Below are 456,918 nucleotides of genomic sequence, written 5' to 3' on the forward strand. Positions count from 1 at the left end.
GAAGTGCTGATTGACGATCACCCGCTAAAATTTGGTGACTACTCTTTCCGCAGCCAGCGCATCCGCATGATCTTTCAGGATCCGTCTACTTCCCTCAATCCGCGCCAGCGAATTTCGCAGATCCTGGATTTCCCGCTGCGGTTGAATACCGACCTGGAGCCTGAAGCCCGACGTAAACGCATCGTCGAGACGCTGCGTTTAGTCGGACTGCTTCCCGATCATGTGAGCTACTACCCGCACATGCTTGCACCGGGTCAGAAACAACGTCTGGGGCTGGCACGCGCGTTGATTCTGCGTCCTAAGGTGATTATTGCCGATGAAGCCCTTGCCTCGCTGGATATGTCGATGCGTTCGCAGTTAATTAACCTGATGCTGGAATTACAGGAAAAACAGGGTATCTCTTATATCTACGTGACCCAGCATCTTGGCATGATGAAACACATCAGCGACCAGGTCATGGTGATGCACCAGGGTGAAGTTGTCGAACGAGGAAGTACGGCTGATGTGCTGGCCTCCCCGCTGCACGATTTGACGAAACGGCTCATCGCCGGGCATTTCGGTGAAGCATTGACCGCCGATGCGTGGAGAAAAGATCGATAAGCACGGGTCAACTGAGTGGTCGGATTAACTAAGCACGCGACACGTGATATTATCGCCGCGTTTTAACGACGATTGCCCCGCTAAGATGGCGATCGCCACAACAATGAATATAAGGATTAAAGCTATGGGTTTTCTTTCCGGTAAGCGCATTCTGGTGACTGGCGTTGCCAGCAAACTGTCCATCGCATACGGCATCGCACAGGCAATGCATCGCGAAGGCGCTGAGCTGGCGTTCACCTACCAGAACGACAAGCTGAAAGGCCGTGTTGAAGAGTTTGCCGCGCAGCTGGGTTCCAGCATTGTTCTGGAATGTGACGTTGCACAAGACGAAAGCATCGATGGCATGTTTGCTGAACTGGCTAAAACGTGGGAGAAATTCGACGGTTTCGTTCACTCCATCGGCTTCGCGCCTGGCGATCAGCTGGACGGCGACTACGTGAACGCGGTTACCCGTGATGGCTTCAAAATCGCTCACGACATCAGCTCCTACAGCTTCGTTGCGATGGCAAAATCCTGCCGCGCGATGTTGAACCCGGGCGCAGCCCTGCTGACCCTGTCCTACCTGGGCGCAGAGCGTGCTATCCCTAACTACAACGTGATGGGTCTGGCTAAAGCCTCTCTGGAAGCCAACGTTCGCTACATGGCGAATGCAATGGGTCCTGAAGGCGTGCGCGTTAACGCCATCTCTGCAGGTCCTATCCGCACCCTGGCCGCTTCCGGTATTAAAGATTTCCGTAAAATGCTGGCACACTGCGAAGCGGTTACCCCAATTCGTCGTACTGTGACCATTGAAGATGTGGGTAACTCTGCAGCTTTCCTGTGCTCTGACCTTTCTGCGGGTATCTCCGGCGAAGTGGTTCACGTTGACGGCGGTTTCAACATCGCTGCCATGAACGAGCTGGAAATCAAATAAGCGCGTGACTCTCTTCCCGTCCGGGAAGAGAGTTTCTCTCCCCCTGCAGCGCTCTTCGTTATTCCCTTCTGTTATTTGTTATCACCTAACAATATTTTTCCCCTCATCCGCCTTACGCCAGGATATTGATCGCCATTTTGAGATCAAGGAACGCCCATGGAACAACGCCGCTTTTCCGGCAAAGGCCACTGGTATCATGAAACCCAGTCCAACCACTCGCAAACGGATGTCCTGCCTTTGGTGCCCGAAGCCGCTAACGTCGACGATCGTTTTTTGCTCGATTTAGAACTCCCTGAAAAGATTGTCACCGCCTGCCATGGCTGGCTCGCTCCCGCCAGGGCCTTGTGCCACCTTCTGTTCCCGCTCAATATTGAGGTTAACCGACTGCACACGCTTAGTGCGTACGACAGACTCAGCACGGCGTTGACGGTCGCTCAGGCGTGTGGTGTTCAGCGACTTTGTAACCACTACGCTGCCCTGCTCGCCCCCCTCCCTGGTCCTGACTCCTCACGCGAAAGCAATCGCCGCCTGGCACAAATCACGCAATATGCCCGCCAACTTGCCAGCTCACCAGACGTCATTGACCACAAAGCGCAGCTACAGCTCGATGAAGTGGGCCTGACAACCTATGACATTGTGCTGATCAACCAGATTATCGGCTTTATTGGCTTTCAGGCGCGTGTTGTGGCGGTGTTTCAGGCGTTTCTGGGGCATCCTGTACGCTGGTTGCCCGGACACCATATTCCGCCGCATTCCTTACCGGTGACTATTCGTGTCTGGACCCCTGTACTGCCCGTCGTCGAACTGCGCTACGCGACCCCATTCCAGCTTGAGTCGCTTTCACGCTGGCAAGCAGAGCCGGAACTTCAGGCGCTCACGCCGGTGCTGAGCCACGAGCCTGCGCTACTCAACCTGACGGGCGAGATTCTGATCAATCACCGTCAAAGCGAGCCACAAACGCACGGGGCGCTTACGGCGGCAGTAGAGCTACTGACCCGTTCACCGGATCGTTTTAGCGCGGCACAATTCACGCCGCTGATTGATGCTGGGATCCCTGATATCCGCGCCATCAATCTGCTTACTCAAAGTGCATTTACTGGCTGGCTCGACCGCCTGCGAGTGGCGCTTGGCAAAGCGGAATAACCATACTTTTTACCCAAAGAGCGCTTGCTGAAGCAGTAAGATTCGCGTAAAACTGTCAGCCGCTCAATGGCTACGAAAATAGAACATTATGTTTCAGGACAACCCGCTGCTAGCGCAGCTTAAACAGCAACTGCATTCCCAGACGCCGCGTGCAGAAGGGGTCGTAAAAGCCACGGAAAAGGGCTTTGGCTTCCTTGAAGTTGACGGGCAAAAGAGCTATTTCATCCCGCCTCCGCAGATGAAAAAAGTGATGCACGGCGATCGCGTCACAGCGGTTATTCATACGGAAAAGGAACGCGAGTCCGCCGAGCCAGAAGAACTGATTGAACCTTTCCTGACTCGCTTCGTGGGCAAGGTACACAGAAAAGATGACCGTCTTTCCATCGTGCCGGACCATCCCCTGCTGAAAGATGCTATTCAGTGCCGTGCTGCGCGTGGCGTTGAGCATGATTTTAAAGAGGGTGACTGGGCCGTTGCTGAAATGCGCCGCCACCCTCTCAAAGGCGACCGTGGTTTCTATGCTGAGCTGACGCAATTTATCACCTTCGGCGACGACCACTTCGTCCCGTGGTGGGTAACGCTGGCGCGTCATAATCTTGAAAAAGAGGCACCAGACGGCGTCGCGACAGAAATGCAGGACGAAGGTCTGTCACGCCGTGACCTGACCGGTCTGGACTTTGTCACCATCGACAGTGCCAGCACCGAAGACATGGACGATGCGCTGTTTGCAGAAGAGACGGCGGATGGCAAAGTGCATCTGACCGTCGCGATTGCCGATCCTACCGCCTGGATTGTCGAAGGCAGCAAACTGGACGATATGGCAAAAGTGCGTTCGTTCACCAACTACCTGCCGGGCTTCAATATCCCGATGCTGCCGCGTGAACTCTCTGACGATCTCTGCTCGCTGCGCCCGAATGAAGTGCGCCCGGTACTCGCCTGCCGCATGACTATCGCCGCCGACGGCACGATTGAAGACGATATCGAATTCTTTGCTGCGACCATCGAGTCCAAAGCCAAGCTGGCCTATGACGACGTGTCCGACTGGCTGGAAAACACGGGCACCTGGCAACCTGAAAACGACGCCATTGCCGCGCAAATTCGACTGTTGCATCGCGTGTGTCTGAACCGCAGTGAATGGCGTAAAACCCATGCGCTGGTCTTTAAGGATCGTCCGGACTACCGTTTCGTGTTGGGTGAAAAAGGCGAAGTGCTGGATATCGTTGCTGAACCACGCCGCATCGCTAACCGTATTGTTGAAGAAGCCATGATTTCGGCCAACATTTGTGCCGCCCGCGTATTGCGCGACAAGTTAGGCTTCGGCATCTATAACGTGCATACCGGATTCGATCCGGCTAACACCGAGGCGCTGGCTGCCCTGCTGAAAACGCATGACGTGCATGTCGATCCTGAAGAAGTGCTGACGCTGCAAGGCTTCTGCAAACTTCGTCGCGAACTCGATGCGCAACCATCCGGTTTCCTCGACAGCCGTATTCGCCGCTTCCAGTCCTTTGCCGAAATCAGCATCGAACCGGGCCCGCATTTCGGTCTGGGGCTTGAAGCCTATGCCACCTGGACCTCTCCGATTCGTAAGTACGGCGACATGGTAAACCATCGCCTGCTGAAAGCGATTATCAAAGGGGAATCGGTCGCGCGTCCTCAGGATGATTCCACCGTGCAAATGGCCGAGCGCCGCCGCCTGAACCGTATGGCTGAACGCGATGTCGGTGACTGGCTGTACGCGCGCTTCCTGAATGATAAAGCTGGAACGGATGCCCGCTTCCCGGCGGAAATCATTGATATCAGCCGCGGCGGTATGCGCGTACGTCTGGTGGACAACGGTGCCGTTGCTTTCATTCCTGCGCCATTCCTGCATGCTGTACGCGACGAACTGGTGTGTAGCCAGGAAAACGGAACCGTGCAAATCAAAGGCGAAACGGTTTACAAAGTCACTGACGTGATTGATGTCAATATCGCTGAAGTTCGCATGGAAACGCGCAGCATTATTGCGCGCCCGGTCGCCTGATAAGCTGTTAAATTGTCGACCCTTTCCTTCATGGATGGGTCGACAAACTCTTCTCTCATCACAAACCACAAAATCACTGACTATTTTCAGTCTCCTCCCGCCCAAAATCGCCATAATTATCTACATTAAAAGAATCCCTTCATATTCGATTACGTGAATTTTTATACGCTGAGTATCCTTTTTTGCCTGACTCGTTTTATTATTAGAAATCAGGGAAAAAACAATAAGTTCACTTCGGTTTTGCCGCTGGATCACAACGGAAAGTCGACAACAAATGAATGATTTGTGCGCTAATGAGCAGCTGCGGGAGAAAACAGAATGGACGATTTGGAGCAGAATTTGCTGTTTCGTTACATGGGAACCCACAGCCCCTGGTGGCGACTGACCGCTGACAGCAATGCTCTGCATCTCTCCACCAGTGAAAATGCCGATGTGACGCAAGTGATCGCGCTGAATGATGAACAGGCCGCGCTCATCCGCCAGTTAACCGTCATCACCTCCAGTATCTCGATGACCCTCTCTTTGTACGGTGAAGATGTTCCTGTCCATCTGGTCGGGCGCAAAATTACCCGAAACGAGTGGGCCGGTACAGCCTCTGCCTGGCACGATACCCCTTCCGTTGCGCGCGATCTGGCGCAGGGTCTCTCTTTTGCCGAACAGGTTGTCTCAGAAGCCAATTCAGTTATCGTTATCCTGGACCAGAACGGGAATATCCAGCGCTTTAACCGCCTGAGTGAAGAGTACACCGGGCTGAAAGAACACGAGGTGATCGGGCAAAACGTCTTCAAACTGTTTATGACCCGCAGCGAAGCCGCTGCCTCAAGACGTAATATTGCCGGTTTTTTTCGTAACGGCAGTTCCTATGAAGTTGAACGCTGGGTCAAGACCCGCAAAGGGCAGCGATTGTTTCTGTTCAGAAACAAATTTGTTCACAGCGGCAGCGGTAAAAATGAAATTTATCTTATCTGTTCCGGTACCGATATCACGGAGGAGCGGCGTGCTCAGGAACGCCTGCGCGTGCTGGCCAATACGGATACCATCACCGGACTGCCAAACCGAAACGCGATCCACGAGCTGATTTCCGATGCCATCGCCACCCGGGGAGACACTCAGGTCGGCGTGGTCTATCTCGACCTGGATAATTTTAAAAAGGTTAACGATGCCTATGGGCACATGTTTGGCGACCAGTTATTGCAGGCCGTCGCCCTTGCCATTCTGAGTTGTCTGGATGAAGGTCAGGTGCTGGCGAGACTCGGCGGTGATGAGTTTATTGTGATGGCAACCGATACCTCGCAAGGCTCACTGGAAGCCATGGCATCGCGTATTTTGAGCCGGTTACGGCAACCCTTCCGCATCGGCTTAATTGAAATTTACACCGGCTGCTCTCTGGGCATCGCCCTTGCCCCGCAGCATGGCAACGACCGCGAGAGCGTCATTCGCAACGCGGATACCGCGATGTATACCGCGAAAGAGAACGGGCGAGGCAAGTTCTGCGTGTTCTCTCCAGAGATGAACCAGCGCGTGTTCGAATATCTTTGGCTGGATACCAACCTGCGCAAAGCGCTGGATAACGACCAGCTCTTGATCCACTATCAGCCGAAAATGACCTGGCGCGGTGAAGTCAGAAGCCTGGAAGCGCTGGTGCGCTGGCAATCGCCAGAGCGCGGACTTATTCCTCCGCTGGAATTTATCTCTTACGCTGAGGAGTCCGGCTTGATTGTGCCGCTCGGTCGCTGGGTTATGCTGGACGTGGTGCGTCAGGTGGCTAAATGGCGCGATAAAGGCATTAACCTGCGGGTGGCGGTCAACGTATCAGCGCGTCAACTGGCAGACCAGACCATATTCAGTGACCTGAAACAGGCGCTGAAGGATCTGAATTTTGAATATTGCCCTATCGATGTTGAACTGACCGAGAGCTGTCTTATCGAAAACGAAGAGCTGGCCCTTTCGGTCATCCAGCAGTTCAGCCAGCTTGGAGCGCAAATTCATCTGGACGATTTCGGTACAGGCTATTCATCCCTGTCACAGCTGGCGCGTTTTCCTATCGATGCCATCAAGCTCGATCAGTCGTTTGTGCGGGATATCCATAAACAATCCATTTCGCAGTCTTTGGTCCGTGCGATTGTGGCCGTTGCTCAGGCACTGAATCTGCAGGTCATTGCGGAAGGCGTGGAGAGTGCAAAAGAAGACGCCTTTCTGACTAAGAACGGCGTCAACGAACGGCAAGGTTTTCTGTTTGCTAAGCCGATGCCCGCTGCCGTTTTCGAGCGATGGCTAAAGCGCTATCAGTCACGAAAGATGCGTTAACTGGCCTGGCGTAACCCCGCCGCCTGATGGCGGTTTTGCAGCATAACCAGACGTTCCATATAAGCGATATCTTTCGGTTCAAGGCAAAACGCGGCATCGACCCAGTCTTCTGTAATATCCATCAGTTCACTGCGTGGCAGCTGCAAAACGCGGGTGCGGGCGCGCAGCATTGCCCTTACGCCGTTCAGTTTCGGCTGCAGCGTGTCGATAAATGTTCGGACGGTGACATAGCTTTGTCCCGGTTCAAACAGCACATCCACCAATCCGTGCTGTTCGTACCACTCAGCCGTATGGGATTCCCCTTTGTAAATGAGCTCCTCTGCCAGCTTCATGCCTGAACGGCGTGCAACGAGCGAATAGCCCCCCATCCCGGGGAAAAGATTAAAGGCGATCTCCGGGAACCCTAACCGGGCATCGCGCTGAGCCAGGAGAAAATGGTGCGCCAGCGCAGCCTCGAAGCCGCCTCCTAAGGCGCTCCCTTCGACCATCGCCAGCGTAATTGCCCCGGTATCAAAACCCCGTGATGCGGCGTGTACGCAATCAACACAGGCACGCGCATATGCACGTAATGCTTCCCGGCGCCCGTTTTGAATACAGTCTACGAAGAACTGCAAGTCCCCACCGGCGTTATACATATCGGCTACCAGCGATCCGGTAACCCAAAAATCGACCGTAAAACCGGACTGGCGAACCAGCCAGGAAAGATTCATGATCTCCTCTATTAATACGTGGTTGAAGCAAGGGCGCGGTTGCGACCGCAACATCATCCAGACAGTGCGACGCTCCGCCTCATAATAGCCCGCCAGCTGAGTGAAACGTTCAGTATCGGTAAACAGTGTGCAGGTTGCTTGATTGATAACGGTCATAGTCTAATTCCTCTTAAAAAAAAGCGCCTTGCGCGCAGTTTTAGACTAATCCACCCATTAACCCCGCTGCATGAGAGGGAATAAAATTATCACTTTCATTTATGTACTTTAGTTATTGCATTTTTTCCCTTCTCTTTTGTTCCCATTTTCTGCATCATTGAAAATATTAACTTTTCGCTCCTGGGGTGAGATTATGTCTGACATTGATGCACTGGCTGTGGCACGACGTATTGATACGGTGCTGGATATCTTGGTAGCGGGTGATTATCACTCTGCGATCCGTAATCTTGAGATCCTGAAATCAGAGTTACTGGCTCACAAAGATTCCGATTCCGCGCCAGAAAGCGCCCAGCCAAAAGCCCCGTGGGAAGTTTGACTCCACCGTTTCCGACCTCGTTTTGCTTTATAAATGGATGCTATGAATTCCCGACAACAAATCATTTTGCAGATGGTCATCGATCAGGGGCGCGTAAGCGTGGTCGATCTCGCTAAAACGACCGGCGTTTCTGAAGTCACAATCCGTCAGGATCTTAACCTTCTGGAAAAACAGAGCTACCTGCGTCGTGCGCATGGTTATGCCGTCCCACTAGACAGTGAAGACGTTGAAACCCGCATGATGAACAATTACGCCCTCAAACGAGAACTGGCAGAATTTGCTGCGTCCTTAGTGAACAATGGTGAAACGGTCTTTATTGAGAATGGCAGCAGTAATGCCCTACTGGCACGCACCCTGGCCGATCAAAAAGACGTAACCATTATTACCGTCAGCAGCTATATTGCGCATCTGCTGAAAGAGACGCGCTGTGAGGTCATTCTGCTGGGCGGTATTTACCAGAAGAAAAGTGAAAGCATGGTGGGTCCACTCACTCGCCAGTATGTCCAGCAGGTTCACTTCAGCAAAGCGTTCATTGGTATTGATGGCTGGCAACCTGACACCGGGTTCACCGGCCGGGATATGATGCGTTCTGACGTGGTTAATGCCGTGCTGGAAAAAGAGTGTGAAGCAATTGTCCTTACCGACAGTTCTAAATTCGGTTCCGTACATCCCTATACGATGGGTCCGGTAAATCGATTTAGCCGCGTGATCACCGATGAACGACTGAGTGATGAACATCGCCAGCAGCTTGAGCATGACGGTCTGACCGTCGATATTGTGAGAAAATCTGTCTGACTCTCCTCTGCGCCTGAATAACGGGCGCAAATCTCTCCCTCTCTCTGAGATGATTCCGAAGCCTGCTTTAAGAGTTTTTACCTGTTTAACCTGGGCTAAAGGGGTAAAATTATTATTAGCGATATAACAGGAAGTGACTATCACTTGCGTGATTACGTAACACCTGCGCGACTAGCTTTCACGGAAAACAGAATTTAAGTATGACTATTGTCTATACTTAAAGCGCACTTCTTTCCGTGAATCGATAATTCAGGAGAAAGTATTATGACCTTTACCAGCAAAAAAATCGCTGCCGCTGTTCTGGCAATTACAGTAGCTATGTCCCTGAGCGCCTGCTCTAACTGGTCTAAACGTGACCGTAACACCGCGATTGGTGCGGGTGCCGGTGCTCTTGGTGGTGCGGTATTAACGGATGGTAGTACGCTGGGTACATTAGGTGGTGCTGCTGTCGGCGGTATTATCGGTCACCAGGTGGGCAAATAATCACCATAACGGCTCTCACCGGTCTAATAATATATTCAGTATTTTTCAGGTCTGACTTACACACGTATAAAGAGCCACGGTTAACGCCGTGGCTCTTTTAATTTAGCCGCCCGCCAGTTTAACTTTCATTCCTTTGGCTTCGAGCAGCGTTTTAATTAAATCGCGTTTGTCGCCCTGAATTTCGATCACGCCCTCTTTCACGGCACCGCCGCAGCCGCATTTCTTTTTTAATTCTGCGGCCAGTTTAGCCAGCTCCGCATCATCCAGATCGATCCCGGTAATCAGGCACACCCCCTTACCCTTGCGACCACTGGTCTGACGCTGGATGCGCACGATGCCATCACCTTTAGGACGTTCAGCTTTCTCTTTTGGCTCATCAATACGCCCCGTGCCGGTGGAGTAGACCAGGCGGCTGTTGGAATCGCTCATCAGGCACCCTTTTTCAATGACGCGTTGATCGCTTTTAGCGTCTGCGCCGGATCCGCAGATTGCGTAACGGGACGGCCAATCACCATATAATCCACACCTGCAGCCAACGCTTGCTCTGGCGTCATAATACGGCGCTGATCGCCAACCTCACTGCCCGCGGGACGAATACCCGGCGTGATAAGCTTAAATTGTTGGCCCAGTTCGGATTTGAAGCGCACCGCCTCCTGGGCTGAACAGACTACCCCATCGAGACCGCAGTTTTGCGTCAGACGAGCCAGACGTTCAGCTTGCTCAGCAGGTGACAACGTCACGCCAAGATCGCGCAGGTCAGATTCATCCATGCTGGTCAGCACGGTGACCGCAATCAGGAGCGGTGCATCTTTGCCGAAGGGCACCAGCGCCTCGCGCGCGGCGGTCATCATACGCGCCCCACCCGATGCATGGACGTTGACCATCCACACACCAAGCTCGGCTGCAGCAGCGACGGCATGCGCAGTAGTGTTGGGAATATCATGGAATTTCAGGTCCAGGAAAACGTCAAACCCACGCTGCTGAAGATCGCGGACAATTTGCGGACCAAACAGCGTAAACATCTCTTTGCCAACTTTCAGACGGCAATCTCGGGGATCGATACCATCAACAAAGGCCAGCGCGGTGTCGCGGTTATTATAATCAAGCGCAACAACAACAGGAGAATCAGTAATTACGCGGGAAGCGGAGGAAGTAACAGACGTCATGACCAGCCCTTTTCGTCTATGGGCGCGCAGCGGCGCGGGACAGATAAACGGCCTGCATTCTACCTGCCAGCGGTGGAAATTGACAGAATCGATTTCCTTTCCTGCCTGACCGAAAAATTGCACGGTGCTGACTCAGTGACAAAAACCCAACAGTATGTTGTAACTAAAATGGGGCGTTTTAAAAAATTACTGCCCGTCAAGACCACGAATCGGCTTGATGGTTGACCAGGCACGGCACGAAGGACAGTGCCAGTACAGCGTATAGGCAGTAAAACCGCACTTCTGGCAGCGGTAGCGCGGCTTACTGCGTACCTGCTCGCCGACCATATCGCGCAGCACCATCAGGCTCTCTTTGGCACGCCCTTCTTCTGCGTCGTTCAGGTGGTAATCCATCAGCTTATGGAACACCCGCATGGTCGGATGGCGCTGCAGCTGACGCGTAATATAAACCTGCGCGGTGTCGCTTCCCTCATACTGCTCAACAACGTCTGAGAGCATCAGTTCAGCGGTGGCGCCAGTATTTTCTTCCACGCAACGACGCAGGAATGCTACCCACTCATCCTGCTTGTCGAGCTGTTGATAGCAGGTTTGCAGCATTTCCAGCGTTTCACTGACCAACTCTTTATCCTGGTCGATAACCCGCAACAGGCTTTCAACGGCTTTGGCGTAGTCGCCATTCGCCATAAAGACGCGCCCCATCATGATGGAGATTCGTGCGCTGTTGCGATCCGCAGCGGCGCCTTTCTTCAGCAGTGCCATGGCTTTATCCATGTCGTCGTTGCCCATCTGCTGAAGCGCCAGTTCGCAATAGAAGTGAGCAATTTCTACGCGTTGCTTATCTTTGCCAAGCTTCACCAGACGTTCGGCTGTATCTATGGCTTTTTGCCATTCGCTGGTCGCCTGGTAAATCTGCAGTAACTGCTGGAGCGCACTGATACGGAAGTCGGTCTCATCAACCAGTTGGGTGAACATATCTTCGGCACGATCGTACAGCCCCGCCGCCATGTAATCACGTCCCAGCTGTTGAACGGCCAGCAAACGTTGATCGTAGGTTAACGACGCGCTTTCCATCAGCGTCTGGTGAATACGAATAGCGCGATCAACCTCACCGCGCGAGCGGAACAGGTTGCCCAGGGTGAGATGCGCTTCTACGGTGCCCGTATCCTCTTTCAACATATCAAGGAACAGATCAACCGCTTTATCCTGTTGATTGCTCAGGAGGAAGTTCACCCCCGCAACATAGTCGCGGGAGAGTCGGTTGGCCTCATCCTGTTTTGTTTGTTGCGCACTTCTGCGGCCCATATACCAGCCATAGGCTGCGGCTACAGGCAAAAGCAGAAACAACAACTCCAGCATATTCGATTATTCCTTGGCTACCGGCACACCAGAACTCTCCGGAATGTCAGTCGCGGGCGCAATTTGATGTTCAAGGCGTTTGATTTTACGTTCAGCGCGCACAAGCGAAACACGAACCTTAAGCCAGAAGAGACCACACACCAGCCAGCCGATGATAAAACCGGCGGCGAAAAGGACCGCGAGCAGGCTCGATACCCGGTACTCGCCCTGTGCAAGCAGATAGTTAAAGGTCACCTGCTGATCGTTTTGCGCACCTAAGGTGACGGAAATAACAAAAATCGCCAACACCAGTAAGAAAATGAGTAAATATTTCACATGACTTCCCGTTATGTGGTTCAAGCGAATAAAGTCTGTTCAACTCACCGCAATCAGCCTTATAAACTATCATTTTAGTGACGGGGGCGAAACGGAAAAAGTTGCGCGCCCGTCATGGATTTATGGGCAAAATACGGAAAATCAACCTTCAGACACCGCTTTGCTCACGCTCGGCGATTTCTTCCTTCTCTTCCGGTGGCGGCGTCAGCGGCCCACAGAATCGTTCGGCAAGCCAGGTGGCTAACGTTACCAGCAGCCAGGAAATCAGCGTCGCCACGACTAAATCACGCGGCCAGTGCATCCCCAGCAGTAACCGGCTCCCCATCACGCCGGTTGCCCAGACTAACAGAATCGCAATAGTGACCGTCCGGCGCCGCGGCCACAATAACCCGACGCCGAGTAACGCCCAGCTTGCGGCAAACATCGTGTGCCCGGAAGGAAATGCGAAACCGGTCTCTTTTTGCCAGTGTTTACGCAAAAATGCCGGAATATCCTCTTGTTCTGCAAGCTGCTCTTTTACCAGCGCACCGCGATCTTTACGTTTTAAAGTGTAGAACTCATCTACCGGCACATGGTGCGTTTTTTCCATCCAGATGACGAAAGGACGCGGCTCCTGTACACGATCCTTAACCCAGGATTTTACGCCCTGCCCCACCAGAATGGCCCCGCCGAGGATAGCAAATAACACCAGCGCGGCGCGCAGACGAAAACGCAGGCACCACAGGAACCAGGCGCAGAGAAGAACATGCGTGATGATCCCCCACGGCTGCGTCACCGTTTCCGTTATCCAGTATAACGTTTTCAGCCACATGGCGTTTTGGCCCGGCTGCCACATCCAGCCGGAGCACCATACAACCAAAGGCATCACAAGTAGTACGGCCGCACCCGCTGCCGTTCGTCTGGCGATAGAAAGCATGTCTTCTCCTTTTATGCTAAGCACCACAATCATAACTGAAATTCATCCATGTGGTGGATATGTCGGATCGTGCGTTTAACGCGCGTATAGCATGGTGGTGATTAGGCGAACTTGAGGAGCTTGTGGCAAAATGAACAGATAGAGAAAGCCAAACAGGCAGACGGCACGAAACGTGTCAGCCGATTCTGGAGAATCACATGCAGCTTAAACGTGTGGCAGAAGCCAAACTGCCAACCCCATGGGGCGATTTCCTGATGGTGGGTTTTGAAGAACTGGCAACCGGGCAGGATCACGTCGCGCTGGTCTATGGCGACATTTCAGGGCAGACGCCGGTGCTTTCCCGCGTACATTCAGAGTGTTTGACCGGCGATGCGCTGTTCAGCTTGCGCTGTGACTGCGGTTTCCAGCTCGAAGCCGCCCTCTCGCACATTGCGGAAGAAGGCCGTGGCGTGCTGCTGTATCACCGTCAGGAGGGGCGTAATATTGGTCTGCTGAATAAAATCCGCGCTTATGCGCTACAGGACCAGGGTTACGACACGGTAGAAGCCAACCACCAGTTGGGCTTTGCCGCTGACGAACGCGATTTCACCCTGTGTGCAGATATGTTCAAGCTGCTGGGCGTGGACGAAGTGCGTCTGTTAACCAATAATCCTAAAAAGGTCGAAATCCTGACCGAGGCGGGGATCAACATCGTCGAACGCGTGCCGCTGATTGTGGGACGTAACCCGAAAAACGCGCACTACCTCGACACCAAAGCCGCGAAGATGGGCCATCTGCTCAGCGAGTAATCCAGAAAGCCCGGCCGTAAAGCCGGGCGTTTTCCATCAATCCAGCATCTTACGAATCACATAGTGCAAAATGCCATCGTTCTGGTAATAGGTCAGCTCTGTTGCCGTATCGATGCGGCAACGGCATTCCAGCACCTCAATCTTCCCATCTGCCCGCGTTAACTTCACCGGAACCGTTTTACCCGGCTGCAGGTTTTGCAGACCGCTAATGTCAATCTGCTCCTCCCCGGTCAGGCCCAGCGTTTTACGGGTGACGCCCTGTGGAAATTCGAGAGGCAGGATCCCCATCCCGATCAGATTCGAGCGGTGAATACGTTCGAACGATTCGGCGATGACCACCCGAACCCCGAGCAGGCGCGGCCCTTTTGCTGCCCAGTCGCGGCTTGAGCCAGAGCCGTACTCCTTCCCGGCAATGACCGCCAGCGGCGTGCCTTCCTGTTGATATTTGACGGCCGCATCATAAATGGAAACGACCTCCGTTCCCGGCAGATGACGCGTCATGCCGCCTTCCACACCCGGCACCATTTCATTACGGATACGAATGTTGGCAAACGTCCCGCGCATCATCACTTCATGGTTGCCCCGGCGAGAACCATAGGAGTTAAAATCACGGCGTTCTACACCCCGGCTTTGCAGATAGCGTCCAGCCGGGCTGTCGGCTTTGATGCTTCCCGCCGGTGAGATATGGTCCGTGGTGACAGAATCCCCCAGCATCGCGAGAATGCGCGCGCCGTGGATATCCTGAAGCGGCGCAGGCTCTGCCAGCATTTCATCGAAGAATGGCGACAGGCGGATATAGGTTGAATCATCCTGCCAGTCATAGGTATCCGAGCCGACGATGTTGATGGCTTTCCATTCCGGCGTGCCTTCAAACACCTCCGCATACTCTTTGCGGAACATTTCGGTCGACACTTTTTCTACCGCACGGGCAATTTCTCGCGACGACGGCCAGATATCTTTCAGATAGACCGGCTCGTTTCTGCGATCGTGACCAATCGGATCGGTAACCAGGTTGATGTTCATATTCCCGGCCAGCGCGTAAGCCACGACCAGCGGCGGTGATGCCAGCCAGTTGGTTTTGACCAGCGGATGAATACGACCTTCAAAGTTTCGGTTGCCCGAAAGCACTGCGCCAACGGTCAAATCGCCCTGCTTGATCGCCACTTCAATCGGTTCCGGTAGCGGACCGGAGTTACCGATACAGGTGGTACAGCCATAGCCAACCAGGTTAAAACCCAGTTCATCCAGATACGGGGTCAACCTGGCCTGCGCAAGATAATCGGAAACCACTTTGGAGCCCGGCGCGAGAGAGGCTTTCACCCATGGCTGAGGCTTGAGGCCCAGCTCCACCGCTTTTTTCGCCAGCAGCCCGGCGGCCATCAGTACGCTTGGGTTGGAGGTATTGGTGCAGGATGTAATTGCGGCGATGACCACAGCACCATCAGGGAGCTGATACTGATGCCCGTTCATGACATAGTCGACCGGACGGTGATCCTTTTGTGCCGTATTCACTTCCAGCTCATTGCTGGCCGCAAACGCCTTTGGCACATCGTTCAGGGCAACGCGATCCTGAGGCCGTTTTGGCCCCGCCAGACTCGCTTCAACCGCGCCCATATCCAGCGCCAGCGTGCTGGTAAAGACCGGTTCATCCCCGGGATTGCGCCACATGCCCTGCGCTTTGGTGTAGGCCTCGACCAACGCCACCTGTTCTTCGCTGCGACCACTCAGACGCATATATTCCAGCGTGACATTATCGATTGGGAAAAAGCCGCAGGTTGCGCCATATTCCGGCGCCATATTGGCGATAGTGGCGCGATCCGCCAGCGGCAGTGAATCAAGTCCGTCGCCGTAGAATTCAACAAACTTGCCAACCACGCCATGCTTACGCAGCATCTGGGTAACCGTCAGCACCAGGTCCGTGGCGGTAATCCCTTCTGAGAGCTTACCTGTTAGTTTGAAACCGACGACATCAGGAATGAGCATGGAGACAGGTTGCCCAAGCATCGCCGCTTCCGCTTCGATGCCGCCGACACCCCAGCCCAAAACGCCCAGGCCGTTGATCATGGTGGTATGGGAATCCGTACCAACCAGCGTATCCGGGTAAGCGACCCATTCCTTATCCTGTAATTCGCTCCAGACGGCTTTGCCAAGATATTCGAGGTTCACCTGGTGACAGATGCCGGTGCCCGGTGGAACAACGCTGAAGCGGCTGAAAGCCTGCTGTCCCCACTTCAGGAAAACATAGCGTTCATGATTACGCTCCATCTCCAGACGCACGTTCTCACCAAACGCATCATCATCGCCAAAATGGTCAACGGTCACCGAGTGGTCAATAACCAGATCGACGGGGGAAAGTGGATTCACTTTTGCCGTATCGCCACCCAGACGTTTTACCGCTTCACGCATGGCGGCTAAATCAACGACGGCAGGTACGCCGGTGAAATCCTGCATCAGGACCCTTGCCGGGCGATAGGCTATTTCTCTGTCAGCATGGGCATCCTTGAGCCATCCTGCCAGAGCGTGAATGTCCTCGGCGGTGACAGACTCTTCATCCTGCCAGCGCAGGAGGTTTTCCAGTAAAACTTTCAACGACTTGGGTAACCGCGAAATGTCTCCAAGCGTGTTGGCTGCCAGCGGCAAGCTATAGTAATGCCAGGTTTTATTTTCTGCCTGCAACGTATCCTTACTGGCTTCGCGTAGGGTTAACGACATAAGCTCCTCCTTAATCACAGGGAAACCCTGACAATCATCAGGGCCGTAATTAAAGATAACACAAAGATGTCGTAACGTTTTGATAACAACCCAAATTGATAAATCCAGGAAGGTTCTGGTGAAGCATAAAAACAAAAAACCCCGCCGCAGCGAGGTTTTAGCATTTAGTGGATAGCCAGCCAGATAAGCTGACACCAGAAGAGAATCGACACGGAAAAAACGCCGATCCATGACCAGTATTTGAGAGTTGTCATGTTATTCATCATAGGGACACCAGGCTTTAATTATTAAAGATTCCGAGGTCAGCCCTCAGGTCTATATTGCTGATGTGTATTTATTAAAGAGTACAAAAGCACAGAGTCTTTATTCAGACTATTTGCATCATTACGCAAAAAAACTAAATTATTGTTTTTTGGGTTCGTCTTCCGCGAACACATCAATAAATGCTTGCTGCTGTGCTGTCAGTTTCCAGGACGCTGGTACTGTAGTCGCAGGTGCTTTGCGAGCTTTGTGCCCGTTGTCACGGTGTTGACACACTGGTTTTAGCGTTTCTGAACGTACCGTCACTGCCATATTCAACCCCAATATTTCCAGGCCAGGAGAGCAACCACCACCCAAAACAGGGTAGAGACGAGAAAGACCGCCAGCCAGGCTTTACGCTTGAGCGCAGGATCCCTTTGCGGTTCTTCACTTCCTGAAGGCATTGCTAACCTCATACAATCGACATCGCTTATCATTTTAGGACCAAACAATTGGTACAATTAATCATCTGATGAGATAAATCCTAAAGAAACTTTAGCCGAAAAGCCAGTGAATTTACGTATCTCTTCCCGCGAATATTCAATCTTTTGACCAGAAATAAATAATTGAAAAGAAATATTTGCGTAGGCGTAAAATACTTTCTACTTTTGTCGCCAATTCGCGACATTAAAACCACACAGTCTTAATGGATACTGACATTATATGGCACTAAAGTGCAGATGATGATAATTCTGATTTAGGTTTGAGAGGTTATTTCGGTATCTCTCCGCAGGGGAAAGATACCGGGAGTGATTATTTGGCAGGAAGTTTGATGTCTTTAAACATCTCTTCGATATCTTCGTTTGAGCGCAATGCAACGGCGGTATCAACCACGTCGCGTGTTAAATGCGGGGCGAAGCGTTGAATAAAATCATACATGTAGCTGCGCAGGAAAGTACTGCGGCGGAAGCCAATCTTGGTCGTGCTGTGGCTGAAAACATCATGCGCATCAAGGCGTACCAGATCCGGGTCGGAAACCGGGTCAACCGCCATACTGGCAATCACCCCTACCCCCAGTCCCAGACGTACATAGGTTTTAATCACATCGGCGTCGGTTGCGGTAAAGACGATACGCGGCGTTAAGCCCGCGCGGTTGAATGCCGTATCAAGCTCAGAACGCCCGGTAAAGCCGAACGTGTATGTCACGAGCGGATATTGCGCCAGCTCTTCAATCGTCACAGAACCTTTACCCGCCAGCGGGTGGTCTGGCGTCACGACAATGGAGCGGTTCCAGTGGTAGCACGGCAACATCACCAGATCGTCATAAAGATGAAGAGCTTCCGTCGCGATGGCAAAGTCCGCATTGCCCTTGGAGACCGCTTCAGCAATTTGCGTCGGAGAGCCCTGGTGCATATGCAAAGAGACGCGGGGATAACGCTCGATAAAGCCTTTAATGACGCCTGGCAGCGCATAACGCGCCTGCGTGTGGGTGGTTGCGATGTAGAGCGAGCCTTTGTCTGGCCAGGTATGCTCCCCCGCCACAGATTTAATCGCATCGACTTTGGAAAGCACTTCCCGCGCAATCCGAATAATTTCCTGCCCGGCTGGCGTCACCTGTGTGAGGTGCTTACCGCTACGGGCGAAAATCTGGATGCCTAACTCATCCTCCAGCATGCGAACCTGTTTGCTGATGCCTGGCTGCGAGGTATAAAGCCCCTCAGCGGTAGAAGAGACATTAAGGTTGTGATTCACCACCTCAACAATATAACGAAGCTGCTGTAATTTCATGCCAGACCATCCGATTTAGCGCACGCGGGTCAATCGCTTAAGACGATTTGATAATAAGAAAAGGGTTAACTATAACCACTATATCATTTATAGCCTGACTGTATAGTACGTAACAAAAAATAATAACAACGTAATAAAAAAGGGCCGGAAGTCCGGCCCTTTAACAGGTAAGTTACGGTAAGTGAAGATTATTTCTTACCTTCAACCCACTTGCCGTCAACAAAGAACGCCGACCAGCCGGTCGCTTTACCCTCTTTCTCCGCAGCCACATACTGCTGCTTCGTTTTACGGCTAAAACGCACAACGGTCTTGTTGCCTTCTGGATCCTGCTGTGGCGCGTCGGCCAGATAGCGCAGTTTTTCCGGCAGGCGATCGCGGAAGCGATACAGCTCTTCCACCAGCGGCGCACGCGTTTCACGTGATTTCGGGAAGGTGTTGGCCGCCAGGAACACACCAGCAGCACCGTCACGCAGCACAAAGTAAGCATCTGACTTCTCACACGGCAGCTCCGGTAGCGGAACCGGATCTTCCTTCGGAGGAGCCACTTCACCGTTACGCAGAATTTTACGCGTGTTTTTACAGTCGTCGTTGGTGCACGCCATGTACTTACCGAAGCGCCCCATTTTCAGGTGCATTTCAGAACCGCACTTCTCGCACTCAACGATCGGGCCGTCATAGCCCTTAATGCGGAACTCACCTTCTTCGATCTCATATCCGTCGCAGGTCGGGTTATTACCGCAGACGTGCAGTTTACGTTTAGGATCGATCAGGTAGCTGTCCATCGCCGTGCCGCATTTCTGACAGCGACGCTTGGCGCGCAGGGCGTTGGTTTCTGCATCGTCACCTTCCAGCACGTTGAGCACTTCGTTCTCAGGTACCAGGTTGATAGTGGTTTTGCAGCGCTCTTTCGGTGATAGCGCGTAACCGGAGCAGCCCAGGAACACGCCCGTGGTTGCGGTACGGATACCCATCTTGCGGCCACAGGTTGGACAGTCAATGCTGGTCAGGACCATCTGGTTAGGCAGCATGCCGCCCTCTTCAGGGTCTTTCTCGGCTTTCTCAAGCTGGTCGGTAAAGTCGCTGAAGAAGCTGTCGAGAACCTTCTTCCACTCCGCCTTGTGGCTGGCAACCTCATCGAGGCTGTCTTCCATCTGCGCGGTGAAGTCGTAGTTCATCAACTCGCGGAAGTTGGCTTCCAGACGGTCGGTGACAATCTCACCCATTTTTTCAGCGTAGAAGCGACGGTTTTCAACGCGGACGTAGCCACGATCCTGAATGGTCGAAATGATCGACGCATAGGTCGACGGACGACCGATCCCGCGTTTTTCCAGTTCTTTAACCAGCGAGGCCTCACTGAAACGTGCAGGCGGCTTGGTGAAGTGCTGTGCCGGAACCAGATCGACAAGCGACAACTCGTCACCTTTATTAACCGCAGGCAGCGTTCTGTCTTCATCGCCTTTACGCAGCGCAGGCATCACTTTGGTCCAGCCATCGAAGCGCAGAATACGACCGCGCGCCTTCAGGCGGAAATCACCCGCGCCGACGGTCAGCGTTGTGGAGTCGTATTTCGCAGGCGTCATCTGACAGGCGACAAACTGGCGCCAGATCAGCTGATACAGCTTCTGCGCATCCGCTTCCATATCTTTTAACGATTCCGCAAGGACGGAGACGTCAGAAGGACGAATTGCTTCGTGCGCTTCCTGGGAATTCTCTTTGCTGGCGTACTGATTCGCACTTTCCGGCAGGTATTTTTTGCCGAAATTGTCGCTGATATAGCCGCGAACCATATTAACAGCGTCCTGGCTCAGGTTGGTGGAGTCAGTACGCATGTAAGTGATGTAACCCGCTTCATACAAGCGCTGCGCCATCATCATGGTTTTCTTCACGCCGTAACCCAGACGCGTGCTCGCCGCCTGCTGCAGCGTTGAGGTGATAAACGGCGCACCAGGCTTGCTGCTGGTCGGTTTATCTTCGCGATCCAGCACCTGATAACGTGCTTTTTCCAGCAGCGCCACCGCAGCCATAGTCTGGTCACGGTTTTCAGGACGGAAAGGTTTGTCGTTGTGATGACTGACCTGCAGCGGCAGAGCGTCACCGCCCGGCGTGGTCACATTGGCGTCAACTTCCCAGAACTCTTCCGGCACGAAGGCTTTAATTTCGCGTTCGCGCTCGACGACAAGACGTACGGCTACGGACTGCACACGACCGGCGGACAGACCACGCGCAACTTTTTTCCACAGCAGTGGCGAAACCATGTAGCCCACGACACGGTCCATAAAGCGACGTGCCTGCTGCGCGTTTACACGGTCAATGTTCAGTTCGCCCGGCTTCTCAAACGCCTGACGAATCGCATTCTTAGTAATTTCGTTAAACACTACACGGCTGTAGCGTTTGTCGTCACCCCCGATCACTTCCCGCAGGTGCCAGGCAATGGCTTCCCCTTCGCGGTCAAGGTCGGTTGCGAGATAGATGTGGTCTGCTTTTTCAGCAAGCTGCTTCAGCTCGTTAACGACTTTTTCTTTACCTGGCAGCACTTCATATTGTGCATCCCAGTTATGCCATGGGTTAACACCCATGCGGTTGACAAGCGCGCTACGTTCATCCTTTTTAGGCTTTTTAGCCCCTTTGGTGGAGGTAGAGTCTGCGCTCTTTTTGCTGGCTGAGCCACTGGTCGGCAAATCGCGGATATGACCGACGCTGGACTTAACCACGTAGTCATTACCCAGATACTTATTGATCGTTTTGGCTTTTGCCGGGGACTCAACGATGACGAGAGCTTTACCCATATTCACCTTTACCTAATTTAATTCTTCCAGGAATACGCCGCACGTTGATTTCCCTTCCGCTGACGACGAGCCATTGATATTGCGACTGCGCCAGGGGATATCAACCCCTTTGTCTTACCGGACGTCAGAAAGATAACATCCAGGTCATTGACTTATCGGGTATTTTTCTCGCACTCAATATAATTCGTGACGAATTCCCGGTCGAATGTCAAGCAATTCTGTTGCCAGAATGACGAAAGCGCACACTGTACCTGATAAAATTCGTTACGCAACTTTATTAGCATGCAAAAGCAAATCATGCCAGCCAGACCCCTTCGCCTTACCCTCTCAGATTACAGGGAAAATTTGCCCCCAGCGCGCCCCGGGCGTAAACTACTGTCATTGTTTAAGGAGTGGATTATGCACAGTACGACCCAACCTATTGACCGAGCGTCTCTGCTTATTGAAGCAAATAAACTCATTCGCGATCATGAAGACACCCTGGCGGGCATTGAGGCCACTGGCGTGGAACAGCGTAACGGCGTGCTTGTTTTCAGCGGTGAATATTTCCTTGATGAACAGGGTTTACCCACCCCGAAAAGCACCGCGGTATTCAACATGTTTAAATACCTGGCGCATACGCTCTCAGAGAAATATCACCTGATCGATTAATGCAAAACGCGAGGCAACTGCCTCGCGTTTTTGTTTACAGCAGCGGTTTTTGACCGCGCTGTAGCCAGCGTAGCAGCAAGCGATCTGCACTTTCTGCGGCACTATTGGTAAAGCGGTCCAGCAGACGCTTACGCTGGGTGAAGCGCACGCCAACCAGTTCGCGCCCTTCCATCAGGTTCAGGAGCAGATCGTCACTGGTCCCCACCTCGTCCACCAGCCCTTTCTCCTGGGCCTGCGTGCCGTACCAGTGTTCACCGGTTGCGACCTGCTCAATATCAAGCGAGGGGCGCATACGGTGCACAAAATCTTTAAACAAGTGGTGGGTTTCGTTCAGGTCTTCGCGGAATTTTTGACGCCCTTCTTCCGTGTTCTCTCCCAGCAGCGTCAGGGTGCGTTTATACTGCCCCGCGGTGTGAAGTTCGATATCAATCTCTTTATTTTTCAGGAATCGGTTAAAGTTCGGGATCTGTGCGACCACGCCAATTGAGCCAATGATAGAGAACGGCGCCGCGACAATTTTGTCCGCCACGCAGGCCATCATATATCCCCCGCTTGCGGCCACTTTGTCCACGGCTACGGTCAGCGGGACCTGTTTTTCACGCAGGCGCTGCAGCTGCGAAGCCGCCAGTCCGTAACCGTGGACCACCCCGCCAGGACTCTCAAGACGGACCACCACCTGATCCTGAGGTTTCGCTACCGCTAATACCGCCGTCACTTCTTCCCGCAGGGAGGAGACTTCATGCGCATCCATGCTGCCTTTAAAATCGAGCACATAGACGCGAGGTTTTGCCTCATCCTGCGGCGCGGCAAGCTTCGCTTTTGCCTTAGCCGCTTTGGCTTCCTGTTTATGCTTTTTCTTCTGCGCTTTAAGCCAGAGTTTCTGTTGATGGCTATCAAGCAGCGCCAGAGACATCTCTTCCTGCATTTCTTTATACTGCTCGCTCAGGCGGGTGATGCGTAACTCCCCACGCTGACGCTTGCGCTGCGTCAGGTTGACGATCAGAACGGCAACCACCGCAATGGCAATCACCACCGTCGCGATTTTGGCCAAAAACAACCCATATTGAGAAAGTAATTCCACGCGTTCCACCTTGATTTAACCACGAATCTTTCACGGCAGTGTACAACAGCCCTGCCCATGCGTCTCGCTCGTGACATTACCTCTGCGAGCCGCCTTCAGGAATCCCCGGTCTGGAGTTTAAATATTTGCAAATTGTTAATTTTACAGTAATGCGTCCTGTAGACTGATTGAATTATTAGGCTAATTCGGGCATAAAGCCGAAAAGTCATAAAAGTAGGCGCCATCAAGCTCCAGTGCGCCAGAGGAGTCACCGTGCATTATCAACCGCAAAAAAATCTGCTCCAGAACCGGATCATACTTGTCACAGGTGCCAGCGACGGCATTGGTCGTGAAGCCGCCCTGACGTACGCTGAATATGGTGCCAGCGTCATCCTGACGGGTCGTAATGAAGAAAAACTCAGGAGAGTCGCTCAGGAGATTGAATCTGCTGGCGGCATCGCTGCTTCCTGGTACACCCTCGATTTACTTACCTGCACGCCCGCTAGCTGTCAGGAACTTGCCCAGCGTATCAGCACTCATTATCCCCGTCTGGACGGCGTGTTGCACAACGCAGGCTTATTGGGCGAAGTACGCCCGATGGATGAACAAGATCCTGAGATTTGGCAGCAGGTAATGCAGGTAAACATTAATGGAACCTTTTTCCTCACCCAGGCGTTGCTTCCTTTATTGCTCAATTCTGAGTCTGGTTCGTTGGTCTTCACCTCTTCCAGCGTAGGCCGTGAGGGACGCGCCAACTGGGGGGCTTATGCCGTCTCGAAATTTGCGACCGAAGGCATGATGCAGGTGCTGGCGGAGGAGTATCAAAACCGTCATCTGCGCGTAAACTGCATTAACCCTGGCGGAACGCGGACAAAAATGCGCGCCAGCGCTTTCCCGACGGAAGATCCGCAAAAGCTGAAAACGCCGGCAGACATTATGCCGCTCTATCTCTGGCTGATGGGTGATGACAGTCGCCGTAAAACCGGGATGACTTTTGATGCCCAACCCAACCGCAAACCGGGGATTTCGCAATGAGTGATGAACGCCATCAGCAGCGCCAGCAGCGTCTGAAAGAACAGGTTGATGCACGCGTTGCCGCAGCCCAGGACGAGCGTGGGATCCTCATCGTATTTACCGGCAACGGTAAAGGGAAAACCACCGCCGCGTTTGGCACGGCGACGCGCGCCGTCGGACACGGGCAGAAAGTGGGCGTGATCCAGTTTATCAAAGGCGAATGGCCCAATGGCGAGCGCAATTTACTTGAGACTCACGGCGTTGAATTTCAGGTGATGGCCACCGGATTTACCTGGGACACGCAGAACCGGGAAACCGATACAGCCGCATGCCTCGCCGTCTGGGAGCATGCAACGCGAATGCTGGCCGATCCCTCGCTGAATATGGTTCTGCTGGATGAGATAACCTACATGGTCGCCTACGACTATCTGCCGCTGAACGCCCTGCTGGATGCACTGAAGAACCGCCCTGCGCACCAGACGGTTATTATCACGGGACGCGGGTGTCATCGGGATATTATTGAGCTGGCAGATACCGTCAGCGAGCTGCGTCCGGTCAAGCATGCGTTTGATGCAGGTATCAAAGCGCAAATTGGGATTGATTACTAAAGAAAAAAGCCCGGTGCGTTCACCGGGCTTTTAGATTAACCGTTGTTATTACGGCTGCCAGAGCGGCGGTTGCTGCTCACCTGGCTGTGACGCTTCACCGCGCGACGGATCTGATTCGCCTTCATGCGACGACGATCTTTTTCAACCGCCACTTTAGAGGTGGTTTCCGGGGTCAGGCCGACCAGCTCGCGCAGGTAGTTGGTTTGAGTCAGATCGAGTTCGGTATAACCACCGCGTGGCAGTCCTTTAGGCAGCAGAATGTCACCGTAACGGACACGGATCAGACGGCTCACCTGGACGCCTACCGCTTCCCAGAGACGACGCACCTCGCGGTTACGGCCTTCGGTCAGGGTCACGTTGTACCACTGGTTAATGCCTTCCCCACCGGTAAATTTGATGGTTTTGAACGCCGCGGGGCCGTCTTCCAGTTGAACGCCACGCGACAGGTCGCGCAGTTTATTTTCGTCAACCTGGCCGAAGACGCGCACCGCGTATTCACGTTCCACTTCGCGGCTTGGGTGCATCAGACGGTTTGCCAGTTCACCATCGGTGGTAAACAGCAGCAGGCCGCAGGTGTTCACGTCCAGACGGCCTACGGCGATCCAGCGAGCGCCACGCAGCTTAGGCAGACGGTCGAACACCGTCGGGCGACCTTCCGGGTCGTTGCGGGTACACAGCTCGCCTTCCGGCTTGTAGTAAGCCAGCACGCGGCAGATCTGTTCGGCGGACTCTTTCACGGAGATAAGATGACCGTCGATGCGGATCTTCAGCCCCGGGACGATTTCTACGCGGTCACCCAGCGTGGCGATTTTACCGTCCACACTCACGCGACCCGCTTCAATAATGGCTTCGATTTCACGGCGCGAACCGTGGCCAGCACGCGCCAGCACTTTCTGTAACTTCTCGCTCATTGAGCTTCCTCAGGTGTCGCCTTCACAGGCGTCTGGTGTACTTTCAAAAACAACGAGTTAGCGTAAAAACAACTTAACTCACTGATATATCACCATTTCATGGTGCACAGCATGGCAAACAATATGCCATACAGAATGATTCGTGGGCGCACATACTACACTAACTTTAGACTAAAAGATTCAACAAGTTTTATGCGTCTGAGTCCCGGCATTGATAGCTAAAACACGCTAACCCGTCGAAACCACGTCGTGCTGAAACAAACCAGTCTTTTTCGCCAGATGTAAATGGAATTCTCCGCGAGGCAATCACAAATGAAACGCGTGCTTATAATGATGCTGGCACACTCCTGCCAGCATAAAAAGCACTATTTAATGCATAACAATTCAATGTTAGCATAGGTGTTAAATGTAGAGTTTTCGGAGATGACTATGCTGGACATAACAAACTTTGGGCTTTTTGCCCTGTCTGTTTTTCTTCTTTCCATCACCCCAGGGCCTGACATGGCCTACGTGATAGGTCAAAGTGTGGCTAACGGAAGACGAGCGGGGATCATCTCTGCTGCAGGCGTGGCTTTAGGTAGCTGTACCCATGCTGTTGCAAGCGCAGTGGGATTAACTGCATTGATTACAGCTTCTCCACTGATGTTCACCTTCATTAAGTATCTTGGTGCGGCTTATCTGATATATCTCGGCAGTAAAATGGTTTTGGGAACATTTGCAAAACAAACCGTCAATCACCATGAAGCTGAACCCGTGAAGACAAAATCTACTCTTACGAATCTGCTTTCTAAAGGCTTTATTACAACCTTGACCAATCCGAAGGTGCTCTTATTCTTCATCTCCTTCTTCCCCCAGTTTGTTTCACCAGGGGGTGAACATCACACCACTTCTTTCCTGGTTCTGGGTATGGTCTACGCGCTGATAGCATTTTTGACAGATATGGGTTTTGCTGTTCTTGCAGGTAGCGCCGCCGGTGCAGTATCTCAGAATAGAAGATTGCAGAAAATGCTGGATCGCATTGTTGGCGTAACATTTATAGGGTTAGGTCTACGCCTGGCATTGACTCGCCGTTGAGAATAAGGGGGCGTTGTGCCCCCTTATTCCTTGGGTTTACAAGAAAGGCTTAACATCACCCACGCCTTCACGAATCACTTCCGGCGCATCTTCGGTTAAGTCGACCACGGTGGTCGGCTGCTGGCCAAGATAGCCACCGTGAATAATCAGCTCAACCACCTTCTCCAGACGATCTTTGATCTCTTCCGGGTCGGACTCGGTAAACTCACTTCCCGGCAGCATCAGCGAGGTGGAGAGCATCGGTTCGCCGAGGGTTTCCAGCAGCGCCTGCGCAATCGGATTCGATGGCACGCGCATGCCGATGGTTTTGCGTTTTTCCTGCAGCAGACGACGCGGTACTTCCTTCGTGCCCTTCAGAATGAAGGTATAGTTACCCGGCGTGTTGTTCTTAATCAGGCGAAATGCCACGTTATCAACATACGCGTAGGTCGACAGCTCAGAGAGATCGCGGCACATGAGGGTAAAATTATGACCGTCCGGCAACTGGCGAATACGACAAATACGCTCCATCGCCCCTTTATCTTCAATTTTGCAGCCCAGCGCGTAGCCCGAATCGGTCGGGTAGACAATGACGCCGCCTTTGCGGACGATCTCCACGGCCTGGTTAATCAGACGTGGCTGCGGATTATCAGGATGGATATAGAAAAACTGACTCATACTTCCCTCTCTTCAATTTGCTGCGGCTGTTCCCAGAGCTGCCAGACCGGATCAACGCCAGCAGGCAACCAGAGCTTGCGCCCCAGCTCGATCCACGCGCAGGGCTGATGGAAATCAGAACCCTGTGACCCAAGCAGGCTGAACTGACGAGCATAGGTGGCAAGCTGTGCACGCTCATTGGGTGCCTGCTGACACTGGGCAACTTCCATTGCCTCGCCACCGCATTCGGCAAAGTGTGCCAGCAGTCTTTTCAGCCATTTAGCGGAAAGATTATACCGTCCCGGATGGGCCAGCACGGCCTTACCGCCAGAATGATGAATCACATCAATAGCTTGTTTTATTGTACACCACTGTGGCGGAACGTATCCGGTTTTCCCGCGCGCCAGATACCGTTTAAAGACGTCCGCCATGGTCGTTGCTTTACCTGCCTCAACCAGAAAACGGGCGAAATGACCGCGCGTCACGGCCCCGCCGTTCGCCAGCTTTTGCGCCCCTTCCAGCGCGCCCGGAATATGCGCCTTTTCCAGACGCTCACCGATCATCTCTGCACGCTGGTTGCGGCGTGTTTTTTGTTCTTGCAAAAACGCACACATTGCCGGATGGTCTATATCGATGTTGAGGCCAACAATATGAATTTCATGGTTTTCCCAGACGGTCGAGATCTCAACGCCGGCGATCAGGTTCAGCGCCAGCCCGCTGCGGGCGATCTCAGCGCGCGCCGCCGGAATGGCATCTGTCGTATCGTGATCGGTTATCGCCAGCGTACCGACGCGCATTTCAACGGCGCGATGGACCAGATCTTCGGGTGTCAGCAGGCCGTCAGAGGCCTGAGTATGGCTATGTAAATCATAAATAATGGCGTAGGTGGTATCGCTCAAAGCACTTCCCATAACAGGTTGGAGACATCCGAAAACACCATGATACCGACTTAACGCGAAATTCTGAAATCAAGGGTTGACAACCAGCCATCGAACTAGTTAACTAGTACGCAAGTTCACACGAGAAAGGTATCTGAAAATGACAGCACATTTCACTCTGCACGGTTGGTGGCGCACTTCCTGATCTTCGGGCAGTGTCACACGTCTGCGAAATGCAAACAGATACCCAGCCCGCTACCCAGCGGGCTTTTTTTTGAACAGAAAATGAGAACAAAATAATGCAAACAGCCAAACCACACCTCGAACTGCTGACCTGCGAGGCGGCCTATCGTCACAACCCCACCGCACTGTTTCATCAGGTTTGCGGAGCGCGTCCGGCTACCCTACTGCTGGAATCTGCGGATATCGACAGTAAAGACGATCTCAAGAGCCTGCTGCTGGTCGACAGCGCGCTGCGCATTACCGCTTTAGGTGACACTGTCACTATCAAGGCGTTATCAGAGAATGGTGCATCGCTGCTGCCACTGCTGGACGCCGCACTGCCTTCTGGCATAGAAAACGAGCGCCACCCGGAAATGCGCATTCTGCATTTCCCGGCGGTCAGCCAGCTGCTGGACGAAGACGCGCGGCTCTGCTCTCTTTCCGTTTTCGATGCCTTCCGCCTGCTGCAGAATCTTGTCACCGTGCCGGCAGAGGAACGCGAAGCGATGTTCTTTGGCGGGCTGTTTGCTTACGACCTGGTTGCCGGTTTCGAAGATTTGCCGGAAACGGAACAGGGTAACCGCTGCCCGGATTACTGCTTCTATCTGGCTGAAACCCTGCTGGTGATCGACCATCAGAAAAAGTACACCCGCGTTCAGGCCAGCCTGTTCACGCCATCCAGCGCGGAGAAAGAACGTCTCGAACACCGTATCGCACAACTGGAACAGCAGATGCGCGAAGCTCCACCTGCGCTGCCGGTGCAGCGGGTGGAGAAAATGACGTGCGACGTTAACCAGACCGACGATCAGTACGGCGCCGTGGTTCGCCAGATGCAAAAAGCGATTCGCGCCGGGGAAATTTTCCAGGTGGTGCCTTCACGCCGCTTCTCACTGCCCTGCCCGTCGCCGCTCGCAGCCTACGACGTGCTGAAAAAGAGCAATCCAAGCCCGTACATGTTCTTCATGCAGGACAATGATTTCACGCTGTTCGGCGCATCCCCGGAAAGCTCGCTGAAGTACGACGCCACCAGCCGTCAGATTGAGATCTACCCGATTGCCGGTACTCGTCCACGTGGACGCCGCGCCGACGGCTCGCTGGATCGCGATTTGGACAGCCGTATCGAACTCGAAATGCGGACTGACCATAAAGAGTTGTCAGAGCACCTAATGCTGGTTGACCTTGCGCGTAACGATCTGGCTCGCATTTGTACCCCTGGCAGCCGCTACGTGGCGGATCTGACCAAAGTTGACCGCTATTCGTTCGTGATGCACCTGGTCTCCCGCGTGGTGGGTGAGTTGCGCCACGACCTTGACGTTCTGCACGCCTACCGCGCCTGCATGAACATGGGCACCCTGAGCGGTGCGCCAAAAGTGCGCGCCATGCAGCTGATTGCCGCCGCCGAAGGACGCCGTCGCGGCAGCTACGGCGGCGCGGTGGGCTACTTCACGGCTCACGGTGACCTCGACACCTGCATTGTTATCCGCTCCGCTTATGTTGAAGACGGTATTGCTACCGTCCAGGCGGGTGCCGGGATTGTTCTTGATTCTGTTCCGCAGTCTGAAGCTGACGAAACGCGCAGTAAAGCGCGTGCGGTCCTTCGCGCCATTGCGACTGCACACCACGCACAGGAGATTTTCTGATGGCTGACATTCTGCTGCTCGATAATATCGACTCTTTTACCTATAACCTGGCAGATCAGCTGCGTGCGAATGGTCACAACGTCGTTATCTACCGCAACCACGTACCGGCGCAGACCCTGATTGACCGTCTGGCAACCATGCAAAACCCGGTGCTGATGCTCTCCCCGGGGCCAGGCGCACCGAGCGAAGCGGGCTGTATGCCGGAGCTGCTGACCCGTATGCGCGGCAAGCTGCCGATCGTCGGCATCTGTCTGGGACATCAGGCGATTGTTGAAGCCTACGGCGGCTACGTTGGCCAGGCGGGTGAGATCCTGCACGGCAAAGCCTCCAGTATTGAACATGACGGCCAGGCAATGTTTGCCGGGCTGCCGAATCCGCTCCCGGTTGCGCGCTACCACTCGCTGGTGGGCAGCAATATTCCTGCGGGGCTGACCATTAATGCCTCGTTTGAAGGCATGGTGATGGCGGTACGTCATGATGCGGATCGCGTCTGCGGTATGCAGTTCCACCCGGAATCGATCCTGACCTCCAACGGCGCGCGCCTGCTGGAGCAGACCCTCGACTGGGCATTACAGAAACTGGAGCAGACCAACACCCTGCAGCCGATTCTGGAAAAACTGTATCAGGCGCAGACCCTGAGCCAGCAGGAGAGCCACCAGCTCTTCTCCGCCGTGGTTCGCGGCGAGCTGAAGCCTGAACAACTGGCGGCTGCGCTGGTGAGCATGAAAGTGCGCGGCGAAAGCCCGCAGGAGATCGCCGGTGCCGCCACGGCCCTGCTGGAAAATGCCGCCCCGTTCCCGCGCCCGGACTATCAGTTTGCCGATATCGTTGGGACCGGCGGTGACGGCAGCAACAGCATCAACATCTCTACAGCCAGCGCCTTTGTCGCCGCAGCGTGTGGGCTGAAAGTGGCGAAGCACGGTAATCGCAGCGTCTCCAGCCGGTCAGGCTCTTCCGACCTGCTCGCCGCGTTTGGCATTAACCTGGATATGAAAGCAGAGCGTTCCCGTGAAGCGCTGGATGACCTGGGCGTCTGCTTCCTGTTTGCGCCGAAGTATCACACCGGTTTCCGCCACGCGATGCCAGTGCGACAGCAGCTTAAAACTCGCACGCTGTTTAACGTGCTCGGCCCGCTGATCAACCCGGCCCATCCACCGCTGGCGCTGATTGGCGTTTATAGCCCGGAACTGGTTCTGCCGATTGCTGAGACACTGCGCGTGCTGGGCTACAAACGTGCCGCCGTGGTACACAGCGGCGGTATGGATGAAGTATCGCTGCATGCACCGACGCTGGTTGCCGAACTGAACAACGGTGAAATTATGAGTTACCAGCTTGAGGCTGCTGACTTCGGCTTAGCGCCGTATCGCCAGGAAGCGCTGGCAGGCGGTACGCCGGAAGAAAACCGTGACATTCTCACGCGCTTATTACAAGGTAAAGGAGAGGTTGCCCACGAGGCCGCCGTGGCTGCCAACGTCGCTATGCTGATGCGTTTGCACGGTGAGGAAGACCTGAAGGCCAACGTTCAAAAAGTTCTGGACGTACTGCGCTCCGGTGCAGCTTACGATCGCGTTACCGCACTTGCGGCAAGAGGGTAAAGAATGCAGACCGTTTTAGCGAAAATCGTTGCCGATAAGGCCATCTGGGTAGAAGCCCGCAAGCAACAGCAGCCGCTTGCCAGCTTCCAGAATGACGTCATACCAAGCCAACGACGTTTCTATGATGCCCTGCAGGGTGCGCGCACCGCGTTTATTCTAGAGTGCAAAAAAGCGTCCCCGTCGAAAGGCGTTATTCGTGACGATTTTGACCCGGCGCGTATTGCCGGTATTTATAAGCATCATGCGTCCGCCATCTCCGTGCTGACGGATGAAAAATATTTCCAGGGCAGCTTCGATTTTCTGCCGATCGTCAGCGGCATCGCGCCGCAGCCGATCCTGTGCAAAGACTTTATTATCGATCCGTATCAGATCTGGCTGGCGCGTTTCTACCAGGCCGATGCCTGCCTGCTGATGCTCTCGGTGCTTGACGACGAGCAGTATCGCCAGCTCTCCGCCGTCGCGCACAGCCTGAACATGGGCGTGCTGACCGAAGTGAGCAACGAAGAAGAGCTTGAGCGCGCGATTGCGCTGGAAGCCAAAGTGGTCGGCATTAACAACCGCGATCTGCGCGACCTGTCCATTGACCTGAACCGCACGCGTGAGCTGGCACCGCGTCTCGGGTCTGGCGTCACGGTCATCAGCGAATCCGGCATTAACAGCTACGCCCAGGTGCGCGAGTTGAGCCACTTCGCCAACGGTTTCCTGATTGGCTCCGCCATGATGGAGCATGACGATCTCAACGCGGCTGTGCGTCGCGTGCTGCTGGGTGAAAACAAAGTCTGCGGCTTAACCCGCGAACAGGATGCCCAGGCCGCGTACGAAGCCGGGGCGATTTATGGCGGGCTGATCTTTGTCGATTCGTCCCCTCGCGCGGTCAACGAAGAGCAGGCGCGCAAGGTCATCTCAGCGGCTCCGCTCAGTTACGTGGGCGTTTTCCGCAATGCAGATAGTGAAGACGTTGCGGCAAAAGCCGAGGCGTTATCCCTGAGCGCGGTGCAGCTTCACGGCAGCGAAGATCAGGCGTATATCGATGCCCTGCGCGCCGCGCTGGCGCCTCAGGTTCAGATTTGGAAAGCGCAAAGCGTCGGCGAGACCCTGCCCGCACGTAACCTGAACCATGTGAATAAATACGTGCTCGATAACGGCCAGGGCGGCACCGGCCAGCGTTTTGACTGGTCACTGCTGAGTGGCGAAAAGCTGGACAACGTCCTGCTGGCGGGCGGATTAAGCCCGGATAACTGCGTAGAAGCCGCCAAAACCGGCTGCGCAGGCCTCGATTTCAATTCAGGCGTAGAGTCCCAACCGGGTATTAAAGATGCCAACAAATTGGCCTCGGTTTTTAAAACTCTGCGTGCATATTAAGGAAGAGAAGATGACGACATTACTAAACCCGTATTTTGGTGAGTTCGGCGGGATGTACGTCCCGCAAATCCTGATGCCCGCGCTGCGCCAGCTGGAAGAAGCCTTTGTCAGCGCGCAGAAAGATCCGGCGTTTCAGGCGGAATTTACCGACCTGCTGAAGAATTACGCCGGTCGTCCGACCGCGCTGACCAAATGCCGCAACCTGACGGAAGGCACCAAAACCACGCTTTATCTGAAGCGTGAAGATCTGCTGCACGGCGGTGCGCATAAAACTAACCAGGTGCTGGGCCAGGCGCTGCTCGCGAAGCGTATGGGCAAAACCGAAATCATCGCTGAAACCGGCGCAGGTCAGCACGGCGTGGCCTCTGCGCTTGCCAGCGCCCTGCTCGGCCTGAAATGCCGAATCTATATGGGGGCGAAAGATGTTGAGCGTCAGTCTCCGAACGTCTTCCGTATGCGCCTGATGGGGGCAGAAGTGATCCCGGTACACAGCGGTTCCGCCACGCTGAAAGATGCCTGTAACGAAGCGCTGCGCGACTGGTCTGGCAGCTACGACACCGCGCACTACATGCTCGGCACAGCCGCCGGTCCGCACCCGTTCCCGACTATCGTACGCGAATTCCAGCGTATGATCGGTGAAGAGACCAAAGCGCAGATCCTTGAGAAAGAGGGTCGCCTGCCGGATGCGGTGATCGCCTGCGTTGGCGGCGGGTCTAACGCCATCGGCATGTTTGCTGATTTCATTGACGACACCAGCGTCGGTCTGATTGGCGTCGAGCCTGCTGGTCACGGGATTGAATCCGGTGAGCACGGCGCGCCGCTGAAGCATGGTCGCGTAGGGATCTACTTCGGGATGAAATCCCCGATGATGCAAACCGATGAGGGCCAGATTGAAGAGTCTTATTCTATCTCTGCGGGCCTCGACTTCCCGTCCGTTGGCCCACAGCATGCGTATCTGAACAGCACAGGCCGCGCGGACTATGTCTCCATTACCGATGACGAAGCGCTGGAAGCCTTTAAAACATTGTGCCGGAGCGAAGGGATCATCCCGGCGCTGGAGTCTTCACATGCCCTGGCGCATGCGCTGAAAATGATTAAAGAGAACCCGGAAAAAGAACAGCTGCTGGTGGTGAATCTTTCCGGTCGCGGTGACAAAGACATCTTCACCGTTCACGATATTCTGAAAGCACGAGGGGAAATCTGATGGAACGCTACGATAACGTATTTGCAGAGCTGAAGTCCCGCCAGGAAGGCGCGTTCGTTCCCTTCGTCACCCTGGGCGACCCTGGTCCTGAGCAGTCGCTGAAGATTATCGATACCCTGATTGAAGCCGGTGCCGACGCGCTGGAGCTGGGTATTCCATTCTCTGACCCGCTGGCGGATGGCCCGACCATCCAGAATGCGACGCTGCGCGCATTTGCCTCCGGCGTGACGCCAACCCAGTGTTTCGAGATGCTGGCGGCGATCCGTCAGAAGCACCCGACCATTCCGATCGGCCTGCTGATGTACGCCAACCTGGTCTTTAACCGCGGTATTGATGAGTTCTATGCCGAGTGCGCGCGCGTGGGCGTCGACTCCGTGCTGGTAGCAGACGTGCCGGTTGAGGAGTCTGCCCCATTCCGCCAGGCGGCAATGCGCCATAACGTTGCGCCGATTTTCATCTGCCCGCCGAACGCAGACGACGAACTGCTGCGCCAGATTGCTTCTTACGGACGCGGGTATACCTACCTGCTCTCCCGCGCGGGCGTCACCGGTGCCGAGAATAAAGCGGCGTTGCCTCTGCATCATCTGGTGGAGAAGCTTGCTGAATACCATGCCGCGCCTCCGTTGCAGGGCTTTGGTATTTCATCCCCGGATCAGGTTGCTGCCGCAATCGATGCGAAGGCCGCCGGGGCGATTTCCGGTTCCGCCATCGTAAAAATTATCGAGAAAAACGTTGATAAGCCAGAGCAGATGCTGGCCGAGCTCAAAACCTTCGTGACCGAGATGAAAGCGGCAACGCGTAAAGCATGATGCACTCCCCGTCTGGCGCGACTGCCAGACGGTTCCCCTTTTACCCCTGTCGAGTTACGTCAAAATTGATCGCGTCGATATTCTCGGTGCGAATGACTTTTCAAACCCTGCCGTAAGCGTATGATTCGGTTTCTTTCTGTTTATACCTTCTGAGTTCAGAGGCTTACACATGTCATGGCAACATTTCAAACAGGCTTACCTGGTTAAGTTCTGGTCACCTGTACCGACCGTTATCGCGGCAGGTATTCTCTCTACTTATTATTTTGGCATTACCGGCACCTTCTGGGCCGTTACCGGGGAATTTACTCGCTGGGGCGGACAGCTGCTGCAACTGGCTGGCATCCACGCTGAAGAGTGGGGCTACTTTAAGCTCATTCACCTGGACGGTACCCCGCTCACCCGCATTGACGGGATGATGATTATCGGGATGTTCGGCGGCTGCTTCGCGGCGGCGTTGTGGGCTAACAACGTGAAGCTGCGCATGCCAAAAAGCCGTATCCGCATCCTGCAGGCGGTAGCCGGTGGGATTATCGCAGGGTTTGGCGCGCGTCTGGCGATGGGCTGTAATCTGGCGGCGTTCTTCACCGGGATCCCACAGTTTTCGCTGCACGCCTGGTTTTTTGCCGTGGCAACCGCAATTGGCTCTTACTTTGGCGCAAAATTCACGCTTCTGCCGTTTTTCCGCATTCCGGTAAAAATGACCAAAGTTAGCGCCGCATCGCCATTAACGCAAAAACCCACTCAGGCCCGCCGCCGTTTTCGTCTGGGTATGCTGGTCTTTTTCGCCATGGTCGCCTGGGCGCTGTGTACTGCGCTGAATCAGCCAAAACTGGGGCTGGCTATGCTGTTCGGCGTTGGCTTTGGTTTGCTGATTGAGCGCGCGCAAATCTGCTTTACCTCGGCGTTTCGCGACATGTGGATCACCGGACGCACCATGATGGCCAAAGCCATTATTGCCGGGATGGCCGTGAGCGCGATCGGCATCTTCAGCTATGTTCAGCTTGGCGTCGAGCCGAAAATCATGTGGGCTGGCCCTAACGCGGTCATCGGCGGGCTGCTGTTTGGCTTTGGCATTGTGCTGGCGGGCGGCTGTGAGACCGGCTGGATGTATCGCGCCGTCGAAGGTCAGGTGCATTACTGGTGGGTGGGACTCGGGAATGTGATTGGCTCCACCCTCCTGGCCTACTACTGGGATGACGTGTCACCCGTACTGGCGACGAACTGGGACAAGGTTAATCTGCTGAACACCTTTGGCCCACTCGGTGGGCTCATGGTGACCTATGCCCTGCTGCTGCTCGCCTTTTTACTGGTTATTGCACAGGAGAAACGCTTCTTCCGTCGTGCCACCGTCAAAACTGCAGCGCAGGAGAATGCCGCATGAAAGAGATCGTGCCTGACTATCGCCTCGATATGGTGGGTGAACCTTGTCCTTACCCGGCTGTCGCCACGCTTGAGGCACTGCCTCAACTTAAGAAAGGTGAAATTCTGGAAGTGGTGAGCGATTGCCCGCAGTCGATCAATAACATTCCGCTGGATGCCAAAAACCACGGCTATACCGTGCTGGATATTCAGCAGGATGGCCCAACGATTCGTTATTTGATTCAGAAGTAGTAAATGATATGCGCCCCGGACGGGGCGCATTGAACAGCAGGAATTAGAAACGATAACCCGCAGAGAACATAAATACCCACGGATCGAGGCGAGTGCTGATGCTTTGCTGCTGACCGCCCGCTTTGAAGCGCACATCGGTATCGATATCCATATACCAGACGGAGGCGTTGATTAACCAGTCGCGGTTAATCAGATAATCCAGACCTACCTGCCCTGCCATCCCCCACGAGTCTTTCAGGCTAAGGTCAGTCAGACCAGCTTCTTTTCCGGTATCGTTAAATTTCTCATCAAAGAAGGTGGTGTAGTTCACACCCGCACCAATGTACGGGCGCACCTTGCTGCTGGCATCACCAAAGTACCACTGCGCCATCAACGTCGGCGGCAGATGGTGCACCGTGGCGATATCGCCGGTCGGCCCAAGGCCAACGCGGTGACGGAACGGCGTTGCAGCCAAAAGCTCAACGCCGATGTTTTCTGTCGCCATATAGGTAAAGGTCAAACCTAACTGGGTATTATTGCTGACGTTAAAGCCGCCCATTCCCAGTACGCTATCGGAACCTTCAGTTGGGCGTACCGTTGCCGAACCGGCTCGAATAAAAAATTCGCCTGCTTCATGCGCATACGCGCCACCAGAGAGACTGCTTAAGATAAGGGCTGCCACCGCTAATTTTTTCATATCCGCTCCATCGTTGTGGTTTTAAGTGCGGATGAGAATATACTCACAAAAGAGTATTAAGTGATCTATCACAGATCACATTAAAACCAGTAAGTTAACATTCATTGATCTGGGTTAATTTTTGATAATCAAACTTAACCCGCCAGGTGGGTTCTACATCAAATTTTAGTGATGAGCGAAAAATTACTGCCGCTTTACAAAGATATGCTTTTCCATACAAGCCTTGATGCTGCCACGGCACTCTTATCCGGTGTACAATTGCCGGCTAATTAACACCTGCAATACTCAAGGAGAGTGCATGTCTATCACGGCGAAGTCCGTCTACCGTGACACGGGAAATTTTTTCCGCAATCAGTTCATTACCTTTTTACTGATCGCGTTGCTATGCGCCTTTATCACGGTGGTGCTTGGTCATGCGTTCTCACCGAGTGAAGAACAGATTGCCAGCCTGAGCCAGGGCGACCATCTTGCCGATAGCGTGGGGTTATTTGAACTGGTTCAAAACATGACGCCGGAGCAACAGCAAATCCTGCTGCGGGCGTCCGCGGCATCAACATTTTCAGGTTTGATCGGCAATGCTGTTCTGGCGGGCGGCGTGCTGCTGATGATTCAGCTCGTTTCGGCGGGTCATCGCGTCAGTGCCCTACGCGCCATTGGTGCCAGCGCGCCAGTGCTCCCTAAGCTGTTCATCGTCATCTTTTTAACCACGCTGCTGGTACAAATGGGGATTATGCTGGTCGTGGTGCCGGGTGTATTACTGGCTATCGTACTCTCTTTCGCGCCGGTAATGATTGTGCAGGATAAGATGGGTATCTTTACTGCGATGCGCAGCAGCATCAGACTGGCGTGGGCGAACATGCGTCTGGTGGCACCGGCAGTGATCGGCTGGCTCCTTGCCAAAACGCTACTGTTATTATTTGCACCGAATTTTGCCGTGTTAACGCCGAACGTTGGTGCGGTCGTTGCTAATACGCTGAGCAACCTGATATCAGCAGTTCTGCTGGTCTACTTGTTCCGCCTGTATATGTTAATTCGTCAGTAATTGGGATCGTAGAATGAAGCAGTTTCTTGATTTTTTACCGCTGGTCGTCTTTTTTGCGTTTTACAAGCTGTACGACATTTATGCCGGAACGACGGCGCTGATTATTGCTACCGCTATCGTGCTGATATACAGCTGGGTGCGTTACCGCAAAGTTGAAAAAATGGCGCTGATCACCTTCATTATGGTGGCTGTATTTGGTGGCCTGACGTTGTTCTTCCACAATGATGAATTCATCAAATGGAAGGTCACGGTGATTTACGCGCTGTTTGCAGGTGCGTTGCTGATCAGCCAGTGGGTAATGAAAAAGCCGTTGATCCAGCGCATGCTGGGCAAAGAGCTTACGCTGCCGCAAGAGGTGTGGTCCCGTCTGAATGTCGCCTGGGCGGTGTTCTTTATTCTCTGCGGCCTCGCCAATATCTACATTGCTTTCTGGCTACCGCAGAACATCTGGGTCAACTTTAAGGTCTTTGGGCTGACCGCGTTGACGCTTATCTTCACGCTGTTGAGCGGTGTCTATATCTATCGACACATGCCTCAGGACGACAAGCACTGATCCTCACGCCCGGAACATGCGCGTTCCGGGCTATTTTCTCCCGTTAAAAATCATAGTAGCATCCCGCCTGAAGTCTTCAGTTACGAGTTTAAAACAATGACAACAAATGACGCCCCTCAGGGCGAACTGGTTTTACGCACACTGGCAATGCCCGCGGACACGAATGCCAATGGCGATATTTTCGGCGGCTGGCTAATGTCGCAGATGGATATGGGTGGGGCAATTTTAGCAAAAGAGATTGCGCACGGGCGGGTGGTGACTGTCCGGGTGGACGGCATGACCTTCCTGCGCCCGGTCGCGGTGGGGGATGTGGTGTGCTGTTACGCGCGCTGCGTGAAACGCGGCAACACGTCAATTTCCATCAACATTGAAGTATGGGTGAAAAAGGTCTCGTCCGAACCGATTGGACAGCGTTACAAAGCCACGGAAGCGCTGTTTATTTATGTGGCGGTCGATAACGCGGGTAAACCGCGTCAGCTCCCTCAAACCTGATTGTCAGACAAAAAAGCCTCCTTGCGGAGGCTTTTTTCATTCCATCTGCGCCCCGCCGTTCAGGCGGAAAACAATATTCACTATCAATCCACTGCCCGGCTTACCGGCTTCATAGCGCCATTTACGCATCGCTGCCTTTACATCACGCTCAAACATATTTGAGGGCTGCGCAGAGAGGATTTGCACATTATCAACGCGGCCATCTGAGGTCACGTCAAACTTCACCCGCACGCGCCCTTCAATACGGAGCGCCTGAGCACGCGCCGGATAGGTAGGCTGGTTGCGGCTGAGCGCCCTTGGCCCCGCAGGCGCTGTAACGGTCGGCTTCGTGGTCGTTGCAGTGTTGTTCATCACCGGACGCGAAGGCGCAGTATTCTCTACCGGCGGCGCTGGACGCGTCTCGACCGGGCGTACTTCGCGTTTCGGACGCTCTTCGACTTTCTTCACCGGTTTTGGCTTCGGCTTAGGTTTCGGCTTAGGCTCCGGTTTGTGGATCACCACCGGCGCTTCCTTCGGAGGTTCCGGGACAGGCTCGGGTTCAGGTTCAGGTTCCACAACCGGCTGTGGCGGCGGAGGCGCAACCTGCGGCGGCTCAAGATCCGCTGGCGAAACCATGGTCACGGAAATTGGCTGCGCGGGCGCTGGCATTTCAATAACCTGATGAACCGAGGTATAGAGTAAACCCGCCACAACGGCACCGTGAATCACGACAGAAAGCAGCGTCGGCCAGGGAAAGCGGCGAGGTAAATCAAGGGTCATCGAAGTCATAATCATCAACGTTAAAAAACCGAACCCTGATTTTAAATGCAAATAGCAATCATATTCAATAAGACACTTTGTCTAAGCGCAATTAAAGCGCCAGAGCGGCGAAAAAAGGGGCATTTAGATCAGGGTTTTAACATTGTTTTTATCTTTACATTGCAGTCATTTGCCCTTTCACATAACGTAACTGGCACTTTTAATGGTTAAGGAGCTTCGCCGTGCTTTATGTGATTTACTCTGAAGATGTCGCTGAATCCCTGGAAAAACGCCAGTCTGTTCGTCCTGCCCACCTGGCACGCCTACAGCTGCTGCAGGATGAAGGCCGCTTATTGACCGCGGGGCCTATGCCTGCGGTAGACAGCAACGATCCTGGCGCCGCGGGTTTTTCTGGCTCGACGGTCATTGCCGAGTTTGAATCTCTGGAAGCGGCAACCGCCTGGGCTGACGCCGATCCGTATGTGGCTGCCGGTGTGTACGAAAAAGTCACGGTGCGCCCGTACAAAAAAGTCTTTTGATGCCTCAAGGCTCCGCAAGGAGCCTTTTTTATCGCGCCGTTAAACCTGTTTGGACCGGGTGAACTGCTGTTCAATGATACGACTGCCCCACTGATCGCCCTCCCACTCTTTCGCTAGCGTAAAGCCAAAGGATTCGTACAGGCGTCGGGCAGCGGTCAATTTATTGAACGTCCAGAGATGCACGGCGGAAAAGCCCTCTCTGTCGCAAAACGTCATGGCCTCGCTCAACAGTTTTTTGCCAACCCCATGACCCCGGCAGCCATCGTCCAGAATAAACCAGCGCAGATGCGCCTCACCCAGCTCTAAATCTTCGCCGTCAATGGCGACAGATCCTACAATTCTGCCGTTCATCACAGCCAGCCAAACCTGGTTGCACGGCTTCTCGAGGCGTCCGCTAAATTCAGCAAGCCCCGCAGCAACTTTGGCTTCGAAGAAGCTGCCAAAGTTATGTTCGCGTGCGTAATAGCTGCCGTGCATTTCCGCGATGCGGCCAATCATGCCGGGACGGTAGCCTGCGACAATCACCGGTGCCGTAGGCTGTTGCTCAGCGCCGCTCTCCCGGCAGGCCAGCAGCGCGTTGGCGTAGAGCGACAGTCCCTGAGAGATGGTTTCCTGCTGTATGGGATCCAGTGATTGTATCGCTGAAATGACCCGTTCATTCCCGTAGGCATTAATCTGCTCAACGGTCTTGCGCCCCTTTGCAGTCAGCCGGAGACTTTTGGCCCTGGCATCTTGCGCAGAAACACCCTCCTCCAGTTCGCCTGCAGAAATAAGGCGCGACAGCATCCGGCTGACGCTGGATTTTTCCAGACCCAACAACTGCACCAGTTGACCTGCGGTCATCTCCTTATGCAGCTCAATTTCCACGAGGGTGTGAACGGCCGAGGGCGAGTAATGCGTAGAGGCCAGCGTGGAGGCCATAAAGCCCAGCTCTCTGACCATCAGACGTGATGCAACGCGAATGTCGCTAACTACAGGGGGTTCGTTGTGCATGTGTGCTCTCCGTTATTTGGTTGTACTATACAACTAAATGACGGAGCATTGTCAACGATATTAAAAAGGATCCCTCAGGAGCTTTTATAACCACATCAACACACTGAAAAAAGGATTTATTTCAGTTCATGTCCACATATTGACCACATCATCACTAAAGCCCCATACTCTGGGGCTTTAGTTTATTGTACTTTTAAAGGGCTGGAGAGCTTTAAGCAACGGCCAACGCCGGTTTACACTTTGGTAAATTGTTTGAACATTGTGTCAGTTCTGCTTTGTTCCTTAACCCATCGCGATGAAGTCAAACCAATAAGCGATCTGCACTCAAATCTCTGTCTTTCATCTACAGCTAAAATCGGTAGATACTCGCAGCCAAACTCTGACAGAAATCATGCACAATCCCAAAAGAAGCGGTACGATGTACCAAACGGATAACCCCTATTGGCTGGCCACATTGGTACAGCTCACCTCCTCTTACAGTGTTACGGAGTAATTAAATGGACGTGTTAGGTAAAGCAATAGAACTTTGTAAAAGTATTGAAACACTGCTGATAAAGGCACAATCCCGAAATCCATCATTAGATGCATCTAGCACCTACGATACCTTGGCACCTAAATGCATCAATAATGAGAATATGCAGGAGTATTTCAGAGCATTAAAGTTTGCATTGTCCAAAAAAGAAGTTAGAAATATTGCCATCACGGGTAACTATGGCGCAGGAAAAAGTACGGTTGTATCCTCATTTATGAAATATCACTGCAGTGAAAAGTACATGAATGTATCTTTGGCAGGGTTCGATATGATGGAAAATGACATAAACACTTCCCTTACTAATCAGGAAGTCGAACTCAGTATCTTGCAGCAAATTCTATATAAAGAAAATAGAGATAAACTCCCAGACTCAAAGATAGATAGAATATTAAATAGGAGTTTATTTCATACCCTGAAAACATATTTTTCATTGATAAAAATTGCTATACCCACAACCGTTTTTCTGGGAATTCTATTTTTTTAGAGGGTTTCAGAATGGTTTAAACTCCCTCAGGAATGGACAAATATATTGCATGAAAATGCAATCGCAAGAGTTCTAGCGTTGACTATACTCGCATTCATTTCACTTTTTTTCCTCACACAAACTGCATCACGAGTTGGTATATTTGATAAGAAAATCAAACTACGTAAAATTGCCTTTCTTAGCGGAGGTATGGAATTTAACGATAAAGAGCCTTCATCTTTGTTAAACAACTGCCTAGATGAAATTGTTTATTTTTTTTCACGCCGCCCATATAAAATCGTTGTATTTGAAGATCTTGACCGACTTGGAACACCAGAGATCTTCGTTAAACTCCGTGAAATAAATAAGATTATCAACAATAATCTTTCAAATAAAAAACCAGTTAGGTTCATCTATGCTGTTAGAGACGATATGTTCATGAATGCCGATGGTAGAACAAAATTCTTTGATTTTATCCTACCTATCGTACCATTTATGGATAGCAGAAATGCTTTTACGCTACTCAAAAACAAAACCCCGTCTCTTGATAAATCAAGCGATAAGCATCTAAAAAGCATTGCTCCCTACATCAACGATATGCGAAGCTTACTTAATATAATAAATGAATTCAACACATTCAGTAAAATAGTTGACAACTCTAAAAACACCATAAAACTTTTTGCACTTGTCTTTTATAAAAACATTTACACTTTAGATTATTACCTTGCTGATAAAAAAACCGGATTGCTTTATCTGTTCATCCATAATTATCGCACTCAAAGGCTGCACGCTGAATATTTTGAATCACTTGATGAGAGACTTGAAGAACTTTTTGAAATATCCATGAAGCTTGAAGAGGATATTGCCAATACGCCTTATGATATTCGAAAAGATATTCTTATAAAATTTATCCCAGAATTACTCTGGGGAAAAGTTTTCATTGCATATAAAAACAACAATAATCGATTTACGCTTTGCGAAAGTGCTGAACTGGTTAAAAATGAAGAATACTTCCTAGAAACATTCTCTGGAAAGAAAACACTTTATGTTGGATATACAAATCAATATGGTAATGATCAGTTTTCCTCTCTGACAGCAGAGGCCACGAACATTCTTTTATCGAGTTACTATGATAGGGTCAAATTAGTTGGTCAAGATAAAACAAAAACATTCCAGCTTGTAAATCGCGAAATACGTGATTTAGAAAACACAATAAGATCCAGAAATGCCATACCTCTTGATGAATTAATTAAGTCCAGTGGTCGTGAAAAATTTGAAGTTACTGCAAAGCAATATCTTGATGAGATGGAAATGCATGATTATGTGTCAAAGCAGCAACTTCATATATTGCGGACTGATATGCAATATGGTGGATTAGATGCCTTGTATGTTCTGCTCTCTGGTGGATTATTAATGCAAGATTTTATGTCATATCGTTCTATTTTTCATGAAGGATCAATGACGGTGAACGACAATGACTTCATCAAAGCCATAGGTCAGGGTTTAGAATTTGAAAAATCCAATCAAGATTTTTACATAGATGATGCTGAAAAGGTTATTTTAGAACTGGCAGAACAAAAAAGAATTTACTCCGATGGCGCACTGCACTACCAATTATTAACCCACATCATTGATATAAACAGCAGATATCTTACGGGAATGGTAGCATCGCTTTTTAGAAAATCAGATCAGTACATTTACAATGCTTTTGAAATACTTAGCATTAAGTTTGTTACCTACTCAACTTTCGAAGCTTTTGTTATCAGAGCATTAAAGATCAGTGGTTATCTGGAACGTATGCTAATAGCATTAAAAACGAATAGAGAATCACCTTATAATACTAACATATCAATCACCGTGCTTTCCTGCACGTCACCAGAGAAATATGAAGAAAAAGAAGAATTCAGAAACTATCTTCATTTCATAGGTAGTAAAATCATTCACCACATCAAAGATGATAATTTACCTGCGTTTCTTACCAACATCCTAAAAGTTAACGTATGTTACAATGAATTATTCACTCCAAAAACACCTAATGAATTTTCAGCTATAAGTTTCATTGCTGAAAATAATCTCTATCAAATAACTAAAGAAAACGTAGGTGTAGTTCTATACTCTTATGTACATTCTGACGAAACCATTAATCCTGAATACGCTCAGAAAAGACCATGGAGTATTATAACCCAGCATAAATTAAGCGCCCCATTTAAATATTATACAGCTAATATCAATACTTTTGTCCAAAATGTATTCATCTATGCCGATGAACCCAGTCATTTCATTAAAGAAATGCTCGCGAAAAATGAATTAAGTGATGAATCAAAAGAGAAAATTGTTAAAATCATGGATTTCACTCTTTCCGAACTCACTGGACTGACATCCGAATCAACATTTAATGATGGTAATGAGTTACTTTCTTTTGAGGACCTTTTCTATCAGTATGACCGCGTCATTCCAAGCTGGTCATCACTATTGGATTACATATCTATGGACTGTAACGCGGCTATTTTGCATGATTGGTTGACAAATCATGCTTTGGATTTAGCAAAACTTAGCAAACCATCAATTGATGTCGAAGACTATGTTCCATTATATAAAAAAATCATCTGCAATGATTTATTCGATGATAATACTTATGAAACTCTCCTAGCCTCCATTGAAATCAATATTGAACAGATAGACGATCAACTGAGTGTTCGTAACTTCAGTAGGCTTGTTAAACTTGGCAAGATTTTACTTTCTAATGAATCATATCGAATTATAGAGTCAATATACATCGAGCCTGACGAAAAACTGACTGAGTATTTAGTCCTATTGTTCAGCCAACATAAAGATATTTTTCTATCCAATAGTGATTTTTACCTAGGGAAAAACAAACCCTCCTTCGATAAAACCCTTGATTCTTTAATGCTTAGTGACTTATTTAATGATGATATTAAGGCGCAGTTAGTCCTTCAATATTCTGAATATTACCTTGACTTGGATATTTCTAAAATTAACTTACCTAATTCTGTATCATTACTGTCAATCAAATTAAGTAATAATTTAAATCTTAATGCAATACTTCTCGCCAGAATGATTTCCCGCGGCTACCGTAATAAACCTAGCATTGCCGATATATGCCATAAGATTAATGAGACTGATTTATCTAATGTGTTCATCAAACGTACTCAAGCAACTATCACAGCCAATAATGACGATCTCGTATATCTCATCCTTGAATATTCCCGTGATGCAGGCATCATTAAGGACTTTGAGAAACGTGATGACAGTAAAATCACTGTTACAATTACACGAGAAAAAGATGATATTAGCTAATCAAATATACAAGCAGACCTCTAATATCTGTCTGTATGCAATCTATGTATTTGATAGTTCAAAAATTCATTAGAGCCAAGCGTATTAGACTACAATAGTATTAAATAATAGAGAGCCCCGCATTTGCGGAGCCCTCTAGTTGATCACATCCATTGGATCTGATGTTGACCTGACGTGGTAGGATGCGGCGGCGCTGGCAAAACTTCACCTGGTGAACCGATAAAACGCGAAAGGGTTTCGGTAATCACAAAGGTGCAACTGCAGTTGATGTTCTGGCACTGGCGATAACGCTCTTTTGTTGTATCGGAAAAATAGCGACTTGTGCGAGCGTGGGCGGCTAAATGGCATTTAGGACAGTGAAACATGGCGAGCACCTCAGAGCGTTATTGATGTATCAATTTCAACCATTAAAACCTTATATATTAAAAACATAATCAACTTTTAATGTGTTATCTCTTCGCTTTCATACTCCACATCCGAAACCTTAACCTCAAGCTCTAAGCGCGTCGTGTAGCCGTTCCCGTTGAGGTAATGCACCACCCGGCTGATTATCCACGCCTATTCGCCTATAACGCGCTTAGAGCCGTTGACCGCTACACACCGGAAATGAAAACCGCATTGGTGCTTAAAGCGAAAGACACCATTCGCCTCGGGTAACGGGGCGCTTTTACTGCAGGCGCATTAGGAGCCGAAGCCGCGCTGGCGCTGGCGCTGGCTGGCAAACATTGGAATGCAAAACGGATGCAAACTCATGCATCTGATGCATGCAGAGCTTAAAAAGAGAATTTCGCGAGTAAATGGCATAAAAAGACCGGCACTCTGAGTGCCGGTCTTATGGCTTGATGCAAGCATCAGTTTTGCCATGAAATGATGTCGTCGAGACCAGAGAGCAGGTCGGGGAAGTAACTTTCATCAATATCGAAGGAATCATTAAGGGTAATACTGTCAGCATGGTTTTCAGGCTTAAGTACCATACTAACGCCAATAGCCCCGGCAAAATGTGCCTGATGAAGCTTAAGCATAACCTGCTCGAAGGCCGAGGTTAAATTAATATCCTTAAATTTCGTCCCTGTCTTTAAGGCCTGATGGAAACCATGTGCATCATTCCTGAACTGCTCCAACTGACCGACAAAAAACTCTGAAGCAAACTCTGTTTTTAAGGCAGGGAGTGAGAATTCGACCCAAACCATAATACGGCTATAGGCAGGCTCTTCGGGCTCAGTCAGCCTTTCATAAGGCGTTAATTTAAGGTGTCTGTCACCGCTTGTGATATCTATCATGATCCCCCCCTTATGGCATGTACTGAAAATGCATGATAGTCCAGTCAGCTTCCCTGACCAAAACCTCAAGACGGTAAGACTTATAAATATAAGTGCCTTTATTTTGCCTGTCTTCCACAAGCTTATACATACGAGCCTCGTAACGGAAAAGCCCTGGCTTTTTGAGAGGATCCGGCGTTCTTATGCCATAACGAATGGCCTTTTCCTGAATCTGTAAAGGCACATAACGACCTGGGGTCAGCATGTGTTTTGCCGATGACTCACTCATCCTGAGCGCGCGAGCTGATAAGCCCATTTTAAGGCGGCCACGCAAGAGACTGATGGTAGCCTCACTGAGTCTCACAGTTACGGCGGCTTTGACACCACTTTCCAGTAACGCCTTACCTGCCCGTAAGAGACGAAATGCACCAAAGGCAATTAAAGCGAGGTCTGTTGGGTCAATCAGAGGGGCTTCTAATGGAGCTTCTTCCAGCCTGACAAACATGCCGTCTGCATCATAAATCTGCCATAAACCGGGAGCCTGAGCGACGGAATAACCAATACACATCCCGCTTTCGTCATCAACGATGGGTTTTGAGTTCAGTGGAGGATTGCGCGGGCGAAATTCGAAATATTCACCGGCTGGCAATGTAGACTGGAAGGTGTAGAAACGTCCTGGCTCGTCTGTAATTAATCCAACGCTCACTGTCATGATTTCCTTTTGAGCTAACCTTTGAGTCATCATAAAGGACGTTTTTACTTCAATCTACTTTTCCTGACTCTGATTTTATCGACTCAGAAGCTAATGCCTTGCAGGGCTCGTTGTTCAACACCACCTACACTGAAAGCGAGTTTCAGCACCTGCGGCGTTTGCTATCATCGACGTGGCGGCGGAATTGTCGGCCCTTTCACTGGGGTGAACACTTCAATTTTCGTATCACTGATATCGCTATATTTGCGGTGATTTTCTCTTACGTTAATTAGCGATGTGAACTAAATAATCTTTCACAAAGACCACTCCATTTGAGTTGAATTTCCAGGCCACTCACCAGCGACCGGATATTTGAATTTTGTATCGACATAAATCACCGCTTCCCCACGCTCTAGCGCGTCGAGCTCCCACCGTTCGGGGTAGGGGCGACCCTGACGGCCTGAACATCACGCGGAATGTTGACCTCACCCTGCGCGATGATGTACACCCTCATCTGGTCTGGCGCGGCTTTCCAGCTACGCCAGACATTAAAAAGGCTCCCTCAGGAGCCTTTCTTCTGTCAATGTAGCGACGCTAATCTCGCCGCAAAGCCGACAAATAATAGTCCTATCAGCCCATTCCCCAGCTTCGCCAGTTTCTTTTTGGTTTTCAGGTAGCGGGTGACAAACGCGCCAGAGAAGATCAGGAAGCTCATGTACATAAAGCTAATCAACTCAAGCGTGGTGGCGAGGATCAGGAAAGAGGTTCCTGTGTTTTGCGCATTCACGTCAATAAACTGTACGAAGAATGACACGTAAAACAGAATCGCTTTAGGATTCGTCAGGCTCAATACCAGGGAGCGTTTCATGATCGCGCTGGCAAGCTCGGTTCCACCTTCGTGGGCGTTATTCTGGCGAGTCATAACCGACCACAGCATTTTGCCGCCGAGCCACAGCAGATAAAACGCCCCCAGATAGCGGACAATATTGAACAGCACCGGCGTGGTCTGGATTAAGGCCGCGACCCCTGCCCATGCCAGAAACATCAAAACCGCATCGCCGATAAACACACCGGTCGCGGCGAGATAGCCTTTTTTGACGCCGTGACCAATACCCGTTTTCAATACAAACAGCGTATTCGGACCGGGTACCAGCACAATGAAAAATGCGCCGACCACGTACGTCCAGAAATTCAGTACACCAAACTCCGCAAACACCTCTCCCTCCTTTTGCTGAAAAACAACGGGAATATCGCTGCAAAAACGATATTCCCGAAAACTGTCGCGTTATTGTACGCCGTTATAGCCGTCAAGATAAGTCGTTGCCAGTTCGTTGCCGTATAAAATGGCATCCTTCGGCTCCATTTCCGAGGTCCATTTGCTATCACTATTCCCCGTGAAGGCGTGCTCCGTTTTGGCCTCTTCCTTCAACCGATCGCGAATAGCCTGTGCATACTGCTGAGCGTAAGACGGCGGTTGACCCGCGGCGCGGTCATCTTTCCCCTGCTTATACAGCTCACGAAACTGCGGCACATTGAGACGGTAATTTTGCGAAATACTGGAGGTATAATTCCCGCCCGTAAAATTGGATTGATGCGAGACGAAATAATAGGCATGTCTTTCAGGTGAGGGTTTGTTACTGTTGCAAGCGCTGAGTACAGCGATCCCCATAAGTACCGCGACCACTTTTCCATTCATCCTTTGTTCCTTTTAAATTCATGAGGTTAGGCAAGAGGAGTATATCGCGAAATGAGGTCGGGAAGAGACTGCGAAAAATGATAGTCTTATAAAATCAGCGGGCACCTTGACGGTGCCCTCATGGTTCTCAGATATCCTGGACGGCGAACAGCAACGCGTTGCGGTGTCTGTTTAGTCCACATTTTCTGATGGCGTGGATACGCATATTGCGGCGGGATTGTGCTTCCAGCCAACGAGCCTTACGACGACTCACCTGTCGCAACATACGCCAGCGCCCTACTTCTGTTCTACTGCGCTTCATATCGACAACTCTTTCACTCACAGAGTCGTCATTATAAGCTCAACCCCGTCGCAAACCAGCGCTTTTATCTGCCGTTTTTATTTGCCAGATGAATCCTGATGCGTACACTCATAACAATACGCTTTCAAAAGGATTTTTTACTTATGACAACCTTCTACACCGTGGTGAGTTGGCTGGTCATTCTGGGATACTGGCTGTTAATCGCGGGGGTGACGTTACGCATCCTGATGAAGCGCAGAGCCGTACCTTCTGCCATGGCCTGGCTTCTGATTATTTACATTCTGCCTCTGGTGGGCATTATCGCGTATCTCTCTTTCGGTGAGCTCCATCTGGGTAAACGACGCGCCGAGCGCGCCCGCGCGATGTGGCCCTCGACGGCGAAATGGCTCAGCGATCTTAAAGCCTGCAAACATATCTTTGCCGAAGAGAACAGCAGCGTCGCCTCTTCATTATTCAAGCTGTGCGAACGCCGCCAGGGCATCGCGGGCGTTAAGGGGAATCAGCTGCAATTAATGACTTCGTCCGACGACGTGATGCAGGCACTGATCCGCGATATTCAGCTGGCGCGTCATAACATCGAGATGGTTTTTTATATCTGGCAGCCGGGGGGCATGGCGGATCAGGTTGCTGAATCACTGATGGCCGCCGCTCGTCGCGGTATTCACTGCCGCCTGATGCTGGATTCCGCTGGCAGCGTCGCGTTTTTCCGCAGCCCATGGGCGGGAATGATGCGCAATGCCGGTATAGAAGTTGTTGAGGCGCTGAAGGTTAATCTGCTGCGTGTTTTCCTGCGGCGCATGGATCTTCGCCAGCACCGCAAAATGATTCTGATTGATAACTATATTGCCTACACCGGCAGTATGAACCTGGTCGACCCGCGCTTCTTCAAGCAGGATTCCGGTGTCGGTCAATGGATCGATCTGATGGCGCGAATGGAAGGCCCGGTCGCCACCTCAATGGGGATCGTCTACTCGTGCGACTGGGAAATAGAAACCGGTAAGCGTATTTTACCGCCGCCCCCGGACGGCAATATTATGCCGTTTGAAGAGGCCAGCGGACATACCATTCATACCATTGCCTCCGGGCCGGGTTTCCCGGAAGACCTCATCCACCAGGCATTACTCACGGCGACCTATTCTGCGCGTGAGTATCTGATTATGACAACGCCTTACTTCGTCCCCAGCGACGATCTGCTGCACGCTATTTGTACAGCCGCGCAGCGTGGTGTAGACGTCAGTATTATTATGCCGCGCAAAAACGATTCTCTGCTGGTCGGTTGGGCAAGCCGCGCATTCTTTAGCGAACTCCTTGCCGCAGGGGTGAAAATTTATCAGTTTGAAGGCGGACTGTTGCATACCAAGAGCGTGCTGGTGGACGGTGAGCTGAGCCTCGTGGGCACAGTTAACCTTGATATGCGCAGCCTGTGGCTTAACTTTGAAATCACCCTCGTGATTGACGATGCCGGATTTGGTGGCGATCTGGCGGCGGTCCAGGATGATTATATCTCCCGCTCGCGCCTGCTGGATGCCAGGCTGTGGGTGAAACGCCCTCTCTGGCAGAGAATTGCTGAACGACTGTTTTACTTCTTTAGTCCGTTGCTGTAAAACGTGCCCAACGATGTTTAACAGGTAGTCATCATGGAAATGGATCTGAACAATCGCCTGACCGAAGACGAAACGCTCGAGCAGGCCTATGACATTTTTCTCGAACTGGCGGTTGATAACCTCGATCCCGCAGATGTGATCCTCTTTAATCTGCAGTTTGAAGAACGCGGCGGTGCTGAGCTGTTCGACCCTTCAGAAGACTGGGCTGAGCATGTTGATTTTGATCTCAATCCGGACTTCTTTGCTGAAGTGGTGATTGGGCTGGCCGATGAAGATGGCGGTGAAATTAACGACATTTTCGCCCGCGTTCTGCTGTGTCGCGAGAAAGACCACAAGCTGTGCCATATTCTCTGGCGCGAATAATAAAAAAGGCTGCGATGGCAGCCTTTTTTATTTAATCCGGTAATTCACTACCACAGCGGTTACAGAATCGCGCGCTGTGTTCATGCTCACCCTGATGGCAGTTCGAACATTTACGCTGCTGCTTGCGGTTCTGAAATGCACTGCTCATGTGGGTGGTAATCAGTCCCGTCGGGATCGCGATCACCGAATAGCCAATCAAAATCAGGACCGATGCCACAATACGCCCAAGCGGCGTATGCGGTGTGATATCGCCGTAGCCGACGGTTGTAACGGTTACAATGGCCCAGTAGACGGACGCGTTGAGCGTCGTAAAGCCATATTTGGGCCCTTCTATTAAATACATCAGCGCGCCAAATACAATCATGACGATGGCAATAAACGAGTAGAACAAAATAAGCTGATGCCGCGCACTGACGATCGCACTCCAGAACACGCGTAATGACGGCATAAAACGCAGTAATTTCAGAATACGTAATACCCGAATCACGCGCATCGCTCGCCAGGCGAAGACATAGCTCAGGCTGATCTCCGGCCAAAGCCACATAACATAGAGCGGCAGGATGGTGGCTAAATCGATAAATCCCCAGAAGCTGAAAACATATCTGGCCGGGTTGGGCCAGGCTATCACTCTGAGGAGATATTCGGCGGTAAAGACCAGGGTAATCGCCAGCTCAAGCCAGACAAAGATATGCCATTCGTCAAACGTCAGGTGGTATTGCGTCCCCGCACCCGATTCAATAAAGATGACAACCACGCTGAGCAGCGCAAATAAACCGCAAAGACCTTCGAAGCGTCGCCCGGATACCGTTTCAGGATCGAATAAAAAATGATAAAGCCGCCGACGGGCTGACGTGAATAAACGCGACACAGTAACCTCGCAAAAAAATAAGGGCTGACGTCATGTCAGCCCTTGCGATTATAACGGGTCTACTTTAAGGCAGGAAACCGCATGTCGGAAACTGCCCTCCAGCACCGGTCGTGTTTTTGCACATTCCGGGCCGGCCATTGGACAGCGCGTGCGGAATACGCAGCCGGACGGCGGATTAATCGGCGAAGGCAATTCCCCTTCCAGCAGCTGAATAGTTTTATTTTTTTCCAGATCCGGGTCGGGGATCGGCACTGCCGACATCAGCGCTTTGGTATAAGGATGCAGCGGGTTGTGGTACACCTCGTCATAGGTGCCCAGTTCCACCGCGTGCCCCAGATACATCACCAGAACACGGTCTGAAATGTGCTTCACCACGGCCAGATCGTGAGCGATGAAGATCAGCGAGAGCCCCATCTCACGCTGCAGCTTCTGCAGCAGGTTAACCACCTGTGCCTGAATGGACACGTCCAGCGCGGAGACCGGCTCATCACAGATGATCAGCTTCGGTTCCAGGATGAGCGCACGCGCAATGCCAATACGCTGACACTGGCCGCCGGAGAATTCGTGCGGATAGCGGTTGATGAGGTTTGGCAGCAGGCCTACTTTCATCATCATCGCTTTCACACGATCGCGCACTTCCTGACGCGACATCTTCGGATGATAGGTGCGCAGCGGCTCGGCAATAATTTCGCCGATGGTCATACGCGGGTTCAGTGACGCCAGCGGATCCTGGAAAATCATCTGGATATCGCTACGCACGTCGCGCCACTCGTCCGGTTTCATCCCCAGCAGGTCTTTGCCCAGCCAGGCCACTTTGCCGTCGGTGGCTTTCACCAGACCGATAATGGCACGGGCAAAAGTGGACTTCCCGCAGCCAGACTCACCCACCACGCCCAGCGTTTCGCCCTCGTACAGGCGAAGCGTTACGCCATCAACGGCTTTGAGGGTTTTAGGCGGCTGCCAGAACCACTGTTTGCCGTCTTTGATATCGAAATGGACTTTAAGATCGGCAATTTCGAGCAGCACATTTCTTTTTTCATCTAATGCGTTCATACCAGCTCCTCATGCGACTTAAAGCAGGCGCGCAGGCGGCCTGGTGCAAACTCTTCCAGCGGCGGAGCGCTATTACAAATCTCCATCGCATGCGGACAACGTGGCTGGAATGGACAACCTTTTGGCAAACGCAGCAGGTTTGGCGGGTTACCCGGGATCGTCAGCAGGGATTCACCTTCCGCATCCAGACGCGGTACCGCATTCAGCAGGCCGATAGAATACGGATGTGCAGGCTGATAGAAGACATCACGCGCCTGACCGTACTCCATGGTACGACCGGCATACATCACCAGCACTTTGTCGCAGATACCTGCAACCACGCCCAGGTCATGGGTGATCATGATAATTGCCGTGTTGAATTCCCGCTTAAGCTCGTTCAACAGGGTCATGATCTGTGCCTGAACGGTCACATCCAGCGCAGTGGTCGGCTCATCAGCAATCAGCAGTTTTGGCCGGCAAAGCAGCGCCATCGCAATCATCACGCGCTGACGCATACCGCCAGAGAATTCGTGCGGGAACATGCGCATGCGCTTGCGCGCTTCCGGCATTTTTACCGCATCCAGCATTTTTACCGACTCTTCAAAGGCTTCCGCTTTACCCATACCTTTGTGCAGCATCAGCACTTCCATCAGCTGTTCGCCGACGCGCATATACGGGTTTAAAGAGGTCATTGGGTCCTGGAAAATCATCGAAATCTGCTCGGCGCGAAGCTTATTCAGCTCGTGTTCCGGCAGGTTGAGGATTTCACGACCGTTGAATTTCGCAGAACCACCTATCACGCCGTTAGACGCCAGCAGCCCCATCAGCGCAAATGCGGTTTGAGATTTACCGGAGCCAGACTCCCCCACGATCCCCAGCGTTTCACCGGCGCGCAGGTTAAAATTAAGGTCGTTGACGGCGGTGACATCACCATCCGGCGTTTTAAAGGTGACACGGAGATCGTTTACATCCAGCAGCATATTGCTCTGCTGTTGCGCCATTGGGGCAGTGGCCGTTTCAATAATCGTCATGACGGCGCTCCTTAACGGTCTTTCGGGTCGAGGGCATCACGCAGGCCATCGCCGATAAAGTTGAAACAAAACAGGGTGACAACCAGGAAGCCCGCCGGATACAGCAGCAACCACGGTGAAACTTCCATCGAGTTTGCACCGTCACTCAGCAACGCGCCCCAGCTGCTTAACGGCTCTTGCGTGCCCAGCCCCAGGAAGCTCAGGAAGGATTCAAAGAGGATCATGCTCGGCACCAGCAGTGAGGCATACACCACCACCACGCCAAGAACGTTCGGCACAATGTGGCGAACCACGATATTTCTGGTCGATACCCCACCCACCTGTGCCGCTTCGATAAACTCTTTGCGCTTAAGGCTCAGCGTTTGACCACGCACGATACGCGCCATATCGAGCCAGGACACCATCCCGATGGCCACGAAAATCAACAGGATGTTCTGACCAAAGAAAGTCACCAACAGGATCACGAAGAACATGAACGGGAAGGAGTTGAGGATTTCCAGCAGACGCATCATAACGGAGTCCACTTTCCCGCCGAGATAACCGGAAAGCGATCCGTAGAGCGTGCCGAGGATCACCGCCACCAGCGCGGCAGCAATACCGACCATCAACGAAATGCGGCCACCGATGGCCACGCGCACCAGCAGGTCACGACCGGATGAATCGGTACCGAAATAGTGCCCGGACTCCATATCTGGCGCGCTGGACATCATGCCCCAGTCCGTATCGAAATAGGTGAATTGCGACAGCATCGGTGCCAGCGTCACAAACAGGGCAATGATCACCAGTACGACCAGACTCGCGACGGCAGCACGGTTGTGCATAAAGCGACGACGCGCATCCTGCCAGAGGCTACGACCTTCGACTTCCAGTTTTTCACTGAAGTTTTCCAGCGCCTCGCTGTTTTTCTTACTCAACATCATGGCGTGCTCCAGTTAGTAACGGATTTTAGGGTCGATAACGGCATACAGCACATCGACAATGGCGTTAAACAGAATGGTCAGCGCACCAACCAAAATCGTCAGGCTCAGCACCAGCGAGTAGTCACGGTTAAGCGCACCGTTAACAAACAGCTGACCAATGCCCGGCAGTCCGTAAATGGTTTCGATAACCATTGACCCCGTAATGATGCCGACAAAAGCTGGCCCCAGGTAAGACAGGACGGGTAACAGCGCAGGCTTCAGCGCATGCCGTAAGATAATCCGGCGCATCGGTAAGCCTTTCGCGCGCGCGGTACGGATAAAGTTGGAGTGCAGAACCTCAATCATCGACCCGCGCGTGATACGCGCGATACTGGCGATGTATGCCAACGATAACGCCACCATTGGCAGTATCATGAACTGCAGCGCCCCACCGTTCCACCCGCCGCCCGGCAGCCATTTCAGCGTGATGGCAAATATCATGACCAGCAACGGTGCGACAACGAAGCTTGGGATAACCACCCCGGTCATTGCGACCCCCATGACGGCATAATCCCATTTGGTATTTTGTTTTAAGGCGGCGATAACGCCCGCAGCAACCCCGAGAACGACGGCGAGCAGGAATGCTGCAGCACCCAATTTAGCCGATACAGGGAAGCTTGACGCCACCAGGTCGTTAACGGAGTAGTCTTTATATTTGAATGACGGCCCAAAATCCCCGTGTGCCAGTTGCTTCAGATAGTTGAAGTACTGGGTAGAGATAGGATCGTTCAGATGGTATTTCGCTTCAATGTTGGCCATGACTTCTGGCGGCAGCGTACGTTCACCGGTAAAAGGGCTTCCCGGTGCAAGACGCATCATGAAGAAGGAAATCGTGATGAGAATAAATAGCGTTGGAATCGCTTCAAGACAGCGACGTAGGATAAATTTCAACATTGCCCGTACCTTCTGGCGTGTGCCTATATTATGTGACGTTGGTTAGACACCGTGGGGCGAGTACCCTCGCCCCACTCATTGCCATTAATGCTTGATAATATAAAGATTCTTAACGGAGATATTATCCAACGGGTCTTTACCGGTATAACCCCCTACCCACGGTTTCACCAGACGGGCGTTCACGTAGTAGTAAACCGGTACAATTGCAGAGTCTTTATCGAGTTGTTCTTCTGATTTCGCGTACAGCTCTGCGCGTTGCGCATCGTCAGTCACTTTCAGCGTATCACCGATAATCTTATCGAAAGCCGGGCTCTTATAGTGTGCAGTGTTATTCGAACTGTCACTGAGCATCGTGTTCAGGAAGGATGTCGGTTCGTTGTAGTCCGCACACCAGCCAGCACGTGCCACGTCGAACGTCCCCTGATGACGGGTATCGAGGAAGGTTTTCCACTCCTGGTTTTCCAGTTTGACGTTCGCACCCAGGTTTTTCTTCCAGATAGACGCGACGGCAATAGCCAGTTTTTTATGCAGATCTGACGTGTTGTACAGCAGGTTAAACGTCAGAGGCTTATCAGCGGTATACCCTGCTTCAGCCAACAGTTTTTTGGCTTCTTCGTTACGTTTTTCCTGGGACCATTTGAACCACTCAGGTTCAACCAGTTTCATACCGTCGGTGTAAGGCGGGGTGTAGCTGTAAGCGGGCAGATCGCCCTGGTTTTTCACCTTGTTAACAATGATATCGCGATCCAGCGCCAGCTTCAGCGCGGTACGAACGCGCACGTCTGTGAACGGTGCTTTCTGGTTGTTAATTTCGTAGTAGTACGTGCACAGGTACGGATCGACGTGAACTTCTTTCGGGATCTCTTTTTTCAGTTTCTGGAACAGTTCAATCGGCATGTTGTTATAGGTCATGTCGATCTCGCCGCTGCGGTAGCGGTTAACGTCTGTTACTTCAGAAGAAATTGGCAGGTAAGTCACCTGATTGATCACGGTTTTCGCATTGTCCCAATACTGCGGGTTACGCTCCAGAACCATACGTTCGTTGACCACCCAGTCTTTCAGCTTATAAGCACCGTTGGTCACGATATTGGCTGGCTGCGTCCATTTTTCACCAAATTTCTCCACGGCGGATTTTGGTACCGGGGAGACGGACGGGTGAACAAGCAGCTTATAGAAGTACGGAACAGGTTCGCTCAACGTCACTTCAAAGGTATTCGCATCAATGGCTTTTACGCCCAGATCGGTAACAGGTTTTTTGCCTGCGATAATGTCATCAATATTGGCGATGTGACCATACTGCAGATAGCTCGCATACGGAGAGGCGGTATTTGGATTCGCCAGGCGCTGCCAGCTATACACGAAATCTTCGGCGGTGACCGGAGTGCCGTCGGACCACTTAGCATCTTTACGCAGATGGAAGGTCCAGACTTTGAAATCTTTGTTTTCCCATTTCTCTGCCACACCCGGAGCCGGGTGGCCGTCTACGTCAGTGACCAGCAGACCTTCGAACAGATCGCGGTTAACGTTCGACTCAGGAACCCCTTCAATTTTGTGCGGGTCCAGAGACTGAACTTCCGCACCGTTGTTACGCACCAGCGTCTGTTTTTCCGCCAGTTGTACCCCAGCAGGCACATCCGCAGCCATTGCGTTGCCCGCGATTAGCGCAGTTAAAATCCCCGCCGCTACCAGATTTTTTTTTGTGATGATGGTCATTGTGTTGGTACTCCACTCATTATAATTACTGGCCTTCGCCAGCTGTGTAATCCCCTGTTGGGGCCTGTACAGCGCAGGAGTTTTTTTATGCTGCTGCCAGGTTCTTTTTTCTACTTCTGCTATCACCGACTTTTTTATTACTGACCGCTCGTATGGCCGTCTTGCGTCGATTCTCAACACGCCGCCCCGTCTGCGACGTGTTATGGATTTCTGAGACGAAAACTATATGAAAATAATTCTCATCTACTTGTTTAATTCTGCAAAATATAAGGCCGGAAAGTATCAAATGGCGCAAACGCCCGCCAATACATTTTGCAAATTTGTTAAGCAATTCTCTTTTACGAAGGATGCCGTTTCTCTGACAATCGTCTCACCGGACAGCATTTATCAAAAAATCGGTGGATATTCAATAAGATGTAAAAAACCTTTTCTGCGCGCACTTCAATGCGTCGCCCCAGGCAGATTTTGCACAAAAATTTAACAACTGGTTATTATTTAGCACATTCCTCTAGGGGAACATTGAAATTACTAATATCATTTCGGATATCACTCAGCAAGCCCCAGACTATCATGTGAGTAAAATAACAGAGCATTCGAAGGATTTATGTGCAGGCGGGTGGGCAGGAAAGAATTAACTTGTTGAAATACAAGAAAAGAGGATTATTAGTAGAATTTATTATGTCATGTTCACATTTCAACTTTATTTATATGATTTGCTGATAATGACGTAAAAAAAACGGAGCCCCTGGCTCCGTCCTTTCATATGAAGTTTTAATGCAATAACCCAGGGAAAATGCTTTTAATGCCGGTAACGATAAACTCAATACCCAGCGCCATCAGCAGCAGACCCATGATACGGGTAATAACGTTGATGCCTGTTTGCCCTAACAGCCGCACCAGCCAGGGGGCCATGCGGAATACGCCCCAACAGCAGAGCGCGAAAAGCGCAATCGCCACGGAAAAACCGATCAGGTGCATCAGACTGTGATAGCGCGTCCCCCACACTATCGTCGAGCTAATGGCCCCCGGACCCGCCATCAGCGGCAAGGCCAACGGAACGACACCGATACTTTCACGAACCGCTGTTTCTGATTTCTCCTGTTTGTTCTGTTTATCCTCACCCAGCTTACCGCTGATCATCGACATGGCGATGGTGACAACCAGAATCCCGCCCGCAATACGGAAGGAATCAATAGAGATACCGAACAACTGTAGAATGGCATCGCCCAGGTAAAGCGACGTCAGCAGAATAATGGCTACCGATAAGTTTGCCGTCAGGTTGGTTTTGTTTCTGGCAACGGCTGTCTGGTAGCTGGTCATACTGATGAAGACAGGGATAATCCCCACTGGGTTCACCAGTGCAAACAAACCAATAAAAAACTTAAAATATGTAGGAAAATCAAAGAGCGTTTGAATCACATTTAGCTCCGCTAATGAGCATGTTCAGGGACAGAAAATATGTCATGATAAAACCGCGCTGAAGATACGCTTTTTTGCAGCATTCTTCACCAGAAATCTGTGCCAAAACGTTATCATTTCATGATGTTAAACATTTGTAGAATCAATGATAGCGTCACTTCTAATAGTTACGTAATTATTTAACAGTGGAAAATTCTTGCCGAAATAGGCTGCTGAAAGGTATCAGCTTGGGGAAAAATTGATGCAGATCATGATTTCCGTACTCAGAAGTGAGTAATCTGATTACGCCGCCAGGGAGATCACCTATCAAAAAGGTATGATGCTAAGGTAAGGCTCTTTTAGTAAATTAGTGAGCTGGAACGAGAAGTAAGCCCTTGTTTTACTGTGTGTTACGCAAGTGGTATCGGCTCTGTCTATACTGTGTGACGTATCGAGCGCTGGTTTACTAAAAGAGTTTAAACATTATCAGGAGAGCATTATGGCTGTTACTAATATCGCTGAACTGAACGCACTCGTCGAGCGCGTTAAAAAAGCCCAGCGTGAATATGCCAATTTCACCCAAGAACAGGTTGATAAAATCTTCCGCGCGGCCGCACTGGCTGCTGCAGATGCTCGAATCCCTCTCGCTAAAATGGCCGTTGCCGAATCCGGTATGGGTATCGTTGAAGATAAAGTGATCAAAAACCACTTTGCTTCAGAGTATATCTACAACGCCTATAAAGATGAGAAAACCTGTGGCGTGCTGTCTGAAGACGACACCTTCGGTACCATCACTATTGCAGAACCTATCGGCATCATTTGCGGTATCGTTCCAACCACTAACCCAACGTCTACTGCTATCTTCAAATCACTGATCAGTCTGAAGACCCGTAACGCAATCATCTTCTCCCCGCACCCACGTGCAAAAGACGCGACCAACAAAGCAGCAGATATCGTTCTGCAGGCTGCAATTGCCGCTGGCGCACCAAAAGATTTGATTGGCTGGATTGATCAGCCGTCTGTTGAACTGTCCAATGCACTGATGCATCACCCGGACATTAACCTGATTCTGGCGACCGGTGGTCCTGGTATGGTTAAAGCTGCATACAGCTCCGGTAAACCAGCCATCGGCGTAGGCGCAGGTAACACCCCTGTTGTTATCGACGAAACGGCGGATATCAAACGTGCCGTTGCGTCTGTACTGATGTCAAAAACCTTCGACAACGGCGTTATTTGTGCGTCCGAGCAGTCTGTTGTGGTTGTTGATTCCGTGTACGATGCCGTTCGTGAACGTTTCGCAAGCCACGGCGGCTACCTGCTGCAGGGTAAAGAGCTGAAAGCCGTTCAGGACATCATCCTGAAAAATGGCGCACTGAACGCTGCTATCGTAGGTCAACCCGCATATAAAATTGCTGAGCTGGCAGGCTTCACCGTTCCGGCAACAACCAAGATCCTGATTGGTGAAGTAAAAGTTGTCGATGAAAGCGAACCGTTCGCTCATGAAAAACTGTCCCCTACTCTGGCAATGTACCGTGCGAAAGATTTCGATGACGCGGTAGAGAAAGCAGAGAAACTGGTTGCCATGGGCGGTATCGGTCACACCTCTTGCCTGTACACCGACCAGGATAACCAGCCAGAACGTGTTGCTCACTTCGGTCAGAAGATGAAAACTGCACGTATCCTGATCAACACCCCTGCTTCTCAGGGTGGTATCGGTGACCTGTATAACTTTAAACTCGCACCTTCCCTGACTCTGGGTTGTGGTTCCTGGGGTGGTAACTCCATCTCTGAAAACGTTGGTCCAAAACACCTGATCAACAAGAAAACCGTTGCTAAGCGAGCTGAAAACATGTTGTGGCACAAACTTCCGAAATCTATCTACTTCCGCCGTGGCTCTCTGCCAATCGCGCTGGATGAAGTGATTACTGATGGCCACAAACGTGCGCTCATCGTGACTGACCGTTTCCTGTTCAACAACGGCTACGCAGATCAGATCACCTCAGTACTGAAAGCCTCTGGCGTTGAAACTGAAGTCTTCTTTGAAGTTGAAGCTGACCCAACCCTGAGCGTTGTTCGTAAAGGTGCTGAACTGGCAAACTCCTTCAAACCAGATGTGATTATCGCACTGGGTGGCGGTTCCCCAATGGACGCCGCGAAAATCATGTGGGTCATGTACGAGCATCCGGAAACCCACTTCGAAGAGCTGGCGCTGCGCTTTATGGATATCCGTAAACGTATCTACAAGTTCCCGAAAATGGGTGTGAAAGCGAAAATGATCGCTGTCACCACCACTTCCGGTACCGGTTCAGAAGTGACGCCGTTTGCGGTTGTAACTGATGATGCAACAGGTCAGAAATACCCACTGGCTGACTACGCGCTGACCCCAGATATGGCTATCGTTGATGCCAACCTGGTGATGGATATGCCGAAATCACTGTGTGCCTTCGGTGGTCTGGATGCCGTGACTCACGCCCTGGAAGCCTATGTGTCTGTACTGGCGTCTGAATTCTCTGACGGTCAGGCTCTGCAAGCGCTGAAACTGCTGAAAGAGAACCTGCCAGCGTCTTACAACGAAGGGTCTAAAAACCCGGTAGCGCGTGAGCGTGTACACAGTGCTGCAACCATCGCTGGTATCGCGTTTGCGAACGCCTTCCTGGGTGTTTGTCACTCAATGGCACACAAACTGGGTTCTCAGTTCCACATTCCACACGGTCTGGCGAACGCTCTGTTGATCAGCAACGTTATCCGTTATAACGCGAACGACAACCCAACCAAGCAGACTGCATTCAGCCAGTACGACCGTCCACAAGCACGTCGTCGTTACGCTGAAATCGCTGACCACCTGGGTCTGAGCGCACCGGGCGACCGCACTGCTGCTAAGATTGAGAAACTGCTGGCATGGCTGGACAGCATCAAAGCTGAGCTGGGTATTCCTAAATCTATCCGTGAAGCAGGCGTTCAGGAAGCTGACTTCCTCGCTCACGTAGATAAACTGTCTGAAGACGCATTTGATGACCAGTGTACTGGTGCTAACCCGCGCTACCCACTGATCTCCGAGCTGAAACAGATTCTGCTTGATACCTACTACGGTCGCGAGTTCAAAGAAAATGACACTGTCGCGGTGAAAGTTGAAGCGCCTGTTGTTAAAGCTGACAAAAAAGCGAAGAAAAGCGCTTAATTGACAGCCTAATAAAAAACCCGCCAATGGCGGGTTTTTTTATGCCTGCTGATCGGCAAAGAAATCTGCACTGCCCTATTTCCGGTTATCGCTCTGGATAGCCGTCAGTGAACCTACAACAAGTGCTTCTTTATAGTGCTTGCGACAGACCGATACATAGCGCTCGTTGCCTCCTATAACGACCTGCTCGCCATCCGCGTAGGGTTTACCCGATTGATCGAGACGAAGCACCATACTGGCTTTACGGCCGCAGAAACAGATAGTCTTCAGCTCAACGAGCTTATCCGACCATGCGAGCAAATACTGGCTGCCAGCAAATAACTCGCCGCGAAAATCGGTGCGTAGACCATAACAGAGTACGGGAATATCCAGTTCGTCAACGACTTCAGAAAGCGCATGAACCTGTTCACGCGTCAGGAACTGGCTTTCATCTACCAGAACACAATGGATGGGCTTAGCGGCGTGTTCAGTGCGGATATCATCCAGTAAATCCGTTTGCGGGTTATAGAGCCTTGCTGGCGACGAAAGTCCTATTCTTGAACTTACCTTCCCTGCACCAAAGCGATCGTCGATTTCAGCGGTGTATACAACAGTGCGCATCCCCCGCTCCTGATAATTGTATGAGGATTGCAGTAACGCCGTCGATTTCCCTGCATTCATTGCCGAATAGTAGAAATAAAGTTGTGCCATTGGCTGAAGAACCCTAATCAATGTGTAATATTCCCGATGAATCATTGTACCATATTTTGTCCCGTCATCAGCGATACACCGCACAGACTATGCCGCTGAACCCGTGATTAACCCTCGGTACTTTTAGAAAATAATGCGTTAAAACATACATTAAACGCTTATCGGGCTGCCAATAAGCCACATATGCAGCCAAACATAACACTTCTTTTTATACTGGAATTTACGCTCATTAAAATTCACTATTTATTAACTATTTTTGTCTTACCCGCGCGTCCCTGAAGTAATACAAAAGGCTGATATTTATCCGCCGCAACTATAATTCCTGAGGGAAATGTCACAAAACCAAACATGCATACCGCTGGTTTTTGCCGTTTGACGTGAAATCATCAGACCAGACAAACGGTGAAATTTAAGTTAGCGTAATTAATAATAGCGCCGACGATTTCGTATTTTTTGAATTCCTTACATTCCCACCTATTGCACAACTCAATTTATCGCTCTATTATTAGGACAACAAACCACCCCCCATTATAAGTTTGAGATTACTACAATGAGCGAAGCACTTAAAATTCTGAACAACATCCGTACTCTTCGTGCGCAGGCAAGAGAATGTACCCTTGAAACGCTTGAAGAAATGCTGGAAAAATTAGAAGTTGTAGTTAATGAGCGTCGTGAAGAAGAAAGCGCAGCTGCTGCTGAAATCGAAGAACGCACTCGTAAACTGCAGCAATATCGCGAAATGCTGATTGCAGATGGTATCGATCCAAACGAATTGCTGAACAGCATGGCTGCAGCGAAAACCGGTACCAAAGCAAAACGCGCTGCTCGTCCGGCTAAATATAGCTACATTGATGAGAACGGCGAAGAGAAAACCTGGACCGGCCAGGGACGTACTCCAGCTGTTATCAAGAAAGCAATGGATGAGCAGGGTAAACAACTGGATGACTTCCTGATCAAGGATTAATCCGAATCTATTTACAAAAATCCCGCTTAATGCGGGATTTTTTTTATGCGAAATTCAGCTGAGCAACCCTTTACACTCTGTCATATGTCGCCACAGACTATTTAATGTCTTTTACAATCCTTCTCAAGCGGCCACTGAGCCTCGTTATGGGCATAAAAAAACCGGTGGGCATCGCCTCACCGGTCTTGTTCAACTGAGTATCAGACTATTTCTTAATACCCACGTTTTCTTTGAGCCAGGCTTTAAATTCTTCGCCCAGGGTATTGTGGCGAATACCATATTCAACGAATGCCTGCATATAACCGAGTTTATTACCGCAATCATGGCTCTTACCTTTCATATGGTAAGCTTCTACGGTTTCTTTTTCGATCAGCATGTCGATGCCATCGGTCAGCTGGATTTCATCACCCGCTCCCGGAGGCGTTTTCGCCAGCAGTGGCCAAATCTCAGCACTCAGCACGTAACGACCCACAACCGCCAGATTAGATGGCGCGACATCCGCTTTCGGTTTCTCAACGACACCAACCATAGGAACGCTTTCACCAGGCTCCAGATTAACGCCCTTGCAGTCCACAACACCATAGGCGGTAACGTCTTCTACAGGCTCAACCATGATCTGGCTGCTGCCTGTTTCGTCGAAGCGCTTGATCATCTCAGCCAGGTTATCCTGAGACAGATCTGATTCAAATTCGTCCAGAATAACGTCCGGCAGAATAACAGCAACCGGCTCATCACCCACAACCGGGTGTGCACACAGCACAGCATGACCCAGACCTTTCGCCAGCCCCTGACGAACCTGCATAATGGTGACGTGTGGAGGACAAATAGACTGAACTTCCGCTAACAGCTGGCGCTTAACGCGTTTTTCCAGCATCGCTTCAAGTTCAAAACTTGTATCAAAATGGTTTTCGATAGAGTTTTTAGATGAATGCGTAACCAGCACAATCTCAGTAATCCCTGCCGCGATACATTCATTTACGACGTACTGGATTAATGGCTTATCAACTAAAGGCAGCATCTCTTTAGGGATTGCCTTCGTTGCTGGTAACATCCTGGTCCCCAATCCCGCTACCGGGATGACGGCCTTTCTGACTTTCGAATTTAGGGCAGCCATTCAAATTCTCCTGAGCTGTTCAAGTTTTGAACTTTTATGCATTAAATAACGCGTTGAGTATATCAGCCTCAGCCTTTAGTACGGGTCTGAAAAGAACGCGTTGCCGATCAATTAGGATAAATACGCATGAATCTGGCAGCGATAGTAGCACCGCCAACTAAACACTGGAAAAGCAATCTCAAGAATAAAACTCAACTGCTTATTCCGTGGACAACATTAAGCGCAACCGCCCGCCAGCACCCCAAATTTGGCACTGCCAGGAGGAACAGCGATGGCTAATTTGATTGAGGTAAGCCGTCCCCAGTGTTCCCAGCGGTACGCCGTTACTCACCTGAATATGATGCTCCCCAGTATTCAGAGAAGCGTTTAAACCCGCAGAAACAAGAATCAGATTTTTCAGTCCGCTGTGATAATAACCGACGAGAAGAGGAAACTGCCCAGGCAAATTAGCCTGGCGGAAAAGCTGATTTACTTGTTTAAGCAAACTGCCTAACTCAGGAAGCCGCTGTCCCTGATGGGATAACTGCTCCTGCAATAATCCATTAAATAGCGCACGAAGTAACAATGCGGCTAAAACACCATTGTCTCCTGCCCGGGTCACGTCCAGACAATAAAAGGCAAGATCGGAATCGGATAACGGCGCAATATCGAGCACCAGACCATGCTGGTCCGCCGCCACAAGTTGTCGATAATTTATCCGGCAATGGGAAAGCGTTTGTTGTACCGGCGGCTGAAGCTCTTGTAACAATTTGGCTGCGGCAAGCGGATTACTGACCAGCGCATCCCAGTCCTGAAACAGGCGTTCTTCTTCTTCAACGCGGGAATTGAACATATTGGGATAAAGGCAAGCGAGCACCGTCTCACGCAGACGGTTCAAATCCTTGACGGGCTTGAGCAGAATATCCTGTACTCCCAGACGTAGTGCTTTCGCGATATCCGCCATATTCTCCGTCGCAGAGATCACCAGCACCGGCATTAGGTTTCCTTCGTTGCGAAGATGCTCAACCAGTTTCAGGCCATTCATTCGCGGCATCGCGATGTCGCAGATCATCAAGTCCGGGGCAATAGACGTCATTTTCTCCAGCGCGTCGATGCCGTCCTCGGCAAGAGAAGTATCCGCACCCAGTGAGGATAACCACGAATCCAGCAAAGAGCGGAAAACGGGCTCGTCTTCAACGATTAAAATGTGTTTTCCGACCAATGGCTGCGTCATGGTTCCTCCCCTGGCTGACAGTTACTCAATAGTGGCATGCTATTGGGACTATCGCCTGTCAGATTTTGCTGAAGTAATCAAATAAAAGATGCTTAAAGTGCTGTTCGCACAAATGGCAACAATTCATCTATTTTCTTTTCGACGGCTAAGGCACCCGCTGAAATCGCGGCCTCAGCTCTATGGAAATCAAGGGTAGAGATTTGAGGACAATAAGGTTGAATCAGAATATCGGGAGGATCGCCAGCCATACGGTTTCGCTTCAGGCGATTCTCAAGTACCTGAATTGAGGTGGTCATGATTTCCAGGGCGGTGGGTGCCGTTACTGCTCGGCGAGCTGCCAGGCGTCCAATTCTTCCGCGCAAACGCGCATGCCAGGCGAGCTTCTCACCTTCGGTATCATCACTTTGCAGATTAACGGGCATGAGGTCTTGCTGCATCAGGTGGGCATCATGTTGCAGGTCCACGGCAATCACAATATCCGCACCCATGGCACGCGTCAGGGAAACAGGGACCGGGTTTACTACCCCGCCATCGACCAGCCAGTAGCCGTTATGTGGCACAGGGGCCATTAATCCCGGCATGCTGCAGGACGCACGGACAGCAAGATGAAGATCGCCTTCGGTGAGCCACAGCTCACGTCCTGTACTGAGGTTCGTGGCCACCGCGCCAAACGGCAACTGACAGTGGGTAAAGTCATCAAGGGGCATAATCTGACGGAACTGATTAAACACGCGCTCGCCGCGCAGCAGGCCGCCACGCTGCCAGGAGAGATCCATCAGGCGCAGCACATCCCAGTAGCTGAAGGAACGTACCCATCTCTCAAGCTCCGGTAGTTTACCGCAGGCATATGCTGACCCGACCAGCGAACCAATCGAACAGCCTGCAACGATATCAACGTCAATACCCATCTGTTTCAAGGCGTTGATAACGCCAATATGCGACCAGCCTCGGGCTGCACCTGAGCCTAACGCCAGTCCAATTTTTACTTTTCTCATTAGCCCTGTTTTACTTCCCCTGGATCCCCAACATAGCGTCAACGCAACAGCTCAGTTAACATAGTGCTACCTAAGCGTTAAACGCCCTTATTTTTTGTTCCAGGAAGAGAATCGTGTCTCAACTCTGCCCCTGTGGTAGCGCTCTGGAGTATAGCCTATGTTGCCAGCGATATCTTACTGGCGAGCAGGTTGCTCCAGACCCGTCACATCTGATGCGTTCGCGGTATACTGCTTTTGTGATCAAAGACGCAGATTATTTAGTCAAGACCTGGCACCCCACTTGCCATGCAGCTGATTTTCAGCAAGACATTGAAGCGGGCTTCGCCAATACCCACTGGCTCGGTCTCACGGTCTTTGATGCAGCCCCCGGTCGTGATGAAAACGAGGGTTTCGTGAGTTTTGTTGCCCGTTTTACCGAACAGCACAAACCCGGCGCCATTATTGAACGTTCCCGTTTCTTAAAGGAAAGCGGGCAATGGTATTATATTGACGGAACGCGTCCTCAATTCGGTCGTAACGATCCCTGCCCTTGCGGTTCAGGTAAAAAATTTAAAAAGTGTTGCGGGCAGTAATGCCTGACAACCCAGACTTCGCAAATACATAAACAGGATTTCCCGGCGATGCAATCACTACAACGTAAAGTTCTGCGCACCATCTGTCCCGATCAAAAAGGACTGATCGCACGAATTACCAACATTTGTTACAAACATGAACTGAATATCGTGCAGAACAACGAGTTCGTTGACCACCGTACCGGTCGCTTCTTTATGCGCACCGAGCTCGAAGGTATTTTCAACGACACCACCCTGCTTGCCGATCTGGATAGCGCCCTGCCGGAAGGTTCCGTGCGTGAACTGACGCCTGCTGGCCGTCGTCGCATTGTGATCCTGGTGACCAAAGAGGCACACTGCCTGGGCGACCTGCTGATGAAAGCCAACTACGGCGGACTTGATGTCGAAATTGCCGCTGTTATCGGCAACCACGAGACGCTGCGTACGCTGGTCGAGCGTTTTGATATTCCATTCGAACTGGTCAGCCACGAAGGACATACCCGTGAAGAGCACGACGATCTGATGGCGCAGGCGATTGAAGCGCATAATCCCGATTACGTGGTGCTGGCGAAATACATGCGCGTATTAACGCCCTCCTTCGTATCGCGTTTCCCGAATAAGATCATCAACATTCACCACTCGTTCCTTCCCGCCTTTATCGGCGCGCGCCCGTACCACCAGGCGTACGAGCGCGGCGTGAAGATCATCGGTGCGACGGCCCACTATGTGAATGACAACCTGGATGAAGGTCCCATCATCATGCAGGACGTGATTCATGTGGATCACACCTATACCGCAGAAGACATGATGCGCGCTGGGCGCGACGTTGAGAAAAACGTCTTAAGCCGTGCGTTGTATCAGGTGCTTGCCCAACGCGTCTTCGTTTACGGCAACAGAACCATCATTCTTTAATCTTTCGGAAAATGAATTGATTAGCTTTGCACCTTTGCGGATAAAAAGCAGGCAAACAGCGTCATTTCCCTAAAGGAATGCTTTACAGGGGCGTCTCATTTGATATGATGCGCCCCGCTTCCAACAGGAAGCAGGCCTGTAAAAAGCATTACCCCGTGGTGGGGTTCCCGAGCGGCCAAAGGGAGCAGACTGTAAATCTGCCGTCATCGACTTCGAAGGTTCGAATCCTTCCCCCACCACCATATCTCAGCATTACCTCAAAATTTGAATTACCCCTGGTGGGGTTCCCGAGCGGCCAAAGGGAGCAGACTGTAAATCTGCCGTCATCGACTTCGAAGGTTCGAATCCTTCCCCCACCACCATCACTTTCAAATGACTCCAAATCTTCTGTTCGCACCAGGCATCATGCATTTCCTAGACGGGGAAGGATGAGAAGCTTCGACTAAGGTTCGATTCGAGCGTAGCGAGAAAGCGTTGCCGCAGGCAACGACCCGAAGGGCGAGGCGCAACGCGCCGAGTAATCCTTCCCCCACCACCATCACTTCCAAAAATCATAACAAAATCGAACCGAGTCAACCTTCGTAGGCCGGGTAAGGCGCAGCCGCCACCCGGCAACAGACAGCTACATCGGCGGCAACCGTCGCTTCACCGGCGAGCTCTTCACAATCGACGTATTACACTGGGCATGCTCTGCCAGGCCGTCCAGCAATACATCCAGCTGTTCTATCGACCGTACCACCAGCCTGATCACAAAACAGTCCTCACCCGTGACTTTGTCACTCTCAATGCACTCCGGCATGGCCTGAATGTATTTATCCACCTTATGCAATAACCCCGGCAATGGGCGCACGCGCACCAGCGCCTGCAAGGTGTATCCCAGCGCCGCCAGGTTCACCCGCGCACCATAACCCTGAATCACACCGCGCTCTTCCAGCCTCTTCAGACGTTCTGCCGTGCTGGGTGACGTCAATCCCACACGACCACTCAGCACCTTCAGCGACGCGCGCGCGTCCTCTACCAGACAAGCCAATATTTGCCGATCGATATCATCAAGCAGGCATTCCATCGTTTTCACCTAATTTTAAAAAGTCATTAACCTGTTTCACCTTATATCAGCCCTGTAAAACCCGACAGTGATTTTCGACAATAGGGTCATTAATCAGGAGGTGGATGATGCGTGATTTACAAAAAGGCGTCGGGCAGCTGAGCCTGGCGATGTTAATTTCCGGCTCTATCGGCGCGTTTGTTTTACTCTCCGGTCTGCCGGTAACGGAAGTGGTATTCTGGCGCTGCGTCATCGGCGCGGTTACGCTTTATATATTCGTCCGGTTAAGTCGAAAGCCCTTCAGTCCCCTCACCCGCACCACGCTGCTGCTGGCCATTTTTGGCGGCGTAGCGCTCGTGGTGAACTGGCTGCTGCTGTTTGCAGCCTATGAGCGGATCTCGATTGGCCTGTCTACCGTGGTCTATAACACCCAGCCGTTTATGCTGGTGATGATGGGGATGCTTTTAGGCGAACGCGTCAGTCTGGTGAAGTGGGGTTGGTTGATCCTCGCCTTCGGCGGCGTGGTGATATTGCTTTCCAGCGAGCTCAGCGGCACGCATGGCAGTGAATGGCTCACAGGTATCGGGCTGGCGCTGGGTGCAGCATTCTTTTACGCGCTGACTGCCATTATCGCCCGCAAAATGAAATCCATCGCACCGCAGCATATCGCCTTTATTCAGGTCCTGACAGGGGTGGTGATGCTTCTTCCGCTGGCGCATATGCCTTCCCTTTCGGGCGATTTCCCCTGGACGATACTGCTGACGCTGGGCATTGTCCACACCGGCATCATGTACCAGTTGCTGTATAGCGCCATTCAGAAACTCCCCACTCCAGTGACCGGCTCGCTGTCGTTTATCTATCCGGTGGTCGCCATTGTTGTTGATAACCTGGTGTTCGGACACTCGCTGAACCTCACGCAGCTTGCGGGCGGCGCGCTGATTTTGTTTGCCGCTGCGGGCAACAACCTGGGCTGGGGCGAAAAAAAACCCCGCGAATGCGGGGTGGGTATCAAAACGGCAAATTAGCGACGGGCGCGCACAATCTGATATTTGCGCGTCAGGTACTCAACCGGCGCGCTCCAGATGTGCACCAGGCGAGAGAACGGGAACAGCACAAACAGCGTCATCCCCAGCACCAGGTGCACGCGGAAGATAAAGGCCACGCCGTCCAGATGCTCAGATGCGCCGCCATGGAAGGTCACCACGGACTGCGCCCAGCCGACCAGCTTCATCATTTCGCTACCGTCCATATGCTGCGCTGAGAACGGAATCGTCAGCAGACCCAGCGCACACTGCACCATCAACAGGGAGAGGATCAGGATGTCCGCAGCGGTCGTGGTGGCACGCACGCGCGGGCTGAACAGACGACGTTTCAGCAGCAGCAGACCGCCGACCAGACACATCACGCCGCTGGCACCGCCCGCAAACATCGCCATTTTCTGCTTCACTTCAATCGGCAGCCAGGCTTCGTACATCCAGTGCGGTGTCAGCATGCCCAGGAAGTGACCGGCAAAAATCCCCAGGATCCCGATATGGAATAGGTTAGAGGCGAGGTTCATCCCCTTGCGGTCCAGCATCTGGCTGGAGGCCGCCCGCCAGGTATACTGGCCATAGTCATAACGCAGCCAGCTTCCCACCAGGAATACGGTGCCCGCGATGTACGGGTAAATGTCAAAGAAGAACATATTCAGGAAGTGCATTATTGCCGTCCTCCGTTAGAGATATTCAAATATTGCGGAGCAACAGCCCCGGCAAAACGACGCTGGTGAGCGGAGATTTCAGACTCGCCGCAGTTCTGGTCAGCAAAGAACGTCACCTGCTCTTCTTCCCAGACCGCATCAAGCGCCTGCGGAGTGTCGTCGCGCGCTTCGTCCGCGATTTTTTCCGCTACTTTTTCGCTATCAACGGCGGCATTTGCCAGCTTCACCAGCAGGTCAAAGAGCACCGCATAAGCACTTTCGCGCTGCTGAAGACGCGCGCCAAGCAGCGCCAGGATCGGTGCGATGTCCTGTAAACCGCCCAGCGCCTCTTCTTTTGGCAGCTGCGCCAGATATTCCAGGTACAGCGGGAGGTGGTCTGGCAGTTCGCGGCTGTCGAGCTGCAGGCCGTGCTGCTCGTACTGGGACATCAGGTCGACCATCGCCTGACCACGATCGCGGGATTCACCGTGGACGTGTTCAAACAGCAGCAGAGACGTCGCGCGCCCGCGGTCAAACAGCTGGCTGTAGTCCGCCTGCGCGTCCAGGAGATCGCGCGCTAACAGATCGCGGAGGAAAACGCCCAGCTTCTGGGCATCCGCTTTATCCAGGTTTTCAGATGACGCGAGTGCATCAAAGAGTTCCTGCTGATGCTGCGCAAGCGCAGCATCCGGGTACTCGAGCAGACGCGAAACAATGACGAGTTCAATCATTGGTGCGGCTCCGTTTTGCTGGTCACATCCATGGCGTCGATGCGGCGGCTGTTGAACAGGTTGAATTTGGTGTCTGAGCCGTGGCAACCGTCACCGAAGCTAAAGCCACATCCGTTTTTCTCCGGGAAGGCGTCGCGCGCCTGCTCGCGGTGGCTGCTCGGTACGACGAAACGGTCTTCGTAGTTCGCAATAGCCAGATAGCGGTACATCTCCTGAGCCTGTGCTTCGGTCAGACCCACCTCTTCCAGCGCACGGGTATCGGTAACGCCGTCAACGGTCTCAGCACGCTTGAAGTGACGCATCGCCAGCATACGCTTCAGCGCCAGCAGGACCGGCTGGGTATCCCCTGCGGTCAGCAGGTTCGCCAGGTACTGCACCGGAATGCGCAGGCTTTCCACGTCCGGCAGAATGCCGTTGCCGCCCAGTTCACCCGCGTCAGCGGCTGACTGAATAGGCGACAGCGGCGGCACGTACCAGACCATCGGCAGCGTGCGGTATTCCGGATGCAGCGGCAGCGCCAGCTTCCAGTCCATCGCCATTTTGTACACCGGGGACTGCTGCGCCGCGTCGATCACGCTCTGCGGCACGCCGTCCTTCAGCGCCTGCTCGATCACCTTCGGATCGTTCGGATCGAGGAACACGTCCAGCTGACGCTGGTACAGATCTTTCTCGTTCTCGGTGCTTGCTGCCGTTTCAATCGCGTCCGCGTCATACAGCAGCACGCCGAGGTAACGAATACGGCCTACGCAGCTTTCTGAACAGACGGTCGGCATACCGGCTTCAATGCGCGGATAGCAGAAGATGCACTTCTCTGACTTGCCGCTCTTCCAGTTGAAGTAGATTTTTTTATACGGACAGCCGGTGATGCACATGCGCCAGCCGCGGCACTTGTCCTGGTCGATGAGCACGATGCCGTCTTCTTCACGCTTGTAGATGGCGCCGCTCGGGCAGGTCGCCACGCACGCCGGGTTAAGGCAGTGCTCACACAGGCGCGGCAGGTACATCATGAAGGTGTTTTCGAACTGGCCGTACATCGCCTTCTGCATGTTCTCGAAGTTTTTGTCTTTCGACAGCTTCTCGAACTCACCGCCCAGATCGTCTTCCCAGTTCGGGCCTTTCTCGATCTTGTTCATACGCTGACCGGTGATCAGCGAGCGAGGACGAGCAATCGGCTGATGTTTACCTTCCGCGGCGTTATGCAGGTTCTGGTAGTCGAAATCGAACGGCTCGTAGTAATCGTCGATGCCCGGCAGATGCGGGTTAGCGAAGATTTTTCCCAGCAGCATCGCGCGGTTGCCCATGCGCGGCTGGATTTTGCCGTTGATTTTGCGGATCCAGCCGCCCTTGTATTTTTCCTGATCTTCCCAGTTGGTCGGGAAGCCGGTGCCCGGCTTGGTTTCCACGTTGTTGAACCAGGCGTACTCGGTGCCTTCGCGGCTGGTCCAGACGTTTTTACAGGTGACTGAACAGGTATGACAGCCGATGCATTTATCCAGATTCAGCACCATGCCGACTTGTGAACGAATTTTCATTTTACGCTCTCCTGTACCTGGTCATTACCTTCGCCGTCTAACCAGTTAATATTCTTCATCTTACGTACCACCACGAACTCATCGCGGTTAGATCCTACGGTGCCGTAGTAGTTAAAGCCGTAGGCCAGCTGCGCATAGCCACCAATCATATGGGTCGGCTTCGGCGTAATACGGGTGACCGAGTTATGAATACCGCCGCGCTGCTCGGTGATTTCTGAGCCAGGAATGTTCACGATACGTTCCTGCGCGTGGTACATCATGGTCATCCCTGCTGGAACACGCTGGCTAACCACTGCACGAGCGGTCAATGAACCGTTGCTGTTGAAGACTTCGATCCAGTCGTTATCCACAATCCCCAGATCTTTGGCATCCGCTTCGCTCATCCAGACAATCGGACCGCCGCGTCCCAGCGTCAGCATCAGCAGGTTGTCGCTGTAGGTGGAGTGGATCCCCCACTTCTGGTGTGGCGTCAGAAAGTTCAGCGCTTTCTCCGGATTACCGTTGGACTTCTCGCCCATTACCGCTTTCACCGAACGGGTGTCGATTGGCGGACGGTAAACCAGCAGGCTTTCGCCGAAGTCACGCATCCACTGGTGATCCTGATACAGAGACTGACGACCGGTCAGGGTACGCCATGGGATCAGCTCGTGAACGTTGGTGTAACCCGCGTTATAAGAGACGTGTTCATCTTCCAGACCAGACCAGGTCGGGCTGGAGATAATTTTGCGCGGCTGGGCCTGAATATCGCGGAAGCGGATTTTCTCGTCTTCTTTGTTCAGGGCCAGATGCTTGTGGTCGCGACCGGTGATTTCACTCAGCGCTTCCCAGGCTTTTACTGCGACCTGGCCGTTGGTTTCCGGTGCCAGGGTCAGGATCATCTCTGCGGCATCAATCGCCGTGTTAAGCCAAGGCTGGCCTTTGGCCGGACCGTCTGATTTGGTGTAATTGAGCTTACGCAGCAGGTCCATTTCGCTCTGGGTGTTCCAGGCGATCCCTTTCCCGCCGTTGCCGATTTTCTCCATCAGCGGGCCGATAGAGGTAAAGCGTTCGTAGGTCGCCGGGTAGTCACGTTCAACCGGAATGATGTGCGGCGCCGTCACGCCAGGGATCAGATCGCACTCGCCTTTTTTCCAGTCCTTCACGTCCAGCGGCTGCGCCAGTTCGGCAGCGGAGTCGTGCTGAATGGGCAGCGTCACCACGTCGGTTTCTTTGCCCAGGTGCCCCACGCAGACTTCAGAGAATTTCTCGGCGATGCCTTTGTAGATTTCCCAGTCGCTTTTGGATTCCCACGCCGGGTCAACGGCAGCAGACAGCGGATGAATAAACGGATGCATATCCGAGGTATTCATGTCGTCTTTTTCATACCAGGTTGCAGTAGGTAGAACGATATCGGAGTACAGACAGGTGCTCGACAGACGGAAATCCAGCGTCACGACCAGATCCAGCTTGCCGTCCAGGCCGTTGTCTTTCCATTCCACTTCTTCAGGCTTCACGCCGCCCTGCTTGCCGAGATCTTTGCCCTGAATACCGTGTTCCGTACCAAGCAGATACTTCAGCATGAACTCGTGACCTTTACCGGAAGAACCCAGCAGGTTTGAGCGCCAGATGAACAGGTTGCGCGGATGGTTTTTACCGTTTTCCGGCTGTTCCGCCGCAAAGCGAATCGAACCTTCCTTCAGCGACTTAACGGTGTAGTCCACCGGTGTCATGCCCGCTTTCTTCGCCGCTTCCGCGATGCGCAGCGGGTTGGTGCCAAGCTGAGGAGCCGACGGCAGCCAGCCCATACGTTCCGCACGCACGTTGAAGTCAATCAGGTGGCCGCTGTAGCGGGATTTATCCGCCATTGGCGACAGCAGTTCCTCTGCGGTAACCGTCTCGTAGCGCCACTGGCTGGAGTGGTTATAGAAGTAGGAAGTGCTGTTCATGTGGCGAGCCGGACGCTGCCAGTCGAGGGCAAACGCCAGCGGCTGCCAGCCGGTCTGCGGACGCAGTTTTTCCTGGCCGACGTAGTGCGCCCAGCCGCCGCCGCTCTGACCGACGCAGCCGCAGAAGATCAGCATGTTAATCAGGCCGCGATAGTTCATATCGAGGTGATACCAGTGGTTCAGACCGGCACCGACGATGATCATGGAGCGACCGTGGGTCTTGTCGGCGTTTTCCGCGAACTCACGCGCGATACGGGTGATCTGCGCGCGCGGCACGCCGGTGATCTGCTCCGCCCATGCCGGAGTGTACGCTTTCACGTCATCGTAGCTGCTTGCACAGTTTTCGTCGTTCAGACCGCGCTCCAGGCCGTAGTTCGCCATAGTGAGATCGTAAACGGTGGTGACCAGCGCCGTTGAACCATCGGCGAGCTGAAGACGCTTCACCGGCAGTTTGTGCATCAGAACGTTATTCAGTTCAACCTGGTTGAAATGCTCGGTGCCGTCGCCGCCGAAGTACGGGAAGCCGACGTCAGCGATCTCATCCTGGCTGCCCAGCATGCTCAGGCGTAGTTCGGTCTCTTCGCCTGTGGTGCCGTTACGCTGCTCCAGGTTCCATTTGCCCTTTTCGCCCCAGCGGAAACCGATAGAGCCGTTTGGCGCAATCAGTTCGCCATTGCTATTACAGGCAACGGTTTTCCACTGCGGGTTATTTTCCTGACCAAGTGAATCCACCAGGTCAGCGGCGCGCAGCATACGACCGGCAGCGTAGTAGCCGTCGCGCTCTTCCAGCATCACCAGCATCGGCATGTCGGTGTAGCGACGCACGTAGTCGGTGAAGTACTGGCTAGGCTTGTCCAGGTGGAACTCGCGCAGCATGACGTGGCCCATCGCCAGCGCCATCGCCGCATCGGTGCCCTGCTTAGGTGCCAGCCACAGGTCGCACAGCTTGGCGATTTCCGCATAGTCAGGGGTAATCGCAACGGTTTTGGTGCCTTTGTAACGCACTTCGGTAAAGAAGTGGGCATCCGGGGTACGGGTCTGAGGAACGTTAGAGCCCCAGGCCAGAATGTAGCTGGAGTTATACCAGTCGGCAGATTCCGGCACGTCGGTCTGCTCGCCCCAGGTCTGTGGGGACGCAGGCGGCAGGTCGCAGTACCAGTCATAGAAGCTCAGACAAGTCCCGCCAATCAGGGAGAGATAGCGCGCGCCAGACGCGTAAGAGACCATCGACATCGCCGGGATTGGCGAGAAGCCCGCCACGCGGTCCGGGCCGTAGGTTTTGACGGTGTAGACGTTAGACGCCGCAATCAGTTCGTTCACTTCTTTCCAGGAGGAACGGACAAAGCCACCGCGACCACGAGCCTGCTTGAAGCTCTTCGCTTTGTCGGAGTCTTCAATGATGGATGCCCATGCATCAACCGGATCGCTGTGCTGGACTTTCGCTTCACGCCACATTTTCATCAGGCGCTTACGCATCAGAGGGTATTTCAGGCGGTTAGCGCTGTAGAGATACCAGGAGTAGCTTGCGCCACGCGGACAGCCGCGCGGTTCATGATTCGGCAGATCGGGACGGGTACGCGGGTAGTCGGTTTGCTGGACTTCCCAGGTCACCAGACCATTCTTGACGAAAATCTTCCAGCTGCACGAACCCGTGCAGTTGACGCCGTGGGTTGAACGGACCACTTTGTCATGCTGCCAGCGCTGGCGATAGCCGTCTTCCCAGTCGCGGTTGGTCTCCAGAAGCTGACCGTGCCCATCGGCAAACGTCTCGCCCTTCTGCTTGAAGTAGCGAAACCGGTCTAAAAATTTGCTCATCGGGTATCTCCTGTGTGGAGCCTGTGGCTCTCTAAATCGACATTGCTGATTTGCTGCGAAGGTAACGCTCTGAAAGCGGGGGAGAATTGATAACGATCAAGGCGGGCGGGGTCTCTGAAGGTGGGTATTACATCAAATACCACCAAAGCGGTATAAATACAAATCTCGCATAACCATGATTAATATAGATATTTTATATTCATCGTACAAAAAGCAGGGCTAAATTTAACATCTCAGGTATTAAGGAGTAGACCCCACTGGAAAGCGATGGCGATCACAGTGTTACCCGCAGGCTGCCGGTCTAAAGGCCATCAGTATGTTGTAACTATTTTCAACACAAAAAAAACGCGGCCCGAAGGCCGCGCAAACGGATAATCACACTTACTTATTTTTCTTGGTATTACGGCCATATACCAGCCACGTAATCACAACGCAGGCGATATAGAAGACGAGGAATACTTTCATGGCCCCTGCCGGGGAGCCGGTCAGGTCCAGTGAGATACCGAACGCTTTCGGGATGAAGAAGCCACCGATTGCGCCAATCGCAGAGATAAAGCCCAGCGCCGCAGCGGTGTCGGTCGCCGCTTCACGCATGGCCTGCTCTTCGGTGCCGCCCTGCGCTTTAACGCGATCCATGGTCAGCTTACGGAAGATGACGGAGATCATCTGGAACGTGGATGCACTTCCCAGCCCGGCCGTCAGGAACAGCACCATAAACACGCCGAAGAAGGCAATAAAGTTGCCGCCCTGCCCGTTGGCTGGCAGCGTCAGGAACAGCAGCGCGCAGAAAATTGCCATCACCATGAAGTTCACCAGCGTCACCCGCGTCCCACCCAGACGGTCGGAGATCATCCCGCCAAGAGAACGTGCCAGCGCGCCGACAAATGGACCAAAGAAGGCAAATTGCAGGATCTGCACGTCCGGGAACTGGGTTTTCGACAGCATGGCGAAGCCCGCAGAGAACCCGATAAACGAGCCGAACGTTGCCAGATACAACAGCGCCATGACCCAAAGGTGACCGCGTTTCAGGACCGGTAACTGTTCGCTCAGGGACGCCTTCGACGCGGACAAATCGTTCATAAAGAACCAGGCCGCCAGCGTGAAGACCACCAGGAACGGTACCCAAATCCAGGCCGCGTTCTGCAGGAACAGAGAAGAACCATCCGGCTGGGTCACACCGCCGCCGCCAAAGGCCGCAAAGATGGAAACCGAAATCGCCAGCGGGGCAATCAGCTGCATCACGCTCACGCCCATGTTCCCCAGACCGCCGTTAATGCCCAGCGCACCACCCTGCTTCGCTTTCGGGAAGAAGAAGCTGATGTTCGCCATGCTGGAGGCAAAGTTCGCGCCCGCAAAACCGCACAACAGAGAGATGATCACAAACACGCTAAACGGCGTGGAGGTATCCTGCACCGCAAAACCGAGCCACACGCACGGCACGATCATGATGCCGGTACTGAAAGCCGTCCAGCGGCGTCCGCCAAACACCGGCACCATAAACGCGTAAGGCACACGCAGCAACGCACCGGACAGGGACGGCAGCGCGGTCAACATAAACAGCTGATCGGTCGTGAACGTAAAGCCGACTTTTGGCAGGTTTACCGCCACCGCACTAAACAACATCCATACGCAAAACGCTAACAGCAGGCACGGAACGGAAATCCACAGATTACGACTTGCTACACGATGGCCGCGCTGTTGCCAGAACGCCGGATCCTCTGGTCGCCATTCTGTAATAACGGCACCATTTTCCCTGTCGGGAGCGGATGAGTGACTCATAGACACCTCTGATTCTCGAATGATGCTGCAAACATTAGGGTTTTAGGGCGGCGGTAAGTTGATATAAATCAAAGGAAAAGTGCGGGGTTTTGTGGCGAAAAAAAAGTCATTACTCTTAGTGAGTAGGAGTAAGGGGTAAAAAAGATGTGGTTTTTCACGGTGCTGAGCCATCCTGGCTACTCCCTCCCCCTAACCGTTACTCCTCTGGCAATTTAGAGGTAATCCTTTATTGGTATGGGTATACTCCAGGGTATGCACCAGAATAGCGCCATTCCTGCAGTCAGGTCACGTCAGGAGCCCGGCAACACCATGTTAAAAAGATGTCTATCCCCGCTGACGCTGGTTAACCAACTGGCGCTTATTGTCATGCTGTCCACCGCGATCGGTGTAACCGGCATGGCGATTTCCGGCTGGCTGGTCCAGGGCGTACAGGGTAATGCGCATGCCATTAACGAGGCAGGCTCGCTACGCATGCAGAGTTATCGTCTGCTGGCCTCGGTGCCCTTAACGCAGGAGGAACAGAAGCTGATCGACGATATGGAGCATACGGCTTTCAGCCCCGAGCTGGAAAGTGCCGCCATTCGCGCTGGTCAGAAATCCCAGCTCAAGGCCCTTCAGGACTACTGGCACACGCAGCTGGAGCCCGGCTTAAAGCAGGCGAACAGCCCCGATGCCGTCGCGCGCGACGTTGCCGGTTTCGTCTCACGCATTGATACGCTGGTCTCTTCTTTCGATCAAACCACCGAATTACGCATTGATCGGGTGGTTATGATCCACCGGGTGATGGCGCTGTTTATGGGCCTGCTGCTGATTTTCACCATCGTCTGGCTGCGTGCAAGGCTGCTAAATCCCTGGAAACAGCTGCTGGCAATGGCACGCGCCGTAACGAACAGAGATTTTACCCAGCGCACGCATATTAGCGGGCGTAACGAGATGGCGATGCTCGGCCAGGCGCTCAACACCATGTCGGAAGAGCTGTCTGAAAGCTACGCGGTACTGGAACAGCGGGTTCAGGAAAAAACCGCCGGACTCGAACAGAAAAACGAAATTCTCTCTTTCCTGTGGCAGGCCAACCGCCGTTTGCACATGCAGGTACCGCTGTGCGAGCGCCTCTCGCCGGTGCTGAACGGCCTGCAAAACCTGACGCTGCTGCACGATCTGGAGCTGCGGGTCTACGACGTTGAAGACGAAGAAAATCATCAGGAATTTACCTGTCAGTCTGACATGTCCTGTGATGATAAAGGTTGTCACCTTTGCCCGCGGGGTTTACCACCGCTAACGACGACGGGCACCACGCTGAAGTGGCGTCTGACGGACAGCCACACCCAGTACGGCATTCTGCTGGCTACCCTGCCCGCCGGAAGGCATTTGAGCCACGACCAGCAGCAGCTGGTGGATACCCTGGTGGAACAGCTCACGGCCACGCTGGCGCTGGACAGGCATCAGGAAAAACAGCAGCAGCTGATTGTCATGGAAGAGCGCGCCACCATTGCGCGGGAGCTGCATGACTCCATCGCCCAATCGCTCTCCTGCATGAAGATGCAGGTCAGCTGCCTGCAGATGCAGGACGCGGAGATGCCGGAAAGCAATAAACAGCTCCTGAGCCAGATCCGCAACGAGCTGAACACTTCATGGGTTCAGCTTCGTGAGCTGTTAACCACTTTCCGACTGCAGCTGACGGAGCCGGGCCTTCGCCCCGCGCTGGAGTCCAGCTGTCACGAATTTAGCGCCCGGCTGGGGTTCCCGGTGAAGCTCGACTACCAGCTTCCGCCGCGTTTTGTCCCCTCCCATCAGGCGATTCATTTGCTGCAGATCGCTCGCGAAGCCCTGAGCAACGTGCTCAAACACGCCAGCGCGACGGCGGTAACGGTAACCGTCAGCCAGCACAATAATCAGGTGAAGCTGACGATTCAGGACGACGGCTGCGGCGTGCCGGAAAATGCCGAGAGAACCAACCACTATGGTTTAATTATCATGCGAGACCGCGCGCAAAGCCTGCGCGGTGATTGCCAGGTTCGCCGGAGAGACACGGGTGGCACGGAAGTGGTCGTCACCTTTATTCCCGAAAAACCGCTTACAACTGTCCAAGGAGAACACCATGACTAATCAGGAACCGGCATCCATCCTGTTGATCGACGACCATCCCATGCTGCGCACCGGGGTGAAACAGCTGGTCAGCATGGCGCCCGATATTACCGTCGTTGGCGAAGCCAGCAACGGCGAACAGGGTATTGAGCTTGCCGAAGCGCTCGATCCTGATTTGATCCTGCTCGATCTCAACATGCCGGGCATGAACGGCCTGGAGACGCTGGACAAACTGCGCGAAAAATCCCTGTCTGGCCGCGTGGTGGTGTTTAGCGTGTCAAATCATGAAGAAGACGTGGTGACGGCGCTGAAGCGCGGCGCGGACGGCTACCTGCTGAAAGATATGGAGCCGGAAGATCTGCTCAAGGCGCTGCAGCAGGCCGCTGCCGGAGAGATGGTGCTGAGCGAAGCCTTAACGCCGGTACTGGCCGCCAGCCTGCGGGCCAACCGCGCAACCTCAGACCGTGACGTGAGCCAGCTTACCCCGCGCGAACGCGATATTCTGAAGCTGATTGCCCAGGGCCTGCCGAACAAAATGATCGCCCGCCGTCTGGACATCACCGAAAGCACGGTAAAAGTGCACGTGAAGCACATGCTGAAGAAGATGAAGTTAAAGTCCCGCGTCGAAGCCGCCGTGTGGGTCCATCAGGAACGGATTTTTTAACTTATTCATCCGGCAGCAGCTTCCACCGTGGATCGTCGTTGGGCAATGCGACCAGCGGTTGAACCACCGTTAGCGCGATCTCATTGGAAGAGACGCGCTGCCCGTCTTTATCTTCCGCGATCACCGACAACCGCCACTGGTTAGTTGCACCCTCAGCGTTATCCCATGCGGGCATAATGACGCTCCAGCCGTCGCTGCTGGTACTGTCAGCCGGTGCGGTCAGGCTCAGCGCCTGCGTATCCCCCTGCCAGTGCAGCTGGCGAATACCATGCTTGCTGCGTATTTGCAGCTTCAGCATGACGGTTTCGCCCCCTTTCAGATCCCACGGCGGCGTTGCCAGATAGACCGACAGCGTTTTGCGCTGGCGGAACTCCATGACCGGCAGGTTCTCCCGCTCTGGCGAATCGTAGCGACTGCCGCGCAGCGAACGCGTCACAGCCACTTCGCTGGCGGACAGCTGTTTGACCAGGGGCACGCCAAACCGATAGTTGAGCTTAAGCCCGAGGTTATTCTGGCTGACGCCGCTCTCTCCCTGCTTATGGGCAGCCGTCAGGGTCACCAGCGGAACGGGGGTATAGTTGAGTCCCAGATTGACCGCCATCGGGTTGTGGTAGCCGGTTCCACTGCTAAACAGATCGACGTTATCGCCAAAATACTGTTCAAAACTGACGCTGGTATTCAGATGATGGAACCACGGCAGCCAGGCTTTAGCAGTGATGTCATACCCGCGCGCCATGCGCTGCTCCTGCAGATCCGCGCTGTCGCGCCAGCTGGCGAACGGCTGATAGTAGTTCGCCGACAGGCGTAGATTCCGCCCCCACGCTTCTGCCCCCAGCCCGGCGCGCTGCAGGTTTTCCTCAAGCAGGTTATCGTAAAAGGTGTTATAGCCCAGCAGCCAGTCTCCGGCGACCCATCGCTGGCCAATCCCGGCATTGCTCACCAGACCGTCCGTCTGTTGCGTCAGGCCCAGCTGGCTCCAGCTCAGGTAACGATTGTTATCGTTCCAGGGAATAAACCAGCTTCCGCTGCTGCCATTGAAATTGCCCTCATCATCCACCAGCAGATTTACGCTGGCGTTACCCCAGGGGGAAAGCCAGGATTCAATCTGCTCGTTCACTTCCCCGCTCACGACATCCCGTACCTGACCCAGAGCAAACTGCTTCGCCTGCTCGCCTGTCGTCAGGCCGTTGTCGGTCATACTGGCTTCGCCAAAGGCCTTGGCCATTTCGGCCAGGTGCTTCTCCCCTTCACCCGTTGGCGCCGCCATGCCGAGGTCGGGCAAACTATCCCCGTTATTATCAAAGGGGTTCTGTGCCTGATGCATAAAGGAATTCGGCGCACCGTGAACGGCTCCGGCCGTAAGAAGGGAGAGTAAAAACAGCAAATGAATGCGGGACGATACGGCCATCAACGTCGTAAATAAGGACCTGTGTTTATAAGGCAATTCTTTCTATGTTAACGCGATAAGCAGTGAAATGCAGGCTTAACGGAAATTCCAGGATTATCCTGAACATTATTGTCGCCCTTACACCGCTATCCAAACAGCGCTTTCAGCTCGGGCACGCACGAACCGCAGTTCGTTCCGCAGCGCAAACGTGCCCCCAGCGCCGAAATGGAATCACACCCTCCGGCAATCGCCTCGCGTATCGCGTTTTCCCCGACGCTGAAACAACTACAGATAATGCGCCCCGGATCCACCACCTCCCCCACGCCCTGCCCGTTGAGGAGCGCATGACGTGCAGCAGGCGTTAAGGGGGGAGACTGAAAAGCCGCTTCAATAACCGGGTGCGCCAGCTCCGGTCGCGCAGTTCCTTCCCAGAAGGCGAGCATCAGCTCGCCGTTATGCCAGGCGAGCACGCTGCTACGCTCGCCGGTCTGCGCAACCTGCAGCTGCCAGCCCCTGCCGCTGGCGTAATCCATGACCCATGGCAGGAACGGTTTATCACCCGCCAGCGTCAGACGAGTCGCTTTGCGCCACCAGTACACGAAGGACGGCAGTTCCGGTAAGTCACGCGCGTAAAGTTCCCCCTGCCAGCCCGGCTGCCAGGGTAGGATCCTGACCGCGGTTTGTTTACTCTCTGGCTGGCCTGAAACCAGGTCAACGCGGCCTTCCACCAGGGCATTGACCTTCCCCTGACGGGAAAATTGCGCATTCCAGTGCATCGGGATAAACAGCTCTCCCGCCTTCTGAGCATCGTTAATATGGATCCGGGCAACCATCACCCCGCACGGGGAAGCGATTCGCGCCAGCTGCCCCTCGCACACGCCATATCGCGCGGCGTCTGAACGGCAGATGTCAACCAACGGCTCGGCGATATGCTGCATTAATCGTGCGACATATCCCGTGCGGGTCATGGTATGCCACTGGTCGCGAATACGGCCGGTGTTGAGCATCAGGGGGTACAGGTTATTGATCCCCGCGGCGGGCAACGATGGGATAACCGGGACAATCCGTCTGTGGGGAAAATGACCGGCGCACCATTGATAAGGCTCCAGCGCATCCCATTCCTCGCGGCTTAACGTCGCCAGTTCATCCAGATTGAGCGCGCGCTCGCCGTTATTTTCAAACGCCGTTAGCGCCGCATGTTCACAAAAAATATCCCGCGGATGTTCCCAGTCAAAGGCTTCGCCATAGCCCAGCCTTTTAGCGACCTGGGCAATAATCCACCAGTCCGGCTTTGCCTCGCCCGGCGCGGGCAGAAACGCGCGCTGGCGCGAAATGCGCCGCTCTGAGTTGGTTACCGTACCGTTTTTCTCGCCCCAGCCCTGCGCCGGAAGACGAATATGGGCAAACCGGCTGGTGTCCGTCTCCTGCATCACTTCAGAAACGATCACCAGCGGACAGGCCGCCAGCGCCTGGCACACCGCGTGGCTGTCCGGCAGCGATACGGCGGGGTTGGTCCCCATAATCCACACCGCCTTCACCTCGCCGCGGGCGATAGCGTCAAACAGCTCCACCGCCATCAGGCCTGGCGTCTGCGCCAGCCGCTCGGTTCCCCAGAAACGCGCCACCCGCGAGAGATCGTCCGGCTCGAAGCTCATGTGCGCCGCCAACTGGTTCGCCAGCCCGCCCACTTCCCGCCCGCCCATTGCGTTAGGCTGTCCGGTCAGCGAAAACGGGCCGCAGCCCTGACGATTGAATTTGCCGCTGGCAAGATGGACGTTGATGATAGCGTTGCAGTTGTCGCTGCCGCGGGTGGACTGGTTGATCCCCATGGTGTAGAGCGTGATAGCGCGAGGTGCCGTCATAAACCAGTCGTAAAAGGTGCTAATATCCTGCGGCGAAAGACCGCAAAATGCCGCCACGCGCTCAACGGGCCACTCATCCGCTCCCTGAATCAGGTTCAGCAGGCCGACAAATAATCCGGCATCGCTCCCCGGCGCAAGCGCCAGATGCAGATCGGCGATATCGCAGGTGGCGGTGCTGCGCGGGTCAATCACCACCACCTTCATTTGCGGATTGCTGTGCTTTGCCTGCACCAGCCGCTGATACAGCACCGGATGGGTCCATGCAGCGTTGGATCCCACCAGCATGACCAGATCGCTGTTTTCCACATCCTCATAGCTGCACGGCACCACGTCTTCGCCGAAGGCGCGCTTGTAGCCGACCACCGCCGAAGACATGCAGAGCCGGGAGTTGGTATCAATGTTTGCCGCGCCGATAAATCCTTTCATCAGCTTGTTGGCAACATAATAGTCCTCGGTTAATAGCTGGCCGGAGGCGTAAAACGCCACGGCCTGCGGCCCCCATTTGTCGATGATCTCCTGGAGTCGCTCGCCTGCCGCCCCCAGCGCCTGCGGCCAGCCCACCTCATCACCGTCAACAACGGGGCGCAGCAATCGCCCCTGTAACCCCGTGGTCTCCCCCAGGGCCGATCCCTTCACGCACAGGCGGCCAAAGTTTGCAGGATGGGTTTCGTCCCCCCGAACGCTTACCGCTCCGCTTTCCACGCTGGCGACCACGCCGCAGCCCACCCCGCAGTAGGGGCACGTTGTCCGGGTTTCCGTCATGAGGCCTCCGCACGCATCACTATCGCGTCGTTCCCGACCCACACCTTGCCGTTTTCAATCTTCACCGGCCAGGCGCGTACCGCAGGTTCACCGTTATCCACCTGGCAGCCATCGCGCAGGCGAATACGCTGCTTGTAGAGCGGTGAAATCACCACCGGCTCGCCCGCCGCATCGCCGAGGATGCCGCGTGAAAGCACGTTCGCGCTGCTGCCCGGCTCCATATCGTCGAGGGCGTAGACTCGCTGTCCGAAACGGAACAGCGCGATCGGTTTGCGACCAAGACGCGCGCCAATGCCCGCCTGCTCGGGAATATCGTCGATGCCGCAGATTTCCTGCCAGCGCTTGCTTTCATCCGACGGCGCGGCGTTCACCGCGGTGCGGAACAGCGCCAGACGATTGGGATCGCTGAGCGTGGTTTGCCATTCGCACTGATACGTCTCTACCACTCGCGCCATCTCCTGCTCCAGCTCGTGGGCGATACCCAGGCTGTCGTTGACGATCACCTCGCGCAGATAGTCGAGGCCGCCTTCCAGGTTGTCCATCCAGGTACTGGTGCGCTGCAGGCGATCCGCCGTGCGAATGTAGAACATCAGGAAACGGTCAACGGTGCGGATCAGCGTTTCATCGTCCAGATCGCTGGCAAAAAGGTCCGCATGGCGCGGCTTCATCCCGCCGTTGCCGCACAGATAGAGGTTCCAGCCCTTGTCGGTGGCAATCACCCCCACGTCTTTGCTCTGCGCCTCCGCGCACTCGCGGGTGCAGCCGGAGACCGCCATTTTGATCTTGTGCGGGGCGCGCAGCCCCTTGTACCGGTGTTCCAGTCTGACCGCGAGACGGGTGGAGTCCTGCACGCCGTAGCGGCACCAGGTCGAGCCGACGCAGGATTTCACCGTGCGCAGGGATTTGCCATAGGCGTGTCCGGTTTCAAACCCAGCTTCCACCAGCGCCTGCCAGATCTCCGGCAGCTGTTCCAGGGTGGCGCCAAACAGGTCGATACGCTGCCCGCCGGTAATTTTACTGTAAAGGTCATAGCGTTTCGCAATCTGGCCGATGGCGATCAGCCCGTCTGCCGTCACTTCCCCGGCGGGCATGCGCGGCACGATGGAATAAGTCCCGTCCTTCTGGATATTGGCGAAGTAGCGGTCGTTGGTATCCTGCAGCGGCAGATGTGCCGGTTTCAGCAGATACTCGTTCCAGCAGGAGGCAAGCACCGACCCCACCAGCGGCTTGCAGATCTCACATCCGTGCCCCTGCCCGTAGCGGCTAATCAGCTGGTCAAAGGTGCGAATATGGTTAACGCGCACCAGGTGGTAAATCTCCTGGCGCGAGTAGGGGAAGTGTTCGCAGATATCCTTTTTCACCTCCACGCCCTGCTCCGCCAACTGGAACTCCATCACCTGCTTCACCAGCGCGCTGCAGCCCCCGCAGCCGGTCGCCGCTTTGGTGCACTGCTTGATGGCGCCGATATCCGTTGCCCCCGCGCTCACCGCCTGGCAGATATCGCCTTTGCTGACGTTATGGCACGAACAGATTTGCGCGCTTTCCGGCAGCGCCGCCACGCCGAGGGCTTTTGGCGTGCTGCCCGTCGACGCGGGTAATATCAGCGTTTCCGGCTCTTTTGGCAGGGCTATCCCGTTGAGCATCATCTGCACCAGCGTGGCGTATTCGCTGGCGTCACCCACCAGCACGCCGCCGAGCAGCGTTTTGCCGTCGTGGCTGACCACGATTTTCTTGTAGATTTGCTGCGGACCGTGCGTCCACTGGTAGCTCAGCGCCCCCGGCGTGCGCCCGTGAGCGTCGCCGAACGAGGCCACGTCCACGCCGAGCAGCTTGAGTTTGGTGCTCATATCCGCCCCGGTGAAGGTTTTATCCTCACCCGCCAGCGCGGCGGCGGCCACCCGCGCCATCTGATAACCGGGCGCGACCAGACCGAAGATTTTCCCCTCCCACAGGGCGCATTCGCCGATGGCCAGCACGTCCGGATCGGAGGTCCGGCAGCCGTCGTCAATGCAGATCCCGCCGCGTTCGCCGATAGCCAGCCCGCTACTGCGCGCCAGCGCGTCCTGCGGACGAATACCTGCAGAAAAGACCACCATGTCCGTTTCCAGCTGTTCGCCATCGGCAAAGCGCAGCACCAGTCCGCCGTCCGCGGTGGCGATCTCCGTCGTCGCTCTACTGGTGTGAACGCCAACGCCCAGCGCCTCGATTTTCCTGCGCAGCATCGCCGCGCCGTCGTTGTCGAGCTGCACCGCCATCAGATTGGGTGCAAACTCAACCACGTGGGTTTCCAGCCCGAGCTGCTTCAGGGCGTTCGCCGCCTCCAGCCCCAGCAGGCCGCCGCCAATCACCACGCCGCGACGCGAGCCCTTTGCATGTGCGGCAATATTATCGAGATCGTCGAGGGTGCGATAAACAAAGCAGCCCGGCAAATCGTTGCCCGGAACCGGTGGGACGAACGGATAAGAGCCTGTCGCCAGCACCAGCTTGTCCCAGTGGGTTTCATGCCCGCTGGCGGTACGCACCACGCGCGCGTCGCGGTCGATGGCGACAATCTGCTGCGACAGGCGCAGCTCAATGCCGCTGTCGGCAAAGAAATCCCCTTCCACCAGTGAGAGCGATTCTGCGCTGCGCCCGCCAAAATATTCCGACAGATGCACGCGGTCGTAGGCGGCATAGCGCTCCTCGCCAAAGACAACGATCTGATACTGCTGATGCAGATTGCGTTTAACGCAGTCTTCGAGGAAATGATGGCCGACCATACCGTGCCCAACCACCACCAGAGTAGGTTTTGTCATAGCGTTCTGTCCTGCAACCTGCGGTTGCGTAGTGAAACGATCGAACAGCCAGTCCGCGTGTGCGGGCGCAGCCGTTGCCAGTAAATCGGTAAATGTTGCCGCACTGCGGCAGTCGCCCATCAGCAGCACGCCTGCCAGCGCCCCCTGATGGATCAGTAAACGACGATAGTGACGGGTCAGCGGATCCCATGCGCTCCAGACCACATCGCCCTCCTGCTCTGCCGCGCGACCGAGGCTGAACAACTCCACGCCGGTCACCTTGAGACGCACGCCGTTGTCGGTGAGGGTAAACGGCACAGTAACGTCCCCGGCCAGCCGCGCGGCGAGGATATCCGCCTGCACCATGCAGGGGGCGACCAGGCCAAACGTCAGGCCGTCAATTTCGCAGCACTCGCCAATGGCGTAGACGTTCGGTGCGGAGGTCTGCATCTGGTGATCCACCACGATGCCGCGCGCACAGCGAATGCCGCTGGCGTGCGCCAGCGCAACGTTCGGCTGCACGCCGGTCGCCAGCACCACGCGCGCGGCGGCGATGCTGTGCCCATTGAGAAGCGACACGCTATTGCCGTTAATTGCCGCGATGCCTGAGGAAAGCTCGCAGCGCACGCCCCGCGCCGCCAGCGCCTCTTCCAGCAACATGCCCGCCTGCTGGTCCAGCTGTTGCTCCATTAGCCACGGACCACGATGAACAACAGTGACGTCGTCACCAGAACGCGCTAACGCTGCCGCCGTCTCAACCCCGAGCACGCCGCCCCCCAGCACCACCGCCGGACCGGCGATGGCCTGAATGGCCCGGGTATCCTCCAGAGTACGGAACGTGAATACGTGTGGCGCATCGTCGCCGGGGATGGGCGGAATAAAGGGCGTTGACCCGGTGGCGAACACCAGCGCATCCCAGTCCAGCGTGCGGGCGGTGGTTTGCACTTCCCGCGTATCCACGTTCACGGCAATCGCCTTTTCGCCCCGCAGCACCGTCACGCCGCGCGCCTGGTACCACTCATCATCCTGAAGGCAGATGCCCGCCGCCGCTTTTTCACCGCCCAGCACCAGCGAAAGCTGGATGCGGTTATAGGCATGCTCCGGCTCGTCACCGATGACGGTGATAGCGAAATGACCAGCAGCACGCCCGGTGAGCGAGGCAATCAGCCGCGTGGCCGCCATGCCATTACCGATAATGACCAGTCGCATCAAGGCCCCCTCACTACGCCGCTTTCGGCTGCTTTTCATAGAGGAAATGCAGGATCTGCTGGCGCATGTGGTGATAGCGACTGTCGTCCGCCAGCTGCACCCGGTTGCGCGGGCGCGGCAGGTCAACGCGCAGGATTTCGCCCACGGTGGCCGCCGGGCCGTTGGTCATCATCAGCACGCGATCGGAGAGCAGCACCGCCTCGTCCACGTCGTGGGTAATGAGCACGATGGTGGTGTTGAGTGCCTGCTGGATCTGCATCACCGAGTCCTGCAGGTGGGCGCGCGTCAGCGCATCGAGCGCCCCGAAGGGTTCATCCATCAGCAGCACTTTCGGCTTCATCGCCAGCGCGCGGGCAATGCCGACGCGCTGCTTCATGCCGCCTGAGATCTCCCCCGGGCGCTTGTGCAGCGCGTGCCCCATCTGCACGCGGTCCAGGTTGTGCTCAATCCACTCTTTGCGCTCGGCCTTGCTCATGGTGCGACGGAAGACCTGATCCACCGCCAGCGCCACGTTGTCGAAGCAGGTCAGCCACGGCAGCAGGGAGTGGTTCTGAAACACTACCGCGCGCTCGGGCCCCGGCCCGGCGATTTCACGGTTGTCACAAATCAGCCCCCCTTCCGTTGGCAGCGAAATCCCGGCGATGAGGTTCAGCAGCGTCGATTTGCCGCAGCCGGAGTGACCGATCAGACTGACGGTTTCGCCCTCGTGGATATCAAAAGAGACGTTTTGCAGTGCCAGAAACTCGCCGCTGGCGGTTGAAAAACGCTGGCTCACGGCCTGGACCTGAATTAATGGTTTCATGTTCGCTCCTTATTTTTCCTGCCAGCTAAAGCGACGGGCGATCAGCATCAGCCCCTGCTCCAGCAGCAGCCCGACCACGCCAATGATGACGATGGCGATGAGAATGTTTTCGACGTTGAGGTTGTTCCACTCGTTCCAGATCCAGAAGCCAATGCCCAGCCCGCCGGTCAGCATCTCGGCGGCGACGATCACCAGCCAGGCGATGCCGATGGAGAGACGCACCCCGGTCAGTACCGCAGGCAGCACGGCCGGGAAGAGGATGCGGCGCATGATCGTCCACTCGGAGAGCTGCAGCACGCGGGCCACGTTGAGGTAATCCTGCGGAATGCGGCGCACGCCCTCGGCGGTGTTGATCACCATCGGCCAGATGGAGCAGATAAAAATGGTCCAGCTCGACGCGGGCTCTGCTTTCTGGAACAGCAATAAACCAATAGGCAACCAGGCCAGCGGGCTAACCGGACGCAGAAGCGCAATCAGCGGGTTGAACATGCGCGAGAAAAAGGTGAAACGGCCAATGAGAAAGCCGAGCGGAATACCGGCTAACGCCGCGAGACCAAACCCCACCGCCACGCGCTGTAAAGAGGCCAGCACGTTCCAGCCGATGCCCATATCGTTTGGCCCGTCGCGGTAGAACGGGTCGGCAAACAGGGTGATGGCCGAATCCAGAGTGCTCAGCGGTGTCGGGAAGCCTTTGCTGTTGATGGCCGCCAGCTGCCACAGCAGCACCAGCAATCCCAGGCCCAGCAACGCCGGAATGATGTGCTGGAGAAGGTCGTTAATCCGACGCGCAAATGCCGGGGTGCGACGGCGAACCTGCACGGGTGGCAGGGGGATGACTTCCCCACTCACGTGTGTCTCTTGTGATGTCGTCTTTTGCAGATGCTGCATAATCAGGCCCCTTTACGATGAATGGCGAAGCGGTTGGCGTATCCTTCCGGGTCGGTACCGTTCCAGACGGTGCCGTCCATCAATGTGCTGTTGCGTAGTGGTGATGCCGGTGCGGTAATGCCCCCCACCGCGGTGGCAGCATCCTGCCAGGTTGCGGTCTGGTTGATCCGTTGCGCAATGCCCGCGTAGTCCGGCGCGGCTTTGAGCAAGCCCCAGCGGCGGAACTGGGTCAGGAACCACATGCCGTCAGAGAGATACGGGTAGCTGACGGCTCCCTCGTTGAAGAAGCGGATCGGGTGCGCGTCCTGCCAGCGCTGGCCCAGGCCGTTGTCGTACTCGCCCAGCATCCGTCCGGTGAGGTACTGCTCTTTGCAGTTGAGCCAGGCGCGGCGGGAGAGGATCCGCGCGGTCTCGCGTTTGTTTTCCGGGGAGGCGTCGATCCAGCGCGCGGCCTCCATCACGGCGCTCACCAGCGCCCGGGCGGTATGCGGATTCCTCTCCACCCAGTCGCGGCGAGTGCCGAGGATTTTTTCAGGATGGTCGGCCCAGATGGACTGCGACGTGGCGGCGGTAAAGCCGATGCGGTCGTTAATCGCCCGCGCGTTCCACGGCTCGCCGACGCAAAAGCCCACCATGTTGCCAATGCGCATGTTCATCACCATCTGCGGCGGCGGCACCACCACGGTCCGGATATCGTCGAAGGGGTTAATGCCCGCACTGGCCAGCCAGTAGTAGAGCCACATGGCGTGCGTCCCGGTCGGGAAGGTGTGCGCGAAGGTGTAGGTACCAGGCGCCTGCTGCCCAATCAGCTTTTTCAGCCCGTCGAGATCGTGAACGCCCTTCTCCGCCAGATCGCTGGAGAGCGTGATGGCCTGGCCGTTCTGGTTAAGGGTCATCAGGTTCGCCATCTGCTGTGGCTTGCCGGCGATGCCCAGTTCCAGCCCATACAGCAGGCCGTAGAGAATGTGCGCGGCATCCAGCTCGCCCGCCACCAGCTTGTCGCGCACCGCTGCCCAACTCGCCTCTTTGGTGGGCACGATGGTAATGCCGTATTTTTTATCAAACCCTTTCAGCGCCGCGATAACCACCGGGGCACAGTCGGTCAGCGGGATAAACCCGATGCGCACCGTTTCCTGCTCCGGTTTATCCGAGCCTGCCGCCCACGCGGCCTGCATGACACCCGGTAACAGCATTGCGCCACTCGCCAGCATGCTGGCCTGCAAAAACCGCCGTCTCGACAAATCCGCCATGACCACTCCTGAAAAAAAGCCAAAAAAAAGCGCCCGCCGTGCCGGAGCACCGCTGGACGCCTTTATCCCGAAGACGCATGCACCGCCGTTGGCGCATCGTCGAAAATGGTTAAACAGATAATGCAAAGGTAATGCCAGGTTTTAAGGCCCTGCTTTCGGGGGCGTTAACCTGATAGCTGTCGCGTTAGCGCACCTCAATCAGGCATTAAATGCCCACTGATTGTGCAACTACTCCTTTGGTGTTAGCTGCCACAGATTCTTCACTGTGAGCAGTGCGCGCGCGATATCGACCATGCGCTGGTTCTTGTCCATCGCCATTTTGCGCAGTGCCGTCCACGCCTGTTCCTCACTCATGCTTTGATGCGTCATCAGCACGCTTTTGGCTTTATCAATGGTCTTACGCTCCTCCAGCGTATCGCGGAGTGATGCCAGTTGGCGGGAGAGCTGGTCTATCTCTCGCGCCTGCTGGCGAACCAGCAGCAGCAAGGGTTTATCCGGGTAAAGCGCAAGAGGATCGTCATGCTCTTCGCCACTCATCGTGGCTTCACCGGACGCATGAATCGCGTCATCCACCGCCACCATCAGATCGGCAATCACCATTTCTTCAAGCGTGCGCAGATGTTCAAGACGCGAGGTTTGCAGGGCAAACCAGTTCAGCGCGGTATTGCCATTGTCAGCGGCGGGCTGACGGGTGCAGGCGACGCGCCGGAGTTGCTCTGTTTCTCGATCGGGCTGGCAGTTGTGGGCAAAGGTGTTTTGCACCTCAGCGTGGCTGTGGGATAAAAAGATCTCAAAACAGGCCTGCTGCCCGTCAATCCTGTCTACCAGTCGCTGGCGGGTTTCATCAGTGAAAAAGCCCTGCGTGAAGCCTATCGCCCCGAGTGCCCGCTCTTGCCCCACCAGCTCTTTGCCCTGCATCAGGCTATAAAGGGCGACAAAACGGCCCGCGATTTGCGGATCGTCAATGCTGTCATTGAGTTGCGGTACGATACTGAGCAGATGGCGAAGCATCCGGCAGTAATGATCCATTGCCTGAGGTGCCGTTATGCTTTGGCTGTCTATCCCGTCACGCAGCAAAGGCAGTGTTTCCAGGCTGAGTAACGCACAGGCGATGCGCTCACAAACGCCGCTCCCCGTGACCGGGAATTGTGCTTTCAGCATGGCCTGCAGCGCAGTAAGGTTTTCATCCACCAGCCCGCGACTGGCTTTGCATTCGGGGGCATACAGCTTACCCTGAGAGCAGAGCCAGACGTTGGATGCCCCGCGCTCGCACTGGAGCATATGCACAAGGCAGCTGATGCCGTTGACCAGCACGCCCAACGCAGCCAGCCTGCCGAGCTGCTCCCGGCGAAGTAATGTCGCGCGCTGGAACCACTCGGTTGCCGCGGGTGAACTGCCCGCCATTAATGTCATGCTTACTCTCCCGGGTAGCGAATCTCCCGGAGAGTTAAGCAATATTCGTGCCTTTCAAACAACAGGAGTCAACATGCAGAAGATTGTGATCGTCGCCAACGGTGCGGCCTACGGTAGCGAATCCCTTTTCAACAGCCTGCGACTGGCGATAGCGCTGCGCGAGAAAGAGAGCGCACTTGAGCTGCGCCTTTTTTTGATGTCGGACGCCGTCACCGCAGGACTGAAGGGACAAAAACCCGCCGAAGGCTACAACATCCAGCAGATGCTGGAGATCCTGACCGCGCAAAATGTGCCGGTCAAACTCTGTAAGACCTGCACCGACGGGCGCGGTATCACCGGACTGCCGCTGATTGATGGCGTCGAGATTGGGACGCTGGTTGAGCTGGCCGACTGGACCCTGACCGCTGATAAAGTATTAACTTTTTAATAATAAACCCGTAAAAATATTATTTTCTTATGGACGCGGTTTCAGCATCAAGTTTACCTGCGCGGCTGCCGATAGGCATGGAAACAACACAGCAGGTATTTCACTTATGTTCAGATCCATTCGTGCCCGTATTATTGCCGCGACGACAGGTTGCCTGATCGTCGCCCTTCTTCTCAATACCGTCATTAATTTCCAGGTTACGCGCCAGGATAACCTGCAGTCGCAGCGCGATATTCTGACCAGCACCAGCGCCAGCCATAACATGGCGATTGCAGACTGGGTTAAAAGCAAAATGACGGTGATAGCCTCCGCACAGACCGTTGCGCTGAATGACGATCCGGTTCCGGTATTCAAACAGCTTGCGCAGGCGGGTGGCTTCACCAACGTCTATGTCGGCTACGCCAGCAAAACGGCGAAGTTCTCCGACCCGGCGGGCGTCCCGGCAGATTATGACCCCACGATCCGTCCCTGGTATCAGCAGGTGGTGAGTACTGACGGCCCGGTCGTGACCGCCCCGTACGTGGACGCGGGCACCGGGAAACTGGTGGTGACCTTTGCGGTGCCGGTGAAGGAGAACGGTGCGCTGAAGGCGGTTGTGGCAGGCGACGTGGCGATGGACAGCGTGGTGGCTAACGTACGCGGTATTCACCCGACGCCTGCCAGCAGCGGGTTACTCCTTGATAGCGATGGCACGGTGATTGCCGCCAGCGATCCGGCGCTCACGCTCAAGCCATTCACTGAAACCATCAAAGGGACCGATTTTGCGGCACTGAAAAGCGGTAGCCTGGTTGAGGGGATGTTCAACGGCAGCGAAAAAACCTTCGTGGCAACCGCCGTGCCGGGCACGCACTGGATGCTGGCCGTGGCGCTCGATAACAACGATGCTACCTCCGGCATGCGCTCGCTGCTGAAAGCCTCTGCGCTGTCGCTGGTGATCCTCGCCTTGCTGAGCGGCGCGATTGTTCATTTCCTGATAGCCCGCCTGTTGAAGCGTTTGTCCGATATTCGCGACGCCATGCATAACATCGCTAACGGCACCAATGACCTGTCGCAGCGCCTGCCGGACAGCGGTGATGACGAAGTGGCGCAAATTGCCCAGGCGTTCAACGCGTTTAGCGATAAGCTCTCGGTCGTGATGGTCCAGTTGCGCGACGCCAGCGCCTCGGTGAAAAATGCGGCGCAGGAAATCGCAGCCGGTAACCAGGATCTCTCCGGGCGCACTGAGCAAGCGGCATCAAGCCTTCGCGAAACCGCCAGCGCCGTCGAAGAGATCACCGCCTCCGTCACCCAGTCAAATGAATCTGCGGCAGAAGCGAACGAGCAGGCAAGCAAAGCCTCTGCTGCAGCGTCGCGCGGGGGTGAAGTGGTTTCTCAGGCTATCACTACCATGCAGTCGATTGAGGTGGCCTCGGCGAAGATTGGCGATATCACCAGCGTCATCGACGGCATTGCCTTCCAGACCAACATTCTGGCGCTGAACGCCTCGGTCGAAGCGGCGCGCGCGGGCGAACAAGGCCGCGGCTTCGCGGTGGTGGCTGGAGAAGTGCGAAACCTCGCCAGCCGCAGCGCTCAGGCGGCGAAAGAGATCAAATCCCTTATCGATTCTACAACCGACAGCGTGGCAACGGGTTCGCGCTACGTGCATCTGGCCGGAGAAAGTATGGATGAGATCCGCTCCAGCATCGGTAGCGTCTCGGGGATTATGCGTGAAATCTCGATTGCCACCAGCGAGCAGATGAAAGGCATTCACGAGATCAACCACGCGGTAACGCATCTGGACAGAATGGTGCAGCAGAACGCCGAACTGGTGGTGCAGTCTGCCGCAGCGGCCAGCGCGCTGCAGAGTCAGGCGGGCGACCTTGCTGAAACCGCCGGCCATTTCCGCATTTAATTTTCTTCTGGCGCGGGTTAACCGGGTAAAACACGCGCCAGCTGAATGCTTTCAGGCATTTTGTCATTTTTGTTTAAACGTTATGCCATTTTTTGATCAAAATCATCATCCCTCCCCCTCCCCTTTGGTGTTATGCAATGAGTAAATTGTGAACAATATCACGCTCGGGATGGGCAAAATCGACGGGGTAAAAAATGGCACTGGTGAAGACAAGTTTGAAACTGTTTGGCGGGGATACGGTCGTGGTACGTTGCTCAGAACGCTGCCGCATTCATCTCATGAGTTCAAAAGCGCAGAAGCAATCGCAGGCGGATATTCTGACGGTGCAGGATGACAAGGCGTGGCTGACCGTGCCTTATACCGGCACCTGGGATGTCCTGATTGACAGCCACAGTCAGTCACTGGAGCATTCGGTCAGCTACGTTGCCGCATAAAACGAACGCCCGGTTTAGCCGGGCGTTTTTTCAGGCAAAACCCGGACGTAGCGGGTTATTAAGCAGGTTCCCTTCCAGCAGCGCTTTCACCTTCATGACCAGCTCATTCAAACATTCGTCCTGCATGCCCAGACGCGTCAGTTCCTGATCGAGTGAAAACAGATATTGCGCGTTGGTCCCCAGCGGCCCGCTGGCCGCGGCAATCAAGGGCGCGATCACCTGCGTACGGGTATCCGCTTCATATAGCGGGTGGCGCGGATCCATAATAAATACCAGCGCATTGACGGTGCGTCCGTCATCCAGTTCCAGCTTGCACCAGCTCGGCATATAGCAGCCAGTGATCATCTCGCGCTTCCAGAGCAGCGTCAGCTCCTCCTCCAGCGTGGCATCCGGCAGGCGGTAAGCGACACCCGTGGTGCGCCCGCCCTCTTTCAGTGCAAGCATGCGCCCCGGCTGGCACGCGCTGCCGCGTCCGGCCGTCAGGCGCAGACAAAACGCGCGGTGCCAGCCAGGCAAGGTTCCCGTTGCCGATTCGACAAATTCGAGAGCTGGGTTCCACATCAGGGAACCGTAGCCAAAAATCCATACCGGGCCATCATCCGGGCGGCAGGCAAGCGTGGCAGCAAGTGACGCCGCCCGTTGTTCAGCTGACCAGAGAAGCGATTCCTCAATAGCACCAAATGCCGTCTTACAATCTGCCTTCATTAAGAAATCACGCGTTAACACATTACACCTCCGCCACTGCATGCTTCCTTGCGACATCTGTAATTCGCCTTCCCGGCATTCTATGCTGGTCATTTTGCCAGCAGTGAAATAACGATAAGCAATTAGCGGACCAGTTGCAATACAACGGAAGTTGAACCGCCTGAAAAGTCAAAATGCAGGCAGCTTATTATTTTGCGGCTATTTCTTTTTGTGCCATTTATCATCGTCGCCTTTCTCGTATTCATGTTTTACGGCGGCCCAGGCGACCTTGTGCGCCGTCTCTTCACGGCTGGCATCATCCCGGCGATCGTCCTTATCTTTGTATTGATCCCAGGCGCTGTTAAAGGCTTCTTTGTAGATATCCTGCGCGTGGGCAGGGAGGACGTGCTGCACGCTATCGGGTAACTCGCGTTTCGTTTTATATGGCATCGAAAACCTCTCTTTTTGCTAAAGAGATAAGTGTGGTTGAGGATGCCTGCGCCTGCCAGGTTGATTTCATTTATGCTTAATCAATTAATCTAATTTACTGTAATACAGTACTATTTTATTGATAACTGCGATTTATGGCAGTAATAATAAATATTAACCTCAAACCGTAAAATTAAGTAAAAATTCAACGGTATTTATCAGATATCTGTTAGTTTAATGCCCTCAAAAATCTATCTATAATTACAAGCACCTGCATTGATGGAGAAGCACATGACAACAACACACGAGGCGGTTAAGACCCGCCACAAGGAGACGTCGCTCATTTTCCCGGTTCTGGCACTGGCTGTGCTACTCTTCTGGGGAAGCAGTCAGTCACTGCCAGTGGTGGTTGGTATCAATATTCTTGCGCTGGTCGGCATCTTAACCAGCGCCTTTAGCGTAGTTCGTCACGCGGACGTATTAGCCCACCGTCTGGGTGAGCCGTACGGCTCGTTAATTCTCAGCCTTTCCGTTGTTATTCTCGAAGTCAGCCTGATTTCCGCGCTCATGGCCACCGGCGATGCCGCGCCGACGCTGATGCGCGACACGCTCTACTCGATCATTATGATTGTGACGGGCGGCCTGGTGGGCTTCTCTCTGCTGCTGGGCGGCCGTAAGTTCGCGACCCAGTATATGAACCTGTTCGGCATTAAACAGTATCTGATTGCCCTCTTCCCGCTGGCTATTATCGTGCTGGTGTTCCCGATGGCGCTTCCGGGTGCAAATTTCTCTACCGGTCAGGCGCTGCTGGTCGCACTCATTTCCGCCGCCATGTACGGCGTGTTCCTGTTGATTCAGACCAAAACGCACCAGAGCCTGTTTGTGTACGAGCATGAAGATGACGGTGACGATGATGACCCGCACCACGGCAAGCCGTCGGCCCACAGCAGCGCGTGGCATACGGTTTGGCTGATCGTGCATCTGATTGCGGTGATTGCCGTCACCAAGATGAACGCCAACCCGCTGGAAACTCTGTTAACCGAGCTGAACGCGCCGGTGGCGTTTACGGGCTTCCTGGTGGCGCTGCTAATTCTGTCCCCTGAAGGGCTGGGCGCGCTGAAAGCGGTGTTGAATAACCAGGTGCAGCGCGCAATGAACCTGTTCTTCGGCTCCGTACTGGCGACGATTTCACTTACCGTTCCGGTGGTGACGCTGATTGCCTTTATGACGGGCAACGAGCTGCAGTTTGCGCTGGGTGCGCCAGAGATGATTGTGATGGTGGCCTCGTTGCTGCTGTGCCAGATTTCGTTCTCCACCGGACGAACCAACGTGCTGAACGGCGCGGCGCATATGGCGTTGTTTATTGCGTATTTGATGACGATTTTTGCGTGAGATTGATCCGGTGCGGCCTGATGCCCTCACCCCAACCCTCTCCCACAGGGAGAGGGTGTAAATATAAAAAAACCCGCCGAAGCGGGTTTTTTTATTAGTTGCTGGTATCCAGCTCGTCGAAGCTCTTCACCAGATCGTCAATCGCTTTAATCTGTTTCAGGAACGGCTCCAGCTTATCCAGCGGCAGTGCGGAAGGACCATCGCATTTCGCGTTAGCCGGATCCGGGTGCGCTTCAATGAACAGGCCTGCCAGTCCGGTCGCCATACCGGCACGCGCCAGCTCGGTAACCTGGGCACGACGACCACCAGAGGCTGCGCCAAACGGGTCGCGGCACTGCAGAGCGTGCGTCACGTCGAAAATCACCGGAGACTGGCCGGAGACGTTCTTCATCACGCTAAAGCCCAGCATATCCACTACCAGGTTGTCGTAACCGAAGTTTGCGCCACGGTCACACAGGATCACCTTGTCGTTGCCACCTTCAATGAACTTATCGACGATGTTACCCATCTGCCCAGGGCTCACGAACTGCGGTTTCTTCACGTTGATAACAGCACCGGTTTTCGCCATCGCCGCAACCAGGTCGGTCTGACGCGCCAGAAATGCCGGAAGCTGAATCACGTCTACCACGTCAGCCACAGGCTGCGCCTGAGAGGCTTCATGCACGTCGGTGATCACTTTCACGCCAAAGGTCTGCTTCAGCTCCTGGAAAATCTTCATCCCTTCTTCCAGGCCCGGGCCACGGTAAGAGTTGATGGAGGAGCGGTTGGCTTTATCAAAAGAGGCCTTAAACACGTACGGGATGCCCAGCTTCTGGGTCACGGTCACGTAGTGCTCGCAGATACGCATGGCGAGATCGCGGGATTCCAGCACGTTCATGCCGCCAAACAGCACGAACGGCAGGTCGTTTGCTACCTTGATATCACCAATGCTAACCACTTTTTGTTTCATAGGATCGCCTTATTCAGGTGTGAATCGGAATTAAGATTAATGCAGTGTAATTTGTTTGTGCGAGATCGCGTTGATCTGCGCACGAATCATTTCGCTAATCGGGTCTTCCGGACATTGCTCGACGAAATAATTCAAATCACTTAGCGCCACATGCTCGCAATCGAGCTGCGCATAAATCAGGCCGCGGTCGCGAATTTCGTACGGATCTTCCGGGTTGAACTGCAGCAGCACTTCGCTGGCACGCAGCGCAAGCTCCATTTGACGCTCTTCCATCAGCGCAGACTTCAGCGTGTCCAGCAGCTTACGGATCACTTCGGCGTTATCCGCCTCGTCGAGATCTTCGTTGAAGAGCTCGGCCACCGGGCTGATATTGCCTTTCAGCCACACATCCAGCGTGTGCTCATCCAGCGTGTCACCGTTGAAGGGATTAATGAGCCACATCTCGCCGTCCAGCCACTCCGCACGCAGTATCATCTGCGTCGGGAAAATGACCGGCACCAGCGGAATATCCAGACGATGGGCGACCCACAGCAAAATGGATCCCAGCGCGACGGCGCTGCCCTGACGATTCTTCAAGACCTGGTCCAGCCATAATGCGTCTGACAGGCGATAAACGCCACGCGTGTCGCAGAAACCCCATTCGCCGTAGAAAAGCTCTAGCAGCTTCTCTAATTGCCAGTCCTGCGGACGCGCCTGACTGATCTCCTCCCGTGCCAGGCTGACCAGATTCTCCAGCTCCGCGTGGACGTACTGCGACGTAAAATCATCGCGAATCATTTCAGAAATCAGGATCATGCCTTCACACAGCGGCACTTTGTTAAATTCGAAATCGGCTAAGGACCTCATGACTTACCCCAGTAACGACTGCGCGTACAATGACGTCCAGACGCGATAAAACTCAAAACGATGTAGATGATAACGCCAAACCACTTTTCAGTCAGCCATGCGCCTTTATCAGTTAATGGCAGAAAGCGGTGATTCATACCCACTGTCCCAGCGTCAGACGTTCATTGCCGCCGTAATCGCGGCAGGTTGCCACTGCGCGATAACCCGCATTTGTGAACAGCGCGCGCACCGCGTTCCCTTGCGTCCAGCCATGTTCCACCAGCAGCCAGCCACCGGGAAGCAAATGTTGTCGTGACGTTGTCACAATGTGATCAAGATCGGCTAAGCCTTCATTGGCCGCGACCAGCGCAGTCAGTGGTTCGAAACGAACATCGCCCTGCGCAAGGTGCGGGTCATGTTCGTCGATGTAAGGCGGGTTGCTGACAATCAGCGCAAATAAGCGATTCTCCAGCGCGGTAAACCAGCTACTTTGCAGTACCGTCACGTTGCCGAGCCCAAGACGTTCCACGTTACGCTGCGCCAGCGTCACCGCGTCTGGCATCACATCCACCGCCGTTACTGTGCAATCGGGCCGCTCAGTGGCGAGCGCGAGCGCAATAGCGCCTGTGCCAGTACCGAGATCGAGAATGCTACAGGCCGCTGTGGGTAAACGCGCCAGCGCTTGCTCCACCAGACACTCGGTGTCTGGACGTGGGATCAGCGTTGCCGCCGAGACGTACAGCGGTAACGACCAGAACTCACGTTCGCCGACAAGGTGCGCCACCGGCTCGCCCGTCTTACGGCGGGCAAGCAGCGCGGCGAGCTGCGCTTCCTGCTCGGCGGTCAGCAGCGTCTCACCAAAAGCCAGCAGGTACGTGCGGGATTTACCCGTCACATGCTCAAGCAATATTTCGGCGTCGCGTTTCGGGCTTTCGCTTTCTGAAAGCTCACTGACCGCCTCACGTAACCAGCGCTGAAAATCCATTATTCCTGCTCGGACAGTGCCGCCAGCTGGTCGGCCTGGTATTCCTGCACGATAGGCTCAATCAGCATATCGAGCTTACCTTCCATTGTTTCATCCAGACGGTACAGCGTCAGGTTGATGCGGTGGTCGGTCACGCGGCCCTGCGGGAAGTTATAGGTGCGGTTACGATCGCTGCGATCGCCGCTGCCCAGCAGGTTACGACGCGTAGAGGCTTCCGCCTGCTGACGTTTCGCCACTTCGGCGGCGCGGATACGTGCACCCAGTACAGACAACGCTTTAGCTTTGTTTTTGTGCTGGGAACGTTCGTCCTGACACTCCACCACAATACCGGTTGGCAGGTGGGTAATACGGATCGCGGAGTCGGTGGTGTTAACGTGCTGACCGCCCGCCCCGGAGGAGCGGAACGTATCAATTCGCAGATCCGCCGGATTGATGTCCGGCAGTTCGGCTTCCGGCAGTTCCGGCATCACCGCAACCGTACAGGCTGAGGTGTGAATACGTCCCTGAGATTCTGTCGCAGGCACGCGCTGCACGCGGTGACCGCCGGATTCAAACTTAAGACGACCGTACACGCCGTCGCCGCTGATCTTGGCGATAACTTCTTTAAAGCCACCATGTTCGCCTTCGTTGGCACTCATGATCTCTACGCGCCAGCGACGCGCTTCGGCGTAACGGCTGTACATACGGAACAAGTCACCAGCAAATAGCGCGGCTTCGTCACCGCCGGTACCGGCGCGCACTTCCACAAACGCGTTACGCTCATCGTCCGGATCTTTCGGCAGCAGAAGCACCTGGAGCTGTTGTTCCATCTCTTCAGAACGCGCTTTTGCGTCCTGCAGCTCTTCCTGCGCCATCTCGCGCATTTCAGGATCGTCGAGCATCATCTGCGCGGTTTCAATATCTTCCTGAACCTGTCGCCAGTCGGTAAAGCATTTAGACACATCACTCAACTGCGCATATTCACGCGACAGTGCGCGAAAACGTTCCTGGTCTGCGATGGTCCCGGCATCACCGAGCAGCGCCTGTACTTCCTCATGGCGCTCATGCAGAGCTTCCAGTTTAGCGACGATAGAAGGCTTCATAGGCGTAAGTGCACCTTGTAATAGAAAATGGGTGTAGGGCGCTATTCCAGCCCGAGGCTGTTGCGCAGAATAGTCAGGCGTTCATCATCCCCGTCACGGGCAGCCTGCTGAAGAGATTTGGTTGGTGCATGGATCAGGCGGTTGGTCAGTTTCCACGCCAGATCCTGCATGATTGCATTTGCGTCACCGCCCTGTTCCAGGGCCGCTAACGCTTTGGCTGTCAGGTCATCACGCACCTGTTCAGCCTGCCCGCGGTACTCGCGGATGGTCTCGCTGACGCTTTGCGCGCGCAGCCAGGCCATAAACTCGCTGGTTTCCTGCTCAACAATGGTTTCCGCCTGCACCGCTGCCGCTTTACGCTGGGCAAGGTTGTGCGAAATGATGCTTTGCAGGTCATCCACGCTGTAGAGATAGGCGTTCGCCAGTTTGCCCACTTCGGGTTCAACATCACGCGGGACGGCAATATCTACCAGCAGCATCGGCTGATTACGGCGGGATTTCAGCGCACGCTCCACCATCCCTTTACCGATAATCGGCAGCGGGCTGGCGGTAGAACTGATAATAATATCTGCCTCTTTCAGGCGTTCATCGATGTCGCTCAGCGCAACGACCTCTGCGCCCACTTCGTCCGCGAGCACCTGCGCACGCTCGCGGGTGCGGTTGGCGATAATCATCTTTTTCACTTTATGCTCGCGCAGATGGCGCGCCACAAGTTCGATGGTTTCGCCCGCGCCCACCAGCAGCACGGTGACGGTCGACAGGGATTCAAAGATTTGACGAGCGAGGGTACAGGCCGCGAAAGCAACAGAAACCGCACTGGCACCAATGTCGGTTTCGGTTCGCACACGCTTCGCCACGGAGAAAGACTTCTGGAACATACGCTCCAGCTCGCTGGCCTTCAGATGCCCTTTTTGCGAATCTGCAAACGCCTTTTTCACCTGCCCAAGAATTTGCGGCTCGCCCAGTACCAGCGAATCCAGCCCGCTGGCCACGCGCATGAGATGGCTGACCGCATCGTTGTCCTGATGCCAGTACAGGCTATTACGCAGTTCTTCTTCGTTGAGGTTGTGGTAGTCGCATAACCAGCGGATCAGCGCCTCGTGCAGGTTATCCTGCTCTTCCACGCTGAGATACAGCTCGGTACGGTTGCACGTCGAGAGCACCACGCCACCCTGCACCATCGGTTGTGCAAGCAGGCTATCCAGCGCCAGGTCGAGCGTATCCGGCGAAAACGTCACGCGTTCTCGCAGTGAAACCGGGGCTGTTTTGTGGTTGATGCCGAGTGCTAATAGGGTCATGTTGAGCGGGAGTAGTACCAGCGTTAATAAGGTTAGCAGAACGCATCATACAGGATGCGCGAGATCAATAAAAGGGACTGCCCCCTTTCGGAGTAATAGCTTATACCCGTCATACTTCAAGCTGCATGCGCGTTGGCTGCGCTCGTTCACCCCAATCGCATAGTTATCTATGCTCCTGGGGATTCACTCTCTTGCCGCCTTCATGCAGCTTGAATTATTTAGGGTAGATACAACGCTTTGAGATAATTTGAACGTAGACGGTAGCACTGTGGGACGCTAGCATTAACAGTTATAACTGCAACGTATCTCAAGGATTTGTCCTCATTATGACCCGACTGATTCGCCTGCTGCCGCTGGCGGCACTGGTTCTGACCGCATGTACCGTCACCCAACCAAAAGGCCCGGGCAAAAGCCCTGATTCACCGCAGTGGCGTCAGCACCAGCAGGACGTCCGTAATTTGAGCCAGTACCAGACCCGCGGCGCTTTCGCTTATCTCTCTGACGAGCAAAAGGTTTATGCACGATTCTTCTGGCAACAAACGGGTCAGGACAACTATCGCCTGCTGCTGTTAAATCCGCTGGGCAGCACCGAACTGGAGCTTATCGCCAAACCGGGCCAAGCGCAGATCACCGATAACAAAGGCCAGCACTACACCGCGACAGACGCCGAAGAGATGATTGGCAAACTGACGGGGATGCCTATCCCGCTCAACAGCCTGCGCCAGTGGATCCTCGGTCTGCCGGGTGAGGCAACCGACTACCAGCTTGACGATCAATACCGTCTCAGCCAGGTGAACTACACTCAGAATGGCAAGACGTGGAAAGTGGTGTACAGCGCTTATGACAGCAAGAGTAAACCGTCGTTGCCGTCGAATATGGAGCTGACGCAAGGCAGCCAGCGCATTAAGCTGAAAATGGACAACTGGATCGTTAAATGATGACCCACTGGCCCTCTCCGGCAAAACTGAACCTGTTTTTATACATCACCGGCCAGCGTGCTGACGGTTATCACACCCTGCAGACGCTGTTTCAGTTTATTGATTATGGCGACACGATCGCCATTGAGCTGCGCCAGGATGGACAGATATGTCTGCTGACGCCCGTTGAAGGCGTGGCGCACGAGGACAACCTGATCGTGCGCGCCGCGCGCCTTCTGATGAAAGCCGCAGCGGAATCAGGTCGTCTGCCCTCAGGAAGCGGTGCGGATATCCGTATCGAGAAGCGTCTGCCGATGGGCGGCGGGTTGGGCGGTGGCTCATCTAACGCCGCGACCGTACTGGTTGCGCTGAATCATCTCTGGGGCTGCGGGCTGTCAAAGGACGAACTGGCAGCCTTAGGCTTGACGCTGGGGGCTGATGTCCCGGTGTTTGTTCGCGGTCATGCGGCTTTTGCCGAGGGCGTCGGCGAGATCCTCACGCCAGTCGACCCGCCGGAAAAATGGTATCTGGTTGCCCTCCCTGGCGTGAGCATACCAACGCCGGTCATCTTTAAAGATCCTGACCTGAAAAGAAATACCCCGGAACGGTCAATAGAAACGTTATTAAATTGTGAATTCAGCAACGATTGCGAGGATATCGCAAGAAAACGTTTTCGCGAGGTTGATGCGGTGCTTTCCTGGCTGTTAGAATACGCGCCGTCGCGCCTTACGGGTACAGGGGCCTGTGTCTTTGCTGAATTTGACACCGAATCCGCCGCTCGTCAGGTGCTTGAGCAAGCGCCGGTTTGGCTGCATGGTTTTGTAGCACGCGGGATGAACACCTCCCCCCTACAGCAGACCTTACTGGCGCAGACTGAGTTTCGGTGACAACGTCACCCTGTTCCAGACGTTGCATCGCGCTCTTTAATACACCGCCTGGATAGCATTTGCCTGGCCCGCACAGTTTGCGGCGAACGCTATCCACCACTGGACGCATGCCTGAGGTTCTTCTCGTGCCTGATATGAAGCTTTTTGCTGGTAACGCCACCCCGGAACTAGCACAACGTATTGCCAACCGCCTGTACACTTCCCTCGGCGACGCCGCCGTAGGTCGCTTTAGCGACGGCGAAGTCAGCGTACAAATTAACGAAAATGTACGCGGTGGTGATATTTTCATCATCCAGTCCACCTGTGCTCCAACAAACGACAACCTGATGGAATTGGTTGTTATGGTCGACGCCCTGCGTCGCGCTTCAGCAGGCCGTATCACTGCTGTAATCCCTTACTTCGGCTATGCCCGTCAGGACCGTCGCGTCCGTTCTGCACGTGTGCCAATCACCGCTAAAGTTGTCGCTGACTTCCTGTCCAGCGTCGGCGTTGACCGCGTACTGACCGTTGACCTGCACGCAGAGCAGATCCAGGGCTTCTTCGACGTCCCGGTTGATAACGTATTCGGCAGCCCAATCCTGCTGGAAGACATGCTGCAGCTGAACCTGGACAACCCAATCGTGGTTTCTCCGGACATCGGCGGCGTGGTACGTGCCCGTGCTATCGCTAAGCTGCTGAACGATACCGACATGGCAATCATCGACAAACGCCGTCCGCGCGCTAACGTTTCTCAGGTGATGCACATCATCGGTGACGTTGCTGGCCGCGACTGCGTGCTGGTTGACGACATGATCGATACCGGCGGTACGCTGTGTAAAGCAGCTGAAGCGCTGAAAGAGCGTGGTGCCAAGCGCGTGTTCGCTTACGCGACCCACCCGATCTTCTCCGGTAACGCGGTAAACAACCTGCGCAACTCCGTCATTGACGAAGTGGTGGTATGCGATACCATCCCTCTGAGCGACGAGATCAAGGCACTGCCAAACGTGCGTACCCTGACCCTGTCCGGGATGCTGGCCGAAGCGATTCGTCGTATCAGCAACGAAGAATCCATCTCAGCAATGTTCGAACACTAATCGAACACGGCCGATAAACCCGCTGCGGCGGGTTTTTTTGTCTCTGGGTTTTATTTGTATGATTAATGCCTCCTTCACCTGCCATTGATATGACAGATGATGCGCATACGGATGATAGATAATTGTGAAAAACGTAACCTCCTCACATGTTCTGCCCTTTCGCGCCCTCATCGACGCCTGCTGGAAAGAGAAATACACCTCATCACGCTTTGTACGTGACCTGATTGCCGGGATCACCGTCGGCATTATCGCCATCCCGCTGGCGATGGCGCTGGCGATTGGCAGCGGCGTTGCGCCGCAGTACGGTCTGTACACCTCGGCCGTTGCCGGGATCGTCATCGCCCTTACGGGCGGCTCGCGCTTCAGCGTCTCCGGCCCGACCGCCGCCTTTGTGGTGATCCTCTACCCGGTTTCGCAGCAGTTTGGTTTGGCAGGACTGCTGGTCGCCACCCTGATGTCCGGCGTCTTTTTGATTCTGTTTGGCCTGGCCCGCTTTGGTCGGCTGATCGAGTACATCCCCCTTTCCGTGACGCTGGGATTCACCTCGGGGATTGGTATCACCATCGGAACCATGCAGATCAAGGATTTCCTCGGCCTGCAGATGACTCATGTTCCTGAGCACTATTTACAGAAAGTGGGGGCGCTGTTTATGGCGCTGCCGACCGCCAACCTGGGCGACGCCGCCATTGGGATTGTGACGCTGGGTACGCTGATCGTCTGGCCTCGTCTGGGGATCCGTCTCCCGGGCCATCTGCCCGCCCTGCTGCTGGGCTGCGCGGTGATGGCTATCGTCAATATGTTCGGTGGTCATGTCGCGACCATCGGCTCGCAGTTCCACTATGTTCTGGCGGACGGTTCACAGGGTAGCGGCATTCCGCAGCTGTTGCCGCAGCTGGTGCTGCCGTGGGACATGCCCGGCTCCAGCTTTACCCTAAGCTGGGATTCGCTGCGAGCTTTGCTTCCCGCCGCATTTTCTATGGCGATGCTGGGGGCGATTGAGTCCCTGCTCTGCGCCGTCGTACTGGACGGTATGACCGGCACCAAACACAAAGCCAACAGCGAGCTGGTCGGTCAGGGATTAGGGAATATCATCGCGCCGTTCTTCGGCGGTATTACCGCAACGGCAGCCATCGCCCGTTCCGCTGCAAACGTGCGCGCGGGAGCAACGTCACCCGTTTCGGCGGTTATCCACTCCGTGCTGGTGATCCTCGCCCTGCTCATTCTTGCTCCGTGGCTCTCCTGGCTCCCGCTCTCTGCAATGGCGGCGCTGCTGCTGATGGTGGCGTGGAACATGAGTGAGGCGCATAAGGTGGTGAACCTGCTGCGTCGCGCGCCGAAGGACGACATCATCGTGATGCTAATCTGCATGTCGCTGACCGTGCTGTTCGATATGGTTATCGCCATCAGCGTCGGGATCGTGCTGGCTTCCCTGCTGTTTATGCGCCGCATCGCGCAGATGACGCGCCTTTCCCCGGTTAACGTGGAGGTGCCTGACGATGTGCTGGTGCTGCGCGTGATTGGCCCGCTGTTCTTCGCTGCGGCGGAAGGCCTGTTCAGCGATCTGGAGTCCCGCATCGTGGGCAAACGGGTTGTCGTGCTGAAGTGGGATGCCGTACCGGTACTGGATGCAGGCGGGCTGGATGCCTTCCAGCGCTTCGTGAAACGTCTGCCGGACGGCTGTGAGCTGCGGGTGAGTAACCTGGAGTTCCAGCCCCTGCGCACCATGGCGCGCGCGGGCGTGCAGCCCATCCCTGGCCGACTCTCCTTCTACCCTAACCGGGATGCCGCGCTAGCGGACCTGTGAGCCACCTGATGCAGAGAAACGTCTCTGCATCATCACCCCGATAGCCTGCTGGAGCCACCCAAGTACGGCAGGCGTCATCCATGTTCCCTTCATCAGATGCGGCTCCTGCTGCATGGCCACACGAAACTTTTGCTGGGTCTCCGGGTTCGTACCCGCGTACGACTGGAACAACGCCAGCCAGTTTTCGGCAAGCTTTTGCGCCTCTTCAGAGGTGGGGTCGAGATTTTCCCGCTGCGCCTGGTGCACTTTTGCCACCAGCGGCGGCCACTCCATCATGCGGTCAAAGTAGTGTTTCCGGGTAAAAGCCATCTCTTCGGCAGAGAGATATTTCTCCCAGATAATAAGTTTCGATTCGGCAAACGCCCGCGTAATGTAATCGGTCATCTCCGGCGTAATGCCGGTCTGTGCCTGCATCTGTGGCTCAACGCTGTGCATTTCGTTCAGCCGGGTGAGAAACTCCGGCTTACCCGCTGTGTCCAGTTCCAGGCGTTCCATCCAGCGCGTCGCCAGGTCCATCGCCCGGGCGTCCGTCACGGGTATGTGTTGTTCCAGCAGCATGCTGGCCTCTGCAACCAGCCCTGACCAGATAGCCGCCAGCGCATCCTTCTGCACCGCAAACGGCAGCTGCTGTAACTCTTCTTTGCTAAACCAGCGATCGTACATATTCATTAACTCCAGAGTCTGTAGCCAGGATTCCAGATCGGGAGTCTCATCGGCGGCAAGCCCGGTGCGTAAGTCCATCAGCCTGTCGCGCAGCGTGTTTATGCTGCGCAGCTGTTTATCCAGCAGGCTGATTTGCGCATCGAGGAGTTCCGTTAACGACAGCGACTCCTGTTCCAGAAAATCCCTGATTTCAGCAAGTTCCAGCCCCGCTTTTGCCAGCGCCTGGATCATGTGCAGACGCTGAACATCCGCCAGGTTGTAAAGCCGGTAACCTGCCGCGCTTCTGGCAGAAGGCAGCAACAGCCCTGTTTGCTCATAGTGATGCAATGTTCGTACGGTGATCCCGGCACGTTTCGCCAGTTCACCCACCTGAATCAACATAACTGCTCCTTTTCTTTGCCAGTGGCACCACTCTGGAGCCTTACGTTACGTGAGGGTCAACCCTTGATGCAAAAAAAACGGCTCCCCAGGGAACCGTTTCGGTGTTCTTCATCGTAGCACTAGCTGTGCTTATGCTGGTCGCGACGACAGCGTTTGTCGTAGTGGCGCACCCACCAGTACTTGTCACACACTTCCTCATGGCCGCTCACGCGAGCCCCCGCCAGCCATAATACCGCACCAATGAAGATGCTCAATATCGCGCCATGCGCGAAGTATTGCGGGAGATCAAACTGTGGTAACTGGTTTAAAATTGAATAACCCACCCCGGCTACCATCACGAACAGCCCCAACCCCATTAGCACGTTACCGAGTATCGAAGCGTTTTTGCGTTTCATGTGTCACCTCCGGAACTTTGGGTTGTCAGGGGAAAAGCCCCTAATCCTTGTGTGTAAAGTATAGACAACGCCCCTTTTATGAGTTGCGTGAATGATCACAATTACAGATAACGCCCAAACAAAAGTTTACAAATAAGGCTTTGAACAGCTTGAAATTCTAATTGTTCAAACCGGAAATTATTCGCATTTCGTTATGATGGTCGCAGAATTTTGTCAAGCGGCGCGCCAGACAGTAAACTACGCGCCAGATCTGGAACCCATTAGGAATTGAATCGTGACGATTAAACTGATTGTCGGCCTCGCCAACCCGGGCGCAGAATATGCGGCCACTCGCCACAACGCCGGGGCATGGTACGTCGATCTGCTGGCCGAGCGGTTACGTGTCCCCCTGCGTGAAGAACCTAAATTCTTTGGCTATACCTCACGTATCAACCTTGCTGGCGCGGATGTTCGCTTACTGGTGCCCACCACCTTTATGAACCTGAGCGGTAAAGCCGTGGCGGCAATGGCAACCTTTTATCGCATTAATCCGGATGAAATTCTGGTGGCTCACGATGAGCTGGATCTCCCGCCTGGCATAGCAAAATTCAAACTGGGCGGCGGGCACGGCGGCCACAACGGTCTTAAAGACATCATCAGCAAGCTGGGAAATAACCCGAATTTCCACCGTTTGCGCGTCGGAATCGGTCATCCGGGCGATAAAAACAAAGTTGTCGGTTTCGTACTCGGTAAGCCCCCGGTTTCTGAGCAGAAACTGATTGACGAAGCGGTAGACGAAGCGGCGCGCTGCACCGAAATCTGGCTGAAAGACGGGCTAACCAAAGCGACAAACCGCTTGCACGCTTTCAAAGCGCAATAATCCACCAGGTAAGGCATTTTTACCGCGCGTCATGCGGGTTACGTGTATAATAGGCGTAGTTATTTACTTTTCATCAGTCGGTTATCGTTAACGGATTGATTATCAAGATATTAAGGTGATTTAGAAATGGGATTCAAATGCGGTATCGTCGGTCTGCCAAACGTGGGCAAATCCACCCTGTTTAACGCGCTTACCAAAGCGGGTATCGAAGCGGCGAACTTCCCGTTCTGTACCATCGAACCTAACACTGGCGTTGTGCCAATGCCGGATCCGCGTCTGGACCAGCTCGCGGAAATCGTGAAGCCGCAGCGCATTCTGCCGACCACCATGGAGTTCGTGGACATCGCGGGCCTGGTAAAAGGCGCATCTAAAGGTGAAGGTCTGGGCAACCAGTTCCTGACCAACATCCGTGAAACCGAAGCGATCGGTCACGTTGTGCGCTGCTTCGAGAACGACAACATTATCCACGTCAACAACAAAGTGGATCCGGCTGACGACATCGACGTCATTAACACCGAGCTGGCGCTTTCTGACCTCGACACCTGCGAACGCGCTATTCACCGCGTGCAGAAGAAAGCCAAAGGCGGCGACAAGGACGCGAAAGCGGAACTGGCTGCGCTGGAAAAATGTCTGCCACAGCTGGAAAACGCCGGCATGCTGCGCGCGCTGAAAAACCTGACTGAAGAAGACAAAGCGGCAATCAAATACCTGAGCTTCCTGACCCTGAAGCCAACCATGTACATCGCCAACGTCAATGAAGACGGTTTCGAGAACAACCCGTACCTCGACAAAGTACGTGAAATCGCAGCGGCTGAAGGTTCTGTGGTTGTTGCCGTGTGCGCTGCCGTTGAATCCGATATCGCCGAGCTGGACGATGCCGACCGTGAAGAGTTCATGGCCGAGCTGGGTCTGGAAGAGCCGGGCCTGAACCGCGTGATCCGCGCAGGCTATGAGCTGCTGAACCTGCAGACCTACTTCACCGCTGGCGTGAAGGAAGTGCGTGCGTGGACCATCCCTGTGGGTGCAACTGCGCCTCAGGCGGCTGGTAAAATCCATACCGACTTCGAGAAAGGCTTTATTCGTGCGCAGACCATCGCGTTTGAAGACTTCATCACCTATAAGGGTGAGCAAGGCGCGAAAGAAGCAGGCAAGATGCGTGCGGAAGGGAAAGATTATATCGTTAAAGATGGCGACGTAATGAACTTCCTGTTTAACGTCTGATTTGTTTTGAATGAAAAAAATCCACGCCAAGGCGTGGATTTTTTTCATAAATTACCGATTTTACGCCCTCTTGCGCAGATAGAACTCAAGGTATTTTTTAGGTCTATCCTGAAACGCACGCTCTTTGCCGTAGTTATAAGCATCGTTGAAATATTTATACGCTTCATCGAATTGATTCAACTCGTAACAGACCATGCCGAGGTCGATTGATGGTGCAGTGTCTATATCCGATCCACGTGTGCGCAACGTCGTCTCTCCCCATTTCTTCGCCTCATCGTAATCGGCGAGATCAAAATATGCGCTGTACATGCACGCAGAGATCCAGTTGGCAAGTTCCCATTCAAGCTTTGGTTCAGGGAGAGCTTGCCATGCTTTTTGGTATTGCTCTAAAGCCTCGGCGTATTTTTTGTCATCGTGAAACTCGTTTCCTTTTTCAACAAAGGAGTTAATTTCGGATTCAATTTTTGGGTCTTCAAGATCTTTCATGGAACAATGCTCCTTCATTGGAAATATTGGGATTTTTCCTGTGGGCCAATAAAATCAGCGGAATCTTTATATCTATCAGGTAGCAGCGCTCCCTGAGACCGATTGTGACCATAATATTCAAGCTCATAATTTCTGGAATCTCTCATAAAGGCTCTGACCTCACGAGATTTAGGACCATAGTAGCCACCCTTCTGATTCCAGTATTTAACTGCATCTGTTAAATGAGCCATGTCCGCATCCTGAATACGGTACCATTTACCATCAGTTGAGCTTTTAAATTGCATCCTATCGCCCGTACCACGAATACGTCCTTCTCCTCGCATTCGTGCGATTACTTCACGTCCAGTTTTACTATTTTTTCCCGGGGTTCTTCCCATAAATTTTTTACGGCAACTCAACCCCCACGGATCCACCCACCCCAGCGCATTCGGCGCATATTGGTAAAGGTTTATCCCCCCCGCCAGCCCTATCGGGTCCTGCTGCGTAAACCGTCCGCAGTCCGGGTCGTAATACCGGAACAGATTGTAGTGCAGCCCTGTCTCACGGTCCAGGTATTGCCCCTGCATGCGCAGGTTCTGGGAATATCCTGATGCCCGCGTCTCGCTTTCCCGCAGCAGCTTGCCCCAGGCGCTGTTGACCCCTTCCCAGCGCACCTGCCCTTCGATATCCGTCATCCGCTCCGGCGTTCCGTTCGGCTGACAGTGGAACCAGAAGATCTCCGGGGCATCAACGCCATCGATACGGGCCAGCGGGTCGTAGCTGTCCTGATCGCTGTAGACGTAGGTCAGAGGCACATCCCCGTGCATTTCCTGCAGCAGGCGGAACCCTTCCCAGACAAACCGGGTAGTGACCGGCTTGCCGACTGGCTGACCGCCCAGCATCTGCTGGCGCGTTTTGCTGATGCGTCGCCCGAGCGGATCGTAGCGGAAGCTGACCTGCGTCTGCGGCCTGTTGCGGTCCCGCGGCTGGCTGATAACCTCCGTCAGGCGATGTTCGCCGTCGTACCGGTAGTGCCAGCGCGTCTGGCCATTATTTTTCTCCACGGTGCGGCCGTGGATGTCATAACGCCAGCAAATGCCGTTCAGCTGCGTCAGGCGGTTGTGCGCGATCTTCTCAGCAGAGCCTTCGAGCGGGTTACCGGCAGCATCCCAGCGCCACTGCTCCTGGCCGGGCAGCGTACCGTCCTGAACGAGCAGACGCCCGGCGCTGTCGTACTGCCAGCGGTACCAGCTGAACGGGTTATCGTCCCGCTCTTCCCGCACCAGGTTATTGCGGTAATCGTAATCCCAGCGGCGGGACCACCGGCGCGGCGACGGGCGCTGGGCATTGCCGGTAAAGACGTCCCGGCGATGCAGTCGCCCAAGACGATCGTATTCGCTGCGGGTGGTCAGCAGCCCCTGCGTGCGGCTGGTCTCCCGGTGGAGTTCGTCACGGGTAAAGTCGGATACCGACAGCTTATCGAGAGCAATGCTGAGCAGATGCCCGCTGCCGTAGTAGAACTGTTTTAACTCGCGGCCATCCGGAAGCGTAACGGAGGTGCGATTGCCTAGGGCGTCGTACTCCCACGCCAGCTCACCGTGTTCGCCCGCTTCGCGCGTGACGCGACCGAGCGCATCATATTCAAAGGCAAGCTCCTGCTCTGCCTCGGTGCTCCAGGCGTCTGCTGAAAGCGCAGGATGCAGCCCAATCCGGCTCAGCAGCCCTGACGAGGTGTAGTGGTAGCGGGTCTGGCCTTCCGGCGTGGTGCGGGCGACCAACTGGCCGCTCGCGCTCCAGGCAAAGGCGTGGGTAATGGCTTCTGGATGACCGGCGGCAAAGGTACGCGCTATCGTGCGCCCGCAGGCGTCGTAGCGATACTGTGAGGCCACGCCATCGAGCCCTACCTCTTCCAGCAGCAGCGAGTCTGCACCCCAGCGGAACTGATACGCTTCACCGTTTTCGTTTTCAAGGGCAATCAGACGCCCCCGGCTGTCCCAGCGGCGACGGACCTCTTCACCCTGAGAATTTCGCGTGGCGGTTAAGCGCCCGGCCTCATCGTATCTAAACTCACTTTCTTTACCATCAGCGCCAGCATGCTTCACCGGCAGGCCGCATTCGTTCCATTTGAGCGACTCCGTCCAGCCTTCCGGGCGATCGAGCTGTACCGGGCGCCCTGCAGCGTCGTAGCGGTAGCTCGTCTCTTCACCGTCAGCCCCAGTCTCGGTCACCAGCCAGCCCAGCGGATGATAGTGATACCGGGTCGTGCGGCCAGAGCAGTCCGTCGCGCGTACCAGCTGTCCCGCCTCGTTGTACTCCTGGTAGCGGCTGTTGCCGGCGGCATCGACCTCCTCAACGACCTGACCAAACTCGTCCCGGCGCAGCAGCGTCGTCTGCCCCATCGGGTCCACCACGCGCTTCAGGCCGTGATGTTCGTCGTACCAGAAACGGGTAGCGCTGCCGTCGGCTTCAACGATGGCTGACGGCAGCGCGCGGTGCTCAAGCCAGGCGGTAGTGCGGGCATTGCCGTCGGCATCGATCTCCTCCACCCGGTTGCCCATCTCGTCGTAAACGAAGGTAACGGCGTTCCCGAGCGGATCGATGCGGCGAGTCAGAAGCTCGTTGTCATCCCACTCGTAACGCCAGTTTTCACCGCGCTCGTCTACAAAGCGGACGATCAGGCTCTGCGCATTCCAGTAGTGCTGACGCGTCTGACCATCATAGTGCTCGACGGTCGTTAGCCCGGCGGCTAAATCATAGGTAAAGCGGCAGCCGTGGCCGGTGCTGGTGCGGTTTTCCACCACGCGCCAGTGATCAAATTTTTTCCAGCGGTATTCGCTCTCCAGACCGCCCGGCATCCGGTGCCAGACCATCAGGCCGTGGTCGTTATAGCGGTATTCGCGGGTGACGACGCCAGAGGCATCCGTCGCGCTTGTCAGCTGTCCGCGCGCATCGTAGCCCCACTGCATCAGCGGCCAGGTACGGTTGCCGTCGAAATGGCTGGCAGCGGTCACGCGCTGCGGGAATCTTTCGTCCTCATAGCGCAGGGTGACGTCTATCGCCCGCGGCTCATCGTGAAGACCAACCAGCCTGCCGTGCTCGTCCCACTCCGTCAGCAGCGCGTTGCCGTATTCATCACTCAGGGAGGCCAGACGCAGGATTAAGGGGTTCGCCCGGGTCGGTTTGTACAGACGCCACACCGCGCCGTCATCGTCAGCAATCGCCACGTCGCCGCTCTCATTGCGGCGGATAATAATGCCTTCGCTGATGCTGTAAAACGCCCGGTCAACAGGGGGCAGTTCAAAGCTCAGCTCGCGTCCGGTTTCGTCGAACCAGGTGGCGTTGTTTTCTTCCAGCGTCAGATAGCTGTCAAAGGCGGTAGCCCAGCCCAGGCCAAACAGCCCTTCGCGGGTGGTCAGGCTGTTGTAGCTGCGCTGCCAGCGAAGCGGGAAGCGCCCCGGCAGCGAGAAATCAAGCTCGTCATCGTCATTCAGCACCTTCACGCCGGTGGCGGCGTGAACCGGGTGCGAGGAGCCAAACACGGCATTGACGGCCATATCGGCCAGCATCCCGCCGCCCGCCGCCGCCAGTGCGCAGGGCATGTTTTTCAAAATCTTGCCCGGACGGCCGCGGAGCAGGGAGAGCGCAATCATCCCCAGCGCCAGACCCGGCGTTTTGCCGCTTTTGATATCGCGAACCGTGAGCGTGTCGCCGCCGATAATCACGTTCGGGGAGACGTCATCGGAAACGGTCCCTTCGCAGGTGGTGCGATCTTTCGCACGCACCGCAGGCTGGCCGTTGATGAAGACGCTTTTCGAGCCTTCCGCCAGATACTGCGGTCCGGAGTGCTTTTCACACGCCACCTTGTCTTCTTCCAGCGGTGAGGTGCCCGCGGCGGCAGACGCCACGCTCGGCTGCCACATTTCGCTACCAAACTGTCCGGCAGCGGAAAGCAGCATGCCCGCGTAATCGGCAAAGCTGCCCGGAGACTGCGGCTCAGGTGAAGGGGTATCTGCTGGCGTCAGCGTTCCGGCCGCGCGTGCGGCGGGGATCGCATTCGTCAGAACGTTATTCGAACCCGTTGTGATTTTCCCCGCAGGCGACGGCGGGAAAAGCGCGTTGCCTAACCCTTCGGCGGCGTTGCTGATATCGTCTGTGATCCCCGCCACGTTTGCCAGCACGCCGCCAATGATGCCACTTAACAGACAACTGGAGCCAATCGCCGCCACGCCTGCGGCTGCCGCCCCTGCCCCCAGCAATGGCGCTGCCACGGTAGCTGCGGCACCCACCGCCGCACCGATCACCGCATAAGCGGCACCTTCCGCCACAATGCTGGTGATGTCAGCAAAAATGCTGGAGTGAATAATCTCGTCGCCCTTACGGGCCGCGTTGTTGTCGCTCATGCCTTACACATTCCGGTTGTCGTTTAGCGTCAGGCTCTGCTTAAGCGCGCTCCAGCGCACCTCGTCCTCTTCAGTAAATGCTCTGAGCGCTGAGAGGGTAAAAATCATCAACACCGGTTTGCCCGGCGTCTGCACGGCCAGCTGTTTTTGCCACAGGCGCTGGCCGTTATGGTCAAAGTTGGTTTCAACTTCCAGACCGCTGATGTTGCCGTTAGGCCCGGCTTTCACACCCTGGAACTCGCTCTGAACGACCTCGCCCATCTGAGGGCGCATCACGTCCCACTGGCGGTGGAACTCTTTCTCATAATCGCTGCCATCCGGGATAACGCCGCGGCTGACCACGACGGACAGCCCGCTTTCGTCATCGCGAATAATATTCATGCTGTTATCCTGCCAGGCCGCAGGGAAAAGGGAAAACGAACCTTCCTGGAGGGTATATTTCATTGGTGAATCCGCGTCTAAGAATGCTGAAGAATTTTAAGGACCGTTATGGACAACGTGGTGGCAGACAGAAAGCGGTTATTCTTTCGGCGGCGTGAATTTCGCCTGCACCGCCGCATCAATATCCCCTTTATGCCCCGCGCCCGGCGCCGTGGTGCCCGGTTTTGTGCCTGAGGTATTCAGGTGCAGCTTTCCGCCCGTCGTGATATGACCATCCCCTTCAACAAAGAAGTTAAACTCTTTGCCGATCAGGCTAATTTTGCCGTTCGCGTTAAGCTCAATGGCGCTCTCGCCGGAGACAAGTCTCAGCTTTGTTCCGGAAGCGATAACGTACTGCTCCACCGCCGCATCCAGCTTGCCTTTCCCCGTCAGGATCTCGGTTCCACCTTTCACCGCCTGGATCTGATTAGCCTCCACGCGATGCAGCTCGTTTTTCTTAACGTAATGGCTGCGCTCGCCACCGACGCTGTGCGTTTCATCATTCTTAACGCTGGTGTCCATGTTGCGCTCGGCCTGGATCCACACCTGCTCTGCACCTGCCTTGTCCTCAAAGCGCAGCGCGTTGGCGTTGTCGACCGAGCCGTCTTTCGTGCGGCTCATAAAGCCCATCTGCGTCGCCGCTGCCGGCAGCGCCCACGGCGGCATGCTGGCTTCGTTATACACGCGCCCGGTGATAATCGGCCTGTCAGGATCGCCGTTGATAAAGTCCACCACCACCTCATCGCCCACGCGCGGAATTTGCACCCCGCCGTAGCCCTGGCCGGCCCACGCGCTCGACACGCGCACCCAGCAGGAGCTGGTGTCATCGCCCTTCGCCAGACGGTCCCAGTGGAACTTCACCTTCACGCGACCGTATTTGTCCGTCCAGATGCTCTCCCCCTGCGGCCCCACGACCTTCGCCGTCTGCGGGCCGTAGGTGCGCGGCCACGCCGTGCTCTGCGCCGGGCGGTACGACACCGACGCCGGGATGACCGTGAAATCGGTGCGGTGAATGGTTTCACCCTCGCCGCTGGCGTAGCGGTTCTCCTCGAAGTGGTATCCGGCCGCCGTCACCAGATACTCGCCGTTATCGCTGAAGAACGGCGCGTTAGTCAGGGTGAAGATGTGGCCCGGCGCAATGCCCGCCGCCGTGGCCGTGGCCTGAATCTGCTGATGCTCCACCTGCCAGCGCTCCTGGCGAATGCGAGCGTAGAACTCCGCATGCCCGGTCTCGACAAAGCGGCCCGGCCAGTCGTAGACGTCAATGCTGCCCGGCTTCGGCGACGCCGGGTTCTGCTGAGCCTGGAACAACCACGCGTTCGGCTTGCGGAAATCATAGTCGTCGAGGCTGTAAATACCCGGCGTCACGCTGTCCTCCAGCGCCCACTGGCCGATGCCCTCTTCGTCGGTACTGCCGCCGGACGGCGTCTGGTGGTACGGAATCACCTCATAGCCGCTGAACGGCTGATGCTGCGTGGCGGCATCAGTCAGCACCAGGGTGTGTTTATCAGCCTCGTGGCTGAAGTGATAGGCAATCCCCTCCAGCTCCATCAGACGGCTGATGAAGTCAAGGCTCGACTCCTGATACTGCACGCAGTAGTCCCATACGCGGTAGCTGCCGGTGAGCTTGTCCTCCACGTTGACCTGATGCTCGCCCAGCAGGGTTTTCACAATCTGCGGCACCGTCTGCCCCTGGAAGATACGCAGGTTGCGGTCGCGCTTCATCGGCCACAGGTCCGGCTCCACCGTCAGCTGGTACACCGCGTAGCGGGTGCCCGTCAGCTCAACGGCGCTCACCGCCACGCGCGTGACTTTGCCGTTAATATAGCGGGAGGTGAGCAGGTTCTGCGTCGGGATGGTCACCGTGACCGGCTGACCGAGCAATTTGCTGCGGTCGATGCGCGCATCCGTGCCGAGCAGGGTCAGCGTCAGGGCGAACGACTCGGACATCGCCTCGCGGCCAGAGAGTTTCCAGAAGAGCAGCCCCTCGACCGGGAGCTGAACGGTAATTCGGTTGAGCATAATCGTTATTCCACTATGGGCTAATCTCAGTGCCAAAAGTTAACTCATCGTCAATACGCAATGCGGAAACGCTGTTGATGTGATAATGAGTAGCTGTAAGATTGACTTCCCTTGCCACAAAAATAAAACCACCTTCCCAGTGGCTTTATTTGAGTGGTCTTACATGAATACCGTGAGGTCACTCTTTTCCAAAATGAAAAGGAGAAATGTTGATGCACATTATACAATCTCAATCATTGTGCTTACTTAAGCCATAAACCTGAAAACATAAGGACACCTCCCAGAGAAATTAAGCTTTTAGCAACAATAAGTAAGCCAGGAGAGACAACACGTGACACAGATGATATTTTTTCATAATTCTCCGCGCCATACCTTTTGTGCCCCTTCATAATCCCGGAAAAAATCGTGCATAGCAGCACGACAGTGAACTTTAATCCCCATACGCACAGAAAAGACATAGAAAGCATAATCGAATATTGTTTGGCCGTTGCAAGTGAAAATAATAACATTGACTGAGCAAGCCACTTCAACAAAAATCCAATAACCACAGTCGACAGCAACAACAGAACGAACATCCCCCCTGTCAGGATCCACTGTTTTTTATTAAACAAATCCTTTCCATTCCAGACAAGTGCTAGCGTCCAAACCATAAAAAGAATAAAGAAAAACCAGCGCACCATAACATTCCTTATTTATTTTAGTTTTCCTATCCCCTTCTCTTTCGAAGAGGAGGTTACGTTAGCTACGCCATATATCCATATAAGCAGACAAAAATCAGAAGGGGCAATAAAAATAAGAATGAGTGAAGAAACAATATGTTATTGTATGAAAGTACCCTCAGGAGCCCTGTCAAATAATTCACCTGCAATTTTGGTGATACGCTCGTGTTGTACAAGTTTGTTTCTCCACTCCAGCGGAATACCGGAATAACCATACAACGCGCCTGCTATTTGTCCCGCCGTCGCCGCGACGCTATCCGCATCATCGGCAAGATTGGCTGCCAGTAGAATGGCATCACGGAAATTATTAGTATTCCATACGGACCACATTGCAGCCTCAAGTGTGTCGATAACATAACCACTTGAACGTATCTGGTCGCGTGTTTTTTGCTTATACTCACCGGCGTTGACGATCATGACACGCGGCTGCAGCGGCATGATGTGTGGTGCAAAAGTAAACTCTTTATTGTGACCGTTAATCATAAGCACAAGTAGATAACTTAAATACTGTGCGCTATTTATTGCTTCAGCGGCACCATGTGTTGCAATACTCTGTTTTTTAGCTTCGTAGAATGCTTTTTTCATTGAATTTCTAAAAAAAATAGAAACCGGTGCCTGTCTAATAATAGAAGCATTGCCTGCGGATTCGGGGGCAGTATCAGCGTTCCAGCCAGCCCCAAACTTGGTATATTGCTCCAAAGCATAACGTGTCACATTGCCTATATCAAAGCAGACACCATTAGAACTATTATAACCATGCTGATACCAATCCAGAAGTTTACTCCGGAAGCAGGTTGTATCAGCATCACCTTTTTCAAGAAGCGTTTCAGCGAGACATAATGCCATGGATGTATCATCCGTCCATTCACCTGCGTGAAGTCGAAATGGCCCACCACCTTCCATATCATTCACATGGGCAACGTCGCGAGGTAAAAACTCGAGCGTAGTACCAACAGCATCTCCTACTGCAAGGCCAATAAGCGCACCTATTGCACGATCCCGTGAATGTTCAGATGGAATATGACAAGACGGTGTTGAATCCCACGTTTTTTCTGTATAACTCTTCAGGAATGAATCTAATGATTTATTATCATAATTATATTGCATCCTCTGCTGGGTAGAGGGATCGCTAGCGGGTAAGTAATTACGATATTTATCGACATATTTCAATATCGTATTGAAATCAGAATGTAGATCGATCATGATAATTCCTTTCGCGCTAGCTAAAAATATTAATCATTCTAATTCAGTTTACTTATTGGCATTGAAAACGAAAAAGCCATCCACTTCCTGCTGGATTGCCGTCTGGTGGGATGCCCCAGGAGGATTGATAGCATTGCTTCCACCAGCAGGATTCAAATGCAGTTCACCGCCAAGCGTGTTTATTTGCGCATTCTGCTTAGCAGTAAAGTTGAAGTTATTGCCAATGATATTAACGCTTCCATCTTTCGATAATTCAATGGCGCTTTCACCGCACTCCAGCCTCAGCGTATTACCCGCCGAAAGTATATAATCGTTAACCACTTTGTCACTGCGACTGTTACCCGTCAGGCAAACGACGTCCCCTTTAACGCCCGCTTTCTGATTTTTTACAACCCGTAAGGTTTCATCTTCTCCCACATATTGGGTTCGATTCTTTTCAGTCGAATGGGATTCATCATTTTTGACGTTGATATCCAGATTGCGTTCGGCCTGGAGCCACACCTGCTCGCCTCCCGCCTTATCCTCAAAGCGCAGGGCGTTCGCATTGTCGACGGAACCGTCTTTAGTGCGGCTCATAAAGCCCATCTGCGTCGCTGCCGCTGGCAGCGCCCACGGCGGCATGCTGGCTTCGTTATACACGCGCCCGGTGATAATCGGCCTGTCAGGATCGCCGTTGATAAAGTCCACCACCACCTCATCGCCCACGCGCGGGATCTGCACCCCGCCGTAGCCCTGGCCGGCCCACGCGCTCGACACGCGCACCCAGCAGGAGCTGGTGTCATCGCCCTTCGCCAGACGGTCCCAGTGGAACTTCACCTTCACGCGACCGTATTTGTCCGTCCAGATGCTCTCCCCCTGCGGCCCCACGACCTTCGCCGTCTGCGGGCCGTAGGTGCGCGGCCACGCCGTGCTCTGCGCCGGGCGATAAGAGACCGACGCCGGGATGACTGTGAAATCAGTCCGGTGAATGGTTTCACCCTCGCCGCTGGCGTAGCGGTTCTCCTCGAAGTGGTATCCGGCCGCCGTCACCAGATACTGGCCGTTATCGCTGAAGAACGGCGCGTTAGTCAGCGTGAAGATGTGGCCCGGCGCAATGCCCGCCGCCGTGGCGGTGGCCTGAATCTGCTGGTGCTCCACCTGCCAGCGCTCCTGGCGAATGCGGGCGTAGAACTCCGCATGCCCGGTCTCGACAAAGCGGCCCGGCCAGTCGTACACGTCAATGCTGCCCGGTTTCGGCGATGCCGGGTTCTGTTGGGCCTGGAACAGCCACGCGTTCGGCTTGCGGAAGTCGTAGTCGTCGAGGCTGTAAATGCCCGGCGTCACGCTGTCCTCGAGCGCCCACTGGCCGATGCCCTCTTCGTCGGTACTGCCGCCGGACGGTGTCTGGTGATACGGAATCACCTCGTAGCCGCTGAACGGCTGGTGCTGGGTGGCGGCGTCGGTGAGCACCAGGATGTGCTTGTCGGCCTCGTGGCTGAAGTGATAGGCAATCCCCTCCAGCTCCATCAGACGGCTGATGAAGTCCAGGCTCGACTCCTGATACTGCACGCAGTAGTCCCATACGCGGTAGCTGCCGGTGAGCTTGTCCTCCACGTTGACCTGATGCTCACTCAGCAGGGTTTTCACTATCTGCGGCACCGTCTGCCCCTGGAAGATACGCAGGTTGCGGTCGCGCTTCATCGGCCACAGGTCCGGCTCCACCGTCAGCTGGTACACCGCGTAGCGGGTGCCCGTCAGCTCAACGGCGCTCACCGCCACGCGCGTGACTTTGCCGTTAATATAGCGGGAGGTAAGCAGGTTCTGCGTCGGGATGGTCACTGTGACCGGCTGACCGAGCAATTTGCTGCGGTCGATGCGCGCATCCGTGCCGAGCAGGGTCAGCGTCAGGGCGAACGACTCGGACATCGCCTCGCGGCCGGAGAGTTTCCAGAAGAGCAGCCCCTCGACCGGGAGCTGAACGGTAATTCGGTTAAGCATAATCTGTATTCCGTAATGGTTTATGCTGAAAACGTGTTTGAACGTAAAGCTAATTTTGACAAAGTGGTTTTGGATATGCGCCGGTGCTCTTATGCGTCAGAAACGTTAAAGAAAGTTATCCTCAGGTGCACTGTGAAATAGCTCCCCTGCCATGCTGACGAGACGTTCGTGTTGGACCAGTTTATCTTTCCACTTCTGCGGAATACCTGAATAGCCATATAACGCACCGGCCAGTTGACCTGCCGTTGCCGCAACGCTGTCGGCATCATCCGCCAGATTGGCGGCAAGAAGGATCGCATCACATCAATATGCCTTTAAACCTCAACAAGAGAATCCCTTAATTAATTATTCGGGAGAGGCCACCTTTTCGTATTTATAAACCCACAGCGAGTAAATTTTGAGACACTCCGACACACCAAACAAAACACTGCTCAACCAGACGCTCGCTTCACCCGCGACAGCCAAAAACAGGGGGAAAAGTGCAACAGAGCACCGGAAGGAGACTAGGCGCAAAACTTCCTGACAAAGCGCCAGTTTGCTTGCGAAGGGCCTCCTGGTAATAAAGCACCATGCAGAGGCAAAAAATGACAGTAACAATACGAAATCGAGACAAAAGAATAAGATAAGTAGAGCGCTATATCCGCCAGCAGAAAGCGTGTTCACTGCTGTACTAAAGGAGAGCATATCGGCAATAAAGGGGATCCTGTCATGGCGCGCGGATTGAGCACAGTAAAGCACGACAGCCAGCGCATCCATGCATCCCCAGAAAATGAAAACCTTATCTCTGGCTTTCATGGATGCTAATAATTACCTAACAGGCTCAGGTGGCCATTTACCACCTTTCTGGATGAGCTTCTCTTTAATTTCGTTTAATTTCTCGTAGTGCTCGCTGCCTTTTTCAAGCCCACTCAGTGCATCCGCAAGCGCGTTGCTCATTGACCAGCCATTTTTTGCCTTAATTGACGGATCCGCTCCACGATCGAGCAACAATAAAACATGATCGTATGACTGATTATCCAGCGCGTCGAATACCAGCGTTTTGCCTAATGAATTGGTTGCATTGACGTCAGCACCGCGATCGAGCATCGCTTCCAGCGTCTGTGTATTTTTCGCTTTAATCGACTGGAAGATTATCGGCTCGTGGAAAACCTTATCTTTCACATCGGGTGACAGGCCACCGTCCAGCATCGCGTTAATCCAGTCTGCACTGTCCCCTTTCAGAGCGAATTCTGCTGGGCTGCTTTTCCCTTGTGGGCGAGGCTGTAGCGGATCCGCACCGGCCTCAACAAGCAAAGTGATGACCTTCAAATGGGGAGATGTTTTTTTATCATTAATTGCGTTGCCAAGCGCCCAGAAAAGGAGCGTCATATCCTCCTTTCCGGGCTGGTTAAGGTTGCTATCGGGTGCAAGCGTCTTCACCACGTCGACATTGCCTTCTTCAATCGCTCTCGCCAGTTCAAGCTGCTGACCGTTGAAGTAATCCTGTGGATTGAGTTCCATATCCTGCTTACACCCCTGAATCATGATTAAAAAACATAACGCTACAAAAGCCATCAACCGTTTTTTCACAACCGACTCCCGATTATCGAAATATCTTCATCCTTTTGCTGCTCAATGCAATTTATCGCCTGATCAATACCATGCCGGTCGAGCGCACTTCCGGTCCCACCGGGAAGATCGTGGGCGATACCCGCAGCATTCGGGCTCAGCGCAGAAATTTCCTCTTTGAGAATTAAAGACGGGACATGCCCCTTCACCGTTTTCAGATCCTCCCAAAGATTAACTTCCTGAATCTTCGTCAGAAGTTCTCCGTTAACCCGATACGCCTGAATATTCTCCGTGCTGCCCAGGATTTTACCGCCATATTTTTCTACCGTTCCGGCGTTAAGCCCTGCGGCATTAAATGTCCATCCCGCTTTACCACTTCCCATTGAGGCTGCAGACGCGAGCCCGCCTCCCAGCGAGTGTCCGGCAATATCAATATTCTGGCCTGACCTTGCCAGTTCCTTACTAATACTCACGGCTTTTTTATAATAATCAGATGCCATTCCCATGCCCTGGGAGAAGTTATTAGACCAGTCTGCACCGTTTTTAACGGGTGCCAGCTCCCCTTTAGTGAGCAACGAGGTAACATTATCAGACAGCGACGCAAAACCCGGCTCCCTCGATCCCCGGAATACCACCGTGGGATTCATATCACTCCCAAACACATCCGGTTTAGGCTGATAGACGCGAGCAAGAAAATTGGGAGAGGTGTCATCATCGAAGAGCATCGATTTATTCAGGCCAAACTTGCCCAGAAGCGCATCATCATTACTAATATCCGTCCACCCCTCCGGCACGCCCGGCGTTGTTTCCAGCGGGTTTACGGTCTTATAAACATTTTCCGCAAGCTTCGCTTTCTCCACGGCAATGTTATTCGCCGCTAGCCGTTTAGCCGCGATCTGCGCATCCGGGTAGAGACTGTTGCTGCCCTTCGCAATCAGGTCCTTACGGGCCTGCCAGCGTTCGGCTTTGGTCATATTCTGCAGCTGCGCCGCGTAGGTTTTACCGTCTTTGCCCGGCGTCGGCTGGTCAGGCACCTGCGCCGCTTTGGATTTCACCACCTGCGTTGGCAGCTCCGTTGGCGCAGGGCGGGAACCATAGGTGCGCACCATCGTTTCGTAACGATCGACGATAGTGCTTACCGGGTACCAGCTCAGCCCGGTAAGCGAGGCGGCCTGCAGCCGCCCCTGTGCATTGATGTAAAAGATTTCCGTTACCGATGACCAGCTGCGAAAACTTTCGTCAATCGCAACGATTCTGCCCATATCAAGATCCTGCGCAATCAGCTTGCGCGTATCGCGACCGGACTGATAGGGATTCGCACCGGTGATGGTTCGCAGCAAATCGTAGCGCGTGAACAGCGAGCGCAGCGAATTGTCGGGAACCGACATAATCCACTGCCCGGCGACGGACGGGCGGATAATTTTCGCAAAAAGCGCTGGCGAGACGTTCTCGCTGAAAAGATAGACAAACTTAATGTTATACATTCGTTCCGTCCTGTTCCCTGTCCCCGCCTGACTTACGGATTCACCAGCCAGGTACCCGGCTTGGCAATATCCAGCGTCTGGGTACGCGTTCTCCCGTTGCCCTGCAGTTCAATCTTCGCCTCACCGGCTGGCAGCTTGAGCGATGCATAACCGTTCGTTGCCGGACGCAGCGCTTTTGGCTCGCCGTTCACTTTCAGCGTTTCGCCGTCCTGGATACGGATATAGACCAGCGCAACAGGGCTCGCGGCAGGTGGTGGAGCCTGTTCCGCTGCCTGCTCGCTAACCTTCTCCGTTTCCGGCTTCACGTCTGGCGTGTTCGCGGCGGTTTCAGCCGGACGCGTCTCTGCCGGTGCCTGTGCAGCCTGCTCGGGCGCATCCTGACCGCCGCCGCTAAACAGCATGGCTCCGGCTACAATGCCCACCAGCACGCCAGCGGCAACCATGCCCGGGATCTTGTAGCGGCGCCAGTCAAGCGCCGAAGCCGGTTTCTCTTCCTCTACCGGAACCAGCATGGTGCCGGTTTTTTTGGCGGTCAGCACATCGTTGATACCGGCGACCGGCATCTCAATCAGCGCAGCGAACTCGTCGATAGACTGCGGACGGTCCTCCATGTGCAGCGCCAGCGCGCGGTCAATGGCCTGCAGCAGCGGGATGGAATAACCCTGCGGCATGATTTCCACCAGCGGTTTGCAGGTATCCTGGATAGAGCGCACCACGCTGACCGGCGGCGGCGATCCAACGATCAGAGTCCGCAGCACGGCACCAAGGGCGTAGATATCCGTCCACGGACCCTGCTCGCTTTCGTTGTCGTCGGTGTACTGCTCAATCGGCGCAAAGCCCGGGCGCAGCATGGTTTCCGTTTCGTCGGAAAGGTTACCGATGGTGCGGCGCGCGGAGCCGAAATCGAGCAGCACCGGCAGGCCGTTATCCTGGATCTGAATATTATCCAGAGAGATATCGCGGTGCAGATAGCCTTCGTCGTGAATGGTTTTGATCGCACCGAACAGCATTGGCAGCGTGCGGCGGATCCACGCCTCGTTGATCAGCTCCGGCTTTTGTTCGCGCAGGCGTGAAAGCGTGGTGCCGCTGTAAAACAGCGTCCCCATGTAGGCCGTGTCGTTTTGCACCCAGAAGCGCAGGACGTGCAGCAGGTTCGGGTGGTTAAAGCGCGCCAGCAGACGGGCTTCCTGAATAAAGCTGTTCAGGCCGGCGGAAAATGCTTTGCCAAAGCGCTCGCTGCGCAGCACGAGGGTCATGTCATCACCGCGCACGGCGAGCGAGGAAGGCATAAATTCTTTGATAGCGATAGTGCGTTCGAGCTGGTGATCCCACGCGCGATAGACAATGCCAAAACCGCCGCCGCCGATCACCTCTTTGATTTCAAACTCGTTGAAGCGGTACCCGACCGGGAGCGCGTTTGGGACAGTCCGATTGTTATCATTATCCGTCATCTTTTACAGTTCTCTTGATGATTATTACGCGGCAAACTGACAGTGAAACTCGCCCTGCTCGCAGGTGACGTGCAGACGTCGGTACTGCTCGTCGCTACGGCTGGCGGTAAGTAAGATCTGGCTCATCTGAGGCAGTAAGGTGTTGGTCAGAATAGCATCCACCATGCGGCCACCGGACTCCACCTCGGTACAGCGCTGAACAATCTGTTCCACCACGCTGTCGTCAAACTCAGAAATAATGCTGTGATTCTCTTCCAGACGGCGCTGAATGCGCTTGAGCTGCAGACGAACAATCAGCCCCAGCATCTCGTCGCTGAGCGGATAGTACGGCACCACCAGCAGACGGCCCAGCAGCGCCGGCGGGAACACCTCCAGCAGCGGCTGGCGCAGCGCGCCGCTTAACGCGTCAGGCTCCGGCATCAGCTCCGGATCGGCGCACATCGCGCTAATCAGGTCGGTACCGACATTAGACGTCAGAATAATGATGGTGTTACGGAAATCAATATGGCGCCCCTCGCCGTCTTCCATCCAGCCTTTATCAAAGACCTGGAAGAAGATCTCGTGGACGTCCGGGTGTGCTTTTTCAATTTCGTCCAGCAGCACCACGCTGTACGGGCGACGGCGCACGGCCTCGGTCAACACCCCGCCTTCACCATACCCTACGTACCCCGGAGGCGCACCTTTTAAGGTGGAAACGGTGTGCGCTTCCTGGAACTCACTCATGTTGATGGTGATAACGTTCTGCTCGCCGCCGTAGAGGGATTCCGCAAGCGCCAGCGCGGTTTCGGTTTTACCGACGCCGGACGGGCCGCACAGCATAAAGACGCCCACCGGTTTGTTGGGATCGTCGAGCTTCGCCCGCGAGGTTTTCACGCGGCGGGCAATGAGATCCAGACCGTGACGCTGGCCAATAACGCGCTGGTTCAGCGTGTCGGCAAGGTTCAGCACCGCGTCGATCTCGTTTTTCACCATCCGGCCCAGCGGGATCCCGGTCCAGTCAGAGACCACCGCGGCCACCACATTTTCATCCACAGCCGCAAACAGCAGCGGCTCATCGCCCTGTAAGGCGTTGAGCGCCTGCTGCTGTTCCGCCAGCTGGCTGCGCAGCTCGGCGCTTTCTTCATCGCCCGCCGCGAACAGCGCCGCGCGCAGGCGAATAATCTCCTGCACCAGGCTGCGCTCTTCTTCCCAGCGTTGGGCCAGGGCTTCGCGTTTTGTTTCGTACGCGTCGCGTTCGGCGCGTAACGCCGTTACGCGCTCAGCGTCACCGGCACCGACGCGCGCTTCGCGCTCAGCGATCTCAATTTCCACGTCCAGCGCGGCAAGGTGGCGCAGGCAGTCTTCCAGCTGCGCGGGCGGCGCGCTCTGGCTGACCGCGACGCGGGCGCAGGCGGTGTCGAGCAGCGCAACGGCTTTGTCCGGCAGCTGACGCGCCGGGATGTAGCGATGCGACAGCTTTACCGCCGCGCTGACCGCTTCGTCGAGCAGCAGCACCTGGTGGTGCGTCTCCAGCGGCGACACGGTGCTGCGCAGCATCAGAATGGCTTTCGCTTCGTCCGGTTCATGCACCTGCACCGTCTGGAAACGACGGGTCAGCGCCGGGTCTTTCTCAATGTACTTTTTGTATTCCGCCCAGGTGGTGGCCCCGATGGTGCGCAGCTGACCGCGCGCCAGCGCTGGCTTCAGCAGGTTCGCCGCATCGCCGGTCCCCTGCTGGCCGCCTGCGCCAATCAGGGTGTGGATCTCATCGATGAACAGAATAATCGGCGTGGCGCTGGACTGGACTTCATTAATGAGCGCCTGCAGACGGGCTTCAAACTCGCCTTTCATGCCTGCGCCTGCCTGCAGCATGCCGATATCCAGCAGCCACAGCTGGATATTTTGCAGCGGCTCCGGGACGTCGCCGTCGGCAATACGCAGCGCCAGCCCTTCCACCACCGCCGTTTTGCCGACCCCGGCTTCCCCGGTCAGCAGCGGGTTGTTCTGGCGGCGACGCATCAGGATATCCACCATCTGGCGGATCTCCTCGTCGCGCCCGACAACCGGGTCAATCTTCCCTTCGCGAGCGCGGGCGGTCAGGTCCTGGCCGTACTGGGCCAGCGTCCCCTGCGCAGCCGGTACCGCACCCGCCGGTGCATCGGCGGCGGCGGCGGCCTGCTGCGTCTCTTTGCTGTTGGCGCAGATAGCGTCGAACTGCTCAATCAGCACCTCAACGTTCAGGCGGGTGAACTGTGACGAGATGCTTTTCAGCACGTTAGCCAGATTCCAGGTTTTAAGCATGCCGATCAGCAAATGGCCGCCGCGAATACGGCTAACGCCAAACTTCAGCGAGCCGAAAACCCAGGCGCGCTCCACGGCGCTGTCGATGTGTTCGGAGAGATCGGAAACGGAACTCGCCCCGCGCGGAAGGACATCCAGCGCTGCAACGATATCGCGCGTCAGCTGCTGTTCATCAAGGGCAAAGTGGCGGATGACCTGCTGCAGATCGCCATCCTGCTGCTGCATCAGCTGATGCAGCCAGTGCACCAGCTCAACATAGGGGTTGCCGCGCAGCTTGCAGAACGCAGTGGCGCTTTCCAGAGAGGTAAATAACAGCGTATCCAGTTTGCCGAAAAGCACGGCACGGCTAATTTCTGACATGTTAGTTTCCATTAACAATAATTCGGTATACGGAAGGATTACCGCTCTGCGCGATACACCAGATCGCCACGCGGGACAGGCTGCGGCTGACGGCCCAGCCAGGTGTTGTAGCCTAATCGCCCATTGCTGCCGAGCGTGGTGCCCTGCACCGCGTCTTCACGCAGGATCACCCGTGTTTCCCATTCAAACTCCACCCCGGCGTACTGACGCACCCAGTCGCGCAGCTCGGTGACCCACGCTTCGCCCGGCAGAAAGCGGTTGTACTCCTCCGCGCTCAGCGGGCCAATGTCGATGCGAAACTTATGCTGCACGTCGCGCACCGCAACGCCGAGAAAGGCGGACTCACCCATGCGCGGCATGCGGCGTCCTGCTCCCAGCTGCGCCTGCTCGCGCGTGGAAAGCGGCATCCACTGCGGCACGTTGCTGACCAGCTTGACCGGCGCTTTAAAATAGTTGCGCAGGATCTTCTCCAGCCCCTCCGGATCCCGCCCGTGACGGGTCAGGTGTCCGGCGTGGGTAAAGCGTGCATGCGAGCTCAGGCTGCCTTTGTTCATCTGCCCCGGCTGCCCCATGCCAATCAGCGACGCCAGGTAGCCCTCAAAGCGCTTGTTATCGGTGCGATCCAGAGAGACCGCCGGTTGCGCATCCGCCCAGGCGCGGTAAAACAGCAGCGCAAGGCGGTGGTGGAACAGATCGGCAAACGCGCTGAGGCTGGTGTCCTGATGATGATAAATACGCTCGCGGGCATATTCGGTCATGTGGACCGGCAGCGGGCCGTTCGGGCCAAACAGGCCGAAGCTGAGGATAGAGACCTCATGCAGCCCGCTTTCCTCCCGCTGACGTACCTGGGCCACAGTCGACGGCGCAAAACTCATCGACGGCTGCTGGCCGATGCGCAGCGGCTCAAATTTCGGCAGCGGCGCGCGTCCCAGCGGGTAGCGCTCGCCGCCCTGGGCATCAATGCGCCTTAGCAGCTGAAACAGATCGTAGCGCCAGGGCGTCTCGCGGACCCCGCTCCAGAACGTATCCGGCAGCCGGGTCAGGCGATGCACGCGCAGCGGTGCAGTGGCAGCGTCACTCATATCAGCGCCCTTTTACCCATGCGCGGTGCCCAGTAGCCAATCTCGCCGCGCTGCTGACTCTTCAGGGTGAACTCCGTAAAGCTGTTGATGGACACCAGACGGGCAAAGAGACGCTCCATTACGCTGCCGAAAAGCCACGGGCTGGCGCCGGAAAAGGCGCGCTCATCGACAGTCAGGGTAATGCCGATCCCGCGGGCGAAAACGACCGGACCGGGTTCAGGCACGCGGCGGTGAACCGGCTCCAGCACGCAGTGGCGAACGCCTTCCACCTGACGCGCAACGGGCGTTTCTGCCAGGTTGGCGTACAGCCCTAACAGCTGTCGCAGCGCGGCCGCGCCGTCTTCATTTTCGCTGTCCATCAGGCTGAGGTAGTTCATCTGCAGCTGGCTGATGAGCCGCCAGGTGCTGAACCCTTCGGCCAGCGCGGGGCGCGGCGGCGTCGGGCCTTTACGCAGGGTGAGGGATTTCACCGGCATGGAGTCGGCCATAATGAACTGCCCGAGCTCCTGCTGCAGCATCAGCGGCAGGTCGCGGCTGGTGCAGAGCACCTCAGCAGAGATGTAGCGCAGGTTTTCCTGCCACGGCGCGTGCTGTTCATCCACCAGCGAGATAAACACCTCCGAGCCAATATAGCCGGTACGGGTGCCGTAGCGCAGAGCGTGCTCGGACAGTACGCGCTGTTCGCGGCGCAGGGAAAAATAGGCCCCGTAGTTACCCGCATCGCCGCTCCAGGTGCTCCAGAATGGACGAAACGTCTGGTCATCACGCTGGCCGTCGGCGCTGCCATAGATTTTTTTGACCGCGTAAATTTCATAATCCAGCGGACGGATGTTATCCACCACCAGATGGTATTCATGCTGGCCTTCGTTCAGCTTCTGACGCGCCGCGACCTTAGGGAACAGGTTGATGACAGGCGTACAGTGCAGTGCCAGATGGCTGGCATCGACCACGCGCTCCAGCTGTTCATCCGACTTATCCAGCAGAATGAAGATGTCGAAGGCTTTTTCGCCTTCACAACGTTCGATAAGCTTACTCAGACCGCTGAGGCTGATGAAGCGGAAGCGGGCCGGAAACGCGAAATACTCCTGCAGCAGGCGGTAGCCGTCAAAGTTACGCAGATCGTCCGGAAGCAGCGCCTGGTCAGGCTCAAAGCCTTCCTGGCGCAGCGCGTCAGACGCCAGCAGCTGTCGCTGCGGCTGGGGGCTGACCGTCTGACAGACGATCCCGGCGTGGTGCTCCATCACCAGCTCCAGCAGCTTCAGCGCTTCAATGTCCGGACCGCCGAGGAAGAATTCCAGACGGTCGAAATCCAGGTGCCCGAGGTTTTGCGGGCCGTCGCAGGCGATGCGGATCCGTAAGGCGCTGTTGATCCCCCGCTGGCTCAGCCCCAGCTGCGCGAGCGGTAGATCGGCGGGCACGCCGCCCAGCTCGACCTTGTCGATTTTCAGCGGCAGCAGGTTGACCTCGTGCGCCGTGGTATAGCTGCAGGTCACGCCGGTCTTCTTCAGCGCCAGGCTGTCCATCATGGTACCGCGCGGCACAATGAAGCCCTTGCTCAGGTCGCCCCGGCTGCTGTCGGGCTCAATCTCCGCGATCGCCATCGACGGCGTGGGCGCGAGATAGTTAGGCGCAATCATCTCCAGCAGACGCTGGGAGAAGCGCGGAAACTCCGCGTCCATTTTCATCTGCACGCGGGAGGTCAGGAAGGCGAAGCCCTCCATCAGACGTTCTGTATAGGGGTCCGCCACTTCGATGCCGCGCATGCCCAGCCGTCCGGCGACTTTTGGGTAGCGCTCGGCAAACTCGGCCCCCATTTCGCGCAGGTAGGCCAGCTCACGGTTGTAGTATTCGAGCAGTTTACTTTCCATGATTACCCCGCATCTTTCAGTTCAAAATGGCCGTTTTCCAGATCGACATCGGTACGAAACAGAAACTCCAGCGGGTACGGCACGCACCACAGACGCCCTTTGATCTCGATGGAGAGCACGTTGTGCAGATCCAGCGAGGAGGTATCCGACACGCAGCGGACCTGCAGCCCCTGCGGTAAAATGCGCGGTTCAAAATTGATGATGGCCTCGGTGAGCTTGCGCTGAATATCGTGCCATTCGATATCCGACATTCTTTTCCCGGCCAGCGGTGCGACGCCGAAGTTGACCACCGAGCGGTTCACGTGCGGCAAGGCGCTCAAATCGCCGGAGGCATCGTGGTTGATGGTGTTAAACAGCCACTGCAGATCGCGCAGCACATTGCGGCGCAGGGCGGCGTGGGTGATCAGATTGCTGTTGGCCGACTCGCGTTTTTTTTCCGGGTCGTTATCGGTGAGACGATCCAGCAGCGAGGGCTGCATTTTGTCGCGCGCCCCCACCTTCTCCTGCTTGCTGCGTGCCTGCCAGCCGCTGCGCAGCAGATCGCCTTCGCCAGCGGGATTACTCATCGGCTCCATCCGTCGCAAACGTCACGAGGTTCAGGGAAAGCAGCGGATATTCGCTTTGTTCGCTCAGCCACGCCTTCTGGCCCCGTCCTTCGTACAGCGTACCGTCAGCGTCAAGAGGCAACCATTCAGTCGTACGCCCAAGCATGACGGCATCCGAAGCGTCTTCAGCAAACGGATAGCGCGCCGGGATCTGACACACCTGCTCCGTACCGTCGGTCAGGCGCACCAACGCGTGACGCCAGACCAGATCGGTGACGCTGGCAGGCGCCTGAAAACGGATCTCAGCGATAGCGCTAAACGGCAGCCAGAAATAACGGCCGTTGACGATGGTTTCGCACACCGGGCCGAGGCGGGCATCGCCGTCCATCAGCCAGCCAAACGCCTGCGTCTCATCATTTTCGAGGGTGATCTGACCAGGGTTTGCCTGCGCCGTCTCGAGGGCGTCCAGACGCAGCGCACTGGCGCGTTCCCCCTCCTCGCTCAGCGCCGCGGCCAGGGTTGTCAGCCACGGCCACTGGGTTTCAGGCATGGCCGGACGCGCCAGTCCCGCCATCACCTGCGCGCGCTGCAGCTCGCCCTGAATGGATTGCTCCAGCAGGGTAACGGTAGGCTTCGCCTGGGGCTTCAGCGCCACCCAGCTTTTCAGCTGGGTCAGGGCGCGCGTCCAGTTGCCGCTGAGGATCAGAAACTGCACAAACGCGGCGCGGAGATCGGCATCCGCCGGACGGACTTTGATATCGGCTTCCAGACGACGCAGCGCATCGCTGAGCGGCTCACCCGCCAGGTGTTGATAGAGCGTATTCATCGCCACTCCTTAGTTTGCCGCGCGCCATGCGCCCACTGCCGGATCGCGCAGCTGAGGACGCAGGGTGTCAATCAGGACAATATTCAGTGAAGTACCCGGTGTCACCCACGCGCCCCAGGTCTGTTTGACTTCGGCAATGCGCGCCTGCAGTTTGGCGTCATCACTGGCGATCTCGCGGGAGATCTCTACCGCCACGGTGCCGTTGCTTTTCCAGCCGTTGAGGGCGTTGTCGTAGGGCAGGATCATCCAGCTTTGATCGCTGTTCTGCGTGCTGAACACCATGCGTTCTTTGTTGACGGAGGTGATCAGGGCGTTTTCAGGATCGGCGCTTTTGTTCAGGCCCATGACCGGGAAGCCGTGAATGTAGGTCACCGCCATCTCTTTCTGCTCGCCGTTGCGGGTCTGAGAGATAACGGTATGACCGCTCAGCCAGCTGCCGTTGCCGCAGCGGGTGGTGTCGGTGTCCGGGATGAACAGTGCCGGTGCGGAGGCACCGCCTTCCCAGAATGTACGCAGATGGCAGCCGTCCTGAAGGGTAAACTCCTGCCACGGCGTGCGGTCAGCAGCCACGGTGCGGGCTTCAGCATTCTGATCCGGCGGCAGCAGCGCGCCGCTGGCGGCGGTACTGGCCGGAGCCGCCTGTTGCTGTTTCACCACCAGCGCCCAATCCTGCGCTTTCCCTGCGATACCCTCAGCCAGCGTGACGCCCGCCGGATCGTTAAGCGTCCAGCTGAGTTTATTCACTTTGCTGCACTGATGTTCCAGCAGTGAGCCAAGACGCGGCACAAAGTTTTCCAGCACGGAGACGTCTTTCTTGCCGTTTGCCACAATACGTAGCGCCACTTCAGGCTTACACCAGCTCTGCGGCGTGTTGTCTTTGATGTTGTCGATCCAGATATCCAGCTTCTGCGCAGGGGACTGCACGATGCGGAAATTCTCAGCCTGCGCGGTGGAGGTCACCGCCAGAAGTGCTAAACCCGATAGCCAAAGTTTCATATCGTTCCTTGTGTGTCTAATCAGTTCCGCAGGGAAGAAATTGCGCTGCGTCAGAGAGCGTATGCAGCAAAGTGGTGTCCTGAGGGTCGCCCATCCATACCGCCAGAGCCGTATAGTTGTCCTGAGCATTCCCCTCCTGCTCGCCATTCTTTTGAATGATTTGGTTCATTAAGGTCAGCCACTCCTGCGGCGTATTGACCATATGCAGCGACTGCTTCATTTGTTCTTCGCTGACGCCGTGCCAGAACCCGTCGGTGCAGAGTAAAAAGGCATCGCCGTCTTCCACCTGCACCACGTCGCTGTAGCTCGCTTCCGGCCCACCGTTTTCAATCCCCAGCGCGAGGTACAGCAGGTTGCTGTTGAGATCGTCGGTCTGATGCCCCGCATCCTTCATCTGCTGCACCAGGCTGTGGTCGGTGGTGACATGCCACAGCCAGCCGCGGCGAAACAGATACAGGCGGCTGTCTCCGGCGTGCGCCCAGTAGGCCAGACGGTAATCCCGATCAATGAACAGGCTCACCAGCGTTGTGCCCATTCGACGGTAATCCTGAACCGCCTGCTGTTCGCTGAGAATGGTGCGGTTCGCCGTTTGCACATAGTCGCGAATATGCTGCGCATTCAGGTGTTTGTCGCCATCAAAGCGGGAAATGATGCTGTTGCGGGCCAGCTCAGCGGCCACTTCACCGCCCGGCAAACCCGCGATGCCGTCACAGACGACAAAGCAGGCTGAACGTTCCCCTATGGTTTCTCCCGTCTGATCCTGGTTGCTGGCGCGCGTCCCCTGGCGGGAGAGAGAAGCCGTTGCGATATTCATTTGTCTTCCGATCCGCTCTGTGAGTCTTTGTACTGATTCACCTCCATGTCGTACGCATGAAGGAAGGCCTCGCCGAACAGGGTGTGGAAGTCATCCTCAATCTCGCCTGCCGTCTCGCCATAGCTGCGAACAAAGTAGTCCCACAGGGCGGCTTTACGGCTGCCCGGCAGCGCCAGACGGGAGGTCATGCCATTCTGCTTCGCCTGCTCTTCCAGCTGTTCCGGGTTAAAGGACTGCAGCATTGCGGCGATAATGGCGCGAATACCGGAGATCATGCCCAGCTGGTGCGCCTGCAGATCGATCAGCGCGTCGCGCACGGATTTTGTTGGCGGCATAAAGCCCGGCATCGGCGTCCCGAACATCTGGATCAGGACGGTTTTGCCGGTCGGCAGCAGCTTGAACGGGTTGTTGGCATCGTCCAGCACCATGGTCATATCGGCTTTCACGCCGCGCTTGAGGATGGAGCGCGAGGAAAGCAGCGCCACGGTGCCCTGAGAGAACATGCCGAGGATCTGCCCCAGCTGACGCATATTCTCACGGTCAAACTGCGGGACGGGCTGCATTTCGCTCAGGCCCATGCCTTCCAGCAGCGCCTCCAGCAGCTCGCCCTGCAACACGTCGCCTTTCTCGCCGCTGTTAGCCGTGGCGGTTGGGGAGGCAGCGTTATTGACCGGGTCGATGCGCAGGCGGCCCTTCGGTGCCTGAGCGCTACTGCGCGCAACGGCCTGCGGGGTCGGCATGGTGAAACCTGCATAATCCGGTCGCGCGGGCTCTTCTTCAACAGCACGCGGGGCCTCCTGCGGCTCAGGGGCGAACAGCGGAGAATCGGCCAGCGCGTCCTCTTCCTGCTCAGGTTCCGGCACTGGGGCAGGCTTCTCGTTAATAATATCATCCGGATGGGTTAACGGCGCGCCGCCCATCAGCCCGAGCGGGTCGTCATTGCGCGCGGCTGGCGCGCTGGCTTTACCGCCAAACAGGGCCAGCGGATCGAGTTCATCCGCCGCCTCTTCTTTAGGCTCGGCTGGCTTAGTTTCAACCGGCGGCACCAGCGTTGACGGGGTGACGTCGTCAAAAATACTCTCTTTTTTGAACAATGCTTCATCGCTGAACAGCGTGTCCGGGTCAACGTTCTTACGCTCAAGCTTCGGATCGCTGTCGTTGAACATCGCCAGCGGGTCTTCGGCGTTACGCTCCGGCGCAGCAGGCTGGGAGAACGGATCCTGTGATGCCGCAGGCTGAGGTTTTGTGCGGTTGCTTGAGATGCTGTCGGAGATGGAGAACTCCTGCATCAGACTATCCCAGATCTCCGTTGGCACGGCGGTCGGCTCGCCCTTCCCGCGCGCTGCGGCATTCGCCGGTTTCGGCTGCGACGCTGGTGCTGGCGCGGCTGGACGAACCTGCTGCTGCATGCTGGCCGCCATACGGCTCACCGGCTGCGTGTCGTGAATAATTTCAGCCACTTCAATGCGGTAGTCATCAATACCCAGAACGTCTCCATCCTGCAGCTCGACCTGACGACCGCGTTCCAGTGGAATATCGTTCAATACCACGCGCGTAACGCTGCCACGGTTAGTAACGCGACATTCGCCATTGGCATCAACGTGAACAATAGCCTGCAGACGCGAGATGGTGCGGTCATTGTCCGGCAATACCAGATTGTTATCCGTACCGCGCCCAATGGTGCCGCCCGGGGCGTAAAAATCACAGCTGCTCTGCGGCGGCTGATGACCGGGTTTCGTAGAAATAATCGTGAATCGCATGGCGTATTCCTGCTGGTATGATTAGCGCTCAAACGCTGCCGCTCTCGGGGCGAGAACGGCGGCGTTTGGGGGTTAATGCAAGGGACAGTTTAATAAATTGAGCATCATCTGGAACGGCATTTTTTATCGCCCGGTAGCAACTAACACAAATAACAACAGCATTAAACACACCACAGAAATCGTTACTTTGTGAAACATATTAATCCAGGAGAAGCGGTATGTTGACAGTATTAATGTTCCTGCTTCAGGAGAAATTTGTCTTGTGCTCCCTGACTTTATCGGCTTGCACGCAATTATTTTTCTCATTAAGAATACGCGATGAGCAAATCCGGGTAATCCAAGCTGTTCATAAAAAAGGTAATCATTTATTTCTAAGTATTGTTTACTACTCAGAAGGTGAAATGCTTCTGTAAGTTCCTGAGAGTGTTTCCGATAAAAATAAACATATAAAACTAGAGAAACAAACAAACCTAAAAATACAAAAGAAAGCAGCATCAGGCGCATTGATTCGTACATTTACTCGTCCCCGGAAAAAATCAAGTTGCTAATCCCTTCACCCAATTCAGCCCCCCCTTTTGTACCCATCCAGGCTCCCGCTGAAGTAGCGCCTAGTCCTACAACAATTCCACACACAAGGGCACCAGTACCCATCGTAGGTATTCCCATTGCACCACAAAGAGCGCCCACTCAGTGCCCAGAGTTTTTTGGTGGTGAATTATTTAATCATTTCGTAATTAAACAAATACTCAAACGCTGATGCTCTCTTGAAAAAAACCGACGTTTGAAAAGTATATCATTCACTCATCATTAAAAGTAAGTCGCTATTCGTACCTTTCTTTAATACAAACCGTGCTGCATATCGAATAGCAGTTTTTTCATTGACAACCTTCAATACAACATCATACTCACCCTCGCGCCAGTCAACCTCATCCAGACGAATACATTCCTCTGAATTCAAGATACGCATTGCTGTAGGTTGAACATGGAAATTAATATTTTCCCATTGATTACCAACGTGTTTCATTACAGATGGTGCGTAAACTGATATAGGCCCATTAAAATTTGAATCCTGCCTGATACCAAGACAAGGGATATTGTTTTCTAGCGTGACAGAAATTTTCTCATACTGTGCAGGAGGTGAGATGCAAGCACTACACGCTAATGCAATCGATATTACGCTTAACTCTCTAATCATCATTAACTTGCAGCATATTCGGAATCAATCATCATGACCGGGGAGGTTCCCCGGTCATGGATGAACAATTACGCTTCTTTGTTCTCTTTGATGTTCCAGCCAGCGCTGCTTTCAGCACCTTTACCACCGGCAGTGGTCTGCTCCCAGTACTGCTGTTTCACTTTCGCAGCCTGGAATGCGTAGGTCACGCCAACGGTGTCGCCGTTGTCTGCACCAGTGTACTGAACAGAGGTCACCAGGACGTCTTCCAGGGTGATGCGGGTGTATTCAACCTGCTGGCCACCTGCTTTGCAGACGGACAGTTCAACTTTGGTCAGGTGCTTACCGCTTGCGCAGTGTTTCAGGACTGCTGTAGTGGATTTGTCGATCAGCGCGTTAACGTGCAGGTCGTTAAAGTTAACTTTACCGGCACCGCCGCCACCGCCAACGCTCATATTACCCGGCTGGGATGCACCCCAGGAGAAGGAGGTAATATCAGTCCAGCCGGTGTGGTTAGAATCTTTAGACTCGCCCGTAACACCCTCGACCTTCAGAAACATATCAATAGCCATAATATCTACTCTTCGTGAATGAACAATATTGCTTTCGAAAAAGCCCTTATATGGCAAACAGGAAAGCATGGGGCTGAATAAAACCGTCCATATTTTACCTCTGCCTCATATCAAATGACCCGTGTCATTTGACAGTCTTACATCCCCCCGGAATGAACGGAAAGAATGTGAAGTCTTTTACTATTGCGGGTTATCCTGGAGCCACGTGCGGTCAGGATTTCCGACGATTAATTGCGGAACCAGTTTATTAAGTTCGTCACTGTGGTAAAGACGTAAACAATTTAAGGTCACGCCTTTTACATCAGGCTTTCGCTCCGAGTGGAAACCGTTAATTTTGTTTTTATATTTTCCAATAATGGCGTTGACTTTGTCAGTACCGTTTTCAGCATCAAACGGTATCCATTCGATGAATGCACTCGCACTGCGGGCCGCGTCGACAGAGAACTGACTACCCTTATCTGCTACCTGCGCAAGGCAACGCGCCAGGACAAGATCTTTGACCACCTGCCGGTATGTTTGCTGCTGATAAAAATCTACGTGAGGGTTATCACCGCGAGCAGAAAAACATAAGCAAGTGAGCAAAAGAAATGCTGTCTTTAGATACCTCAATGAAATTATTTTAATTCCCAAAACCAGATTTCCTGACAGTACGGAAAGCAATCGGAGTTACATATAAACGAATTATTACTCAGAGGCTCGATAAGGTCGATATGGCCACCGCCATACCCATCAATTTTATTGAAGAAAACAACACCTTTTCGACCCAACATTGCGCGCGCACCCGCCTCGCGATCGGTAAATATTTCTGCCTTGCCAAATACATGGGATTTATAAAGTTGATCGGCAAGTAATTTTGCGCCAGGTTCGATTGTTTTTCCTTTATAGGGACCCGACTTTATGGGTAAACGACCTGTGAATTCAACATTACATTTTAACAATGCCAGACTCATTCTTACCGCACAGGTATTTTCGTATGCCGGTTGCTGCTTGATAATTGTTGAATAATCATAGCCAATTTCTGAGAAGACCTGTTCACCCGAGGCAAAACCCGCGCGCGTATGATTTGAAGAGTAATGCTGACGTTTTAGTTGTTCGTATAATGGTTTCATTTGTCACTCTCCTTTTTGCACGGGCGTAATTCTTTCATTCCGTCAATGATGATTTTTGAAGCGCGTTCATCGCCTTGCTGTTTCGATAAGTTCGCAAAACGAGAATAGAGAAACTCATGTAGAGTATTTGGCAAAAAAGGCCTGCCCTTGCACCATGCAGTGCCCTCAGACGCGTCGACTACGCCGAGTAGATACATATTTGCCTTGATGCGTTCACGTTCATTCGTTTTCGACAGCCAGGCTTTAGCGAAACGATCTGCACTCAAATTTAAATCGTATCCCGTTAACAACGTCGGATCGCGTTGGAAGTTTGAGGTGTCATCCTGAGGCAATGCTTCAGCTTGAGGGTATTTATAATTTCCAGCGTCCGCGCTCGCCAGAGTAGAAACTGCCAGCAAACTGGTTGCGATCAAAAGTATATGTTTCACCGTATATCCTTATTCACTGACAGAAATTAGCTAAGCTCTTTACGTTCAAATGGCCGGCTCCTTCGAGCCGGCAATCGTCATCACGCGTCTTTCGTCTTCAGCGACGGCAGTTTAGACACCAGACGCAGGGAAACGGTCAGACCTTCCAGCTGGTAGTGTGGACGCAGGAAGAACTTCGCGGCGTAGTAGCCCGGGTTGTCTTCGATTTCCTGCACCTGCACTTCCGCAGCCGCCAGCGGCTTACGGGACTTGGTCTCCTGGGAGGAGTTAGCCGGGTCACCGTCCACGTAGTTCATTACCCAGTCGTTCAGCCAGCGCTCCATCTCTTCGCGCTCGCGGAAGGAGCCGATTTTGTCGCGCACGATGCACTTCAGGTAGTGCGCAAAGCGGCAGCAGGCGAACAGGTACGGCAGGCGAGAGGCCAGACGCGCGTTGGCGGTGGCATCCGGGTCGTGGTATTCGGCCGGTTTTTGCAGCGACTGCGCGCCGATGAAGGCGGCGAAGTCGGAGTTTTTGCGGTGAACCAGCGGCATAAAGCCGTTTTTCGCCAGCTCGGCTTCACGACGATCGCTGATGGCGATCTCGGTCGGGCACTTCATGTCCACGCCGCCGTCATCGCTCGGGAAGGTGTGGCACGGCAGGTTCTCCACCGCCCCGCCGGACTCCACGCCGCGAATTGAGGTGCACCAGCCGTACTCCTTGAAGGAGCGGTTGATGTTGGCCGCCATCGCATAGGCGGCGTTCGCCCAGGAGTAGCTGTTGTGGTTTGCGCCGTCGGTCTGCTCTTCAAAGTCAAAGCTGTCGACCGGGTTGGTGCGAATGCCGTACGGCAGACGCGACAGGAAGCGCGGCATCACCAGACCCAGATAGCGGGCATCTTCGGATTCACGCAGTGAACGCCAGGCCGCGTATTCGGTATTCTGGAAGATCTTGGTCAGGTCGCGCGGGTTAGCCAGCTCTTGCCAGGATTCCATCTGCATCACGCCCGGTGCGGTACCGGTGATAAACGGACAGTGCGCCGCAGAGCCGATGCGCGCCATTTCACCCAGCAGCTCAACGTCCTGCGGGCTGTGGTCGAAGTAGTAGTCGCCGACGATGCAGCCAAACGGCTCGCCGCCGAACTGACCGTACTCCTGCTCGTAGATCTTCTTGAAGATCGGGCTCTGGTCCCAGCCCACGCCCTTGTAGCGCTTCAGGGTGCGTCCCAGCTCCTGCTTGGAGATGCTCATAAAGCGGATCTTCAGCATCTCGTCAGTTTCAGTGTTGTTCACCAGATAGCTCAGGCCGCGCCAGGCGCTCTCCAGCTTCTGAAACTCGTCGTGGTGAATGATCTGGTTCACCTGCTGCGACAGCTGCTCGTCGATACCGGCAATCAGGTTCTGAATGGTGCGGTAGGTGTCGTTAGAGAAAGTGACGGTGTTTTCCAGCGCCTGCTGCGCCAGGGTTTTAACCGCGCTTTCTACGGCGGAGCGCGCCTGATCGGTTTTCGGGCGGAACTCTTTGTTCAGCAGCGCGCTGAACTCATCCTGGCTGAACGCCTGACCCGCCTGCTGCTCGTGTTGTTGAGTCTGGTTGCTCATCGATTATTCCTCGCTACCTTTCGCGCTTTCGTCATTTTTCGGCAACTGGCTCAGAGATTTGAGCAGCGTCGGATCCTGCAGAATTTTTGCGATCAGCTCTTCTGCACCGTTTTTGCCGTCCATATAGGTCAGCAGGTTAGAAAGCTGGGTACGCGCTTCCAGCAGCTTGTTCAGCGGCTCAACCTTGCGGGCCACCGCATCCGGCAGGAAGTCGTCCATGCTGTCGAAGGTCAGATCAACGTTCAGTTTGCCTTCGCCCGTCAGGGTGTTATCCACGTTAAACGCCACGCGCGGCTTCAGCGCCTTCATGCGTTCATCAAAGTTATCGATGTCGATTTCAAGGAATTTACGCTCATCGACGGCAGGCAGGTTTTCTACCGGTTTACCGACCAGATCGGCCATGACGCCCATCACAAACGGCAGCTGAATTTTACGTTCTGCACCGTAGATCTCTACGTCGTACTCGATCTGGACGCGGGGAGCACGGTTACGTGCGATGAATTTCTGTCCACTGTTACTCATTGCCATGATGTTCTCCATCAAAGATGCGCGGTGAAGGTGAAACGACAGGCTCCATGCCTGTCGTCATAATGCCAGGACGCGTTATTCGCGGCGTCCAAAGATGTTTTCCAGTTGGTTAACGCCGTCTGGCGCCAGGTCGCGAATAATGTCCATAAAGTTAAGTTCAGACAGCCGCTGCACCCGCTCAATCATCAGCGGTGCGGGATGGCTCGGTTCGTACTGAGCAAAATACTGTTTCGCTTTTTCCAGCATCAGCTGGGCGTCGGCGCGGCTGGTGACCTGCACGCTGCGCCAGTCGGTGACCTGCTGAACGGGCTGCGTTACCGCCGATTGCTGCTCAACCTGGGGTTCAGCCTGCGCCTCACGGTTCGGCAGCAGCTTGCTGATGTCCGTCACCTGACAAGCGCTGGCGACCAGCCCAACAGTTTTCAGCAGCTGTTCCATCTCCGGTACGCCGCTTTCACCCAGATACCCGGTGAGCAGATCGCGAATGGCCAGCAGCCGTTCATTAATCACAATGACCGCTGCGGTGCCGGGCTGGTCGCCGCGCGCCAGCTCGTCAATCAGCCTTGGGCGGCCGCCGGGATAGTCAGGGCATTCCGTTTTACTGCCGTCGAGCAGCGCCTGCGCGTCCCGAAGCGAAATTTCATCCCCGTTCGAGCGGAGCAGCGAGGCGTTGCGTACCGCGACGGTGAGGTCAGATTTATCGCTCAGCCCGGCGAGGGCGTTGATGCGGTAGAACGGATCGGTTTCGCCATACTCTTCCAGCAGCGGGTAGAGTTGCTCCCAGTAACGGGTCAGCGCTTCCTGCACCAGCAACAGCCCGTCTGCATAGCCCGCGAGTCCACGGCGACGTGTCCAGGCATGGGTTAATGCCAGCAGGACGCGAAGATCTTTGGTGCGGGTCAGCAGGCTGGTAGCGAATTTTTCTACCGTGTTCCAGTCAGCGGGCTCTGCCGGAATAATGGTGTCGCCAAACTGCTGTTCCGCTTTCCCCTGACTTGCCTGATTCATGATCTGGAAATCAGCGTCGTACTCCAGGTTTTCGCCACAGGGTTTGTCGTGGCTTATCGGCGCGAGAAATTCTTCGATATTCATGAGATCCCTGCTTATTCAAACATAGGCGGATAAAGACCGTGACGACCCGGTCGGGCGCCGCCTGCCGGATCGAACAGCAGCGTAAAGAGCTGCCCGGTAAAGTTGCCGCTGTGGACGTGCGTGTAGAGCGGGTAGCCGTCGCAGCGGTTCGTCCACCAGAAGCTGGTCTGACGCAGCGGGTCAAAACACTCTGCTGCCTGCGGCCAGCCCAGCGTGCTTTGGCCGTCATCGTCATAGCCAATCACGTCCAGAATGTCGGATCGCTTTTGTGGCTCAACGGGCTGCGGCGCCGGGATACTCATCAACATCTCGTCAAGCTGTGAGGCGGAAAAACCGTTGCGCACCGCGTGCAGGCCCAGACGACCAAGCTGTTGGTACCAGCTTTCGGCCTGGCCGAGCAGACGCGATGACCATTCGGCGGGACTAAAGCTCAGCTGAATGCAGACCGGGTAGTGGCGACCCACGCTGTCACGTCCCGGCAGCAGGCAGCCCATCTGGATCATCTGGCTGCCCAGCATGGGCGGAACGACAAAATTCCACACCGGGGCTTTCGTAAATTGGCGCTCACCGCTGCGCTGCTCTTCCTGTTGCCAGGCCAGCAGGCCGACCTGAAACCAGTGTGACCACTGGCGCTGAAGGGTGTCAGGAAAGCGACGCTGCAAAAAGTCACCGGCGCTGGGTAATTTGCCATACCAGCTGTAGCGGTTCATCGCAGTGGTATTCGTCATACGGCTGTCCTTGCGGTTATGGGCATGAGAAACGGGGAAGCTGGAACGGGTTGCGAATGCTGTTTGGCGCAAACTCCAGCGTGACCTGATGACCGTCGACGTTGAAGGTCGCCTGACGGCTCAGGCTACCCGCGCCAGGACTGGTCCGGGCTTTATCGAAAAAGCGGTTCAGCGCCCAGGATCCGTTAGTCACCAAAGATGCCGTACTGCCGTTTGCCAGCCCGAGCTGCATACGCACCTGGTTGGTGCCGCCCGGTCCCGGCCAGTTCATAATCTGCACCGCCTGAGGACCGTGGCTGTAGCGCAACAGCTGGCCGTCAACGTCCAGCGTCAGGTTCAGAATGGTGTTATCCATCCGCACGGTGCGCACCGTGACCTTATAGGACGGCGTTGTCGCCCCGTTGGCAAAGAAGGCATCGCGGATTGACTGTGCCTGCTGGAACGGGCGCAGCAGCCCTTCGCTGCCCGGCAGGGTTTTACCGTCGATCCCCGGCATAAAGCGCCAGTTCGCCTGGGTGGTGTCGACTTTGTTGGTCAGGTTATCGCGGAAAAAGGTGTCCATCAGCCCGGTGCCGGGGGCAAACATGCGGGCGAGATCGTCAGGCGTCACTTCCGTGCTGGCGCTGCGCACCAGCGGGTAGCGACCGGCAATCGCCTGACGGCAGAAACCGCCCACTTCCACGTTAATGCGCTTACGCACGTTTTCCAGATCGCGTCGCTGGGTATCACTGCTGGCACCCACGGCCATATTACTGAACATGGTTTGCAGCCCGCCCGGCAGACGGCCCGCGCTGGCCTGCAGACGGCTAATTGCGTCGCCGCCCGGCGCAGGCATCCCGCTGTTGGCCGCATCCTGAACGGCGGTCAGGTAGCGATACAGCTCGTCCACCTGCTTGAGAAAATCGTCAAACACAATGGTCTTTCCGCCTTTCTCCAGCGGCTGCGCCAGCTCAATCATCGGCGCATAGTGGTCAGTCACCAGCTGCTCCGGTGCCTGTACCGCTACCGCACCCTGCGTTGGCGCCGCATCGTTGTTACTGAACAGCGCCTGCAGCGTACGGGTAGCACGGTTGCTCTGCGCTTCCGCTTTCCCGGCATCTTCTGGCGCAGGCGCATTGCGCGACAGCGTCAGCACCTGGCTCAGGTTCAGCACCAGACGGCGCAGCGGTGAGTTTGCCCCGGAGAGCAGGCGCGCAGTGTTGATACGCTGGGAGAGATCGGCACTGCTGTTGAGCTGAATGTCGGCGAGAAAGCGATCCCAGTTGGCGATAAAGTCACGCATGTAAAGCTGGCGCACCGCGTTATCGATCTGCTGTTTATCTTCCTGGGCCGTGGTGGCACCTAATACCCAGGCGTCATCTTCATGCAGTGCGGTCGTCACGCTGTCGATCTGGCCGTTAAAGCTTTTCCAGTAGCCGTCCGGGGTATACAGACCCGGCACGCCTTCGCTGACCGGCTTGCCGCTTTTGCGGGAAAAGACCAGTTCGCTCTGCGGGCCGCCAAGATCGGAAAGCGAGACCGGCTTGAGGTTTTCGTCATGCTCCAGCAGACGCTTCAGACGACCGTATACGCGTGTCGAGAGCGGCTGCTGGTTGATGAGCGCCCTTTCCCGCGCGACCAGAGATTCATCCAGCGCATAGGGTGAAGCCTGAATTTTCGGTTCCAGCAGTTGGGTCAGATGCCATTCAAGCTGCTGAAGCTGCGCCTGAGTGACGTCCTGCGGCAGGTTGCGCTGCAGGTTGAGCATCACCCAGGAGTGCAGGAATTTGCCGTCATAGTGCTTCGGCTGATAGAGCATCTGATAGGCTTTTAACGCTTCGTAGCTGTATTCCACGTCGCTGCCGTTGTCGTTGCGCAGCCAGGTGGTGATGTGCATCGTCACGGCGGGGAGCAACATCTGATCCAGCGCTTTCTGATACAGAGACTGCGACGCATCGCTGACGTCATCCCCACGGTAAAGCCCCATGCGGCGGGAGACCGGCGGGTCGTTAACGTCAAAGGCGTCGCTCTTCGGCAGGTCCACCAGCCCGTTAAGCAGCGGCAGCAGCGCAAAGAGATCGCGCTGAGGTTGATTTTGCAGCGCCTTACTCTGCTGTTCCAGCACCGGCACTTTGGCGTCAACCTCTTCCAGATACGCCTTGTTTTTGGCGTAACTGGTCAGCCACAGCCCGCCCAAAATCACCAGCAGGGCCAGCAGCGCCGCGTAACCAGACCAGATCACCGCCCGGTTGCGCAGCTCCCACCAACGGTTTTCTCCGGCAATGCCCGCTTCCTGGAAAATGACGTTTTGCAGCAGATTCTTGATAAAGAAACTCTGGCCTTTCGCGCCCGGGATGGGGGCTTCTTTGCTGACGGAATCCCAGTTATCGCTTTCGGCCCCTTCCGGCAGAGAGAGCGCACGGTTAAGCTCGCCCATCACGCGGTCAAACGGCATGCCTTCCTGGGTGCCGCTGGCAAAGTAGATGCCGCGCGGCGAGAATTCGGTTTCAAAGTTTGAACGGGCAAAGACCGTGCTCAGGTAATCCGCCAGCAGCGGGCGCAGCGCAGCGAACTCCTGCGGGAAGAGATAGGCTTCCGCGCGGGTTTTTCCGTCATGCTCCTTGAGCATGGTCTCCGGCAGACCGGCATCCAGGCGCTGCTGGAGGAGAGAAAACTCCTGCTGGAAGTTGCCCATCAGGTCGTAATCCGCGTGTTTGGTCTGCTCCCACGGCAGCGTAAAGCCCCAGATCTGGTCGCGCTGCGCTTTGTCATAATCGGCAAACCAGGCGCGGAAGCCCTTGAGCAGGTCAGCCTTGGTCACCATCACGTACACCGGGAAGCGGATGCCCAGCTGCTCATGCAGCTCGGAAAGACGCTGGCGCAGGTTCACCGCCTGCTGGCGGGACGCCTCGGCGGACTGCGTGAGCAGGTCGGAAATGCTGATGGTGATGATCACACCGTTGATCGGCTGGCGACGACGATATTTACGCAGCAGGTTGATGAACTCCAGCCATTCCCCCGCGTCCTGAACCTGTTCGCTCTCCTGCGTGGTGTAACGTCCGGCGGTATCCAGCAGGACAGCCTCGTTGGTGAACCACCAGTCGCAGTTGCGCGTGCCGCCGATGCCCCGCAGCGCGGTTTTACCGAAGCGATCCGCCAGCGGGAACTGCAGCCCGGAGTTGGCCAGCGCGGTGGTTTTCCCGGAGCCCGGCGCGCCGATGATAACGTACCACGGCAGCTGATAGAGATACTGCGTGCTGAAACGCTGCGTCCACTGCGCGCTGTGGCCCGCCTTACTGAAGTGGGCTTTTTTCAGCATCTGCGCGGCTTCGTCGAAACGACCTGCAAGGATCTGCTCCTCGTTATTCAGGCGTTTCTGCGGATCGGCCGCCTCCGCTTTAGTGGTGTTCTCGTTGAGCTTGTCCATCAGCTTGCGGTTCAGCCAGGCGTTATACAGCCGAGGCAGAATGTGGCTCTGGGCCCAGATCAGATATACCACCGCGATACTGATAACGCGGTTCTGTTCAGATTCGAGCGGGCGTGTATCCACGATGGACAACAGCGGACCAATCATCCAGATCACCGCCGCGAGCGCCGTTACGCCGAGGAAGCTCCACAGAATGCGATTGGTCAGTATGGAAAGAAGAGTAGTCAGCATCCTTAGTTTCCTTGCGGCAATCCGTTCAGCTCAGCCTGCGTATTTTCAGGCGACACCAGCAGAGTAATTTCCACACGGCGGTTACGGGCGCGGTTTTCAGGCGTAGTGTTTGGTGCCACCGGGTTAATTTCGCCCCGCCCTTCCGCCTTCACGCGTTCAGGCTGCGAGAGGCTTCCCTGCAGCTGTTTTTGCACCGACCGGGCGCGTTCGAGAGAGAGTTCATAGTTGGAGGCAAAGCGCGCGCTGCGGATCGGCACGTTGTCGCTGTAGCCCACCACCAGAATTTTGCCGCTGACGTTATTCATCGCTTGCGCAATGCGGTTGATGACCGGCTCATAGCGGTCACGCACCACCGTCGAGGCCGAGGCGAACAGGCCGTCTCCTTTCAGGATCACCACGCTGCGATCCGCTTCATCCTTCACCGCCACCAGACCGGCATCGATTTCAGGCTTCAGGAAGCCGCGCAGGTTCAGTACCGCAGGCAGCTGGCGAGCGGGCTGCTGAATGGAGGTTTCCGGCAGCTGAGACTGATAAATCTTCGCCAGCACCGGGCTGGTGTTATCGCCCAGACGCCAGTTAAGCACGATATAAAACAGACAGGCGATAAACCCGACCAGCGCCACGCAGGCCCAGAGTGGGACCATCGGACGCCACAGCTTGCGCAGTACAGGACGATCTTCAGGGTGCACCGAGAGCGGCGGCGCGTAGCTGCCGCGCACGCTGCGGATCATCTGCCACAGTCGCTGTTTGATGGTTTCCAGCTGGGTGCGGCCATTATCCAGCACCCGATAGCGGCCCTCGAAACCGAGCAACAGGCAGTAGTTGATCATCTCCAGCAGCAGGATATGTTCACGCGGGTTCTGAGACAGGCGCGCCAGCAGCTGGAAAAATTTTTCTCCGCCCCAGGTTTCGTTATGAAACGTGACCAGAAGGCCACTGCTGGACCAGACGCCGCTGCTGCCCCAGGGGGTGAGCGCGGCGGCTTCATCCAGCGCCGTACACAGACAGTAGCGGGCGCCGACGATCACTTCATACGGCAACCCTGCCTGCTGGCATCGCACTTCGAAACGGCGAATTTCGTCGATCAGACGCTGGCGCAACGCCACCTGATCGTCATGAGAAACCGAATGACGGATTTGTGGAATGGCGTTGAGCAGCGGGTTGGCAGCCGCCACCAGCTGATTATTGCCACTGGCTCCGGTAAACACAGCATCACTGCCGGTATCCTGTCGTTCCTGCATATTTAGTGCTCGCTTTATTATTCTGTCGGGCTACGGATGGCCCAAAACTCCATATCGAGACCCGGAAACTCCCCTGCGAGATGCAGAGCGAACGCACCGGACTTATCCATCTCGTGCCACAGCTCACTGCCCTTCTCCAGCTCGAAATAGCTGTAGCCCGCGTGCCATGGTATTTGCGGCGGGGCGACCGGCATGGCGCGCAGCATAATGCCCGGCAGCTGCAGCTGAACCAGATCGCGGATTTTCGAGACCGGTGCCACCTTCATCTGGGCCGGGAAATGGGTTTGCAGGTGTTCGCCCGGCACATTGGCTTTCACCGCCAGCACGAAGCCGAACTCGCGCACCATGCTGGTCTCCGGCACGGTAGCGATGTTAAGACCATGGGAACGCTCGTTGAGCGGCAGCTGGATGGCGTGATCTTCCATCACCAGCGACAGCCCCTGACGCAGCATCAGCATCAGCTTGCTGAAGCAGACCGCCAGATCGTCATGGTCATACACCGGGAGCACGCTCTCCGCTGTGCGTTGAGAGGTCCAGGTGGCAAGTTCCGTCGCAAACGGCAGCCAGCTGCGCCACAGCGTTTCCGGGTGGATCAGCGGCAGGGTTTTTAAATGGGATATCTCACCGAGATGACGGTTAACCAGCGAAAGCAGCGTGAACTCAATTAGTTCGGAGGTATTAAAGCGGCCTGGCTGGCGCAGACGTCCGCCAATCTGCTGGCTGCGCTGGACCAGTAGCCCATGCAGATCGTTAATCATGCTGTAGATCTGCGGGCTGTTGTTGGCATTCAGCATCGGCGGAATGTAGCTGTTATCCAGCCGCACGTGGTTGTCGTTGCGTTTTTCGCTCACAAAGGCCACGCCGATAGCGGTCCACTCTGCCGTGAGATCTTTTTCCAGCATCAGGGTTAAACGCAGGCGGCCAAACTGTACCGTGGCATCGCCCACTGACATGGCATTATCGTCTTCGACGTCTTGTTCAAATGCGAGGTAACGCGCCAGCGAGGCCTGCTCTTCACTGAAAATCACCTCTTCGCGTTCGCCGCGGCGAACCGGCAGCGCAAGCACCACCTTCTCATTGGTGAGATTGTCAGGGATCTTCAGCGGCACCGGGCCGTTGCGGCCGTTGCGCACCTGGAAAAACGTGCCGTCAGGCAGTAACCCGCTGCAGTAGCTCAGTGCAATGCAGCCCTGGCGGAGCATCGCGTCGTCCAGCTCAACGTCGAGAAAGCCCCACAGATACGATCGCTGCAGCGCACCCCATTCACGAATGTGGTTCAGCAGGTAACTTTCTGTCCGCTGAAAATGGTGTGGACGCAGGAACATGCCTTCGGTCCAGACGACCTTTTCTGCTTTCGTCATGATGATGTGTTTCCTGTTATGAAGCGCGTTACTGGCTGATGACCCGGATACCGTTCACGTCCAGGAAGACGTTGGCGATGAGTTCATCTGCGGACCATTTCCAGAACTGGTAGAAATGGTTTTCGCCGGGAACAGGCAATGGGATTGAGACGCGCCATTTTTTCCCGTCCAGCGTCTGATATTCCGCCATCACGCCGATATAGCGTGCCTCGGGCGAGCTTTGTCCACTCAGGGTTTTCGAAAGCTGGCCCGGCATCAGGAAGAACACATCGCTGTTAAGCAGATTCGCGCCAAGCGTGGCCGACGCGTTGTTCTGCAGGGAATAGAAGTCGCTGGACATGAAATCCGCATCGGATTTCAGCAGCAGCACTCTGACCTTTAATGGCGCAGAATCATTGATTTGGGGGTGAGCCTGAAACTGCAGATTGTAGCGGGAGGGGTCGCTGTGTGAAGACGACGTACAACCACTCAACAGGGTGAAAATCACCGCAAAAAATGCTAACCCGAGCTGATGAAACGTTTTTGTATTCATAAAAAATACGCTCTTGAAACCCGTTTAGTTCAGGATCCAGGTGCCGTTTGCGCTGTCTTTGCAGGCTTTGCTGTTGCCATCGACGTCAACACAGGTTGCTTTCTTACGCGCTTTTGGACGGATCGCCTGTTTACGCACGGTGGCTTCGTACTGGTCGGCCTTGATGACGGCGCGCATTGGGACGTAACCAATCAGCTGTTCGTTCCCTTCGTCGGCAAGCGCCATCCAGAAGTGTTCAACCTGACCCAGCACCACGTAGGTTTTGCCGGTCTCGAGCGTGCGGATCACTTTTCCGCCGTAGTCCGGACGGCTCATCAGGGATGCGGGGTACATGGCGCGATAAGGCTCATTCACCTGGGTGAACTCTGCCGGGGGCAACACAACATGACGGTGAGTTAAGGTGACGCCGTTAACCTGACTGGTCACGATGGTATCGTCAGTGATCACAGGTTTCTGCGGCGCTTTACAGCCCGCCACCGCCATTACAAACAGAAGTGAAAACAGTACGCGCATTTTCATATGCTTTTCCGTAGCGATATTTCGATGATGGAGATAAGGAGATGAAGTTTGACTTAAGTGCTATTGTTAAAATAGTCAGGATATTTTCGGGGCGTTACTATTTTAAAGGCATAGCTACCGCACGAGCCCTTCAGAATAAGGCCCAGCGTCTTCCTGACATATTTTGACAAACGGTAAACAAGTTTACATGAGCTTCGCATCAATTCAATATTTACCGTTACGTAACTGTTGGTAAATGAAGCAGACGATAGATTATAGGATTAATCTTAATAAAAAATTATACATGGCCTACCCCCTTTTATTTATTCATCTCAAACCCATACAACCTTTTGTTTTACATAACAAAAACACAAAAGAGAACCACTTTCATTAACGCAATGTCGCTATTATCGCCACTACCATAATTAGTAGAGTTCGCGTATTGGTGATGTCAAAAGAACCTATCGCCGATGAATTATTTGTTGCATTAACAGGGTATCTTTAATATTGCACGTACTTTACGCTCAGAATGGGCCTATTTCACTGATGCCGCCCGGCGTTAATTTCACGGCTCAAAATAACTTAATATTTCACGCTATGATAATTTCCCTTTAAGACATAAATTATATCTATTAATCATTAAGCCTGAGTTAACCTTTCTGCCATTATCGCCACCGAAAAATGCACGCGATTACCCGCCAGCTGCGAACATTGTCTATTTCTCCCGCTCAGGCACTTCATTCGAAGTTTTACTGTTGCTACATCCTTACCTGTTCACCGCCATCTATCTCACCTACCGGGTGATAGATAAGATTTATTATTAAAATGATAAAAATTCGTTATAATTTCTTTAAATCTTTAAGCATCACAACATATAAGCTACTGTAATAAAAAGAATTCAAGAAGCAGTCACTTTCTCTATCGCATGCGCGCAGCCAAACGGTCGTCATTGCTTACGCTTATTGTCCTCTGCAGTGCTTTTATGGGTTCAGATGTTGTGTGACCGAACAAATCAGGAGTGGGTATGAACACGAAAAGACGCGCAGTTCCCGGTATCAGGCACTATGACGGTCCCGCCGGAGGCTGGGGCGCGTTAAAAGCGACGGCCATCGCGGTACGTACCCAAATGGATACACTGGACGCTCCCGCGACGCTGCTGCGCACCAACCAGCCGGACGGTTTTGACTGCCCGGGCTGCGCGTGGCCTGATAAAGAACATAAATCGACGTTCCAGTTCTGCGAGAATGGCGCGAAGGCGGTGACCTGGGAAGCCACCAGCAAACGCGTCACCCCTGCGTTTCTGGCGGAAAACAGCGTCGCTTCGCTGCTGGCAAAATCGGACTTTGAGCTGGAAGGCTACGGTCGCCTGACGCATCCCCTGCGCTATGACCGGGCAAGCGATACCTTCCGCCCTGTCGACTGGGACGAGGCGTTTCAACGTATCGGCGAAGTCTTGTGTGGGCTCGAACCGGACCAGGTCGAGTTCTACACCTCCGGGCGCGCCTCTAACGAAGCGGCATACCTGTTCCAGCTCTTTGCCCGCGAATACGGCACCAATAACTTTCCTGACTGCTCGAATATGTGCCACGAGGCCACCAGCGTCGGCTTGCCGCGATCTATCGGGATCGGGAAAGGTACCGTCTCACTGGACGACTTCGATAAGACCGAACTGGTGATCTCCATCGGCCATAACCCTGGCACCAACCATCCGCGAATGATGGGCACCCTTCATGAGCTGGCACGTCGCAACGTGCCGATTATCGTCTTTAACCCGCTGCGCGAGCGCGCCCTCGAACGTTTTGCGGACCCGCAGAGCGTGATTGAAATGGCGACCTACAGCTCCACGGATATCGCCTCGACCTATTTCCAGGTGAAAGCCGGGGGCGATGCCGCCGCGCTGAAAGGGATTGCTAAACACCTTCTGGAGATGGAGGCCGAACGCGGTGACGTGCTGGATCACGCCTTTATTGCCGAACACACTCAGGGCATTGAGGACTTCAGCGCCGATATCGCGCAAACCCGCTGGGACGACATTGAGCGCGAGTCAGGCCTGAGCCATGCGGCGCTTAAGAAGGTGGCCGAGGCCTATGCGAAATCAAATGCCACCATCATTACCTACGGGATGGGAATTACCCAGCACAATAAAGGCACGGCGAACGTCCGCCTGATCGCTGACGTGCTGCTGCTGCGCGGGAACATCGGTAAGCCCGGCGCGGGTATCTGCCCTCTGCGCGGCCACTCAAACGTGCAGGGAAACCGGACCGTCGGGATTAGCGAGAAACCCACACCGGCCTTCCTGAACCGTCTGAAGGATGTATTCGGCTTTGAGCCGCCGTCTCACCACGGACACGATGCGGTGCAGGCCACGCAGGCGATGATTGACGGCCGTGCGAAGGCACTTATCTGCCTCGGCGGCAATTTTGCGGTTGCGATGCCCGATCATGAACGGGGCTTTCCGGCGATGGGTAACCTGGATTTGAGCGTGCACGTTGGCACCAAGCTGAACCGTACCCATCTGCTGGTGGGCAAAGAGACCTTTATTTTCCCGTGTCTCGGCCGCACCGAGCTGGATATTCAGGCCACCGGCCGTCAGTCCATTACCGTTGAAGATTCCATGTCGATGGTGCACGCCTCGTCCGGCAAGCTGAAACCCGCCTCGCCGTTGTTGCGTTCGGAACCCGCCATCGTGGCGGGCCTGGCGAAAGCCACACTGCCTGAAACCCGCGTGGACTGGCTGACGCTGGTTGAGGATTATGACCGTATCCGCGATCTGATTGAGCAGACCATTCCTGGGTTCGAGGACTATAACGCGCGGATCCGCGTTCCCGGGGGCTTCCGCATGCCGCTGCCGCCAACGCAGCGTATCTGGCCGACCGCGACGGGCAAAGCAATGTTCTCGGTGTTCGAGGGGGTTCATGAGAACGCCAGCGGTGAAGGCGAGCATGTGCTGCGTCTAATTACGCTGCGCAGCCACGATCAGTACAACACGACCATTTATGCCCTGGACGACCGCTACCGTGGGGTCTTTGGCCGCCGCGACGTGCTATTTATGAACGAAGACGATATGGCACAGTCAGGGCTGGAACATGGCGACCGCGTGGATATAGAAACCGCCCTGCCCGGCAGCGTTCAGCGCCTGGAGGACATTACCGTGGTGGCGTACAGCATCGCCCCGGGATCCGTCGGGGCCTATTACCCGGAGGCCAACGTGCTGGTGCCACTCGATTATCTCGACAAGGACAGCGGGACGCCGTCTTATAAATCCGTTCCAGTTCGCATCACCCTGCGCTCAAAAGAGATCCGCATGCTGTAAGGCCGTTCGCGCAGAGAAAACGATGGATATTAAACAGTTAAAATACTTAATCGCACTCGACGAGACCCGGCACTTTGGTAAAGCGGCCTCGCAGTGCAACGTTACCCAGCCGACCCTCTCCATGCGCATCCGCAGCCTGGAAGAGGAGCTGGGGCTGGTGCTGATTGTACGCGGGCAGCGCTTTGAAGGGTTTACGCCGGAGGGTGAACGCATCCTCGCGTGGGCCCGCGCGCTGCTGGCCGCGCACGACGGGCTGCAGGCGGAAGCCGCGCTGTGCAAAGGCCAGGTGGTGGGTGAATTACGGCTTGGGATGGTACCGCTGGCGAGCGTGGATCCGATGATCTTTATTCGCCTGCTGACGCAAAAATATCCGGAGCTGACCTACAGCCTCTATTCCATGTCCTCTGCGCAGATTGCCGACGGGGTCAGCCGCAATCAGCTTGAGCTGGGAATTTGCTATCTCAACAGCATCGACACCAGCCTGTTTGACATTATCCAACTGCCAAAAACGAAGATGGGCCTGCTGCACGACATTCGCCATTTCCAGCCCGGCCAGGCAACGCTGACCTGGCACGACCTGACGGAATTTCCGCTGGGGTTCCTGACCAAAGGGATGCACTACCGGGCGCATATGGAGGCCAGCTTTAACGCTGCAGGCCTGGATCCGACGGCCGTTTTCGAGAGTGACTCGACGTTCCAGATCATTCAGGCGGTTCAGAGCGGCGTGTGCTGTGCCGTGATGCCGCTGAACAACGGGCTGGAGGCACTGAACAACAATTTCAGGATTGTCCCCATCGCCGAAGCGAATATTGAGGCGCCTGTCGGCCTGATTATGCGCCGACAGAAACCCGTCTCCTCGCTGGCGCTACGCTGTTTTACCGATGCACGGGAAATTTATCACGCAGTCAATGAAGCGTAGGCCTGGCGCGTCACCACGCTAAAACCGCCGATGAGCACCGCGTCGCAAACACCCCGGTATTCCGGCGCATTTACCAGCTCGCACAGCGCATCGCGAATAGCGTTAAGGGTTTCAGGCGAGGTGTTTTGCGAGGTGATCAGCGGCAGTCCTGGCGTGAGAGGGGTACGCTCAATGACCGCCAGCCCCGCAAGCCGTTCCGGCTCATGGCGCTGCAGCAGAGCCCAGGTTACGCAGTCGATGGCCGCAATATCCCCCACCCCGCCTTTTACATCAATCAGCGACTGGCGATGGCTGCCGCTGAAAATTACCCGCGAAAAATAGTCATTGACCGTATCAGGTGCCACTCGTCTTCGCAGCGTGTTGTAGCCGGACTGGGAATCCGGCGCATTACACACCACCCGCCGCCCACGGAAATCGTCAACGCGCAGGTGTTTATCTTCTTCCCGCACCACCAGCAGGCTGCGGTAAGCGATCCCTTCGCAGCCCGGCGCCGCATAATGAAAACAGCCGACGACCTGCACGTCCGGCAACTGTGTGACCAGCGGATAACCGCAGGTCTGGCTCAGGATGAGTCCAGGCTGCTGCCAGTGCGTCAGTAAGTTCTCTTCCGGGATGCCCGGCACAAGATCGCCCACCGGCACACCGCGTGCCAGCAGCAAAGCGTGCACAGCTCGCCACAGCGCGTCGGTATCAGCCCGATTGACGGCATACATCGGAAACGCCAGCAGGTTACTCATGCTCTTCTCGCTTTATCCCCGGATGAACCGTGACATCCACGGCCTTATCCCAAAACTGTCGCAGCCACTGGCCGTATCCCTTGACCACAAAACCGTGATTCCGCTGCTGATACACCGCCCGGTTTTGCTGGTAGAGCGCCTTCAAACCATACCAGGGCACGCCTGGCAGATCGTGATGCACTGAATGGTAGTTGAGATTCAGGAACAACACCTGCCAGAAGATCCCGGCTTCGTTGATTACCGATCGCGCGAGAGGATCGTCTGCAGCGCGGTGCTCGAGGAAAGAGCGCACTTTGGTGAGCGCCAGCGCGGGATAGCTCACCGCCAGCACAAACCAGACAGGTGAAAAATCAATATGGCGCATCCAGACAAACAACCCCGCCAACAGCACGCCATGCATCAGCCACATCAACATCGCCCGCAGGTGCAGCTGACGAAACGCCGCCACGGCACTTCCCAGCGTCTGAACGATATCCAGCAGCGGAGCCAGTAACAGCCGCCCCAGAAAAGTATTACGCACATGAATAATGCGCTTCTGCCAGGGCGTAAAACGCGCCCAGGTCTGTTCGGTAAAATAGTAGGATTCCGGATCGTCCACCGGTACCGTGAGATGATCGTTGCGGTGATGGGCCAGATGCGAGTCGCGGTACAGGCCATAGGGATACCAGACCGCCAGCGGCAGCGTACCGAAAAGCTGATTTAACCGGGGAAAACGTGTCGGATGGCCGTGGATCAGCTCATGCTGAAGCGACATATACCACGCGGTAAACCAGATCAGCAGCACCGTGGCAGGCAGTAAACCGAGCGTCTGCCAGTACGTCAGGGTGGTAAACCAGCCGGTATAGATAGCGATAATTAACAGCCAGGTGGGAAGCTCGCTTCGCCACAGAAACCGCGTGGCAAGCCGGTGAATATGTTCTCGCTGTTGCGGGTGTAAATAGTGACTCATTCCTTCCGATGCCGTTCCGCCTGTCATTCTGTGTCCTGACGATCCGTGAAAACGGCTGAAATAACAAAGAACTTAAATCGCTTTGCTTTGCCAGAAATGGCGTTTATGCGCTCTCTACCTGTTGACTTATTTTGTAATAAAGTTACTTTTCAGGACATGAAAAAGATCCTGATTATTGTTCCCGACGGCGGCATGCTGTTTGAAGCCGCCGGTATCGCCGACATTCTGATGCAGGCCAACCGACTGCACCCGGAAGGTCTGTCTCACCCGTGTTACCGCATCATCATCGCCACCACGCAGCCCCATCAGGTGATCCACGGTCAATCCGGATTAAACCTGCTTGCAGATTATCGTCTGCCTGAACTGGACCCGCGTGAACCACTCGATACCATCATCATTACCGGCCGCGGCATGAATGAACTGGAGAGCACCGCCGTGGTGGACTGGCTGCATCTCGCTGCGCCCCATGCGCGTCGTATTGCCTCCATCTGCGGCGGCGCGATGCTGCTTGCGCAGAGCGGTTTGCTTGACGGACGGCGGGCAACCACACACTGGCGTCTGCTGGAGACGATGCAGGCCGCTTATCCGGCCATCAGGGTGGAAGGCGGCCCGATCTACGTTCAGGATGGGCCCATCTGGACCTCCGGCGGGGTCAGTTCCGGTTTCGACCTGACGCTGGCGCTGGTTGAAGACGATTACGGTTTCTCTCTCGCCCGCGACGTGGCGCAGGATATGGTGATGTACCTACGCCGTCCGGGCGGGCAGCTGCAGTTTAGCCGTTATAATTTGCAGCAGTCCGGTACCCAGGGGCCGATTAGCGAACTGCAAAGCTGGATCCTGCAAAACCTGACCGCCGATCTCTGCGTTGAGCGCCTGGCGGAAAGAGCGGCGATGAGTCCCCGTAACTTCACCCGCGTATTCACGCGGGATGCAGGGGTCTCTCCGGCCCGCTACGTGACGGAAGCACGTCTTGCCGCCGCCCGGCAGCTTCTTGAGCAAACCAGCGATCCGCTGGAGCTGATTGCTGAGCAAAGCGGGTTTGGCACCAGCATCAACCTGCGTCGTGTTTTCGAGAAACAGCTTCATCTCACCCCAACGGAATATCGCCAGCGCTTCCACTGCCGCAAGATGGCGTAATGTGATCCTTTTTTGTCATTTACGCCATTCAGCCTGACGCCTACAGTGACTCCAGACAACAGAGATAAGGAGTGCATCATGGTTAAGGTCGGTATTAACGGTTTCGGCCGTATCGGACGTAATTTCCTGCGCGCGGCGCTGGGTAACCCGGATCTTCAGATTGTGGCCATTAACGATCTGACGGACAGCCAGACCCTCGCCCATCTGCTCAAATATGATTCCCTTCTCGGCACGCTGCAGGCACCCGTTGAGGCGGCTGACGGCGGGTTACAGGTGGATGGACAGCGGATCGTCGTCTTCAGCGAACGCGATCCGGCAAACATCCCGTGGCGCGAGGTCGGGGTGGACGTGGTGATTGAAGCCACTGGTTTCTTCACCGAACGCGAAAAGGCGGCGGTGCATATCACCCACGGTGGCGCTAAGCGCGTCATCATCTCTGCACCGGGCAAAAACGATGACCTGACGATTGTGATGGGTGTAAACCACGAGCTGTACGATCCGGCCCTGCACGCTGTCGTGAGTAACGGGAGCTGTACCACTAACGGACTGGCTCCGGCAGCGCAGGTGCTGCATCAGCAGTTTGGTATTGAGCACGGCCTGATGAACACCACGCATGCTTATACCAACAGCCAGGCGCTGCACGACCAGCCGGAGAAAGATCTGCGCGGTGCACGTGCGGCGGCCCTGTCGATTGTGCCTTACTCCAGCGGCGCGGCGAAGGCGTTGGGAAAAGTGATCCCTTCTCTGGACGGTAAGCTGACCGGGTATTCTTTACGCGTCCCGGTTCCGGTGGTGTCAATTGTGGATTTGACGGTAACGCTGAGCCGTAACGTGACCGCCGACGAGGTGAATGACGCGTTCCGTCAGGCTGCGGCTAGCGGACCACTGAAAGGGATTCTGGGCTACAGCGATGAACCGCTGGTGTCCAGCGATTACCAGGGTGACCCGCGCTCCTCGATTATCGACGGGCTGTCGACGCTGGTGATTGGCGGCAACATGGTCAAAATTCTGGCGTGGTATGACAACGAGTGGGGATTCTCAAACCGCCTGGTGGATCTGGCGGTGCTGATGGATAAGAAAGGGCTGTAAGCCTTAGCTTGATGCCGGGTGGCGCTTGCGCTTACCCGGCCTACACATTATGTCACCCTTCAGTAATATATCCCCAATCCTCGCAGAATATATATTTAAAGATAATCTTAAGTTTATTCAAAACTTTCAAATTCATCACATCAATTATATAAAAGAACCGATTAACGTAGACAATAGGTTAGTGGTTATTCTTTATTTTACTTTTAAAAATGCGAGTACGATCACTGTCCTTAGGCGATTCGGTAGATCATGATAAACCCTGCACACAACAGGGGCATATTATGTATTACAGCAAGGAAGTTATAGAAAGAATTGGTTCCGATAAAGATCTGGCATTAAGGCTCGATCGCGCCGTCGCAGGGGTAAAGGATGGTGCCATAGAATATTTAAATAATCTTGGCGATGCGACGACTCGCTTGCTTTATTACACTTCGTGCTTTACAGATAATTATCATGATGTCTGTAAACGATTGAGCATAGAGGACAAGCGATTTGTTGATGGTATTTATCAACTAGTGACACACAGAGATATCATATTTAGAATGATAAGGCTTTATATAGAAACATTGCTAAATGGCAAAAGTGAAGATCGGAAAAAAAATATTCTTGAAAAAGCAATACATTTTACAACGCCCTACTCCATTAAACAGACATCGAAAATCGGTTTACTCTATGCAGTGGCCAAATACATCTGTTATGGTAACAAAATGAATTCCGCCGTACAAAATGCTTTCATTAATAAAATAGCAGGTAAAGGTGCAATAGCTTTATTTGCCCTTAATACCTATAGTCTGGTTCAGCGTGCCGCTGATAGTGCAAATAGGTTAAAAAATAACAGACCGCTTTTTTATCATGCACTATACATGGAACATCTTGAAATGATGTACTTCCTGATTGAACCTGTCATAACGAAATCAGGTTATTTCAATATTAACTCTGCTTCAGACGAAGATATCACTGAAGCCTTAATCAAGATGATGAAATAATGTTAAATTTCATTAAGAGCATGTTAAAATTAATTTTAGATGATGTACTAAGAGATTTACGCGCTTGCGGAGTAGTCATAATTTTTCTTCTTTTATCAATCATTACAGTATCTGTTATTGATGATGATATCATAGCAATTCGAATCATTGGGGTAATTGCACTCGTCGTTTTTTCAATCGCTTTTTTTTACACAGGGAAATAACAAATATGTCTACACCAGCACACATTTGGCTTACTGATGAAAATAATGCGCCCGTTTTAGGCGAGTGTTTAATGCCTACAAGATTGGGTTCTACCGAACTCAAGTCATTTAACCACTCTGTCTGGATCCCTACCTGTTCCAACACGGGAAAACTGACGGGAACGCGGCTTCATGTCCCCATTACTTTTGAAAAAGAAATAGACCGCATCACACCCTATCTTTTCCGTGCAGTATGCACAGGTAAAACGTTCAAATCAGCATTAATTAAAATGTATAAAATTAATGACGCCGGGATCGAGCGTGAATACTTCAACATCATTCTGGAAAACGTCAAGATAACAAGGATCTCACCTTTATTGCACCCGCTAGGTATCGCGAGTGCTCATATGGAAGAAGTCGAACTCCGCTATGAATCGATTGAGTGGAAATATTGCGACGGGAACATCATGTTTAAAGACACCTGGAATGAAAGAGCGGTAGCGTAGAACAATAGACACCCGTTAGGTCCCTCTCCCGCAGGAGAGGGAAAGCACTTAATCCGCTTTTACGTTCACACCCATAAATACAATCACCATTGCCGTAACCAGCAGGAAACCGCTGCCCGCAAACACGCCGCTGGCACCGTTGAGGTCGAATACCGCCCCGCCACCCGCCGCGCCTGCGCTTATCGCCAGCTGAATAGAGGCCACCAGCAAACCGCCTGCACTTTCGGCTTCATCAGGGACGGTGGTTGCCAGCCAGGTTGACCAGCCCACCGGTACCAGGCCAAAGGCAAAGCCCCAAAGCGCAACCAGTAAACCGTCCAGCATCGCCAGATGACCAAATGCGACCATCATCAGCGCCAGTACGCCCATGGCGAACGGCACCAGCGCCAGCGTCAGGCGCAGATTTCGTGCCAGCAGATGTCCGGCAATGGAGGTGCCGACAAAGTTAGCGATACCAAAGCCAAGCAGGATCAGTGAAATCGTCTCTACGCTTGCCTGACCGACGGTCTCCAGGAACGGGCGCAGATAGGTAAAGAAAGCAAAATGGCCGCTGAAGATCAGAATGGTTGCCAGCATCCCGCCGATCATCCCCGGACGACGCAGCACCCGGAACAGGGTTCCCAGGCTGCCGCTGCTCTCCGGCTTCATCGACGGCAGGACCCAGACCTGCCACAGCAGAGCCGCCACGCTCGGCACTATGCAGAGAACAAAGACGTTACGCCAGCCAATCAGGCTGCCCAGATAACTTCCCAGCGGCGCCGCGACAACCGTTGCAATGGACACGCTGGAGAAAATCACCGCCAGCGCTTTCGGCACCTTATCGGCAGGTACCAGCCGCATCGCCGTAGCGGTCGACATCGCCCAGAATCCCCCGATAGCAACGCCCAGCAGCAAGCGCCCCATCAGCAAAACGTGCAGGGTTGGCGCAAAGGCCACCAGCAGGCTGGAGATGATTTGCAGCACCGAAAAGAACATCAACACCCAGCGGCGGTCGATACTTTTGGTGGCTGGCGTAATCAGCAAACCGGTGACCAGCGCCACCAGCGCCGTTGCCGTGACGGCCTGCCCGGCCATCCCTTCGGTTACGCCGAGACTGGCAGCCATTGGCGTGAGCAAACTGGCGGGCAGAAACTCCGCCGTGATCAAACCAAATACGCCCAGCCCCAGTGAATAGACCGCTCGCCAGGCGGGTTTTGCAGGCGCTATCGCCTCGCTCGCCGCGACACATGAACTCATCTGTTGATCTCCCGTTATCAAAATGTGACTAATATCGCAAAAGCATAGAGTGTTCCCCATGGACGATCTATGACATATAATCTCCACTTATTGATTATTCGTCCGGAGTTGTGCGATGACCGTTCAGTCACCCGATTTGATCAGCGAGCTTTTACGCGGCATGCGCCTTTCTGGGGTGAAATATCGGCGAATTGAAGCCAGCGCGCCATTTGGTGTGGCGTTCCATCAGGCGCCCGGTAAGGCGCAGTTTCATTTTGTCAGCCACGGCAACGCGCTGCTGCGTATGGAGAGTGGCGCAACGTTCGAGCTGAGCGGTGGCGACGCGCTCATCATCCCAAACGGCAATTCCCATGCCCTGCTATCCGACGCGCAGGCTCCTCTTACCCCGGTGAATGCCTTCCCAAGCGAGCCTATCTGCAGCTCGGTCTGCGCGATTGCCTGTGAGCCCTGCCCGGACGGCGAGAACACGATTATCTTTAGCGGCTGCATGGATTTTGAACTGGGCGGGATGCAGCCGCTGATCAAGGCCATGCCGGAAGTGATGATGGTGAGCAGGCTGATGTCCACCTGGCCCGAGATCCACCCGTTGCTGGCGGCCATGGAGCGAGAATCCATGACCCGTCAGGTGGGCTTTGCGGGTATCCTGGCGCGTCTTGCAGACGTCGTTGCGGCCTTAATCGTGCGGGGCTGGGTCGAAGCCGGATGCGGCAAAGCAACGGGCTGGGTGCAGGTGCTTCGCGATCCCCGCCTCAGCAGAGCGATATACGCCATGCACCAGCAGCCCGGCCTGAACTGGAGCGTGGCGGATCTGGCCAAAGAAGCGGGCACCTCCCGCTCCGTGTTTGCCGAGCGCTTTCTGGCCGCGACGGGCACGACCCCAGCCAAATATCTCAGCGAACTGCGAATGCGGCTGGCAATTCAGTATATTCGTCATGAAAATCAGCCCATCGAAACGGTCGCCCTGCGTCTGGGGTATGGGTCGCTGGCGGCGTTTAGCCGCGCCTTTAAGCGCATTATCGGCCAGGCGCCGGGCACGCTGCGGGAAGCCAGCCAGACCCTTGACGAGGTCTGACCGGCGTCTGGCATCAGAAGTAATATTTGAAGCGCACGCGTCCGCCGTAACGATCGTCATTTCGGTCGTCGCCGTCATTCGGATGCGCTTCCACCCATGAGGCATACGCGCCCAGGTAAATATTGAAATTCTTCATCTTCATCACGTTTGGGAACAGGTATGAAGCATGAATGGTGTGAATATCATAGTCACCGGGATCGGTCACCCAGCAGTCGCCGTCGCAGTCAGCGTCGAAGTTTGCAGTGTTGAAATTGTCGATCTGATTATGTGCATAGATATAGCCCAGTTCAACATTACGCCATAAGGCATTCACACCCGCGGTGAAGTCTTTCTCATCGGTGGCATCCATGTAGGCGGTGTTCAGGTTCGCCACAATGCCGTCGTCCGGATCCGTTTTTTGCCCGTTCCAGGTCATGGTGAAGCCATAGCCCGTACGGTCAGATTGGTCTATCCATTGTCCTGATGCGTCGCGGTAGCCATAGGCGTTGTTGACGAGGTTGCTCTCCATCGCGATGGCCGTCGAGAAGTTGCCATCCTGCCAGGCAATGACCGGACGGACGTAGGCAACGTTTTTATCGTTATCCAGGTCTACGCCGTGATACTGCTGGTCAACAAACAGCGAGCTGCCATCTTCCAGCAGGGTGTTAACCTCAACATACCAGTTACCCAGGGTTTTACTCATGAGGAAGTTACCGCCGCTGTCGCTACGACCGCGCCCCTCTTTCATCATGTAGATGTAGCCGTAGCCATCGCTATACAGATCGTTGGCCGTGTTGCCGGAATATTCGACGAAGGTGTCCTGATTCAGCGGGAACATGTCGTAGGCTTCAAAGCGACCGACTTTCACCTTCCAGTCGTTTTCCGTCCCGAAGAAGAACACCGCATCATCCAGGTTCATTTTACCCGTCAGGTCAGCCAGCGGCTGCACCGAAAAACCGGCGAAATTGCCGTTCTCCATCCGCTTATATCCATCGAATCCCAGCAGCAGGCGACCGTTAATATCCCAGCGTTCATGGCTGCCGGGCGCCCAGTCTTTATTGGCTGACGTTTTCATGGAGGTTAAACTGCCGCTCTTGCTGGCCGCGTCCATATTGAATTCAACGTCGCCGTAGAACTTAATATCCCCGTAGCCGGATAACGTCAGTTTGGGTGCCGTTTTCGCTGTGGAAGGCTCCGTGGATTCAACCACAACCGGATTTGTGGCCGCCACGGTTTGCTGCTGTTGCTTGAGATCCTGAATTTGCGCTTCCGCCTTTGCCGCACGTGTTTCCGCCTTTTCGAGGCGCGCCTCCAGTTGCGCCAGTTTATCTTCCAGACGTTGGGTATCTTTTGCTGCCATTGCTCCGGTAGTACAAAACGCACTGACAATGAGTGCAAGGGTTTTTACTTTCATCGACTCCATCCTCGTGAGTTAATCATTATTTCCTGACGGACACAAAGAACCTCACCGATAATTCATATGAATTATCGGCTTACTACATCAACCATTAAGAATTAGCGAATTCGCCTTTATTTAAATCATTCACTACGCCATTCATGACGTTTTCGTTTAATTTATAAAACTTAATCGAGAACGCGGTGAGTAAATAAAACAGTGACGGGATCAGCGTGAACAGAAGAATGACGCCCTGAACGGCGGATGCCGATTGTACGGTACTGTTTGACTCGTAATTAAACCCGGCGAGAACCCAACCCAGAATGGCACCGCCGACCGCAACACCAAATTTAATCACAAATATATTGGCCGCAACATTCATACCTGTAATACGGCGCTGGGTTTTCCATTCACCATAATTATTTGCGTCGGTAATCATGGACCACTGCAGCGCGCCATTGCCGCCCTGGACAATCTGAATCAGGACATGGGCAATCAACGGAATGGCCCAGAACTCCAGCGGCAGCCAGAAGCAGGCCACGCCTAATGCCGCATTCAGAATATTGATCCAGAATGAGAGTTTGACCTTGCAAAAACGGGTACCGAACGGCTGAGCCAGTACGGAGCCAAACATAGAGGCCAGCATCCCGCCCAGCATAAAGTACGAGATGACGTCAGCCCCTTTATTGAGCACGGTATTCACGTAATAGACCACCGCGCCGCCGCGGATCACCACCGCTACCAGCATCATGAAGTTATAGATAGAGAGAATGCGCCACTGATCGTTACGGAAGAGAATTTTAACGTCACGGGCGATGTTGAGATTCTCCTCTTTGATGGGCTGCACGCGCTCTTTTGTGGTGGCAAAACAGACGATGAACATCAGACAGCCGATCGCGCCAAAGAGCGCCATCGCCACCTGTATGCCGGTCGCCCTGTCGCCCGGGAAGAGGTAATCCGCCAGGGGCAAAATAAGGGCCGTGCCGAGCGCCCCGCCAATCGGCGTGATGGCAAAGCGCCAGGACTGCAAGGAGAGATTTTCACGCGGATCTGACGTTAGCGCAGCGCCCAGAGAGCAATATGGAATATTTATGGCGGTATACATCAGGGTCATAAATATATATGCCCCGACGGCATAATAAATTTTTCCGGTTTCGGTAAAATTCGGAATGGAATAGACCAGGACGCAGCTGACCGCAAAGGGAACGCATATCGCCAGCAGCCAGGGACGGAAGCGCCCCCAGCGCGTCGACGTTGCATCGGCTATCGCCCCCATCACCGGGTCGGTAATCGCATCTAATAAACGCACCAGAAGAAACATGGTGCCCATTATGGCCGGCGGTAAGCCATAAATATCGGTATAGTAATACGCCAGAATGGCAACCGATGAGTCAAATACAATATGACTTGCTGCATCTCCCAGGCTATAGCCTATTTTCTCTTTGACCGGTATTTTTTCCGCGACTGACATTGATTCACTCCTTATTGATGAAACCGGTTTCTGCTGTAGCGATAATGTCGCCTGAGAGCATCAATGCTATCTATTATGTTTTTTCACCAGGAGCTTATGTTTTTTGCTTTATGTGATCGTGGTAATTAAAACAGAAAATTCGCCACGCAAATTCTGCGTCACGGGCCGCAATTAATTTCCCAGCACCGTTGAATATTCACAATATCAATATTTCACCACACCAGCAGGGCATTAAACACAACGGTAAATCGTCTTGATTTGTACAAAATGCGACGTTCGACACGCGAAGCGCGGAATATTCGTCTACTGTTTTCTGAAGATTGATGACAGCGTGACCGCTGCTCAGCGAAATAAGGAGAAGACCCTATGATAACACCTCAAAAGCTGCGCCCTCGCCTCTTACCTCTTGTTCTGGGCAGTGCGTTGCTCTCGGTTACCGCCGCGGCCAGCGCTGAAGAGATGGCATCTGGCCAAACGAACCCGCCCGATATTTTGCTCGGCCCCCTCTTCAGCGATGTGCAGAGTGCCAAACTGTTTCCCGATCAAAAAACCTTTGCCGATGCGGTCCCCAAAAGCGATCCGCTGACCATCCTCGCCGACTATCGCATGCAGCGTAAGCAGTCGGGCTTTGATTTACGCCATTTCGTTGACGTGAATTTCACGCTTCCGGGTGAAGGCGAAAAATACGTTCCCCCCGCCGGACAAAGCCTTCGTGAGCACATTGATGGGCTGTGGCCTGTGCTGACCCGCACAACGGACAAAGCCAGCAGTAAATGGGATTCACTCCTGCCCTTGCCGAAATCCTACGTCGTGCCCGGGGGACGTTTCCGCGAGGTGTATTACTGGGACAGCTATTTCACCATGCTGGGCCTGGCCGAAAGCGGCCACTGGGATAAAATCAGCGATATGGTGGACAACTTCGCCTATGAAATTGACACCTTCGGCCACATCCCTAACGGCAACCGCAGCTATTACCTGAGCCGTTCGCAGCCACCGTTCTTCTCCCTGATGGTCGAACTGCTGGCGACGCATGATAAAGATGCGTTGAAAAAATACCGTCCGCAGATGGAAAAAGAATATGCCTACTGGATGGTGGGCGTCGATGGCCTGCAGCCGGGCCAGGCCAACAAACGCGTGGTGAAACTGGATGACGGGACAATCCTTAACCGCTACTGGGATGACCGCGATACCCCGCGTCCTGAATCCTGGCTCGATGATGTAAACACCGCTAAAAACAACCCTAACCGCCCGGCGACGGAAATTTACCGCGATCTGCGCTCGGCAGCCGCGTCAGGGTGGGACTTTAGCTCCCGCTGGATGGACGATCCGCAAAAGCTTGGCACCATCCGCACCACCAGCATTGTGCCAGTGGACCTGAACGCCCTGATGTTCAAGATGGAGACGCTGCTGGCACGGGCAAGCCAGGAGGATGGCGATTCCGCTGGTGCGAGCAAATATGAAGCACTGGCCGCCTCGCGGCAAAAAGCTATTGAGAGCCATCTGTGGAATGAAAAAGAGGGCTGGTACGCGGATTACGATCTTAAGAGTAAAAAGGTGCGTAATCAGCTTACCGCCGCCGCCCTGTTCCCGCTTTACGTGAAGGCTGCGGCACAGGACCGCGCGGATAAAGTGGCTGCAGCTACCGCTTCACGCCTGCTGAAGCCGGGCGGCATTACGACCACCACTATCAACAGCGGCCAGCAGTGGGATGCGCCAAACGGCTGGGCACCGCTGCAGTGGGTCGCAGCGGAAGGATTGCAGAACTATGGCCAGGAAAAAGTGGCGATGGACGTGACCTGGCGCTTCCTGAAAAACGTTCAACACACCTACGACCGCGAGAAGAAGCTGGTGGAGAAGTATGATGTCTCGTCTACCGGCACCGGCGGGGGCGGCGGTGAATATCCGTTGCAGGATGGATTTGGCTGGAGCAACGGCGTGACGCTCAAGATGCTGGACCTGGTTTGTCCGAAAGAGAAACCCTGCGACAGCGTACCGGAGAATCAGCCTGCGGCGAATGATGACGCCGCGCCAGCGAAAAGCGCGGCGCAGTAAGGGTATTGCCGGGTGGCGGCTACGCCTTACCCGGCCCCCCCTCACCCCAGCCCTCTCCCTCAAGGGAGAGGGAGTCATCCATGCAGCCATTATTTTGTGGGGAACCCTCAGCCCACCGGCAGAGGGGTAAAGCTCATCAGAAGCTGTAACTCGCCCCTAGCTGGAACGTCCGGTCACGTCCAATCCAGCAGTTGGTTGCGTCGTAACAGGTCAGCGCCTCTTTATTGGTGATGTTCTGCGCGCTGGCTTTAACCGTCAGCCCTTCCAGAGACGGCAGGACTTCGCCCATGCGGTAAGAGGCCGCCAGATCGTACTGCGTGGTGCCCCCAAGTTTGCCCGCATCGTTACTCGGTGAAATTTCCATCGGCCCGGTATAGCGCGCGCCAGCCCCCAGCATCAACCCTTTCAGCGGCGTACTGTCGAAGGTGTAGTCGCCCCACAGGTTAAAGGCATTCTCCGGCACCTGGGTTGGACGCTTGCCCTGGTATTTATCATCTTCCGTATTGATGACGTGGGTGTAAGCGTAGTTCGCAATCAGCGTCAGGTTATCCGTCGGACGGCTGACCGCCGACAGCTCAGCCCCTTTGGATTCCACTTCCCCGGTCTGACGGTAGTTGAGGAAGCCGGGATCGGAGGTGACGACATTTTTCTGGCGAATGTTAAACACCGATGCGGTAAAGGTGGTGGCGTAGTCCGCCAGCAGGTATTTCACCCCACCCTCAACCTGCTTGCTGGTGGTTGGCTTGACGTCTTTGGCGACAAGCGTCCCCTGTGGGGATACCGGCGCAAAGCCTTCGGAATAGCTGATGAACGGCGAAATCCCGTTGTCGAAGGCGTAAAGCGCGCCCAGACGTTTGGTGACCCGATCCTGAGAAACATACGCTTTGTCGCCGTTTTGCAGGTAATTCGTGGTCACGGAGCGGTAATCGTCATAGCGCAGGCTGCCCAGCAGATTTAATCCGCCGAACTCCACCTGATCCTGCAGGTAATAGCCGTTCTGCTGATAGCTCAGACGGTTTTTCTGGGCGGTATACAGCCCCAGCGCGCCTTCATCGATTTGCGCGTGGTCAGGATTGCGCATATCAATACCCGGTGTTGAGGAGGCGTATCGGTAGTGGAAGTGCGAGTTCAGCTTCTGATAGTCAAACCCGGCCAGCAGATGATGTTTCCATTCCCCCAGCGCAACCGTTTTGGTGACCTGGTTGTCGATGTTGAAGCTCTGAAGATCTTCATCCGTGGTGTAAGCAAAGCGATTGAGTTGATAGACCTCGCTCCCTGGCCCGGTTGAATAGACGCTGCGCTGATGGGTATCCACGTCGAAGTAGCGCGCTTTCTGATTAAAGCCCCAGCCGCTATCAAACTCATGCTCAAAGCTGTAGCCCAGCATCCACTGTCGCTGTTTGAATCCACTCCACTCGTCCCCGGCATAGTCCCGGCGATCGGCGTAGCTTGAGCGCAGATAGGCGAGCGGCAGCGGGTCGGACGGCGACAGGCTAGGCGTATTTTGCGCCAGCGCATCAATGGTGAGGCGCGTTTTGCTGTCCGGCTGCCAGGTCACTGACGGTGCCACGAGGTAGTTTTCGTAGCGCGTGGTGTGCGGCTGGTCGTCATTTTCCGTCGCTTTCCCCAGCAGACGGTAGTTCCAGTCGCTGTCAGCGATTTGCCCGGTTGAATCGAGGTAGCCCTCTTTCAGGTTACGGGTGCCGGTGTTAAAACCCACCTCGGTACGGGAGGCTTTTTGCGGCTTCTTACTTTGAATATTCACCAGCCCCCCCGGCGAGCCGCCACCGTACAGCACTGAAGAGGGACCTTTCAGAATATCAACGCTCTCAATCAGCAGCGGATCGATGCGCGCTTTGGTGTTACCGGTGACGTTATACGGCAGCTGCAGACCGTTATAGAATTCCTGGTCAACGGTAAACCCGCGGATTTTGTATTCGCTCATGTACGAGGTACTGCCCCTCACCTCGGTCGAGACGCCCGGGGCATAGCGCAGGATTTCATTCACGGAGTTCGCGTGACGCTTTTCTATCTCCTGCTCAGAAAGGGTATTGATCACCTGCGGCGTTTTACTTTCTGCCACCGCCGATTTGGTCGCACTGTTCGTCCATGAAGGAAGCGCGCTGCCCTGCTCTGCGCCCGTAACTACGATAGTCGATTCTTCGGCGAAAGCCTGTGCCTGCAATGCCAGCGCCACGGCTCCTGCCAACGCACATAACGCAAAACGTGAGGTATTCATAATTGTCGTCTTTGTTATAGATAATACTAGGAACGACAATTATTATCATTTCGATTAGCAAATCAATACGCGAATAAAAAAAACGGCCCTCAGGTGAGAGCCGCTTGTGAACATGTTATGCCCGTCGGAGTAACCGGAATATGCCCAGTACAACGATCGCGCCGACCACCGCGACCAGGAAACTGTGGAGATCGAAACCGCTGATGCTGCCGCCAAAGCCAAACATCGTTGCCAGCCAGCCGCCGACAACCGCCCCGACCACACCGAGTACACAGGTCAGAATAAAGCCGCCACCATCATTTCCCGGCATGATCAATTTGGCGATAGCGCCGGCAATAAGACCAAAGATAATCCAGGCGATGATACCCATAGCGATGCCCTCTTGCAGGTTTAACGCATGCACGGAAAACCTTCCGCGCTGGTGACTTAAGTATAGGTCATCGCCCGAAAATGATTTTTATCTCACCGACTTAAATTACGGCGGCCAGTAAAAAAAATCACCGGTTTGTATTAAGTTTCATTTCAGATTGCCGATAACGCAGAGACAGTCTGTCAAATATCAAGGAGCAATCTGGCGTGAGTAATTACAGTGAGCAGTTCCTGAAACAAAATCCGCTGGCTGTATTAGGGGTATTACGCGACCTGCAAAAAGGTGAAGTGCCGCTACGCATGCGTTGGTCAAACAATCAGTTTATCAGCAAGATCCTGGACGTGTCGTCCGACCGTCTGATCGTCGACCTGGGCAGCCAGGAGCATGAGAACCGCGCCGCACAGCGGGCGGAAAAAATCGCGGTGATGGCTGAAACCCACGGCGCAAAGGTGGAATTTATTCTGCCGCGACTGGAGCTGAGCGAATATCTGGGGCTGCCTGCTTTTACCACGCCGCTGCCTGATAACCTCTGGTTTGTCCAGCGTCGGGAATATTTCCGCATCAGCGCCCCGCTCCAACCTGCTTATTTTTGTCGGGCAAAAATGCCGGATAAAAAAGAGATCCGCTTCCGCCTTTTTGACCTGTCGTTGGGCGGCATGGGCGCGCTGATGGATACACCAAAACCTGACGGGCTGGTTGAAGGCATGCGATTCACGCAGATTGAGCTGGATATGGGCGGCTGGGGACGGTTTTATTTCGATGCGCAGCTGATTGCCATCAGCGAGCGTAAAGTGGTGGACAGCAAGAACGAGACCATTTCCACGCCCCGTCTGAGCTTTCGCTTTCTCAACGTGGGGCCGGGTGCAGAGCGCGAGCTTCAGCGCATCATCTTCTCTCTGGAGCGAGAGGCGCGGGAACGGGCCAATAAAGTCTTGTGAGGGGCGTCGGGCAGCGAGGCCGCCCGACAACGGCGTTACATGGCGTCCATCGCTTTCTGTACTTTCCAGATATACCGAGGTGCCTGCGGTGACGGGTGGTTCTTCACTACATGTTCAAAGAACTCGTCTTTGTCCATGTCGTTTATCTCTTCAATCGCCTCTTTACGGTCGGACGAGAAGGTTCTGAGCAGCGCACCGGCACCGTTCACGTAAGAGACCACCAGCGCGTACTGCATCACTTCAGGATCTTCAATACCCTTCAGCACGCCGTGTTCCAGAATGCTCAGGTAAGCTGTTCCCATCGAGATGTTGCGTTCCGGGTTTTTCAGCTCGCTGGTCGACGGTTGACCGCGCCAGCCCATATAGCGGTAGACCTCTTTGCCTGCCGTTGATGCTTTAAGCTGCATCAGCCCCACCGCGTTGGATTTACTGACGAGCGCTGGGTTGCCGCCGGATTCCACGGCAATGATCGCCGTGACCAGTCGCGGGCTCACGCCCCAGGCCTTCCCGGCTTGTTCGCTGATCGGCATCCACTGCATGGCCCGTTTCACCGGCACTTCCGGGTTCCAGGGCGGATTTTGATAATCATGTTTTGAACTACAGCCAGCAAGCAACACAATCAAAAAAGCAAACCATCTCAATTTCACGTCATCTATCCTTATAGCCGGTCATCGCAGTGCGCCGCCTCTTGAAGCAGGCGGCGTATAAGCGGCATGATATAGACAATTAGTTTCTCATTCAGCAAGGAATTGCCATGTCTCAGTTTCATCTCATCGCGCCGTCGGGTTACTGCATCAACCAGGACGCGGCACAGCGGGGCGTTCAGCGCTTACTGGAATCTGGTCATCGGGTAGAAAATCAGACTATTATCCCCCGCCGCCTGCAGCGTTTTGCCGGAACGGAGGCGCAGAGACTGAATGATATCAACAACCTGGTGAACCTGAAGGGCGCTAACCAGATTGTGCTTGCGGTGCGCGGCGGGTATGGCGCGAGCCGATTGCTGGAGAGTATCGACTGGCAAGGCCTGGCAAAACGCCAGCAGCAGGATCCTCTGCTGATATGTGGACACAGCGATTTCACGGCGATCCAGCTCGGCCTGCTGGCACTGCACAACGTCATTACCTTCAGCGGCCCGATGCTGGCCGGTAACTTCGGCGCGCCGGAGCTGGATGCGTTCACCCAGGAACATTTCTGGCGCGCGCTGCAAAATTCGACCTACAGCGTTGAGTGGCAGGGAAATGGGCCGCACTGGGAATGTGAGGGCCAGCTCTGGGGTGGAAACCTGGCGATGCTGGTGTCGCTGATTGGCACGCCGTGGCTGCCCCAGATTGAGGATGGCATCCTGGTGCTGGAAGATATCAACGAGCACCCGTTCCGCGTCGAGCGCATGCTGCTCCAGCTTTACCATGCGGGCATTCTCGGGCGACAGTCCGCCATCGTGCTCGGCAGCTTTAGCGGATCGGCACCGAATGACTATGATGCAGGCTACTCCCTTGAGACGATGGTTGATTTCATCCGTTCGCGGCTGGACATTCCGGTGATTACGGGACTGGATTTTGGCCATGAGCAGCAGACCGTTACCCTGCCGCTGGGCGCTCAGGCGACGCTGACGCATAATAATTCAGGCAGTCGACTCACTCTCAGCGGCCATCCGGTCTTAAAGGTATAAAAAAGCGCTTAAACCGCCTCAATAAAACGCTGTTCCTGTCGTTAATATGTTAGGGTTTTAATAACAGCGTTAACATTGAGGTGGGAGTACGACAACATTGGATGCCGCAGCAATAATCAGCCTTTTCATTCTGGGTTCTGTGCTTGTAACCAGCAGTATTTTATTGAGTTCATTTTCATCACGTCTCGGCATACCTATTCTTGTTATTTTCCTTGCCATCGGCATGTTGGCTGGCATTGATGGCATCGGCGGTATCCCATTCGATAATTACCCTTTCGCTTACATGGTCAGTAACCTCGCGCTGGCGGTGATCCTGCTGGACGGCGGGATGCGCACCCAGGCGAGCTCTTTCCGCGTCGCCTTAGGGCCTGCGCTGTCGCTCGCGACGGTCGGCGTGTTGATTACCTCCGGCCTCACCGGAATGATGGCCGCGTGGCTTTTCCATCTCAATCTCATGGAAGGTTTGCTGATCGGCGCGATTGTCGGTTCAACCGACGCCGCTGCGGTATTTTCCCTGCTTGGCGGTAAAGGGCTAAACGAGCGCGTCGGCTCAACGCTTGAGATTGAGTCCGGCAGTAACGATCCGATGGCGGTATTTCTCACCATCACGCTGATTGAGATGATTCAGCAGCACGAAACCGGATTAAGCTGGATGTTCGCCTGGCATATCCTGCAGCAGTTTGGGCTGGGGATTGTTATCGGCCTGGCGGGGGGATACCTGTTACAGCAGATGATCAACCGCATTTCGCTGCCCGCGGGGCTTTACCCCCTGCTGGCGCTGAGCGGCGGGATTCTGATTTTTGCCGTCACCACCGCGCTGGACGGCAGCGGCATTCTCGCCGTCTACCTCTGCGGTTTCCTGATGGGCAACCGGCCGATCCGTAACCGACATGCCATTTTGCAGAACTTCGACGGCCTGGCGTGGCTGGCGCAAATCGGCATGTTCCTGGTGCTGGGCCTTCTGGTCACGCCATCCGACCTGCTGCCGATCGCCGTTCCGGCGCTGCTGCTTTCTGCGTGGATGATCTTCTTCGCCCGTCCCCTCTCGGTGTTCGCGGGTCTGCTGCCGTTTCGCGGCTTCAACCTGCGCGAACGGGTATTCATCAGTTGGGTGGGCCTGCGCGGCGCGGTGCCGATTATCCTTGCGGTGTTCCCGATGATGGCCGGTCTGGACAACGCGCGGCTGTTCTTTAACGTGGCGTTCTTCGTGGTGCTGATCTCGCTGCTGTTCCAGGGGACGTCGCTCGGGTGGGCGGCGAAAAAGGCCAAAGTGGTGGTGCCGCCCGTTGGCTGGCCGGTCTCCCGCGTGGGGCTGGATATTCACCCGGAAAACCCGTGGGAGCAGTTTGTTTACCAGCTCAGCGCCGACAAATGGTGCGTGGGGGCCTCACTGCGCGATCTGCATATGCCCGCCGAAACGCGCATTGCCGCCTTGTTCCGCGATAATGCCCTGCTGCACCCTACCGGCAGCACCCGCCTGCGCGAAGGCGATATTCTGTGCGTCATCGGCCGCGAGCGCGACCTGCCCGCGCTGGGCAAACTGTTCAGCCAGTCGCCTCCTGTCGCGCTGGACCAGCGGTTCTTCGGCGATTTTATTCTCGAAGCCAGCGCTAAGTTTGCCGATGTGGCGCTGATTTACGGGCTGGATGAGGGGCTTGAGCATCGCGACAAGCAGCAAACGCTCGGGGAAATCATTCAGCAGCTGCTGGGCGCCGCGCCCGTCGTGGGTGACCAGGTGGAATTTGCCGGGATGATCTGGACGGTCGCCGAGAAAGAGGATAACGCGGTGCGCAAAGTCGGCGTGAGACCGAGGGAAGAGGACGTGGAGTAGTGTTTTTTGCCGGGTGGCGCTTACGCTTACCCGGCCTACGTTCGAGGGTTTTGTTGGTCGGGTAAGGCGAAGCCGCCACCCGACACAAACATTCGTTACACCGTCACAACCGGCACTCTCGGTGCCAGCGCGCACATCAATTCATAGCCGACCGTGCCCGCAGCCGAAGCCACATCATCGATTTTAACCTCATTACCCCACAGCTCGACCGGCGATCCGATGCCCGCCTGCGGACAAGGGGTTAAATCTATCGCCATCATATCCATTGAAATGGTCCCTACCGTGCCCGTACGAACACCATCGACCCACACGGGCGTGCCGGTTGGCGCCAGACGCGGATAACCGTCCGCATAACCGCCCGCGACAATCCCGATGCGCTGCTCGCCCGCCGCACGGTAGCGGCTGCCATAGCCTACCGTGTCACCCGTCTTCAGCGTTTGCACGCCAATGATTTCACTGCGCAGGGTCATGACCGGCTTCAGGCCGCTGTTGGCGATATCGTGCCACTGGCCTGAGGGAGACGCGCCGTACAGAACGATCCCCGGGCGCACCCAGTTGTAGTGGGCTTCAGGGTGCCAAAGCGTTGCCGCCGAGTTCGACAGCGAACGTGGGCAATCCAGCCCTTCTGCCGCCTGCTCAATGCGGACCATGGCATCGGCAATGCCGTCCGGCTTTTCAGCATCAGCAAAATGCGCCATCAGCGTCATTTCACCGACATTTTTCAGGGCACGCAGCTGCTGCCAGACCGTATGGACCCGCTCAGGCTGGAAGCCCAGGCGGTTCATGCCGCTGTTCACCTTGAGATAGATATCCAGCGGCGCGTGGAGCTTCGCATCCTGAATCGCCTTAATCTGCCAGTTGCTGTGAACGCTGGTGGTCAGACGGTATTTGTCCAGCAGCGGCAGATCGTCGGCGTGGAAAAAGCCTTCCAGCAGCAAGATTGGCCCTTTCCAGCCGCGCTCGCGCAGCAGAATCGCCTCTTCCAGATTGAGTAACGCAAAACCGTCGGTTGCGCTAAGGGCGCTCCAGATGCGGTCAATACCGTGGCCGTAGGCATTTGCCTTGACTACCGACCAGACGCGTGTACCCGGCGCAGCACGGCGAACAATTTGCAGGTTATCCTTCAGGGCCTGCAAATCCAGCTGAGCCAGAATGGGACGGGACATGACGACTCCTTAGTTATGTGCGCCGTGCAGGTGCTGCGGACGCGAGGGGGTAAACCCTGATTGATAACGTGCGGCACTTAAATCGTCAAACGGAATTGCTGGCGTGCGGCCAGATATCAGGTCGCTCAGCAGCTGACCCGAGCCGCAGGCCATCGTCCAGCCGAGCGTGCCGTGCCCGGTATTGGTCCACAGGTTTTTATACGGCGTGCGGCCGACAATCGGCGTGCCGTCCGGCGTCATGGGGCGCAGACCGGTCCAGAAGGTCGCCTGTTCGACAAAGCCTCCGCGCGGGAAGAGATCGCCCACCACCATCTCCAGGGTTTCACGACGCGGTTGTAGCAGTTCGGTGTTGAAGCCCACGATCTCCGCCATGCCGCCTACGCGAATGCGGTTGTCGAAGCGGGTGATGGCGATTTTGTAGGTTTCGTCCAGAATGGTCGACACGGGCGCGCCGCTCTCTTCTTTCACCGGAATGGTCAGCGAGTAGCCTTTCAGCGGGTAGACCGGAATATCGAGGATACCTTTCAGCATGGCAGTGGAGTACGAACCAAACGCCATCACGTAGGCATCGGCTTTGATCACCTCTTCTCCACACTTCACGCCGTAAATTTTTTCCCCTTCCGACAGCAGCTTGTCGACAGAGGTATTAAAGCGGAATTTCACCCCTGCCTGCTCGCACATTTGCGCCAGACGTTGCGTAAAGAGCTGGCAGTCGCCGGTTTCGTCATTCGGCAGGCGCAGGCCGCCCGTCAGTTTATGCGCCACTTCCGCCAGCGCAGGCTCCACCTGTCCCAGCTGGCTGGCTTCCAGCAGCTGATAGGGTACGCCCGCATCTTCCAGAACGGCGATATCGCGGGTGGCGTTTTCATACTGTTGCTCAGTGCGGAACAGCTGCAGCGTACCGCCCTGACGGCCTTCGTACTCAATGCCCGTCGAGGCGCGTAAGGCTTTCAGGCAATCACGACTGTACTCCGCCAGACGCACCATGCGTCCTTTATTTTCCATGTAGTGGCGGGTGTCACAGTTGCGAAGCATCTGCCACATCCACTTCAGCTGGAACTGCGTGCCGTCGAGACTGATCGCCAGCGGCGCGTGACGCTGGAACATCCACTTAATCGCCTTTAACGGCACGCCGGGTGCTGCCCACGGCGCCGCATAACCCGGAGAGATTTGTCCGGCGTTCGCCGCACTGGTTTCAAGCGCCGGGCCAGATTCACGATCGATAACGGTAACCTCATGCCCCGCCTGACTTAAATACCAGGCGCTGGTTACGCCAACGACACCACTTCCCAGTATGACAACACGCATAGCCACTCCATTATGTGCAAAAGAACAATCTTCTAATTACAGATTGATAACCTAGTTGAAAATATTATTCAACATACGACTTTTTTATGGTGACTTACCTCACACATACCCCTGTATCAGGGGATAGTGCTAATTTGGGATCTCCTGCTGCGCGTTATTTTTAGCCAGCATAAAACTCTGCGAGACCCGCTTTTTTTGCCGTATCAAAAACGCGAAATCGCAAAGAAAAAATTTCTGCTTCAGCACGCTTTTTAACGCGTTGATCTATGCTTGAAAGGAGGCTCTCCAGACAGAGAGAGCTCCCAACAACGAGGGCGCGCTAATGGCTACTATTGATTCCATATCCAAGGACAACACACGTCTGAGCGATGGACCCGACTGGACCTTCGAGCTGCTTGATGTCTATCTGGCTGAGATTGACCGGGTAGCAAAACTGTATCGCCTGGATACCTATCCCCATCAAATTGAAGTCATTACGTCCGAACAGATGATGGATGCCTACTCCAGCGTCGGGATGCCGATCAACTATCCGCACTGGTCGTTTGGTAAGAAATTTATTGAAACGGAGCGGCTGTATAAACACGGTCAACAGGGACTGGCGTATGAGATCGTCATTAACTCCAATCCGTGTATTGCCTATCTGATGGAAGAGAACACCATTACCATGCAGGCGCTGGTGATGGCGCACGCCTGCTACGGGCACAACTCTTTCTTCAAGAACAACTATCTTTTCCGCAGCTGGACGGATGCCAGCTCGATTGTCGATTACCTGATTTTCGCCCGTAAATACATTACCGAATGCGAAGAGCGCTACGGTGTGGATGAAGTGGAAAAACTGCTCGATTCCTGCCACGCGCTGATGAACTACGGCGTTGACCGCTACAAGCGTCCGCAAAAAATCTCCTTACAGGAGGAGAAGGCCCGGCAGAAAAGCCGTGAGGAGTATCTGCAAAGCCAGGTGAATATGCTGTGGCGTACCCTGCCGAAGCGTGAGGAGGAGAAAACGGTCGCCGAAGCGCGTCGTTATCCGTCTGAGCCGCAGGAAAACCTGCTCTACTTTATGGAGAAGAACGCCCCGCTGCTGGAGCCATGGCAGCGCGAGATCCTGCGCATTGTGCGTAAGGTGAGCCAGTATTTCTACCCGCAGAAACAGACGCAGGTGATGAACGAAGGCTGGGCGACCTTCTGGCACTACACCATCCTTAACCACCTGTATGACGAAGGGAAAGTCTCCGAACGCTTTATGATGGAGTTTCTGCACAGCCACACCAACGTGGTGTTCCAGCCTGCTTATAACAGCCCGTGGTACAGCGGCATCAACCCGTATGCCCTTGGCTTTGCAATGTTCCAGGACATCAAGCGCATCTGCCAGTCGCCGACGGAGGAAGACAAATACTGGTTCCCGGACATCGCCGGTTCTGACTGGCTGGAAACGCTGCATTTCGCGATGCGTGACTTTAAGGATGAGAGCTTTATCAGCCAGTTTATGTCGCCGAAGATCATGCGAGATTTCCGTTTCTTCACCGTGCTGGATGATGACCGTAACAACTACCTGGAAATTTCGGCGATCCATAACGAAGAGGGATACCGCGAGATCCGCTCTCGCCTCTCTTCCCAGTACAACCTGAGCAACCTTGAGCCGAACATCCAGGTATGGAATGTGGATTTACGCGGTGACCGCTCCCTGACGCTGCGCTATATACCGCACAACCGCGCGCCGCTGGATAAAGGGCGTAAAGAGGTGCTGAAGCACGTGCATCGGCTGTGGGGCTTTGACGTGTTGCTTGAACAGCAGAATGAAGACGGCAGCGTGGAGCTGCTGGAGCGGTGCCCGGCGCGGTTAAATACGCTGTAGTTTGCCGGGTGGCGGCTACGCCTTACCCGGCCTACGGGTTTTGTAGGCCCGGTAAGCGAAGCGCCACCGGGCGAAAAAAAACCTCTCGTACGAGAGGTTTTTTCTTTTAGCGGGTCTGAATCGCTAAATCGCCCGGAAGCGTTTTCTGCATGCGGTGCCAGATTTCACCGGAATCATGCCCATAGCGACGCACCGTCTCATAAACCTGATCGTGCAGCCCTTCGGTACAGAGCTTGCTCAGCTTATGGTAGAAACCCAGCGCCAGGCTGCGGGCTTCAGGGTTAGCAAAGTAGTGGCGACCGATACGGGTATAGAGCCCTTTCATCCCGTTCAGGATCAGGCCGTAAATCGGGTTACCGGAGGCAAAGGCCAGTCCGCGGAAGACGTTATAGTCAAGCGTGGCGAAAGCGTCAGCGTGGTCTTCGACCTCGTTCGCGCTGGCCAGCACCGCAAGCGCATCTTCAGGATGCTGACGGAACGCGGTACGGATAAAGATAGTCGCGATGTTGGTACGCACGGAGAGCAGATTGTCGATCAGCTGCGGCACACTTTCGTGGTCGAGACGCGCCAGCGTTTCAAGAATGTTCAGCCCGGACGTTTCCCAGAAGTTGTTTACTTTCGTTGGCTTGCCGTGCTGAATCGTCAACCAGCCATCACGTGCCAGACGCTGCAGAACTTCACGCAGCGTAGTACGGGTGACGCCAATCAGTTCAGAGAGTTCGCGTTCAGCAGGTAGAATTGATCCCGCAGGGAAACGATTATTCCAGATGCTTTCAATGATGTACTCTTCCGCGAAACCCGCCGGGCTCTGCGCCTTAATGACCATAGTGAGATTTCCATTACACAGCTTTAGCAAATTGGACTCATCATACCAGAGGCTCGCAGAGGCAGATAGCGCAGCAAAGAGAGAAAAGAGGGATCGCCGTTTCATTTTTGTGAAATTTACAATTTGACCTAATGCCCCTCTACGCCCCCATTTTTGCGTATACTGATGTTTTGCCTTATTTGACGGGGAAGGACGTCTGTCGTGGAAATTTCATTTGGCCGCGCGCTGTGGCGCAATTTTTTAGGCCAGTCACCTGACTGGTACAAACTCATACTTCTGGTATTCCTGGTCGTTAACCCCATCCTGTTTTATGTCAATCCGTTTGTTGCCGGATGGCTGCTGGTGGCGGAATTTATCTTCACCCTGGCGATGGCGCTGAAATGCTACCCACTCCTTCCCGGCGGCCTGCTGGCATTTGAAGCGGTGGTGATTGGTATGACCAGCGCGGAGCATGTTAAACAGGAGCTGGCATCCAATCTTGAGGTGCTTCTGCTGCTGATGTTTATGGTGGCTGGCATCTACTTTATGAAGCAGCTACTGCTGTTTATTTTTACCCGGCTGCTGCTGAGCATTCCCTCAAAAACGATCCTGTCGGTGGCGTTTTGTCTCGCGGCAGCGTTTCTGTCGGCCTTCCTTGATGCCCTGACGGTGGTGGCCGTCGTGATTAGCGTGGCCGTCGGCTTTTACGGCATTTATCATCGCGTCGCGTCTTCTCGACCCGGTGAGGATTTGCAGGATGATAGCCATGTCGACGCGCATAACCGTGAGGTGCTGGAGCAGTTCCGCGCGTTCCTGCGTAGCCTGATGATGCATGCGGGTGTGGGTACAGCGCTGGGCGGCGTGATGACGATGGTGGGGGAACCGCAAAACCTGATCATCGCCAAAGCGGCGGGCTGGCATTTCGGCGAATTCTTCCTGCGCATGGCGCCAGTGAGCGTTCCGGTGCTCATCTGCGGCGTCGTCACCTGTATTCTTGTCGAGAAATTCAGCGTCTTTGGCTACGGCGCGAAGCTGCCTGAGACGGTGCGACAGGAGCTGCATACATTTGACGTGCAAAGTCGCCGTCAGCGCACACGCCAGGATACGCTACGCCTGATCGCACAAGGCATCATTGGCGTCTGGCTTATCGCTGCGCTGGCTTTCCATCTTGCTGAGGTGGGGTTAATTGGCCTGTCGGTTATTATTCTCGCCACCACCTTTAGCGGCGTGACCGACGAGCACGCTATCGGCAAAGCCTTTACCGAAGCCCTGCCGTTTACCGCGCTGCTGGCGGTATTCTTTGCGGTAGTGGCGGTGATTATCGATCAGCACCTGTTTGCGCCGATTATTGCCTTTGTATTACAGGCCGCGCCCGACGCCCAGCTTTCGCTGTTTTACCTGTTTAACGGTTTGCTCTCCTCCATTTCCGATAACGTTTTTGTCGGCACGGTGTATATCAACGAAGCGAAAGCAGCCATGGAGCAAGGCGTTATCAGCGCTCAGCAGTTTGAACTGCTGGCGGTGGCGATCAACACCGGCACCAACCTGCCTTCCGTAGCGACACCTAACGGCCAGGCCGCATTCCTGTTCCTGCTGACCTCAGCGCTTGCGCCACTCATACGACTTTCTTATGGAAGAATGGTCTGGATGGCCCTGCCCTATACGCTGGTACTGACGATTGTGGGTTTGCTTTGCGTCAAAATTACCCTCATTCCTTATACGCACTGGCTGATACAAGCGGGTATACTTGCCGCGCATTAAGATGTGTAAATCGGGCAGTTCGCTGCCCGTTTGCCTTTTCGCATGATAAACATCCAATTACGTTTTATTTCGTCAGGTACAGGTGGCGCGGAAAACGAATTCGTTTACACTGCGCTTTCTAAGCATGCTCCAGGGAAATGATTATGTTGAGATTTTTAAACCAGTGCTCTCGCGGTCGCGGAGCGTGGTTGTTAATGGCCCTGACCGCCTTTGCGCTGGAAATGGTCGCGTTGTGGTTCCAGCATGTGATGGGGTTGAAGCCCTGCGTGCTGTGTATCTACGAACGTTGCGCATTATTCGGCATTATGGGCGCGGGTCTGGTGGGCGCGATTGCCCCGAAATCACCGTTACGCTATGCCGGTATCGCTATCTGGCTGTACAGTGCCTGGAAGGGAATTGAACTCTCCTGGGAACACACCATGATGCAGCTGCATCCGTCACCGTTTATGACCTGTGATTTTGCCGCCCGCTTCCCGAGCTGGCTGCCGCTGGATAAGTGGCTGCCGCAGGTGTTTGTGGCGTCCGGCGACTGTTCTGTGCGTCAGTGGGAATTCCTGACGCTGGAGATGCCGCAGTGGCTGGTGGGTATTTTTGTGGCCTACTTCGTTGTGGCCCTGCTGGTGCTGATTGCCCAGCCGTTTAAGCCGAAGAAACGCGATTTGTTCGGAAGGTAAAAGCAAAACGGCAACTTCGGTTGCCGTTTTTAATGTTTGCGCCCTCTCCCGTGGGAGAGGGTTGGGGTGAGGGCATCAGGCCGCACAACCATAATAAAAAACCCGCCTCGGCGGGTTTTTTATTATCACCGATTAGGGTGATTCATGATGTGGTCTTCCCAGTCCCGCACTTCAGACTCTTTCACCGCAATATGGCGCACGGAAATGCGTTCGCCGTGCATAGCCGCTTTAGAGCCGGTTAGCAGCGGATGCCATTTCGGCAGATCTTTTCCTTCCGCCAGCAGGCGATACGCGCAGGTGTGCGGTAACCACTCAAAGGTCGGCAAATTTTCACGGGTTAATTTGATGCAGTCCGGCTCGTACTCGAAGCGACGTTCGTAGTTGCGGCACTGGCAGGTTTTGATGTTCAGCTGCTTGCAGGCGACGTTGGTGAAATAGATCTCGTCGGAGTCCTCATCCATCAGCTTGTGCAGGCAGCACTGTCCGCAGCCGTCGCACAACGACTCCCACTCCGCGTCGGTCATTTCGTCGAGCGTTTTACTTTGCCAGAAAGGGATGTCGTTCATCAGGATGTCCACACGTCAAAAGAAAGCGCACCTTATAACGAGTCTGGCACGTTGATGCAAGTTTTGCCGCCCATTTCGGGCGGCAAGGTGTTTTTACAGCACGCGTGTTTTCAGCGACAGGCCGTTGAAACTGACCTCAAGCTCATCGCCACCGTTGAGCGGGCCGACGCCCTCTGGCGTACCGGTCAGGATCACATCACCCGGTTTCAGGGTGAAGAAGCGGCTCATGTAGGCAATCAGCGGGACGATCTTGTGGATCATGTCGGCCGTAGTGCCCTGCTGGCGAACCTCGCCGTTCACCTTCAGGCTGAGCGGGGTGTCCTGCGGGTCATCAGTAAACTCGCTCACCGGAACAAAACCCGAAATGGGGCAGGAATTATCAAAGCCTTTGGCTTTTTCCCACGGTTGCCCCGCTTTCTTCATCTTGCCCTGCACATCACGCAGGGTGAGATCCAGGGCGACACCGTAACCGGCAATCGCTTTCTGCACATGCTCTTCAGAAGCCTGGCGCAGCGTGGCGCCAATCAGCACTGCCAGCTCCACTTCGTGGTGGACAGAACCCAACCCTTGCGGTAACGCCAGCGGCTGGCGAATATCGCAGAGTGCGGTTTCGGGCTTAATAAACAGTACCGGCTCTTCTGGCGTCGCGCTGCCCATTTCCTGAATGTGTTTTGCGTAGTTGCTGCCCACGCAGACGACTTTGCTGACGGGATAATCCAGTAATGCACCTTGCCAGTTATGATGTTGATACATGGTCGACCCCTAAACGGTTGATGTGTTGTTCCCGGAAGCGTCCGGGTTTATTTCTTTCCGTTCACCTCAAGATGCTGTTTTAATAAATTCTCGGGTGGTGGCGGAAGCTGTAAATAATAGCCTTGCTCGGTTAATGCCAATTTCACTTTTTCCAGATCGGCATTCACCAGCGTCTTACGCCCGTCAAGCGGCAGCAGCATCGCCAGCTGAGGGCGGCCAAAGTTTTTCATTAATTCTTCAGGCACGCGCGAAAAATCGTCTTTCTTTTCGACATAAAGATAGGTCTGGTCACGGCTTGTACTTCTATAGATCACACAAAACATGTTTTTACTCTGAATTAATGGGTGGTTGCTTGCCTCAATATACTCCTGACTATAACATGCCTGATACTCTTCGGAATATCGCAGCGAGTTGTTGCGGTTAATAGCAAATTGAGTAAGGCCAGGATGTCAAACACGCCCATCGAGCTTAAAGGCAGTAGCTTCACCTTATCAGTGGTTCATTTGCATGATGCAAAACCCGAGGTTATTCGTCAGGCGTTAGAAGATAAAATCGCGCAGGCACCCGCCTTTCTGAAACATGCCCCCGTTGTCGTCAATGTGAGCGGTCTGGATGCCCCGGTTAACTGGAAACTTCTCCAGCAGGCGGTTTCATCCACCGGGCTGCGTATTGTCGGCATTAGCGGCTGTAAAGATGCTGAACTGAAAGCCGAGATTGACCGGGCTGGGCTACCGCTTTTGACCGAAGGCAAAGAAAAAGCCCCTCGTTCGGCCCCAGCGGCAGTGCAGACGCCCCCTCCTCCGGTTCAAAACGTTACACCTGTCACAAAAACGCGATTGATTGATGTGCCGGTTCGTTCCGGTCAGCGAATTTATGCGCCAAACTGTGATCTAATTGTTACAAGCCACGTCAGTGCTGGCGCTGAACTGATTGCGGATGGCAATATTCACGTCTACGGTATGATGCGTGGGCGTGCGCTCGCGGGCGCAAGTGGCGATCGGGAAGCACAAATATTTTGTAGTCACCTGACGGCGGAACTGGTGTCCATCGCAGGTGAATATTGGCTGAGCGACAAGATCCCAGCCGAATTTTATGGCAAAGCGGCTCGTCTGCTGCTGGCAGACGACGCGTTGACCGTTCAACCGTTGAATTGATCCCTTTTTAACAAGGAATTTCTATGGCACGCATTATTGTTGTTACTTCGGGTAAAGGAGGCGTTGGCAAGACCACCTCCAGCGCGGCCATCGCTACTGGTTTGGCCCAGAAGGGAAAGAAAACCGTCGTTATCGATTTCGATATCGGCCTGCGTAACCTGGACCTGATCATGGGTTGTGAGCGTCGCGTCGTGTATGACTTCGTAAACGTCATCCAGGGCGATGCCACGCTTAACCAGGCGCTGATTAAAGACAAGCGCACCGAAAACCTCTACATTCTTCCGGCGTCTCAGACCCGTGATAAAGACGCGCTGACCCGCGAAGGCGTGGAAAAGGTGCTCGACGATCTGAAAAAGATGGAGTTCGACTTCGTCGTCTGTGACTCCCCTGCCGGTATCGAAACCGGTGCGCTGATGGCGCTCTATTTCGCGGATGAAGCCATCATCACCACGAACCCTGAAGTCTCGTCCGTGCGTGACTCAGACCGAATTCTCGGTATCCTCGCCTCTAAATCCCGCCGTGCGGAAAATGGTCAGGAACCGATCAAAGAGCACCTGCTGCTGACCCGTTACAACCCGGGCCGCGTGAACAAAGGTGACATGCTGAGCATGGAAGACGTGCTGGAGATCCTGCGCATCAAACTGGTTGGCGTTATCCCGGAAGATCAGTCCGTGTTACGCGCCTCTAACCAGGGTGAGCCAGTGATTCTGGATACGATGGCAGATGCAGGTAAAGCTTACGCCGATACCGTTGACCGTCTGCTGGGAGAAGAACGTCCTTTCCGCTTCATTGAAGAAGAGAAGAAAGGTTTCCTCAAACGCCTGTTCGGAGGATAAGTTATGGCATTACTGGACTTTTTTCTCTCGCGGAAAAAAAGCACCGCCAACATCGCAAAAGAACGTCTGCAAATTATCGTTGCGGAGCGTCGTCGTAGCGACGCCGAGCCTCACTACCTGCCGCAGCTGCGCAAGGACATCCTGGAAGTGATCTGTAAGTACGTGCAGATTGACCCGGAGATGGTCACCGTACAGCTGGAGCAAAAAGACGGGGATATTTCGATTCTGGAGCTGAACGTTACGCTCCCGGAAGCGGAAGAGTCGCGTCCGTAGGTTTGTGATTTCGTAGCCCCGGTAAGCGCAGCGCCACCGGGGGAATATGCCGGGTGTATCGCCCGGCATATTTTTATCGCGGGTAACCTTCCAGCAGCGTATTCAGGCGATCGGCCATCAATTCCCCGCGCCAGCCCGCCATCAGCTCCGGCAGCCCATTCTGCGGCTTCAGCTTCCAGTGCCAGTTCAGCAACTGATTAATCTGACGACGTGATGCCAGGAGCTCCGCGCTCAGCTTGCTTTCCGTTGCGACGTCCTGCACCAGCGCCTTGATATCTTTAAACGCTTTACGATAGCCCGGCATATCCATCAAATTCAGCAGCGGTTCCGGCAGGTCTTCATCCGCCGTTTGCTGTGCCTGCGCCACCAGCGCGAGCAGGGTTTTGCCGTGGAAACGAATCTCGCTACCCGAAAGCCCAATGCTGTCCAGTTCACCCATGCTGCCAGGCATGTAGCGCGCGACCGCCCACAGATGCTCTTCACGCACCACAAAGTTCACGGCCAGATCGCGCTCGCGCGCTTTGCGCAAACGCCAGTCTGCTAACAGCTGCAGGCACGCCAGCTGACGCGTGCGAAGCTGCCAGGCGTTTGTGATATCGCGCCAGGCCTCTTTCGGGTCAACCACTTCCTGACGACGCTGCTGGGTCATCCGGCACTCATCCAGCGCAGCAGACAGCCAGCCGGAGGCTTCTGCCTCCTTCATCAGCTGTCCGGCAATCGGCAGCAGGTAGAAGACGTCTGCCGCCGCATATTCCAGCTGACGCTCGGTCAGCGGGCGCGCCAGCCAGTCGGTACGGGATTCGCTTTTGTCCAGCGTCAGGCCGGTGTATTCCTCAACCATGGCAGCAAAGCCCCATGAGAGCGGACGCCCGCTGAACGCCGCGAGGATCTGCGTATCAATGAGCGGCTGCGGCATGATGCCAAAGGTATTCATAAACACTTCCAGATCTTCACTGCCCGCATGCAGGAATTTGGTCACGGCCGTATCCAGCAGCAGATCGCGCATCGGTGCCCAGTCGGTAATACCGAGCGGGTCAATCAGCGAGACATGTTTGCCGTCGTACATCTGAATCAGGCCCAGCTGCGGATAATAGGTTCTCGTACGGACAAACTCGGTATCCAGGGCGATGGCGGGATAGTCGCGCGTCACTTCGCACAGCGAAGCCAGCTCGTCGTTGGTCGTGATCATCTGGTAATTCAAATCATTTTCTCTTTTGTTTGCGCCCATAAAAAACGCCGGCTTAACCGGCGTCTGGGCGATTAACGTGAAGCTCAGGCCTTATTGTCTACTTTGGCACGGGCTTCGTCACGTAATTCTCGTCGTAATATCTTCCCGACGTTGGATTTTGGCAGTTCATCGCGGAATTCCACCAGCTTCGGCACCTTGTAGCCCGTTAACTGACGACGGCAGAAGGTTATCAGCTCTTCCTCATTCAGCGAAGGATCTTTCTTGACCACAAATATCTTCACCGCTTCACCGCTGCTGCCGGAAGGGACGCCCACAGCCGCCACTTCGAGCACGCCGCTGTGCTGCATGACCACATCTTCGATTTCGTTCGGATAGACGTTAAAGCCGGAGACCAGGATCATGTCTTTCTTACGATCGACAATGCGCAGGAAACCTTCGTCGTCCATCACGGCAATATCGCCGGTATGCAGCCAGCCGTCTTTGATGATCTCGTCCGTAGCATCCGGACGTTGCCAGTAGCCCAGCATCACCTGCGGCCCTCTTACGCACAGCTCGCCTGGCTCACCATGAGGCACTTCGTTATCCTCATCATCCACCAGCTTTGCTTCGGTCGATGGAACAGGCAGGCCAATGCTGCCGCTGTGGTAGTCAATGTCGTGCGGGTTCACGCTCACCAGCGGCGCGCACTCCGTCAGACCATAGCCTTCCAGCAGATACTGACCGGTCAGCTTTACCCAGCGCTCAGCGACCGCCTGCTGAACGGGCATCCCGCCGCCTGCTGAGAGGTGCAGCGTGGAGAAATCCAGCTGCTGGAACTCTTTATTATTGAGCAGCGCATTAAACAGAGTATTCACCCCCGTCATGGCGGTGAACGGATATTTCGCCAGCTCTTTCACCAGGCCCGGGATATCGCGCGGGTTGGTGATGAGGATGTTCTGACCACCCAGCTCAATAAACAGCAGGCAGTTCATGGTCAGCGCAAAGATGTGATACAGCGGAAGCGCGGTGATCACCACCTCTTTGCCCGGATGCAGCAGAGGCCCGTAAGTGGCGTTCACCTGTTCAAGGTTCGCCAGCATGTTCCGGTGCGTCAACATCGCGCCTTTCGCCACGCCGGTGGTGCCACCGGTGTACTGCAGGAAGGCGAGATCTTCTGATACCACTTCTGGCTTGACGTATTGCATACGGTAGCCCGCGTGCAGCGCACGGCGGAAGGAAATGGCGTCCGGCAGGTGATATTTTGGTACCAGCCGCTTCACGTATTTAACGACAAAGTTAACCAGCGTGCCTTTGGCCGTGGAAAGCTGATCGCCCATGCGCGTCAGAATGACGTGTTTTACCTGGGTTCTGTCGACCACTTTTTCCAGCGTGTGGGCAAAGTTCGAGACAATGACAATTGCGACCGCGCCGCTGTCGTTCAGCTGATGCTCAAGTTCACGCGGGGTATATAGCGGGTTCACGTTGACGACAATCATCCCGGCTCGCAGGATGCCGAACAGCGCTACCGGGTATTGCAGCAGGTTTGGCATCATCAGCGCGACGCGGTCCCCTTTTTGCAGTCCCAGCCCTTCCTGTAAATAGGCCGCAAACGCCCGGCTACGCTCTTCCAGCTTACGGAAGGTCATCACTTCGCCCATGTTCACAAACGCAGGCTGGTCAGCGTAACGCCGCACCGAGTGTTCAAATAATTCAACCAGGGATTGATAACGGTCAGGATTGATCTCCGCAGGCACATCTGCGGGATACCGGTTAAGCCAAACCTTTTTCAATGCATCACCTCTGAAATGAGTATTCGTCGTCATCACAGCCCCGATAATAAACAGTTTGTTAACATTATATTAACTCAGCGTACCAGTTTATTAATTGTTCAGATTGCAGGTTGCGAAGCGCGTCACTCTTTTTTTTCATTTTATCCGTAAAAAAACAGAGACAGCGGCTGAGCCGCTGTCTCTTTCCTAATAATAACAGTTAGTTACTCAGTTACGATCGTTTGAACCTGCGCCGGGCCCGGGTTATACCAGCCCCAGCCGGGGTAACCATAACGGTAAGGATGAGGACCCCACATCCACGGATCGATCGGCTGCGGCGGCATGACGACCTGCTGGGCAATACGCCAGCGTTTGTAGCCCGTCACCTGCATAGTCATAAATTTATACGGCGTGCTGCCGATTTTGCCCTGCACCGAACCGGTAATCGGCCCAACAACGGTCACCAGTTGCCCACGGAAATCGACCGGGTCAAGGAAACCGCTGATGTCTGCATAAATGCGCCCGCGCGAGGCCTCCCCCAGTACGGGGCGAGCACCGCTGTCCAGCGGTACCGTCGCAATTTCCAGACGGGTTTTACCCTGCTGGTTAAAGACCTCGATCACCTTGCCGCCGAAGCGCGATTCCTGGCCAACATACAGCTCAGGCGCATTCATAACGCGCACCAGATCCTGCTGTGGCGTTGGGCTACTGCCCTTAATCGCATCAGGAACGGTTACACAACCGCTCAGTGCTGTGGCAACAACGCCTGCCATTAAAAGGCGAACAACTTTAGTTTGAACCGCCATGATGCGACTCCTTTTTCTCAGTTCCTGTTACTGAGATTCACTCGCGGCCTGGAAGTTTCTTCCACGCAACGGTGTTTCGTAAATAAACCGGCTCAGCCTGTTCAACGGCGACGGTTTTTCCTTTCGCGAACAGCTGACAGGCAAGGGGAAGCATATCTTCGGCGGCAGGCAGAAGCATATTGCCGTCAACCAGCGTTACGCCGGTGTCGTTCCCCATTTCCGGCCATGCCGGCCAGCCCGTCCCTACCGTCGCCCACTCGCCTGAGAGCTGCTTCAGGCGTTCGGTGACGGCTTCAGGCGTCAACACCGCTTCCGTCTCTTCACCGTGCCAGACGCCGTTTTCATCACGAGTATATTCAGCCCAGTAAACTTCGCCCATGCGGGCATCAATGGCCGCCAGCACGCGGGTTGCGCCAGTCATACGCCAGGCACCCTGCGCCATGGTGGCGAGGGTAGAGACGCCGATCATCGGCAATTCAGCGCCCAGCGCCAGCCCCTGCGCAATGCCAATCCCGATACGTACGCCCGTAAAGCTGCCAGGGCCACGGCCAAAGGCCAGCGCGTCGAGGTCGGTTAAGGAGGTGTTGCCCTGGGTTAACATGGCTTTTACCAGGGGCAGAATACGTTGGGTGTGTTCCCGTGGGCACTCTTCGAAATGAGCAGAAACAGCACCGTCGTTCAACAGAGCGACAGAGCAAGCCTCTGTCGCGGTATCAATAGCCAGAATTCGCATCAGTCGTCGCGCTCTCGCAAGGGTCAGTCACAAAATGGCGCGCATCTTAGCACATTCCGGGGCGAATTACTCCGCCGTTGGGTTTGCCAGGAAACGCACCGCGCGTTTTATGTCCCGCGTCCGCGGCGCGGGCGGCAGGCTGGCGAGGAAGGTGGCGCCGTAAGGGCGCATCACCAGTCGGTTATCACAGATCACCAGCACGCCGCGATCGGTGACGTCACGGATCAAACGCCCTACCCCTTGCTTGAGGGTAATCACCGCGTCCGGCAGCTGGACCTCGTCAAACGGATCGCCTCCGCGCAGACGGCAATCTTCCATCCGCGCCTTCAGCAGCGGATCGTCCGGGGAAGTAAACGGCAGTTTGTCGATGATGACCAGCGAGAGGGTATCGCCGCGCACGTCGACCCCTTCCCAGAAGCTGCTGGTCGCCACCAGCAGGGCATTACCGGCGGAAACAAACTGCTGTAACAGCTGGCCTTTACTGGTTTCGCCCTGCAGCAGAACCGGCAGCGTCATGGTAGCGCGGAACTGCTCGGCGAGGTCGCGCATCATGGCGTGAGAGGTGCAGAGCATAAAGCAGCGGCCGTTGTTGGCCTCAATCATCGGTTTTAACATCGCCGCCAGATGTCGCGCCGCGCCCGGCTGGTTCGGCAGCGGCAGATTACGGGGAACGCAGAGCAGCGCCTGTTTTTCGTAATCGAACGGGCTGGGCAGGAGCAGCGATTCCGCCGCCTCAATGCCAAGACGTTCCGTGAAGTGATGCAGATCGTCATTCACCGACAGGGTTGCCGAGGTGAAGATCCAGCTTCCCGGTTTTTGCGCCATCACCTCTTTAAATTTATCCGCCACCGTCAGCGGCGTGAGCGCCAGCGTGAAATGCCGTGAGGTGCACTCATACCAGTAGCTGAAGCCCGGCTGGTTAATCTCTTTCAGCCGTTTGAGCCGCCCGCGATACAGTGTTGCGCGTTCAAACGCTGCATCTAACAGCGCGGAGCGTCCAAGCGAGAGTTTCGCCACGTCGTAGCAGAGTTCCAGGGCATCATCGAGCAGCAGCAGCGCGCGCTGGATATTTTTGTCCGCCAGCAGTTCGCGCAGGTTACCGCGATAGCCCGGCTCGCCAAGCTGTAAGCGGAAATCCTGCGCGCTCTGCGCCAGGCGGTCGGCGCACTTCTGCAACTGCTGGGTATCTTTTAATTCGGTGCGATAGGCGATGGTGAAATCTTTCGCCAGGTCCTGAAGCTGGCGGCTCGAGAGCGACTGGCCGAAATACTGGCTGGCGATATCCGGGAGCTGGTGCGCTTCATCGAAGATCATCACGTCAGCCTCGGGGATCAGCTCGCCGAAACCGCTGTCTTTGACCACCATATCCGCGAGAAACAGGTGATGGTTTACCACCACGACGTCGGCGTCCATGGCAGTTTTGCGGGCTTTAACCACAAAGCAGTCTTTATACAGCGGGCAGTCGCTGCCGAGGCAGTTATCGTTGGTGCTGGTCACCAGCGGCCAGGCAGGAGAGTCTTCCGGCACGCTCGCGCAGGTGCTGATGTCCCCCTCTTCGGTCTGGTTCGCCCATGAGCGAAGGATAATGACGTCGCTCAGCGTCTGTACCGGCAGATCGCCACCCGCCAGCGCCTGCTGCTCAAGACGCTCAAGGCAAAGGTAGTTAGAACGCCCTTTCAGCAGAGCCAGACGCCCTTTGTATTTCAGCGCTTTCGCCACCGTGGGCAAATCGCGGCTGTAGAGCTGATCCTGCAGCGCCTTCGATCCGGTGGAAATAATCACCTTCTTCTTCGCGCGCAGCGCCGGAGCAAGGTAAGCATAGGTTTTACCCGTGCCGGTTCCGGCTTCGACCACCAGCGGCTGAGCCTTATCGATAGCGTGCGCAACGGCGTGCGCCATCTGACGCTGAGGTTCACGGGGTTTGAAGCCGGGGATAGCCTGCGCTAATTGACCTTCAGGGGAAAAATCGTCTGCCACGGTGCTCTCTCACTGTATTTTTGCACAGGGATTATGTCAGCCCATCCTTTCATGTGCCACCCCAAATAGTGACGACAGATGCACAATATGGCAGTCTTGCCGCCTGAATACGCAAAATAACGAGGAAACGTTTATGACGATTGTGCGCATTGATGCCGAAGCCCGCTGGTCTGATGTGGTGATCCATAACCAGACGCTCTACTACACCGGCGTACCGGCTAACCTGGACGCGGATGCGTTCGAGCAGACGGCGAACACCCTGGCGCAGATTGACGCGGTGCTGGAAAAACAGGGCAGCGACAAATCACGCATTCTGGATGCTACGATTTTCCTGGCAAACAAGGACGATTTCGCAGCGATGAACAAAGCCTGGGATGCGTGGGTGGTGGCGGGTCACGCGCCTGTACGCTGCACCGTACAGGCCACGCTGATGAAACCGGAGTACAAGGTCGAGATCAAGATTATCGCGGCGGTGTAAGCACGATTACTCTTCTTGATCTTCATCTTCATCTTCGAATCGCGCCACGATCCGCTCGCCGGAATGACTGGCGCGAATCTCCTGAGCGACAACGGTAATCGCCTGTCCGCTGCTCATCCCCTGGGACATCAGTTCCTGGATACGTTCAACCGCTTTCTGCTGCTGTTCATGGCTCAGAGAAGGTAAACCTGCAAACATCGTCAACTCCTGCTAAATTATTCGCGCTAATTATTTCACGCTGCCCGGTAGTATGCCATACATGAACATGCGCTTCCCCACTGTTATTACCCTGCCCTGGCGTGCTGATGCCGCTGAGTTCTGGTTTGCTCGCCTGAGCCACCTTCCGTTTGCGATGCTGCTGCACTCCGGCCATGCGGATCACCCCTACAGCCGGTTTGATATTGTCGTGGCCGACCCGGTCAAGACGCTGACAACCGATGACCTGCCGTTAACGGACGATCCGCTGGTGCAGCTTCAGCAAGCCATTAACGCGCTGGGCTTATCTGCCACACCGAACCCGGACCTGCCTTTTCAGGGGGGCGCGCTGGGCCTGTTTGGTTACGATCTGGGTCGCCGTTTCGAAACGCTGCCTGATCTTGCTCAGGATGATATTCCGCTGCCCGATATGGCGGTGGGGCTTTACGACTGGGCATTAATTGTTGATCACCAGAAAAAAACGGTTTCCCTGCTAAGCCATCGTGACGTGCAGGCGCGTCTGGTGTGGCTTGAGGCGCAACAGCCTGCACCTGCAGGGCCGTTCACGCTGACCTCCGACTGGCGTTCAAATATGAATGCAGCGGAGTATGCCGAAAAATTCGCGCGCGTTCAGGCGTATCTGCACAGCGGTGACTGCTACCAGGTCAACCTCGCCCAACGTTTCCAGGCGACATACCGGGGAGATGAGTGGCAGGCATTTACCCGTCTTAATGCCAGCAATAAGGCACCCTTCAGCGCGTTTGTGCGTCTGGAACAGGGAGCGGTCCTCAGCCTGTCGCCCGAGCGTTTTATTCATCTGGCCGAGGGCACGATTCAAACCCGTCCGATTAAAGGCACTTTGCCGCGTCTTGCCGATCCCGAGGCCGACCGCAAGCAGGCGGAAAAACTCGCCGCCTCCCCGAAAGACCGCGCGGAAAACCTGATGATCGTCGACCTGATGCGTAACGATATCGGCCGGGTCGCGGTGCCGGGCAGCGTCCGCGTGCCCGAACTGTTCGTCGTCGAGCCTTTCCCGGCGGTGCATCACCTTGTCAGCACCGTCACCGCACAGCTGCCCGCCTCGCGCACAGCCTGCGATCTGCTCCGCGCCGCGTTTCCGGGAGGCTCCATCACCGGCGCCCCCAAAGTGCGGGCGATGGAAATTATCGATGAACTGGAGCCGCACCGCCGCAACGCCTGGTGCGGCAGCATCGGCTATGTGAGCCTTTGCGGGACCATGGATACCAGTATCACTATCCGCACGCTAACCGCCTGCGACGGGAATCTGTATTGTTCCGCAGGGGGCGGTATTGTGGCCGACAGCCAGGTCGATGCGGAATATCAGGAAACCTTTGATAAAGTTAACCGTATCCTTCAACAGCTGGAGACCTGACGGGTGGAAAAAGAGAACCTGACGCTGGATGATTTTTTGTCGCGCTTTCAGCTTTTGCGACCTGCGGTGAACCGTGAAGCGCTGAATCAACGTCAGGCGGCGGTGCTGATCCCGGTGGTGCGGCGCGAACAGCCGGGCCTGCTGCTCACCCAGCGATCGCCGCATATGCGTAAACATGCCGGTCAGGTCGCCTTTCCGGGCGGCGCAGTGGATAGCACCGATGCGTCGCTGATTGCCGCCGCGCTGCGGGAAGCACAGGAAGAGGTCGCGATTCCACCAGAAGCCGTCGAGATCGTTGGCGTATTACCCCCTGTCGACAGCGTCACCGGCTTCCAGGTGACCCCGGTGGTGGGCATTATTCCCCCCGATCTTCAGTATCACGCCAGCGTCGATGAAGTCTCTGCGGTGTTTGAAATGCCGCTGGAAGAAGCCCTCCGACTGAGCCGTTATCACCCGCTGGATATTCAGCGTCGTGGACATGAGCATCGGGTGTGGTTGTCCTGGTATCAGCATTATTTTGTCTGGGGCATGACGGCGGGCATCATTCGTGAGCTGGCGTTGCAGATCGGCCTGAAACCTTGACTATACTTTACATTCCACCCTTTTCTGGCAGGTTTGCGATCGCTGTCGCGCTATTAGCAAAACCATCGTTAACCATTAGTTTAATTCATGTGAATAGTTAAGCCGAGGTTGGTGTTCCCTCTTACACTATGCGCAGTTATAACATCGTTACTGGAACCCCGGTAACCCTGTCAGGAGTGTAAAAGTGATTAGTATATTCGACATGTTCAAAGTGGGGATTGGTCCATCTTCTTCCCACACTGTAGGGCCGATGAAGGCCGGTAAACAGTTCGTCGATGATCTGGTCGAAAAAGGATTACTGGAAAGCGTTACCCGTGTTGCCGTAGACGTCTACGGTTCGCTGTCATTAACGGGTAAAGGCCACCACACCGATATCGCCATTATTATGGGTCTGGCAGGTAATATGCCGGACACCGTTGATATTGATGCCATTCCGGCATTTATCCGCGACGTGGAAGCGCGCGGTCGCCTGCTGTTGGCTAACGGCCAGCACGAAGTGGATTTCCCACAGGATGACGGCATGCGTTTTCGCAGCGACAACCTGCCGCTGCATGAAAACGGCATGACCATCCATGCGTGGAACGGCGAAAAAGAGATCTACAGCAAAACATACTACTCCATCGGCGGCGGTTTTATCGTTGATGAAGAACATTTTGGCAAAGACAGCGTAGGCGACGTTAACGTGCCCTACCCGTTCAAATCTGCTACCGAGATGTTGGGCTACTGCAAAGAGACTGGCCTGTCGCTTTCCGGCATGGTGATGCAGAACGAACTGGCGCTGCACAGCAAGAAAGAGATTGAAGACTATTTTGCAAACGTCTGGCAAACCATGCGTGCCTGTATCGATCGCGGGATGAATACCGAAGGCGTATTGCCGGGTCCACTTCGCGTGCCGCGCCGTGCCTCCGCGCTGCGCCGTATGCTGGTGACGACGGACAAGTTCTCTAACGATCCGATGAACGTAGTCGACTGGGTGAACATGTTTGCCCTGGCCGTGAACGAAGAGAACGCCGCCGGTGGCCGCGTCGTGACGGCGCCAACCAACGGTGCATGCGGCATTGTGCCAGCGGTACTGGCCTACTATGACCACTTTATCGAACCGGTGACGGCGGATATCTACATCCGTTACTTCCTGGCGGCGGGTGCGATCGGTGCGCTGTACAAGATGAACGCCTCAATTTCTGGCGCGGAAGTGGGCTGTCAGGGTGAAGTGGGCGTAGCCTGCTCCATGGCGGCGGCTGGCCTCGCGGAACTGCTGGGTGCAAGCCCTGAGCAGGTGTGCGTGGCGGCTGAAATCGGCATGGAGCATAACCTGGGGCTGACCTGTGACCCAGTGGCAGGCCAGGTGCAGGTGCCGTGCATCGAGCGTAACGCCATTGCGTCGGTGAAAGCGATCAACGCCTCCCGTATGGCGATGCGTCGTACCAGCGAACCTCGCGTTTCACTGGATAAAGTGATCGAAACCATGTACGAAACCGGCAAGGACATGAACGCCAAATACCGTGAAACCTCACGAGGCGGCCTGGCCATTAAGGTTCAGTGCGACTAATACTTTCCTTCGCCCATCTGCAACGGATGGGCGAATTTTAACGTCACGCCTCGTCTCATTATGTAATCCCCACTACACTTTCTCTGTTGCGTCCGGCTTTTGGGGCTGGTGGCTTACAGAGCGACCGTTCATGCAAAAAGCACAAGCGATCATTAAAGATTATCGCCGAAAACGCGTTATCGTCTGTGTCACGGTTGCGCTCCTTACGCTCATCCTGACGTTGGGCATTCGGTTTATTTCGCAGCGTAACGTCAATCAGGAGCGCATCCAGAATTTTGCTGACCATACGGTACACTCCCTCGAAAAAGTGCTGCTTTCACTGGAAAATCGACGCGATGTACTACAGGCCCAGGTTGGACAGCCCTGCAGCCAGGCCCAACTGGTATTACGCAAGCAGGCGGCCATTCTGCAGACCGTCCGCTCGATTGCCCTGATTAAAGATGGACTTCTCTACTGCTCGAGTATTTTCGGTTCACGCAGCGTGCCTGCAAGCACGTTCCTGCCGATTTTTCCCGCGCAAGAACCCCGGCTGGTATTGTCGACCGACCAGTGGTTGCTGAAGGGCAGCCCGATCCTCATTCAGTGGTATCCGGCCTCAGGTGACGGCGAGGACGGGGTGATGGAAGTTGTCAATATCGACCTTCTCACCAGAATGATCCTTGAACCGCAGCGACCACTGATTACCGATGTGGGTTTATCCGTCGGTAATCATTACCTGCGCTACGGTCAGCAGGTTACGGATACCCTGACCTTTGATGATGGCGATGTGCTTCTGTCGCTGGCATCAACGCGCTACCCCTTCAGTATTACCGTGAGCGGGCCGGGTCCAGGCTCAATAGCACTCAAAAATCTGCCGACACAATTACCGCTGGCACTAATGTTGAGCTTACTGCTGGGCTACATTGCCTGGCTGGCCACCGCGCGTCGAATGAGCTTTACATGGGAAATAAACATGGGGCTTGCGGCGCGGGAATTTGAGCTGTTTTGCCAACCTCTGGTCAATGCCCGCACCCAGGATTGCGTCGGCGTTGAGATCCTGCTGCGCTGGAATAACCCTCGTCAGGGGTGGATCTCGCCGGACGTATTTATTCCTCTTGCAGAAGAACACAACCTGATTATTCCGCTCACCCGCTATGTCATCACCGAAACGGTACGTCAGATAGGCTATTTCCCGGCCACGTCCGATTTTCATATCGGTATTAACGTGGCCGCAAGCCACTTCCGCCACGCCGCCCTGCTGCAGGATCTGAATCAATCGTGGTTCAGTGCAAACCCGGCCCAGCAGCTGGTGGTTGAGCTTACGGAGCGCGATGCCCTGAGGGACGTGGATTACCGCATAGTGCGCGAGCTGCATCGAAAAGGCGTTAAGCTCGCCATTGATGATTTTGGCACCGGCAACAGTTCACTCTCCTGGCTCGAAAAGCTCCATCCTGACGTGCTGAAAATTGATAAATCCTTTACCACCGCCATCGGGACCGATGCCGTAAACTCAACGGTGACGGATATCATTATTGCGCTGGGCCAGCGGCTGAATATTGAACTGGTGGCGGAAGGGGTAGAAACCAAGGAGCAGTCGCGGTATTTGCGTCGCCACGGGGTGCATATTCTGCAGGGATATTTCTTTGCGCGGCCAATGCCGCTGCGGGAGTTTCCGAAATGGCTGGCGGGAAGTACTCCCCCGCCAGCGCATCACAATGGACACATCGTGCCCTTAATGCCGTTACGCTAAAAAAGTTTACTCTTCTTCGTCGTGTGCAGATTGCTCTTTAACAATACGCACCATATCAACGCGATAGTCGTTGGCTTCGACAATGGTGATATGCAACGGCGGCAGTTCAATCACATCGCCGATACGCGGGATCTGACCGTTAACCGAAATCACAAGCCCTGCCACGGTGGCAATGTCTTCTTCATCGTTAATGACATTTTCCAGCCCCAGCGTGTGCGAGAGCGCGTGCAGATCAGTAGTACCTTTGACCAACCAACCTTCGCCGTCCGCAACGATTTCCGGCGTTTCGTCCGCATCCGGGAATTCCCCCGCAATCGCTTCCAGTACGTCCAGCGGCGTGACAAGACCCTGAACCACGCCAAATTCGTTGGTGACGATAACGAAGCTACCGCGTGCGCGACGCAGCACGCCCAGCAGATTGATAGGATCCAGCGTTTCCGGAACGACAATCGCAGGCGACGAGGCCGCAATGGCTTCCACGTTGACGCCCTCTTCCAGCGCCACCAGCATCTCTTTGGCACGGACCACGCCGATGATTTCATCCAGTTCGCCACGGCACACCGGGAACAGACTGTGCGGTGAAGAGAGGAGCTGCTGACGAATCTCGTCAACGCTCAGGTTGGCATCCACCCAGCTGATTTCACCGCGCGGGGTCATTATCCCACGCAAGGAACGGGAGGCCAGGGAGAGCACGCCGTTGATCATGTAGCGCTCTTCTTCAACAAACGCCCCTTCAGGGACCGGAACCGGGTTACGGCTCTCGCTATCAGACTGCACGCTCACCTGGCGACGACCGCCCATCAGGCGCAGAATCGCGTCAGCGGTACGGGCGCGCAGCGGCTGGTTTGACTGCTGCTTAATGAAGTTGCGGCGCGCAATCTGGTTAAACAGCTCAATGATGATTGAGAAACCAATCGCGGCGTACAGGTAACCTTTCGGAATATGGAAGCCAAAGCCTTCTGCCACCAGGCTGAGACCAATCATCAGCAGGAAGCTCAGACACAGCACGACAACCGTTGGGTGCTGGTTCACAAAACGCGTCAGCGGTTTCGACGCCAGCAGCATCACCGCCATCGCAATGACGACAGCCGCCATCATCACCGGCAGGTGGTTCACCATACCGACTGCGGTAATAACCGCATCCAGCGAGAAGACCGCGTCAAGCACGACAATTTGCAGTACCACGACCCAGAAGCTGGCATAGCCCTTACCATGACCATCATCATGCTGCCGGTTTTCAAGCCGTTCGTGTAGCTCTGTCGTCGCTTTGAAGAGCAGGAATATCCCCCCGATCAGCATGATCAAGTCACGGCCGGAGAAGGTGTAATCCATCACGGAGAACAGTGGCTTGGTCAGCGTGACCATCCACGAGATGACGGACAGCAAGCCCAGTCGCATGATCAAGGCCAACGACAGACCAATCAGACGTGCTTTATCACGCTGTTTTGGCGGCAGTTTGTCAGCAAGGATGGCGATGAACACCAGGTTATCAATACCGAGAACGATCTCCAGTACGACCAGCGTGAGCAATCCTACCCAGATTGACGGGTCCATTAAGAATTCCATGACAAGCTCCTGCTAAAGGAATGACAAAACGGTGCCCCACTCAATGTGGGCAAAACAGAGGCAAACAGAGACGAGTTCTGGCGAGGATCGCCGGCGAAAAAGGCGCGGAATGGCCTGGTAGATGACTGACGTCGGTGACGGTCCATATAGCGGGCTGTAGCCCTGTACTCCTGAACAATTAAACGGAGGCTAAACATATCAGAGATAACAGGTTTTACGCAAAGATTTACGTTCTTTTGCAAAAACGCAATAAGACTAAATTTGTGTTGAGAATTTTCTCGATCGGGAAAGCTAAATTACGGATCTTCATCACATAAATTATTTTTTCACTGTCTAAAATAATTCGCGGAAGTCTTAGTTAATTTAACTCTAACCCTTATCTGAATCGATTCGGTTCGCCAATACGATTCTCAGTACGTCTGCCCGACAGGCGTATTAATGATAATAAAAGGAGGTAGCAAGTGACCATTGCTATTGTCATAGGCACACATGGTTGGGCTGCTGAGCAGCTACTCAAGACGGCAGAGATGCTGTTGGGCGAGCAGGAAAACGTCGGCTGGATCGATTTCGTTCCCGGTGAAAACGCCGAGACGCTGATAGAGAAGTATAACGCTCAACTCGCGAAGCTGGATACCAGCAAAGGCGTGCTGTTTCTCGTCGATACGTGGGGCGGCAGCCCGTTTAATGCTGCCAGCCGCATTGTCGTCGATAAAGAGCACTATGAAGTTGTCGCCGGGGTGAATATCCCGATGCTGGTGGAAACCTTCATGGCGCGCGACGACAACCCGAGCTTCGATGAGCTGGTGGCCCTGGCGGTGGAAACCGGGCGTGAAGGCGTTAAGGCGCTGAAAGCGCAACCGGTTGAAAAACCCGCCCCGGTCGCGGCGGCACCGAAAGCTGCAGCCCCAGCGAAACCGATGGGCCCGAACGATTATATGGTCATCGGGCTTGCGCGTATTGATGACCGCTTAATCCACGGCCAGGTGGCGACACGCTGGACCAAAGAGACCAACGTTCGCCGCATCATCGTCGTCAGTGACGAAGTGGCTGCGGATACCGTACGTAAAACCCTTCTGACTCAGGTTGCCCCTCCTGGCGTTACCGCGCACGTGGTGGATGTGGCCAAGATGATCCGCGTCTACAACAACCCGAAATATGCGGGCGAACGCGTGATGCTTCTGTTCACTAACCCAACAGACGTCGAGCGCATTGTTGAAGGCGGCGTGAAAATCACCTCCGTTAACATTGGTGGTATGGCTTTCCGTCAGGGCAAAACGCAGGTCAACAACGCGATTTCGGTTGATGAAAAAGATATTGAGGCATTCAACAAGCTGAATGCACGCGGTATTGAGCTGGAAGCCCGTAAGGTTTCCACGGATCAGAAACTGAAAATGATGGATTTGATCGGCAAAGTTGGGAAATAAGCCCGCGCCGGTTTTTCACATAAAGCTTATGCAATAGGAGAAGTACAATGGAGATTACCACTCTTCAGATTGTGCTGGTGTTCGTCGTCGCATGTATTGCGGGTATGGAATCCGTACTTGATGAATTTCAGTTCCACCGTCCGCTGGTGGCCTGTACGTTGATCGGTGCCGTTCTCGGTGATATGAAAACCGGTATCATCATCGGTGGTACCCTGGAAATGATCGCCCTCGGCTGGATGAACATCGGTGCAGCGGTTGCGCCCGATGCCGCGCTGGCGTCGATTATCTCAACCGTTCTGGTTATTGCCGGTCATCAAAGTATTGGTGCCGGTATCGCCCTGGCGATCCCACTGGCTGCAGCAGGCCAGGTTCTGACCATCATCGTGCGTACCATCACCGTTGCCTTCCAGCACGCGGCGGATAAGGCGGCCGAAAACGGCAACCTGACGGCGCTATCCTGGATCCACGTGTCGTCCCTGTTCCTGCAGGCGATGCGTATTGCGATCCCGGCGGTTATCGTGGCGATCTCTGTCGGTACGAGTGAAGTCCAGAGCATGCTGAACGCCATTCCAGAAGTGGTCACCGGCGGTCTGAACATCGCAGGCGGCATGATCGTGGTTGTCGGTTACGCGATGGTCATCAACATGATGCGCGCAGGCTACCTGATGCCGTTCTTCTACCTCGGCTTCGTGACCGCCGCCTTCACCAACTTCAACCTGGTAGCTCTGGGTGTGATTGGTGCGGTGATGGCGATTCTCTACATCCAGCTCAGCCCGAAATATAACCGCGTCGCGGGTGCCCCAGCGCAGGCTGCTGGTAACAACGATCTCGATAACGAACTGGACTAGCAGGTGAGCGAAATGGTTGATATGACAAAAACTACCACTGAGAAAAAACTCACTCCGGGTGATATTCGTGGCGTGTTCATTCGTTCTAACCTGTTCCAGGGTTCATGGAACTTCGAACGTATGCAGGCGCTGGGCTTCTGCTTCTCCATGGTACCGGCAATCAAACGCCTGTATCCGGAAAACAACGAAGCACGTCGTCAGGCGATTAAGCGTCACCTGGAATTCTTCAACACCCATCCTTACGTTGCGGCCCCTGTACTGGGCGTAACGCTGGCGATGGAAGAGCAGCGTGCGAACGGCGCAGAGATTGACGATGGTGCCATCAACGGTATCAAAGTCGGCCTGATGGGCCCGCTGGCCGGTGTCGGTGACCCGATCTTCTGGGGCACCGTTCGTCCGGTCTTCGCGGCACTGGGTGCCGGTATCGCGATGAGCGGCAGCCTGCTTGGCCCACTGCTGTTCTTCATCCTCTTCAACGCAGTACGCCTGCTGACCCGTTACTACGGCGTGGCTTACGGCTACCGTAAAGGGGTAGACATCGTTAAGGACATGGGCGGCGGCTTCCTGCAGAAACTGACCGAGGGGGCGTCAATCCTCGGCCTGTTTGTGATGGGGGCACTGGTTAACAAGTGGACGCACGTAAACATCCCGCTGGTGGTATCGACCATCACCGGGCAGGATGGTCAGACGCGTGTGACTACCGTGCAGACGATTCTGGACCAGCTGATGCCGGGCCTGGTGCCGCTGCTGCTGACCTTCGCCTGTATGTGGCTGCTGCGTAAGAAAGTGAACCCGCTGTGGATCATCGTTGGCTTCTTCGTCATCGGTATCGCGGGCTACGCTGTCGGTCTGCTGGGCCTGTAAGTTTAAATGCTATACGCCGGGGGCTTGCCCCCGGTCTTTTTATCTGGAGGATGAATGACTGTCACGGACATCGTACTGGTTTTGTTTATTGTTGCCCTTATGGCTTATGCGATCTATGACGAGTTCATCATGCCCCGCCGCCACGGCGAGACGCTGCTTTCCCTTCCCCTTCTGCGACGCGGGCGCGTTGATGGATTCATCTTCGCGGGCCTGATCGTCATTCTGATCTACAACAACGTGACCAGCAACGGTGCACTATTAACCACATGGTTATTATGTGCGCTGGCATTAATGGCGATTTACCTGTTCTGGATCCGCTCGCCAAAAATCATTTTTAAAAAACACGGATTCTTCTTCGCCAATGTCTGGATAGAATATAACCGCATTAAAGAGATGAATTTATCCGAAGACGGTGTGTTAGTAATGCAATTAGAGCAGCGTCGTCTGCTGATTCGGGTCAAGAATATTGATGACCTTGAAAAGATCTCCAGATTACTCCTTAAAACTCAATAGCTTATTATTATAGCATCGGCTATAAAGTACGATATTCGCGTGCAGACAATATAGCCGTTGCTATATCCCCCCTCTTCTTAACTTATATTTATTAACGATATTTTCACGCATAAATCTAAATGAAAATCGTTATCAGAAAAGCAGCTAAATTAAGCCTGCTTCGTTGTTGTTTTATATTCTCAAAATATGTTAAGGTTGCGCCCGTCGTTGGGGAGTAGCCGATTTCCTGTTCTCAGGAAATGTACGTGTCAACATACTCGTTGAAAAACGTGGCGCGTACGGATCGCTTTCAGCACATTTCAGGTGTGTTGCGATCAGGCGAGACCATAGATACATCAACTGCTGTTTACTGGGGGCAGTGATGTGTCATATGGATATCCCCGGTCTGGACGCTGTTATGAACATCTCCGCTACGATCCTCCTTGCTTTTGGCATGTCCATGGACGCATTTGCTGCTTCCATCGGAAAAGGCGCCACGCTCCACAAACCTAAATTCTCAGAAGCCCTGCGTACCGGCCTGATTTTTGGTGCTATCGAAACGCTAACGCCGCTTATTGGCTGGGGTCTGGGGATGCTCGCCAGCCAGTTCGTGCTGGAGTGGAACCACTGGATTGCATTCGTCCTGCTGGTGTTCCTGGGGGGGAGAATGGTCATCGAAGGTTTTCGCGGTAACAGCGATGAGGATGATGAGCCACAGCATCGCCACGGCTTCTGGCTGCTGGTCACCACGGCGATTGCCACCAGCCTCGATGCTATGGCGGTCGGTGTCGGTCTGGCATTCCTGCAGGTCAATATTATTGCAACTGCACTGGCCATCGGCTGCGCTACGTTGATTATGTCAACGCTGGGAATGATGGTGGGTCGGTTTATCGGCCCGCTGCTGGGCAAGCGAGCCGAAATTTTAGGCGGTATCGTGTTAATCGGTATTGGCGCTCAAATCCTCTGGGCGCATTTCGCCGGTTAAACCTCACGCTGCCAGATGTGGATACTGAAATCAGTCTGGCAGCGAAAAACGGTCTGCTTTGATAACGTTTCCCACACTTCTGGTTTTGCCCGCCACGCGAACGGCGTCATCTGCAGCAACGCTACTGCCTCCTCCCCTTTGAGCTCCATTTCATACGTCACAGTGTGTTCCTGTTGCAGTATAAAACCCGGCAGCTGTTCAGAGTGAGGCGCGTGCAAACGCACTTCGTCGTAAATCAGCCCTTTCAATTCCATCAGGTGCCGTGGTCCTGGCGTGACGGTGATCACCCAGCCACCCGGTTTCACTACGCGCGCCAGTTCTTCCGCTTTGCAGGGCGCATAAATGCGGATAATGGCGTCCATGCTGGCGTCGTCAAACGGCAGCCTGTGGCTGGATGCCACACAAAACGTTACGGCTGAATAGCGTTTTGCCGCCGCGCGAATTGCCACTTTTGCCACGTCCAGACCAAAAGTCTCTGCGCCCTTCTCGCGGGCAATCTCTGCAAACGTTGCCGTGTAGTAGCCTTCGCCACAGCCGATATCCAGCACAGCGGTAGCATTATCAGGCAGGCGATGCGCCAGAACCTGCGCAACGGTGTCCCGAAGCGGCTGGTAATGTCCTGCATCCAGAAACGCACGGCGCGCCTGCATCATCTCTGCACTGTCACCCGGGTCGCGGGAGCGCTTGTGCTGCACAGGGAGAAGATTCACGTACCCTTCCCTGGCCATATCAAACTGATGTCCCTGCGGACAGGTAAAGCTTTTCTTTGAGCGCAGCAGATGCGCATGGCAAAGGGGACAACTGAAGGACATGACAACTCCGGGGGCATAAACCAAAGGGCGAAGTGTACCGCTATTCGCCCGTGTTATAAACGCCAGGGTTAACGCATGACGATAAGGTGGTCAGAATCCGCCGGTAGACCATCCGGTCTCACATTCTCCAGACGCAGCACGTTGCCCATAATTTCGCTGAACACCGGCGCGGAGACGGCACCGCCGTAGTAGGCGCCGTTTTGAGGATCGTTGATGACCACCACCAGCGCAAAGCGCGGATCGCTGGCAGGCGCAACGCCAGCGGTATAGGCGACATATTTATCGACATATTTCCCGCTGTCATCAATCTTCTTCGCCGTCCCGGTTTTCACCGCCACGCGATAATCACGTACTGCGGCCTTAACACCGCCGCCACCCGGCAGCGCAACGCTTTCCATCATATGTTCGACTTCATGCGCAATCGCCTCTGACATCACCCGGCGCCCTATAACGGGAGGATCAATGCGGGTAATAGAAAGTGGACGCTCAAGACCAAAGCTACCGATAGTGGCGTAAACATGCGCCAGTTGAAGCGGCGTCACCATCAGGCCATAGCCGAATGCAAACGTCGCCCTGTCGAGCTGGCTCCAGAATTTACGCTGTGGTAATAGCCCCGCACTTTCCCCCGTTAAGCCAAGGCCAGTGTTTGTGCCGAAACCAAAGTTTCGGTAGGTATCAATAAGATGCTGGACCGGCATCGCAAGAGAGAGGCGTGACACGCCCGTATCGCTCGATTTTTGCAAAATGCCGGTCATCGTCAGTTCCGGGTAGTAACCCACATCGCGGATACGGTGCCCGTCAAGCATGTACGGGTGGGTGTCAATCACGCTGTCCGGCTGTACCAGCCCCTGCTGCAGCGCCGTCATCAGCACCAGCGGTTTGACGGTCGAACCCGGTTCGAAGGTATCGCTTATCGCACGATTACGGAAATCGTTTAACGTCGCCCCTTCGCGATTATTAGGGTTAAAATCCGGATAGCTTGCCATCGCAAGAATTTCGCCCGTCTGGATATTGATTAATACCGACGCCCCCGACTCGGCTTTATTCCACGCTACCGCATTATCGAGCGCATCTTCGGTGATAGTTTGCAGGCGCTCATCAATACTCAGCTGAATGTTATGGGCAGGCACAGGTGCCACTTCCGTCAGATTTTCAACCACGTGCCCATAGCGGTCTTCCCTCACCTGTCGGACGCCAGGCTTGCCCATCAACTGGGTATTGAAACTTTTCTCAACACCTTCAATTCCTTGTCCATCGATATTGGTAAAGCCAATAAGATTGGCCGCCACATGTCCCGCAGGGTAAAAGCGGCGGGATTCATCGCGTAAATTAATGCCCGGCAGGTTGAGTTTGTCTATCCACTGCGCCTGTGAAGGATCGACCTGACGGGCCAGGTAAATAAACCGTCCCTGCGGATTGCTGTTTATTCGCGACGACAGCGTGCTCAGAGAGAGATGCAGCGCATTGGCCAGCGCCTGCCAGCGGTCATCAAACCCTACGCCACCTTTTGCCAGTACCGTTTTAGGATCGGCCCATACCGCCCGGACAGGCACACTCACCGCCAACGGCCTTCCCTCGCGATCCACGATCATTCCGCGCGGAGCATCAATGGCGACCTCACGCAGCGAGCGCATGTCCTCCTGCTTAACCAGATTGTCAGGTTTAACGATTTGCAGCCAGGCCACCCGCCCCAGCAAAAAAGCCAGACTGCAAAAAATAGCAAAACAAAGCAGAGCAAAACGCGCCGGCGTAAAGTTTCCGGTGGTCATTATGGTTTTCTTTTTCACCTGAGCCTCAGGGCTGTTGATCAACGCCCTGATTTAACGGGAAAAACCGTTCTGAAGGAGAGGAAACAATGCTAATAACCTCGTAGCTTTGCAACAAGTTACTAACAAGAAGAGGAATGGTAATATTTTGAAAGATAACAGAATAAAAAAGCCCCGCGATACGCGAGGCTTTATATCTGAGATTGAAGCGCCAGGCACTTCAGTCAGCAGTGGTTCGATCAGATAGCAGTTACGTTAACTGCAGCTGGGCCTTTCTGGCCATCCTGAATTTCGAACTCAACGTTCTGGCCTTCAGCCAGAGTTTTGAAGCCATTACCCTGGATTGCAGAGAAGTGTACGAACACATCTTTGCTGCCGTCAGCAGGAGTAATGAAACCAAAACCTTTAGACTCGTTGAACCACTTAACTTGACCTTTAATCTTTGCCATTTGCAAAATTCCTTAGAGTGTTTTCTTAGCCCGCAGGCTTGACTGAGATAAAACTGAGACATTACTGCATGAGGCACTAATATAAGGTTCGGCAGAGAAGCGGTATTCAACGACAACGTGTTTACTCAGGACTTCTTTACTGAAAATGCCACACATAAACAGAACTGTACCTCGTTTGACCCAAAACGTGTTATCACACACAACGATTAATATGGCAAGCCATTTTTAAACGTGTCTCGATCCGCCGCACAAATTCAAACACTGCCCTGGTATGATCTGCACACTTATGCGCAACGATCATGGACAATGTGTGTTCTTTACACCGCCACTGCACTATTACCGCAAGCGCTGTTATCTAAGACTTTTTTACCATAGACCATACATTTCTTGCCGTCCAGATAGAGGAACAACTTTCTTTAGAACATTGATTGAGTTAGAACATTTTGTGAAAACTTATGCTCAAATCATTCCAACGCGTCGGTAATGGACAATGCATATTTGGTGTTAATAAACATACTGACACTGCATTAAAAATCACCAGTCAATAAAGAATATGATGCACCAAAATAATGAAATTTTTATGACTCTGCCTCAAAACAAGGCAAGCAAAACGTTTCGATAAAAATAAAACAATCCTGAAGGGCTATAAATACAAAATATATGCAACTATTGCGCGCATTGTTTAAAAGGATAAATATTCGCCAATTTTCAGTATCCTGAAGGAATTATTAACCGGTGCTACATTATTCAGTGCCTGAGTTAACGCATGGACGGGTTCATCAAGGGATTCATCTGCCAGTTCAAACACGCCCCAATGGATGGGAAAGGCCAGGGGTTGGCCGAGCTGCTGCCATAACGCCACGGCAGATTGCGGGTCCATATGATGGACCGCCATGAACCATTCTGGTGCATACGCGCCAATCGGCAACGCAGCGGCGTCAATTTTACCCAGACGTTCGGGTATCGTTAACAGCTCCGGCGAATAGCCCGTATCACCGCTGAACCAAAAGCGGTGCTTTCGCCCCTCAAAGACCCAACCACACCATAATGAACGATTCCGATTCCAGGGGGTACGCATACTCCAGTGCTGCGCCGGAACGGCTGTCAGGGTAATTCCCTGCCAGGTTATGCTCTGCCACCAGTCGAGTTGTACGATGTGCCTGGCTCCGCGACGGCGAAACCAGTCTGCCAGACCTAAGGGAACAAACAGCATTACGTCTGGAAAACGTTTCAGGATACGGCGAATGGTTGCATCGTCGAGATGATCGTAGTGATTATGCGAGATAACCACTGCATCAAGCTGCACAAGTTGTTCAACAGACAGTGCAGGAGGTGTTTTGCGCACCGGTCCTGCAAAAGGAAGCGGAGAAGCGCGTCGCGAAAAGACGGGGTCGGTAAGAATGGTATTGCCATCCATCTGCACCAGCAGACTCGCGTGTTCAAGCCACCAGACCCCGTCGCCTTGTGGCTGTTTCAGCTCAACAGGTTGCCACCACTGACGTATGAAATCGTCATACCCCAGCGCAGGCGGTTTAGGTAAACCTGCCGCTTTCCGCGCCTTTCGCCAGCGCTCAACATCGCCGGGCTGATGTCCTACAGGTGCAGTATTGCGAAAGCCATTCGGCGTGTGATGGATCAGGGAGGGGTCATACCAGGGATTTTTCCAGACCACGGCCACCTCCCGCGAGCAACAGGTTATCGTTCGGCCACCAGACGGATAAAGTCGTCTTCGTCTTCTTTGTCTGCAACGACCGCTTCTTTAGGGGCTTCTTTCTCTTCTGGTTCGTTAGCTTCGCACAGACGGCGCAGCAGCGCATTTTGGCGCTTTTGCTGATCGAGCAGCGCTTCAAGCAACTCGATTTGCTCGTTCGTGCGCGAGCTGGCACGGTTGACGAAAAACCAAATGACCAGTCCAGCGACCAGAATAACCAACGAGACCATCAGGGATGCCAGATTTAGCAGCCCTGAATTCATTAACTCACCCATTTCACCACCTCAATAAAAACGCCCATTTTACCACTGGCGCGAAGGAAGGAAATGACCTTAGGAAAAAATGCGTCTTACCACGGAATAAACTTGTTGATTGCGCAAACGCCGCTAAAAAACTGTACATCCTGATCGCACATCACGTTGATAGTCTGTGTCCACAGCACCACACATGCCACCAACACGATAACCAGAATTACCCAGCGTATTTTTTTCACTCCACTCTCCGTTTTATGACCCGAGGCAGCCAGGTTATCACGGCTATCTTAAACAGCGTCTAACTGTACCCTCATCAAACTCTTTTCGGAATCGTGCACTTGTTTCACTGAGTAAACAGGTTAGGCTAAATGCATGACAACAACGATAAAGAGGCAATGATGCATTTAATCATTCGAACTATTATTGCACTGGCCGTTCTCTGGACTGGCCTTCTGTTAACCGGATATGGTGTGCTTGTGGGGAGCACCGAAAACGCCGCAGGTTTAGGTATCAAGTGTAAATATCTGACAGCCCAGGGCATGAGTACTGCGCAGTACATCCACTCGGACAGTGGGATCATCGGTTTGACCAACTGCCCCGTCCTGCGTAAATCGTCCGTAGTAATTGATAACGGCTAAATATCGCTGAACCGCATCCATGAAAAACGCCGCAAATGCGGCGTTTTTTTTATCCCTGCCGGGGTTAAAACGGATAATCGTTATAGCCCATCTGCTCAGAGATTTTACGCGCGGCAGTATGAAGAATAGCCACGTACTCATGCAGGCGTTCTTCGGAGAAGCGCAGCGTCGGGAAGGAGATACTCAGGCCAGCAATAACAACACCGAAGCGGTCGAACACAGGAACGCCAATGCAGCGCAGCCCTTCTTCCTGTTCTTCGTTATCTTCACCGTAACCCTGCTCACGCACTTTATCCAACACCGCTAATAGCTCATCGGTGGTGGTGATGGTACGCTCCGTGCTGCGTTTGTATTCCACGCCAGAGAGGATCTGCTCCACCTCTTCACGGTCGCGCCATGCCAGCAGTACTTTACCAATGGCGGTACTGTAGAGCGGGTTCCGGCGACCAATGCGCGAATACATGCGCAGGTTATACATGGAATCAATTTTATGGATGTAAACAATGCTGTCCTCATCCAGTGCGCCAAGATGGACCGTTTCTTTTGTCAGACGAGAAAGTTCGCGCATCTGAATATCCGCACTGCGGATCAGATCAACGTTTTGCAGGGCACGGGCACCCAGTTCGAACAGTTTCAGCGTCAGCGAGTATTTTTCAGATTCGCCTTCCTGCGCAACATAGCCCAGTGACTTCATGGTTTGCAAAAAGCGATAAACGGTGCTTTTCGACATCATCACACGCTGCGACAACTCTGTAATACCAATTTCACGCTCTTCTCCGAGCGCCTGTAAGATGCCAAACACCTTCAGCACGGAAGAAACAGAATCTGGCTGCTTATCCAAATCTGCAATTGCCATTTATCACCTCATGGAGAGTGTTTTATAAAAATCAGAACCGGTTTTTATTATAAATTCCCGTCATGCTAGCTGCAATCAATCCTCGTTTACTTCGTTACAAATCTGCGACATAAAACGGAATTAACGGTGCTAAAATAGTTACCCTGAGAATAATTTCCTACCGAGCTATTCACCCAAAATGCAAAAAATCCTTTCCGATGGTCTGCCTTTGCCCCAGCGTTACGGCGCTATTGCGACGATTATCATCGGTATTTCCATGGCCGTTCTCGACGGTGCCATTGCTAACGTTGCCCTGCCAACGATTGCCAGCGATCTGCAGGCTTCCCCCGCCAGTTCTATCTGGATCGTCAACGCTTATCAGATAGCCATTGTGGTTTCGCTGCTCTCATTCTCTTTTCTGGGCGACATGTTCGGCTATCGCCGGGTTTATCAGTGCGGGCTGGTGGTTTTTACCCTGACGTCACTTTTCTGCGCTCTTTCAGATTCGCTGCACACCCTGACGATAGCCCGTATTGCCCAGGGTTTTGGCGGCGCGGCGCTGATGAGCGTCAACACCGCGCTGATCCGCTTAATCTACCCTCAGCGCCATTTAGGGCGCGGTATGGGGATCAACTCATTTATTGTCGCGGTCTCTTCTGCCGCCGGACCGACTATTGCGGCGGCCATTCTTTCTGTCGCCTCCTGGCAATGGCTTTTCGCCATCAACGTGCCGCTCGGCATCGTCGCGATCGTCTTTGCCCTGCGCTATCTCCCTGGTAATGGCCCGAAAAGCACCATGCCCCGCTTTGATCTGCCCAGTGCGGTAATGAATGCCCTGACCTTTGGCCTGCTCATCACTGCTCTGAGCGGGTTTGCCCAGGGTCAGTCGTTAGCGCTTACCGGCGCAGAACTTGCCGCTCTGCTGGTTGTAGGCTTCTTCTTTGTGCGTCGCCAGCTTGCACTGCCGGTACCCTTGTTGCCGGTAGACCTGCTGCGTATTCCCCTTTTTTCACTGTCTATTTGCACCTCAATCTGCTCGTTCTGTGCCCAGATGCTGGCGCTGGTTTCCCTGCCCTTCTTCCTGCAGAGTGTGGTCGGTCGTTCTGAGGTTGAAACCGGGCTGCTGTTAACGCCATGGCCGCTGGCGACGATGGTGATGGCGCCGCTCGCCGGGTATTTGATCGAACGCGTGCATGCCGGACTGCTGGGTGCAATCGGGCTGGCGGTGATGGCAACCGGCTTGTTTGCCCTGGCTCTGCTTCCCTCATCGCCTACGGATCTGGATATCATCTGGCGCATGATCCTGTGCGGTGCGGGTTTTGGTCTGTTCCAGTCGCCGAACAACCACACCATTATCACTTCCGCACCGCGCCATCGCAGCGGAGGAGCCAGCGGCATGCTCGGCACGGCGCGTCTGCTGGGTCAAAGTACCGGTGCTGCACTGGTTGCGCTGATGTTTAACCTTGCCGGGCAGAATGGTAACCACGTTGCGCTCCTGACCGCAGGCTTCCTTGCTACCCTCGCGGCCATAATCAGCGGACTTCGGGTCACCCAGCCCGGCGTGAAGGCATAAAAAAAGCCGGGCAGAGTACTCTCCAGCCCGGCTTTTTCGGTGTCTTCGCGTTACTTCAGGTATTCGCCACTGCGCAGCGCTTCAATACGTTTATCGAGCGGCGGATGAGACATAAACAGCTCACTGAGCGATTTCGATTTACCGTTAATGCAGAAGGCCATCATGCTGTTCGCTTCCTGCGGCTCGTAGCTGGTCTTCAGACGCTGCAGCGCAGCAATCATCTTCTCACGCCCTACCAGTTTTGCAGAGCCTGCATCCGCGTGGAATTCACGGTGACGTGAGAACCACATGGTAATGATGCTTGCCAGAATACCGAACACCAGCTCAAGTACCATCGAAACAGCGAAATAGATCAGCGGGTTTCCGTTGCTCTCTTCACCTTCGTCGCGGTTGCCCCCCATAAAGCCTGCCGCGATTTGCGCCAGGATACGAGAGATGAAGATCACGAAGGTGTTCACCACGCCCTGAATCAGGGTCATGGTCACCATATCACCGTTCGCGATATGGCTGATTTCGTGAGCGATAACCGCTTCGGCTTCGTCACGGCTCATGTTCTGCAGCAGACCGGTGCTGACGGCAACCAGAGACGCATCACGACGAGCCCCCGTTGCGAAGGCGTTAATGTCCGGCGCATGGTAAATTGCAACCTGAGGCATCGCGATGCCTGCCTGCTTTGACTGCTGAGCCACCGTGTTCATCAGCCACTGTTCCATATCGTTGCGTGGCTGCTCGATAACTTCTCCACCGACTGATTTCAGCGCCATCCACTTCGACATCAGCAGTGAGATGAATGAGCCACCAAAACCAAACAGCAGCGCCATAATCAACAGACCCTGAACGCTGCTCGACTGAATTCCTGTCAGGCTTAGCACCAGCCCGAATACCACCATAACCGCCAGGTTGGTGAGCAGGAAGAGCGCGATTCGCATCATAATTTTCTTTTAACCTCTGTTTAACAAAACGCACTATGCGATTACCCACATCGTATGGGTATTGTGGCTATTTTCAAGGATTCGAGGGGTGTAAGTCACCAGAAAGACACAACTTTACACAATTGAAGAGCAGCTTGACGAGAGGAAGCAGAACTAAAAAAAACAGGCACAATGTCTTGTGCCTGTTGAGGGATTATTTTGCAGGTGCCGGTTGCACTGCGGGTTTCTCTTTTTGCAGATTCGCCAGGTCGAGGGCGATATGCACCGTCTCGTCCAGATACGGATCCGGCTCCTGGTAATCTTTTGGCAGATCGTCCAGTTTTTTGAGCAGAGGCTTACCTTCACGTTTGAAGCGATCGTTGATACGCGCCAGACGCGTTGCGTCATCCTCATTGTTCTCTTTTTCACGCTGAGCGTAATTGAGAGAAACAATGTTCCGTTTCGCCTTCAGGGCATTGAAACGCGCAATGTCCTTCAGGATGTACTGGAATTCAGGATCTTTCACGATGCGTTCGTTATGGTCTTTCAACAACGCAGGACCAAACTGAGTCATGTCGCCAGATTTCACGAACGTCGCAGCATTGATGCTATCCCACGGCAACGCGTTATCTTCAAACTTCTCGCCCGTTTCGGTCTCTTCGGTGCCCGTTGGCATCATGATATCCGGCGTCACGCCTTTACGTTGCGTACTGCCACCGTTCACGCGGTAAAACTTTTGAATGGTGTACTGAACGGAGCCCAGCGCAGGCCATTCCGGGCGCAGCATCTGATCGTAAATACGGTTCAGAGAGCGGTACTGCTGAACGGTGCCTTTACCAAAGGTCGGCTCACCGACGATAAGCGCACGGCCATAGTCCTGCATTGCCGCGGCAAAGATCTCAGAAGCAGACGCACTGAAGCGATCGACTAACACCACCAGCGGGCCTTTGTAGTAGACCACACCATCGGTATCGGCATCTTCACGCACTTTACCGTTGTTATCACGAACCTGAACAACCGGGCCAGACGGAATAAACAGACCCGACAGGGAAACCGCTTCGGTCAGCGCCCCACCGCCGTTGCTGCGCAGATCGATGATCACGCTGCTGACGTTCTGTTTTTCCAGCTTCTGCAGCTGCACTTTCACGTCGTCGGTCAGACCAACGTAGAAGCCAGGGATATCCAGAACACCGACTTTCTCTTTACCGACGGTTTTCACCGACATTTTGACGGCACGGTCTTCAAGACGAATGCGTTCGCGTGTCAGGGTGACGATACGGGTTTTCGTCCCTTTCCCTGCAGGCAGAATTTCCAGGCGAACTTTGCTACCTTTCGGCCCTTTGATCAGCGCAACCACATCGTCCAGACGCCAGCCGATCACATCGACCATGTTCTGTCCGGTTTGACCAACGCCGACAATGCGATCGCCTACGCTAATCGCTTTGCTTTTAGAGGCAGGGCCACCTGCCACCATGGAGTTGATCAGGGTGTAGTCATCGTCCATCTGCAACACTGCGCCAATACCTTCCAGAGACAGGCTCATTTCAGTATTAAACTGCTCGGTATTTCGCGGAGAGAGATAGTTGGTATGCGGGTCAATTTCGTGGGCGAACGCCGTCATTGCCAGTGAGAAAACATCCTCACTGTTGGTCTGCGCCAGGCGTCGGATGGCAAATTTGTAGCGACGGTTTAAGGTCTCACGAATTTCTTTCTCGTCTTTGCCGGTGAGCTTGAGGCTCAGTTCGTCATATTTAACTTTTCCGTCCCACAGCGCATTCAGCTCGGCTTCGTCTTTCGGCCATGGCGCTTTGCTGCGATCCAGATTAAAGGTGTCGTTGCCGGTAAAGTCCATTGGACGTTCCAGCACTTTCAGCGCGTATTGATAACGTTCGAAACGACGCTTTTGCGATAAATTATACAGATCGTAGAACAGATCCAGCTTACCGGAGCGCAGTTCGTCACCCACGTCGGATTTACGTTTAGCGAACTGTTCGACGTCGCTGGCCAGCAATACGTTATGGCTGTAATCCAGCAAGTTCAGATAACGGTCGAAGATTTTGGCCGAAAAGGCCTGATCGAGATCGAACTGACGATAGTGCGAACGAGTAAAGCGCGACGTCACGCGCTCACTCACCGTCGCGTGCTGCGTCTCTTCCTTCAATACCGGAATTTGATCAACACGCGTAATATCGTCCACAGCGAAGGCGTGACCTGTTATAGCAAACAGGCCCGCCAGCGCGGTGAGCTTAAAAAAAGTGTTCATGCCAGGCTTGGCCTCCGTTTCAGAACAACAAGTGTTCTGCGCGTACTATCATTGACATACCAGAAGTCAGCTGTACACGAACGCCGTCTTTGGTGATTTCCAGTACGGTGGCGTCCATCGCATTGTTACCCGCTTTGACCTTAAGAGCCTGACCGACGCTCAGTGCGTTAATGTCAGAAACTGGGGTATGGCGCTGCTCTTCACGAGGCGCGCGTGGGGCTTTAGCTGCTGGCTTGTCTGCACGCGGTTTGCGATCGCTATTCTCATTACGACGCGGTGCAGGACGCGGTTTACGCTCGCGACGAGGCGCATCTTCCTGACCATTTGCCGCAGCGGCTTCGCGTTTTTTCGCTTGCTGTTCGGCACGCTGTGCCTGAACGCGTGCTTTGGCTTCTTCCAGCTGCTTGCGCGCATGTTCAACGTGCTGCTCATCCAGTTCGCCGCAAGGGTTGCCGTCGAGATCAACACGGGTTGCACCCGGTTTGATACCGTACAGGTAACGCCAGCTAGACGTATAAAGACGTAAGGCAGAGCGAAGCTGCGTTTTGCTGAGATTCATCTCACCTTCAACGCGCGCGACCAGATCCTGAAAGATACCGACTTTCAGAGGACGAGCCTCACCTTCAGCGCTGAAGCACTGAGGAAAACGCTCGGCCAGAAATGCGATAACTTCTTTACTGCTATTCAACTTAGGTTGATTTTCCATGAAATTTCCTGATTACAACGGACGTTGCCAACTCGCGCAGGCATGAACAGGCGACATTATAATGACGCTATCAGTAATTGCTACGTTATCCGTTGATTATCCTGCGACGCTCGCAAAGAATTTTTGATAATCGGTTGCTGCCAGAACGTTTTCGAGATTCGCCGCCAGCTCACGCAGGCCCTGCTCGTCTTCAGACGTAAAGCGACTGAAAGCCGTACTGTCGATGTCCAGAACGCCAATAATCTGATTTTTTACTACCAGCGGCAGTACGATTTCAGAATTACTTGCCGCATCACAGGCAATGTGGCCGTCGAAAGCGTGAACATCCTCCACGCGCTGAACCTGGTTGGTGGCCACCGCGGTACCGCATACGCCGCGTCCGACCGGAATACGCACACAGGCCAGTTTTCCCTGGAAAGGCCCCAGTACCAGTGTTTCACCTTCCAGAAGGTAAAAACCGGCCCAGTTAACCTCGGTCAACCGTTCAAACAATAATGCACTTGTATTTGCCAGAGTGGCTAAGAAGCTGGTTTCACCTGCCATCAATGCCTTAAAATCGCGGTTGAGATCCGCGTAGAATTCTGTTTTGCTCATTCTTCAATCACTTAGTTGTCTAACAAAATTACCGCATAGCCTATTAAAATAAGCATTAAATGCGCTCATGCTCAAGATGAATCAATTCATGAGTTAATATAACTTTCAACAATACACTTTTGTGCGCAGCTGATGGCCTTAAAAACAACCAAAATTACGCCGACAAAGAAGATCACTATCCATACGGTAAGTGAGGCCCTGCCTCGTGCACATTATCAGCGTTGCCCGCAGTGCGATACGCTTTTTATGTTGCCGAAGATGAAATCGCACCAAAGTGCGTTTTGTCCCTGCTGTGACGCCAAAATCCGCGACGGGCGGGACTGGTCGTTGACCCGTCTGGCAGCCATGGCCGTGACAATGCTCTTGCTTATGCCCTTTGCCTGGAGCGAGCCGCTGCTGAAACTTTATCTGCTCGGCGTGCGTATTGATGCCAACGTGCTGCAAGGGATCTGGCAGATGACGCGCCAGGGCGATCCCCTGACCGCCGCCATGGTGCTGTTTTGTACCGTCGGTGCGCCACTGGTTCTGGTCGCCGCCATCGCCTATTTGTGGCTTGGTAATATTCTTGGGATGAATCTCCGCCCCGTGTTGCTGATGCTCGATAAGCTGAAAGAGTGGGTCATGCTGGACATCTACCTGGTCGGGGTCGGTGTGGCGTCAATTAAAGTGCAGGACTACGCATTTTTGCAGCCCGGCGTTGGGCTGTTCGCTTTCATCTGCCTGGTATTGCTCAGTATTCTGACGCTGATCCATCTGAACGTGGAGCAGCTTTGGGAGCGTTTTTATCCCCAGCGTCCGGCCATGCGTCCGGATGAAAACCTGCGCGTCTGTTTAGGTTGCCACTATACCGGCTTGCCGGATAAACGGGGACGCTGCCCGCGATGCCATATTCCGCTAAGGCTGAGGCGCAACAACAGTCTGCAAAAATGCTGGGCAGCGTTGATTGCTTCCATGGTATTCCTGATCCCGGCTAACATGCTGCCGATTTCAATCATTTACGTGAATGGCGCGCGCCAGGAAGACACCATCCTTTCAGGGATTATCTCCCTCGCCCACAGCAACGTGGGCGTGGCGGCCATTGTGTTCATCGCCAGTATCCTGGTGCCGTTCACCAAAGTGGTGGTGATGTTTACGTTACTTATCAGCATCCATTTTAAATGCGAACAGGGCCTGCGCACACGCATCCTGCTTCTGCGGTTTGTTACCTGGATTGGTCGCTGGTCGATGTTGGATCTGTTCGTGATTTCGTTGATGATGTCGCTCATCAATCGCGATCAGCTGCTTGCTTTTACAATGGGACCCGCAGCTTTTTATTTCGGCTCTGCGGTGATATTGACTATTCTTGCTGTGGAATGGCTGGATAGCCGCTTACTTTGGGATGCACATGAGTCAGGAAACGCCCGCTTCGCCGACTGAAGCGAGAATTAAAACAAAACGCCGCATTTCGCCATTCTGGTTGCTGCCCGTCATCGCCCTGATGATCGCGGGCTGGCTTATCTGGACGAGCTATGAAGATCGCGGAAGTACTGTCACCATTGACTTCCAGACCGCCGACGGTATCGTCGCCGGGCGCACCCCTGTTCGCTTCCAGGGCGTGGAAGTCGGTACTGTCCAGGACATCACGCTGGGAAAAGGGCTGAACAAAATTCAGGTGCGAGTCAGTATCAAATCTGACATGCAGGATGCTCTGCGCAGCGAAACGCAGTTCTGGCTGGTGACGCCGAAAGCCTCTCTCGCCGGTGTGTCGGGGCTGGATGCCCTGGTTGGCGGTAACTATATCGGCATGATGCCGGGTAAAGGCGAGCCGCAGGATCACTTTGTGGCGCTCGATACGCAGCCGAAGTACCGACTCAATAACGGCGACCTGATGATCCACCTGCAGGCACCTGACCTGGGTTCACTGAACAGCGGTTCGCTGGTTTACTTCCGCAAAATTCCGGTGGGTCGCGTTTACGATTACGCCATCAACCCGAACAAACAGGGTGTGACCATTGACGTGTTGATCGATCGCCGCTTCACTAACCTGGTGAAAAAAGGCAGCCGCTTCTGGAATGTGTCCGGCGTGGATGCGGACGTCAGCCTGAGCGGTGCAAAAGTGAAGCTGGAAAGCCTGGCGGCGCTGGTGAATGGCGCTATTGCCTTCGATTCCCCGGAAGGGTCCAGCCCTGCCAAAGCCGATGATACCTTTGGACTGTACGCCGATCTGGCCCACAGCCAGCGCGGTGTGATCGTGAAACTTGCCCTGCCCGACGCCAAAGGGCTGAAAGCCGGTTCGACTCCGCTAATGTATCAAGGGCTTGAGGTCGGACAGCTGACGAAAATGACGCTCAATCCCGGCGGTTCGGTAACCGGTGAGATGACCGTTGATCCGAGCGTGGTCGATCTCCTGCGAGAGAAAACGCGTATTGAGATGCGCAGTCCCAAGCTGTCGCTGAGTGATGCCAGCATCAGCAGCCTGCTCACGGGCGCTACCTTTGAACTTATCCCCGGAGAGGGGCAGCCCAGCAACAGTTTTGTTATTGCCCCGGCGGACAAAGCGCTGCTGCAAAAACCCGGCGTTGTGACCGTCACGCTTAACGCCCCGGAAAGTTACGGCATTGAAGCCGGTCAGCCGCTGATCTTACATGGCGTGCAGGTGGGCCAGGTGCTGGAGCGCACCCTGTCGGAAAAAGGGGTCACCTTCTCGGCCGCTATCGATCCGCAGTACAGCGATTTGGTGCATGGTGACAGTAAGTTTGTAGTGAACAGCCGCGTCGATGTGAAGGTCGGTCTGGACGGCGTTGAGTTCCTCGGCGCCAGCGCCAGCGAATGGGTCAACGGCGGGATCCGCATTCTGCCGGGCAATAAAGGCCCCGTGCGGGAGAGTTATCCACTGTATGCCAATCTGGACAAGGCGATAGAAAACAGCCTGAGCGATCTGCCGACCACCACGCTGACGCTGAGCGCCGAGACGCTGCCAGACGTGCAGGCCGGTTCGGTTGTGCTGTATCGCAAGTTTGAGGTCGGGGAAGTGATCACCGTACGTCCGCGCGCGGACGCCTTTGATATCGAACTGCATATCAAGCCGGAATACCGCAAGCTACTCACCGCAAATAGTGTGTTCTGGGCGGAAGGCGGTGCGAAGGTCCAGCTTAACGGCAGCGGATTAACCGTGCAGGCCTCTCCTCTTTCCCGCGCACTGCGCGGTGCGATTAGCTTCGATAATCTGCCCGGTGCGGGTGGCGATATGCGCAAGGGGGATAAGCGTATCCTCTTCCCGTCTGAGACCGCGGCGCGTGCCGTAGGCGGACAGATTACCCTCCATGCCTTCGATGCGGGGAAACTGGCTGAGGGAATGCCTATTCGCTATCTGGGCATTGATATCGGGCAGATCCAGAAGCTAACGCTGATCACATCGCGCAATGAAGTGCAGGCTACCGCCGTGCTCTATCCGGAGTATGTGCAGACCTTCGCCCGTGCGGGCTCACGTTTCTCCGTGGTCACGCCGCAGATTTCTGCCGCAGGCGTTGAGCATCTCGACACGATTTTGCAGCCCTACATCAACGTTGAAGCCGGTCGAGGGAAAGCCCGTCGTGACTTTGAACTGCAGGAAGCGACGATTACCGACTCGCGCTACCTTGATGGCCTGAGCATTGTGGTCGAAGTCCCGGAAGCCGGTGGACTGTCCATCGGTACACCGGTGCTGTTCCGCGGTATTGAAGTCGGCACCGTGACGGGCCTGACGCTGGGTACCCTTTCGGACCGCGTGATGGTCGCGCTGCGCATTAGCGATCGTTACCAGCACCTGGTACGCAACAACTCCGTATTCTGGCTGGCCTCCGGATATTCACTGGACTTTGGCCTGACGGGCGGCGTGGTGAAAACCGGTACCTTTAACCAGTTCATACGCGGCGGTATCGCCTTCGCAACGCCACCGGGTACACCGCTGGCACCGAAAGCCCAGCCGGGTAAACACTTCCTGCTCCTTGAAAGTGAACCCAAAGAGTGGCGCGAATGGGGAACCGCCCTGCCGCGTTAATCTGAAAGGCTCCGGTGTCAACGCGCCGGAGCCTTTATGTTACACTGCGCGCCTGAATGTTTCCCTGTGGTGTGCCCGTGGCTCAAAACTCCGTATTTCTTCCTGAACAATTCCTGGCGCAGATGCGCGAGGCGCTTCCTTCTCATCTTTCCTTCGATGATTTTATCGCCGCGTGCCAGCGCCCGTTGCGTCGTAGCATCCGCATCAATACGCTCAAAATCAGCGTGACCGATTTTCTGACGCTGGTGTCGCCGTATGGCTGGCAACTTACGCCGGTGCCATGGTGTGAAGAAGGTTTCTGGATCGAGCGCGACGACGAGGACGCTTTACCGCTGGGCAGCACCGCTGAACATCTGAGCGGACTGTTTTATATTCAGGAAGCGAGTTCGATGCTGCCGGTTGCCGCCCTGTTCGCTGAGGGTAACGCGCCCGAACGCGTGATGGATGTCGCCGCCGCACCCGGCTCAAAAACCACGCAGATTGCCGCACGCATGGGCAACCGCGGGGCGATTCTCGCCAACGAGTTTTCCGCCAGCCGAGTGAAGGTGCTCCACGCCAATATCAGCCGCTGCGGTATCCATAACGTGGCCCTGACGCATTTTGACGGTCGCGTATTCGGTGCCGCCTTGCCGGAGGCATTCGATGCCATTCTGTTGGATGCGCCCTGCTCCGGCGAGGGCGTGGTGCGCAAAGATCCTGATGCACTTAAAAACTGGTCGGTGGAAAGCAACCTGGATATCGCTGCCACGCAGCGCGAGCTGATTGAGAGTGCGTTTCACGCGTTGCGTCCCGGCGGCACGCTGGTCTACTCAACGTGCACCTTAAACCGCGATGAGAACGAAGAGGTTTGTTTGTGGTTGAAAGCGCAATACCCGGATGCTGTCGAGTTCTTGCCCCTTAATGACTTATTCCCCACGGCACATGAGGCGGCCACGCCCGATGGTTTCCTCCACGTATTCCCACAAATTTACGACTGTGAAGGGTTCTTTGTCGCACGTCTGCGTAAAACGCAGGCGGTGGCTCCCCTGCCAATACCAAAATTCAAAGTCGGCAATTTCCCGTTTGCGCCGCTTAAAGGTCGCGATGCCGCGCAGCTTGAAGCCGCCGCCAACAGGGTTGGGCTGGTCTGGGACGAGAGTTTGCATCTCTGGATACGTGATAAAGAGATATGGCTGTTCCCGGCACACATTGAGCCGCTTATCGGTAAAGTCCGCTTTTCCCGTATCGGTATCCGCCTGGCGGAAGTACACAACAAGGGGTACCGCTGGCAGCACGAGGCGGTTATTGCGCTGGCGGGTAGCGACAACACCTTTGAGTTGACGCATCAGGAAGCCGAAGAGTGGTATCGCGGCCGTGATGTTTACCCTGAAAGCACCCCGTCCCAGGATGAGGTCATTGTCACCTATCAGGGGTTCCCGCTGGGGCTGGCGAAAAAGATCGGATCACGGCTGAAAAATAATTATCCGCGCGAGCTGGTTCGTGATGGTCGCTTGTTTACGGGTAACACTCGCACCGACTAAAAAAGCGCATTTTTTTACTGGCGATTTTGCTCTCCTTGTCTAGGCTAAAAAATGGATGCCCGTACTGGTCATACCAGATTTTTGCAACGAACCCGGAGAGCACTATGACGAAAACCAGCGTGCGTATTGGCGCTTTTGAAATCGACGACGCAGAATTGCGCGGCGAAGCACAAGGCGATCGAACGTTAAGTATTCCCTGCAAATCCGACCCGGATTTGTGCATGCAACTGGATGCCTGGGATGCCGACACCAGCGTCCCGGCGATCCTTGATGGAGAACACTCAGTCCTTTACCGCGAGCATTACGACCGTAACACCGATGCCTGGGTCTTGCGTCTTGCCTGACCTAAAGTGAACCCGCCCGAAGGCGGGTTATTTATTACTGCAGCTGAACCAGCGTAAGGAAGCCATCGAACACCGCACCGGTGTCGATATAGTGCAGATTGTTAAAGTCATAGCGTTTATCCAGTGGCGTATGACCGAACCAGAAATGATCCGCCCCCTGGATCCCCTGCCCTTTCCCTACCATAAACCCCATTAAACGGTCGCGATCCCACAGCACCCGCTGCGCGCTGACCGGTTTATTCCAGACATACTCCGCTGCCGGATAATCCGCATGAGCAATAACATTCAGACCGTTTGCGCAGGTTATTTCAATAATATGCGGTAAGTCCCGACACGCGTTGAGTAGCCTCAGAGCGTTCCGTTTGTCTTCGAGCGCTGAAAACCATATGCCGCCATTTGACATCCAAAGCGCATAATCATTATTTTCTATTGCATCCAGCGCCATTTGTTCATGATTGCCTCGCACCGCCCGAAACCATTTTTCGTCCATAAGCTGTAAACATTTCACGCAATCGGGGCCGCGATCGATAATATCGCCAACGGAAATCAAAAGATCCTCGTAAGGATTGAAATGTCGACGCTTCAGTGCGTCCATAAGCCATTGATAGCAGCCATGTATATCGCTGACGACCCAGACGTGGCGCCAGTTTTTACCCTCAATTTTCTGATACATAACGCCTCCTTTAAAGAGTATAGCTGCAGCAGAAAATATCCTGTCCCGACATCGTTTTTACCAACCCAAACAAACCTTCAACCAAACGGAAATAAAGATCGCCGGGCTATTAAGCCCTTATACCCGCCCCTCTAAAATAGAGCGAAATAGAATGAGAGGTCTTTACGTGTCTAACATACACCTGCAAAACGATGTGCTGTATCCCTGTCGCACAAATATCATCTCCGAGTTGGTGAAAGGAAAACGCGTTCCGGGCCCAATCTGGCAGAAGCGTGACTACCGGCTGAAATTTCTTCTGCGCTCACTGTTATTCCGCGCTTCCACCCATCGCATGCTGGACGCGCTATCAGGACGCGATGATTTTGACAGGCTGCTGGCATCGCAAATCACGTTACCGAGTAAAACCCACCGCCAGTACCTGATGCGCGGCCTGCGTCCTGGCGATCGCGCCGACGCTGTTGTCAGTCACTATCACTGGATCGATAGCCTGAAGAACAGCGATCTTGGCCACGCCCTGACGAGCCCGCACGAGCAGTGCATTGTGCAATTTCAGGCAAAAAACGACGTGATCTATACCGTCAATGCTTCCTCCGCCGGCAAAGCCGAGCGTGAAGGCGAGAGTACGCTGTGGCTCCATGACAGCAATAACACCTTGCTCGCCAGCCTGACGTTTTGCGTCGCGCGCAGCCACGGTCGGCCAGTGCTGGTCATTGGCGGACTTCAGGGACCGCGCCGCAACGTATCGCGGGAGGCGATCAAGCAGGCCACCCGAGCCTGCCACGGCCTGTTCCCTAAGCGCGTCCTGATGGAAGTGATTTTCCAGCTGGCCGCACAGGCGAATGTTCACGCCATTTTCGCCGTCAGCGATGAGGGACACGTGTTCCGTGCGTTGCGCTATCGCCTGAGCAAAGGTCAACATTTCCACGCCAGCTACGACGAATTCTGGGAAACGCTTAACGGCCGTAAACTTTCACCTTTCTGCTGGCAACTCCCCCTGCAGGTGGAACGTAAATCACTGGAAGAGATCGCCAGTAAAAAGCGGGCTGAATATCGTCGCCGCTTCGAGCTGCTGGATGATATCGCGGGATCGATGAGTTCTCGCTTCCAGACTACTGAGGGCTTTCGCCAACTATGCACAAGAATTTAACAAAACAGTCAAAAAGGGCTGGACTTTGGCCTGCCGTGTTGTGGTATGTTTGAACCAGGCTCACAGGAAATGTGCTCGCTGCAGAGGTCGATAGCAGGATTTTATCGTTTACTTTCATGCAGATAAAAAGAGACCGAATACGATTCCTGTATTCGGTCCAGGGAAATGGCTCTTGGGAGAGAGCCGTGCGCTAAAAGTTGGCATTAATGCAGGCTAAGTCGCCTTGCCTTTTAAGAATAGATGACGACGCCAGGTTTTCCAGTCCACGGTTAAAGTGGCCTGAAAAAAAGCGTCGGAGCATCATTAAACGTAAAAAACCGCAGTGCTTTCGCTAGCATCTGCGGTTTTTTATTGGAAACATTGGTGTTAGCAGAGTTTATCCGCGCGCTCGATAAACGGTGCCAGGCTCATCTTCTGGCCAGGTTTAGCGGGATCGTCAATCAGGATAACGCTAATCGGTTGTCCGTTACTCTTACCGCTGGCAACCTGCTGCTCTGCGGTATCGTTTAACGGGTATTGCACCAGCGTGCTTGGGTTGATCGCGTACAGGGCGTGGCCAGGACGGCAAGTCAGCATCACCTCTTCACGATTGAAGGCCCATTTTTCCTTACCCACCTCAAAACGGCTGACGGTGATCACCTGCGGCGCTGCCAGCGCACTGCCAGTGCAGGCCAGCAGTAAAAGAGAAAGTAGTGTCTTTTTCATATGTCTTTAAACCTTGTCAAAAGGGTTCCCAGGTCGCAAACAGACTGACCGTGGCCAGTACCAACGCGCCCAGCACCACTTCTGCCTGTGTCATCCTGATAAAAAGGGTTTGCTCCCACCCGGCATTCGGACGAAAGCGTGGCACCAGAAAATACCGATTCGCCAGCGCAATTACCACCATCAACGCCACCAGCGCACATTTGAACAACAACATTTTTACGTAGCCCGCCTGCCAGGGCACATTGATGCCGGTAATAAACAGCGCGTTAATGATACCCGTGAATATCACGCCAGCCACGGCATAGTGCCCCACGCGGGAAAAACGCATCATGGTATAGACCGCCGCTGTCTGCCAGCGTCCGCTCGAGAGACGCATGCAAAACAGCAGCGGTAACAATCCGCCAAGCCAGGTTGCCGCGCAGAGGAGATGGATCGCATGATTAAGGCGGTGCAGTGCCCCCGGTGCCCCGTCGTCCATTGCCGCATGCCCGACGCCCGCCAGCAGGACAAACTGCCCCATCGCAAGCAGCAACAGTCGCGAACCTTTTAGGGGTGCCAGCCACGCGGCACCGGCGGTGATGATGGCCAGAATGATTTGCCACAGCCAGACGCCGCCAAACTGCGTCCCCAGCACGCTCCGCCAGATATCCGTACTCAGCACATCGGGCCAGCCGTTGCCCATCATTCCGCCCTGCACCGCAAACATCAGGAGTGCGGTCACGAGGCTGATTAACGCGGCCATTTTCTGCTGCGCCTGAAAGCGCCTCAGCATAAGGCGTTGCAGTGACGACGGCGCAAACCAGACGCTGTAGAGTGCATTGCCAAAAATCAGCATCAACGCGCCGAAATGGATGAAGCGTAACGCCACATAGACCAGCGCCAGCATATTACTTCACGCTAAAGTGATAGCTGCCTTTGGTTTTGTGGCCATCAACCGAGACCACATGCCAGTCCACCTGATAGGTGCCCACCGCCAGCGGTTGTTCCAGTGGCACAACCAGCCGGGCGTTGTCTTTTTCATCCCGCTTAGCGGTACCGGTTTTCATCACCTGCTGTTGCGCGTCGGTCACCACAACGCCGCTAAATGCCGGTTCAATACCTTCGGAGAAGTTCAGCGTAAGGGTCTGCGGGGCCGCTACCTGAGTATTGGCCGCCGGGGATTGCTGTTTGAGATGCGCATGGGCCAGAACGGCGGGCGTCACTGCCGACGCGATCAATAAAGTGAGCGCGCGCACCGCGCGGGAAGAGGAGAAATCCATCACAATCATTCCTTTTTGTTATGCCTGTAAGGTAAAGAATAACGCTGTATAATAAACGAGTCGAGGATCATCCTCCCTTCGCTTGTCATCGTCATCCAATCGCGGTAACGTTGCCGCCGCATAAAAAGGAGAAGGTAATGAACATTAATCTGGCTGCCCTTCCTCAGGACGAGATGGACAAAGTCAATGTCGATCTCGCTGCCGCTGGCGTGGCATTTAAAGAACGCTACAACATGCCCATCGTGGCTGAAGTTGTCGAGCGTGAACAACCCGCGCACCTGCGCGACTGGTTTCGAGAACGCCTGATTGCGCATCGCCTGGCCTCGGTTAATCTCTCGCGACTGCCGTACGAACCTAAAGTTAAATAAGCTTAACGACGCATTACACTTCCTTACGCGGATTATGGCAGGATAAGAAAACCCTTATAAAATTAGGTGTATTCTTAAATCCCGGCGACTCAGTGTATAAGGAAGTCACGATGTCTCGATGGAATATTGCAGCAGCTCAATATGCCGCACAGCACTCCAGTGTGGATAGCCATGTAAAACACCACCTCCGTTTCATTGACGAAGCGGCGCGACAGCAGTGTCAGTTGCTGGTGTTTCCTGAACTCTCATTAACAGGCCCCGGCGAGGCTGACCTGCCCGCGCCGCCCGACGATCTGCAGCTTGCCCCACTCCTTCACGCCGCGCAGTCACACAATCTAACGGTTATTGCAGGGCTGACGCTCGTTCATCAGGGCCGGCGTCAGAAAGGACTCGCCCTCTTCACGCCCCATCTCGATACTGTCCTCCGTTATCCTCAGGGAAGCGGGGCAAGCCTGATCCCGGGGGATAAACAGCTCACCATTATCGATACCCAGTCAGACACCCCTAACCTCGATCCGCAAGCCACGTTATTCACCAGTTGCCAGGCGGTGGGCGATAACCGCTGGCGGCAGTCCATCAGCACATTGCAGCGCTTCGCGCATAAGTATGCCATTGCGGTATTGATGGCCAACGCCCGCAGCGGCAGTGCATTATGGGATGAAAAAGGTCAGCTGATCGTTCGCGCCGACAAAGGCGAACTGCTCTTAACCGGATCTCTTGGCAGACAGGGTTGGCAAGGCGATATCATTCCTTTAGGCTAAGCGTTTTAGGGTCAGGAGCGATCAATGCTGCGCGTCATCGATACCGAAACCTGCGATCTGCAGGGCGGAATAGTAGAAGTGGCTTCAGTCGATGTGGTTGACGGAAAGATAGTCAACCCGATGAGCCACCTGGTGCGTCCCGACCGTCCGATAAGTCCGCAGGCGATGGCAATCCATCGCATTACGGAGTCGATGGTGGCGGACAAGCCATGGATTGAAGAGATCATACCGCATTATTACGGCAGCCCGTGGTATGTCGCACATAACGCCAGCTTTGATCGTCGCGTTCTTCCGGAAATGCCGGGCGAATGGATTTGCACCATGAAGCTGGCTCGTCGACTGTGGCCGGGGATTAAATACAGCAATATGGCGCTGTATAAATCCCGCAAGCTCAGCGTCAGGACGCCGGAGGGGCTGCACCATCACCGCGCCCTCTATGACTGCTATATCACCGCCGCGTTGCTGATTGATATTATGAATATCTCTGGCTGGACGCCGGATGATATGGCAACCATCACCGGACGCCCTGCGTTACTGACCACCTTTACCTTTGGGAAATATCGCGGCAAACCGGTGTCGGAAGTGGCGGATAAAGATCCGGGTTATCTGCGCTGGCTGTATAACAACCTCGACAGAATGAGCCCGGAGCTTCGCCTGACGCTGAAGCACTATCTGGGCGACGCCTAACGTTCTGCGCGGCCTGGCAGCGTATCCTGCGCCAGGCCAATCAGGAACGCGTACTCCAGCGCGACGCCTTCATAGGATTTAAATCGCCCTGATTTACCCCCGTGTCCGGAGTCCATGTCGGTACAGAGCAGCAGCAGATTATCGTCGGTTTTCAGTTCACGTAGTTTCGCCACCCATTTTGCAGGTTCCCAGTATTGCACCTGTGAATCATGCAGGCCGGTGGTGACCAGCAGATGCGGATACGCTTTCGCCTCCACGTTATCGTAGGGGCTGTACTCTTTCATGTAGCGATAATAGATTTCGTCCTGAGGATTCCCCCACTCTTCAAATTCTCCCGTGGTTAACGGGATGGACTCATCCAGCATGGTGGTCACCACATCGACAAACGGAACCTGCGCGATGATGCCCTTAAAGCGCTCAGGGCGTTGATTAATCACGGCCCCCATCAGCATGCCGCCCGCGCTTCCCCCCATCCCAAAGCAGAGCGTCGGGTCGCCATAGCCTTGTTCGATGAGGGCATCACAGACGTCGAGATAGTCGTTGAAGGTGTTTTTCTTCTTCAGGAATTTCCCCTCTTCATACCAGTGCTGGCCCAGTTCACCGCCACCGCGCACGTGGGCAATAGCATAGACAAAGCCGCGGTCGAGAAGGCTCAAACGGCTACCGCTGAAATCCGCATCCATACTGGAGCCGTAGGAGCCGTAGCCGTAAACCAGAAGAGGGTTTTTGCCCTTGTTAAAATGCGCCTTGTGATACACCAGGGAGACCGGCACCTCAACGCCATCGCGGGCGGTCACCCACAGGTGTTCGCTGCGGTAGTTATCCGACTCAAATCCTTTTACCTCAGCCTGTTTAATCACCTGGCGCTGCCCGGTGTCCATGTCCAGTTCAAACAGGGTGTCCGGCGTCGTCATTGAAGAGTAGCCATAACGCAGGCGCGACGATTCCGGTTCAGGGTTGAAGCCAATCCACGTGACATAGGCCGGATCGTCGAAGGCAATTCCCACAACTTCCCGCGTTTTCCTGTTGATTTGGCGGATACTGGTCAACCCCCGCTGACGCTCTTCCACCACCAGCCAGTCGGTAAAGAGCGTAAAGCCTTCCAGCATCACCTGCTCCCGCGAGGGGATCAGCACCTCCCACTTGCGCTCATCTCGCACTTTGGTTTTGTAGAGGCCGAAGTTTTTGCCCTCGCGATTCGATCGCAGGTAAAAACTGTGCTGAAAATGGTCAAGACTGTACTCATGATCTTTTCGGCGCGGCAGGAAGCAGAGCGGCTGCGCATCAGGCAGTTCGGCATCCAGGAGCAGGACTTCCGAGGTGGTGGCGCTGGCCAGATAAATAATCACATAGTGACGCGATGAGGTTTTGTGCAGGCTGACGTAAAACGTCTCGTCTTTCTCTTCGTACACCAGTTCATCATCGGCAGAATCCGTCCCTACGGTGTGCCGCCAGACCTGATAAGGCAGCAGCGTGGACGCATGCTTTTTGACGTAGTAGACCGTTTCAGAATCATTCGCCCAGACAAAATCCGGGGAGATATTCTCCAGCATTTCCGGATACCAGTTCCCGGACTCGAGATTGCGGAAGCGCAGGCCGTACTGTCGGCGAGAAAGGTAGTCTTCTGCGAGCGCCATAATGGCGTTATCTGGCGACACCGACATACCGCCCAGCGTATAGAATTCACTGTGAGCGGCACGCTGGTTGGCGTCCAGCAGGATTTCCCATTCGTCCCATTCGGCACATAGCACCGACTGGCGCTGATAGATGGGGTATTCATTGCCGGGCTCATAGATATGACGGTAGCGATAACCGTTTTTGGTCCAGGGGGCAGATACATCGCGCTGGGGAATACGCTGCACCATTTCGTTCAGCAGCTGATCCTGTAGCGCCTGCTGGCTGGACATGACCTTGCGGCCATAGTCGTTTTCCTGGTGCAGATAGTCGAGCACGTCTGGCTGGGAACGCGAGTCATCCCGCAGCCAGTAATAGTGGTCTATGCGCGTATCACCATGCGTGGTGATCGCATAAGGAGTGCGTCGGGCTTTCGGTGGCATGTCATGATTCTTTTGAGTTTTACACCCTATAAGGTTGGCAAAACACGCGCATGATGCAAGCGAAACATGACCACATCAGATGATTACCCGGCCTGTAACGTCTGTTTTTGCTGCTGAATATCCTGCTCAATACCCTCACGAACATCCTGAGGGATCTTCAGCGCATCGCCGAGCGCATTCAGGTAGCTGCGCTCCATAAAGTGATCGACATCGATAGCCGCGCAGCTCAGAAAATAGAGTTCCAGCGCCTCTTCTTCGTTCTTCACGCTTTGCGCCAGACGCTGGGGATCGAGAGGCTGTTCGATGGCCTGTGCAACCAGCGCTCTCCCCTGCTCTTCCACACCGGCCTCACGCATCTGCTGCTCTATCGCCGCACGCTCTTTGCTATCAATATGCCCGTCGCTTTTGGCCGCAAACACCAGCGCCAGAATGAGCCGCTCTGTTCGGAGATCCAGCGGTGTGACATGCTCGCCGTATTGCGGCTCACCCTGATGCGCGGTGCGCACTTTGTCCTTGTATTTGTTCCACAGGACGGTACCCGCAATGGCTCCGCCCCCCGCGAGGAGCGCGCCAGTGCCATATTTTGCCAGCAGCTTACGCGATGACTTATTGGCGACCAGCAGCCCCGCCAGTCCTCCCAACGCGCCCGGCACCAGGAGCTTGCTGAGCCCTTGCTCACCCGACGACACGCCTTTCTGACCCAGCATGGATTGCAGTTGATTTAACCAGCCTGACATAATTTCCCTCACTTAACGGTGCATATGCTCACAGCCTAAGCGAGTGGGTGTCAGGAAATGTCTGCCTGCACTAAAGAAGCGCAAATTCTTACGTGATGAAACGCCCGTGAGCAAGACAGACGCAAACGTTTTCGTTTATACTGCCCGCAACTTTTTCAGGGGGATTTTTATGACTCGTTTAGGAACCGCGCTGCGACCTGCGGCGACGCGTGTGATGCTTTTGGGCTCGGGTGAACTGGGTAAAGAGGTCGCTATTGAATGCCAGCGTTTGGGCATTGAAGTCATTGCCGTAGACCGTTATGCCGATGCCCCCGCGATGCACGTTGCCCATCGTTCTTATGTCATTAACATGCTGGATGGCGATGCCCTTCGCGAGCTGATTACGCGTGAGAAACCCCATTTTGTCGTGCCGGAAATTGAAGCCATTGCCACCGACACGCTCATTGCTCTTGAACAGGAAGGCCAGCGCGTGGTGCCCTGTGCCAACGCCGCGAAGCTCACCATGAACCGCGAGGGCATTCGCCGCCTGGCCGCAGAAGAGCTGGAGTTGCCCACGTCGAGCTACCGTTTTGCTGGCGATAAAGCCGCATTCCTGCAGGCCGTAGAGGAGATTGGCTACCCGTGCATCATTAAGCCGGTGATGAGCTCCTCCGGTAAAGGCCAGAGCTTTATTCGTGACAGCAGCGCGCTGGATAACGCGTGGGATTATGCCCAGCAGGGCGGTCGTGCCGGAGCCGGTCGCGTGATCGTTGAAGGCGTCGTGAAGTTTGATTTCGAAATCACTCTGCTCACCGTTAGCGCCGTGGATGGCGTCCATTTCTGCGACCCGATTGGCCACCGTCAGGAAGACGGCGATTACCGTGAATCCTGGCAGCCGCAGCAGATGAGCGCTCTGGCGCTGGAGCGCGCGCAGGAGATCGCCCGCAGGGCCGTCCTGGCGCTCGGCGGCTATGGTCTCTTCGGCGTAGAGCTGTTTGTTTGCGGCGACGAGGTGATTTTTAGCGAAGTCTCCCCTCGCCCGCATGATACCGGCATGGTGACGCTTATTTCGCAGGATCTCTCCGAGTTCGCTCTGCACGTGCGCGCTTTCCTCGGCCTGCCTGTTGGCGGCATTCGCCAGTACGGTCCTGCGGCATCGGCAGTGATCCTGCCCGAGTTGACCAGCCGGAACGTGACGTTTGATAACGTCGACGGAGCGGTAGGTGCAGGATTGCAGATCCGTTTGTTCGGTAAGCCGGAAATCGACGGAACCCGTCGTTTGGGCGTAGCGTTAGCCACCGGGGATAACGTGGACGACGCCGTGGCGAGAGCGAAAGCGGCCGCTGCGAACGTCAAGGTAGAGGGATAAAAAAACGGGCCAAAAGGCCCGTTTTTCATGCTGCGATTAACTTACTGTTTCGCACCTTCAACCGCTTCGCGAGCCAGTTTGGTGATGCGATCCCAGTCGCCGGCTTCCAGCGCATCCGCTGGCACCAGCCATGAACCGCCGATACACAGTACGCTTTTCAGCGCCAGGTAGTCACGGTAGTTGGCAGGAGAGATACCGCCGGTCGGGCAGAAACGCACCTGAGAGAATGGACCCGCAATCGCCTGTAGCGCTTTGGTGCCGCCGTTGGCTTCAGCCGGGAAGAATTTAAACTCTTTCAGACCGTAATCCATGCCCAGCATCAGTTCAGACACGGTACTGATACCAGGGATCAGAGGAATAGAACCTTCGGTTGCCGCTTTCAGCAGAGGCTCAGTCAGTCCCGGGCTGATCGCGAACTGAGCACCGGCTTCGGTCACTTCAGCCAGCTGCTGCGCATTCAGAACGGTACCCGCACCGATGATGGCATCCGGCACTTCTTTGGCAATAGCGCGGATAGCGTCCATCGCACACGCGGTGCGCAGGGTCACTTCCAGGACGCGAACGCCGCCCGCAACCAGCGCTTTCGCCATTGGGACAGCGTGCTCCAGTTTGTTCACCACGATGACCGGCACGACAGGGCCAGTGGTCAGGATTGCTTCTGCACTTGTTTTCCAGTTTTTCATCAGAGTTTTCTCTCGCCAGATCGTTAAAAACACGTCGTCTTAAAACGTAATACAGGTTGCGCCCTGCTCTGCGCCGGACAGCTTCTCGCGCAGCGCGCCAAACATTTCGCGTCCGGTACCCACGCGCGACGCGCTCAGGTCAGGAATATGAGGCTGACGTGCTGCCAGCTCTGCCTCATCGACCAGCAGGGTTAACTCACCTGTCTGGCCGTTCACGCGGATCATGTCACCGTCACGCACTTTCGCCAGCAAACCACCGTCGTAGGCTTCCGGGGTCACATGGATGGCAGAAGGCACTTTACCCGATGCGCCAGAGAGACGTCCATCGGTCACCAGCGCGATTTTGAAACGGCGGTCCAATAATACACCAAGTGGTGGCATAAGTTTATGTAATTCTGGCATCCCGTTGGCTTTTGGCCCCTGATGACGCACCACCACCACGCAGTCTTTATCAAGCAGGCCCGCGTCAAAGGCAGGCAGCACGTCGTGCTGGCTTTCGAACACCACCGCAGGCGCTTCGATAATCTGGTTCTCTTCCGGGACGGCAGAGGTCTTCATGACTGCACGACCGAGGTTACCGCTCAGCACTTTGGTGCCACCGTGACGCGAGAACGGCTGTTCGAAGGTCGCGATTACCTGAGGATCGAGAGAGTCGCTCGCCCCTTCGCGCCAGTCCAGCTCGCCGTTGTTCAGCCATGGCTCGAGGGTATAACGCTGCAGGCCATAGCCCGCCACCGTGTTCACGTCTTCATGCAGCAGACCGCCTTTCAGCAGCTCGCGCATCAGAACAGGAACGCCGCCCGCCGCCTGGAAGTGGTTGATGTCTGCCGGACCATTCGGGTACAGGCGCGCCATCAGCGGCACCACGGAGGAGATGTCGGAGAAGTCATCCCAGTTGATCAGGATGCCCGCCGCGCGCGCCATCGCGACCAGGTGCATGGTGTGGTTGGTTGAACCACCGGTTGCCAGCAGCGCAACAATCCCGTTGACGATGACTTTCTCATCAACCATTTTGCCCATTGGCATCCAGTCGTTGCCGTTCCCGGTCAGACGCGTCACCTGACGCGCCGCGGCTTCAGTCAACGCCTTGCGCAGCGGCGCATCCGGCTGGATAAAGGACGAGCCAGGAAGCTGCATCCCCATGAACTCCACCACCATCTGGTTGGTGTTGGCCGTACCGTAGAAGGTACAGGTGCCCGGCGCATGGTAGGAGGCGGCTTCCGCTTCCAGCAGCGCCTGACGATCGGCTTTGCCTTCCGCATAGAGCTGGCGGATACGCACTTTTTCTTTATTTGGCAGACCGCTCGCCATCGGGCCGGACGGCACGAAAATCGCGGGCAGATGACCAAATGACAGCGCCGCCATCACCAGGCCAGGGACGATCTTGTCGCATACGCCGAGATAGAGCGCGCCATCGAACATATTGTGAGACAGGCCCACCGCCGCAGACATCGCAATCACTTCGCGGCTCAGCAGCGACAGCTCCATCCCGTCCTGTCCCTGCGTCACGCCGTCGCACATAGCGGGTACACCGCCTGCCACCTGACCCACGGCATTTACGCTGTGCAGCGCGTTACGAATGATAGTGGGATAGACCTCATACGGCTGGTGTGCGGAGAGCATATCGTTGTAGGAGGTGATGATGGCGATATTGTTACGCAGCATGCTTTTCAGCGAATCTTTATCACCCGGCTGGCAGGCGGCGAAACCGTGCGCGAGGTTACCGCAGGCCAGCTGCGAACGGTGGACGGTCTCACTCTTTGCTTGTTCAATACGGGCGAGGTAGGCGGAACGGGTCTCTTTCGAGCGTTCAATGATGCGTTGTGTTACGCGTAACAATGTCGGATTCATAAAAGCTCCTCTAATTTATTTGTCTGGGCTCGGGAGTTTACAAAGTCGCTGGCAGTTGTTAACAACGCTGAAACGCTTGCTGTCCGGAGCTCAAGGGCAAAATCGCTTCCGGCAGTGTAATAAAAAAAGCTCCGCGGGTGAATCCACGCGGAGCTTAAAACTTTAAAAAATGTGCCACTAGCTGTGTTAGATCATGTTACCGGTAAAATAACACCTTTGGGCTAGAGGTGACCGTTACTCAAACTCGTTCCAGGAGCGACCGTCACGCGTGATCATCGCAACCGATGCGACCGGTCCCCATGTTCCTGCCTGATACGGTTTTGGCGCATCCTGATCGGCTGCCCAGGCTTCGGTAATGGAGTCGACCCATTTCCACGCCTCTTCCACTTCGTCGCGACGCACGAACAGCGCCTGGATACCGCGCATGGTTTCCAGCAGCAGACGCTCGTAAGCATCAGCCAGGTGCGTCTGGTTGAAGGTTTCGGAGTAGCTCAGATCCAGCTTGGTGGTCTGCAGGTTATGTTTGTGATCCAGACCCGGCACTTTGTTCAGGATCTGGATATCCACTCCCTCGTCCGGCTGCAGACGGATGGTCAGTTTGTTCTGCGGCAGCTCCTGCCAGGACTCTTTGAACAGGTTCAGCTCTGGGTTTTTGAAGTAAACCACCACTTCGGAACATTTAGCAGGCAGACGTTTCCCGGTACGCAGGTAGAACGGAACCCCCGCCCAGCGCCAGTCGTCGATATCCACGCGGATCGCCACGAAGGTCTCGGTGTTGCTGGACTTGTTCGCGCCCTCTTCTTCCAGATAGCCAGGCACTTTTTTACCCTGAGCAAACCCGGCGGTGTACTGGCCGCGGACGGTCTTCTCACGCACGTTGGAGCGGTCGATGCGGCGCAGTGATTTCAGCACTTTCACTTTGGCGTCACGAATGCTGTCGGCCGTCAGGTCAGACGGTGGAGACATGGCAATCATGCACAGAATTTGCAGCAGGTGGTTCTGGATCATGTCGCGCATCTGACCGGCCTGGTCAAAGTACCCCCAGCGACCTTCAATCCCCACCTCTTCCGCCACGGTGATTTCCACGTGGTCGATGGTGCGGTTGTCCCAGTTATTCACAAACAGGGAGTTCGCAAAACGCAGCGCCAGCAGGTTCAGTACCGTCTCTTTTCCGAGATAGTGGTCGATACGGTAGACCTGGCACTCTTCAAAGAACTCGCCCACCTGGTCGTTGATTTCCCGCGACGTTGCCAGCGAGGTACCCAGCGGTTTTTCCATCACGACGCGTGCCGGTTTAGCGTTCAGCTTCGCTTCGCCCAGACCTTTGCAGATCGCGCCGAAGGTGCTTGGCGGCATCGCAAAATAGTTAATGGTGACGCGATTTTTTTGATCCAGCATCTCGCCCAGACGGGTAAAGGCGCTTACGTCGTTTACGTCCAGATTGCAGAAATCAAGGCGTCCGCTCAGCGTATCCCACAAACTTTCATCAATTTTCTCTTTCATGAAAGTTTCGAGCGCTTCGCGCACCACTTTTGTATAAGCGTCCTTGTCCCAGTCGGCGCGCCCAACACCCAGGATACGGGTATCCGGATGAATTTGACCCGCTTTCTCCAGTTGATACAGGGAAGGCAGCAATTTTCGGCGTGCTAAATCGCCTTTCGCGCCGAAAATGACCAGGTCACATGCCTGGGCTGTTTGCGTTACCGCCATGTCATTCTCCTCAGTTAGATCACCTGGTGCTTCTGCCAGGTATCGTTGTAATTTTATTACAATGCACTGTACTGCTTTTACGTCATTCCTGAAACCATTAGCGCTTAACGTCGCGTGCGATACCGCGATTTTCCGCCCTTCAGACGTTAGCGATGGCGCAATGACGCAACAAACGTCGATTCTTTGCGCAACAGGGTCCCAGCAAAATCCGACATCGATCAAGTAATGAAAAAAAACAACAACATTTCTTGTCGACTGTTACCCTTTAGTAAAACACAGGGGTAATATCGGCTAAATCGAATCTCGATTTCATCTATTAATGAAATCGTTTCCACCCCCACGAGCGCCCTGTTAACAATGAACATGCTGGAAAAAATCCAGTTTCAACTGGAACACCTTAGCAAATCCGAGCGAAAAGTGGCCGAAGTTATTCTTGCCTCTCCCGCTCAGGCGATTCATTCAAGCATCGCCGCTCTGGCGCAGGAGTCGGGCGTCAGCGAACCGACGGTTAATCGATTCTGCCGCAGCCTGGAAACGCGCGGCTTTCCTGATTTTAAACTGCATCTTGCGCAAAGTCTGGCAAACGGCACCCCGTATGTTAATCGCAATGTTGATGAAGACGACAGCGTTGATGCATACACAGCGAAAATATTTGAATCCGCCATGGCGACGCTGGACCACGTACGTCAGTCGCTGGACATGGGCTCGGTCAATCGCGCGGTCGATTTACTGACGCAGGCCAAACGCATTGCCTTCTTCGGTCTTGGCTCGTCGGCTGCCGTGGCGCATGATGCCATGAACAAGTTCTTCCGCTTTAACGTACCGGTAATTTATACCGATGACATTGTGCTGCAACGCATGAGCTGTATGAATTGTAGCGAAGATGATGTCGTGGTACTGATCTCGCACACCGGGCGCACCAAGAGTCAGGTTGAGCTGGCTCAACTGGCACGTGAAAACGATGCCATGGTGATTGCCCTGACGACCGCAGGCACGCCGCTGGCGCGGGAAGCAACGCTCGCCATCACTCTGGACGTGCCGGAAGATACCGACATGTATATGCCTATGGTGTCACGTCTGGCGCAGCTAACGGTGATTGACGTGCTGGCGACCGGTTTTACCTTGCGCAGGGGTGCAAAATTCAGAGATAACTTGAAGCGTGTCAAGGAAGCGCTCAAGGAATCGCGTTTTGATAAAGAATTGCTTATAAAGAGCGATGTTCCCTAATAACTAAGATGTACGACTTACGGCATTCGGTCCCCTCTTTGCTGCCTTGCGGCAGATGAAGGCCGATTTAATGTTCACGCAACACCAAAGTTGTTTCAGTCAACGGAGTATTACATGTCCAGAAGGCTTCGCAGAACCAAGATCGTAACTACATTAGGCCCGGCTACCGATCGCGATAATAATCTCGAAAAGATTATCGCCGCGGGTGCCAACGTGGTGCGTATGAACTTCTCTCACGGTACGCCAGAAGACCATAAATTACGTGCCGATAAAGTGCGTGAAATCGCGGCTAAACTTGGCCGCCATGTTGCCATCCTCGGTGACCTCCAGGGTCCAAAAATCCGCGTATCGACCTTTAAAGAAGGCAAAGTCTTCCTCAATATCGGCGATAAATTCCTGCTGGATGCCAACCTGAGCAAAGGCGAAGGCGACAAAGAGAAAGTGGGTATCGACTATAAAGGTCTGCCTGCTGACGTTGTGCCTGGCGACATCCTGCTGCTCGATGACGGACGCGTACAGCTGAAAGTCCTCGAAGTTCAGGGCATGAAAGTGTTCACCGAAGTGACCGTCGGTGGCCCGCTCTCGAACAATAAAGGTATCAACAAACTCGGCGGCGGCCTGTCTGCAGAAGCGCTGACCGACAAAGACAAAGCGGATATCGTGACTGCGGCGCAAATTGGCGTTGATTATCTGGCCGTCTCCTTCCCGCGCTGCGGCGAAGACCTGAACTATGCCCGTCGTCTGGCGCGTGATACAGGCTGCGACGCGAAGATCGTTGCCAAAGTAGAGCGTGCTGAAGCAGTGTGCGATCAGGACGCGATGGACGACGTGATTCTGGCGTCTGACGTGGTGATGGTTGCCCGTGGCGATCTGGGTGTAGAAATTGGCGACCCGGAACTGGTCGGCATCCAGAAAGCACTGATCCGTCGCGCGCGCCAGCTGAACCGCGCGGTGATCACCGCCACCCAGATGATGGAATCCATGATCACTAACCCAATGCCAACTCGTGCGGAAGTGATGGACGTGGCTAACGCCGTGCTGGACGGTACCGATGCGGTAATGCTGTCTGCGGAAACCGCTGCGGGCCAGTATCCGGCAGAAACCGTGGCCGCCATGGCGCGCGTGTGCCTGGGTGCAGAGAAGATCCCAAGCATTAACGTCTCTAAACACCGTCTGGACATTCAGTTCGACAACGTGGAAGAAGCGATTGCGATGTCTGCGATGTACGCAGCCAACCACCTGAAAGGGGTGACAGCCATCATCACCATGACCGAATCTGGCCGCACCGCGCTGATGACCTCGCGTATCAGCTCCGGCCTGCCGATCTTCGCCATGTCCCGTCACGAGCGTACGCTGAACCTGACGGCGCTGTACCGCGGCGTGACCCCGGTTCACTTCGACAGCACCAATGATGGCGTCGCTGCCGCGCACGATGCCGTCAACCTGCTGCGCGACAAAGGCTACCTGGTGTCCGGTGATATCGTCATCGTGACGCAGGGTGATGTGATGAGCACCATCGGCTCAACCAATACCACTCGCGTACTGACCGTAGAGTAAGATCCGCTCCCCTCTCCCCTAAGGGGAGAGGGATAGGTTGAGGGGGAAGATTTTTTTATTTCCTCGGGAAAAGCTCTTTGCGCTTGTACGGCTCTGTTTCACCCGGCTTACGCGTCTTCAGCAGCTTCAGTATCCACGTGTACTGTTCGGCATGCGGCCCCACCAGAATTTCCACCTCTTCATTCATACGCCGCGCGATGGTGTGATCGTCTGCGGTCAGCAGGTCATCCATCGGCGGCCGCACCTCAATGCTCAGGCGATGCGTTTTACCATCATAGACCGGGAACAGCGGGATCACGCGAGCACGGCAAACCTTCATCAGGCGACCAATCGCAGGCAGCGTGGCTTTGTACGTTGCAAAGAAATCGACAAACTCGCTGTGCTCCGGGCCGTGGTCCTGATCCGGCAGATAGTATCCCCAGTAGCCCTGACGAACAGACTGAATAAACGGCTTGATGCCATCGTTTCGCGCGTGCAAACGTCCGCCAAAACGACGGCGCACTGTGTTCCAGACAAAATCATAGATCTTGTTACCCTGGTTATGGAACATCGCCGCCATTTTCTGGCCCTGAGACGCCATCAGCATCGCCGGAATATCAACGCCCCAGCCGTGAGGCACGAGGAAAATAACCTTTTCGTCGTTGCGACGCATTTCGTCGATGATTTCCAGCCCTTTCCAGTCAACGCGGTCGACGATCTTCTCCGGCCCTTTCAGCGCCAGTTCGGCCATCATCGCCATTGCCTGCGGCGCGGTGGTGTACATCTCATCGATGATGGCTTCGCGCTCGGCCTCGCTTTTTTCAGGAAAACAGTAGTAAAGGTTGATCTGCGCGCGGCGGCGGGCGCTCTTGCCTAAACGCCCGGCCAGACGGCCAATTTTACCCAGAACGGGATCGCGCACCGAAGCAGGCAGCATCGCTATGCCAGCAAAGGCATAAACCCCAAGCCAGGCGCCCCAGTTGCGCGGATGGCGAAAAGATTTTTCAAACTCAGGAATGTATTCAATATTGTTTTTTTTGGTTTCCATGCTGGTTCCAGGGTCTGGTGACGCAAAAATATATTCAGATAGTGTAGCGAGGCAGTCGCTTGCGTACAAAAGAAAAAGCCGGCGCATACAGACGCCGGCTTCATTAACAAACAGAGGGCTTAATCAAAGCGCAGCTGTGGCATCACCTCTTTGACCTGTGCCAGGTAATCGGTACGATCTTTACCCGTCAGACCTTCGGTACGCGGCAATTTCGCCGTCAGCGGATTCACGGCCTGCTGGTTTATCCACACTTCATAGTGGAGATGCGGGCCGGTTGAACGTCCGGTGTTACCCGAGAGCGCAATGCGGTCGCCACGCTTCACTTTCTGGCCAGGTTTAACCAGCAGCTTACGCAGGTGCATATAGCGCGTGGTGTAAGTACGACCGTGACGGATAGCCACGTAATACCCTGCCGCACCGCTGCGTTTTGCCATGACTACTTCGCCATCGCCAACCGACAGCACTGGCGTACCTTGTGGCATCGCGAAGTCTACACCACGGTGCGGCGCAACGCGTCCGGTGACAGGGTTAAGACGGCGCGGGTTGAAGTTTGAGGAGACACGGAACTGCTTAGCCGTTGGGAAGCGCAGGAAGCCCTTCGCAAGCCCCGTACCGCTACGGTCGTAGAACTTACCGTCTTCGGCACGGATCGCGTAATAATCTTTGCCATCAGAGCGTAAACGAACGCCCACCAGCTGGCTCTGCTCGCGCTTACCGTCTAGCATTTCGCGGGACATCAGCACGGAGAATTCGTCGCCTTTTTTCAGTTTGCGGAAATCCATCTGCCACTGCATGGCTTTGATCACCGAGCTGATTTCAGCGCTGGTAAGCCCGGCATCGCGCGCGCTGGAAACAAAGCTCGCCCCGACGGTACCCTTCATCACGCTGTTAACCCAGTCGCCCTGCTGCATTTCGCTGGTCATTTTGAAACCGTTTGCAGTGCGATCGTAGGTGCGGGTTTCACGGCGGGACATCTCCCAGGTCAGACGTTGTAAATCGCCATCTGCGGTTAAGGTCCAGGAGAGCTGTTGACCAATTTTCAGATTACGCAGGTCTTTGTCGGAGGCCGCGAGCTGGCTGATATTCCCCATGTCGATACCGTACTGGTTGAGCACGCTGCTCAGCGTATCACCGGTCGACACGACATATTCATGAATACCCGCCTCATTGGAGATTTTATCGTCCAGTTCATCCTGCGGGATAGCTTCATCTTCCTGAGCAGCCTGGTCGATAGGTTCACTGGCCTCAGGCAACAGCGAACGGATCTCACTTTTCTCAAGCTCGATGGTTTTAATGATAGGGGCAGAACTCGGGTGGTAAACATAGGGCCGCCAGACGGCGACCGCTAAGGTGAGAACTGTAAGCGACCCCAGCATAACGCGGTGGGGTCGAGGCAGATTGTTAAATGCCAGGGCGACAGAGCGGGCTATCTGTTGCACGTATTCACTTCCTCGTTAATCTCCTTTCAGGCAGCTCGCATACTGATTCCCCAGTTGGCTGAGGAACTGCGAATAGCTCGCTTTGCTCAACTGGATGTTCGTACCTAGCGGGTCAAGGGTTCCCATGCGCACGGATGTTCCCCTGGCCACGGCTTCAACGACCGCTGGCCTGAACTGTGGCTCAGCAAAAACGCACGTCGCTTTTTGCTCAACCAACTGTGTTCTGATCTCATGTAAACGCTGCGCACCAGGCTGAATTTCAGGGTTAACGGTAAAGTGCCCCAGTGGGGTCAGGCCGTAGTGTTTTTCGTAATAGCCATAGGCGTCATGAAAAACGAAATACCCTTTTCCTTTTAGCGGTGCGAGCTCGGTACCCACCTGCTTGTCGGTTGCAGCTAATTGAGCTTCAAACGCTTTCAGGTTGGCGTCGAGTTTGACTCGACTTTGCGGCATAAGTTCCACTAATTTGTCATGGATTGCAACCGCCGAGAGCCGCGCTATCTCTGGGGAGAGCCAGAGATGCATATTGTACTCGCCGTGATGGTGATGCTCGTCACCTTTTTCGTCGTGAGCATGATCGTGGTCGTGTTCGTCACCCTCGTCATCTGCCCCTTTCATGAGCAGCGGCGTTACGCCAGAAAGTTCGGCAATAGTGACCTGTTTTGCATCGGGTACCTGTTTCGCCGACTTCTGCATGAACGCTTCCATTTCTGGTCCAATCCAGACAACTAAGTCCGCGTTTTGTAAGCGTTTTACATCAGACGGACGCAGAGCATAATCATGCTCGGATGCACCATCCGGGAGCAGAACCTCGGTCTCAGTCACCCCATCAGCAATGGCGGCGGCAATAAATCCAAGCGGTTTAAGCGAAGCGACAACGGCGGCGTTAACATCTTGTGCTGTTGTCCCCCAAAGCGCAGCGGATAATGCTGCGAAAAGAAGCGTATTTTTATGTAACATAATGCGACTAATCATCGTAATGAATGCGTGGAATGTGATATTATAACATTCGTTGACTTCTGCAAGCTTAAATTGACATGACGACTTTGGTTTCTCTTGAAAATGTGTCGGTATCATTCGGTCAGCGCCGCGTCCTTTCTGACGTGTCACTGGATCTAAAACCCGGCAAAATTCTGACGCTGCTTGGCCCTAATGGCGCAGGCAAATCTACGCTCGTGCGCGTGGTACTGGGTTTGGTAGCCCCCGATGAAGGTGTTATCAAACGTGAAGATAAACTGCGCATCGGCTATGTACCGCAAAAATTACACCTGGACGCCACGCTGCCGCTGACGGTCAGTCGCTTTCTGCGTCTACGCCCGGGTACCCGTAAGGCCGATATCCTCCCCGCACTGAAACGCGTGCAGGCAGGTCATCTTGTCGACGCCCCGTTACAAAAGCTTTCTGGCGGTGAAACCCAGCGCGTGTTGCTTGCCCGTGCACTGCTGAGCAGCCCGCAGCTGCTGGTGCTGGATGAACCCACCCAGGGCGTGGACGTGAACGGTCAGGTTGCGCTTTATGATTTGATCGACCAGCTTCGTCGTGAGCTTGATTGCGCAGTGTTGATGGTTTCTCACGATCTGCATCTGGTGATGGCGAAAACTGACGAAGTGCTCTGTCTGAATCATCACATCTGCTGCTCCGGCACGCCGGAAGTGGTCTCGATGCACCCGGAGTTCATCTCAATGTTCGGCCCGCGTGGTGCAGAACAGCTGGGGATTTACCGCCATCATCATAACCACCGCCATGATTTACAGGGACGAATTGTCCTGCGCCGGGGAAACGGACACTCATGATTGAACTGTTACTGCCCGGCTGGCTGGCCGGGATTATGCTTGCCTGCGCCGCGGGCCCGCTGGGCTCGTTTGTGGTGTGGCGCAGAATGTCCTATTTCGGCGATACGCTGGCCCATGCTTCTCTGTTAGGGGTGGCTTTTGGCCTGCTACTGGACGTGAATCCCTTCTACGCGGTGATTGTGGTGACGCTGCTGCTGGCGGCCGGTCTGGTCTGGCTGGAGAAACGCCCTCATCTTGCGATAGACACGTTGCTTGGCATTATGGCGCATAGCGCCCTCTCTCTCGGTCTGGTGGTCGTCAGTCTGATGTCGAATATCCGCGTTGACCTGATGGCATACCTGTTTGGCGACCTGCTGGCCGTGACGCCGGAAGACCTCATCTCTATCGCCATCGGCGTGGTGGTGGTGCTCGCTATTCTGCTCTGGCAGTGGCGTAATTTGCTGGCGATGACCGTCAGCCCGGACCTGGCGTTTGTCGACGGTGTGAAGCTGCAGCGCGTGAAGCTGCTGCTGATGCTGGTGACGGCATTAACCATCGGCGTGGCGATGAAGTTCGTCGGTGCGCTGATTATCACGTCACTGCTGATCATCCCTGCGGCAACCGCGCGTCGTTTCGCCCGTACGCCTGAGCAGATGGCCGGTGTGGCCGTCATTATCGGGATGATTGCGGTAACGGGAGGGCTAACCTTCTCGGCGTTCTATGACACGCCAGCGGGGCCGTCAGTGGTGCTGTGTGCGGCGGCATTATTTATCTTCAGTATGATGAAAAAAACCGCAAATTAACATGGAGGGCGCTGATGCCCTCACCCTGGCCCTCTCCCACCGGGAGAGGGAACAATGCATTACGGCATCGCCGGTGGCGTAATGCCGAAATGATTCCACGCCCGCACCGTTGCCATACGTCCACGCGGCGTACGCTGCAGGAAGCCCTGCTGGATCAGATACGGCTCCAGCACATCCTCAATCGTCTCTCGCTCTTCTCCGATTGCCGCCGCCAGGTTATCCAGCCCGACCGGGCCGCCAAAGAACTTATCCAGTACCGCCAGCAGTAGCTTACGGTCCATGTAATCGAAGCCTTCCGCATCGACGTTCAGCATATCCAGCGCCTGGGCGGCGATCTCTGCCGAAATCGTGCCATCATGCTTTACTTCGGCAAAGTCACGCACGCGGCGCAGCAAGCGGTTTGCGATACGCGGCGTACCGCGGGAACGCTTCGCCACTTCAAACGCGCCCTCTTCGCTCATCTCCAGACCCATATAGCGGGCGCTACGGCCAACAATATGCTGGAGATCGGGCACCTGGTAAAACTCCAGGCGCTGCACGATACCGAAACGGTCGCGCAGCGGAGAAGTTAACGACCCGGCGCGCGTCGTGGCGCCAATCAGGGTAAACGGTGGCAGATCGATTTTAATGGAGCGCGCGGCCGGACCTTCGCCGATCATGATATCCAGCTGGTAGTCTTCCATCGCCGGATAGAGCACTTCCTCCACCACCGGCGACAGGCGGTGGATTTCATCAATAAACAGCACGTCGTGCGGCTCAAGGTTGGTGAGCATTGCCGCCAGATCGCCCGCTTTCTCCAGCACCGGACCGGAGGTGGTGCGCAGATTCACGCCCATTTCATTGGCTACGATATTCGCCAGGGTCGTTTTCCCCAAACCCGGAGGGCCAAAAATCAGCAGGTGATCGAGCGCATCGCCGCGAAGTTTTGCCGCCTGGATGAAGATCTCCATCTGGGAACGAACCTGCGGCTGGCCGATATACTCATCAAGCAGTTTTGGGCGGATCGCGCGATCCACCACGTCATCTGCCTGAATTGTGCCTGCCGATACCAGGCGGTCTGCTTCAATCATCCTTTACCTCACAATGCAGCGCGCAGCGCTTCACGAATCAGGGTTTCACTGCTGGCATCCGGTTTGGCAATTTTACTCACCATACGGCTGGCCTCCTGAGGTTTATAGCCCAGCGCCACCAGCGCAGCAACCGCTTCCTGTTCCGCATCGTCATCCGACGCAGGCGCGCCCGGGGACGTCAGCACCAGGTCAGCCGCCGGGGTAAACAGATCGCCGTGCAGACCTTTAAAGCGGTCTTTCATTTCGACAATCAGACGCTCGGCGGTTTTCTTGCCGATACCCGGCAGTTTAATCAACGCAGCAGGATCTTCGCGCTCAACGGCATTCACAAACTGTGGAGCGGACATGCCGGATAAAATCGCCAGCGCCAGCTTCGGCCCGACGCCGTTGGTTTTAATCAGCTCGCGGAACAGGGTGCGTTCCTGCTTGTTATTGAAGCCGTACAGCAGCTGGGCATCTTCACGCACCACGAACTGGGTAAAGACAATCGCCTCTTTGCCCGCGTCCGGCAGCTCGTAGAAGCAGGTCATCGGCATATGGACTTCATAGCCCACGCCCCCCACTTCCAGCAGCACTAACGGGGGTTGTTTTTCAATAATGATGCCTCTGAGTCTGCCTATCACGTGACGCTCCTGCGTTCTGGAAAAATGTTGACTGGCGACATAATAAAAAAAGGCTGGATGTTTATCCAGCCTGATTTCTTATTATCGTAACCTGCCTCGTGCCAGATTAAGCCGCGACTCGCTCATCTGCATCGCGTTCTGGCTGACATGACAGTGGGTAATCGCAATCGCCAGCGCATCGGCGGCGTCGGCCTGCGGGTTCGCGGGAAGCTTCAGCAAGGTACGCACCATATGCTGCACCTGGCTTTTCTCCGCGCTACCGATGCCCACCACCGTCTGCTTAACCTGTCTTGCCGCATATTCGAATACCGGCAAATCCTGGTTCACGGCAGCGACGATGGCAACGCCGCGTGCCTGACCGAGCTTTAGCGCCGAATCAGCGTTTTTCGCCATAAAGACCTGCTCAATGGCGAAATAATCGGGCTGAAACTGGGTGATGATCTCCGACACGCCCGCATAAATGAGCTTCAGACGCGACGGCAAATCGTCGACTTTGGTGCGAATACAGCCACTGCCCAGGTAGGTTAGCTGGCGTCCAACCTGACGGATAACGCCATAACCGGTGACGCGTGAGCCTGGGTCAATCCCGAGAATAATCGACATCACGCGTCTCCTGTAACGGATTTATACGCTCTCATTAGAGAGTCGCTGCAACCTCATCAGAGATTTCACCGTTGTGATACACTTCCTGCACGTCGTCGCAGTCTTCGAGCATGTCGATAAGACGCAGCAGTTTTGGCGCAGTCTCTGCATCCATATCCGCTTTGGTGGACGGGATCATGGAGACTTCAGCGTTGTCCGCTTTCAGGCCAGCCGCTTCCAGCGCGTCGCGCACCGCACCCATCTCTTCCCACGCGGTGTAGACGTCGATAGCACCGTCGTCAAAGGTCACCACGTCTTCTGCACCGGCTTCCAGCGCCGCTTCCATGATCACATCTTCGTCGCCTTTCTCGAAGGAGATGACGCCTTTTTTGCTGAACAGGTATGCTACGGAACCGTCAGTGCCCAGGTTACCACCGGTTTTGGTGAACGCATGACGCACTTCCGCTACGGTACGGTTACGGTTGTCAGACAGACATTCAACCATTACCGCTGTACCGCCAGGACCGTAACCTTCATAAATGATGGTTTCCATGTTCGCGTCTTCATCACCGCCCACGCCACGTGCGATTGCACGGTTCAGGGTGTCACGCGTCATGTTGTTTGACAGCGCTTTATCGATCGCCGCACGCAGGCGTGGGTTAGAACCCGCATCGCCGCCGCCCAGACGCGCTGCAGTCACCAGCTCGCGAATGATTTTGGTAAAGATCTTACCGCGCTTGGCATCCTGTGCCGCTTTGCGGTGTTTGGTGTTGGCCCACTTACTATGACCTGCCATAAAAATATCCTCAAAGAGCGCGCCTTTTCAGGCAGCGTTAATTACAAATTCTTCAATCGCCTGCCGGTTGCTCCACGACTTGGTGAGTGCGGCGGCATCCGCCGCATTCACCCAGCGGTAGGTCAGGTGTTCAGTGAACACGATCTCCCGTTCGTGGGGAAGCGCAAGACAGAACCACGATTCCGTATTGCGTTCGATACCCGGCGCATAGCGATGACGTAAATGGCTAAAAATTTCAAACTCCACCGTGCGCTGACAGTCCTTCAGGGTCAGTTGCTCGTGAGCAACATCAATAGCGACCTCTTCCTTTACTTCACGCGCGGCGGCCTGCGGTGCGGTCTCCCCCTCTTCCAGACTGCCGGTAACCGACTGCCAGAAATCAGGATCGTCGCGCCGCTGCAACATCAGCACCCGCTTCGTGTCTTCTGCATAAATGACCACCAGGACAGAAACGGGAAGCTTATATGCCATATCAGTTTTTCTCTTCCTTCTTCACCACTTCAATGCCCAGCTCAGCCAGAGAGGCCGGGTTGGCAAAGCTTGGCGCTTCGGTCATCAGACACGCGGCAGCAGTGGTTTTCGGGAAGGCAATAACATCACGGATGTTATCGGTGCCGGTCAGCAGCATGGTCAGACGGTCAAGACCAAATGCCAGACCCGCGTGTGGAGGCGTGCCGTATTTCAGGGCGTCCAGCAGGAAGCCGAATTTCTCGCGCTGCTCTTGCTCGTTAATGCCGAGAATGCCAAACACGGTCTGCTGCATTTCGCCGCTGTGAATACGCACGGAACCGCCGCCCACTTCGTAGCCGTTGATAACCATATCGTAAGCGTTCGCGACCGCGTCTTCCGGCGCCGCTTTCAGCTCTGCCGCACTCATGTCTTTTGGCGAGGTGAACGGGTGGTGCATTGCGGTCAGACCGCCTTCACCGTCGTCTTCAAACATTGGGAAGTCGATAACCCAGAGCGGCGCCCATTTGTTTTCGTCGGTCAGGCTCAGGTCTTTGCCGAGCTTCAGACGCAGCGCGCCCATCGCATCCGCCACGACTTTCTTATTGTCTGCGCCGAAGAAGATCATGTCACCGTCCTGTGCGCCTGTGCGCTCAAGGATCGCTTCCACGATGTCTGCGTTCAGGAATTTCGCTACCGGGCTGGTGATACCTTCCAGACCTTTTGCACGTTCGGTCACTTTAATATAGGCCAGACCTTTCGCACCGTAGATCTTAATGAAGTTACCGTAGTCGTCGATCTGCTTACGGCTCAGGGCCGCACCGCCCGGAACGCGCAGGGCCGCGACGCGACCTTTCGGATCGTTAGCCGGGCCAGCAAATACCGCAAACTCAACGGCTTTCACCAGGTCTGCCACGTCCACCAGCTCCATCGGGTTACGCAGGTCTGGTTTATCAGAACCGTAACGACGCTCGGCTTCGGCGAAGGTCATGATTGGGAAGTCACCCAGCTCAACGCCTTTCACGTCGTTCCACAGGCCGCGCACCAGCGCTTCCATCACTTCACGCACCTGCTCGGCGGTCATGAAGGACGTTTCGACGTCGATCTGGGTAAATTCTGGCTGGCGGTCAGCGCGCAGGTCTTCGTCGCGGAAGCATTTGACGATCTGATAGTAACGGTCGAAGCCGGACATCATCAGCAGCTGTTTGAACAGCTGAGGAGACTGTGGCAGCGCGTAGAATTTGCCTTTATGAACGCGGGACGGAACCAGATAATCGCGCGCGCCTTCCGGCGTGGCTTTGGTCAGCATCGGGGTTTCGATATCGAGGAAACCGTGGTCATCCATAAAACGACGCACCAGGCTGGTGATTTTCGCACGGGTTTTCAGGCGCTGAGCCATCTCCGGGCGACGCAGATCCAGGTAACGATACTTAAGACGCGCTTCTTCAGTGTTGACGTGGTTTGAGTCCAGCGGCAGCGCTTCAGCACGGTTGATGATAACGAGATCAGACGCCAGGACTTCAATCGCACCGGTCGCCATGTCTGCGTTAACGTTTTTTTCGTCACGCGCACGCACGGTGCCGGTGACCTGAATGCAGAACTCATTACGCAGTTCAGAAGCCAGCTTCAACGCCTCTGCACGATCCGGATCGAAGAACACCTGAACGATACCTTCGCGGTCGCGCATATCGATGAAGATAAGGCTACCAAGATCACGACGACGGTTGACCCAACCACACAGGGTAACCTGCTGCCCGACGTGGGACTGACGCAGCTGCCCGCAATATTCTGTACGCATGAGATATCCCTTAATTAGCCGCAGGCTGATTGTCGCCTGTCTTGCAGGCCACGATGTCGCAGCTTTCTGTATGTCACAACTGGATGAAAAAAGGCGGCTATTATACTGGAAATTCCGCCGGACGATAAGAGAGAAGCGCGGCCTGACGCTCGTTTGCTGCACTCTTATTGCGTATTCTCACAAAAATTAACAAAATTATCCGACCGATAACAGGTCATCACGTCGTAAGGTGTAGCCAAAGCTATTCATTTAACTGGAGTTACTATGTTGACACTTGATGCCACCAAAACTGCACTTGTGGTGATTGATTTACAGGAAGGGATCCTCCCCTTTGCCGGTGGCCCACATACCGCTGACGATGTGGTCAGCCGTGCGGCCCGTCTCGCGGAAAAATGCCGTGCCAGCGGTGCGCCTGTTATCATGGTGCGCGTCGGCTGGTCAGTGGATTTCGCCGAAGCGTTGAAACAGCCGGTTGACGCACAGGCTGCCGCGCACGCATTGCCGGACAACTGGTGGACATATCCTCTCTCGCTCGGCAAACGCGACAGCGATATCGAAGTCACCAAACGCCAGTGGGGCGCGTTCTACGGCACCGATCTGGAGCTGCAGCTGCGCCGTCGCGGGATCGACACCATTATCCTGTGCGGGATCTCCACCAACATCGGCGTGGAGTCAACGGCCCGCAACGCCTGGGAGCTGGGCTTTAATCTGGTGATCGCCGAAGATGCCTGCAGCGCGGCATCTGCGGAGCAGCATCAGGGCAGCATGACCCACATCTTCCCGCGCATCGGTCGCGTACGTAGCACAAGCGAGATTTTAAGCGCCTTATGATATACGTGGGCCTGCCCCAGTGGTCGCACCCGAAATGGGTGCGTCTGGGCATCACCAGCCTTGAAGAGTATGCCCGACACTTCAACTGTGTCGAGGGTAATACCACGCTGTACGCGCTCCCCAAAGCAGAGATTGTTGAGCGCTGGCGGGAACAAACCACGGACGCGTTTCGCTTCTGCTTTAAATTTCCGGCGACTATCTCCCACAACGCCGCGCTGCGTAACTGCGGTGACTTAACCGAAGAGTTCTTTACGCGCATGTCCCCGCTGGCCAACCGAATCGGCCAATACTGGCTCCAGCTTCCCGCAACCTTTGGCCCACGCGATTTGCCCGCGCTGTGGCAGTTCCTGGATGTTCTGCCCCGCGAATTCACCTACGGCGTAGAAGTCCGACACCAGGACTTCTTTGCGAAAGGTGAGGCCGAACGCACGCTCAATCGCGGTCTTCTTGAACGTTCCATTAACCGGGTGATCCTCGATAGCCGCCCGGTACACAGCGCAATTCCTCATAATGAGGCTATTGTGGATGCCCAGCGCAAGAAGCCAAAAGTTCCGGTGCACGCCATCGTGACCGCGCAAAATCCAATGGTCAGGTTCATCGGCAGCGATAACATGCAGCAAAATCAGGATATGTTCGCCGTCTGGCTGCAAACGTTAGCGAAATGGGAGCAAACGACCACGCCCTATCTTTTCCTGCACACCCCCGACATTGCCCAGGCTCCCGAACTGGTCGATGCTCTCTGGCAGGCCTTGCAGGCCGCGGTACCGTCCGTCGGCAGCGCCCCTTCTATTCCACAACAATCTTCTCTTTTTTGAGGAAGGCACTTATCATAGAGAGGTGCCATCTGCCAAATAACAGGGAGTTTGTATGGTCAGCGCGCTGTATGCGGTGTTAGGTGCATTACTGCTGATTAAGTTTTCATTTGATGTTGTGCGCCTGCGAATGCAATACCGCGTCTCCTACGGTGACGGTGGTTTTTCCGAACTGCAGAGCGCCATTCGCATTCACGGTAACGCGGTTGAATACATTCCCGTCGCGCTGATCCTGCTGCTGTTTATGGAAATGAACGGGGCAGAAACCTGGATGGTGCACGTCTGCGGCCTGCTCCTGATTGCGGGTCGGTTAATGCATTATTATGGCTACCACCACCGCGTATTTCGCTGGCGTCGTTCCGGCATGAGCGCGACCTGGTGTTCGCTTGTGCTGATGGTGCTGGCTAACCTTTGGTATATGCCGTGGGAGTTGGTTTTCTCCTTCCGTTAGCGCACAATACGCCCCTTTATTTTTCCCGGATTTTTACGTTATGTCAGATCGCGACACGCTTTTTTCCGCGCCTATCGCCAGCCTGGGCGACTGGACCTTTGATGAACGGGTAGCCGAAGTCTTCCCGGATATGATCCAGCGCTCTGTTCCCGGTTACTCCAATATTATTTCTATGATCGGCATGCTGGCTGAACGTTTCGTTCAACCCGGCACGCAGGTCTATGATCTGGGCTGTTCGCTCGGCGCGGCAACGCTGTCGATCCGTCGTAATGTACGTCAGGATGACTGCAAAATCATTGCCGTCGATAACTCTCCGGCCATGGTCGAACGCTGTCGACGCCACATTGACGCCTATAAAGCACCCACCCCTGTCGAGGTGGTGGAAGGCGATATTCGTGATATCGAGATCAAAAACGCGTCGATGGTGGTACTGAATTTTACCCTGCAGTTCCTGGTGCCTGAAGACCGCCAGCTGCTGCTGGACAAAATTTATAAAGGTCTGAACCCCGGCGGCGCGCTGGTGCTCTCAGAGAAGTTTAGCTTTGAAGACGCTAACGTAGGCGAACTGCTGTTCAACATGCACCACGATTTCAAGCGTGCGAACGGCTACAGCGAGCTGGAGATCAGCCAGAAGCGCAGCATGCTCGAAAATGTGATGCTGACGGACTCCGTAGAAACCCACAAGGCGCGCCTGCGCAAAGCGGGATTTGAGCACAGTGAACTGTGGTTCCAGTGCTTTAACTTTGGCTCTCTGGTGGCGCTGAAAGCTGAGGATGCAGCATGATTGAGTTCGGCAACTTCTATCAGCTGATTGCAAAAAATCACCTCTCCCACTGGCTGGAAACCCTGCCTGCGCAAATCGCCACCTGGCAGCGCGATCAGCAGCATGGGCTGCTTAAGCAGTGGTCTAACGCGGTGGAGTTTCTGCCGGAACTGACGCCGCACCGTCTGGATCTGCTGCACAGCGTGACGGCGGAAAGTCAAGAGCCGCTCCCTGCCGGGCAGATAAACCGCATCGAGACCCTGATGCGTAACCTGATGCCGTGGCGCAAAGGGCCGTTCTCGCTGTACGGTGTGGACATTAATACCGAATGGCGCTCAGACTGGAAATGGGATCGCGTTCTGCCACATCTTTCAGACCTGAGCGGGCGCACCATTCTGGACGTGGGCTGCGGCAGCGGTTACCACATGTGGCGCATGATCGGCGCAGGTGCCCATCTGGCCGTCGGTATCGACCCGATGCAGCTGTTCCTGTGCCAGTTCGAAGCGGTGCGTAAACTGCTGGGCAACGACCAGCGCGCGCACCTGCTGCCGCTGGGCATTGAGCAACTCCCTGCCCTGAAAGCCTTTGATACCGTCTTCTCCATGGGCGTGCTGTACCACCGTCGTTCCCCGCTTGAACATCTCTGGCAACTGAAAGATCAGCTGGTCAGCGGCGGCGAACTGGTGCTGGAAACGCTGGTGATTGACGGTGATGAACATGCCGTTCTGGTGCCGGGCGATCGCTACGCGCAGATGCGCAACGTCTATTTCATCCCTTCCGCGCTGGCGCTGAAGAACTGGCTGGAAAAATGCGGGTTTGTGGATGTGCGGATTGCGGATGTCAGCGTGACCTCTCTCGAAGAACAGCGCCGCACCGACTGGATGATCACCGAATCGCTGGAGCAGTTCCTCGACCCAGCCGACCACAGCAAAACCATTGAAGGCTACCCGGCCCCGATGCGTGCAGTGTTGATTGCGACCAAGCCGTAGCCTTTTAGCCGGGTGGCGGCTACGCCTTACCCGACCTACTCGTAGCACGTTTTCTCCGAAATAGTTCAAGTTGCAGCAAGGCGGCAACGCAGCGAATCCCCGGGAGCTTACATCAGTAAGTGACCGGGGTGAGCGAGGCGGCCAACGCAGCTGCAGCTTGAAATATGAAGGAGAAAAAAAGGCCCCTGTTGAAATTGCAGGGGCCTGGTACAAGCAAGCATCATATTGGGCGACATGATGCGCGGTAAAAATCGGTACGTTGCTACACGTGATGACGTTCAATCAACGATTTCATTACCGCAACCGACTCTCCATCTACACCGTAGCGTGAGTACTCATCCGCTTCAGCATCCGTCGACATAGACAACCTTGTATTGCGATAACGCATGGGTGACGGTATCCATTTCCCGGCAGAGCTATGAAGCTCTTCTACCCCTGCGTCTAAAAACAGTTCCAGATTGCTGGCGCGTACTCCTGCGCCCGCCATGATTATTGGAACACCGGAATGTGCTTTTAGTTCCGTAATTAATTGCAGTCCTTTTTCAGCTGACGACTGCTGACCCGATGTCAAAATGCGCGCCACGCCAAGTTCTCCAAGCGTTTCAAAGGCCTGAAGCGGATCTTTACACATATCAAATGCACGATGAAAAGTGACGGCCAGCCCCTGCGCGGCGCTCATGACCTGACGCATGCGCGGTATATCAATATTGCCGTCTTCATCCAGCAGACCGGTAACCAGCCCCGGGAACCCCAGTTCCCGAACGAGCGCGATATCATCAAGCATGGCACTGAACTCGCCCGCCGTGTAACAAAAATCACCGCCGCGCGGACGAATAATCGGGTGAACGGGGATCGTGACGGCCTGACGGGCAGACTTCAACACCCCGCAGGAGGGCGTCAGCCCGCCCTCTTTCGGTGCCGCGCACAGTTCAATGCGGTCTGCACCCTGCTCCTGCGCGGTCACGGCACACTCCACGCTGTAACAACAAATCTCCAGCAGCGCCATTTAATCCTCCTTAATTTCCACTCAACGAACCATCATGTCACGCCATCCCTTTTCGGTCCTGGCCTGAACTCACAACTCTTACGCTTCACTGGCAACGATCTGTTCGATCGTCCACGGATGAAACTTCACCGTGACCTGTCCGTCAGTAACGGCAAGCGTCGGATTGGGTAAACGCTCGCGCTCACCTTTTGGTGAACTCGTTTTCACATAGATACCCGGCTGGCTTAAGCCCGCGTCCGATAACAGCGCCAGCGCGCGCGCATTCAGCGTTTCAGGCTCGCCCGGCAATACAATTTCGATGTGCTCCCAGCCTTCATGCGGATAGCGTTTTTCGCCCGGCCACGGCAGTTCAACAACGGTGAATTGCCATTGCGCGACACGCACCGGTTCATGCAGTTTGAACAGGCAGATTGGGCGACCGTTAATGATATTCTCAGAAAGCAGTTCACCGCACTGCTCGAAACCGCGACGCCAGCGCTCGGCTGTCGCATTCTGATGACAGCGTAAAGAGATGTGATCGGCCTCAAGCGGTGCGATATCCAGACCCAGGCGGGTGGCAAGTTCTGTGAACGCCTGAGTGAAGCGCGGTAAATCTGCGGAAATATCATGCAGTTCGTCAATGGTTTGCCAGTTCGCCATACGTCAGTCTCTTATCATGTCGCAAAGCCGCTAATTTACTCTGTTCCCCTCTTTCGACCAACCGCAGAATAGGGGTTTTTACGACTGCATGATTATGCACACCTTCTTAGCCTGGATTCTGTACTATCTTCAGCCCCCGCAATGCTGACGCCAGAGGGCATTTGCAGTATACTCCCGCCCTAAATTCTTTAACGGGCGCGGGTCGTTGTTCCCCCGCACCAAAAACGTAAGGTATCCAGGTGAATATTCAGGCTCTTCTCTCAGAAAAAGTCAGTCAGGCACTGATTGCCGCAGGTGCGCCTGCGGATTGCGAACCGCAGGTTCGTCAGTCAGCAAAAGTACAGTTTGGCGACTATCAGGCTAATGGCGTGATGGCAGTGGCTAAAAAACTGGGCATGCCGCCGCGACAGCTCGCTGAGCAGGTACTGACGCATCTGGATCTCACCGGGATTGCCAGTAAGACTGAAATCGCCGGTCCGGGCTTTATCAACATCTTCCTGGAGCCTGCGTTCCTGGCAAGCCACGTTGACGCGGCGCTGAAATCAGACCGTCTGGGCGTTTCCCAGCCGAAGGCGCAGACCATCGTGATCGACTACTCCGCGCCAAACGTGGCGAAAGAGATGCACGTCGGCCACCTGCGCTCCACCATTATCGGCGACGCCTCCGTGCGTACCAATGAATTCCTCGGCCATAAAGTGATCCGCGCGAACCACGTGGGCGACTGGGGAACCCAGTTCGGTATGCTGATTGCTTACCTGGAAAAACAGCAGCAGGAAAACGCAGGCGAGATGGCGCTGGCGGACCTGGAAGGGTTCTACCGTGAAGCCAAAAAACACTACGACGAAGACGAGGCCTTTGCCGAGCGCGCGCGCAGCTACGTAGTAAAACTGCAGGGCGGCGACACCTACTTCCTCGAGATGTGGCGCAAGCTGGTTGACATCACCATGTCCCAGAACCAGCTGACCTATAACCGCCTGAACGTCACCCTGACCCGCGACGACGTGATGGGTGAAAGCCTCTACAACCCAATGCTGCCTGGCATTGTGGCAGACCTGAAAGCTAAAGGTCTGGCGGTAGAGAGCGAAGGTGCAACGGTGGTATTCCTTGATGAGTACAAAAACAAGGAAGGCGAACCGATGGGGGTCATCATCCAGAAAAAGGATGGCGGCTATCTCTACACCACCACCGATATCGCCTGTGCGAAATACCGTTACGAAACCCTGCATGCAGACCGCGTGCTGTACTACATCGACTCCCGCCAGCACCAGCACCTGATGCAGGCATGGACCATCGTGCGTAAAGCCGGTTACGTGCCGGATTCCGTACCGCTGGAACACCACATGTTCGGCATGATGCTGGGTAAAGACGGTAAGCCGTTCAAAACCCGCGCGGGCGGCACCGTTAAGCTCTCCGACCTGCTGGACGAAGCGCTGGAACGCGCCCGTCGCCTGGTCGCGGAGAAGAACCCGGACATGCCTGCCGACGAGCTGGAAAAACTGGCTAACGCTGTCGGTATCGGCGCGGTGAAATACGCGGATCTGTCCAAGAACCGTACCACCGACTATATCTTCGACTGGGATAACATGCTGGCATTCGAAGGCAACACTGCACCCTATATGCAGTATGCCTACACCCGCGTGCTCTCCGTATTCCGTAAAGCCAATATCGACGAAAGCGTGCTGGCGAACGCCACGGTGAATATTACTGAAGATCGCGAAGCGCAGCTGGCAGCGCGTCTGCTGCAGTTTGAAGAGACGCTGACGGTTGTGGCGCGTGACGGTACGCCGCACGTGATGTGTGCTTACCTGTACGATCTGGCAGGTCTGTTCTCCGGCTTCTACGAGCACTGCCCTATCCTGTCGGCAGAAAGCGAAGCGGTTCGCAACAGCCGCCTGAAGCTGGCGCAGCTGACGGCGAAGACCCTGAAGCTGGGTCTGGATACCCTGGGTATCGAAACCGTAGAACGTATGTAAAAACAAAACCCGGCGCAAGCCGGGTTTTGTTTTGTAGCCCCGGTAAGCGCAGCGCCACCGGGGATATCCACAGGTTCAGAAGTATTTCCGCAAATACTCAGTCAGACACAGTATCGCCATCGCCTGCCCGTATGGCATCGACGTCAGCGGGATCTGGCGATAAAACTCAAGATCGCTTCCCATCCCCGTACCGAACGACGTTTGCAGCAGTTCCCCTTCCGGCGAGATATTTTTCACGATACCGCGAATCGCTTTTTCTGCCACTTCGGCATACTCCGCGCCAACGTAGCGCTTGCGCACCGCCTTCAGAATGCCGTAGGCAAACCCGGCGGTAGCCGATGCTTCAAGATACGAATTCGGATCGTCGAGCAGCGTATGCCACAGCCCACTCTCGTCCTGACATTTCGCCAGCGCCGCAACCTGCGCGTTCAGCACCTGCACCAGATAGCGGCGCACGGCGTTGTTTTCCGGCAGATCCACCAGCTCGAGGAAGTCCGGGATCACAATAGTGAGCCAACTGTTGCCACGCGCCCAGCGGGCATTGGCGAAGTTATGGTTGCCGTCGTAGCTCCAGCCGTGGAACCACAGGCCGGTCTCCCGATCCATCAGGTTTTGCACGTGCAGCAAGAACTGATAGACCGCCTCTTCAACGTACTCCGGCTTATTGAGCAGCTTGCCGATTTTCGCCAGCGGCAGGACCGTCATCATCAGCGTGTCGTCCCACATCTGCTGATGGTTCTCTTCCGCGAGGGTGATGTGCTGCATGCCACCGTGTTCGGTGCGCGGCATCTCATTCATCGCCCATTCCGCCCAGCTTTCCAGCCACGGCAGCCAGGCCGGGTTTTTCGTCTCTTCGTAGCGATAGGCCAGCGTCAGGAACGGCGACATGGTATTCACGTTTTTGGTGGTTGCGCCTTCCGCAAAACGGTCGGCAAACCAGCCGTCGATAATCTCGCGCATAACGTCGTCGCCGGTCTGGCAGTAGTACTGCCAGATCCCATACAGGCCGACGCCGTGCGTCCATTCCCATCCGGCCCAGCCTTTGGTGTCGATTACGCGCCCGTCGTCCAGCCGCAGCAAAAATTGCCCCGTTTTGTCGTGGATATTGACCAGGTTATGCGTCACCTTTTGAATCAGCGACTTCAGCTCGTCCCGGGCGATAAAGCGCTCGGGTTGACGCAGTAACGGGCTATGTTTGACAGGCCAAACTTTCATCATCTTAACCTCTGTTGTATGTCGAATTCAGTACCGCGCGATCCTTCAGCGAAGGTGCCGCCGGTTTATTACGATTCAGATAACCAATGTTGTTGTTGCCCCACAGTGACTCGTAAGGTATGCCGGCCAGCATTTCCACTGTCTCGCGGGCCTGCGGCGTAGCGGCTTCTGGCATCGCCCGACCGGACTCGCGCATTTTGGCGGTCTCTTCGCGCAGCGTGCTGTGGGTCTGCAAATTGAGCTTGAAGCGCAGGGAAACGAGGAAGCCGCAGAACAGCACCAGAATGGTGCCCACGCTCAGGATCATCGGAATCGTGTGGCTCACTTCCGCAGGCTGCACTTTCTGACCGCTGACAAAGCCGGACATCTGCATCACGATGCCCACCAGCATCACCGCACCGGCCTGTGACGCCTTACGGGTCAGGGTCATGATGCCCGCGAAGATCCCCTCGCGGCGCTGGCCGGTGATCACTTCATCCACGTCGGCAATGTAGGTGTAGGTGTTCCACGGGACGTAGTTGATACCGCCGCGACCGAGGCCCGCCACCGCAGAGATCAGCAACAGCAGAGAGTAAACGTCGCTCAGACCCGCGTAGTAGAGCACGGCGTAAGAAATTGATGCCAGACCAAACAGCACCACCACCATACGGTAAGACGGCGCAGGCCCGAAGCGAATGCACAGCGGGATCATCCCGATTACGGCCAGGAACTGGAAGATGGCCATCGTGCCCAGCAGGTTGGACGCCATAGAGGCTTCCTGCATCAGTACGAACACCACGTAGTAAGTGAACACCGCGTTAAAGACGTCCTGCGCGATGTATCCACCGAGGTACATACCCAGATGCTGGCGGAAAATCTTGATACGCAACGTCGAGCTTAACTCCACGAACAGACGGTTCAGGCTCTGGCCCAGCGTCAGCTTCTTCTTCTCCTCTTCGGCACGCAGCGCCGCTTCAGACCACTCCTCACGCGGGCGCTCCCAGGTAAAGAACCAAACGAAGGTCAGCATCAGCGCGCAAAGCACGGAGAAAACCAGGCTTGCGTAGAAGAAGGAAACCGCGTTGTCTTTCCCGAAATGGGTCAGCAGGATCCCCGGCAGGAAGGAGGCCAGAATGGCGGACATCTGCGCCATAGAGATACGCGCCCCGGAGAACTTGGTTTTCTGTTTAAAGTCATCGGTCATTTCCGGTACCAGCGTTTCGTACGGCACCAGAATCATCGTGTAGACAATATCAAACACCAGATAGGTCAGCAGGTAGTACCAGAAGCTCATGTCCCCTACCCACATTAGCGAGTAGCTGAACACGCACGGAATACCCAGCAGAATAAAGAACTTACGGCGCCCAAAGCGCTTGCCGAGCCAGGTCGTACCAAAGTTATCGGTCAAAAAGCCCATCAGCGGGCTGACAACGGCATCCAGCACCCTTGCGGCGGCAAAGATGAACGTCGCTTCAATCGGTGTGAGTCCACAGAAGGTGGTATAAAAATACAAAAGCCAGGCCGCCGTCAGCGCAGTGGTACCCGCGCCGAGGAAATCGCCTGACCCGTAAGCAAGATAATTTGCGAGTCCAATTTTACGTGTTTTCATTGCCGTCAACCCTAATCAGTTTTGGGAGACTCCCTGTAAGCAAACCTCGTCCGGGAGTTTTTACACGGCTACAGTAAAAGTATCGACTTGTTGATACCTTTCTGTTTCTGCCATCGCACAGGGGGGAATGGCAAAAATGCAAAGAGTGTCGTCACGCGTGTCACTGATTTATAAAACAGCGTTTCTATTGCATCAAAAGGTGAGGTCAATTTTGCGAGCCAGCCATCAGATTTGCCTGAAGGCTGGCGAAAAGGCAGGCAGTTAACGGTAGTTGACGATGACGGAATTGCTCTGAACCTTCAGCGCCGGGATCAGGCGACCGCCACCCGGTACCTCCCAGATAAAGCGTAAAGGCTCGACGGCGGGCACACCGTTGAACGCCTGGGTCGTTCCGCTTTCACCGTCTATTTCGGTACAGCGCGTCTGAGAGCAGAGACGCACCCGCAGCCCGGCGGGCGTTGGGCCAATCAGCGTATAGTTCCAGACCACCAGCGTCATGAGGCCAGAAGCCGGTTCCGGCGACGACAGCGGACGCGAAGACATTGCCACCCCGCGATGGCTTAGCGTGACGCCCATGCTGCTGGCCTGCCATGTTCCCTCACCTGCGGCCTGCGCCGCCAGCGGGAAAAAGAGTACCCATAGCCACTTTCGCATTATTTTCCTCCAATGGTCGCCGTCATGCGAATGTGGCGATTGTCCGACAGCTCCATATTCGACAGCACCACCAGCTGGTTCAGGCTACGACGCAGGAAGCGTGAAAGCAGCGGCCTCAGTGCATGATTCACCAGCAGAACCGGCGGCGCACCCAGCATCTCCTGACGCGCCAGCGCCTCCTGCGTCTGCGCCAGCAAGCGGTCGGCCAGACCCGGCTCAAGGCCACCACCACCCTGCAACGCCTGCAGCAGCAGACGCTCAAGCGGCGTATCGAGGCCAATCACCTGCACTTCTCCGGTGCCAGGGAACCACTGCTGGGTGATCGCACGGCCCAGCGCCACGCGTACCACCGCCGTCAGCTCGTGCGGATCGCTTTGCAGCGGCGCGTGCTCGGCCAGTGTTTCCAGGATGGTGCGCATATCGCGGATCGGCACCTTCTCATCAAGCAGGTTTTGCAGCACCTTGTGCAGCGTGGTCAACGTCAGCACGCCCGGAACCAGATCTTCCGTCAGCTTCGGCATCTCCTGCGTTACGCGGTCAAGCAGCTGCTGCGCTTCCTGACGCCCAAACAGCTCGGCGGAGAACTGCCCAATCAGATGGTTGAGGTGGGTCGCCACCACGGTACTGGCTTCAACAACGGTATAGCCCTGAATCTGCGCCTGCTCTTTCAGGGCGCTTTCAATCCAGATAGCCGCCAGGCCAAAGGCCGGATCGATGGTTTGCTCGCCCGGCAGCGTACCCGCGGCGGTGCCGGGGTTAATCGCCAGCCAGCGGCCCGGATAGGCATCACCGCTGCCAATTTCAACACCTTTCATCAGAATGCGGTAGCGCGCGGGCGGCAGATCCATATTGTCGCGAATGTGAACCACCGGCGGCAGGAAGCCCATATCCTGGGCGAATTTTTTACGGATGCTGCGGATACGCCCCAGCAGTTCGCCATCCTGCTGGAAGTCCACCATCGGGATCAGGCGATAGCCCACTTCCATCCCCAGAGAATCTTCCAGCTGCACGTCGTTCCAGGTGGCCTCCACGGCCTGGGTATTTTCCGGCATTTTCACCGGCGCGGGCTCTGCCGCCGGTTTCATTTCACGTCCGCGCATCCACCAGGCCAGGCCCAGCAGGCCCGCGGTGAACAGCAGGAACACCAGGTTTGGCATCCCCGGCACCATGCCGAGCAGGCCCAACACCGCCGCCGACAGCAGCATCACGCGAGGGTTGCTGAACAGCTGCCCCACCATCTGCTCACCCACGTCCTGATCGGTACTCACGCGGGTGACGATAACGCCTGCTGCGGTCGAGATAACCAGCGCCGGGATCTGGGCGACCAGACCGTCACCGATGGTCAGCAGCGTATAGCTTTCCGCCGCGTGGCCCATGTCCATCCCGTGCTGAAGGACGCCGACCAGCAACCCCCCGACCACGTTGATGACCATGATCAGGATGCCCGCGATGGCATCACCGCGCACAAACTTACTCGCACCGTCCATCGAACCGTAGAAGTCCGCTTCCTGCGTCACCTCCGCGCGGCGCTTCTTCGCTTCATCTTCTGCGATAAGCCCGGCGTTCAGGTCGGCGTCGATCGCCATCTGCTTGCCCGGCATCCCGTCCAGCACAAAGCGCGCGCCGACTTCCGCGATACGCCCCGCACCTTTGGTGATAACCATAAAGTTGATGATCACGAGGATGACAAACACCACGATACCGATGGCAAAGTTACCGCCCACGAGGAAGTGGCCAAAGGCCTCAACCACTTTACCCGCCGCCGCCGCGCCGGTATGGCCTTCCATCAGAATGATACGGGTAGACGCCACGTTCAGCGCCAGTCGCAGGAGCGTGGTAAACAGCAGAATGGTCGGGAACGCCGCAAATTCCAGGGTGCGCTGGGTGAACATCGCCACCAGCAGCACCATGATGGACAACGCAATGTTGAATGTGAAAAGCAGATCGAGAATGAATGCCGGGAGCGGCAGTACCATCATCGACAGAATTAGCAGGATCAGAATCGGCCCGGCAAGGATCTGCCATTGGGTCGATTTCAGGTTGCCGGGCAGGCGCAACATTGCCACCAGATTAGCCATCAGTGTCCTTCTCGTTCAAAAAATCCAGCGCGTCAGGCACCGGAAGGTTTTCAGGTTTCACAGGTCGTTGACCGCCAGCCAGACGCCAGCGTTTTAATTGCCATACCCAGGCCAGCACTTCCGCCACGGCGGCATAAAGTTGTCCTGGGATCTGCTGCCCAATTTCCGCATGGCGGTATAAGGCACGCGCCAGCGGTGGCGCTTCAAGAATGGGGACACGATTCTCCGTCGCGATTTCACGGATACGCAGTGCGATAAGCCCGGCCCCCTTTGCCACCACTTTTGGCGCACTCATTTTGTTTTCGTCATACTGCAGCGCAACGGAATAGTGGGTCGGGTTGGTGACGATCACATCGGCTTTAGGCACGTCTTCCATCATGCGTCGACGAGCAGCCGCACGCTGCATCTGGCGGATACGCCCTTTCACGTGCGGGTCACCTTCCATCTGCTTATATTCGTCACGAATATCCTGACGCGACATGCGCAGCTTCTTGAAGTGGCTATAGAGCTGGAAGATGACGTCGAAGCCCACCATCGGGATGATGCTCAGGACCACCAGCAGCGAGCAAAACCCGATGAGGTTCATGGCGTTGCGCATGGCGCTGAGCGGCGATTCGCTGATCAGGCGCATCATATCAGGCCAGTTATGCCACAGATAAAACCCGGCAGCGCTGCCCATCAGGGTCGATTTGAGGATGGCTTTAACCAGCTCAGCCCCGGTCTGGGCCGAAAACATACGTGCTATACCGGGAAACGGGTTGAGTTTAGAAAACTTGGGCTGCAGTGATTTGCCACTGAACACCAGACCACCCAGCATGATCGGCGACACTATCGCCACCAACACCACGCCGGTAATCAGCGGCAGTAAGGCGATCATTGCGCCTTTAATCAGAATAATGATTTGACCCAGAATGAGATTGGGATCGTTGACCATGCTGTGGTCAAAACGTAACCCAGAAGAGAGCATCCCCGCCAGTTTACGGGCGAGCGACTCCCCACCCAGCCAGATAATGCACACGCCTACGATAAGGATCAGCAGGGATGTCAGTTCTCGGGATCGGGGGATCTGCCCTTCCTCACGCGCTTTTTCAAGTCGGTGGGGTGTGGGGGCTTCCGTTTTGTCGTCGTTCTCTTCTGCCACAGTGCATGCTCAGCCCATTACGTCACGGGTATCATGCCAGTACAGAGAAAATCCAATGGCGGGAAAAGCCCGTTTATTCGGGCTCTTTTCGGAGATTCTTGATTTTGCCGCCTCGGGCCGCGTTAACAACCTGAGGCGGCAGACACGCTTAGAAGCCGAGGCTGTCCAGCAGGTCGTCCACCTGGTCCTGGCTTGCCACAACGCCCGCTTTGGTGGCGTCGAGCTGTGGGCCATTGAGCAGGCTTTCGTTCTCGCGTTTCGGACGGGCAGCCGGTTCCGGGATGTTCTCCAGCAGCACCATCAGCAGCTGACGTTCAATCTCCTGAATCACATCCATCATACGCTTGATAACCTGACCGGTGAGGTCCTGGAAATCCTGCGCCATCATGATGTCCAGCAGCTGTGCGTTGGTGAAACTGGTGTGGCCCGGCACATCGCCCAGGAACTGGCGGGTATCGGTCACCAACTCGCGCGCGTCAGCCAGCTCGATAGGGTTTTCAAACCACTCATCCCAGCGCTGGGTCAGCGCTTTCGCACCCTTCTCCATCGCGTCCTGGTGCGGCTGTGACGCTTCAACGCTGTTCAGCGCACGTTCAGCGGCCTGCGCGGTCATCTGCACAACGTAGTCCAGACGGTCACGCGCATCAGGAATCGCTTCTGCTGCTTCGGCGATAGCCTGATCCAGTCCCAGTTCACGCAGGCTGTCGCGCAGCATGCGCGTCAGGCTACCAATGCGGGCGATAATGTCGCTCGGTGAATGTTCTTCAACGGGTTTCATAGCAGGTTGCAACATATCCATCACCTCACATGCCGAGTTTCTCGAAGATCTTGCCGAGCTTCTCTTCCAGGGTTGCTGCAGTGAATGGCTTCACCACATAGCCGCTTGCGCCCGCCTGGGCTGCTGCAATGATGTTCTCTTTTTTCGCTTCTGCGGTCACCATCAGCACCGGCAGTGACGCCATACCGGCATCGGCACGAATGGTTTTCAACAGTTCCAGACCATCCATGTTCGGCATGTTCCAGTCGGAAATCACAAAACCAAAGCCACCCGCCTGCAGTTTGTTCAGCGCATCAACGCCGTCTTCTGCTTCTTCAACGTTGTTGAAGCCCAGCTCTTTCAGCAGGTTACGCACGATGCGACGCATGGTGGAAAAGTCATCCACAACCAAAAATCTGAGCTCTTTGTCCGCCATAAAACTACACTCCTCTTTAAATACGTATTGCCTGTCCGGCACTGATTTTCGCCAGCATCTGCTGGCTTACCTGGCTAAGATCGACCACTTCGCTCACGCCACCCATATTGATGGCCTCGCGCGGCATGCCGAACACCACACAACTTGCTTCATTCTGCGCAATCGTCCAGGCGCCAGCCTGGTGCATCGCAAGCATTCCGGCGGCACCGTCGTTGCCCATCCCCGTCAGGATCACCCCCACGGCGTTGCGCCCCGCATGTTTCGCCACCGAATGAAACAGCACATCCACCGACGGACGGTGCCGGTTAACCGGCGGTCCGTCATGAATTTTGATTTGATAGTTCGCGCCGCTGCGCGACAGCTCCATATGCTTATCGCCCGGCGCGATGTACGCGTGTCCCGGAAGCACGCGCTCGCCGTCTTCCGCCTCTTTCACGCTGATCTGACACAGTTTGTTCAGGCGTTCAGCGAACGAGCGGGTAAATCCCGGCGGCATATGCTGCGTAATGAGAATACCCGGACTTGATAGCGGCAATGGCTGGAGTACATGACGAATTGCCTCTGTTCCTCCGGTTGACGCCCCAATCACCAGCAGTTTTTCCGAGCTGAGTAACGGACCGGCCTTCAGTGTTGCCGGTGCCGACATTGGTTTGTGCGCCGCAAGCTTCGCCCGGGACGCGGTGCGGATCTTCTCAGCAATCATCTCGCTGTAGGCCAGCATCCCTTCGCGGATGCCGAGCTGAGGCTTGGTGACAAAGTCCACCGCCCCCAGCTCGAGCGCGCGCAGGGTGATTTCCGAGCCTTTCCCGGTCAGGGAGGAGACCATCACCACCGGCATCGGGCGCAGGCGCATTAATTTTTCAAGGAAATCGATGCCATCCATGCGCGGCATTTCGACATCCAGCGTCAGTACGTCGGGGTTATATTTTTTAATTAAATCCCGCGCTACCAGAGGATCGGGGGCGGTCGCCACCATCTCCATATCGCTGTGGCTATTGATGATTTCAGTCATGATCTGGCGCATCAGCGCCGAATCATCGACAGACAATACCCTGATTTTACTCATGCTTTTTCCTTACTCAGCGCATATACCGTTTGCCCACGCAGGCTAAACTCACGCACGAGGTTGCTGAAGTTTTCCGAGTGCCCGGCAAACAGTAAACCGTCAGGCTTGAGCAACGGAACAAAGCGACGCAAAATGTCCTGCTGCGTCGTTTTATCAAAATAGATCATGACGTTACGGCAAAAAATGGCGTCGAATGGACCCGGCACGTTGTACTGCTTATCGAGCAGGTTAACGGGCGCGAATTCGACGCAGTTCGCCAGCTCCTGGCGTACGCGTACCAGGCCTTCATGCGGGCCAGTGCCGCGCATGAAGTAACGCTGCAGCTGCTGAGGCGACAGCGTTTTCAGTTCGTCCTGGCGATAAACACCGTTACGCGCCTTCTCCAGCACCTCGGTGTCGATATCGCTGGCGTAGACTTTCCAGCGTCCGGGCGCCATGCCCAACGTGTCTGCAAGGGTGATCGCCAGCGAGTACGGCTCTTCACCCGTCGAGGCAGCCGCACTCCAGACGCGATACTCGCCGCTGCGTCGACGCGCGTGGTCCGCCAGCACCGGGAAGTGGTGAGCTTCACGGAAAAACGCCGTCAGGTTGGTGGTTAATGAGTTAATAAAAGCCTGCCATTCGGCGCTGTTCTGGTTCGCTTCAAGCATGCTCAAATAGCGACCAAAATCATCCAGCCCAAGCGTGCGCAAGCGCCGCACCAGCCGGTTGTAGACCATGTCTCGCTTATGATCCGCAAGCACGATCCCCGCACGCTGGTAGATTAACTGACATATCCGACGAAAATGCGCGTCGGACAGCGCGAGGCGCTGTGTCATCTGTAACAATAATGACGTTTGCCCTGAGGGCGTGGGTGATGTCATAGCGCCTTCTTAATCACATTCAGGATACAACTGGCACGGCCTGCGACCGCCCGACTTCTGTTACTGCTTCAACGTGCTCTTTGACATTAAACACCGCGACCAGCCCGGTGAGATGGTCGGCCTGGTTTGCCAGCTGATCGGTCGCGGCTGCCGCCTCTTCCACTAACGACGCGTTCTGCTGCGTGACCTGATCCATCTGGCTGACGGCCTGGGCCACCTGCTCGATCCCACGGCGCTGCTCATCCGACGCCGAGGCGATTTCACCCATGATGTCGTTAACCCGGGTGACGGAAGTGACAATCTCGGTCATGGTTTTCGCCGCCGTATCGACCAGGGCAGAACCCTGCTGCACACGGGAGACCGACTCTTCTATCAGCCCTTTAATCTCTTTCGCCGCGTTGGCGCTGCGGCTCGCCAGGTTGCGCACTTCGCCCGCAACGACCGCAAACCCGCGCCCCTGCTCGCCCGCACGCGCCGCTTCAACGGCGGCGTTGAGCGCCAGAATATTGGTCTGGAACGCGATACCGTCAATCACGCTGATGATGTCGCCAATTTTCTGCGAACTGGCGGCGATATCCTGCATGGTGCTGGCCACGTGAGAGGCCTGGTCGCCCCCTCGTTTCGCCGTCATCGCCGCCTGTTTTGACAGATCCGACGCCTGACGCGCGTTGTCGGCGTTCTGACTTACCGTCGCGGTCAGCTGTTCCATACTGGCCGCCGTCTGCGCCAGCGAGGCCGCCTGCTGTTCGGTGCGGGATGAGAGATCGTTATTGCCTGCTGCAATCTCTGAGATCCCGGTGTGCATGGCATAACTGCCCTGCCGCACGTCGCTCACCGTTTCCCGCAGCGATCCCTGCATCGCCTTCAGGCTGGCAAAGATGGCCGAAATTTCGTTCTTCCCGTACACCGCCACCGGACGCGCAAGGTTGCCTTTTGCAATGCTGTCGAAGTGGCTGCTGATAATCGCCAGCGGTTGCACAATCATCTTGCGTGCCCAGAACAACGCGCCGCCGGTCAGCAACCCCGCCAGAATCACGACCACGGCAAAGATGACGCCCGACATGTGATAGCTGGTACGGCTCGCTTCACCGGCACGCTGAACAGACTGGTTAATATCCTGCTGCCACGCGTTAAAGCTGCCGTCAAACGCCGCCTGAGACGCCTGTACCGGCGCGGTCATGAAATCCGAAAGCTGGTTGTTTTCAAGCCAGGTCGCCTGGTGGTCCAGATCGCTGTACCACTGTTCAAAATTCTTTTTCATGGCCGCTTTCAGCGCTTTCTCTTTCTCGCTGTCGGTGGCCTGCGCCGTGAAGGCTTTAAACTGTGCGTCAGCCTGCTTCAGGCTGTCGCGCGCGGTCGCCATCAGCGCCTTGATGTCATCCGGCGGATAGCTCAACGCGGTCAAGGTTCCCGCCTTGTTCAGCGCAGTACTTGCCTGCAACAGCACGGCACGGGTTTGTGCCAGCGAGGAGCGCTGCTGATTACTCGTCTCGACTTCCTGCAAATTCTGATAACCATCGCGAAACGCCCAAAAAGACAACCCGTTACTGCCAACCTGCAACACACCGCAAAGGATCAGAATCAAAAACAGTGTGGTCGAGATACGAATACGATTTAACATCCACGCTCCCATCAAGCGGCAAGCAGCCGCGGTTTAATTGTCAGTCAAAATGTTTCCCAGTTTTCTTCTTGTCCGGTCGTCGCGGTACGCGCAGGTGTTGCTGCCGTTGCGGCGGCGGGCGCACGATACATCGTATGTGAATCGACCGTTTTTGCTGCGAGTGAAGCGAGACGAAACGCTGAGACGGCCATCTTCAGACGGCTCGCCTGGTCTTCCAGCGCAGCGGCCGCAGCAGCGGACTCCTGCACCAGCGCGGCGTTTTGTTGTGTCACGCGATCCATTTCCGATACCGCCAGGGCGACCTGGTCGATACCACGACTCTGCTCATCAGACGCAGAGGCGATTTCACCCATGATGTCCGTTACGCGGGTAACGGCATTCACGATGTCATTCATGGTCTCCCCTGCGCTTTCGACCAGCACGGAGCCGGTATCCACGCGGGAGACGGAATCTTCAATCAGGGCTTTGATCTCTTTCGCCGCATTGGCGCTGCGGCTGGCGAGGTTACGCACTTCCCCGGCCACCACCGCAAAACCGCGGCCCTGCTCACCGGCACGAGCTGCCTCAACGGCGGCGTTCAGCGCCAGAATGTTGGTCTGGAAGGCAATGCCGTCGATGACGCTGATGATGTCGGCGATTTTCTTCGAGCTGTCGGCGATTTCGTGCATGGTTTTCACCACGCCATCCACCACGCGACCGCCGCGCTGCGCCGTCTCAGAGGCGCTTTCTGCCAGCTGAGACGCCTGACGGGCGTTATCGGCGTTCTGCTTCACGGTGGCCGTCAGTTCTTCCATGCTGGCTGCGGTCTCTTCCAGAGCAGACGCCTGCTGTTCCGTACGGGAAGAGAGGTCGTTATTCCCCATCGCAATTTCGCTGGTGCCGGTATAGATTGCCTCGGATCCGTTACGCACGTTGGTGACGGTCTCCACCAGCGAGCGCTGCATATGGTCAACGCTGTTTGCCAGTTCGGTGATCTCGTTGCGCCCGGACACGGTCAGCGTTTTGGTCAGATCGCCTGAGGCGATGTCGCGGATATGCGCAATCACGCGGCCCAGCGGGTTGAGAAGGATGTGACGAATGCCGTACCAGACGGCCACCAGCACGATGACCAGCGCCAGCGCCAGCACGGCCATCTGCCATTTAGCGAAACGGTAGTCATTCTGGCTTTCAGTAAATGCGGAGTGGTACAAGTCGCTGCTGGCTTTGGCATATTCACCCAGCGCCGCACCGAGTGCGTTTTGCATCCCCTGCGTCGGCTGAGCGAAATAGGCATCCATGTTGCCGCTCTCCAGGAACTGGATAAGCTCCGTCAGCCCGGCAAAGTAGGCGTTGTATTTCTCATCAATATTGGCGCTCGCCTGCTCCATCGCAGGCTGCGGGGCAATCTTTTTGAAGGCGTCGTAATGTTTTGCCGCGTCGGCAAGCGTCGCACGCGCGTTTTTCAACAGGTCCGTTTTCGCGCTGCTCTGCTGATTGTTGGGATCCATCATCATGCGCGCGGACGAACGGCTCAGGTTGATACGCGTTTGCAGCATCAGATCCCACGTCGTGGTCAGTTCACTCTGCTGCAGCCGCAGATCGTTCGAGGCCACGAAGCTGTCCTGGTTCTGTTTTAACGACGAAAAAAAGAGGCTACCGGAAATAAGCTGAAGAAGTGCGAAAATGACCAGCACCATCATGAGCATTGTGACAACGCGGATACGGTTCAACATACAACACCTTCTCATAGATTTATTAACGGTGTTATCGGCACAGGCCACAGGAACTTTACATTTGCGAAAGGGAAAAGCGCGGGGTTAAAACGCCACGTCGACAATCAGCGTATCGGTGTAGGTTCCGGCGGGAGGCGTGGCCTGGCTGGTCAGGACTTTTGCGGTGTAGTTATAGGTACGCAGTAAACCGTCGGTGCTGACCTGCGACGATGTCGCGCTGGTCCAGCGCTCGCTGCCGCTGCTGCCCCAGCGGTTGGTCGTGGCTTCTTTATAAATGTCATAGCTCATGGTGTTGCTGCCGCTGACCATCCGACGGACATTATTGAGGGCGTTGGCACCATTATTAATGCCGATAGTGTAGGTGCTGCCTTTGGTGCAGGTGACGGCAATGGCCTGCGAGACGGTAGGGAAACTTTGTACCAGCGGTGCGCTGTTGAAGTTCACGTCCGGCGTGGTCATGGCGCTGCAGTCGTTGGTGACGGTCATGTTAAGCAGAATGGTGGTCGTTGCGGTTCCCGTCTGGGGGGACGTACAAAGGCTTCCAATACCTAAGGCACAGACGTTGTAGTTGATGCTGAAAGTCAACAGCACCTGATAAGGGCCTGCGGTAACGTTTTGTCCGGCGACGGTGCGGAAATAGAGCGGAATGTTGTACTGCTTTGACCCGAGCAATCCCAGCAATGTGTTGCCGCTCCAGGTATACGCTTTGCTTATCTGTACCTCGCTGCTGCTCGCGCACCCGGATAATCCGCACAGCCGGGTGGGGATCACGTCCGTAATAGCCGCATTATCCGTGCGCTTCATGGTGGCGCGGCTGTTACCCGAAACCGAGGCCGAGGTGAAGTTCAGCGTCACCGAGTCGCTGGTCAGGACGTTGAGCACGGCGTCACACGCCACCACCAGCCTGCCGGTGGTTTCCACCTCCCCGTTTCCGCTGAGCGCGAACGAGGTGACGCTGCCAAACGATGCATTGACCGTACTGACGGTGCACGCCGCCCAGCCGCCGCCGGAAAACAGCAGCAGCATCCACAGCAGCAGGCGCGTCATGGCCCCTCCCGGCACACCAGTGGACCGTAGGTTTGCAGCTTGTGCTCCGGATTAGCTCCCACGGTCAGCGTGGCCTTGCAGCGTTTTCCGTCTGGTGCGATCACCTCGAGCGGATTCACATCGCTGAGATTTTCCAGCCAGGCGATGCCGTCATACCCCACCACCGCGTTGCTGCGCGAGACGCGTCGGACCTGGCTTCCCACGGGCAACGCCTGCCCGTGCGCATCATGCAGAATAACGCTGGCCACACGCTCCTGCTCCATCGGGAAATCGACCAGATAGCCGCTGTGACGGCGAATGGCGATCCGGCGCTCCGTCTCTTTCAGGCGGGTATCCGCGGGCAGATTAAGGGTATCAATCCGGTAGCTTGCCGGGTAATACGCCGACACCCCGCTCACCAGCAGGTAACCGTTATTATTGGTTTTACCGACGGGCTGGTTTTCATAGCTGACGGGCACGTCCGGGTGGCCGTCGGTACTGATCACCACAAACGCATCGTTGATTTTGTTCGCTGCAAACAGCTCGCCGTCCATAAGCACAACGGATCCCATCGCCTCGCCCCACCAGGTCATGGTGTCCCTTTCGCCATAGCCGCCGCCCTGCAGCTCGATATTGTTATTGCGCCAGCCCAGCGTTCCCTGTTGATAATCACTGGCTCTTGACTGGTTGGCCCAGGCCATATTCCAGCTGAACCCACCGTCAGAAGGCATGGCGTGGTTGTAGTTAATGCGCTGGGTACTGCCTGCGTCCGGGGTGTTTTCAACGGTGACGGCAGCGCTGTCGCGCTCACCGAGCGGCACCTGCAGCGACAGCGCAACGGTCCAGTCTCCGCGCTGCTGATCCCGGCTGCCGGCGAGGTAAATACTGCTCGCGCCCCACAGGTTGCGGCTCCAGGAGAGATTAAGCAGCTCGGTTTTTTGACCGTCAAAACTCTCCACGCCGATCCAGGCCGCGCCGATGTTGCCGTACTGTCCCAGATTGAAGGTGAGAGAATACTGGTCCGTATTGCGGCTGAAGCTGGCGATGGGTTTATCGTTTTCGTCATAGACCGTCGGCTGGTCGTAAAGGGCGAGGTTGCCAAAGCCGCGGTCGCGACGCGAGTGCTGGGTGGCGACGCTAAACTCGCTGGTGCTGTACTGGTAACCCCAGTTGATTTGCCCGCCCTCGTCACCGCGCATGCGACTTTGCGAGTAAGAGGTATTCACCACGCCAAACTGGCCGAGTTTTATCACCGTCCCCGCCCCGCCCAGCGCCAGCTCCTGCGCCCCTTCCGCGTGCCCCTCCAGCGTCAGCCAGTCTGTCATCCCGTAGCGATACGAGCCGCTGCCTGCTGCCGAACCGTAGTCAAAATTCTTGATACCGTAATTACGCCGCAGGCTGCCCAGAGTCACGGCACCGTCGCTCAGCCCTTGTTTAAGCAAGTCGCTGGTGACGTAGAACGGGAGCGTGGTGCTCACCTGTCGGCCCAGCGCATCCGTCGTGACCAGCACCGCATCCCCGGCACCGTTGATATAGGGCAGATTAGTCAGGGTGAAAGGACCAGGCTGAAGCTGGGTTGAACCGGAACGATAGCCGTTGATAAAGAGATCGACCGAGGTGGGTACTGCGGCTTCCCCCGCGAACTCGGGCAGCGGCCATGTCACCAGATCGGGACGCAGGGAGAAATCCCGCCCGACGCTTACCCCGCCCATCCGCACGCTGGAGCTCCAGCTCAGGGCATCGCTGATCACATCCCCGACGCTCCAGCTCATCGCGTCATCTTCATTCGTGAACAGCAGGGTCGTGTCATAGCGAACATACCCTTCCTGCTGGCCGTCGTTACCGGTGAAGTTTTCCCGGGCGTAGCCGGTGGAGGAAAATGAGCCGTTCTCGTTGAAGTAGCGAAACTCATGCCAGAGCGACGCCTGACCGCCGATATGTTCCGTGTGGTTGGTGTAGAGATCGTAATTCAGCAGCGCCCCGCGCCCGTAGTGCGGTTTGGCCTGCGCCGTTTGCGCGTTGAAAGGGGTCACGCGGGCCGTCACCCAGTCGCGGGGAACGGTCAGCAGCAGGCGCTGCGCGGCGCTGTCGTACGCCACCCGAACCCGATCAAGCGAGGAGAGATTCACCTCTCCGGCAGGAACATGCGCCGGGGGCAGTCCCGCGCGCAGCAGGTCGGCGCTGGAGATAAAGAAAGCGCCTTTACGCTGCGTCACCGGCACAACCAGACCGGTATCGTAGTGGTTGAGCACGAGGGCGAGCTGGAAGACCGCTTCATCATTTATCGCCTGTGCCTGAGGAGGCGGCGGCAAACTGTCGTCGCCGGGTTCGGCCAGGGTCGCGGAACTGACGCAAAGCAGTATCATCATCGCTGGCTTCAGTTTACGGGCGTCGACTGCCATTGTGCTTCCCTGGCATTAATCTGCGCGCTCATCCGCTCTGGCTGACGAACGCCAGCGGGTACTGGCCAACTGCGGGTACTGCCCGGGAGGACGTAACCCAGTAATCCCTCCGCTACCGTGCGTTTCTGCCCTCCCTGCTCCAGCGCCACCTGGCTCAGCCTGACATGAACATCACCCCGGTTTCGAACCTCCAGCACAGGCTGTCCACCCGCCTGCGTCACCCGCCAGCTCAGATTTTGGGTCTCCGCCAGCGCGTGGTGCGCGCCCTCTTTTATAGTCGGAACCCCCTGGCCATACACAAACAGAGGGATGGAGTAGCGCATCTGCAATTTGAGGCCAATGGCGGGTTCAGCTTTTGCATCCGGCTGGGGAATTTCATCCACGATGATGCGGTAAGCCTGTTCGATACCTGCGGGTACTGAAGCCTGTTTGATAAGGCGAATGAGCTGCTTGCTGCCGGTACCAATCGTGACGATGGGCGGGCTGGCGACCACATCCTGCTGCGCAGTATAGCGCTCGTGTCCATCCTCCTGTTTCCAGCGCACGATGCGGACCTGCATCGTCGTGGCACTGTTTCCCTGGTTCTGGATCCACAGCTCCGTGGCGTTGGCGTCCGCAGCCAGCCACGGGTCGATCGGCCACAGCAGGATAGTGGCGGCCGCCTGCACCTGCCCGGTTGCCACCGTCATGCTCAACGCGCCCGCCAGACAAACAGGTCTGAAAAATGGCTTCATCAATACTCTCCCTTTATTACCATGACAAGGTCACGGTGAGCTGATCGGTATAGGTTCCTGCCGGGCTAAACCCGGTCAGTAGCGCCACGCCGAAAAGCGGCAGCGCGATGTTATTGCTGTTGGCATAGGTCACCGGTATCGCCTGGTTGACGCCAATTTCGCTGTTGGCGGCCAGCGAGCTGCTGCTGTAGAGCCGGTACGGCACCAGTTCTGTTCCACCGGACCGTTTCATCCGACGAACGGATGAATAATTTTGACCGCCGTTAATGCTCATGCTCAGCGCCACGCCCGGCGTACAGGCGATGGACAACGCCCCGTTTGGCACAAAGCTGGTGCTGACCGGCGCGCTCTCGACGCCGTTATGACTACCAAAGTCCAGCGTGCCGAAAAGCCCGCCGCTACCGGTAGCCACCGCACATCCGGGTACAATCGTGGCGCTGACCTTAAAGGACTGAGACGTCACCGCATCCGCCGTCGGCATCATGAGCAATACAACCATCAGCGTGAAAAAAGGGTGCACGCGTCCCTCTGCGCGTTTGCGCAGACTTGTCAATGTTGCCTTCATGGCGGTAGAGGACTAGTAGGTGACGCTGACGTTAATCGTGTCGGTGTAGGTCCCCGGTACGACCGTCACGCTGTTGCCGCCGCCGGTAATACGCCCGTAGAGGGTGTAACTGTCTACCCCTCCGGCCGTAGAGGCGATCGGCAACGCGGCGTTATTGGCAATCACGGTATTAAACCCGCTGTCGCTGTACAGGCTGTAAGCCACGCCCTGTGCCGTATTGGAGGTGTTAACCAGATAGCGCGCAGGGGTGCCTGGCGTGCCGACAACGGTGCCGGGGGCGGTGGAGTTGGTGTTGCCGACGATCGCCACCGTATAGCTGGCGGTCGTGCACTGAATGGTGAAGGTGTTTCCGCCGCTGGCACCGGAGAGCTGCGTGGTCAGGGTAGAAAACGTGGCAGGATGGGTCCCGAAATCGAGCGTACCGAAGTTAATGCCACTTTGCGCGGGCGATCCGTTTATCAGACACCCGTTTGTCAGCGTCAGCGTCGCGCCGATGGTGCCGCTGCTGGTCACGGCCAAAGCCTGAGGGGCCATTGTCGCAGCCAGTAACGAGCCTGCGCAGATCAAAAGGCGTTTTCTTTTCATTTACCACTCTCCAGAAGACGTCGCCGTTCCCTTGCCACATTTTATTTTTGCTGTTCAAGATGTTAGCCCCGCTTAAGGTTCCTCTGAGAGGGGTTATTGAGAATTTAGTTTACGGATATCGCTTCGACCACCTTCCCCATTACACATAAGCCATATGTCTTATTGACTCCGTTTTTTTATAAATAACAGAGAGTTAAATTTTTTCAGGCGGAGATTTTGTTTTATCAGAAGAGAATATATCCATTAAAGTGTGATCTTAATCACAATATATCGTCAGCGCATTCACAACAAATTTAATAAAACTTAAAAAGGAGTTGTATCCCCCTACGCTTTGCGTCAATTTATGGGCCGAATAATTGCCCGTTTCGTAATAAAAAATTTATATGTATCGACGCGGGCTACATCTGAAGCGCATAGAGGGTCTTTTTTCGTGGCAAGTGCAAACAAACTCACACTCTTCATCGTGATATTCATGCTGGCGGGTATTCTTTCAGGGGCAGCAATTCATGAATATGCATCTGCGGATGCCATCAAAGCCTGGTCGGATAATATTACCCTTCTGACCGATATTTTCCTCCGTCTGATCAAAATGGTGATTGCGCCCCTGGTCTTCAGCACGCTGACCGTTGGCATTATGAAGCTGGGCGAAACCTCCACCATTGGCCGCGTAGGCGGCAAAGCGATGGTGTGGTTTATCAGCTCATCCGTGCTCTCTATTCTGGTGGGGCTGTTTATCGTCACCCTCGAGCATCCGGGAAGCGGTCTGAACCTGACGGTGCCGACAGAAGCTGTGGATACCGGCCTGGCCGTCAGCGGCATGACGCTGAAAGCCTTCCTGTCGCACACCATTCCGACCAGTATCGCAGGGGCGATGTCGAACAATGAGATCCTGCAGATTGTGGTGTTCTCAATGTTCTTCGGCATTGCTGGCGCATCGCTGGGGCAGAAATTCAACGCGCCGCTGGTGGCCGCGCTGGATGTGGTTTCCCATATCATGCTGAAGGTCACGGGTTACGTGATGTACGTTGCGCCGCTGGCCATTTTCGCGGCGATCTCCTCCGTCATCGCCACGCAGGGTCTGGGCATTCTGCTGAACTACGCCTCCTTTATCGGTGGCTACTATGTGGCGATCCTGCTGACCTGCATGGTGCTGCTGGCTGTGGGTTACATGGTGCTGAAAAAAGAGGTGTTTCGCCTGGTCAGCATGCTGAAAGATCCGGTCCTGGTGGCCTTTACCACCAGCAGCTCTGAAGCCGCCTACCCTAAAACGCTGGAACAGCTGGAGCGTTTTGGCTGCTCGCGCAGTATTGCCTCTTTCGTCCTGCCGATTGGTTACTCCTTTAACCTGGTGGGCTCGATGGTGTACTGCTCTTTCGCCTCGATGTTTATCGCCCAGGCATACAACATTCACCTGAGCTTCTCGGAAGTGACGGTTCTGATGCTGACTCTGATGCTGGCGTCAAAAGGCATTGCGGGCGTACCGCGCTCGTCGCTGGTGGTGCTGGCGGCAACGATCCCAAGCTTTAATATTCCGGTGGCCGGGATTCTGCTGCTGATGGGCATCGACCACTTCCTGGATATGGGCCGTTCGGCGATTAACGTGCTGGGGAATGGTATTGCGACGGCGATGCTGTCACAGAATGAAGGTGCGCGGGAAGCGGAAGCAGATCTGGTGAAGCAGGAAGCGTAAGTAAAAAAGCCGGGTGGCGGCTTCGCCTTACCCGGCCTACAAATGGCTCGAACACGTAGGCCGGGTAAGCGTCAGCGCCACCCGGCTTTGTTTTATGCTACATGACTCGCGGCGATATCCAGCAGCGCCATCTCGTCGCTGTTCAGCAGCTTCTCAATGTTCACCAGAATCAGCATACGCTCGCCGAGCGCGCCCAGGCCGGTGAGGTATTCGGTCGACAGCGTGACCGCAAATTCCGGCGCAGGACGGATTTGATCAGAGGTCAGGGAGAGCACGTCAGATACGCCATCCACCACGATACCCACCACGCGCTGTCCCAGGTTGAGGACGATCACCACGGTGTTGTCGTTATACTCCACGTCGCCCTGGCTGAACTTCACACGCAGATCGACGATAGGCACGATCACGCCGCGCAGGTTGGTCACACCTTTGATAAACGCAGGCGTGTTAGCGATGCGGGTAACCTGATCGTAACCACGAATTTCCTGCACTTTCAGGATATCGATGCCGTACTCCTCATCGCCCAAAGTGAATACCAGGAATTCCTGCCCTGATGGCTCGCCCGCCAGCTTCGTTACATTACTCATACCGGTCATGTTTTTACCTTCTACTTAATCAGGCGGCTGTGTACGCCACACGTTGTTCACGATTTAATCCCTGAAGCGCCGACACATCGACGATCAGCGCCACGCTGCCATCGCCCAGAATGGTCGCAGCAGAAATCCCCGGCACTTTGCGGTAGTTGCTTTCGAGGTTCTTCACCACCACCTGGTGCTGACCAATCAACTGATCGACCAGCAGCGCGTAGCGGCGACCGGCACTTTGCAGGATCACCACGATGCCCTGCGTGGCTTCGGTTTTCGCGCCGTCCACTTCGAACACTTTCCACAGTTCAACCAGCGGGAGATACTCGCCGCGCACTTCCAGCACGCGCTCGCCGCCCGCCAGCGGATGCAGATCTTCCTCACGTGGCTGCAGGGATTCCATCACTGCGTTCAGCGGCAGAATGAAGACTTCGTCCGCCACTTTGACTGACATGCCGTCAAGGATCGCCAGCGTCAACGGCAGCAGGATGCGAATGGTGGTGCCGGAACCCTGTTTAGACTGGATCTCAACGTGGCCGCCCATCTCCTGGATGTTACGTTTCACCACGTCCATGCCCACGCCGCGCCCGGACACGTCGGTCACCTGCTCGGCGGTTGAGAAGCCCGGCGCGAAGATCAGCATGCCCACTTCTTCGTCGGTCATGTTTTCGTTAACCGCCATACCCTGCGAAATCGCCTTCGCGAGAATACGCTCGCGGTTCAGGCCTGCGCCGTCATCGGTCACTTCGATGCAGATGTTCCCGCCCTGATGTTCCGCGGAAAGAATCAGGTTTCCGACAGGGGATTTCCCCGCCGCCACGCGGTTTTCCGGCAGCTCAATGCCGTGGTCCAGGCTGTTACGCACCAGGTGCGTTAACGGGTCAATGATGCGTTCAATCAGGCTTTTGTCCAGCTCGGTGGAGCTGCCCATCAGCGTCAGTTCAATCTGCTTATTGAGCTTGCTGGCCAGGTCGCGCACCAGGCGCGGGAAGCGGCTGAAAACATATTCCATCGGCATCATACGGATGGACATCACCGATTCCTGCAGATCGCGGGCGTTACGTTGTAACTGACCCATGCTGGTGATGAGATCGCCGTGGGTTACCGGGTCCAGTTCGTTAGAACGTTGTGCCAGCATCGACTGGGTGATCACCAGCTCACCGACGAGGTTAATCAGCTGATCAACCTTCTCAACCGCCACGCGGATGCTGGTGGATTCGCTGGAGCGCGCGGCCGGTTTTTCACCGCGGACAGGTGCAGCCGTATCTTTCGGCACGGCTTTTAATGTAGGCGTGGCCGGTACGACGGCAGGCGCAGCCGCTTGTGCGACCTCTTCCACTGCGACAGGGGCATCGACTGCCGCGGTTTCAGTTTCAAAGGCAATTTGGTCGGCTTCGATAACAAAGCACAGCACCGCCACAATATCGTCCTGACTGATACCGTCATCCAGCGTCGCGGCAAGGCTGTCTTTGCCTTTCACCACGTTGCTCAATGTCGCCAGGTTGCCCAGTTCTTCTTCGAGAAGGTTGACTTCGCTCTCTTTAAGACGGGATAACACCACGCGCAGTTTCGCCGGGCGGTCGGCAACGGGCGCCGCGTCCTGTGCGGCCATGGCATCAACAACGCTCAGCTTCGCCGCCGGTACGGCAGCGACCACGTCACCTTTTGCTTCCAGCGCCAGCTGGCGCAGCGCGTTGCAGATGTATTCAAAGCTGGCGGCATCAGGCTCTGCCGAACTTTTATAGGCGTCGAGCTGTTCCTGCATAATATCTTTGGTTTCCAAAAACAGGTTGATAATGTCGGTATTGAGCTGCATCTCACCGCGTCGTGCTTCATCCAGCAGGTTTTCCATTAAATGGGTCGTTTCCTGCAAAATGGTAAATCCAAAGGTCCCTGCACCACCTTTAATAGAATGCGCTGCACGGAAAATGGCATTGAGCTGCTCTGAATCCGGTGCTTCAGGCACCAGGTCCAGCAGGTGTTGCTCCATATCGGCCAACAGTTCATCGGCTTCATCAAAAAATGTCTGGTAAAAATCGCTAATATCCATGCTCACGCTATCACCTCGGATTGGCTGGTGGCGATGTTGGAACGGCAGCCGAAGGAACGGCCCCAGGCTGTTTTAAATCGTCCAGTGACTCATTCTGACTTTCGGCGTTTTCATGCAGGATGGCCTGCTCCGCCTGCTGGTTCAGCACTAAAAGACTGATACGACGGTTGATGGCGTCGTCCGGCCCGCGGTCGGTGACGCGCATGGTTGCTGCCATGCCGACCACGCGCAGAACCTTGCCATCATCAAGCCCACCCGCCACCAGCTCGCGACGCGAGGCGTTGGCACGATCGGCAGAAAGCTCCCAGTTGCTGTATCCCTTCTCACCGCTGGCGTACGGGAAATCATCCGTGTGGCCTGACAGGCTGATTCGGTTAGGAATGCCGTTCAGGACCGGGGCAATGGCGCGTAAAATATCGCGCATGTACGGCTCAACGTCCGCACTGCCGGTTTTAAACATTGGGCGGTTCTGGCTGTCGATAATCTGGATGCGCAGACCTTCCTGCACCAGATCGATCTTCAGGTGCGGGCGCAGCGCGCGCAGTTTCGGGTCCGCTTCAATCAGCTGATCAAGATCGCCACGCAGTTTCTTCAGGCGCGCCTGTTCCATTCGTCTTTTCAGATCGTCGATGTTTGGCTCTTTTTTCACTTCACCCTTCTGCTGGGTGTAATCGTCGCCACCGCCAGGAATGGGGCTCTCGCTGTTCGAAATGCGCGGCCCACCGGTCACCGCCGTTGCCAGCGGCGTTCTGAAATATTCCGCAATCTGGATCAGCTCTTTCGGGCTGGAGATGGAGATCAGCCACATCACCAGAAAGAACGCCATCATGGCAGTCATAAAGTCGGCGTAAGCAATTTTCCACGAGCCGTGGGAACCGTGTCCGTGCCCCTTATGCTTGCGCTTTTTTACGATGACGATCGGATGGGACTGGTTTTTCATGCGTCCTCAGTTGTCGTCTGTTGGTTTGGGTTTTTCACCGCACGCACGTGTTCTTCAAGCTCGATAAACGAAGGACGCTCGCTGGAGTACAGCGTTTTACGGCCAAATTCGACGGCGATCGGTGGTGCGTAACCGTTGAGGTTGGAGAGCAGCGTGATCTTCACGCACTGCATCATTTTGGTGGTTTCCGCGCTCTTTTGACGCAGAACGCTCGCCAGCGGAGAGATAAAACCGTACGCCAGCAAGATACCGAGGAAAGTCCCGACCATCGCGTGGGCAATCAGCGCACCTAGCTCTGCCGCCGGACGATCCGCCGAGGCCAGCGCGTGAACCACCCCCATCACCGCCGCAACGATACCAAACGCCGGAAGCGAGTCGCCCACCAGCGCCAGGCTGTTGGCTGGCACTTCAGATTCGCTTTCGTGGGTTTCGATCTCTTCGTCCATCAGCGCTTCAATTTCGAAGGTGTTCATGTTGCCGCTAATGATGAGGCGCAGGTAATCGACGATAAAATCCAGCATCATCGCGTCAGCCAGGATACGTGGATAGCTGGCGAAGATTTCGCTCTCTTTCGGGTTTTCGATGTCACGCTCCAGCGAGAACATGCCCTGCTGACGTGACTTCGCCATCAGGCGATAGAGCAGCGCCAGCAGATCCATATACATGCTTTTGGTGTATTTCGAGCGACGGAACAGCAACGGAATCGCTTTCAGCGTGCCCTTGATCGATTTACCGTTGTTACCAACGATAAAAGCCCCTACCCCTGCGCCGCCGATGATAATAAGTTCAGCCGGTTGATAGAGTGCTCCAAGGTGCCCGCCGGTCATCATGTAACCGCCGAAAACTGTACCGAGAACTACCAGGTAACCTAATAAGATAAGCACGACATCATCCTTCCGCTAGTGACTAAGGCAGGACGTTCATTTCGACAGCGTTACCGGAATGCGGGGTAAAAAAAAGCAGCGGTAATTGCTTACCGCTGCTGGAATCTTGCCCACACGTTCGGGTTAAACAGCTTGTTCGATCTGTTCATCCAGCAGTTGTGGAATAATATCGGCAGCATCCCGGGAAAGTTTACGTCTTTTTACGGCGCGGGATGGAGGCTGGCATAAACTACAGGCGAAGCTGCCAGCAGGCTGATGAGCATGGGTAATAAAATTGCCATCGCAGCAGTTGCAGCGAGACAGTTCAAGCATTCCGCTTTCAACAAAACGCACCAGCGTCCATGCGCGGGTCAGTGCCAGCAGGGGTCCATCTTCCTGCTGAGGGCATTGTTCAAGGTAAAGTTTATACGCTTTGATCACGGCATCGACGCCGCTACACAAACCGGTTTTCAGAAGGTACTGCCAGGCGTTACAGAACATCGATGCATGGATATTCTGTTCCCAGGTCATAAACCAGTCCGTTGAGAACGGCAGCATTCCTTTAGGCGGTGGACTACCACGTAATTCTTTATACAGTTTGATGAGACGACCACGGCTCAGCTGAGTCTCGCTTTCCAGCATTTGTAAACGAGCACCCAGCGTAATCAGCTCCATTGCCAGCTGTATATCACGCGCTTCCTGAACAATGCTTTTCTCGCTCATTTTTATGCCCTTTTCTTACGGGCAACGTCATCAGGCTGGCTGATTTCGCTGAGCAATCGTGTGGAGAGAAGAATACCGGTATGGACCTGTTGAAGATCGTCAACGCGGGATTCCTGGGTAAGACGCGTGATTGTCTGCGGATTATCAAAGCGGAACTGGCAAACGAGTTGATTCGTTTCTGCCAGCTTGACCATTTGCGGGAGTGTTAATCCACCCAACATGGTTGCCATCTCTTCGTTAATACCCAGACGAAACATCGCGGACGCTTTGTCCTGACTAATCAAACGCTGCGCGAGCAGTAAATATGACAAATTGATGTCATAGATATGTTTTAGCAACTCGGATGTATGCATTGTTCCCATCCCGAATAACCAACTATTATTTTTATGCGGAAAGACCGCACCCCGTGATGTCGCCGGGAAATCACCCGGTATAAAAAAGAAAAGGCTAAATGCATAGTTGAATTTAGGTTTGTATTCAACAAAACGTACAACAGCTGAAACGCAGCTGCGCCTCATATCGTTTTATCATTTCTTACAAATAACTAAGATTTTTCCTAATTCGACGCAAACTCTACTCGTCAGTTTTGACACATACAATGCAGCCATCCTCAAATTTAAAAAAAATGTGATCTACGTCACACAATTTAAGTGAATATTCTCCATAAATCCATCAGTATGACTTGTAATTTGGTCAAAACTTAACCAAACGAGACTGTTTTATATTCTTGAAGAGCGAATACTCATGCATGCGTATGAACAGATACGGCATAGCAATTGCTTTTTCTGCTTATATTGACTACGCCAATCATTCACATCGCGTACATCTGGCAGTCACAGTTCCATTACTTAGTAAAAACATATAGTTATGAGAAAAGCGCATAAAATTCATTTCACTGCGTGATCATTCAAATTGTGTTTATAACAGGTTAAAACGATTTAACGCGACTGACTAAAAAAAGTGTGATTTACGTTAAGTTGTTAATTTTTTTCATTTAGACACACTTTGCAATTATTCTTCTTATAAGAATAATTAATGAATAATTATGATAAGCTTCACACTAATGCCCTATTCCCCCCTTGCGGAAGTCTTGAAATCGCGGTAAAGCTGAAGAAAACTTGTTGTTCAGACATCAAAGGAGTGCGTGATGAGTTACACCCATCTTCTTGTTTCTGTTGCGGTTTCGCCGGAAAGCCATCAACTCGTCGCCCGTGCCGTTTCTATCGCCAGACCCACCAATGCTCGCATCAGCCTGATCACACTGACAGCCGAACCCGAAATGTACAATCAACTGGCGGCCCCCATGCTGGAGGATATTCGTGAGGTTTTGCAGGAAGAAACACAGCAGTTTCTGCGAGAACTGGTAGAAAAGGCGCAATATCCGGTTCACCAGACCATTATTGCCACCGGGGAATTAAACGAACATATTCTTAGCTTGTGCCAAAAACAGAATATTGATTTAGTGATCTGCGGTAATCATAACCAAAGCTTTTTTTCGCGCGCGGCATGTTCGGCGAAATCGATTGTCGCCTCAAGCCAGGTGGATGTGTTGTTAGTCCCTCTTGGGGGCTCATAAAGCCCCCGAGGAATATCACGCCAGTTTAGGGAAAGTCGCGATCTTTTTTTGCAGCTGTCCCTCATGGCTCTGCGGTTCAATTTCACGCAGATCGTCTATAAATCGAGCCTGCCAGTGGTTAATGTCATTTTTACGGATGGTCTCCATCATCTCTGCATGGCGAGATATACGCTCCGCCAGCGGCATGGTTAACGCGCGGTGGAGGGCATTCGCGACGTCATCGCGATCGTAAGGGTTAACGATAAGTGCTGAAGTAAGCTCATTCGCCGCACCGGCAAATTGAGACAGCACCAGTACCCCAGGGTCCGCAGGATCTTGTGCTGCGACATACTCCTTTGCCACCAGATTCATCCCGTCACGCAGGGGCGTCACCAGCCCGACGTCCGCATAGCGGAAGACCTTCATCAGGATCTTGCGCTCAAAGTGTTGATTCAGATAGAAAAGGGGTGTCCAGCCCAGCTGTCCGTAGCGGCCATTGATGCGCCCTGCTTCGGTCTCCAGCTGGTGACGAATATCCTGATAAGCCTGCACCTCGCCGCGCGACGTCGGCGCTATCTGCGTATAGCGAATTTTGCCGTGATGCTGCGGATATTTCTCCAGTAACGTCTCATACGCCAGGAAGCGCTCCGGTAATCCTTTGGAGTAATCGAGGCGCTCTACTGAAAAGATATTCTTAACGTTTTTAAGCTCATTTTTCAGCTGCGCCAGTTTTGGCGGCAACGGGCCAGACGCTTGTTCAGCAATCTCTTCCGGCTCGATGCCGATAGGATAAACCTCCGTATGGAAGGTTTTACCCCAGGCCGCGTGCGATTTTCCGCCATGCGTAACCAGCCGCGTTTTACCCGACACGCTGTCGAGGAAAGCCAGCCTGTCATTTTCAGTCTGGAAACCCAAGAGATCGTAATCGGACAGTGCTTCCAGGATCTCGTCGTGCTGCGGAAGCGCCGTGAAGATCTCCGGCGTCGGGAAGGGAATATGCAGGAAGAAGCCGATACGGTTGTTGACGCCGCGTCTTCTCAACTCTCTGGCAAAGGGCAGAAGATGATAATCGTGGATCCACAAAATATCGTCTTCTTTAATTAATAGCAGCAGTTTATCGGCCAGCAGAGCATTGACGCGCATATAGCCTTCATAAGACTCCCGCTGGAATTTGACCAGATCCAGGCGGTAGTGGAAGGCAGGCCACAGTACGGCATTAGAGAACTCGGAATAATATTCGTTATAGTCCTGTTCGTTCAGGGCGAAAGAGGCCCACGTAATGTTGCCGCGCGAGACTTTCTTAAGCGGCTTGTCTTCGTTACTGATTTCCCCACTCCAGCCAAACCAGAGTCCTCCGGCGGCTTTTAGGGCACCTAATACCCCCACCGCCAGGCCACCCGCGCTGGCTTTTTTATCATCCGGCGGTGCAATGCGATTAGAGACGACGATTAAGCGACCCATATAGATTTCTCCCGTTGTGTTGCGCTATTTGTTGTTGTTGCTGGTTAGCGACGTCAGATATCCACTGCCAGACGCTGGCGACGCTTTCCAGCCGCCATCCGGCACACGTTTCTCCAGGCCCGACTTTGACAGACATCCCGCCGGCCTTATTTACCACCATAAACCCGGCCTCATCGGTCAGGTCATCCCCCAAAAATACCGGCTTACGCCCCTGAAAAGGCGGCTCGGCCATAAACGCCGCAATAGCAGCGCCTTTGTTGATCCCTTCAGGTTTAATCTCAATGACGCACTTCCCCGGCTGTAACGCGAGCTCCGGGTGCGCATCGGCCACGCCGCGGGCGATGGCAAAGACTGCCGCTTCATGATGCGGTGCCTGACGATAGTGCAGAGCAAAGGCCATACCTTTGGCTTCCAGCTCGGTACCCGGCAGCGCCTCCAGAGCAGAAGAGAGATGAGTATGCAGCGACTGAATTAAGGCATCGGGGAGTGAGACAATATGCTGTTGATCATGGATATCGCGGCGCTCCGCTCCGTGTACACCGGCCAGCGGAAAGTGATATGGACTGGCGAGCACGTCCAGCTCGGCCATTGAGCGCCCTGAAATCAATGCCAGTGCTCCCTCGTTCATCCGCGAGAGCTGCTGTAAATTCTCTAACACCGTATCCGGTACGACGACCTCATCTGGATGCGGCTTTATCCCGGCGAGTGTTCCGTCGAGGTCAAAAAAGAAAGCAAATTTTCCGGGCAGTACAGGCGGTGCGGTTAACAAGTCAGCCACCCTTTTCCTCCTTACAGTGAGTAAACAGCCATGTAAGTATAGACAGTGTGACGGCGCTCGCCATTTGACAACCGCCCCGACAGTAAAACTGGCGGGGCGGTTAAGGGGTCAACTATGGTTATTAGTTGAGCAATAAAAAGCGCGGAAAGGCGTTAAACTGTACGCTTCGCTTTTTGCTTGTAACGGTCGAAAATCACGGCTGCGAGCAGGATCAGACCACGCACCACGTACTGCGAGAATGGCGAAATATTCAACAGGTTCATGGCGTTCTCCACCGTCCCCAAAATCAGGATACCGGCCACCACATATGAGATTTTTCCGATGCCGCCTTTCAGGGAAACGCCCCCTAAAACGCAGGCTGAGATGACGATTAGCTCATATCCAATGGAGGTCATCGGCTGGCCGCTGGTCATGCGCGACGCCAGAATGATCCCTGCTGCTGCGGAGACCAGCCCGGAGAGCACAAAGATAATGATCTTGGTGCGCACCACCGGAACCCCCGCCAGGCGCGCCGCCTCTTCATTCCCGCCAATCGCCAGCGTGTTACGGCCAAAGGTGGTGCGGTTAAGCAGGAAGCCAAACAGGATCAGGCAGGCGACCGTCAGCCAGATTGGCGCGGGCAAACCCAGCCAGTTGGCATAGCCCAGGGTAAAGAAGCGCTCGTCTTCGATCCCCACGGCTTTCCCGTCGGAGATGATATAGGCCAGACCGCGCACAATTTGCATGGTCGCAAGCGTCGTGATCAGGGCGTTAATCTTCAGGCGGGCAATCACAAACCCGTTCACCAGGCCGCTCAGCACACCGAGCATCAACCCAGCAAAGACGCCAATCCACAGGCTCTCGGTCATATTGATGACGACTGCCGTGGTCACGCCTGCACAGGCAATGACCGAGGCCACCGACAGGTCAAAATCGCCCGACGCCAGGCAGAACAGCATGCCGCAGGCCACCATTCCGGACATGGAGATTGCCAGCCCCAGCCCCTTCATATTAATGAAGGTGGCAAAGTTCGGCACAAAAATCGCGCAGGCGAGGAACAGCGCGGCAAAGACCACCAGCATACCGTACTGGTCCCAGATGCGGCCAAAACTGAAAGCCGACTTCGGCGCTCCGGATGTAGTTACAGAGGACATCATTGACTCCTTACTCAGGCGACAGCCTGGCTAACTTTAGGCATGGCGAGACTCAACGCCTGTTGTTCATTCGCCTGTTCATGCAGCAACTCACCGGCAATTTCCCCTTCACGCATCACGACGATGCGGTCGGCAACGCCAAGCACCTCAGGCAGATCGCTGGAGGCGAACAGCACCGCCACGCCGCGTTTTGCCAGTTCATAAATCACGTTATAGATTTCGTGTTTTGCCCCCACGTCGATACCGCGCGTCGGCTCATCCAGCAAAATGACCTTCATATCTTCCGACAGCCAGCGGCCAAGAATCGCTTTTTGCTGATTACCGCCGGAGAGATTCATGATCAGCTGTTCCGCACCCGGCGTTTTGATGTTCAGCGAGCGGATATGATGGTCGGCGTTGCTCGCTTCCCAGCCGTCATTGATCAGGCACCCCGCGCGGATGTATTTGCGTCTGGCAGAGATATTGATGTTGTCGCGCACCGAGTGGACCGGAATGATCCCCTCCGCTTTGCGATCTTCCGGGCAGAGCATCATGCCCGCATTGATCGCGTGAGCGGGCTTCTGGATATCGATTCTTTGACCGTCTATCGAGACCTGCCCCTGTGTGATCCGCGTGCCGCCAAACAACCCTTTCATCAGTTCGCTGCGCCCTGCCCCGACAAGGCCAAACAGGCCGACGATTTCACCGCTGCGCACCGAAAGAGAAATCGGCGTGCGCACGCCGGGCGCTTTAACGTTATCCAGACGCAGGCGCTCCGGGCCGTACTCGCGCGGCTGCCAGTGGTAAATATCGCCCAGTTCGCGTCCGACCATCGCCTGAACCAGCTGGTCATGGTTAACCTGTGCCATGTCCGTGAACGTCCGCACGTAGCGACCGTCCTTAAACACGGTGATGGCATCGCTTAGGGCAAAGATCTCCTCCATACGGTGCGAAACGTACAGAATGATGCGCCCTTCTTTGCGCAGCTCGCGGATCACGCGGAACAGATTTTCAATTTCACGGGCGGAGAGCGAACTGGTCGGTTCATCAAAGGCGATAATCTTGGCGTTACGCGCCAGCGCCTTGGCAATTTCAACCATCTGCCACTGGCCGATGGAGAGATATTTCAGGGGCGTTTGCGGATCAACATCCAGCCCAAGGTGTTTAAGCTGTAGCCCCGCTTCGTAATTGAGTAGCGAACGATTTACCACGCCGCTTTTGTGCGGAAGCTGACCTAAATAGATGTTCTCTGCCACGGTCATTTCAGGAATGAGGTGCAGTTCCTGATAGATGATGGCGACCCCGGCATTGAGAGCCGCCGTCGTATCGGCAAACGCCACCTCTTCGCCGCGTATCGCCAGCGTGCCGGTTGTGGGGGTGTAGTTACCGCTGAGAATTTTCAACAGCGTGGATTTTCCCGCGCCGTTCTCCCCCATCAGCGCGTGGACCTGACCGGCATGGCAGTCGAAGCTGATATCGGTCAGCGCGTTAACACCGGGGAACGTTTTCCCGATGCCGCGAAAAGAGAGATAGGGATCAGACTGTTGCATAACGACTCCGTGATTCCTGTAGTGTGTACGTCTGGCCCCTCAGGTGAATGAGGGGCACAATCACAGCGTATTACTTACCGCCCAGTCCTTTTTTCGCCAGCTCCTCTTTGAAGTTGTCGCGGGTGATCAGCACCACGTCGGTCACTTCGGTGAATTTCGGCGGTTCAGCCCCTTTGGTCACCCAGTTGTAGAGCATTTCGCTGGATTTGTAGCCGTGAACATCCGGGCTTGGCAGCAGCGAGCCATAGAAGCCGGTCGCCTGCGCTTTGGACAGTTCGCTGACCGCGTCCACGCCGTTGATGCCGATGCCGATCACGTCAGGCGCCTTGAAGCCCTGGCCTTCGGTTGCGCGCACTCCGCCCAGCACGGTGTTGTCGTTCATGCCGACCACCAGCCAGTGTTTGACTTCCGGATGCTGGACCAGCATAGAGTTAGCCGCGTCGAACGCGCCCGGGATGTCGTTAGACTTGGTTGGAACTTTGTAGATCTGCTTTTCCGGGAAACCGGCCGCTTTCAGGGCGTCCATGGAACCGGTAGTACGACGACGCGCCGTGTCCAGCTCGTCAGCGGTAATCGCCATCACGCCGGTTTCTTTTACATCCCAGCCCCGTTTTTGCATCTCTTTATAGAGTTCCTGGCCCTGACGTTCGCCGATTTTGGTCGCCGCCATCATCACCAGCGGGACGCTGTCCATCGGCTTACCTTTGGCGTTCACGAACTGGTCATCAACCGCAATGACCTTCATGTCATAGCCACGTGCTTTGGCGGCAATCGCTGAACCCAGTTTCGGATCAGGGGTACAGATAACAAACCCTTTCGCACCGCTGGCCGCAAGGCTGTCGATGGCGTTCAGGGTTTTTTCACCGTCCGGCACGGCGATTTTAATCACTTCAAAACCTAAATCTTTTCCGGCTTTATCGGCGAATTTCCACTCGGTCTGGAACCAGGGTTCTTCAGGTTGTTTAACCAAAAAACCGAGTTTTAAATTTTCAGCGATAGCGGATTGTGACATAACGGCAGCCAGGCCGATGGCCGCCAGCGCTTTAGTAAATTTGTGCATGGTAAACTCCAGCTTTAGCAATCTTTTCTGTAGGGAATATTTGCGTGCTTCTTATTTAATCGGACTTAAAACAAGACATTAGCGCTTACCTCGTCATAAGCGTTAGTGCTGGTGATAGTTTTAGCGGGAAATTAATCATCCATAAGAGAGCGGCATCACACCGCAGAATTACAGTAATTGCGTACATAAATTCAGCGGAAAATGACATAAAAACGGCAGGAATTGTCAGACAATTAAAATGGGGTTAAGCAGAATAATCCATAAGATTAGCCAAGAAGTCCCTGACAGCCGGACGCCATCACGTCCGGCAGGGAGATTACCAGGCGTAATAGATGTGATCCGCGTGATCGCGAACAGGCGCTTCGTCACCCAACAGGCGAGCAGAAAGGGTCAGCGCAAAGTCAAACGCGTGGCCCAGACCTTTACCGCTGATCAGGTTTTTATCCTCAACGACCGGTGCATCCACGTATTCACCGTCCGTTACGGTTTCCCATAAATCTCCCGAGCAGACGTAACGGCGTCCTTTAAGTAACCCGTTACCGCCCAGCACGCGCGCTGCGGCAGAACAGAGGGGACAAATCAATTTTCCATTTTCATCATTTGTGGACACAAAACGGATGACCTCCCGGCTAGCGGCCAGATTGACGCTTCCCTGCGGCCCTCCGGGTAACACCACCGCATCGTAAAGCGTGTTCAGACGTTCGGATAACGTACAGTCTGCCACCATCGGGATGTTATGGTAGCTCATTACCGCCCGAGATTCTGCGCAAGCCAGGGTTTCCACCTCGATATTCAACCGACGCAGAATATCAATCGTAATAATTGCTTCTGCTTCCTCAAAACCAGGTGCCAGCAGCACCGCAACGTTGGCCATGTTAACCTCAGTGAATGGAATACATTAAAACACTGTTTCATTTTCACAGAGTCATCAGGAACAATCCTGCATGGAGATCACATTACCGTCATTTTTGCAAAAATTGATTTAGCGCAACTTTGCGCCCATAGAATATATTTTGAATTAATCATGCATATTTGTTCTATTCGCAGAATATTCTGTTACCAGACTACTTAACGCTGTACATCCAGAGCAATAAATATATTAATATACCTTAAAATCAATCACTTAGTGATGTATTAATTTATATCTATCTGTTTGAGATTCTGTACTATATTAAAATTTGTAATCTATGGTAAATACGGGCGGATTAAGAGTTTTCTTAATCCAGAGACAAGGGTATGCTTATTTATATCGAACACAGGATGTGAATATTCGGTCAACTTCCGTCAATGCAGAATTGCCTTCTGCCATGTGATTTTATGTACCTGCCGGGTCAGGTTTAGCTGCGGACATCACGTCCCACAGTCAATAAGGATATGAGTATGACTACCCAAACGATGATGCAAAAACTGAATGCCCAAATGAACCTGGAGTTCTACGCCTCCAATTTGCACCTGCATTTGAGCGCGTGGTGCTCCGAAAACAGTCTTAATGGTTCAGCCACGTTCTTTCGTACTCAGGCGCAAAGTAACGTCACGCATATGATGCGCGTCTTTAACTTTCTGAAAGCTGTAGGGGCGAACCCTATCGTAAAGGCCCTGGACACGATCGACGATAACTACTCTTCGCTGGAAGAATTGTTCCAGAAAACGCTTGAAGAGTATGAACAGCGCTGCAGCACACTCAGCAAACTGGCTGATGAAGCCAAAGCGCAGCACGACAGCATTACCCTGAAATTCCTGCGCGATATGGACAAAGAGCAGCAGCAGGACGGTACGCTGCTCAAAACGCTTGCGGACGAACTCCGCAATGCGAAGCATGCCGGTTTATGCCCGGAGCAGACTGACCGTCATCTGCTCGACATTGTCACCGTTCAGCGCCACTGAGCGCGACTGACCTGCTCCTGACCGGGGCAGGTTCCTCCCACAACCTCCTGCTTTGTCTGAGATTTAACAAATCAGATCTTGCTCCCAATGAATAACCCTACATCGTGTAATGATTTATTTAATTACATAATGTTTGACGAGGGAGCATCATGATCACCATTGAGTTTATAGTTGTTATTGCCTGTCTGCTGGTCGGGACCCGCTTCGGCGGGATGGGACTGGGGCTAATAAGCGGTATTGGCCTGTTTATTCTGAGCTTCATTTTTGGGCTTCAACCCGGCAAACCGCCGGTTGACGTGATGCTGACCATTCTCGCGGTGATTGGCTGTGCGGCCACCCTGCAGACTGCCGGTGGTCTGAACGTGATGATGCAGTTCGCCGAGCGTCTGTTGCGCAAACATCCGCAGCACATCACGCTCCTCGCCCCCTTCACCACCTGGATGCTGACCTTTCTGTGCGGCACGGGCCACGTGGTTTACACCATGTTCCCCATCATTGCCGATATTGCGCTGAAAAAAGGGATCCGCCCGGAACGCCCCATGGCGGTAGCCTCCGTGGCTTCGCAAATGGCCATCACCGCCTCGCCTGTATCGGTCGCGGTTGTGTCGCTGGTGTCGATTCTCGGCGCACAGCACGGAATGGGTCACGCGTGGGGGATCCTGGAGATCCTCGCCGTATCCGTCCCTGCCTCGCTGTTTGGGGTGGCGATTGCGGCCCTGTGGAGTTTACGTCGCGGCAAAGATTTAGCGGATGACGTAGAGTTTCAGGAAAAGCTGAAAGATCCGAAACAGCGGGAATTTATCTATGGCAGCACGGAAACGCTCATGAATCAGCGCTTCCCGAAACAGGCCTACTGGTCCACCTGGATCTTCTTCACCGGGATTGCCATCGTGGTGCTGCTCGGTGCCCTGCCTGAATTGCGCCCTGCTTTTGAGGTAAAAGGCAAAATGGCGGCGCTTTCGATGAACCTGGTCATTCAGATGATGATGCTGATTGCCGGTGCTGTCATGCTAATGGCCTGCAAGGTGAATGCCTCTGCTATCTCGAACGGTGCAGTGTTTAAAGCGGGAATGGTTGCGATCTTCTCGGTGTTTGGCGTGGCGTGGATGAGCGATACCTTTTTCCAGGCGCATCTGGATGAACTGAAAATGGCGCTGGAAGGGGTCGTGAAAAGCCACCCGTGGACCTATGCCATTGTACTGTTTCTGGTTTCTAAACTGGTGAACAGCCAGGCGGCGGCGTTAACTGCGGTTGCGCCGATGGGGTTAATGCTGGGCATCGATCCGAAAATGCTGATCGCCTTCTTCCCGGCCTCCTACGGCTACTTTGTCTTACCGACCTACCCCAGCGATCTGGCCTGCATCGGCTTTGACCGTTCAGGCACCACCCGCATCGGCAAATTTATCATCAACCACAGCTTCATCCTGCCGGGGCTGATCGGCGTGAGCTGCGCCTGTGCGGCGAGCTACCTGCTGGTCCAGACCTTCTTCTGACAGTATCTCGGGCGACTGACAGGGTCGCCCGTTTCACGGCTTAGTGAGACTCGCCCTGCGGGGTGAATCGCAGCTCAATCAGTGCGATGGCTTTCTGAATGGCGCGAAGCGTAACCGGATCGGCTGCCGCCGGATGGCTGGTAAAATCGATGTTTTTCAGCTGGGTCGACATTTTTTCACGCACTTCGACAGGCGCGATAACGTCAATCACATCAAGGATTTGCTTAATAACCAGCTGACAGGCAACGACGTCAGAGACCAGTTCCTGATCGGCGCTCAGGTTTTGTGACATGGGGTTTCTCCTTAGTTAAAGGCCGCCATAGTAGCAAACCGCGCGCCCTTTCATCTCTTTCTCGTCGCCCGCAGGCATAAAAAAACCTGCCGAAGCAGGTTTTTTTATCAGAACATCGCACCCGGTGGGACGTCTTTGAAAGTCGTGCAGTAGTTAGCCCACATGCTTTTCAGGATTTTGCGCAGTTTCATTATGTTGCTCCAGTAACGTGTTATGCAGGTGTTATTGTCAATGCGCTTATAATATGACCACCATCACAAAAATCAATCATTTTGTGACGAACATCACACCAATAAATCCACCAGTGCTACAACAATGTTACGAAAAAAGCCGCAAAATCCACGAGTTACGCCCATATAAATTCCAGTAAAATTTTATAAAAAATTTTGATACGCCAGGAAAGTTATGGATGTCATCACATGCTGTTAGCCAACAATCCCCCGAACGAAGGCTTCGATTTCTTTATCCTGGCAGTTTTCAAAGAAACACTGCTGGAAGCGGTGACCGGATACGGCGGTTTTCACCAGTTCAGGATCGATTGCGCGCAGGGTATCAAGGTAATTTTCTTTTACCACCGCCGCTTTCACCTGATTCAGGATCCCCGCGTTACGCACCTGAGGCTCTTTACGCTCTGGCGGATACCCCTCGCCGTTACGGCCCGTGAAGGCTTTCTCAAAGATAAAGCGCACGTTCAATTCAGCGCCCCAGCCAAAGCCTTTGGCAAATGGCAGGGACAGCGCGTTACCGTTGTTGATCTGCGCAAACAGGAAGGCGTCAGCAGGATCGATGCAATAGCCGCAAATCACGCCCGGATGGATATTCAGCGACATCAGCGCCCCCTGGCCGGTACCGCAGCCGGTCACGACAAAATCCACGGCTCTGGAATTCAGCAGAATGCTCGCCATAATGCCCAGATGGATATAGGTAAGATGGTGGTCGTTCTCGTCGCTCATCCCGACGTTATACACCGGGAAGCCTTTTTCATCGGCAACGGCTTTTAGCTCATTAAGGATGATGGGATTTTTAGCTGCCTGGCTGTTTTCCATCATCAGCGCAATTTTCATCGTGTCTCTCCTGAATGTGTGGCGGACAAGCCCGCGGTGAATACCTTATCCCCTTAACCTTACTATCAAACAAACACTCTTTCAAATTAAGTGAAAATGCGTTTTAAAAAACGCAATTGCGCTCACAGTTTCGTGACCTGATGCTGTTCGTTGCGAAGAGAAAGGGTTGATCCTCGGGCTATTCGAGGCATTGACTGGAACCGTTGAAGCTAAAATAGCGTATTTCCCTCTTCACGCAGAGTGAACCATGAAAAGAGTATTCATCGCCGGAACGATCCTGCTTCTCGCGGGATGCAACGTTAACCGTCAGGCGGAGGTCAGTCACCTTGACGCCCCCAACGGAGTTGTCCGCCTCGACTACGGCCAGGCCATGCTGCAAAACGCCCATTCCGATGCGTATGTGAATAACGGCACCGCAGTGAAAGCCTGTCAGGGCATGGGATATGCCACCGCCTCCGCCTATGGTCAGCCTGTCAAAACCTGTACCCTGATTAGCGGATCGCTGTGCCTGAACGAGAGCGTGACCATTCAGTATAAATGCATGGGCTACGCCGTGAATCCTAACGTCACGAATCCATGGTATTAATGTCGTCTGCCAGCAGAGCTGGCAGTCTTTTTAATTAAGAACACAAACAATTCTCATTAATAAATATAAAACGTGCCAATGCGTGTTATTCCCATTCGTATTTTTAAATAAACAAATATTTATTTTACGTTTTGCAAATAATTAAATAACAAATTATAGTGTCGCTCATTGTGAACCAGAAATAATAAACCGGAGCGCCACCATGCTGAAAACTGAAATGATCGACAAGCTCAATGCTCAAATGAACCTTGAGCTTTATTCATCCCTTCTTTACCAGCAGATGAGCGCCTGGTGCAGCTATCACAGCTTTGAAGGTGCCGCCGCGTTTCTGCGTCGTCACGCACAGGAAGAGATGACGCACATGCAGCGTCTCTTTGATTATCTGACGGATACGGGCAGCCTGCCGCGCATTGATACGGTCGCCTCTCCGGTTGCTGAATACGGTTCTCTTGATGAACTGTTCCGCGCCACATACGAGCACGAACAGCTGATCACCCAGAAAATTAATGAACTGGTTCATGCTGCAATGACCAGCCAGGATTATCCGACCTTTAATTTCCTGCAATGGTACGTTGCTGAGCAACACGAAGAAGAAAAACTGTTTAAATCTGTGCTGGATAAATTGTCTCTGGCCGGTAAATCAGGTGAAGGTCTTTACTTTATTGATAAAGAACTGGCGACACTCGATACGCAGAATTAATTCCCACACGGTGCTGAACCCTCAGCACCGTTTTAATACCCCCTCTACTTATTACCTCTCCCCTTCGCCTCACCGTTCAACAGATGTTTGCCCCTCGCCAAAGCGTAAACTTAAAATTACACGGGTTGTAACGGTGATTTGACGAGTTCACGCTTTTCCCTTACTCTGCGCCGCAGATTAGGTCGCGATTAAGAATCGTTGTAGAGGAAAGCGTGAAAAACAGAGCTCTGGGAAGTATTTTCATCGTCGCAGGAACGACGATTGGCGCAGGAATGCTAGCCATGCCGTTGGCGGCCGCAGGCGTCGGATTTGGCGTAACGTTATTGTTTCTCGCCACACTCTGGGCGTTGATGTGTTACACCGCTCTGCTGTTACTGGAGGTTTATCAGCACGTCCCTGCAGACACGGGTTTAGGTTCGCTGGCTGCACGCTACCTGGGACGTTATGGCCAGTGGGTTACAGGCTTTAGCATGATGTTCCTGATGTACGCCCTGACGGCTGCCTACATTAGCGGAGCCGGAGAGCTGATCGCGTCCAGCGTCAATGACGGGTTTGGTACACACATTACGCCCGGCACAGGCGCGGTCTTCTTCGCGCTCATCGGCGGCGGCGTGGTGTGTATTGGCACATCGCTTGTCGATCTGTTTAACCGCTTTCTGTTCAGCGCCAAGATTATTTTCCTGGTTGTGATGCTGGTTCTGCTTGCGCCGCACGTTCACAAGATTAACCTGCTGACGCTGCCGCTGGAAAAAGGGCTGGCGCTTTCCGCGATCCCGGTGATTTTCACCTCGTTCGGTTTTCACGGCAGCGTGCCGAGTATCGTCAGCTATATGAATGGCGATACCCGCAAGCTACGCCGCATCTTTATCATCGGCAGCGCGATTCCGCTGGTCGCCTACATCTTCTGGCAGCTGGTCACGCTGGGCAGCATTGACTCCTCAACCTTTATCGGTTTAATGGCTGCGCATTCCGGCCTGAATGGTTTCCTGATGGCGCTGCGTGAGGTGGTGACCTCTCCACACGTCGAGCTGGCGGTACATTTGTTCGCTGACCTGGCGCTGGCGACGTCGTTTTTGGGCGTGGCGCTCGGCCTGTTTGATTATCAGGCCGATCTGTTCCAGCGCCGCAATACCGTTGCCGGACGGTTGCAAACGGGTGCAATTACCTTCCTGCCGCCACTGGCCTTTGCGCTGTTTTACCCGCGTGGCTTTGTGATGGCGCTTGGCTATGCGGGTGTGGCGTTATCCGTCCTCGCGCTGCTGTTGCCTTCCCTGCTGGCATGGAAGAGCCGTCAGCAGCATCCTCAGCAAGGTTATCGCGTGGCGGGGGGTAAACCGCTACTGTGCATCGTGTTTGCCTGTGGCGTGGTGATTATTCTGGTGCAGTTCCTCATAGCAGCGGGAATGCTGCCGGAAGTGGGGTAATAAAAAAGGGGCTACGATTAGCCCCTTTCTTTATTAATGCAAACAACAGCTCTTGAACTTCTTCCCGCTGCCGCACGGACAAGGATCGTTACGCCCGACCTTCGTGCCGTTAATAATCGGTTTTTGTGTTTCCTGCTGCTGCGGGTTAGCAACCCAGTAGTTGTATAAACGCAGCGCCGCGGGCTGGATGCTCTCGATGCTGGCGGTATACTCCTCTTCGGTCAGTTCATCCAGCTTTTCGCTGCCCTCTTCCGTCCCGTGCAGCGCAATCACATCCAGATCGGCTTTCAGTTCGTCAGGCAGTGACGACCAGTCGGTCAGCGCCACGCCGCGCATGTAGCCATAGCACCACTCTTCAACCACGGTGTAGCTTTGGCCATCAACGTCGTTAAAACCAAACATGGGCTCGAACTGATCCGGATACTCGCTCAGGCGCTCAGCAATGTCGTTCATATGCTTAAAGCAGAGATCGATAAAACGGTTCATTTCACGATCGTTTTTCCAGCGCGGAATGTACTTCTCGCCGCCCCAAACCGCTACCAGCCAGGCATCGGGTTCAACCACCCTTGGGCCGGAAAGCACTGCGGTAAGCATGCCGTCCAGTTCGGACACGTCAATCACGGACGCATCGTCATGACCGTAAGACATTAACGTCTCTTCCAGCCACTCCATTTCGCTTTCATTTAATGGGCCTTCAGTCATTGCTGACACTCCTGATAAAAAAAGGAAAAGATCCTAACACATATCGTACGCCTTTCCTGGCTGAAGTTGAGGTCTTTATTGCTGCAAAAACGTGCAAATCGTGACCCTTGCACAACTTATGGGCTTTGTTGTTAACGAGATGTGATCTCCGCTGTAATTTCAGTGCGTCCCGCGAGGCAGCGTAAATCGGCGCTCTATACTCAACTATGTCGCAACCCGGTCAATGGGTTAACCATTCTGGCAACGATTTTGCTTAATGTTCTGCGCGCAAATTGCGCATGGAAACCTCGCCGTATTAAGCAGGATGTGGCCTGGATTTTGTTCGTTTAGTGCATGTTGTTCTCGATCTTATTTATAGATTGGCTGCGCCGTAGGGCGTTTGGGTTGACGCCGTGGTGCAAAAACCTCTTTGCTAAGGAACACAATAATGTCGCTGAAATTTATCAGAAGTCCCCTTTCTCTTGTGTTAGCCGGTTGTCTGGTGACGGCATTTTCCGCCCAGGCCGATATTGTGATTGGCGTGGCCGGGCCGTTTACAGGCCCAAATGCCACCTATGGCGATCAGTACTGGCATGGCGCAACGCAGGCCGCAGAAGACATTAACGCCGCGGGAGGGATCAACGGTGAGAAAATTAAGCTGGTTCAGGGAGATGATGCCTGCGAGCCTAAACAGGCTGTTGCCGTCGCCAACCGTTTAGTCGACCAGGACAAAGTCAATGCGGTTGTCGGCCATTTCTGCTCCTCTTCCACCATGCCCGCCTCCGAGGTGTATAGCGATGCGGGCATTATTGCCATCACCCCCGGTTCGACTAACCCCCTCATTACCGAGCGCGGAATGAGCGATATGTTCCGCATGTGCGGCCGGGACGATCAGCAGGGGCAAGTCGCCAGCGACTTCATCATCGATAAGCTGAAGGCCAAACGTGTAGTGATCATTCACGATAAAGACACCTACGGTCAGGGGTTGGCGGACGCCACCAAAGCGGCGCTTGCCAAACGCGGCGTGAAGGATGTGATGTATGAAGGCTTATCACGTGGGGAAAAAGACTTTAACGCGCTGGTAACGAAAATTGGCGCGCAAAAACCGGACGTGGTGTTCTTCGGGGGCTGCCACCCTGAAGCGGGCCCGCTGGTGCGCCAGATGCGTGAACAGGGCGTACAGGCGAAATTCTTCTCAGGGGACTGTATCGTCAATGAAGAGATGGTCACCGCCGCGGGTGGCCCGCAGTACACCAACGGTATCTACATGACCTTTGGTAAAGATCCGCGACTGATCCCGGATGGTAAAGCGGTGATTGAGAAATTCCGCGCCGGTAAATTCGAACCAGAAGGCTATACCCTTTACTCCTATGCCTCCGTCCAGGCCATTGCCGCCGCCTTCAAGGCCACCGGAGGCAAAGACTCTGCCAAAGCCAGCGAGTGGCTGAAAGCGAACGCCGTCGACACGGTGATGGGCAAAAAAGCCTGGGACAGCAAAGGCGATCTGAAAGTGTCTGACTACGTGGTTTATCAGTGGGACGACAAGGGAAAATATAAGGAAGTGCAGTAACGGGACGGAGTCACGCTCAACGTCGGCAGGTTCGCCTGCCGACGCGGAATACACATCGGGCTGCACGCGTCGTGCGGCCTATAAAAAGAGCGCGCGATGATGAGTACATTCTTCCTGCAACAGTTAATCAACGGATTAACGCTGGGCTCCGTCTACGGCTTAATCGCCATCGGTTACACCATGGTGTACGGCATCATTGGCATGATCAACTTCGCCCATGGCGAAGTGTATATGATCTCGGCCTATCTCTGCGCCATCGGGCTGGCCCTGCTGTCATTCTTCGGTCTTGAGTCGTTTCCCCTGCTGATTCTGGGCACGCTGGCGTTCACCATCGTGGTGACGGGCGTGTATGGCTGGACTATCGAACGCATCGCCTATAAACCCCTGCGAAACTCCACCCGACTGGCACCGCTGATCTCCGCCATCGGGATGTCGCTGATTTTGCAAAACTACGCCCAGCTGAGCCAGGGGCCCCGCCAGCAAGGCGTGCCAACCATGCTGGACGGCGTACTTCGCGTACATCTGGGAGAAGGTTTCGTCCAAATCACCTACACCAAAATCTTTATTCTGATCGCCTCGTTCGCGGGCATGCTGCTGCTCACGTGGATAATCAGCCATACCCGGCTGGGGCGGATGTGTCGTGCGGTGCAGCAGGATCGCAAAATGGCCTCCATTCTGGGGATCAATACCGACAGGATCATTTCGCTGGTCTTTGTGATCGGCGCGGCGATGGCCGGGCTGGCGGGGGTATTGATTACCATGAACTATGGCACCTTTGATTTCTACGTGGGCTTTGTCATCGGTATAAAAGCCTTTACGGCGGCGGTGCTGGGCGGCATCGGCTCTCTGCCGGGCGCCATGCTCGGCGGGTTGATTCTGGGAGTGGCGGAAGCGCAATTCTCCGGGATGGTGAACTCGGATTATAAAGACGTGTTCTCGTTTGGGCTGCTGGTATTGATCCTGATTTTCAGTCCTCAGGGTCTGCTGGGCCGCCCTGTCGTGGCGAAGGTGTGAGGGTGAAGACGATGACATCTGCCGGTTTCTCCCTTAAACGCTGCATTCTGGATTCCGTATTTTCCGGGCTAGTTGCCTTGATTATCTTTGGCCCTATCGCTGGCGTAGTTCTCGACGGTTACAGCTTTAACTTTGCCGGACAACGGCTGGCGTGGATGATTGCCATCGTCATGCTGGGCCGTTTTTTGCTGAGCATCTTCCTGCAGACCGCCCCCGGTGCGCGTTTCCAGGCGAGGTTTGAAGCGGACAGCGCAGGGGTGTATGTCCGCCCTCCCGGATACAAGAGCCGCATGCGTTGGATTATTCCGCTGGTTATTACGCTTGCGATCTGCTTTCCGTTTGTGGCGACCAAATACGTGCTGACCGTTGCCATTCTGGGGCTGATCTATGTTCTGCTCGGCCTCGGGCTGAATATTGTGGTCGGCCTTGCGGGGCTGTTGGATCTGGGGTATGTCGCCTTTTACGCGATTGGCGCGTATGGCCTCGCGCTGGGGTATCAGTATCTGGGGTTAGGGTTCTGGAGCATGCTGCCGCTGGCAGCGCTGATGGCCGCCGCCGCCGGTGTGCTGCTTGGCTTCCCGGTGCTTCGCATGCATGGCGATTATCTGGCAATCGTGACGCTCGGGTTTGGCGAGATTATCCGCCTGGTGCTCAATAACTGGCTGACCTTCACTGGCGGCCCAAATGGCGTTTCAGCCCCTGCCCCCACCTTTTTTGGTCTGGAGTTTGGCCGACGCGCCAAAGAAGGCGGCGTCCCCTTCCACGAGTTTTTCCATCTGACCTATAACCCAAACATGAAGTTTATCTTTATTTACGCCGTGCTGTTTTTGGTGGTGTTGATGGTGCTCTACATCAAGCACCGCCTGACGCGAATGCCGATTGGACGGGCGTGGGAGGCATTACGAGAAGATGAAATTGCCTGCCGCTCAATGGGTCTTAATCACGTGCTTGTGAAGCTTTCTGCTTTTACGCTGGGCGCATCAACGGCCGGGATTGCGGGGGTTTTCTTCGCCACCTATCAGGGGTTTGTTAATCCCACCTCCTTTACCTTTTTTGAATCCGCACTGATTCTGGCCATCGTGGTGCTGGGCGGGATGGGTTCAACGCTGGGCGTTGTGCTGGCCGCCTTTGTCCTGACCGTCACGCCGGAACTGCTGCGCAGTTTTGCGGAGTATCGCGTCCTGCTGTTTGGCGTGTTGATGGTGGTCATGATGATCTGGCGTCCGCGCGGTTTGATCCGCATTAACCGCAGCGGCTATGCCGTGCGTAAGGGGGTCGCGCCATGAACGGAACCATATTACACGTTGAGCACCTGATGATGCACTTTGGCGGGATTAAAGCGTTAAATGACGTCAACCTTGATGTACAACGCGGGTCGATTACCGCCCTCATCGGGCCTAACGGCGCGGGGAAAACAACCGTGTTTAACTGCCTGACGGGCTTCTACAGGGCGTCCGGCGGAAATATCTTATTCAACACCCGCAGTAAAACCACCAATGTGATTCAGGTTCTCGGTCAAAAATTCCAGCCCGGTGACTGGATTAACCCAGCCCGGTTAGGGTCGCGTCTTTTCTACAAAATGTTCGGTGGAACACACCTGGTAAACCGCGCGGGTCTTGCGCGCACATTCCAGAATATCCGCCTGTTTCGCGAGATGTCGGTCGTCGAAAACCTGCTGGTTGCACAGCATATGCGTGTAAATCGCAATCTCCTCGCCGGTGTGCTCAACACCCCCGCCTATCGTCGGGCGGAAAGTGATGCTCTCGATCGTGCATTTTACTGGCTGGAAGTGGTGGACCTGGTGGACTGCGCCAATCGCCTCGCGGGCGAAATGTCTTACGGTCAACAGCGACGCCTCGAAATCGCCCGGGCAATGTGTACGGGTCCGGAGATGATCTGCCTTGATGAACCTGCCGCAGGCCTGAACCCGGTGGAAACGCACAAGTTAAGTTGCATTATCCGTTTTCTGCGCGACCACCACGACATCACGGTATTACTGATTGAGCATGATATGGGAATGGTCATGGAGATTTCGGACGACATTATTGTGCTCGACCACGGAGATGTCATTGCGCGGGGGAAACCCGAGCAGATCCAGCACGATGAAAAAGTGATCGCCGCCTACCTGGGCACCGACGAAAGCGAGGTTAACCTGTGAACGAGACGATGCTGGAATTTCGGGAGGTGGACGTTTTCTACGGCGTGATCCAGGCGCTGAAACAGGTTTCCCTTGAGGTTAACAAAGGCGAAACCGTGGCGTTGATTGGCGCTAACGGTGCAGGAAAGTCGACATTATTGATGTCTATCTTTGGTCAACCCCGGGTCCGTAGTGGACAGATCCTGTTTTGCGGAGAGGATATCAGCCATAAATCCACCCACTACGTCGCGTCCGGCGGTATCGCCCAGGCGCCCGAAGGACGGCGTATCTTCCCGGATATGACGGTGGAAGAGAACCTGCTGATGGGCACCATCCCGATTGGAAACCAGTTTGCATCTGAAGATATGCAAAGCATGTTCGACCTTTTCCCCCGCCTCAAGGAGCGGCGTAAACAGCGGGCAATGACCATGTCCGGCGGAGAACAGCAGATGCTGGCGATTGCGCGGGCCTTAATGAGCCGCCCTAAGCTACTGCTGCTGGATGAACCCAGCCTGGGATTGGCCCCTATCGCGGTAAAACAGATTTTCCAGACGCTGCGCGAGCTGGCACGCAACGGCATGACCATTTTTCTGGTTGAGCAGAATGCGCACCACGCGTTGAAGCTGTCTGATCGCGGGTATGTGATGGTTAACGGACAGATCCGGCTGAGCGGCAGCGGCGAGGAGCTGCTGGGGGATCCGGAGGTGAGGAAGGCGTATCTGGGTGGGGTGTGATTTGATACAAGAATACCGTTAAAATATTTTCATATAAATAACAATATCTTATTCACGTAAGATATAGCACGCAATGCCTTGAGAAGGCCTGAGTTTGTTGATTTATTAGTCTCTGACGATCACGTCAAACTCACTGAAAAGGAGCTTTCAGAATGGCTATACCCGCATATCTTTGGCTTAAAGATGACGGAGGTACAGACATCAAAGGGTCTGTTGATGTTCAGTACCGCGAAGGTAGTATTGAGGTTCTTGGATTTGGACATGGCTTACACCTTCCTACTGATAGCGCAACCGGAAAAATTACAGGTACGCGAGTTCACTCCGCATTACACTTTGAAAAAGAATTCGATTCATCAAGTCCTTATCTCTATAAAGCGGTGGCGCAAGGGCAGACGTTACAATCAGCGGAATTTAAGTGGTACAGGATCAACGACGCTGGGCAGGAAGTTGAATACTTCAATATGTATCTTGAAGGGGTAAAAGTGGTTTCTGTGTGCCCCGTTATGCACGATGTGAAAGATCCTGCGACTGAAAAGCACAACCATCTTGAAAGCATATCTTTGCGTTATGAACGCATCACCTGGAAACACTGCGACGGTAACATACTATTTTCTGATTCGTGGGCAGAAAGATGATTCGTTGCTATTTTCATATCAATAACGGACAACTCTCTTCGTTAAGTTGTCCTGGGGTGGGTTTCTTTGCTGCCTACTCAGGCAATAAAGGGAAGCACAGGAACAATCCAGACTCAATAGCAATCCCAAAAAGGGGGCCTCTTCCGCCGGGGAAGTACTACATCGTCACGCGCTCGCGGGGAGGATGGAATACAAGACTTAACGATTTGTATAAAACGGTAGAAAGTGGTTCAGATCGCAATCTGTGGTTTGCCCTTTTTCGCGAAGATGAACGAATTGATGACAGTTCGTTTATTGGTAAGGTCGAGCGTGGAGCATTTCGTCTGCACCCTGCAGGCCATAACGGAAACAGCGATGGATGTATTTCTATAGTTTCGTTATCCGACTACATGATCCTCTGGAGGGCGCTCATTAAATCGCCACCAGTCATGGTTACAGCCCAGTTGAGGGCGTTTGGCACAATACAGGTATATTGATGAAACCTCTGTCACAGGTACTTATCTGGTATGCAGAACTTACTACCCTCTTCATATTATATTCTGTGTTTTGCTACTTTATGCCCGATTTGGAGATTTATGGATGGTATGTAGAAAAGTATGGCTATGTCATGGAGGAAGACTTTCTTGATTACTACACGTTGGTTTTATTCACAGTTGCGATCTTAACCACTACTTTTATCATCTGGATAGTTGCGCTATTGCGTCAAAAACGGTCGAAACGAATGGGTAAAAACGCTGTTGCAGACTCTACTCGATAACGATTGTAAGATCGAAATGTGAGAAGCCTCAGATCAAAAACCTGGAGGCTTTTCTTTTTTAAGTGAAAGAAATCAAACAATTGATATTCTGAAGGCATGCAGATGTAATAAAAAAACCGCCTTAATGGGCGGTTTCACGACACTGCTTATTGCTTTGATTATTCTTTGCTTTCCCATGGTAGCCGGAGTGGGACTTGAACCCACACAGCGCGAACGCCGAGGGATTTTAAATCCCTTGTGTCTACCGATTCCACCATCCGGCCAGGGAAGAAAGTGGAGGCGCGTTCCGGAGTCGAACCGGACTAGACGGATTTGCAATCCGCTACATAACCGCTTTGCTAACGCGCCGTAAAACTTTTTAAACTGACACCCGCTGTTGCGCATGTCTTTAATCTGGAGCGGGAAACGAGACTCGAACTCGCGACCCCGACCTTGGCAAGGTCGTGCTCTACCAACTGAGCTATTCCCGCATGTCATCAAGTTGTTTCTAACCACTTGATTTCATTATCGTCCGGCTAGCTGTGCCGCCGTTCGATGCGTTGCATTCTACTGATATGTCGTTTTGAGTCAACGTTATTTTTTGCATCCCCGGATCGTTTGCTGAAAATTACGTCGAAACGATCACTGTTCAAGCAAATCTCCGCGCGCCGCGTTCAAATACTGCAGCATTGACCACAGCGTCAGTACCGCGGCAACCCACAGAAGACCAATTCCCGCCCACTCAACCCAGGCGTTTGGACGCCACAGCATCCAGACCAGCGCCGCCATCTGCGCCGTTGTTTTGACCTTACCAATCCAGGATACCGCCACGCTGCTGCGTTTACCCAACTCCGCCATCCACTCCCGCAGCGCAGAGATGATAATTTCGCGGCCAATCATCGTTGCCGCGGGCAGCGTGACCCACCAGGTGTGGTAATGTTCAGCCACCAGCACCATCGCGATCGCCACCATGACTTTATCGGCCACCGGGTCGAGGAACGCGCCAAAGCGAGTGCTTTGATTCCAGCGACGCGCCAGATAACCGTCGAACCAGTCGGTTACCGCAGCGACCAGGAAAATAAGTGCGCAGGCAAAAGGCGCCCAGACGACCGGCAGGTAAAACGCCAGTACAAAGAACGGGATAAGCACGACGCGAAAAAGAGTGAGCAACGTAGGGATATTAAATCGCATAATGACGGTAACTGTCTGTTGTCAGTAAAATTTAGCTCTATGTTGCTACAGAGCCCTCAATGTTTCAACGAGTAGTAGATCTTTTCTGCCAGCCCTTGCGAAATACCCGGCACTTTTGCAATTTCCTCCATGCTGGCATTGAGTAATCCTTGCAATCCGCCCATATACTTCAGCAGCATTTGACGACGTTTTGGTCCAACGCCTTCGATGGTCTCCAGCGTGCTGGTGTTTTTGACCTTCGCCCGTTTTTTACGGTGGCCACTGATCGCGTGATCGTGCGATTCGTCGCGGATATGCTGGATCACATGCAGCGCGGGCGAATCCGGCGGCAGGTTAAAGCCCTCACCTTCCGGCTCAAAGAAAAGCGTTTCCAGACCCGCTTTACGATCCGCCCCTTTCGCCACGCCCAACAGCAGCGGATGGTTTTTATCCCACTCGACCTCGAGTGATTCAAACACCGCCTTCGCCTGCCCGAGCTGCCCTTTTCCGCCGTCGATAAGGATCACGTCCGGGATCTTGCTCTCTTCGATGGCTTTACCATAACGTCGACGCAGCACCTGGTTCATCGCGGCGTAATCATCCCCCGGCGTGATCCCGGTAATGTTATAGCGGCGATACTCCGCCCGCAGCGGACCGTTGGCATCAAACACTACGCAGGAGGCTACGGTCTGCTCCCCCATCGTATGGCTGATGTCAAAACACTCCATACGTTTCACTTCCGGCAGCTTCAGAAGCGTAGCAAGTGCGGTTAAACGCTGGCTGACCGTCGACTGCTGGGACAGTTTGGTCGTCAGCGCCGTCGCCGCGTTGGTGCGTGCCAGCTTCAAATAGCGTGCGCGGTCACCGCGCGGTTTCGTCTGGACGTTCACCCGACGCCCGGCCAGTTCAGAGAGGGAATCCGCCAGCAGGGTTTTATCGTCGAGATTGAAATCAAGCAGGATCTCGGAGGGTAACGTGCGCATCTGACTACCCTGAAGATAGAACTGTCCAACAAATGTCTCGACCACTTCACCCAGCTCCGTGCCGCCCGGTACTTTCGGGAAGTAGCTGCGGCTGCCGAGCACTTTACCCTGGCGAATGAACAGAACGTGAACGCAGGCCAGCCCGTTGTCAAAGGCCACGCCAATCACGTCCAGATCGTCACCGGTATTGGACACAAACTGCTTTTCGGTAACGCGGCGTACGGCCTGAATTTGGTCACGAATGCGCGCAGCCTCTTCAAACTCCAGCGCCGCGCTGGCTTTCTCCATCCGCGCGATAAGCTGGGTGAGAACCTGATCGTCTTTCCCCGCGAGGAACAGGCGAACATAGTCCACCTGCTGGGCATACTCTTCTTCGCTGACCAGACCCGCTACGCACGGCCCCAGACAGCGACCAATCTGGTACTGCAGGCACGGACGCGAGCGGTTACGGTAAACGCTGTTTTCACACTGGCGGATCGGGAAGATTTTTTGCAGCAGCGCCAGCGTTTCTCGCACGGCATAACCGTTCGGGAACGGGCCGAAATATTCACCCTTCGCATGCTTCGCGCCCCTGTGCATCGCCAGACGCGGATGGGTATCCCCGCTCAGGAAAATAAAGGGATAGGATTTATCATCACGCAGCAACACGTTGTAGCGGGGCTGATACAGTTTGATGTAGTTATGTTCAAGCAGCAGCGCTTCCGTCTCGGTGTGGGTGACGGTGACATCAATATTCTGAATGAGTGCGACCAGCGCTTCGGTTTTGCGGGAGGCAAGATTGCTGCGGAAATAGCTGGAAAGGCGTTTTTTGAGATCTTTCGCCTTACCCACATAGATAACCGTACCGCCAGCGTCATACATGCGATACACGCCTGGCTGGCTGGTGACGGTTTTTAGAAATGCTTTTGAATCGAACGCTTCATTCACTGACTTATTAACGACTCCGCATTACACAGACCATGACGAATGGCCAGGTGAGTCAGCTCGACATCACCGTGAATGTTCAGTTTACTGAACATCCGATAGCGGTAGCTGTTCACCGTTTTCGGGCTGAGATTCAGTTGTTCAGAGATCTCATTCACTTTCTGACCTTTGGTGATCATCAGCATAATCTGCAACTCGCGCTCAGACAAACTGGCAAACGGCGATTCCGTTTTTTCAGGTTCAATCTGGCTCAATGCCATCTGTTGTGCAATGTCTGAGGCGATGTAGCGCTGCCCGGCAAACACGGAGCGAATCGCATTCACAACTTCCTGTGGTGCGGCGCCTTTACTCAGATACCCGGCGGCCCCCGCCTGCATAACTTTCGCGGGCAGCGGGTTTTCGGTATGTACGGTCAGCATGATGACTTTGGTATCAACAAAGGTACGGGCGATTTTACGTGTTGCTTCAAGCCCACCAATGCCGGGCATGTTCATATCCATCAACACCACGTCGGCCGAGTTTGAGCGACACCATTTCACGGCATCTTCACCACAGCAGGCCTCACCGGCAACTTTAATACCCTTTATATCTTCAAGAATGCGTCGTATCCCTGCGCGCACCAGTTCGTGGTCATCAACAAGAAGGACGTTGATCAAAGGAAATGTCTCCAGAATAGGGATAACGCTACTGACTACTTATTGCGTTTATATTAACGGTTTTCCTCGCAAGATTAAAACGTTAAAAAACGTGCTATACGATTACGCTCTCGTTTTTGGAAATTAGCCTGTACAGCAAGTGGAAAGAAAACCCATGCGGTATGGGCTTTTGCGTCTATTTTTAAGCATCTGTATTCAAAAAGTTACAAAAAACAGGCACGCTACATCGGCTTAAAAACAGTTCTAAACTTTTTGTAACAACAATTAACGGCAAACGAACCGGCGATGACAATAATTGTGAATATCGCAGAGGAGACATTACCTGTGGGTATTGTTTACGTAAATAAACAAAATGCGGAAAAGTACGAAAAACAACCACTGCTTTTTTTGTCACGGCTTGTGGTATACTCCGCGGCCTTGACTTTCATCGTCGCGCTCGAGCGCTGTTTTATATTGAGGAAAATAAATGAGCTCACCTGATTTCGCCACTGCGGAAAATAACCAAGAACTGGCACAGGAAGTAAACTGTCTGAAAGCGCTGCTGACGCTCATGTTACAGGCAATGGGTCAGGCTGATGCGGGCCGTGTGATCCTTAAGATGGAAAAACAAATCGCGCAGATGGAAGACCAGGCTGAATCAGCCGTATTCGCCAACACCGTTAAGCAGATTAAACAAGCTTACCGTCAGTAAAAAAAACGGCTGGATGCGGTGCATTCAGCCGTTATCTCGTCTGTCACGCAGAACGTGTTGTCTCTTCAGATCAGTCCTGTCGCCGCTGCATAACAGGCAATCTGCGTCTTGTTTGGCGCGTTAAATTTCTTCTGCATATTCTTTTGATGGAAATTAACCGTATTCTCAGATATCGAGAGAATAATCGCTATTTCTGCAGACGTCTTTCCTTCCGCAGTCCACTTCAGAATTTCCCGCTCACGCTTGCTGAATTTCATTTCAGGCGGCATGACCATCTCATGTTCAAAACGCAACAGAGACGTTAAGGCCATTTGAACCAGCATTTGCAGGCGCAACTCTATTTCTTCGCCGCTTAACTTATCCGCCTGTGCGCTAGTACGTGATACAGACAGGAAACCGAGCGCGTGATTAGGCAGCATCAAACACTGTGTAATTCCCGTACGCAAACCGTGATCCCGCGCGCCGTCCCACAGTGCCTGAGCATCAGCGAATAATTCATCCGTCCAGGGTAAATGCCCCTGAATGAAATTCTCTGGTTTCAGCACCGGATCGATGGCGAAAAAATTCTCTGACTTATATTGCGCCATCCATTCCTGCGGATAACTGGTTTGGACCGAAATCCGGGGGCGCGTAAAGGGGACAGGATGACGAACGCAAAGTGAGAAATAATCAAATTCGAGTGCCTGCGTTTGTCGCTGAAGTTCTTGATATACCTCATCGGCACAGGACATTTCCTGAAACCGGAGGAAGCAATCCCGTCGCCAGTTGAAAAAGTCTGAATCCCTCATACTTACCGAATGAAGCCTCTGATAAAGATAATCATTATTATGGTGAATATAACCTAACACATAAACCTTATTTATTTATACAAAATATCGTCCAACGCACCTGAATCTTTAGATTTAATACGGTTAATCTGAACACGGGTGGAATAAAAAAACTACGAACACGCGTTTAGAGGCGAATAATTTGCCCCAGAAGAAGAATCTGGAGCAAATTACGGCAAAAATGCTACTGCATGAGGAATTTTTCGAGGAACTGGCGGGTCCGGGGCTGTTGCGGGTTCGCAAACAAGCTTTTCGCTGGCCCTTGCTCAACAATGCGGCCCTGATCCATAAAAATAGCCCGGTCTGCAACATCACGCGCAAAGCTCATTTCGTGAGTCACAATCACCATTGTCCGTTTTTCCTGCGCCAGTTGGCGAATGGTGTTAAGCACCTCCCCTACCAGCTCGGGATCGAGCGCGGAGGTGGGCTCATCGAATAGGATCACATCCGGACGCATCGCCAGCGCGCGCGCAATGGCCACACGCTGCTGCTGTCCACCCGAAAGACGGCGCGGGTAGCTGGTTTCTTTACCTGCCAGCCCAACCTTCGCCAGCAGCTCGCGTGCGCGGGTGGTGGCCTCTCCTTTTGGCTCCCCCTTCACGATGACCGGCCCTTCAATAATATTTTCCAGCACCGTACGGTGCGGGAAAAGGTTGAAGTTCTGGAAAACAAAACCGACATGCTGACGTAGACGGCGAATTAAGCCTTTCTGCTGGCTAATGGATTTCCCGGTATCAATCGTAATATCCCCTACGCGGATCGTTCCGCCTTCAGGCTGTTCAAGGAGATTAATACTGCGCAGCAGCGTGGTTTTCCCCGAGCCACTCGGCCCGATGATCGCCACCACTTCGCCCTGCTCCACTTCCAGATCGATACCGTGGAGCACGGTTTGTCCGTGGAATTTTTTCACCAGGTTTTTAACGTCGATTGCACTCATTTCGGATCACGCTCCTGGCGGTTAAGCTGGTTTTCAAAATAGTTCTGCAGGGCGGAAAGCACCGTCGCCATCACCCAGTAAATCAGCGAGGCCGCCAGATACATCGTGAACACTTCCAGCGTCCGCGAGGTGATCAGCTGCGCCTGTCGGAAAAGCTCCGGCACCTGAATGGTGGCCGCCAGCGACGTATCTTTTACCAGGCTGATAAAGCTGTTGCTCAACGGCGGTAACGCTACGCGCGCGGCCTGGGGCAATATCGCCCGACGCAGGGTTTGCCACGGCGTCATCCCGATACTGGCTGCCGCCTCCCACTGCCCTTTATCAATGGAGGAGATTGCCGCACGCAGGGTTTCGGAAGTGTAGGCAGCGGTATTTAACGACAGACCGATCATCGCCGCCGGGATGGGATCAAGCTCAATACCGAACTGCGGCAAACCGTAGTAGATCATAAAGAGCTGGGCGATAAGGGGCGTGCCGCGGAATACAGAGATGTAAAAACGCGCCAGCCAGCGTACCGGCAAGACGGGCGACATGCGCATTAACGCCAGAACAAACCCAAGCACCAGGCCGAAGAACATCCCTCCGATACTGAGCTGAAGCGTAAACACCGCCCCCTTAAGCAGGAACGGCAGTGAATCAATAACCAGCTGAATACTTTCGTGCATTATTATTTTTCGACCTGATTTTTAGACATGAGGATGATAGGCAAACAGCGCAGGCGCCCCGCCAGTGTGAACAAACAAAATCGGTCCTTCATCCTTAAAGCGCTTCTGTGCAATGCCGTCTATCAGCCCCGCCATCGCCTTACCGGTATAGACCGGATCGAGCAGAATGCCTTCGAGGCGTGCCAGCAATTTCACCGCTTCCATCCCCTCTTCATTTGGCGTGCCGTAGCCCGGCGCAAAATAGTCATCCCAGAGCAGAATGTCAGCCCTGGCTTTCAGCTCCAGTTGTTCTGCCACCGCCTGCTGTAAAGTAACCACTTTCGGCTTCTGATCCGCAACGCTGCGGGAGACCGTCACGCCAATCAGCTCGACATCCGGCAGCAGTTGCTCCAGCCCCACCGCCAGCCCGGCATGGGTTCCGGCGCTACCGGAGGCGACAACGACAGAAGAGAGATTCACCGCGCCCTCGCATTGCTGAGCAATTTCCAGCGCGCTTTCTACATAGCCCAATGCGCCCAGCGCGTTCGACCCGCCGACAGGAATAACGTATGGACGAAAACCCTGCGCTTCCAGACGCGTGGCCAGTTCGTCGAGCTGCGCGGTCGGGTCGGTCAGGGCGTCGACCATCTCGACCTGCACGTTAAACAGATCCAACAGGAGACGGTTACCGTTCGTGAGATAGTTTTCTGCGTGCGTTCCAATAGGGTTTTCCAGCAGCGCAACGCAGTGCAGGCCAAGTTTTGCCGCCACCGCCGCCGTCTGGCGCACGTGATTAGACTGAATCGCCCCTGCGGTGATCAGCGTGTCCGCCCCTTCGCGCAGCGCGTCTGCCGCCAGAAACTCCAGCTTGCGCAGCTTATTGCCGCCCATCGCCATCGGCGTCACGTCATCGCGCTTGACGAAAATGTCGCGTCCTAAATAATCAGAAAATCGGGGTAAATACTCCAGCGGCGTGGGCGCGCCGATAAACTCCAGGCGGGGAAAGCGCGTTAAATTCTGCAGTGACATGGTTCCTCCGGTAACGCTAATTCATATGATATTTTTCATTATGCACGCAGACGCGTAAGAAATAAAAAAGGCGCTTTTAAAAGCGCCTTTTTTTATGGGTCAAAGACTTATTTGGTGACGTCAGCGCCGAACCATTTCTCAGAAAGCGCTTTCAGGCTACCGTCTTTCTGCATGTCAGCAATCGCGGAATCGATCGCTTTCACCAGGTCTTCGTTACCTTTACGAATGGCGATACCGGCTTCCTGACGAGAGAACGCATCACCCGCAACGGCCAGGGTATTGTTGGTTTTCTTCACCAGATCCAGCGCGGCCAGGCGGTCAACCAGAATGGCGTCGATACGGCCCACGCGCAGATCCTGGTATTTGGTCGGGTCATCATCATAGGTACGGATGTCCACGCCCTGCACGTTCTGGCGCAGCCACTCTTCGTAGTTGGTACCCAGACCGACGCCGACTTTCTTCCCTTTCAGGTCCGCAGCCGTTTTAATCCCGCCTTCGTTACCTTTCTTCACCAGCGCCTGAATACCGGACACGGTGTACGGCGTGGAGAAGTCATACTTCTTCTTACGCTCGTCAGAAATGGTCACCTGGTTGATCACCACATCAATACGTTTTGAATCCAGCGACGCCAGCATACCGTCCCATTTGGTCGGTTTCAGGGACGCTTTCACGCCAAGGTGCTTCGCCAGTTCTTCCGCAAATTCCACTTCGAAACCGGTCAGTTTACCGTCGTCGCCCTGGTAGCTGAACGGAGGATAGGTTCCTTCCAGCCCCACCAGCAGCGTGCCACGCTCTTTTACTTTATTCAGCAGGTTTTCCGCGGCGAACGTTTTCACGCTCATGCCCGCAACCAGCGCAACGGCCATAACACCCATCAGCGCCTGACGACCCAGAAGTGCAAATTTCATAAATACCCCGATATAGTGGAATTTTTACGTAGTGTAGAGAAATCGCCTGCAACGTCAAAGGCGACTGCGCTACATCTTATTCTTTTTTAATATATATCAGAAGTTGTTCCGGCGTGGGCTTTCTGCTTCACGACACCCGGCATCTGTACCTTGTATTGCGCATACTTGCGCAGCGCAATCCGGTAGTTGTTGGTGCTGGTCGCAGGCAGCCACGGCTCCAGATTTTCATCCAGATAACCGGTTTTCAGCAGGTCGCGAGAAATATTGTTGACGGTCAGATGTTGCCCAAGACGACGCAGGCGAACCACATATTCACGAACGGTGCCATGGCTCATCTCCGTTTGTTCAAACAGGAATTGCTTGAAGCCGATAATATCGAAGAAGTCGCTTTGCTCTTTGCAGTGGAGATCGCCACAGAAACGGCAAAGCGCCACCCACTCTTTTTGCTCTTCGAGCCAGGCGGCCTCATCCATTAACGTGTCGAGGCGGGATATCGCGATTTTGTTCACGATTTCGCCACGACGAACCAGCGTGATACGGTCGAGTAATTTATTACAGTGGGCGCAATGCGTCTGGCTGTGTTTAAAGTCTTTCAGGTAGCGGCTTAAAGGCCGTCTTTTAGATTGCTGCACCGTCATGATAACTCCTGGTTGTCAATACGTTGTGCGGCATTTCCGAGGTGAATCAATCACCTATAACTTACCCAGTTTCGTGCGTAAGCGCTTGATGGCCTGGCTGTGCAGCTGGCTAACCCGAGACTCCCCCACCTCCAGTACCGCGCCAATCTCCTTGAGATTGAGCTCTTCCTGGTAATAGAGGGTCAACACCAGCTGTTCGCGCTCTGGTAAAGCTTCAATCGCTTCCATCACGCGCTGGCGTAAATTCCCTTCCATTAAATGGTGTAACGGGTTTTCTTGCTGATGCTCATCCGTCACCAGCTCGATGCTATCGCCATGCTCTTCGCGCCACTCATCGTAAGAGAAGAGTTGGCTATTATTGGTATCGAGCAACATCTGACGATACTCTTCAACAGCGATCCCAAGACGCTCAGCCACTTCGGTTTCCGTCGCGTTGCGTCCCAGTTCCTGTTCCAGCTGCCCCATCGCATGCGCCACTTCGCGCGCGTTGCGGCGAACACTGCGCGGCACCCAGTCTCGGCTGCGCAGCTCGTCCAGCATCGCCCCACGAATACGCTGAACTGCGTAAGTCGTAAATGCCGTTCCTTGCAGAGCGTCGTATCGGTCAACTGCATTCAATAACCCGATACCGCCCGCCTGTAGCAGATCGTCCAGTTCCACGCTCGCCGGCAAACGCACCTGGAGGCGCAATGCTTCGTGACGCACCAGCGGAACATAACGCTGCCACAGCGAGTGTTTATCCATTACACCATCAGCGGTATAGAGTGAATTCACGATAAACAGCCCTGCGTTAATTGAGTTATCGGCATGATTATCCGATTCTGCAGGGGTTTCAATTGGGTGAATAGTGGGTGAAATGAGGGGTTATTTGGGGGGTTATGCAAATAGCGCTAAATAAAAACCCCGCCGAAGCGGGGTTTAAGCATTATCAGGCGATTAGCCCTGCAGCAGAGACAGAACCTGCTGAGGAACCTGGTTAGCTTTGGACAGCACGGAGTTACCGGCCTGCTGGATGATCTGCGCTTTAGACATATTTGACACTTCGGTCGCATAGTCAGCGTCCTGAATACGGGACTGCGCTTCAGACAGGTTGGTGGTGGTGTTGTTCAGGTTGGTTACAGCAGAGCTCAGACGGTTCTGTACCGCACCCAGTGAAGAACGGAATTTATCAACAGACGCGATAGCTTTGTCCAGCAGAGCCAGTGGATCTGCAGTAGACACGCCTTTGAACTCGCCCGCAGCGTTCAGGGTAACAGTCTGTGCGTTGTTCAGGGTACCGCCCGCGCCGCCATCAGCGATAGCAGCAGCAGTCAGGGAGTAGTTTTTACCCTGAACTTCAGCGTAACCTGCAGCAGCGCCAGCAGCGTCTGCGCCAACTTTAACTGCAACACCAGTCAGAGTACCGGTACCACCGTTAGCATCGGTATAGGTGATGTCAGCGGTGTTCACTTTCACGCTGCCAGTTGCATCGTCAACAGACACAGCGTAGTTGTCAGAACCAGAAGAAACCACGTAGCTGGTAGTAGATGCGCCAGCTGGAGTCTGCACGTTGTGCAGAGTCAGGCTCTTCGCGTCCACGCCCAGAGTAGTAGCAACCGCGCTCAGGTCAACATCTTTCAGAGCACCGCTCGCGCCAACCTGAGTGATAGAATCGCTCAGTTTCAGTGCGTTGTTAGAAACGGAGAAGCCGTTCAGACCCAGAGTAGAAGAGTCGATCTGCTGCAGGTCGATGGAGATAGTCTGGCCGTCGTTTGCACCAACCTGAATCGCCATAGAACCGTTTTTAGCCAGTACGTTCACGCCGTTGAACTGAGTCTGACCGGATACGCGGTCGATTTCAGACAGACGGGATTTGATTTCGTCCTGGATTGACGTCAGGTCAGAATCAGAGTTAGTACCGGTCGTTGCCTGAACGGTCAGTTCACGAACACGCTGCAGGTTGTTGTTGATTTCAGACAGCGCGCCTTCAGTGGTCTGTGCCAGAGAGATACCGTCGTTAGCGTTACGTGCAGCCTGAGTCAGACCTTTGATGTTAGACGTGAAGCGGTTAGCGATAGCCTGGCCCGCAGCATCATCTTTAGCGCTGTTGATACGCAGACCGGAAGACAGACGCTCAATAGAAGAAGACAGAGCAGACTGGTTCTTGTTGATGTTGTTCTGAGTGATCAGCGAGAGGCTGTTGGTATTAATGACTTGTGCCATGATTTCGATTCCTGTTGTTCATCAAATCTGTTTGGTTAGATTTGGGTTTCCACCCTTCGGCTTCATCGCCGTCAAAGGTGTTATCGTCTGGTCCAAAACAACCTTTAGATTTTTTTTCAGGATCTCGATAATTTTTTTAGCCACGGAAATACTCTTCTCTATTACCGTTATTCCCGCCATTAAAAAAAAGAAATTAACCGTAAACTTTCACGCATAAAGGCCGATAACCCCACTATTCGTTCTACGTGTCGATAGATTAAGGAATAAATATGGCAAGTATTTCATCATTGGGGATTGGTTCGGGTCTTAAGTTAGCAGACATTCTGGATAGTCTCACCACGGCCGAAAAAGCGCAGCTGACGCCGATTTCCAAACAGCAGACATCCTATACCGCCAAGCTTAGCGCTTACGGCACGTTGAAGAGTTCGCTGGAAGCGTTTCAGACCGCCAACACCGCGCTGAATAAAGCTGACCTGTTTACGGCCACCAGCACGGCGAGCAGTACCACGGCATTCAGCGCGACCACGACGGGCAGCGCCATTGCGGGTAAATACACCATTAGCGTCTCTCAGCTGGCGCAGGCGCAGACGCTGACCACTAAAAATACCCAGGCGGATACCAAAACTGCCATTGCCACCGCGGACAGCAAAATTACCTTTACCGCGGGCAACGGTAAAGATCCGGTGACGGTTGATATCAGCGCGGCAAACTCCTCGCTGACCGGCATTCGTGATGCCATCAACAAAGCGGATGCGGGCGTGACCGCCAGTATTATTAACGTCGGTAATGGCCAGTATCGTCTGTCTATTACCTCTACCGAAACCGGTGCAGATAACGCGGTCAGCATCAGCGTGAGTGGCGACAGCGCCCTGCAATCCTTTATGGGTTACAACGGCACCAGCACCGACGCCAGCAACGGCATGACGGAAAGCGTTACCGCGCAGAACGCCAAGCTGAAGGTCAACAACGTTGATATCGAAAACAGCAGCAACACCATCAGCGATGCGCTGGAAGATATCACCCTGAACCTGAATGACGTCACCACCGGTAACCAGACGCTGACGATCACCAAAGATACGTCTAAAGCCGAAACGGCAATGAAAGCCTGGGTGGATGCTTACAACACCCTGCAGGACAGCTTTGCAACCTTAACCAAATATACGGCGGTGGATGCAGGCACAGATGCACAGGATTCCAGCAACGGCGCCCTGCTGGGTGACAGCACGCTGCGTACGATCCAGACCCAGCTGAAAACCATGCTGAGCAATACCGTGGGCGGTACCACGTATAAAACGCTGTCGTCACTGGGCATTACCACTGACCCAAGCTCAGGAAAACTGGAGCTGGATAGCGATAAGATGAAAAAAGCGCTGACGGACAACCCGACTGCCGTTAAAGATCTGGTTGTGGGTGACGGTAAAACCACCGGCATCACCACCACGATGGCCACCCAACTGACTGACTGGCTCTCCAGCAAAGGGATTATCCAGGCGGCAAAAGATGGCGTCAGCAAAACGCTGAACAAGCTTACCGATCAATACAACGCCGTGAGCGAGCGTATTGACGCGCGCGTGGCACAGTACAAAGCCCAGTTTACCCAGCTGGACGTACTGATGACTTCGCTGAACAACACCAGCAGCTACCTGACGCAGCAGTTTGAAAATACGTCCAGCAGCAAGTAGTAAACGCTAAACGAACCCGAGGGGGATAACATGTACGGCGCAAAAGGCACGCAAGCCTACGCAAAAATAGAGGTTGAAAGCGCGGTGATGAGCGCCAGCCAGCAACAGCTGGTTATCATGCTATTTGATGGAGCCCTCAGCGCGCTGGTTCGCGCGCGTCTGTTCCTGCAAGACGGTAATATTCCGGCAAAGGGGTTAGCACTCTCGAAAGCCATCAACATTATTGAAAACGGGCTGAAGGTTGGCCTGGTGGACAATAACGGTGATGAGCTTACGCAAAACCTGATTGCCCTTTATGCCTATATGGTACGTCGCCTCCTGCACGCCAACGTGAATAACGACGCCAGCGCCATCGAAGAGGTGGAAACATTGCTGCGCAATATCGCTTACGGGTGGAAGGAGGTTGCGGGTACGCCACAACTGATGCAGGACGCCGTCTAATGAGTAATGCACCGCAACTCTATACCCTTTATCAGCAACTCCTTGAGCAGAGCCAGTTGATGTTGCGACTGGCTCGCCAGGGTTTATGGGATGATCTCATTACTTGTGAAACCGATTATGTCAATGCGGTGCACTCGCTGGCTCGTCTTACGCAGGAAGCGGAACCCTCTGCACAAATGCAGGAGCAACTTCGACCGACTCTGCGCGTGATCCTCGACAATGAAAGCCAGGTGAAAACATTGCTGCAGTCCAGAATGAATGAACTGGCGAAAATGGTGGGGCAATCCTCCATTCAGAAAACCGTTCTTTCCACCTACAGCAACCAGGGCGGTCATGTCCTGGTCCCGCAAAGTAGTAGCGATCTCAATTAGCCATGTAGCTGGCGAACGAACGTTTCCCGCTTCGTTCGCCAGGCATTTCTGCAAAACGTACTCCATACTTGAGTTTCGCGACCTCATGGAGACGGTGCATGCGCAATCCAACCTTACTGCAATGCTTTCACTGGTATTACCCCGCTGGCGGTGAATTGTGGCGAGAAGTTACGGCTTTAGCCCCCAACCTCAACGAAATCGGCATTAACATGGTGTGGCTACCTCCGGCGTACAAAGGCGCATCGGGAGGATATTCGGTGGGCTACGACTCTTACGATCTGTTCGATCTCGGTGAATTCGATCAAAAAGGCGGCGTCGCCACCAAATACGGCGACAAAGCACAGCTGCTAGAGGCCATCGACGCGCTCAAAAGCAACCAAATCGCCGTGCTGTTGGATGTGGTGGTCAACCACAAAATGGGGGCGGACGAGAAAGAGCCGATCCGCGTGCAGCGCGTCAATGAACAAGACCGTACGCAAATCGACGATGAAATCATCGAGTGTGAGGCCTGGACGCGCTATACCTTCCCTGCCCGCGCGGGGAAATATTCGCAGTTTATCTGGGATTACAAATGCTTCAGCGGCATCGACCACATTGAAAACCCCGATGAAGATAATATCTTCAAAATCGTCAACGACTACACCGGCGAAGGCTGGAACGATCAGGTCGACGACGAGATGGGCAATTTCGACTACCTGATGGGCGAGAACATCGATTTTCGCAATCATGCCGTGACCGAGGAGATCAAATACTGGGCGCGCTGGGTGATGGAGCAAACGCAGTGTGACGGTTTTCGACTGGATGCCGTAAAACATATTCCGGCTTGGTTTTACAAGGAGTGGATTGAGCACGTGCAGGAGGTAGCGCCGCAACCGCTGTTTGTTGTCGCGGAATACTGGTCGCACGAGGTGGATAAACTGCAGAACTACATTAATCAGGTCGAGGGCAAAACCATGCTGTTCGATGCGCCGCTGCAGATGAAGTTCCACGAGGCGTCGCGTCAGGGGCGCGACTACGACATGAGCCAGATCTTCACCGGCACGCTGGTGGAAGCCGATCCGTTCCATGCGGTCACGCTGGTTGCCAACCACGACACCCAACCCCTGCAGGCGCTGGAAGCCCCGGTGGAAGCCTGGTTTAAACCGCTCGCCTATGCGTTAATTCTGCTGCGCGAAAACGGCGTGCCGAGCGTGTTCTATCCGGACCTCTTCGGTGCCAGCTACGACGATACGGGCGGAGACGGTAACACGTACCATATTGATATGCCCGTGATTGAACAACTGCATGAGCTGATCCTCGCCCGCCAGCGTTTTGCCCACGGCATTCAGACGCTATTTTTTGATCATCCTAACTGTATCGCGTTCAGCCGCAGCGGGACCGACGACGCGCCGGGCTGCGTGGTGGTCCTTTCCAATGGCGATGACGGGGAAAAAGTGATTTGTCTGGGCGAGAATTACGGCAATAAAACCTGGCGTGATTTTCTGGGCAATCGCGAGGAAACCGTGACCACAGCTGCGGATGGTGAAGGGACGTTCTTCTGTAACGGGGGAAGCGTCAGCGTGTGGGTCATAGAGGATGTGCTGTAGAAACGGGAAGCGTGCGGCCTGATGCCCTCACCCCGACCCTCTCCCACTGTACGGTCCGGGGACATAGTGAACACTTGTTCGGGGACATGGTAGACACTTACAACTAAGGCATAAGAACCCGTTTATGGAGTCGCTTATGCCCTGGGATGCGAGAGATACCATGTCATTACGTACCGAGTTTGTTTTGTTCGCCTCGCAGGACGGGGCGAACATCCGTTCCCTCTGCCGTCGCTTCGGCATTTCACCGGCCACCGGCTACAAGTGGCTTCGCCGCTGGGCGGAGGAAGGGGCTGCCGGCCTTCAGGACCGCCCGCGCATACCGCACCATTCCCCGAACCGCTCATCTGACGACATCACTGCCCTGCTGCGTATGGCCCATGACCGCCATCAACGCTGGGGCGCACGCAAGATAAAGCGCTGGCTCGAAGACCAGGGGCACACCATGCCCGCCTTCAGCACCGTCCATAACCTGATGGCCCGTCACGGCCTGCTGCCGGGCACTTCACCGGGCATTCCCGCCACGGGACGCTTCGAACACGACGCGCCGAACCGCCTCTGGCAGATGGACTTTAAGGGCCACTTTCCCTTTGGCGGTGGCCGCTGCCATCCGCTCACCCTCCTGGACGACCATTCCCGTTTTTCCCTGTGCCTGGCGCACTGTACCGATGAACGGCGCGAGACCGTGCAGCAGCAACTGGTCAGCGTGTTTGAACGTTACGGCCTGCCGGACCGGATGACGATGGACAACGGCTCACCGTGGGGAGACACCACCGGCACCTGGACGGCGCTGGAGCTGTGGCTGATGCGCCACGGTATCCGGGTGGGGCATTCCCGGCCTTATCATCCGCAGACGCAGGGCAAGCTGGAGCGTTTTCACCGCAGCCTGAAGGCGGAAGTGCTGCAGGGCAAGTGGTTCGCGAGCGAGGGTGAACTGCAGCGCGCCTTCGACCACTGGCGGACGGTGTACAACCTTGAACGCCCGCATGAGGCGCTGGATATGGCGGTACCGGGCTCGCGGTATAAGCCGTCTGCACGACAATACAGCGGCAACACCACGCCCCCGGAATACGACGAGGGCGTGATGGTCAGGAAAGTGGATATCAGCGGAAAGCTGAGCGTGAAAGGGGTAAGTCTGAGCGCAGGCAAGGCGTTCAGGGGAGAACGGGTCGGGCTGAAGGAGACGCAGGAAGACGGCAGCTACGAGGTGTGGTGGTACAGCACGAAAGTGGGGGTGATCGACCTGAAGAAAAAGTCGATCACCATGGGTAAAGGATGTTAAAAAGTGTTCACCATGTCCCCGAACACCTGTCTACCATGTCCCCGGACCGTACACCCACGGGGAGAGGGTGCAAACACTAAAAACGGCAACAAGTTTGCCGTTTTGTTTTTACCGTTACGGTAGTTTACTCTCCAGCGGATTTTTGCTCAGGTAATTCGCACACTCTACCGTTGGACGATCCACTTTTTGCAGCTCCATACCATCATACTCAAGCGTTGCGCCATCACGCTCCAGCGGATAGATATCCAGCTTGCGGGTCACGTTATAGTAATCATCCGAACGCAGCATAATCTTGCCCGGCACCGCCACCACGCGCTGCCATTGACGGCAATCCAGCGTATCGCCCTCTTCCGTCACCACCAGCGTGGCAATCGCCTCCGGGCTCACCATCTTGCTTTGCGGCCCTTTTGACTGCCAGTACCCTGCCAGATGCGACGGCACAGGGTGCTTGATGACTTCCTGATAATTATCAACCTGAACACAGCCGGTTAACGCCAGAAGCGCACCCACAATTGCTATTTTTTTCATCATCTTTCCTGCGTGGGAAGAAAAAAATATTGTGGCATTAAAGCGGTATGGGTGCCAGCGTAAGATCGGCAGGTTTTATACCTGCATCGACATGACGTCCTGATAGGCCGATACCAGCTTATTTCGCACCTGGAGGCCCATCTGCAGAGACACCGACGCTTTTTGCAGATCGGCCATCACATCATTAAGCGCCACGCCCGGCTCACCGAGCGTAAATTTTTCCGCCTGCGTCCGGGCGGCGTTCTGCTTGTCGCTGATACGGTCAAGCGCGGCGTGCAGTTGCCCCGCAAAGCTGATGGTTGAAGGTTCGTCCATCACGTTCTGATTACGAGCCGTCATTGCCGTTGCCTGCAGCTGACTGATTACCCCTTCAATGCCCTGTATAGCCATGACTTTCCCCTGGATGGATTTTTACGCGGTCAAGACTAACAGCTTGTCAATCAGATAATGGCGGTAAATAGCGTTAAAAAACCAGGTTATTTGACGCATAGAAAATCACGAATCATCAAATAATGGCAGGGCCATCAATATGGAACTTTTGTCGTGTTTGCCGACCCGGGAGTCAGTTTTGTTTCTCTACACGAATAACGTAAACCACCAGGATTTAAGAGGTGCGCAATGAGTGCAACAGCATCGACAGCGCCACAGAATAAATCACTCGAGTGGATGAACCGCCTTCGCGCGAACCCTAAAATCCCGTTGATCGTGGCAGGCGCTGCCGCCATTGCGATCCTTGTTGCGATGGTCCTGTGGGCGAAAAGCCCTGATTACCGCACGCTTTACAGTAACCTTTCCGATCAGGATGGCGGTGCCATCGTCACCCAGCTTACCCAGATGAACATCCCTTATCGCTTTGCCGATAACGGCGGCGCGCTTGAAGTGCCAGCGGACAAGGTGCACGAGCTTCGCCTGCGCCTGGCGCAGCAGGGTCTGCCGAAAGGCGGCGCGGTCGGTTTCGAACTGCTGGATCAGGAAAAATTCGGTATCAGCCAGTTCAGCGAGCAGGTGAACTACCAGCGCGCGCTGGAAGGTGAACTGGCCCGTACCATTGAAACCTTAGGCCCGGTGAAGAGTGCGCGTGTGCACCTTGCCATGCCTAAACCCTCTTTATTTGTTCGTGAACAGAAATCCCCTTCTGCCTCCGTAACCGTCAACCTTGAGCCTGGCCGCGCGCTGGACGAAGGGCAAATCAGCGCGGTCACGCATCTGGTCTCCAGCGCGGTTGCAGGCTTACCGCCGGGCAACGTGACGCTGGTAGATCAGGGTGGTCATCTGCTGACGCAAAACAACAGCGCCGGTCGCGATCTGAACGACGCGCAGCTGAAGTACGCGGCCGATGTGGAAGGTCGTCTTCAGCGCCGTATCGAAGCGATCCTGGGCCCGGTCGTCGGTAACAGCAACGTGCATGCTCAGGTTACCGCGCAGATCGATTTTGCGAATAAAGAACAAACGGAAGAGCAATACAGCCCGAACGGCGATCCGTCTCAGGCGGTGATGCGTTCTCGTCAGATTAACTCGAACGAGCAGGTGGGCGGCCCCTACCCTGGCGGCGTGCCGGGCGCGCTGTCTAACCAGCCTGCTCCGGCTAACGCGGCACCGATTTCAACGCCTCCGGCCAACCAGCAGAATGCCCAGCAGACAACCTCAACGGCCAATAACGCGGGACCGCGTACCAACAGCCGTAACGAAACCACGAACTACGAAGTGGACCGTACTATCCGCCACACCAAACTGAACGTGGGGGATATTCAGCGTCTGTCTGTTGCCGTGGTGGTGAACTACAAAACCCTGCCGGACGGCAAGCCTCTGCCGCTGACGGCCGAGCAGATGAAGCAGATTGAAGATCTGACCCGTGAAGCGATGGGCTACTCCGAAAAACGTGGCGATACGCTGAACGTGGTGAACTCACCGTTCAACTCGGTTGATGAAAGCGGTGGCGAACTGCCGTTCTGGCAACAGCAGTCGTTTATCGATCAACTGATGTCCGCAGGCCGCTGGTTACTGGTGCTGATTGTTGCCTGGCTGCTGTGGCGTAAGGGCGTACGTCCTCAGCTCCAGCGCCGTGCTGAAGCCGAGAAAGCCGCTCTGGAACAGAAGAATAATCGCCAGGACGTGGAAGAAGCGGTTGAAGTCCACCTCAGCAAAGACGAGCAGATGCAGCAGCGCCGTGCTAACCAGCGCATGGGCGCTGAGGTGATGAGCCAGCGCATTCGCGAAATGTCAGATAACGATCCGCGCGTCGTCGCGCTGGTCATCCGCGGTTGGATGGGTAACGAACATGAGTAATACGCTTACAGGTACCGATAAAAGCGTCATCCTGCTGATGACCATTGGCGAAGACCGCGCGGCAGAGGTGTTCAAACACCTCTCGCAAAGAGAGGTGCAAATCCTCTCTGCGGCCATGGCCAACGTGCGTCAGATCTCCAACAAGCAGCTCACCGAAGTGCTGGCGGAATTTGAGCAGGAAGCCGAACAGTTTGCCGCGCTCAACGTCAACGCCAACGAATACCTGCGCTCCGTGCTGGTCAAGGCGCTGGGCGAAGAGCGCGCCGCCAGCCTGCTGGAAGATATTCTGGAAACCCGCGATACCGCCAGCGGTATCGAAACGCTCAACTTTATGGAGCCGCAGAGTGCCGCCGATCTTATTCGCGACGAGCACCCGCAGATTATCGCGACCATTCTGGTTCACCTCAAACGGGGCCAGGCAGCCGATATTCTGGCGCTGTTCGACGAGCGTCTGCGTCACGATGTGATGCTGCGTATCGCCACGTTTGGCGGTGTCCAGCCAGCCGCGCTGGCGGAGCTGACCGAAGTGTTGAACAACCTGCTCGATGGCCAGAACCTCAAGCGCAGCAAAATGGGCGGCGTGAGAACGGCGGCCGAGATCATCAACCTGATGAAAACGCAGCAGGAAGAAGCGGTCATCACCGCGGTGCGCGAGTTCGACGGCGAGCTGGCGCAGAAAATTATCGACGAGATGTTCCTGTTCGAAAACCTGGTCGAAGTGGACGATCGCAGCATCCAGCGCCTGCTTCAGGAAGTGGACTCCGAATCGCTGCTTATCGCCCTCAAAGGTGCCGAGCAGCCGCTGCGCGAGAAGTTCCTGCGCAACATGTCCCAGCGTGCAGCCGATATCCTGCGCGACGACCTGGCCAACCGTGGTCCGGTGCGTCTGTCTCAGGTGGAAAACGAACAGAAAGCGATCCTGCTTATCGTTCGTCGACTGGCCGAAACCGGCGAGATGGTGATTGGCAGCGGAGACGACACCTATGTCTAATGAGCTGCCGTGGACGCGCTGGACACCCGACGATCTGGCGCCTCCCCTCTCCGAGTTTATCCCCGCCGCACTCCCGTCCGATGAGGGCGATATCGATGCCGCGGTGCCCGAGCTGAGCGAAGAAGAGCAGCGTGCGCAGATGCTGGCGCAGATGCAAATGCAGGCGCACGAACAGGGCTTCAACGCCGGTCTGCACGAAGGACGGCAGAAAGGTCAGGAGCAGGGTTATCAGGAAGGGCTGGCAAAAGGGCTGGAGCAAGGCATCGAACAGGCGCGTCAGCAGCAGGCGCCCCTCAATGCCCGTATGCAGCAGCTGGTGAGCGAATTCCAGCATACGCTGGACGCGCTCGACAGCGTTATTGCGTCGCGCCTGATGCAGATGGCGCTGGAAGCCGCGCGTCAGGTGATTGGCCAGACGCCAACCGTCGATAACTCGGCGCTGATTAAACAGATTCAGGGTCTGCTGCAGCAGGAGCCGCTGTTCAGCGGCAAACCGCAGCTGCGCGTTCACCCGGACGATCTCCAGCGCGTGGAAGAGAGTCTTGGCGCGACGCTCAGCCTGCACGGCTGGCGACTGCGGGGCGATCCCTCGTTACACCACGGCGGGTGCAAAGTCTCGGCGGATGAGGGCGATCTGGATGCCAGCGTCGCCACCCGCTGGCAAGAACTGTGCCGCCTGGCAGCACCGGGAGTTGTCTAATGACCGCACGCCTTACCCGCTGGCTCAACACGCTCGATAACTTTGAAACGAAGATGGCACAACTGCCATCTGTTCGTCGTTATGGCCGTCTGACCCGCGCCACCGGCCTGGTGCTGGAAGCGACGGGCCTGCAGCTTCCGCTGGGTGCCACCTGCGTTATTGAGCGTCAGGACGGACTGGAAATGCGTGAGGTCGAAAGTGAGGTGGTCGGATTTAACGGCCAGCGCCTGTTCCTGATGCCGCTCGAAGAAGTTGAAGGCATTCTGCCCGGCGCGCGCGTCTACGCGAAAAACAGTTCAGGCGACGGTCTGCAAAGCGGCAAGCAGTTACCGCTTGGGCCAGCGCTCCTTGGGCGCGTGCTGGACGGCAGCGGCAAGCCGCTCGACGGCCTGCCCTCGCCGGACACCACCGAAACCGGGGCGCTGATCACCCAGCCGTTCAACCCGCTGCAGCGTACCCCGATCGAGCACGTGCTGGATACCGGCGTGCGCCCGATTAACGCCCTGCTGACCGTGGGACGTGGACAGCGTATGGGCCTGTTCGCCGGGTCCGGCGTGGGGAAATCCGTCCTGCTCGGCATGATGGCACGCTATACCCAGGCCGATGTGATCGTCGTGGGGCTGATTGGCGAGCGTGGACGCGAAGTTAAAGACTTCATCGAAAACATTCTGGGTGCGGAAGGCCGCGCCCGCTCGGTGGTTATTGCCGCCCCGGCGGATGTGTCCCCCTTGCTGCGTATGCAGGGTGCCGCCTACGCGACCCGCATCGCCGAAGATTTTCGCGACCGCGGCCAGCACGTCCTGCTGATCATGGACTCCCTGACCCGTTACGCAATGGCGCAGCGTGAAATCGCGCTCGCCATCGGTGAGCCTCCGGCCACCAAAGGGTATCCGCCTTCGGTATTCGCCAAGCTCCCGGCGCTGGTCGAACGCGCGGGGAACGGCATCAGCGGCGGCGGCTCGATCACCGCATTCTATACGGTGCTGACCGAGGGCGATGACCAGCAGGATCCGATTGCCGACTCCGCGCGTGCGATCCTCGACGGTCACATTGTGCTGTCGCGACGTCTGGCCGAAGCGGGGCATTACCCGGCGATTGATATTGAAGCATCCATCAGCCGCGCAATGACGGCGCTGATAACCGAGAAGCACTACGCCCGCGTGCGTAACTTCAAACAACTGCTCTCCAGCTTCCAGCGCAACCGCGATCTGGTGAGCGTTGGGGCGTATGCCAAAGGCAGCGACCCGATGCTCGACAAAGCGATTGCGCTCTGGCCGCAGCTGGAGGCGTTTTTGCAACAAGGTATTTTTGAACGCGCCGACTGGGAAGACTCAATCCAGGCTCTGGATCTGATTTTCCCGCAGGTGTAACACAGGTGGAGGGCGAAGGTCATGGCGCAAAACAGCGCGTTATCAACGCTAAAAGATCTGGCTGAAAAAGAAGTTGATGATGCCGCACTGCAGCTTGGCGCAATGCGACGCGGGTGCCAGCAGGCTGAAGAGCAGTTGAAGATGTTAATCGACTATCAGCATGAATATCGCACCAACCTGAATACCGATATGACGCAGGGCATTGGCAGCCAGCGCTGGATCAACTATCAGCAGTTTATCCAGACGCTGGAAAAGGCGATTGAGCAACACCGCCTGCAGCTTAACCAGTGGACCGAAAAAGTGGATACCGCGCTCAACTTCTGGCGCGAGAAAAAACAGCGGCTGCAGGCCTGGCAAACGCTACAGGACCGACAGGTCGCGGCGTCAACCCTGGCGGAAAACCGCCTGGATCAGAAAAAAATGGATGAGTTTGCCCAGCGCGCATCAATGAGGAAACCGGAATGATCACACTGCAACAACTGCTAATGACCGACAGCGACCTGTCAGGCGGCACGCAAACGGGGAAAGGCGCCGAGGGTGCGCAAGACTTTCTTTCTCTGCTGGCGGGCGCGTTGACCGATGCGTCCGGTCAGGGCAAAGATGCGCCGCTGACCCTGGCTGATTTGAAAGCCGCTGGCAGCAAGCTGTCCAGGGAAGCGCAACAGGACGCAGGCGAGACCACCCTGCAGGCGAAAATTGCCGACCTGCTCTCACGCCAGGAGACGCTGACCGCCGACGATGACGCGGCGAAGACCACTGCGCTGCAAACGCTGGTGTCCGGGCTGATGCCGACGACCCACGGTGATGCGTTAAAGACGCTGACGCACGCGTCCGCAATAGATGACAGCAAAACTGACCTAAGCGAAGACGAACTCGCGGGGCTTAGCGCGCTGATGGCGATGCTGCCGCACCAGCAGACGGCAACACCGGTAACGACGCAGGCAACCCACGTCGACGGCGTTACCGCTCAGACGTCCCTCACCTCCGCGCTTCCGCAAACGCTGAAAAACGCGCTGCCGGGAAAAGAGAATAACCCGCCTCAGGCGGCGTCTCAGCCTGTGGCACAAACGGCTGACGCAGCCCTGCCAGCCAGCGTACCCGTGACGCCTGCGGTCGCGGCGGCGGCTGAGAAACAGGACATCGCGAGCAGCGCGTCGTCAACCTCGCCCACCGCAACCATGGCACCGATCCTCAGCAGCCACGCGACCTCACAGCCTGCTGCAACCATTGCCACCGCGCCGGTATTGAGCCAGCCGCTCGGCACCAGCGAATGGCAGCAGACGCTGAGTCAGCACATCACGCTGTTCACGAAGCAAGGCCAGCAGACCGCTGAGCTGCGTCTGCACCCGGAAGACCTGGGCCAGGTGCAAATCTCGCTTAAACTGGATGATAACCAGGCGCAGCTGCAGATGGTGTCTCCGCACAGCCACGTGCGCGCGGCGCTGGAGGCTGCTCTGCCTGTCTTACGCACCTCTCTGGCGGAAAGCGGCATTCAGCTTTCGCAGAGCAGCGTCAGCAGCGAGAGCTTCGCCGGACAGCAGCAATCCTCATCACAGCAGCAACAGCAGGCTTCCCGCTCGGGCCAGCACGGCGCGTTCAATGAAGAGAGTGATGAGTTATTGCCGACCCCTGCCGCCCTGCAATCCGCCGCGCGGGGAAATGGCGCAGTGGATATCTTCGCCTAAACGCCAGAGGTAGCGTGATTATTCCCGTCTTTTCCACGCTTTGAGATAAGGCGGACACGGGATAATCACCCTATTAAGCTGTACCGAAACAGGAAGCTCGTATCAGATGACTGACTCCGCTATCACCAAAAAAAGTAAGCGCTCCATCTGGATCCCGCTGCTGGTGTTGATCACGCTCGCCGCCTGCGCTACCGCGGGCTATAGTTACTGGCGTATGCAGCAGGAACCGACTGCCGCTGCTGCCAAAGCTGAAGCGCCACCGCCTCCGGCTCCCGTGTTCTTCCCGCTGGACACCTTCACCGTCAACCTGGGTGATGCGGATCGTGTGCTTTATGTTGGCATTACGCTGCGCCTGAAAGACGAAGCTACCCGTTCTCGTCTGAACGATTATCTTCCTGAAGTGCGTAGCCGTCTGCTGCTGCTTTTCTCTCGTCAGGACGCTTCGACGCTCGCTACCGATGACGGTAAGCAAAAACTGGTCGACGCCATCAAACAGACGCTGTCGACCCCGCTGGTAAACGGCCAACCGAAGCAGGAAGTCACTGACGTTCTGTATACAGCCTTCATTCTGCGGTAACGACATGGGCGACAGTATTCTTTCTCAGGCAGAAATCGATGCGCTGCTCAACGGCGACAGCGATAAGAGTGATGATCCGCAACCGGGACTGAGCGGCGACGACAATATTCGCCCCTATGATCCGAATACCCAGCGTCGCGTGGTACGTGAACGTCTGCAGGCGCTGGAGATCATCAACGAACGTTTTGCGCGTCAGTTCCGTATGGGGCTGTTTAACCTGCTGCGTCGTAGCCCGGATATCACCGTCGGCGCGATCCGCATTCAGCCGTATCATGAGTTTGCCCGCAACCTGCCGGTGCCAACCAACCTTAACCTGATCCATCTGAAGCCGCTGCGCGGCACTGGTCTGGTGGTGTTTTCGCCAAGCCTGGTGTTCATTGCGGTGGATAACCTGTTCGGCGGCGACGGGCGTTTCCCGACCAAAGTAGAAGGTCGTGAGTTCACCCACACCGAACAGCGCGTCATTAACCGCATGCTGAAGCTGGCGCTGGAGTCTTACAGCGACGCGTGGAAGGCGATTAACCCGCTGGAAGTGGAGTACGTCCGTTCCGAGATGCAGGTGAAGTTCACCAATATCACCACCTCGCCGAACGATATCGTCGTTAACACGCCGTTCCACGTTGAAATCGGCAACCTGACCGGTGAGTTCAACATCTGCCTGCCGTTCAGCATGATTGAACCGCTGCGCGAGCTGCTGGTGAACCCGCCGCTGGAGAACTCGCGCCACGAAGATCAGAACTGGCGTGAAAACCTGGTTCGCCAGGTTCAGCATTCGCAGCTGGAGCTGGTAGCGAGCTTTGCCGATATTCCGCTGCGGTTATCTCAGATCCTGAAATTACAACCCGGCGACGTTTTGCCGATAGAAAAACCCGACCGCATTATTGCCCATGTGGATGGTGTCCCCGTGCTGACCAGTCAGTACGGCACAATTAACGGCCAGTATGCGTTACGCGTTGAGCACTTGATCAACCCGATATTGAATTCGCTGAATGAGGAACAGCCCAAATGAGTGACATGAACAATCCGTCCGATGAGAACAGCGGAGCACTGGACGATCTGTGGGCTGACGCGTTAAACGAGCAAAAGACGACCCCGACGAAAAGCGCGGCGGACGCGGTATTCCAGCAGCTGGGCGGCGGCGACGTCAGCGGCACGCTGCAGGATATCGACCTGATCATGGATATCCCGGTTAAGCTGACGGTTGAGCTGGGCCGCACCCGCATGACCATAAAAGAGCTGCTGCGCCTGACGCAGGGTTCCGTGGTCGCCCTTGACGGCCTGGCCGGTGAACCGCTGGATATTCTGATCAACGGTTATCTGATTGCTCAGGGTGAAGTGGTGGTGGTTGCTGATAAGTACGGCGTGCGCATCACCGACATCATTACGCCATCCGAACGTATGCGTCGTCTGAGCCGTTAAGCATGAAAACCCAGGCAACAATGTCCCAACCCTCCGCGGTACCTGGCTCGCCGCTGCTCCAGGTGAGCGGTGCCCTGTTCGGTATTATTGCCTTCATTCTTATTGCGGCCTGGCTGGCAAAGCGTTTTGGTCTGGCGGGTAAAACCGCCGGAACGCGCGGCCTGAAAGTCAGCGCCAGTACCACGCTGGGGCCACGCGAGCGCGTGGTCATCGTCGACGTGGAAGATGCGCGTCTGGTACTGGGGATCACCGCCTCAAACATCAATGTATTACATAAACTGCCGCCCGCCCCTGTCACGGGTGACGAGCGCGCAGAAGCCCCAGCGGATTTCCAGTCCGTTATGAAGAGTTTGCTTAAGCGTTCCGGGAGATCCTGATGCGCCGTTTGTTATCCCTTACGCTTGCGGGTGTTGGCCTGTTTGCTCCCGCGGTCTATGCGCAACTGCCCGGTCTGGTCTCGACCCCGCTTGCCGGAGGCGGTCAAAGCTGGTCGCTTTCGGTTCAGACGCTGGTGTTCATCACCTCGCTGACCTTTATTCCGGCCATTCTGCTGATGATGACCAGCTTTACCCGCATCATCATTGTTTTTGGCCTGCTGCGAAACGCCCTGGGAACGCCTTCCGCGCCGCCCAACCAGGTGCTGCTGGGTCTGGCCCTGTTTTTGACTTTTTTCATTATGTCGCCGGTGATCGACAAGATTTACACCGACGCCTACCAGCCGTTTAGCGAAGATAAAATCTCGATGGAAGTTGCGCTGGAGAAAGGCGCGCAGCCGCTGCGTGAATTTATGCTGCGCCAGACGCGTGAAGCAGATTTAGCCCTCTTTGCCCGCCTCTCCAACACCGGCGAGCTTCAGGGACCGGAAGCGGTGCCGATGCGCATTTTGCTGCCAGCCTATGTCACCAGCGAGCTAAAAACCGCGTTCCAGATTGGCTTCACTATTTTCATTCCGTTCCTGATTATCGACCTGGTGATCGCCAGCGTCCTGATGGCGCTCGGGATGATGATGGTACCGCCTGCGACCATCGCTCTGCCCTTTAAGATCATGCTCTTTGTGCTGGTCGATGGCTGGCAGCTGCTGGTCAGTTCGCTGGCGCAGAGTTTCTACAGTTGAGGAGCGCGCAATGACGCCAGAATCGGTCATGATGATGGGCACGGAAGCGATGAAAGTCGCGATTGCCGTTGCCGCCCCGCTGCTGCTTGTTGCCCTCGTGACCGGTCTGATCATCAGTATCCTGCAGGCCGCCACGCAGATTAACGAAATGACGCTGTCGTTTATCCCGAAAATCATTGCCGTGTTCGTGGCGATTATCGTCGCCGGGCCGTGGATGCTGAACCTGCTGCTGGACTATATGCGCAACCTGTTCACCAATCTGCCGTACATCATCGGCTGATATCACGATGCTGCACTTCACCAGCGATCAATACGTCCAGTGGCTGGGCGTCTACTTCTGGCCGATGCTGCGCATTATGGCGCTCATCTCAACCGCCCCTATTCTCAGCGAGAAATCGATACCCAAGCGCATCAAAGTGGGGCTGGGGATCGTCATCACGATTATTGTCGCCCCGTCCCTGCCGCCGGTTGATATCCCTGTATTTTCCGCTAACGCCGTATGGGTGGCGCTTCAGCAGGTGATGATCGGCGTCGCCGTTGGGTTTACCATGCAGCTCGCCTTTGCGGCAGTGCGTACTGCGGGTGAGCTGATCGGCCTGCAAATGGGGTTATCCTTCGCCACCTTCGTCGACCCCGGCAGCCACCTCAACATGCCGGTGCTGGCGCGTATCATCGATCTGCTGGCGATGCTGCTGTTCCTGTCGTTTAACGGCCACTTATGGCTTATCTCAATGCTGGTGGACACCTTCCACACGCTGCCGATTGGCGAAAATCCGGTTAACAGCAACGCGTTTCTGGCGCTGGTGCGTGCCGCCGGGCTGATTTTTCTCAACGGGCTGATGCTGGCGCTGCCGATCATCACCCTGTTGCTGACCGTTAACCTGGCATTAGGCCTGCTGAACAGAATGGCGCCGCAGCTTTCCGTGTTTGTCATTGGTTTTCCCGTGACGTTGACGGTCGGTCTTTTATTAATGTCATTGCTAATGCCACTTATCGCCCCCTTCTGTGAACATTTATTCAGCGAGATATTCAACCTGTTAGCGGATATTGTCAGCGAACTGCCTCGCAAATAATAGTCCTCACACTCCATATTGTCTTTCTGAGGATATTCCTAAAATAAAACGCGAAAAACATCTTCCAGGATATATCTGACGCGGTTTAAATGTTTCTAACCATCTCACAATACTTAATATTTACTTTACTTTAAGAAGATTCCTGGCAAATTATAAGTAACTTTACGGGATAGTGAGTTCGCCTGAAAGTCTTTGTCATGCTCACAGGTTTTATTTGGTTTTTTCCATCCCGTATGGCTGTTTATGAGCTCTCAGGCAGATGGTGAATTATCGTTACGCATTGAGTGAGGGTATGCCATGTCAACGATCATTATGGATTTATGCAGCTACACCCGGCTAGGGTTAACCGGGTATCTGGCAAGCAGAGGGGTAAGAAAGAGAGACATCAACGATGCACACACCGTTGACGAACTCGAAGCCGCTTGTGAAGCACACAAGCCCGGCGTGGTGTTTATTAATGAGGACTGTTTCATTCACGATCCAGCCAACAGTCAGCACATTAAGCAAATCATTAATCAGCATCCTAAAACGTTGTTTATTGTTTTTATGGCGATCGCCAATATTCATTTCGACGAATACTTGTTGGTCCGTAAAAATTTATTGATCAGTTCTAAATCGATTAAACCCGAGTCGCTGGATGACATTTTGGGTGATTATTTGAATAAAGAAGTTAAGAATGTAGGAGCGGTTAACTTACCCACCCTATCATTAAGCAGAACTGAATCAAGTATGCTCAGAATGTGGATGGCTGGACAAGGGACAATTCAGATCTCGGACCAGATGAATATCAAGGCAAAAACGGTTTCGTCACACAAAGGAAATATTAAAAGGAAAATTAAAACGCATAATAAGCAAGTGATCTACCACGTCGTTCGCCTGACCGATAATGTCACAAACGGAATTTTCGTTAATATGCGCTGATCCGCGCAAGACCTTCTGTACCCTACCTGCGATCTCTGGCCTGGCCAGAGATTTTTGCATTTTCAGCCGCATGGGCCGGGGACGGGAACGCCGCCCGACACCACGCTATTCCGCTGCTTCCACAAAAATACCATCCTCATGTCCCAGTTCATTAAAGAACCAGATACCGAGCGGGTAGTCTTCCAGAGAAACCAGGTACATTACACCTTCGCTAAACTCTTCTATTGCCAGCACCACACCCGGGCGGCGCGGTCCACCGTCCGTTTTAACGGTTACCCGATCGTTGACCTTCATACATTCCTCCTGTGGTTTTGAGCCAGTGTAGAACAAAACGCATTAACTGGCACCGACCCCCGGCGCGAATGGTGTTTTTGTGTGCGGTCTATACTTATGGATGGACACGGTTGCATGAGGACCCCGTAATGAAGACCGATAAAGAGTACAGCGACACCATCAAGCGTGAGGTGGAGGTGGATGTCGATGCCCTGCTGGCCGCTATCAATGAGATCAGTGAGTCCGAAGTTCGCCGCTCAGACGATGAGTCAGACAAAGTGATTGTGAACGGAAGGGACTATCACACTTACCGCGAGCTGGCCGAAGCCTTCGAGCTTGATATTCATGACTTCAGCGTGTCTGAAGCGAATCGGTAAGATGAAAAAAATCCCGGTCATGGGGATGGCCGGGATCAAACTTGCTTATGCAAGAAGCACTTGAAAATTCGTTACACCAGGAAATCTGATGTAGAAACAACACTATCCCCAACGGATTTGTCTGACAAGCATATATTCTCCTGGCGAATATAATATTTTATACATGTGAATTTTAGTTATGAGCAGCAACATGCGCCGCGTGTGGGTTACGCAGGAACGATTCCGTCAAACCGCTCTCCCGGCACTGTCATTTTTTAGGAATAATCTTAGATAAGCGCGCGTCAGCCATCAGGAGCCGTTATGCCTTCGCTTCAGAATCCACTGCTGATTTTCACCGATCTGGATGGGACACTGCTGGATATTCATACCTATGACTGGCAGCCTGCCGCCGCATGGCTGGAGCGGCTACAGGATAAACAGGTCCCCGTTATCCTTTGCAGTAGCAAGACGGCGGCTGAGATGCTCGACATCCAGCAGGAGTTAGGCCTGGAAGGTCTGCCATTCATTGCGGAAAACGGGGCGGTCATTCAGCCTGATGTTCGCTGGGATCCCCCTGCCCGGCGCATCACGGGGATGTCTCACCCTACGATTCGTCACATCATCGAGCAGATCAGACTGCAAACGCACGTTAAATTCACCACCTTTGATGACGTGAATGAACGGGTAATCAGTGAATGGACGGGACTGACGCCTTCCCGTTCGCTGCTTGCGCGCAGGCATGAAGCGTCCCTGACGTTAATCTGGCGCGACAGCGATGCGCAAATGACGCGCTTTGAAGAGGCGCTGGAACCGCATGGCCTGCAGTTTGTACAGGGGGCGAGATTCTGGCACGTCCTGGACGCGCGCTGCGGCAAGGATGTGGCGGTAAAATGGCTGACTGAACAGTATTGTCTGCAGGAGCCTGTTGCGTGGACATCCCTTGGGCTGGGCGATGGTCCCAACGACGCCCCGCTGTTAGACAGCGTCGATTTTGCGGTGGTGGTCAAAGGCATTAACCGCCAGGGCATTTCGCTGCAGAACGATAGCCCGGAACGGGTTTATCACACGCAGCGTCCCGGTCCCGAGGGCTGGCGCGAAGGGCTCGATCACTTCTTGGTGTGATCGCGCCAGACGACGCAGTTGCGTCCCCCCTGCTTTGCCTCATACAACCGCGCATCGGCAATTGACTGCAGTTGCTCAAAATTATAGTTACCCGTCTCCTGCGCGCTGCTGACGCCCAGTGAGGCACTGATGCGCAGAGTGACGCTCTTCTTAACCAGAATCTCTTTGCTGTCGATCCGTGCGCGGATCCGCTCAGCAACATTTGCCGCTTCCTCAAGCGTCAGGCCAGGGAGCACGACACAGAACTCCTCGCCACCCACACGGCCGCCCACGTCATTGGCGCGCAACGCACTCGCAATCAATCCTCCGGCGTGCGACAACACTTTATCCCCTGCCTGATGCCCGAACCGGTCATTGATACCCTTGAAATGGTCCAGATCGATCTGGATGACAGACAACGGCAGGGACTGCTGCTGGCATTGCTTTGCAAGGGAATTCGCCCGTTCAAACAGCGCCCCGCGATTATTCAGGCGGGTCAGCGGATCGTGCCAGGCCTGCCACTGAAGCGAGTGTTGAAGCGTATACATATTGCTGACCATGCGCCGGATCACGAGCCAGGAGATCAGCAGCATGGCGGTGAAAAGCGCCCAGAGTAGCGCCAGCACAATACTGATGCTGCCGAAGTCCCCGCGAACCCCTTCATGTAGCGTATGCACGCGCAGGACAACGCCCTCAAAATGATCGAGCCGTTCCCAACTGATAAAGCGGCTACCCAGACGAATCCCCCCCTCCGTGTCGGACTCGATAGCGTGAGCTATCTGCGCCAGCTCGCTTGCATCGAAGTGGTTAACCGTACTTTCGGGTGATTCTGAGGTCGCAATCATATTGAGGCGCGTGTCGTAAAGCTGGTATTCACCTTCTGTATGGTTGTCCATGGCCTCCACCAGCAGCTGTTTCATCGTATCAACGCTGATATCCATCGCCACCACGCCATACCAGAAATGGTCGTAATAGATCGGCACGCTGGCGGTAATAAGCCGCTTGTTCCCGATAAAAGACGACGGAGGCGAAATAAACCAGCGAACGGCACGTGCGCGGTTTTCACGCTCAGACTGCTGTGAAAACCAGGGCTGCGTGACCAGCTGATAATAGCGGGGAGAAATATCTCTCGGTTGTGCAGGCGTATCAGTTGCGATAAAGAACCCTGCGCGGGAAACATACAGCACCCGCTCTACATTACTGCTGTGCGATGACGCCAGACGCAGGAGGTACCCGACTTCGAGGGCCGCAGAGAGTTCGTTTGCCAGGCGATCGTTATCACGGTTGAGCAGCGTGGTTTTTTCAACAAACGCATCGGACACCCCGTTGATGGGTAACGTGCGATTTTCGTCCACCGCGATTTGCCAGTTTGTGGTGTTCCGCAGGGTATTAAAACGCGTCACCGCATTGTGCAGCACACCGAATGCCAGCGGTGTTTGCAGCGCATCGCGCATGCTGTGACGGAAGAAAAGCAGTTTATCGACGTTGTACTGCAACTGCCTGTCCAGGCCATTTGCGACCGTTTCCAGATGGTTACGCTGGCTGGAGATATAGGCATCTTCCAGTACCACCACTTCACGCCAGGTGAGGAGCGTGGAAAAGACCAGGACAATAATAAAACAGAGATTAACAATCAGGCCGGGATTGCTACGCTGATGCAGCCATTGCTGAAGAGATCGTTTTACAACATAGGTATCGCGCTGCACACACACTCCCTGAATGTCACATAAAAACGCCCGGCGAACCGGGCGTTAGAGTGATTAAGCCTTCTCGCGATGTTGCCGTCCGTCCCCCGGCTGAAGCTCGTCTTCACGAAACGCTTCCCGCTTGATGCCATAACCATCATGCCACCGGCACTCCACCATACCACTGGAATAACCTGTGACAATCATACGCGGACCACCGTTCTTCGGCTTAACTTCATCACTGACCAAAAAGACCATACCCGCCTCCTGTATCAGGGTGAAACTTTTTCAATTTAGACGAGGAATGGCCTTTTTGCATCCCTGTTCGGGTAGCAATTAGTGCGAGGCTCCACGCATTTTTTCGACTGCTTTTACGGCAGCGACCACGATAGCGCCAATGATAAAGCCCAGCACCAGATTCAACAGCGTCGGCAAAATAGCGGCGACAACCGCCCCCTGCGCCGAGGCAAAATGCTCAATCGCATGGTGCAGCGGCGCAATACCGTGCACGACAATCCCGCCGCCGACGAGGAACATGGCCAGCGTACCCACGACCGACAAACTTTTCATCAGCCAGGGGGCCAGCGTCAGCAGGCTTTTACCGATACCGCGTGCTACCGAGCTCGATTTCTCCTCCAGCCAGTAGCCAATATCATCCAGCTTGACGATAAGCCCCACCAGGCCGTAAACGCCCACGGTCACCAGAATCGCAATGCCGGAAAGCACCATAACCTGATTGACCAGCGGTGCTTCTGACACAATCCCCAGCGTAATCGCCACGATTTCGGCCGAGAGAATAAAGTCAGTGCGGACTGCCCCTTTCACCTTATCACGTTCGAACGCCAAAGGATCCTGAGCGGCCAGGGCTTCCAGTCGCTGCTGGCGCACCTCTGGCGTGTCGCTCTCCTTACGTGAGGCAAAAGAGTGCAGGACTTTCTCGACCCCCTCGAAGCACAAAAACGCGCCGCCAATCATCAGCAGTGGCGTGATGGCCCAGGGGATAAAGGCGCTGATCAACAACGCGAGCGGAACGAGGATCACCTTATTGATAAAGGACCCCTTCGCCACGCTCCAAACCACCGGCAACTCCCGGTTAGCCTTTACGCCGGTAACCTGCTGCGCGTTCAGCGATAAATCATCCCCCAATACACCGGCGGTCTTTTTGGCCGCCAGTTTTCCCATGACCGAAATGTCATCCAGCAAGGTGGCAATGTCGTCCAGTAATGTTAATAAGCTACTTCCTGCCAAAATCTCTATCCTTCTTTTTTTGCTAATTAAGTGAATAGTATGGAACAAAACCGGACACCCGGAAACAGGCACCTGACGTCAACAAAAAATTCACATCCACACCACAATTAAAGCACTCGCCAGACCGATAGTTTTGGCGTTTACTATGAGCGAACTTTTTATTTCGACGTGAGGGACTATGCGTTTCCGGCAACTATTACCGCTCATTGGAGCACTTTTTTCGCTGTATATCATCTGGGGATCCACCTATTTTGTCATTCGAATCGGTGTGGAAAGCTGGCCCCCGTTGATGATGGCAGGGATCCGCTTCTTCTCTGCGGGCGTATTGTTGATTACGTTTTTGCTGCTGCGCGGCCACAAGCTTCCCCCACTCCGCCCGCTGCTCAACGCGGCACTGATTGGCTTTCTGTTGCTGGCCGTTGGGAATGGTGCCGTGACCGTGGCGGAGCACCAGAATGTACCGTCCGGGATCGCCGCCGTGGTGGTCGCCACCGTCCCGCTGTTTACCCTCTGCTTTAGCCGCCTGTTCGGTATCCGCACCCGCAAGCTGGAATGGCTGGGGATCGGCATAGGGCTTGCGGGGATCATCCTGCTCAACAGCGGTGGCAATCTGAGCGGAAACCCATGGGGTGCGCTGCTGATCATGGTCGGCTCCATGAGCTGGGCGTTTGGCTCCGTCTACGGTTCGCGGATTGAACTGCCTTCCGGCATGATGGCAGGCGCGATTGAGATGCTCGCGGCGGGTATCGTACTGCTGATTGCCTCGACGCTGATGGGTGAGAAGCTGACAACGATGCCGGACCTGTCTGGCTTCCTGGCCGTGGGGTATCTTGCGCTCTTTGGCTCCATTATTGCCATTAACGCCTATATGTTCCTGATCCGCAATGTCTCCCCGGCCGTCGCCACCAGCTACGCCTACGTGAACCCGGTGGTCGCCGTCCTGCTCGGTACCGGTTTTGCGGGAGAAGTGTTATCGACGGTTGAATGGCTGGCGCTGGGTGTGATTGTTTTTGCGGTGGTGCTGGTAACATTGGGCAAATATTTGCTGCCTGCGAAACCGGTCGTCACGCCGTGCGAGGTGGAGAAACCTTAATCCCCTGCGTATCGATCTGCGCGGCCTCCGCGCCGCCGCAGATCCACTCTTCCAGCCGCTCTGTCAGGTCCAGATCGCTCAGTTTTAGCCTGCCGCGCAGGGCGCACTCCCACACGACTAATACCCGCCAGCCCTGAGAAAGCAGCGTCGCAATATCGCGTTTATCCCGCTCTACATTCTTACCTATCTTCTCCAGCCAGAAATCGGTTCGCGTTGCGGGAGCCTTGAACAGGTAGCAGTTGTGATGGTGCCAGAAACAGCCGTGGGTAAAGATAATGCACTGATACGCGTCGAGGATGAAATCGGGACGCCCGGCGAGCGCGGCATCCTGGACGCGAAAATCAAAACCGGCCTGCGTCAGTAATTCCGCCAGCCGTTTTTCGATGGCGGTATCACGCGTGCCGATGGCACGCATGTTTTTACTGCGCGTCGCTTTATTGTGTACGTCCGTCATTGACGGCCTCGCTCTGACGCAGCGCCACAGCCTGTTTAATGCGTGAGGCCAGCAGTTTCGCCACCGCCGCAAACGCGGGCACGACCACCGAGTTACCAAACTGACGGTAAGCCTGGGTGTCTGACACCGGAATACGGAAACTGTAGCCCTGCGGCGACTCAAACCCCATCAGCCGCGCACACTCACGCGGGGTTAAGCGACGTGGGCGATGGCGCTGATTCTGCGGATCGTCAAAGTCTTTTTCGCCCAGCGCTTTATCCCAGCCTCTGTCGATGAGGATCTCTGCGCCATCTTTGTAATAACGCGCCGACAAGGTGCGGGTCACGCTGTCTGGATTTGTTGGGTTCACCATGCCAAAACCGAACCCATTGCCTTTGGCCTGGTGCTTTTTGGCATAGCGGTAGAGGTATTTCCACAGTACCGGCGTCAGGATAAATTTGGCGTCAACGGCGGGCTCCAGCAGCTCGGCCACGCTCGGTCGGCGCGCCGGATACAGCGACGGGATATCCCGCAGGGTGAAGTCGCCTTTAAGATTGAGGTCCCGGCGGAAACCTACCAGCACGATACGTTCGCGATGCTGCGGCAGAAAATATTTACCGTCGATGATTTTCGGATCGTCTGCGCCCATGTCCTGCGCATCGGCCACGTCGTAGCCCAGTTCATCCAGCGTTTGCATAATGATGCGGAAGGTTTTCCCGCCATCATGGCTTTTTAAGTTTTTAACGTTTTCCAGCACAAATATGGCCGGTCGGCGGGCATCGATAATGCGGACCACGTCAAAAAACAGCGTGCCCTGCGTATCACAGGCAAACCCGTGGGCGCGTCCCAGGGCATTTTTTTTCGACACCCCGGCGAGCGAAAAAGGCTGGCACGGGAAGCCCGCCAGCAGCACGTCGTGCTCAGGCACGGTTTGCCGAATATGCGCTGCGGCCTCTTCGTCGCTGACGCCGCTTTTATGGCTCAGGGTCACATCGCGGATGTCAGCGTTAAAATGGTGTTCATCAGGGTCGCAATACCAGTTGGCCTTATAGGTACGCACCGCGTGTTTATTCCACTCGCTGGTAAACACGCACTGCCCGCCAATGGCTTCAAAACCGTGGCGGATGCCGCCAATACCGGCGAACAGATCGATAAAGCGGAACGTATAGTCTGGATGCGCGGCGGGAGGACGCGGCAGCAAATTTTGCAGGTAACGGAACTCGCCGTCGCTCATGCGGTGCCCTGCCCTGTCGCTTATCAGCAGTCTTTTGAGTATTGCCGGGCTCCAGTGACTCTCGCCATGGGCCACCAGCTGGTTGGCAAGGGTTTTAACATCATAGATGTCCAGCAGCTGCCGCAGTAATGCCTGCACGGCTGCCGTTGATTTCTCAGCCTGCGCTGGCGCGGGCTCAATCACTGATCGTATTTCTTGCATTCTCTTAACCGGGCAATAAAGACTGGAGACAGATTACCACAGTTTACCGGCTCACACTCCGACGGAAGCGGCTCAATACCTGGCCATCCAGCCCCAGGCAGTCGCCCTGCAGTTCAGCGCTCAGTTTCGCCATAAACTGGATCAGAAAATCGGCGTTATGTCGGGCCAGCTCACGCCCCACTTCGGTTTGCATCGTCTCAGGCAGGCGCAGCAGCTTGGTCTGGAAGTGATCGAGGGCGAAGGCTTTGTCGTCTACATCACGGGAATCCGCAAACGGATCGCTCGCATCAAACAGTGCGACACCCAGCGCACCGGATACGGCAAAAACGCGTGCCAGACCGATAGCGCCTAAGGCTTCCAGCCGGTCGGCATCCTGGACTATTTTTGCCTCGGGACTTTGTGGCGCAATCCCGGCGCTGAAGCTGTGCGCTTCAATGGCGTGTTCCACCGCGGCATACCTTTCTGGCGGAAAATCCGGGAAATCGCGCTGCAAAATATCACGCGTTTTACTCGCCGCCAGCCGTGAGGACTGGCTGCGTTCGGGATGATTTTTCGGCAGGCTGACAATGTCGTGAAAGTAGCAGGCCGTCATCACCACCAGCGGGTCAGCGTGGTGATGAGGCATGATTTTCTGCGCCGTCATCCAGACGCGACGAAAGTGTGAAATATCATGCGCAGCGTCGTCGGTAGCGTGATGTTGATCAAGCCAGGATTCGAAGCGCTGTTGCCACTGAGTGAGTTCCATCTTTCTTCCCTGTTACCAAAATTAAGCGTGAATTATAACATAGCCAAATTTAATCAATTAAAAAATAGACACACGAAATACTTAATAATAATTACCCACTATATTTTCAATCAATTAATTCACATGAAAAATAAAGAGACTAATAGAAATATATTGCAATATTTTTACTAATTTAATTACATTTATTTTTGAACCAAATTATCTAACCATAGAATAGTATCAAGCACGTAATTACGGAGGGTGATTACATATATTCATATAAATTATCTTTAAAGGGAATATATAATGAAAAGAAAAGTTCTGGCAATTCTTGTACCCGTATTATTAATGGCTGGCGCAGCAAATGCAGCTGAGATGTACAACAAAGACGGCAACAAAGTCGACCTGTACGGTAAAGTCGATGCTCGTCATACCTTCTCAGATAACGCTGGCGACGACGGCGATGAAACCTATGTGCAGATTGGTTTCAAAGGCGAATCACAGATTACCAACGACCTGACGGGTTATGGCCAGTGGGAATATAAAACCTACGCTAACGATACCGAAGGCGCTGGTGATAAATCATTTAACCGTCTGGCTTACGCTGGCCTGAAATACGCTGAATTCGGTTCATTTGATTACGGCCGTAATTACGGCGTCGTGTATGACGTTGAAGCCTGGACCGATATGCTGCCAGTATTCGGCGGTGATTCTTACACCTGGACCGATAACTTCATGAATGGCCGTGCTAACGGTCTGGCAACCTACCGTAATTCAGGTTTCTTCGGTCTGGTTGACGGTCTGAATTTTGCGCTGCAGTATCAGGGCAATAATGAAGGCAGCAACGCAAATGAAGATCAGGAAGGCACCAAAAACGGCCATGAAAACGTACGTTTCCAGAACGGCGACGGCTTTGGTATGTCAACCTCCTATGACTTCGACTTTGGCCTGAGCCTGGGTGCTGCGTACTCTTCTTCTGACCGCACCAACGAGCAGGTTGCTTACGGCGCAGGCAGTTACAATCGCTTCAGCAAATATGCTGGCGGCGAACGTGCGGAAGCCTGGACCATCGGCGCGAAATACGATGCTAACGATATTTACCTGGCGATGATGTATGCCGAAACCCGTAACATGACGCCTTACGGCAGCGACGGCATCGCCAACAAAACTCAGAACTTTGAAGCCGTAGCACAGTATCAGTTCGACTTCGGCCTGCGTCCTTCCCTGGCATGGGTATACTCTAAGGGCGTCGATCTGGGCGGCAACGACTATCACCCAGGCAATGGCTACGATTATGTCGACCAGGATCTGGTTAACTACATCGACCTTGGCATGACCTATACCTTCAATAAAAACTTCTCTACCTACGTTGATTACAAAATCAACCTGCTGGACGAAGATGACGCGTTCTACAACGACAACGGCATCGCGACCGACGACATCGTTGGCGTAGGCATGACCTACCAGTTCTAATCCCCAGAAATACTCAAGCCCGCATTCGCGGGCTTTTTTTATGCAGCGGTGAAATGTTATGGTGCTTCCTGCAGCGCCACGCGAATAAACCCGTTATTCTGCGCCAGCAGTTCATGCGCCTTCCAGGCATCCAGCCCTGTCAGCACCATCAACACCGCCGTTTTGCAGTTGTGGTTACAGCTCTCCAGCGCGGCCTTCGCTTCAGTCCGGGTGCATCCGCCCGCTTCCATCACTATCGCGATTTGCCGTTCAGACCATTTGGTGCTGGTTGCCTCCAGATCCACGCGCAGGTTGCTGTAGACGCGCCCGGACCTCACCGCCAGCCCTGTGGTCACCATATTCAGGATCATTTTTTGCGCGATCCCCGCTTTGGCATTGGCATATCCCGCCACCACGTCAGGCCCCAGCTCAGGCGCAATCACCATACTCGCTAACTGTGCCGCCTCGCTTTGCGCATCACCTGTCATCACCGCTACCGGTGAACCCAGCGACCATGCATGTCGCATGGCCCCCCATACCCACGGCGTTTTTCCGCTGACGGTCACCGCCAGCATCATGTCGTGCTCGCCAAACTTAAGCGCCTGCAGGTCGGCGACGCCGCGCTCGTAGCTTGCCGCTTCACCGTCCGTCGTAATAGCGATAACGGGATGTTTACCCGGCGCATACTCATCAGCCGCCTGCCTTGCTATACGTCCTGAAGGCCCCGCACCGACGAGCACCAGACGCCCGCCATGACTGAGCGTCGCCGCAGCGTTATCCACCACGCGCGCAATCGTTGTTAAGAAAGGGGTAATAGCAGAAGAGATTTGTGCATCATCCTGGTGAATGACGTTCAGCATATCCAGCGTGGACAATCTATCGATATTCATCGTGCTGGCGTGCCGTCTTTCCTTGACCGAACCGGTAAGCATAATGCTCATAAACAGCCTCCTTATTATGAGTACCCCCACACTATAAAGTGTTTTATATGGGTCACATGAGAGGAGGGTCACGAAAAGAGGACCAAACACATGCTTTTACATGGCTTTAAGAAAAGCGCGTCATCAGCGATAATTACCTCTTTATAATCATCGCGGAGTGTTGATGAGCGATTTGCAGCCCTTCCCCCTGACGCGCAAGCGCCCTATGAAACTGAACACCCTCGTCACGTTGATGGTGTGCGCGATTATCGGTTCCGTGCTGCTGCTGGTCTTTGCGCTCTATTCTGTGCAAATCACCCGTGCGACCCGCGATGATGTCAAAGACACCGCGCTCGGCATTGCCCGCACCCTTGCGGACAGCCCTGAAGTCAAACGCGGCCTGATGCAGGCGCCCCAGGCGGATATTATTCAGCCCCTCGCCCAGGCGGTGACAAAACGTAACGATCTGCTGTTTACCGTGGTCACTGACATGCGCGGGATCCGCTACTCTCACCCGAACGAAGCGCTGCTGGGGCTGCATTTTATCGGTGACGATTTAACACCCGCGCTGGAAGGTAAAGAGAATGTCTCCGTCAACCGGGGCGCGCTCGCCGAAGCGCTGCGCGTTTTTACGCCCGTCTATGACGCGCAGCAAGAGCAGATCGGCGTGGTGGTGGTCGGCATCTCCCTCAAAAAAGTTGAAGAGCAAATCACCCGCGGGCGCCTTAACGCCCTCTGGACCGTGTTATTCAGCATCTTGATGAGCTCGCTGGCGATCTGGGGCCTGGTCCGCGTGCTCAAACGCATCCTGTTTGGGCTGGAGCCGTACGAGATCTCCGCGCTGTTTGAACAACGTCAGGCGATGCTGCAGTCGCTCCGGGAAGGGGTTCTGGCGGTCGACATTCACGGCCGCGTGACGATGATTAACCACGCTGCCAGAGAGATTTTGCTTCTGCCGTCGGGCAAACAGACCGAAAACGCCAGCGAACCGCTGCTGGCAAGCCTGCGTGACGTGTCGAAAACCGGGGTGGCGCGTCAGGATCAGGAGATCAGCTGCAACGGACGGTTGTTGCTCTGTAATATGGTGCCCGTTAAAAGTCAGAATCGGGTGATCGGGGCGATCAGCACCTTCCGCGATAAAACGGAAATCAGCCAGCTGATGCAGCGCATCGATGGGATGGTCAACTACGTCGATGCCCTGCGCGCCCACACCCATGAATTTATGAATAAACTGCACGTGATCCTGGGTCTGCTGAATATTAAGCGCTATGACAAACTGGAGGAGTACATCCTCCAGACGGCGCATAATTACCAAACGGACATTGGCACCATCCAGAGCAAAGTCAAATCACCGGTTATCGCAGGCTTTTTGCTGGGTAAAATTCACCGTGCCAAAGAAGTGGGCATCACACTCACGCTGGCAGATGAGTGCCAGATACCGGATACCGCCAATGAAGAGCAGGTTGCGGTGCTGGTCACCGTGCTCGGTAATTTAATTGAAAACGCACTGGACGCAATGGAAGGCCAGCCGGAAGGCGAAATCACTCTGCTGTTACACTATCAAAATGGCTGGCTCAGTTGCGAAGTCAGCGACGATGGCCCCGGTATCGATCCGGTTCAGCTGGAGGCTATTTTTACGAAGGGCTTCTCAACAAAAGGTGAAAACCGGGGCGTTGGGCTGTTCCTTGCGCGTCAGCAAATCCAGAATCTGGGCGGCGATATCACCGTCGAATCTGAGCCTGGCGTATTTACCCAATTTTTTGTTCACATCCCCTGGGATAGCGAGAGGAATATCGCGTGATAAATGTATTAATTGTCGATGATGACGCCATGGTAGCCGACCTCAACCGTCTGTACGTTAACCGTGTTGAAGGCTTTAGCTGCTGCGGCGTCGCCTCTACGCTCAACCAGGCCGAGGCCATTATCAATAACCCGAACCAGCCCGTCGATCTGGTGCTGCTGGATGTCTACATGCAGCAGGATAACGGGCTCGATCTCCTGCCGATCATCCGTGCGTCAGGCCGTCCGATTGATGTGATTATGATCTCGTCAGCGTCCGATGCGACCACTATCCAGACCTCCATGCATTACGGGGTTGTGGATTACCTGATCAAACCGTTCCAGTTCCCGCGTTTTGAAGAGGCGCTGAACGGCTGGAAGGCAAAGCACAGCCTGATGGGATCCCACCAGTATTATGAGCAGGCGGACGTGGACAGGCTGATCCACGGCGGGGCGCCGGAACTCGCCGACAGCAAGAAATTGCCGAAAGGGTTAACGCCGCAAACGCTGCGCACGATCTGTCAGTGGATCGACGCGCACCCGGAGATGGAGTTTTCCACCGATGACCTGGCGAACGCGGTCAATATTTCGCGGGTGTCTTGCCGTAAATATTTAATCTGGCTGGCGCAAATCAACATTCTGTTCACCAGCATTCACTACGGCGCGACCGGGCGTCCGGTGTATCGCTATCGGCTGCAGCCGGAGCAAACGGGGTTACTCAAACAGTATTGTCAGTAACGCGATAGTCGTTATCCATCAGCGTGAAGCGGAAGTGGTGCATCGAGGAGATCACCACTTCTTTTGTTTTGGTCACAAAAATCGCTTCGATATCAGGACGAGCGCGCAGCGCAGCGCAGCCCTTTTCAACGCCCATGCCGTACATCAGCGTGGTCCAGATATCGCCGTCGATGGAATCTTTCGACACGATGGTGACGCTGTCCAGCTCGTTGTCCAGCGGATACCCGGTACGCGGGTCGAGAATATGGTGATAGCGCCTGCCGTTTTGTTCGAAGTAGCGCTCGTATGTTCCCGAGGTCACGACGGATCGGTTCTCTACCGCCATGGCGCCAATCAGCGCATCACCGGCGAACGGTTTTTTCAACCCAACGCTCCAGCCCCCTTCCGGTGAGCCTAACGTCTGGATGTTTCCACCGAGGTTGATCAGCCCCAGCCCGGCGCCCTCTTTGTGCAGATAATCCCGCACCCTGTCGGCAATATAGCCTTTCGCAATGGCCCCCAGGTCGATCTCCATTCCCGCTTTCATCAGAAAGACGCTGCTCTTCGGTTCATTCAGCACCACATCCGTAGGATCGGTTATGCCCAGCAGTGCCGTAATTTCATCGGCAGGCGGAACGCTATCGCCCTGAAAGCCAATTTTCCAGCGTTTCACTAGCGGGCCGATGGCCAGGTTAAACGCGCTATCTTTAAGCACGCTTGCCGCTTTCGCGCAGCGAATCAGCTCAAACACCGGACGGCTGACGGCAACCGGATGCTGACCGGCCGCATGGTTGATATCCATCACCTGCGAATGCGCACGGTTAACGGTAAGCAGGTCTTCGTACTGTTTGATCAGGCGAAATACGCGGGACGCGAGGGCTTCGTCATGGGAAAAGAGTTTGAGAAGGATGGGCGATCCCATCAGGACGGCGGAATAACTGTAAACGCGATGGTCATCAGGCATAGCATGAGTCCTCAGATGTAGCCCCGGCAAGCACCGTGCCGCCGGGGAAAATGCCGGATAACGCTGCGTGTATCCGGCATACAACACAGGGGTCTTACTGCTTTTTCGAACGCATAGCCGCCTGATGTCCTGCAAGCGTACCAAAAATAATGATATCTGCCACTGCGTTACCGCCGATACGGTTACCGCCGTGGATCCCGCCGACCACTTCACCGGCCGCAAACGCCCCTGGCAGCACGTTGTGGTTGCTGTCCAGCACGCAGGTTTCGGTGTTGATGGTCACGCCGCCCATGGTGTGGTGCACGCCCGGCGCAATCTGAATGGCATAGAACGGCCCTTCATTGATTGGCGCACGCAGCGCGGTGGTACGGCCAAAATCATCATCGTGCTGTTTTTCAACGAAACCGTTGTAACGTTCCAGGGTCGCCAGGAAAGCGTGGTGATCCATGCCCAGCGCTTCAGCCAGGGCTTTTGGCGAGCTGGCGCTGGTCACGAAACCTTTCGCGATGTACTCATCCGCCGCTTTATTTTTCGTGCGGACATGCTCATCAAAGACGATGTAGGCATATTTCTCCGGCAGGGCGATGATTGACGCCGAGACTTTATCGCGGGTCGACATTTCGTTGTAGAAGCGCTCCCCTTTCTGGTTCACCAGAATCGCCCCGCCGCCGCGGATAGATTCGGAAATCAGGTACGACGTTTTCTGCTCAACGGTTGGGTGGATCTGAATTTCGCCCATATCCACGGTGCCTGCACCGATACGTTCCAGCAGTGCGATGCCGCCACCCGTTGCCCCTTTATGGTTGGTGGTGACGAATCCTTCCAGGTCAGGACGGTATTTGACCACCATCTGGCTGTTGGCGCTGAAGCCGCCCGTCGCCACGATCACGCTTTTGGTGGCTACGGTGAGCGTTTCGTTCTCTTCGGTAGTCAGGCGCACGCCGGTCACTTCACCGTTCTCGAAGATAATGTCGCTGACGGTGGTATCCAGCATCACGTCGATGTTGCGTTTGTTGACGTTACGCACCAGGCCGCTGATCAGGTAACCCCCAACCGCAGAGCCGTCTTTTGGACGGTGAGTACGGTCGATGCTCATCCCACCGGTGGTGGTGATGTCGTTAAGCATAATGCCTCGCGTTGCCAGCCATTCGATGGCTTCTGGCGCATTTTCCACAAAGCGACGCAGCAGTTCCGGATTGTTCTTGTTACCGCCGCCTTTCAGGCTTTCCTGGTAGAACAGCTCTTTGCTGTCCTGAATGCCTTTCACGCGCTGGAAGCGGGTTTCAGCGGCGTTCATCCCGGCAGAGGCTTTGATGGTGTTCCCGCCGATGGTGGGCATTTTCTCGACGATCAGTACGCTTGCGCCTTCGTCGTGAGCCTGAATCGCTGCCGCCAGACCTGCGCCGCCGCTACCGATCACCACCACGTCCACACATTTGCTTTCGTTCGGGTCAACGCCCTCTTCTGCCGCCAGCGCTTTGCTGGATTTCAGCATCGCTTTGGATACGGCTTTCTTCACCGCTTCGCTCTGGCTGGTTGCGCCAGTGATGGCATCCACGTGCGGGGTGTTAGCGTCCAGGATGCGGGTACGGATCTCTTCAAAGCTGGTCACAAACTCAACGTCTTCACTCGGGCCAGACGCGAGCTCGATGTCTGCAATCCGGTCGGTTTCGAGGCTGACGTTAATCACCAGCTCGCTGGCGTCGTCCTGCACTTTCTCAGTGAAGGTGCCTGGTTTGAATTTAGATTCACCCATGCTCATGTCGCGGATCATCGCTTCCACCAGCGAGAAGCGCCACAGCGGTTCAGGAATGCTCAGCTCTTCGCGTTTGGTGCTGTCCATAAACAGCTCAAGGTTTTCGCCAGCCGCGATGCGGTCGGTCCAGTCAGGGTACGCAATGGTCGCACGACCAACGGCAATCAGATCGTAACCATGGTCCAGCGCTTCATTGACGTCAGCGGCATTCACCACGCCGCCCACGCCCATGACCGGAACCTGCGCCAGCGTGTCAGAACGCATCGCGCAGTATTTTTCGATAAGCGGCGTTGGGTCCTGGGTGTCGACAATGGAAGGACGCAGGGTCGCGCCGACGGAGAAGTGCAGATAGTCCACGCCGCGCGCCGCCAGTTTTTCCAGCAGATACATGGTGTCGTCAAAGCGAATGCCGGGGACTTCCATCTCTTCTGGCGAGAAGCGATAGCCAATAATGAACGCGTCGTCCGCGTACTGGCGCACCATTTTGTGGGTGATATCCAGAACCGCCAGCGGGAATTTCGCGCGGTTATCGCGGCTGCCGCCCCATTCGTCGTCGCGCTGGTTTGAATTCGGTGAATAGAACTGCTGAATCAGATAGGTGTTTGCCCCGTGGATCTCCACACCGTCGAAACCGGCCTGAATGGCGCGGCGCACGGCTTCACCAAACTTACCGATCATGCCTTCCACTTCTGCAGCGGTCAGGGCAACCGGCGTTGCGGCACCTTCACGCGGCGCGGCAACGGCGCTTGGGCCAACCGGCGTACGGCCACCGATCAGTTTTGGGTCGACCATGCGGCCGCCGTGGTAGATCTGCAGCAGGGCTTTAGAGCCTTTAGATTTTATCGCCTCCGCGATTTTCGCCAGCCCGGCGATCTTTTCGTCATTATCGATGCCGATTGCGCCCGGGAAGGCAAGGCCGAGATCGTCAACAAAACAGCACTCGACAATAATGGTTCCGATGCTGCCAGAACGCGCCCGATAGTACTCCACCAGCTCGCTGGTGACCGTGCCATCATAGTAGCCCGTGCAGGTTGTCATGGGTGCCATTAACAAACGGTTTTTCAGTTCAGTGCCATTCGGTAATGTGAAGGGGCTTAGAATACGTTCGTTAGTGCTCATAATAAAAACTCCAAACTTTAAAAATTAAGAATTCGTTATCGGGCTCAGTTTTATTTCGCGTTTTTATGCCGATGTCATGATAGTAATATAATGATTTTTTTAGTTTCTAAAGTTATTACGTTAGTTAAAAAACTATTTAATCCCTTCAATAACATTAATAACACATTGGTGTTAGCAACAATAATTCACCCGTTCACAATAATTTAAAATTCGTTAAAATAGCAATGGTCTTACCATAGAGCCAATAACAATATAAATTGTATAATATCAACAACTTACATTAAACCCCATTTTTATCATGTTATCAAATTGATAAATCTGATCTTAAAAAAGCATAATACCCACATACGCCTGAGTGGTTATTAAAAAAAGAATAAAAATAAGACGGCAATTCTGTTTTTTTGATCGCGATCAATAGTTATGGCATCCAAAGGCGCAATATATAAACATCATATTTTTTAATTTAACGCACACCAATATGCGTTAAACCATTATTCCAGAAACGACAAAAACGCATCTTAAATAACTAAATAAAGCAAAAAGAAACTAAAGAAATCGAATTTGTCATTTCAGTATAAAAAGCATTCTTAACAACTTAAGACGTGAAACTATGAATACAAAAACTGCTGTAACGCCTCCTGTGGCGAATCAGGCATCAAACGGAAAAGCAAAACGACTGCTTATGATGGCGCTGCCCATCGTTGTCGCCGTACTGCTGCTGTTTGTTCCCGTTCCTGAAGGGTTGCCGCCTTACGCATGGCACTACTTCGCTATCTTTGTTGGCGTGATCGTGGGTTTGATCTTCGAACCGCTGCCGGGTGCGGTGATCGGTCTGACCGGTGTGGTCGCCATTGCCCTCTGCAGCCAGTGGGTACTCTTCAGCCCGGAACAGCTGGCTGACCCGAAATTCAAGCTGGCAGGTGCCTCCTTTAAGTGGGCGGTGAGCGGTTTTGGTAACTCAACCGTCTGGCTGATCTTCGGTGCCTTCATGTTTGCCGCAGGCTATGACAAAACCCGCTTCGGCCGCCGTCTGGCGCTGATTCTGGTGAAGTACCTGGGCCGTCGCAGCCTGACGCTCGGTTACGCTATCACCTTCGCGGACCTGCTGCTGGCACCGTTTACCCCGTCCAACACCGCGCGCAGCGGCGGGACTATCTACCCAATCATCGCTAACCTGCCGCCGCTGTACGGTTCAAAACCTAATGACCCAAGCGCGCGTAAGATTGGTTCGTACCTGATGTGGGTGGCGATCACCGCGGCCTGTATCACCAGTTCGATGTTCCTTTCTGCTCTGGCTCCTAACCTGCTGGCGCTGGCGCTGGTGAAAAGCACTGTCGGGATCAACATCTCCTGGGGCACCTGGTTCATCGCCTTCCTGCCGCTGGGCGTGCTGCTGATTCTGACCATGCCGCTGCTGGCTTACTGGTTCTATCCACCTGAAGTAAAAGTGAACGACGAAGTACCGCTGTGGGCGACCCGTGAACTCGAAAAACTGGGCAAACTGTCCCGCAACGAAATCCTGCTGCTGGTGTTCGTATGCTGTGCGCTGCTGATGTGGATCTTCGCTGCCGCATGGATTGAACCGGCAATGGCTGCCCTGCTTATCGTCGGTCTGATGCTGTGGACCGGCGTACTGGAGTGGAACGATATCACCGGTAACAAAGCCGCATGGAACACCTTCGTCTGGTTCGCCACGCTGGTAGCCCTGGCAGATGGCCTCTCCTCCACCGGCTTTATTAGCTGGCTGGGTAAAGAAGGCGGTCTGTTAATGAGCGGTATCTCGCCGGGTGTGGCCACCATCGTCCTGCTGCTGGCGTTCTACCTGCTGCACTACCTGTTTGCCAGCACCACCGCGCACACTACCGCGCTGCTGCCAGCGATGCTGACCATCGCTTCCACCATCCCGGGCATGAATATGGAAGTGTTCGTTCTGCTGATGGTGACCTCGCTGGGCGTGATGGGGATCATCACCCCGTACGGTACTGGCCCAAGCCCGATTTACTACGGTAGCGGCTACCTGCCAACCAAAGACTACTGGCGCCTCGGCACCATCTTCGGTGCCATCTTCCTGGCGGCCCTGCTGCTGATTGGTTATCCGTGGATGTCCATGATGTTCTGATTCCTGACCGCCGGACTTCTCCTCCGGCGGTTTTATTTTTGTGGAGCAATACGCTATGTCAAACAAACCGTTTATCTACCAAAACCCCTTCCCTCTCGCGCACGATGACACCGAATACTATCTGCTGACCAAAGAGCACGTTTCCGTTGCCGAGTTCGACGGTCAGGAAGTCCTGAAAGTGGAGCCTGAAGCCCTGACCCTGCTGGCGCAGCAGGCCTTCCACGATGCTGCGTTTATGCTGCGTCCTTCCCATCAGAAGCAGGTTGCCGCGATCCTGAACGACCCGGAGGCCAGCCAGAACGACAAATACGTTGCCCTGCAGTTCCTGCGTAACTCTGAAATTGCCGCAAAAGGCGTGCTGCCAACCTGTCAGGATACCGGCACCGCGATCATCATGGGCAAAAAAGGCCAGCGCGTCTGGACCGGCGGCGGTGACGAAGCGGCCCTGAGCCAGGGTGTCTATAACACCTACATTGAAGATAACCTGCGCTACTCGCAGAATGCGGCGCTGGATATGTATAAAGAGGTGAATACCGGCACCAACCTGCCCGCGCAGATTGACCTCTACAGCGTGGACGGCGACGAGTATAAATTCCTGTGCATGGCGAAAGGCGGCGGTTCTGCCAACAAAACCTATCTCTACCAGGAAACCAAAGCGCTGATCACCCCGGCGAAGCTGAAAAACTACCTGGTTGAGAAGATGCGCACCCTGGGCACCGCAGCCTGCCCGCCGTACCACATTGCCTTTGTTATCGGCGGAACCTCAGCGGAAGCCACGCTGAAAACCGTGAAGCTGGCTTCCACCCGCTACTACGATGCGCTGCCAACCGAAGGCAACGAACACGGTCAGGCGTTCCGTGATGTTCAGCTCGAACAGGAATTGCTTCAGGAAGCGCAGAACCTTGGTCTGGGCGCGCAGTTTGGCGGCAAATACTTTGCCCACGACATTCGCGTGATCCGCCTGCCGCGCCACGGTGCCTCCTGCCCAATCGGCATGGGCGTCTCCTGCTCCGCTGACCGTAATATCAAAGCGAAAATCAACCGCGACGGGATCTGGATTGAGAAGCTGGAACACAATCCGGGCCAGTATATTCCTGAGTCCCTGCGTCAACAGGGTGAAGGCGATGTGGTGAGCATCAATCTCGACAAGCCGATGAATGAGATCCTGGCGCAGCTTTCCGCGCACCCGGTCTCCACCCGCCTGTCGCTGAACGGCACCATCATCGTGGCGCGCGATATCGCCCACGCGAAGCTGAAAGAGCTGCTCGACAACGGGGAAGAACTGCCGCAGTACGTTAAAGATCACCCGATTTACTACGCAGGTCCGGCCAAAACGCCAGAAGGTTACGCGTCTGGCTCACTCGGCCCGACCACTGCGGGACGTATGGACTCCTATGTGGACTTACTGCAATCCCACGGCGCGAGCATGATCATGCTGGCGAAAGGTAACCGCAGCCAGCAGGTCACCGACGCCTGCCATAAACACGGCGGCTTCTACCTCGGCAGCATCGGCGGCCCGGCAGCGGTACTGGCGCAAAACAGCATCAAGAGCCTGGAGTGCGTGGCGTATCCGGAGCTGGGTATGGAAGCCATATGGAAAATTGAAGTAGAGAACTTCCCGGCCTTTATCCTGGTAGATGACAAAGGCAACGATTTCTTCCAGCAGATCCAGAACGCGCAGTGCAAAGGCTGTTCACAGCGCTGAGTCTTTCCACAATGACGGCAGCAGCGACAGCGTTTCATTAATTAACCCGCGCTTGTCGCTGCCCGGTTTCCAGATCGTCACCATCGTTTGACCGATCCCCTGGCTGCCCACTTCGGTGTGCAGCCTTTTTACGTTTTGCCATCGCGCCGCCTGAAGATGCGTCGGCAAAAATCCCCAGCCACACCCTTTCTCCAGCAGGCCGCGCAGCATCTCCAGCTCGTTGGTAAAAATCGTATGCCCAGAGATTTGCAGGCGACGCGCGACCGGTTCGTCAGACGCAGGGTGCATGATCACCTGCGGCACAAGGGAGAGGTCGAGGAGCGATACCGGCGACGCATTCTCCCTGAATAGCACTTTCGAGGCGTAAAAATCCATATCAATGGCGCCGAGCGCCCGCCACTCCATCTCGTTACCGACGCTGCGATTGCGCGCCTGGCAGATGCCCAGATCGGCCGCACCGCGCGCCAGCATCGCTTCCGCGTCGTCGCGCGAGGCACAGGTCAAACTCAAACGAACGTTGCGCGTCGCCATTTTCGCCAGCAGCGCCTGCAAAAAAGGCCTTGGCGTGAACGGATCGTAGACGAGGGAAATGTCCTGCATCGCGCTGTCCGGCACCGCTCTGGCAAACGCCTCGAAGGCCCTCACCTGCCGCATCAGCAGATGGGCCTGACGCTGAAGCTGCTCCCCTTCCGGCGTTAATTGCAGGTGGCGCCCCTCGCGTACGAACAGCGCATAGCCCAGACCGTCTTCCAGAAAATCGATCAGATCGCGCAGAGTGGTGCGATCTTTTCCGAGCTTGCTGGCCGCCTTCATCAGGCTGCCGTGCTCAGCCACGGCGGTGAACGCCTCCAGCTGGGCAAACGAATACATCAATGTTGCCACACCTGACTCCCATTAATTTACGGGGGATTTTCCCCCATAACGCGTTTTTTATTATAGACCGCGTGTTCGTAAACTGAAGCCCTCCCTGACCAAACGAGATCAACATGAAAAACAAAACCTTAAAACTTACTCTGCTTGCCGGTCTGGTTTTCAGCAGCCTGTTCTCCCCCGCCGTCATGGCTGCCTGTCACGGCAGCGAACTGACGGCGTGTCCTGCCCCGTATGATGCAAAACTGCCGGATGCGCATGCTATGCTAACCTGGAGCCAGACCGACCGCGTCGTGGGCTTTCGTAATGACTACCGCAACTATGCGGGAGACGTGTTCCGCCACGGCAACGCTATGCCGCTGCTTGCGGCAGACAAACCGCTCACCGATGCCCGCTACCGGGTTAACGGCAAGACCTGGAACCTTCAGGATTACCTGAAACGCCAGAACGTCAGCGGTATGCTGGTGCTGAAGAACGGAAAAGTGGCCTATAAATATCTGGGTGAAGGCAATACCGACTCCACGCTATGGACCTCGCGTTCCGTGGGAAAATCGGTGGTCTCCGCGCTGGTGGGGGTGGCGCTCAAGGAGGGGAAAATTCATTCCCTGGACGATCTTATTACCCAATATGAACCGGATTTAAAAGGCACCGCCTGGGACGGCGTAACGCTGAAACAGCTCATCACCCATACCTCCGGCGTGGCGTGGAACGAAGACTACACCAACCCCAAATCAGACTTCGCGCAGCTTACCGAGTGTGAAGCGAAGCCGGGCACCTACGACTGCGTGCGAACGCTGGTGAAGGGGTTACACCGCGAGCATCCCGCGGGCGAAAACTGGTCCTACTCCTCGGGCGGCGCATGGCTGCTGGGGGACGTGCTTGAACGCGCCACCGGCATGACGCTCGCGGCGTATCTGGAGAAAAGCATCTGGCAGCCTTACGGTATGGCGAGCGACGGCGTATGGCATGCCTACCGTAAAGGGCAGCACGACGTCGGCGCCCACGGCTTTAACGCCACGCTGGAAGACTGGGGCCGCTTTGGTCAATTCATCCTTCATAACGGCACATTGCCGAACGGGAAGTCGATCCTGCCCGCGGGCTGGGTGAAGCAGTCCGCAGACTGGACGCAGGCAACGGGATCGGTGTCGAAGGCGCACCCGAAAGGGTTATACGGCTATCAGTGGTGGAATAACGAAGTGCCCGCCACGGCCACAGGGGTTAAGCCCGCGGTGCAGGATTCGCTGAAAGATTCACTCTGGGCGCTGGGGATCTTTGGCCAGATGATTATGGTGAATCAAAAGGAAAACCTGGTCATCGTCCAGTGGTCAACCTGGCCGCAGGCGGAACCGTCATTCAGCGCCCAGCCGCTGGAAGCGTCGCTGATGTTTAGCGCGATTGCTCAGGCGCTGCGCTGAATAGTGCACTTCATCGATATTACTGCCGCTCGTAGAAGGCGGCTGAGTTGTTGATCACGAGCACTCTGCGCGTTTCGCTCGGCGGCGCTACGCTTGCACGGGCCTACGGGTTTTGTAGGTCGGGTAAGCGCAGCGCCACCCGGCAAGAAGGCGGTTAAATCGTTGATAACGGGTTAGCCATCCATCTCGGCCAAGTCCTGCCTGGCTTCATCTTCTGCGCGATGTCACAAAACAGCGATATCAGCCACTTAGTGGAATATGGTGAATGAAAAATCAATGAATTGTTAAGTTATTGTTGGAACTGTAAATCCTGGTCAACGCCCTGTCATTGATGCACAGCACGCATCAGTCCATGCGCGATTTGCGCTTATTAAATTCCCTTTATTGAGCCAGTTTTCAGAAACAGACGAGCATAACGTCACGATAAAACTGGAGACAATCATGATTTCCTCGACCCCACCTGCAACCGTTCGTGCAAGAGCGGGCGCGATACTTCGCGTCACCTCCGGCAACTTCCTTGAGCAATTCGACTTCTTCCTGTTCGGGTTTTATGCCACCTACATCGCGCACACCTTTTTCCCGGCGAGCAGTGAATTTGCCTCGCTGATGATGACCTTCGCCGTCTTTGGCGCAGGTTTCCTGATGCGCCCTGTCGGCGCCATCGTCCTCGGGGCTTATATCGACAAAGTTGGCCGCCGCAAAGGGCTGATCGTCACGCTGTCGATTATGGCGGCGGGAACCTTCCTGATCGTGCTGATCCCCTCCTATGAGAGCATAGGCCTGTGGGCGCCGCTGCTGGTGTTGATGGGGCGCTTGCTGCAGGGCTTTTCCGCCGGGGCGGAGCTTGGCGGGGTGTCGGTCTATCTGGCGGAAATCGCCACGCCTGGCCGCAAGGGCTTTTATACCAGTTGGCAGTCCGGCAGCCAGCAGGTGGCGATTATGGTGGCGGCGGCAATGGGCTTTGCCCTGAACGCGCTGATGGAAGAGAGCGCCATCCGCGAATGGGGCTGGCGCATTCCGTTCCTGTTTGGCTGCTTAATCGTGCCGTTTATCTTTTTCCTGCGCCGTAAGCTTGAAGAGACGGAAGAGTTTCGCGCGCGCCGCCACACGCTGGCGATGCGTCAGGTCTTTACTACCCTGCTGGCGAACTGGCCGGTTGTGGTTGCAGGCATGCTGATGGTGGCGATGACCACCACTGCGTTCTATCTGATCACCGTCTACGCGCCGACCTTCGGCAAAAAGGTGTTGATGCTGAGCGCCTCTGACAGCCTGCTGGTCACGCTGCTGGTGGCTGTTTCTAACTTTATCTGGCTGCCGGTAGGCGGCGCGCTGTCGGACCGCTTCGGACGCAAACCGGTACTGATTGCCATGACGCTGCTGGCGGTCGCCACTAGCTACCCGGCGCTAACGCTGCTGGCGCAGGCCCCAAGCTTCTCCATGATGCTGAGCGTGCTGCTGTGGCTCTCTTTCCTGTACGGCCTGTATAACGGCGCGATGATCCCGGCGCTGACGGAGATCATGCCGGTTGAAGTGCGTGTCGCCGGTTTCTCACTGGCGTACAGCCTAGCTACCGCCGTCTTCGGCGGGTTTACGCCGGTCATTTCAACGGCCCTGATTGAGTATACCGGCGATAAAGCCTCTCCTGGCTACTGGATGAGCTTCGCGGCGATTTGCGCACTGCTGGCAACACTTTATCTCTATCGCCGCAGCGCGATGAATCTGCAAGTACAGAGAGGATAACATGCACACATTTTTACGCTCAGGACTGGCCGGGCTGGTGTTGATGGCGACCAGCGCAGGCGCGCTGGCAGAGGACGTCACGGTGATGATTTCAGGCGGCTTCAAGGCCGCGCTGGAGAAGCTCGCCCCTCAGTATGAAGCCCAGACGGGCGACCGCATTGTGCTGATCCCGGGGCCGTCGATGGGAAAGACGCCGCAGGCGATCCCCAACCGGCTGGCGCGCGGTGAAAAAGCAGACGTGGTGATTATGGTCGGTGATGCGCTGGCGCATCTGGCGAAGGACCGGATGGTAAAAGAAGGCTCGCGCGTTGAACTGGCGGATTCACCCGTCGGCGTGGTGGTCAAAGCCGGCTCGCCGGTACCGGATATCGCCACCGATAGCGCCCTGCGCCAGACCCTGCTTAACGCCAGCGCCATCGCCTATTCCGACAGCGCCAGCGGCCGGTATGTACAAACAGAGCTGTTCAAAAAACTGGGGATTGAAGCACAGGTAGAGGGAAAAGCGCACAAGGTTGAGCGGATCCCGGTCGCCTCTGAGGTGGCGAAAGGGAAATACGCCGTGGGTTTCCAGCAGGTCAGCGAGCTGTTGCCCGTGCCCGGCGTAACCTTTGTCGGCAAACTCCCGGATAATCTGCAATACATTACCCGTTTTGCCGGCGCTGTGACGGCCCACGCGGATAACCCCTCAGAGGCGAAAGCGCTGCTGGATTACCTCGCGTCAGCCAGTGCGCAGGAGACCATTACCGCTACCGGGATGATCCCCGTCACTACGCCGCGCGATAGCGCGCGGTAATCAGCGTTTCCAGCTCGGCGGCAATCCATGACTGAATGCGCCCGCTGCGCCGAATCAGCCCGACAGTGCGTTTGACTTCGGGCTCGATCAGCGGGATCTGCGTCAGAATCGAATGTTCAGCGTGCGGCATTGACATCGCGGGGACGGCCGCAATGCCAATCCCCGCCTCCACCATCCCCAGCATCGTGGTGACGTGGCGCGTTTCACAGATCCCCGGACGCTCGGGCTTAATGTGGCCGAGCATCTGGTCGAGCAGGTTGCGGTTTCCGGAGGTGATATCCAGGCTGATGTAATCCTGCTGATAAAACGCCTGCCAGGTCAGATTCTTACGCCCCGCCAGCGGATGGTCACGACGGCACGCGGCGACGTAGACATCCTCCACCAGCGGAATGAAAGTGATATCCGGCTGCAGGCTTCTCGCAAAACAGATGCCAAAATCCGCCTGCCCGCTGGCCACCGCCTCAATCACGTTGCCCGCGCTGCTGTCGATAAGCTTGATGCGCACCCGCGGATAGCGGCTGTGGAACTGGCGGATGACCTCCGGCATAAAATGACAGGCCGCCGAAGGCACCGTGGCGACGGTAATAAGTCCGGTACGCTCCTCGCTCACCTTGTCGATATCGGCCAGCATCGACTCCACGTTTTCCAGAAGCACCCCACAGCGTTCGGCAAAGGTTTGCCCGAAGAGCGTCAGCATCACGCGCCGGGTGGTTCTGTCGAACAGTTTGGCCCCCACTGCCGCCTCCAGCTTTTCGATGCGGCGGCTTAAGGCTGACTGCGAAATGCAGATAGATTCTGCCGCAATACGGAAATTACCGTACTCCACCAGGGCTCTGAAGGCGTAAAGATCGTTGAGGTCGAAATTGACGGGCATACTTTCTGGCAATCCTTAGCGCTTTCTAGAAACTCGGACATTCATAATAGCGACTTATGAATCAGCGGCAACCTCTGCCGCTGATGTGTGTCCGGAAAGCCCGCTGCACCTCAGTGAGAATCGATGTATGTCTCCGTCGCCGCATCCACCAGCGCCATCTCCTCGCGGCTCAGCAGCATCTCAATATTCACCAAAATAATCATTCGGCTGTCGAGCACCCCCAGGCCAAGCAGGTAACGGCCAGAGAGCACCGAGGCCACGTCCGGGGTCGGCTTGATGTTATCCACGTCAATCGACAGCACGTCCGCCACGCCGTCAACCACAATACCCACCACGCGGTCATTCAGATTGAGCACAATCACCACCGTTTTGTCGTCCTGCGACGGGTCGGGCAGGTCAAAGCGCACACGCAGATCGACAATTGGCACAATCACGCCGCGCAGGTTGGTCACGCCAGTAATAAAATTCGGCGCGTTCGGAATACGTGTCAGGCGATCGCAGCCGCGGATCTCCTGCACTTTGAGAATATCAATGCCGTACTCTTCGTCGCCCAGGCGGAATACCAGGTACTCCTGCGCGATGGCGTCGGTTGCGGCGGGTTTACTGGCGGTTGCTACAGTCATGCGTTTACCCCCTCCCTCTGGGGCTGTGGCGCGTTGAGCGTCGAAAGCTCAACCACATCAAGGATCAGCGCCACGCTGCCATCTCCGAGGATGGTGGCAGCAGAGACGCCAGGAACTTTGCGGTAGTTATGTTCAAGGTTTTTGACCACCACCTGCTGCTGGCCGATAAGCTGATCGACCCACAGCGCATAGCGGCAGCCCGCGCTTTGCACGATGACCACAATGCCGTCGTCGGCAGGCGCACCCGCCACCGATAGACGCTGGCGCAGCTGCACCAGCGGCAGATACTCGCCGCGCACCTGCAGCAGGCGCTCTTCGCCGACAAAGCGGCACAGCATGTCGTCGGTGGGCCGCAGCGATTCCATCACCGCACCCAGCGGCAGAACGTAAATCTCGTCCCCCACCTTCACCAGCATGCCGTCAAGGATCGCCAGCGTCAGCGGCAGGATAATGCGGATAGTCGTCCCGGCACCCGGCGTCGAGAGCACGTCCACGTGGCCGCCCATCGCCAGAATGTTGCGTCGCACCACGTCCATGCCGACGCCGCGCCCGGAGACGTCCGTCACGCTCTCGGCGGTGGAGAAACCGGCGGCGAAGATCAGCATCCATACGTCGTCATCACTCATGGTGTCGCTGATGGTCATCCCCTGCGAGCGCGCTTTGGCGAGGATCTTCTCCCGGTTCAGCCCTGCGCCATCGTCGCTGACCTCAATGACGATATTGCCACCGTGGTGTTCGGCTGAAAGCGTCAGGTTCCCGGTCACCGGTTTACCTTTGGCGGCGCGCATCTCTTTCTCTTCAATGCCGTGGTCAAGGCTGTTACGCACCAGGTGGGTCAGCGGATCGATAATGCGCTCGATCAGGCTCTTATCCAGCTCGGCTGACCCGCCCTTAAGGGTCAGCTCAACCTCTTTATTCAGGCGTGAGCCCAGGTCGTGCACCAGCCGCGGGAAGCGGCTAAAGACGTAATCCATCGGCATCATGCGAATGGACATCACCGACTCCTGCAGCTCGCGGGTGTTGCGCTCCATCTGCGCCACGCAGCCGGAGAGCAGATCGTAGCTGGCAGGGTCGAGGGTCTTCGACAACTGGGAAAGCATCGCCTGGGTGATGATCAGCTCGCCGACCTGGTTAATGATCTGGTCGACTTTACTCACCGCCACGCGAATGCTGCCCGACTCCTGATTCCCCGCACGCGGCGCGGGCGGTGTTTTTTTGACAACGGCCTCCGGCAGCGCGACAGGCGTTTGTACCGGCGGTGTGGCTTGCGCAGGACGAACCTCGATCTGCTTGCTGTCGAGCACAAAGCAGAGCACGGCGGTGATATCGTCCGCCGTAGCGGTGGTCCGCAGCGTCACGGTCATGCTGTCTGACGTCGCCTCAACGTCAGCCATCTCGCCCATATTGGTCAGCTCGTCGCGCAGCATCGCCTGCTCGCGCGCCTCGACGTTACGCAGGGTCACTACCAGCGTGGTTTCCGTCTCCGGAGCCGTACTGGCAGGCGTTGGCGCGGGTTCCGCTGGCGTCGAGGGCTGCTGACCTTCAAGAGCTATCTCCCTCAGTGCTTCACAGATATAGCGAAAACGTGCTTCATCAGGCTCCTGCGAAGACTGATAGGCTTCCAGCTGCGCTTGCATAATGTCCTTACATTCCAGAAAAAGATTGATGATTGAGCGACTGAGCGTTCTCTCCCCTGCCCGCGCCTGGTCGAGGAGGTTCTCCAGCAGGTGGGTCGTCTCCTGTAATGCGGTAAACCCAAAGGTGGCCGCGCCCCCTTTCAGCGAGTGCGCGGCACGAAAGATGGCGTTTAGCTGCTCCGGGTCCGGCATCGCCACGTCCAGCTGCAGCAGATGCTGTTCCATTTCAGCCAGCAGCTCTTGCGCCTCGGTAAAAAAGATCTGCGAAAAATCATTCATGTCCATCGGTATAGCCCTGCACGTTTTGCAGATTGATATCGCTCAGCACGCTGTCTGCGCGCTGAGCCTGCGTATCTTCCAGACGGATCGCCTGCTCTTTCGAACGGCTGAGGATCAGAATGCTGATGCGGCGGTTGACCGCGCTCTCCGGGGGGGTGTTTTCCAGCGGCATTCGGCTGGCGGTGCCGATCACGCGTAAGAAGCGCTCATCGTTAAGCCCGCCCCGGACTAACACCCGGCGGGCTGCATTCGCGCGACCGGCGGAGAGTTCCCAGTTGCTGTAGCCGCCGTCGCCACCCGCATACGGCAGCGAGTCGGTGTGCCCCGTCAGGCTCAGCGCGTTGGGCAGTTCCTGCAGCAGCGGCACCAGCGCCTGCAAAATGCCGTTCATGTAGGATTCCGGCAGCTCACTGCCCACGCGGAACATCGGACGGTCCTGCGAGTCGGTGATCTGGATCAGCAGCCCGTCGTTGGTGAGGTTCAGCAGAATATTTGACTTGAAGTTGTTCAGCCGCGGATCGGTTTCAATCATCTTCTGCAGCTTTTCTTTCGCCTGCTTCAGGCTTTCAAAACGCTTGTGCTTATCGATTTGGCTAAGCTGTCCTTTAAACACTTCGCCCTGCCGCTTGAGTATGTCATCACCGCCGCCGGGGATGACGCTGTCGCTCAGGCTGGTTTTATCGCCGTTCGCCATCGACGGCTTCAGCGGCATGCGGAAGTAGTCGGCAATCAGCTCCCTTTCCATGTCCGTGGACTGCGACAGCAGCCACATCACCAGAAAGAAGGCCATCATTGCGGTCATAAAGTCGGCATAGGCAATCTTCCACGTCCCGCCGTGGTGCGCGTGTTTCTTCTTTTTGCGCTTGCGTGAAATGATGACAGGCGTGACGTTCTTCATGCGGCGCCGTCCGACGATTTGGTTTTCAGCGTGGCGTTGGATTTCACTTCGCGCACGTGCTCTTCCAGCTCTTCAAACGACGGACGTTCACTGGTAAAGATGGTTTTACGGCCAAACTCAACCGCAATCTGCGGCGCATAGCCGTTGAGGCTGGAAAGCAGCGTCACTTTGATGCACTGCAACACTTTGACCTGGTCTGAACTCTTCTGACGCAGCAGCGTCGCCAGCGGTAACACGAAACCATAGGCGATCAGGATCCCAAGGAAGGTGCCCACCAGCGCGTGACCAATCAGCATGCCCAGCTCCGCCGCCGGGCGATCCGCCGAGCCCAGCGCGTTCACGACGCCCATCACCGCCGCCACAATACCGAACGCCGGAAACGCGTCGCCCACGGTGTTCAGGCTGTGAGCAGGCACTTCCAGCTCCTCTTCGCAGGTTTCGATCTCTTCGTCCATCAGGGCTTCGATTTCATGAGAGTTCATGCTGCCGCCAATCATCAGGCGGAAGTAGTCGAGGATAAAGTTGGCGAGCATCGAGTCGCTCATCAGGCGGGGATAGGCGCTGAAAATATCGCTGTTCTGCGGGTCTTCAATGTCCTTTTCCAGCGACATCAGCCCGTGCACGCGGCTCTGGGAGAGCAGCAGGAACATCAGGGCCATCAGGTCCATATACACAACTTTGTTGTAGCGTTTGCCAACAAAGATTTTCACCATCGCTTTCCCCGTGGCCTTCAGGGATTTGACGTTGTTGCCGACGATAAACGCCCCCACCCCGGCACCGCCGATAATCAGCAGTTCCAGCGGCTGGAACAGCGCCATCAGGTTACCGCCGGACAGAATAAAACCACCAAAAACGGTCAGTATGACAACAAGATAGCCAACAATAACTAACACACTTTCTCCTTTTGCTCTCTATGACCGATGCCGGTTTTCCCGGCATCAGATTAGGATATAAACGCCATCTTGCGCATAGCCGCTCGTCAGGGATTACGCCGTCAGGATTTCCGGCGCGGCGAATTTGCCCAGAAGCCCGGTGTTGCTCACCTGGGATTTTTTAAGCGCACGCGACGGTGGACTGCACAAGCTGCAGGTAAATGGGTTTTTAATGAATTCCGTGGTGACGATAAAACCGCCGCCGCAGACGCTGCAGGCTTTACGCGAAATAATGCCGCAGTCGATAAAACGTAATAATGTCCAGGCACGCGTCAGACCCAGCACCGGCTTCTCATCGGAACAGGTGCTGCACTGCTCCAGATACAGGCGATAGGTCTTCATCAGCATTTCAATGGAACGCCCCTGTTCGGTCTTTTTTAAATACAGATAAATGTTGTAGAACATTGACGAGTGAATATTCTGCTCCCACGACATGAACCAGTCTTCAGAAAAGGGCAGCATGCCTTTCGGCGGCGGACAGCCGCGTAATTCTTTATATAAGCGCAGAAGACGACGGCGACTCAGCGACGTTTCCGATTCCAGCACCTGCATTCTCGCCCCGAGTGAAATTAACCCCATGGCGATATTCACTTCTTCAATTTCCTGCAGCAAACTCTTTTCACCACACATATTATGCCTCCTGCGCCGCGACAGTCTCTTCTTCACTCAGCGCGTTCAGAAGATTCGTTGACAAAATAATACCCGTGTGGATCTGCTGCAGCGCTTCAATACGCGAATCCTTGGTCAAATTTTCAATCACCACTTCATCGTCAACGCGCAGACGACAAATAAGCTGATTGGTCGTTGCCAGCTTCATTAATTGCGGCAGCGAAAGCTCTTTCAGGTTATCAATGGTTCCTTCAGATAATCCAAGGCGAAAACCGGCCGCAAATTTATCCTGGCGGATCAGCTGTTGAGCCAGCAGAAGATAGGACAGGTTAATATCGTGAATATTTTGCAGATACTCGTCAAAATTGGACACAGGTGAAAACTCCCAATGTTATTCAGCCAATCGCTGGCATGTCAGTTTAGATAGATAACGTTTCCGAACTGATGCAGAGAGTCTTTTGGTATTGATATTCACTGAGGTAAGTCAATCTTCCTCAGTAAATGCGACACTGTCATATCAATGCCAAAGGAGGCTGCATCACAAAACTGGCAAAATCATAAACACTCAGCATTTTCCGAACAAGCGACAGAAATTTCCCTAAATCCTCAGATTGAGGTTAAACCATTGATTTAAAGAGTTAATAAAGCATTGTTAAACGTTATTAAACCTTGATTTTAACCATTAATCCTGCCTTGCTCACAGTATTAACATTATAAATGTTAATACTGTGTAATTATCTTCCCGCTGACTCCATACGACTTCTTAACCTTTTAACGGCCAGGCTGTGCAGCTGGCTTACGCGTGTTTCCGTGACCCCCAGAACCAGCCCAATTTCTTTCATATTCAAATCCTGGAGATAATAAAGCTGCAGCAGTACCTGTTCTCTTTCGGGAATGAACTGAATATACTCCGTCAGCCGCCCTAACAAATTCTGCCTGATGGCATCATTCAGTGGATTAAGCTGCTCATTTTCGTCATCACTCGTTTCCCAGCTGTCTGCGTAATTCTCCTGGAGTTCATCAATCGAATACATTTGGCTGGAGTTATTATCCGCCAGCATCTGCTGGAATTCCGGCAGCGAGACCCCCATGCGCTCCGCAATTTCAGCTTCGGTGGCCTCTCCCCCTTTCTCCTGCTCGATTTGCTGAATAAGCGCGACGATTTCCCGCGTATGGGTTCGTACCCGACGCGGAACCCAGTCATTTTCTCTCAGCTCGTCTAATAATGCCCATTTTACCCGCTGGGTGATCCACGCCGTGAGCGCCACCCCTTTTTTCGGATCAAAGCTTTCGACTGCACTTAAAAAACCGATGGAGCCCGCCTGAATTAAATCATCCAGCTCGACGCTGGCAGGAAGCCGTTTATGTAAACGCAATGCTTCCTGCCGCACCAGATAGTGATATTTAGACCAGACTACCGATTTATCTTCCAGCCCTTCGGCCGTATAAATACCATCCACGATTGCATTCCACCTGCTATTCTCTTTAAGAATTATCCGGTGAAATGGCGCATTCAAATAGTGCGATAAGCTTTTATAAAAATGCGCATTCTGCTACTTCGCTTGTATTAACAGGCGATCTAATAAAATAGCCGTATTAATGACGGTAATTAAAAGGTTTCCCACTGGGCCAGGTCTGGCTCTTTTTGACGCTGCGGCTTATTCGCCTGCACGGTTGTGTTCGCCACGGTGCTCTCGTGGCTCAGCCTGAACTGGGCCACCAGTTTTTCCAGCGCATCGGACTGCGCTTCCAGTTCGCCCGCCGCCATGGCCGCCTCTTCCACCATCGCCGCATTCTGCTGGGTCACCAGATCCATCTCATTGACGGCCTGCGAAATCTGGTTGATGCCCGCGCTCTGCTCGTCGGAGGCCGAGGTGATTTCGCCCATGATCTGCGTCACCTGCGCAACGGAGGTCACAATCTCCTGCATCACGGTGCTGGCCTGTCCAACCTGACGTGAACCGATATCAATGTTGCTCACGCTGGTGTTGATCAGCTGGTTGATCTCTTTGGCCGCATCGGCGCTGCGTTTCGCCAGGTTGCGCACTTCTTCAGCAACGACCGCAAAGCCACGTCCCTGCTCGCCCGCGCGTGCCGCTTCCACCGCCGCGTTCAGGGCCAGAATGTTGGTCTGATTGGCAATGCTATCGATCACGCCGTTGATGTCGGCAATCTGGCGCGAGCTGGTGGTAATTTGCGCCATGATCTGCTCCAGACTCTGCATCACTTCCCCGCCGTTATGGGCATTGGTGCTGGCGCTTTCCGCCAGTTCACGCGCCGCGTGGGCGTTGTCGGCGTTCTGACGCACGGTGGTTTTGATCTGCTCCATGCTGGCCGCCGTCTCCTGCAGCGCCGCCGCCTGCTCTTCGGTGCGGGAAGAGAGATCGTTATTGCCGTGGGCAATTTCCTGGGCGTTGGTGTGGATACGCTGCACGCTGTCACGGATCCCGAGGATGGTGCCGGTCAGAGAGGTACGCATGGTCTCCAGTTCGGTCAGCATATTGCCGATTTCATTCTGGCTACCGCTCTCAATCACCTGACTGAGATCGCCCGCCGCCACGCGACGCAACATCTCTACCGTGGTCTCCATACGACGCACCAGGGTATGGCGCAGCCAGAAGCGCACGGCGAACAGCAGCGCTACGGCCAGGATCAGCACAGTGATCCCGACGCCCATCATAATCTGGTAGCCGCGCTCGGATGCCTGAACGTAGCTCTCGCTCAGGCGCGCGCTGGCATCCGTATACTGATCGACCTTATTACGCAGCGCGGTGCGCAGCTCCATATCGTTTTCCAGCGAGCCGGTATAGCCCGCCGGGTTGTGCAGGTAACCTAGCTTCACGTTAGCGACTTTATACACCTCGTTGAACGCCGCGTTTACTTCACCCGCCAGACGGCTCTCTTCCGGGGTATTAAACGGTGAGGCCATAAACGCATCCATATTGCTACGCGCAATTTTCACCACGTTCAGGGTGTGTTTGGCGACGTTCTCAGAGACCGGATTACCCAGCGCCGCCTGCAGCATCAGCCCGTTGGTATTGGCCATTACCGCACTGATGTTATAGGCCGCATCGCGCATCTGATCGTTATTGTCAGCCGCCACCACAATGCGTTTGAAATTGTGGTTATTGGAGACGGCGTCGTAGACGGAATAGGCTGTTACGCCGAACAGCATCACCGCAAACAGGCCAATAATCAGGCTGATTGCGCTGTAAATTTTGAGTTTCGTTAGCATAGATTTTCACCGACCGCGCAGGGCCGGCGCCACTGGAAGGTTAATTGGATGACATGTTGAAAAGGTTCATCGACTGCATTTTTTTGTAGACGAACATCGACGCATTGAAGGCCAGCTCCGACATCTGCGATTCAGAGACCAGCGATACCAGCTTGCTGGTATCGGAACCGATGGCGTTCTGCACTTTCACAATGGTGTCGTTGATCAGCACCGCACCGGACAGATCCAGCGCATCAAGCTGCTGCAGGTTAGTACCAATTTCGGCCTGGGCTTTGCCCAGACGGTTGATACCGTCATCCACAGCCTGGCTTGCGGCGCTGAGAGCAGCTTTGAGGTTCGCGTCGTAATCCGCGCCGTCAGGGTCGGCGGTCAGCGCGGCCACGGCGTCATTCAACACCGTGAAAATGTCGTCGAAGACCTCCCTACCCAGATGGCTGACCTGCATTTCAGTTCCGTCAGCCACGGTTTGCCTGCGCACCTCTTCACCACCACGGTAGTTACCCACTTCATCAAACGCGGGGGTATCCGTTTTAAATCCAGAGAAAATATAGTTCCCGCTGGCGTCGCGATTGTTCGCTAAGTCGAGAAGATTGGCGCGGATACCGTTGATCTCCTCCCCTAACGCCCGGCGATCCTCCGCAGAGTAGGTATCGCTTTTGGCCGCAATGATTTTTTCCTTCAGCGTAGTCGTTAACAAATTCCCCACGCCGTTGAGGATGTTGTCCTGATGCTCCAGCGCACCCCGCGCCCGGGAACGCACATTGCTGTACAACTCCAGCTTTGCCAGCGCGTCCTGCTGCTTCACCGCGTCGGTCGCTGCCGCCGGGTCGTCCGACGCTTTCAGCAGCGTTTTGCCTGCCGACATGCGCAAATAAACATCATTGCTTTGACTCATACGCTTCGTCATGGTCTCGGCGCTATTTTTATACATATACAGCGTACTTAATCGCATCATCAGTTCCTTATCGGATAGACAGCAGGGCATCAAACATATCGGTAGCGGTTTTCAGCAGCTGCGCGTTGGCGTTGTAGTACTGCTTATACATATCCAGGTTGATGTACTCTTCGTCCATATTGACGCCGGAGAGAGCCTGCTTGGTGTCGTACTTGGTCTGAAAGTCGGTTTCAGCACTGGCCAGCGCCGACCTCACGCCGCGCGCGCTGTCGCCGATGGTCCCGACCAGGCTGGCATAGGCTTCGGTCAGGGTGTTTTTCCCGATCAGCTTCTCGTCCTGGATTTTCAGCATCGCTTCCAGGTTTTTGTTGTCGCCCGGACCACCGTCTTTATCACCCGCCGCCGCAAACTCCTGCGCGCTGGTGATTTTGCGGGTCATCCCTTCGGCCGCGCCCGCCATCGGGTTGAAGGTGAAACTGTCGCCCGCGTTAAAACCACCGCCTGAGATATCAATTTCCACGCCCTCGAACTTCAGTTTCCCGGCCGTACCGGTGTCGACAGGCACTGTGCGACCATCAGCCCCCGTGACAGTCCATCCCCCTGCTCCATCGCTGGTGAGGGTGTAATTTTCCGATTTCACATTTTTGTAATCGGTGACGGTTATCCCCTCAAGCTTGCCGGTCCCGGTGTTTTTCGCATTGGCATAGGCTTTGATATCCGCCAGTGAGAAGAGATCCCCACCGTTCGCGCCATCTGGCGTAAAACCGTCCGCATTCTGTTCGTTCATGCGGTTCGCCATCGTAAAGGCGATCTGATCCAGCTCCTGGCGGGCAACGGTCAGGTCTTCGTTACGGAATTTAAACAACCCGCCCAGACGACCTTTGGTGATGCTGCTTTCGTCCAGCGGCGAGGCTTTGCCGTTCGCATCCACGTAGGAGACGATGATTTTGTTCGGGTCACTATCCGACGGTGAGGTTTGCAGCTTATAGGCCCTGTCGCCGGACACCAGCGGGCGTCCGTCAGACAGGGTCACATCCACACGCCCGGAGATTTTGTCTTCCGTCACGGTGACCCCGATATGCTCGCTCATCTTTTCCAGCAGCGCATCGCGCTGGTCGAGCAGATCGGCAGGCGGGGTGCCATTGCCCTGCGCGCGCTCCAGCTGTTTGTTCAGCTCCGCCAGCTGCTGGGTATAGCTGTTGATGTCCTTAGCGCTCTGCTCAATGTGCGTATTGGTGCTTTTTTCCAGGGCGGTCAGGCGCTTGGCGCTGGCGTTAAACCGGTTTGCCAGCGTACCGAGGGAGTTGTAAACCGCCGCACGCGCGGGACCGTCCGCCGGATCGCCGCTCAGCGTCGCCATCGCCTTAAACATGTCGTTCAGCGAGACCGAGACGTTATCGGACTCGTCGGCCAGCATGTTGTCGATATCCGCTAGCTGCTCCATGCGCCCGGCGAGTGAAGCGTACTGTGAAAGCGAACCGCGCATCTGGTTATTGGCAAAAGCATCATAATGACGCTCAACGCCACCGGCGCGGGCGCCATAGCCAAAAAAGCCCTGGCCGGTAGACATCCCGCCCAGTTCGCCAATAATCAGGCTGCGTCGGCTGTAGGTGCCAGACATGCCGTTGGTCAGGTTATCGCCCGTTACGCGTAATGCCGACTGCGCGACGCTCAGACCGCCTCTCGCAAGGTTAAATAAGTTATTCATAAGATCTGGATATTCCCTGTTTGCTGGCCCGGGCTTGCGTCCGGGCCGGAAAGTTCATGGCTCTGCTTATTTCATCGGTGATGACAGGAATTACTAAAAAATTTTATCGAGATCGTTTTTATAGGCATTCACGCCCTGCTGAATGTCGCCTTTCACCTTCTGAATAATGGTGATGAGCTTTTTGGCGTAGGCCGGATCGGTCGCATAGCCGCCCGCCTGCAGCGCCTTCGCCCCCTGCTCTGGCGAGCCGGACTGCACCACGCCGCGATAGCGCGGATTTTTAGTCAGCAGCTTCGCGTAATCCGCCAGCGCGTGTTCATACGAGTCATAGACGCGGAAGGCGGCTTTCACCTTCTGCTTCACGCCGTTGATGTATTCCGTGGTGGTGATCTCGGTAGTTTTGCCGCGCCAGTCGCCGGTCGCTTTAATGCCAAACAGGTTGTGGCTCGGACGACCGTCCGCCGCCGGGATTTCTCGTTTGCCCCAGCCGGACTCCAGCGCGGCCTGCGCCAGAATCAGATGCGGATGCAAACCGCTTTGCTGCGCGGCCGCCTGGGCCGGGCGCAGCAGGCGGGCGATAAACGGGTGTGCGCCTTCAGAGGGTTGAGCGAAGGAGACCGGCGCGGGCAGCCGCAGCGGGCCGGTGGCGGGAGCCGAAGAGAGATCCGGTCGTATAACGTCGCGTCCCGGCGCGCTCACAACCGGTGTGTCACTCACCTCCCCACCCAGCTGGCGGACGATAAGATCGGCAAAGCCGAGCTGACCACTCCCGGCAATGTTTTGTGCGACCTGCTGATCGTGCATGGCGGTGTACATCTCAGACGACTGACTATTCATTATGTCGTCCTTAAAGGTGGCATCACGCATGCTCTTCATCATCATCTGCACGAAGATGCCCTCCATCTGCTTCGCCGCCGCTTTCAGCGCGCCGGGCGTTTGCCGCCCGGCCTCCCGTTTCAGCGTGTCCAGCGAACGGACGTCAAAGGCGGGTTGATCGAGCTTGTCGAAAGCGTTCATCAGTTCACCTCCAGCTTTGCCCGCAGACAGCCGGCGTTTTTCATCGCCTGCAGAACCGACATCAGCTCGTTTGGCGTCGCGCCCAGGCTGTTCAGAGCGCGGATCACCGCGTTCAGATCGGTACTGCTGCGCACGTGCTGCAGCGAACCGCCGCTGTCGCGCACCGAGATATCGGTCTGCGGCACCACCACCGTCTCCCCGCCGCCAAACGGCGTATCGGGCTGGCTGATGATGTTGTTCTGCATCACCTCCACCGTCAGCGAGCCGTGCGCCACCGCGCAGGAATCGAGCGACACGTGGCGGTTCATCACCACCGAGCCAGTACGCGAGTTCACAATCACCTTCGCGTCCTGGACGTTCACCTTCACCGGAATATCCTGAATGTTGGCGAGGAAGCGCACGCGGGACGGACCGTCCGGCGGCGCGAAGAGGCGTACGGTGCGGGCATCTTCCGGCAACGCCGCCCCGCCGCTGTAGCGCTGGTTAATGGCGTCGCTGACCTGCTGCGCCAGCGAGAAATCGCTCTCGTTCAATTGCAGGCGCACAATGTTCTGGGTGCTAAAATCGTTCGGCACTTCCCGCTCAACGGTCGCACCATTGCTGATGCGCCCGCCGTTAAGCTGGTTGACCTGCACGCGGCTACCGCCCGCCTGCGCGCCTGCGCCGGAGATCAAAATGTTGCCCTGGGCGATGGCGTAGATCTGGTTATCCGCCCCTTTCAGCGGGGTCATCAGTAGCGTGCCGCCGCGCAGGCTTTTGGCGTTGCCCACCGAGGAAACCACTATGTCCAGCTTGTCGCCCGGACGGGCAAACGGCGGCAGTTCGGCGGTGACCATCACCGCCGCGATGTTTTTCAGCTGCATATTGGTGCCCGCCGGGACGGTGATCCCCAGCTGCGAGAGCATGTTGTTCAGGCTCTGGCCGGTGAAGGGCGCCTGCATGGTCTGGTCGCCGGTCCCGTCGAGGCCGACAATCAGGCCGTAGCCCATCAGGGAATTAGAACGCACCCCCTGCACCGTCGCCAGGTCGCGAATACGCTCCGCGTGTACCCCTTTGGGCACCGCCAGCATCATGCCGTAGAGCAGGATGCTGAGAAAAAACAGGATAGATTCTTTTTTCATGGTCATATCAGAAAGGAGAGAGGTTCAGGAACAGGCGTTGCAGCCAGCCCATGTTCTGCGCTTCGTTGATGTAGCCGTTGCCGACGTACTCAATGCGCGCATCCGCCACCTGGGTGGACGGCACGGTGTTGCTGCCGCTGATGGTGCGCGGGTTCACCACCCCAGAGAAGCGGATGAATTCGGTGCCCTGGTTGATGGCAATTTGCTTCTCGCCCACCACGCCGAGGTTGCCGTTGGGCAACAGCTCTTTCACGGTCACGGTGATGGTGCCGGTAAAGGTGTTACGCGCCGCCGCGCCACCCTTGCCTGCGAAATCGTTTTTGCCTTCGGCTTCGAAATCCGCTTTGCCATCGCCTAGCCAGCTGTTGAGTTTGGTCGGTACCGCAATCAGCCCCATCCCGGCCGATCCATTACGGTTGGCACTGGCGGAGGAACTTTTGCTGGCGCTCACGTTCTCCTGCAGCAGGATCGTCAGCGTATCGCCCACGTTACGCGGGCGGCGGTCTTCGAACATCGGCTGATAGCCGTAGTTCATCCCCTGCCCTGCCTGAAACAGTGAGCCGCCGGTCGCTGCCGGTGCCATCGGTAATGGTGTTGCCGTTGTCGGACCTTCAACAAGGGGCTTTTGCATAATGTGCGCGCAGCCGCCAAGCAGCAGCGTACTTGCCAGCAGCGCGGCCGCCGGAATTTGCATAGACAATATTTTCATTTCAGTGTCGATAAAAAGTCTGGCCGCGCGAGCGGCCAGAGAGGATTACAGCTGGGAAAGGCGCTGCAGCATCTGATCGGATGCCGAGACCGCCTTACTGTTGATTTCGTAGGCGCGCTGCACCTGAATCATGGTCACCAGCTCTTCCGCCACGTTAACGTTGGAGATTTCCACGTAGCTCTGCTTCAGCGTGCCCGCGCTCTCCATGCCCGGGTTCAGCTCGTTTGGCGCACCGGAAGACTGCGTCTCTTTGTAGAGGTTACCGCCGATGCTTTCGAGACCGGCATTGTTCACAAAGGTGGTCAGCGTCAGCTGGCCAATCTGCTGCTCTTCCGCCTGGCCTGGGATCTTCACGCTGACGATCCCGTCATTACCGATGGTCAGCTTCTGCGCGTCCTGCGGAATCACGATACCTGGCTGAATGGGATAGCCTTCGGCATTCACCAGCTGCCCGTCCGGGCTTTTGCCAAAATGACCATCACGGGTGTAGGCCGTGCTGCCGTCCGGCATCTGCACCTGGAAGAAACCTTCACCTTCGATGGCAACATCGTACTCATCCCCGGTTGGGTTCATGTTCCCCTGGGTGTGAATACGCTGAGTGGAAACCGGACGCACGCCGGTACCCAGCTGCAGGCCGCTCGGCAGAGTGTTCTGCTCGGTCGACTGCGCGCCAGGCTGGCGCATGTTTTGATAGAGCAGATCCTGAAATACGGCGCGCTGACGCTTAAAGCCGTTGGTGTTGACGTTCGCCAGGTTGTTGGAGATGACGTCCATATTGAGCTGCTGTGCTTCCAGCCCGGTTTTTGCGATCCATAAGGAACGAATCATAGTGACTCCTTGCGCGGCCTTAGCTCACGCTTAATAGCTGGTTAGCCTTCTGGGCATTTTCGTCGGCGGTGCGGATCACCTTCATGTTCATGTCAAAGCCGCGGGAGTTGGCGATCATCTGCGTCATGGCCTGCACCGGGCTGACGTTGCTGCCTTCAATAGCCTCCGGCGTCAGGCGCAGGGTTTCGTCCTGCGCCAGCGGGTTGCCGCCTGCGGTGCGAAACAGCCCGTCATCGCCGTGAACCATGCCGTTCATCTCGGCGTTGACCAGCTTGAGGCGGTCAACCGGCACCAGCGCCGTCGGGTCATCGCCCATGCCGAGCGCCGAGACAGTGCCGTCGCTGCCGATGGTGATATGCGACTGCGGCGGCACTTCCAGCGGCCCGCCGTCGCCCATCAGCGGACGGCCGTTGACGCTGAGCGCCCCGTCCTGGTCCACCTCGATAGCGCCGTTGCGGGTATAGCCTTCGCTGCCGTCATCCATCGCCACCGCCAGCCAGCCGTTCTGCGGCAGCGCCACGTCGAGGCTGCGGCCGGTATGGGTAATCGGCCCCATGGTGGTGTCATGAAACGGGGTCGTCTCCGCCACCAGCGCGCGGGTGCGCAGGCTTTCCCCTTCAATAGGGACCGAACGGAAGGCCGCCAGCTGAGCGCGAAAGCCCGCGGTGGAGCTGTTCGCCAGATTGTTTGAGGTGACCGCCTGGCGGTTAAGCGCCGCGTTGGCGGCGCTCATGGCGGTATAGATAGCGCGATCCATTACTCAGCCTTAACGCAGGTTAACCAGCGTCTGCAGAACTTCAGACTGGGTTTTGATGGTTTGTGAGTTGGACTGGTAGTTGCGCTGGTAGACAATCATGTTGACCATCTCGTCGCCCAGGTTCACGTTTGAGGACTCCAGCATGCCGCCGGTGATCTCCCCGAAGCTGCCGGTGCCGGAGGTGCCGAGGAAAGGCTGGCCTGACTGCGCGGTTTCCGCCCACAGGTTATTGCCCTGCTGGGCCAGACCGCCCACGTTGGCAAAGTCCGCCAGCACCACCTGCGCCACGGTCTGACGCTTTTGGTTGCTGTAGATGGCAATCACTTCGCCGGTATCACTTATTTCATAGCCGTTGAAGGTGCCCGGTGCCTGGCCGTCGATTTCGCCCTTCATGACCTGCGAATCACTTGAAAACTGCGTAAGCGCGCCCAAATCCAGCGTCACTGACAGAGCAGCAGCCCCGCCGTAAGCATCCCCTTTAACGACGCCAGTGGCGGGGGTTTTGAGCTTTCCGTATTCATCAAAGCTCAGATCAATTGCGGTAAATTTGGTCTTATCTCCCCCCTCTGGTGAAGTCGAATCCTGGGCGAAAGCCTTCCAGTTACCGTCGCCATCATTAACAAAGAACACTTTAACCGCGTGCCGGTTACCGAGACTGTCGAAGGTTTCCACTTCGCTAACAAAGTTGTATGTTTCAGGCTTGAGCGCGTCGAATTTTGTGGAGTCCTTTTTTTCTGAGCCAGACTTCAGGTTGCCTGTCAACGACCCCGCAGTCGACGCCGCAGGCGGCATATCGTCTTTCGGAATACGGATCGGCCCAACCTGAGCGCCGGGGTTAATCACCCCGTCCGTCGCCTGATAGCCGGTTAAAAACATGCCGTTTGTTTTGTTGACGATAAAGCCGTTTTCGTTCTGCTCAAACTGACCGTTACGGCCGTAGAACACGCTGCCCGCCTCGTCGACCATGCGGAAAAAACCGCGTTGTGAAATGCCCATATCCAGCGCAGAACTGCCGTTCATTAACCCGCCGTCGCCAAAATTCTGGCTGACGCCCGCCACCTGCACCCCCATCCCCGTCGACCCGGCAAAGATATCGGCAAACGCAACGGAACCTGCTTTAAACCCCACGGTCTGGGAGTTGGCGATATTGTTACCCACCACGTCCAGCGCTTTTGCAGCAGCACTCAGGCCGCTAAGACCTTGTGAAAAACCCATAATTACATTCCAGAAGTAAGTAGTGACTATTTTTGAATGACAAACACTTTGTTCATGCCGATAGGATCGTTCTTCAGCAGATGCAGGATCGGCCCGCTCGGATCCATCGTGACGCCCTGCACCTGATCCTGAACCAGGCCAATGATTTCCGGCTTCTCGCCTTCAGGATTGCTGGCATCAAAAGTGATGGTGTATTCGCGATCGCGCGGTGGCCCCGGATCCGGCTTGAAGTTCTCCAGGTCGTCGAGGTTGTAGGTGTTCATGCCCGACTTCACATTCTTCAGCTCTGCGGTATACGCTTTGCCTTCGGAATCCGTTAACGTCACCGTAACGGTTTCCGCATCGCCGACCATCGCGAAGTGGAAATCGTCTGAATTGCTCGGTTGCACCACGCCTTCCTGGTGAATACCCATTCCCGGTTCACGGAAGGAGACTTTCGCCTCCCCTTCAATCAGCACGCTACGCCCCACCCAGGAAGAAGCGCTCATGCTGCCTAGCTGAACCATCATTGCCTGAACGCCCGCCACGGAGGTGTTGAGCTTCTCGACACCCGCCGCCATGTTGAACTGCGCCAGCTGGGAGGTGAGCTGGTTGTTGTCCATCGGGTTGGTGGGATCCTGGTTTTTCATCTGCGCGACCAGCAGCGTCATAAACTGGTTCGACAGATCGGCCGCGCTGCTGCCCGTGCCCGTACCGCCGGTACCGCCATTGTTGTTAATCGAAGAGACCGCCATATGCGTCCTTACTGACCAAGAGTTAATGTTTTCAGCATCAGGCTTTTGGCGGAGTTCATCACCTCCACATTGGCCTGATAGCTGCGCGAGGCCGAAATGGTGTTCACCATCTCGTTCATCACGTTGACGTTGGGCATGCGCACGTAGCCCTGTTCGTCGGCCATCGGATTGCCCGGCTCATAGACCAGACGATCCGGCGCACTGCTCTCCACCACGTCGCTGACCTGCACGCCGCCAATCTCCTGACCGACCGAGTTGTCGACCTGAAACACCACCTGACGGGCGCGGTACGGCTGGCCGTCCGGCCCCGCCACGCTGTCGGCGTTGGCCATATTGCTGGCGCTGACGTTGAGGCGGCGGGACTGGGCCGCCATCGCCGAGCCCGAAATATCAAATACGCTAAAAAGCGACATCGTTTATTACCCCTGACTGAGCACAGTCATCATTTTCTTAATATCCGCGCCCAGGAACGTCAGTCCTGACTGATATTTCACGGCGTTATCCGCAAAATTGACGCGCTCACGATCCATATCCACGGTATTACCATCGGCGCTCGGCTGATCCGGTACGCGATAGAGCAGTTGGCTGTCATCAAACGGCATCGCTTTGCCTTCAATATGCTTATTTGACGTTAATGACAGTGATACGGGAGATTTCGCCATCGCGGTATTATCCATGGCGGCTTTTAACTGCTGAGTAAAATCGATATCTCGCGCCTGATAGCCCGGCGTATCGGCATTCGCAATATTCGACGCCAGAATATCCTGACGGCGCGAAAGCAAACCTAACGCCTGCTGTTGAAAGCGAAAGGCATCATCAAGTTTATTCATGACAACAGGACTCCTGTCTCGCGTTATTTAAACTGCGATAGTGTAGTCAGCGACGGTGGAATATCACACTGTGAAGACCCGACAGAAATAAGCCTATTTAGAGAAATAGAAATAATCAGGGGAGAGTTAAAAAGTTGAAGAAGGTAAATGGCGACACGAATGTCATTATTTGTCGCAATTAAACCTCTGGTGAAGAGTATATAATTTAGCCACGTTTTATATATAAAGGCAATAAGATGAAGCTCCGATTATTCAGCGCGGCGGCTGCTGCCGTTTTGCTCTGCTCTGCGTCCGTCGCAGCCAGCGTACCCTCAACGCAAACGGCGAAGCAGCGCCTGATGCTCAAGCTGGACGCACTGATTCAGCAGCCAGAGAACGGCGGTGAAATTGTGCGCACCGCGACGTTACTGGCTACCCCGGCCCAACTGGCCGCCGTGTGCGATAACCCGGAGCTGAGCCTGGTGGGACGCGACAGCCGTCTGACCGGCAAACGCACCGTGCTGGCTCAGTGCGGCGCACGTCGGCACTTTTTGCCGGTGCGCATCAGCGCCCAGGGCACCTGGTGGATTGCCAGCCAGAGCCTGCCCGGCGGGGCGATTGTGCAGCGCAGCGACATTGAGCCCGTTACCGGCATTCTGGACAACCAGCCCGGCGGCTTAATTTTTAACGCCGACGCGATTATCGGCCAGCGCCTGACCCGCGCCATCGACGCCGGTAAACCGCTTCTGGTGAACCAGCTGCGTCAGCAGTGGCGGCTGCGCGCAGGGCAGACGGTCGACCTGGTGACCACCGGTTCCGGATTTCGAATTCGCAGCCAGGGCAAGGCGCTAAATAACGCGGGTATTGATGACACGCTGAAAGTCAAAACCGCCGGTGGGCGCACCGTGAGCGGAAAAGTGAACGCCGACGGTCAGGTGATTATTTTTTCGCAACAATAAATTTTAGGTTTTCTGTGAACCACCGATGAAAGAACTATAGGTCACAAAAACGGAATACCTGCGAGGACAACCATGAGCATTAACAGCAACCAGACCACCGCGCCGATAGCGAAAATCGCCCCAACACACGAGGTACGTCAACGTACTCAGACTCAGGAACACGACGTTGCGGCAAAACGCGTAGAAAAGCATGACAACACCGACGTCACCCTGAGCGCGTTGACCAAAAAGATCCAGACCGACGACAGCCGCGACGTGGATCACGCGCGCGTCGCCGAACTTCGCGCCGCACTGTCGGCAGGCACCCTGCGCATCGAGCCTGAGAAAATCGCTCAGGCCATGGTGCAGGACATGTTTCAGTTTTAATGGCTAGCAGGACCCCTATGGACAAGCTTTACCCGATACTCGCGCAGATGAAAACGTCTCTGGATGAGCTGGAGGCGATCATGATTGAAGAAGTGAATCAGCTCAACCGTTCGCAGATCAACCCTGTGTCGTTGCAGGTACTGGCAGATAATAAAAACCAGCTCCTGTCGACGCTGCAGTATTACGACGATATGCGCCGCCAGCAGGAGCAGCAGTGCGGGACAGAAGCCCCTTACCCGGGGCTGGGTAAGCTTTTTGCAAGCTGGCAACAGGTACACGAAAAAGTGCGCCACTCCAAGGCCCTGAATCTGCAGGTCGAGTCGCTTCTGCAAAGCCATATGAAGAAAAACCAGCATATTCAGAAAGTGATCGACCATGTTGGCAACACCAACGCGCTGTATGGCCCCGCGGGGGAGTCCAGCGTGATGTCGACTGGCCGAAAATATAACATCAGCATCTAACCGTTCCTGTCTGCGTTGTCCTCTTTTGCCCGCCTCTGGCGGGTTTTTTTTAAGGAAAGAAACACCCCTCACCCTGGCCCTCTCCCCATAGGGGAGAGGGGAAAAGGCCGACCTGCGCCACGATTAAAGACCGCGCCGAACAGTCCCCTCTCCCTTGAGGGAGAAGGTTAGGGTGAGGGGGGGAAAGGACTTAAACCGCTGTATAAGCTTTTGCCACGCTACTGGTTTTGCGCATGGCGGAGAGTTCAGTGCTGATGGTGGTCAAACGCCCCTGAATGGCGCGGGTCAGAATGGCGTCGTTCTCCAGCAGTTGCGCCAGTTGGCCACTTACCCGCGCCTTATTGTGCTGTGCCAGCTGGGTTAAATCGATTTCACACAGCGTTCTCATTCCCATGGCGTACGCCACGGACTCGTCAAGAAACACATCCCATTCGCCGGCCCCGGCAAGCTGTCTCAGCTTCGCGTTGCTGATGAGCAACTCTTCAATCAGCGCCATCACGTTCTTATCCATGTTTCACCTGCTTGTGCTGGGGCGCGATGGCCTGCCAGGTTTCCAGCATCCCGGTCATCAGTGCGATCAGATGCGGCAGCTTGTCGCCGGATTTGTTGAGATTCGCCTCCAGCAGCGTGCGCGAAATATACTCGTACAGGCTCTCCAGCTCTTCAGCGATTTTCCCGCCCTTCTCGTGATCCAGCCCGGCGCGCAGGCCGTTGTCGATAATATTGATGGCGCGGGAGATCATCTCCCCGCGGCGGGCGGTATTCCCGGACTGAAAGTAGATTTCCGCCCGCTTCATGGCGTTAATCGCCCCGTCATACAACAGGACGATCAGCTGGTGCGGCGTGGCACCGGCGATCTGGCTGTCCAGCGAAACGGTGGTATAGGCGTTATTGCCCGTTTTGGTGTACATCGTCAAATCCTGCCGGGCAGCAGGCTGCCCGGATTGCTAAAAATTAAACTAACCCCGCCAGCGTCTGCTGCAGCCGGGTGCTCATGTTGTTCATTTCATTCATCGCCTTATCGAGGCGCTGATACGCTTTTTCACTACGCAGCATGGCTTCATCGATACGTTTCTGCACCGCCGTGATCTGTTTGCCAACGCGCTTTTCCTGCTGACGCAGGGACTCCAGCGCGGTTTCAATAACGCCCTCTTTTTTCTGAATCGCGTCCTTATCGCCCAGATAGGTGTTGAAAATGCCCTCCATGCGATCTTTAATCCCTTCTTTCCCCCCTTTGCCAAGGAACAGCGCCTCGACCTCCTTCGGGTTGTCCTTCAGGGCGGCATCGAGCTTTTTGCTGTCGATGGTCAGGGTGCCGAGCGTGCCGGTGCGATCCTCACCCGTTTTGCCATCGAAGGTAACGGTGATCCCGAGACGGCCAAGGGAGGTGATCACATCCCCGGCATCACGGTACTCCCCAACTACGGTGGCCTTCAGCTGGCTGGTCAGACGGCGCAGGGAGCCGTCGCTGAACAGCGCGCCGTTGTTTTCGTCAGGCAGCGGGATTTCACCCTCTGCGAGTTTGTCGCGATCGGGGGCGGTGTATTTGGTGACGCTGGCGACGGTGCTGAGGTAGCTGTTGTAGTTCTTCACGAACTCCTCGATCAGCGATTTCACCTTTGAGGTGTCTTCGGTGATGGTGAGGGATTCTGTTTTGAAGGGGTGCGGAGCGGATGCATCAGCATCAGGGTCTTTTTCCGACACTTCGCGCAGTTCAAGGGTTACGTCGGTAATCAAATCTTTAATGGTGTTAGTGCTACGTTCTACCTTGTCACCGTTGAGCCAAACCACCGCATTCTGAGGAGCAGTAACGTCGGCAGCCCCCTCAAGCGCCTTCTTGACCTCGGCATCCCCCGTCACCTTTACCGTCATTTCACCGTCTTTACCGGTTTTTTTCGAGGTCAGGACGAGCTTGTGCTCTCCCTCTTTAACGGTAACAACTTCAGCCGCAACGTCGCCCTTTTGCGCATTAATTCTTTTGGCAATATCATCGAGGGAGGTTTCGTCTGGCTTGAGTTCCACCACCAGCGGTTTGTCGCCGCCTTCCATCTCGATGGTGACGGTCGCGGCACTCTTACCTATATCCTTATCTCGTGAATCTCGCGTCACCCCGAGCTGATGCGCTTTTGCCAGCTGCTCCACGGCAATCGAGTAGCTGTTCGGGATCGCCCCTTTGCCTGCCGTGGCCTTAAAGGTTTTGTTATCGCTGACGCTAACGCCGTTAAAACCCTCATCTTCCAGCTTGCCGAGATTATCCTTCAGGGTGCTGAGGGCACTGGAAATAGTCCCCCACGCGGAGATTTGTCCGTTATAGGTTTTCTGTTTTTGCAGATAAGGGTTCAGCTTGACTGAACTGGCCGCACGCTCCTTTGCCAGCAGATCTTCAAACGGCAGGCTCGACCCGATGCCTAAAAAATTGGTTGCTACCATAATGATGTTTCCTCTTGTAAAGGGATGACCTGTTACTTTTCCATCGGGAAATAAAGAAGGAAGTTTAATTTTTCATACAGGCGTGAACAACGCACAGGCGTGCGGATAACAGAGATGTACGTTTATTGGTTAATTGCTTTTTACCATTCAGATAATTAACGTCAAATCTGTCGCCATTTCTGTTAATGACAAAAAATCAAAAAAAATAATTCAGTCATTTTAATTTCCCCCGATGAATTCAGTATGCGAAGCAATTAACGCATATCTCACATTTCGTTATTACTTAGAAGGATATAACAATGGCACAGGTCATTAATACCAACGCGCTGAGCCTGATGGCGCAGAACAACCTGAACAAATCCCAGACCTCTCTGGGCACCGCAATTCAGCGCCTCTCTTCCGGTATGCGTATCAACAGCGCAAAAGACGATGCGGCAGGCCTGGCAATTTCTAACCGCTTCACGGCGTCCATCCGCGGGATGACCCAGGCAGCGCGTAACGCCAACGACGGTATTTCTCTGGCACAGACCACCGAAGGTGCGCTGGAAGAAGTGACTGAAAACATGCAGCGTATTCGCGAGCTGACCGTACAGGCGAAAAACGGAACCAACTCTGCCAGCGACCTGGCCTCCATCAAGAAAGAGATCGGTACTCGCCTGGAAGAGATCGGCCGCGTGGCGGAAAGCACCAACTTCAACGGCGTGAAAGTGTTTGAAGAAAAAGAGATCACCATTCAGATCGGTGATAAAGATGAAGACACTATCAATATCAAGCTCAGCAAGCTGGATATGGAAACCCTGGGTCTGGATAAATTTATGGCTGATTTCGAGGATATCGGGATTACCATGAATGGTGCGGGTACTGCAGGTAGCCAGTATGACAAAGCAGCAACGAAAGCTGTTGCTGGCACAACAATGATTGATGTTGGGCATGCAGAAGGGGATTGGAAGTATGCCGCAGGCGATGCAGCCATCCTGAAAACGACCATTGGTGCAGCAAATAATACGGATGTTGAGGTCTATACCCTGGACGATAAGGTATTTGCTTACGACAAAACAGCGAAGAAAATGTTTGAGCTGGACGTTAGCAAAATGACATTCTCAAAAGACGGGACAAATGCATGGACTAAACTCGATGCTGCACCGGCAACAGCCGCAAAAGAAATTACTGATCCAGCAGATGTCGATATGCTGCTGAAAGGACCAACCGCGCTGAAAGATCCGAAAGCACTGGCTGTGGGAGAGACACTGACTAAAACAGGTGGCACTTTCACGCTGGCTGACACTCACCTTGACGCTGTTGCGGCAAGCATGTTCGGCACCGGTGCTACCGCGACAGATTCGAAGCTCCAGATGTTCTCCGTGGATAACGGCGGCGCTACTGAATACTATGCTTACGGTAAAGATGCGACCACAGGTGAAGTTAAAGTCAGCAAAATCGCGTTTGATAATGCAGAAGCCGTTACTCAAACACCTGCACGTCCTGCGGATATGGAATTCATCCGTGAAGCAGCGGGTGATTCGACAGCCGATGGCCTTCTGGCCAAGCTGGATGAAGCCCTGACCACCGTTGCTGACTTCCGCGCCGACCTGGGTGCCGTTCAGAACCGCTTCAGCTCTATCATTGCGAACCTGAACACCAATATCATCAACACCACCGAAGCGCGCTCCCGTATTCAGGACGCTGACTTCTCCGTGGAAGTGTCCGCCATGAGCCGCGCGAACATCCTGCAGCAGGCAGGTGTCTCCGTACTGGCCCAGGCCAACCAGGTTCCGCAGAACGTGCTGTCCCTGCTGCGTTAATCTGGACAAAACCACCTTACATTGTCATTACGCGCGTGCCTCACGCGCGGTTTGCCCTCCCTGGTGGAGGGCTTTTTTATTTCACGTTCTGGCACGTAAAGGCCTGCGACTTCCCGCCCTTCTTCTGCGCTAACGCGATATATCCCTGTTTGCCCATGTCGAACTCAAGAGTTCCCTCTGCACTGCTGAACATCATCTGCGAAGGATTGTGCTTCGGCTCCGTTGGTTCAACAAAATGGTATGTAGTGCTGTCGAACATCACCGTTTCGGTTTTTGAGTACATTCTGACAAGACGATTTTCGCCGCTCTCATCGCTGCACTGCAGGTTCATAACGGAGAAGTCCGGCTCAATAGCCGCGGTTTTTTCGGTGGCACGTTCGGCACAACCGCCCAACGCAAGAGCCGCACACAGGCCGTAAATTGCTTTACTCTTCATCATCTTCCTCTTCCTTAACGCTGCCTGACTAAGGGTAGCACCTAACAAAAAGCCCTCCACCAGGGAGGGCTCAAGCTGCTGATAACATGCGACTTGTGAGTTTCGCCCGGCGGCGCTCCGCTTGCACGGGCCTACAACATCGGTAGGCTGGGTAAGCGCAGCGCCACCCGGCAAGAAAGACGACGCCAGGCTAGCGGCTTGTGCGCTGCATTAAGGTATTCGCCACCGTATAAACTTCTTCAATCAACACGCTGTTATTCTGCGTAACCGACGGCGCGCCGTTCTGCGCCTGCATCATGGCATCGTCAATCAGCGCCCGAAGTTCTTTTGACGAGCGCGCGCAGCGGCTTGCCAGATTGCGCGACTCCACGGCAAACACGCTCTCTTCGTTGTGCAGCGAATAGCTGTAGGCGCGGCTCGCCAGCTGCACCAGCGTGCCGCTGCTGTTGGCGATCTGCTGTGCGGCATCGTGCAGGGCGTTCATCCCCTGAACCACGCCCGCGGCGCTTTCGCTCAGCATGGCGAGGAGATTCCCGTTGGCTTCAGGTACCCGCAGCAGACGCTCGTTTTCCTCCGCAACCGTACTGGCTGCCCGCGCAATCACGCTCACCTGCTCGCCGATCTCCTGCATCAGCGGCGGTAGCGGCACGCCCTGCTCGGTTTTTAGCTGCGACGGCAGCTCTTCGTTGAGGCGGGACAGGTGCAGGTTCAGGCTGCGCAGCAGCGTCAGGGTGGAAACCAGCAGCAGGGCCGCCAGCGGCCACGGCTTGTGCAGGAGGATGCCGGGGCGCTCGCCCATCCGGCGGGTGGGAACATCAATGGCCAGCAGCCACGGCGTCTCAGCGATCGGCGTTACCACCAGCGTGTGCTCGCCGCTGGCGCTGCGAAAACGGGTATGCCGCACCCCTTCCCCCGACTGGGCCAGCAGCGCGCGCAGCGGTACCGCCATCGGCAGGCTGGCGTCGTTGAGAGATTGCACCGTCGGCGCACCGGCGGCATCGCCAATGATGCGCCCGGTATCGTCGACCATCCAGGCGCGCCCCCCCAGACGCTCGCCAATCTCTTTGACCAGTGAATTGAAGAACTGTCGGCTATTGCCCGTCTCTTCGGCAATATCGGTATCGCCGGGGGCACTTTTATCCAGCGCGAAGCTTTTCAGGGTGACCACGCTTTCAGTCATGGAGCGCTGCTGCGCCTCGACGCGATCGAGTTGCTCACGAAGCTCGGTGGCAAGGGCATCCACCTGCGTGCGCAGGCGCTGCCCTTCGGTGCGGATAAACCACGGCATGACGCCCGTTTGCAGCAAAATAAGTAAGGTAACGAATATTACGACCAGTATGACAATAAAAACCATGACATCAGCGCCTGTTCTTTTATGGCAGCACGACGCTGCCTCTACAGGGCTATTTTATTATGCAGCCGTCAGGAAATAAGCTCTTCAAACCGTTGATAACCGCGCATTCTTGTTAACCCTCAACAAAAACAATCTTACGGACGTTATCCCAGCGCTTAACCAGCCAGCCGTCGAGACTGCAAAGCGTCCCACCCCAGGTGATGATAAGCAGGCACAGCGTCATATAGAGCGTCTCGGGCAGATAAAAGAGCCAGCTCAGCCATGCCAACAGGTTCAGCCCTTGCGGAATGGTATAGATACCAATGGTTACCAGCGCCACGCTGCTGATAATAAACAGGACAAGCGCACATAACCGGCTGAGCAGCCCAAGGGTCAGCAGTAGCCCCATCGAACATTCCAGAAAGGACACGACCACCGCCATGATCGCCGGAAAAGGGATCCCCGCATCGGTCAGGGTGTCCAGCATGAGCTGCTGGTTTTCTGGAACAAATAATTTGTTGAATCCGGCGGTGAAGAAAAATAATCCCAACACCAGACGGCAGAGTAAAATGGGGAACGTGGCCGCCGTGTCAGATGTTTGCAAAAAACGTTTCAGAGAAATCATTATTCTTCCTTGTTAATAAAGACTGTGTAATAAATTCAATAAGATGTGTTTTATGCAGTATAAATTCCGCTATTCCGATAGCAACCACCTGAACGACCTTACCGACACAATTAATCCTTTTCTTTACATTAATTTATATTAATTCGAAAAAATTATTGCGTGTCATTATCAACAGAGGCCCATTAATAACCTTAGTTATAACAGGGACGTTATTAATAGTGGTTGCAAAAATACGACGTTAGACATAAAAAGCATGTCGCTCTGGCTTCCAGCTAGCAATACCGTGCATTCATTACTATTAATTACAGTAGCCAGAAGCGATGCCCATTACACCAGAAGAATCAATTAACTATGCAAAACACTATCGCGATTGGATCGTTAGTCACGTTAGATCTACACACCCGCGTGCTTGAACGTACGGATACGCATATTATCGTCACCCTCCCCCACAGCGCCTGCCTGTGCCTTGCCGCGCTGGTGGAGGCGCAGGGCGACGTCCTCTCCCAGGAGCAATTAATGGATATCGGCTGGCGGAGCGCCGGGGTTGAAGTGACCGACAACAGCGTGCGGGTCATGATTACCAAGCTGCGCCGGGCGTTTAGCGATCTGAACCTGCAGGACGCTATCACGCTGATGGCCGTCACCCGCAGCGGCTATCGCCTCCTCGTGCGCGAGACCTCCAGCGAGCTGCCCCCCTCGGCATTGACGGAGCCGATACCCGCCTCCGTTCAGGCCGATACACCATTGACAGGACCGACCGTCACGCACGGCTCGCCTCGCCAGCGCAACACGCTTAAGCCCAAGGTGTCTGTCACCTTGGGCGGCATGCTCGTGGGGCTGGTAATTGCACTTCTGGTGCGCGGGATGTTCGACTTTAGCCCCCAGCCGGTCCACTTTGTGCGCTGGAACGGCCCCGGCGTGCCGCCCGGCACGCAGGTGATGGTTCAGGAAGATAAGCAGTCACAACATGCCCTGATTGAATCCACGCTGCAAACCTATACCCGCCACGTGCTGGACCGTCGTCCCAACGAGAAACCAGCCGCCGTGCTGTACGTCACCACCGGCTCCGAAAAGATGAGCCAGTTCCAGGGGCTTATTGCCTGCCAACAACCCTTTAAGGATTCAGGGAATGACTGCGAATCGTTCTATTTTCGCCTTTATTAAATCCCCGCTTGCCCTGCTGTTTCTGGGCGGGATGGTCGCCGGGCTGGGCGGCATGGCGCTGTACGGGTTTAAAACCGCCGCGTACGCCTCGCAGTGTATCGCCCCTACGTCCTACTACGTGATTGAGGACGACAACAACGCGACAGTGGCACGCGGCATCTACCGCTCATACCGTGACGGCCTGTTCAGCGGGCATACCACCTATATCGGCAGCATCAGTCATTTTAAAGACGGCAAGCGCGACGGGCTGCCGAAAGCGGTCAACCGTGAAGTGCGGTACGATGTGGAACTGTCGGGCAAGCGGATCCATCTGACCGTGACCAGCCAGCACCGCAAGCTCGGCGGCCAGACCACGGATCAGGACGTGACCGACTATGTCTTCCCGCAAATCAAACCGGGGGAAGTGGGCACCAGCACCGTTTATCTGCTGGACGATAAAGTGCTGGCCACCGGTACAGAAACCGTCGCCCGTATCGCCTGCATGAACTGAGGGTTACACCAGCGCCTGAATCATCCCGGCCAGCAGGTCAAAACCGGTGGCCATCAGGCGCTCAAAGAACGGAGCGAGCGTTTCGGCAATCAGGAACAGTGCCAGCATGCCGAAGGTGAGCGTCAGCGGGAAGCCAATCACGAAGATGGAGAGCTGCGGCGTCAGGCGGTTTAACAGCCCGAGGATAAAGTTGATGCACAGCAGCAGCGCAATGACGGGCAGCCCCAGCATCAGCCCCTGGCTGAATATCATCCCCGCATGGGTGACCAGATACAGAAACCCGCCCGCATGCAGCGGGATGGCGTTTATCGGCAGCGTCTGAAAGGTGTCCGCCAGCAGCGCCAGCAGCCAGAGATGGCCGTTAAAGGCAAGGAACAGCAGCGTCACCAGCAGGTTGAGAAAGCGCGAGATCACCGGGCTGTTGCCCGCGCCCGGGTCAAAGAAGGTGGCAAAGGACAGCCCCATCTGCATGCCGATGATCTCACCGGCCATGCGCACGGCGGCAAACAGCAGCTGTAGCGTCAGCCCCATCGCCGCGCCGATAATCACCTGTTTGGCCAGCACCCAGCCCCCTTCCCAGGAGTAAAGCCCCACCTGCGCATCGGGCAGCGTGCCGCCGATCAGGATCGCCGTCAGCAGCGCCAGACACGCCCGCAGGCGGGCACTGATCGCCTTCTCGCCAAATACAGGGGCAACGTGCAGCAGCGCGGCAATGCGCACCATAATGAAAAAGTAGTGGCTGACCAGCCCGTAGAGCTGGTCGAGAGGCAGTCCGAAGGCCATCAGCCGATCACGTAGGGGATGCTGGCGAACACCGCGCGGGTGTATTCGATAAAGATTTTCATCATCCACGGGCCGAGCGCCACCGCGACGCCGACAATCATCAGGATTTTGGGGATGAAGGTCATGGTCATTTCGTTGACCTGGGTGGCGGCCTGCAAAATACTGATAATCAAACCGGTGACCAGCGCGGCCACCAGCAGCGGGGCGGATATCATCAGCCCCACCTTAATCGCCTGCATGCCAATCACCATAACGCTTTCCGGGGTCATGGGTCTCTCCTAACTGTAAAAGCTCTGCGCCAGCGATCCCACCAGCAGTTGCCAGCCGTCCACCAGCACAAACAGCATCAGCTTGAACGGCAGCGCAATGGTGGTCGGCGGGACCATCATCATCCCCAGCGCCATCAGAATGCTGGCGACCACCAGATCGATAATCAGGAACGGAATAAAGATGGTGAAGCCAATCTGGAACGCGGTTTTCAGCTCGCTGGTGATAAACGCCGGCACCAGAATACTGAGCGGCACCTCGGCCGGCGAGGCGACATCCGGCGTCTTTGCGATACGGGCGAACATCGCCAGATCGCTTTCGCGCGTCTGGTCAAGCATGAACGCACGCAGCGGCTTCACCCCTTCTGCCAGGGCGACCTCCATGGTGATTTTATTTTCCTGCAGCGGCTGCCAGGCTTTTTCGTAGATCTGGCTGAACACCGGAGACATCACGAAAAAGGTCAAAAACAGCGACAGCCCCACCAGCACCTGGTTCGGCGGTGCGGTAGGCGTGCCCAGCGCGTTTCGCATCAGCCCCAGCACAATGATGATGCGGGTAAACCCGGTCATCATCAGCAGCACGGCGGGGATAAAGGTAAAGCCGCTCAGCAGCAGCAGGGTTTGTACCGGCAGCGTCCAGCCGCCTTCCCCGGCAGGCTGGCCGAGGGTGATGTCACCGTTGGCCGCCAGCGCACCGGCGGCGGGCAGCATCAGGCCGATCGCCAGCAGCAGACGACGTTTCACTGCTCACCTCCGGGACGGTATTTCTGACGCAGCTTTTCCAGCATCAGCGGAAAGGTTGCCGCGGGCGCGGAGGTCTGCGTGGCGCTTTCCGGGCGCGTCTGCGTGGCGAGGCAGGTGATCTGCGAGGCGGTCACGCCCAGCACCAGACGCTGCTCGCCCACGTCAACCAGCACCAGGCGTTCTCGCGGCCCGAGCGACTGGGTCGCCACCAGGGTCATGTTGCCCTGGGCGTCGTTCAGCCGACGCGCCAGCCCGCTGCGGCGGACGGCCCAGGCCAGCACCACCATCAGCAGGATAATCAGGGCCAGCGCGCCGCTGACCGTCATCAGCACCGAGCCGGTGGCCGGGAGGGAGTCAGTGGCGTTCATCAGCGGCTCAGACGGTGCATGCGCTCAGACGGGGTGATGATATCCGTAATGCGGATACCGAATTTATCGGACACCACCACCACTTCGCCCTGCGCAATCAGGTAACCGTTGATCAGGATATCCAGCGGTTCCCCCGCCAGACCGTCCAGCGAGACCACCGAGCCCTGGCTTAAGCGCAGCAGCTCTTTGATGGTCATTTTGGTGCGTCCCAGCTCCACGGTCATTTTTACCGGGATATCCAGGATCAGGTTCATCTCGTCAGAAAATTGCGGTGCAGCCATTGAGTCGGTAATTCCCGCCGCGTGCTGTTCGGTCATCGCCTCACCCCACAGATTATCAATGGACTGATCGTCAGAACCCGATGAGGTGTTCATATCGCTCATGGGGAAATTACTCCTTGTTTAATGAAAGTAGTGAAGGCTGAATCATCTGCTCAACCTTCAGGGCATATTGATTGTTGACGGCACCGTAGCGGGCCGTGAAGACCGGTACACCACCGACGCTGGCCTCGATAAATTCCTGCTTGTCCAGGGCGATAATGTCGCCTTTTTTCATCTGCATGACGCTGGAAAGCCGGGTGCCGATATCCGCGAAGCGTGCCGTCAGCTCCAGCTCGGTTTCCCGCATCTGGCTTGCCAGCAGGCCGCGCCAGTGGGAGTCCTCGTGCCGGGAGTTGTCCATCGGCGGGTTACTCAGCAGCTCGCGCAGCGGCTCAATGGTGCTGAAGGGAATACAGATATTGAACTCCCCGCGGTGCGAACCGATCTCCACTGAAAACGGCGTGGTGACCACCACGTCGTTTGGCGACGAGGTGATATTGGTGAACTTCACCTGGATTTCGGAGCGGATGTACTCCGTTTTGATTTTGTAGATCGAGCTCCAGGCAAATTCGTACGCCTCGCGCGCCATCGACAGCATGCGGTGGATCACGCGCTGTTCGGTGGGCGTAAACTCGCGCCCGTCGGCCTTTGTCGGAAAACGACCGTCGCCGCCAAACAGGTTATCCACGGCCATAAACACCAGCCCCGGCGAGAACGCCATCAGCGAGGTGCCGCGCAGCGGGTTAAGGTGCAGCAGGTTCAGGTTTGTCGGCACCGGCAGGTTGCGGGCAAACTCGTGATACGGCTGGATCTTAATGTTCCCTGCCGTAATATCCGGGCTACGGCGCAGCAGGTTAAACAGCCCCATGCGGAACTGACGGGCAAAGCGTTCGTTAATGATTTCCAGCGAGTGCAGACGCTCGCGGATCACCCGACGCTGGGTGTGCGGGTCGTACGGTTTAACCCCTGCGTCTGCGCCGTTTTTATGATGTTCGCTGCTGCTTTCAGCATCCGCGTTAAGCAACCGGTCGATCTCATCCTGAGATAAAAAGCTGTCAGCCATAATAATTACCGCAGAATAAATTCGTTAATAAGGACGTCAGTGACGCGAATGGACTGGTTAAATGCCAGCGGTTTATCCAGCTCGCTCTGAATATTACTTATCAGGCGGCGCTTACCTTCATCGGTGGCTAAATCTTCATAGGTCTGATGGGTTAACAACATAAATAAGCGGCTGCGATATTCCGGTAAATATTTTTCCAGCACGGCCAGCGATCTCTGTTCTGCCACCCGAATCGACAGGCCCAGATACAACACCCGATCCGATTCATTCGGCGTCGGCTTCAGGCTCACGGTAAACGTATTCATTGAGGCGTACAGCGGCTCGACCTGTGCGGGTGCAGGCACGGTGATCGCCTCACCTGCCACGACCGCTTGCGCCGGTTGGGTGAATTTCATTTCCCAGAACAGATAGCCAGAAAATCCGCACGCCACAACGGCAGTCAAAAACATGAACGTCATCAGAAGCGAGCGAGACCCTCCGCCGCTGGCGACCTTTTTATTTTTATTACTCATTGAACGTATACCTGATAAATAAGCGAGGGCTGTTAATCACCCTCGGGTCAATATGGCGGACATTGTAGTCCAGATCATCATCCTGATAATCAGGCGATAAAATTTCATTCCTGAAGCTAATTCGCCACTTCAGGCAAAGGTGTTAATGCCGTATATATTTCCGGGGGTCGTTGTTAATAATGTGGGAACACTTTCTTCTTCGACCAACGGCGCTTCCCCCTCCTGCGCGGCGTGCTCATCACCCGATGCGTTTTGGCCCTGCTCACCGGAGGCAAACTGCTGCCCTTCCGCACTCACGTTGGCCTGGCCGAGCTGAATACCGGATTCCGCCATCGCGGCACGCAGCTGCGGCATGGCCTGCTCCATGGCGTGGCGAATGTGGGCGTGCTCGCTGACGATATGGATCTGCGCCTGATCCTGCTGCACGCGCAGGGAGATCTGCAGCGACCCCAGCTCTTCCGGGTGCAGGCGGATCTCCGCGCTGTGCAGCCCGTTGCGGCTAAAAATAGCGATATGCTGGCTGACCGACTGCTTCCACTCCGGCGTTTCCGGCGGATGGTTGACGGTGACAACCTGCTGCGGCGCATGGGCTACGCTGGTGCGCACGGCGGCAGGCAGCGCCACGGCGCTCACCGATGTAGCCGCAGGCATCTCTGCCGTGACCATCGCCTCGCTGCTCACCGGGGCGGGCTGTGCCGTCTGCGACGCGGCGTTTGCCGCAGGCGTGTTATCGGCGGCGGCCATCAGCCGAGAAACCGTCTTTTCTGACGCGGGAATGTTGGCGTTTCCCCCGCCGTTCGCAGGCTTAACCGGCTCAGCCCCAGTGACGCTGCGGGTCACCAGCTGCTGCAGCTGCCACTGCGGGCTTTCTTCACCCTCGCCTTCAGTGAGTGCAACCCCTTTCAGGGCCTCTGCCAGCCCCGGTGGCGACGCGAGCAGCAGTCCTTCAGCATCGGTTTCCGGCGCATCGTCGGTCAGCTGTTCAGGCAGTAACTCCGCGGGCAACCCCGCCCCTGCCAGTGCGGCTTCCGGCAGCGCTGCCAGCGCCTGCGGATCGAGTCCCGGGAAAAGCTGCATCAGTTCCGCCAGCTTGCCGTCCAGCGCCAGGCTGAAGCCTTCGTCTGAGTGCAACCCGGCCTTCGGCTTACCCTGCGCTCCGCCACCCAGTAACAGGGCGGTAATATCAATATTCATAGCCTCTCTCTCTTTTGTCCGGCTCGCTGGGCAAATTCATCCATCAGCTTTTGTTCATGTCGGCTCTGAACCAGGGCCTGCGCCGTCGCCCGACGTTCAATCAGGGTTTCAAACGCGTTCAGGCGCTGCTTGTTGTGCACCCAGGTCTGTTTCACCTTGTCGACCGCCTTTTCGCAGGCGTTAACGTGGCCTTCCTGCTGCTTCACCACCTGCTTCAGCGACAAAATAAACGACTGGTGATTCACCAGATCCGCCACCGACATGCCGTCGCCCATCATCCCCTGACGCAGAGAGTGCTGGTACTCCTGCTCGTAGTGCTGGAGCTGCTCGTGCTGGGTCATCGCCTGCTGAAGCTGCTGCTGCGCCCCGCCCAGCGCGCGGGTGGTCTCCGTGAGCGTCTCCTGCGCCATGTCGCGCAGCATCGTCATCGGGTTTTTCACGTTCATCGCGCCTCCGGATTAGTCTTTGATGTCGGGGAAAAGCCCGGACAGGGCGCGCACGGCGTCGTCATAGCCGCTGCGCTCGTGGATCGCCTGGTGGAGGAACGCCTCCAGCGACGGGTATTTATCAATAGCCTGATCCAGCATCGCGTCGCTGCCTTTGACGTATGCGCCCACGCTGACCAGATCGCGGTTGCGCTGATACGCGGAAAGCAGCTGTTTAAAACGCTGCACCTTGCGGTACTGGGCATGCGGAATAAGCTCGGTCATGGCGCGGCTGATCGAAGCTTCAATATCGATGGCCGGATAGTGGCCCGCCTCGGCAAGACGACGCGACAGCACGATGTGACCGTCGAGGATCGCACGCGCGGCGTCGGCAATCGGATCCTGCTGATCGTCCCCTTCCGTCAGCACGGTATAAAACGCGGTGATCGAGCCGCCCCCCTTCACACCGTTACCGGTGCGCTCGACCAGCGCAGGCAGGCGGGCAAAGACCGACGGCGGATAGCCTTTGGTCGCGGGCGGTTCACCGATGGCCAGCGCCACTTCACGCTGGGCCATGGCGTAGCGCGTCAGGGAGTCCATGATCAGCAGCACGTTGAGGCCGCGCTCGCGAAAATCTTCCGCGATGCGCGTCGCGTAAACGGCCCCCTGCATGCGTAAAATCGGCGACACGTCAGCCGGGGCGGCAACCACTACCGCCCGCGCCAGCCCCTGCTCGCCGAGGATATTCTCAATAAAATCTTTTACCTCGCGGCCGCGCTCGCCGATCAGCCCCACCACGATGACGTCCGCCGTGGTAAAACGAGCCATCATGCCGAGCAGCACGCTTTTGCCGACGCCGGAACCGGCGAACAGGCCCATACGCTGCCCGCGCCCTACCGTCAGCAGGCCGTTAATGGCGCGCACGCCTACGTCGAGCACGTTTTTGATCGGGTCGCGATGCAGCGGATTAAGCGTCGGAGTAAAGAGCCCCGCGGCCGGTTTTCCCGGCGCGGGACGGCCATCCAGCGGACGGCCCTGCGCATCCAGCACGCGGCCCAGCAGGTGCGGGCCAACGGGTAATTGTTTACCGACGTGGCTGTCGCCCTGCAGAGCGTAAATGCGCGCCCCCGGCAGGATGCCGTCGACGTGCTCCAGCGGCATCAGGAACAGCGTCTGGCCGTTAAAACCCACCACTTCGCTCTCAACGGGGACAATCCCCTGCTCCGTCTGGCGCTCGACGATGCACAGCGCGCCAATCGGCAGCTTCAGCCCCACGGCCTCCATCACCAGCCCGGTGGCGCGCGTCAATTTCCCATACTGGCGAAAATCGGGCACCTGAGTGAGTTTCTCTTCCACCCGATCAAGGGCCGATAGCCACGTTTTTAGCTGCTGGCTCATTGCGAGAGCTCCTCGCGCGCCAGCTGGCGAAGCGCCTGCCAGCGGGTTTCCATGCTGGCGTCCACTTCCACATCCGGGGAGACGACGCGGCAGCCGCCAGCGGCCAGGCTGGCGTCGCGATGCAGCTCCCAGCCCATTGCGGCAAGCGTCTCACCGAGCGCCGCCTGCACGGCGTCAAACGCCTCCGGGCTGACATACAGCTGGATGGTGCCGTGCAGCAGCGTGTCCTGCTGCATCAGGCTGCGGATTTGCGTCACGAGCGCATGGTTGTCCGCCACGCGGGACGTGCCGTAGAGCTGCTGCACCGCCGTCAGCGAGAGCTGCACCAGACGGGCCGGGATCAGCCCTTCGAGGTTTTCCAGCGCCAGCTTAAAGTTGCTGACCCACAGCTCGGCCTCGCGCAGCAGCGCCTGCTGCTCCACGCGCGCCTGCTCAACGCCCTGGGCAAACCCGGCCTCTCGCCCCTCGGCAAGCCCCGCCTCATAGCCCTGCTTGCGGCCCTCTTCCTGACCCTCTCGCTGCCCCTGGGCAAACCCCTGCTGTTCCGCCTGCTTGCGCAGACGCGCCAGTTCGGCCTTCAGCTGTGCCTCAGACTGGGTGTTATCCATCGTCGGCAGCGGGGTCTCCAGCGGTTCGCCCAGCAGATTTTCAGGCTGCCAGGCACGCCATCCCGAGGCGTTGTGTTCATCAAACGTAGGCATCGTCGCTGCCTCCAATCAGGATCTCGCCGGACTCGGCCAGGCGACGCACCACGTTGAGGATGGTCTTCTGTTCGGCTTCGACCTGCGACAGACGCACCGGGCCACGGGAGGCCAGATCGTCGGTCATCAGCTCGGCCTGACGGCGGGACATGTTGCGGAAGAACTTCATGCGCAGCGGCTCGTCGGCCCCTTTCAGCGCGACGATCAGCGTCTCGCTCTCGATCTCCTGAAGCAGGCGCTGGATGCTGCGGTCTTCCACGTCCACCAGGTTTTCGAACAGGAACATCTCGTCGATGATCTTCTGCGCCAGCTCGCCGTCGAAGTCGCGCACCGCCTCGATGGCCGACTCTTCCTGGTGAGACTTCATCAGGTTGAGGATCTCGGCCGCTGGACGGACGCCACCCATCTTGCTGCGCTTGAGGTTCTGACCGTGCAGCAGGTTGTTCAGCACTTCCGTCAGCTCCTGCAGCGCGGCTGGCTGTACGCCGCCGAAGGTGGCGATACGCAGCATGATGTCGTTACGCTCGCGATCGTCGAATTTGCCCAGCACGTCCGCCGCCTGGTTACGCTTAAGGTGGACAAGGATGGTGGCGATGATCTGCGGATGCTCCTCGCGGATAAGATCGAACACCGCCTGCGGCTCCATAAAGTTGAGCGTTTCGATGCCGTTGGTGCCCTGATGGGTATCCAGCAGATCTTCCAGCAGCGAGGACGCGCGCTCTTCGCCCAGCGCCTTGACCAGCACGCTGCGCAGGTAATCGTTGGTATTGAGGCTAAGCGCCGCGTATTCGCTGGAGTCTTTCTTGAACTCTTCCAGCACGCTGGACATCTGGTCGTGAGTAAAGCCCGCCATGTTGACCATCGAGGCACTGATCTGCTTCACCTCGTGGGCGTTGAGGTGTTTGAACACCTCCGCCGCCAGGACATCTCCCAGCGTCAGCATGACGATGGCGCTTTTATCTGAGGCATTCATTATTTCGGCTCCTTACTCATCCACTGGCGGATCACCAGGGCGATAACGCGCGGCTCCTGCTCTGCCAGCTCACGCAGCTGTTGACCATTGAGTTCTGTGTCCACCCGCTGCTGGGCACGGTCGCGGTTGTTTTTCTCCGCGGCACGTTTTTTCGCAGCCATTTGTTCTTCGCGGGCCTCTTTCTCCATCTCCAGTCGACGGAGAGTGGTCTCCTGATGGCGGATCCAGGCGGGCTGCACCAGCTTGCGCCACATGACCCAGGCGATAATGGCGATGACCAGATAGCGGGCGATAGCCATTAACAGCGCGTAGAAACGATCCTGTTCCCAGAACGGCGGTACCGGCTCTTCCACTACGCCGTTAAAGGCGGAGTTGAGGATGTTGACGCTGTCGCCGCGCGCGGCGTTGTAGCCAATCGCCTCTTTCACCAGCGCGTTAATGCGGGTGAGTTCGGCCTCGCTAATCGGCCCCGGCTTGCCCTCTTCCCCCTGCGGCAGGTGGTTGATGACCACCGCCACCGACAGGCGCTGAATGCGACCGGCGTTGGATTTGGTGTGGGTCAGGGTACGATCGACCTCAAAGTTGGTGGTTTCATCGCTGCGGTTGTTATAGGGCTGCGCAGGCTCACGGCTGGCACTGCTGCCGGTGGAGTTCTCTTTTTTATCGTCCGCTGGCGTATTCAGCGGTTGGGTGATGGGCGCGGTGGCCGGTGCCGGAGGCGTGTTGCTCAGCGCACCCGGCACGCCGCCCGCGCCACGGCGATTCCCCTGCTCGGCCAGACTCGCCTGACGGCTGCGGATCGCCATTTTTTCCGGGTCGCTGTTCGGCTGGTACTGCTCCAGGGTTTGCTCCTGCTCGGTGAAATCCATCTGCGCGGTCACCTGGGCGCGGATGTTTTCATCCCCCACCAGCGGAGCCAGAATGCGCTGGATGCGCTGCTGATAGTCGGTTTCAATTTCACTGGTGTATTTCAGGTGCGCAGTTTGCAGGCCGCGCATGCCGCTCTGAGTAAGAAGGTTGCCGCGCTGATCGACAATGGTCACGCTCTCTGCTGCCAGCCCGGTCACCGCGCTGGAAACAAGGTGGGTGATGGCCACCACCTGGCTGTCGTCCAGGGTGCGGCCCTGCAGCAGGTTAACGGTGACCGACGCGGTCGGTTTCTTCTGTTCGCGGACAAACATCGACGGCTTCGGCGTGGCCAGATGCACGCGCGCGCTCTGGATCGGACCGAGATTCTCAATGGTACGCGCCAGCTCGCCTTCGAGTGCGCGCTGGTAGTTCACCTGCTCGGTGAACTGGCTGACGCCAAATTTCTCCTGGTCGAGCAGCTCAAAGCCCACCGAGCCGCCCTTCGGCAGCCCCTGCTGGGCCAGCTTCATGCGCACCTCATGCACCTGCGATTCGGGCACCATGATCACGCCGCCCGGCGTGTCGATACGGTAAGGGACATTGAGCTGAGACAGCTGCGCCACGATGGCGCCGCCTTCTTCATCACTGATATTGCTGAACAGCACCCGGTAATCCGGCTCCTTTGCCCAAAACATCAACGCAATGATGACGGAAAGCGCGGCAGCGCCGCAAATCACCAGCAAAAGCTTCGGGCTGCCGCGAAGGGAGGAGAGCATCGATTTCATTCGCTCTGCCGGATTGTTGGTTAACTCATTTAGTGTGGCACTCATGCCGTATTCCTGTATGAAATAGCACGCATCAGCGATGCGCGTCAGCTCACGAAATTCGCGAGAGTGGTGTCGACGATTTCAAAAATATAAGAATTTTTCAGGCGGGCATTATCGTCTGAAAGGCATTTTTTTTAAGGATAAATAAGCTCAAAGTTCTGTCGGCTTATTGGATTTTCTGAGGTTTTTATTCGCGTGTTAAGCTGTCGACGTTTAAAAGATGTGCAATAAACAGTGGCTTTTATCTCATTAATCAGGAATTGAAAAATGTCAGCGACATTAATGCGTGGCGTACTCGATCAAATACAAACCCAGGCGCAGCAGGTCAGTGGTTCGTCTAACCGGCTGCAAAGTCCGCGCGGTGACGCCCCCTCCTTTTCTGACGTTTTACTTAACAGCATTAACGAAATAAATAAAACCCAGGTTGAGGCAAAGAGCAAAACACAGCAGTGGATGTCAGGAAGTCAAGATGTTGCCCTCAATGACGTAATGCTGGCGATGCAGAAATCGTCTATTTCATTCAGCTTTGGTATGCAGGCGCGAAATAAAATGATCGGCGCGTATCAGGAAATAATGAATACCCCGGTTTAAGGTCTACTCCTATTCTATGAGTGAAATTATCAGCACGTCTGCACGCTTATCCCTGAATACGCTTTCTCTGACCGACAGCGAATTACAGCGTGTCGGGAAATTAATCTATAAGCGTGCCGGCATTGTCGTCAACGCGCAAAAGCGAGAGATGATTTTTAATCGTCTCTCGCGTCGCGTGCGCACGCTGGGACTGGCCACGTTCAGCGAGTATATCGCCCTTCTTGAGTCGCACTCTGAGCACCCGGAATGGCAGAACTTTATCAACGCGCTGACCACTAACCTGACCTCCTTTTTCCGCGAGGCGTATCACTTCCCGATCCTCGCGGAACATGCGCGCCAGCGCGCTAGCGGCTACCGCGTCTGGTGTACCGCCGCCTCAACGGGGGAAGAGCCCTGCTCTATCGCCATGACGCTGAACGAGCAGTTGGGTGCGTCGGTGGCCGGACCGCGCATCTGGGCGTCGGATATCGACACCGAGGTGCTGGCAAAAGCGGAAGCGGGTGTGTACCGGCTGAGCGATCTGGACGCGCTGACGCTGGTGCAAAAGCGCCACTATTTTCTGCGCGGGGCGGGCGACAACAGCGAATGGGTGAAGGCCCGGCGGGAACTGCTGTCGGCCATTCACTACCAGCAGCTTAATCTGCTGGATGAGAAATGGTCCGTACCCGGGCCGTTCGACGCCATTTTCTGCCGCAACGTGATGATCTATTTTGACGCGCCGACGCAGCAGCGTCTGTTGCAGCGTTTTGCGCGCCTGCTCAAGCCGGGCGGGCTGCTGTTTGTCGGCCATTCGGAACATTTTAACCACGCACACATTCCGCTGCGCCTGCGGGGGCAGTCGGTGTATGAACTGACGGAGGCCACACGGTGAAGGCGATTCGTGTGCTGGCGGTCGATGATTCCGCCCTGATGCGCAACATGCTCAGCGCGGTGGTCAATCAGCAGCCTGATATGGAAATGGTCGGCACGGCGCCGGATGCGTTTATCGCGCGCGAGATGATTAAACAGCTCAATCCGGACGTGCTGACGCTGGATATCGACATGCCGCGGATGGACGGGCTGGAGTTTCTCTCCCGCCTGATGCGCCTGCGCCCGATGCCGGTGATTATGGTCTCTTCCCTGACTACCCGTGGGTCGAAAGCTACCCTGACCGCGCTTGAGCACGGTGCGGTGGATTTTCTGCCCAAGCCGGAGCATCGCGGCGCGGAGAATATCGACATCTGGAGCCAGTTGGTGGTGGAGAAGATCCGCGTCGCCGCGCGCGCGACGCTGGCGCAGCACAGTGCCGTCGCCCGACCGATCCTCGCCGGTATCCCTGTGCGCCAGCAAAGCATCATCGCCATCGGTGCGTCTACGGGCGGCACGGAGGCGCTGCGCCGGGTGCTGATGCCGCTGCCGGCCAGCACGCCGGGGATTGTGATCGCCCAGCACATGCCTGCCGGTTTCACCCACTCTTTCGCCCAGCGGCTCGACTCGCTGTGCCAGATTGCGGTGCGTGAGGCGCAGGATGGCGAACCGGTGCGGCCCGGTACTGCCCTGATTGCCCCGGGCGATCGCCACATGGAGATCATCTGCCAGGACAACGGCTACCGGGTACGGCTTAGCGATGCCCCGCCGGTGAATCGTCACCGTCCGTCGGTGGATGTGCTGTTTGACTCCGTGGCGCGTCAGGCCAGCAAACACGCCAGCGCCGCCCTGCTGACCGGCATGGGCGCTGACGGCGCGCGCGGCCTGCTGCACCTGCGCCAGACCGGCGCGTTTACCCTCGCGCAGAGCGAAGCCACCTGCGTGGTCTTCGGCATGCCGCGTGAGGCAATTGCGCTGGGCGCAGCGAAGAAGATCGTCGACCTCGACGATATCAGCCAGTGCTTACTGGACAGTTTTCATAAACATAAATTATCCAAAACCGACTCACGTTCAGGAGATACCCCCCATGTCGGATAAAAATTTGCGTTTTCTGGTGGTGGACGACTTTGCCACCATGCGACGCATCGTACGAAACCTGCTGCAGGATCTGGGCTACAAGCACATTGACGAGGCTGAAGACGGTCAGGACGCGCTCAACCGACTGCGCGCTGACAAATTCGATTTCGTCGTCAGCGACTGGAACATGCCCAATATCGACGGGCTGGAGCTGCTGAAAACCATCCGCAGCGACGCGGCAATGTCAACACTGCCAGTCCTGATGGTGACCGCAGAAGCGAAGAAAGAGAACATCATCGCGGCCGCTCAGGCGGGAGCCAATGGCTACATCGTTAAGCCGTTTACCGCCGCCACGCTGGAAGAGAAGCTCGGCAAAATCTTTGAAAAACTCGGGTAACCCTTATGAACTCCCCGTTAAACATGCAGGCGGATAACGCCACAGAGATTTTTGTTCGCATCGGACAGTTGACCCGCCTGCTGCGCGACAGCATGGCGAACCTCGGTCTGGAACAGGCCATCATGGAGGTCGCGGACGCCTTTCCGAACACCCGCGACCGCCTGAACTACGTGGTGGGCAAGACCTCGCAGGCCGCCGATCGCGCGCTGACCAGCGTGGAAGTGGCGCGCCCGCTGCAGGAAGGGCTGAGCGAGAACGCCTCCGCCCTGAGCACCCGCTGGGACGCCTGGTTTGAAAACCCGCAGCCGCTGAACGAGGCCCGCGAACTGGTCAAAGCGACCCGCGCCTTCCTGCACGACGTGCCGGAGAAGACCCAGCAGACCAACCGCCAGTTGACCGAAATCATGATGGCGCAGGATTTCCAGGATCTCACCGGTCAGGTGCTGCAAAGCCTGATGCACGTGATTGAGACCGTTGAGAAAGAGCTTATCAGCGTGCTGGTGGAAAACATGAGCGAGCGCGACGCCAGCGCCGCCGCCGGTGACGCCCATCTGAAGAACGGACCGCAGATCGACACCCGTGCCGAGGGGATTGTGGCGTCTCAGGAGCAGGTGGACGATCTGCTGGAGTCACTCGGCTTCTAATCCCGCCGGGCGAATGTTATGTCAGAACAAAACGACAGCGAAAAAACAGAAGACCCCACCCCCCACCGAAAGCAAAAAGCGCGCGAGGAGGGACAGGTTCCCCGATCGCGCGAGCTGACGAGCGTCCTGATGCTGCTGGCAGGCTGGGGGTTGCTGCTGGTGGCGGGCGGCTGGCTGGCAAAACAGCTGCAGCACCTGCTGCACAACGGCTTAACGTTTGACCGACTGTTAGTCCGCGACCCGCAGCAGATGCTGCATCACGCCGGATCGCTGCTGGGGATCGCCTTTCTGGCCCTGCTGCCGTTTGTCGGCGGGCTGTTTTTGACCGCCGTCGCCACGCCGTCGCTGATTGGCGGTCTGAATATGAGCGCCAAGGCTCTCAAATTTAACGTCAAAAAGCTCAACCCGATCAGCGGCATCAAGCGTCTTTTTTCCGCGCAGATGGTGTCGGAAATGGTGAAGAGCATTCTGAAGGTGACCCTTGCAGGCATCGGCGGCGGGCTGTTTTTGTGGTTCAACAAAGGGAAATTTATCAGCCTGATGTATGAACCGCTGCGCATGGCACTGGGCGATATCAGCGCCCTGCTGATGGGCTGCATGCTGGTCATTATTTTATCGCTGATCCCGATGGTGGCATTCGACGTGGTTTACCAGCTCTGGAGCAATTTCAAGAAGCTGCGCATGAGCCTGAAGGAAATCAAAGACGAATTCAAAAATCAGGAAGGCGACCCGCTGATCAAAAGTAAGGTTCGCCAGCTGCAGCGCCAGATGGCGCAGCAGCGAATGATGAGCGATGTCCCCACCGCCGACGTGGTGGTGAATAACCCGACCCACTATTCGGTCGCCCTGAAGTATCAGGAAGGTGCCATGGGCGCGCCGATGGTGGTCGCCAGCGGTAGCGGGCTGATTGCCCTGCGCATCCGCGAACTGGCCGAAGAGAACCGGGTCCCTATGCTTGAGGCGCCGCCGCTGGCGCGCGCCCTGTATCGCCATTGTGACCCCGGCGCACCGGTTCCCGCCGAGCTGTACAGCGCGGTGGCGGAAGTGCTGGCCTGGGTTTATGGCCTGAAGCGCTGGCGTAAGGGCTACGGCCTGCGCCCGTTAACCCCTAAAGATCTTCCCGTTCCGGCGGGAATGGATTTTGCACAAGAGAGTAAAGAGTGATGGCTAATCTCGCCACCCGATTACGTTTACCCAACATGAAGGAAACCCAGTGGCAGGTGCTGGCCGGACCGGTGCTGATCATGACCATCCTCGCGATGATGATCCTGCCGCTGCCGACCTTTGTGCTGGACCTGCTGTTTACCTTCAACATCGTGCTGTCGATCATGATCCTGCTGGTCGCCATGTTTACCCAGAACACGCTGGAGTTTTCCGCGTTTCCGACGGTGCTGCTGTTCTCCACCCTGCTGCGTCTGGCGCTGAACGTCGCCTCCACGCGCGTGATCCTGATGAACGGCCACACCGGATCGGAAGCGGCAGGCCAGGTGGTAGAAGCCTTCGGCCACTTCCTGGTGGGCGGGAACTTCGCCATCGGTATCATCGTGTTCATCATCCTGATCATCATTAACTTTATGGTGATCACCAAGGGTGCCGGACGTATTGCGGAAGTGGGCGCGCGTTTTTCCCTCGACGGGATGCCGGGCAAGCAGATGGCGATTGACGCCGATCTCAACGCCGGGCTGATCGGCGAAGAGGAAGCCAAGCGTCGCCGTAAAGAGGTGACGCAGGAGGCGGATTTCTACGGCTCGATGGACGGTGCAAGCAAGTTTGTGCGCGGTGACGCCATCGCCGGGCTGCTGATTATGGCCATCAACATTATTGGCGGTCTGGTGATCGGCGTGATGCAGCACGACATGTCCGCAGGCGTGGCCGGTGAAACCTATACCCTGCTGACCATCGGTGATGGTCTGGTGGCGCAGATCCCCGGTCTGGTGATCTCCACCGCGGCCGGCGTGGTGGTAACCCGCGTCGCCAACGACCAGGACGTGGGCGAGCAGATGGTGGGCCAGCTGTTTACCTCTCCGCGCGTGATTGTGCTGGCTGCGGGCGTCATTGGCCTGCTGGGGCTGATCCCCGGCATGCCTAACTTCGTCTTTCTGCTGTTTACCGCCACGCTGCTGGGCGTCGCCTGGTGGCTGCGCGGCCGCGAAGGTGAAGCGAAAAAATCCGCGGGCACAGCGGCAGATGCCGATGCGGTGGACACTGAGGTGGCGCAGGTGAACGAAGCCACCTGGTCTGATGTACAGATGGAAGATACCCTCGGTCTGGAAGTGGGCTACCGTCTGATCCCGATGGTGGATCACGAGCAGCAGGGCCAGCTGTTGACCCGCGTGCGCGGCATTCGCAAGAAGTTTGCCCAGCAGATGGGCTTCCTCCCCCCTGCCGTGCATATTCGTGACAACCTGGACCTGGCGCCGACGCACTATCGCATCCTGCTTAAAGGGGTCAACATTGGTTCGGGTGAAGTTCAGCCGGATCGCTGGATGGCGATCAACCCTGGCTGCGCCGAGGGCGACGTTCCCGGCACGCCGTGCACCGAGCCCACCTTTGGCCTGCCGGCCCTGTGGATTGACGAAGTCCACCGCGAGCTGGCGCAGACGCTGGGCTACACGGTGGTTGACCCGAGTTCGGTAGTCGCAACGCACCTCAACCACCTGATTACCACCCATACCGAGGAGCTGTTTGGACGCCAGGAAGCGCAGCAGCTGCTGGATCAGATTACCAAACAGTCGCCTAAGCTGGTTGAAGATTTAATTCCGGCGGTGATTAGCCTGACTACGCTGCACAAGGTGCTGCAGAACCTGCTGGCCGAGCGCGTGCCGATCCGCGATATGCGCACCATCATCGACACGCTGGCGGAGTTTGCCACCGCCCAGAGCGATGCCGATGAGCTGACCACCCGTGTGCGGGCGCGTCTCTCCCGGGCAATTACCCAGCAGTGGTTCCCGGGCGAGGACGATATTCAGCTGATTGGCCTGGATCTCTCCCTGGAGCAGCTGTTGATCCAGGCGACCCAGAGCGGCAGCGCGATTGAACCGGGCATTGCCGAAAACCTGATGAAGCAGACCGAACAGGCGCTGCAGCACCAGGAAGGCTTAGGCGCGCCGCCGGTGCTGCTGGTGAACCCTGCCCTGCGTCTGATGCTGTCTCGCTACCTGCGCCGCATCTTCCCGCAGCTGGCGGTACTGTCCAGCCAGGAGATCAATACCCAGCGCAACGTGCGGATGACGTATCTGATTGGGGGGAAAGGATGATGAGAGCAGCGTTTGCGCTGCTTCTGGTCTCGCCGCTGGCAATGGCGGCGGACGGTTCATGGAGCGGCAGCAGCTTCGGCGGCGTGATGACCCGTGGACAGGTGGTACTGAAAAGCAAACCGGTGCAGAGCCCCTCTCCCCTTCCCGCAGGCAGTGTGGCAACGCAGGTGAACTGGAAGATCAAAACGCACGGCCTGACGCCCGTTGGGTTCCGTATTCGCCTGTGCAGCGCCGCGCGCTGCCTGACGCTGCCCGGCGTTGCCGGGGAACGGCCGCTGCCTGCCGGGATGCCTGCAGGCGGGCCGTTTCGTTTCGAATATTATTCCGTCGCGGGGGGACGTTTCGACGCACCGCTGACGGTGCTGAGTAATCAGGTGACGGTGAGTTATCGCTACCGTTGAAAGCGTGCTCTAGCGGCGAACCGGTAGAGCACGTTGTACCGCTTAGAAATCGACGCGCAAGCCTACATTCCCTACGATCGGCGACTCGACGTGCTCGCTCTTCGCATAGCTCGCATCCAGCCAGACCTGGGTTGACGGCGTAATCATCACGCTGAAACCGCCCGTGAACATCCCGCCCGTACCGGTAAAGTCGTTGGTGAAGTCATACGTCTCGTTGATTCGCGTGCTGCCGTTTTTCGCCAGCCCCTGGCTCAGCGCCGCCGCCGCGTAAGGCATAACCTGCATCTCACCGGCCTCCAGACGAGTGCTCACCCGCAGACCCGCCTGCGCCTGCAGCGAACGTCCATCACCCGTTTCTGCCGTCATCCCGTTGTTCAGTTTGACGCTCTCGGAAGGCGTTAACCAGCCGTTCAGGCCCGCAAACGGTGTCAACTGCGTGGTATCATTCACGGCAATATGACGACCCGCTTCCACGCCCAGGCCATATCCCCAGCTGTTCCACTCGGCACGCGCCGTTCCGCCATCGCTCATGCGGGCGCTCAGCTTGTTGTCAAAATGGTTAATCTGCGCTGAACCGCGGGTGTACCAGCCGTTAGCCGAGTTCAGCGTGGCGTACAGACCGCCGCCGTAGCTGGTGACCCGGCTCTGGCCGCCGCGGGCATGTTTCACCTGGCCGGTAGACTGGCTCAGGTAAGCGCCCGTGGTCAGATCGCCTGCCGCAAGGGAAGTCACCTTGTCGCCGCCCAGCATCATGCCGTTCTGTTCGAGGCGATATGCCGATCCCCACGCGCCGTCAACATCGCTTCGACCGTGCAGCGCGGTGCCCCACATCCCCGATTGCGGTTCAGAGCGGGTGTCATCAAGACGCGAACTCAGGATGTTAAGTTCATTTTCGTGGATAAACTGCGGCGCGGAGGCCATGGAGAGCATCGCATCGGTCGAGGCGGACGTGGTTCCTGCCTGAACCAGCTCCCAGTTATTGCCGTTACGCACAAGCGTTTGCTGCCAGGCGCCGACATCCAGGCGACCGCCGTTCAGGGCAAACTCAGCATCACCGCCGCCGGTACGCACTAGCGTCAGGGCATCGCTGCGGGTCGTTTCACGACCTGTGGCGGCCACGTGCAGGGTGTGGTTCCCGGTGGCGATGTCGGTGATATCCACAAGATCGGCTTCACCCGTGAGGAGATTGGTATTCATCACAAAATGGCCGCTGCCGGAGAGCGTGCCGAGCGTCAGCGTACCGTATTCCTCCCCCGCGGCAAACTTCACCGTTCCGCCCGCCATGGAGAGCGATCTGATATCGGAATTGGCCGTCATTTCATAGAGGGAGGTATTGTCCAGCGAAAGGCTGTTGACGTTGCTCATGCCGCCAGACAGAACGCTCCCTCTCGCAAGCGCGACGTCAACAATGGAAGAGCCTTCTGCCCGGATATCCCCTTCTGCATAGCTGGCGTTAAGGGAAAGCGCAACGTGACTGCCATTGTTGGCAACCAGCAGCACACCGGTTTGCGCGCTGGCCGTGCTGCCGTTTTCTAATCGAATATCATGATTGCCTGTCTCAACGTTAAAGGCGGGGCCTTTAACTGACCAGACGCTTGTGCGGTTCAGATTGAGCGCGCCACTTCCCGACAGATAGACGCCAGCGTTCATCCCTTTGATCACGCTATCAATAAACGTGCCGTTCATCGCGGTGAAGTCTACTGCACCTGTCCATATCGAATCCTCATTATGGGTATCATCGAAATAGCCCTTTTCAACAACGCTTTCGCCGTCCGCAGCATAGTACTGTTCAGCACTGAGGGATTTGGCTGAAAGTTTCGACTGATACTGAATAAGCTGCTTTTCAATGACGACATGGTTAAACTGCGCATCACCTAAAAGCCATGCATTCTGAATAGTTACGTCAGTGATGTTTGCCGTGCTGCCAGCGTCCACGCTCAGCAAGTCGTTAATTCTTCCCCCGTTCATGGCCAGGTGACCCGCAGAAACAACAATCTGCCCTGTTACCGCCTCTTTCGCCGTTAACGTCGCACCGTTCTCAACGCGGTATTTTTCATTCAAGGGTGAGCTGTCATCAATTAGCGTGTCTTTATCAATAAGAGTTTCGGCGTAGGCCATGCCTGTGGTGCCAAACGTCGCGATCAGAATAGCCTGACGGAGAAGGGAATGCTGGAATAGAGATTTCATCAAAAACCTTTTGATAAGTAAAAATATGAGAAGGACATTCCTTCAAATAACTTATCGGTGGAAAAGGTAATCGCTGAAATTTAAAACAGTCTGGTTTTTCCTGCGCCATTTACGGCGCAGGGGAGGTCAACATCAGGGTCAGAAATAGAATGTAAACTGTGCCGCACCGCCAATGGTGCGATCGCGCCCGGCAATGGCCGTTAAGTCAAACTGCATAGCGTCGCCAGCTGAAAGCCCCACACCGCCCGTCACGACGCGGCGATCGTTGCCACGCATATCAAGGCGGTAACCCGCGCGTAGCTGGACCCAGTCAGCCGTGCGCCATTCGGCACCAAAGGCCGCATACTGATTTTTATCAATATACTGAAAATGGCTAACCGGGGTCAGGTCAATATCGGCGCTCAGCGTGACCTGTTCCGTTTGCCATGCGGTACCCGCAGTGACCTGTGGTCGAATAATAAATGCAGGCTGGTAGCCGTTGACTTCGCGCGTTTTGACGCGGTTTTCAATGAGGTTCTGTGCTGAGAGTGCAATCATCCAACCCGGCGTCGGCGACGCAAAGAAACCGGCATCAACGTTAGCGCTCATGGTTTGCTGCTGCCAGTTACCGTCGCGCAGATCCGAGCTGTCATAGTTATTAATGGCAACGTTGTAGTTCCAGGTTTCGATACGCTGGATCTTCGGCGTGATCCCCACCCCCATCGGCATATCGCCCACGGTAAACGGATGGGCAATCGACACGCCGTATTCCGTGACCAGAGCCGCCATCCCTTCCGCGCGAGAGGTTAATTTATCCAGATCGTCTTTCACGGGAATAATTGTCCCGTTGGCAACCCCTTCCAGATACTCCAGATCGCTCTGGCTGACCAACGCACGCGCATTCCCTTTGGCCCAGCTATTCATTGATAACGCAATGGGAAGTGAATCATCCGGCACGGCGAGCACCATCGCCAGCCCGACGTTGGCATAAGCATTTTCCCCGGAGAGACCCGACACAATATCGCCCAGCCTGCCTGCGGCCTCGGCTTCAGTACCCGTGCCCAGGGCGTTTTCCAGCGTATCCCAAGCCGTTTTGACGTCATCAAAACCGTCGATCAGGTTTGCCGGATCGCTGACCTGCGCACCGATGGAGGGCGCAATCAGGCTGATAGTGTCCTGCGCGCGCGAGGTCGCCAGCAACGCCGGGTTCACTAACGGTGCCGCAGCAAAATGTGCTGACGCCACGCCGGTGCCGCCCATTGCAGTACTGCGTGCATCGAAGCCGTTATAAGACGCAGAGGCAAAAGGGACTGTTGCACTAAAACCTGCAATTAACAGGCTGTGCTTAATAATATTCTTTTTCATTTTATTTCCAGAGTAATATTGAGCGATATGTCAGGTGCTCATTGCGTATGATAGAAAGTGCTCTTTATTATGCTATCAAAAAGTTCATTCTGTTTATTTGGCGATAACCTGTAAGATATTTCCGCTATTAATGACTTTATTTATCAGCATTTTTTATTTCCCACCCGAACCGCTGAAATGCTGACAAATACGCTCGTTTATTAACGCTATAATCGATTGCCTGTCATAAACAGGCTGCCATAATAGATCTCCAACTCAATATTGTCGGGAGAATAACCGTGCGCTATTTCGCCGTTGTGGTTTCATCAATATTAATGTGTGGTTCATCTCTGACCGCCTCCGTGAACGCCGCAACCCTTCCTGAGCTGGCAGAGGCATTAAACAGGCGATTCGAGGTGATGAAGGATGTGGCAGGCTATAAGGCGGCAAACCACCTTCCCGTTGAGGATCTTCCCAGAGAAAAAAAAGTTCTTCTGAAAGCGCAAGACGCTGCCCGCGACGTCAGGCTGGATCCGCAGAGTATTGATGCGTTTGTCCAGACACAAATGGCCGTCAGTAAAAACATCCAGTATCGCTATCTTGACCACTGGCGTTTGCAGCCTGAAAACGCGTGGCAGCCCCGCCCTCTGGCAGAGGTAAGAGCACAAATTCTTGAGCTGGATAGCACCATCCTGAACCTGATTAGCCGTCAAATCATGTCCGGAGGCGGATTTGGTGAAGAGCAGGACCGCACGCTGGCCCGGTTATTAAACGATAAACAGATATCAACGCTGGAAAAAACGCAGCTGATCGACGCTCTCGGGAAGATAAAAGGCAACGAATAACATTACGCCTCAAACAGTTTCTCCCTCTTCAGGGGGGTCACGGGATGCGAAACTTAAAGGGTGTTTTGCAAAAATAGAAGAACTCAGGCAAACAGGGTAATGAAAAATTCAGCATAGTGCTCAGGATAGCGAAGAGGCCACGCGAGTGGCCTTTGGTTTAACGCCGTACAACATCAGCGTAAACCGATTTATTTCGCTAATTCGGCTTCCGCTTCCTTCAACTCCGCTCGGGCTTCCTCAAGCTTAGCCTGTTTTTTCGCAATCTTATCAGTGCGTCCTGATGCATTTGCTTCTTCCAGCTCCTGTTCGCGTTCGATCAGTTTCTGCTGCTTTTTAAGCACGTCAGCTTCACGTTCTTTTTTCAATGACTCATCAGAACAGGAGGCAACCACTTCCGCGTGCGCTTTTTTTAATCCCTCTACGCGATAATCATTTCCATGGGTTTCTGCATAGCGGATTTGTTGCTCAATGTTATCCCGTTTTGCCGCGCACCCCATTAACGCGCTTTCTGCATCGGCTGAAAAAGGCAATGCCAGGAGCATCGCTAACGTTACAACTGCTTTTTTATTCATCACTTTGGTCTCCGTCTCGATAACATGATTTGCTATTCATGTTTCATTCGGCGATTGAACGAATAACTAAAATTTTTGCTTAAGCAAGTGTGACTACTGTCGTTGAAGCGATGCGGGATAAGTGGTTGAATAGCGGAGAAGCACCACCATCTTCCCATTTTATGTTGCCTTCATGCCGGGTTCTTTGGCATGTTAACAGCACATCAACTTCCCATTTTGTTCAAGTGACGAGTTTGCGAGCAAAGCGATGATTAAGTGGCCCTGGAAAACGAATGAGGCTGGCCGGGATATGGCGCTGCCGTGGGATGACGCGCTGGCGATCCCTGTTCTGGCTAATCTTAAGCCGGATGAACAATCGAAACTGGTTCAGATGGCGGATCGTTTTTTGCAGCAAAAACGCCTAGTTCCGCTGCAGGGGTTCGAGCTGGATCCGCTGAAAAATGCCCGTATCGCCCTGCTTTTCTGTCTGCCGGTGCTGGAGCTCGGCATTGAGTGGCTGGATGGCTTCCACGAAGTGCTGATCTACCCGGCCCCCTTTATCGTCGATGACGAGTGGGAAGATGACATCGGGCTGGTGCACAACCAGCGCGTGGTGCAGTCCGGTCAGAGCTGGCAGCAAGGGCCGATCATCCTTAACTGGCTGGATATTCAGGACTCGTTTGATGCCTCAGGCTTCAACCTGATTATTCATGAAGTGGCGCACAAGCTGGATACCCGCAACGGCGATCGCGCCAGCGGCGTGCCGCTGATCCCGCTTCGTGAAGTTGCCGGATGGGAGCACGACCTGCATGCGGCGATGGAGAACATCCAGGATGAGATAGACCTGGTGGGGGAAAGCGCGGCCAGTATTGATGCCTATGCCGCGACCGATCCTGCCGAGTGTTTTGCGGTGCTGTCAGAGTATTTCTTTAGCGCACCGGAACTCTTTGCCCCGCGCTTCCCGGCGCTGTGGCAGCGTTTTTGCCAGTTTTACCAGCAGGATCCGTTGCAGCGTCTGCGGCAAAACGAAGACCCTGCCGGTCATTCATCCCACCAGGTTCATTAAGCTTTTTCAGCAGGGGGGCGCGCTGTGCAGCGTACCCCTATGCTCACCAGCAAAAACAGCAGCGCCATTCCCCATGCGGCAGCAATTAAAAACGACTCACCATAAAAGCGGGTGACGACAGGCACCAGCATCGCACTCACCCCGTATCCTAACGTATGGCTGGTGGCGATAACTCCCGCCCCTTTCCCTGTCGTCAGCCTGTCGTTCAGCAGCAGTTGATAGCCCGGCGTTGCCATCGCGGCACCCAGCGAAGTCATCACAATTCCCGCGTAGAAAAGCACGAGATCCGCGACAGACATCAGCCCAAGCCCCGTCACCATCAGCACCGCGGCCAGGCAGAGCAGCGTCATCGGGCTGAAATGCTGCGGGCGGACCACCAGAAACTGGGCGGCGAGCGTGGCCAGTGCGGCCAGGCTCAGCAGCATCGCAACATGATGGCTGATTTGCACCGGGTCGCCCTGGAGCAACGGATGCAGATGCGGTGACAGGCCAAGCTGCATCAGGCTCACCAGCGCCGCCAGCAGCAGCGCCAGACCCAGGAACGGCAGCATCGACACCTTCAGCCGGGTCGACTGGTGCGCCACCGGCGGCAGCGGCGGATCGGCGGCTTCGCGCAGCACCAGCAGCAGCGCGATGAAGGGCGCTATTGCCATTAGCCAGAGCGGCGCCACCGGGTTAACGCTAAGCATCAGCGCCGCCAGCGGCGGCCCCAGCAGGCGTCCGCAGCTGAGACCCGAGCTAATGGTCGCCAGCGCCGCCATTCTCTTCTCCAGACCCGCGCGCTGAATGGCCCACGTCTGCGCAGCGGGCACCAGCCCGGAGACCGTCAGGCCATACAGCGTGCGCGAGAGAACAAGCCCCGCCAGCCCCCACAAAGCATTCAACACACCGTTACTCATCGCCCAGACCACCAGCGCCATCACCAGGAAACTGGCCAGATAGCCACCGAGGGAGGCGATCATGACCACCTTGCAGCCGTGTCGCTCGCTCTGCCGTCCCCACCAGGGAGAGGCGGGTAAAAAGAGCATTGAGCCAAACATCAGTAGCCCCGCCCAGACGGAGAGTGAGAGTCCGGTCAGGCTGACCAACTGCGGCAGCATGACCAGCAAACCATTTTGCCCGATACCTAATAAACCTGCGCACAGCGCCAGGGGCCAGTTCGCTTTCGGGGTGACGTTGTCCATCAAAGTTTCAGAGGTTGGGTGCATAGAATTGTGAAGATAGTGTCAATAAATATGTGGAAATTATGAAGTTTATGAAAACAAATATTGCAAAAATAGTTGCGACTGTAAACAGAATGAATATCATAACGAGAATTATTATCAGTCATGGAATGAGGTACTTTTATGCGTGCTCTGCCCCGCTCCGCCGGTACAGACGTTGCGGCCCAGTGTTTTTTGAACGCGCTGCTGCGCGAAACGAAGGACTGGCGCTATCACCCCGCTACCGCTGCGGATGAGTTATCGCAGATTCATATCCCGCTTTCCCAGACCCAGGCTATTCGGGTTCCCGTACGCTATTTTTCACCTACCCAGCATCACCAGTATCGTTTTCCGGCAACGCTGATCCACGCCGACAGCGATAGCGGTGACACCGTCACCTTTACGCAATTAGTTGATTTGATTCTTGAAAAATCCTCTGTAAAAGGCTCACTGGATAGCGAAACGCTGGCACGCTTTAAACAGCGCGTCCTTGAAAGCCATGCGCATACCTGGCAGGCGATCGATCTGCGCCACAGCTGGGCAACCTTGCGCGATAAACCGCTGACGTTTGCCGAGGCGGAACAGGCGCTGCTGGTCGGCCACGCGTTTCACCCTGCGCCAAAATCCCACGAGCCGTTCAGTGAAACCGAGGCGCGGCGCTATCTGCCTGATTTCGCCTCCCGCTTCCCGCTGCGCTGGTTTGCCGTTGAGAGCACGCTTATTGCCGGCGATAGCCTGAACGTCTCCCTGCGCGAACGTCTGCTGCGCTTCGCCGCACAGAGCGCACCTGAGCTGCTCGGCCACTTCACCGACACCCGCTGGCTGCTGCCGATGCATCCGTGGCAGGCCGACTACCTGCTGGAGCAGGCATGGTGCCAGCGTCTGGCGGAAAAAGGTTCATTGCAGGACCTGGGCGAAGCGGGCGCGCAGTGGCTGCCCACCAGCTCGTCACGCTCGCTCTACAGCGAAACCAACAGCGACATGATTAAGTTCTCGCTCAGCGTGCGCCTGACCAACTCCGTGCGCACGCTTTCGGTGAAAGAAGTTAAGCGCGGGATGCGCCTGGCGCGCCTGGCGAAAACGGAACGCTGGCAAGATTTACAGGCACGCTACCCGACCATGCGCGTGATGCAGGAAGATGGCTGGGCGGGGCTGCGTGACGAAAACGGCATCGTTCAGGAAGAGAGCCTGATGGCCCTGCGCGTCAATCTGCTGTTCGATACGCCAGACACCCAGACCAACGTGCTGGTGAGCCTGACCCAGGCCGCGCCGGACGGCGGTGATAGCCTGCTGGTCGCGGCGGTGCGCCGTCTGAGCCAGCGTCTGGAATTACCGCTCGACCGGGCCGCCCGCTGCTGGCTCGACGCCTATTGCGACCGCGTGTTACTCCCGCTGTTCAGCGCCGAGGCGGACTACGGCCTTGTCCTGCTGGCACACCAGCAGAATATCCTCGTTGAAATGCAGCAGGATTTCCCCGTCGGGCTTATCTACCGCGACTGCCAGGGCAGTGCATGGACCGAAGGGGCCGACGCGTGGCTGAAAGAGGCGGGTGAAACGGAGGTGGAAAACCGCTTCGGTGAGAGCCAGCTGCTGCGCTACTTCCCGTACTACCTGCTGCTGAACTCTACCCTTGCCGTTACCGCCGCCCTCGCCGCCGCCGGTTTTGACAGCGAGGAGAGCCTGATGTCCCGGGTGCGCGACGCGCTGACGGAACTGCGCCGCACGGCGAAGCAGACCCGCTGCCTCGACTACGTGCTCGACAGCCCGACCTGGAACTGCAAAGGCAACTTCTTCTGCTACCTGCACGATCGCAATGAAAACACCATCGTCGATCCGGCGGTGATCTATTTCGACTTTAGCAACCCGTTTTACAAGGAGAAGGCGTGATGGCCATTGCGAATATCGTCCATTCCGGCTACGGCTTTCGCTGCACAGCCACGGAAAAAAACCTGCCGCTGACGCTGGGTCTTGACGGCAGCGCGGTGCTGGAGCGTCTGAATGGGATCCCGGATGGCTGGCTGGCCGAGGCGCTGGATCAGCTGTTTGTTGCCGCACCCACGCTGACCGGCATCACCCTGCCCTGGGCAACCTGGCAGGATGAACCGCAGGCGCAGGCACTGTTTCGTCTGGCAAGCGGGGATTATCTGGCGCGTGAAACCTTCTGGCAGCTGCCGCTGTGGCTAAAAGGCGAACAGCCGCAGTCCAGCGGCGGGATGCAGTTTGATGAGAGCCGTCAGCTGTACTTCCCGCTGCGTCCTCGCCGCCCACAGGGCGAAGTGTACCGCCGTTACGATCCGCAAATTAAGCGCACCCTGAGCTTCCGCGTGGCCGACGTGACGCTGGACGGCGAGCGATTTACCCAATGGATGAACAACCCGCGCGTGAACGCCTTCTGGGAGATGGCGGGCCCGCAGGCCGAGCAGGAAAGCTACCTGCGTCGTCAGCTTGACTCGACCTACTGCTACCCGGTTATCGGCTGCTTCGACGACCAGCCGTTCGGCTATTTTGAACTCTACTGGGCGGCGGAAGACCGCATTGGCCGTCACTACCGCTGGCAGCCGTTTGACCGCGGGCTGCACATGCTGGTGGGTGAAGAAAACTGGCGCGGCGCGCAGTACATCCGCAGCTGGCTGCGCGGCCTGAGCCACTATTTATATCTCGATGAGCCGCGCACCGCGCGCATTGTCGCCGAGCCGCGCTTCGACAACCAGCGCCTGTTCCGCCATCTGGCATCCGCCGGTTTTGACACGATGAAAGAGTTCGACTTCCCGCACAAGCGCTCGCGCCTCATCATGAGCCAACGTCACCGCTTCTTCAGCGAGGTGGGCCTGTGAACGCGCTCTGGCAAAAAGTGAACCGCGAAATGGTGGCGAAGATCCTCGCCGAGCTGGAATACGAACGCACCCTGCGCGCTGAGCCGGTTTCGTCGGACGTCTGGCGCATCACCATGGGCAACGAGTCCTGGCAGTTTCGCGCCGCGCGCGGGATCTGGGGCTGGCTGCATATCGATCCTGCCAGCCTGACCACCGCCAGCGGCGAAGCCGTCGAAGCGGAAAGCGCACTCCTGCAGCTCGCGACGGTGCTGGAGATGAGCGACGCGCAAACGGCAGAGCACATGGAAGATCTCTACGCCACGCTGCGCGGCGATATGCAGCTGCTTCAGGCGCGTGAAGCGCTTGACGCGGACGCGCTGATCCACCTCGACCCGGACGAATTACAGTGTCTGATGAGCGGTCACCCGAAGTTTATTTTCAACAAAGGTCGCCGCGGCTGGGGGCTGGACGCGCTGCGTCAGTACGCGCCTGAGTATCGCGGACGTTTTCGTCTGCACTGGGTTGCCGTTCAGCGGGAGCATCTGGTCTGGAGCAGCGACGCCGATTGCGATATCAGCGCTCTGCTGGCCAGTGCCATGGACAACGCCGAGCGCGCCCGCTTTGACGCCCGCTGGCAGGCGCTAGGTCTGAACGATAGCTGGCTGCCGGTGCCGCTGCACCCGTGGCAGTGGCAGCAGAAGATCGCCATTCATTTCCTGGCGCAGCTGGCGCGCGGTGAGATGGTCGAGCTGGGCGAATTTGGCGATGAGTATCTGGCGCAGCAGTCCCTGCGCACCCTCACCAACGCCAGCCGTCGCGCGCCGTATGACATCAAGCTTCCGCTGACTATCTACAACACCTCCTGCTATCGCGGCATTCCGGGCAAATACATTGCCGCTGGGCCGCTGGCCTCGCGCTGGCTGCAGCAGCAGTTTGCCACCGACGCTACGCTTGCCCGCTCAGGCGCGCAGGTGCTTGGCGAACCCGCCGCCGGATATCTGTCGCATCCGGGCTATGCCGCGTTGCCGAAAGCGCCCTACCGCTATCAGGAGATGCTGGGGGTGATCTGGCGCGAGAACCCATCCTGTTATTTAGAGGACGGTGAACAGGCGGTGCTGATGGCGGCGCTGATGGAAACCGACAACGCCGGGCGTCCACTGATCGACGCGTGGATCAACCGTTCCGGGTTAAGCGCCGACGCGTGGCTGGAAAAGCTGTTTGAAGCAACGGTGATCCCGTTCTACCACCTGCTCTGCCGCTACGGCGTGGCGCTGATCGCCCACGGCCAGAACGTGACGCTGGTGATGAAGGACTACGTCCCGCAGCGCATCCTGCTGAAAGATTTCCAGGGCGATATGCGCCTGGTGGATGAAGACTTCCCGCAGGCGCAGAGCCTGCCGGAGCAGGTGAAGGTCGTCACGGCGCGCCTCAGCGCGGATTACATCATTCACGACCTGCAAACCGGCAACTTTGTGACGGTGCTGCGCTTTATCTCGCGCCTCACCCTGCAATGCGGCGTCAGCGAAACCCGTTTCTACCAGATTCTGGCACAGGTGTTACATCGCTATATGGCCGCGCATCCGGAGCTTGCGGAGCGCTTCGCGACGTTCGACCTGTTTAAGCCGCAGATTATTCGCGTGATCCTCAACCCGGTCAAACTGACCTTCTCCGAACACGACGGAGGCAGCCGCATGCTGCCGAACTACGTTACCGATCTTGATAACCCTCTTTTTCTGGCCTCCCGGGAGTCAGCGCAATGAAAACCTATGATTTCATCGGCATTGGTATTGGCCCGTTTAACCTCAGCATCGCCGCTCTGGCGGAAGGGCTGGACGGTTTTAGCTCGCTGTTCCTTGAGCGCAAGCCGCACTTCTCCTGGCACCCGGGGATGATGGTGCCGGACTGCCATATGCAGACCAGCTTCCTGAAGGATCTGGTCAGCGCCGTGGAGCCCACCAACCGCCACAGCTTCCTGAACTACCTGGTGCAGCGTAAAAAGTTCTACCGCTTTCTGACCACCGAGCAGCGCACCGTCTCCCGCGAGGAGTTTGCGGACTACCTGTGCTGGGCGGCGGAAAACCTCTCCAACCTGTCATTCAGCCAGCAGGTGCAGCAGGTGAGCTTTGATGAGACAAGCGGCCTGTTTGAGGTGGTGACCCAGCGGGACAGCTTCCTGGCGCGCCACGTCTGCGTGGGGATTGGCAAACAGATCAACCTGCCTGACTGCGTCACGATGCAGGACGATACCTGCTTCCACGCCAGCGAGATGATGCTGCGCACGCCGGATCTCGCGGGCAAGCGCGTCACCGTGATCGGCGGTGGCCAGAGCGGTGCCGACCTGTTCCTGAACATCTTCCGCGGTGAATGGGGCCAGCCGCGGAGCCTGAACTGGGTATCGCGCCGCAACAACTACAACGCGCTGGATGAAGCTGCCTTCGCCAACGAATACTTCACGCCAGAGTACGTGGACAGCTTCTCCACGCTCGGTGAAGAGGCGCGTCGTCAGATGCTGCACGAGCAGAAGATGACCTCTGACGGTATTACCACGGAATCGCTGCTGGCGATTTACCGCGCCATGTACCACCGCTTTGAAGTGCTGCGTGAAAAACCCTGGGCTCACCTCCTGCCATCCCGCTCGGTGACGGCCCTCACGCGCCAGGAAAACGGACACCGCCTGAGCCTTCAGCATCATCTTGATGGCGGTCAGGAACAGCTGGAGAGCGACGTGGTGATTTTTGCCACTGGCTACCGCGCCGTGCAGCCTGCGTTCCTCGCGCCGCTGTCTCACCGCCTCCATCGGGATACGGATGAGGCCTTCTGCATTAACAACGATTTCACCCTTGAATGGGACGGCCCGCAGAGCAACCGCCTGTTTGCCGTCAACGCCGGGATGCACCGTCTCGGCATTGCCGAACCCCAGCTCAGCCTGATGGCCTGGCGCGCGGCGCGAATTCTGAATCGCGCGCACGATGAAGAGCCTTTTGAACTGGCTACCACCCCTGGCGTTATCCACTGGCGCAGCACCGCCAGCCCGGAAAGTAGCCAGGTTTTTAAATCTTTAGCAAAAACGACCGAGTACTGACACACACATTCAGGATCAACATAACAATGAAACGTTCTCATCTTTGGGTTTTAAATCCTTGCTTGCTTGCAATGCTTTCTACCTCTGCGTGGGCGGAAGAACAAAAGGAAGAAGATATCGTGGTCTCTGCCAGCCGCGCACACCGCAGCGTGGCTGAAATGGCGCAGACCACCTGGGTCATTGAACGGGCTGAAATTGAGCAGCAGGTTCAGGGCGGAAAAGAGATTAAAGAAGTGCTGGCCCAGCTGATCCCGGGCATGGACGTCAGCAGCCAGGGGCGCACCAACTACGGCATGAACCTGCGCGGTCGTTCGATGATGGTGATGGTGGACGGCGTGCGTCTGAACTCGTCACGCAGCGACAGCCGCCAGCTCGACTCTATCGATCCGTTCAATATCGATCGTATCGAAGTGATCTCCGGTGCCACCTCGCTCTACGGCGGCGGCAGCACCGGCGGCCTGGTGAACATCGTCACCAAAAAGGGCCAGCCGGATACCGAAGTGGAGTTCCAGACCGGGACAAAGAGCGGGTTTAACAGCCACAACGATCATGATGAGAACGTGTCGGCAGCCGTCAGCGGCGGCAACGATAAGGCCTCCGGTCGTCTGTCGGTGTCGTATCAGCGCTACGGCGGCTGGTATGACGGCAACGGCGACGAGGTGATTATCGATAACACCCAGACCGGCCTGCAGTATTCCGACCGTATTGACGTGATGGGCACGGGTACCATTAACATTGACGATCATCAGCAGCTGCAGCTCACCACGCAGTACTACAAGAGCGAGTCCGACGGGAAGCACGGTCTGTTCCTCGGCGAGAACTTCTCGGCGGTGACGGGCGATGCAAAAGCCTACAACAAAGACAACCTCAACTCCGATCGTATCCCCGGTACCGAGCGCCACCTGATTAACCTGCAGTACTCGAATACCGATTTCTGGGGCCAGGACCTGGTCGCGCAGATTTACTATCGCGATGAGAGCCTGACCTACTACCCGTTCCCGACGCTGAGCAAAGGCGCGGTAACCAGCATTGGCGCATCCCAGCAGAAAACCGACTTTTACGGCGGCAAGCTGACGCTGAACAGCAAGCCGGTGGATGATTTGACCCTCACCTGGGGTGTCGATGCCGACCATGAAACCTTCGATGCCAACCAGCAGTTCTTCGATCTGAGTAAAGCGGCGGCGAGCGGCGGTATGGATCTGGAAAATGCCTACAACGTGGGCCGTTATCCGGGTTACAGCATTACCAACTTCGCTCCGTTCCTGCAGGCCAGCTATGACATTGATGCCATCACCCTGAGCGGCGGCGTGCGCTACCAGTACACTGAAAACAAGGTGGATGACTTTGTTGGTTACGCCCAGCAGCAGGCCATCGCTAACGGGAAAGCCACCTCCGCCGACGCGGTGCCGGGCGGGAAAACGGATTACAACAACTTCCTGTTTAACGCCGGGATACTCGGTCGCCTGACCGAACAGCAGCAGCTGTGGTTTAACTTCTCGCAAGGCTTCGAAATTCCGGACCTGGCGAAATACTACGGCTCTGGCACCTACCAACTCGTCGACGGCCACTATCGCCTGCTGAACAGCGTGAACGTGAACGACTCGACTCTGGACGGGATCAAGGTCAACGCCTACGAGCTGGGCTGGCGTTTCACCGGCGACAACCTGCGCACGCAGGTCGCGGCGTACTACTCGCTTTCCGATAAAACCATCACTATCAACAAGAGTGACATGACCATCAACCTCGAAGACGATAAACGTCGTATTTACGGGGTCGAAGGCCAGGTGGACTACTTCTTCACCGACAGCGACTGGAGCACCGGCGCGAACTTTAACGCCATTAAGTCTGAGACGCGTGAAAACGGAAAATGGGAGAAGCTGACGGTCGACAGCGCCAGCCCGTCGAAGGCAAGCGCATGGGTTAACTGGGCTCCGGGCGACTGGGCGCTGCGCGTGCAGAGCACGCAGACCTTTGACGTATCTGACGCCGACGGTAAGAAGATCGATGGCTATAACACCATTGATTTCCTGGGCAGCTACGCCCTGCCGGTGGGCAAGGTCAGCTTCAGCGTGGAAAACCTGCTGGACAAAGACTACACCACCGCCTGGGGCCAGCGCGCGCCGGGGCTGTATAGCCCAACCTACGGCGCACCGGGCCTGTATACCTATAAAGGTCGCGGACGTACCTTTGGTCTGAACTACTCCGTACTGTTCTGATCCTGCGCGCCGCCTGCGGGCGGCGCATATTGCTGTGTAATTTCAACGCGAATTTGCTATAAAATCAGCGATTTGCTGAAATTGTCGGCAAACGAACGAAAAGTTTACTTTCCCCCTTTGACAAGGTGAACGCAGGTCGATAATATTCGCCCCGTTCACACGATTCCTCTGTAGTTCAGTCGGTAGAACGGCGGACTGTTAATCCGTATGTCACTGGTTCGAGTCCAGTCAGAGGAGCCAAATTTGAAAAGCCTGCTTTTAAAGCAGGCTTTTTGCTTTTCTGCGTCTCTGATGTTAATTCAGAATCGCATCCAGCCTGGCAAGCACCTCATTTACAACGGCGTCAGGTATGCGTTCCAGCCGCATTCCGTTCCGGGCAGCCATATCAATGGTTCTGGGCTGGTCGCAGCGAATAACGCCCGTTGTTTTTGTCCCCGCCCCTTCCAGTGAAACGGTGAAACCTGCAGTGCGAGCAAAGTTTCCGCCGCTGGTGACGGGAACCACCACAGGTAGCCGGGTCAGCTTGTTAAACGATGCCTTCGATACGATGAGTACCGGACGTTTTCCACTTTGCTCGTGGCCAGCAATCGGATCCAGTGAAACAAGCCAGATTTCCCCTCTGTCCATTTACAGGATCTCCTTGCCTACCGCAGGCGCATCAATCCATTCCCGCTCCTCTTCGCTCATTTCAGCGTGCGGATCGCACTGCGCCAGCAGCTCCTCAAGCGAATAATGAGGCCGTTTCTGGGGTTCAATAATCAGGCACCCATTATTAATGGTCATACCGACTTCGCTGTCCGTCGACAGCTCCAGCGTTTTCAGCACGGCGGGAGGAACCGCCAGCATAATGGATCCGCCAACCTTTTTCAGGCGAGTTGTATACATAGTGCACCTCCGAATATTATATTTTAATATAACATTCATGGCGAGAGGTGCGCAATTATTCATCAGATTCATGGTGATTTCCTTTTCGTAATGAAGTTTGCAGAATGCCGTTATCCATCGAAGGACGGTGCAGGTGGGAACGAAGTGCGTAACCAAGAAGGCTGATAATAGAAAACTGTTTTTGCGGTTCAAAGGATTATGGCGGATCGGATAGACGAAATGCGAGGCGGCTTCCGGATCGGCGCTGTGTGGGGGCCAGGTTGAGGTCCCCCTCTCTCACGGCTTCATAACGATGCGGCCAAGCGGTTTCGCTGTCTCAGCGTATTCATGGGCCGCGGCGGCGTTAGCCAGGGGGAAGACGCGGTCAATGACAACCCTGATGCGCCCTTCTGCCACAGCCTGCAAGATGTCGTCCACGCTTGTCCGAACGCCGGGCCTTTCAAAAAGGGGCCCCATGAATACCCCCATGAGGGTCTGGTTAGACTGCATTGGCGGCCACAAGTCGACAGTCAGACTGCCACCGCCCGCATTACCGACGAAGACGAGACGTCCTTGCGGAGCGAGTGCGGAAAGCGAAACAGGTAACGTCGTCCCTACCGGATCGATGACGAGGTCAACACCGGCGCCACGAGTGTACTCTCGGACACTGTCCACGATGTTGTCCTCTACACGATCCACGACATAATCGGCACCCAATTCAAGCAACCGACTTCTTCGCTGCGTTCCGCTTGCCACGGCGATAACCGTCGCGCCTGCTTGTGAGGCAAGCTGAACGGCCGCGAGCCCCACGCCCCCTGCTGCCGCCTGAATCAGGACGGTTTCTCCGTGCCGAAGCATGCCTCGTGTGAAAAGGCAATGATGCGCGGTTCCAAAAGAAATCGGTACCACCGCCGCGTCTGCTGCATCCACCCCATCCGGTATAAGCCAGGTTCGTTCCGCAGGCACAGCCCAGCGTTCCGCATGCGATCCCTGCATGCTAAACGCAGTCACTCTGTCTCCAACCCTGCGATGACGGACTTTCGAACCGACGGCAACCACTGTGCCCGCGGCCGCGTAGCCGACGATCCACGAAGGAAGAGGTGGCGGAGTTGAACGCCGGTTGATCAGATCTCCCCCTTCAATCGAGATTGCCTCGACAGAAATCAGGACGTCATCAGGCCCTGCAACCGGATCCGGGACATCAATATATTGCAGGACGTCGGGAGCGCCTTCCACGTCATAAGCCGCTGCTTTCATTAATTTTCCTCTGTCATATCAAGACCCGTGGGAAGCCGTTAGATTTGATGGCAGGTGAGTACCGATTACGATCATAGAGCGCCTGCCGTCCGAAGGGGAAAACGGCTTCGCGTGTTGTCATGATTGTACCTTTGTAATGGGGCGAAATCTGTCCGGTGAACACAAAGACACTTTACAGGTGCCAGATCGGGCGGAGAAACAAGCGACGTTGTCCATCATTCTTTATAAGCTGCTCAAGGGTTCTTCCCATCGCGCTATTCCCTCTCTAAAAACTATCCTTTCAACTGAGCGACGAGCCCGGCCAACGCAGCGCTACCGGGCAAGCCAGCAGCTAGATCTGGTAATCAATCGCCACTTCTTCCGGCTCCATCACCTGACGTTTAATCTCGTCCACCGACAGCCCGGCGTTGCACAGCTCGATAAAGCGCCAGACATAGTTGCGCTGCAGCTGTCCGCGCTTCAGCCCAAGCCAGACGGTATTGGCGTCAAACAGGTGACGCGTATCAAGACGCACGAGGTTCCCGTCTTCGCGTTCCCCGCTGGACTGTTCCGCCACCAGGCCTATACCCAGACCCAGCTCGACGTAAGTTTTGATCACATCGGAGTCCTGCGCGCTCAGCACCACGTCCGGCGTGAGCCCTTTGCGGTTGAAGGCTTCATCAATGCGCGAGCGTCCGGTAATGCCCTGGCGGTAAGTGATCAGCGGCCATTTCGCAATGTCTTCCAGCGTCAGGGGAGAGACCTGATTCAGCGGATGATCGACCGGGAGTAATAAACTGTGGTACCAGCGGAACCACGGGAAGGCCACCAGCAGCGGATCGTTGCTCAGACGCTCGCTGGCGATGCCGATATCTGCCCCGCCGTTTTGCAGCAGCACTTCAATTTCCTGCGGCGTGCCCTGAATAAGCTCCAGACGGACATCCGGGAAAAGTTCGCGGAAGGCTTTAATCACCGGCGGCAGGCTGTAGCGCGCCTGCGTGTGGGTAGTGGCGATGGTGAGCACGCCCGAGGCGTCATTGGTGAAGAGATCCGCCAGACGACGCACATTGCTGGCCTCGTTGAGGATCCGCTCAGCGATGGTCAGCAATGCCTTGCCCGGCTCCGTCATCCCAAGCAGACGCTTGCCACGACGGATAAAAATCTCTATTCCCAGTTCCTCTTCCAGCTCGCGAATATGGCGGCTGACGCCCGACTGGGATGTATAAAGCATGTTAGCGACTTCGGTCAGGTTGTAGTCCCGCCTGGCCGCCTCACGGATAATTTTAAGTTGCTGGAAATTCACGATTCACTCCGGCGCATCTGACATAGCTCTATTCTTAGAGTCAGCTGAGCTGCAGAACAAATAATAAAAACCAGCATCTTATGCTTTTATGGAATATCAACTCACGAGCTGGAGTTCACGGTTCTCAAGCGACGGCTTGCTGACCAGCGACATCAAAATCTCTTTTACCGCCTGCGCCTGCGGCGACAGCGATCCGCGTGCGGACATGTTTAGCGACAGCGGCAGGCTCATTGAAGGCGTGGTGATGCGCGCCATCCAGCCGTTTGCCGCACTGCACAGCGAGCGGGCGGCGGACTCCGGCAGGACCGTTACTCCCATTCCGCTGGCAATTGCTGCGGTCAGCGTAGAAATAGAATCAATTTCGCCAATAATTTTGGCCGTCAGGCGACGCAGGGAGAACGCTTCATCCACGCGCACGCGCACCGCGCTGTAATCGCGCGGCAGGAAGAGATTCATCTCGGCCACGGCGGTTAAATCAACGCTCTGACCCGGGCAGTCGCGGGTGCCGACCAGATAAAGATCTTCTTTCAGCAGCGGCTGGCTGGTGATCCCGGCGACGGGAGAGCGATCGTAAAGGACGGCCATATCCAGCTGGCCGTTGAGCAGTTTGTCATTCAGAACGGAACCGCTGTTTTCGTGCAGATAGACCAGCACTTCAGGCAGCTCAGCGCGAACGGCCTGCAGCAGTGGCATGGTGATAGACGATGCCGCGGTTCCTGGCGCTAAACCAATGGAAACGTGCCCGCTCAGGGTCTGGCCGACATTGTTCACCGCCAGCTGCGCCTGTTCACACTGACGCAGAATCGTGCGGGCATGGGTATACAAAATTTTACCTGCTTCTGTTGGCGTTACGCCGCGCTTGGTGCGGATCAGTAATTGCTGGTCCATCTCGCCTTCCAGCGTAGCCACCTGCTGGCTCAGCGCAGGCTGCGCGATATGCAGCACTTCTGCCGCTTGAGTCAGGCTGCCGATATCGACGATTTTTACGAAGTATTTCAGTCGTCTTAAGTTCATTTTGCCCCCTGTTCAAAAAACTGTGCCGGAACCGGCTGTCGTTGTTGAACTGGTTTTGCAATATGAATGCCAGTTTTGCGAAGAGGTCTGATTTGTTCCTAAGCGGCTGAAAATAAGGAAAGCTAATCATGGATGGGGGTTTAATGACTGAAACAGCGGTTTATGATCTGCCCCATTAGAGGTATGTTTGCACCATGACGGTGCATTACGTTGGCAAAAGCGCCACTTTGCTGATTTTGTCAGCAAACGATCAAAAGGTATTGATCCATCCTTTGACAAGGCGAACGCAGGTCGATAATATGCGCCCCGTTCACACGATTCCTCTGTAGTTCAGTCGGTAGAACGGCGGACTGTTAATCCGTATGTCACTGGTTCGAGTCCAGTCAGAGGAGCCAAATTTAAAAAGCCTGCTTTTAAAGCAGGCTTTTTGCTTTTCTGCGGCGGGTGAAATTGTCGGGTGGCGGCTTCGCCTTACCCGACCTACAAAAACCTCGAATCGTAGGCCGGGTAAGGCGAAGCCGCCACCCGGCGAAAATCAACTCACATGCCAATTTTAACCGGCATCCCCGACCGCCGTTCCAGTTCTGCTCCCGCCCCCTCGTTTATCAGCTGCGTCCGCTGTGCGCCTGAAATGGGCAGAGGCACTTTCCGTGTTGACTCAAATTCCGCGCGGTTACGTGATAATGGCTCATGAACCTCAACCCAGCGGCTGCCGTCCGGCTCGGTGGTGGTTTTAACGGGCCTGTCGATAAGCTGCACGCGGGTTCCTACGGGAACATTATCGAAAAGGTATTTGATGTCGTTATTACGCAGACGAATGCAGCCCTGGCTCACCCGCAGCCCGATGCCGAAATTCGAGTTTGTGCCGTGAATGGCATAGAGCCTGCCGATATAAATCGCATACAGCCCCATCGGGTTATCCGGCCCGGCGGGCACGAACGCCGGCAGGGTTTTCCCCTCTGCCGCATAGGCGCGGCGCGTATTCGGCGTCGGAGACCAGGTTGGCCCCTCCTGCTTACGCTCAACGGCCGTCACCCAGTTACGCGGCGTTTCGCGTCCGGCCTGACCAATGCCGATGGGCAGCACTTCTACGGTGTTGCCGCCAGGCGGATAGTAGTAGAGGCGCATTTCCGCCGCATTTACGATGATCCCCTCGCGGACGGTGTCAGGCAAAATCAGCTGCTGAGGTATTACCAGACGGGTGCCGGATTTGGGCAAAAAAGGATCCACGCCCGGGTTTGCTTCAAGCAGGTTGCTCAGCCCCTGCCCGTACTGCGTGGCAAAGGCTTCCAGAGGCAGCGTGTTGCCTTCGGGAACGGTGATGATAATCGGGGTTCCCACCAGACGACTGCCTTCCGGCGGAAGTGGATAGGTGACGGCAAACGCACCGGGAACAGCGGCGCACAGCGTAAGGACGAACCAGATAAGTCGAATCATAGTTTCCTGTGCTCATAAAAAGAGAAAGCCCGGGCTCAGGCAGGCTTTCTCAGTTTACGCTATCACGCCTCAGTTTTGCGCCACCTGCGCGTCAACACTTTCTCCGCCTCGACAATAAGGAACATCACAAAACCAATCAGCAAGGTGATGACCCAATAGCGGAACGGCAGCGCTTCAGTGCCAAACAGCATCTGCATGAAGGGTGCGTAGATAATAAGAAGCTGTAGCGCCAGCAGTACGCCGCTCACGATCCAAATCCCTTTGTTCGCCAGCAGGCCTTTGCTCAGCGAAAAGCCGTCATTCACGCGACAGTTGAGCATGTAGAACCACTGCGCGGTGACCAAGGTTTGCAGCAGCACGGTGCGGATAAATTCCGCCGAATAGCCGCGCGGCTGTAGCCAGGCTTCCAGCACGAAGGCGCTGATGGCAATCATCAGACCGACAAACACCACGCGCCAGATGGCATAGCCGTCCATCACATGGAGATTCGCCTTGCGCGGTGGCCGGTTCATGATGTTTTTCTCACCCGCTTCAAACGCCAGGCCAAACGACAGCGTGGCCGACGTCGCCATGTTCATCCACAGGATCAGGACCGGCGTTAGCGGGATCAGGTTCCCCGCCAGCAGCGCGATGATGATCAGCAGAGCCTGCGCGATGTTGCTGGGGATAACGAACAGAATGGTCTTTTTCAGGTTATCGTAAACCCGACGTCCCTCGTGCACCGCGCGGGCAATGGTGGCAAAGTTGTCATCCGTTAACACCATGTCGGCGGCTTCCTTGGTGACTTCCGTCCCCTTAATCCCCATGGCGATACCCACATCCGCCCGCTTGAGCGCTGGGGCATCATTTACGCCATCCCCGGTCATGCCCACGACTTCCTGTTTACTTTGCAGAGCCTGCACAAGGCGGAATTTATCCTCCGGGCTGGTTCGGGCGAAAATATCGTACTGCTGGGCGGCGTCGCTCAGTTGACGATCGTCCATCGCCTCCAGCTCACGTCCGGTGATAGCGCTTGCGGCGTTACCTATCCCCAACATTTGCCCAATGCTCATTGCCGTTTGCGGGTGGTCGCCGGTAATCATTTTCACGCGGATCCCGGCCTGCAGACAGTCGGCAATGGCGGTAATGGCCTCCGGACGCGGCGGATCCATCATTCCTGCAATACCCAGCAGGATCACGCCATCATGCAGGTCCGGGTGATCCAGCTCGCGTTGCCCCTCGCGGGCAGGTTTCCAGGCCGCCGCCACCATGCGCAGCCCTTCCCGGGCATACTCTTCAATCTTCCCTTCCCAGTAAGGCTGATCGAACGGCTGCAGTCCGTCATTCGTCTGCTGGTACTGGCAGAGGCGGAACAGGACGTCCGGCGCGCCAGTGATTAAAATCACCTCTTCATCGCCCAGCCGGTACAGCGTGGACATGTATTTATACTGCGAATCAAACGGGATTTTACTGCGCATTTCGGTATCGAGCGGTGGGAGCGGGATTTTCGCCGCCAGCACCTTCAGCGCGCCCTCGGTTGGGCCCCCGGTGATTTTCCACAGCCCCTGCTCGTCTTTGATCAGCTGGCTGTCATTACAGAGGTCAATGGTGCGCAGGTAGCGTTCCAGCAGGGAACCCTGCGTCACGCTGACGGGCGTTGGGTCATCTACGGGGTGAATATTCCCCACCGGCTCGTAGCTGTCGCCCTCCACGCGATAGGTCGTGTCAGCGGTAATCACCGCTTTGACCGTCATTTCATTCATCGTCAGGGTGCCGGTTTTATCCGAGCAGATAACCGTCATCGCCCCCAGCGTTTCCACCGTGGGCAGCTTGCGAATGATGGCCTTGCGACGCGCCATGGCCTGTACGCCAAGCGAAAGGATGATGGAAATGATGGCCGGCAGGCCTTCCGGCACGGCGGCAACGGCGAGGCTGATAAGCGACAGCACCAGTTCAGAAACCGGCATATCCCGGAACAGGAGACTAAAGACAAACAGCGCCACCATCATCACCAGGATAGTGATGAAGATAGTCTTACCGAGCTTATCCATCTGCACCATCAGCGGCGTGCGGTGCTTTTCAATGTCGGACATCATCTGATTGATGTGACCCAGCTCGGTCTCGCCCCCGGTTGCTACCACCACGCCTTTACCGCCGCCGGAGCTAACGGTGGTACCTGAGTAGAGCAGATTATACCGGTCACCTAAAGGCAGTTCCCCGCTTAACGCATCGCTGTTTTTCTCAACAACGGTGGATTCGCCGGTCAGGATGGCCTCCTCCACGCGCAGGTTGTGCGCTTCAATCACGCGCAGATCCGCAGGGATACGATCCCCGGCACGGATCACCACGATATCCCCCGGGACCAGCGCCGTGGTGGGGATCGTTTCATGATTCCCCTGCCGTACCACCACGGCTTCGCTGGAGAGCATATTGCGAATGCTCTGCAACGATTTTTCAGCATTGCTCTCCTGGATATGGCCAATCAGCGCGTTAATGATGGCAACCCCAAGGATCACAAACATGTCTACCCAGTGGCCCATAAAGAGCTTAAGCAACGCGGCCACCAGCAGAACGTAAATCAAAACGTCGTTAAAATGCGCCAGGAAGCGCAGCCAGGCGGGTTTGCCCTTTTTTTGCGGTAACGCATTCTCACCGTGCTGCTGAAGTCGGGCTGATGCCTCAGTGCCGCTAAGGCCTTCCAGGGTGGAGTGGATATTCGACAGGGTTTCGTCAACGGTTTGTTGATAATACGGACGTTCAGGTTTTCCTGTTTTCATCGTTCCTTCCTCAGGTTCTATTCAGAAATCACCTTGCTTCTCTGTAATTAACGAATAACGAAAACAGGAACATGTGCGTAACGAACAATACTTGCCGCCTCTGATCCTAACAAATGGGTTTGAATATTGGGATTTCGCGAGCCGACAATAATCGCGCCGACAGCCAGTTCATCCGCCAGCTTTATAACCTCATCACGAACATTCCCGCTACGGACATGGAGATGAACACGCGCTTCTGGCAGATTCAATTTTTTGACCAGGTCAGACAGCTTTTCTTTCGAATTATTAATCATATATTCATCCATTTTGCGCGCATCTGAAATAAAACCACGCGTCAGTTCGGCTGAAAACTTGGGCATGACGTGCAGAAAATGAATGTCACCCGATGCGCTTTGCGCCAGAAACTGTGCATGCTGCAACGCTTTATCCGCCAGGCTTGTCTCGTAGACATCCACCGGAACGAGAATGTTTTTATACATATCGAGCATCCTTTTTATAACCAACACGAGAGTGAATGAAGCAAAAAAACGCATTAAATGCAGGGGGTTGCCCTTAATGCCAGTTACGGTAAAAAGAGATGAATAATATTAAACGTAGCACAGGAATATCAGGTTTAGCGCTTCCCCACTGATAATGGTTATTTAACATTTATGTTTTCGCCGACTATGCTCATAGTCAGCCACCGCTCCCGGCTCATGGAGGAATGTATGTATGGTTTAAGCCTGATCCGCCTGGGTATGTTTATTGCACTCGCCATTATCGCCAGTACGGCGATTGGTTTATTTACCTATATGGTCGTCACTGTTCTGGCAGAATAGTGTCACCCCCTGTCCAGGTTATGGAATAAATAAAACAGTTATTTATTAGGGGAATACAGTGAACCGCTACCTCTCTCTTTTACCGTTCGTTTTGTTAACGCTCACGGCGTGCGACCCGAAACCGAAGCAAGCCTCCCCCCTGCCCAGAATGGTAAAAGTGGCGGAGGTGACGGTTCCCGGCCACGCCCAGCAGCGGGTTTTCCCCGCCCGCATTGAATCGGGCGATGCCACAGACCTTTCCTTCAAGCGCGCAGGGCAAATTGAAGCGCTCGATGTACGCCAGGGTGCTGCCATCAAACAGGGGCAACAGCTTGCCAGACTGAACGCCCGTGAAGCCCAGCAGCGGGTTAACGACAGACAAACGGCGGCGACGCTGGCCCAGAGGCAGTTCGACCGCTTCCAGACGCTGGCAGGACGACAGGCCATTTCAAAAGCCGAGATGGACGTGCAGCGTGCGAACCGCGATTCGGCGAATGCGGCGCTGCAGATTGCCCGGGAAGAGCTAAATCAGATGACGCTCGTTGCGCCCTTCAGCGGGACGGCAGCCAGCGTGCACGTGCGAAACCATCAGGTGGTGTCCGCCGGTCAGCCCATCGCGACGTTAACCCGTACCGATCTGCTGGACGTGGTGTTCAGCATTCCTGAAAACCTGTTTAAGACCTTTGATATTCGCAACGCGCAGTATCGCCCCGTGGTGAAAATTAACGCCCTTCCGGATCGGGAATTTACCGCCGTCTACAAAGAGCATTCGGGCAGCAGCGACAGCAATACCCTGACCTGGCAGGTGATACTCACCATGCCGCGACCCGATGATTTTCCCGCCGTCGGTGGCGTAAGCGGTACGGTGACCATCAATTTAACCAACCTCCCGGCCGGTGCGGGTGCTCAGGCGCTCGTCGTACCGGTTGAGGCAGTCTTTAACCCGGACAACAGCCCGCGCAATGAGCCGCACGTCTGGGTCGTAACGGGAGAAGGTGACACCCTCCATCTTGAAGACCGCAAGGTCAGCGTGGGGCAAGTCAGTACCGAAGGCGTGGTAATCACCAGCGGGCTTAAGGCGGGCGAGCGCGTGGTGGCCGCAGGCGTTGGGGAGCTCCACGCTAACCAGCCGGTGCGTATCTGGACGCGTGAACGGGGACTGTAATGGATATCTCTCGTCAATTTATTAATAACCCTGTTCGCGTCTGGCTAACGATTCTGCTGCTGGGCATCGGCGGTATTTTCGCCCTGTTGAATATCGGCAGGCTGGAAGATCCCGCCTTTACCATCAAAACCGCCGTGGTGGTCACCCACTATTCCGGCGCATCCGCTCAGCAGGTTGAAGAAGAGGTGACGCTTCCGCTGGAGAATGCCCTGCAGCAGCTGCCTTATCTGGACAACGTGAGCTCCATCTCGTCAAACGGTCTGTCGCAAATCACTGTTAACATCGCTTCACGCTATCACTCGAACGAACTGCCGCAGATTTGGGATGAACTTCGCCGCCGCGTGGGCGATGCCTCGCGTCAGTTTCCGCCCGGCGTCATCACGCCCTTTGTGAATGACGATTTTGGCGATGTGTTCGGCTTCTTCTTCGCCATTTCCGGAGATGAATTCAGTAATCCTGAACTGGTGAGATATGCGGAGCAGCTGCGCCGGGAGTTGATTCTGATCCCCGGCGTCGCGAAGGTTGCCATCGGCGGGGCCATTAGCCAACAGGTCAACATCGATATCTCCCTGACCAAAATGGCCGCGCGCGGCATTACGCTGAACCAGCTTTCCGTCCTGCTCAGCAGACTTAACGTCGTTTCCAGCGCAGGAGAAATCACCTCCGGCACCGAATCCATTCGCCTGCACCCGACCGGTGAGTTCGAGAATCTTGATGAACTGGCGGATATCATCATCACGCCTTCCGGCACCGGGGCGGCGACGCGTCTGCGGGATATCGCCACGTTGTCGCGCGGGCTAAACGAATCGCCCGCCAGTCTCTACCATGCCAACGGCAAAAAAGCCGTCACCATGGGCGTCTCGTTTATTCCCGGCGTGAACGTGATCGACGTGGGCCACGCGCTGGAGGCGAAGCTAAACCAGATGTCGGCGGAAAAACCGGCAGGCATACAGATAGACCTGTTTTACGATCAGGCAGCCGAAGTGGGCCACTCTGTTAACGGTTTTATTATTAACTTCCTGATGGCGCTGGCAATTGTCATCGGCGTACTGCTGATCTTTATGGGCGTACGCAGCGGGATCATCATTGCGTTTTCTCTCGCGCTCAACGTGCTCGGCACGCTGCTGATTATGTATCTGTGGGGCATTGAGCTGCAGCGCATCTCGCTCGGGGCGCTGATTATCGCCCTCAGCATGCTGGTGGATAACGCCATCGTGATTGTCGAAGGGGTGTTGATTGCCCGACAGCAGGGCTCGCCTCTGCTGGCCGCCGTGAACTACATCATCCGCCGCTCCGCCCTGCCGCTGCTGGGGGCGACGGTGATTGCCATCCTGGCGTTTGCCCCTATCGGGCTGTCGCAGGATTCCACCGGAGAATACTGTAAATCCCTGTTCCAGGTGCTGCTGATTTCCCTGATGCTAAGCTGGTTTTCGGCGCTCACCCTCACCCCGGTGCTAATTAAGTGGTGGTTGTTTAAAAACGACAACATCCCCGATAAAACCGATGAGTCAGATCCTTACGATAAACGACTCTACCGCGCCTACCAGCGCCTGCTTAACACGCTGCTGCACCATAAGGCACCGACGCTCATTGTGATGGCTGCGCTGCTGGCAGCGTCTGTCTGGGGTTTTGGTGGCGTACGGCAAAACTTTTTCCCGTCGTCTAATACGCCGATTTTCTTTGTCGACCTCTGGCTACCCTACGGCACCGATATTAAATGGACCGAGAAAATGACCGGCGATATCGAAAAAACCATTAACGGCCAGCCGGGCGTAGAAACCACCGTCTCGACCATTGGTCAGGGAAGTATGCGCTTTATTCTGACCTACAGCGGACAGCGGCAGTACAGTAACTATGCGCAGATCATGGTGCGCATGGACGACCAGCGCAACATCTCTGCCCTGACGCGCCACGTGGACGAGTACATCGCGCGAAACTATCCGCAGGTCAACGCCAGCACCAAGCGAGTGATGTTTGGCCCCTCCGGCGACAGCGCCATTGAGGTGCGCATTAAAGGTCCCGATCCTGACCGGCTGCGCCTGATTGCCAGCCAGGTGGACGACATCCTCACCCGCGACCCGGCCACGGGCAGCGTCAGGAACGACTGGCAAAACCGCAGCAAGGTGATCCGCCCACAGTACGTTGCCGCCCTGGGCCGCGAGCTTGGCGTAGATAAACAGGACGTCGACAACGCGCTGGAGATGAACTTCTCCGGCAGCCGGGCGGGGCTGTACCGGGAAGGCAGCGACCTGCTGCCCGTGGTGGTGCGCCCGCCTGAGAGCGAACGGCTGGACGCCAATCACCTGAACAACGTGCTGGTGTGGAGCCAGACGCGGCAGCAGTATATCCCGCTGAGTAACGTCGTCAGCCGCTTCTCGCTGGAGTGGGAAGATCCGCTCATCCTTCGACGCGATCGCTCGCGGGTGCTGACGGTTCAGACGGACCCGGACCCGCTAAGCCAGCAAACCTCCGGCGATATCCTCGCCCGCGTGAAGCCGCAGGTAGATGCCCTTCCCCTTCCACACGGCTACAGCATTGAGTGGGGAGGCGACGCGGAAAACTCCAGTGAAGCGCAGCAGGGGTTGTTCACTACGCTACCTCTCGGGTATCTGGTGATGTTTGTCATTACGGTGCTAATGTTCAGCTCGGTAAAAAATGCCGTCGCCATCTGGCTGACCGTACCGCTGGCGCTGATCGGCGTGACGCCGGGATTTTTAATTACCGGCATTCCCTTTGGCTTTATGGCGCTGATTGGCCTGCTGAGCCTGAGCGGAATGCTCATCCGCAACGGCATCGTGCTGGTGGAAGAGATCGAACAGCAGAAAACGCAAAAGGATCAGCACGAGGCGATCGTGTACGCCGCCACCTCGCGCCTGCGCCCTATCCTGCTCACTGCGTTTACGACAGTTCTTGGCCTGGCTCCGCTACTGCTGGACGTTTTCTTCCAGAGCATGGCCGTTGTGATTATGTTTGGACTGGGGTTTGCTACAATCCTGACGCTGCTGGTACTCCCGGTGATCTATGCGTGTTTCCATCGTAAGGACGAAGCCAAATAACAATGAATGCGACAGGGCTGAACATTATCAAGACGCTGGGCTGTATGACGGCGGTGACCTTCTTTACCATTTACAATACCTGGGATCATTATGATTATGACTATCACTGGATCCTGGGGTTTTTAACTTTTATCTCGACCATCGCCACGCCGCTGTTTTTTGTGGTTTCGGGCTATCTCGACGGACAATCCCGGCACGGCACCCGCTGGCAGCTGGGTAAAATTAAAAGTCTGGTGATTGTTTTTCTGTTCTGGATAACGATCTACTACCTGTGGGAGCCCTATCAGCGCGGGTATTTAATCCAGCCCTGGTTCGTGTTCGCCTTTGTCGTGATTTACACCTTCCATCCGGCGGTGGAGTGGCTCAGCCAGCGGCGAGCGCTATTCTGCGGGGCGATTGCCGCCCTGCTGCTCTTTTCCTACGGATACGATCTGCTCTCGGCGCTTTATCCTGAAAAACACATCTTTTCCCTGTCACCACAGTATCGGCTGTGGACATGGCTGCTGTTTTATCTGACGGGGCAACTCTTCTGCGACCCGAAAATTGCCGAGTGGATTAGCCGCAAAAATGTCGTCAGGGCGGCGGTTGTCGCCATCCCGTTTATCTATCTCTTTACCTGGTTTTACGAGCGCCACTTCTTCTTCGCGCTGTTCAAGGCGGACAGAAATGCCTTTATTCTCACCGGCTCTCAAATTTACATTTTGATCATCGCGCTGGTGATTGCGGCGAACGGCGTGCGCTTTCGTCGCAACGCCGAATTCAAAGAGTCAGTTCTGGCCGCCATCAGCAAAACGATGACCGGCGTGTATATTGTGCACTACTCGGTATTTCACCTGCTGACGGCGCTGATACCGGTGACCTCCCTCGGCATAAAGCTTTCGCTGATTGTGCTCACGTTCGTCACCTCTGTTCTCTTCTCCATGCTGGTATTGTCTAACGCCGTGGCAAAAAAGGTGATTACCCTTTAAAAGCCTAAGCGCAGCCAGGCAAAGAGCACGTTGCCGTTATTGTAGGTACCTGGAATATAGGTGAACTGGACGGTAACGCGCTTATACCCGGCCGAAAACAGCGGGAAGATGAACGGTAGCGGCACGTAGTTGGCAAAATCATCTCGCGCCGTGATGCCCGCTGCAGCACCGAGCCCCAGGCGGAAATCCTTCGCATTATCCAGATACCAGCCCTTCTCCCAGCCATAGCCCATCGCGGGCTGCCATTCGTTGTGGGAGTCCTTGAACATCATCGCAAAGAGCGCGCTCCAGTTGCCCTCTTCGTTATAGCGGGAAACGCCCAACCCGCCGCCCCACGGCATTTCATTGTAATTGTCCGTTTTTTCTTTGTCGTACATAAAGCGAGCGTGCCAGCTCAGGAACGGCAGGTACAAATCGTAACGTTGAGGCTCTTCCCAGGTCCGGGAGATATCCTCCGTCAGCGTATTCCACCAGCCGATAATCCGCTGTTCTCCATAGACTTTCTGCTCTGCATGAAGCGGTGCAGCGAATAAAAACAGGACAATCCATATGGCCGAAAAGGTGCGTTGCATCGTTTTTCCCTCAGCTTAAGTCACGCAGCGGTTTCTATTACTGTAATCCATTCAGCACTAACCGGAGCCAAACAGACTGATTTATCTCAAGGCAGGGGTAGATGAAATTTATTTATTCAGCGCCTTCCGGAAAGATAAAAACGTTTTCTCAGGCGTTTTGTCGCGGTAGTCTCATAGGTTCCGTTTATATGACGGACGCAATGTGAGTGACCTTTTCTTATACCAATAATTAAAAATCAGTACAGACAGGACAACTATGGACTCCACCCTCATCTCCGAACGTCCCAACGAGGAGACACCTTCGCTCAACCGTGCCCGCCGCGCAGCCTTAGGCAGCTTCGCGGGTGCCGTCGTCGACTGGTATGATTTTCTGCTCTACGGCATCACTGCCGCCCTGGTGTTTAACCGCGAATTCTTTCCCCAGGTCAGCCCCGCGATGGGCACGCTTGCGGCGTTTGCCACCTTCGGCGTCGGCTTTCTGTTTCGCCCGCTGGGCGGGGTGATTTTCGGCCACTTTGGCGACCGCCTCGGCCGCAAGCGCATGCTGATGCTCACCGTCTGGATGATGGGGATCGCCACTGCGCTTATCGGTATTCTCCCCTCGTTTGCCTCCATCGGCTGGTGGGCGCCGGTACTGCTGGTCACCCTGCGCGCCATCCAGGGCTTCGCCGTAGGCGGTGAATGGGGTGGCGCGGCGCTGCTGTCCGTCGAGAGTGCGCCGAAGCACAGGAAAGCCTTTTACAGCAGCGGCGTGCAGGTGGGTTATGGCGTCGGCCTGCTGCTCTCCACCGGGCTGGTCTCCTTAATCAGCCAGCTCACCACCGACGAGCAGTTCCTGAGCTGGGGCTGGCGCATTCCGTTCATCTTCAGCATTGTGCTGGTCATCGCCGCGCTGTGGATCCGCAACGGGATGGAAGAGTCCGCGGAATTCGAACAGCAGCAGCGGGAAAAACCGGTCGCTAAAAAACGGCTGCCGGTGATGGAAGCGCTGGTTCAGCATCCTGGCGCTTTTCTGAAAATTATCGCCCTGCGCCTCTGTGAACTGCTGACGATGTATATCGTCACCGCGTTTGCGCTGAACTACTCGACGCAGAACCTCGGACTTCCCCGCGAGCTGTTCCTCAATATCGGCCTGCTGGTCGGTGGGATAAGCTGCCTGACTATCCCCTGCTTCGCCTGGCTGGCGGACCGGTTTGGTCGCCGTCGCGTCTATATTACCGGGGCGCTGATTGGCACCCTCAGCGCCTGGCCGTTCTTTATGGCGCTGGAGGCACAGTCGATCTTCTGGATTGTCTTCTTCGCCATCATGCTCGCCAACATCGCTCACGACATGGTGGTGTGCGTGCAGCAGCCGATGTTCACCGAGCTGTTTGGCGCAAGCTACCGCTACAGCGGCGCGGGCGTGGGCTATCAGGTGGCAAGCGTAGTCGGTGGCGGGTTTACGCCGTTTATTGCCGCCGCGCTGGTGACTTTCTCTGGCGGAAACTGGCACAGCGTGGCGATTTATTTGCTGGCGGGTTGCCTGCTCTCTGCCGCCACGGCGCTGTTTATGAAAGAGCCGCGCCACACCTGATCTCACTTTTGTTTCACGGGCGTGTGACATACTATCGGGTAGAGTCACACACCTGTGGAACAAGGAGACAGAGATGAATAATAAGGGCTCCAGCCTGACCCCGGCTCAGGCGCTGGAAAAACTCGACGCGCTGTATGAACAGTCCGTCAACGCGCTGCGCAGCGCCATCAGTGAATACATCGAATCAGGGAAACTTCCCGATGAAAAGGCCAGAACTCAGGGCCTTTTTGTTTATCCGTCGCTCTCTGTTACCTGGGACGGCAGTGCCAGCAGTAATCCCAAAACCCGTGCCTACGCGCGCTTTACCCACTCCGGCTGTTACAGCACCACCGTCACCCGCCCTGCGCTGTTCCGCCCCTATCTTGAGGAACAGCTGACGCTGCTGTATCAGGATTACGGCGCGCACATTTCTGTGGAGCCTTCGCTGCACGAAATCCCTTATCCGTACGTGATAGACGGCTCGGCGCTGACGCTGGATCGTTCCATGAGCGCGGGGCTGACGCGCCACTTCCCGACCACCGAGCTTTCCCAGATTGGCGATGAGACGGCTGACGGCATCTATCACCCGGCTGAATTTTCTCCCCTGTCGCACTTTGATGCTCGCCGCGTGGACTTCTCCCTGGCGCGCCTGCGTCACTACACCGGCACGCCTGCGGAGCACTTTCAGCCGTTTGTGCTGTTCACCAACTACACCCGCTACGTGGATGAGTTTGTCCGCTGGGGCTGTAGCCAAATTCTCGATCCGGATAGCCCTTACATCGCCCTTTCCTGCGCGGGCGGGATCTGGATCACCGCGGAGACCGAAGCGCCCGAGCAGGCTATCTCCGACCTGGCGTGGAAAAAACACCAGATGCCCGCGTGGCACCTGATCACCGCCGACGGACAGGGCATTACGCTGATCAACATCGGCGTGGGCCCGTCAAACGCCAAAACCATCTGCGACCATCTGGCGGTCCTGCGTCCGGACGTATGGCTGATGATTGGCCACTGCGGCGGCCTGCGCGAAAGCCAGTTGATTGGCGATTACGTGCTGGCCCACGCCTATCTGCGTGATGACCACGTGCTGGACGCGGTACTGCCGCCGGACATCCCGATCCCAAGCATCGCCGAAGTACAGCGCGCGCTCTATGACGCCACCAAAGAGGTCAGCGGTATGCCGGGTGAAGAGGTTAAGCAGCGCCTGCGTACCGGCACCGTCGTCACTACCGATGATCGCAACTGGGAGCTGCGCTACTCTGCCTCCGCGCTGCGTTTCAACCTGAGCCGCGCGGTGGCGATTGATATGGAGAGCGCCACCATTGCCGCGCAGGGATATCGCTTCCGCGTCCCTTACGGCACGCTGCTGTGCGTCTCCGATAAGCCGCTGCACGGCGAAATCAAGCTGCCGGGCCAGGCCAACCGTTTTTACGAAGGGGCTATCTCTGAGCATCTGCAGATCGGTATTCGTGCGATTGATTTACTTCGCGCGGAGGGCGACAAGCTGCATTCACGCAAGCTGCGTACCTTCAACGAGCCGCCGTTCCGCTAATAACAAGGAAAAACCATGCACACCACATCACCGCTCTCTGCCCTGCGCCACTGGCTTGAAGCCAGTCATCTCGACGGAATGATCGTTCCGCGTGCGGATGCCTGGCAAAGCGAATACTGCGCCCCGTACGACGAAAAGCTGGCCTGGCTGACGGGCTTTGACGGCTCGGCCGGTCTGGCTCTGGTGCTGAAAGACAAAGCGCTACTCTTCGTCGATGGACGTTATCAGGTTCAGGCCCGCGTTCAGGTCAATATGGACGAGATTGAGATCCACCATCTTCACAACGAACCGCTGGCTGAGTGGCTGGCGAAAAACGTGGAGGCAGGGACGCGCATTGGCTTTGACGCGATGCTGATGACAAATTCAGAGTTTGAGCAGCTGTCTGCCACGCCGTGCGAGCTGGTGCCTCTGAAGGCCTCGCCGTTTGACACGCTGTGGACTGACCGCCCAGCGGCGCCTGCGGGGATTATCCGCGAAATGCCCGTTGAGGTCAGCGGTGAAAGCAGCGCAGAAAAACGTCAGCATGTTGCCGCCGTGCTGGCAGAACACAATGCTGATTTCCTCGCCGTGACGCTGCCGGACAATATCGCCTGGCTGCTGAACGTGCGTGGATCAGATATCCCCTTTAGCCCGGTTCCTCTCTCCTTCGCCCTGCTCAGCCGTGATGGTAGCGTGGAGTGGTTTGTTGACGATGCGAAGCTCACCGCGTTGCCGGCTCCCGTGCGTGATGCTTTCACTCTCGCCCCGCAGAGGGCGTTTATTGAACGCTGCCAGCAGCAGGCTGCGGGCAAACGGGTGCTGGTCGATGCAGATTCTGCGCCTGTTGCACTGCGCTTTGCCATCGAGCCGCAGGGAGAGATCGTCTGGCAGACCGATCCCATCACCCTGATGAAAGCCACGAAAAACCCGATGGAGCTGGCGGGCTATCGCGAATGCCATCATCAGGACGGTGCTGCGTGGGTTAATTTTCTTGCCTGGCTGAGTCGGGAAGTTCCACGACGCGTGGCGGCAGGGAAACCGTTGACCGAACTGGAGGTACAGGCACAACAGCTGGCGTTCCGCAGGCAACAGCCCGGTTTTATTGAGCAGAGTTTTGCGACCATTTCCGCGTCGTCGAGCAATGCGGCAATGTGCCATTACCACTCAAGCGAAGCCAGTAACAAGTCCATCGGACATGACCATTTTTATCTGAATGATTCCGGTGGCCAGTACCACAACGGCACCACCGATGCCACGCGCACGCTGGCGTGGGGTAAAGTCGATCCGCAGCAGCGCCTGCACTATACCGCCGTGCTGAGAGGCTTCCTGTCGCTCATTACCCTGCAGTTCCCTTCAGGGACTCAGGGACATCAGCTGGATGCCTTCGCCCGTCGTCCGCTGTGGGAGATGGGGCTGGATTACGATCACGGTACCGGGCACGGCGTGGGGCATCAGCTGCTGATCCATGAAAACCCACATCGCATCGCCAAAAAGGTCAACCCGTGGCCGCTGGTGGCGGGGAATATCATGACCATCGAACCAGGCTACTATCTGGGCGATAGCCACGGCATTCGCATTGAAAATCAGGTAGAGATTGTGGAAAGCCGCCCGGGATTCTGCAAATTTGCCTCGCTGACGCTGATCCCGATTGACCTAAGCCAGGTGGAATTGCATCTGTTGAGCGAGCAGGAAAAGCAGTGGCTGGATGAATATCATCAGCAGGTACGGGAGGCATTGTCACTGCTGGTGGATAGCGATGCGCGTCCGTGGCTGGAAGAAGCGACCGCCCCGATTCGTATGAACGGATAGTGCATTGTGCGGGCTGGTGCCCTCACCCCAGCCCTCTCCCACGGGAGAGGGTGCACACACTAAAAACGGCAACTCGGTTGCCGTTTTGCATTTACCTTGCGCAGAAAAGCAAAAAGCCTGCTTTAAAAGCAGGCTTTTCAAATTTGGCTCCTCTGACTGGACTCGAACCAGTGACATACGGATTAACAGTCCGCCGTTCTACCGACTGAACTACAGAGGAATCGTGTGAACGGGGCGCATATTATCGATGCTCCCCGATGATGTCAAAGGCAGAATGCAGATTTCCGTTCGTTTGCCGATTTATTCTCCATTTCGCGCATTTGTCAGGCATTCTTCCGTGGATATTTCCATAACCAACGCCCACTTACCATGCGCCAGTAGAACAGTGCACCGCGTACAGCCCAGTCCAGGAACATACCCAGCCAGACCCCTACAACGCCCATTCCCAGCATAATCCCCAGCGTATAACCCGCCACCACGCGGCACCCCCACATCCCGAGCATGGATACCCACATGGCAAACCGGGCATCACGCGCGCCCTTTAAGCCAGCGGGCAACACCCAGGACGCGGCCCAGATCGGCATAAACGCGGCGTTGAGCCAAATCAGGATCTTAACCACCTCTTTAACATCGTTTTCGTGGGTATAGAACGAGGCCATCAACCCGGCAAAAGGCGCGGTTCCCCATGCGATCATTGTCAGCCCAATGGTCGATAGCCAGAAGACATGCCGGAGCTGACGCTCCGCCTGCCCTATCTGCCCTTTCCCGAGCCGTTTGCCGGTGATAATCGTGGAGGCGGAACCAAGGGCGTTGCCCGGCAGGTTAATCAGCGAGGCGATGGAGAAGGCGATAAAGTTACCGGCGATAACATCCGTTCCCATACCGGCCACAAACATCTGCGTGAGCAGCTTGCCGCCGTTGAACAGCACCGACTCAATGCTGGCCGGAATACCGATGCCCATCACTTCCCAGATAATGGCAAAGTTAAACGGCCTGAAATAGCTTTTCAGCGTGAGGCGCAGCGATGGGGTGATCCCCGTCATCAGCACGCCGATAATCGCTGCCGCGCCAATGTAACGTGAAATAGTCAGGCCAAGGCCAGCACCAACAAACCCCAGACCGTCCCAGGTAAAGACCCCGTAAATCAGTACGCTACTGATGATAATGTTCAGGATATTCATTCCGCCGTTGATCAGCAGCGGAATTTTGGTATTGCCCGCCCCGCGCAGCGCACCGCTACCAATCAGGGCAATAGCCGCCGCCGGATAGCTTAACACCGTCATTTCCAGGTATGTCAGCGCAAGGTCTTTTACCTCACTGGTCGCCTCACCCGCGACAATATCAATAATCTCTTTGCCGTAGTAATGGATAACCGCCGCCAGAACGATCGAAAAGATGGTCATGATCATCAGCGACTGGCGTGCCGCCTCGCGCGCACGCTTCGGATCAAGTTTCCCCAGACTAAAGGCAACGACGACCGTTGTACCCAGATCGATGGCGGCAAAGAAAGACATCACCACCATGTTAAAGCTGTCCGCCAGCCCTACCCCTGCCATCGCCTCTTTGCCCAACCAACTGACCAGGAACGTACTTAGCACGCCCATCAGCAGTACGCAGGTATTCTCCAGGAAAATAGGCACAGCAAGGGGGGTGATTTCACGCCAGAACAGAACACGATAACTTTTACGTTTTGCATACCAGGGCGTGCGCATGATCGCCTGGCGTAAGGGGGCAGTGACGTTCAAAATGGACCTTAGCGAGAAAAGTTGAAACTCCATTTCAAATGATGGGGGAGAAATGGCTATCCTGCAAAGTATTTCCATAAAAAAGATGTTTGGATTTACAACAAACTGACGACAGAATCAGCAGTCAGTCGATTTTCCCTAAGATCAGGTTTGACAAAACTTTTTTCGCCGCTAAGATAAGCCTCCACAACGATTCCTCTGTAGTTCAGTCGGTAGAACGGCGGACTGTTAATCCGTATGTCACTGGTTCGAGTCCAGTCAGAGGAGCCACATTTAGAAAAGCCTGCTTTCGAGCGGGCTTTTTGCTTTTCCGGTGAGGATAAATGGACGCACTGTTTGTTTACGGCACACTACGCCCCGGTCACTCTAACGCGCATATTCTTGAAAACATTGGCGGTGAATGGCTCGCTGGCTTCGTATCCGGCACGTTTTACGAACGCGGCTGGGGCGCTGCAGCGGATTTCCCGGGGATTGTGCTCCACCCGGACGGCCCCCGCGTCGAAGGCTATCTGTTTATCTCTTATAACCTTGCCGCACACTGGCAAATGTTGGATGAGTTTGAAGACGGCTACGATCGGGTTGAGGTCATAGTGACCACCCTTGAGGGTAAACAGGTTAAGGCCTGGATTTATCAGCTACAGCCACGCTCTGCGTAATAAAAAAGGCTCTCTGTCACCAGAGAGCCTTTTTCACAATTCGCAGCGATTACTCGCTTTTTGCTTCAGCGTTTTTGATTTCGCCCATCACTTTCAGCTTCTTGGAGATGTCGCGACGCTCTTTGGACAGCTCAGCATTTTTGATGATGTAGTCATCAACACGGTCTTCGTAATCGCTCTTCATGCTGGCGATGATGCCCTGAATAGCTTCAACGCTCATGCCTGGCTTGATGTAGTCGCTCAGGTTGTCGAGCAGCAGAACACGTTTCTGGTTGTCACGGATCTTCTTCTCAACGTCCTGGATTTCACGCTGCAGTTTGTTTTTGCGGCGGAACAGGCGGACGAATTCCAGAACATCCTGGAACGAAGGCTTGGTAGTTTCCATTTTTACACCCCTGATAATGTGAGATTCGGATTCGTTAAGGCAACCGTTGTAACAGACAGCGGCTGCGAATGACAATGAGTATATCGTTTAAATCTATCATAACCCCAATTGCTGCTGAATCGAAGCAGCAGGCGTCACATACGCCTTTTATTTGCGCAGCGCCCGGCAAATAAGATGCGATAAGAGCTCAAGCTGCCGCGCCAGTTCCATACTCAGCCAGACGTAGCCATGAATGGGCGTTTCCGCCACGTTATCGCTCTGGCGTTCATTGATTAGCTGCTTCAGCTCCGCGACGATCTCATTCAGTCGCTCGCTGTTGGCCAGTATCGGCTGCGGGTTGCCTTCATAGAGCGCATGGGCGATGGTCAACAGGGTTTGCTGCGTCATCTGCTGGGTCTCTTTGAGCGTATGCGCATTAAGCATCAGCAGATGGCTGGGACGCGAGGCCCAGTGGGCGTTGATCTGCAGCTCAAGCATGCAGACCAGATTGCGGCTTACCGTCTGGATGGCTTCGAAAATCGCTTTCTGAATATGGGTTTCTTTGCTGGCGGGCGTGATCAGGCCGCGCATTTTGACGACATCATTGAGGATCTTCTGCAGGTGTTTTTCCAGCCGTGGCCGTTCAACCAGATTCGGGGAAAAGCCGGCCTGATAGACACGGTTAAATGCCGTCACGTAATTCGCCATCTGGATGCGCCAGTGCAGAAAGGCGCGTTGCGGCCAGATCCCCGTAAACAGCATCGCCAGCAACGAGCCGAGCACCACATCCCCGCTTCGCCACAGCGCCGTAGTCATATCCCCGGCGGGCGCACCGACCACCACCGCGAGAGTAATCCCAATCAGCAACGCCTGATACGGTCTTTTGCCCAACGCCAGCCAGCCGCAGAGGAACATGGCGGCGCCGCACCATGCCAGCATGACAGGAAAGGAGATCAGCTCCAGTTTCAGGGCGATTAGCCCAAGGGCGGAGCCTAATACGGTCCCACCAATTCGCTCAAGCGCGCGCGGAACAACGTTTCCCCAAAAGGAGATGGGCCCCATCACGACCACCAGCGTAATCAGCGGCCACGTCCCCTCCGGAACATCCAGCAAGCGAACCAGTACAAACGTCAACACGAACGCCAGCGCGATGCGACACCCATGCACCACGCGGTAATGTTTGTACAACCGAATTTCAAACGGCGTTAATGATTTGTCGGGACGCACACCCGCTCTCCAGCTACACGGCAAATCACAATTGTACTGTGTTTTCAGCCGGGTGGATCGCCCCCGGCTAAAAATCCCACTTTTTACAGGGTTAACCCGCTTTATGCTCTACCGCGACGAACATCTCAATGTCCCAGTAGCCATCCGCATTACCATCATTAAGATAGCGTTCGAAGCAGGGTTTTGGAGCAATCTGGTACTTATTGTCCTGCAGGAGGGAATTAAAGAACTGATACCACGGGGTCGCAAAGTCGTAATTTTCAACACGTGCCGTCGCGACCGCATAATCCCCGGCCACAATTTCGGTCATCATCACCCCTTCACTGTTATCGGGAATGATAAAGTCGTCGGGTACCGTGACGGCAGTGTCACAGCGCAGTTTTTCTGCCGGGACCTCATCAGGATTATCGTAGTAAACCGCTACCCACTCCAGCGGCTGAATGTGACGCCCATCCACCCACATGACCAGTTGTTCAAAGCCCTGCTTAACGGTTTTTTCCCACGGCCCAACAAGGTGAAAACCTGCGATTTTACGTTTCTGTTGCTGCTTGATGCTGTAGTCCATGCTGCCTCCGTTTATTACTGTATATTTATACACTATAAAGCAGAATGAATATTATCGGCAAACGAGGAGTGTTTATTATGTGAGCAGACTCGCAACCCTGCCAGTCTGCTCAAAATGGTTAGATGGTGTGTTGCAGATAATCACTCAGGCGGGAGAAAATACCGCCTTTATCAACGCGTTCCAGCGTGACCAGCGGCCAGTGCGCCACCAGCTTATCGCGGTCGTACAGCTGAATTTCACCGACCCGCTGATGGGCGGCAATTGGGGCTTCCAGCGCTTTTGTATCCAGTACGTATTTAGCCTTAATGTTCGGTACTTCCGCTTTTGGCAAGGCCAGCCAGAAGTCCTGATCGGTTCCCAGGTTTACCTGTTCTTTATCACCGTACCAGATCCGCTCGGTCCCCACTTTTTTACCGCTGTGCAGGATCTGCACCGTATCAAAGTTCTGTTGTCCCCAGTGGAGCAGCTTGCGCGCCTGATCTTCACGCCCCTTCGGGCTGTCTGCGCCCATTACCACGGCGATCAAGCGACGCTGCCCGTCCACCGCGGAGGCAATCAGGTTAAAGCCCGCGCCGGAGGTATGCCCCGTTTTCAGACCGTCCACGTTCATGGTTTTATCCCACAGCAGGCCGTTGCGGTTCTGCTGGGTGATCCCGTTCCAGGTCAGGCTCTTCTCGCTGTACATATGATAAAACTCTGGCTCACCGTGAATGATCGCACGGGAGAGAACGGCCAGATCGTAAGCGGAACTGTGCTGCCCAGGTGCATCCAGTCCGTGAACGGTTTCGAAATGGGTGTCGCGCAGGTTCAGCTTTTGCACATAGTCATTCATCATCTTCACAAACTGCGGCTGGCCGCCCGCGACGTGATCGGCCAGCGCCACGCAGGCATCGTTACCGGAGTCGACAATCAGGCCCCGGCTAAGATCGCGTACGGAAACGCGATCGCCCTCTTTCAGAAACATCAGAGACGATCCGTCAAAGACCGGGTTACCTTTCGCCCACGCGTCGCGCCCAACCGTGACGATATCATCCGGGCTGATGCGATGGCTGTCGATAGCGCGGTCGACGACGTAGCCCGTCATCAGCTTGGTCAGGCTTGCCGGATTACGCTGTTGATGTTCGTTGCCCGCCGTTAATATCTGACCAGTAGTGTAATCCATCAGCACCCACGACCCCGCCTGGATGGCCGGTGGCTGCGGGGAGAAATCCAGCGGATCGGCAGCCAGCGCAGATGTGATACTCGAAGCAAGTAAAGAAACAGCAATAAACAGACGGCGTTTCAACGGTATATCCTCAGGTCATTAAAAATCGATGACCTTTTTACGGGAGTTCTGCTGCCGTTACCTGCCTTAATTGCAAAAAAATGTGACAGAATTCAGATTTTTTGCTGGATCTGACTCGCAAATTTGCGCCACGCCCGCTGTTTTTTGATTCGCTCATCAAGCGATATGCACTGTTCAGTGTAATCAGCTGCCGGTGAAGGAAATCCCATCAGAAAACCTTTCCCATGTTGCGCAGGATCCAGTAGTGATTATCGCTGTCGTCAGTAGCCTTGTCAGCGAAGTCTGACTGATAACGCTCAATCCATGAGTTCGCATCGTCCTAGCTGAAGTGGCAAATTTTCTCTCGCAACTTCGCTATGAAGATGTCGGTTCTTGGATACCGATAATCCTTCGGATTTAGCTGTATGACCACGCCAAAGGCGGTACGTATGTCTGCTGTGCGTGGCATGGTCACCTCATAAACAAACTGTATACATATATAGCATTAATGTATGGTGGCATTCATCAAGTGGAAGATGCTAGACTTTCGTCCAACTATTATCATGATTTTGAATTAAAAAGGTTAATTTTCAGTAAGGTATTCTCATGAGAGTGCATAACTATATCTATCTTAACCGTGACAGGATCACGTTCTCGTGGGGGATAAGTCTTTTGTTATCGATTGCAAACTTAATGAAAGAAATTAGTTTATTATCTACAACACAGGATGGTCACTGAAAGATGTGTTTGGATATTGCGAATATTCTGTCAAAGTTGATGTTAGCCAAAAAGACTTTGATAGGATATCGCCACTCAAGAGTAAAGGATTGTGCTTCGCAACAAGATTAGAAAGCTTTTCGGGCTAAAGGATAAAATTTAACGTGCAGACTAAGAATTACGGATATCTATCACGACTGGACCATTTACGCTTCATTGCCTCAGTGCTGGTTGTTTTTTTGCACTTTAGGGGTGACATAGCTAATACGCCATCTGACCCATCAACTATAACTGGATTTGTTTATCGATGGATTAACTCCGGTGCGACAGGTGTAAGTTTATTCCTTGTCCTTTCTGGGTTTATCTTCTGCATTATAAGCGATGCTGGTAAAAAGCATATCGAGTATAAACAGTTCATAACCAACCGAATATTAAGGATATTCCCGTTAGTAATATTTGTTTTTTTCATAGCGGTTACTATTCATGGTCCTGTTGTTAGCGCAGGAGATATTATTAGGCTAATTCTTCTACAGTTTAACACTGGATTTAGTGCAAGCGAATGGATGGGGAAAGAGCCTATTCTTGTCCCCATGTGGACTCTTGCCGTAGAATTTCAATTCTATTTAATATTCCCATTCATTGCCTTGTTTATTGGCAGGCATGGGATAAAGTATGCCTTCAATATGCTTGCAATGATGATTATCATTAAATTCATAGTGATTAATTCTTATGGAGATTCTACATACCATGAACTGTACAAGTCACTTGTCGGTAGACTTGATCAGTTCTTGATTGGAATTATTAGTGGATATATCTACATAGCTAATAAAGATAAGCACCGCAATTTAGCGCCTGCCATAGCAATGTTTATCGCTTCTATCATTGCAATATCATGGTACACTGCTTCACAAAAAAGTTCCTTTTTAATATTTAACTTCAGCCTTACAATTGAGGCTTTGTTATGGGCATTCGTAGCCTACAGTTACATTATGCTTCCGGTTAACATTCCGTATTTATTGGACAAATCACTATCATATCTTGGAGCATTGAGTTTCTCTATATATTTGATGCATATTCCTGTTGGAAGATTTATTCAAAAAACGTTAGGGTATTTATTCGTTGGAGTAAATCCAGCAATAGTAACGGCATTGATTATCCTCCCTTCAATTGTTGTCATTTCAGTAATGACGTTTTCTCTCATAGAAAAACCTTTCATAAACCTTAGAAAGGGTTATGTCGAAAATAAGTAAAATAAAGCGCCCGGCAGGCAATGTGGATCGTTTAAGGATCGGTTGGCCGATCCAGTGACTGCTGTAAAAAGGGTTCTGTGTTCAACATGAAACCCTTTTTAAATGCAACTTTCACAAACGCTCGGCATTATTAATCTTACCGCTACCGATAAGGTCCAGACTCTTGCCGATCTACTTTCTCACGACCTTATCCAGCAGACATTTGCTCTCACCGACACGGTAACTTTGCTTGAACGTTAACCTCCCCTTGAATCCATGGTCTGGCTGGATATCAACATGGCGATATCCAACAATAAACCGCTCTCTCATATCGTCAATTTGACCGATATCGTGGACCGCGCCAGCAGCCCATTTACAGCTGCTCCGTCATCGTTCGCCGCAAAACGCTAGGTGAAGATGCCATCCGTGAGCTGATTAACCTCACGCAGCAGTATTGGCACGAGGAAGCCCGGCACTCAATCTGGAATGGCCTGACACTCAACGCCATTGATGGTGTCGTCTGGCGAACACCCGATACGCCGAAAAACGCTGAAGCCTTCGCGAAAGCAGAAAACCAGTACAGTAAAAAAGGTATCCGCAGGTATGCTGATGGAGCTGATCAGTCATCAGGTCGAGGCCCAGCTTCTTTCAACAGCTAGCCATATCCGGGCAAGCTCGTTATACGACGGTACCCGATCGCCGTCCTCCGCCCGGGGCCGAAATCTCTTGGCTGGATGCTCATAATTGCGCAGCTATCTATCACCTGACGCCGCATGCACCAGCTTATCGCAGAACTGAGCTTGCTCAGTACTTGGCGGGCACGGCGCGGATTACCCTTTTCTTCTTCAGTGACATTGCTTAACGGTGATTGAAGATGCAGGGCGATTTGGGGATACGTCATGCATACGCTTTATAACCGTTGATCGGTAAACTACCTAGTTTTTTATCGGAGAATTGTAGACACGTAGTGGTAGAACCACTGGGCGACCGTCAAGGAGATCTAAGCCTTCTCTTAAAAGTTTGTGCGTGGATAACCACTTTAAAAATATGGGTTTCGCAATTCAGCCGTAATCTGCCTGGCATCTTTCAACGGAGATGGACCGGTAACTGCCAATGCCTAGTCGATTGGCTTTACCCAACCAGCGATAACGGTACTGGAACTGGATGACCCCTTCGGTGAAATGCGCACGCTAAGACCATCGGTATCAGCTATTTCTTGTGGGCCCGTGTATGATTTACCATGAATAATACGCAGTTTTGTGTAGCTGATAGCCATAAATAATATTTGGTACGCTCAGAAATCGTAGTTTGGTACACTTCTGGCACGCAATATCACATGGACATCAAAACACAGTAAACAACCATATTTAGCGTTCGTGGACAAACTCAGGTGAATTAAGGGTTGTTTTTCGAGTAATAACAGGCAGTTAATTAACTATTGTGGACAAACCTAGACAATGCCAGATACAGATAAACAACCTACCTTCCTATTTCACGATTACGAAACCTTCGGCACCCACCCGGCGCTGGACAGACCGGCGCAGTTTGCTGCCATCCGTACCGACGACGAATTCAACATTATTGGCGAGCCAGAGGTCTTTTACTGCAGGCCTGCGGATGATTATCTGCCGCAGCCGGGCGCGGTGATGGTTACGGGCATTACACCGCAGGAAGCACGGGAAAAAGGCGTGAGCGAAGCGGAGTTTGCCCGCCGCATCCACGATCTGTTTACCGTTCCCCATAGCTGCGTGGTCGGTTACAACAACATCCGTTTCGATGATGAAGTGACGCGCAATATCTTCTACCGCAACTTCTACGACCCCTATGCCTGGAGCTGGAAGAACCGCAATTCGCGCTGGGATTTACTCGATATTATGCGCGCCTGTTATGCCCTGCGTCCTGAGGGCATTAACTGGCCGGAGAACGAGGATGGCCTGCCGAGTTTCAGGCTTGAACACCTGACGCGCGCCAACGGCATCGAGCACAGCAATGCTCACGACGCGATGGCAGACGTCTATGCCACCATTGCCATGGCAAAGCTGGTGAAAACCGCCCAGCCGCGTCTGTTTGAGTATCTGTTGAGTCACCGCAGCAAACAGAAGCTGACTACGCTCATTGATGTACCGCAGATGAAGCCGCTGGTACACATCTCCGGGATGTTCGGTGCGTGGCGCGGCAATACCAGTTGGGTTGCGCCGCTGGCATGGCATCCCGACAACCGTAATGCCGTTATCATGGTGGATTTGGCGGGCGAGATCTCCCCGCTGCTGGAACTGGACAGCGATACGCTGCGTGAACGGCTTTATACGCCGAAAAACGAGCTCGGCGATCTGCCTGCGGTACCGGTGAAGCTGGTTCACATCAATAAATGTCCGGTGCTGGCGCAGGCCAATACGCTGCGACCGGAAGATGCTGACAGGCTGGGTATTAATCGTCAGCACTGTCTGGATAACCTGAAGGTGCTGCGCGACAACCCGCAGGTACGGGAAAAAGTGGTCGCTATCTTTGCGGAAGCCGAGCCGTTTGTGCCGTCTGAGAACGTCGACGCACAGCTTTATAACGGCTTCTTCAGCGATGCCGATCGCGCGGCAATGAATATCGTCCTGCAAACCGAGCCGCGTAACTTACCAGCGCTGGATATTACCTTTGCAGATAAGCGCATTGAAAAGCTGATGTTCAATTACCGGGCGCGAAACTATCCGGGGACTCTGGACGAAGTGGAGCAGGAACGCTGGCTGCAGCATCGACGTAACGTGTTTACACCGGAATTTCTCAACAGCTATGCGCAAGAGCTGGAAATGCTTTACGGCCAGTATGAAGGGAATTCTGAGAAACAGGCGCTGTTGAAATCCCTGTT

Annotated in this window: 426 protein-coding genes, 9 tRNA genes, 1 other RNA gene, 10 pseudogenes, 1 riboswitch and 1 other annotated feature (2 of these 448 only partly in view); of the genes and pseudogenes, 177 read left to right on the forward strand and 269 right to left on the reverse strand. The window is 55.2% G+C overall.

Annotated features, from left to right (window positions below; genetic code table 11):
- The 5 genes from sapF to pdeR all read left to right on the forward strand — a co-directional run.
- A protein-coding gene (gene sapF / locus ACOQH0_RS12490; RefSeq protein WP_089600634.1) for a putrescine export ABC transporter ATP-binding protein SapF crosses the window boundary here: on the forward strand, window positions 1-600 show its 3' portion. 207 nt of this gene lie to the left of the window's left edge; 600 of the gene's 807 nt are visible here — the last part of the coding sequence; the start codon falls outside the window, past its left edge; the stop codon is at window positions 598-600.
- Between the two features lie 124 nt (window positions 601-724).
- Window positions 725-1,513 carry an enoyl-ACP reductase FabI gene (gene fabI / locus ACOQH0_RS12495; RefSeq protein WP_010431723.1) on the forward strand — a complete coding sequence of 263 codons (789 nt, stop codon included), beginning with the start codon at window positions 725-727 and terminating at the stop codon, window positions 1,511-1,513.
- A 156-nt stretch (window positions 1,514-1,669) separates the two neighbouring features.
- Window positions 1,670-2,656 (forward strand): CMD domain-containing protein, encoded by a 987-nt coding sequence (locus ACOQH0_RS12500; protein WP_421510473.1) that lies wholly within the window; start codon window positions 1,670-1,672, stop codon window positions 2,654-2,656.
- An 88-nt stretch (window positions 2,657-2,744) separates the two neighbouring features.
- Complete coding sequence (locus ACOQH0_RS12505; protein WP_108417784.1) at window positions 2,745-4,679, forward strand: exoribonuclease II; 1,935 nt, start codon at window positions 2,745-2,747, stop codon at window positions 4,677-4,679.
- A gap of 318 nt (window positions 4,680-4,997) precedes the next feature.
- A complete protein-coding gene (gene pdeR / locus ACOQH0_RS12510) occupies window positions 4,998-6,986 on the forward strand; it encodes a cyclic di-GMP phosphodiesterase (protein WP_100166150.1) in 1,989 nt (662 codons plus the stop codon).
- Here the strand turns inward: pdeR and ACOQH0_RS12515 are convergent.
- A complete protein-coding gene (locus ACOQH0_RS12515) occupies window positions 6,983-7,852 on the reverse strand; it encodes a crotonase/enoyl-CoA hydratase family protein (RefSeq protein ID WP_421510475.1) in 870 nt (289 codons plus the stop codon). The two genes, pdeR and ACOQH0_RS12515, sit on opposite strands and share 4 nt — an antisense overlap.
- Window positions 7,853-8,045: 193 nt before the next feature.
- Here ACOQH0_RS12515 and ACOQH0_RS12520 point away from each other — a divergent pair, with 193 nt between their 5' ends.
- From ACOQH0_RS12520 to osmB, 3 genes are all read left to right on the forward strand, one after another.
- The gene (locus ACOQH0_RS12520; protein ID WP_010431733.1) at window positions 8,046-8,228 is read left to right on the forward strand and encodes a hypothetical protein; all 183 of its coding nucleotides are present in this window, start codon (window positions 8,046-8,048) and stop codon (window positions 8,226-8,228) included.
- A 42-nt stretch (window positions 8,229-8,270) separates the two neighbouring features.
- On the forward strand, window positions 8,271-9,023 hold the full coding sequence (locus tag ACOQH0_RS12525; protein ID WP_421510476.1) for a DNA-binding transcriptional regulator YciT: 753 nt from the start codon (window positions 8,271-8,273) through the stop codon (window positions 9,021-9,023).
- A 264-nt stretch (window positions 9,024-9,287) separates the two neighbouring features.
- Window positions 9,288-9,506 (forward strand): osmotically-inducible lipoprotein OsmB, encoded by a 219-nt coding sequence (gene osmB / locus ACOQH0_RS12530; protein ID WP_010431738.1) that lies wholly within the window; start codon window positions 9,288-9,290, stop codon window positions 9,504-9,506.
- Between the two features lie 102 nt (window positions 9,507-9,608).
- Here osmB and yciH read toward each other — a convergent pair whose 3' ends face one another.
- The 5 genes from yciH to pgpB all read right to left on the reverse strand — a co-directional run bounded on the left by yciH (window position 9,609) and on the right by pgpB (window position 13,259).
- On the reverse strand, window positions 9,609-9,935 hold the full coding sequence (yciH, locus tag ACOQH0_RS12535; RefSeq protein WP_421510478.1) for a stress response translation initiation inhibitor YciH: 327 nt from the start codon (window positions 9,933-9,935) through the stop codon (window positions 9,609-9,611).
- Window positions 9,935-10,672: an orotidine-5'-phosphate decarboxylase gene (gene pyrF / locus ACOQH0_RS12540; protein WP_089600668.1), complete on the reverse strand. Its 738-nt coding sequence runs from the start codon at window positions 10,670-10,672 to the stop codon at window positions 9,935-9,937. The genes yciH and pyrF overlap by 1 nt, the downstream gene beginning before the upstream one ends.
- Window positions 10,673-10,858: 186 nt before the next feature.
- The gene (gene lapB / locus ACOQH0_RS12545) at window positions 10,859-12,028 is read right to left on the reverse strand and encodes a lipopolysaccharide assembly protein LapB (RefSeq protein WP_120158299.1); all 1,170 of its coding nucleotides are present in this window, start codon (window positions 12,026-12,028) and stop codon (window positions 10,859-10,861) included.
- 6 nt (window positions 12,029-12,034) lie between these two features.
- Window positions 12,035-12,343 carry a LapA family protein gene (locus ACOQH0_RS12550; protein WP_010431755.1) on the reverse strand — a complete coding sequence of 103 codons (309 nt, stop codon included), beginning with the start codon at window positions 12,341-12,343 and terminating at the stop codon, window positions 12,035-12,037.
- 148 nt (window positions 12,344-12,491) lie between these two features.
- Window positions 12,492-13,259: a phosphatidylglycerophosphatase B gene (gene pgpB, locus ACOQH0_RS12555; RefSeq protein WP_029485098.1), complete on the reverse strand. Its 768-nt coding sequence runs from the start codon at window positions 13,257-13,259 to the stop codon at window positions 12,492-12,494.
- A gap of 197 nt (window positions 13,260-13,456) precedes the next feature.
- Between pgpB and ribA the strand changes: the two genes are divergently transcribed.
- Window positions 13,457-14,047, forward strand: coding sequence for a GTP cyclohydrolase II (gene ribA, locus ACOQH0_RS12560; RefSeq protein ID WP_013096372.1), 591 nt, complete (start codon window positions 13,457-13,459; stop codon window positions 14,045-14,047).
- A 36-nt stretch (window positions 14,048-14,083) separates the two neighbouring features.
- Here ribA and acnA read toward each other — a convergent pair whose 3' ends face one another.
- From acnA to topA, 5 genes are all read right to left on the reverse strand, one after another.
- Window positions 14,084-16,759: an aconitate hydratase AcnA gene (gene acnA / locus ACOQH0_RS12565; RefSeq protein WP_089600610.1), complete on the reverse strand. Its 2,676-nt coding sequence runs from the start codon at window positions 16,757-16,759 to the stop codon at window positions 14,084-14,086.
- 164 nt (window positions 16,760-16,923) lie between these two features.
- Window positions 16,924-17,022 carry a small membrane protein YmiC gene (gene ymiC, locus ACOQH0_RS12570; protein WP_042713577.1) on the reverse strand — a complete coding sequence of 33 codons (99 nt, stop codon included), beginning with the start codon at window positions 17,020-17,022 and terminating at the stop codon, window positions 16,924-16,926.
- 312 nt (window positions 17,023-17,334) lie between these two features.
- Complete coding sequence (locus tag ACOQH0_RS12575; RefSeq protein ID WP_213327741.1) at window positions 17,335-17,475, reverse strand: YmiA family putative membrane protein; 141 nt, start codon at window positions 17,473-17,475, stop codon at window positions 17,335-17,337.
- A gap of 337 nt (window positions 17,476-17,812) precedes the next feature.
- Window positions 17,813-18,787 carry an HTH-type transcriptional regulator CysB gene (cysB, locus tag ACOQH0_RS12580; RefSeq protein WP_010431770.1) on the reverse strand — a complete coding sequence of 325 codons (975 nt, stop codon included), beginning with the start codon at window positions 18,785-18,787 and terminating at the stop codon, window positions 17,813-17,815.
- Window positions 18,788-18,975: 188 nt separating this feature from the next.
- Window positions 18,976-21,573, reverse strand: a complete 2,598-nt coding sequence (gene topA, locus ACOQH0_RS12585) for a type I DNA topoisomerase (protein ID WP_126546009.1) — start codon at window positions 21,571-21,573, stop codon at window positions 18,976-18,978.
- Window positions 21,574-21,972: 399 nt separating this feature from the next.
- Here topA and ACOQH0_RS12590 point away from each other — a divergent pair, with 399 nt between their 5' ends.
- Window positions 21,973-22,224, forward strand: a complete 252-nt coding sequence (locus tag ACOQH0_RS12590; RefSeq protein ID WP_010431772.1) for a YciN family protein — start codon at window positions 21,973-21,975, stop codon at window positions 22,222-22,224.
- Window positions 22,225-22,258: 34 nt separating this feature from the next.
- Here the strand turns inward: ACOQH0_RS12590 and sohB are convergent, their stop codons facing one another.
- Window positions 22,259-23,305: a protease SohB gene (gene sohB, locus ACOQH0_RS12595; RefSeq protein WP_421510480.1), complete on the reverse strand. Its 1,047-nt coding sequence runs from the start codon at window positions 23,303-23,305 to the stop codon at window positions 22,259-22,261.
- A 252-nt stretch (window positions 23,306-23,557) separates the two neighbouring features.
- Here sohB and ACOQH0_RS12600 point away from each other — a divergent pair, with 252 nt between their 5' ends.
- Together ACOQH0_RS12600 and cobO are read left to right on the forward strand one after the other, a co-directional pair.
- Entirely contained in the window at window positions 23,558-24,319 is a 762-nt protein-coding gene (locus ACOQH0_RS12600) for a YciK family oxidoreductase (RefSeq protein ID WP_108417790.1), read from the forward strand.
- The gene (cobO, locus tag ACOQH0_RS12605; protein WP_010431775.1) at window positions 24,316-24,906 is read left to right on the forward strand and encodes a cob(I)yrinic acid a,c-diamide adenosyltransferase; all 591 of its coding nucleotides are present in this window, start codon (window positions 24,316-24,318) and stop codon (window positions 24,904-24,906) included. The genes ACOQH0_RS12600 and cobO overlap by 4 nt, the downstream gene beginning before the upstream one ends.
- A 35-nt stretch (window positions 24,907-24,941) precedes the next feature.
- Here cobO and rluB read toward each other — a convergent pair whose 3' ends face one another.
- Window positions 24,942-25,817 carry a 23S rRNA pseudouridine(2605) synthase RluB gene (gene rluB, locus ACOQH0_RS12610; RefSeq protein ID WP_008502809.1) on the reverse strand — a complete coding sequence of 292 codons (876 nt, stop codon included), beginning with the start codon at window positions 25,815-25,817 and terminating at the stop codon, window positions 24,942-24,944.
- Between the two features lie 429 nt (window positions 25,818-26,246).
- Between rluB and ACOQH0_RS12615 the strand changes: the two genes are divergently transcribed.
- Window positions 26,247-26,891: a LysE family translocator gene (locus tag ACOQH0_RS12615; protein ID WP_421510482.1), complete on the forward strand. Its 645-nt coding sequence runs from the start codon at window positions 26,247-26,249 to the stop codon at window positions 26,889-26,891.
- A 36-nt stretch (window positions 26,892-26,927) separates the two neighbouring features.
- On the opposite strand, the gene ACOQH0_RS12620 is transcribed toward ACOQH0_RS12615, so the two are convergent.
- Together ACOQH0_RS12620 and rnm are read right to left on the reverse strand one after the other, a co-directional pair.
- On the reverse strand, window positions 26,928-27,548 hold the full coding sequence (locus tag ACOQH0_RS12620; RefSeq protein ID WP_003856793.1) for an L-threonylcarbamoyladenylate synthase: 621 nt from the start codon (window positions 27,546-27,548) through the stop codon (window positions 26,928-26,930).
- On the reverse strand, window positions 27,545-28,426 hold the full coding sequence (gene rnm, locus ACOQH0_RS12625) for an RNase RNM (RefSeq protein WP_421510483.1): 882 nt from the start codon (window positions 28,424-28,426) through the stop codon (window positions 27,545-27,547). Before rnm ends, ACOQH0_RS12620 begins: the two co-directional genes overlap by 4 nt.
- A 139-nt stretch (window positions 28,427-28,565) precedes the next feature.
- On the opposite strand from rnm, the gene trpL reads away from it, so the two are divergent.
- The 8 genes from trpL (at window position 28,566) to yedF (ending at window position 36,848) form a co-directional block, all read left to right on the forward strand.
- Window positions 28,566-28,610 carry a trp operon leader peptide gene (gene trpL / locus ACOQH0_RS12630; RefSeq protein ID WP_106993556.1) on the forward strand — a complete coding sequence of 15 codons (45 nt, stop codon included), beginning with the start codon at window positions 28,566-28,568 and terminating at the stop codon, window positions 28,608-28,610.
- Window positions 28,587-28,681 (forward strand) — a sequence feature (Trp leader region). (Overlaps the previous gene by 24 nt.)
- Before the next feature lie 23 nt (window positions 28,682-28,704).
- A complete protein-coding gene (locus ACOQH0_RS12635) occupies window positions 28,705-30,267 on the forward strand; it encodes an anthranilate synthase component 1 (RefSeq protein ID WP_421510484.1) in 1,563 nt (520 codons plus the stop codon).
- On the forward strand, window positions 30,267-31,862 hold the full coding sequence (gene trpD / locus ACOQH0_RS12640) for a bifunctional anthranilate synthase glutamate amidotransferase component TrpG/anthranilate phosphoribosyltransferase TrpD (RefSeq protein ID WP_089600596.1): 1,596 nt from the start codon (window positions 30,267-30,269) through the stop codon (window positions 31,860-31,862). The genes ACOQH0_RS12635 and trpD overlap by 1 nt, the downstream gene beginning before the upstream one ends.
- 3 nt (window positions 31,863-31,865) lie before the next feature.
- Window positions 31,866-33,224, forward strand: coding sequence for a bifunctional indole-3-glycerol-phosphate synthase TrpC/phosphoribosylanthranilate isomerase TrpF (gene trpCF, locus ACOQH0_RS12645; protein ID WP_421510485.1), 1,359 nt, complete (start codon window positions 31,866-31,868; stop codon window positions 33,222-33,224).
- Window positions 33,225-33,234: 10 nt separating this feature from the next.
- On the forward strand, window positions 33,235-34,428 hold the full coding sequence (trpB, locus tag ACOQH0_RS12650) for a tryptophan synthase subunit beta (RefSeq protein ID WP_010431806.1): 1,194 nt from the start codon (window positions 33,235-33,237) through the stop codon (window positions 34,426-34,428).
- Window positions 34,428-35,237, forward strand: a complete 810-nt coding sequence (trpA, locus tag ACOQH0_RS12655) for a tryptophan synthase subunit alpha (RefSeq protein ID WP_042719119.1) — start codon at window positions 34,428-34,430, stop codon at window positions 35,235-35,237. The genes trpB and trpA overlap by 1 nt, the downstream gene beginning before the upstream one ends.
- Before the next feature lie 169 nt (window positions 35,238-35,406).
- Window positions 35,407-36,618 (forward strand): selenium metabolism membrane protein YedE/FdhT, encoded by a 1,212-nt coding sequence (gene yedE / locus ACOQH0_RS12660; protein WP_421510486.1) that lies wholly within the window; start codon window positions 35,407-35,409, stop codon window positions 36,616-36,618.
- Entirely contained in the window at window positions 36,615-36,848 is a 234-nt protein-coding gene (gene yedF, locus ACOQH0_RS12665) for a sulfurtransferase-like selenium metabolism protein YedF (RefSeq protein ID WP_003856774.1), read from the forward strand. The genes yedE and yedF overlap by 4 nt, the downstream gene beginning before the upstream one ends.
- 43 nt (window positions 36,849-36,891) lie before the next feature.
- Here yedF and ompW read toward each other — a convergent pair whose 3' ends face one another.
- Complete coding sequence (gene ompW, locus ACOQH0_RS12670) at window positions 36,892-37,524, reverse strand: outer membrane protein OmpW (protein WP_421510487.1); 633 nt, start codon at window positions 37,522-37,524, stop codon at window positions 36,892-36,894.
- A gap of 183 nt (window positions 37,525-37,707) precedes the next feature.
- Here ompW and ACOQH0_RS12675 point away from each other — a divergent pair.
- From ACOQH0_RS12675 to yciA, 4 genes and pseudogenes are all read left to right on the forward strand, one after another.
- Window positions 37,708-37,797: pseudogene (locus tag ACOQH0_RS12675) on the forward strand (YkgJ family cysteine cluster protein); the annotation flags it as partial.
- 25 nt (window positions 37,798-37,822) lie between these two features.
- Window positions 37,823-38,566 (forward strand): YciC family protein, encoded by a 744-nt coding sequence (locus ACOQH0_RS12680; protein ID WP_010433027.1) that lies wholly within the window; start codon window positions 37,823-37,825, stop codon window positions 38,564-38,566.
- Window positions 38,567-38,579: 13 nt separating this feature from the next.
- The gene (locus tag ACOQH0_RS12685) at window positions 38,580-39,119 is read left to right on the forward strand and encodes a septation protein A (RefSeq protein ID WP_010433024.1); all 540 of its coding nucleotides are present in this window, start codon (window positions 38,580-38,582) and stop codon (window positions 39,117-39,119) included.
- 96 nt (window positions 39,120-39,215) lie between these two features.
- Complete coding sequence (yciA, locus tag ACOQH0_RS12690) at window positions 39,216-39,611, forward strand: acyl-CoA thioester hydrolase YciA (RefSeq protein WP_089600589.1); 396 nt, start codon at window positions 39,216-39,218, stop codon at window positions 39,609-39,611.
- Between the two features lie 36 nt (window positions 39,612-39,647).
- Here yciA and tonB read toward each other — a convergent pair whose 3' ends face one another.
- Window positions 39,648-40,370, reverse strand: a complete 723-nt coding sequence (gene tonB, locus ACOQH0_RS12695) for a TonB system transport protein TonB (protein WP_172411141.1) — start codon at window positions 40,368-40,370, stop codon at window positions 39,648-39,650.
- Window positions 40,371-40,591: 221 nt separating this feature from the next.
- Here tonB and ACOQH0_RS12700 point away from each other — a divergent pair, with 221 nt between their 5' ends.
- Window positions 40,592-40,888 carry a YciI family protein gene (locus ACOQH0_RS12700; protein ID WP_089600585.1) on the forward strand — a complete coding sequence of 99 codons (297 nt, stop codon included), beginning with the start codon at window positions 40,592-40,594 and terminating at the stop codon, window positions 40,886-40,888.
- Between the two features lie 39 nt (window positions 40,889-40,927).
- Here the strand turns inward: ACOQH0_RS12700 and ACOQH0_RS12705 are convergent, their stop codons facing one another.
- Complete coding sequence (locus ACOQH0_RS12705; RefSeq protein WP_421510488.1) at window positions 40,928-41,881, reverse strand: helix-turn-helix domain-containing GNAT family N-acetyltransferase; 954 nt, start codon at window positions 41,879-41,881, stop codon at window positions 40,928-40,930.
- Between the two features lie 635 nt (window positions 41,882-42,516).
- Here ACOQH0_RS12705 and ACOQH0_RS12710 point away from each other — a divergent pair.
- Window positions 42,517-46,194, forward strand: a pseudogene (locus ACOQH0_RS12710) (DNA-binding protein).
- Window positions 46,195-46,337: 143 nt separating this feature from the next.
- Here ACOQH0_RS12710 and ACOQH0_RS12715 read toward each other — a convergent pair.
- The 8 genes and pseudogenes from ACOQH0_RS12715 to ACOQH0_RS12750 all read right to left on the reverse strand — a co-directional run bounded on the left by ACOQH0_RS12715 (window position 46,338) and on the right by ACOQH0_RS12750 (window position 50,141).
- Window positions 46,338-46,559, reverse strand: a complete 222-nt coding sequence (locus tag ACOQH0_RS12715; RefSeq protein ID WP_421510489.1) for a DNA-binding transcriptional regulator — start codon at window positions 46,557-46,559, stop codon at window positions 46,338-46,340.
- A 76-nt stretch (window positions 46,560-46,635) separates the two neighbouring features.
- Window positions 46,636-46,791 (reverse strand): annotated as a pseudogene (locus tag ACOQH0_RS12720) (phage late control D family protein); the annotation flags it as partial.
- A gap of 84 nt (window positions 46,792-46,875) precedes the next feature.
- Complete coding sequence (locus tag ACOQH0_RS12725; protein WP_421510490.1) at window positions 46,876-47,058, reverse strand: hypothetical protein; 183 nt, start codon at window positions 47,056-47,058, stop codon at window positions 46,876-46,878.
- Window positions 47,046-47,474, reverse strand: coding sequence for a WapI family immunity protein (locus tag ACOQH0_RS12730; protein ID WP_421510491.1), 429 nt, complete (start codon window positions 47,472-47,474; stop codon window positions 47,046-47,048). The genes ACOQH0_RS12725 and ACOQH0_RS12730 overlap by 13 nt, the downstream gene beginning before the upstream one ends.
- A 10-nt stretch (window positions 47,475-47,484) precedes the next feature.
- Window positions 47,485-48,165 (reverse strand): hypothetical protein, encoded by a 681-nt coding sequence (locus ACOQH0_RS12735; protein ID WP_421510492.1) that lies wholly within the window; start codon window positions 48,163-48,165, stop codon window positions 47,485-47,487.
- 559 nt (window positions 48,166-48,724) lie between these two features.
- Entirely contained in the window at window positions 48,725-49,360 is a 636-nt protein-coding gene (leuE, locus tag ACOQH0_RS12740) for a leucine efflux protein LeuE (protein WP_421510494.1), read from the reverse strand.
- 69 nt (window positions 49,361-49,429) lie between these two features.
- Window positions 49,430-49,840 (reverse strand): Exc2 family lipoprotein, encoded by a 411-nt coding sequence (locus tag ACOQH0_RS12745; RefSeq protein WP_421510495.1) that lies wholly within the window; start codon window positions 49,838-49,840, stop codon window positions 49,430-49,432.
- A gap of 127 nt (window positions 49,841-49,967) precedes the next feature.
- Complete coding sequence (locus ACOQH0_RS12750; RefSeq protein ID WP_017384232.1) at window positions 49,968-50,141, reverse strand: YciY family protein; 174 nt, start codon at window positions 50,139-50,141, stop codon at window positions 49,968-49,970.
- A gap of 143 nt (window positions 50,142-50,284) precedes the next feature.
- On the opposite strand from ACOQH0_RS12750, the gene cls reads away from it, so the two are divergent.
- Together cls and ACOQH0_RS12760 are read left to right on the forward strand one after the other, a co-directional pair.
- A complete protein-coding gene (gene cls, locus ACOQH0_RS12755; RefSeq protein WP_089599052.1) occupies window positions 50,285-51,745 on the forward strand; it encodes a cardiolipin synthase in 1,461 nt (486 codons plus the stop codon).
- Between the two features lie 33 nt (window positions 51,746-51,778).
- Window positions 51,779-52,108 (forward strand): HI1450 family dsDNA-mimic protein, encoded by a 330-nt coding sequence (locus ACOQH0_RS12760; RefSeq protein WP_006810881.1) that lies wholly within the window; start codon window positions 51,779-51,781, stop codon window positions 52,106-52,108.
- Window positions 52,109-52,139: 31 nt separating this feature from the next.
- Here ACOQH0_RS12760 and ACOQH0_RS12765 read toward each other — a convergent pair whose 3' ends face one another.
- The 7 genes from ACOQH0_RS12765 to ACOQH0_RS12795 form a co-directional block, all read right to left on the reverse strand.
- Window positions 52,140-52,976, reverse strand: coding sequence for an ion transporter (locus tag ACOQH0_RS12765; protein WP_089599051.1), 837 nt, complete (start codon window positions 52,974-52,976; stop codon window positions 52,140-52,142).
- Between the two features lie 48 nt (window positions 52,977-53,024).
- Window positions 53,025-54,029 (reverse strand): murein tripeptide/oligopeptide ABC transporter ATP-binding protein OppF, encoded by a 1,005-nt coding sequence (gene oppF / locus ACOQH0_RS12770; protein WP_010433006.1) that lies wholly within the window; start codon window positions 54,027-54,029, stop codon window positions 53,025-53,027.
- On the reverse strand, window positions 54,026-55,039 hold the full coding sequence (locus tag ACOQH0_RS12775) for an ABC transporter ATP-binding protein (RefSeq protein ID WP_010433005.1): 1,014 nt from the start codon (window positions 55,037-55,039) through the stop codon (window positions 54,026-54,028). Before ACOQH0_RS12775 ends, oppF begins: the two co-directional genes overlap by 4 nt.
- A gap of 11 nt (window positions 55,040-55,050) precedes the next feature.
- Complete coding sequence (gene oppC / locus ACOQH0_RS12780) at window positions 55,051-55,959, reverse strand: oligopeptide ABC transporter permease OppC (RefSeq protein ID WP_014884161.1); 909 nt, start codon at window positions 55,957-55,959, stop codon at window positions 55,051-55,053.
- Between the two features lie 12 nt (window positions 55,960-55,971).
- Complete coding sequence (oppB, locus tag ACOQH0_RS12785) at window positions 55,972-56,892, reverse strand: oligopeptide ABC transporter permease OppB (RefSeq protein ID WP_089599049.1); 921 nt, start codon at window positions 56,890-56,892, stop codon at window positions 55,972-55,974.
- A gap of 84 nt (window positions 56,893-56,976) precedes the next feature.
- Window positions 56,977-58,605, reverse strand: a complete 1,629-nt coding sequence (oppA, locus tag ACOQH0_RS12790) for an oligopeptide ABC transporter substrate-binding protein OppA (RefSeq protein ID WP_010433002.1) — start codon at window positions 58,603-58,605, stop codon at window positions 56,977-56,979.
- A gap of 771 nt (window positions 58,606-59,376) precedes the next feature.
- A complete protein-coding gene (locus ACOQH0_RS12795) occupies window positions 59,377-60,024 on the reverse strand; it encodes a YchE family NAAT transporter (RefSeq protein WP_010433000.1) in 648 nt (215 codons plus the stop codon).
- Window positions 60,025-60,502: 478 nt separating this feature from the next.
- On the opposite strand from ACOQH0_RS12795, the gene adhE reads away from it, so the two are divergent.
- On the forward strand, window positions 60,503-63,181 hold the full coding sequence (adhE, locus tag ACOQH0_RS12800; protein ID WP_010432997.1) for a bifunctional acetaldehyde-CoA/alcohol dehydrogenase: 2,679 nt from the start codon (window positions 60,503-60,505) through the stop codon (window positions 63,179-63,181).
- 75 nt (window positions 63,182-63,256) lie between these two features.
- Here adhE and tdk read toward each other — a convergent pair whose 3' ends face one another.
- Entirely contained in the window at window positions 63,257-63,871 is a 615-nt protein-coding gene (gene tdk / locus ACOQH0_RS12805; RefSeq protein WP_010432994.1) for a thymidine kinase, read from the reverse strand.
- A 550-nt stretch (window positions 63,872-64,421) separates the two neighbouring features.
- On the opposite strand from tdk, the gene hns reads away from it, so the two are divergent.
- Entirely contained in the window at window positions 64,422-64,835 is a 414-nt protein-coding gene (gene hns, locus ACOQH0_RS12810) for a histone-like nucleoid-structuring protein H-NS (protein ID WP_003856724.1), read from the forward strand.
- A gap of 205 nt (window positions 64,836-65,040) precedes the next feature.
- On the opposite strand, the gene galU is transcribed toward hns, so the two are convergent.
- The 3 genes from galU to rssA form a co-directional block, all read right to left on the reverse strand.
- Complete coding sequence (gene galU / locus ACOQH0_RS12815; RefSeq protein ID WP_010432990.1) at window positions 65,041-65,949, reverse strand: UTP--glucose-1-phosphate uridylyltransferase GalU; 909 nt, start codon at window positions 65,947-65,949, stop codon at window positions 65,041-65,043.
- A 199-nt stretch (window positions 65,950-66,148) separates the two neighbouring features.
- Entirely contained in the window at window positions 66,149-67,162 is a 1,014-nt protein-coding gene (gene rssB / locus ACOQH0_RS12820; protein ID WP_421510497.1) for a two-component system response regulator RssB, read from the reverse strand.
- 92 nt (window positions 67,163-67,254) lie between these two features.
- The gene (gene rssA / locus ACOQH0_RS12825; protein ID WP_421510498.1) at window positions 67,255-68,157 is read right to left on the reverse strand and encodes a patatin-like phospholipase RssA; all 903 of its coding nucleotides are present in this window, start codon (window positions 68,155-68,157) and stop codon (window positions 67,255-67,257) included.
- A 113-nt stretch (window positions 68,158-68,270) separates the two neighbouring features.
- Here rssA and ACOQH0_RS12830 point away from each other — a divergent pair, with 113 nt between their 5' ends.
- The 5 genes from ACOQH0_RS12830 to ACOQH0_RS12850 all read left to right on the forward strand — a co-directional run bounded on the left by ACOQH0_RS12830 (window position 68,271) and on the right by ACOQH0_RS12850 (window position 70,158).
- Window positions 68,271-68,729 (forward strand): YchJ family protein, encoded by a 459-nt coding sequence (locus ACOQH0_RS12830; protein WP_421510499.1) that lies wholly within the window; start codon window positions 68,271-68,273, stop codon window positions 68,727-68,729.
- A gap of 48 nt (window positions 68,730-68,777) precedes the next feature.
- Window positions 68,778-69,620 (forward strand): formyltetrahydrofolate deformylase, encoded by an 843-nt coding sequence (purU, locus tag ACOQH0_RS12835; protein ID WP_010432980.1) that lies wholly within the window; start codon window positions 68,778-68,780, stop codon window positions 69,618-69,620.
- 157 nt (window positions 69,621-69,777) lie between these two features.
- Window positions 69,778-69,862, forward strand: a tRNA-Tyr gene (locus ACOQH0_RS12840).
- 35 nt (window positions 69,863-69,897) lie between these two features.
- Window positions 69,898-69,982 (forward strand) — tRNA-Tyr (locus ACOQH0_RS12845).
- 45 nt (window positions 69,983-70,027) lie between these two features.
- Window positions 70,028-70,158: non-coding RNA, RtT sRNA (locus ACOQH0_RS12850), on the forward strand.
- Between the two features lie 84 nt (window positions 70,159-70,242).
- Here ACOQH0_RS12850 and ACOQH0_RS12855 read toward each other — a convergent pair.
- Window positions 70,243-70,686, reverse strand: coding sequence for an Lrp/AsnC family transcriptional regulator (locus ACOQH0_RS12855; protein WP_218307483.1), 444 nt, complete (start codon window positions 70,684-70,686; stop codon window positions 70,243-70,245).
- Window positions 70,687-70,793: 107 nt separating this feature from the next.
- On the opposite strand from ACOQH0_RS12855, the gene ACOQH0_RS12860 reads away from it, so the two are divergent.
- Window positions 70,794-71,690 carry a DMT family transporter gene (locus tag ACOQH0_RS12860; protein ID WP_421512351.1) on the forward strand — a complete coding sequence of 299 codons (897 nt, stop codon included), beginning with the start codon at window positions 70,794-70,796 and terminating at the stop codon, window positions 71,688-71,690.
- Here the strand turns inward: ACOQH0_RS12860 and narI are convergent.
- The 5 genes from narI to ACOQH0_RS12885 form a co-directional block, all read right to left on the reverse strand.
- Window positions 71,687-72,364 (reverse strand): respiratory nitrate reductase subunit gamma, encoded by a 678-nt coding sequence (gene narI, locus ACOQH0_RS12865; RefSeq protein ID WP_010432973.1) that lies wholly within the window; start codon window positions 72,362-72,364, stop codon window positions 71,687-71,689. The two genes, ACOQH0_RS12860 and narI, sit on opposite strands and share 4 nt — an antisense overlap.
- Window positions 72,364-73,074, reverse strand: a complete 711-nt coding sequence (gene narJ / locus ACOQH0_RS12870; RefSeq protein ID WP_421510500.1) for a nitrate reductase molybdenum cofactor assembly chaperone — start codon at window positions 73,072-73,074, stop codon at window positions 72,364-72,366. The genes narI and narJ overlap by 1 nt, the downstream gene beginning before the upstream one ends.
- Window positions 73,071-74,606 (reverse strand): nitrate reductase subunit beta, encoded by a 1,536-nt coding sequence (narH, locus tag ACOQH0_RS12875; RefSeq protein WP_089599043.1) that lies wholly within the window; start codon window positions 74,604-74,606, stop codon window positions 73,071-73,073. The genes narJ and narH overlap by 4 nt, the downstream gene beginning before the upstream one ends.
- On the reverse strand, window positions 74,603-78,346 hold the full coding sequence (locus ACOQH0_RS12880; RefSeq protein WP_421510501.1) for a nitrate reductase subunit alpha: 3,744 nt from the start codon (window positions 78,344-78,346) through the stop codon (window positions 74,603-74,605). The genes narH and ACOQH0_RS12880 overlap by 4 nt, the downstream gene beginning before the upstream one ends.
- A 381-nt stretch (window positions 78,347-78,727) precedes the next feature.
- Complete coding sequence (locus tag ACOQH0_RS12885; RefSeq protein ID WP_089599041.1) at window positions 78,728-80,125, reverse strand: NarK family nitrate/nitrite MFS transporter; 1,398 nt, start codon at window positions 80,123-80,125, stop codon at window positions 78,728-78,730.
- Window positions 80,126-80,434: 309 nt separating this feature from the next.
- Between ACOQH0_RS12885 and narX the strand changes: the two genes are divergently transcribed.
- A complete protein-coding gene (gene narX / locus ACOQH0_RS12890) occupies window positions 80,435-82,231 on the forward strand; it encodes a nitrate/nitrite two-component system sensor histidine kinase NarX (protein WP_421510502.1) in 1,797 nt (598 codons plus the stop codon).
- Window positions 82,224-82,874 carry a two-component system response regulator NarL gene (narL, locus tag ACOQH0_RS12895; protein WP_028018756.1) on the forward strand — a complete coding sequence of 217 codons (651 nt, stop codon included), beginning with the start codon at window positions 82,224-82,226 and terminating at the stop codon, window positions 82,872-82,874. The genes narX and narL overlap by 8 nt, the downstream gene beginning before the upstream one ends.
- 1 nt (window position 82,875) lies before the next feature.
- Here narL and ACOQH0_RS12900 read toward each other — a convergent pair whose 3' ends face one another.
- The 7 genes from ACOQH0_RS12900 to nasR all read right to left on the reverse strand — a co-directional run bounded on the left by ACOQH0_RS12900 (window position 82,876) and on the right by nasR (window position 95,221).
- Window positions 82,876-84,282, reverse strand: coding sequence for a YchO/YchP family invasin (locus ACOQH0_RS12900; RefSeq protein WP_029485133.1), 1,407 nt, complete (start codon window positions 84,280-84,282; stop codon window positions 82,876-82,878).
- A gap of 125 nt (window positions 84,283-84,407) precedes the next feature.
- Window positions 84,408-86,885, reverse strand: coding sequence for a molybdopterin-dependent oxidoreductase (locus ACOQH0_RS12905; RefSeq protein ID WP_421510503.1), 2,478 nt, complete (start codon window positions 86,883-86,885; stop codon window positions 84,408-84,410).
- On the reverse strand, window positions 86,882-90,868 hold the full coding sequence (gene nirB, locus ACOQH0_RS12910; RefSeq protein ID WP_421510504.1) for a nitrite reductase large subunit NirB: 3,987 nt from the start codon (window positions 90,866-90,868) through the stop codon (window positions 86,882-86,884). Before nirB ends, ACOQH0_RS12905 begins: the two co-directional genes overlap by 4 nt.
- Window positions 90,869-90,881: 13 nt before the next feature.
- Window positions 90,882-91,670, reverse strand: coding sequence for an ABC transporter ATP-binding protein (locus ACOQH0_RS12915; protein WP_421510505.1), 789 nt, complete (start codon window positions 91,668-91,670; stop codon window positions 90,882-90,884).
- Window positions 91,671-91,679: 9 nt separating this feature from the next.
- Complete coding sequence (gene ntrB, locus ACOQH0_RS12920; RefSeq protein ID WP_421510507.1) at window positions 91,680-92,558, reverse strand: nitrate ABC transporter permease; 879 nt, start codon at window positions 92,556-92,558, stop codon at window positions 91,680-91,682.
- 2 nt (window positions 92,559-92,560) lie between these two features.
- Window positions 92,561-93,808: a CmpA/NrtA family ABC transporter substrate-binding protein gene (locus ACOQH0_RS12925; protein WP_120158332.1), complete on the reverse strand. Its 1,248-nt coding sequence runs from the start codon at window positions 93,806-93,808 to the stop codon at window positions 92,561-92,563.
- A gap of 228 nt (window positions 93,809-94,036) precedes the next feature.
- Entirely contained in the window at window positions 94,037-95,221 is a 1,185-nt protein-coding gene (gene nasR, locus ACOQH0_RS12930) for a nitrate regulatory protein NasR (protein WP_421510509.1), read from the reverse strand.
- Between the two features lie 73 nt (window positions 95,222-95,294).
- Between nasR and ACOQH0_RS12935 the strand changes: the two genes are divergently transcribed.
- The 3 genes from ACOQH0_RS12935 to ACOQH0_RS12945 all read left to right on the forward strand — a co-directional run bounded on the left by ACOQH0_RS12935 (window position 95,295) and on the right by ACOQH0_RS12945 (window position 97,973).
- Window positions 95,295-95,648 (forward strand): DsrE/DsrF/TusD sulfur relay family protein, encoded by a 354-nt coding sequence (locus ACOQH0_RS12935; protein ID WP_120158334.1) that lies wholly within the window; start codon window positions 95,295-95,297, stop codon window positions 95,646-95,648.
- A gap of 106 nt (window positions 95,649-95,754) precedes the next feature.
- Window positions 95,755-97,539 carry a methyl-accepting chemotaxis protein gene (locus ACOQH0_RS12940; protein ID WP_421510510.1) on the forward strand — a complete coding sequence of 595 codons (1,785 nt, stop codon included), beginning with the start codon at window positions 95,755-95,757 and terminating at the stop codon, window positions 97,537-97,539.
- 194 nt (window positions 97,540-97,733) lie between these two features.
- A complete protein-coding gene (locus ACOQH0_RS12945) occupies window positions 97,734-97,973 on the forward strand; it encodes a DUF1883 domain-containing protein (RefSeq protein WP_010432930.1) in 240 nt (79 codons plus the stop codon).
- 30 nt (window positions 97,974-98,003) lie between these two features.
- On the opposite strand, the gene ACOQH0_RS12950 is transcribed toward ACOQH0_RS12945, so the two are convergent.
- Both ACOQH0_RS12950 and chaB read right to left on the reverse strand, forming a co-directional pair.
- Window positions 98,004-98,699 (reverse strand): gamma-glutamylcyclotransferase, encoded by a 696-nt coding sequence (locus tag ACOQH0_RS12950; RefSeq protein ID WP_089601438.1) that lies wholly within the window; start codon window positions 98,697-98,699, stop codon window positions 98,004-98,006.
- Between the two features lie 177 nt (window positions 98,700-98,876).
- Window positions 98,877-99,107 (reverse strand): putative cation transport regulator ChaB, encoded by a 231-nt coding sequence (gene chaB, locus ACOQH0_RS12955; RefSeq protein ID WP_042715159.1) that lies wholly within the window; start codon window positions 99,105-99,107, stop codon window positions 98,877-98,879.
- Between the two features lie 270 nt (window positions 99,108-99,377).
- On the opposite strand from chaB, the gene chaA reads away from it, so the two are divergent.
- The gene (chaA, locus tag ACOQH0_RS12960) at window positions 99,378-100,478 is read left to right on the forward strand and encodes a sodium-potassium/proton antiporter ChaA (RefSeq protein ID WP_010432924.1); all 1,101 of its coding nucleotides are present in this window, start codon (window positions 99,378-99,380) and stop codon (window positions 100,476-100,478) included.
- Between the two features lie 94 nt (window positions 100,479-100,572).
- Here the strand turns inward: chaA and kdsA are convergent, their stop codons facing one another.
- From kdsA to hemA, 6 genes and pseudogenes are all read right to left on the reverse strand, one after another.
- Entirely contained in the window at window positions 100,573-101,427 is an 855-nt protein-coding gene (gene kdsA / locus ACOQH0_RS12965; protein ID WP_029741601.1) for a 3-deoxy-8-phosphooctulonate synthase, read from the reverse strand.
- A gap of 36 nt (window positions 101,428-101,463) precedes the next feature.
- Window positions 101,464-102,273 (reverse strand): invasion regulator SirB1, encoded by an 810-nt coding sequence (sirB1, locus tag ACOQH0_RS12970; RefSeq protein ID WP_089599489.1) that lies wholly within the window; start codon window positions 102,271-102,273, stop codon window positions 101,464-101,466.
- A 14-nt stretch (window positions 102,274-102,287) separates the two neighbouring features.
- Window positions 102,288-102,431 (reverse strand): annotated as a pseudogene (locus ACOQH0_RS12975) (siroheme synthase); the annotation flags it as partial.
- Window positions 102,407-103,237 (reverse strand): peptide chain release factor N(5)-glutamine methyltransferase, encoded by an 831-nt coding sequence (gene prmC, locus ACOQH0_RS12980; protein WP_420984737.1) that lies wholly within the window; start codon window positions 103,235-103,237, stop codon window positions 102,407-102,409. The gene prmC and the pseudogene ACOQH0_RS12975, both read right to left, overlap by 25 nt.
- A complete protein-coding gene (gene prfA, locus ACOQH0_RS12985) occupies window positions 103,237-104,319 on the reverse strand; it encodes a peptide chain release factor 1 (protein WP_421510511.1) in 1,083 nt (360 codons plus the stop codon). Before prfA ends, prmC begins: the two co-directional genes overlap by 1 nt.
- Window positions 104,320-104,360: 41 nt before the next feature.
- On the reverse strand, window positions 104,361-105,617 hold the full coding sequence (gene hemA / locus ACOQH0_RS12990) for a glutamyl-tRNA reductase (protein WP_010432912.1): 1,257 nt from the start codon (window positions 105,615-105,617) through the stop codon (window positions 104,361-104,363).
- A 326-nt stretch (window positions 105,618-105,943) separates the two neighbouring features.
- Here hemA and lolB point away from each other — a divergent pair, with 326 nt between their 5' ends.
- The 4 genes from lolB (at window position 105,944) to dauA (ending at window position 110,298) form a co-directional block, all read left to right on the forward strand.
- Window positions 105,944-106,555, forward strand: a complete 612-nt coding sequence (lolB, locus tag ACOQH0_RS12995) for a lipoprotein insertase outer membrane protein LolB (RefSeq protein WP_421510512.1) — start codon at window positions 105,944-105,946, stop codon at window positions 106,553-106,555.
- Window positions 106,552-107,421 carry a 4-(cytidine 5'-diphospho)-2-C-methyl-D-erythritol kinase gene (gene ispE / locus ACOQH0_RS13000; protein ID WP_421510514.1) on the forward strand — a complete coding sequence of 290 codons (870 nt, stop codon included), beginning with the start codon at window positions 106,552-106,554 and terminating at the stop codon, window positions 107,419-107,421. Before lolB ends, ispE begins: the two co-directional genes overlap by 4 nt.
- A gap of 125 nt (window positions 107,422-107,546) precedes the next feature.
- On the forward strand, window positions 107,547-108,494 hold the full coding sequence (prs, locus tag ACOQH0_RS13005; protein WP_003856663.1) for a ribose-phosphate diphosphokinase: 948 nt from the start codon (window positions 107,547-107,549) through the stop codon (window positions 108,492-108,494).
- Between the two features lie 124 nt (window positions 108,495-108,618).
- The gene (gene dauA, locus ACOQH0_RS13010) at window positions 108,619-110,298 is read left to right on the forward strand and encodes a C4-dicarboxylic acid transporter DauA (RefSeq protein WP_421510517.1); all 1,680 of its coding nucleotides are present in this window, start codon (window positions 108,619-108,621) and stop codon (window positions 110,296-110,298) included.
- On the opposite strand, the gene ACOQH0_RS13015 is transcribed toward dauA, so the two are convergent.
- Both ACOQH0_RS13015 and ychH read right to left on the reverse strand, forming a co-directional pair.
- Window positions 110,284-111,342: a MerR family transcriptional regulator gene (locus ACOQH0_RS13015; RefSeq protein ID WP_421510518.1), complete on the reverse strand. Its 1,059-nt coding sequence runs from the start codon at window positions 111,340-111,342 to the stop codon at window positions 110,284-110,286. The genes dauA and ACOQH0_RS13015 overlap by 15 nt on opposite strands.
- A 119-nt stretch (window positions 111,343-111,461) precedes the next feature.
- Window positions 111,462-111,737 (reverse strand): stress-induced protein YchH, encoded by a 276-nt coding sequence (gene ychH, locus ACOQH0_RS13020; protein WP_042713911.1) that lies wholly within the window; start codon window positions 111,735-111,737, stop codon window positions 111,462-111,464.
- Window positions 111,738-112,011: 274 nt separating this feature from the next.
- On the opposite strand from ychH, the gene pth reads away from it, so the two are divergent.
- Window positions 112,012-112,596, forward strand: coding sequence for an aminoacyl-tRNA hydrolase (gene pth, locus ACOQH0_RS13025; RefSeq protein ID WP_421510519.1), 585 nt, complete (start codon window positions 112,012-112,014; stop codon window positions 112,594-112,596).
- Between the two features lie 126 nt (window positions 112,597-112,722).
- Complete coding sequence (ychF, locus tag ACOQH0_RS13030) at window positions 112,723-113,817, forward strand: redox-regulated ATPase YchF (RefSeq protein ID WP_010432886.1); 1,095 nt, start codon at window positions 112,723-112,725, stop codon at window positions 113,815-113,817.
- A 60-nt stretch (window positions 113,818-113,877) separates the two neighbouring features.
- Here ychF and ACOQH0_RS13035 read toward each other — a convergent pair whose 3' ends face one another.
- The 35 genes and pseudogenes from ACOQH0_RS13035 to ACOQH0_RS13205 all read right to left on the reverse strand — a co-directional run bounded on the left by ACOQH0_RS13035 (window position 113,878) and on the right by ACOQH0_RS13205 (window position 154,538).
- Window positions 113,878-114,303 (reverse strand): hypothetical protein, encoded by a 426-nt coding sequence (locus tag ACOQH0_RS13035; protein ID WP_023336006.1) that lies wholly within the window; start codon window positions 114,301-114,303, stop codon window positions 113,878-113,880.
- A gap of 14 nt (window positions 114,304-114,317) precedes the next feature.
- Window positions 114,318-118,682: an RHS repeat-associated core domain-containing protein gene (locus ACOQH0_RS13040; protein ID WP_421510520.1), complete on the reverse strand. Its 4,365-nt coding sequence runs from the start codon at window positions 118,680-118,682 to the stop codon at window positions 114,318-114,320.
- Window positions 118,683-118,685: 3 nt separating this feature from the next.
- A complete protein-coding gene (locus ACOQH0_RS13045) occupies window positions 118,686-119,126 on the reverse strand; it encodes a DcrB-related protein (RefSeq protein WP_421510521.1) in 441 nt (146 codons plus the stop codon).
- A gap of 75 nt (window positions 119,127-119,201) precedes the next feature.
- On the reverse strand, window positions 119,202-121,124 hold the full coding sequence (locus tag ACOQH0_RS13050) for a type VI secretion system Vgr family protein (RefSeq protein WP_421510523.1): 1,923 nt from the start codon (window positions 121,122-121,124) through the stop codon (window positions 119,202-119,204).
- A 242-nt stretch (window positions 121,125-121,366) separates the two neighbouring features.
- Window positions 121,367-121,804: a hypothetical protein gene (locus ACOQH0_RS13055; protein ID WP_421510525.1), complete on the reverse strand. Its 438-nt coding sequence runs from the start codon at window positions 121,802-121,804 to the stop codon at window positions 121,367-121,369.
- A gap of 138 nt (window positions 121,805-121,942) precedes the next feature.
- Window positions 121,943-123,046 carry an ADP-ribosylarginine hydrolase Tri1 gene (gene tri1, locus ACOQH0_RS13060; protein ID WP_421510526.1) on the reverse strand — a complete coding sequence of 368 codons (1,104 nt, stop codon included), beginning with the start codon at window positions 123,044-123,046 and terminating at the stop codon, window positions 121,943-121,945.
- Window positions 123,047-123,094: 48 nt separating this feature from the next.
- The gene (locus tag ACOQH0_RS13065) at window positions 123,095-125,023 is read right to left on the reverse strand and encodes a type VI secretion system Vgr family protein (RefSeq protein WP_421510528.1); all 1,929 of its coding nucleotides are present in this window, start codon (window positions 125,021-125,023) and stop codon (window positions 123,095-123,097) included.
- A gap of 105 nt (window positions 125,024-125,128) precedes the next feature.
- Window positions 125,129-125,323: pseudogene (locus ACOQH0_RS13070) on the reverse strand (ADP-ribosylglycohydrolase family protein); the annotation flags it as partial.
- Between the two features lie 45 nt (window positions 125,324-125,368).
- Window positions 125,369-125,779 carry a hypothetical protein gene (locus ACOQH0_RS13075; RefSeq protein WP_421510529.1) on the reverse strand — a complete coding sequence of 137 codons (411 nt, stop codon included), beginning with the start codon at window positions 125,777-125,779 and terminating at the stop codon, window positions 125,369-125,371.
- A 51-nt stretch (window positions 125,780-125,830) separates the two neighbouring features.
- Window positions 125,831-126,592, reverse strand: coding sequence for an ankyrin repeat domain-containing protein (locus tag ACOQH0_RS13080; protein WP_420984651.1), 762 nt, complete (start codon window positions 126,590-126,592; stop codon window positions 125,831-125,833).
- Window positions 126,589-128,055, reverse strand: coding sequence for a phospholipase (locus ACOQH0_RS13085; RefSeq protein ID WP_421510530.1), 1,467 nt, complete (start codon window positions 128,053-128,055; stop codon window positions 126,589-126,591). The genes ACOQH0_RS13080 and ACOQH0_RS13085 overlap by 4 nt, the downstream gene beginning before the upstream one ends.
- Before the next feature lie 32 nt (window positions 128,056-128,087).
- Window positions 128,088-129,506 (reverse strand): serine/threonine protein kinase, encoded by a 1,419-nt coding sequence (locus tag ACOQH0_RS13090; protein WP_010432870.1) that lies wholly within the window; start codon window positions 129,504-129,506, stop codon window positions 128,088-128,090.
- A gap of 24 nt (window positions 129,507-129,530) precedes the next feature.
- The gene (gene tssH / locus ACOQH0_RS13095) at window positions 129,531-132,146 is read right to left on the reverse strand and encodes a type VI secretion system ATPase TssH (RefSeq protein WP_421510532.1); all 2,616 of its coding nucleotides are present in this window, start codon (window positions 132,144-132,146) and stop codon (window positions 129,531-129,533) included.
- Between the two features lie 38 nt (window positions 132,147-132,184).
- Complete coding sequence (gene tssG / locus ACOQH0_RS13100; RefSeq protein ID WP_421510533.1) at window positions 132,185-133,228, reverse strand: type VI secretion system baseplate subunit TssG; 1,044 nt, start codon at window positions 133,226-133,228, stop codon at window positions 132,185-132,187.
- Window positions 133,225-135,096, reverse strand: coding sequence for a type VI secretion system baseplate subunit TssF (gene tssF, locus ACOQH0_RS13105; RefSeq protein WP_421510534.1), 1,872 nt, complete (start codon window positions 135,094-135,096; stop codon window positions 133,225-133,227). Before tssF ends, tssG begins: the two co-directional genes overlap by 4 nt.
- 2 nt (window positions 135,097-135,098) lie before the next feature.
- A complete protein-coding gene (gene tssE, locus ACOQH0_RS13110; RefSeq protein WP_010432861.1) occupies window positions 135,099-135,662 on the reverse strand; it encodes a type VI secretion system baseplate subunit TssE in 564 nt (187 codons plus the stop codon).
- The gene (locus ACOQH0_RS13115; protein ID WP_421510535.1) at window positions 135,655-136,467 is read right to left on the reverse strand and encodes a type VI secretion system accessory protein TagJ; all 813 of its coding nucleotides are present in this window, start codon (window positions 136,465-136,467) and stop codon (window positions 135,655-135,657) included. The genes tssE and ACOQH0_RS13115 overlap by 8 nt, the downstream gene beginning before the upstream one ends.
- A gap of 9 nt (window positions 136,468-136,476) precedes the next feature.
- Window positions 136,477-137,463, reverse strand: coding sequence for a hypothetical protein (locus tag ACOQH0_RS13120; RefSeq protein WP_421510537.1), 987 nt, complete (start codon window positions 137,461-137,463; stop codon window positions 136,477-136,479).
- Between the two features lie 16 nt (window positions 137,464-137,479).
- Window positions 137,480-138,277: a PP2C family protein-serine/threonine phosphatase gene (locus ACOQH0_RS13125; protein ID WP_042714629.1), complete on the reverse strand. Its 798-nt coding sequence runs from the start codon at window positions 138,275-138,277 to the stop codon at window positions 137,480-137,482.
- On the reverse strand, window positions 138,274-140,037 hold the full coding sequence (gene tagH, locus ACOQH0_RS13130) for a type VI secretion system-associated FHA domain protein TagH (RefSeq protein WP_420984644.1): 1,764 nt from the start codon (window positions 140,035-140,037) through the stop codon (window positions 138,274-138,276). Before tagH ends, ACOQH0_RS13125 begins: the two co-directional genes overlap by 4 nt.
- 123 nt (window positions 140,038-140,160) lie before the next feature.
- Window positions 140,161-140,553: a hypothetical protein gene (locus ACOQH0_RS13135; RefSeq protein ID WP_143350104.1), complete on the reverse strand. Its 393-nt coding sequence runs from the start codon at window positions 140,551-140,553 to the stop codon at window positions 140,161-140,163.
- Window positions 140,554-140,830: 277 nt separating this feature from the next.
- Window positions 140,831-141,235, reverse strand: coding sequence for a hypothetical protein (locus ACOQH0_RS13140; protein WP_421510539.1), 405 nt, complete (start codon window positions 141,233-141,235; stop codon window positions 140,831-140,833).
- 65 nt (window positions 141,236-141,300) lie between these two features.
- Window positions 141,301-141,783: an Hcp family type VI secretion system effector gene (locus tag ACOQH0_RS13145; protein ID WP_010432842.1), complete on the reverse strand. Its 483-nt coding sequence runs from the start codon at window positions 141,781-141,783 to the stop codon at window positions 141,301-141,303.
- 180 nt (window positions 141,784-141,963) lie between these two features.
- Window positions 141,964-142,392, reverse strand: coding sequence for a T6SS amidase immunity protein Tai4 family protein (locus ACOQH0_RS13150; protein ID WP_421512352.1), 429 nt, complete (start codon window positions 142,390-142,392; stop codon window positions 141,964-141,966).
- A 5-nt stretch (window positions 142,393-142,397) separates the two neighbouring features.
- Window positions 142,398-142,892, reverse strand: a complete 495-nt coding sequence (locus ACOQH0_RS13155) for a T6SS effector amidase Tae4 family protein (protein WP_089601498.1) — start codon at window positions 142,890-142,892, stop codon at window positions 142,398-142,400.
- Window positions 142,889-143,320: a Rap1a/Tai family immunity protein gene (locus ACOQH0_RS13160; protein ID WP_262181830.1), complete on the reverse strand. Its 432-nt coding sequence runs from the start codon at window positions 143,318-143,320 to the stop codon at window positions 142,889-142,891. Before ACOQH0_RS13160 ends, ACOQH0_RS13155 begins: the two co-directional genes overlap by 4 nt.
- Window positions 143,321-143,400: 80 nt before the next feature.
- Window positions 143,401-144,900: a type VI secretion system contractile sheath large subunit gene (gene tssC / locus ACOQH0_RS13165; protein WP_028018712.1), complete on the reverse strand. Its 1,500-nt coding sequence runs from the start codon at window positions 144,898-144,900 to the stop codon at window positions 143,401-143,403.
- Between the two features lie 3 nt (window positions 144,901-144,903).
- Window positions 144,904-145,428 (reverse strand): type VI secretion system contractile sheath small subunit, encoded by a 525-nt coding sequence (gene tssB / locus ACOQH0_RS13170; RefSeq protein WP_010432827.1) that lies wholly within the window; start codon window positions 145,426-145,428, stop codon window positions 144,904-144,906.
- Between the two features lie 75 nt (window positions 145,429-145,503).
- Complete coding sequence (tssA, locus tag ACOQH0_RS13175) at window positions 145,504-146,520, reverse strand: type VI secretion system protein TssA (protein ID WP_421510541.1); 1,017 nt, start codon at window positions 146,518-146,520, stop codon at window positions 145,504-145,506.
- An 11-nt stretch (window positions 146,521-146,531) separates the two neighbouring features.
- The gene (gene tagF, locus ACOQH0_RS13180) at window positions 146,532-147,248 is read right to left on the reverse strand and encodes a type VI secretion system-associated protein TagF (protein ID WP_421510542.1); all 717 of its coding nucleotides are present in this window, start codon (window positions 147,246-147,248) and stop codon (window positions 146,532-146,534) included.
- Window positions 147,249-147,264: 16 nt separating this feature from the next.
- Window positions 147,265-150,885, reverse strand: coding sequence for a type VI secretion system membrane subunit TssM (gene tssM / locus ACOQH0_RS13185; RefSeq protein WP_237844185.1), 3,621 nt, complete (start codon window positions 150,883-150,885; stop codon window positions 147,265-147,267).
- Between the two features lie 2 nt (window positions 150,886-150,887).
- On the reverse strand, window positions 150,888-152,126 hold the full coding sequence (locus ACOQH0_RS13190) for a DotU family type VI secretion system protein (RefSeq protein ID WP_089601490.1): 1,239 nt from the start codon (window positions 152,124-152,126) through the stop codon (window positions 150,888-150,890).
- A 17-nt stretch (window positions 152,127-152,143) separates the two neighbouring features.
- Window positions 152,144-153,487: a type VI secretion system baseplate subunit TssK gene (gene tssK, locus ACOQH0_RS13195; protein ID WP_010432817.1), complete on the reverse strand. Its 1,344-nt coding sequence runs from the start codon at window positions 153,485-153,487 to the stop codon at window positions 152,144-152,146.
- A gap of 28 nt (window positions 153,488-153,515) precedes the next feature.
- Window positions 153,516-154,019, reverse strand: coding sequence for a type VI secretion system lipoprotein TssJ (gene tssJ, locus ACOQH0_RS13200; protein ID WP_010432816.1), 504 nt, complete (start codon window positions 154,017-154,019; stop codon window positions 153,516-153,518).
- A gap of 24 nt (window positions 154,020-154,043) precedes the next feature.
- Window positions 154,044-154,538, reverse strand: a complete 495-nt coding sequence (locus tag ACOQH0_RS13205; RefSeq protein ID WP_010432813.1) for a hypothetical protein — start codon at window positions 154,536-154,538, stop codon at window positions 154,044-154,046.
- A gap of 1,003 nt (window positions 154,539-155,541) precedes the next feature.
- Here ACOQH0_RS13205 and ACOQH0_RS13210 point away from each other — a divergent pair.
- Together ACOQH0_RS13210 and ACOQH0_RS13215 are read left to right on the forward strand one after the other, a co-directional pair.
- A complete protein-coding gene (locus ACOQH0_RS13210; protein ID WP_421510544.1) occupies window positions 155,542-157,830 on the forward strand; it encodes an FdhF/YdeP family oxidoreductase in 2,289 nt (762 codons plus the stop codon).
- 22 nt (window positions 157,831-157,852) lie between these two features.
- Window positions 157,853-158,749, forward strand: a complete 897-nt coding sequence (locus ACOQH0_RS13215; protein WP_089601486.1) for a LysR family transcriptional regulator — start codon at window positions 157,853-157,855, stop codon at window positions 158,747-158,749.
- Here ACOQH0_RS13215 and ACOQH0_RS13220 read toward each other — a convergent pair.
- Together ACOQH0_RS13220 and ACOQH0_RS13225 are read right to left on the reverse strand one after the other, a co-directional pair.
- Window positions 158,728-159,486: a phosphate/phosphite/phosphonate ABC transporter substrate-binding protein gene (locus ACOQH0_RS13220; protein WP_421510545.1), complete on the reverse strand. Its 759-nt coding sequence runs from the start codon at window positions 159,484-159,486 to the stop codon at window positions 158,728-158,730. The two genes, ACOQH0_RS13215 and ACOQH0_RS13220, sit on opposite strands and share 22 nt — an antisense overlap.
- Window positions 159,479-160,435, reverse strand: a complete 957-nt coding sequence (locus ACOQH0_RS13225) for a fatty acid desaturase (RefSeq protein WP_089601518.1) — start codon at window positions 160,433-160,435, stop codon at window positions 159,479-159,481. Before ACOQH0_RS13225 ends, ACOQH0_RS13220 begins: the two co-directional genes overlap by 8 nt.
- Before the next feature lie 156 nt (window positions 160,436-160,591).
- Between ACOQH0_RS13225 and ACOQH0_RS13230 the strand changes: the two genes are divergently transcribed.
- The 4 genes from ACOQH0_RS13230 (at window position 160,592) to ACOQH0_RS13245 (ending at window position 164,335) form a co-directional block, all read left to right on the forward strand.
- Window positions 160,592-161,572 (forward strand): GlxA family transcriptional regulator, encoded by a 981-nt coding sequence (locus tag ACOQH0_RS13230; RefSeq protein WP_237844192.1) that lies wholly within the window; start codon window positions 160,592-160,594, stop codon window positions 161,570-161,572.
- A 78-nt stretch (window positions 161,573-161,650) separates the two neighbouring features.
- The gene (gene gap / locus ACOQH0_RS13235) at window positions 161,651-162,661 is read left to right on the forward strand and encodes a type I glyceraldehyde-3-phosphate dehydrogenase (RefSeq protein WP_421510546.1); all 1,011 of its coding nucleotides are present in this window, start codon (window positions 161,651-161,653) and stop codon (window positions 162,659-162,661) included.
- Between the two features lie 281 nt (window positions 162,662-162,942).
- Window positions 162,943-163,647, forward strand: a complete 705-nt coding sequence (locus ACOQH0_RS13240) for a hypothetical protein (RefSeq protein ID WP_218400948.1) — start codon at window positions 162,943-162,945, stop codon at window positions 163,645-163,647.
- 208 nt (window positions 163,648-163,855) lie between these two features.
- Entirely contained in the window at window positions 163,856-164,335 is a 480-nt protein-coding gene (locus ACOQH0_RS13245; RefSeq protein ID WP_218400947.1) for an Hcp family type VI secretion system effector, read from the forward strand.
- A 48-nt stretch (window positions 164,336-164,383) separates the two neighbouring features.
- Here ACOQH0_RS13245 and ACOQH0_RS13250 read toward each other — a convergent pair whose 3' ends face one another.
- The gene (locus ACOQH0_RS13250) at window positions 164,384-165,571 is read right to left on the reverse strand and encodes an MFS transporter (protein ID WP_421510548.1); all 1,188 of its coding nucleotides are present in this window, start codon (window positions 165,569-165,571) and stop codon (window positions 164,384-164,386) included.
- A gap of 115 nt (window positions 165,572-165,686) precedes the next feature.
- On the opposite strand from ACOQH0_RS13250, the gene ACOQH0_RS13255 reads away from it, so the two are divergent.
- Window positions 165,687-166,643 (forward strand): AraC family transcriptional regulator, encoded by a 957-nt coding sequence (locus ACOQH0_RS13255; RefSeq protein ID WP_421510550.1) that lies wholly within the window; start codon window positions 165,687-165,689, stop codon window positions 166,641-166,643.
- Between the two features lie 13 nt (window positions 166,644-166,656).
- On the opposite strand, the gene ACOQH0_RS13260 is transcribed toward ACOQH0_RS13255, so the two are convergent.
- Window positions 166,657-168,036, reverse strand: coding sequence for a carbohydrate porin (locus tag ACOQH0_RS13260; protein WP_421510551.1), 1,380 nt, complete (start codon window positions 168,034-168,036; stop codon window positions 166,657-166,659).
- A 94-nt stretch (window positions 168,037-168,130) separates the two neighbouring features.
- Window positions 168,131-169,489, reverse strand: coding sequence for a glycoside-pentoside-hexuronide (GPH):cation symporter (locus tag ACOQH0_RS13265; RefSeq protein ID WP_421510552.1), 1,359 nt, complete (start codon window positions 169,487-169,489; stop codon window positions 168,131-168,133).
- Window positions 169,490-169,855: 366 nt separating this feature from the next.
- On the opposite strand from ACOQH0_RS13265, the gene ACOQH0_RS13270 reads away from it, so the two are divergent.
- Window positions 169,856-171,541, forward strand: coding sequence for an alpha,alpha-trehalase (locus ACOQH0_RS13270; RefSeq protein ID WP_421510553.1), 1,686 nt, complete (start codon window positions 169,856-169,858; stop codon window positions 171,539-171,541).
- A 136-nt stretch (window positions 171,542-171,677) separates the two neighbouring features.
- Here ACOQH0_RS13270 and ACOQH0_RS13275 read toward each other — a convergent pair whose 3' ends face one another.
- The gene (locus ACOQH0_RS13275; RefSeq protein WP_421510554.1) at window positions 171,678-173,780 is read right to left on the reverse strand and encodes a TonB-dependent siderophore receptor; all 2,103 of its coding nucleotides are present in this window, start codon (window positions 173,778-173,780) and stop codon (window positions 171,678-171,680) included.
- Between the two features lie 115 nt (window positions 173,781-173,895).
- Window positions 173,896-174,150, reverse strand: a complete 255-nt coding sequence (locus ACOQH0_RS13280; RefSeq protein ID WP_010432765.1) for a GlsB/YeaQ/YmgE family stress response membrane protein — start codon at window positions 174,148-174,150, stop codon at window positions 173,896-173,898.
- A 206-nt stretch (window positions 174,151-174,356) separates the two neighbouring features.
- Here ACOQH0_RS13280 and ycgR point away from each other — a divergent pair, with 206 nt between their 5' ends.
- On the forward strand, window positions 174,357-175,088 hold the full coding sequence (gene ycgR / locus ACOQH0_RS13285; RefSeq protein ID WP_420984626.1) for a flagellar brake protein YcgR: 732 nt from the start codon (window positions 174,357-174,359) through the stop codon (window positions 175,086-175,088).
- 35 nt (window positions 175,089-175,123) lie between these two features.
- Here ycgR and emtA read toward each other — a convergent pair whose 3' ends face one another.
- Entirely contained in the window at window positions 175,124-175,735 is a 612-nt protein-coding gene (gene emtA / locus ACOQH0_RS13290) for a membrane-bound lytic murein transglycosylase EmtA (protein ID WP_420984625.1), read from the reverse strand.
- Between the two features lie 107 nt (window positions 175,736-175,842).
- Between emtA and ldcA the strand changes: the two genes are divergently transcribed.
- Window positions 175,843-176,757, forward strand: coding sequence for a muramoyltetrapeptide carboxypeptidase (gene ldcA / locus ACOQH0_RS13295; RefSeq protein WP_421510555.1), 915 nt, complete (start codon window positions 175,843-175,845; stop codon window positions 176,755-176,757).
- A 97-nt stretch (window positions 176,758-176,854) separates the two neighbouring features.
- Window positions 176,855-178,588: a potassium/proton antiporter gene (locus tag ACOQH0_RS13300; protein ID WP_421510556.1), complete on the forward strand. Its 1,734-nt coding sequence runs from the start codon at window positions 176,855-176,857 to the stop codon at window positions 178,586-178,588.
- On the opposite strand, the pseudogene ACOQH0_RS13305 reads toward ACOQH0_RS13300, so the two are convergent.
- From ACOQH0_RS13305 to ACOQH0_RS13315, 3 genes and pseudogenes are all read right to left on the reverse strand, one after another.
- A pseudogene (locus ACOQH0_RS13305) lies at window positions 178,526-178,723 on the reverse strand (hypothetical protein); the annotation flags it as partial. The gene ACOQH0_RS13300 and the pseudogene ACOQH0_RS13305 overlap by 63 nt on opposite strands.
- A complete protein-coding gene (dadX, locus tag ACOQH0_RS13310; RefSeq protein WP_421510557.1) occupies window positions 178,684-179,754 on the reverse strand; it encodes a catabolic alanine racemase DadX in 1,071 nt (356 codons plus the stop codon). The pseudogene ACOQH0_RS13305 and the gene dadX, both read right to left, overlap by 40 nt.
- Window positions 179,755-179,763: 9 nt before the next feature.
- Entirely contained in the window at window positions 179,764-181,062 is a 1,299-nt protein-coding gene (locus ACOQH0_RS13315; protein WP_010432747.1) for a D-amino acid dehydrogenase, read from the reverse strand.
- Window positions 181,063-181,384: 322 nt separating this feature from the next.
- Here ACOQH0_RS13315 and ACOQH0_RS13320 point away from each other — a divergent pair, with 322 nt between their 5' ends.
- Window positions 181,385-182,917, forward strand: coding sequence for a SpoVR family protein (locus tag ACOQH0_RS13320; RefSeq protein WP_089601462.1), 1,533 nt, complete (start codon window positions 181,385-181,387; stop codon window positions 182,915-182,917).
- A 106-nt stretch (window positions 182,918-183,023) separates the two neighbouring features.
- On the opposite strand, the gene fadR is transcribed toward ACOQH0_RS13320, so the two are convergent.
- Window positions 183,024-183,743 carry a fatty acid metabolism transcriptional regulator FadR gene (fadR, locus tag ACOQH0_RS13325; protein WP_010432738.1) on the reverse strand — a complete coding sequence of 240 codons (720 nt, stop codon included), beginning with the start codon at window positions 183,741-183,743 and terminating at the stop codon, window positions 183,024-183,026.
- A 201-nt stretch (window positions 183,744-183,944) separates the two neighbouring features.
- On the opposite strand from fadR, the gene nhaB reads away from it, so the two are divergent.
- Both nhaB and dsbB read left to right on the forward strand, forming a co-directional pair.
- Entirely contained in the window at window positions 183,945-185,483 is a 1,539-nt protein-coding gene (nhaB, locus tag ACOQH0_RS13330; RefSeq protein ID WP_237844203.1) for a Na(+)/H(+) antiporter NhaB, read from the forward strand.
- Between the two features lie 143 nt (window positions 185,484-185,626).
- The gene (dsbB, locus tag ACOQH0_RS13335) at window positions 185,627-186,157 is read left to right on the forward strand and encodes a disulfide bond formation protein DsbB (protein ID WP_089598221.1); all 531 of its coding nucleotides are present in this window, start codon (window positions 185,627-185,629) and stop codon (window positions 186,155-186,157) included.
- A gap of 125 nt (window positions 186,158-186,282) precedes the next feature.
- Here dsbB and ACOQH0_RS13340 read toward each other — a convergent pair whose 3' ends face one another.
- The 3 genes from ACOQH0_RS13340 to ACOQH0_RS13350 form a co-directional block, all read right to left on the reverse strand.
- On the reverse strand, window positions 186,283-186,723 hold the full coding sequence (locus ACOQH0_RS13340; RefSeq protein ID WP_089598220.1) for a YcgN family cysteine cluster protein: 441 nt from the start codon (window positions 186,721-186,723) through the stop codon (window positions 186,283-186,285).
- 93 nt (window positions 186,724-186,816) lie between these two features.
- The gene (locus tag ACOQH0_RS13345; RefSeq protein WP_010432726.1) at window positions 186,817-187,476 is read right to left on the reverse strand and encodes a fumarylacetoacetate hydrolase family protein; all 660 of its coding nucleotides are present in this window, start codon (window positions 187,474-187,476) and stop codon (window positions 186,817-186,819) included.
- Between the two features lie 47 nt (window positions 187,477-187,523).
- Window positions 187,524-187,799, reverse strand: a complete 276-nt coding sequence (locus tag ACOQH0_RS13350) for a YcgL domain-containing protein (RefSeq protein WP_089598219.1) — start codon at window positions 187,797-187,799, stop codon at window positions 187,524-187,526.
- A gap of 123 nt (window positions 187,800-187,922) precedes the next feature.
- On the opposite strand from ACOQH0_RS13350, the gene minC reads away from it, so the two are divergent.
- The 3 genes from minC to minE are packed head-to-tail and all read left to right on the forward strand — an operon-like array spanning window position 187,923 to window position 189,739.
- Window positions 187,923-188,630 (forward strand): septum site-determining protein MinC, encoded by a 708-nt coding sequence (gene minC / locus ACOQH0_RS13355; RefSeq protein WP_010432720.1) that lies wholly within the window; start codon window positions 187,923-187,925, stop codon window positions 188,628-188,630.
- Window positions 188,631-188,653: 23 nt separating this feature from the next.
- A complete protein-coding gene (minD, locus tag ACOQH0_RS13360; RefSeq protein WP_089598218.1) occupies window positions 188,654-189,466 on the forward strand; it encodes a septum site-determining protein MinD in 813 nt (270 codons plus the stop codon).
- 3 nt (window positions 189,467-189,469) lie between these two features.
- Window positions 189,470-189,739 carry a cell division topological specificity factor MinE gene (gene minE / locus ACOQH0_RS13365; protein WP_010432714.1) on the forward strand — a complete coding sequence of 90 codons (270 nt, stop codon included), beginning with the start codon at window positions 189,470-189,472 and terminating at the stop codon, window positions 189,737-189,739.
- A gap of 73 nt (window positions 189,740-189,812) precedes the next feature.
- Here the strand turns inward: minE and rnd are convergent, their stop codons facing one another.
- From rnd to ACOQH0_RS13390, 5 genes are all read right to left on the reverse strand, one after another.
- Window positions 189,813-190,928, reverse strand: a complete 1,116-nt coding sequence (rnd, locus tag ACOQH0_RS13370) for a ribonuclease D (RefSeq protein WP_421512353.1) — start codon at window positions 190,926-190,928, stop codon at window positions 189,813-189,815.
- Window positions 190,929-191,011: 83 nt separating this feature from the next.
- Window positions 191,012-192,697 carry a long-chain-fatty-acid--CoA ligase FadD gene (gene fadD, locus ACOQH0_RS13375; RefSeq protein WP_126816329.1) on the reverse strand — a complete coding sequence of 562 codons (1,686 nt, stop codon included), beginning with the start codon at window positions 192,695-192,697 and terminating at the stop codon, window positions 191,012-191,014.
- Window positions 192,698-192,900: 203 nt separating this feature from the next.
- On the reverse strand, window positions 192,901-193,482 hold the full coding sequence (locus ACOQH0_RS13380) for a Slp family lipoprotein (RefSeq protein WP_420984621.1): 582 nt from the start codon (window positions 193,480-193,482) through the stop codon (window positions 192,901-192,903).
- 37 nt (window positions 193,483-193,519) lie between these two features.
- Window positions 193,520-194,215, reverse strand: a complete 696-nt coding sequence (tsaB, locus tag ACOQH0_RS13385; protein WP_010432702.1) for a tRNA (adenosine(37)-N6)-threonylcarbamoyltransferase complex dimerization subunit type 1 TsaB — start codon at window positions 194,213-194,215, stop codon at window positions 193,520-193,522.
- 66 nt (window positions 194,216-194,281) lie between these two features.
- Window positions 194,282-196,192 carry an ATP-dependent DNA helicase gene (locus ACOQH0_RS13390; RefSeq protein ID WP_010432700.1) on the reverse strand — a complete coding sequence of 637 codons (1,911 nt, stop codon included), beginning with the start codon at window positions 196,190-196,192 and terminating at the stop codon, window positions 194,282-194,284.
- Between the two features lie 133 nt (window positions 196,193-196,325).
- Here ACOQH0_RS13390 and ACOQH0_RS13395 point away from each other — a divergent pair, with 133 nt between their 5' ends.
- A complete protein-coding gene (locus tag ACOQH0_RS13395; RefSeq protein ID WP_008500498.1) occupies window positions 196,326-196,670 on the forward strand; it encodes a RidA family protein in 345 nt (114 codons plus the stop codon).
- A gap of 6 nt (window positions 196,671-196,676) precedes the next feature.
- Here ACOQH0_RS13395 and ACOQH0_RS13400 read toward each other — a convergent pair whose 3' ends face one another.
- Window positions 196,677-196,868 carry a YoaH family protein gene (locus tag ACOQH0_RS13400; protein ID WP_108417606.1) on the reverse strand — a complete coding sequence of 64 codons (192 nt, stop codon included), beginning with the start codon at window positions 196,866-196,868 and terminating at the stop codon, window positions 196,677-196,679.
- A 61-nt stretch (window positions 196,869-196,929) separates the two neighbouring features.
- Here ACOQH0_RS13400 and pabB point away from each other — a divergent pair, with 61 nt between their 5' ends.
- The 4 genes from pabB to ACOQH0_RS13420 all read left to right on the forward strand — a co-directional run bounded on the left by pabB (window position 196,930) and on the right by ACOQH0_RS13420 (window position 202,118).
- Window positions 196,930-198,258, forward strand: a complete 1,329-nt coding sequence (gene pabB / locus ACOQH0_RS13405; protein WP_421512354.1) for an aminodeoxychorismate synthase component 1 — start codon at window positions 196,930-196,932, stop codon at window positions 198,256-198,258.
- A gap of 3 nt (window positions 198,259-198,261) precedes the next feature.
- Entirely contained in the window at window positions 198,262-198,840 is a 579-nt protein-coding gene (locus tag ACOQH0_RS13410) for a CoA pyrophosphatase (RefSeq protein ID WP_089598212.1), read from the forward strand.
- 184 nt (window positions 198,841-199,024) lie between these two features.
- Window positions 199,025-200,389 (forward strand): L-serine ammonia-lyase, encoded by a 1,365-nt coding sequence (gene sdaA, locus ACOQH0_RS13415; protein ID WP_010432687.1) that lies wholly within the window; start codon window positions 199,025-199,027, stop codon window positions 200,387-200,389.
- 130 nt (window positions 200,390-200,519) lie between these two features.
- Complete coding sequence (locus tag ACOQH0_RS13420; RefSeq protein ID WP_421510560.1) at window positions 200,520-202,118, forward strand: EAL domain-containing protein; 1,599 nt, start codon at window positions 200,520-200,522, stop codon at window positions 202,116-202,118.
- 6 nt (window positions 202,119-202,124) lie between these two features.
- Here the strand turns inward: ACOQH0_RS13420 and yoaE are convergent, their stop codons facing one another.
- Together yoaE and ACOQH0_RS13430 are read right to left on the reverse strand one after the other, a co-directional pair.
- Window positions 202,125-203,684, reverse strand: coding sequence for a CNNM family cation transport protein YoaE (gene yoaE, locus ACOQH0_RS13425; protein WP_010432680.1), 1,560 nt, complete (start codon window positions 203,682-203,684; stop codon window positions 202,125-202,127).
- Complete coding sequence (locus tag ACOQH0_RS13430) at window positions 203,672-203,881, reverse strand: protein YoaL (protein WP_071985428.1); 210 nt, start codon at window positions 203,879-203,881, stop codon at window positions 203,672-203,674. The genes yoaE and ACOQH0_RS13430 overlap by 13 nt, the downstream gene beginning before the upstream one ends.
- A gap of 264 nt (window positions 203,882-204,145) precedes the next feature.
- On the opposite strand from ACOQH0_RS13430, the gene manX reads away from it, so the two are divergent.
- The 5 genes from manX (at window position 204,146) to mntP (ending at window position 208,297) form a co-directional block, all read left to right on the forward strand.
- Window positions 204,146-205,108: a PTS mannose transporter subunit IIAB gene (manX, locus tag ACOQH0_RS13435; protein ID WP_010432678.1), complete on the forward strand. Its 963-nt coding sequence runs from the start codon at window positions 204,146-204,148 to the stop codon at window positions 205,106-205,108.
- Window positions 205,109-205,155: 47 nt separating this feature from the next.
- Window positions 205,156-205,956, forward strand: a complete 801-nt coding sequence (gene manY / locus ACOQH0_RS13440) for a PTS mannose transporter subunit IIC (protein ID WP_008500490.1) — start codon at window positions 205,156-205,158, stop codon at window positions 205,954-205,956.
- Window positions 205,957-205,968: 12 nt separating this feature from the next.
- A complete protein-coding gene (locus ACOQH0_RS13445) occupies window positions 205,969-206,820 on the forward strand; it encodes a PTS mannose transporter subunit IID (RefSeq protein ID WP_006810994.1) in 852 nt (283 codons plus the stop codon).
- A gap of 54 nt (window positions 206,821-206,874) precedes the next feature.
- Window positions 206,875-207,333 carry a DUF986 family protein gene (locus ACOQH0_RS13450; RefSeq protein ID WP_089598210.1) on the forward strand — a complete coding sequence of 153 codons (459 nt, stop codon included), beginning with the start codon at window positions 206,875-206,877 and terminating at the stop codon, window positions 207,331-207,333.
- A 197-nt stretch (window positions 207,334-207,530) separates the two neighbouring features.
- A riboswitch (yybP-ykoY riboswitch) is annotated at window positions 207,531-207,721 on the forward strand.
- Between the two features lie 9 nt (window positions 207,722-207,730).
- Window positions 207,731-208,297, forward strand: a complete 567-nt coding sequence (gene mntP / locus ACOQH0_RS13455) for a manganese efflux pump MntP (RefSeq protein WP_010432671.1) — start codon at window positions 207,731-207,733, stop codon at window positions 208,295-208,297.
- Here the strand turns inward: mntP and rlmA are convergent.
- From rlmA to mgrB, 7 genes are all read right to left on the reverse strand, one after another.
- Window positions 208,294-209,109: a 23S rRNA (guanine(745)-N(1))-methyltransferase gene (gene rlmA, locus ACOQH0_RS13460; protein WP_421510563.1), complete on the reverse strand. Its 816-nt coding sequence runs from the start codon at window positions 209,107-209,109 to the stop codon at window positions 208,294-208,296. The genes mntP and rlmA overlap by 4 nt on opposite strands.
- Before the next feature lie 68 nt (window positions 209,110-209,177).
- Window positions 209,178-210,878, reverse strand: a complete 1,701-nt coding sequence (ftsI, locus tag ACOQH0_RS13465; RefSeq protein WP_421510565.1) for a peptidoglycan glycosyltransferase FtsI — start codon at window positions 210,876-210,878, stop codon at window positions 209,178-209,180.
- Between the two features lie 236 nt (window positions 210,879-211,114).
- A complete protein-coding gene (gene cspE / locus ACOQH0_RS13470; protein ID WP_001062678.1) occupies window positions 211,115-211,324 on the reverse strand; it encodes a transcription antiterminator/RNA stability regulator CspE in 210 nt (69 codons plus the stop codon).
- Between the two features lie 12 nt (window positions 211,325-211,336).
- Entirely contained in the window at window positions 211,337-211,480 is a 144-nt protein-coding gene (locus ACOQH0_RS13475; protein WP_052302290.1) for a DUF2627 domain-containing protein, read from the reverse strand.
- A 526-nt stretch (window positions 211,481-212,006) separates the two neighbouring features.
- Window positions 212,007-212,996: an MBL fold metallo-hydrolase gene (locus ACOQH0_RS13480; protein WP_421510566.1), complete on the reverse strand. Its 990-nt coding sequence runs from the start codon at window positions 212,994-212,996 to the stop codon at window positions 212,007-212,009.
- 23 nt (window positions 212,997-213,019) lie between these two features.
- Window positions 213,020-213,310 carry a YebO family protein gene (locus tag ACOQH0_RS13485; RefSeq protein ID WP_010432660.1) on the reverse strand — a complete coding sequence of 97 codons (291 nt, stop codon included), beginning with the start codon at window positions 213,308-213,310 and terminating at the stop codon, window positions 213,020-213,022.
- Window positions 213,311-213,384: 74 nt separating this feature from the next.
- Window positions 213,385-213,528 (reverse strand): PhoP/PhoQ regulator MgrB, encoded by a 144-nt coding sequence (gene mgrB, locus ACOQH0_RS13490; protein WP_089598207.1) that lies wholly within the window; start codon window positions 213,526-213,528, stop codon window positions 213,385-213,387.
- 159 nt (window positions 213,529-213,687) lie between these two features.
- Here mgrB and ACOQH0_RS13495 point away from each other — a divergent pair, with 159 nt between their 5' ends.
- Window positions 213,688-213,927 carry a YobH family protein gene (locus tag ACOQH0_RS13495; protein WP_029485125.1) on the forward strand — a complete coding sequence of 80 codons (240 nt, stop codon included), beginning with the start codon at window positions 213,688-213,690 and terminating at the stop codon, window positions 213,925-213,927.
- A 64-nt stretch (window positions 213,928-213,991) separates the two neighbouring features.
- Here ACOQH0_RS13495 and kdgR read toward each other — a convergent pair whose 3' ends face one another.
- Window positions 213,992-214,783, reverse strand: a complete 792-nt coding sequence (gene kdgR, locus ACOQH0_RS13500; RefSeq protein WP_010432655.1) for a DNA-binding transcriptional regulator KdgR — start codon at window positions 214,781-214,783, stop codon at window positions 213,992-213,994.
- Window positions 214,784-214,961: 178 nt separating this feature from the next.
- Between kdgR and ACOQH0_RS13505 the strand changes: the two genes are divergently transcribed.
- Complete coding sequence (locus ACOQH0_RS13505; RefSeq protein WP_214605549.1) at window positions 214,962-216,335, forward strand: MFS transporter; 1,374 nt, start codon at window positions 214,962-214,964, stop codon at window positions 216,333-216,335.
- A 50-nt stretch (window positions 216,336-216,385) separates the two neighbouring features.
- On the opposite strand, the gene htpX is transcribed toward ACOQH0_RS13505, so the two are convergent.
- The 4 genes from htpX to ACOQH0_RS13525 all read right to left on the reverse strand — a co-directional run bounded on the left by htpX (window position 216,386) and on the right by ACOQH0_RS13525 (window position 220,809).
- A complete protein-coding gene (gene htpX / locus ACOQH0_RS13510) occupies window positions 216,386-217,267 on the reverse strand; it encodes a protease HtpX (RefSeq protein ID WP_010432647.1) in 882 nt (293 codons plus the stop codon).
- A 193-nt stretch (window positions 217,268-217,460) separates the two neighbouring features.
- A complete protein-coding gene (gene prc, locus ACOQH0_RS13515) occupies window positions 217,461-219,509 on the reverse strand; it encodes a carboxy terminal-processing peptidase (RefSeq protein WP_126816323.1) in 2,049 nt (682 codons plus the stop codon).
- A 19-nt stretch (window positions 219,510-219,528) separates the two neighbouring features.
- Window positions 219,529-220,215 (reverse strand): RNA chaperone ProQ, encoded by a 687-nt coding sequence (gene proQ, locus ACOQH0_RS13520; RefSeq protein ID WP_010432641.1) that lies wholly within the window; start codon window positions 220,213-220,215, stop codon window positions 219,529-219,531.
- A 96-nt stretch (window positions 220,216-220,311) separates the two neighbouring features.
- Window positions 220,312-220,809 (reverse strand): GAF domain-containing protein, encoded by a 498-nt coding sequence (locus tag ACOQH0_RS13525; protein WP_010432639.1) that lies wholly within the window; start codon window positions 220,807-220,809, stop codon window positions 220,312-220,314.
- Between the two features lie 132 nt (window positions 220,810-220,941).
- Here ACOQH0_RS13525 and yebS point away from each other — a divergent pair, with 132 nt between their 5' ends.
- The 4 genes from yebS to ACOQH0_RS13545 all read left to right on the forward strand — a co-directional run bounded on the left by yebS (window position 220,942) and on the right by ACOQH0_RS13545 (window position 226,691).
- Complete coding sequence (gene yebS, locus ACOQH0_RS13530) at window positions 220,942-222,225, forward strand: membrane integrity lipid transport subunit YebS (RefSeq protein ID WP_421510567.1); 1,284 nt, start codon at window positions 220,942-220,944, stop codon at window positions 222,223-222,225.
- Window positions 222,194-224,827 (forward strand): PqiB family protein, encoded by a 2,634-nt coding sequence (locus ACOQH0_RS13535; protein WP_159077893.1) that lies wholly within the window; start codon window positions 222,194-222,196, stop codon window positions 224,825-224,827. Before yebS ends, ACOQH0_RS13535 begins: the two co-directional genes overlap by 32 nt.
- 56 nt (window positions 224,828-224,883) lie before the next feature.
- A complete protein-coding gene (rsmF, locus tag ACOQH0_RS13540) occupies window positions 224,884-226,347 on the forward strand; it encodes a 16S rRNA (cytosine(1407)-C(5))-methyltransferase RsmF (RefSeq protein ID WP_421510568.1) in 1,464 nt (487 codons plus the stop codon).
- Between the two features lie 104 nt (window positions 226,348-226,451).
- Window positions 226,452-226,691 (forward strand): YebV family protein, encoded by a 240-nt coding sequence (locus ACOQH0_RS13545; protein WP_042717979.1) that lies wholly within the window; start codon window positions 226,452-226,454, stop codon window positions 226,689-226,691.
- 34 nt (window positions 226,692-226,725) lie between these two features.
- Here the strand turns inward: ACOQH0_RS13545 and pphA are convergent, their stop codons facing one another.
- Complete coding sequence (gene pphA / locus ACOQH0_RS13550; protein WP_421510570.1) at window positions 226,726-227,364, reverse strand: protein-serine/threonine phosphatase; 639 nt, start codon at window positions 227,362-227,364, stop codon at window positions 226,726-226,728.
- A gap of 166 nt (window positions 227,365-227,530) precedes the next feature.
- Here pphA and ACOQH0_RS13555 point away from each other — a divergent pair, with 166 nt between their 5' ends.
- Window positions 227,531-228,511, forward strand: coding sequence for a VirK/YbjX family protein (locus ACOQH0_RS13555; RefSeq protein ID WP_421510571.1), 981 nt, complete (start codon window positions 227,531-227,533; stop codon window positions 228,509-228,511).
- Between the two features lie 366 nt (window positions 228,512-228,877).
- Here ACOQH0_RS13555 and ACOQH0_RS13560 read toward each other — a convergent pair whose 3' ends face one another.
- From ACOQH0_RS13560 to yobA, 3 genes are read right to left on the reverse strand one after another with little or no spacing between them, the layout of a single operon-like run.
- Window positions 228,878-229,216: a YebY family protein gene (locus ACOQH0_RS13560; RefSeq protein ID WP_421510572.1), complete on the reverse strand. Its 339-nt coding sequence runs from the start codon at window positions 229,214-229,216 to the stop codon at window positions 228,878-228,880.
- 16 nt (window positions 229,217-229,232) lie between these two features.
- Complete coding sequence (gene copD / locus ACOQH0_RS13565) at window positions 229,233-230,102, reverse strand: copper homeostasis membrane protein CopD (protein WP_325827485.1); 870 nt, start codon at window positions 230,100-230,102, stop codon at window positions 229,233-229,235.
- Between the two features lies 1 nt (window position 230,103).
- A complete protein-coding gene (gene yobA / locus ACOQH0_RS13570; RefSeq protein ID WP_421512355.1) occupies window positions 230,104-230,475 on the reverse strand; it encodes a CopC domain-containing protein YobA in 372 nt (123 codons plus the stop codon).
- A gap of 137 nt (window positions 230,476-230,612) precedes the next feature.
- On the opposite strand from yobA, the gene ACOQH0_RS13575 reads away from it, so the two are divergent.
- From ACOQH0_RS13575 to exoX, 3 genes are all read left to right on the forward strand, one after another.
- Entirely contained in the window at window positions 230,613-230,843 is a 231-nt protein-coding gene (locus ACOQH0_RS13575) for a DNA polymerase III subunit theta (protein ID WP_010432616.1), read from the forward strand.
- Between the two features lie 110 nt (window positions 230,844-230,953).
- Window positions 230,954-231,604, forward strand: coding sequence for a nitrilase-related carbon-nitrogen hydrolase (locus tag ACOQH0_RS13580; RefSeq protein WP_421510574.1), 651 nt, complete (start codon window positions 230,954-230,956; stop codon window positions 231,602-231,604).
- 24 nt (window positions 231,605-231,628) lie between these two features.
- Window positions 231,629-232,291, forward strand: coding sequence for an exodeoxyribonuclease X (gene exoX / locus ACOQH0_RS13585; RefSeq protein WP_010432611.1), 663 nt, complete (start codon window positions 231,629-231,631; stop codon window positions 232,289-232,291).
- On the opposite strand, the gene ptrB is transcribed toward exoX, so the two are convergent.
- Window positions 232,288-234,348, reverse strand: coding sequence for an oligopeptidase B (gene ptrB / locus ACOQH0_RS13590; RefSeq protein ID WP_421510575.1), 2,061 nt, complete (start codon window positions 234,346-234,348; stop codon window positions 232,288-232,290). The two genes, exoX and ptrB, sit on opposite strands and share 4 nt — an antisense overlap.
- A gap of 83 nt (window positions 234,349-234,431) precedes the next feature.
- On the reverse strand, window positions 234,432-235,085 hold the full coding sequence (locus ACOQH0_RS13595; RefSeq protein ID WP_336666879.1) for a tellurite resistance TerB family protein: 654 nt from the start codon (window positions 235,083-235,085) through the stop codon (window positions 234,432-234,434).
- A gap of 169 nt (window positions 235,086-235,254) precedes the next feature.
- On the opposite strand from ACOQH0_RS13595, the gene purT reads away from it, so the two are divergent.
- The gene (gene purT, locus ACOQH0_RS13600; protein WP_421510576.1) at window positions 235,255-236,433 is read left to right on the forward strand and encodes a formate-dependent phosphoribosylglycinamide formyltransferase; all 1,179 of its coding nucleotides are present in this window, start codon (window positions 235,255-235,257) and stop codon (window positions 236,431-236,433) included.
- A 41-nt stretch (window positions 236,434-236,474) separates the two neighbouring features.
- On the opposite strand, the gene kdgA is transcribed toward purT, so the two are convergent.
- From kdgA to zwf, 3 genes are all read right to left on the reverse strand, one after another.
- Window positions 236,475-237,116, reverse strand: a complete 642-nt coding sequence (gene kdgA / locus ACOQH0_RS13605; RefSeq protein ID WP_006811025.1) for a bifunctional 4-hydroxy-2-oxoglutarate aldolase/2-dehydro-3-deoxy-phosphogluconate aldolase — start codon at window positions 237,114-237,116, stop codon at window positions 236,475-236,477.
- Between the two features lie 39 nt (window positions 237,117-237,155).
- Window positions 237,156-238,967, reverse strand: a complete 1,812-nt coding sequence (gene edd, locus ACOQH0_RS13610; protein ID WP_421510577.1) for a phosphogluconate dehydratase — start codon at window positions 238,965-238,967, stop codon at window positions 237,156-237,158.
- A gap of 234 nt (window positions 238,968-239,201) precedes the next feature.
- Window positions 239,202-240,677: a glucose-6-phosphate dehydrogenase gene (gene zwf / locus ACOQH0_RS13615; protein WP_089598193.1), complete on the reverse strand. Its 1,476-nt coding sequence runs from the start codon at window positions 240,675-240,677 to the stop codon at window positions 239,202-239,204.
- A 357-nt stretch (window positions 240,678-241,034) separates the two neighbouring features.
- On the opposite strand from zwf, the gene ACOQH0_RS13620 reads away from it, so the two are divergent.
- Together ACOQH0_RS13620 and pyk are read left to right on the forward strand one after the other, a co-directional pair.
- A complete protein-coding gene (locus ACOQH0_RS13620; protein WP_010432597.1) occupies window positions 241,035-241,904 on the forward strand; it encodes a MurR/RpiR family transcriptional regulator in 870 nt (289 codons plus the stop codon).
- A 114-nt stretch (window positions 241,905-242,018) separates the two neighbouring features.
- Window positions 242,019-243,461, forward strand: coding sequence for a pyruvate kinase (gene pyk, locus ACOQH0_RS13625; protein WP_421510578.1), 1,443 nt, complete (start codon window positions 242,019-242,021; stop codon window positions 243,459-243,461).
- A 55-nt stretch (window positions 243,462-243,516) separates the two neighbouring features.
- On the opposite strand, the gene lpxM is transcribed toward pyk, so the two are convergent.
- From lpxM to znuA, 3 genes are all read right to left on the reverse strand, one after another.
- On the reverse strand, window positions 243,517-244,488 hold the full coding sequence (gene lpxM / locus ACOQH0_RS13630) for a lauroyl-Kdo(2)-lipid IV(A) myristoyltransferase (protein ID WP_220119500.1): 972 nt from the start codon (window positions 244,486-244,488) through the stop codon (window positions 243,517-243,519).
- 119 nt (window positions 244,489-244,607) lie between these two features.
- Window positions 244,608-245,927: a murein DD-endopeptidase MepM gene (mepM, locus tag ACOQH0_RS13635; RefSeq protein ID WP_148399914.1), complete on the reverse strand. Its 1,320-nt coding sequence runs from the start codon at window positions 245,925-245,927 to the stop codon at window positions 244,608-244,610.
- A gap of 15 nt (window positions 245,928-245,942) precedes the next feature.
- The gene (znuA, locus tag ACOQH0_RS13640; RefSeq protein ID WP_143350041.1) at window positions 245,943-246,887 is read right to left on the reverse strand and encodes a zinc ABC transporter substrate-binding protein ZnuA; all 945 of its coding nucleotides are present in this window, start codon (window positions 246,885-246,887) and stop codon (window positions 245,943-245,945) included.
- Between the two features lie 77 nt (window positions 246,888-246,964).
- Between znuA and znuC the strand changes: the two genes are divergently transcribed.
- Window positions 246,965-247,720 carry a zinc ABC transporter ATP-binding protein ZnuC gene (znuC, locus tag ACOQH0_RS13645; RefSeq protein ID WP_089598190.1) on the forward strand — a complete coding sequence of 252 codons (756 nt, stop codon included), beginning with the start codon at window positions 246,965-246,967 and terminating at the stop codon, window positions 247,718-247,720.
- Window positions 247,717-248,502, forward strand: a complete 786-nt coding sequence (gene znuB / locus ACOQH0_RS13650) for a zinc ABC transporter permease subunit ZnuB (protein ID WP_010432581.1) — start codon at window positions 247,717-247,719, stop codon at window positions 248,500-248,502. Before znuC ends, znuB begins: the two co-directional genes overlap by 4 nt.
- 59 nt (window positions 248,503-248,561) lie before the next feature.
- Here znuB and ruvB read toward each other — a convergent pair whose 3' ends face one another.
- From ruvB to aspS, 6 genes are all read right to left on the reverse strand, one after another.
- Window positions 248,562-249,572 carry a Holliday junction branch migration DNA helicase RuvB gene (ruvB, locus tag ACOQH0_RS13655; RefSeq protein WP_010432579.1) on the reverse strand — a complete coding sequence of 337 codons (1,011 nt, stop codon included), beginning with the start codon at window positions 249,570-249,572 and terminating at the stop codon, window positions 248,562-248,564.
- Window positions 249,573-249,580: 8 nt separating this feature from the next.
- Window positions 249,581-250,195, reverse strand: a complete 615-nt coding sequence (gene ruvA, locus ACOQH0_RS13660; protein ID WP_010432577.1) for a Holliday junction branch migration protein RuvA — start codon at window positions 250,193-250,195, stop codon at window positions 249,581-249,583.
- Window positions 250,196-250,276: 81 nt separating this feature from the next.
- Entirely contained in the window at window positions 250,277-250,798 is a 522-nt protein-coding gene (ruvC, locus tag ACOQH0_RS13665; RefSeq protein WP_003859749.1) for a crossover junction endodeoxyribonuclease RuvC, read from the reverse strand.
- A gap of 34 nt (window positions 250,799-250,832) precedes the next feature.
- Complete coding sequence (locus tag ACOQH0_RS13670; RefSeq protein WP_040075122.1) at window positions 250,833-251,573, reverse strand: YebC/PmpR family DNA-binding transcriptional regulator; 741 nt, start codon at window positions 251,571-251,573, stop codon at window positions 250,833-250,835.
- Between the two features lie 27 nt (window positions 251,574-251,600).
- Window positions 251,601-252,044 (reverse strand): dihydroneopterin triphosphate diphosphatase, encoded by a 444-nt coding sequence (gene nudB / locus ACOQH0_RS13675; protein ID WP_089598189.1) that lies wholly within the window; start codon window positions 252,042-252,044, stop codon window positions 251,601-251,603.
- Window position 252,045: 1 nt separating this feature from the next.
- Window positions 252,046-253,818: an aspartate--tRNA ligase gene (gene aspS / locus ACOQH0_RS13680; protein ID WP_010432570.1), complete on the reverse strand. Its 1,773-nt coding sequence runs from the start codon at window positions 253,816-253,818 to the stop codon at window positions 252,046-252,048.
- Between the two features lie 264 nt (window positions 253,819-254,082).
- Here aspS and ACOQH0_RS13685 point away from each other — a divergent pair, with 264 nt between their 5' ends.
- From ACOQH0_RS13685 to cmoB, 5 genes are read left to right on the forward strand one after another with little or no spacing between them, the layout of a single operon-like run.
- A complete protein-coding gene (locus ACOQH0_RS13685) occupies window positions 254,083-254,649 on the forward strand; it encodes a hydrolase (RefSeq protein WP_010432567.1) in 567 nt (188 codons plus the stop codon).
- Window positions 254,646-255,464 (forward strand): DUF72 domain-containing protein, encoded by an 819-nt coding sequence (locus tag ACOQH0_RS13690; RefSeq protein ID WP_218307546.1) that lies wholly within the window; start codon window positions 254,646-254,648, stop codon window positions 255,462-255,464. The genes ACOQH0_RS13685 and ACOQH0_RS13690 overlap by 4 nt, the downstream gene beginning before the upstream one ends.
- 52 nt (window positions 255,465-255,516) lie before the next feature.
- The gene (locus tag ACOQH0_RS13695) at window positions 255,517-255,912 is read left to right on the forward strand and encodes an MAPEG family protein (RefSeq protein ID WP_010432562.1); all 396 of its coding nucleotides are present in this window, start codon (window positions 255,517-255,519) and stop codon (window positions 255,910-255,912) included.
- 40 nt (window positions 255,913-255,952) lie between these two features.
- Window positions 255,953-256,696, forward strand: coding sequence for a carboxy-S-adenosyl-L-methionine synthase CmoA (cmoA, locus tag ACOQH0_RS13700; protein WP_010432559.1), 744 nt, complete (start codon window positions 255,953-255,955; stop codon window positions 256,694-256,696).
- A complete protein-coding gene (cmoB, locus tag ACOQH0_RS13705) occupies window positions 256,693-257,664 on the forward strand; it encodes a tRNA 5-methoxyuridine(34)/uridine 5-oxyacetic acid(34) synthase CmoB (protein WP_421510580.1) in 972 nt (323 codons plus the stop codon). Before cmoA ends, cmoB begins: the two co-directional genes overlap by 4 nt.
- 262 nt (window positions 257,665-257,926) lie before the next feature.
- On the opposite strand, the gene cutC is transcribed toward cmoB, so the two are convergent.
- Window positions 257,927-258,670 carry a copper homeostasis protein CutC gene (gene cutC, locus ACOQH0_RS13710; RefSeq protein ID WP_421510581.1) on the reverse strand — a complete coding sequence of 248 codons (744 nt, stop codon included), beginning with the start codon at window positions 258,668-258,670 and terminating at the stop codon, window positions 257,927-257,929.
- Window positions 258,671-258,748: 78 nt separating this feature from the next.
- A complete protein-coding gene (locus tag ACOQH0_RS13715) occupies window positions 258,749-259,309 on the reverse strand; it encodes a VOC family protein (RefSeq protein ID WP_421510582.1) in 561 nt (186 codons plus the stop codon).
- Window positions 259,310-259,548: 239 nt separating this feature from the next.
- Between ACOQH0_RS13715 and argS the strand changes: the two genes are divergently transcribed.
- A complete protein-coding gene (gene argS / locus ACOQH0_RS13720; RefSeq protein ID WP_010432547.1) occupies window positions 259,549-261,282 on the forward strand; it encodes an arginine--tRNA ligase in 1,734 nt (577 codons plus the stop codon).
- Window positions 261,283-261,357: 75 nt separating this feature from the next.
- Here the strand turns inward: argS and ACOQH0_RS13725 are convergent, their stop codons facing one another.
- The 16 genes from ACOQH0_RS13725 to ACOQH0_RS13800 all read right to left on the reverse strand — a co-directional run bounded on the left by ACOQH0_RS13725 (window position 261,358) and on the right by ACOQH0_RS13800 (window position 279,725).
- A complete protein-coding gene (locus ACOQH0_RS13725; protein ID WP_120158050.1) occupies window positions 261,358-262,497 on the reverse strand; it encodes a glycoside hydrolase family 88/105 protein in 1,140 nt (379 codons plus the stop codon).
- A gap of 4 nt (window positions 262,498-262,501) precedes the next feature.
- A complete protein-coding gene (locus ACOQH0_RS13730; protein ID WP_421510583.1) occupies window positions 262,502-264,085 on the reverse strand; it encodes an MFS transporter in 1,584 nt (527 codons plus the stop codon).
- A gap of 261 nt (window positions 264,086-264,346) precedes the next feature.
- On the reverse strand, window positions 264,347-264,739 hold the full coding sequence (gene flhE, locus ACOQH0_RS13735) for a flagellar protein FlhE (RefSeq protein WP_421510584.1): 393 nt from the start codon (window positions 264,737-264,739) through the stop codon (window positions 264,347-264,349).
- Window positions 264,739-266,817 carry a flagellar biosynthesis protein FlhA gene (gene flhA / locus ACOQH0_RS13740; RefSeq protein ID WP_089598182.1) on the reverse strand — a complete coding sequence of 693 codons (2,079 nt, stop codon included), beginning with the start codon at window positions 266,815-266,817 and terminating at the stop codon, window positions 264,739-264,741. The genes flhE and flhA (ACOQH0_RS13740) overlap by 1 nt, the downstream gene beginning before the upstream one ends.
- Window positions 266,810-267,958, reverse strand: coding sequence for a flagellar biosynthesis protein FlhB (gene flhB, locus ACOQH0_RS13745; RefSeq protein ID WP_238459412.1), 1,149 nt, complete (start codon window positions 267,956-267,958; stop codon window positions 266,810-266,812). The genes flhA (ACOQH0_RS13740) and flhB (ACOQH0_RS13745) overlap by 8 nt, the downstream gene beginning before the upstream one ends.
- A 148-nt stretch (window positions 267,959-268,106) precedes the next feature.
- On the reverse strand, window positions 268,107-268,751 hold the full coding sequence (gene cheZ, locus ACOQH0_RS13750) for a protein phosphatase CheZ (protein WP_029485121.1): 645 nt from the start codon (window positions 268,749-268,751) through the stop codon (window positions 268,107-268,109).
- Between the two features lie 10 nt (window positions 268,752-268,761).
- A complete protein-coding gene (gene cheY / locus ACOQH0_RS13755) occupies window positions 268,762-269,151 on the reverse strand; it encodes a chemotaxis response regulator CheY (protein ID WP_010432528.1) in 390 nt (129 codons plus the stop codon).
- Window positions 269,152-269,167: 16 nt separating this feature from the next.
- Window positions 269,168-270,217 (reverse strand): protein-glutamate methylesterase/protein-glutamine glutaminase, encoded by a 1,050-nt coding sequence (locus tag ACOQH0_RS13760; RefSeq protein ID WP_010432526.1) that lies wholly within the window; start codon window positions 270,215-270,217, stop codon window positions 269,168-269,170.
- Entirely contained in the window at window positions 270,214-271,080 is an 867-nt protein-coding gene (gene cheR, locus ACOQH0_RS13765; protein ID WP_100166014.1) for a protein-glutamate O-methyltransferase CheR, read from the reverse strand. Before cheR ends, ACOQH0_RS13760 begins: the two co-directional genes overlap by 4 nt.
- 19 nt (window positions 271,081-271,099) lie before the next feature.
- Window positions 271,100-272,701, reverse strand: coding sequence for a methyl-accepting chemotaxis protein IV (tap, locus tag ACOQH0_RS13770; protein WP_010432521.1), 1,602 nt, complete (start codon window positions 272,699-272,701; stop codon window positions 271,100-271,102).
- Window positions 272,702-272,745: 44 nt separating this feature from the next.
- On the reverse strand, window positions 272,746-274,413 hold the full coding sequence (tar, locus tag ACOQH0_RS13775) for a methyl-accepting chemotaxis protein II (RefSeq protein WP_174339749.1): 1,668 nt from the start codon (window positions 274,411-274,413) through the stop codon (window positions 272,746-272,748).
- A gap of 84 nt (window positions 274,414-274,497) precedes the next feature.
- The gene (locus ACOQH0_RS13780; RefSeq protein ID WP_089598179.1) at window positions 274,498-275,460 is read right to left on the reverse strand and encodes a Csu type fimbrial protein; all 963 of its coding nucleotides are present in this window, start codon (window positions 275,458-275,460) and stop codon (window positions 274,498-274,500) included.
- Window positions 275,457-277,841 carry a fimbria/pilus outer membrane usher protein gene (locus ACOQH0_RS13785; protein WP_421510587.1) on the reverse strand — a complete coding sequence of 795 codons (2,385 nt, stop codon included), beginning with the start codon at window positions 277,839-277,841 and terminating at the stop codon, window positions 275,457-275,459. Before ACOQH0_RS13785 ends, ACOQH0_RS13780 begins: the two co-directional genes overlap by 4 nt.
- The gene (locus ACOQH0_RS13790) at window positions 277,817-278,575 is read right to left on the reverse strand and encodes a molecular chaperone (RefSeq protein WP_421510588.1); all 759 of its coding nucleotides are present in this window, start codon (window positions 278,573-278,575) and stop codon (window positions 277,817-277,819) included. The genes ACOQH0_RS13785 and ACOQH0_RS13790 overlap by 25 nt, the downstream gene beginning before the upstream one ends.
- A 16-nt stretch (window positions 278,576-278,591) precedes the next feature.
- Window positions 278,592-279,140 carry a Csu type fimbrial protein gene (locus ACOQH0_RS13795; RefSeq protein WP_029485120.1) on the reverse strand — a complete coding sequence of 183 codons (549 nt, stop codon included), beginning with the start codon at window positions 279,138-279,140 and terminating at the stop codon, window positions 278,592-278,594.
- A 12-nt stretch (window positions 279,141-279,152) separates the two neighbouring features.
- Complete coding sequence (locus ACOQH0_RS13800) at window positions 279,153-279,725, reverse strand: Csu type fimbrial protein (RefSeq protein WP_010432504.1); 573 nt, start codon at window positions 279,723-279,725, stop codon at window positions 279,153-279,155.
- A gap of 430 nt (window positions 279,726-280,155) precedes the next feature.
- On the opposite strand from ACOQH0_RS13800, the gene ACOQH0_RS13805 reads away from it, so the two are divergent.
- A complete protein-coding gene (locus ACOQH0_RS13805; RefSeq protein ID WP_089601040.1) occupies window positions 280,156-281,415 on the forward strand; it encodes a dicarboxylate/amino acid:cation symporter in 1,260 nt (419 codons plus the stop codon).
- A 92-nt stretch (window positions 281,416-281,507) separates the two neighbouring features.
- Here ACOQH0_RS13805 and cheW read toward each other — a convergent pair whose 3' ends face one another.
- From cheW to flhD (ACOQH0_RS13835), 6 genes are all read right to left on the reverse strand, one after another.
- Complete coding sequence (gene cheW / locus ACOQH0_RS13810) at window positions 281,508-282,011, reverse strand: chemotaxis protein CheW (RefSeq protein WP_010432502.1); 504 nt, start codon at window positions 282,009-282,011, stop codon at window positions 281,508-281,510.
- Window positions 282,012-282,030: 19 nt separating this feature from the next.
- Complete coding sequence (gene cheA / locus ACOQH0_RS13815) at window positions 282,031-284,055, reverse strand: chemotaxis protein CheA (RefSeq protein WP_421510590.1); 2,025 nt, start codon at window positions 284,053-284,055, stop codon at window positions 282,031-282,033.
- A 4-nt stretch (window positions 284,056-284,059) separates the two neighbouring features.
- On the reverse strand, window positions 284,060-284,989 hold the full coding sequence (gene motB / locus ACOQH0_RS13820) for a flagellar motor protein MotB (protein WP_010432487.1): 930 nt from the start codon (window positions 284,987-284,989) through the stop codon (window positions 284,060-284,062).
- Entirely contained in the window at window positions 284,986-285,873 is an 888-nt protein-coding gene (motA, locus tag ACOQH0_RS13825; protein WP_008500417.1) for a flagellar motor stator protein MotA, read from the reverse strand. The genes motB (ACOQH0_RS13820) and motA (ACOQH0_RS13825) overlap by 4 nt, the downstream gene beginning before the upstream one ends.
- Window positions 285,874-285,996: 123 nt before the next feature.
- Window positions 285,997-286,581 carry a flagellar transcriptional regulator FlhC gene (flhC, locus tag ACOQH0_RS13830; protein WP_172411157.1) on the reverse strand — a complete coding sequence of 195 codons (585 nt, stop codon included), beginning with the start codon at window positions 286,579-286,581 and terminating at the stop codon, window positions 285,997-285,999.
- Window positions 286,578-286,928, reverse strand: a complete 351-nt coding sequence (gene flhD, locus ACOQH0_RS13835; RefSeq protein ID WP_010432485.1) for a flagellar transcriptional regulator FlhD — start codon at window positions 286,926-286,928, stop codon at window positions 286,578-286,580. The genes flhC (ACOQH0_RS13830) and flhD (ACOQH0_RS13835) overlap by 4 nt, the downstream gene beginning before the upstream one ends.
- A gap of 794 nt (window positions 286,929-287,722) precedes the next feature.
- Here flhD (ACOQH0_RS13835) and uspC point away from each other — a divergent pair.
- Complete coding sequence (gene uspC, locus ACOQH0_RS13840; RefSeq protein ID WP_010432484.1) at window positions 287,723-288,151, forward strand: universal stress protein UspC; 429 nt, start codon at window positions 287,723-287,725, stop codon at window positions 288,149-288,151.
- A gap of 15 nt (window positions 288,152-288,166) precedes the next feature.
- Here uspC and otsA read toward each other — a convergent pair whose 3' ends face one another.
- The 6 genes from otsA to ACOQH0_RS13870 all read right to left on the reverse strand — a co-directional run bounded on the left by otsA (window position 288,167) and on the right by ACOQH0_RS13870 (window position 294,965).
- Entirely contained in the window at window positions 288,167-289,591 is a 1,425-nt protein-coding gene (gene otsA, locus ACOQH0_RS13845; RefSeq protein ID WP_421510591.1) for an alpha,alpha-trehalose-phosphate synthase, read from the reverse strand.
- Window positions 289,566-290,369 (reverse strand): trehalose-phosphatase, encoded by an 804-nt coding sequence (gene otsB, locus ACOQH0_RS13850; protein ID WP_108417565.1) that lies wholly within the window; start codon window positions 290,367-290,369, stop codon window positions 289,566-289,568. The genes otsA and otsB overlap by 26 nt, the downstream gene beginning before the upstream one ends.
- 152 nt (window positions 290,370-290,521) lie before the next feature.
- Window positions 290,522-291,502, reverse strand: coding sequence for an arabinose ABC transporter permease AraH (araH, locus tag ACOQH0_RS13855; RefSeq protein ID WP_010432481.1), 981 nt, complete (start codon window positions 291,500-291,502; stop codon window positions 290,522-290,524).
- 14 nt (window positions 291,503-291,516) lie between these two features.
- Window positions 291,517-293,031, reverse strand: a complete 1,515-nt coding sequence (gene araG, locus ACOQH0_RS13860; protein WP_421510592.1) for an L-arabinose ABC transporter ATP-binding protein AraG — start codon at window positions 293,029-293,031, stop codon at window positions 291,517-291,519.
- Between the two features lie 70 nt (window positions 293,032-293,101).
- Window positions 293,102-294,091: an arabinose ABC transporter substrate-binding protein AraF gene (araF, locus tag ACOQH0_RS13865; RefSeq protein WP_049006600.1), complete on the reverse strand. Its 990-nt coding sequence runs from the start codon at window positions 294,089-294,091 to the stop codon at window positions 293,102-293,104.
- Between the two features lie 316 nt (window positions 294,092-294,407).
- Window positions 294,408-294,965, reverse strand: coding sequence for a DJ-1 family glyoxalase III (locus ACOQH0_RS13870; protein ID WP_421510593.1), 558 nt, complete (start codon window positions 294,963-294,965; stop codon window positions 294,408-294,410).
- 506 nt (window positions 294,966-295,471) lie between these two features.
- On the opposite strand from ACOQH0_RS13870, the gene ACOQH0_RS13875 reads away from it, so the two are divergent.
- Window positions 295,472-295,975: a non-heme ferritin-like protein gene (locus ACOQH0_RS13875; protein ID WP_010432470.1), complete on the forward strand. Its 504-nt coding sequence runs from the start codon at window positions 295,472-295,474 to the stop codon at window positions 295,973-295,975.
- 149 nt (window positions 295,976-296,124) lie between these two features.
- Complete coding sequence (locus ACOQH0_RS13880; RefSeq protein WP_126545469.1) at window positions 296,125-297,468, forward strand: anaerobic C4-dicarboxylate transporter; 1,344 nt, start codon at window positions 296,125-296,127, stop codon at window positions 297,466-297,468.
- 40 nt (window positions 297,469-297,508) lie between these two features.
- Here the strand turns inward: ACOQH0_RS13880 and ACOQH0_RS13885 are convergent, their stop codons facing one another.
- The 3 genes from ACOQH0_RS13885 to ACOQH0_RS13895 form a co-directional block, all read right to left on the reverse strand.
- The gene (locus ACOQH0_RS13885) at window positions 297,509-297,760 is read right to left on the reverse strand and encodes a DUF2766 family protein (protein ID WP_006176098.1); all 252 of its coding nucleotides are present in this window, start codon (window positions 297,758-297,760) and stop codon (window positions 297,509-297,511) included.
- A gap of 107 nt (window positions 297,761-297,867) precedes the next feature.
- Window positions 297,868-297,951, reverse strand: coding sequence for a stress response protein AzuC (gene azuC / locus ACOQH0_RS13890; RefSeq protein WP_003859682.1), 84 nt, complete (start codon window positions 297,949-297,951; stop codon window positions 297,868-297,870).
- A gap of 234 nt (window positions 297,952-298,185) precedes the next feature.
- The gene (locus ACOQH0_RS13895; protein WP_010432458.1) at window positions 298,186-298,824 is read right to left on the reverse strand and encodes an RpiB/LacA/LacB family sugar-phosphate isomerase; all 639 of its coding nucleotides are present in this window, start codon (window positions 298,822-298,824) and stop codon (window positions 298,186-298,188) included.
- Between the two features lie 247 nt (window positions 298,825-299,071).
- Here ACOQH0_RS13895 and yecR point away from each other — a divergent pair, with 247 nt between their 5' ends.
- From yecR to tyrP, 3 genes are all read left to right on the forward strand, one after another.
- Window positions 299,072-299,410, forward strand: a complete 339-nt coding sequence (gene yecR, locus ACOQH0_RS13900; protein WP_421510594.1) for a YecR family lipoprotein — start codon at window positions 299,072-299,074, stop codon at window positions 299,408-299,410.
- Window positions 299,411-299,612: 202 nt separating this feature from the next.
- A complete protein-coding gene (ftnA, locus tag ACOQH0_RS13905) occupies window positions 299,613-300,110 on the forward strand; it encodes a non-heme ferritin (RefSeq protein WP_010432452.1) in 498 nt (165 codons plus the stop codon).
- Window positions 300,111-300,322: 212 nt separating this feature from the next.
- A complete protein-coding gene (gene tyrP / locus ACOQH0_RS13910; protein WP_421510596.1) occupies window positions 300,323-301,534 on the forward strand; it encodes a tyrosine transporter TyrP in 1,212 nt (403 codons plus the stop codon).
- A gap of 33 nt (window positions 301,535-301,567) precedes the next feature.
- Here the strand turns inward: tyrP and ACOQH0_RS13915 are convergent, their stop codons facing one another.
- Window positions 301,568-302,236, reverse strand: a complete 669-nt coding sequence (locus tag ACOQH0_RS13915) for a YecA family protein (protein WP_010432448.1) — start codon at window positions 302,234-302,236, stop codon at window positions 301,568-301,570.
- Window positions 302,237-302,663: 427 nt separating this feature from the next.
- Here ACOQH0_RS13915 and ACOQH0_RS13920 point away from each other — a divergent pair, with 427 nt between their 5' ends.
- From ACOQH0_RS13920 to ACOQH0_RS13950, 7 genes are all read left to right on the forward strand, one after another.
- Window positions 302,664-303,785, forward strand: a complete 1,122-nt coding sequence (locus ACOQH0_RS13920; RefSeq protein WP_421510598.1) for a branched-chain amino acid ABC transporter substrate-binding protein — start codon at window positions 302,664-302,666, stop codon at window positions 303,783-303,785.
- A 99-nt stretch (window positions 303,786-303,884) separates the two neighbouring features.
- On the forward strand, window positions 303,885-304,799 hold the full coding sequence (locus ACOQH0_RS13925; RefSeq protein WP_421512356.1) for an ABC transporter permease subunit: 915 nt from the start codon (window positions 303,885-303,887) through the stop codon (window positions 304,797-304,799).
- An 11-nt stretch (window positions 304,800-304,810) separates the two neighbouring features.
- On the forward strand, window positions 304,811-306,085 hold the full coding sequence (livM, locus tag ACOQH0_RS13930; RefSeq protein WP_421512357.1) for a high-affinity branched-chain amino acid ABC transporter permease LivM: 1,275 nt from the start codon (window positions 304,811-304,813) through the stop codon (window positions 306,083-306,085).
- On the forward strand, window positions 306,082-306,957 hold the full coding sequence (locus ACOQH0_RS13935; protein ID WP_421510600.1) for an ATP-binding cassette domain-containing protein: 876 nt from the start codon (window positions 306,082-306,084) through the stop codon (window positions 306,955-306,957). Before livM ends, ACOQH0_RS13935 begins: the two co-directional genes overlap by 4 nt.
- Before the next feature lie 8 nt (window positions 306,958-306,965).
- On the forward strand, window positions 306,966-307,670 hold the full coding sequence (locus tag ACOQH0_RS13940; RefSeq protein WP_421512358.1) for an ABC transporter ATP-binding protein: 705 nt from the start codon (window positions 306,966-306,968) through the stop codon (window positions 307,668-307,670).
- Between the two features lie 152 nt (window positions 307,671-307,822).
- A complete protein-coding gene (locus tag ACOQH0_RS13945; protein ID WP_089599498.1) occupies window positions 307,823-308,305 on the forward strand; it encodes an Hcp family type VI secretion system effector in 483 nt (160 codons plus the stop codon).
- Window positions 308,302-308,781 (forward strand): DUF2778 domain-containing protein, encoded by a 480-nt coding sequence (locus ACOQH0_RS13950; protein ID WP_218307559.1) that lies wholly within the window; start codon window positions 308,302-308,304, stop codon window positions 308,779-308,781. The genes ACOQH0_RS13945 and ACOQH0_RS13950 overlap by 4 nt, the downstream gene beginning before the upstream one ends.
- A gap of 457 nt (window positions 308,782-309,238) precedes the next feature.
- Here ACOQH0_RS13950 and ACOQH0_RS13955 read toward each other — a convergent pair.
- The 6 genes from ACOQH0_RS13955 to uvrY all read right to left on the reverse strand — a co-directional run bounded on the left by ACOQH0_RS13955 (window position 309,239) and on the right by uvrY (window position 312,774).
- Window positions 309,239-309,325 (reverse strand) — tRNA-Leu (locus tag ACOQH0_RS13955).
- An 11-nt stretch (window positions 309,326-309,336) separates the two neighbouring features.
- Window positions 309,337-309,410 (reverse strand) — tRNA-Cys (locus ACOQH0_RS13960).
- 46 nt (window positions 309,411-309,456) lie between these two features.
- Window positions 309,457-309,532: transfer RNA gene (locus tag ACOQH0_RS13965), tRNA-Gly, on the reverse strand.
- Window positions 309,533-309,683: 151 nt separating this feature from the next.
- Complete coding sequence (pgsA, locus tag ACOQH0_RS13970) at window positions 309,684-310,232, reverse strand: CDP-diacylglycerol--glycerol-3-phosphate 3-phosphatidyltransferase (RefSeq protein WP_006176115.1); 549 nt, start codon at window positions 310,230-310,232, stop codon at window positions 309,684-309,686.
- Between the two features lie 56 nt (window positions 310,233-310,288).
- A complete protein-coding gene (uvrC, locus tag ACOQH0_RS13975) occupies window positions 310,289-312,121 on the reverse strand; it encodes an excinuclease ABC subunit UvrC (RefSeq protein WP_421510602.1) in 1,833 nt (610 codons plus the stop codon).
- Window positions 312,118-312,774 carry a UvrY/SirA/GacA family response regulator transcription factor gene (uvrY, locus tag ACOQH0_RS13980; RefSeq protein ID WP_089599504.1) on the reverse strand — a complete coding sequence of 219 codons (657 nt, stop codon included), beginning with the start codon at window positions 312,772-312,774 and terminating at the stop codon, window positions 312,118-312,120. Before uvrY ends, uvrC begins: the two co-directional genes overlap by 4 nt.
- A gap of 285 nt (window positions 312,775-313,059) precedes the next feature.
- Between uvrY and ACOQH0_RS13985 the strand changes: the two genes are divergently transcribed.
- Window positions 313,060-313,254: a hypothetical protein gene (locus ACOQH0_RS13985; protein WP_421510604.1), complete on the forward strand. Its 195-nt coding sequence runs from the start codon at window positions 313,060-313,062 to the stop codon at window positions 313,252-313,254.
- Window positions 313,241-313,465: a DUF2594 family protein gene (locus ACOQH0_RS13990; protein ID WP_010432421.1), complete on the forward strand. Its 225-nt coding sequence runs from the start codon at window positions 313,241-313,243 to the stop codon at window positions 313,463-313,465. Before ACOQH0_RS13985 ends, ACOQH0_RS13990 begins: the two co-directional genes overlap by 14 nt.
- A 65-nt stretch (window positions 313,466-313,530) precedes the next feature.
- Here ACOQH0_RS13990 and sdiA read toward each other — a convergent pair whose 3' ends face one another.
- The 8 genes from sdiA to ACOQH0_RS14030 all read right to left on the reverse strand — a co-directional run bounded on the left by sdiA (window position 313,531) and on the right by ACOQH0_RS14030 (window position 320,650).
- Entirely contained in the window at window positions 313,531-314,253 is a 723-nt protein-coding gene (gene sdiA / locus ACOQH0_RS13995) for a transcriptional regulator SdiA (protein WP_010432419.1), read from the reverse strand.
- 223 nt (window positions 314,254-314,476) lie between these two features.
- The gene (gene tcyN, locus ACOQH0_RS14000; RefSeq protein ID WP_421510605.1) at window positions 314,477-315,229 is read right to left on the reverse strand and encodes an L-cystine ABC transporter ATP-binding protein TcyN; all 753 of its coding nucleotides are present in this window, start codon (window positions 315,227-315,229) and stop codon (window positions 314,477-314,479) included.
- Complete coding sequence (tcyL, locus tag ACOQH0_RS14005) at window positions 315,226-315,894, reverse strand: cystine ABC transporter permease (RefSeq protein ID WP_010432414.1); 669 nt, start codon at window positions 315,892-315,894, stop codon at window positions 315,226-315,228. The genes tcyN and tcyL overlap by 4 nt, the downstream gene beginning before the upstream one ends.
- A gap of 21 nt (window positions 315,895-315,915) precedes the next feature.
- Window positions 315,916-316,902, reverse strand: coding sequence for a D-cysteine desulfhydrase (gene dcyD, locus ACOQH0_RS14010; protein WP_421510606.1), 987 nt, complete (start codon window positions 316,900-316,902; stop codon window positions 315,916-315,918).
- A gap of 107 nt (window positions 316,903-317,009) precedes the next feature.
- Complete coding sequence (tcyJ, locus tag ACOQH0_RS14015) at window positions 317,010-317,810, reverse strand: cystine ABC transporter substrate-binding protein (protein ID WP_010432408.1); 801 nt, start codon at window positions 317,808-317,810, stop codon at window positions 317,010-317,012.
- A gap of 86 nt (window positions 317,811-317,896) precedes the next feature.
- The gene (gene fliZ / locus ACOQH0_RS14020) at window positions 317,897-318,448 is read right to left on the reverse strand and encodes a flagella biosynthesis regulatory protein FliZ (protein WP_010432406.1); all 552 of its coding nucleotides are present in this window, start codon (window positions 318,446-318,448) and stop codon (window positions 317,897-317,899) included.
- Between the two features lie 54 nt (window positions 318,449-318,502).
- A complete protein-coding gene (locus ACOQH0_RS14025; RefSeq protein ID WP_042714098.1) occupies window positions 318,503-319,222 on the reverse strand; it encodes an RNA polymerase sigma factor FliA in 720 nt (239 codons plus the stop codon).
- Window positions 319,223-319,384: 162 nt separating this feature from the next.
- Window positions 319,385-320,650 (reverse strand): FliC/FljB family flagellin, encoded by a 1,266-nt coding sequence (locus ACOQH0_RS14030; RefSeq protein WP_089599450.1) that lies wholly within the window; start codon window positions 320,648-320,650, stop codon window positions 319,385-319,387.
- 269 nt (window positions 320,651-320,919) lie between these two features.
- Between ACOQH0_RS14030 and fliD (ACOQH0_RS14035) the strand changes: the two genes are divergently transcribed.
- The 5 genes from fliD (ACOQH0_RS14035) (at window position 320,920) to ACOQH0_RS14055 (ending at window position 326,009) form a co-directional block, all read left to right on the forward strand.
- Window positions 320,920-322,332 carry a flagellar filament capping protein FliD gene (gene fliD, locus ACOQH0_RS14035; RefSeq protein ID WP_010432396.1) on the forward strand — a complete coding sequence of 471 codons (1,413 nt, stop codon included), beginning with the start codon at window positions 320,920-320,922 and terminating at the stop codon, window positions 322,330-322,332.
- 30 nt (window positions 322,333-322,362) lie between these two features.
- Window positions 322,363-322,773, forward strand: a complete 411-nt coding sequence (gene fliS / locus ACOQH0_RS14040) for a flagellar export chaperone FliS (protein WP_421510608.1) — start codon at window positions 322,363-322,365, stop codon at window positions 322,771-322,773.
- A complete protein-coding gene (gene fliT, locus ACOQH0_RS14045) occupies window positions 322,773-323,144 on the forward strand; it encodes a flagella biosynthesis regulatory protein FliT (RefSeq protein WP_010432391.1) in 372 nt (123 codons plus the stop codon). Before fliS (ACOQH0_RS14040) ends, fliT begins: the two co-directional genes overlap by 1 nt.
- Window positions 323,145-323,242: 98 nt before the next feature.
- Complete coding sequence (gene amyA / locus ACOQH0_RS14050) at window positions 323,243-324,730, forward strand: alpha-amylase (RefSeq protein WP_010432389.1); 1,488 nt, start codon at window positions 323,243-323,245, stop codon at window positions 324,728-324,730.
- Between the two features lie 136 nt (window positions 324,731-324,866).
- Complete coding sequence (locus tag ACOQH0_RS14055; protein ID WP_421510610.1) at window positions 324,867-326,009, forward strand: IS481 family transposase; 1,143 nt, start codon at window positions 324,867-324,869, stop codon at window positions 326,007-326,009.
- 114 nt (window positions 326,010-326,123) lie between these two features.
- Here ACOQH0_RS14055 and yedD read toward each other — a convergent pair whose 3' ends face one another.
- Window positions 326,124-326,537 (reverse strand): lipoprotein YedD, encoded by a 414-nt coding sequence (gene yedD, locus ACOQH0_RS14060; RefSeq protein ID WP_010432387.1) that lies wholly within the window; start codon window positions 326,535-326,537, stop codon window positions 326,124-326,126.
- Between the two features lie 75 nt (window positions 326,538-326,612).
- Window positions 326,613-326,927: a flagellar hook-basal body complex protein FliE gene (fliE, locus tag ACOQH0_RS14065; protein ID WP_010432385.1), complete on the reverse strand. Its 315-nt coding sequence runs from the start codon at window positions 326,925-326,927 to the stop codon at window positions 326,613-326,615.
- 228 nt (window positions 326,928-327,155) lie between these two features.
- Between fliE (ACOQH0_RS14065) and fliF (ACOQH0_RS14070) the strand changes: the two genes are divergently transcribed.
- The 14 genes and pseudogenes from fliF (ACOQH0_RS14070) to rcsA all read left to right on the forward strand — a co-directional run bounded on the left by fliF (ACOQH0_RS14070) (window position 327,156) and on the right by rcsA (window position 338,673).
- Window positions 327,156-328,823, forward strand: a complete 1,668-nt coding sequence (gene fliF, locus ACOQH0_RS14070; protein WP_421510612.1) for a flagellar basal-body MS-ring/collar protein FliF — start codon at window positions 327,156-327,158, stop codon at window positions 328,821-328,823.
- A complete protein-coding gene (gene fliG, locus ACOQH0_RS14075; RefSeq protein WP_003859608.1) occupies window positions 328,816-329,814 on the forward strand; it encodes a flagellar motor switch protein FliG in 999 nt (332 codons plus the stop codon). Before fliF (ACOQH0_RS14070) ends, fliG (ACOQH0_RS14075) begins: the two co-directional genes overlap by 8 nt.
- On the forward strand, window positions 329,807-330,514 hold the full coding sequence (gene fliH, locus ACOQH0_RS14080) for a flagellar assembly protein FliH (protein WP_108417549.1): 708 nt from the start codon (window positions 329,807-329,809) through the stop codon (window positions 330,512-330,514). The genes fliG (ACOQH0_RS14075) and fliH overlap by 8 nt, the downstream gene beginning before the upstream one ends.
- On the forward strand, window positions 330,514-331,884 hold the full coding sequence (gene fliI, locus ACOQH0_RS14085) for a flagellar protein export ATPase FliI (protein WP_010432376.1): 1,371 nt from the start codon (window positions 330,514-330,516) through the stop codon (window positions 331,882-331,884). Before fliH ends, fliI (ACOQH0_RS14085) begins: the two co-directional genes overlap by 1 nt.
- 21 nt (window positions 331,885-331,905) lie before the next feature.
- A complete protein-coding gene (gene fliJ / locus ACOQH0_RS14090) occupies window positions 331,906-332,349 on the forward strand; it encodes a flagellar export protein FliJ (RefSeq protein WP_010432373.1) in 444 nt (147 codons plus the stop codon).
- A complete protein-coding gene (fliK, locus tag ACOQH0_RS14095) occupies window positions 332,346-333,569 on the forward strand; it encodes a flagellar hook length control protein FliK (protein WP_421510614.1) in 1,224 nt (407 codons plus the stop codon). Before fliJ (ACOQH0_RS14090) ends, fliK begins: the two co-directional genes overlap by 4 nt.
- 106 nt (window positions 333,570-333,675) lie before the next feature.
- Window positions 333,676-334,146: a flagellar basal body-associated protein FliL gene (fliL, locus tag ACOQH0_RS14100; RefSeq protein ID WP_010432366.1), complete on the forward strand. Its 471-nt coding sequence runs from the start codon at window positions 333,676-333,678 to the stop codon at window positions 334,144-334,146.
- 4 nt (window positions 334,147-334,150) lie between these two features.
- On the forward strand, window positions 334,151-335,155 hold the full coding sequence (gene fliM / locus ACOQH0_RS14105) for a flagellar motor switch protein FliM (protein ID WP_010432363.1): 1,005 nt from the start codon (window positions 334,151-334,153) through the stop codon (window positions 335,153-335,155).
- Complete coding sequence (gene fliN / locus ACOQH0_RS14110) at window positions 335,152-335,565, forward strand: flagellar motor switch protein FliN (RefSeq protein WP_003859592.1); 414 nt, start codon at window positions 335,152-335,154, stop codon at window positions 335,563-335,565. The genes fliM (ACOQH0_RS14105) and fliN (ACOQH0_RS14110) overlap by 4 nt, the downstream gene beginning before the upstream one ends.
- A 2-nt stretch (window positions 335,566-335,567) precedes the next feature.
- Window positions 335,568-335,942 carry a flagellar biosynthetic protein FliO gene (gene fliO / locus ACOQH0_RS14115; protein WP_029485119.1) on the forward strand — a complete coding sequence of 125 codons (375 nt, stop codon included), beginning with the start codon at window positions 335,568-335,570 and terminating at the stop codon, window positions 335,940-335,942.
- The gene (gene fliP, locus ACOQH0_RS14120) at window positions 335,942-336,679 is read left to right on the forward strand and encodes a flagellar type III secretion system pore protein FliP (protein WP_042716760.1); all 738 of its coding nucleotides are present in this window, start codon (window positions 335,942-335,944) and stop codon (window positions 336,677-336,679) included. The genes fliO (ACOQH0_RS14115) and fliP (ACOQH0_RS14120) overlap by 1 nt, the downstream gene beginning before the upstream one ends.
- Window positions 336,680-336,689: 10 nt before the next feature.
- The gene (gene fliQ / locus ACOQH0_RS14125) at window positions 336,690-336,959 is read left to right on the forward strand and encodes a flagellar biosynthesis protein FliQ (RefSeq protein ID WP_003859587.1); all 270 of its coding nucleotides are present in this window, start codon (window positions 336,690-336,692) and stop codon (window positions 336,957-336,959) included.
- A 7-nt stretch (window positions 336,960-336,966) separates the two neighbouring features.
- Window positions 336,967-337,759 (forward strand): annotated as a pseudogene (fliR, locus tag ACOQH0_RS14130) (flagellar biosynthetic protein FliR); the annotation flags it as partial.
- Between the two features lie 290 nt (window positions 337,760-338,049).
- Window positions 338,050-338,673: a transcriptional regulator RcsA gene (gene rcsA / locus ACOQH0_RS14135; protein ID WP_010432341.1), complete on the forward strand. Its 624-nt coding sequence runs from the start codon at window positions 338,050-338,052 to the stop codon at window positions 338,671-338,673.
- A 105-nt stretch (window positions 338,674-338,778) separates the two neighbouring features.
- Here the strand turns inward: rcsA and dsrB are convergent, their stop codons facing one another.
- A complete protein-coding gene (gene dsrB / locus ACOQH0_RS14140) occupies window positions 338,779-338,967 on the reverse strand; it encodes a protein DsrB (protein ID WP_010432339.1) in 189 nt (62 codons plus the stop codon).
- A gap of 128 nt (window positions 338,968-339,095) precedes the next feature.
- Between dsrB and yodD the strand changes: the two genes are divergently transcribed.
- Both yodD and ACOQH0_RS14150 read left to right on the forward strand, forming a co-directional pair.
- On the forward strand, window positions 339,096-339,323 hold the full coding sequence (yodD, locus tag ACOQH0_RS14145; RefSeq protein WP_120157917.1) for a YodD family peroxide/acid resistance protein: 228 nt from the start codon (window positions 339,096-339,098) through the stop codon (window positions 339,321-339,323).
- 300 nt (window positions 339,324-339,623) lie between these two features.
- Window positions 339,624-340,424: a mannosyl-3-phosphoglycerate phosphatase-related protein gene (locus ACOQH0_RS14150; RefSeq protein WP_421510616.1), complete on the forward strand. Its 801-nt coding sequence runs from the start codon at window positions 339,624-339,626 to the stop codon at window positions 340,422-340,424.
- Here the strand turns inward: ACOQH0_RS14150 and dgcQ are convergent.
- The 3 genes from dgcQ to ACOQH0_RS14165 all read right to left on the reverse strand — a co-directional run bounded on the left by dgcQ (window position 340,409) and on the right by ACOQH0_RS14165 (window position 343,336).
- Window positions 340,409-342,109, reverse strand: coding sequence for a cellulose biosynthesis regulator diguanylate cyclase DgcQ (gene dgcQ / locus ACOQH0_RS14155; RefSeq protein WP_421510617.1), 1,701 nt, complete (start codon window positions 342,107-342,109; stop codon window positions 340,409-340,411). The genes ACOQH0_RS14150 and dgcQ overlap by 16 nt on opposite strands.
- 54 nt (window positions 342,110-342,163) lie before the next feature.
- Window positions 342,164-342,346 (reverse strand): YodC family protein, encoded by a 183-nt coding sequence (locus tag ACOQH0_RS14160; RefSeq protein WP_010432330.1) that lies wholly within the window; start codon window positions 342,344-342,346, stop codon window positions 342,164-342,166.
- 78 nt (window positions 342,347-342,424) lie between these two features.
- Window positions 342,425-343,336 (reverse strand): DUF808 domain-containing protein, encoded by a 912-nt coding sequence (locus tag ACOQH0_RS14165; protein ID WP_421510619.1) that lies wholly within the window; start codon window positions 343,334-343,336, stop codon window positions 342,425-342,427.
- A 178-nt stretch (window positions 343,337-343,514) separates the two neighbouring features.
- On the opposite strand from ACOQH0_RS14165, the gene yedA reads away from it, so the two are divergent.
- Window positions 343,515-344,429, forward strand: a complete 915-nt coding sequence (gene yedA / locus ACOQH0_RS14170) for a drug/metabolite exporter YedA (RefSeq protein WP_108417542.1) — start codon at window positions 343,515-343,517, stop codon at window positions 344,427-344,429.
- Here the strand turns inward: yedA and ACOQH0_RS14175 are convergent.
- The 3 genes from ACOQH0_RS14175 to ACOQH0_RS14185 all read right to left on the reverse strand — a co-directional run bounded on the left by ACOQH0_RS14175 (window position 344,401) and on the right by ACOQH0_RS14185 (window position 347,042).
- Window positions 344,401-344,883: a very short patch repair endonuclease gene (locus ACOQH0_RS14175; RefSeq protein WP_421510620.1), complete on the reverse strand. Its 483-nt coding sequence runs from the start codon at window positions 344,881-344,883 to the stop codon at window positions 344,401-344,403. The two genes, yedA and ACOQH0_RS14175, sit on opposite strands and share 29 nt — an antisense overlap.
- Window positions 344,864-346,279, reverse strand: coding sequence for a DNA cytosine methyltransferase (locus ACOQH0_RS14180; protein WP_421512359.1), 1,416 nt, complete (start codon window positions 346,277-346,279; stop codon window positions 344,864-344,866). The genes ACOQH0_RS14175 and ACOQH0_RS14180 overlap by 20 nt, the downstream gene beginning before the upstream one ends.
- Before the next feature lie 61 nt (window positions 346,280-346,340).
- Window positions 346,341-347,042, reverse strand: a complete 702-nt coding sequence (locus tag ACOQH0_RS14185) for a phosphohydrolase (protein WP_421510621.1) — start codon at window positions 347,040-347,042, stop codon at window positions 346,341-346,343.
- A gap of 285 nt (window positions 347,043-347,327) precedes the next feature.
- Between ACOQH0_RS14185 and ompC the strand changes: the two genes are divergently transcribed.
- The gene (ompC, locus tag ACOQH0_RS14190) at window positions 347,328-348,494 is read left to right on the forward strand and encodes a porin OmpC (RefSeq protein WP_421510623.1); all 1,167 of its coding nucleotides are present in this window, start codon (window positions 347,328-347,330) and stop codon (window positions 348,492-348,494) included.
- Between the two features lie 56 nt (window positions 348,495-348,550).
- Here ompC and ACOQH0_RS14195 read toward each other — a convergent pair whose 3' ends face one another.
- Window positions 348,551-349,414: an N-acetylmuramic acid 6-phosphate etherase gene (locus ACOQH0_RS14195; RefSeq protein ID WP_010432308.1), complete on the reverse strand. Its 864-nt coding sequence runs from the start codon at window positions 349,412-349,414 to the stop codon at window positions 348,551-348,553.
- A 163-nt stretch (window positions 349,415-349,577) separates the two neighbouring features.
- On the opposite strand from ACOQH0_RS14195, the gene ACOQH0_RS14200 reads away from it, so the two are divergent.
- Together ACOQH0_RS14200 and dcuR are read left to right on the forward strand one after the other, a co-directional pair.
- On the forward strand, window positions 349,578-351,194 hold the full coding sequence (locus ACOQH0_RS14200) for a sensor histidine kinase (protein WP_218307600.1): 1,617 nt from the start codon (window positions 349,578-349,580) through the stop codon (window positions 351,192-351,194).
- On the forward strand, window positions 351,191-351,910 hold the full coding sequence (dcuR, locus tag ACOQH0_RS14205) for a two-component system response regulator DcuR (RefSeq protein ID WP_010432304.1): 720 nt from the start codon (window positions 351,191-351,193) through the stop codon (window positions 351,908-351,910). The genes ACOQH0_RS14200 and dcuR overlap by 4 nt, the downstream gene beginning before the upstream one ends.
- Here dcuR and ACOQH0_RS14210 read toward each other — a convergent pair.
- Both ACOQH0_RS14210 and ACOQH0_RS14215 read right to left on the reverse strand, forming a co-directional pair.
- Window positions 351,891-352,853, reverse strand: a complete 963-nt coding sequence (locus ACOQH0_RS14210; protein WP_421510626.1) for an FAD:protein FMN transferase — start codon at window positions 352,851-352,853, stop codon at window positions 351,891-351,893. The genes dcuR and ACOQH0_RS14210 overlap by 20 nt on opposite strands.
- 94 nt (window positions 352,854-352,947) lie before the next feature.
- Window positions 352,948-355,728, reverse strand: coding sequence for a flavocytochrome c (locus tag ACOQH0_RS14215; protein WP_421510628.1), 2,781 nt, complete (start codon window positions 355,726-355,728; stop codon window positions 352,948-352,950).
- A gap of 610 nt (window positions 355,729-356,338) precedes the next feature.
- Here ACOQH0_RS14215 and ACOQH0_RS14220 point away from each other — a divergent pair.
- Entirely contained in the window at window positions 356,339-357,847 is a 1,509-nt protein-coding gene (locus ACOQH0_RS14220) for an anion permease (RefSeq protein ID WP_256459243.1), read from the forward strand.
- Window positions 357,848-357,902: 55 nt separating this feature from the next.
- A complete protein-coding gene (fumA, locus tag ACOQH0_RS14225) occupies window positions 357,903-359,552 on the forward strand; it encodes a class I fumarate hydratase FumA (RefSeq protein WP_214593825.1) in 1,650 nt (549 codons plus the stop codon).
- On the opposite strand, the gene ACOQH0_RS14230 is transcribed toward fumA, so the two are convergent.
- Complete coding sequence (locus tag ACOQH0_RS14230; protein WP_421512360.1) at window positions 359,541-360,422, reverse strand: LysR family transcriptional regulator; 882 nt, start codon at window positions 360,420-360,422, stop codon at window positions 359,541-359,543. The two genes, fumA and ACOQH0_RS14230, sit on opposite strands and share 12 nt — an antisense overlap.
- A 116-nt stretch (window positions 360,423-360,538) precedes the next feature.
- Between ACOQH0_RS14230 and ACOQH0_RS14235 the strand changes: the two genes are divergently transcribed.
- The 3 genes from ACOQH0_RS14235 to ACOQH0_RS14245 all read left to right on the forward strand — a co-directional run bounded on the left by ACOQH0_RS14235 (window position 360,539) and on the right by ACOQH0_RS14245 (window position 364,370).
- On the forward strand, window positions 360,539-361,837 hold the full coding sequence (locus tag ACOQH0_RS14235) for a serine hydrolase domain-containing protein (RefSeq protein WP_421510630.1): 1,299 nt from the start codon (window positions 360,539-360,541) through the stop codon (window positions 361,835-361,837).
- A 441-nt stretch (window positions 361,838-362,278) separates the two neighbouring features.
- Window positions 362,279-363,577 carry an MFS transporter gene (locus ACOQH0_RS14240; protein WP_421510632.1) on the forward strand — a complete coding sequence of 433 codons (1,299 nt, stop codon included), beginning with the start codon at window positions 362,279-362,281 and terminating at the stop codon, window positions 363,575-363,577.
- Between the two features lies 1 nt (window position 363,578).
- On the forward strand, window positions 363,579-364,370 hold the full coding sequence (locus ACOQH0_RS14245; RefSeq protein WP_421510633.1) for a substrate-binding domain-containing protein: 792 nt from the start codon (window positions 363,579-363,581) through the stop codon (window positions 364,368-364,370).
- On the opposite strand, the gene ACOQH0_RS14250 is transcribed toward ACOQH0_RS14245, so the two are convergent.
- From ACOQH0_RS14250 to flgB, 20 genes are all read right to left on the reverse strand, one after another.
- Window positions 364,345-365,244, reverse strand: a complete 900-nt coding sequence (locus ACOQH0_RS14250) for a LysR family transcriptional regulator (RefSeq protein WP_420985370.1) — start codon at window positions 365,242-365,244, stop codon at window positions 364,345-364,347. The genes ACOQH0_RS14245 and ACOQH0_RS14250 overlap by 26 nt on opposite strands.
- 110 nt (window positions 365,245-365,354) lie before the next feature.
- Window positions 365,355-365,867, reverse strand: coding sequence for a chemotaxis protein CheW (locus ACOQH0_RS14255; protein ID WP_420985369.1), 513 nt, complete (start codon window positions 365,865-365,867; stop codon window positions 365,355-365,357).
- Entirely contained in the window at window positions 365,864-367,789 is a 1,926-nt protein-coding gene (gene cheA / locus ACOQH0_RS14260) for a chemotaxis protein CheA (RefSeq protein WP_420985368.1), read from the reverse strand. Before cheA (ACOQH0_RS14260) ends, ACOQH0_RS14255 begins: the two co-directional genes overlap by 4 nt.
- A complete protein-coding gene (motB, locus tag ACOQH0_RS14265) occupies window positions 367,776-368,681 on the reverse strand; it encodes a flagellar motor protein MotB (protein WP_421510634.1) in 906 nt (301 codons plus the stop codon). Before motB (ACOQH0_RS14265) ends, cheA (ACOQH0_RS14260) begins: the two co-directional genes overlap by 14 nt.
- Window positions 368,678-369,574, reverse strand: coding sequence for a flagellar motor stator protein MotA (gene motA, locus ACOQH0_RS14270; protein WP_421510636.1), 897 nt, complete (start codon window positions 369,572-369,574; stop codon window positions 368,678-368,680). Before motA (ACOQH0_RS14270) ends, motB (ACOQH0_RS14265) begins: the two co-directional genes overlap by 4 nt.
- Before the next feature lie 93 nt (window positions 369,575-369,667).
- Window positions 369,668-370,243, reverse strand: a complete 576-nt coding sequence (gene flhC, locus ACOQH0_RS14275; RefSeq protein WP_420985365.1) for a flagellar transcriptional regulator FlhC — start codon at window positions 370,241-370,243, stop codon at window positions 369,668-369,670.
- Window position 370,244: 1 nt separating this feature from the next.
- Complete coding sequence (flhD, locus tag ACOQH0_RS14280; RefSeq protein WP_420985364.1) at window positions 370,245-370,595, reverse strand: flagellar transcriptional regulator FlhD; 351 nt, start codon at window positions 370,593-370,595, stop codon at window positions 370,245-370,247.
- A gap of 361 nt (window positions 370,596-370,956) precedes the next feature.
- Window positions 370,957-371,682: an RNA polymerase sigma factor FliA gene (fliA, locus tag ACOQH0_RS14285; protein ID WP_420985379.1), complete on the reverse strand. Its 726-nt coding sequence runs from the start codon at window positions 371,680-371,682 to the stop codon at window positions 370,957-370,959.
- A 149-nt stretch (window positions 371,683-371,831) separates the two neighbouring features.
- On the reverse strand, window positions 371,832-373,457 hold the full coding sequence (locus tag ACOQH0_RS14290; protein WP_421510638.1) for a methyl-accepting chemotaxis protein: 1,626 nt from the start codon (window positions 373,455-373,457) through the stop codon (window positions 371,832-371,834).
- Between the two features lie 40 nt (window positions 373,458-373,497).
- Window positions 373,498-374,409 (reverse strand): flagellar hook-associated protein FlgL, encoded by a 912-nt coding sequence (flgL, locus tag ACOQH0_RS14295; RefSeq protein ID WP_421512361.1) that lies wholly within the window; start codon window positions 374,407-374,409, stop codon window positions 373,498-373,500.
- A gap of 10 nt (window positions 374,410-374,419) precedes the next feature.
- Complete coding sequence (flgK, locus tag ACOQH0_RS14300; protein ID WP_421510639.1) at window positions 374,420-376,060, reverse strand: flagellar hook-associated protein FlgK; 1,641 nt, start codon at window positions 376,058-376,060, stop codon at window positions 374,420-374,422.
- 93 nt (window positions 376,061-376,153) lie between these two features.
- On the reverse strand, window positions 376,154-377,077 hold the full coding sequence (gene flgJ / locus ACOQH0_RS14305; RefSeq protein ID WP_421510640.1) for a flagellar assembly peptidoglycan hydrolase FlgJ: 924 nt from the start codon (window positions 377,075-377,077) through the stop codon (window positions 376,154-376,156).
- Window positions 377,077-378,204 (reverse strand): flagellar basal body P-ring protein FlgI, encoded by a 1,128-nt coding sequence (locus ACOQH0_RS14310; RefSeq protein WP_134348031.1) that lies wholly within the window; start codon window positions 378,202-378,204, stop codon window positions 377,077-377,079. Before ACOQH0_RS14310 ends, flgJ begins: the two co-directional genes overlap by 1 nt.
- Window position 378,205: 1 nt before the next feature.
- Window positions 378,206-378,892 carry a flagellar basal body L-ring protein FlgH gene (locus ACOQH0_RS14315; protein WP_421510642.1) on the reverse strand — a complete coding sequence of 229 codons (687 nt, stop codon included), beginning with the start codon at window positions 378,890-378,892 and terminating at the stop codon, window positions 378,206-378,208.
- A 60-nt stretch (window positions 378,893-378,952) separates the two neighbouring features.
- Window positions 378,953-379,735, reverse strand: coding sequence for a flagellar basal-body rod protein FlgG (flgG, locus tag ACOQH0_RS14320; RefSeq protein ID WP_211448754.1), 783 nt, complete (start codon window positions 379,733-379,735; stop codon window positions 378,953-378,955).
- 19 nt (window positions 379,736-379,754) lie between these two features.
- Entirely contained in the window at window positions 379,755-380,492 is a 738-nt protein-coding gene (locus tag ACOQH0_RS14325) for a flagellar basal body rod protein FlgF (protein ID WP_421510643.1), read from the reverse strand.
- A 9-nt stretch (window positions 380,493-380,501) separates the two neighbouring features.
- Window positions 380,502-381,707 (reverse strand): flagellar hook protein FlgE, encoded by a 1,206-nt coding sequence (gene flgE / locus ACOQH0_RS14330; RefSeq protein ID WP_421510645.1) that lies wholly within the window; start codon window positions 381,705-381,707, stop codon window positions 380,502-380,504.
- A gap of 26 nt (window positions 381,708-381,733) precedes the next feature.
- Complete coding sequence (locus ACOQH0_RS14335) at window positions 381,734-382,441, reverse strand: flagellar hook assembly protein FlgD (RefSeq protein WP_421510647.1); 708 nt, start codon at window positions 382,439-382,441, stop codon at window positions 381,734-381,736.
- Window positions 382,442-382,449: 8 nt separating this feature from the next.
- Entirely contained in the window at window positions 382,450-382,854 is a 405-nt protein-coding gene (gene flgC / locus ACOQH0_RS14340) for a flagellar basal body rod protein FlgC (RefSeq protein WP_421510649.1), read from the reverse strand.
- A gap of 6 nt (window positions 382,855-382,860) precedes the next feature.
- Window positions 382,861-383,271: a flagellar basal body rod protein FlgB gene (flgB, locus tag ACOQH0_RS14345; RefSeq protein ID WP_420985354.1), complete on the reverse strand. Its 411-nt coding sequence runs from the start codon at window positions 383,269-383,271 to the stop codon at window positions 382,861-382,863.
- A 236-nt stretch (window positions 383,272-383,507) separates the two neighbouring features.
- Between flgB and flgA the strand changes: the two genes are divergently transcribed.
- The 3 genes from flgA (at window position 383,508) to ACOQH0_RS14360 (ending at window position 385,036) form a co-directional block, all read left to right on the forward strand.
- Window positions 383,508-384,209, forward strand: coding sequence for a flagellar basal body P-ring formation chaperone FlgA (flgA, locus tag ACOQH0_RS14350; protein WP_421510650.1), 702 nt, complete (start codon window positions 383,508-383,510; stop codon window positions 384,207-384,209).
- Window positions 384,210-384,281: 72 nt separating this feature from the next.
- On the forward strand, window positions 384,282-384,575 hold the full coding sequence (gene flgM, locus ACOQH0_RS14355; RefSeq protein WP_421510651.1) for a flagellar biosynthesis anti-sigma factor FlgM: 294 nt from the start codon (window positions 384,282-384,284) through the stop codon (window positions 384,573-384,575).
- Between the two features lie 17 nt (window positions 384,576-384,592).
- Window positions 384,593-385,036 carry a flagella synthesis protein FlgN gene (locus ACOQH0_RS14360; RefSeq protein ID WP_420985351.1) on the forward strand — a complete coding sequence of 148 codons (444 nt, stop codon included), beginning with the start codon at window positions 384,593-384,595 and terminating at the stop codon, window positions 385,034-385,036.
- Between the two features lie 190 nt (window positions 385,037-385,226).
- Here ACOQH0_RS14360 and ACOQH0_RS14365 read toward each other — a convergent pair whose 3' ends face one another.
- From ACOQH0_RS14365 to fliD (ACOQH0_RS14375), 3 genes are read right to left on the reverse strand one after another with little or no spacing between them, the layout of a single operon-like run.
- Window positions 385,227-385,547, reverse strand: a complete 321-nt coding sequence (locus ACOQH0_RS14365) for a flagellar protein FliT (protein ID WP_421510652.1) — start codon at window positions 385,545-385,547, stop codon at window positions 385,227-385,229.
- Window positions 385,540-385,947 (reverse strand): flagellar export chaperone FliS, encoded by a 408-nt coding sequence (gene fliS / locus ACOQH0_RS14370; protein WP_421510653.1) that lies wholly within the window; start codon window positions 385,945-385,947, stop codon window positions 385,540-385,542. Before fliS (ACOQH0_RS14370) ends, ACOQH0_RS14365 begins: the two co-directional genes overlap by 8 nt.
- 43 nt (window positions 385,948-385,990) lie before the next feature.
- The gene (gene fliD, locus ACOQH0_RS14375; RefSeq protein ID WP_421510654.1) at window positions 385,991-387,466 is read right to left on the reverse strand and encodes a flagellar filament capping protein FliD; all 1,476 of its coding nucleotides are present in this window, start codon (window positions 387,464-387,466) and stop codon (window positions 385,991-385,993) included.
- Between the two features lie 299 nt (window positions 387,467-387,765).
- Between fliD (ACOQH0_RS14375) and ACOQH0_RS14380 the strand changes: the two genes are divergently transcribed.
- Window positions 387,766-389,268: a flagellin gene (locus ACOQH0_RS14380; RefSeq protein ID WP_421510655.1), complete on the forward strand. Its 1,503-nt coding sequence runs from the start codon at window positions 387,766-387,768 to the stop codon at window positions 389,266-389,268.
- A gap of 76 nt (window positions 389,269-389,344) precedes the next feature.
- Here ACOQH0_RS14380 and ACOQH0_RS14385 read toward each other — a convergent pair whose 3' ends face one another.
- The 3 genes from ACOQH0_RS14385 to ACOQH0_RS14395 all read right to left on the reverse strand — a co-directional run bounded on the left by ACOQH0_RS14385 (window position 389,345) and on the right by ACOQH0_RS14395 (window position 391,662).
- A complete protein-coding gene (locus ACOQH0_RS14385; protein ID WP_421510656.1) occupies window positions 389,345-389,707 on the reverse strand; it encodes a hypothetical protein in 363 nt (120 codons plus the stop codon).
- Between the two features lie 187 nt (window positions 389,708-389,894).
- Window positions 389,895-391,058, reverse strand: coding sequence for a methyl-accepting chemotaxis protein (locus ACOQH0_RS14390; protein ID WP_421510657.1), 1,164 nt, complete (start codon window positions 391,056-391,058; stop codon window positions 389,895-389,897).
- Between the two features lie 112 nt (window positions 391,059-391,170).
- Window positions 391,171-391,662: a DoxX family protein gene (locus ACOQH0_RS14395; protein ID WP_421510658.1), complete on the reverse strand. Its 492-nt coding sequence runs from the start codon at window positions 391,660-391,662 to the stop codon at window positions 391,171-391,173.
- 351 nt (window positions 391,663-392,013) lie between these two features.
- Between ACOQH0_RS14395 and ACOQH0_RS14400 the strand changes: the two genes are divergently transcribed.
- Both ACOQH0_RS14400 and ACOQH0_RS14405 read left to right on the forward strand, forming a co-directional pair.
- On the forward strand, window positions 392,014-392,826 hold the full coding sequence (locus tag ACOQH0_RS14400) for a winged helix-turn-helix domain-containing protein (RefSeq protein ID WP_421510659.1): 813 nt from the start codon (window positions 392,014-392,016) through the stop codon (window positions 392,824-392,826).
- Window positions 392,792-393,316, forward strand: a complete 525-nt coding sequence (locus tag ACOQH0_RS14405; protein ID WP_421510661.1) for a hypothetical protein — start codon at window positions 392,792-392,794, stop codon at window positions 393,314-393,316. Before ACOQH0_RS14400 ends, ACOQH0_RS14405 begins: the two co-directional genes overlap by 35 nt.
- Window positions 393,317-393,319: 3 nt before the next feature.
- Here the strand turns inward: ACOQH0_RS14405 and fliR (ACOQH0_RS14410) are convergent, their stop codons facing one another.
- From fliR (ACOQH0_RS14410) to fliF (ACOQH0_RS14470), 13 genes are all read right to left on the reverse strand, one after another.
- Entirely contained in the window at window positions 393,320-394,099 is a 780-nt protein-coding gene (fliR, locus tag ACOQH0_RS14410) for a flagellar biosynthetic protein FliR (protein WP_421510663.1), read from the reverse strand.
- A complete protein-coding gene (gene fliQ / locus ACOQH0_RS14415) occupies window positions 394,099-394,368 on the reverse strand; it encodes a flagellar biosynthesis protein FliQ (RefSeq protein ID WP_025758644.1) in 270 nt (89 codons plus the stop codon). The genes fliR (ACOQH0_RS14410) and fliQ (ACOQH0_RS14415) overlap by 1 nt, the downstream gene beginning before the upstream one ends.
- Before the next feature lie 9 nt (window positions 394,369-394,377).
- Entirely contained in the window at window positions 394,378-395,076 is a 699-nt protein-coding gene (gene fliP / locus ACOQH0_RS14420) for a flagellar type III secretion system pore protein FliP (RefSeq protein ID WP_420985377.1), read from the reverse strand.
- A gap of 29 nt (window positions 395,077-395,105) precedes the next feature.
- Window positions 395,106-395,477, reverse strand: coding sequence for a flagellar biosynthetic protein FliO (gene fliO, locus ACOQH0_RS14425; RefSeq protein WP_421510664.1), 372 nt, complete (start codon window positions 395,475-395,477; stop codon window positions 395,106-395,108).
- On the reverse strand, window positions 395,477-395,860 hold the full coding sequence (gene fliN, locus ACOQH0_RS14430; RefSeq protein WP_182381324.1) for a flagellar motor switch protein FliN: 384 nt from the start codon (window positions 395,858-395,860) through the stop codon (window positions 395,477-395,479). The genes fliO (ACOQH0_RS14425) and fliN (ACOQH0_RS14430) overlap by 1 nt, the downstream gene beginning before the upstream one ends.
- Before the next feature lie 7 nt (window positions 395,861-395,867).
- Window positions 395,868-396,860 (reverse strand): flagellar motor switch protein FliM, encoded by a 993-nt coding sequence (gene fliM, locus ACOQH0_RS14435; protein WP_420985337.1) that lies wholly within the window; start codon window positions 396,858-396,860, stop codon window positions 395,868-395,870.
- 5 nt (window positions 396,861-396,865) lie between these two features.
- On the reverse strand, window positions 396,866-397,372 hold the full coding sequence (locus ACOQH0_RS14440) for a flagellar basal body-associated FliL family protein (protein ID WP_421510665.1): 507 nt from the start codon (window positions 397,370-397,372) through the stop codon (window positions 396,866-396,868).
- 129 nt (window positions 397,373-397,501) lie between these two features.
- Window positions 397,502-398,566, reverse strand: coding sequence for a flagellar hook-length control protein FliK (locus tag ACOQH0_RS14445; RefSeq protein ID WP_421510666.1), 1,065 nt, complete (start codon window positions 398,564-398,566; stop codon window positions 397,502-397,504).
- Complete coding sequence (fliJ, locus tag ACOQH0_RS14450; protein WP_421510668.1) at window positions 398,563-399,012, reverse strand: flagellar export protein FliJ; 450 nt, start codon at window positions 399,010-399,012, stop codon at window positions 398,563-398,565. Before fliJ (ACOQH0_RS14450) ends, ACOQH0_RS14445 begins: the two co-directional genes overlap by 4 nt.
- A gap of 12 nt (window positions 399,013-399,024) precedes the next feature.
- Window positions 399,025-400,389: a flagellar protein export ATPase FliI gene (gene fliI, locus ACOQH0_RS14455; RefSeq protein WP_421510669.1), complete on the reverse strand. Its 1,365-nt coding sequence runs from the start codon at window positions 400,387-400,389 to the stop codon at window positions 399,025-399,027.
- The gene (locus ACOQH0_RS14460) at window positions 400,386-401,090 is read right to left on the reverse strand and encodes a flagellar assembly protein FliH (RefSeq protein ID WP_421510670.1); all 705 of its coding nucleotides are present in this window, start codon (window positions 401,088-401,090) and stop codon (window positions 400,386-400,388) included. Before ACOQH0_RS14460 ends, fliI (ACOQH0_RS14455) begins: the two co-directional genes overlap by 4 nt.
- On the reverse strand, window positions 401,077-402,063 hold the full coding sequence (fliG, locus tag ACOQH0_RS14465; protein ID WP_421510672.1) for a flagellar motor switch protein FliG: 987 nt from the start codon (window positions 402,061-402,063) through the stop codon (window positions 401,077-401,079). Before fliG (ACOQH0_RS14465) ends, ACOQH0_RS14460 begins: the two co-directional genes overlap by 14 nt.
- Window positions 402,063-403,742 carry a flagellar basal-body MS-ring/collar protein FliF gene (fliF, locus tag ACOQH0_RS14470; RefSeq protein WP_421510674.1) on the reverse strand — a complete coding sequence of 560 codons (1,680 nt, stop codon included), beginning with the start codon at window positions 403,740-403,742 and terminating at the stop codon, window positions 402,063-402,065. Before fliF (ACOQH0_RS14470) ends, fliG (ACOQH0_RS14465) begins: the two co-directional genes overlap by 1 nt.
- A gap of 264 nt (window positions 403,743-404,006) precedes the next feature.
- Between fliF (ACOQH0_RS14470) and fliE (ACOQH0_RS14475) the strand changes: the two genes are divergently transcribed.
- Genes fliE (ACOQH0_RS14475) through ACOQH0_RS14510 form a run of 8 tightly spaced genes read left to right on the forward strand, consistent with a single transcriptional unit; the run spans window position 404,007 to window position 410,952 of the window.
- Window positions 404,007-404,330, forward strand: a complete 324-nt coding sequence (gene fliE, locus ACOQH0_RS14475) for a flagellar hook-basal body complex protein FliE (protein WP_421510675.1) — start codon at window positions 404,007-404,009, stop codon at window positions 404,328-404,330.
- A 16-nt stretch (window positions 404,331-404,346) separates the two neighbouring features.
- Window positions 404,347-405,201 carry a CheR family methyltransferase gene (locus ACOQH0_RS14480; RefSeq protein WP_420985328.1) on the forward strand — a complete coding sequence of 285 codons (855 nt, stop codon included), beginning with the start codon at window positions 404,347-404,349 and terminating at the stop codon, window positions 405,199-405,201.
- Window positions 405,198-406,274: a protein-glutamate methylesterase/protein-glutamine glutaminase gene (locus ACOQH0_RS14485; RefSeq protein ID WP_421510678.1), complete on the forward strand. Its 1,077-nt coding sequence runs from the start codon at window positions 405,198-405,200 to the stop codon at window positions 406,272-406,274. Before ACOQH0_RS14480 ends, ACOQH0_RS14485 begins: the two co-directional genes overlap by 4 nt.
- A complete protein-coding gene (cheY, locus tag ACOQH0_RS14490) occupies window positions 406,264-406,650 on the forward strand; it encodes a chemotaxis response regulator CheY (RefSeq protein WP_262814791.1) in 387 nt (128 codons plus the stop codon). Before ACOQH0_RS14485 ends, cheY (ACOQH0_RS14490) begins: the two co-directional genes overlap by 11 nt.
- A 5-nt stretch (window positions 406,651-406,655) precedes the next feature.
- Window positions 406,656-407,294 (forward strand): protein phosphatase CheZ, encoded by a 639-nt coding sequence (gene cheZ / locus ACOQH0_RS14495; RefSeq protein ID WP_420985326.1) that lies wholly within the window; start codon window positions 406,656-406,658, stop codon window positions 407,292-407,294.
- 18 nt (window positions 407,295-407,312) lie between these two features.
- The gene (gene flhB, locus ACOQH0_RS14500; protein ID WP_421510680.1) at window positions 407,313-408,458 is read left to right on the forward strand and encodes a flagellar biosynthesis protein FlhB; all 1,146 of its coding nucleotides are present in this window, start codon (window positions 407,313-407,315) and stop codon (window positions 408,456-408,458) included.
- On the forward strand, window positions 408,458-410,551 hold the full coding sequence (gene flhA, locus ACOQH0_RS14505; RefSeq protein WP_421510681.1) for a flagellar biosynthesis protein FlhA: 2,094 nt from the start codon (window positions 408,458-408,460) through the stop codon (window positions 410,549-410,551). The genes flhB (ACOQH0_RS14500) and flhA (ACOQH0_RS14505) overlap by 1 nt, the downstream gene beginning before the upstream one ends.
- Window positions 410,548-410,952 carry a flagellar protein FlhE gene (locus ACOQH0_RS14510; protein ID WP_421510682.1) on the forward strand — a complete coding sequence of 135 codons (405 nt, stop codon included), beginning with the start codon at window positions 410,548-410,550 and terminating at the stop codon, window positions 410,950-410,952. The genes flhA (ACOQH0_RS14505) and ACOQH0_RS14510 overlap by 4 nt, the downstream gene beginning before the upstream one ends.
- A 42-nt stretch (window positions 410,953-410,994) precedes the next feature.
- On the opposite strand, the gene ACOQH0_RS14515 is transcribed toward ACOQH0_RS14510, so the two are convergent.
- The gene (locus ACOQH0_RS14515) at window positions 410,995-413,139 is read right to left on the reverse strand and encodes an autotransporter outer membrane beta-barrel domain-containing protein (protein ID WP_421510683.1); all 2,145 of its coding nucleotides are present in this window, start codon (window positions 413,137-413,139) and stop codon (window positions 410,995-410,997) included.
- 138 nt (window positions 413,140-413,277) lie between these two features.
- Window positions 413,278-414,483, reverse strand: a complete 1,206-nt coding sequence (gene traF, locus ACOQH0_RS14520) for a conjugal transfer protein TraF (RefSeq protein WP_421510684.1) — start codon at window positions 414,481-414,483, stop codon at window positions 413,278-413,280.
- 278 nt (window positions 414,484-414,761) lie between these two features.
- Between traF and ACOQH0_RS14525 the strand changes: the two genes are divergently transcribed.
- A complete protein-coding gene (locus tag ACOQH0_RS14525; protein WP_421510685.1) occupies window positions 414,762-415,307 on the forward strand; it encodes a chorismate mutase in 546 nt (181 codons plus the stop codon).
- A 188-nt stretch (window positions 415,308-415,495) separates the two neighbouring features.
- Here ACOQH0_RS14525 and ACOQH0_RS14530 read toward each other — a convergent pair whose 3' ends face one another.
- The gene (locus tag ACOQH0_RS14530) at window positions 415,496-415,879 is read right to left on the reverse strand and encodes a DUF1090 domain-containing protein (RefSeq protein WP_421512362.1); all 384 of its coding nucleotides are present in this window, start codon (window positions 415,877-415,879) and stop codon (window positions 415,496-415,498) included.
- Window positions 415,880-416,126: 247 nt separating this feature from the next.
- Between ACOQH0_RS14530 and mtfA the strand changes: the two genes are divergently transcribed.
- Window positions 416,127-416,924, forward strand: coding sequence for a DgsA anti-repressor MtfA (gene mtfA / locus ACOQH0_RS14535; protein ID WP_421510686.1), 798 nt, complete (start codon window positions 416,127-416,129; stop codon window positions 416,922-416,924).
- Here mtfA and ACOQH0_RS14540 read toward each other — a convergent pair.
- On the reverse strand, window positions 416,921-418,132 hold the full coding sequence (locus ACOQH0_RS14540; RefSeq protein WP_421510687.1) for an MFS transporter: 1,212 nt from the start codon (window positions 418,130-418,132) through the stop codon (window positions 416,921-416,923). The genes mtfA and ACOQH0_RS14540 overlap by 4 nt on opposite strands.
- A 138-nt stretch (window positions 418,133-418,270) precedes the next feature.
- Between ACOQH0_RS14540 and ACOQH0_RS14545 the strand changes: the two genes are divergently transcribed.
- From ACOQH0_RS14545 to ACOQH0_RS14570, 6 genes are all read left to right on the forward strand, one after another.
- A complete protein-coding gene (locus ACOQH0_RS14545; protein WP_421510688.1) occupies window positions 418,271-420,013 on the forward strand; it encodes an IucA/IucC family protein in 1,743 nt (580 codons plus the stop codon).
- Window positions 420,013-420,960, forward strand: a complete 948-nt coding sequence (locus ACOQH0_RS14550; protein WP_120157895.1) for a GNAT family N-acetyltransferase — start codon at window positions 420,013-420,015, stop codon at window positions 420,958-420,960. The genes ACOQH0_RS14545 and ACOQH0_RS14550 overlap by 1 nt, the downstream gene beginning before the upstream one ends.
- Window positions 420,957-422,699 carry an aerobactin synthase IucC gene (gene iucC / locus ACOQH0_RS14555; RefSeq protein ID WP_421510689.1) on the forward strand — a complete coding sequence of 581 codons (1,743 nt, stop codon included), beginning with the start codon at window positions 420,957-420,959 and terminating at the stop codon, window positions 422,697-422,699. The genes ACOQH0_RS14550 and iucC overlap by 4 nt, the downstream gene beginning before the upstream one ends.
- A complete protein-coding gene (locus ACOQH0_RS14560; protein ID WP_421510690.1) occupies window positions 422,696-424,021 on the forward strand; it encodes a lysine N(6)-hydroxylase/L-ornithine N(5)-oxygenase family protein in 1,326 nt (441 codons plus the stop codon). Before iucC ends, ACOQH0_RS14560 begins: the two co-directional genes overlap by 4 nt.
- A gap of 26 nt (window positions 424,022-424,047) precedes the next feature.
- On the forward strand, window positions 424,048-426,237 hold the full coding sequence (locus ACOQH0_RS14565; protein WP_421510691.1) for a TonB-dependent siderophore receptor: 2,190 nt from the start codon (window positions 424,048-424,050) through the stop codon (window positions 426,235-426,237).
- Window positions 426,238-426,401: 164 nt separating this feature from the next.
- Window positions 426,402-426,477, forward strand: a tRNA-Asn gene (locus ACOQH0_RS14570).
- A 54-nt stretch (window positions 426,478-426,531) separates the two neighbouring features.
- Here ACOQH0_RS14570 and ACOQH0_RS14575 read toward each other — a convergent pair.
- The 6 genes and pseudogenes from ACOQH0_RS14575 to nac form a co-directional block, all read right to left on the reverse strand.
- On the reverse strand, window positions 426,532-426,864 hold the full coding sequence (locus ACOQH0_RS14575; RefSeq protein ID WP_089600503.1) for a type II toxin-antitoxin system PemK/MazF family toxin: 333 nt from the start codon (window positions 426,862-426,864) through the stop codon (window positions 426,532-426,534).
- Window positions 426,865-427,122 carry an antitoxin gene (locus ACOQH0_RS14580; protein WP_045286302.1) on the reverse strand — a complete coding sequence of 86 codons (258 nt, stop codon included), beginning with the start codon at window positions 427,120-427,122 and terminating at the stop codon, window positions 426,865-426,867.
- 276 nt (window positions 427,123-427,398) lie between these two features.
- A complete protein-coding gene (locus ACOQH0_RS14585) occupies window positions 427,399-428,358 on the reverse strand; it encodes a quinone oxidoreductase family protein (protein ID WP_421510692.1) in 960 nt (319 codons plus the stop codon).
- 31 nt (window positions 428,359-428,389) lie between these two features.
- Window positions 428,390-428,479, reverse strand: a pseudogene (locus ACOQH0_RS14590) (RidA family protein); the annotation flags it as partial.
- 210 nt (window positions 428,480-428,689) lie between these two features.
- Window positions 428,690-429,640 (reverse strand): HTH-type transcriptional regulator Cbl, encoded by a 951-nt coding sequence (cbl, locus tag ACOQH0_RS14595; RefSeq protein WP_010432106.1) that lies wholly within the window; start codon window positions 429,638-429,640, stop codon window positions 428,690-428,692.
- Between the two features lie 96 nt (window positions 429,641-429,736).
- The gene (gene nac / locus ACOQH0_RS14600; RefSeq protein WP_010432103.1) at window positions 429,737-430,654 is read right to left on the reverse strand and encodes a nitrogen assimilation transcriptional regulator NAC; all 918 of its coding nucleotides are present in this window, start codon (window positions 430,652-430,654) and stop codon (window positions 429,737-429,739) included.
- 319 nt (window positions 430,655-430,973) lie between these two features.
- Here nac and ACOQH0_RS14605 point away from each other — a divergent pair.
- Window positions 430,974-431,049: transfer RNA gene (locus ACOQH0_RS14605), tRNA-Asn, on the forward strand.
- A 145-nt stretch (window positions 431,050-431,194) separates the two neighbouring features.
- On the opposite strand, the gene ldtA is transcribed toward ACOQH0_RS14605, so the two are convergent.
- The 3 genes from ldtA to ACOQH0_RS14620 all read right to left on the reverse strand — a co-directional run bounded on the left by ldtA (window position 431,195) and on the right by ACOQH0_RS14620 (window position 435,326).
- A complete protein-coding gene (gene ldtA, locus ACOQH0_RS14610) occupies window positions 431,195-432,091 on the reverse strand; it encodes a L,D-transpeptidase (protein ID WP_421510693.1) in 897 nt (298 codons plus the stop codon).
- Between the two features lie 62 nt (window positions 432,092-432,153).
- Entirely contained in the window at window positions 432,154-434,847 is a 2,694-nt protein-coding gene (locus tag ACOQH0_RS14615; RefSeq protein WP_126546511.1) for a cation-transporting P-type ATPase, read from the reverse strand.
- Window positions 434,848-434,894: 47 nt separating this feature from the next.
- Window positions 434,895-435,326, reverse strand: a complete 432-nt coding sequence (locus tag ACOQH0_RS14620; protein WP_421510694.1) for a universal stress protein — start codon at window positions 435,324-435,326, stop codon at window positions 434,895-434,897.
- Window positions 435,327-435,723: 397 nt separating this feature from the next.
- Here ACOQH0_RS14620 and ACOQH0_RS14625 point away from each other — a divergent pair, with 397 nt between their 5' ends.
- From ACOQH0_RS14625 to ACOQH0_RS14635, 3 genes are read left to right on the forward strand one after another with little or no spacing between them, the layout of a single operon-like run.
- Window positions 435,724-436,809: an efflux RND transporter periplasmic adaptor subunit gene (locus ACOQH0_RS14625; RefSeq protein ID WP_185870027.1), complete on the forward strand. Its 1,086-nt coding sequence runs from the start codon at window positions 435,724-435,726 to the stop codon at window positions 436,807-436,809.
- A complete protein-coding gene (locus tag ACOQH0_RS14630; protein WP_421510695.1) occupies window positions 436,809-439,865 on the forward strand; it encodes an efflux RND transporter permease subunit in 3,057 nt (1,018 codons plus the stop codon). Before ACOQH0_RS14625 ends, ACOQH0_RS14630 begins: the two co-directional genes overlap by 1 nt.
- A 2-nt stretch (window positions 439,866-439,867) precedes the next feature.
- Window positions 439,868-440,833, forward strand: coding sequence for an acyltransferase (locus ACOQH0_RS14635; RefSeq protein WP_421510696.1), 966 nt, complete (start codon window positions 439,868-439,870; stop codon window positions 440,831-440,833).
- Here the strand turns inward: ACOQH0_RS14635 and pagP are convergent.
- Window positions 440,830-441,405 carry a lipid IV(A) palmitoyltransferase PagP gene (pagP, locus tag ACOQH0_RS14640; RefSeq protein WP_421510697.1) on the reverse strand — a complete coding sequence of 192 codons (576 nt, stop codon included), beginning with the start codon at window positions 441,403-441,405 and terminating at the stop codon, window positions 440,830-440,832. The genes ACOQH0_RS14635 and pagP overlap by 4 nt on opposite strands.
- A gap of 256 nt (window positions 441,406-441,661) precedes the next feature.
- Between pagP and shiA the strand changes: the two genes are divergently transcribed.
- The 3 genes from shiA (at window position 441,662) to ACOQH0_RS14655 (ending at window position 446,294) form a co-directional block, all read left to right on the forward strand.
- Window positions 441,662-442,978 carry a shikimate transporter gene (gene shiA, locus ACOQH0_RS14645; protein ID WP_010432076.1) on the forward strand — a complete coding sequence of 439 codons (1,317 nt, stop codon included), beginning with the start codon at window positions 441,662-441,664 and terminating at the stop codon, window positions 442,976-442,978.
- Window positions 442,979-443,051: 73 nt separating this feature from the next.
- On the forward strand, window positions 443,052-444,506 hold the full coding sequence (locus tag ACOQH0_RS14650; protein ID WP_010432073.1) for an AMP nucleosidase: 1,455 nt from the start codon (window positions 443,052-443,054) through the stop codon (window positions 444,504-444,506).
- Window positions 444,507-444,521: 15 nt separating this feature from the next.
- On the forward strand, window positions 444,522-446,294 hold the full coding sequence (locus ACOQH0_RS14655) for an aminopeptidase P family protein (RefSeq protein WP_421510698.1): 1,773 nt from the start codon (window positions 444,522-444,524) through the stop codon (window positions 446,292-446,294).
- A gap of 144 nt (window positions 446,295-446,438) precedes the next feature.
- On the opposite strand, the gene ACOQH0_RS14660 is transcribed toward ACOQH0_RS14655, so the two are convergent.
- A tRNA-Asn gene (locus tag ACOQH0_RS14660) sits at window positions 446,439-446,514 on the reverse strand.
- A 103-nt stretch (window positions 446,515-446,617) separates the two neighbouring features.
- Complete coding sequence (emmdR, locus tag ACOQH0_RS14665) at window positions 446,618-448,072, reverse strand: multidrug efflux MATE transporter EmmdR (RefSeq protein WP_421510699.1); 1,455 nt, start codon at window positions 448,070-448,072, stop codon at window positions 446,618-446,620.
- 161 nt (window positions 448,073-448,233) lie between these two features.
- Between emmdR and ACOQH0_RS14670 the strand changes: the two genes are divergently transcribed.
- A tRNA-Asn gene (locus ACOQH0_RS14670) sits at window positions 448,234-448,309 on the forward strand.
- Between the two features lie 53 nt (window positions 448,310-448,362).
- Entirely contained in the window at window positions 448,363-448,695 is a 333-nt protein-coding gene (locus tag ACOQH0_RS14675; protein ID WP_421510700.1) for a gamma-glutamylcyclotransferase family protein, read from the forward strand.
- Window positions 448,696-448,744: 49 nt separating this feature from the next.
- Here ACOQH0_RS14675 and ACOQH0_RS14680 read toward each other — a convergent pair whose 3' ends face one another.
- From ACOQH0_RS14680 to dacD, 4 genes are all read right to left on the reverse strand, one after another.
- Window positions 448,745-449,080, reverse strand: coding sequence for a DUF496 family protein (locus ACOQH0_RS14680; protein WP_010432067.1), 336 nt, complete (start codon window positions 449,078-449,080; stop codon window positions 448,745-448,747).
- Window positions 449,081-449,227: 147 nt separating this feature from the next.
- Window positions 449,228-450,286 (reverse strand): FUSC family protein, encoded by a 1,059-nt coding sequence (locus ACOQH0_RS14685; protein ID WP_100165945.1) that lies wholly within the window; start codon window positions 450,284-450,286, stop codon window positions 449,228-449,230.
- Window positions 450,287-450,377: 91 nt separating this feature from the next.
- Window positions 450,378-450,851, reverse strand: coding sequence for a DNA gyrase inhibitor SbmC (gene sbmC / locus ACOQH0_RS14690; RefSeq protein ID WP_010432063.1), 474 nt, complete (start codon window positions 450,849-450,851; stop codon window positions 450,378-450,380).
- A 118-nt stretch (window positions 450,852-450,969) separates the two neighbouring features.
- On the reverse strand, window positions 450,970-452,136 hold the full coding sequence (gene dacD, locus ACOQH0_RS14695) for a serine-type D-Ala-D-Ala carboxypeptidase DacD (protein ID WP_421510701.1): 1,167 nt from the start codon (window positions 452,134-452,136) through the stop codon (window positions 450,970-450,972).
- Between the two features lie 860 nt (window positions 452,137-452,996).
- Here dacD and ACOQH0_RS14700 point away from each other — a divergent pair.
- On the forward strand, window positions 452,997-454,082 hold the full coding sequence (locus ACOQH0_RS14700; RefSeq protein ID WP_421510702.1) for an acyltransferase family protein: 1,086 nt from the start codon (window positions 452,997-452,999) through the stop codon (window positions 454,080-454,082).
- Between the two features lie 102 nt (window positions 454,083-454,184).
- Window positions 454,185-454,715, forward strand: a pseudogene (locus ACOQH0_RS14705) (transposase domain-containing protein); the annotation flags it as partial.
- Here the strand turns inward: ACOQH0_RS14705 and ACOQH0_RS14710 are convergent.
- Window positions 454,691-455,337 (reverse strand): annotated as a pseudogene (locus ACOQH0_RS14710) (Arm DNA-binding domain-containing protein); the annotation flags it as partial. The pseudogenes ACOQH0_RS14705 and ACOQH0_RS14710 sit on opposite strands and share 25 nt — an antisense overlap.
- A 181-nt stretch (window positions 455,338-455,518) precedes the next feature.
- On the opposite strand from ACOQH0_RS14710, the gene sbcB reads away from it, so the two are divergent.
- Window positions 455,519-456,918, forward strand: partial view of an exodeoxyribonuclease I gene (gene sbcB, locus ACOQH0_RS14715; RefSeq protein WP_421510703.1) — the 5' portion only. The gene runs 25 nt beyond the window's last position; the window shows 1,400 of its 1,425 coding nt (coding positions 1-1,400); it begins with the start codon at window positions 455,519-455,521; the stop codon falls past the right edge of the window.

The organism is Enterobacter sp. JS8-1 (assembly GCF_049187015.1).
In the GTDB taxonomy this organism is placed as follows: Bacteria; Pseudomonadota; Gammaproteobacteria; order Enterobacterales; family Enterobacteriaceae; genus Enterobacter; species Enterobacter mori.

What these genes read in the sequence shown, in the direction of transcription:
- znuC (WP_089598190.1), top strand. Translation starts at nt 246,965, where the DNA reads ATGACGACTTTGGTTTCTCTTGAAAATGTGTCGGTATCATTCGGTCAG.
- ACOQH0_RS13275 (WP_421510554.1), bottom strand. Translation starts at nt 173,780, where the DNA reads ATGAATACCTCACGTTTTGCGTTATGTGCGTTGGCAGGAGCCGTGGCG.
- otsA (WP_421510591.1), bottom strand. Translation starts at nt 289,591, where the DNA reads ATGGGTCGCTTAATCGTCGTCTCTAATCGCATTGCACCGCCGGATGAT.
- ACOQH0_RS13230 (WP_237844192.1), top strand. Translation starts at nt 160,592, where the DNA reads ATGAAAAAGATCCTGATTATTGTTCCCGACGGCGGCATGCTGTTTGAA.
- ACOQH0_RS14565 (WP_421510691.1), top strand. Translation starts at nt 424,048, where the DNA reads ATGAAACGTTCTCATCTTTGGGTTTTAAATCCTTGCTTGCTTGCAATG.
- lapB (WP_120158299.1), bottom strand. Translation starts at nt 12,028, where the DNA reads ATGCTGGAGTTGTTGTTTCTGCTTTTGCCTGTAGCCGCAGCCTATGGC.
- ACOQH0_RS13245 (WP_218400947.1), top strand. Translation starts at nt 163,856, where the DNA reads ATGTCTACACCAGCACACATTTGGCTTACTGATGAAAATAATGCGCCC.
- tssG (WP_421510533.1), bottom strand. Translation starts at nt 133,228, where the DNA reads ATGAGTGACGCTGCCACTGCACCGCTGCGCGTGCATCGCCTGACCCGG.
- tap (WP_010432521.1), bottom strand. Translation starts at nt 272,701, where the DNA reads ATGTTAAATCGTATTCGTATCTCGACCACACTGTTTTTGATTCTGATC.
- ACOQH0_RS13045 (WP_421510521.1), bottom strand. Translation starts at nt 119,126, where the DNA reads ATGAAATATACCCTCCAGGAAGGTTCGTTTTCCCTTTTCCCTGCGGCC.
- ACOQH0_RS13225 (WP_089601518.1), bottom strand. Translation starts at nt 160,435, where the DNA reads ATGAGTCACTATTTACACCCGCAACAGCGAGAACATATTCACCGGCTT.
- cobO (WP_010431775.1), top strand. Translation starts at nt 24,316, where the DNA reads ATGAGTGATGAACGCCATCAGCAGCGCCAGCAGCGTCTGAAAGAACAG.
- flhE (WP_421510584.1), bottom strand. Translation starts at nt 264,739, where the DNA reads ATGCGAAAGTGGCTATGGGTACTCTTTTTCCCGCTGGCGGCGCAGGCC.
- ACOQH0_RS14680 (WP_010432067.1), bottom strand. Translation starts at nt 449,080, where the DNA reads ATGGAAACTACCAAGCCTTCGTTCCAGGATGTTCTGGAATTCGTCCGC.
- tonB (WP_172411141.1), bottom strand. Translation starts at nt 40,370, where the DNA reads ATGACCCTTGATTTACCTCGCCGCTTTCCCTGGCCGACGCTGCTTTCT.
- fliF (WP_421510612.1), top strand. Translation starts at nt 327,156, where the DNA reads ATGAGTGCAACAGCATCGACAGCGCCACAGAATAAATCACTCGAGTGG.
- yoaE (WP_010432680.1), bottom strand. Translation starts at nt 203,684, where the DNA reads ATGGAATTCTTAATGGACCCGTCAATCTGGGTAGGATTGCTCACGCTG.
- ACOQH0_RS13090 (WP_010432870.1), bottom strand. Translation starts at nt 129,506, where the DNA reads ATGACGGATAATGATAACAATCGGACTGTCCCAAACGCGCTCCCGGTC.
- ACOQH0_RS14395 (WP_421510658.1), bottom strand. Translation starts at nt 391,662, where the DNA reads ATGATTTCTCTGAAACGTTTTTTGCAAACATCTGACACGGCGGCCACG.
- ispE (WP_421510514.1), top strand. Translation starts at nt 106,552, where the DNA reads ATGATGACCCACTGGCCCTCTCCGGCAAAACTGAACCTGTTTTTATAC.
- ACOQH0_RS13040 (WP_421510520.1), bottom strand. Translation starts at nt 118,682, where the DNA reads ATGAGCGACAACAACGCGGCCCGTAAGGGCGACGAGATTATTCACTCC.
- pabB (WP_421512354.1), top strand. Translation starts at nt 196,930, where the DNA reads ATGAACATGCGCTTCCCCACTGTTATTACCCTGCCCTGGCGTGCTGAT.
- ACOQH0_RS13350 (WP_089598219.1), bottom strand. Translation starts at nt 187,799, where the DNA reads ATGTTTTGTGTGATCTATAGAAGTACAAGCCGTGACCAGACCTATCTT.
- fliO (WP_421510664.1), bottom strand. Translation starts at nt 395,477, where the DNA reads ATGAACGCCACTGACTCCCTCCCGGCCACCGGCTCGGTGCTGATGACG.
- ACOQH0_RS13950 (WP_218307559.1), top strand. Translation starts at nt 308,302, where the DNA reads ATGATTCGTTGCTATTTTCATATCAATAACGGACAACTCTCTTCGTTA.
- ACOQH0_RS12520 (WP_010431733.1), top strand. Translation starts at nt 8,046, where the DNA reads ATGTCTGACATTGATGCACTGGCTGTGGCACGACGTATTGATACGGTG.
- ACOQH0_RS12855 (WP_218307483.1), bottom strand. Translation starts at nt 70,686, where the DNA reads ATGGAATGCCTGCTTGATGATATCGATCGGCAAATATTGGCTTGTCTG.
- motB (WP_010432487.1), bottom strand. Translation starts at nt 284,989, where the DNA reads ATGAAAAACCAGTCCCATCCGATCGTCATCGTAAAAAAGCGCAAGCAT.
- ACOQH0_RS12620 (WP_003856793.1), bottom strand. Translation starts at nt 27,548, where the DNA reads ATGAGTCAGTTTTTCTATATCCATCCTGATAATCCGCAGCCACGTCTG.
- oppA (WP_010433002.1), bottom strand. Translation starts at nt 58,605, where the DNA reads ATGACCATCATCACAAAAAAAAATCTGGTAGCGGCGGGGATTTTAACT.
- tssA (WP_421510541.1), bottom strand. Translation starts at nt 146,520, where the DNA reads ATGAATATCGAAGAATTTCTCGCGCCGATAAGCCACGACAAACCCTGT.
- fliS (WP_421510608.1), top strand. Translation starts at nt 322,363, where the DNA reads ATGTACGGCGCAAAAGGCACGCAAGCCTACGCAAAAATAGAGGTTGAA.
- ACOQH0_RS13945 (WP_089599498.1), top strand. Translation starts at nt 307,823, where the DNA reads ATGGCTATACCCGCATATCTTTGGCTTAAAGATGACGGAGGTACAGAC.
- ACOQH0_RS12705 (WP_421510488.1), bottom strand. Translation starts at nt 41,881, where the DNA reads ATGCACAACGAACCCCCTGTAGTTAGCGACATTCGCGTTGCATCACGT.
- ACOQH0_RS14630 (WP_421510695.1), top strand. Translation starts at nt 436,809, where the DNA reads ATGGATATCTCTCGTCAATTTATTAATAACCCTGTTCGCGTCTGGCTA.
- ACOQH0_RS14515 (WP_421510683.1), bottom strand. Translation starts at nt 413,139, where the DNA reads ATGAAATCTCTATTCCAGCATTCCCTTCTCCGTCAGGCTATTCTGATC.
- ACOQH0_RS14575 (WP_089600503.1), bottom strand. Translation starts at nt 426,864, where the DNA reads ATGGACAGAGGGGAAATCTGGCTTGTTTCACTGGATCCGATTGCTGGC.
- yodD (WP_120157917.1), top strand. Translation starts at nt 339,096, where the DNA reads ATGAAGACCGATAAAGAGTACAGCGACACCATCAAGCGTGAGGTGGAG.
- fliH (WP_108417549.1), top strand. Translation starts at nt 329,807, where the DNA reads ATGTCTAATGAGCTGCCGTGGACGCGCTGGACACCCGACGATCTGGCG.
- gap (WP_421510546.1), top strand. Translation starts at nt 161,651, where the DNA reads ATGGTTAAGGTCGGTATTAACGGTTTCGGCCGTATCGGACGTAATTTC.
- emmdR (WP_421510699.1), bottom strand. Translation starts at nt 448,072, where the DNA reads ATGGAGTTTCAACTTTTCTCGCTAAGGTCCATTTTGAACGTCACTGCC.
- fliJ (WP_421510668.1), bottom strand. Translation starts at nt 399,012, where the DNA reads ATGAACGTGAAAAACCCGATGACGATGCTGCGCGACATGGCGCAGGAG.
- ACOQH0_RS13065 (WP_421510528.1), bottom strand. Translation starts at nt 125,023, where the DNA reads ATGCTTAACCGAATTACCGTTCAGCTCCCGGTCGAGGGGCTGCTCTTC.
- ACOQH0_RS14175 (WP_421510620.1), bottom strand. Translation starts at nt 344,883, where the DNA reads ATGACGGACGTACACAATAAAGCGACGCGCAGTAAAAACATGCGTGCC.
- tsaB (WP_010432702.1), bottom strand. Translation starts at nt 194,215, where the DNA reads ATGCGAATTCTGGCTATTGATACCGCGACAGAGGCTTGCTCTGTCGCT.
- ACOQH0_RS12905 (WP_421510503.1), bottom strand. Translation starts at nt 86,885, where the DNA reads ATGACGGAAACCCGGACAACGTGCCCCTACTGCGGGGTGGGCTGCGGC.
- yedD (WP_010432387.1), bottom strand. Translation starts at nt 326,537, where the DNA reads ATGAAAAAAATAGCAATTGTGGGTGCGCTTCTGGCGTTAACCGGCTGT.
- ACOQH0_RS14440 (WP_421510665.1), bottom strand. Translation starts at nt 397,372, where the DNA reads ATGAGTAATAAAAATAAAAAGGTCGCCAGCGGCGGAGGGTCTCGCTCG.
- lolB (WP_421510512.1), top strand. Translation starts at nt 105,944, where the DNA reads ATGACCCGACTGATTCGCCTGCTGCCGCTGGCGGCACTGGTTCTGACC.
- ACOQH0_RS13870 (WP_421510593.1), bottom strand. Translation starts at nt 294,965, where the DNA reads ATGGCCAACGTTGCGGTGCTGCTGGCACCTGGTTTTGAGGAAGCAGAA.
- ACOQH0_RS14540 (WP_421510687.1), bottom strand. Translation starts at nt 418,132, where the DNA reads ATGCACCCAACCTCTGAAACTTTGATGGACAACGTCACCCCGAAAGCG.
- ymiC (WP_042713577.1), bottom strand. Translation starts at nt 17,022, where the DNA reads ATGAATAACATGACAACTCTCAAATACTGGTCATGGATCGGCGTTTTT.
- exoX (WP_010432611.1), top strand. Translation starts at nt 231,629, where the DNA reads ATGCTGCGCGTCATCGATACCGAAACCTGCGATCTGCAGGGCGGAATA.
- mntP (WP_010432671.1), top strand. Translation starts at nt 207,731, where the DNA reads ATGAACATCTCCGCTACGATCCTCCTTGCTTTTGGCATGTCCATGGAC.
- ompC (WP_421510623.1), top strand. Translation starts at nt 347,328, where the DNA reads ATGAAAAGAAAAGTTCTGGCAATTCTTGTACCCGTATTATTAATGGCT.
- ACOQH0_RS14390 (WP_421510657.1), bottom strand. Translation starts at nt 391,058, where the DNA reads ATGGTTTTTATTGTCATACTGGTCGTAATATTCGTTACCTTACTTATT.
- cutC (WP_421510581.1), bottom strand. Translation starts at nt 258,670, where the DNA reads ATGGCGCTGCTGGAGATTTGTTGTTACAGCGTGGAGTGTGCCGTGACC.
- rssA (WP_421510498.1), bottom strand. Translation starts at nt 68,157, where the DNA reads ATGAGAAAAGTAAAAATTGGACTGGCGTTAGGCTCAGGTGCAGCCCGA.
- chaA (WP_010432924.1), top strand. Translation starts at nt 99,378, where the DNA reads ATGACAACAACACACGAGGCGGTTAAGACCCGCCACAAGGAGACGTCG.
- cmoB (WP_421510580.1), top strand. Translation starts at nt 256,693, where the DNA reads ATGATTGAGTTCGGCAACTTCTATCAGCTGATTGCAAAAAATCACCTC.
- ACOQH0_RS13120 (WP_421510537.1), bottom strand. Translation starts at nt 137,463, where the DNA reads ATGAAACTTTGGCTATCGGGTTTAGCACTTCTGGCGGTGACCTCCACC.
- ACOQH0_RS13320 (WP_089601462.1), top strand. Translation starts at nt 181,385, where the DNA reads ATGGCTACTATTGATTCCATATCCAAGGACAACACACGTCTGAGCGAT.
- ACOQH0_RS13050 (WP_421510523.1), bottom strand. Translation starts at nt 121,124, where the DNA reads ATGCTCAACCGAATTACCGTTCAGCTCCCGGTCGAGGGGCTGCTCTTC.
- ychH (WP_042713911.1), bottom strand. Translation starts at nt 111,737, where the DNA reads ATGAAACGCAAAAACGCTTCGATACTCGGTAACGTGCTAATGGGGTTG.
- ACOQH0_RS12635 (WP_421510484.1), top strand. Translation starts at nt 28,705, where the DNA reads ATGCAAACAGCCAAACCACACCTCGAACTGCTGACCTGCGAGGCGGCC.
- cheZ (WP_420985326.1), top strand. Translation starts at nt 406,656, where the DNA reads ATGAACTCCCCGTTAAACATGCAGGCGGATAACGCCACAGAGATTTTT.
- cheY (WP_262814791.1), top strand. Translation starts at nt 406,264, where the DNA reads ATGTCGGATAAAAATTTGCGTTTTCTGGTGGTGGACGACTTTGCCACC.
- ACOQH0_RS12500 (WP_421510473.1), top strand. Translation starts at nt 1,670, where the DNA reads ATGGAACAACGCCGCTTTTCCGGCAAAGGCCACTGGTATCATGAAACC.
- ACOQH0_RS13880 (WP_126545469.1), top strand. Translation starts at nt 296,125, where the DNA reads ATGATCACCATTGAGTTTATAGTTGTTATTGCCTGTCTGCTGGTCGGG.
- tssM (WP_237844185.1), bottom strand. Translation starts at nt 150,885, where the DNA reads ATGCTGACTACTCTTCTTTCCATACTGACCAATCGCATTCTGTGGAGC.
- ACOQH0_RS12775 (WP_010433005.1), bottom strand. Translation starts at nt 55,039, where the DNA reads ATGACGATTATTGAAACGGCCACTGCCCCAATGGCGCAACAGCAGAGC.
- ACOQH0_RS12945 (WP_010432930.1), top strand. Translation starts at nt 97,734, where the DNA reads ATGGCACTGGTGAAGACAAGTTTGAAACTGTTTGGCGGGGATACGGTC.
- yebS (WP_421510567.1), top strand. Translation starts at nt 220,942, where the DNA reads ATGGCCTTAAAAACAACCAAAATTACGCCGACAAAGAAGATCACTATC.
- ACOQH0_RS12940 (WP_421510510.1), top strand. Translation starts at nt 95,755, where the DNA reads ATGTTCAGATCCATTCGTGCCCGTATTATTGCCGCGACGACAGGTTGC.
- topA (WP_126546009.1), bottom strand. Translation starts at nt 21,573, where the DNA reads ATGGGTAAAGCTCTCGTCATCGTTGAGTCCCCGGCAAAAGCCAAAACG.
- ACOQH0_RS13280 (WP_010432765.1), bottom strand. Translation starts at nt 174,150, where the DNA reads ATGGGTATCATCGCCTGGATTATCTTTGGTCTTATTGCCGGCGCTATC.
- ACOQH0_RS12885 (WP_089599041.1), bottom strand. Translation starts at nt 80,125, where the DNA reads ATGAGTCACTCATCCGCTCCCGACAGGGAAAATGGTGCCGTTATTACA.
- fliD (WP_421510654.1), bottom strand. Translation starts at nt 387,466, where the DNA reads ATGGTAGCAACCAATTTTTTAGGCATCGGGTCGAGCCTGCCGTTTGAA.
- ACOQH0_RS13670 (WP_040075122.1), bottom strand. Translation starts at nt 251,573, where the DNA reads ATGGCAGGTCATAGTAAGTGGGCCAACACCAAACACCGCAAAGCGGCA.
- ACOQH0_RS13760 (WP_010432526.1), bottom strand. Translation starts at nt 270,217, where the DNA reads ATGAGTAAAATCAGGGTATTGTCTGTCGATGATTCGGCGCTGATGCGC.
- fliF (WP_421510674.1), bottom strand. Translation starts at nt 403,742, where the DNA reads ATGAGTGCCACACTAAATGAGTTAACCAACAATCCGGCAGAGCGAATG.
- fliE (WP_421510675.1), top strand. Translation starts at nt 404,007, where the DNA reads ATGTCAGCGACATTAATGCGTGGCGTACTCGATCAAATACAAACCCAG.
- flhA (WP_089598182.1), bottom strand. Translation starts at nt 266,817, where the DNA reads ATGGCTAATCTGGTGGCAATGTTGCGCCTGCCCGGCAACCTGAAATCG.
- edd (WP_421510577.1), bottom strand. Translation starts at nt 238,967, where the DNA reads ATGAATCCGACATTGTTACGCGTAACACAACGCATCATTGAACGCTCG.
- cheW (WP_010432502.1), bottom strand. Translation starts at nt 282,011, where the DNA reads ATGACCGGTATGAGTAATGTAACGAAGCTGGCGGGCGAGCCATCAGGG.
- shiA (WP_010432076.1), top strand. Translation starts at nt 441,662, where the DNA reads ATGGACTCCACCCTCATCTCCGAACGTCCCAACGAGGAGACACCTTCG.
- ACOQH0_RS13800 (WP_010432504.1), bottom strand. Translation starts at nt 279,725, where the DNA reads ATGAAAAGAAAACGCCTTTTGATCTGCGCAGGCTCGTTACTGGCTGCG.
- fadR (WP_010432738.1), bottom strand. Translation starts at nt 183,743, where the DNA reads ATGGTCATTAAGGCGCAGAGCCCGGCGGGTTTCGCGGAAGAGTACATC.
- minD (WP_089598218.1), top strand. Translation starts at nt 188,654, where the DNA reads ATGGCACGCATTATTGTTGTTACTTCGGGTAAAGGAGGCGTTGGCAAG.
- fabI (WP_010431723.1), top strand. Translation starts at nt 725, where the DNA reads ATGGGTTTTCTTTCCGGTAAGCGCATTCTGGTGACTGGCGTTGCCAGC.
- fliQ (WP_003859587.1), top strand. Translation starts at nt 336,690, where the DNA reads ATGACGCCAGAATCGGTCATGATGATGGGCACGGAAGCGATGAAAGTC.
- ACOQH0_RS13875 (WP_010432470.1), top strand. Translation starts at nt 295,472, where the DNA reads ATGACTACCCAAACGATGATGCAAAAACTGAATGCCCAAATGAACCTG.
- aspS (WP_010432570.1), bottom strand. Translation starts at nt 253,818, where the DNA reads ATGCGTACAGAATATTGCGGGCAGCTGCGTCAGTCCCACGTCGGGCAG.
- ACOQH0_RS14615 (WP_126546511.1), bottom strand. Translation starts at nt 434,847, where the DNA reads ATGAAAACAGGAAAACCTGAACGTCCGTATTATCAACAAACCGTTGAC.
- ACOQH0_RS14460 (WP_421510670.1), bottom strand. Translation starts at nt 401,090, where the DNA reads ATGCCTACGTTTGATGAACACAACGCCTCGGGATGGCGTGCCTGGCAG.
- ychF (WP_010432886.1), top strand. Translation starts at nt 112,723, where the DNA reads ATGGGATTCAAATGCGGTATCGTCGGTCTGCCAAACGTGGGCAAATCC.
- purU (WP_010432980.1), top strand. Translation starts at nt 68,778, where the DNA reads ATGCAATCACTACAACGTAAAGTTCTGCGCACCATCTGTCCCGATCAA.
- ruvC (WP_003859749.1), bottom strand. Translation starts at nt 250,798, where the DNA reads ATGTCGATTATTCTCGGGATTGACCCAGGCTCACGCGTCACCGGTTAT.
- ACOQH0_RS14675 (WP_421510700.1), top strand. Translation starts at nt 448,363, where the DNA reads ATGGACGCACTGTTTGTTTACGGCACACTACGCCCCGGTCACTCTAAC.
- fliD (WP_010432396.1), top strand. Translation starts at nt 320,920, where the DNA reads ATGGCAAGTATTTCATCATTGGGGATTGGTTCGGGTCTTAAGTTAGCA.
- ACOQH0_RS12860 (WP_421512351.1), top strand. Translation starts at nt 70,794, where the DNA reads ATGCGTGATTTACAAAAAGGCGTCGGGCAGCTGAGCCTGGCGATGTTA.
- nirB (WP_421510504.1), bottom strand. Translation starts at nt 90,868, where the DNA reads ATGCGACTGGTCATTATCGGTAATGGCATGGCGGCCACGCGGCTGATT.
- fliO (WP_029485119.1), top strand. Translation starts at nt 335,568, where the DNA reads ATGAAAACCCAGGCAACAATGTCCCAACCCTCCGCGGTACCTGGCTCG.
- azuC (WP_003859682.1), bottom strand. Translation starts at nt 297,951, where the DNA reads ATGAAACTGCGCAAAATCCTGAAAAGCATGTGGGCTAACTACTGCACG.
- ACOQH0_RS13620 (WP_010432597.1), top strand. Translation starts at nt 241,035, where the DNA reads ATGAACATGCTGGAAAAAATCCAGTTTCAACTGGAACACCTTAGCAAA.
- znuB (WP_010432581.1), top strand. Translation starts at nt 247,717, where the DNA reads ATGATTGAACTGTTACTGCCCGGCTGGCTGGCCGGGATTATGCTTGCC.
- sdiA (WP_010432419.1), bottom strand. Translation starts at nt 314,253, where the DNA reads ATGAGGGATTCAGACTTTTTCAACTGGCGACGGGATTGCTTCCTCCGG.
- tssK (WP_010432817.1), bottom strand. Translation starts at nt 153,487, where the DNA reads ATGACGAAAGCAGAAAAGGTCGTCTGGACCGAAGGCATGTTCCTGCGT.
- ACOQH0_RS12615 (WP_421510482.1), top strand. Translation starts at nt 26,247, where the DNA reads ATGCTGGACATAACAAACTTTGGGCTTTTTGCCCTGTCTGTTTTTCTT.
- trpD (WP_089600596.1), top strand. Translation starts at nt 30,267, where the DNA reads ATGGCTGACATTCTGCTGCTCGATAATATCGACTCTTTTACCTATAAC.
- ACOQH0_RS13885 (WP_006176098.1), bottom strand. Translation starts at nt 297,760, where the DNA reads ATGTCACAAAACCTGAGCGCCGATCAGGAACTGGTCTCTGACGTCGTT.
- flgG (WP_211448754.1), bottom strand. Translation starts at nt 379,735, where the DNA reads ATGATTCGTTCCTTATGGATCGCAAAAACCGGGCTGGAAGCACAGCAG.
- osmB (WP_010431738.1), top strand. Translation starts at nt 9,288, where the DNA reads ATGACCTTTACCAGCAAAAAAATCGCTGCCGCTGTTCTGGCAATTACA.
- ACOQH0_RS14650 (WP_010432073.1), top strand. Translation starts at nt 443,052, where the DNA reads ATGAATAATAAGGGCTCCAGCCTGACCCCGGCTCAGGCGCTGGAAAAA.
- proQ (WP_010432641.1), bottom strand. Translation starts at nt 220,215, where the DNA reads ATGGAAAATCAACCTAAGTTGAATAGCAGTAAAGAAGTTATCGCATTT.
- tcyJ (WP_010432408.1), bottom strand. Translation starts at nt 317,810, where the DNA reads ATGAAATTTGCACTTCTGGGTCGTCAGGCGCTGATGGGTGTTATGGCC.
- hns (WP_003856724.1), top strand. Translation starts at nt 64,422, where the DNA reads ATGAGCGAAGCACTTAAAATTCTGAACAACATCCGTACTCTTCGTGCG.
- uspC (WP_010432484.1), top strand. Translation starts at nt 287,723, where the DNA reads ATGAGTTACACCCATCTTCTTGTTTCTGTTGCGGTTTCGCCGGAAAGC.
- narL (WP_028018756.1), top strand. Translation starts at nt 82,224, where the DNA reads ATGACTAATCAGGAACCGGCATCCATCCTGTTGATCGACGACCATCCC.
- rsmF (WP_421510568.1), top strand. Translation starts at nt 224,884, where the DNA reads ATGTTTCCCTGTGGTGTGCCCGTGGCTCAAAACTCCGTATTTCTTCCT.
- tssC (WP_028018712.1), bottom strand. Translation starts at nt 144,900, where the DNA reads ATGAGCAACCAGACTCAACAACACGAGCAGCAGGCGGGTCAGGCGTTC.
- narJ (WP_421510500.1), bottom strand. Translation starts at nt 73,074, where the DNA reads ATGATTGAACTCGTCATTGTTTCGCGTCTGCTCGAGTACCCGGATGCT.
- araF (WP_049006600.1), bottom strand. Translation starts at nt 294,091, where the DNA reads ATGCACAAATTTACTAAAGCGCTGGCGGCCATCGGCCTGGCTGCCGTT.
- ACOQH0_RS14550 (WP_120157895.1), top strand. Translation starts at nt 420,013, where the DNA reads ATGGCCATTGCGAATATCGTCCATTCCGGCTACGGCTTTCGCTGCACA.
- ACOQH0_RS13135 (WP_143350104.1), bottom strand. Translation starts at nt 140,553, where the DNA reads ATGTACGAATCAATGCGCCTGATGCTGCTTTCTTTTGTATTTTTAGGT.
- yedE (WP_421510486.1), top strand. Translation starts at nt 35,407, where the DNA reads ATGTCATGGCAACATTTCAAACAGGCTTACCTGGTTAAGTTCTGGTCA.
- ACOQH0_RS13715 (WP_421510582.1), bottom strand. Translation starts at nt 259,309, where the DNA reads ATGGCGAACTGGCAAACCATTGACGAACTGCATGATATTTCCGCAGAT.
- ACOQH0_RS13085 (WP_421510530.1), bottom strand. Translation starts at nt 128,055, where the DNA reads ATGTATAACATTAAGTTTGTCTATCTTTTCAGCGAGAACGTCTCGCCA.
- yedF (WP_003856774.1), top strand. Translation starts at nt 36,615, where the DNA reads ATGAAAGAGATCGTGCCTGACTATCGCCTCGATATGGTGGGTGAACCT.
- ACOQH0_RS12575 (WP_213327741.1), bottom strand. Translation starts at nt 17,475, where the DNA reads ATGAGGTTAGCAATGCCTTCAGGAAGTGAAGAACCGCAAAGGGATCCT.
- fliI (WP_421510669.1), bottom strand. Translation starts at nt 400,389, where the DNA reads ATGAGCCAGCAGCTAAAAACGTGGCTATCGGCCCTTGATCGGGTGGAA.
- ACOQH0_RS13270 (WP_421510553.1), top strand. Translation starts at nt 169,856, where the DNA reads ATGATAACACCTCAAAAGCTGCGCCCTCGCCTCTTACCTCTTGTTCTG.
- tssJ (WP_010432816.1), bottom strand. Translation starts at nt 154,019, where the DNA reads ATGAATACAAAAACGTTTCATCAGCTCGGGTTAGCATTTTTTGCGGTG.
- ACOQH0_RS13935 (WP_421510600.1), top strand. Translation starts at nt 306,082, where the DNA reads ATGAACGGAACCATATTACACGTTGAGCACCTGATGATGCACTTTGGC.
- rnd (WP_421512353.1), bottom strand. Translation starts at nt 190,928, where the DNA reads ATGATCACGACCAACGACGAGCTGGCTTCGCTGTGCGAAGTGACGCGC.
- nac (WP_010432103.1), bottom strand. Translation starts at nt 430,654, where the DNA reads ATGAACTTAAGACGACTGAAATACTTCGTAAAAATCGTCGATATCGGC.
- prmC (WP_420984737.1), bottom strand. Translation starts at nt 103,237, where the DNA reads ATGGATTTTCAGCGCTGGTTACGTGAGGCGGTCAGTGAGCTTTCAGAA.
- kdgR (WP_010432655.1), bottom strand. Translation starts at nt 214,783, where the DNA reads ATGGCAATTGCAGATTTGGATAAGCAGCCAGATTCTGTTTCTTCCGTG.
- ACOQH0_RS13920 (WP_421510598.1), top strand. Translation starts at nt 302,664, where the DNA reads ATGTCGCTGAAATTTATCAGAAGTCCCCTTTCTCTTGTGTTAGCCGGT.
- ACOQH0_RS12685 (WP_010433024.1), top strand. Translation starts at nt 38,580, where the DNA reads ATGAAGCAGTTTCTTGATTTTTTACCGCTGGTCGTCTTTTTTGCGTTT.
- flgE (WP_421510645.1), bottom strand. Translation starts at nt 381,707, where the DNA reads ATGGGTTTTTCACAAGGTCTTAGCGGCCTGAGTGCTGCTGCAAAAGCG.
- ACOQH0_RS14405 (WP_421510661.1), top strand. Translation starts at nt 392,792, where the DNA reads ATGACTGCGAATCGTTCTATTTTCGCCTTTATTAAATCCCCGCTTGCC.
- ACOQH0_RS14655 (WP_421510698.1), top strand. Translation starts at nt 444,522, where the DNA reads ATGCACACCACATCACCGCTCTCTGCCCTGCGCCACTGGCTTGAAGCC.
- ACOQH0_RS13495 (WP_029485125.1), top strand. Translation starts at nt 213,688, where the DNA reads ATGCATTTAATCATTCGAACTATTATTGCACTGGCCGTTCTCTGGACT.
- flgA (WP_421510650.1), top strand. Translation starts at nt 383,508, where the DNA reads ATGAAGCTCCGATTATTCAGCGCGGCGGCTGCTGCCGTTTTGCTCTGC.
- ftnA (WP_010432452.1), top strand. Translation starts at nt 299,613, where the DNA reads ATGCTGAAAACTGAAATGATCGACAAGCTCAATGCTCAAATGAACCTT.
- tagF (WP_421510542.1), bottom strand. Translation starts at nt 147,248, where the DNA reads ATGACGAATACCACTGCGATGAACCGCTACAGCTGGTATGGCAAATTA.
- ACOQH0_RS14150 (WP_421510616.1), top strand. Translation starts at nt 339,624, where the DNA reads ATGCCTTCGCTTCAGAATCCACTGCTGATTTTCACCGATCTGGATGGG.
- ACOQH0_RS14635 (WP_421510696.1), top strand. Translation starts at nt 439,868, where the DNA reads ATGAATGCGACAGGGCTGAACATTATCAAGACGCTGGGCTGTATGACG.
- ACOQH0_RS13215 (WP_089601486.1), top strand. Translation starts at nt 157,853, where the DNA reads ATGGATATTAAACAGTTAAAATACTTAATCGCACTCGACGAGACCCGG.
- fumA (WP_214593825.1), top strand. Translation starts at nt 357,903, where the DNA reads ATGTCAAACAAACCGTTTATCTACCAAAACCCCTTCCCTCTCGCGCAC.
- ACOQH0_RS12730 (WP_421510491.1), bottom strand. Translation starts at nt 47,474, where the DNA reads ATGATAGATATCACAAGCGGTGACAGACACCTTAAATTAACGCCTTAT.
- rlmA (WP_421510563.1), bottom strand. Translation starts at nt 209,109, where the DNA reads ATGTCCTTCAGTTGTCCCCTTTGCCATGCGCATCTGCTGCGCTCAAAG.
- tar (WP_174339749.1), bottom strand. Translation starts at nt 274,413, where the DNA reads ATGTTGAACCGTATCCGCGTTGTCACAATGCTCATGATGGTGCTGGTC.
- ACOQH0_RS13430 (WP_071985428.1), bottom strand. Translation starts at nt 203,881, where the DNA reads ATGTTTAGCCTCCGTTTAATTGTTCAGGAGTACAGGGCTACAGCCCGC.
- copD (WP_325827485.1), bottom strand. Translation starts at nt 230,102, where the DNA reads ATGCTGGCGCTGGTCTATGTGGCGTTACGCTTCATCCATTTCGGCGCG.
- fliJ (WP_010432373.1), top strand. Translation starts at nt 331,906, where the DNA reads ATGGCGCAAAACAGCGCGTTATCAACGCTAAAAGATCTGGCTGAAAAA.
- pdeR (WP_100166150.1), top strand. Translation starts at nt 4,998, where the DNA reads ATGGACGATTTGGAGCAGAATTTGCTGTTTCGTTACATGGGAACCCAC.
- ACOQH0_RS13075 (WP_421510529.1), bottom strand. Translation starts at nt 125,779, where the DNA reads ATGGATGCGCTGGCTGTCGTGCTTTACTGTGCTCAATCCGCGCGCCAT.
- adhE (WP_010432997.1), top strand. Translation starts at nt 60,503, where the DNA reads ATGGCTGTTACTAATATCGCTGAACTGAACGCACTCGTCGAGCGCGTT.
- flgC (WP_421510649.1), bottom strand. Translation starts at nt 382,854, where the DNA reads ATGTCGCTTTTTAGCGTATTTGATATTTCGGGCTCGGCGATGGCGGCC.
- ACOQH0_RS13450 (WP_089598210.1), top strand. Translation starts at nt 206,875, where the DNA reads ATGACTGTCACGGACATCGTACTGGTTTTGTTTATTGTTGCCCTTATG.
- ACOQH0_RS13895 (WP_010432458.1), bottom strand. Translation starts at nt 298,824, where the DNA reads ATGAAAATTGCGCTGATGATGGAAAACAGCCAGGCAGCTAAAAATCCC.
- ACOQH0_RS13155 (WP_089601498.1), bottom strand. Translation starts at nt 142,892, where the DNA reads ATGAAACCATTATACGAACAACTAAAACGTCAGCATTACTCTTCAAAT.
- ACOQH0_RS13115 (WP_421510535.1), bottom strand. Translation starts at nt 136,467, where the DNA reads ATGAATACGCTCTATCAACACCTGGCGGGTGAGCCGCTCAGCGATGCG.
- ACOQH0_RS14510 (WP_421510682.1), top strand. Translation starts at nt 410,548, where the DNA reads ATGATGAGAGCAGCGTTTGCGCTGCTTCTGGTCTCGCCGCTGGCAATG.
- dsrB (WP_010432339.1), bottom strand. Translation starts at nt 338,967, where the DNA reads ATGAAGGTCAACGATCGGGTAACCGTTAAAACGGACGGTGGACCGCGC.
- ACOQH0_RS14445 (WP_421510666.1), bottom strand. Translation starts at nt 398,566, where the DNA reads ATGAATATTGATATTACCGCCCTGTTACTGGGTGGCGGAGCGCAGGGT.
- pagP (WP_421510697.1), bottom strand. Translation starts at nt 441,405, where the DNA reads ATGCAACGCACCTTTTCGGCCATATGGATTGTCCTGTTTTTATTCGCT.
- ACOQH0_RS13445 (WP_006810994.1), top strand. Translation starts at nt 205,969, where the DNA reads ATGGTTGATATGACAAAAACTACCACTGAGAAAAAACTCACTCCGGGT.
- ACOQH0_RS12590 (WP_010431772.1), top strand. Translation starts at nt 21,973, where the DNA reads ATGCACAGTACGACCCAACCTATTGACCGAGCGTCTCTGCTTATTGAA.
- hemA (WP_010432912.1), bottom strand. Translation starts at nt 105,617, where the DNA reads ATGACCCTATTAGCACTCGGCATCAACCACAAAACAGCCCCGGTTTCA.
- flgM (WP_421510651.1), top strand. Translation starts at nt 384,282, where the DNA reads ATGAGCATTAACAGCAACCAGACCACCGCGCCGATAGCGAAAATCGCC.
- ACOQH0_RS14220 (WP_256459243.1), top strand. Translation starts at nt 356,339, where the DNA reads ATGAATACAAAAACTGCTGTAACGCCTCCTGTGGCGAATCAGGCATCA.
- ACOQH0_RS13205 (WP_010432813.1), bottom strand. Translation starts at nt 154,538, where the DNA reads ATGAAAATGCGCGTACTGTTTTCACTTCTGTTTGTAATGGCGGTGGCG.
- zwf (WP_089598193.1), bottom strand. Translation starts at nt 240,677, where the DNA reads ATGGCGGTAACGCAAACAGCCCAGGCATGTGACCTGGTCATTTTCGGC.
- ACOQH0_RS13265 (WP_421510552.1), bottom strand. Translation starts at nt 169,489, where the DNA reads ATGTCAGTCGCGGAAAAAATACCGGTCAAAGAGAAAATAGGCTATAGC.
- pgsA (WP_006176115.1), bottom strand. Translation starts at nt 310,232, where the DNA reads ATGCGATTTAATATCCCTACGTTGCTCACTCTTTTTCGCGTCGTGCTT.
- ACOQH0_RS13595 (WP_336666879.1), bottom strand. Translation starts at nt 235,085, where the DNA reads ATGTCAGGCTGGTTAAATCAACTGCAATCCATGCTGGGTCAGAAAGGC.
- flgK (WP_421510639.1), bottom strand. Translation starts at nt 376,060, where the DNA reads ATGAATAACTTATTTAACCTTGCGAGAGGCGGTCTGAGCGTCGCGCAG.
- ACOQH0_RS14530 (WP_421512362.1), bottom strand. Translation starts at nt 415,879, where the DNA reads ATGAATAAAAAAGCAGTTGTAACGTTAGCGATGCTCCTGGCATTGCCT.
- ACOQH0_RS14195 (WP_010432308.1), bottom strand. Translation starts at nt 349,414, where the DNA reads ATGAGCATTATGCTTACCGGTTCGGTCAAGGAAAGACGGCACGCCAGC.
- pyrF (WP_089600668.1), bottom strand. Translation starts at nt 10,672, where the DNA reads ATGACGTCTGTTACTTCCTCCGCTTCCCGCGTAATTACTGATTCTCCT.
- araH (WP_010432481.1), bottom strand. Translation starts at nt 291,502, where the DNA reads ATGTCCTCTGTAACTACATCCGGAGCGCCGAAGTCGGCTTTCAGTTTT.
- rssB (WP_421510497.1), bottom strand. Translation starts at nt 67,162, where the DNA reads ATGACGCAGCCATTGGTCGGAAAACACATTTTAATCGTTGAAGACGAG.
- ACOQH0_RS13505 (WP_214605549.1), top strand. Translation starts at nt 214,962, where the DNA reads ATGCAAAAAATCCTTTCCGATGGTCTGCCTTTGCCCCAGCGTTACGGC.
- ACOQH0_RS14545 (WP_421510688.1), top strand. Translation starts at nt 418,271, where the DNA reads ATGCGTGCTCTGCCCCGCTCCGCCGGTACAGACGTTGCGGCCCAGTGT.
- ACOQH0_RS14230 (WP_421512360.1), bottom strand. Translation starts at nt 360,422, where the DNA reads ATGTATTCGTTTGCCCAGCTGGAGGCGTTCACCGCCGTGGCTGAGCAC.
- ACOQH0_RS14365 (WP_421510652.1), bottom strand. Translation starts at nt 385,547, where the DNA reads ATGGATAAGAACGTGATGGCGCTGATTGAAGAGTTGCTCATCAGCAAC.
- prfA (WP_421510511.1), bottom strand. Translation starts at nt 104,319, where the DNA reads ATGAAGCCTTCTATCGTCGCTAAACTGGAAGCTCTGCATGAGCGCCAT.
- ACOQH0_RS14160 (WP_010432330.1), bottom strand. Translation starts at nt 342,346, where the DNA reads ATGGTCTTTTTGGTCAGTGATGAAGTTAAGCCGAAGAACGGTGGTCCG.
- fliS (WP_421510653.1), bottom strand. Translation starts at nt 385,947, where the DNA reads ATGTACACCAAAACGGGCAATAACGCCTATACCACCGTTTCGCTGGAC.
- ACOQH0_RS14215 (WP_421510628.1), bottom strand. Translation starts at nt 355,728, where the DNA reads ATGAGCACTAACGAACGTATTCTAAGCCCCTTCACATTACCGAATGGC.
- fliP (WP_420985377.1), bottom strand. Translation starts at nt 395,076, where the DNA reads ATGCTGCCCGCCGCCGGTGCGCTGGCGGCCAACGGTGACATCACCCTC.
- ACOQH0_RS13015 (WP_421510518.1), bottom strand. Translation starts at nt 111,342, where the DNA reads ATGTTGATTCAGGTGGGTGAACTGGCGAAACGTGCCGGGATCACCGTA.
- ptrB (WP_421510575.1), bottom strand. Translation starts at nt 234,348, where the DNA reads ATGCCACCGAAAGCCCGACGCACTCCTTATGCGATCACCACGCATGGT.
- oppF (WP_010433006.1), bottom strand. Translation starts at nt 54,029, where the DNA reads ATGAACGCATTAGATGAAAAAAGAAATGTGCTGCTCGAAATTGCCGAT.
- trpCF (WP_421510485.1), top strand. Translation starts at nt 31,866, where the DNA reads ATGCAGACCGTTTTAGCGAAAATCGTTGCCGATAAGGCCATCTGGGTA.
- flgL (WP_421512361.1), bottom strand. Translation starts at nt 374,409, where the DNA reads ATGCGATTAAGTACGCTGTATATGTATAAAAATAGCGCCGAGACCATG.
- minC (WP_010432720.1), top strand. Translation starts at nt 187,923, where the DNA reads ATGTCAAACACGCCCATCGAGCTTAAAGGCAGTAGCTTCACCTTATCA.
- galU (WP_010432990.1), bottom strand. Translation starts at nt 65,949, where the DNA reads ATGGCTGCCCTAAATTCGAAAGTCAGAAAGGCCGTCATCCCGGTAGCG.
- dsbB (WP_089598221.1), top strand. Translation starts at nt 185,627, where the DNA reads ATGTTGAGATTTTTAAACCAGTGCTCTCGCGGTCGCGGAGCGTGGTTG.
- rluB (WP_008502809.1), bottom strand. Translation starts at nt 25,817, where the DNA reads ATGAGCGAGAAGTTACAGAAAGTGCTGGCGCGTGCTGGCCACGGTTCG.
- tssB (WP_010432827.1), bottom strand. Translation starts at nt 145,428, where the DNA reads ATGGCAATGAGTAACAGTGGACAGAAATTCATCGCACGTAACCGTGCT.
- ACOQH0_RS13485 (WP_010432660.1), bottom strand. Translation starts at nt 213,310, where the DNA reads ATGGGTGAGTTAATGAATTCAGGGCTGCTAAATCTGGCATCCCTGATG.
- ACOQH0_RS12935 (WP_120158334.1), top strand. Translation starts at nt 95,295, where the DNA reads ATGCAGAAGATTGTGATCGTCGCCAACGGTGCGGCCTACGGTAGCGAA.
- ACOQH0_RS13395 (WP_008500498.1), top strand. Translation starts at nt 196,326, where the DNA reads ATGACGATTGTGCGCATTGATGCCGAAGCCCGCTGGTCTGATGTGGTG.
- ACOQH0_RS14585 (WP_421510692.1), bottom strand. Translation starts at nt 428,358, where the DNA reads ATGAAAGCAGCGGCTTATGACGTGGAAGGCGCTCCCGACGTCCTGCAA.
- ACOQH0_RS13475 (WP_052302290.1), bottom strand. Translation starts at nt 211,480, where the DNA reads ATGTGTGGCATTTTCAGTAAAGAAGTCCTGAGTAAACACGTTGTCGTT.
- ACOQH0_RS14360 (WP_420985351.1), top strand. Translation starts at nt 384,593, where the DNA reads ATGGACAAGCTTTACCCGATACTCGCGCAGATGAAAACGTCTCTGGAT.
- ntrB (WP_421510507.1), bottom strand. Translation starts at nt 92,558, where the DNA reads ATGCAGCATCTGCAAAAGACGACATCACAAGAGACACACGTGAGTGGG.
- tcyL (WP_010432414.1), bottom strand. Translation starts at nt 315,894, where the DNA reads ATGCACGAAAGTATTCAGCTGGTTATTGATTCACTGCCGTTCCTGCTT.
- ACOQH0_RS13575 (WP_010432616.1), top strand. Translation starts at nt 230,613, where the DNA reads ATGAACATTAATCTGGCTGCCCTTCCTCAGGACGAGATGGACAAAGTC.
- ACOQH0_RS14255 (WP_420985369.1), bottom strand. Translation starts at nt 365,867, where the DNA reads ATGACTGTAGCAACCGCCAGTAAACCCGCCGCAACCGACGCCATCGCG.
- flhC (WP_420985365.1), bottom strand. Translation starts at nt 370,243, where the DNA reads ATGTGTGGTGAAAAGAGTTTGCTGCAGGAAATTGAAGAAGTGAATATC.
- ACOQH0_RS14200 (WP_218307600.1), top strand. Translation starts at nt 349,578, where the DNA reads ATGAGCGATTTGCAGCCCTTCCCCCTGACGCGCAAGCGCCCTATGAAA.
- narI (WP_010432973.1), bottom strand. Translation starts at nt 72,364, where the DNA reads ATGCACTTCCTGAATATGTTCTTCTTTGACATTTACCCGTACATCGCG.
- ACOQH0_RS13985 (WP_421510604.1), top strand. Translation starts at nt 313,060, where the DNA reads ATGACAATAATTGTGAATATCGCAGAGGAGACATTACCTGTGGGTATT.
- cspE (WP_001062678.1), bottom strand. Translation starts at nt 211,324, where the DNA reads ATGGCAAAGATTAAAGGTCAAGTTAAGTGGTTCAACGAGTCTAAAGGT.
- ACOQH0_RS13780 (WP_089598179.1), bottom strand. Translation starts at nt 275,460, where the DNA reads ATGACGCGCCTGCTGCTGTGGATGCTGCTGCTGTTTTCCGGCGGCGGC.
- ACOQH0_RS13145 (WP_010432842.1), bottom strand. Translation starts at nt 141,783, where the DNA reads ATGGCTATTGATATGTTTCTGAAGGTCGAGGGTGTTACGGGCGAGTCT.
- araG (WP_421510592.1), bottom strand. Translation starts at nt 293,031, where the DNA reads ATGCAACAGTCTGATCCCTATCTCTCTTTTCGCGGCATCGGGAAAACG.
- tssH (WP_421510532.1), bottom strand. Translation starts at nt 132,146, where the DNA reads ATGTCAGAAATTAGCCGTGCCGTGCTTTTCGGCAAACTGGATACGCTG.
- ACOQH0_RS14250 (WP_420985370.1), bottom strand. Translation starts at nt 365,244, where the DNA reads ATGCCCGTCAATTTCGACCTCAACGATCTTTACGCCTTCAGAGCCCTG.
- tagH (WP_420984644.1), bottom strand. Translation starts at nt 140,037, where the DNA reads ATGCGATTCACGATTATTTCTACGAAACCCGGTCATCAGCCGCCGCAG.
- fliZ (WP_010432406.1), bottom strand. Translation starts at nt 318,448, where the DNA reads ATGACGGTGCAGCAATCTAAAAGACGGCCTTTAAGCCGCTACCTGAAA.
- ACOQH0_RS12915 (WP_421510505.1), bottom strand. Translation starts at nt 91,670, where the DNA reads ATGAAACCATTAATTCAGGTCCAGGCCGTGAGCCAGCGTTTTTCAACC.
- ACOQH0_RS13560 (WP_421510572.1), bottom strand. Translation starts at nt 229,216, where the DNA reads ATGAAAAAGACACTACTTTCTCTTTTACTGCTGGCCTGCACTGGCAGT.
- ACOQH0_RS12505 (WP_108417784.1), top strand. Translation starts at nt 2,745, where the DNA reads ATGTTTCAGGACAACCCGCTGCTAGCGCAGCTTAAACAGCAACTGCAT.
- ACOQH0_RS13420 (WP_421510560.1), top strand. Translation starts at nt 200,520, where the DNA reads ATGCAAAAAGCACAAGCGATCATTAAAGATTATCGCCGAAAACGCGTT.
- acnA (WP_089600610.1), bottom strand. Translation starts at nt 16,759, where the DNA reads ATGTCGTTAACCCTACGCGAAGCCAGTAAGGATACGTTGCAGGCAGAA.
- ACOQH0_RS13140 (WP_421510539.1), bottom strand. Translation starts at nt 141,235, where the DNA reads ATGATGATTAGAGAGTTAAGCGTAATATCGATTGCATTAGCGTGTAGT.
- ldcA (WP_421510555.1), top strand. Translation starts at nt 175,843, where the DNA reads ATGTCTCAGTTTCATCTCATCGCGCCGTCGGGTTACTGCATCAACCAG.
- ompW (WP_421510487.1), bottom strand. Translation starts at nt 37,524, where the DNA reads ATGAAAAAATTAGCGGTGGCAGCCCTTATCTTAAGCAGTCTCTCTGGT.
- ACOQH0_RS13380 (WP_420984621.1), bottom strand. Translation starts at nt 193,482, where the DNA reads ATGGCGGTTCAAACTAAAGTTGTTCGCCTTTTAATGGCAGGCGTTGTT.
- amyA (WP_010432389.1), top strand. Translation starts at nt 323,243, where the DNA reads ATGCGCAATCCAACCTTACTGCAATGCTTTCACTGGTATTACCCCGCT.
- oppC (WP_014884161.1), bottom strand. Translation starts at nt 55,959, where the DNA reads ATGATGTTGAGTAAGAAAAACAGCGAGGCGCTGGAAAACTTCAGTGAA.
- ACOQH0_RS13695 (WP_010432562.1), top strand. Translation starts at nt 255,517, where the DNA reads ATGGTCAGCGCGCTGTATGCGGTGTTAGGTGCATTACTGCTGATTAAG.
- ruvB (WP_010432579.1), bottom strand. Translation starts at nt 249,572, where the DNA reads ATGATTGAAGCAGACCGCCTGGTATCGGCAGGCACAATTCAGGCAGAT.
- ACOQH0_RS13790 (WP_421510588.1), bottom strand. Translation starts at nt 278,575, where the DNA reads ATGAAGCCATTTTTCAGACCTGTTTGTCTGGCGGGCGCGTTGAGCATG.
- ACOQH0_RS13690 (WP_218307546.1), top strand. Translation starts at nt 254,646, where the DNA reads ATGATATACGTGGGCCTGCCCCAGTGGTCGCACCCGAAATGGGTGCGT.
- ACOQH0_RS12925 (WP_120158332.1), bottom strand. Translation starts at nt 93,808, where the DNA reads ATGGCGGATTTGTCGAGACGGCGGTTTTTGCAGGCCAGCATGCTGGCG.
- ACOQH0_RS13990 (WP_010432421.1), top strand. Translation starts at nt 313,241, where the DNA reads ATGAGCTCACCTGATTTCGCCACTGCGGAAAATAACCAAGAACTGGCA.
- ACOQH0_RS13730 (WP_421510583.1), bottom strand. Translation starts at nt 264,085, where the DNA reads ATGAAAACACGTAAAATTGGACTCGCAAATTATCTTGCTTACGGGTCA.
- flhB (WP_421510680.1), top strand. Translation starts at nt 407,313, where the DNA reads ATGTCAGAACAAAACGACAGCGAAAAAACAGAAGACCCCACCCCCCAC.
- ACOQH0_RS14055 (WP_421510610.1), top strand. Translation starts at nt 324,867, where the DNA reads ATGCCCTGGGATGCGAGAGATACCATGTCATTACGTACCGAGTTTGTT.
- pphA (WP_421510570.1), bottom strand. Translation starts at nt 227,364, where the DNA reads ATGTATCAGAAAATTGAGGGTAAAAACTGGCGCCACGTCTGGGTCGTC.
- ACOQH0_RS13035 (WP_023336006.1), bottom strand. Translation starts at nt 114,303, where the DNA reads ATGAAAGATCTTGAAGACCCAAAAATTGAATCCGAAATTAACTCCTTT.
- fliP (WP_042716760.1), top strand. Translation starts at nt 335,942, where the DNA reads ATGCGCCGTTTGTTATCCCTTACGCTTGCGGGTGTTGGCCTGTTTGCT.
- trpB (WP_010431806.1), top strand. Translation starts at nt 33,235, where the DNA reads ATGACGACATTACTAAACCCGTATTTTGGTGAGTTCGGCGGGATGTAC.
- livM (WP_421512357.1), top strand. Translation starts at nt 304,811, where the DNA reads ATGACATCTGCCGGTTTCTCCCTTAAACGCTGCATTCTGGATTCCGTA.
- nudB (WP_089598189.1), bottom strand. Translation starts at nt 252,044, where the DNA reads ATGGCATATAAGCTTCCCGTTTCTGTCCTGGTGGTCATTTATGCAGAA.
- ACOQH0_RS13580 (WP_421510574.1), top strand. Translation starts at nt 230,954, where the DNA reads ATGTCTCGATGGAATATTGCAGCAGCTCAATATGCCGCACAGCACTCC.
- yciH (WP_421510478.1), bottom strand. Translation starts at nt 9,935, where the DNA reads ATGAGCGATTCCAACAGCCGCCTGGTCTACTCCACCGGCACGGGGCGT.
- ACOQH0_RS14380 (WP_421510655.1), top strand. Translation starts at nt 387,766, where the DNA reads ATGGCACAGGTCATTAATACCAACGCGCTGAGCCTGATGGCGCAGAAC.
- ACOQH0_RS12760 (WP_006810881.1), top strand. Translation starts at nt 51,779, where the DNA reads ATGGAAATGGATCTGAACAATCGCCTGACCGAAGACGAAACGCTCGAG.
- ACOQH0_RS12715 (WP_421510489.1), bottom strand. Translation starts at nt 46,559, where the DNA reads ATGTTTCACTGTCCTAAATGCCATTTAGCCGCCCACGCTCGCACAAGT.
- pgpB (WP_029485098.1), bottom strand. Translation starts at nt 13,259, where the DNA reads ATGCTTTCTATCGCCAGACGAACGGCAGCGGGTGCGGCCGTACTACTT.
- ACOQH0_RS14245 (WP_421510633.1), top strand. Translation starts at nt 363,579, where the DNA reads ATGCACACATTTTTACGCTCAGGACTGGCCGGGCTGGTGTTGATGGCG.
- ACOQH0_RS13685 (WP_010432567.1), top strand. Translation starts at nt 254,083, where the DNA reads ATGTTGACACTTGATGCCACCAAAACTGCACTTGTGGTGATTGATTTA.
- yobA (WP_421512355.1), bottom strand. Translation starts at nt 230,475, where the DNA reads ATGGATTTCTCCTCTTCCCGCGCGGTGCGCGCGCTCACTTTATTGATC.
- ACOQH0_RS12900 (WP_029485133.1), bottom strand. Translation starts at nt 84,282, where the DNA reads ATGGCCGTATCGTCCCGCATTCATTTGCTGTTTTTACTCTCCCTTCTT.
- ACOQH0_RS14235 (WP_421510630.1), top strand. Translation starts at nt 360,539, where the DNA reads ATGAAAAACAAAACCTTAAAACTTACTCTGCTTGCCGGTCTGGTTTTC.
- narX (WP_421510502.1), top strand. Translation starts at nt 80,435, where the DNA reads ATGTTAAAAAGATGTCTATCCCCGCTGACGCTGGTTAACCAACTGGCG.
- cysB (WP_010431770.1), bottom strand. Translation starts at nt 18,787, where the DNA reads ATGAAATTACAGCAGCTTCGTTATATTGTTGAGGTGGTGAATCACAAC.
- ACOQH0_RS13315 (WP_010432747.1), bottom strand. Translation starts at nt 181,062, where the DNA reads ATGCGTGTTGTCATACTGGGAAGTGGTGTCGTTGGCGTAACCAGCGCC.
- sbmC (WP_010432063.1), bottom strand. Translation starts at nt 450,851, where the DNA reads ATGGACTACAGCATCAAGCAGCAACAGAAACGTAAAATCGCAGGTTTT.
- fliG (WP_003859608.1), top strand. Translation starts at nt 328,816, where the DNA reads ATGAGTAATACGCTTACAGGTACCGATAAAAGCGTCATCCTGCTGATG.
- fliI (WP_010432376.1), top strand. Translation starts at nt 330,514, where the DNA reads ATGACCGCACGCCTTACCCGCTGGCTCAACACGCTCGATAACTTTGAA.
- ACOQH0_RS14385 (WP_421510656.1), bottom strand. Translation starts at nt 389,707, where the DNA reads ATGATGAAGAGTAAAGCAATTTACGGCCTGTGTGCGGCTCTTGCGTTG.
- ldtA (WP_421510693.1), bottom strand. Translation starts at nt 432,091, where the DNA reads ATGATTCGACTTATCTGGTTCGTCCTTACGCTGTGCGCCGCTGTTCCC.
- fliE (WP_010432385.1), bottom strand. Translation starts at nt 326,927, where the DNA reads ATGGCTATACAGGGCATTGAAGGGGTAATCAGTCAGCTGCAGGCAACG.
- fliK (WP_421510614.1), top strand. Translation starts at nt 332,346, where the DNA reads ATGATCACACTGCAACAACTGCTAATGACCGACAGCGACCTGTCAGGC.
- rcsA (WP_010432341.1), top strand. Translation starts at nt 338,050, where the DNA reads ATGTCAACGATCATTATGGATTTATGCAGCTACACCCGGCTAGGGTTA.
- ACOQH0_RS12735 (WP_421510492.1), bottom strand. Translation starts at nt 48,165, where the DNA reads ATGACAGTGAGCGTTGGATTAATTACAGACGAGCCAGGACGTTTCTAC.
- ACOQH0_RS13345 (WP_010432726.1), bottom strand. Translation starts at nt 187,476, where the DNA reads ATGTATCAACATCATAACTGGCAAGGTGCATTACTGGATTATCCCGTC.
- ACOQH0_RS13240 (WP_218400948.1), top strand. Translation starts at nt 162,943, where the DNA reads ATGTATTACAGCAAGGAAGTTATAGAAAGAATTGGTTCCGATAAAGAT.
- ACOQH0_RS12880 (WP_421510501.1), bottom strand. Translation starts at nt 78,346, where the DNA reads ATGAGCAAATTTTTAGACCGGTTTCGCTACTTCAAGCAGAAGGGCGAG.
- flhD (WP_010432485.1), bottom strand. Translation starts at nt 286,928, where the DNA reads ATGCATACATCCGAGTTGCTAAAACATATCTATGACATCAATTTGTCA.
- tssE (WP_010432861.1), bottom strand. Translation starts at nt 135,662, where the DNA reads ATGAGTAATCCCGCTGGCGAAGGCGATCTGCTGCGCAGCGGCTGGCAG.
- fliM (WP_010432363.1), top strand. Translation starts at nt 334,151, where the DNA reads ATGGGCGACAGTATTCTTTCTCAGGCAGAAATCGATGCGCTGCTCAAC.
- ACOQH0_RS14480 (WP_420985328.1), top strand. Translation starts at nt 404,347, where the DNA reads ATGAGTGAAATTATCAGCACGTCTGCACGCTTATCCCTGAATACGCTT.
- dcyD (WP_421510606.1), bottom strand. Translation starts at nt 316,902, where the DNA reads ATGTCACTGCAGAATTTAACGCGCTTTCCCCGCCTGGAGTTTATCGGC.
- flgJ (WP_421510640.1), bottom strand. Translation starts at nt 377,077, where the DNA reads ATGAACGCTTTCGACAAGCTCGATCAACCCGCCTTTGACGTCCGTTCG.
- ACOQH0_RS14580 (WP_045286302.1), bottom strand. Translation starts at nt 427,122, where the DNA reads ATGTATACAACTCGCCTGAAAAAGGTTGGCGGATCCATTATGCTGGCG.
- ACOQH0_RS12750 (WP_017384232.1), bottom strand. Translation starts at nt 50,141, where the DNA reads ATGAAGCGCAGTAGAACAGAAGTAGGGCGCTGGCGTATGTTGCGACAG.
- ACOQH0_RS13250 (WP_421510548.1), bottom strand. Translation starts at nt 165,571, where the DNA reads ATGAGTTCATGTGTCGCGGCGAGCGAGGCGATAGCGCCTGCAAAACCC.
- ACOQH0_RS13915 (WP_010432448.1), bottom strand. Translation starts at nt 302,236, where the DNA reads ATGACTGAAGGCCCATTAAATGAAAGCGAAATGGAGTGGCTGGAAGAG.
- ACOQH0_RS12725 (WP_421510490.1), bottom strand. Translation starts at nt 47,058, where the DNA reads ATGGCAAAACTGATGCTTGCATCAAGCCATAAGACCGGCACTCAGAGT.
- kdsA (WP_029741601.1), bottom strand. Translation starts at nt 101,427, where the DNA reads ATGAAACAAAAAGTGGTTAGCATTGGTGATATCAAGGTAGCAAACGAC.
- ACOQH0_RS13340 (WP_089598220.1), bottom strand. Translation starts at nt 186,723, where the DNA reads ATGAACGACATCCCTTTCTGGCAAAGTAAAACGCTCGACGAAATGACC.
- ACOQH0_RS14185 (WP_421510621.1), bottom strand. Translation starts at nt 347,042, where the DNA reads ATGGAACTCACTCAGTGGCAACAGCGCTTCGAATCCTGGCTTGATCAA.
- nasR (WP_421510509.1), bottom strand. Translation starts at nt 95,221, where the DNA reads ATGACATTAATGGCGGGCAGTTCACCCGCGGCAACCGAGTGGTTCCAG.
- ACOQH0_RS14290 (WP_421510638.1), bottom strand. Translation starts at nt 373,457, where the DNA reads ATGCTAACGAAACTCAAAATTTACAGCGCAATCAGCCTGATTATTGGC.
- fliQ (WP_025758644.1), bottom strand. Translation starts at nt 394,368, where the DNA reads ATGACCCCGGAAAGCGTTATGGTGATTGGCATGCAGGCGATTAAGGTG.
- cheY (WP_010432528.1), bottom strand. Translation starts at nt 269,151, where the DNA reads ATGGCGGACAAAGAGCTCAGATTTTTGGTTGTGGATGACTTTTCCACC.
- ACOQH0_RS14400 (WP_421510659.1), top strand. Translation starts at nt 392,014, where the DNA reads ATGCAAAACACTATCGCGATTGGATCGTTAGTCACGTTAGATCTACAC.
- ACOQH0_RS12745 (WP_421510495.1), bottom strand. Translation starts at nt 49,840, where the DNA reads ATGAATGGAAAAGTGGTCGCGGTACTTATGGGGATCGCTGTACTCAGC.
- tri1 (WP_421510526.1), bottom strand. Translation starts at nt 123,046, where the DNA reads ATGATCGATCTACATTCTGATTTCAATACGATATTGAAATATGTCGAT.
- manY (WP_008500490.1), top strand. Translation starts at nt 205,156, where the DNA reads ATGGAGATTACCACTCTTCAGATTGTGCTGGTGTTCGTCGTCGCATGT.
- ACOQH0_RS13725 (WP_120158050.1), bottom strand. Translation starts at nt 262,497, where the DNA reads ATGAAAGTTTGGCCTGTCAAACATAGCCCGTTACTGCGTCAACCCGAG.
- trpA (WP_042719119.1), top strand. Translation starts at nt 34,428, where the DNA reads ATGGAACGCTACGATAACGTATTTGCAGAGCTGAAGTCCCGCCAGGAA.
- ACOQH0_RS13400 (WP_108417606.1), bottom strand. Translation starts at nt 196,868, where the DNA reads ATGTTTGCAGGTTTACCTTCTCTGAGCCATGAACAGCAGCAGAAAGCG.
- ACOQH0_RS13220 (WP_421510545.1), bottom strand. Translation starts at nt 159,486, where the DNA reads ATGAGTAACCTGCTGGCGTTTCCGATGTATGCCGTCAATCGGGCTGAT.
- ACOQH0_RS13545 (WP_042717979.1), top strand. Translation starts at nt 226,452, where the DNA reads ATGACGAAAACCAGCGTGCGTATTGGCGCTTTTGAAATCGACGACGCA.
- ACOQH0_RS13795 (WP_029485120.1), bottom strand. Translation starts at nt 279,140, where the DNA reads ATGAAGGCAACATTGACAAGTCTGCGCAAACGCGCAGAGGGACGCGTG.
- ACOQH0_RS12525 (WP_421510476.1), top strand. Translation starts at nt 8,271, where the DNA reads ATGAATTCCCGACAACAAATCATTTTGCAGATGGTCATCGATCAGGGG.
- pyk (WP_421510578.1), top strand. Translation starts at nt 242,019, where the DNA reads ATGTCCAGAAGGCTTCGCAGAACCAAGATCGTAACTACATTAGGCCCG.
- znuA (WP_143350041.1), bottom strand. Translation starts at nt 246,887, where the DNA reads ATGTTACATAAAAATACGCTTCTTTTCGCAGCATTATCCGCTGCGCTT.
- ACOQH0_RS12515 (WP_421510475.1), bottom strand. Translation starts at nt 7,852, where the DNA reads ATGACCGTTATCAATCAAGCAACCTGCACACTGTTTACCGATACTGAA.
- ACOQH0_RS13925 (WP_421512356.1), top strand. Translation starts at nt 303,885, where the DNA reads ATGAGTACATTCTTCCTGCAACAGTTAATCAACGGATTAACGCTGGGC.
- tcyN (WP_421510605.1), bottom strand. Translation starts at nt 315,229, where the DNA reads ATGAGTGCAATCGACGTTAAAAACCTGGTGAAAAAATTCCACGGACAA.
- yciA (WP_089600589.1), top strand. Translation starts at nt 39,216, where the DNA reads ATGACAACAAATGACGCCCCTCAGGGCGAACTGGTTTTACGCACACTG.
- tdk (WP_010432994.1), bottom strand. Translation starts at nt 63,871, where the DNA reads ATGGCACAACTTTATTTCTACTATTCGGCAATGAATGCAGGGAAATCG.
- htpX (WP_010432647.1), bottom strand. Translation starts at nt 217,267, where the DNA reads ATGATGCGAATCGCGCTCTTCCTGCTCACCAACCTGGCGGTTATGGTG.
- ACOQH0_RS13210 (WP_421510544.1), top strand. Translation starts at nt 155,542, where the DNA reads ATGAACACGAAAAGACGCGCAGTTCCCGGTATCAGGCACTATGACGGT.
- ACOQH0_RS13190 (WP_089601490.1), bottom strand. Translation starts at nt 152,126, where the DNA reads ATGCAGGAACGACAGGATACCGGCAGTGATGCTGTGTTTACCGGAGCC.
- ACOQH0_RS14325 (WP_421510643.1), bottom strand. Translation starts at nt 380,492, where the DNA reads ATGGATCGCGCTATCTATACCGCCATGAGCGCCGCCAACGCGGCGCTT.
- cheR (WP_100166014.1), bottom strand. Translation starts at nt 271,080, where the DNA reads ATGACATCACCCACGCCCTCAGGGCAAACGTCATTATTGTTACAGATG.
- flgB (WP_420985354.1), bottom strand. Translation starts at nt 383,271, where the DNA reads ATGAATAAACTTGATGATGCCTTTCGCTTTCAACAGCAGGCGTTAGGT.
- narH (WP_089599043.1), bottom strand. Translation starts at nt 74,606, where the DNA reads ATGAAAATTCGTTCACAAGTCGGCATGGTGCTGAATCTGGATAAATGC.
- cheA (WP_420985368.1), bottom strand. Translation starts at nt 367,789, where the DNA reads ATGGACATGAATGATTTTTCGCAGATCTTTTTTACCGAGGCGCAAGAG.
- ACOQH0_RS14620 (WP_421510694.1), bottom strand. Translation starts at nt 435,326, where the DNA reads ATGTATAAAAACATTCTCGTTCCGGTGGATGTCTACGAGACAAGCCTG.
- sirB1 (WP_089599489.1), bottom strand. Translation starts at nt 102,273, where the DNA reads ATGAGGTCCTTAGCCGATTTCGAATTTAACAAAGTGCCGCTGTGTGAA.
- ACOQH0_RS14030 (WP_089599450.1), bottom strand. Translation starts at nt 320,650, where the DNA reads ATGGCACAAGTCATTAATACCAACAGCCTCTCGCTGATCACTCAGAAC.
- fliG (WP_421510672.1), bottom strand. Translation starts at nt 402,063, where the DNA reads ATGAATGCCTCAGATAAAAGCGCCATCGTCATGCTGACGCTGGGAGAT.
- fliN (WP_182381324.1), bottom strand. Translation starts at nt 395,860, where the DNA reads ATGAGCGATATGAACACCTCATCGGGTTCTGACGATCAGTCCATTGAT.
- chaB (WP_042715159.1), bottom strand. Translation starts at nt 99,107, where the DNA reads ATGCCATATAAAACGAAACGCGAGTTACCCGATAGCGTGCAGCACGTC.
- ACOQH0_RS14560 (WP_421510690.1), top strand. Translation starts at nt 422,696, where the DNA reads ATGAAAACCTATGATTTCATCGGCATTGGTATTGGCCCGTTTAACCTC.
- ACOQH0_RS14240 (WP_421510632.1), top strand. Translation starts at nt 362,279, where the DNA reads ATGATTTCCTCGACCCCACCTGCAACCGTTCGTGCAAGAGCGGGCGCG.
- fliT (WP_010432391.1), top strand. Translation starts at nt 322,773, where the DNA reads ATGAGTAATGCACCGCAACTCTATACCCTTTATCAGCAACTCCTTGAG.
- ACOQH0_RS14335 (WP_421510647.1), bottom strand. Translation starts at nt 382,441, where the DNA reads ATGGCGGTCTCTTCGATTAACAACAATGGCGGTACCGGCGGTACGGGC.
- traF (WP_421510684.1), bottom strand. Translation starts at nt 414,483, where the DNA reads ATGAAAAAGAATATTATTAAGCACAGCCTGTTAATTGCAGGTTTTAGT.
- yedA (WP_108417542.1), top strand. Translation starts at nt 343,515, where the DNA reads ATGCGTTTCCGGCAACTATTACCGCTCATTGGAGCACTTTTTTCGCTG.
- kdgA (WP_006811025.1), bottom strand. Translation starts at nt 237,116, where the DNA reads ATGAAAAACTGGAAAACAAGTGCAGAAGCAATCCTGACCACTGGCCCT.
- ACOQH0_RS13125 (WP_042714629.1), bottom strand. Translation starts at nt 138,277, where the DNA reads ATGAATATCGCAACGGCTTCTCTCTCCCGCCAGGGGACGCGCGCCAGC.
- ACOQH0_RS12680 (WP_010433027.1), top strand. Translation starts at nt 37,823, where the DNA reads ATGTCTATCACGGCGAAGTCCGTCTACCGTGACACGGGAAATTTTTTC.
- ACOQH0_RS14210 (WP_421510626.1), bottom strand. Translation starts at nt 352,853, where the DNA reads ATGCCTGATGACCATCGCGTTTACAGTTATTCCGCCGTCCTGATGGGA.
- oppB (WP_089599049.1), bottom strand. Translation starts at nt 56,892, where the DNA reads ATGTTGAAATTTATCCTACGTCGCTGTCTTGAAGCGATTCCAACGCTA.
- tssF (WP_421510534.1), bottom strand. Translation starts at nt 135,096, where the DNA reads ATGGAAAGTAAACTGCTCGAATACTACAACCGTGAGCTGGCCTACCTG.
- dadX (WP_421510557.1), bottom strand. Translation starts at nt 179,754, where the DNA reads ATGTCCCGTCCCATTCTGGCTCAGCTGGATTTGCAGGCCCTGAAGGAT.
- mtfA (WP_421510686.1), top strand. Translation starts at nt 416,127, where the DNA reads ATGATTAAGTGGCCCTGGAAAACGAATGAGGCTGGCCGGGATATGGCG.
- flhA (WP_421510681.1), top strand. Translation starts at nt 408,458, where the DNA reads ATGGCTAATCTCGCCACCCGATTACGTTTACCCAACATGAAGGAAACC.
- ACOQH0_RS13940 (WP_421512358.1), top strand. Translation starts at nt 306,966, where the DNA reads ATGCTGGAATTTCGGGAGGTGGACGTTTTCTACGGCGTGATCCAGGCG.
- cheZ (WP_029485121.1), bottom strand. Translation starts at nt 268,751, where the DNA reads ATGTTGCAACCTGCTATGAAACCCGTTGAAGAACATTCACCGAGCGAC.
- ACOQH0_RS13255 (WP_421510550.1), top strand. Translation starts at nt 165,687, where the DNA reads ATGACCGTTCAGTCACCCGATTTGATCAGCGAGCTTTTACGCGGCATG.
- purT (WP_421510576.1), top strand. Translation starts at nt 235,255, where the DNA reads ATGACTCGTTTAGGAACCGCGCTGCGACCTGCGGCGACGCGTGTGATG.
- fliL (WP_010432366.1), top strand. Translation starts at nt 333,676, where the DNA reads ATGACTGACTCCGCTATCACCAAAAAAAGTAAGCGCTCCATCTGGATC.
- prc (WP_126816323.1), bottom strand. Translation starts at nt 219,509, where the DNA reads ATGAACACTTTTTTTAAGCTCACCGCGCTGGCGGGCCTGTTTGCTATA.
- ACOQH0_RS13525 (WP_010432639.1), bottom strand. Translation starts at nt 220,809, where the DNA reads ATGAGCAAAACAGAATTCTACGCGGATCTCAACCGCGATTTTAAGGCA.
- ftsI (WP_421510565.1), bottom strand. Translation starts at nt 210,878, where the DNA reads ATGACCACCGGAAACTTTACGCCGGCGCGTTTTGCTCTGCTTTGTTTT.
- fliM (WP_420985337.1), bottom strand. Translation starts at nt 396,860, where the DNA reads ATGGCTGACAGCTTTTTATCTCAGGATGAGATCGACCGGTTGCTTAAC.
- minE (WP_010432714.1), top strand. Translation starts at nt 189,470, where the DNA reads ATGGCATTACTGGACTTTTTTCTCTCGCGGAAAAAAAGCACCGCCAAC.
- fliN (WP_003859592.1), top strand. Translation starts at nt 335,152, where the DNA reads ATGAGTGACATGAACAATCCGTCCGATGAGAACAGCGGAGCACTGGAC.
- motB (WP_421510634.1), bottom strand. Translation starts at nt 368,681, where the DNA reads ATGAAGAACGTCACGCCTGTCATCATTTCACGCAAGCGCAAAAAGAAG.
- ACOQH0_RS14315 (WP_421510642.1), bottom strand. Translation starts at nt 378,892, where the DNA reads ATGCAAATTCCGGCGGCCGCGCTGCTGGCAAGTACGCTGCTGCTTGGC.
- lpxM (WP_220119500.1), bottom strand. Translation starts at nt 244,488, where the DNA reads ATGGAAACCAAAAAAAACAATATTGAATACATTCCTGAGTTTGAAAAA.
- fliR (WP_421510663.1), bottom strand. Translation starts at nt 394,099, where the DNA reads ATGGCCTTCGGACTGCCTCTCGACCAGCTCTACGGGCTGGTCAGCCAC.
- ribA (WP_013096372.1), top strand. Translation starts at nt 13,457, where the DNA reads ATGCAGCTTAAACGTGTGGCAGAAGCCAAACTGCCAACCCCATGGGGC.
- ACOQH0_RS13785 (WP_421510587.1), bottom strand. Translation starts at nt 277,841, where the DNA reads ATGGCAGTCGACGCCCGTAAACTGAAGCCAGCGATGATGATACTGCTT.
- cmoA (WP_010432559.1), top strand. Translation starts at nt 255,953, where the DNA reads ATGTCAGATCGCGACACGCTTTTTTCCGCGCCTATCGCCAGCCTGGGC.
- yecR (WP_421510594.1), top strand. Translation starts at nt 299,072, where the DNA reads ATGAAAAGAGTATTCATCGCCGGAACGATCCTGCTTCTCGCGGGATGC.
- ACOQH0_RS14310 (WP_134348031.1), bottom strand. Translation starts at nt 378,204, where the DNA reads ATGACCATGAAAAAAGAATCTATCCTGTTTTTTCTCAGCATCCTGCTC.
- ACOQH0_RS13055 (WP_421510525.1), bottom strand. Translation starts at nt 121,804, where the DNA reads ATGGTGCGCTGGTTTTTCTTTATTCTTTTTATGGTTTGGACGCTAGCA.
- ACOQH0_RS13535 (WP_159077893.1), top strand. Translation starts at nt 222,194, where the DNA reads ATGAGTCAGGAAACGCCCGCTTCGCCGACTGAAGCGAGAATTAAAACA.
- cls (WP_089599052.1), top strand. Translation starts at nt 50,285, where the DNA reads ATGACAACCTTCTACACCGTGGTGAGTTGGCTGGTCATTCTGGGATAC.
- ACOQH0_RS13260 (WP_421510551.1), bottom strand. Translation starts at nt 168,036, where the DNA reads ATGAAAGTAAAAACCCTTGCACTCATTGTCAGTGCGTTTTGTACTACC.